Origin of the sequence: Streptomyces sp. HUAS TT11, from assembly GCF_051553595.1 — a bacterium.
In the GTDB taxonomy this organism is placed as follows: Bacteria; Actinomycetota; Actinomycetes; order Streptomycetales; family Streptomycetaceae; genus Streptomyces.
In genome coordinates, this window is the sequence record NZ_CP196184.1 from 6,665,152 (window position 1) to 7,123,029 (window position 457,878).

Below are 457,878 nucleotides of genomic sequence, written 5' to 3' on the forward strand. Positions count from 1 at the left end.
CAGCGAGCCGACGGCGAAGGGCGAGATCATCACCGAGTTGCCGACCAGCCGCCAGGTGGTGTCGGAGGACTTCAGGCCCGCCTTCAGCCAGTCGAGCTGGGCGCGTCCCGTGATGGTGCGGTTCGGGTCGTCGACCGAACCGCTCGCCGTGGACGCCTGCTGCGAGCGGAAGGAGCGCAGGTCGAGCAGCGAGAGGTCGGCGAGCTTGCCGAAGCGCAGCCGGCGGTAGGTGGTGCCCTCGACCGCCGGGCGGACCGGCATCCACTCGAAGTACGCCTGCTTGGCGGCCGTCTTGCGGGCGGTCCAGGTGCCCTCGGCGCCCTCGGTGTGGTTGACCGCGCCGCCCGACCAGGCGTTGTCGGCGAACTCGTGGTCGTCCCAGATCGCGATGACCGGCGCCCTGTGGTGCAGGGCCTGGAGGTCGGGGTCGGTCTTGTAACGGGCGTGCCGGACACGGTAGTCGGCGAGCGTGATGATCTCGTCGGCCGGGGAGTGCGGGCGCACGACCGTGCCGCGGGTGCCGTACTCACCGCTCTTGTACTCGTAGATGTAGTCGCCCAGGTGCAGCCATGCGTCCAGGTCGGCGCGGGCGGCCAGGTGGCGGTACGCCGAGAAGTAGCCGGCCTCCCAGTTGGCGCAGGAGACCACGCCGAAACGCAGTCCGGACACCGCGGCGCCCGCGGCCGGGGCCGTGCGGGTGCGGGCGACGGGGGAGTCGGTGCCGGCGGCGGAGAAGCGGAACCAGTAGTCCGTGGCGGCCGCGAGACCGCGGACGTCGGCCTTGACCGTGTGGTCGGAGGCGGCGGTGGCGGTGACGGACCCCTTGGCGACGATGTCGGTCAGCGCCTTGTCCCTGGCGACGACCCAGCCGACCTCGGTGTCCGGGCCGGTCCCGGAGCCGGGCAGCGCCTCGGCGGTGGGCGTCACCCGGGTCCACAGCAGAACGCCGTCCGGCAGCGGGTCGCCGGAGGCCACGCCGTGCAGGAAGGCGGGCGTGTCGGTGGCGGCACGGGCCGGGAGGGCGGCGGCGATCGGAACACCCAGGACGGCGGTGGCAGCAGCGGCCTTGACGACCGTACGGCGGCGCGGGGAGAGGGAATTGCCACTCTCGGATGATCTGTGTCGACTGGTCACGGCCGATCAGATTACTGACCGGTACGCATAAAGAGCGGGCGAACTTGGAAAGTTCGCCCGCTCTTTGTCTGCCGGACCCCGGGGTCGGACCGCCGGGGCCGGGGTCAGCCCTGGGTCGCCTTGTCGATCGCCGTGGTGAACTCCGGCACCGTCATGGGCGCGTTCTGGCCGTCGGAGCCGGTGATCGTCTTGCCGTCCATCTTCAGGGTCGGAGTGCCCTGCACACCGCTCTTGTTGAAGACGTCGGACATGTCCAGCGCCCACTTGTCGTAGGTGCCGTCCTTCACGGCCTTCTGGAAGGCGGCGTTGCCCTTGAGGGCGGGCACGGTGTCCGCGACCTTGATCAGGTAGCTGTCGTCCTTGAACTTGTCCTCGGTCTCGTCGGGGTGCCACTGCTTGGAGTAGAGCGCCGTCTTGTACTCCAGGAAGGCCTCGGGGCTCACGTTCAGCGCCGCGCCCATGGCGCTCAGCGCGTTCTTGGAACCCTCGCCCTGGGAGTTGTTGTCGATGAACGAGGCGCCGAAGTACTGGATCTTGAACTTGCCGTCGTCGACGTCCTTCTTCACGGTCGCGCCGACGGTCTGCTCGAACTGGGCGCAGATCGGGCAGCGCGGGTCCTCGTACATCTCGAGGGTCTTCGGGGCGGTGCTCTTGCCGATGACGACGGTCGTGCCGTTGGTGCCGCTGGTGTTGGCCGGCTTGACGAGCTTGTCGTCCTTGGCCGCCTCCCAGTAGCCGGGCTTGTTGTTCTGGACGACGGCGTACCCTATGCCGCCCGCGGCGGCCAGGACCGCGACGACCGAGGCGGCGACGATGACCTGCCGCTTCGCCTTGTCGCGTTTGGCCTGGCGCTCGCGCTCCTGACGCAGCCGCTCACGGGCCGCCGTCTTCGCCTCCTGGGTGTTGCGCTTGCTCATCGGTGCTCTCCATGGGGATGTGCGCACCTGCGGTGCGCGGGATACGTGGGGGTCTTCCGGTGCTCGGGTGGTTCAGGCGAAGGCGACCGAGCGCGGGGGACCCCGCCGTCCCAGAGAGTGCACGAACAGCCGGGTACGCGTGGTGACGGCGGCGCGGTGGGCGGGGCGCGGAGCCCGGCGTGCGGGGGAGAGCCCCACCGAGACCGCGGCGACGGCGACCAGCAGGGGCCGGAAGGTGGTGGCGGCCGCGGCGCGCAGCAGGTCGGCCAGCGCCCGCTCGCCCCTGCGCAGCCAGGCGGCCGCGAGGAGCCCCACGCCGACATGCGCGGCGAGCAGCAGCCAGGCGGTGGCCGGGTCCGCGTGCGCGAGCAGTGCCGCGACCCGGTCGGTTCCGGTGCCGGTGACCCGGGTCAGCGGCGTGCCCACGGCGCCGCCGCTGCACAGCACGTCCAGGCCGACCGAGCGCAGCGGACCGGTGACCGGGCCGCCGACCCTGCCGTAGCAGGCGTGCTGACCCGCGGTGAAGACCGTGTCCGCCGTAAGCTCCAGGGGCACCAGCAGGGCCGCGATCTTCCCGAAGTCGCGCTCGCGGCCCGCCAGCGCGTAGGCCACGACGAAGACGACGCCGGCGATCGCGGCGACCGTCCCCATCGGCAGCGGGACCTCGGACAGCAGCACGTGCGACGCGGTGCTGAGCGTCACGACCACGGCCGTGAACAGCGCCGCGCGCACGGCTCTGAGCTGGGTCCCGGATATGTCCATAGCGGTGAGAGTGTCGCATGCGCTCCCGTAAGGGGCCCTTAAAGGGGGGCCAGGTGTTACGGGAGCGTTGTGCGTCCGAGCGGCTAGGAGGCCCGCAGGCCGGGGATCCGGCCGTTGCGGAACAGGTCCACGAAGATCTGGTGGTCGGCACGCGCGCGTGCCCCGTACTCGTGGGCGAAGTCCGCCAGCAGCCCCGGGAAGCCCGCCTCGTCGGCGGCGATCGCGGCGTCGATGGCCCGCTCCGTGGAGAAGGGCACCAGGGACTCGCCGGACTGGTCGTCCGCCGCCGCGTGCATGGCGGCCGTGGCGCGGCCCAGGTCGGCGACGACCGCCGCGATCTCCTCCGGGTCGTCGATGTCGCCCCAGTCCAGGTCGACGGCGTACGGCGACACCTCGGCGACCAGCTGGCCCGAACCGTCCAGCTCGGTCCAGCCGAGCCACGGGTCGGCGTGCGCCTGCAGGGCCCGCTGGGAGATCACCGTGCGGTGGCCCTCGTGCTGGAAGTAGTCGCGGATCGCCGGGTCGCTGATGTGACGGGAGACGGCCGGGGTCTGGGCCTGCTTGATGTAGATCACCACGTCGTTCTCCAGGGCGTCGCTGTTGCCCTCGAGAAGGATGTTGTACGACGGCAGGCCCGCGGAGCCGATGCCGATGCCGCGACGGCCGACCACGTCCTTGACGCGGTAGGAGTCCGGGCGCGCCAGGGACGACTCCGGCAGCGTCTCCAGGTAGCCGTCGAAGGCGGCGAGCACCTTGTAGCGGGTGGCGGCGTCCAGCTCGATGGAGCCGCCGCCGGGCGCGAACCGCCGCTCGAACTCGCGGATCTCGGTCATCGAGTCCAGCAGCCCGAAGCGGGTCAGCGAGCGGGCGTCGCGCAGCGCGTCCAGGAGCGGGCCCTGCGCGGTGTCCAGCGTGAAGGGGGGCACCTCGTCCCGCTTGGCGCCGGTCGCGAGGGCGTGGACGCGCTCGCGGTAGGCCGCAGCGTAGATCGTCACCAGCTCGGTGATCTGCTCGTCGCTGAGGGCCTTCGCGTACCCGATCAGCGCCATGGAGGCGGCGAAGCGCTTCAGGTCCCAGGTGAAGGGGCCGACGTAGGCCTCGTCGAAGTCGTTCACGTTGAAGATCAGGCGGCCCGTGGAGTCCATGTACGTGCCGAAGTTCTCGCCGTGCAGGTCGCCGTGGATCCACACCCGGGAGGTGCGGTCGTCCAGGTACGGGCCGCCCCGCTTCTCGGAGTCGAGGTCGTGGTAGAAGAGGCAGGCCGTGCCCCGGTAGAACGCGAATGCGGAGGCCGCCATCTTGCGGAACTTCACGCGGAACGCGGCCGGGTCGGCGGCGAGCAGCTCGCCGAAGGCGGTGTCGAAGACGGCGAGGATCTCCTCGCCGCGTTGCTCGGCGCTGAGCTGCGGGACCGACATCGCTGGGTGCCTCCAGGTGCAGGTGGTGCGTGACGTGTGGGACGGGGTCGTCCGTCCCCTTCCAACGGACGACGGTACGCGGGAGTGCCCGTGGCCCTCGCACGAAGACACGGGCGGTGAGGCCCGTGTCCGTCGCATGAAGACACGGGCGGTGAGGCCCGTGTCCGTCGCATGAAGATACGGGCGCACGGCCGGTGTCCGCCGTGAGAAGGCGCGGGTGCGCGGTCCGTGTCCCCCGGATGAAGGTACGCGGTGAAGGCCGCCGGGTGTCAGTGCCGAGGCATAGACTTCGACGCTGTCCCCCAGACTGTCCGCAGCCTGTCGGACCCCCGTTGACGTCCGTTCTCCTTGGAGGCCGAAGCCGTGTCGAAGCCGCCGTTCACGCACCTGCACGTCCACACCCAGTACTCGCTGCTGGACGGTGCCGCGCGGCTGAAGGACATGTTCAACGCGTGCAACGAGATGGGCATGACGCACATCGCCATGTCCGATCACGGCAACCTCCACGGGGCGTACGACTTCTTCCACTCCGCGAAGAACGCCGGAATCACCCCGATCATCGGCATCGAGGCGTACGTCGCGCCCGAGTCCCGGCGCAACAAGCGCAAGATCCAGTGGGGCCAGCCGCACCAGAAGAGGGACGACGTCTCCGGTTCCGGCGGTTACACCCACAAGACGATGTGGGCGGTGAACAGGACCGGCCTGCACAACATCTTCCGCCTGTCCTCGGACGCGTACGCCGAGGGCTGGCTGCAGAAGTGGCCGCGCATGGACAAGGAGACGATCTCTCAGTGGTCGGAGGGGATCGTCGCCTCCACCGGCTGCCCCTCGGGCGAGGTGCAGACCCGGCTGCGCCTCGGCCACTTCGACGAGGCGCTGAAGGCGGCCGCCGAGTACCAGGACATCTTCGGCAAGGACAAGTACTTCCTGGAGCTCATGGACCACGGCATCGAGATCGAGCGCCGGGTCCGCGACGGCCTGCTGGAGATCGGCAGGAAGCTCGGCATCCCGCCGCTGGTCACCAACGACTCGCACTACACGTACGCCCACGAGGCGGGAGCGCACGACGCCCTGCTGTGCATCCAGACGGGCAAGAACCTCTCCGACCCGGACCGCTTCAAGTTCGACGGCACCGGCTACTACCTGAAGTCCACGGACGAGATGTACGCCGTCGACTCCTCGGACGCCTGGCAGGAGGGCTGCGCCAACACGCTCCTCATCGCCGAGATGGTCGACACGAGCGGCATGTTCGAGAAGCGCGACCTCATGCCCAAGTTCGACATCCCCGAGGGCTACACCGAGGTCACCTGGTTCAAGGAGGAGGTCCGCCGCGGCATGGAGCGCCGCTTCCCCGGCGGCATTCCCGAGGACCGCCAGAAGCAGGCCGACTACGAGATGGACGTCATCATCTCGATGGGCTTCCCGGGCTACTTCCTCGTCGTCGCCGACTTCATCATGTGGGCCAAGAACAACGGCATCGCAGTGGGTCCCGGCCGTGGTTCCGCGGCCGGTTCGATCGTCGCCTACGCCATGGGCATCACCGACCTGGACCCGATCCCGCACGGCCTGATCTTCGAGCGGTTCCTCAACCCCGAGCGCATCTCGATGCCCGACGTCGACATCGACTTCGACGAGCGCAGGCGCGTCGAGGTGATCAGGTACGTGACGGAGAAGTACGGCGCCGACAAGGTCGCCATGATCGGCACGTACGGCACCATCAAGGCCAAGAACGCGATCAAGGACTCCGCGCGCGTGCTGGGCTACCCGTACGCGATGGGCGACCGCATCACCAAGGCCATGCCGGCCGACGTCCTCGGCAAGGGCATCCCGCTGTCCGGTATCACCGACTCCAGCCACCCCCGGTACTCGGAGGCGGGCGAGGTCCGCGGGATGTACGAGAACGAGCCGGACGTGAAGAAGGTCATCGACACCGCCAAGGGCGTCGAGGGCCTGGTGCGGCAGATGGGTGTGCACGCGGCCGGTGTGATCATGTCCAGCGAGACCATCACCGAGCACGTGCCCGTCTGGGTGCGGCACACCGACGGGGTGACCATCACCCAGTGGGACTACCCGAGTTGCGAGTCGCTCGGCCTGCTGAAGATGGACTTCCTCGGTCTGCGCAACCTGACGATCATGGACGACGCCGTCAAGATGGTGAAGTCCAACAAGGGCGCGGACATCGACCTGCTGAGCCTTCCGCTGGACGATCCCAAGACCTTCGATCTGCTCCAGCGCGGCGACACCCTCGGCGTCTTCCAGTTCGACGGCGGGCCCATGCGCTCCCTGCTGCGTCTGATGAAGCCGGACAACTTCGAGGACATCTCCGCCGTCTCGGCCCTGTACCGCCCGGGCCCGATGGGCATGAACTCGCACACCAACTACGCCCTGCGCAAGAACGGCCAGCAGGAGATCACGCCGATCCACCCGGAGCTCGAGGAGCCGCTCAAGGAGGTTCTGGACGTCACCTACGGCCTGATCGTCTACCAGGAGCAGGTGCAGAAGGCCGCCCAGATCATCGCGGGCTACTCGCTCGGCGAGGCCGACATCCTCCGGCGTGTGATGGGCAAGAAGAAGCCCGAGGAACTGGCGAAGAACTTCACCATCTTCCAGACCGGCGCCCGCAGGAACGGCTACAGCGACGAGGCGATCCAGGCCCTGTGGGACGTGCTGGTCCCCTTCGCCGGCTACGCGTTCAACAAGGCCCACTCGGCCGCGTACGGCCTCGTGTCGTACTGGACCGCCTACCTGAAGGCGAACTACCCCGCCGAGTACATGGCCGGGCTCCTCACCTCGGTCAAGGACGACAAGGACAAGTCGGCCGTCTATCTGAACGAGTGCCGTCGCATGGGCATCAAGGTGCTCCCGCCCAACGTGAACGAGTCGGAGTCGAACTTCGCCGCCCAGGGCGACGACGTGATCCTCTTCGGCCTCTCCGCCGTGCGCAACGTCGGTACCAACGTCGTCGAGTCGATCATCAAGTGCCGCAAGGCCAAGGGGAAGTACGCGACCTTCCCGGACTACCTGGACAAGGTCGAGGCGGTGGTGTGCAACAAGCGCACCACGGAATCGCTGATCAAGGCGGGCGCCTTCGACACGATGGGGCACACCCGCAAGGGGCTCACCGCGCAGTACGAGCCGATGATCGACAATGTGGTCGCGGTCAAGCGCAAGGAGGCCGAGGGGCAGTTCGACCTCTTCGGCGGTCTCGGCGAGGAGCAGAGCGACGAGCCCGGCTTCGGCCTGGACGTCGCGTTCACGGACGAGGAGTGGGACAAGACCTATCTCCTCGCCCAGGAGCGGGAGATGCTCGGTCTGTACGTCTCCGACCACCCGCTCTTCGGCCTGGAGCACGTGCTGTCCGACAAGGCCGACGCGGGCATCGCCCAGCTCACCGGAGGCGAGCACGCGGACGGCGCGGTCGTGACCATCGGCGGCATCATCTCCGGCCTGCAGCGCAAGATGACCAAGCAGGGCAACGCCTGGGCGATCGCGACGGTCGAGGACCTCGCGGGCTCCATCGAGTGCATGTTCTTCCCGGCGACCTACCAACTCGTGTCGACCCAACTCGTCGAGGACGCCGTCGTGTTCGTCAAGGGCCGCCTCGACAAGCGCGAGGACGTGCCGCGGCTGGTCGCGATGGAGCTGATGGTCCCCGACCTGTCGAACGCGGGCACCAACGCGCCCGTGGTGCTCACCATCCCGGCCACCCGGGTGACGCCTCCCATGGTGAGCCGGCTCGGTGAGATCCTCAGCCAGCACAAGGGCGACAGCGAGGTCCGCATCAAGCTCCAGGGCCCGCGCAAGACGACCGTCCTGCGCCTGGACCGGCACCGGGTCAAGCCGGATCCGGCACTCTACGGGGATCTGAAGGTTCTGCTCGGCCCGTCCTGTCTGGCCGGCTGACCGCCGGCCGCGAGGTGGCCGCGGCCCGGTGAGCCGAGCCGCTGCGTACAAGGGGCGCACCCGTGGACGGGTGCGCCCCTCTTTATGTTCCGGGGCTTCAACGGCCCTGGCGCAGACTTCAGTTGTGGCCGAAGCTCTTCTGCTTCTTACGGGCGACATCCGCGGGGCTGCCCTGGGTCTGCGGCATCGGGGAATCGTGCGACTCCGAAGCGGGCCTGTGCGACTGGTCCTGTGCCTGCTCGGGCTGCGAGGAGCGGCTCTGTGTGCCGGCCTGCTTGCGGTTCTTGTTCTTGGCCATGGTGATGCCTCCTGTGGGGGATCTAGGGGCCAGGGCCGGGACCAGATTCACATAGGCTGATAAAGAACGCATTTCGTGCAATTACCGTCCGTGACAGAGGCAGTGGAGGGGCCATGACCGCATTCCGCCACGCCGAAGATCGAGTTCGGGCCGTTAACCTCTCGGCGGTCGGGCAGACTCGAAGGAAGCCCGAAGCAAACCTCCCGGAAAGAGGGTGGAACGCGTGGACCGCTGCATCGTCCTGGTGGACGCCGGGTATCTGCTCGGGGCTGCCGCCAGTCTGCTCGCCGGGGAGCCATCGAGGTCCCGGATCACCGTCGACCACGCGGCTCTCATCCTGGGGTTGCGCGAACGCGCCGAGTCGGACACCGAACGGCCGCTGCTGCGCATCTACTGGTTCGACGGTGCCCCCGACCGGGTGCCGCAGCCGGAGCACCGCAGGCTGCGTGTGATGCCCCGGGTGACCGTGCGCCTGGGCGCGCTGACCCGCAGCGACGGACGATGGGCGCAGAAGGGCGTCGACGCCGCGATGCACGCGGAGCTGACCGAGCTGGCCCGCAACCGCGCCTGCTCGGACATCGTGCTCGTCACCGGCGACGGGGATCTGCTGCCGGGCATGATGGCCGCGAAGGAGCACGGGGTCGCCGTGCACCTGTGGGCCGTCCAGGCCGCCGACGGCGACTACAACCAGTCCGAGGACCTGGTCGCCGAGGCCGACGAACGGCGCGTGCTCGACCGGACCTGGATCACCAAGGCGGTGCGGGCCAAGGAACTGGGCGGGGTGTGTGCGCCGCCGCCGGCGCCGCGGCCGGAGATCGCCGCGATCCTTTCGGCTCCGCTGCCCGAGTCGGCGCTCACCGCCACCGCGGAGCGGCCCGCCGCCCAGCCCGAACACGTCACTGCGTCCGCCTCGCCGAACGGCACCCAGGAGCGGGTGTCGGCCCCCAAGGGCGTTCCCACCCCGAAGGACCTGGCGACCCTGAGGGCGCACGGCGCCCCGTCCGTGCAGCAGCCCGCCGGGGCCACCCTGCGGTGGTCCTCCGACAAGGGCTGGGTGGACCGGCCCGTCGCCGCCGAGCCGCCGGACGCCGCCTCGCTGCCGACACTGGCGCAGCTGACGACGGCGGAGCAGCGCTGGGCCGACCGGGAGGAGGACATCACCACGGTGGGCGGAGACCCCTACGAGGTGGGGCAGGTGTTCGCGCGGCGGTGGATCGGGCGACTCGCCGACCAGGCGCAGCTGCAGAAGCTGTCGGGCATGTATCCGCGCGTGCCGCACCGCATCGACGGGGAACTGCTGCGCTATGCGGCGCGATTCGGGCTGCTCGCGCACAAGGACGACCAGATCGACGAGCGTGACCGGTACGCGATCCGGGCCGGGTTCTGGAGGGAGATCGACCAGCGCACCGCGACGGAGCACTCACCTGCCGGGCCCTGAAGCGCGCGGGGCCGACGGGCCCCGGGAGCCGGGCGACCGGCGGTACCCCGTACCCTCGTCCCTTGTGAGTACGCGCACCGCACAGGCACGACGGCAGGGTGGCGCCGTCGTGTGCGCCGTGCGGGGGTTGACCAAGACCTATCCGGCGGTACGCGGCCGGCGTGGCGTGCCCGGGTCCCCCGAGGTGCGCGCCACCGACGACGTGCGGCTGGACATCCGCCGCGGGGAGATCTTCGGGCTGCTCGGGCCGAACGGCGCCGGAAAGTCCACCCTCGTACGCCAGCTGACCGGTCTGATGCGTCCCGACCGCGGCAGTGTCGAGATCCTCGGACACGACATCGTGCGCCACCCCGAACGGGCGGCGCGGATCCTCGCCTACCTCGGGCAGGAGTCCACCGCGCTCGACGAGCTGACCGTCTCGCTCGCCGCCGAGACCACGGGGCGGCTGCGCGGTCTCGAGGTGCGTCGGGCGCGCGAGGAGCGGGACGAGGTCCTCGCGGAGCTCGGCCTCACGCCGATCGCCTCGCGGCCGCTCAACAAGCTCTCCGGCGGTCAGCGCCGGCTCGCATGCTTCGCCGCCGCACTCATGGGCGACCGCCCGCTGCTCGTGCTCGACGAGCCGACCACCGCGATGGACCCCGTCGCCCGGCGGGCCGTGTGGGCCGCCGTGAACCGGCGGCGCGCCGAGCGGGGGAGCACCGTCGTTCTCGTGACCCACAACGTCATCGAGGCGGAGACCGTTCTCGACCGGGTCGCCGTTCTCGACCGGGGACGTGTCATCGCCTGCGACACCCCGGCAGGCCTCAAGGAGCGCGTGGCGGGCGAGGTGCGGGTCGAACTCGTGTGGCGCGAGCAGGCGCCACTCGAGGTGCCCGAGGTCGCGGCACTGCGCGCCCGCGCCGTGGAGTCCGGCCGGCGCTGGTCGCTGCGGATGGCCCCCGAGGAGGCGCGCGCGGCCGTCGCCACCGTGACGGGCGGTGCCGCCTTCGCCGCCCTCGACGACTTCACACTGGCCACCCCCAGCCTGGAGGACGTCTACCTGGCGCTCGGCGGCAGCACCCAGGGGTTGGTGAAGGCATGAGCCCGCGGGTCGCCGGGTCCGTACGGAGCGGAAGGGGTGCCGCGTCCGTGCCGGGCGGGGCGGCAGCAACGAAAAGGAGCAGCGCGACGTGAGTGTCGTACCCGCCGAGGTTCTGCCCGGCGTCAGGGTGGCCGACGACGACGCGGAGGAAGCCGCGGTCCTCGGGCCCCGGCCACGGCTGTGGCCGTCCCTGGCCGCCGTGTACCGCGCGCAGCTCTCCCGTGCTCGGGTCGCGCGGATCCCGCTGCTTTTCGTGGCGACGTTCCAGTCGATCGGCATCATGATCATGTTGCGCGGGGTCGTGTCCGGCGGCGACGACGCGCGGTCGGTGGTCGCCGGCTCGTCCGTGCTCGTGGTCGCCTACGTCGGACTGAACCTGCTGGCGCAGTACTTCGGCCAGCTGCGCGCGAGCGGTGGGCTCGACCACTACGCCACACTGCCGGTGCCCGCCTCCGCGGTGGTCCTCGGGGCGGCCGGGGCGTACGCGTCCTTCACCGTGCCCGGAACGGTGGTGACCGCCGTCTTCGGGTGTGTGCTCTTCGGGCTGCCGTTCGCCCATCTCTGGGTGCTGCTCGCGGTGATCCCGCTGGCCGGGGCCGCGCTGTCCGGGCTCGGCGCCGCGCTCGGGCTGCTCGCGCCGCGCCCCGAACTGGCCACGCTGCTCGGCCAGCTGGGCATGTCGGCGGCGCTGCTGCTGGGTGTGCTGCCGGCCCACCGGATGCCGGAGGTCGTGCAGCTCGTGCGGGACGCCCTGCCGTCGACCTATGGTGTCGAGGCGTTCGCGCGGACCTTCGGCGGAGATCCGGACTGGGCGCTCGTCCTCGGTGACCTGGGGGTGTGCGCCGCCGTCGGGGTGGCTTCGCTCGCCCTGGCGACCTGGGCGTACCGCCGAGCGGCCGTCCGGTGACGCCTTTGACCGACACGACTGGCAGGATGTGAAGGTGACCGCTCCGTTGACTCCTCCTCCGCCGCCGCATGAACAGTCACCGCACTCCGCGCACCACGGGTGGCAAGCCGTGTTTGCCCCTCCGGGAGCCGGACCCGCGCCGCACGGAGCCACGCCCGCGTTCAAGACGGACGGGCCCGGAACGAAGACCGAGGTGCTCGAGGCAGCCGTCATCACGGTGTGCGTCGCCCTCGCTGGGGTGGTGCTCGGGTTGTTGTGGGCGTGGCTCGCGCCGCGTGTGCCGCTCGTGGGGGACCTGGTCGACAAGAACTGGGTCGTCTATCTGAAGGACACGGAGGGCGAGCAGGCCATCGGTGTGGACGGGACGTTCACCCTGCTGGCGCTCGCCTTCGGCGCCGTCAGCGCCCTGGTCGTCTTCCTGGCGCGCCGGCGCGGCGGGGTCCCGCTGGTCGTGGCGCTCGCTCTGGGCGGACTGCTCGGCTCGGTGCTCGCATGGCGTGTCGGGGTCTGGCTGGGACCCACGCAGAACGTGATCGCCCACGCCAAGGCCGTGGGCAAGGGGGTGACGTTCTCCGCGCCCCTGAAGCTGGGCGCGAAGGGGGCGCTGCTCGCGTGGCCGCTGGCCGCCCTGGTGGTGCACCTCGGTCTGACGGGTCTGTTCGGCCCGCGTGATCCGGACCCGTACGCGACGTCCTACGGGGGCCCGCCCGCGGCGTGACCCCCTGGGGGCACGCCGGGGCGGCTCAGCCGAGCCGCCCGGCGCTGTTCTCGTTGCGGGACGTGGTCACGACGGCCGGTGGCCGTGATTGGCGTGACCCTTCTTCATGCGCCATTTGCGTTTGCGTGTCCTCTTCGACATGTTTCCGTACTAGCCGAGGAACGGCCGTCCGTCGAGTGCTCACGCACGCGCGATCGGCGCCAGGATCGCCTCTGTGACCCTCGCGAGGTCGCCGGGGGCCAATTCCACCTCCAGGCCGCGGCGGCCCGCCGAGACGCAGATCGTGGCGTGCGAGGACGCCGAGTCGTCGACCACCGTGCGCAGCTTCTTGCGCTGGCCCACCGGGGAGATGCCGCCCCGCACGTACCCGGTCGTACGCTCGGCCAGGGTCGGGTCGGCCATCGCGGCCCGCTTGCCGCCCACCGCGGTCGCCAGCGCCTTCAGGTCCAGCGATCCCGCCACCGGAACCACCCCGACCACCAGTGCGCCGTCCACGTCCGCCACCAGCGTCTTGAAGACCCGGTCGGGGGACACGCCCATCGCCTCCGCGGCCTCCTCGCCGTACGAGGGGTGGGACGGGTCGTGTTCGTAGGAGTGGACCGTGAACCCAACTCCGGCCGCGGTCAGCGCCACCGTCGCCGGGGTTCCCCCGGGCTGCTGCTTCTTGCTCTTCTTCGCCATCCCGGCCGTTCCCCACATGTCGTGCTTCAGTTCAGACTGGTCGGAGTCCGGGTCAGGTCCGACGCCGGCAACGACGGCAGACTCCGGATGATCGACGTCTCCGAGCGAAGCAGTTTCAGCTCGTCGCGGAGGCGGGAGGCGGTGTCCGGTGCCTGGAGCAGCCGCTGCCTCGTCGGCGTGTCCAGCATCACCGCCGCCGCCACCAGGTAGGACACCACCGACGGCTCGTCCGGCAGGTCCGCACCCGTCGACAGCGACCTCTCCCGCGCGCCTGCGAGCCGCTTCTGGTACTGCCGGAACGCCCGCAGCACACCCTCGGCGAGTGCGCCCGCCTCGTCGCCCGGTTCCTCCGGAAGCTCTTCCAACTCGGCCGTCAGATACGGGCCCGAGGCGTCCACCGAGAGCAGACGGACACGCGTCGTGCCCGTCGCCAGCACCTCGAACGTGCCGTCGGCCCGCTCCCGGACCGTCGCCGCGTCCGCGATACAGCCCACCTTGTGGAAGGCCTTGGCCGGATCGGCCCCGAACCCCGCGGCGGGTCCCCGGTCGGGCACCGTCGTCGGGTCGGGCATGCCCGGGGTGCTGGGGGCCACCTCGTGGCCGTCGCGGATCGTGACGACGGCGAAGCGGCGCGGTTCGTCCTCGGGGGTCTTCAGGAGCTCGCGCATCATGGCGCGATAGCGCTCCTCGAAGACGTTCAGCGGGAGCACGAGTCCCGGGAACAGCACCGAGTTCAGGGGGAAGAGCGGGAGTCGGACGGTGGTCACGACGGGAAAGCCTAATGGTCGCGCGACGAAGTGGGCCCGGCATGCCCACTTCGTGGAAGCAGGGGCCCCGCCGGACGCCTGGGGCGGCCGGCCGACACCTCGCGGCAGACGCCCTCCCGCAGCCGGAGGAACAGGCCCAGGGGATCGTCGTCGACCCGGGCCCAGGGGAACGAGGTGGCGTACGGGCCGATCATGCGCAGCTGAGCCGTCGCGTCCTCCCAGCGCTCCAGACCGACCAGGACGAACGTCAGGAGGTTGCGCACCTCCGCGGGCCACGGATCGGCGGCCGCGTACCGCGCCGACAGCGCGATCGCGCGGTCCGCCGCCGCGTCCAGCCGGTCGCGGCCCACCGCCGTCCCGCCGCCGTAGGCGAGGTAGGTGAAGGCCGCACGCACGGGCAGTGCCTGCACGAGGGAGCCGGGCAGCGCGTCCTGCGCCGCGGTCTCGGCGAAGTCGAGGCACTCGCTGTGCGATCCGTGCCAGGAGGAGGCGAGGTAGCGCAGTGCCGCCACATGACAGCCGTAGTGGTGCGCGCAGCGGTGAACCGCCTCGCCCCACAGGCGCTCGAACTCCCGGTGGCCCGCTTCGGTGCCCCGTGCGTGGTCGAGCGCGATCCGCCACGGCACGGGGTCGCGCGGATCGCCCTCGCAGGCGGCCGCGATCAACGGGCCCGTCAGCCGCAGCAGTTCGGCACGGTCGGGTGACTCCCACGCGCGCGTCAGGGTCAGTTCCGCCTTCACCAGCAGCGCGTCCGGGTCGTCCGGGGAGACGGCGCACCATTCCTCGAACCACTCGCCGCGAAAGCGGGCGAAATCGGCGAGCCGCGTCACATACCGGTCGCGGTCCTCCCACTCGGCGGTCTCCCGTGTGGTCGCGAGCAGCTTGGCCGCCGGGCCGTGGTCGCCCTGGGCCGCCGCGACCAGCGCCGGTCCGAGGTGCTCGTCGGGGGCGTCGAGCAGGACCTCGCCGTCCGCGGGCAGCCCGGGAGCGAGACGGGAGGAGGAACGGGTCATCCGTGTCGTACGGATGAACGCGCGCAGCAGTGCCATGGTGTCGACCATTGAAAAGCCGCAGGTCGGGAACGCGCCAGGGTGAAAACCTAATCCGTAGTTAGTTGTACTCTCAATAGTCAAGAGTAGGTAAAAGAAGGTTGTTTCGGTGCTGTTGGGCCCGTATGTGCAGACCGCGCGGCCGCCGCCCGCTCAGCCCCGCCGCAGCAGCCGCGTCGCCCCCGCCGCGATGGTCGTCGCCAGGATCCAGCCCAGCAGGATGACCACCGCGGACAGCCACTGCCAGCCGCCGCTCAGCTGCCACTGACCGGCCTGGCCGAGGTCGATGACGGGCAGCAGCAGGTCCAGGGCGAGGAGGGAGGGGTTCCATGCCGGATGGCCGTCCTTGTTCACCGGGGGATGGCTCGCGTGCGAGAACGCGAGGGACGTCGCCGCCCACAGCACCGCCATCCACACCGCCGCGCGGCCGGGCCGGTAGCCGTAGGCGACGGTCCAGTCCTGCGCGTACCCCCACAACTTGGCCGCGAGCGGCAGCGTCTCGCGTCGGCGCCGCTGCTTGGCGAGCAGCACCTCGCGGGCGTCCTCGTCCTCCCCGGAATTGCGCAGCACGGTCGCGAGTCGCTCATAGGGTTCGGGGTTGTACTCGGCGGTCGCCGCCGACACCCACTCCAGACGCCGGGCGAGCGGGAAGGCGTCCTGCGGGACGAGGTTCTCGTAGGTGAAACCGCCCATGTGCAGGTTGCCGGGCACCGGCCAGCTCGTCCACCGGTCGACGAGGGTGACGATCCGGCCGCCCGACAGGACCACCTTGCCGCGCTCGGGTCCCTCGCCCAGGAAGCGCAGCTCCGGGGTCTGGATCCGGCGCAGAGACAGCTCCTGGTCGTCCTCCAGGGAGAAGAGGGCCTGCTCGAGGTCGACGGCGTCCCCGAACCGCCCGTCGTCCAGCCGGATCCCGCCCCGGCACTCGAAACGCTGCACCCGCGTCCCGCGCGCGGGCGTCGTGCCGCTGGTCAGCAGCGGATTGCCGACGCCCGCCGGGGTCAGGTAGAGCGAGCGCTCCACCGTCAGCTGCGGGGCGTTCAGCGCCAGCCGGCCGTACGGGTTGGTCAGCCTGGCGCCGCGCAGGCTCAGTGAGACGCCGACGGTCGCGCTGCGCAGGCTCAGTTCACCGTGCGACTCCAGCATCTCGGCCTGGAGGTCCTGTCCGACGGTCAGCCCGTCGGCGGTGATCGAGCGGCCGCGCCGGTCCCGGTACACGACGGCCTGGTTGAGCAGCAGATCGGTGCCGATGTGCGCGTCGGTGAGCCGCGCGCCGTTGTGGAAGCGGCAGCGGGGCAGATGCAGATCGCCCTCGGTCTGCACCCGTGCCGCCTCCAGGCGGGGCACCGAGCAGTCCACCAGCCGTACGGTCGTGAAGCGGGCCTCCGGCAGGAGGACCTCCCTCTCGAACCGGCAGCCCATCAACTCCACGTAGGGCACGATCGTGCCGCCCGCGAGATCCAGCGTGCCGGTGATCCGCACACCGGTCAGCTTGAGCGAGGAGACCCGCCCCGCCAGTGCGTGCGGCCCGTCCAGGAGCAGCCAGGCCACGATGCGGGCCCGCACCGAGCGGTCGGGTCCCCAGGGGACGCCGCCGTGCGGATCGTCCACGGCGGCGTCCCCGCTGCGCAGGTCGTACTCGCTGCCGTTGCGGAAGGCCTGCCACATCCCGGCCTCCGTCGCGGTCAGGTCCTCCGGCAGGTCCCCGTCGCGGACGCCGGCACCCTCGGTCACGGCACCTTCCCTTCTCCCCGGCTACTCACGGGTTTCGTACGACCGTTCATGCCCGCTGTGTGACCGGCCGAACGCTATCGGTGAAGACGATCTTCCGGGTGCGGTGCCGGTCACCCGATCCGGCCATCCCGGAGGCCGGCCCCGCCGCCGTGGCAGGCCGCGGAACCGCTTCGCCGGAGCTCGAGTGAGCCCGGGCCCGGCCGGCGCACCGGCCCGGCGCCGCCGCCCATGAGGGCCGGGAATCGGGGATGGCGGACCCGGCGTCGACCGGATCCCAGGTAGCGGAACGCCGATTCCGGATCGCGGACGGCGTGGCGTGGCAGGCTCCGTGCTGCGACGGCGGGCGCGCCCCGGCCGGCGCGAGAGTCCCCGGGCAGTTCGGCCGGAATGCGGCGCCGGTGCGGACGGGGCGGCCGTGCAGGGCGCAACCGGACCGAAGGCCGGCATGCGGCGGGTCCGCCGGCGAGCGGCCACCTCGAGCCCCGGTTCGGGGAGGGCGGGAGCCGGCCCGGCACACCCCGGTGCCGACCCGCGGGCGGGCCGCGCACGGTCCGACACGCGCGGGCGCGGGCCAGGGCGCCGTACGGGCGGGCGCCCTGCGGGCCGCGCTCCGGTGACCACGCGATCCGCCCGGCCGGCCACGCTCCGTATCAGCCGTTGATACGGCTGTCCAGCGGGCCATCGCCGTCTGAGAGAATTAGCCCTGTGATCTCCCGAATCGATCTGCGCGGCGACGCCCTCCCCGAAGGGCCTGCCCTGCGTGACCTGCTGCCCCGAGCCGACTTCGACGTAGCGGCCGCCCTGGAGAAGGTGCGTCCGATCTGCGAAGCCGTGCATCATCGCGGCGACGCGGCGCTGATCGACTTCGCCGAGAAGTTCGACGGTGTGCGCCTGGAGTCCGTCCGGGTCCCCGTCGAGGCCCTCGGCGAGGCCCTCGACGGGCTCGACCCGGCCGTGCGTGCGGCCCTGGAGGAGTCCATCCGCCGCGCGCGTCTGGTCCATCGCGAGCAGCGCCGCACCGCGCACACCACCCGGGTCGTACCCGGCGGCACCGTCACCGAGAAGTGGGTTCCGGTGGACCGTGTCGGGCTGTACGCGCCGGGCGGCCGCTCCGTCTACCCCTCCTCCGTGATCATGAACGTCGTGCCCGCGCAGGAGGCGGGAGTCGAGTCCGTCGCCCTCGCCTCCCCGGCCCAGGCCGAGTTCGGCGGCCTGCCGCACCCGACGATCCTGGCCGCCTGCGCCCTGCTGGGTGTCGACGAGGTGTACGCGGCCGGCGGTGCGACCGCGGTCGCCATGTTCGCGTACGGCACCGAGTCCTGCCCGCCGGCCACCATGGTCACCGGCCCGGGCAACATCTGGGTCGCCGCGGCCAAGCGCTACTTCACCGGCAGGATCGGCATCGACGCGGAGGCCGGTCCCACCGAGATCGCGGTCCTCGCGGACGAGACCGCCGATCCGGTGCACGTCGCCGCGGACCTGATCAGCCAGGCCGAGCACGACCCGCTGGCGGCCGCCGTCCTGGTCACCGACTCGGTGGACCTCGCCGACGCGGTGGAGAAGGAACTGGAGCCGCAGGTCGAGGCCACCAAGCACATCGAGGACCGGATCCGCCCGGCGCTCGCGGGCAGGCAGTCCGCGATCGTGCTCGTCGACGGCATCGAGGAGGGCCTCCGGGTGGTCGACGCCTACGGTGCCGAACACCTGGAGATCCAGACGGCGGACGCCGCCGCGGTGGCCGACCGGGTGCGGAACGCGGGCGCTGTCTTCGTCGGCCCCTGGGCGCCGGTCTCCCTCGGCGACTACGCGGCCGGTTCCAACCATGTGCTGCCGACCGGCGGGTGCGCCTGCCACTCCTCGGGTCTGTCCGTCCAGTCCTTCCTGCGCGGCATCCACGTCGTCGACTACTCCAAGGACGCGCTGGCCGAGGTCGCCCACCATGTGGTGACGCTCGCGGAGGCGGAGGACCTGCCGGCGCACGGCGCCGCGATCAAGGCCCGGTTCGGCTGGAAGGTGCCTGAGAGCAAGTGAGCTTCGGAATCGACGATCTTCCCGTACGGGACGAACTGCGGGGGAAGTCGCCTTACGGCGCACCCCAGTTGGACGTCCCCGTGCGGCTGAACACCAACGAGAACCCGTACCCGCTGCCCGAGCCGCTGGTCGAGCGGATCGCCGAGCGTGTGCGCCACGCCGCCCGTGACCTCAACCGCTATCCGGACCGGGACGCCGTCGAGCTGCGTACAAGGCTCGCCGAGTACCTGACGAAGACCGGCGGGTACGAGGTCGCCCTCGAGAACGTCTGGGCGGCCAACGGCTCCAACGAGGTCATCCAGCAGCTGCTGCAGACCTTCGGCGGGCCGGGCCGCACGGCGATGGGTTTCGAGCCGTCGTACTCGATGCACGCGCTCATCGCGCGCGGCACCGGAACCGGCTGGATCCCGGGCCCGCGGGGCGAGGACTTCACGATCGACCTCGCCGCCGCCGAGAAGGCGATCGCCGAGAACCGGCCGGACGTCGTCTTCGTCACCACCCCCAACAACCCCACCGGCAACGCGGTCCCCGCCGAGACGGTCCTCGCCCTGTACGAGGCCGCGCAGGCGGCGAAGCCCTCCATGGTCGTCGTGGACGAGGCGTACATCGAGTTCAGCCACGGCAGCTCGCTGCTGCCGCTCATCGCGGGCCGGCCGCACCTCGTCCTGTCGCGGACGATGTCGAAGGCCTTCGGGGCGGCGGGCCTGCGCCTCGGCTATCTCGCCGCCCACCCGGCGGTCGTGGACGCGGTCCAGCTCGTACGGCTGCCGTACCACCTGTCGGCGATCACCCAGGCGACCGCCCTGGCCGCCCTGGAGCACACCGACACGCTGCTGAAGTACGTCGAGCAGCTGAAGTCCGAGCGGGACCGGCTCGTCGCGGAACTGCGCGCGACCGGGTACGACGTGACGGATTCCGACGCGAACTTCGTCCAGTTCGGACGGTTCGCCGACACCCACGAGGCCTGGCGGAGGATCCTCGACCGGGGCGTCCTGGTCCGGGACAACGGCGTGCCCGGATGGCTGCGGGTGTCCACCGGAACCCCACAGGAGAACGACGCGTTCCTCGACGCGGTACGTGAACTGAAGAAGGAGTACAGCGCATGACTCGCGAGGGACGCGTCGGAAGAATCGAGCGCACCACCAAGGAGACCTCGGTCCTCGTCGAGATCGACCTCGACGGCACCGGGAGGACCGACATCGCCACCGGTGTCGGCTTCTACGACCACATGCTCGACCAGCTCGGCAGGCACGGTCTGTTCGATCTGACGGTGAAGACCGACGGCGATCTGCACATCGACTCGCACCACACCATCGAGGACAGCGCCCTCGCGCTCGGTGCCGCCTTCAAGCAGGCGCTCGGCGACAAGGTGGGGATCTACCGCTTCGGCAACTGCACGGTCCCGCTGGACGAGTCGCTCGCCCAGGTCACCGTCGACCTGTCCGGCCGCCCGTACCTCGTGCACACCGAGCCCGAGAACATGGCGCCGATGATCGGCGAGTACGACACCACGATGACCCGGCACATCCTGGAGTCCTTCGTCGCCCAGGCCCAGATCGCGCTGCACGTGCACGTGCCGTACGGGCGCAACGCGCACCACATCGTGGAGTGCCAGTTCAAGGCGCTGGCGCGGGCCCTGCGGTACGCGAGCGAGCGCGACCCCCGCGCGGCCGGCATCCTCCCCTCCACGAAGGGCGCACTGTAAAGCCATGAACGGACTGTCGACCGTCCTCATCGTCGTCGGCCTCTTCCTCGTCGGCGGAATCATCTCCTTCGCCAAGCAGCAGATGCCGAGGAGCCTGATCGTGCTGCTCTCGATCAGCGCGGGCCTGTGCCTCGTCGCCGGCGTCCTCCGGCTGGAGGTGTGGAATTGAGCGCTGCGAAGAGCGTCGTGGTCTTCGACTACGGCTTCGGCAACGTCCGCTCCGCCGAGCGCGCGCTGGCCCGTGCGGGAGCCGATGTCGAGATCACCCGCGACTACGACGCCGCCATGAACGCCGACGGCCTGCTGGTGCCGGGCGTCGGCGCCTTCGCCGCCTGTATGGAGGGACTGAAACAGGCGCGCGGCGACTGGATCATCGACCGCCGGCTGTCCGGGGGCCGTCCGGTCATGGGCATCTGCGTCGGCATGCAGATCCTGTTCGCGCGCGGCATCGAGCACGGTGTGGAGACCGAGGGCCTCGACGAGTGGCCCGGCTCCGTCGAGCCCCTCCGGGCCGAGATCGTGCCCCACATGGGCTGGAACACCGTCGAGGCGCCGTCCGACTCCGAGCTGTTCGCCGGCCTGGACGCGGACGCGCGCTTCTACTTCGTGCACTCCTATGCCGTCCACGACTGGCGGTTCGAGACGAGCAGCCGGCTGCTGCTCGCCCCCAAGGTGACCTGGACGACGCACGGCGAGCCGTTCGTGGCCGCCGTGGAGAACGGCGCCCTGCGGGGCACGCAGTTCCACCCCGAGAAGTCCGGCGACGCCGGAGCACAACTGCTCACCAACTGGATCGGAACCCTGTAGACCATGGCCAAGCTCGAACTCCTCCCCGCCGTCGACGTCCGCGACGGCCAGGCCGTCCGCCTCGTGCACGGCGAGTCCGGGACCGAGACGTCCTACGGCTCCCCGCTGGAGGCCGCCCTCGCCTGGCAGGCGGCGGGCGCCGAGTGGCTGCATCTGGTCGACCTGGACGCCGCGTTCGGCACCGGGGACAACCGCGCGCTCGTCGCCGAGGTCACCGCGGCGATGGACATCAAGGTCGAGCTGTCCGGCGGCATCAGGGACGACGAGACCCTGGCCGCCGCCCTGGCCACCGGATGCACCCGGGTGAACCTGGGCACCGCCGCCCTGGAGACCCCGCAGTGGGTCGCCAAGGTCATCGCCGAGCACGGTGACCGGATCGCGGTCGGCCTCGACGTTCGGGGCACCACCCTGCGGGGCCGGGGCTGGACCCGTGACGGCGGCGACCTCTACGAGACGCTGGAGCGCCTCGACAAGGAGGGCTGCGCGCGGTACGTCGTCACCGACATCGCCAAGGACGGCACGCTCCAGGGGCCGAACCTGCGACTGCTGAAGGACGTCTGCGCCGCCACCGGCCGCCCGGTCGTGGCCTCCGGCGGTGTCTCCTCCCTGGACGACCTGCGGGCGCTCGCCGATCTCGTCCCGCTCGGTGTCGAGGGTGCCATCGTCGGGAAGGCCCTGTACGCGAAGGCATTCACCCTGGAAGAGGCCTTGGAGGCAGTGTCGTCATGACGTCCGATGCCGTACGGCGCACGCAGAGCGGAAGTCCTTGGGAAGAGTCCTTCGGGTTCGCACGTGCCGTCGCGGCGGGCGACCGTGTGCTGGTGGCCGGTACGACGGCCTTCAAGGGTTCCGTGCTGTACGGGGAGGGCGACCCGTACGAGCAGGCCAAGGTGGCATTCACCGGCGCACTCGAGGCGATCGCCGAATTCGGGCTCGGTCCCGCATCGGTGATCCGGACCCGGATGTATCTGACCCATCTGCGGGACGTCGACGACGTCGGCCGGGCCCACAAGGAGATCTTCGACTCCGTGCGCCCGGCCGCGACCCTGCTGGTCGTGGAGGGCTTCGTCGACCCCCGCATCCTGGTCGAAGTGGAACTGGAAGCCTTCAGAGGCTAGAAGCAGCAAGAGGAGCCGTGGATTCATGACCCTGGCGGTCCGAGTCATTCCCTGCCTGGACGTGGACAACGGCCGGGTCGTCAAGGGCGTCAACTTCCAGAACCTGCGCGACGCGGGCGACCCCGTCGAGATGGCCAAGGTGTACGACGCCGAGGGCGCCGACGAACTGACGTTCCTGGACATCACCGCGTCCTCGGGCAACCGTGAGACGACGTACGACGTGGTGCGCCGCACCGCCGAGCAGGTGTTCATCCCGCTGACGGTCGGCGGTGGTGTCCGCACGGCCGAGGACGTCGACCGGCTGCTGCGGGCGGGCGCCGACAAGGTGGGCGTCAACACGGCCGCGATCGCGCGTCCCGACCTGATCCGCGAGATCGCCGAGCGGTTCGGGCGGCAGGTCCTGGTGCTGTCGGTCGACGCGCGCCGCACGGCGTCCGGCTCGTTCGAGGTGACCACCCACGGCGGACGGCGCGGCACCGGCATCGACGCGGTCGAGTGGGCGCACCGGGCGGCCGAGCTGGGCGCGGGCGAGATCCTGCTCAACTCGATGGACGCGGACGGCACGAAGGACGGCTACGACCTGGAAATGATCGCGGCCGTGCGCAAGCACGTGACGGTCCCCGTCATCGCGTCCGGCGGCGCCGGCACGGCGGCCGACTTCCCGCCGGCCATCGCCGCGGGTGCCGACGCCGTCCTGGCGGCGTCCGTGTTCCACTTCGGCGACCTGCGGATCGGTGAGGTGAAGGAGACCCTGCGGGCGGCAGGTCACCCGGTGCGGTGACGCCACGCCCGATGTGAGCCCCGGTCGCTCCCTGGAGCGGCCGGGGCTTCTTGCACGGCAGATGCGAAAGGAAGGTTGCGCAAAATCTGTTGTGCAATTTTCCTTTCGTATCTACCGTGAGGGCATGCCAAGCAAGGAGAACCGCCGGATCACGGACGTGGGCACGCTGAAGGCGCTCGCACACCCGCTGCGGGCGAACCTGTACCGACTGGTCTGCGCACAGCGCGTCGTCACCGCCTCCCAACTCGCCGACAACGTCGGCGAGGCCGTCTCGCTGGTCAGCTACCACCTGCGCAAACTCGCCGAGCACGGACTGCTCGAGGAGGCCGAGCCGCAGAGCGGGGACGGCCGGGAACGCTGGTGGCGGGCGGCCTCGGACGGGGTGAGCATCCACGACGCGGACTTCCGCGGCGAACCGGGCAAGGCCGCGGCCCACCTGGCGGCCTCACGGCTCTTCCACGACCAGCGGGCCGACCTCTACCGGCGCTACCTCGACGAACGCCCCACCTGGACCCCCGAGTGGAACACCGCGGCCGTGGACAACGAGTCGTGGCTGCACCTCACCGCCTCCGAACTCACCGAGCTGCGGCAGGAACTGGAGGCGCTCGCCAGGAAGTACGACGCGAAGGGCCGGGCCGCCGAGGCGGCCGGCGAGACCGAAGGGCGCGAGCACGTCGCGCTGCACGTGTACGGATTCCCGTTCCGCGTCTGAGAGGGGCCACCGCCTTGACCACCGTGATCGCGCCCTCCGCCGAGCCGCACGCCCCGGAGCTCCCCGCCCACCGCGACGGCAACGTCCTGCGGTGGATCGGCGCCTACACCGCCTCGATGGTGGGCGACAGCGTCTATTTCCTCGCCCTGTCCTGGGCGGCCGTCCAGTCCGGCACACCCGCCCAGGCCGGAGTGGTCACGGCGGTCAGCGCCGTGCCGCGGACACTGCTCATGCTGGGCGGCGGCGTGGTCGCGGACAGGTTCGGCCCGCGCAGGGTCGTCATCGGCAGCGACACCGTGCGCTGCGCGGCCGTGCTCGCGGTGGCGGCGCTGCTGTGGCTCACCCGCCCCGAACTGTGGCTGCTGGCGGCGCTCGCCGTCGTCTTCGGCACCGTCGACGCCGTGTTCATGCCCGCCGTGGGCGCGCTCCCGGCGCGTATCACCGGACCGGGTCAGCTCGCCCGCGTCCAGGGCATGCGCGGGCTCGCCATCAGGTTCGCCAACGTCGTCGGCGCGCCGCTCGGCGGCCTCGGTGTGGCGCTCGGCGGGGCGGCGGGGGCGTTCGCTCTGGCGGGGCTGCTGATCGCCGTTTCCGTACCGCTGCTGATCTCCGTACGCGTCCGGGAACCGGCCCCGGTGGAGCCCGCCGGGCCCGGCGCAACAACGCCCTGGCGCGACCTCCGCGACGGCCTGCGCTACATACGGGGGCACCGGGTCCTCGCGCCCCTGATCGTCGCCATCGCGCTCGGCGACCTCGGCTTCGTCGGCCCGCTCAACATCGGGCTCACCCTGCTCGCCGACGAGCGCGGCTGGGGCGCCTCAGGGATGGGATGGGTGCTCGCCGGGTTCGGCCTGGGCGCCGGGGCCGCCGCGCTCACGCTGACCGTGCGGGGCCGACTGCCGCACGCCGGACGGATCGCCGCCGTCGCCATCCTGCTGGGGGCGGTCGCGATCGGCGCCCTGGCCTTTGTGCCGAGCCTGCTCGCCGCCGTCGGTACCGCCCTGCTCATCGGCCTGCTCGCCGGGCTCAGCGGAGCCCTGTGCGGGGCCCTGCTGCAGACGAAGGCGGATCCCGCCTACCTGGGCCGGGTGAGCGCGGTCGGCGGCATCGTCAGCCTCGGCATCGCACCCCTCGGCATGCCGTTGTCCGCCGCCGCCGTCGGGGCGTGGGGCACCGGCCCGGTCTTCGTCGTCAGCGCCGCCGTCTGCGGGCTCGGCGGGGTCGTCGCCCTGTGCGTCCGCGACCTGCGGCGCGCCGAACTTCCCCGCTGAACCCGCCGCCGGGGCCCGGGGACTCACGTCCCCAGTTCGTCGGCGTTCCGCATCTTCGCGATCGCGTCCTCGTCGCCCTCCAGCTGCACGTCCGCCACCCGCCGCCGGCCCATGGCGAACATCAGCAGTTCCGAGGGCTCGCCGGTGACCGTCACGACCGGAGCACCCCGGTGGGCGACCGCGGTCTGCCCGTCGGGGCGGCGCAGCACCAGCCCCGTCGGCGCGCCACGACCGGCCAGCCGGGCGGTCCGCTCCAGCCGCGACCACAGCGCGTCCTGGAAGACGGCGTCCAGCTCACGGGCGGTCCAGTCGGGCTGCGCCCGGCGGACGTCCTCGGTGTGGACGTAGAACTCGACGGTGTTCGACATCTCGTCGATCTGCTTCAGCGAGAAGGGCGAGAAGCGCGGCGGGCCCGTACGGATGAGCTGGATCAGTTCCTCGTACGGCTTGGCGGCGAACTCCTCCATCACCTTCTCCAGGCGTGGTGCGAGCTGCTTGATCACGATGCCCCCGGCGGCATCCGGACGGCGCTCGCGCACCACCACGTGCGCGGCCAGGTCCCGGGTGTTCCAGCCCTCGCACAGTGTGGGGGCGTCCGGGCCCTCGGCCTCCAACAGATCGGCGAGGAGGAGTCGTTCACGCTTGGCATGGGTCGACATGGGGTCAGCGTACGACCGGGGGGACGGTCCGCCCACCGGACGGCGGCCGGGACGCCCGGCGTGGCGCGGCACAATGGTCCGCATGACCAGCACGCCCGACCCCAGCAGGCCCAGCAGCCTCGACCCGATGATCGCGGCGCGGCTCAAGCGCAGCGCCGACGGGCTGATCCCCGCCATCGCCCAGCAGTACGACACCGGTGAGGTGCTGATGCTCGGCTGGATGGACGACGAGGCACTGCACCGCACCCTGACCACCGGCCGCTGCACCTACTGGTCGCGCAGCCGTCAGGAGTACTGGGTCAAGGGCGACACCTCCGGTCATGTGCAGCACGTGAAGGCGGTAGCCCTGGACTGCGACGCCGACACCCTGCTGGTCACGGTGGACCAGGTGGGCGCCGCCTGCCACACCGGCGACCGCACCTGCTTCGACGCCGACGTGCTCCTGAAGGACGCCGGTCCCGGCACGCCGTCCGCGGGTCAGTAGGGTCTGCCGCCATGGACCTCGAGACGTTCCGCAAACTGGCCACCGACCGCCGCGTCATCCCGGTCACGCGCAAGCTCCTCGCCGACGGCGACACGCCGGTCGCGCTCTACCGCAAACTGGCCGCGGAGCGCTCGGGCACCTTCCTGCTGGAGTCGGCGGAGAACGGCCGGTCGTGGTCCCGCTACTCCTTCGTGGGCGTCCGCAGCGCCGCCACCCTGACGGAACGGGACGGTCGGACCCACTGGCTGGGCGCCCCGCCCGTGGGCGTACCCGTCGACGGCGATCCACTGGCCGCCCTGCGGGCCACCGTCGAAGCCCTGCACACGCCCCGTCAGGAGGGCCTGCCGCCCTTCACCGGAGGCATGGTCGGCTATCTGGGCTACGACATCGTGCGCCGCCTGGAGAAGATCGGCCCCGGCGAGCGCGACGAGCTGCGGCTCCCCGAGCTGACCATGCTCCTCACCAGCGACCTCGCGGTCATGGACCACTGGGAGGGCTCGGTCCTGCTGATCGCCAACGCGATCAACCACAACGACCTGGACACCGGCGTCGACGAGGCCTACGCGGACGCCGTGGCCCGGCTGGACGCGATGGAGGCGGACCTGTCCCGCCCGGTCGCCCAGCCGCCCGCCGTCCTTCCGCCGTCCGAGCTGCCCGAGTATTCGGCGCGGTGGGGCGGAAAGGACTTCCGGGAGGCCGTGGAGGACATCAAGGAGCGCATCCGGGCGGGCGAGGCCTTCCAGGTCGTCCCCTCGCAGCGCTTCGAGACCCCGTGCACGGCGAGCGCGCTGGACGTGTACCGGGTGCTGCGGACGACCAACCCGTCGCCGTACATGTACCTGTTCCGGTTCGACGGCTTCGACGTCGTCGGGTCCAGTCCGGAAGCGCTGGTGAAGGTCGAGGAGGGCCGGGCGACGGTGCACCCCATCGCGGGCACCCGGCGCCGCGGTGCGACGCCTCAGGAGGACCAGGCGCTCGCCGAGGAACTGCTCGCCGACCCCAAGGAGCGCGCCGAGCACCTCATGCTCGTCGACCTGGGCCGCAACGATCTCGGACGGGTCTGCGAGCCCGGCTCCGTCGAGGTCGTCGACTTCATGTCCGTCGAGCGGTACTCGCATGTGATGCACATCGTCTCGACCGTGACGGGCCGGGTCGCCGAGGGCCGCACCGCCTTCGACGTCCTGACGGCCTGCTTCCCGGCCGGCACGCTCTCCGGTGCGCCCAAGCCGCGCGCCATGCAGATCATCGACGAGCTCGAGCCGTCCCGGCGGGGGCTGTACGGCGGCTGTGTCGGCTACCTGGACTTCGCGGGCGACTCCGACACCGCCATCGCCATCCGGACGGCACTGCTGCGGGACGGCACGGCGTACGTGCAGGCCGGAGCCGGTGTCGTCGCCGACTCCGACCCGGTCTCGGAGGACGACGAGTGCCGCAACAAGGCGGCGGCCGTCCTCCGTGCGGTGCACACGGCGAACCGGCTCACCTCACCCTGACGTCCGGCCGGGTGCGGGCCGCCGTGCCCCCGCCGGCCCGGGCCACGACCGCTGCGGCGTTCCCGGGACTTCCATGCGCTGTTCCCGGGAGCGCCACGGAGGAACGGTTGCGCGATCACGGGTTTGACCGGACCCGGGTGACGCGCCGCGGGGGGTTCGGGTGATAGTGGGTACGTGACTGCCGTACCTCATCCCCGCTCCGAGGCCGCCGCACCCGCCGGGTCCGGCCGCCGCAGCCTCGCCCTCGCCCTGCTGTGCGGCGCGCTCGGCGCGGCCGTCGCGCTGCTCTCCTCCCGCCAGTCCTGGTCGGCGGGGACCGTGGAGGTGGTCGGCACCCACTTTCCGCTGACCGCCAAGGGCGGCGACGTCACGGGCGTGCCCGCGGCCCTCGCCATAGTGGGCCTCGCCGCGCTCGTCGCCGTCTTCGCGGTCCGCAGGGCCGGACGCCTGCTCGTCGCCGGGCTGCTGGCGCTGTCCGGTGCGGGCACCGTCGCCGCCGCGCTGCTCGGCGCCGGCGACGGCTCGGCACTCGACGTGCAGGCGGCGCAGGCGGCCGGCGACAGCTCCGCCACCGCCACCGCGCTCACGCACACCGCCTGGCCGTACGTCGCCGCGTTCGGCGGTGCGCTCATCCTCGTCGCCGGCCTGCTCGCCCTCTGGTACGGCAGGCTGTGGCCCGCGATGTCGGGCCGTTACGAGCGCGACGGCGCACCCCGGCCGCGCGCACCCCGGCCCGCCGACCCGGACCGCCCCGAGGATCTGTGGAAGGCGCTCGACCGGGGCGAGGACCCGACGGGGGCGTGACCGCCCGGCGCCGCCGTGCCCGCCGCCCGGGGGCTGCCCCTCGCATCCGAGGAGTGACCCCGAGACCACCCGGTGGTCATGGGTACGGGACAATGGCGCCGAGCGTCCGGCTCACACATGCACATTCAGCTAACGAGGAGCAAGTCATGGCGGGCAGCAGCCACGGTCACACCCCGGCCGCCTGGACCGGTGTCATCATCGCCTTCATCGGTTTCTGCGTCTCGGGCGCCTTCACCGTGATGGCCCAGCCCATCGGCTTCTGGGCGGGCATGGTCATCATCGCCCTCGGAGGTGTCGTCGGCGGCATCATGCGCGTGATGGGCCTCGGCCAGCCGAAGACCGCGTCCCACTCGGCGCACCAGCCCGCGGGCGCGACGGAGAGCTGAGCCCTCCACCTGCCGTCGACGCGAGGCGGCCCCGGCGCAGGAGCGCCGGGGCCGCCTCGCGTCTTCCTGCGCACGGTGGACCCGGGGCGGGCAGAATGTCCGGCGTGAACCCCGCATCGCCGATCCCGACCCCGACCCGCCCGGACACCGGAGCCGCAGCCGTGTTCCGGCGAACAGCCGTCCCGGCCGGAGTGCTCGCGGGTGTCGTGGCGGCCTTCGCGTACGTCGGCACCGTGGACCCCAACGCCCCGGGGCACTATCCGGTCTGCCCGCTGCTGCACTACACCGGTCTGTACTGCCCGGGCTGCGGGGGGCTGCGCAGCGCCCATGCCTTCGTCCACGGTGACTTTCTGACGGCGTTTCACGACAACGCCCTGGCCGCGGTCGGCTATCCGCTCTTCGCCGTGGTGTGGGTCGTCTGGATGCTCCGCGCCGCACGGGGACGGCCGGTGCGGATCGAACTCCAGCCGGTGCATCTGTGGATCCTGGTCCCGCTGCTGCTGATCTTCACGGTTGTCCGGAACCTGCCCTTCGGTGGCTGGCTACACCCTTGATCAATCTGCGAATGTCCAGGTAGTGGGACCGGCGTCAACCGGATGCGAGGCCTACGCCCTCCTGCGGATACCATCGCAGTGACGATCGGTTTCGCCCGCCGAGGCGGTCCGGTGGCCGAAGCCCGACCCCCATCGGGCTTCTTGAATCATCAACCGTCAGGAAGGGGGCCGCTCGCGTGAGTGTGCTCGACGAGATCATCGACGGAGTCCGTGCCGACCTCGCGGAACGGCAGGCGCGCGTCAGCCTCGACGAGCTCAAGGAGCGTGCGGCGAAGGCCCCCGCGGCCAGGGACGGCGTCGCCGCCCTGCGCGGCGAGGGAGTCAAGGTGATCTGCGAGGTCAAGCGCTCCAGCCCGTCCAAGGGCGCGCTCGCGGCGATCGCCGACCCGGCAGGGCTCGCGGCGGACTACGAAGCGGGCGGCGCGGCCGTCATCTCCGTACTGACCGAGCAGCGCCGCTTCGGTGGCTCGCTGGCCGACCTGGAGGCCGTGCGGGCCCGGGTCGACATCCCGGTGCTGCGCAAGGACTTCATCGTCACGTCGTACCAGCTGTGGGAGGCGCGCGCCTACGGCGCCGACCTCGCCCTGCTGATCGTCGCCGCCCTCGACCAGCCCGCCCTCGAGTCCCTCATCGAGCGCGCGGAGTCCATCGGGCTCACGCCGCTGGTCGAGGTGCACGACGAGGACGAGGTGGACCGGGCGGTGGACGCCGGCGCCAAGGTCATCGGTGTCAACGCGCGCAACCTGAAGACTCTGGAGGTCGACCGCTCCACGTTCGAGCGGGTCGTACCCGAGATCCCCGAGGGGATCGTCAAGATCGCCGAGTCCGGAGTGCGCGGACCGCACGATCTGATCGCGTACGCCAACGAAGGTGCCGACGCGGTGCTCGTGGGCGAGTCGCTGGTGACCGGACGCGACCCGAAGACGGCCGTCGCCGACCTGGTGGCGGCGGGTGCCCACCCGGCGCTGCGGCACGGCCGGAGCTGACGATGGCTCCGGGGACGGTCCAGGTCCAGTGGGCACCGCCGGGCGGTGGACTCACGGACGGCCGTACCCCGGTAGTGTCGGCGCCGATGATGCTTCCGATCACCGTGGCGACCAGGGATCCCTATGCCCGTCTCGCGCGTGGGTGCCGGCCGCGCGGCTGCCGGGCCCCCGCGCGGCGGGTGCACGGGCGACGGGTGCGGTACGTCATCGGTGACGAGCCCGGCCAGGTCAACGGCATGCGATGGCGCCTCGGCGTGCGCGCCGGTCTCCCGCGCCGAACCGGATCCGGGTCCGTCCGTCCTTCCTGAGGGCACGGAGCGGAGCGGTTCGCCCGCGCCGGTCGCCGTGTGGTTCCCGTGACGTCCCGCCCGTCCATGCCGTAGCGGCATCGCCGGCTCGGCGGAGGGGCGGCTCGTGGTGCCGGCACTGCGCCGGGACGGCGGCCCGGGGGGACAGCGCGCACGCCTTCGACGTGACCACCGACTCCACCCGACCGGGGCTTCGGCCCCAGCGAGGTATCCGCATGCCCAGCGAGTTCTTCATTCCCGACCCCGAGGGCCGGGTCCCCAGCGCCGAGGGCTATTTCGGCGCGTTCGGCGGCAAGTTCATCCCGGAGGCGCTCGTCGCCGCCGTGGACGAGGTGGCCGTCGAGTACGACAAGGCCAAGTCCGATCCCGAGTTCGCCCGCGAGCTCGACGACCTGCTCGTCCACTACACCGGCCGGCCCAGCGCCCTCACCGAGGTGCCGCGGTTCGCCGAACACGCCGGTGGCGCCCGGGTGTTCCTCAAGCGCGAGGACCTCAACCACACCGGATCCCACAAGATCAACAATGTGCTCGGCCAGGCGCTGCTCACCAAGCGGATGGGCAAGACGCGGGTCATCGCGGAGACCGGAGCCGGTCAGCACGGCGTGGCCACCGCCACCGCCTGCGCCCTCTTCGGGCTCGACTGCACCGTCTACATGGGCGAGATCGACACCCGGCGGCAGGCCCTCAACGTGGCCCGTATGCGCATGCTCGGCGCCGAGGTGGTCGCCGTGCAGTCCGGCTCCCGCACCCTCAAGGACGCCATCAACGAGGCGTTCCGCGACTGGGTCGCCAACGTCGACCACACCCACTACCTCTTCGGCACCGTGGCCGGGCCCCACCCCTTCCCCGCCATGGTGCGGGACTTCCACCGGGTGATCGGGGTGGAGGCACGGCGGCAGCTGCTCGAGCGGGCCGGCCGCCTGCCCGACGCGGCCATCGCCTGTGTGGGCGGCGGCTCGAACGCCATCGGGCTCTTCCACGCGTTCATCCCCGACGCATCCGTACGGCTCATCGGCTGCGAGCCCGCCGGGCACGGCATCGAGACCGGCGAGCACGCGGCCACCCTCAGCGCCGGCGAGCCCGGCATCCTGCACGGCTCCCGGTCGTACGTGCTCCAGGACGAGGAAGGCCAGATCACCGAGCCGTACTCGATCTCCGCGGGCCTCGACTACCCGGGCATCGGGCCCGAGCACTCATATCTGAAGGACAGCGGGCGCGGCGAGTACCGGGCCGTCACCGACGACGCGGCCATGCAGGCCCTGCGCCTGCTGTCGCGCACCGAGGGGATCATCCCGGCCATCGAGAGCGCCCACGCGCTCGCCGGAGCCCTGGAGGTCGGCAAGGAGCTGGGCAGGGACGGGCTGATCGTCGTGAACCTGTCCGGGCGCGGTGACAAGGACATGGACACGGCGGCCCGGTACTTCGGCCTGTACGACACCGACGCGTCCGTCGCCGCGGACGCCGCCGGCGAGGCCGCGGAGATCGAGGAGGACGCCAAGTGAGCGGGAACATCCGGCTGCTGTCCGACACCCTCGCCGCCGCCAGGGCGACGGGGCGGTCCGCGCTCATCGCCTATCTGCCGGCCGGCTTCCCGACCGTCGACGGCGGCATCGCCGCGGTCAAGGCGGTCCTCGACGGCGGCGCCGACGTCGTCGAGGTGGGACTGCCGCACAGCGACCCGGTCCTCGACGGGCCCGTCATCCAGACGGCCGACGACATCGCCCTGCGCGGCGGAGTCAAGATCGCCGATGTTCTGCGCACGGTCCGCGAGGCGTACGCGGCCACCGGCAAGCCGGTGCTCGTGATGACGTACTGGAACCCGATCGACCGCTACGGCGTGGAACGCTTCACCGCCGAACTGGCCGAGGCCGGCGGTGCGGGCTGCATCCTGCCGGACCTGCCGGTCCAGGAGGCGGGCCTGTGGCGTGAGCACGCGGAGAAGCACGGGCTCGCCACGGTCTTCGTGGTCGCGCCCAGCAGCAGGGACGAGCGGCTCGCCGAGATCACCGCGGCGGGTTCCGGCTTCGTCTACGCGGCCTCGCTCATGGGCGTCACCGGCACCCGGGAGACGGTCGGCACCCAGGCCCAGGACCTGGTCCGCCGCACCCGGGCGACCACCGACCTGCCCGTCTGCGTCGGCCTCGGCGTCTCCGACGCCAGGCAGGCCGCCGAGGTGGCCGCCTTCGCCGACGGGGTGATCGTCGGCTCCGCGTTCGTCAAGCGGATGCTGGACGCGCCGGACGAGGCGGCCGCGCTGGACGCGGTGCGGGCGCTCGCGGGTGAGCTGGCCGAGGGCGTGCGCGGCAACGTGTGACTCGGGCCGCCGTCGCTCGTGCGAGTGAGGCTCACTCGTAACGGAAATATCACTCATCCGAACGGGTGGACCTTGGACCGGGGAGGCGCGCTGCGCCTCCCCGGTTCGTTCTGCCGGATGTGAGCGAGAAGAACCGTGAAGGAAAGCGCAGCGCCCGTGAGCGACTGGCGGTGGAGCGAGAGAAGCGGAGGGCCGCGGACAAGCGCCGCCGGGCGCTGATCGTGGGTGCCTCGATCGTCTGTGTCCTGGGCCTTGCGACGGTGGTGGGCGTCCTGGCGGCGAACGCCGGGAAGAGCGGCAAGAGCAGTGCCTCCGGCCCCGCGACCGCGCCCTCCGGCGCGACGGGCAAGGACGGTCTCGCCATCCCGGTCGGCCAGGACAGCGCCAGATCGACCCTCACGGTCTGGGAGGACTTCCGGTGCCCGGCCTGCGAGGCCTTCGAGACCGCCTACCGTCCGACCGTCCGGCAGCTGGCCGACGCCGGACAGCTGAAGGTCGAATACCACCTGGTCACGCTCATCGACGGAAACCTCCGCGGCAGCGGCTCGCTCCGCGCGGCCAACGCGGCGGCCTGTGCGCAGGACGCCGGCAAGTTCTGGGACTACCACGACGTGCTGTACCGGAACCAGCCCAAGGAGACGCAGGACACCTTCGCGGACAACAACAAGCTCATCGAGCTCGCGGGCAAGGTCGACGGCCTGACCACCCCGACGTTCGAGAAGTGCGTCAAGGACGGTACGCACGACAGCTGGGTGCAGAAGTCGAACGCCGCGTTCCAGAGCGGCGGCTTCTCCGGCACGCCGACCGTGCTCCTCGACGGCAAGAACATCTACGCGGACCAGACGATGACCCCGGCCAAGCTGAAGCAGATGGTCGAGGCGGCCAACAAGTCCTGAGGCGCCTGTCACCCAGTGATGCCCCCGGTGCGCACGGTGCCGGGGGCGTCCTACGTTATGGACCCGTAGCCCGGTCGATTGCCGCGCTGCCTGTCCGGCACGGTAGCGTCGTTCCTGCCATGGAAACTGCCTACATTCCCAGCCCGTCGCACGGAGTGCTGCACCTCGGCCCCCTTCCGCTGCGCGGCTACGCCTTCTGCATCATCATCGGCGTCTTCGTAGCCGTGTGGCTCGGCAACAAGCGCTGGGTCGCCCGGGGCGGCCGATCCGGCACGGTGGCCGACATCGCGGTGTGGGCCGTGCCGTTCGGCCTCGTCGGCGGACGGCTGTATCACGTGATCACGGACTACGAGCTGTACTTCAGCGAGGGCCGTGACTGGGTCGACGCGTTCAAGGTCTGGCAGGGCGGACTCGGCATCTGGGGCGCGATCGCGCTCGGAGCGGTCGGCGCCTGGATCGGCTGCCGCCGCCGGGGCATCACGCTCCCCTCGTACGCCGACGCCGTCGCCCCCGGTATCGCCTTCGCGCAGGCCATCGGCCGCTGGGGCAACTGGTTCAACCAGGAGCTCTACGGACGGCCGACGGATCTGCCGTGGGCGCTGCACATCACCTCGGCGACGGACGGGCGGGTGCCGGGGTACTACCACCCGACCTTCCTGTACGAGTCGCTGTGGTGCATCGGGGTCGGCTTCCTGGTCATCTGGGCGGACCGGCGCTTCAAGCTCGGGCACGGACGCGCCTTCGCGCTGTACGTCGCGGCGTACTGCGTGGGCCGCGGGTGGATCGAGTACATGCGGGTCGACGACGCGCACCACTTCCTGGGCCTGCGGCTGAACGACTGGACCGCGATGGTCGTCTTCCTGCTGGCCGTGGCGTACATCGTGGTGTCGTCCCGGCTGCGGCCGGGGCGCGAGGACGTCGTGGAACCGGGTGCCGACGCGCCGGGCACGGGTGACGGCGACGGCCCCGTGGAGCTGGACAAGAAGCCGGAGGCTCAGGAGGACGAGCCGGAGGCCGCCGCGAAGGACGACACCGGACCGGGGGACGAGGGCGGGCCCGCGGACACCTCCGGGCCCACGGCCGAGGCGAAGCAGGCGGACGAAGCGGAGTCCGCGAAGAAGGCCTGAGCCGCACACGAACAGGGCAGGGGGCGCCGTATCACCGGATACGGCGCCCCCTGCCGCGTTGTGCAGGCTTTGCGGTGCCTTCGGAGGCCTCAGCGCCTTCGGCGGGCCAGGGACAGGGTTCGGTAGGCCTCCCGCACCACCGCCGTGTCGATGAAGCGCCCGTCGGGCAGGGCCTGCGCGCCCGGTTCCCTGGCCGCGGCCTTCAGGATCTCCTCGGCCCGGGAGATCTCCTCCGTGCTGGGCGCGTAGGCTCGCTCGATGACCGGCAGCTGACGCGGGTGGATCGCCGCCCGGCCCAGGAAGCCCAGTGTGCGGCCGTGGGCACAGGAGCGCGCCAGGCCCTCCAGATCCCTCGTGTCCGGGTAGACCGACTGCGCCGGGGGAGGCAGCGCCGCGGCACGCGCGGCCACCACCACGCGCGACCGCGACCAGTCGAGGCCCGCGTCCTCCCGTACGCCCAGGTCGGCCCGCAGATCCGACTCGCCGAGCGCGATGCCCCGCACGGCCGGGTGCGCCGTGGCGATGGCGAACGCCTGCTCCACGCCGAGGGCCGTCTCCAGGAGGGCGTACAGGGGGATCGTCCCTCCGTCCACCGGTGCCGCCCGCTCCGCCACGCGGACCACGTCCGACGGTGACGTCACCTTGGGCAGGCGCAGCCCCGAGAGGCCGGGCAATGCCGCCAGCGCGGTGAGGTCCGCCTGCGCCCAGGGGCTGTCCAGGGCGTTCATCCGGACGTGGACCGGCACCGGAGGACTCCCGGTCAACCGCTCCGCCGTCGCCGCCCGCGCGTACTCCTTGCGGTCGGGCGCGACCGCGTCCTCGAGGTCGATCAGCACCACGTCCGCCCCGGACATCAGCGCCTTGCCGACCACCTCCGGGCGGTCGCCGGGGGCGTACAGCCAGGTGAGAGGGGGGAAGCCCGGACGTGCGGTCACAACGCGCCCTCCGCCGCGAGCGCGGCGATCTCCGGGCCCGTGAGACCCAGCTCGGTCAGGATCGCCTCGGTGTCCGCGCCGTGCGGGCGGCCCGCCCAGCGGATCTCCCCGGGCGTGGCGGACAGCCGGAACAGCACGTTCTGCATGCGCAGCGCCCCCAGGTCGGGGTCGTCGGGAACCGTCGTGATCGTGCCCAGCGCCGTGTACTGGGGGTCGGTCATCACCTCCCGTACGTCCTGCACCGGCGCCACGGCGGCCTCCGCCCCCTCGAACGCCTTGAGCACCTCGGCGCGTGTCCGGCCGGCGATCCACTCGCCGACCGCGGCGTCCAGGACGTCGGCGTGCCGGGCCCGGTCCGCCCCGCTCGCGAACCAGGGCTCGTCGATCAGCTCGGGGCGGCCGACCAGGCGCATCACCCGCTCGGCGACGGACTGCGCGGAGGTCGAGACGGCGACCCAGTCGCCGTCCGCGGTGCGGTAGGTGTTGCGCGGGGCGTTGTTCTGGGAGCGGTTGCCGGTGCGCTGCTGGACATGCCCCAGCTGGTCGTACCAGATCGGCTGCGGCCCGAGGACCGTGAGGATCGGTTCGATGATCGCCATGTCCACGACCTGGCCGGTGCCGGTGCGGTCCCGGGCCGCGAGGGCCGTCATCACCGCGTACGCCGTCGCCAGGCCCGCGATGGAGTCGGCGAGCCCGAACGGCGGGAGCGTCGGCGGGGCGTCCGGCTCCCCGGTGATGGCCGCGAACCCGCTCATCGCCTCCGCGAGCGTGCCGAACCCGGGACGGCGGGCGTACGGGCCGAACTGGCCGAAGGCGGTCACCCGGGCGAGGACCAGCCGGGGGTTGGCCGCCGAGAGCTCGTCCCAGCCCAGGGACCACTTCTCCAGGGTTCCCGGGCGGAAGTTCTCGACGATCACGTCGGCTCCGGCGGCCAGCCGCAGCAGCGTGGCGCGGCCGCCGGGCTTCGACAGGTCCAGCGTCATCGTCCGCTTGTTGCGGCCCAGCAGCTTCCACCACAGGCCCACCCCGTTCTTCGCCGGGCCGTGCCCGCGGGAGGGGTCCGGCCGGGTGGGGTGCTCGATCTTGACGACGTCGGCACCGAAGTCACCGAGCAGGGTGGCGGCGAGGGGACCGGCGAAGAGGGTCGCGAGATCCAGGACCTTCAGGCCGGTGAGGGGTGCGGTCATGAGCGGTGGGCCTCCCGGTGGGCGATCTGGGCCAGGGTGTCGAATCCGATGCCGTTGAAGTCGCCGACGGATGTGGTCAGCCGGTTCTTCAGCGGGGTCGTCCAGCGGTCGGGGAGCGCGCCGGGACGTCCGGCGAGCAGGCCGGCGACGCTGCCCGCCGTCGCGCCGTTGGAGTCGGTGTCCCAGCCTCCGGACACGGCACGGCAGACGGAGGCGGTGAAGTCGCCGTCCGCGTGGGTGAGGGCGGCGGTGATCAGAGCAGTGTTGGGGACGGCGTGCACCCAGTGGCAGGTGCGGTGGGCGGCATGGAGCCGGTCGACGACCGTGTCGAAGTCCTCCGTGTCGCGGGCGAGCCGCACGGCGTGCCGGACGGCGCGGGCGAGACGTGAACCGGGCGGGACGACGGTGAGTCCGGTGCGCAGACAGTGGTGGACGTCGTGGGCGCCGGTGGCCGCCGCGGCGATGGTGGCCGCGATGAACATCGCCGCGTAGACCCCGTTCGCGGTGTGGGTGAGGGTGGCGTCGCGGTGGGCCTGTTCGGCCGCCGCGGCCGGGTCGCCCGGGTTGGTCCAGCCGTGCACATCGGCGCGGATCAGTGCGCCGATCCACTCGCGGAAGGGGTTGCGATGGCGGGCCGTGCGCGGCGGCTCGATGCCGCAGAGCAGATTGCGGTAGGCGATGCGCTCGGCGGTGAAGGTGCGTCCCGCGGGGAGCTCCTCGAGCCAGAGCCGGGCCACATCGGCGGTGGTGAAGGACCTGCCGTGGCGGCCGAGCAGCAGCAGGTTCAGCAGGGGGTAGTTGAGGTCGTCGTCCTCGGGCATCCCGTCGATGTTCTCGGCGAGCGACGTGCCGGCGGAGCGGCGGTTCCACGGGTACGCCTCGAGGAGCTCCGGGGGGACTCCCCGTGCCGTGAACCAGGTGTCCAGGGGCCAGTTGCCGGTGGCCGCGGCGAGCCGGCGAATCCCGTCGAGGGGGAGCTTCTCCACGGGTTTGCCGAGCAGGCAGCCGACGGCCCTGCCGAGCCAGGCGGCCTCCAGGCGCGCCTCGTCCGGCGGCCGGTACCCGCCCGCCCCCGTCATGGCGGGCCAGTCCGGGCACAGCGCCCTGATCCTCGCCAGGTCCGTCGGTTCGGCGTCGGCCGCCGTGCCCGGCAGATCGGCGAGTTCGTCCAGCAGGTCCTCCGCCAGCAGCCGCAGATACGGTGACACCGGCAGAGCCGACGCACCCGCGTGCAGGGGGGCCTCGGGGCCGCCGGCACGCCGCCATCTGGCCGCGACGGCCGATGTCGCCCGGCCCTCCTGTTCCGCCTGGCGCAATTCGTGCCCGAGCAGGTCCTCCGGCTGGACCCAGGTCAGTCGGAGCACCTCAACCTCCGATCCCGGTGAACGCGGCCTCGTGGGCCCGGCGCCGGGACACGTCGCGGGCGAAGACCTCCCGGGCCACCTCGGTGAGTGTCCGGGCCGGCGCGTGCAGGTCGAGACGGCTCGCCTCCGCGACCGCCTTCGCCCAGTACTCGGGGACCTCCGAGCCCAGGGCGCCGGTGATCGCCCCCGCCATCGTCGCGATCGAGTCGCAGTCCCGGCCGTAGTTCACCGCGCCGAGCACCGCATGGCGGAAGTCGCCGTGTGCCACGACCATCATGCCGAGCGCCACCGGGAGTTCCTCGATCGTGTGCAGCCGGGAGGGACGGCGGGCGCCCAGGGACGGATCCCGGTAGTCGGGGCCGACCGTGTCGTAGGGCGCCACCGCTTCCCGCAGCGGCCGCAGCGCGGACTCGAAGTCCGAGTAGCGGGAGGCGGCGTCGCAGACCGTCTCGATGGCGGCGCGCGTTCCGTCCTTCGCCAGCGACAGACATGCGGCCACGACCGAGTCGGGGGTCGCGCCCGGCTCGCACGCCGCCGCCACCGCGGCCGCGAAGACCCCGGCCGCCTCCCTGCCGTACGACGACTGGTGCGCCCCCGAGACGTCCAGCGCCTCGGCGTAGGCACCCGCCGGATGGGCCGCGTTGACCAGTCCGACCGGCGCCATGTACATCGCGGCACCGCAGTTGACGATGTTGCCGACGCCTGCCTCGCGCGGGTCGACATGGCCGTAGTGCAACCGCGCCACCAGCCACTTCTCCGCCAGGAAGATCCGCTGGAGAGGGATCGCCTCCGCCTCCAGCTCCGGGATCCAGCGGGGGCCGGTCATCAGGTCGGGGACGAGGTGCCGGGCGATCGCGTAGGCGTCGAGGTGGTCGCGGACGGTTCCGTAGACGCGCACCAGCGCGTGGGTCATCAGGGTGTCGTCGGTGACGTGGCCGTCGCCCTTGTGGTACGGGGCGATGGCGCGGGCCGTGCGCCAGGCGTCGCCGTGCCAGGGTCCGACGATCCCGTGCACGCGACCGCCGTGCCGTTCGACGATCTGCTCGGGGGAGTAGCCCTCGACGGGTCCGCCGAGGGCGTCGCCGACGGCGGCGCCGACGAGGGCGCCGGTGATGCGTTCGTCGAGAGGTGTCGTCTCGTCAGAAGTGGGCGTCATGTCCGAATCATCCACCGGCGGCGGCCAGTTCCATCGTCTCCAGGAGTTCGGCGAGGCGTACGAGGTCGGTTCCGGCCAGGCGCGGAAGGGCGCAGCCCGAGAGGGTGCGGCAGGCCTCGCGCCAGGGGGCGGGGATCGCGTCGGCGCCGCCGAGCGCACCGGTGAGCGCGCCGGCCAGGGCCGGCGCGGAGTCGGCGACCCGCGACAGACAGGCGGCGGCGGGCACGGCCTCCGCGATCCGGCCGGCCGCCGCCGTCGCGAGGGCGAGGGCGACCGGCACCGTCTCCGCGGCGGCGATGCCGTAGCTGTAGACGTGGTCGACGATCCGGTGCTCCAGCAGCGGGACGACGCAGAAGGCGCCGCCGCCGCGGTGGGCCAGTTCCAGCGCGTGCCGGGCATTGCGGCCGATCTCCGTCGTCTCGGGGAGTTCGGCGAGTGCCGCCGCCACGCAGGTGTGCACCGCCTCCCCGGACAGGGCGAGCGAGAGCGCCGCGGCCATGGAGCGGGCACCGTGCACCCCGTCGCCGTCCTGGGTGTAGCGGGCGTCGAACTCGGCCAGCTCGGCGGCGAGCCCGGGATCTCCCGGATGCGCCACGGCGAGGACACAGGCCCGTACACAGGCGGCGTCGTCGAAGTAGTGCGGGTTGTCGTGGCCGGTGGCGGGCGGGCGCAGCCCGGTGGCGAGGTTGCCGAGCCCCGCGCGCACGGAGATCCGGGCGCGCAGCGTCACCCGGGCGGACTCGACCTCGGGGGCGCGCTCGGCCGCCGCGGCGACCTCTCCGGCGATCGTGTTCCAGGACAGGTCGATGGCCGCGCGCATGCTGCGCCGGCGGTCGAGGTCGCCGAGCGCGCCGGCGTCCGCGGCCCGCAGCACGGAGTGGGCGGCGAACGCCGCCCACTCGGCGTCGTCGGACGGCCCGAGCCTGAGCGGCTCAGGCGGCTGGTTGAGGGCGATCGGCACGGGCAGCGTCGTGGTCGCGTTCTGCTCGGCGAAGGCGTCCAGCTCGCGGGTCAGCCGCCGGGTCCACTCGGGCATACGGGCGGCCCGGTGCCGGGCGGCGGGCCATCCGGCGGCGTCGCCCGCGGCGAGCCCGAGCAGAAGGCCCTCGACACGGCGGGGAGTGCCGGAGCCGCTCACGGCTCGACCCCGTCCTCGTCCGGGGTCTCCACGAACGCCGCCTCCGCGTACGCCGCCGGGTCGGGACGATCCCGTGCGTCCTGCCGCCCGGTACCCCCCTGCCGTACGGAGTCGCCGCGCCGGGCGGGCCCGCCGCGATCGCCGCGCCGCGCGGGCCTGGCGCGCCGTCCCGGACCGTCGGGCCGTGCGCGGCCGGCCTGCCGGTCGGTGCCTGCACCCGTCCCCCTGCCCCACAGCCCGGCGAGCTCCGCCCCCCATCTGCCGTCGTCGCCGGGCGTCAGCAGCTCCGCCACATCCAGCACGTGGTGGCCCTCCATGGCCGGCAGGCAGCGGCCGCGGGCCGGGCCGATCGCCGCCCCCCAGTCGGCGGGGATCGCCGAGATCCCGCAGGTCGCGCCCGCGAGGGCGCCCGCGACGGCCGCCGTGGTGTCGGCGTCGCGGCCCATGTTGACCGCGGTGAGCACCGACTCCGTGAAGTCGCCGTCCGCCGCCGCGTAGGCACCGAAGGCCAGGGCCACCGCCTCGGGGGCGAGGTCCGTCCAGGGATAGCCGCCGATCACCACCGCGGAGCGGATCGCGCGGGCCCCGCGGTGGGCGTGGGCGACGGCGCGGCGCAGGGAGCGGGCGGTCCAGGAGTCCTCGGGGACGACGGCGAGGGCCGAGGCGACCACGGCGGACGTGGACGCGCCCGCCATCGCCGCCGCGACCCCGGCCGCGACCGCCCGGCCGCCGTGGATGCCCTCCCCTTCGTGGCTCACCGAGCCGTCGATCTCCACCAGCCGGGCCGCCTCCGCGGGGCGGCCCGCGGCGAAGACGCCGAAGGGTGCCGCGCGCATGGCGAGTCCGTCGCTCCAGGCGTGCCGGTGCTGGGCGGTGATGGGCGCCGCGAGCCCGCGGCGGAGGTTCTCCAGCGTGCCCCGCTCGCTGAAACCCGCGCCGCGGAACGGGCCCTCGTCCCGGTCCGCGATCCACTCGTGCCAGGCCGCCTCCACGTGCGCCACGGTGAGTGCCGAGCCGTGCCGGGCCAGCAGCAGTCCGGAGAAGATCGCGTACTCGGTGTCGTCCGTGCCCGAGGGCTCCTCGACGACGTAGCCGGTGATGCGGCCCCAGCGGGCGCGGATCTCGGAGGGCTTCATGTTCTCGGCGGGCGCGCCCAGCGCGTCCCCCACGGCGAGACCGAGCAGTGCGCCGCGCGCCCGTTCACGGAGACCGGCGGCCTCCCCGGGGGCCGGCGCCGGGGGAATGCAGGCGATGGCCATACGGTGCCTCTCCTTTCAGGCACCCCCCTGAACCGGGTGTGGAAACCCCTTTGCGCATCTGTGCCACGCGAGCGGTTCTCCCGAGCCTGACCGGCCGCAGCATCACCCGACCGACATCTGTGCAGTGCCCTTCACGTATGAGCAAGAAAAGGTAAAGCCGCAGGTTAGCCCAGCCTTTCCTTGCTGGCGGCGCGGCAATATCCGACGTACTTTTGCTGTTGTCGAAAAGTGGAAGCAGTCCAATCAAGCAATCTGGGGGCTCGGGCATGGCCATCATCGAGACCGAGGCGACGCTGCACGAGGCGCACCGGGACAACCACACGCACCGCGATGTGAACGGTGGATGGCTGCGCCCCGCCGTCTTCGGCGCGATGGACGGCCTGGTGTCCAACCTGGCGCTGATGACGGGTGTCGCCGGCGGTGCCGTGGGCCAGCAGACCATCGTGATCACCGGACTCGCGGGCCTGGCCGCAGGTGCCTTCTCCATGGCGGCCGGCGAGTACACCTCCGTGGCCTCCCAGCGGGAACTGGTCGAGGCGGAGCTCGACGTGGAACGGCGCGAGCTCAGAAAGCACCCGGAGGGTGAGGAGGAGGAGCTCGCGGCGCTGTACGAGGCGCGCGGCGTGGAGCCGGCGCTGGCCCGCGAGGTCGCCCGGCAGCTGTCCCGCGACCCCGAGCAGGCGCTGGAGATACACGCGCGCGAGGAACTCGGGATCGACCCGGGCGATCTGCCGTCCCCGGGGGTGGCCGCGATCTCCAGCTTCGGTTCGTTCGCGCTCGGCGCCCTGCTGCCCCTTCTGCCGTATCTGCTCGGCGCCCATGCGCTGTGGCCTGCCGTGCTGCTCGCCCTCGCCGGGCTCTTCGGATGCGGCGCGGTGGTGGCCAGGGTGACGGCGCGCAGCTGGTGGTACAGCGGTCTTCGGCAGCTCGCCCTGGGTGGCGCGGCGGCCGGTGTGACCTACGCCCTGGGCACCTTGTTCGGTACCGCCGTAGGATGATGGCGAGGCACTTATGCGAGGGACCGTATAAGTAGCCGTTACTCGGCGGTTTCGACTGGTTAACCAGCGGGCATGAGCCGTAAGCGCCGCGGGCAATGACGCCTGCGCCGCACAACATCACCTCGGGCGACGACGCCCCGCGTACCCTGGGTCAAGGGACACCGATCTGTCCGCTTGTGCCCCCCTTGATTCCATTGCCGCACGTGCAACCCGTGCCACGCGCCGGCAATGTCCGCATGCTGGAATGATCTGTCCCGCTTCCCGAGAACCACTCCATCATGTAACCTGCACGAAATTTTGCACCCGACGCAGAGGGCCAACGTCGTCCCTCGGCACCTGCATATGCCACATGACGACGACGGGAGAGCCGATGCGTACGCCGCGCCAGCCGTCCCAGCATTCCGCGAATGGCCAGAACTGGTCGTTCATGGATGCTCGCCCTGCTGCGCAGGGTATGTATGACCCCCGCAACGAGCACGACGCATGCGGCGTCGGCTTCGTGGCCACCCTCACCGGTGAGGCGAGCCATGCGCTGGTCGAGCAGGCGCTCACCGTTCTGCGCAACCTGGAGCACCGTGGAGCCACCGGCTCCGAGCCCGACTCGGGCGACGGCGCGGGCATCCTCTCCCAGGTGCCCGACGCGTTCTTCCGTGAGGTGGCCGGATTCGAGCTGCCCGAGGCGGGCGCGTACGCGGTCGGTATCGCCTTTCTTCCCCAGGCGGACTCCTCCGAAGCCGTCTCACGGATCGAGACGATCGCCGCGGACGAGGGCCTGACCGTCCTCGGCTGGCGCGAGGTCCCGGTCGCCCCCGAGCTGCTGGGCGCCACCGCCCGCTCCACGATGCCCGCCTTCCGCCAGGTGTTCGTCGCGGACGGCACGAGCAAGGGCATCGAGCTCGACCGCAAGGCGTTCCTGCTGCGCAAGCGTGCCGAGCGCGAGGCCGGCGTGTACTTCCCGTCGCTGTCCGCGCGCACGATCGTCTACAAGGGCATGCTGACCACCGGCCAGCTCGAGCCCTTCTTCCCCGACCTGTCCGACCGCCGCTTCGCCACGGCCATCGCGCTGGTCCACTCGCGCTTCTCCACCAACACCTTCCCGAGCTGGCCGCTCGCCCACCCGTACCGCTTCGTCGCGCACAACGGCGAGATCAACACGGTCAAGGGCAACCGCAACTGGATGCGCTCGCGCGAGTCGCAGCTCGCCTCCGACCTGTTCGGCTCCCAGGAGAAGCTGGAGCGGATCTTCCCGGTCTGCACGCCGGACGCCTCGGACTCCGCGTCCTTCGACGAGGTGCTCGAGCTGCTGCACCTCGGCGGCCGCTCCCTGCCGCACTCCGTGCTGATGATGATCCCGGAGGCGTGGGAGAACCACGACTCCATGGACCCGTCCCGGCGCGCCTTCTACCAGTTCCACTCCACGATGATGGAGCCCTGGGACGGCCCCGCCTGCGTCACCTTCACCGACGGCACCCAGGTCGGCGCCGTGCTCGACCGCAACGGTCTGCGCCCCGGCCGCTACTGGGTCACCGACGACGGCCTCGTCGTCCTCGGCTCCGAGGTCGGCGTCCTCGACATCGACCCGGCCAGAGTCGTCCGCAAGGGCCGCCTGCAGCCCGGCCGGATGTTCCTCGTCGACACCGACGAGCACCGCATCATCGAGGACGACGAGATCAAGGCGACCCTCGCCGCGAAGCAGCCGTACGAGGAGTGGCTGGAGGCCGGTGAGATCGAACTGGGCGACCTGCCCGAGCGCGAGCACATCGTGCACACCCACGCCTCGGTCACCCGCCGCCAGCAGACCTTCGGCTACACCGAGGAGGAGCTGCGTGTGCTCCTCGCGCCGATGGCCAAGGCCGGCGCCGAGCCGATCGGCTCGATGGGCACCGACTCGCCGATCGCCGCGCTGAGCGAGCGCCCGCGCCTGCTCTTCGATTACTTCACCCAGCTGTTCGCGCAGGTCACCAACCCGCCGCTGGACGCCATCCGCGAGGAGCTGGTGACCTCCCTGCGCTCGTCGCTGGGTCCGCAGGGCAACCTGCTGGAGCCGACCGCGGCGTCCTGCCGCAGTGTTGTGCTGCCCTTCCCGGTGATCGACAACGACGAGCTGGCGAAGCTCATCCACATCAACGCCGACGGCGACATGCCCGGTATGAAGGCCGCGACGCTCTCCGGTCTCTTCCGGGTCTCCGGTGGCGGCGACGCCCTCGCCGCGCGCCTGGGGGAGATCTGCGCCGAGACCGACGCCGCCATCGAGAACGGCGCCCGTCTGATCGTCCTGTCGGACCGCCACTCGGACGCCGAGCACGCGCCGATCCCGTCGCTGCTGCTCACCGCGGCCGTCCACCACCACCTCATCCGCACCAAGCAGCGCAGTCACGTGGGCCTGCTGGTGGAGGCCGGCGACGTCCGCGAGGTCCACCACGTCGCCCTGCTCATCGGCTTCGGCGCCGCGGCCGTCAACCCCTACCTGGCGATGGAGTCCGTCGAGGACCTGGTCAGGGCGGGCACCTTCCTGCCCGGCATCGACGCCGAGAAGGCCATCCGCAACCTGATCCACGCGCTCGGCAAGGGCGTTCTGAAGGTCATGTCCAAGATGGGCATCTCGACCGTCGCCTCCTACCGCGGCGCCCAGGTCTTCGAGGCCGTCGGCCTGGACGAGGCCTTCGTCGACCAGTACTTCAACGGCACCGCCACGAAGATAGGCGGCGTCGGCATCGACGTCGTCGCCGAGGAGGTCGCCGCCCGCCACGCCAAGGCCTACCCGGCCTCCGGCATCGCTCCCGCGCACCGGGCGCTGGAGATCGGCGGCGAGTACCAGTGGCGCCGCGAGGGCGAGCCGCACCTGTTCGACCCGGACACCGTCTTCCGCCTCCAGCACTCCACGCGCACCGGCCGGTACGACATCTTCAAGAAGTACACGGCCCGGGTGAACGAGCAGTCCGAGCGCCTGATGACGCTGCGCGGCCTGTTCGGCTTCGCGTCCGGCCGGCAGCCGATCTCCGTCGACGAGGTCGAGCCGGTGTCCGAGATCGTCAAGCGGTTCTCCACGGGCGCCATGTCGTACGGCTCCATCTCCAAGGAGGCGCACGAGACGCTCGCCGTCGCCATGAACCAGCTGGGCGCCAAGTCCAACACCGGCGAGGGCGGCGAGGACCCGGACCGCCTGTACGACCCGGCGCGCCGTTCGGCGATCAAGCAGGTGGCGTCCGGCCGTTTCGGCGTGACCTCCGAGTACCTGGTCAACGCGGACGACATCCAGATCAAGATGGCCCAGGGCGCCAAGCCCGGCGAGGGCGGCCAGCTGCCCGGCCACAAGGTCTACCCGTGGGTGGCCAGGACGCGGCACTCGACGCCGGGTGTCGGCCTGATCTCCCCGCCGCCGCACCACGACATCTACTCCATCGAGGACCTGGCCCAGCTGATCCACGACCTGAAGAACGCGAATCCCAAGGCGCGGATCCACGTGAAGCTGGTCTCGGAGGTCGGCGTCGGCACGGTCGCCGCGGGCGTCTCCAAGGCGCACGCGGACGTCGTCCTGATCTCCGGTCACGACGGCGGCACCGGCGCCTCCCCGCTCACGTCGCTCAAGCACGCCGGCGGCCCCTGGGAGCTCGGACTCGCCGAGACCCAGCAGACCCTGCTGCTCAACGGCCTGCGGGACCGGATCGTCGTGCAGACCGACGGCCAGCTCAAGACCGGCCGTGACGTGGTCATCGCCGCTCTGCTGGGCGCCGAGGAGTTCGGCTTCGCGACCGCGCCGCTCGTCGTCTCCGGATGCGTCATGATGCGCGTCTGCCACCTGGACACCTGTCCGGTCGGCATCGCCACCCAGAACCCGGTGCTGCGCGAGCGCTTCGCCGGCAAGGCCGAGTTCGTCGTGAACTTCTTCCGGTTCATCGCCGAGGAGGTCCGCGAACTGCTCGCGGAGCTGGGCTTCCGCTCCATCGAGGAGGCCGTCGGCCACGCCGAGGCGCTCGACGTCACCCGGGCCGTCGACCACTGGAAGGCGCAGGGCCTGGACCTGGAGCCGCTGTTCCACGTGCCCGAACTGCCCGAGGCGGCGGTGCGCCACCAGATCGTCGCCCAGGACCACGGCCTGGAGAAGGCGCTCGACAACGAGCTGATCAAGCTCGCCGCCGACGCGCTGGCCGCGAACTCCCAGGCCGACGCCCAGCCGGTGCGCGCCCAGGTCGCGATCCGCAACATCAACCGCACGGTCGGCACCATGCTCGGCCACGAGGTGACGAAGAAGTTCGGCGGTGCGGGTCTGCCCGACGACACCATCGACATCACCTTCACAGGGTCGGCGGGTCAGTCCTTCGGCGCCTTCCTGCCGCGCGGCATCACGCTGCGTCTGGAGGGCGACGCCAACGACTACGTCGCCAAGGGCCTGTCGGGAGGCCGCGTCATCGTGCGCCCGGACCGGGCCGCGGACCACCTCGCCGAGTACTCGACCATCGCGGGCAACACCCTCGCCTACGGTGCGACGGGCGGGGAGCTGTTCCTGCGCGGCCGCACCGGTGAGCGCTTCTGCGTCCGCAACTCCGGTGCGCTCGTGGTGTCGGAGGGCGTGGGCGACCACGGCTGCGAGTACATGACCGGTGGCCACGCGGTCGTGCTCGGCGAGACGGGACGCAACTTCGCGGCCGGTATGTCGGGTGGCATCGCGTACGTCGTCGACCTGAACCGCGACAACGTCAACGCCGGCAACCAGGCCTCCGTCGAGCCGCTGGACGAGGCCGACGAGCAGTGGCTGCACGACGTGGTGCGCCGGCATGCCGAGGAGACCGGTTCCACGGTCGCCGAGAAGCTCCTCGCCGAGTGGTCCGTCTCCGTGGACCGCTTCAGCAAGATCATCCCCAGCACCTACAAGGCAGTGCTCGCCGCCAAGGACGCCGCCGAGCGAGCGGGTCTCTCCGAGACCGAGATCACCGAGAAGATGATGGAGGCGGCGACCCATGGCTGATCCGAAGGGCTTCCTGACGCACGGCCGCGAGGTCGCCACGTCCCGCCCGGTGGACGAGCGTGTCAAGGACTGGAACGAGGTCTACGTTCCGGGCTCGCTGCTGCCGATCATCAGCAAGCAGGCCAGCCGGTGCATGGACTGCGGTATCCCGTTCTGCCACAACGGCTGTCCGCTGGGGAACCTGATCCCCGAGTGGAACGACTACGCCTACCGCGAGGACTGGACCGAGGCGTCCGAGCGGCTGCACGCCACGAACAACTTCCCGGAGTTCACGGGGCGCCTGTGCCCCGCGCCCTGCGAGTCGGCGTGCGTGCTCGGCATCAACCAGCAGCCGGTCACCATCAAGAACGTCGAGGTCTCGATCATCGACAAGGCGTGGGACAGCGGTGACGTCAAGCCGCAGGCCCCCGAGCGCCTGTCGGGCAAGACGATCGCGGTCATCGGCTCGGGTCCGGCGGGCCTGGCCGCCGCCCAGCAGCTCACGCGGGCGGGCCACACGGTCGCTGTGTACGAGCGCGCGGACCGCGTCGGCGGTCTGCTCCGTTACGGCATCCCCGAGTTCAAGATGGAGAAGCGGCACATCAACCGCCGTATCGAGCAGATGCGCGCGGAGGGCACCCGCTTCCGTACCGGTGTCGAGGTCGGCCGCGATCTGAAGGCGACGGACCTGCGCAAGCGGTACGACGCGGTGGTGATCGCGGCGGGAGCCACGACCGCACGCGACCTGCCGGTCCCGGGCCGCGAGCTCAAGGGCATCCACCAGGCCATGGAGTACCTGCCCCTGTCGAACAAGGTGCAGGAGGGCGACTACGTGACCTCGCCGATCTCGGCCGAGGGCAAGCACGTCGTCGTGATCGGCGGCGGTGACACGGGCGCGGACTGCGTCGGCACCGCCCACCGCCAGGGTGCGGCCTCCGTCACCCAGCTGGAGATCATGCCCCGCCCGAACGACGAGCGGCACCCGGAGCAGCAGCCGTGGCCGACGTTCCCGATCCTCTACAAGGTCACCTCGGCACACGAGGAGGGCGGCGAGCGCATCTACGCGGCCTCCACGAGCCACTTCGAGGGCGACGAGGACGGCCAGGTGCAGTGGCTGCACCTCGCCGAGGTCGAGTTCGTGGACGGCAGGCCGACCGCCAGGCCGGGCTCGGAACGCAGGATCCCGGCGCAGCTGGTGACCCTCGCCATGGGCTTCACGGGCACCGACCGGGAGAACGGCCTGGTCGAGCAGTTCGGCCTGGAGCTGGACGAGCGGGGTAACATCGCGCGTGACGCCGACTTCCGGACGAACGTGCCGGGCGTGTTCGTGGCGGGCGACGCCGGCCGCGGCCAGTCCCTGATCGTGTGGGCGATCGCCGAGGGCCGCTCGGCGGCCCGTGGCGTCGACCGCTTCCTGAAGGGCGCCAGCGACCTCCCGGCCCCGATCCGCCCGACGGATCGCTCGCTGATGGTCTGAGGCACCCCGGGTCCGGCCTGACGGTCACCCATAAAGCGTCCCGTACAAAGGCGTACGGAACTGAGCACGGCGCCTGCCCTGTCCCCGACCGGACTCAGGGCAGGCGCCGCGGCGCGTCCGGGGCCGGACTCCCCGCCGCTCAGCCGCCGGAGCGTCGGGGGGCCGGACCCACCCGTCGTTCCGCCGCCGGAGCGTCCGGGCCGGACTCCCCGCTCAGCCTCCGGTCAGCGCGGTGACCTTCCCGACCGTCAGGAGCACCAGCAGGATCAGCAGCCCGGCGCACGCGGCCGCCTGGACCGGGCCGCGGCGCGGGCCCCGGGGCACGTACGCGTACACCAGCGTCACCACCGCGCCCGCCAGCAGACCGCCGAGGTGCCCCTGCCAGGAGGTGAGGCCCGCGGAGATCAGGAGCCACACCAGCAGGCCCGCCATGAAACGGTTGACGGTGCCCATGTCGGCGCCGAGGCGCCGGGCCATGACGTAGTACGCGGCGCCCAGACCGAAGATCGCGCCGGATGCGCCGACCGTCGGGGAGCCGGGCGCGAGCAGCAGGACGAGCACCGAACCGCCGAGGGCGGACAGCAGGTAGAGCGCGAGATAGCGGACGCGGCCCAGCTGGGCCTCCACCACCCGGCCGATGTTCCACAGCGACACCATGTTCATCACGATGTGGAGGATCCCGAAGGTCCCCTGGGTGGGCGGCAGATGCAGGAACGCGCCGGTCAGCAGCCGCTCCCACTGCCCGCCGACGACGCCCTCGGCGTGCAGCTCCGGGGGATACGGGTACTGCCACAGGTAGTGCCCGCCGTCCGGTCCCCGTAGAACGGCCCCCAGCATCGCGAACCGGTCCACGATCGCCGGGCGCACCAACTCGCCCAGATAGACGAGGACGTTGAGAGCGATGAGGCTGTACGTCAGTACGGGAGCCGTCGTGATCCGCCCGCCGAACACCGTGCGCGCCTGCCGTATCGACCGCGCCCCCTCCCGTACGCACTCCACGCACTGGTGGCCGACGGCCGCCTCACGCATGCAGTCCGGGCAGATGTACCGGTCGCAGCGGGTGCAACGGACATGGGACTCCACCTTGGGATGGCGGTAGCAGGTGGTCACAGTCGATTCGGACGCCACGGCCGGCTCCTCGAACAGAAAATGGATGGTGGTGAGCCGGTGGGGACGGCGGCGAACAAAATAGCGAACGTGCGTGGACCGTGATCGGCGAGGGGACCGGTGCCGTACCGTCGGGCTCCCGTCCCCGCAGCGCCGGCAAGCCCGTACGGCCGCCATCAGCCTGGGCACGATCGAGGAGACGGCGCCCGCGCTGGTCAGCCTGTACTGGACCGCCGGGATCCCCCTCGCCGCACACGGTCTCGGCGGGCAGCGGGCCGCCGTCCACCTCGCGTCCACTGCTCGGGGTCCATGAAGCCGTACTACCAGGACGGCAGCGTGCAGGCGCTCGCCGACCGGGCCCTCGGCCTCTGCGCGCACCTCGACGACGCCGGGGTGGTGCCGGTCGTGTTCTTCTCGACGCACGTCGACGCGGTCACCCGTGTCTCCCTCGACGACCACCAGGTCCGGATCGACCGGATCGTGGCCGGGCCCGGGCACATGGGCAGGACCGCCTACCACCCGGCGATGGACACCGTCATCGGCCACCGCCTCGACAGCGGCACCACGGTCCCGCCCTCGTCGTCTTCCGGACCGGCGGCGGCCCCGTCGGCAGGCCCGCCGCGGAACGGTATCTGGGCAAGGCGGCCGGGCTGCCGATGTTCTGGCAGTTCATCGAGTTCGGCGACGCGGCCGGCAGGCAGTGCGACTTCCTGCGCAGGCTCGACGAACTGCCGGTGCCGGACAAGCACATCGTCGACAACGCGGGCTTCTTCCACGCCGGTCAGGATCCGCGGAAGGTGTCCGACGCGGAGCTGTACGACCGTCCGGTGGGCGAGTTCCCCAAGTGGCCGGCCAAGGCGCGGGCCAAGGGCATCGCGAGGTGACCGCACGGACCGGGCCGGCTCTCAGCGGCGGGGGTCGGCGCCGCTGAGGACGGCGGCGCGGCACTCGGCCGGGGTGCCCCACGCCGTGCGCAGCGCCCGCGCCTTGGTCAGCCAGAGGGAGAGGTCGTACTCGGCGGTGTAGCCGATCGCACCGTGCAGTTGCAGTGCGGTCCGGGCGGCCGCATACGCGGCCTCGCCCGCCGCGACCTTCGCGGCGGCGACGTCCGCCGGGGCCATCGTCAGCGCCGCCCCGAAGACCAGCGGCCGTGCGAAATCCAGGGCGATCCTCGTGTCCGCCAGCCGATGCCTGACCGCCTGGAACGCGCCTATGGGCACGCCGAACTGCATCCGTCGGCCGACATACGCGACCGTTCGGGCCAGGAGGGCGAGGCCCACCCCGAGGGACTGCGCGGCCGTGGCGAGCCGCGCCCAGGCAAGAGCCTGCGCGGGAGCCGCGCCGGTCAGTGGCTCGCCCCCGGGCAGCGGGACGGCGAGCCGGCGGGCCGGGTCCAGCGACGTCCGTGTCCCCGGCCGGCAGCCGGGGGCGAGCCACACCTGCGCGTCCCGGAGCGCGAGGACGACGTCCGCGGCGTCCCCGTCCAGCGCGTACGGCGCACCCACCGTGGCCATGGTCCTGCCCGAGCACAGTCCCGGCAGCAGCCGCCGGGCCTGCTCGGGCACATCCGCGAGCAGCGCCGCCGCGAGCACCGTCTCCACCACGGGTCCCGGCACCGCATGGCGCCCCAGCTCCACGAAGGCCATGGCCAGTTCGACGGGCAGCGGGCCCACGCCTTCGTACGCCTCCGGGACGGCCAGCGCGAAGACCCCCGTCTGCGCGATCCGGGACCACAGGGCCCGCCCCGGTGCGTGGTCCCCGGCGCTCCAGGACCGTACGACCGACGGTGTGCCTGCGGCGGTCAGCAGCGCGTCCAGCGACAGGGAGAAGGCACGCTGTTCGGCGGTGGGCAAAAAGCGCATCAGCGACGGCCCTTCGGCAGGCCCAGCAGGCGCTCGGCGATGATGTCGCGCTGGATCTCGTTCGTGCCGGCGTAGATGGGGCCCGCGAGGGAGAAGACATAGCCCTCGGCCCAGTCGCCGTGCGCCGACTCGCCCTCCGCGCCCAGCAGATCGAGCGCCGTCTCGTGCAGGGCGATGTCGTACTCGGACCAGAAGACCTTGTTCAGGCTGGACTCCGGGCCCACCGGCTCGCCCGCCAGCACCCGGGAGGCCCCCGCATAGGTGAACAACTGGTAGGCGCGCGCCCCGATCAGGGCGTCGGCGACCCGGTCGCGGGCCCATGCCGGGCTGCCCTGGGCCCGCCACAGGTCCAGCAACCGGTCGGCGGCGGCGAGGAAGCGGCCGGGCGAGCGCAGGGTGAGCCCGCGCTCGTTTCCCGCCGTGGCCATGGCGATCCGCCAGCCTTCGCCCGGCTTACCGATCACGTCCCGGTCGGGCACGAAGACGTCGTCCAGGAAGAGTTCGGCGAAGGCGGGCCGGGCGTCGAGACGGCCGATCGGCCGCACCGTCACCCCGGGTGCGCGCAGGTCGAACATGAGCTGGGTGAGGCCCCGATGGGGCTTCGCGGTCCGCGGATCGCTGCGGAACAATCCGAACGCACGGTCGGCGAAGGCCGCCCGCGACGACCACGTCTTCCGGCCGTGCAGCAGCCAGCCCCCCTCCGTGCGCACGGCCCTGGAGGTCAGGGAGGCCAGGTCCGATCCCGCCTCCGGCTCCGACCACGCCTGCGCCCAGATCACCTCGCCCGTCGCCATAGCAGGGAGCACACGGGCGCGCTGCTCCTCGGTGCCGTGGTCGAAGAGGGTCGGCGCGAGCAGGTTGATGCCGTTCTGGCCGACCCGGCCCGGCGCGCCCGCCGCGTAGTACTCCTCCTCGAAGATCAGCCACCGCAGGAGCCCCGCGTCCCGTCCGCCGTACGCGGTCGGCCATGAGACCACCGACCAGCGGTCGGCGGCCAGTTCGGCCTCCCAGGCGCGGTGGGCGGCGAACCCCTCCTCGGTCTCCAGGGAGGGGAGCGGGGCCCGCGGCACGTGCGCGACGAGCCAGGACCGGGCCTCGGCGCGGAAGGTCTCGTCGGCGGGGGAGTGGGCGAGGTCCACGGCGGCACCCTTCGAAGACGGACTTCCCTAACAAGTGTTTGGTAGGTTAGCGTGGCCCCATGACAGGCGTCGAGAGTCCGTCCTACGTGGCCGGGCACGGACTGCTGGAGGGACGCACCGCCGTGATCACCGCGGCGGCCGGGGAGGGCATCGGGGGAGCGACCGCGCGCCGGTTCCTGGAGGAGGGCGCTCGGGTGCTGATCAGCGACGCGCACGTGCGCCGGCTCGAGGAGCACGAGGCGGAGCTGAGCCGGGAGTTCGGGGACGCCGTGGCCGCGGCCGTCTGCGACGTCACGGACGAGACCCAGGTGCACGCCCTCTTCGAGAGGGCCGCCCGGCTGCACGGCCGGCTCGACATCGTGGTCAACAACGCCGGCCTCGGCAACACCGCGTCCCTCGTCGACATGACCGACGAGCAGTGGTCGAAGGTGCTCGACGTGACCCTGAGCGGCACGTTCCGCTGTGTCCGGGCCGCCCTGCGCGCCATGAAGGAGACGGGCGCCGGCGTCATCGTCAACAACGCCTCCGTGGTCGGCTGGCGCGCCCAGTCCGGGCAGGCGCACTATGCCGCCGCGAAGGCGGGCGTGATGGCCCTGACCCGGTGCGCCGCGATCGAGGCCGCCGCCTACGGGGTGCGGGTCAACGCGGTCGCGCCGAGCCTCGCCATGCATCCGCACCTGGTGAAGGTGACCACGCCGGCACTGCTGGAGGAACTGACCGCGCGGGAGGCCTTCGGGCGGTACGCGGAGCCGTGGGAGATCGCCAATGTGATCGTGTTCCTGGCGTCCGGCTACTCCTCCTACATGACCGGCGAGGTCGTCGCCGTCAGCAGCCAGCATGCCTAGCGCGGTGCGGAGCCCGCCTGCCGCCGGGATCACAATGGGTGCGTGCCGACCAAGAAGAAGCCTCAGGTGACCGCCGCGCCCGCCCGCCGCCGCGAACTCCTCGACACCGCCGCCGAGGTCTTCGCCGAGCAGGGCTACAACGCCACCACCGTACGCAAGATCGCGGACCATGCCGGGATGCTCGCGGGGAGCCTCTACTACCACTTCGACTCCAAGGAGTCGATGCTGGAGGAGATCCTGCGCACGTTCCTGGACGAGCTCTGGGACGGCTACGACAGCGTCCTCGCCGCCGGACTCGGTCCGCGCGCAACCCTGGAAGCGCTGGTGACCGAGTCCTTCCGGGAGATCGACCGGCACCGCGCGGCCGTCGCGATCTACCAGAAGGAGTCCGGGCAACTCGTGGCGCAGGAACGGTTCACGTTCCTCGCGGAGTCGCAGCGCAAGTTCGAGAAGGCATGGCTGTCGACGCTGGAGCGGGGGGTCGCCGCCCGGACCTTCCGCAGCGACCTCGACGTCCGGCTGACCTACCGGTTCGTGCGCGACACGGTGTGGGTCGCCGCGTCCTGGTACCGCCCCGGCGGCCACCACAGCCCCGAGGAGATCGCCCGGCAGTACCTGTCGATGGTGCTCGAAGGGATCGCCGTTCGTCAGTAGCCGTATGTGCACCACCGTCCATCGCGAGGGAGTCGACATGGCCGAGGCCTACATCGTCGAAGCGGTCCGCACGCCCGTCGGGCGGCGCCGGGGCGGGTTGAGCGGGGCCCATCCGGCCGACCTGGGCGCGCATGTGCTGAAGGCGCTGGTGGCGCGCGCGGGGGTGGATCCGGCCGCCGTGGAGGACGTCGTCTTCGGCTGTCTGGACGCGATCGGGCCACAGGCCGGCGACATCGCCCGCACCTCCTGGCTGGCGGCGGGGCTGCCCGAGGAGGTGCCGGGCGTGACGGTCGACCGGCAGTGCGGTTCCTCGCAGCAGGCCGTGCACTTCGCGGCCCAGGCCGTGCTGTCCGGCACACAGGACCTGGTCGTCGCGGGCGGCGTCCAGAACATGTCGCAGATACCCATCGCCTTCGCCTCCCGCCAGGCCGCGGAGCCGCTGGGGCTCACGCAGGGGCCGTTCGCCGGTAGCGAGGGATGGCGGTCCCGCTACGGCGACCTGCCCGTCAACCAGTTCCACGGCGCCGAGACGATCGCATCGCAGTGGGCCGTCAGCCGCCGCGACCAGGAGGAGTTCGCCCTGCGCTCGCACCAGCGGGCCCTGCGCGCGATCGACCAGGGCCGTTTCGACCGGGAGATCGTGGCCTACGGGAGCGTCGCCGTCGACGAGGGCCCGCGCAGGGACACCTCGCTGGAGAAGATGGCCGCACTGAAACCCGTCGTCGAGGGCGGCACCATCACCGCCGCCTGCTCCTCCCAGGTGTCCGACGGTGCCGCGGCCCTGCTGCTGGCCTCGGAGCGTGCGGCCCGTCTGCACGGGCTGACCCCGCGCGCCCGGATCCACCACCTCTCGGTACGCGGCGAGGACCCGATCCGCATGCTGTCGGCCCCGATCCCGGCGACCGCGCACGCCCTGAAGAAGACCGGGCTCACCATCGACGACATCGACCTGGTCGAGATCAACGAGGCGTTCGCGCCGGTGGTCCTCGCCTGGATCGAGGAGACCGGCGCCGACCCGGCACGGGTCAACGTCAACGACGGTGCCATCGCCCTCGGCCATCCGCTGGGCGCGACGGGCGCCAGGCTGATGACAACACTGCTGCACGAACTGGAGCGCACCGGAGGAAGGTTCGGCCTGCAGACGATGTGCGAGGGCGGCGGCCAGGCGAACGTGACGATCATCGAGCGGCTCTGAGTCCGTCCAGGGCCGTCAGCACCTCCTCCGCCTCCGCCATGATCCGGTCCACCAGCCGCTCGCACGAGGGCAGGTCGTCGATCACCCCGGCGACCTGCCCCGCGGCCATCACCCCGAGGTCCGTACGGCCCTCCACCATCGCGGCCCTGAGCAGCATCGGGGTGTTGGCGGCGAGCAGTACCTGACTCCACGACAGATCCCTGGTGTGCTTCAGGGCGAGACCGTCTCGCACCAGCTGACGCCGGCCGAGGCCGGACAGCCTGCGGAACGCCGCCGCCCGCCGGAGCGCCCGCAGCAGCGCCCCGGCCCGTCCGGCGCGTTCCAGACTGTCCACCAGTTCCGTCCGCAGCATGCGGTGCGGCAGACCGTCCACCGCCGATGTGACCGTGACGTCCTGCACCGTCGCCGCCAGATACCGCGCCTTCACCGCGTCCGGCACCGTCGAGTCCGAGGTCAGCAGGAACCGCGTGCCCATCGCGATGCCCGCCGCCCCGTACGCCAGCGCCGCGACCAGGCCCCTGCCGTCGTGGAAGCCGCCCGCCGCCACCACCGGGATGTCCACCGCGTCCACCACCTGCGGCAGCAACACGGACGTCGCGACCTCGCCCGTGTGCCCGCCGCCCTCGCCGCCCTGCACGATCACGGCGTCCGCACCCCAGGCGGCCACCTTCTCCGCATGTCTGCGGGCGCCCACGGACGGGATCACCATCACACCGGCCGCCTTCAGCTCGGCGATCAGCCCGGGTGCGGGGGCGAGCGCGAAGGAGGCGACCCGTACGCCCTCCTCGACGATCATCCGCACCCGGGCGCCCGCGTCCACGGCGTCCGCCCGCAGATTCACCCCGAACGGGGCGTCCGTGCGCGAGGCGACCTCCCGTATGGCACCCCGCAGCTGATCGAGCGTCATCGTCGCGGAGGCCAGGATCCCCAGCGCGCCCGCGTTCGCCGCGGCGGAGACAAGTCGCGGGCCGGCCACCCAGCCCATACCGGTCTGGACGACGGGGTGCCGGACCCCGACGAGCCGGGTGAGCGCCGTGTCCATCAGTGGTCCCCGTCCCCGCCCGCCGGATCCGGAGCCCTGCTCGCCCGATCGGTGACGCCGGCTGCCCGGCCGGGATTCTCCCCGGTTCGACCATGAACCGTGCTCGCCCGGCCGGGAGCCTCTCCGGTCCGGGCGGGAATCTCACGCTCCCGCAGTGCCCGCGGGTCGATCACCTCACGGATCAACCGCAGTTCCTCGGCGGTCGGTTCGCGGGTCGGGGGCACCTCGCCGGGGACGGTCAGCTCGAAGCCCGTCGACTCCCGCACCTGCCCGACCGTCGCTCCCGGGTGCAGCGAGACCAGCCGCATCGAGTGGTCAGGGGTCGCGAAGTCGAAGACGCCCAGGTCGGAGACCACACGCGGGATGCGGTGGAAGCGGGCGGTGGCCGAGTGCCGGGCGGCGCGGTCGTACCCGACCCCGCACACCATGTCGACCCGCTCGACGAACACCCGCCGCGAGTGGCGCGGTATCCAGTAACTGGTCGGATGGTTGAGCGTGTTGACCGGCGCCCCCCGCACCCCGAGCAACTGCCGGCGGGGCCGCGCCCAGTCGCCGATGCAGGCGATGTTCTGGTTCCCGAAGCGGTCGATCTGGCTCGCACCCATCATCACGTGCCTCCGGCCGCCTGTGACGAGTGCGAGATGCTGCCGATGGGGCAGCCAGCCCTCCACCGTGCCGTCGAGAGCCACGAGCAGTGCCTCGCCGTCGGTGAGCAGCAGGTCCGGTGCGAACGTGTGCCGGGCGAGCCGCGCCCCCAGCGACGGAATCGTGCCCATCGGGCTCGCGAGGATCTCCCCGGCGTCGCGCCAGGCCTCGGCGCACGCGATCACGCAGTACTCGGCGCGTGTCGTCGCCTTCATGACCCCTCCTTGTGCCAGGTACGGACGGCCGCCTGATAGGCGTGCTCGTCACCGCAGAGGAAGCGCTCGGCGAACAGGGGCCACTCCGTGGTCGCGTAGTGCCTCTGCAGGGCCTCGTCCCGATCGTGGTCGGGCGCGCAGGAGGTGAAGTGCGCGCCGTTCGGGGCCTCCACCACGCCGGTGACGGTGTGACGTGCGATCAACAGGGTCTGCGGAACAGCGTCCTTGGTCAGTTCCGCGGTGTCGACGATCCGCTCGCACGAGACGTACGCGGTGTCGGCCGCCTGGCAGAACAGGTCGTCGAAGTAGGGGTCGGGGCCCAGGTACTGGCCGTTGCCCTGCCGGTCCGCGCGGTTGACGTGGACCAGGGCGGCGTCCATCCGCAGCGCGGGCATGGCGACGAACTCCTCCCGCGGGGCCGGGCCGGCGCCCGCGCCCCGGCCGGTCGACGGCCATCCGTCCGCGTACGGGGAAGTGACCGTCCGCAGCCTCGGGGCGGCCCTCATCACGTCCGAACCGACGCCCGCCCGCACCGGCACGAACGGCAGCCTGTTCGCCGCGGCGTGCAGACCCCACATGAACATCGCCTCGTCGACCTCCAGCAGCTCCAGCGCGCCGTTCTCCCGGGCGGCGCGGTAGTGCGGTTCCAGCGGGATCGTGTCGAGGGTGACGAACGCGGCGACCAGAGTGCGGATGCGGCCCGCCGCGGCCAGCATGCCCACATCCGGGCCGCCGTACGAGACGACCGTGAGGTCGGTGACGGGGGAGCGCAGCAGCGCCCGCACGAGGGCCATCGGTTTGCGGCGCGAGCCCCAGCCGCCGATGCCGAGGGTCATGCCGCTCTCCAGCCGGCAGACCACCTCGTCGGCGGTCATCGTCTTGTCCCTCATGCGTCCTCCTTCCCGAAGGTGTCCCGGACACGGGCGGCCGTGCCGCCGAGCTGCGCCTCGAAGGTGAAGCCCTGCTCGAAGCGGTAGCTGCGGCGCACGTCGACCGGGTCGATGCCGTTGATGGCCGCCTTGGCGAGGCGGAGCAGCCCGCCGTCCTTGGCGGCGATCTCCCGGGCCAGCTCCAGGGCGGCCGCGCGCAGCGCCTCCCTGGGCACCACCCGCCACACCGAGCCGTGCGCGTGCAGCTCGGCCGCGGTCGCCGTCCGCGAGGTGAAGTACAGCGCGCGCATCAGATGCGGGGGGACCAGGCGCGCCAGATGCGTCGCCGCGCCGAGCGCACCGCGGTCCAGCTCCGGCAGCCCGAAGACGGCGTCCTCGCTCGCCACGACGGTGTCCGCACTGCCCACGAGCCCTATGCCGCCGCCCAGGCAGAAGCCCTGGACCGCCGCCACGACCGGGACCTCGCAGTCGTAGACCGCGGCGAACGCCTCGAAGCACCCGCGGTTGGCACCGATCAGCGCACGGCCGCCCTCGGCCTGTATCTCCTTGATGTCCACACCCGCGTTGAACCCGCGGCCCTCCGCGGCCAGGACGACGCAGTGGATCTCCGGGTCCCGGCCCGCCGACCGCACGGCGTGGGCCAGGTCGAACCAGCCGGTCACCGGCAGCGCGTTCACCGGTGGGAAGTCGGCCGTGACGACCGCTACTTCTTTTTCCGGGCGAGAGGTGGAGACACCCATGGGCTCATCAGCTACCTTTCCACCAAACGTTTGTTAGGTGTTTCGAAGCTAGCAGTCCGCGCAATCCGACGGGAGGCCCTGTGGACAACTCGCCCGAGCGGACCGCCGGGAGCCTGCACGGCAGGACCGCCGTCGTCACGGGCGGCACCCGGGGCGTCGGGGCCGGTATCGCCCGGGCGTTCCTCGACGCCGGTGCCGCCGTCGTGGTGTGCGCCCGCAGGCCGTCCGAAACCCCGCTCGAAGGGGCCGAGTTCGCGCCGCTCGACGTATGCGACCCGGCGGCCGTCCGGGACTTCTTCGACGGGCTGCCCCGCGTCGACGTCCTGGTCAACAACGCGGGCGGCGCCCCGTACCGGCTTCTGGCCGACGCGGGTCCCGAGCGGCACGCCCGTGTCCTCGAGCTCAATCTCGTCGCTCCGCTGACCGTCTCGCTCGCCGCGTACGAGCACCTCAGGCGCACCCGGGGAGCCGTGGTGATGATCGGCAGCGTCAGCGGCGGCCGGCCCTCGCCGGGCACCGCCGCATACGGGGCGGCCAAGGCGGGGCTGGAGAGTCTGGCCCGGTCCATGGCGGTGGAGTGGGCGCCGGAGGTCCGTGTCAACACGCTCGTCGCCGGGCTGGTCCGCACCGAGTCCGCGTCCCTCCACTACGGCGGGGACGACGGTGTCGCAGCCGTCGCGCGTACCGTCCCGCTGGGGCGGCTCGCCGAGCCGTCCGACGTGGGCCGGGCCGCCGTCTTCCTGGCCTCGGACGCCGCCGCGTACATCACCGGCGCGAGCCTTCTCGTCCACGGGGGAGGGGAGCGGCCGGCGTTCCTGGACGCGGCGACCGTGAACAGGCCCGGCGCATCGGGAACATCGGCACAGGGGCCACCGGCCCGGCGCTCACCGGACAGCGATGACTTGCCGACAAGTCGATCCCTCGACAGGAACGGCGCAAACGGAACACGCGGGCGAGGGGAGACGACGTGCGGGGTATCGCCGACGGCCGAGCAGTGATCGTCACCGGTGCGGGCCGGGGTCTCGGCCGTGCCCATGCCCTCGCGTTCGCCGCCGAGGGCGCGAAGGTCGTCGTCAACGACCTGGGGGTCGGACTCGACGGCGCGCCCGGTGCCGGCAGTCCGGCCGGGCGGGTGGTCGACGAGATCCGTGCGGCGGGCGGCGAGGCCGTCGCGCACCACGGCGACATCGCGACGGAGGAGGGCGCCGCGTCGCTGGTGACGACGGCGCTGGAGACCTACGGGCGGCTGGACGCCCTCGTCAACAACGCCGGGTTCCTGCGCGACCGGATGCTGGTCAACCTCGGCGAGGACGACTGGGACACGGTCGTGCGGGTCCATCTCAAGGGCCACTTCCTGCCGTTGAGACATGCGGCGGCGCACTGGCGGGCCGAGGCCAGGGCCGGGCGCACCCCGTGCGCCCGTGTCGTCAACACCAGCAGCGGTGCCGGGCTGCTGGGTGCGGTCGGACAGGGGAACTACAGCGCGGCCAAGGCGGGTGTCCTCGCTCTGACGCTGGTCGCGGCGGAGGAACTCGGGCCGTACGGCGTGCAGGTCAACGCCATCGCACCCGCCGCGCGCACCCGGATGACCGAGCGCACGTTCGCCCGCACGATGGCCGCGCCCGGCACGGGCTTCGACGCGATGGCCCCCGAGAGCGTGTCGCCCCTGGTCGTCTGGCTCGGCTGCGCCGCGAGTGCCGGGGTCACCGGCCGGGTCTTCGAGGTCGACGGCGGGCGGATCACCGTCATGGAGGGATGGCGGAGGGGTCCGAGCGCCGACGGAGGTGTGCGCCGGACCCCGGCGGAGGCGGGGGAGACGGCACGGGAACTGCTGAAGGACGCCGAGGTGCCGACGGCCGTGTACGGGGCGGGACGGCGCTCGCGCGCGCCCCGTTCCTGACGGCACCCCTCGTGGACGCACCGGTGTGCCGCAGGGTTGCGCGGCCGGTCCCGCGGCGAGGTGCTGCCCGTCATCCCTCGGGCGTGCCGGCCCCGCCCGCCAGGAGGCCCACTATGACGGCGTGTCCGGTCTGCTGGTCGTTCCCCGCGACGGGCCGCCCGTCGCGCAGGAGCGTGACCTCGACCGTCACCGTGCCGGGCTCCTGTTCGAAGCGGCGCGTGTCGTATGCGTGGCCCGGTCCGTATGTCGTCTCGAGGCCCGCACGGAGCTCCGCCGCGACGTCGAGCCGCAACCAGCGCCGCGCCTCGGCGAGTGCCTCCCGCCGGGCCCGCGCCCCGTGGGCCAGCAGGGCCTGCACGCAGCCGGGGGAGCCGCGCCGGGCGGCCGCCACCAGCGGCGGCCGGCCCCCGGGACCGGGCAGGTCGGGATCCGCGCCCGCGGCGAGCAGCGCCCGGACGATCTCGGCGTGCCCCAGTTGCACCGCCCACGTCAGCGCCCGGAACCCGTACTCCTCCTCCAGATCCGCCGTCGCCCCGGCTGCCAGCAGCGCCTGCACCACCTCGGCGTGTCCCCCGCAGGCGGCGCCGCACAGCGGTGCGTCGGCGTCCGCGCTGAGGCGGTCGGGGTCGGCGCCGGCCGCCAGCAGCAGCCGTACGATGCCCGGTGCGTCGCCCACCGACGCCAGGTACAGGGCCGTCTGGCCCTCCGCGTCCGCCGACTCCGGGCTCGCGCCCGAACGCAGCAGCCGTACGACCGTGTCCTCGTCTCCTTCGTGCACCGCCGTGATCAGCTCCGGCGGCTCGTGCGTGTCCATGTGTCGAACCTCGCTTGTCCACAGCGCCCCGGGCAAAGACATTTGAGGTGTTCTGCGCCACCTCGAAGCCGTCTTCCGGATGCCGACGGGCGGTCGCCGCGTCTCAGGTGTCGCACTCCAGCACCGTCCGGCACAGCCCGCACCGTGCCCGCACCCGCCCCTGCACGGGCACCCTGATCCGCTGGTGGCAGGTCGGGCAGGGGAAGGAGACGCTCAGCGCGCCCCGGCCGGCCGGACTGAAGGAGTACGGCGCGCCCGGATGCGCCTCGGGGTCGTTGTGGTCCTGGGCGTAGCGGCGGTCCTTGGCGTAGCGGCGGCGGCCCGTCCAGCCTGCCGCCGTGAGCGGCGGTTGCTGCTCGTCGCGGCGGGCCTGGGCCAGGCCCTTGGTGTACGCCGTGTACGCCTGCGGGCTGGTGAACCAGATCGCCGGGTCCTCCCCGAACAGCAGCGCCCGCTTGGCGAGGACGTAGCCGAACTCCTCCGGGGTCAGATAGCCGAGCTTCTGCGACGAGGCCGCGTCCTCCCGGTAGGCGTCGAGGAGCAGCCAGCCCGCACCCAGATAGGTCGCCGCGGTGTCGGTGAGGATCTCGTTGTCGCGTGTGCCGTGGAGGGCCAGATCGAGGCGGTGCAGAAAGACGTGCATCACCTCGTGCGCGAGGGCCGCGCCGATGTCCCGGCGGTGGGTGCGGAACCGGTCGTTCAGTTCGATGAAGTACTCCGGTCCCGCGGCGAGTTCCACGTTCGCGGCATGGGTCATCTCGCGGAAGCTGATGATCATGCGTGCGTCCGGCAGTCCGTAGTGCCGCACCAGTTCGTGTGCCACGCGCTGAGCGCCCAGATGCAGGTCGTCCTGGTCGGAGAACGCCACGTCGGCGGGGGGCACGCTGGCCGCGAAGGTGCGGACGGTGTCGTACGAGAGCCGCTTGTACAGCGCGGTGATCGCCGTCCGCACCGTGTCCAGATGCGGAAATCCGTGCTCGACCGGGCCGCCGTTCGCCACGTCCGTACCCCCTGAAGGCGCCAGCACTGACTCCACTGTAGGCGTGCCCCCTCCCGGTGGTGGGCGTGTGCGCGCCGGCGGTGTCCGTGCCGCGCCGCACGGTGGCCGGAAACCGGTTCTTGTCCCGCCTGCCGGGCTCTCCGACCATGGCGTGAGGTTCTTGACGGGAGCATGCCACGAACAGGTGTGCTGCCGTCCTGCGGCCAACCCCCCACGGAAGGAAACACGTTGAAGTCCCTGAAGAAGACAGGCGGCCTCAAGAGAGCCGTCGCGGCCCTCACCGTCGCGCTCGCCGCCCTCTCGCTCCAGCCGTCGGCCGCGCAGGCGGCTCCCCGGCCCGTCGTGGGCGGCACCCGTGCCGCCCAGGGAGAGTTCCCGTTCATGGTGCGGCTCTCCATGGGCTGCGGCGGCGCCCTGTACGCCAAGAACGTGGTCCTGACCGCCGCGCACTGCGTGAACGGCTCGGGAAACACCACCTCCATCACCGCCACCGCAGGCGTCGTCGACCTGCAGAGCGGCAGCGCGGTCAAGGTGAGGTCGACCAAGGTGCTGCAGGCCCCCGGCTACAACGGCAAGGGCAGGGACTGGGCGCTGATCAAGCTTGCCCAGCCCATCGACCTGCCCACCCTCAAGATCGCTACGACCACCGCGTACAACCGCGGTGACTTCACCGTCGCCGGCTGGGGCGCGGCCAGGGAAGGCGGCGGCCAGCAGCGCTATCTGCTCAAGGCCACGGTCCCCTTCGTCGACGACACCACCTGCGGGCGGGCGTACGGCAGCGACCTCGTGCCCGGAGAGGAGATCTGCGCCGGATTCCCGCAGGGCGGCGTCGACACCTGCCAGGGCGACTCCGGCGGACCCATGTTCCGCAAGGACGACACCGGCGCGTACCTCCAGGTCGGGATCGTCAGCTGGGGCGAAGGCTGCGCACGGGCCGGCTACCCCGGTGTCTACACCGAGGTCTCGACGTTCGCGGCGGACGTGGCCAGGGCCGCGTCCGGCCTCTGAACCTGCCCTCGCGACCCGCCCCCGACGGATACGAAGGCGCCCGCGGCCGGTTCCCGCCGCGGGCGCCCACCTGCGCACACGTCCGGACGCGGAGCCCGCACCGCCGCGGCGATCCGCACTCCGGACGGGAACGATCCGGCGCGCACCCGCCCCGTAGTGTGGTCGGTCATGAACACCCGCCACACCGCCGCCGACGTCGCCCCGGCCGTCCGCGCCGAACTCGTCCGGCTGCGCGACAGCATCGACAACATCGACGCCGCCGTCGTGTACATGCTCGCCGAACGCTTCAAGTGCACCCAGCAGGTCGGCCATCTCAAGGCCGCCCACCAGTTGCCGCCCGCCGACCCGGCCCGCGAGGCCGCCCAGATCGCCCGGCTGCGCAGGCTCGCGGAGAACGCCAAGCTCGACCCCGCGTTCGCGGAGAAGCTTCTCAACTTCGTCATCGCCGAGGTCATCCGCCACCATGAGCGCATCGCGGACGACGCCACCGACGCCACTGACGCCACCGACTCCCCGGGCGAGTGACGTCAGGTGCCCCACCGGGCACTTGGTACTGAATGGCCCCCCTTGTGGGCCGACCGGGCGTATCGTGGCCGGTCGGTCGGGTGACTCTTTGTCAGGTCAAAGGTACGCGGGGTAAGACGGTTCGGGCATATGCTGGTTGTCCAAGCGAGGGGACGTCGGGCCATGCCGTCTGATGCCAGGATTCTCATCGTCGACGACCATGAGGACACGCTCTACGCGCTGGAGAGCACCCTCGCCCCGCTGGGCTACCGGCTGGCCCGCGCCACCAGCGGCGACGAGGCCCTCAAGGAGGTCCTGCGCGGCAGGGTCGGACTGCTCCTTCTCGATGTGCGCATGCCCAAGGTCAGCGGCCTCGACGTCGTGCGCTACATGCGGCGCGTGGCACAGACCCAGCACATCCCGATCATCCTGCTCACCGGCTTCGGCCCCGACACCGAACTCGCCTCCGCAGCCTTCCGGCTCGGCGTCGCCGACCTCATGATGAAACCCGTCGACCCCTGGACCCTGCGGACCAAGGTCCGCTACCTCTACGACAGCCACCAGCGCTTCCAGAGTCTGGAGCAGGAGGTGCACATCCTGCGGGCCCGGCTCGAGGAGCGTGTCGTGCCCCGGGCGACCGCCCTGTCCCACCCGGGCTCACGCCTCCCGGGCCAGCGGGAGGACCCCGCGGGCGAACCGGACGCCGGCAGCACGGAGGAGCGGTACGAGCGGCGGACATGACGCGGGTACCGGACCGCCTCTGTGCCCCGTCGGCGGCATCGGGCAGCATGTCCCCCATGTCCGTACTGACGCGCGACGAAGCGCAGACCCGTGCCCGGCTCCTCGACGTCCACCGCTACGAGATCGCACTCGACCTGACCCGCGGCGACGAGACCTTCGACTCCCGTACCGTCATCCGCTTCTCGGTGGGCGGCGACCAGAAGGCCGCGGACACCTTCGTCGAGCTCAAGCCCGCCGAACTGCGTTCCGCGACGCTGGACGGACACCCCCTCGACCCCGACACGCTCGCCGAGAACCGGCTGCCGCTGACGGGCCTCACCACGGGCGAGCACGAACTGCGCATCGACGCCGCCATGCGCTACTCGCGCACCGGCGAGGGCATGCACCGCTTCACCGACCCCACCGACGGCGAGACCTACGTCTACACCCAGCTGTTCATGGACGACGTCCAGCGGGTGTTCGCCGCCTTCGACCAGCCCGACCTCAAGGCCGTCTTCGACCTCACCGTCAGGGCTCCCGAGGGCTGGAGCGTCCTCGCCAACGGGGTCACCACCCAGCAGGACGACGGCACCTGGCGCGCCGCCGGGACGCCGCTGATCTCCACCTACCTGGTCGCCGTCGCCGCCGGGCCCTGGCACTCCGTGCACACCGAACACCGTGGACTGCCCTTCGGCATCCACTGCCGCCGCTCCCTCGCCCCCCACCTCGACACCGACGCGGACGAACTCTTCGAGATCACCCGCCAGTGTTTCGACCGCTACCACGAGAAGTTCGACGAGCCGTACCCCTTCGACTCCTACGACCAAGCGTTCGTTCCCGAGTTCAACGCCGGTGCCATGGAGAACCCCGGACTCGTCACCTTCCGCGACGAGTTCGTCTACCGCTCCGCCGTCACCGAGACCCAGCGCCAGACCCGCGCCATGGTCGTCGCCCACGAGATGGCCCACATGTGGTTCGGCGACCTCGTCACCCTGCGCTGGTGGGACGACATCTGGCTGAACGAGTCCTTCGCCGAGTACATGGGCTACCAGACCCTCACCGAAGCCACCCGCTTCACCGACACCTGGACCGACTTCGGCGTCACCCGCAAGGCCTGGGGCTACGACGCCGACCAGCGGCCCTCCACCCACCCGGTGGCCCCCGAAGCGGTCGACGACACCGCCTCCGCGCTCCTCAACTTCGACGGCATCTCCTACGCCAAGGGCGCCTCCGCGCTGCGCCAGCTGGTGGCATGGCTCGGCGAGAAGGACTTCCTCGCGGGCATCAACAACCACTTCGCCCGCCACCGCTTCGGCAACGCCACCCTCGCCGACTTCATCGACTCCCTCGCCGACGCGACCGATCGCGACGTGCACGCCTGGGCCGACGCCTGGCTGCGCACCACCGGCGTCGACACCCTCACCCCGCGCCTCGCCCGCAGCGACGACGGCACCTGCTCCCTCACCGTCGACCACGACGGCAGCCGGCCGCATCACATCGCCGTCGGCCTGTACGACCGGACCGCCGGCGACGGCGACGGCCTCACCCTGCGCGAGCAGCTCGCCCTGGACATCCCGCAGACGGCGCCGCAGCCCCTCGGCAAGCGCCCCGCCCTGATCCTGGTCAACGACGGCGACCTCACCTACGCCAAGGTCCGCTTCGACCCCGATTCCTTCGAGACCGTCCGGGACGCCCTGTCCAGGCTGCCCGAGCCGCTCACCCGCGCGGTCGTGTGGAACGCCCTGCGCGACGCCGTACGCGACGGGGACCTGCCCGCCGGCGCCTACCTGGAGACCGCCCGCACCCACCTGCCCCACGAAACCGACCTGGCCCTCGTCGAAGGCGTCCTCGCCTTCGCCGCCGGCCACGTCACCGACCGCTACCTGCCCGCCTCCACGCCGGCCCCGCACGAGCAGGCGGGCACCGTCCCGGACCGGCCCGCCGCCCTCGCCAGCCTCAGCGCGCTGTGCCGCGACCTCATCCGCCGCACCGAGGACGGCTCCCACTCCGGGCTGCGCCTGATCGCCGTACGGCACTTCATCGACGCCGCCGCCCACCCCGACACCATCGCCGCCTGGCTGGCCGAGGGCACCGTGCCCGGCGGACCCGAACTCGACCCCGAACTGCGCTGGCGCATCCTCGCCCGCCTCGCCGTCCTCGGCGCCGTGGACGAGACGGCGATCGCCGCGGAACTCGCCCACGACCCCAGCGCCACCGGCCGGGAGGGCGCGGCCCGCTGCCGCGCCGCCCTGCCCGACGCCGACGCCAAGCGGCGAGCCTGGGAGGCGATGTTCGCCACCGACGAGCTGTCCAACTACCTGTTCACCGCCACCGCACAGGGCTTCTGGCAGCCCGAACAGGCCGATCTCGTCGCGGAGTACGTCGACCGCTACTGGACCGACGCACCCGCCGTCGCTGCCCGCCGCGGACCGGCCATCGCCACCGCAGCGGGCCGCTGGGCCTTCCCCCGCTACGCGGTCGACGCGGACACCCTCCGCCGGGGCGAGCAGTGCCTGCGCGAGGCGGACCTCGTCCCGGCCCTGAACCGCAAGATCGCCGACGAACTGGACGACCTGGCCAGGGCGTTGCGCATCCGCGAGGCGTAGCCGGGCCGTGCCGCGGGCCGGCGCCCGTCCCACGGACGGACGCCGGCCCGCGGCGCATATGCCATCCCCCGGCACTTCCCGGCCGGGGCAGTACCCCCTTTCGGGTCGGATCGTTGTGCTCTTCGGGCCGGACCAGCCTCCGCGTGTGCAGGCTTGGTCAACCCCCGCGCCTGGAGGACGTCCCATGAGCCTGCCGCCCCTCGCCTCAGGACCAGACGGTCCACACGCCCTGCGGCCACTGCTCGGTACCGTCCTCGACGCCCTCGAGGACGGCGCCCGGGCCCGGGGCGGGCCCCTGCCCGCGGGCGGACCCGAAGCGGTCGCCGCCCGACTGCGCGACGCCGTCGGCGACGTCCTGCCGGCCAAGGGCGACCCGGACGCCGTCCGAACGGTCGTACGCGCCCTCGCCGAAGGCGCCGCCGACCCGGCCGACCCCCTGTGCGCCGCCCACCTGCACTGCCCGCCCCTCGCGGTCGCCGCCGCCGCCGATCTGGCCGCCAGCGCGCTCAACCCCTCGCTCGACTCCTGGGACCAGGCACCCGCCGCCTCCGCCCTGGAAGCGCTGGTGACGCGGGCCCTCGCCCAGGAGGCGGGCGCCGCCGACTCCCTGGTCACCACCGGCGGCACCGAGTCCAACCAACTGGCCCTGCTCCTCGCCCGGGAGATCCACGGCAGGGTCCGGCTCGTCTGCGGCGCCGGCGCCCACCACTCCCTGAGGCGCGCCACCTGGCTCCTCGGCCTGCCCGACCCCGTCGTCGTCCCCGCCCCGGACGGCATCCTCCACCCCGAGGCACTCGACGCCCACCTCACCGGCCGGTCCGAGCCCCTGCTCGTCGCCGCCACCGCGGGCACCACCGACGCCGGGCTCATCGACCCGCTGCCGGAGATCGCCGACGTCTGCGCCGCGCACGGTGCCCGCCTGCACATCGACGCCGCCTACGGAGGCGGACTGCTCTTCAGCGACCTCCACCGCACCCGGCTCGCCGGCCTCGAGCGGGCCGACACCCTCACCCTCGACCTGCACAAACTCGGCTGGCAGCCCGTCGCCGCCGGACTCCTCGCCGTCCGCGACCCCGGCGACCTGCACACCCTGCGGCACCGCGCCGACTACCTCAACGCCGACGACGACACCGACGCCGGACTACCCGACCTGCTCGGACGCTCCCTGCGCACCACCCGGCGCCCGGACATCCTCAAGATCGCCGTCACCCTCAAGAGCCTCGGCCGCAGCGGACTGGGCACCCTCGTCGACGAGGTCTGCGCCCACGCACACGAGTTCGCCGACCTCGTCCGGGCACACCCCGCCTTCGAGCTCTACGCCCCGCCCACCATCAGCACCGTCCTGTTCAGGCCCGCGGCCGCCTCCGACGACACCGTCGCCGCCGTGCGCCGCACCCTCCTGCACGACGGCCGTGCCGTCCTCGGCCGCGCCCGGCTGGGCGGCCGACTCTGGCTCAAGGCCACCCTCCTCAACCCCCACACCCGGCCCGGCGATCTCGCCGCACTCCTGAACCTGGTGGAAGGAAGCACGCCCCGATGACCACCCCCCCACCCCACGAGCCCCCAGCGCCCCGCGACCTGGTCGGCATCGGCATCGGCCCGTTCAACCTCTCCCTCGCCGCCCTCGCCCACCCGCTCGCCGAACTCGACACCGCCTTCTACGAGCAGCGCCCCGGCTTCGACTGGCACCCCGGTCTCCTCATCGACGGTGCCACCCTCCAGGTCCCCTTCCTCGCCGACCTGGTGACCCTCGCCGACCCCGCCAGCCCCTGGTCCTTCCTCAACTACCTCAAGAGCTGCGACCGGCTCTTCCCCTTCTACTTCGCCGAACGCTTCCACATCCAGCGCGCCGAGTACGACGCCTACTGCCGCTGGGTCTCCGGCAACCTCCCCGGACTGCACTTCGGCCACCAGGTCGACGCCGTCCGCTGGAACGCCGCCGACGAGGTCTTCGAGGTCGACTACACCCGGCTCGGCACGGACGGCGCGGGCGAAGCCCTCGGCCGCACCCGCACGCGCAACATCGTCCTCGGCGTCGGCACCGAACCGTACGTGCCCGAACCCCTGCGGCCCCTCGTCGAAGCCCCCGGGACACCCGTCATCCACGCCGCGGAGTACCTGCGGCACCGCACGGCCTTCCTCGCCGCCGACCACATCACCGTCGTCGGAGCGGGCCAGTCCGGCGCCGAGGTCTTCCTCGACCTCCTGCGCCACCGCCCCGTCGGCCGGGAGCGGATCCACTGGCTCGCCCGGACCGAGGCCTTCGCCCCCATGGAGTACTCCAAACTCGGCCTGGAGCACTTCACCCCCGACTACACGCGCTACTTCCACGCGCTCGCCGAACCCGTGCGCGACGGTCTCGTCTCGGCCCAGTGGCAACTCCACAAGGGCATCGACGCCGACACCATCGCCGCCATCCACGACGAGCTCTACCGCCGCACCCTCCAGGGCGGCTGGCCCGACGCCGTCCTCACACCCGGCGTCCACGTCCGCACCGCCGGGCGCGTCGCCACCGGCCGGATCGAACTCCATCTCGAGCACGTCCAGCAGAACACCCGCTCGCGGCTCGCCACCGACGCCGTGGTCCTCGCCACCGGCTACCGCGAACGGCCCCTCGGCCGCATCCTCGCCGGACTGGAACACCGCCTCAGCCGCGACGGCAGCGGACGCCCCCGCATCGACGACCGGTTCCGCCTGGTCCTCGACCGCGCCGTCACCGGCTCCGTGTACGTCCAGAACGCCGAACTCCACACCCACGGAGTCGGCACCCCCGACCTCGGCCTCGCCGCGTGGCGCAGCGCCACCATCCTCAACTCCCTGACCGGCAAGGAGCCCTACCCCCTGCCCCGGCGCACCGCCTTCACCACCTTCGGACTCCGGCAGCCGGGCCTGATCCCGCCCACCCGGCGCCCCATGGACCTCACCCCGCTGGGCGACGGACGCTAGCGACCGCCGGGAGCCGAACCGGAGCACGCACACCGACGGCGCCGGGGCACAGACCGCCACCGGCGCCGTCGCGCTGCCACCGCCGAAGCGTCAGAAGACCGGCACCCCGTCACGGGTGAGCCGCCAGTCCGCCGAAGCGAAGTCCTTCGGGTCCAGAACACCCTTCGTGGTCGCCCACTCCGCGATCCGGGTCCGGATCTCCGTCGACTCCGACCACAGCTCCTTCGCCGAGGCCACGTACGGGAAGGCACCCCCGCCATTGGCACGGTAGTTGTTCACCGCGAACACGAACTGCTGCGCGTCGTCCAGTGCGGCACCGCCGAAGGTCAGGTTCTTGATGCGCGAACCCGCGGCCTGGGCGATGTCGATGTCGTACTGCAGCCCCGACACATAGTCGTAGTTGTAATCCGGACGGCCGTTCGCGTTGCTCAGCTTCTCCACGTCCACCGGCACGCCGGCGGCCGTCTGCACGAAGTACTCCGCCGAGTACTCCAGGTACGCCCGGACCTGAGCACCCGTCATCAACTTCGCGACCAGCGTGTTGTCGTACACGTACAGGCCCGAAAGATCCCGGATCGTCACATTGCCGGCCGGGATCTCCGAGGTGCGCGAGAACGGCGACGCCTGCGAGATCACCGGCAGGGCGGCGTACTCCGTACCCGCGAGCGCCGCCTTGACCACGTCCTCCTGGACCTTGGTGATCAAGTCGATGATCGGCGCGTCCTTGTAACGGGCCTCCACCGTCGTCAACGTCTCGGTCGCCTTGCCGACGACCTGGTTGACGTACGCGACGACCTTCGCGTGCTCGTCGGAGAGCAGCCCGGTGATCTTCGGGTCGTCGGCGACCGTGCTGGAGTTCCGCAACGACGCCGAGACCGACTCGACCTGCCACTTCCCCTTCTCGAAGACCAGCGCGACGTCGAACAGCGTCAGCCGCTCGGCGAAGCACAGCGGCTCCGACAGCACGACCGTCCGGCCCGTCCGCTCGTTGGTGACCTTCAGCTCCGGGATCTCCTGGTGCGCGTGCCCCACGAGGATCGCGTCGATACCCGGCACCTGCCGGGCCACATTGGCGGCCGCGTCCTCCACATAGGGCAACTGGTCACCGTACGACGACGTGCCCGAGGTGCCGGAGTGCGCCGACACGACGACCACGTCCGCGCCCATCGACCTCAGCTTCGGCACCCACTTGGCCGCCTGCTCCTCCAGGCCCGGGAACGTCAGCTTGCCCTGCACATACGCCTTGTCCCAGATCGCGATCCCGGGGTTGGTCAGACCGAGGACCGCGACCTTCACCGGCGGCGCGCCCGGCACATGGAACTGCTTCATGAAGTACGGAGGGAAGGCCGGCTGCTGCGTCCTGGCGTCCAGCGCGTTCGCGCCGAGCAGCGGGAAGCGGCACTGCGACTCGAACTTCCGCAGCGTCTCGATGCCGTAGTTGAACTCGTGGTTCCCGAGCGCCACCGCGTCGTACCCGATCGCGTTCATGGCCTGCGCCATCGGGTGCACCGGACCGTGCTTGGCCGTGATCGGGTCGACCTTCGCGTAGTAGTACGTCAGCGGGGTGCCCTGGATCGTGTCACCGGCGTCCAGCAGCAGCGTGTTGCAGCGGCCCTTCTCCGCGCGGACCTGCTCGACCAGGGTCGAGATCCGGGCCAGGCCCTGGGAGTTGCCCGCCTTGTCGGTGTACTCCGCGTCCTTGAAGTAGTCCCAGTTGAAGACGTGCCCGTGCAGATCGGTGGTCCCCATCACCGTCAGCGAGTACCGCTTGGGGCCCTTCGCCGCCGGTGCGGCCTGAGCCGCCGGAGCCGCCGCGGCCCCCGACAGCGCCACGCCCGCCCCCGTCGCGGCGGATCTCTTCAGGAACTTCCGGCGGTTCAACGGCATGTCTCGCTCTCCTTCGGAAATGGTCAACGACGCGCGTAGATTCTGACTTGCGCATGACGCGTCGCAACAGCCCCCGCAGGTTGCGATCTGATGACCGGTACACGCCCCCTGCGCAAACCCCGCGGAGACGGAGTGGAACCCATGACCACCGGCCCCGCGCACCCGGCCGCCCGCCGTCCCCTACGGCACCCCCGACGCCCCGCGCATCGCCGTCCGCGGAGAAGCCCGCATCGAGGTCGACCCGGAGATCGCCCGCATCGACGTCACCGTCACGGCCCACGCCCCGACCGGCGCACCGCCCCCGACGACCTCACCCGCCGCAACACCGCCGCACTCGACCTCATCGACGGCTACGGAGCAGCCGTCGAACGACTCGGGACAGGCGCCTTCACCGTCACCCCCGAACTCACCCCGCACGGCCACCGCGAGCGCATCCGCGCCTACCACGGCCACGTCCACGTCAGCGCCGAACTCAACGACTTCACCGCACTCGGCGAACTCACCACCCGACTGGCCGACCTCGAACTCACCAGGGTCGACGGCCCCTGGCGGGCCCTGCGCCCCGACTCACCCGCCCCCGCGCAGCCCGGCAACAGGCCGTACGCGAAGCCGTTGCAGCGAGCCCGCGAATACGCCGAAACACTCGGCGCCACCCTCACGGCCCTGGTCGAGCTCGACGACACCGGCGCCGACGACACCGATCGGCGCAGCCGCGCCGCCCGGTCCGTCAGCCGGGCGGCTCCTGACGGCACGGAAGCCGCGGGCGGCCCCGACCCCCTCGCGCCCGAACCCGGGCGCCGGCACATCCACGCCCGGATCGACGCCCGGTTCACGATGGCGCCACCGCGACTCCAGACAATTCCCGTCACCCGCAGTGACGAGAATTCACGGCCTGCCCGAAATCGGCCCCCGCATTTCTCTCCGGGATGCTCATCGGAGCGCAGCACCGCACAATTCAACACTTGTCAATATCGCTTCACTTAAAGGTTGTTGAGTAGTCACGCCGGACCAATTCTCTACCGGCGGGTAAGGCCTAGGCTCGAAGCATGCGCCGAGCAAAGATCGTCTGTACATTGGGCCCCGCCACCGACTCGTACGAGCAGATCAAGGCCCTGGTCGACGCCGGAATGGACGTCGCCCGCTTCAACCTCAGCCACGGCAGCTACGCCGAACACGAGGAGCGTTACCAGCGCGTGCGAAAGGCCGCCGACGAGACCGGCCGCAGCGTCGGAATCCTCGCCGACCTTCAGGGCCCGAAGATCAGACTCGGACGATTCGTCGAAGGCCCCGTACTCCTTGAACGCGGAGACGTCTTCACGATCACCGTCGAGGACGGCGTCGAGGGTGACCGCCAGACCTGCGGAACCACCTACGCCGGGCTGGCCGCCGACGTCACCACCGGTGAGCGCATCCTCGTCGACGACGGCAAAGTGTGCCTGGAGGTCACGGCCGTCGACGGCCCCCGGGTCCACACCGTCGTCGTCGAAGGCGGCATGGTCTCCGACCACAAGGGCCTCAACCTCCCCGGCGTCGCCGTCTCCGTCCCCGCACTCTCCAAGAAGGACGAGGACGACCTGCGCTGGGCGCTGCGCACCGGCTGCGACGTCATCGCCCTCTCCTTCGTCCGCAGCGGCAGGGACATAAGGGACGTCCACCGCATCATGGACGAGGAAGGCCGCCGCCTTCCCGTGATCGCCAAGGTCGAGAAGCCGCAGGCCGTCGAGAACATCGACGAGATCGTCGCCGCCTTCGACGGCATCATGGTCGCCCGCGGCGACCTCGGCGTGGAAATGCCCCTCGAACAGGTCCCGATCGTCCAGAAGCGCGCGATCAAGCTCGCCAGGCGCAACGCCAAGCCGGTCATCGTCGCCACCCAGATGCTCGACTCGATGATCGAGAACTCCCGCCCCACCAGGGCGGAGGCCTCCGACGTCGCGAACGCGGTCATCGACGGCACCGACGCCGTCATGCTCTCCGGCGAGACCAGTGTCGGCAACTACCCCGTCGAGACGGTCAGGACGATGGCCCGCATCGTCGAGGCCGCCGAAGAGGACATCCTCGCCAAGGGACTCCCGCCGCTCACCGAGAGCAACAAGCCCCGGACCCAGGGCGGAGCCGTCGCCCGCGCGGCGGCGGAGATCGGCGACTTCCTCGGCGCCAAGTTCCTGGTCGCCTTCACCCAGTCCGGCGACACCGTCCGCCGGCTCTCCCGCTACCGCTCCCCGATCCCCCTGCTCGCCTTCACCCCCGAGCCGGCCACGCGCTCCCAGCTCAACCTGACCTGGGGCGTGGAGACCTTCCTCGGGCCGCACGTCGACTCCACCGACGCGATGGTCGACCAGGTCGACGAACTGCTGCTCAAGTACGGCCGCTGCCGCCGCGGCGACATCGTGGTCATCACGGCGGGCTCCCCGCCCGGGGTCTCGGGCTCGACGAACATGGTGCGGGTGCACCACATCGGCGAGGACGACAGCCCGAAGTAGCCGGCCCGAACACCGAGGGCCCCTCCTGCCGGGGGGCCCTTTCGCGCGCGGTCAGTACTTGGGGCCGACGTGAACGTCCAGCAGCGCGACGGAGGCCTTGCGGGCGACGGAGATGTTGCGCTGGTTCGCCCGCCGCCACTCGACGCCCACTCGGTCCAGGGTGTCCGTGAAGAGCTGGACGATGTCACGGGACAGATTGGTGAAGAAGTACCGCGGATACTCGTAAGCCTTGCGTTCACCGTCGACCAGGCGAGCGGTCCGGTTGATGGTGCGGCAGCCGTCGGAGTGGATGAGGCCCCGGATCAAATCCCAGGGGTGAGCGTCGACGATGTCCTGCTGCCAGCGCTCGAGGACGATCCGGCGTTCGTGCTTCTTGCCGGGACCGTGCTGCGGGAAGAGGCAGGGCCAGTGTTTGCTGGAAGTGCTCACCGCTACGCACCCCTGTTTCCGGACGCGGACGACGCTGTTCGACGGCCGCACCGCGCGCATCGCCTCCTCACACGCGTCGATGATGCCCGGCCAGGCGCTGTCCAAGGCGACGCGCAGGAAGTAGACGCCTCTGCGGTGGGGGCTGATGCATCCGTCGCCGAGATAGAGGCCGAGCAGGTAGGCGTACGCCGCAGGGTTTTCCGGGGCGCCGGGATCTTCCTCACACCTCGGGCAGGGGCTGCTCGCGCGTGAGCCGGGTTCGATGCGTGTCTGCCAGGAGCGGATCGCATACCGGGAAATCCCGGTTTCCTTGCTGACGGAGTTCAGGCTGTGCCCCTGGGCGACCAGAGCCAGAGCTCGCTTACGTGTGCCCATGTCGTACATGAAGCCACCCTGAGCGACTTCTCATGGCCATACAGAGAAATAGCGTATGTTCACGAGAACGTGGACATACGCTGGTGGATTCCGACCTTGGAACCGAAGGAAAAGTGCCCCGGGTCGGACTCGAACCGACACTGTATGGGTTTTGAATCCATTGCCTGCTGCCAATTGGGCTACCGGGGCCCAACGAATCGAAGGTCACTCTCGACCCGCTGCCTGACCACCTTACCGCAGCTAGGTAGGCTCTTGGGAGCAGTACCTGCCTGCCCTGGACAAGGAGCCCGAGTGACCTCCCCCGAGTCGCCCCAGCCCGTTGCCGACGACGACAAGTCGCACGTGCCTCCGCTGACGACCCGTGTCGTCATCGCCGAGGACGAGGCGCTCATCCGGCTCGACCTCAAAGAGATGCTCGAGGAGGAGGGCTACCACGTCGTCGGTGAGGCCGGAGACGGTGAGCAGGCCGTCGAGCTGGCCCGTGAGCACAAGCCCGACCTGGTGATCCTCGATGTGAAGATGCCGAAGCTCGACGGCATCTCGGCGGCCGAGAAGATCGCCGAGGAGCGCATCGCCCCGGTTCTCATGCTGACCGCGTTCTCGCAGCGCGACCTCGTCGAGCGTGCCCGGGACGCGGGTGCGATGGCGTATCTGGTGAAGCCGTTCAGCAAGAGCGACGTGGTCCCGGCGATCGAGATGGCGGTCTCCCGGTTCAACGAGCTCAAGACGCTGGAGAAGGAGGTCGCCGACCTCACGCTGCGGCTGGAGACCCGGAAGCTGGTCGACCGGGCGAAGTCGATCCTGCAGACGGAGTACGGGCTGAGCGAGCCCGCCGCCTTCCGCTGGATCCAGAAGACGTCCATGGATCGCCGTATGTCGATGCAGCAGGTCGCGGAGGCCGTCATCCAGGACGCCGAGGAGAAGAAGGCCGCGAAGGGCTGAGGCCCGGTACGCGTGTGTGAGGCCCGCGCCCCTCCTCGGGGCGCGGGCCTCACACATGTGCCGGGGAGGGTTCAGTCCTCGCCGAGGTAGGCCTTCCGCACGGATTCGTCGTGCAGCAGGTCCTGGCCGGTGCCGGAGAGGACGATGTTGCCGACCTCCATCACATGGCCGTGGTCGGCGAGCGACAACGCCGCCTGGGCGTTCTGCTCGACGAGGAGGATCGTCGTGCCCTGGGCCTTCAGTTCGACGATGGTCGCCATGATCTTCTGCATCATGATCGGGGAGAGGCCCATGGAGGGTTCGTCGAGCATGAGCAGTTTCGGCTGGGACATCAGGGCCCGGCCCATCGCGAGCATCTGCTGTTCACCGCCGGACAGGGTGCCGGCGGCCTGCTTCCTGCGTTCCCCGAGGATGGGGAAGAGGTCGTAGGCCCGCTGCATGTCCTTGTCGACGGCCTGCTTGTCGGAGCGCAGGAACGCGCCGAGGCGCAGGTTGTCCTCGATGGTCATGCGGGGGAAGATGTGCCGCCCCTCGGGGGAGTGGGCGAGTCCCAGTGAGACGACCTGGTGGGCCGGGATCTTCTTGAGCGATCTGCCCTGGAACCTGATCTGGCCGCCCACCGGCCTGAGCAGGCCGGAGAGGGTGCGCAGGGTGGTGGTCTTGCCGGCACCGTTGGTGCCGATGAGGGTGACGACCTCGCCGGCCTCGACCTTGAAGGAGATGCCCTTGACGGCTTCGATCTTGCCGTAGGCGACCCGGAGGTCCTCGACTTCGAGCAGTGCGGTCATCGGTCGTTCTCCTTGCCGGGCGCGGCGTCCGTCTGTGCTTCGGCCTGCGCCTCGGCGGCCTCCACCTCGGCGACCTCCGCGTCGCCGGGGGCGTCCTGGAAGGGTTCGCCGAGGTAGGCGGCGATGACGCGTTCGTCGCCCTGGACGGTCGCGCTGTCGCCTTCGACGAGTTTCTCGCCCTGGACGAGGACGGCGACGCGGTCGCAGAGGTTGAAGATGAAGCGCATGTCGTGCTCGATGACGAGGACGGCGATGCCCTTGTCGCGGATGGCGAAGACCAGTTCCTCGGTGGTCCGGGTCTCCTGCGGGTTCATGCCGGCGGTGGGCTCGTCGAGGAGCAGCAGGCCGGGTTCGCTGGCCAGGGCGCGGGCGATCTCGAGCTTGCGCTGTTCGCCGTAGGGCAGGTTGCGGGCGAGGTGTTCGGCCTTGGCGGCGAGGCCGACGAACTCGAGGAGTTCCATGGCCCGTTCGCGGGATGCCGCTTCGGCGCGGTGGAAGCTGGGGAGGCGCAGGACGGCCGACCAGAAGCCTTCCTTGGTGCGGGTGTGGCGTCCGACCAGCACGTTCTCCAGGACGGTCATGTTGGAGAAGAGGCGGATGTTCTGGAAGGTGCGGGCGATGCCGGCGGCGGTGACCTTGAAGGACTTGGGCGGCAGGACGTTGCCCTTGTAGCGGACTTCGCCCTCGGTGGGGACGTAGAGGCCGGTGAGGCAGTTGAAGAAGGTCGTCTTGCCGGCGCCGTTGGGGCCGATGAGTCCGACGATCTCGCCGCTGTTGACGGTGAGGTCGACGTTGCGTACGGCGGTGAGGCCGCCGAAGCGCATGGTGACGCCGCGTGCGTCCAGTACGACCTGGCCGGGTGCGGTGGCGTCCGGCGTGGCGTCCTTGGTGGTGGTGTCGGTGGTCATGGTGGTCAGGCCCCTGTCTTGCCGAGGACTGTGGGCGCTTCCGCCTCTTCGTGGAATTCCAGTTGGCGGCGGCGGTTCGGGATGAGGCCCTCCGGCCGGAAGCGCATCAGCAGGATGAGGGCGACGCCGAAGGCCAGGAGCTGGTAGTCGCCGAGGAACTGGAGTTTGTTCGGGATGAGGAAGAGCAGTGCGGCGCCGATGAGGGGGCCGCTGATGGTGCCCATGCCGCCGAGGACGACCGCGGCGAGCAGGAAGGCCGAGTTGGGCGGGATGGGGCCGGCGAAGAGGTACTGCTCGGGTGTCACGGTGTAGGTCACGTGTGCCTGGACGGTGCCGGCGAGGCCGGCGAGTGATGCGCCGACGGCGAAGGCGATGAGTTTGACCCGGAAGCCGTTGATGCCCATGGCGAGTGCGGCGGTCTCGTCCTCGCGGATGGCGACCCAGGCGCGTCCGATGCGGGAGTTTCCGCTGCGCCGGAAGACGAGTACGACGACGGCGGTGATGATCAGCATCAGGAAGAAGTAGTTGGCGAAGCGTCCGATGGTGAAGCCGCTGATGTCGTGCTGGGCGCCGAAGTCGAAGCCGAGGACGTCGAGGTTCGGGATCGACGCGATGCCGTTGGAGCCGTTGGTGACGTCGGGTCCGGAGGTGCCGTCGAGGTTGTTCGCCGTGATGCGGAAGATCTCACCGAAGCCGAGGGTGACGATGGCGAGGTAGTCGCCGCGCAGGCGGAGGGTGGGGGCGCCGATGAGGACGCCGAAGACGAGCGAGGCGGCGGCGCCGATGAGGACGGCTGCCCAGAAGGGGAAGTGCACGCCGAAGGGCGAGTTGGGGGATCCGGAGACCAGGGCCGCGGCGTATGCGCCGACGCCGAGGAAGGCGACGTAGCCGAGGTCGAGGAGGCCGGCGAGGCCGACGACGATGTTCAGGCCGAGGGCGACGGTGGCGAAGATGAGGATGTAGACGCCGAGGGTCGCGTACTGGTCGCTGGTCTGGGTGAAGGGGAACAGCGCCGCCGCGACGAATGCGCCGCAGATGGTGATGTTCTGGTGCCGGGCGGTGAGTTCGGATGCCTGGCTGATCAGGCCGGCCTTGGCGAGGGCGGCGAAGCCGAAGCCCGCGGTGATGAGGAAGCCGACGAAGAGTTCGTCGTACTCGGTGCCGATGCCGTAGGTGAAGACGGCCAGGCCCAGGGCCAGGATCGCGACGATGATCAGGATCTCGACGTAGGCGGGCAGTTTGGCCACGGGGCGGGGGGAGCCGGAGGCGAAGGCGGCTCGGACCGTCGTCCACCGGTGGGACGCCTGGTGCTTGAAGTGCTCCCAGGAGGTGTCGTCGGGGTCGATGGGGTCGGGCTCGGGCCGTTCGAAGGGCAGTGCGAGGGCGCCGAGGAACGCGGCGAGGGTGGTGACCGCCGCGATGTAGCCGCCGGGCTCGAGGTTGACGAGTCCGCCGAGTTCGATGCTGATGGACAGGATCGTGTACCAGGCGGTGGCGAAGGTGGTGAGGGCGGCGAACTTGAGGGCGCCGTCGGCGCCGGCCGGGACGAGCCAGCGCAGGCCCTTGACTCCGTAGGAGGCGAGGCCGAACAGGGTGGTGAGGACGCCGCCGATGAGGACGAGGACCTGCAGGCCGCCCGGGTAGCCGTAGACGGTGAGGTCGCCGGGGAAGTCGGTGGTCCACGTCCAGGCGAGGAACGTCGAGACGATGGTGAGCGCGCCGGCCGCGGTGGCGAGGGCGCGACCGATGTGGGGCGGGATGGCGACGAGGCCGGAGGGGGCGCCGGGGGCAGGGGTGCTCGGGGTGTCGGGAGCGGTGGTCTGTGTGGTCATCGGTGTCACGCCCTGTCCGCGACGCGCTCACCGAGCAGACCTTGTGGCCTGAGCAGGAGCACGAGAATGAGGAGTACGAACGCCCAGACGTCTGCCCAGGACTGGCTGCCGAACTTCTCCATGCCCGGGAGGTCGGCGATGTACGCGGTCGCCAGGGTTTCGGCGATGCCGAGGACGATGCCGCCGATCATGGCCCCGTAGATGTTGCCGATGCCGCCGAGGACGGCCGCGGTGAACGCCTTGAGGCCGAGGATGAAGCCCATGCGGAAGTCGACCTGGCCGTATTTGAGGCCGTAGGCGACGCCGCCGACGGCGGCGAAGACGGCGCCGAGGGCGAAGGCGATCACGATGATGCGGTCGGTGTTGACGCCCATGAGCTTGGCGGTGTCCGGGTCCTGGGCGGTGGCCTGCATGCCGCGTCCGGTGCGCGTCTTCATGACGAAGTAGGCGAGGACGGCCATGCTGATGGGGGCCGCGGCAAGGAGGAAGATGTCACCGGTCTGGATGGTGACGTTGCCGAGGTGGAAGGGGCCTCCGTCGATCTGCGGGAAGGTCCGGGCGGACTTGGCCTCGGGGTACCAGGCCCAGACCGCCTGCTGCAGGGCGAGGGAGAGACCGATGGCCGTGATGAGGGGGGCAAGTCGTGGCGCGTTGCGCAGGGGGCGGTAGGCGAATCGTTCCGCTCCCACCGCGACGATGACGGCGACCAGGACGGCCCCGATGAGCATCAGTGGCAGGGCGATCCACATGGAAGTGCCATCGGGCAGTACGTACGCGTAGACCGTGAGGGCGCCGAAGGCGCCGGTCATGAAGATCTCGCCATGCGCGAAGTTGATGAGCTGGACAATGCCATAGACCATTGTGTAGCCGATGGCGACCAGCCCGTACATGGCTCCTAGTAGCAGGCCGTTGACCAGCTGCTGCGGCAGTTCGTTCACCGCATGTCCTCCGAGACTTTCGGATGTTCGACGGATGTGGCCGGATGCGAGTCCGCGCGGGGCGCCTGTGGAACAGCGCCCCGCGCGGCTCGTGAGCGGTGCGGGTGTGGATCAGCCGGTGTAGGTACCCGACTTCACCGGCTTCCAGGCACCGTTCTCGACGGCGTACACGGTGAGCTGCTTGTTGGTCGCGTCACCGAACTCGTCGAAGGAGACCTTGCCGGTCACACCGTCGAAGGAGACGTTCTGCATGGCGGCGGTGACCTTCGCGCGGGCGTCGGAGGGGAGCTTGCCGCCGTTGTCCTCGACGACCTTCTTGACGGCCTCGATGATCGACCAGGCGGAGTCGTAGGAGTAACCGCCGTACGCGGCGTACTCCTCCTTGTAGCCGGCCTCCTTGTAGTTGGCCACGAACTCCTTGGCGGAGGGGAGCTGTTCGACCGGGGCGCCGACCGAGGTGGCGAGGTCGCCGGTGCTGTTGGCGCCGGCCAGCTTGATGAACGTCGGGTCGAAGATGCCGTCGCCGCCCACGACCGGGACCTTGGCGCCGGTGGCCTTGATCTGCTTGCTGAGCGGGCCGGCCTGCGGGTACTCGCCGCCGTAGTAGACCACTTCGGCGCCCGAGTTCTTGACCTTGGTGGCGACCGCGGAGAAGTCCTTGGTGTCGGGGTTGATGTGCTCGGTGCCGACGACGGTGCCGCCGAGCTTCTTGAACTCCTCGGTGAAGGTGGCGGCGAGGCCCGCGCCGTAGGTCTTCTTGTCGTCGATGACGAAGACCTTCTTCTTCTTGGAGTCGTTGTAGACGTACTGCGCGGCGAACGGGCCCTGGATGGCGTCCGTGGTCGCGGTGCGGAAGTAGGACTTGTACGTCCGGGCCTTCGTCTTCTGCCAGTCCGGGCCCTGGGTGAGGGCCGGGTTGGTGTTGGCCGGGGAGACCTCGACCAGCTTGGCGTCGTCGAAGACCTTCTGCATCGACTCGGCGACGGAGGAGTTCAGCGGGCCGACGACGCCGAGGACGCCGTTGTCGGCGACGAGCTTGCTGGCGTTCTGCTGGCCCGAGGAGGGCTGAGCCTGGTCGTCGAGGGCCTCGATCTTGAAGGTGACACCCTTGACGTAGTTCTGCTTGTTGGCGGTCTTGGCCGCCAGGTCCACGGAGTTCTTGATGCCCAGGCCCAGCGCGGACAGGTCGCCGGTCAGTGGCGCGTCGACGCCGATGGTGACGGTGGTGCCACCACCGCTGCCGGAGTCCGAGCTCTTGCCGTTGTCGCGCGAGCCGCAGGCGGTGAGGGTCAGTGCTCCCGCCGCCAGCGCGGCGGTGATGGCGATGAGCGAACGTTGACGCACGATCAGTCCTTTCCCTGGCACGGCCCTCCCCCCTGGAAGTGGCCGAGTCGAGCGCTGGGCCGAAGTGACATTCAGACCGCGCGGTGACTGGCCGTGACTCTAAGCGTGGGCGGGGAACGTCGAGGAGGGTCTGACCAAGGCTGTGACGCTCTTGTTATGACACGAGGTAATGCAGAGCGGTACTGGACGGGTGGAACAGCTGAATTCCGACTGATTCGCCCGGTCCGCATAGTGAGAACCCGCAGGACGTGCGCCGCTGAGTTCAGGGGTGTCGGCGGTTTTGGTGATTACCCGGAATCGTCGTCGCAGGCGACGCGCACGGCACTCGAGAGCGCATGCGCATAGCGCGGCCCCAGGATGAAACTCTGCACCTGCATTGCACGCGTATTACGCAGAGTTACGTCCAGGAAAGGCAGCCCGGCGTCTTCGGGGACTTTTCCGCATTCGGTCACATGCATGGTGATGACAACCTTGCGGGGCGAACCCGCCCTTGTCCGGAAAGGCGGGCGCGGCAGCGAGGTGACGGAAAGACCGGCATAGGGCTGGGCTATCCGGCTCACGGTCACCGGCGGTCCGGACTCCACGCGCAGCACCACGCCGAAACTGAAGCTCCTGGGCGGGGCGCCGGGCGGTGCGGCCACGGAGTTGAGGTAGGTGACCTCGACCACCTGGGAGGGGTACGGCGGTGGTGGGGGCGGGGGTTGCCGCGGTCGTGCGGCGTAGAGGTAGCCGCCGCCCGCGAGGAGGGCGGCGATCGCGGCGGTCGTGAGGGCGACACGGCGGTGCCGGTCGTACAGCCGCCCGAGCCGTCCGCGTGGTGCACCGTGCAGCAGCGAGGCGCCCGGGTCGGGGGCGTCCCAGGCACTCGTGCCCTCACCCGGCTCGACGGGCCCGATGCCGCTCATTGCCACGGACCGTTGCTCGGACCGCCGGTGCGGTACCAGTCGGCGCAGCCCTCGTGCGCCCGGCGGTCGATCAACCGCTCGGCGGCCTGGGCGCCCTGACGCCGTTTCACGGCTCGCGCGTCGTCCACGACGGCCCGCAGGATCTCGTACTGCCCGTTTGAGAGCCCCATCGTCTGGTAGTCGCCGTACGTTTCGCTGTCCAGCACCTTGCGCGACCAGTACCCGACGACCCGTGCGCACAGCTCCTGGGCGGGCGTGGTCCGCGCCGACGGCGAGACGCCGGCCTGCCCGGAGCTGCTCCCGCCGACGGAGCCCGAGTTGTCGCAGGCGGTCGCCAACCCGCCCGCGAGGAGCGCGAGTCCGAGCGCCGACCCCAGCGCGGTCACCCCCGGCCGGGGGCCTCCTCCCGTTGCCATGCCATGACGCTAGGACGCCGGTGGCCCAGGATCAACGGCGCTGCGGACACCGGTTCGGCGGGTCAGCCCGCCGAGCGCACACGGGCCTCGTCGCCCGGGTTCACATCGCGCAGCAGGCAGGTCAGCCGGGCGGTGCACACGCGCTTGCCCTCCTCGTCGCTGATCACGATCTCGTAGGTCGCGGTCGAGCGCCCCCGGTGGACGGGGGAGGCGACACCGGTGACCAGGCCGGAGCGCACTCCGCGGTGGTGCGTGCAGTTCAGGTCGACGCCGACGGCGATCTTGGAGCTGCCGCCGTGCAGCATGGAGCCCACCGAGCCGAGGGTCTCGGCGAGCACGGCGGAGGCGCCGCCGTGCAGCAGTCCGTAGGGCTGGGTGTTGCCCTCCACCGGCATGGTGCCGACCACCCGCTCCGGCGAGGCCTCGATGATCTGGACGCCCATGCGGGTGCCGAGGTGGCCTGCGGAGAAGAGGGCGGGCAGGTCGACGCCGAGGGCGGCGTACTCGTCGATGATCTCTTGCGGGAACTTCACGGTGTGCTGCTCGCCCATGGGGCACGGCTCCGTTCGTCGGGTCGGTCGCTCGGCTGTGGCTGAGCAAACGCTCAGTCGGTCGCCGATTGTTCCAGGCGGACGACGACGGACTTGCTCGCGGGGGTGTTGCTCGTGTCCGCGGTGGCGTCCAGCGGGACCAGCACATTGGTCTCCGGGTAGTAGGCGGCCGCGCAGCCCCGGGCGGTGGGGTAGTGCACCACACGGAAGCCGGGGGCGCGCCGCTCGACGCCGTCCTTCCACTCGCCGACCAGATCGACGTACGAGCCGTCCGCCAGGCCCAGCGCGCGGGCGTCCTCGGGATGGACGAGGACCACACGGCGGCCGTTCCTGATACCGCGGTAGCGGTCGTCGAGACCGTAGACGGTGGTGTTGTACTGGTCGTGCGAGCGCAGGGTCTGCAGCAGGAGCCGGCCCTCGGGCAGCTCGGGGAACTCCACGGGGGCGGCGGTGAAGTTGGCCTTCCCGGTGGCGGTGGGGAAGCGGCGCTCGTCGCGGGGTGCGTGCGGGAGCGCGAAACCTCCCGGGTGCGCCACGCGCGCGTTGAAGTCCTCGAAGCCGGGGATCACGCGTGCGATGCGGTCGCGGACGGTCGCGTAGTCCTTCTCGAACTCCTCCCACGGGACCGTGCTGTCGGCACCCAGCACCCGGCGGGCCAGGCGGCACACGATGGCCGGCTCGGACAGCAGATGGCCGCTCGCGGGCTCCAGACGCCCCCGGGAGGCGTGCACCATGCCCATGGAGTCCTCGACGGTAACGAACTGCTCGCCGCTGCCCTGCAGATCGCGCTCGGTGCGGCCGAGGGTGGGCAGGATCAGGGCGCGCGCGCCGGTGACGGTGTGCGAGCGGTTCAGCTTGGTCGACACGTGCACGGTGAGCCGGGCACGGCGCATGGCCGCCTCGGTCACCTCGGTGTCGGGGGAGGCGGACACGAAGTTGCCGCCCATCGCGAAGAAGACCTTCGCATCGCCGTCGCGCAGGGCACGGATGGCCCGGACGACGTCGTAGCCGTGCTCACGCGGCGGCGCGAAGCCGAACTCCTTCTCCAGCGCGTCCAGGAAGGCGGGCGCCGGGCGCTCGAAGATGCCCATGGTCCGGTCCCCCTGCACGTTCGAGTGACCGCGCACCGGGCACACGCCCGCGCCGGGACGTCCGATGTTGCCGCGCAGCAGCAGGAAGTTGACGATCTCCCGGATCGTGGGGACCGAGTGCTTGTGCTGGGTGAGGCCCATGGCCCAGCAGACGATGGTGCGCTCGGAGGCGAGGACCAGCCCGAGGGCCTTCTCGATCTCCTCGCGGGTGAGACCGGTAGCCGTGAGCGTGTCGTCCCAGTCGGCCTCGCGGGCGGCCTCGGTGAACTCCTCGAAGCCGTGGGTGTGTTCGCGGACGAACTCCTCGTCGACCGCTCCGTGCGTCTCGAGGATCAGCTTGTTGAGCAGCCGGAACAGCGCCTGGTCGCCACCGATGCGGATCTGCAGGAACAGGTCGGTCAGCGCGGCGCCCTTGAGCATGCCCTGGGGGGTCTGCGGGTTCTTGAAGCGCTCCAGGCCCGCCTCGGGCAGCGGGTTGACGCTGATGATCCGCGCGCCGCCCGCCTTCGCCTTCTCCAGCGCCGAGAGCATGCGCGGGTGGTTGGTGCCGGGGTTCTGCCCGGCGACGATGATCAGATCCGCCTTGTAGAGATCCTCGAGCAGCACGCTGCCCTTGCCGATGCCGATGGTCTCGGAGAGCGCGGAACCCGAGGACTCGTGGCACATGTTCGAGCAGTCGGGCAGATTGTTCGTGCCCAGCTCCCGGGCGAAGAGCTGGTAGAGGAACGCCGCTTCGTTGCTGGTACGGCCCGAGGTGTAGAAGACGGCCTCGTCGGGCGACGCGAGCGCCTTGATCTCCTCGGCGACGATGTCGAAGGCACGCTCCCAGGAGACCGGTTCGTACTGGTCCGCGCCTTCGGGCAGGTACATGGGATGCGTCAGGCGCCCCTGCTGGCCCAGCCAGTAGCCGCTGCGCGAGGCGAGGTCGGCGACCGGGTGCGCGGCGAAGAACTCCGGGGTGACCCGGCGCAGGGTGGCCTCCTCGGCGACCGCCTTCGCGCCGTTCTCGCAGAACTCGGCGGTGTGCCGGTGGTCGGGCTCGGGCCAGGCGCAGCCGGGGCAGTCGAAGCCGTCCTTCTGGTTGACGCGCAGCAGGGTGAGTGCCGTGCGGCGCACGCCCATCTGCTGCTGCGCCACGCGCAGGGTGTGTCCGATCGCGGGCAGCCCCGCCGCGGCGTGCTTCGGCCCGGCGACCTGCGGCGCGTCCTGGATCGGGTCACCCTTGGGCGGCTTGCTGGCCATCTCGGCCCTCCCCTTCGCATGCACGTGTGAGGTACGCCTCCGATCCTCGCACGCTGTGATGACGGGGAGCGCCGCCCCATCGCGCGGAGCGCGGGCCCGCGCGCGGCGGCCGCGGGGCGCGGTTCCGCGGTGCTCCGTCACGGTGAGCGGCCGGGTGACCGCGTGCCGCTGCCCCGACTCCGCGGGCACCGTTCGATCCGTCGCGGCGTGCGACCGGTGCGGCCGTCCGATGCGACCGGGCCCCGGCCCGGCTGGGGTGCCCGTCCGGCCACGCCCGACCAGGTCGGGCCGGGGCGGTCCCCGCACCGCGACAGGGCGGCCGGCACCCGGGATGCGGCGACCGCCGGACCGGAGGCGCCCACGGGCGGGTCCGAGTGTCAGCGGGGCGTGGCAGGATCGGGTGCGTGGCAGAAACAGCATCGAAGAAGACCGAGAAGACCTCCGGCGGCGACCGTCCGCGGCTGATGCTCATGGACGGGCACTCACTGGCCTACCGCGCGTTCTTCGCGCTGCCCGCGGAGAACTTCACGACCGCGACCGGCCAGCCGACGAACGCGATCTACGGTTTCGCGTCGATGCTGGCGAACACGCTGCGCGACGAGGCGCCCACGCACTTCGCGGTGGCGTTCGACGTGTCCCGCAAGACCTGGCGCTCCGAGGAGTTCACGGAGTACAAGGCGAACCGCTCGAAGACCCCGGACGAGTTCAAGGGTCAGGTCGAGCTGATCGGCGAGCTGCTGGACACGATGCACGCCCCGCGCTTCGCCGTCGAGGGGTACGAGGCGGACGACGTGATCGCCACGCTCGCCACCCGGGCCGAGGCCGAGGGCTTCGAGGTGCTGATCGTCACCGGCGACCGCGACTCCTTCCAGCTGGTCACCGACAACATCACGGTGCTGTACCCGACGAAGGGCGTCTCGGAGCTGACCCGGTTCACTCCTGAGAAGGTCTTCGAGAAGTACGGGCTGACGCCCGCGCAGTACCCGGACTTCGCGGCGCTGAGGGGCGACCCGTCGGACAACCTCCCGGGCATCCCGGGCGTCGGCGAGAAGACGGCCGCCAAGTGGATCAACCAGTTCGGCTCGTTCGCGGAGCTGGTGGAGCGCGTGGAGGAGGTCAAGGGCAAGGCCGGGCAGAACCTGCGCGACCACCTGGAGTCGGTGAAGCTCAACCGCCGGCTCACCGAGCTGGAGCGGGGCGTGGCGCTGGAGAAGGCGGTCACCGACCTGGAGCGCGCCCCGTACGACCGCAAGGCCGTCGCGATGGTCCTGGACACCCTGGAGATCAGGAACCCCTCGCTGCGCGAGCGGCTCTTCGCCGTCGACCCCGGCGCCGAGGAGGCCGAGGCGACCCCCGTCGCGGCCGGCGGTGTCGAACTGGACGGTTCGGTCCTGGGCGCGGGCGAACTGAAGCCCTGGCTCGACCGGCACGCCGGACAGCCGCTCGGCGTGGCCACGGTCGACTCGTGGGCCCTCGGCACCGGTGCGGTCGCGGAGATCGCGCTGGCCGCTGCCGACGGCGCGGCGGCCTGGTTCGACCCGTCGCAGCTGGACGAGGAGGACGAGAACGCGTTCGCGGCCTGGCTCGCCGACCCGGCCGGGCCGAAGGTGCTGCACAGCGCCAAGGGCGCGATGCGGGTCTTCCCCGAGCACGGCTGGACCCTGCGGGGCGTGGCCATGGACACGGCGCTCGCCGCGTACCTCGTCAAGCCGGGCCGTCGTTCCTTCGCGCTGGACGCGCTGTCGCTGGAGTACCTGGGCCGCGAGCTGGAGCCGGCCGCGACGGCCGACGGGCAGCTCGCCTTCGGTACGGACGACGGCGCCGAGGCCGAGGCGCTGATGATCCAGGCCCGCACGGTCCTCGACCTCGGCCGGGCCTTCGAGGAGAAGCTGAGCGAGGTCGGCGCCGCGGACCTGCTGCGCGACATGGAGCTGCCCGTCTCCGCGCTGCTGGCGCGTATGGAGCGGCACGGCATCCCCGCGGACCGCACGCATCTGGAGGCCATGGAGCAGATGTTCGCGGGCGCCGTCCAGCAGGCGGTGAAGGAGGCGCACGCGGCGGCCGGGCACGAGTTCAACCTGGGCTCGCCCAAGCAGCTCCAGGAGGTCCTCTTCGGCGAACTGGCCCTGCTCAGGACCAAGAAGACCAAGACGGGCTACACGACGGACGCGGACGCCCTGGCCTGGCTCGCCACCCAGACGGACAACGAACTGCCGGTGATCATGCTGCGTCACCGTGAGCAGGCCAAGCTGCGGGTCACGGTCGAGGGCCTGATCAAGACGATCGCGGCGGACGGCCGGATCCACACCACGTTCAACCAGACGGTCGCGGCGACCGGCCGGCTGTCGTCGACGGACCCCAACCTGCAGAACATCCCCGTGCGCACGGACGAGGGCCGGGCGATCCGCCGCGGGTTTGTGGTCGGCGAGGGCTTCGAGTCGCTGATGACGGCGGACTACAGCCAGATCGAGCTGCGGGTGATGGCGCACCTGTCCGAGGACGAGGGCCTGATCCAGGCGTTCACCTCCGGGGAGGACCTGCACACCACGGTCGCCTCCCAGGTGTTCGGGGTGGGCCGCGACGCGGTGGACGCGGAGATGCGGCGCAAGATCAAGGCGATGTCCTACGGCCTGGCGTACGGCCTCTCGGCGTTCGGTCTGTCCCAGCAGCTGAACATCGAGGCGGCGGAGGCCCGTGCCCTGATGGACACGTACTTCGAGCGGTTCGGCGGGGTGCGGGACTATCTGCGCCGTGTCGTCGATGAGGCGAGGGCCACCGGGTACACGGAGACGCTCTTCGGGCGCCGCCGCTACCTTCCCGATCTGAACAGCGACAACCGCCAGCGCCGGGAGACGGCGGAGCGGATGGCTCTGAACGCCCCGATCCAGGGCACGGCCGCGGACATCGTCAAGATCGCCATGCTGAAGGTGGACAGCGCGCTGCGGGAGGCCGGCCTCGCGTCCCGCATGCTCCTTCAGGTGCACGACGAAATCGTGCTGGAGATCGCTCCGGGCGAGCGTGACCGGACGGAGGAGGTCGTCCGCCGCGAGATGGCGGGCGCGGTCCACCTCAGGGCGCCCCTCGATGTGTCCGTGGGATCGGGTGAGGACTGGGAGTCGGCCGCCCACTAGCCACCGCCCGGGCCCCGGCGAGCGGCCGGGACCGGGATCCGTTCCGGGGCCCGGCGGCCCCGGGACGGCACGGAACATCCGGCGGGGGCCGCGTTTCGTCCACCCGCCCGGGCCCGCCGCCCGCCGCGGCGGTGGACGACCTCGGCGGTGATCCGGCGGCGCGCCGGTCAGGGTGGGCGGCGCGCCGGTCCAGGGCCGGCGGACGAAGCCGCGGAACCCCCGCCCGGCCCCTCACTCCCGTGGCCTTCGCCAAGGGGCGCCCGCGCCTGCGCGGGCGTAAGGATGCCCCATGGGTATACGTCCGCTTCCCCGCCGGGCGGCGATCCGAGGGGCCTTCGTATGCGCCGCTCTCCTGCATCCGACCGCCGCCCGCGCGCCCGGCGCGAGTACCGCACGTCTGCCCCGGCCCGGCCTCGCCGAGCGCGCCGCCGCGTTCACCGCCAGGGTGTCGGAGGGCATCCGGACCATCCGGACGGCGATCGCCTCCTGTCTCGGAGCCCCCGAGGGACCGCCGGGCGATGCCGGCCCGGACTGTTCCCACGCGGGCCGCCGCCCCGGGCCGTCCGAGCAGGACGCGGCCGGCTCGCGCCTGCGTGCCGTGCTCACCGCGGCCAGGGACCTGCTGCGGGCACTCGCCGCCTCGCGCCGTTCCCGTGTCGCCTCCGGCCCCGGCGAGCCCCTCAGCGGGACACCGGGCGGGCCGGCTCCCTACGAGCCGCTGCCCGGTCGGCAGGGCCCGGACGACGACGCGCCCTGACCATCACCGTGTAGAGCGCCAGCCCGACGACGAGACCCGCGCCCGCGCCGAAGCAGACCGCCGGGATCAACTCCCACGGCTTCGCCGTCGCACCCCAGTAGGCCCACCACCGTGAGGCCCGCTGCGCGGCCCCCGCCGCCGCACACCCACCGATGACCGCTCCCGCGAGCCACCGATCGGCCCAGGACAGCGCCGGCACCCGCGACAGCACGGAGGGGCCGGCCGTCACCCGACGCAGCGCGACCACCACGAAGACCGCGATCACCACCGCCGCGACCGCCGAACTCCCGTACTGCACGTACCAGTACAGCGGGGCATCCCCGATCTGCCGCCCCAGCACGGGGAACAACCGCACCCCCCACCGGTCGTGATGGGTGAACGCGTCCCACACGACATGCGTCAGCGCGCCCAGCGCGGCGGAGACATACCACCACAGGGCCACGGGAAACGAGAGCCCTCGCCGCGGTGCACCGCAGCGCACCAGCGCCGCCAACCGCCCCTGCCGAGCCGGCGGCAGCAACGCCACCAGCGGTTCGCGCACTGCCAGCCACGCCCCCACCAGAACCCACGCGATGAGCACATCGACCGTGAACACCCCGGCGAAGGAGTGGGTGACGTCACCGAACTCCATCCCCCCGGACACCGCACTCGCCGCGTAATAGGTCAAGTCGGGCGCGAACGAGCCCGCCACGAGGACCGCGGGCACCAGCCGTCCGCGGCCCGACCCGTCGCCCCGCACGGCGGGCAGCACCGCCGCCGCATGACTGAGAGTGAACGGCACGTGAGGCCCCCCGCGGCAGTCGTCGGCCGGGTACAACCACCCGGTGATCACGGACGTCCAGTATGAGGTACGCATGAAACGGGTGGGGCGATCCGTCCTGCTCGTACGCCCCGCCGAACCGGACGTGACCAACGGGTGAAAACCGGGCGCCAACGGGTGTCCGGGCCACTCAAGTTGTCGTAGGGTCACATGGTCACCGCGCCGGGCGCGTGGTCGAATGCACACAACGCGATCGAACGTCCGTGGGGTCGTCGACGGGAGGGGTTCACTCAATGGCGGCGCATTTCGGCCGACGGCTGCGCAAGGGGGCGGCAACCACCGCTGTGGCGGCGGCCGCGGTCGCGGCTCTGGCGGCGTCCCAGGCTCCCGGTGTGGCCACCGAGGACCAGGGCAAGCAGCCGACCGGTGCCCAGTCCACGTCCGAGGCCGTCGACGGCGCGGGCACCGACGGCTCGGCGACCGGCAACGGCGGCTACTTCACCGACCTGCCGCCGCTCAACAGCCCCACCGCGTCGCCCAGCCCGAGCGCCGGAGCGACCACCGGCGTCACCGGGGTCACCGGCGTCTCGGAGGCGGGCATACCCGCCACCGTCCTCGACGCCTACAAGCAGGCCGCGGCCGAAGTCCGCGAGTCGAAGCCGGGATGCAACCTGCCCTGGCAACTCCTCGCCGCCATCGGCAAGGTGGAGTCCGGCCAGGCCCGCGGCGGCCGGGTCGACGCCGACGGGACGACGTACTCGAAGATCCTCGGCCCCGTCCTCAACGGCAACGGCTTCGCACACATCAAGGACACCGACAACGGTGTCTACGACGGCGACAGCGTCTACGACCGCGCGGTCGGTCCCATGCAGTTCATCCCCTCGACATGGGCGTGGGCGGGCCGCGACGGCAACGGCGACGGAGTCGATGACCCGAACAACGTCTACGACGCCGCCCTCGCCGCCGCGCACTACCTCTGCCGCTTCGACCGCGACCTCGAGGTCCAGTCCGACATGAACGCGGCAATACTCGGCTACAACAACTCGCAGGACTACCTCCACACCGTTCTGTCCTGGTACGAGTACTACCTCAAGGGCACCCACTCGATCCCGGACGGCACCGGCAAACTGCCCGCGCACCGCAGCGACGGCAAGCCCGGTACCCACCCGAAGCCGGCGAAGACCGACAACGCCCCCGGCAAGCCGGGCAAGGGAGGCAAGGGGGGCTCCACCGGCCCGAGTCCGTCCCTTCCGGGCAAGCCGAAGCCGCCGTCGACGTCGCCGACCCCGACCGACACCGTCGACCACCTGGCGGACGGCGGGACCGGAACGCTCTCCGCCATGACGGGCGACACGTTCGGCCAGAAGATCGTGGTGAAGGCCGTGACCAAGGCGGGCAAGGCCGTGCCGAAGGTCCGGGTGCGCTTCACGATCAGTGGTGACACGGACTCCACCTTCGCGGGCGGCGAGCGTGTGGCGGCCGTCGTCACGGACAGCACGGGCAAGGCCACCGCGCCCGCGCTCGTGGCGGGCGCGAGGACGGGAGACTTCAAGGTCAGCGCCGTCGTCGCGGGCCGCACCGCCACCGGTGTCGACTTCCCGGTGACCGTCACCGAACGCCAGGCGGACGCCGTCGCCCGTACCGGTGACACCCCCCTCACCTGCACCCCCGGTGGCGAGTTCACGGACCAGGTCGAGGTGAAGGCCACGTACAAGGGGGCCGTCGCGGACGGTGTCGCGGCCACCGCGACGCTCGTCAAGTCGGCCGACGACCCGACCGAGAACGACAAGGGCCCCTACTTCAAGGACGCGGACGGCAAGACCGTGCGCACCCTCACGGGCCTGACGACCGACGCGGACGGTCTGCTGAAGCTCCCGAAGCTCTACGCCGACGACACGGCCGGCACCTTCCTGCTCCGCATCACCACCGCGGGCGGGGCCACCGTGACGGTCGAACTGGACGTCGCGGCGGCCACCTCCACCCCGTCGGCAGACCCCGGCGCATAGGCTCCGATCGCACATACGAGGGCGGCGCCCCACCGGCAGGGTGGGGCGCCGCCCTCGTATGTGCGAGCTGTTCTCATCTCGTGCGCCCGTTGCTACGGTGCCGGACCTGACGCTGTATCAGCTACGGTCGCGGGGAGGCCCGTATGCGCGCCCTCATCGCGGCGGGGATCGGTCTCGCCGCCGCGCTCGCCCTGGTGTTCACCCTGACGGCCCTGGGCGCGCCCACCGGGAAGACGTCCCCGAAACCGCTGCTGACGACGGTCCCCAGCCATCCATGACGCGCGGGACCGGGAGCCGGGTCGCACGGGACCGGACAGCTGCACCCGCCCGCACAGGGAGGACGACGAGATGCGCCGCAAGGCCGGCTTGATCCTGCTCGCCCTCGCCGTGTTCTTCACGGCGCTGTCCCCACTGCTGCGCTGGTACGCCTTTCCGCGTCTGGCCGAGGTCCCGGCGAACCAGTACCAGGACATGGTCCTGGAAGCGAGGAACGCCACGCTTCTCGACTACGGCACCATGACGTCCCGCACGGTCCCCGAGGTCACGATCGTGCAGACCCTGAAGGGCGATGTGGAGGCCGGGAAGAGGATCGAGAAGTCGGCCGGGCGGGACGTGGTGGTCTGGGACGGCCTGTCCTATGTGCAGGGTCCCGACGGCAAGATGGTCTCCCGGATCCCCGAGCGCTACATCTTCGACGCGCACACCCAGGAACCCGTCCACGCGACCGGCGAGTCGGTCGACGGCGATCCCGTCCGTCGCGACGGCATCGAGTTCAAGTGGCCCTTCCTGACACAGAAGAGGGACTACGAGTACTTCGACGCGCAGGCGCGCGTCACGGCGCCCATCCACTACAAGGGCACACAGACCTTCCGGGGCGTGAAGGTCTACTGCTTCGAGCAGACCGTCCCCTGGACGAAGGTCCCCTTCCCCAAGACCATGCCCGTCCGGGGCATCACCCCCGAATCGGTCGCGAAGACCGGCACGACGCGCTGGTACACCACGGTCCGCAGGTTCTGGGTGGAGCCCGTGACCGGCGCGCCCGTCTACGGCGAGGAGATCCACAAGGAGGAGCTGCGCGGCGGCACGCTCCTCGGAGGCCGCGCCAAGGTCACGGCGTTCGCGGGGCATGTGAAGATGCGCGAGGACTACATCAGGTCGACGGTCGCTCTGGTCAAGCACAACCGCACGCTCGTGCTGATGCTCACGGCCCGTCTGCCGTGGGGCTTTCTCGCCCTCGGCGGCTGCCTGCTGTCGCTGTCCCTCCTCCTCGAGGCCCGCGGCCGGCGCCCGGGCGGGGCCGCTCCAGTCAGCGCGCGGGAGCCCGACCCGGTCACCGCCTGAGCCGCGCGTTGGTGTGCCGGGTCGGTTCCGCGCCGGCCGGGTCCTCCGGCCAGGGGTGCTTGGGATAGCGGCCCCGCAGTTCCGCCCGCACGGCGCGGTAGCCGTCCCGCCAGAAGGAGGCGAGGTCTGCGGTGACGGCGGCGGGGCGTCCGGCGGGGGAGAGCAGATGCACCAGAACGGGGACCCCGGCGATCTCGGGTGAGTCCTGCAGCCCGAACATCTCCTGCAGCTTCACGGCGAGGACGGGCCGCTCGGGGTCCGCGTAGTCGACGCGTATCGCGGACCCGCTCGGGACGGTGATCCGCTCCGGGGCGAGTTCGTCGAGGCGGGCGGCCGCACCGGTGGCCCAGGGCAGCAGCCGGGCGAGGGCCCCCGCGGCGTCGATCCGCGCGAGATCGGCGCGTCGCCGTGCGCGGCTCAGCTCGGGCTCGAGCCATTCGTCCACGCGCGCGTGGAGCGCGTCGTCGGTGACCTCCGGCCAGGGCGCACCCAGGTGCAGCCGCAGAAAGGCGAGACGCTGCCGCAGCAGCCGGGCGCCCGGCGACCAGTGCAGCAGCCCGAACCCCTCCTGCCGCAGCCCTTCGAGAAGGGCCTCCCGCACCAGAACCGGGGCGGTGTCCCGCAGGGGCCGCACCGTCAGCTCGACGGCTCCGAGCCGCTCGACACGCCGGGCGACGACATCCCCGCCGGCCCAGCGCACCTCGTCGTCCGTGGCGTGCAGAGCGGCGGCGGCACGGCGGGCCACGTGCTCGTCCACCACGGCGGCGTGCCGCACGCGCGCGTGCCCCGCCCCGAGGGGCCGGTCCGCGACGGCCACGGCGAGCCACGGCGCGCCGCGCAGACGCGATCCGGCCGCCGGCTCGGCACGTGTGCCGTTCACCATCAGGAACGAACCGCCGTCGGCCCGGGCGAGCCGCTCGGGGAAGGCGAGGGCGGCGACAAGACCGGCCACATGGTCGTCCTGCGCCCTCGCCACGCCGCCCACGTCCGGCAGCCGCGGTGCGTCCGCCGCGGCCCGCAGCCGGCGCGCCTCCTCCCGCCAGCGCGCCGCGTACGCGTCACCTCCGCGGCGTGCCGTCCGCCACGCCGCCGCCAGATCGTCCCCGTACTCCCGCGGCGGTTCCTCGCTCAGCAGGGCGACCACCTCGGCGGCCCGCTCCGGACCGACCTCCGCGGCGGCGTCCAGCAGCGCCCGGGCGAGCCGCGGATGCAGACCGAGCCGGGACATCCGCACGCCCCGCTCCGTGGCCCGTCCCTCGGGATCCACGGCGCCGACGGCCGCCAGGACCGATCTCGCCGCCGCCATCGCCCCGCCCGGCGGCGGGTCCAGGAGCGCGAGCCCGGACGCGTCCGGATCGCCCCAGCAGGCCGCCTGCAACGCGAAGGCGGTCAGATCGGCCAGCCGGATCTCCGGGGCGGGGAAGCGGGGGAGCCGAGTGTCCTCCGCCTCGGACCAGCACCGGTACACCCGGCCCGGGGCCTCACGCCCCGCCCGGCCCGCGCGCTGTCCGCCCGCCGCCTGCGAGGCCCGTACCGTCGTCAGCGCGCTCAGCCCGCGTGCGTGGTCCACCCGCGGTTCCCGGGCGAGTCCGCAGTCGACGACCACCCGCACCCCGGGCACGGTCAGCGACGACTCCGCGACGGCGGTCGCCAGCACCACCCGCCGCCCTGTTCCGGGGGACAGCACGGCGTCCTGCACGGCCGCCGGCGCCCGCCCGTGCACCTGGAGCACCTCGACGCCGCCCAGGTCGCCCAGTTGCCCCGCCACCCGCGCGATCTCGCCCACGCCCGGCAGGAAGCACAGCACGTCGCCCTCGCACTCCGCGAGTGCCCGCCGCACCAGCGACGCGACATGCGCGAGCAGCGCCGGGTCCACACGCAGGCCGTGCGGCGGCCGCACGGGGCGCGCGGGAGGCGCCCACACCACCTCGACGGGGTGCGACACGCCTTCCGCCTCGACCACCGGAGCCCCGCCCAGCAGCCCGGCCCAGCCCTGCGCGTCCGTCGTCGCGGAGGCGGCCACCAGCCGCAGCTCCGGGCGCAGCGTCGCCCGTACGTCCAGCAGGAATGCGGCGACCGTGTCGGCGTCCAGGTGCCGCTCGTGGCACTCGTCCAGCACGACGACGTCGACGCCCGCCAGCTCCTGGTCGCGCTGCAGCCGCTGGAGCAGCACTCCGGTCGTGACGACCTCCACGCGCGTGTGCCGCCCCACCACGCGTTCGCCGCGCACGGTGTAGCCGACGCTGTCCCCGGCCTTCTCGCCGAGCAGCCACGCCATCCGCCGTGCCGCGGCGCGCGCGGCGATCCGCCGGGGCTCCGCGACCACGACGCGGCGTGCCGGGCCCTCACCGACCAGTCCGGCGAGGACCAGCGGCACGAGCGTCGTCTTCCCGGTGCCGGGCGGCGCGCACAGCACCGCCGTGCCGTGGTCGTCCAGCGCGTCCCGGAGCGCGGGGACGGCGGAGTGCACGGGCAGGCGGTCGAGGGCGTCGCGGCGGATCACCGCACCAGTGTTCCAGGCGGGCACATCAGGGGAGGAAGACGTGCTCGCAGCGGCGGCAGAACAGCTTTCTGCGCCACTCGGCGCGCCGCCTCGCGGTCTGGGCCGCCTTGTCGCGCAGCGACACCAGCCAGACCCCTCCGCCGGCCACCCCGACGAACCCCAGCCACGCCTCGGAGACCAGCAGGGCGCAGCCCACGGTCAGCAGCCCGACGGGTCCCGCCCACCGCTCGTCGTCCAGCGGGGGACGGGCGAGGTGCGGCGCCACGGCCCGGGCTTGAGGCGGCAGGGCCCGCCAGTGGGCGCGGAGCCTCGTGGTCCTGTCGCTCCGCTCGCAGACCGGGCAGATGTGCATGCGCATACCCCCAGCACGCATGGCGCCGCACGCCACATCCCGAGGGCGACGTGTCGACATGTCGTTTGTGCCCTGTGCGCACCACCGGCATACGCGAACGGGTGCCCTCGTCGCGGATTGGCCGGAACCGCCCGCTCAGCCCCGCTCGCACACGAATATCGCCGTCCCCGGGATCAGGCCGCCGCGCAGCGGCGACCAGCCGCCCCACTCCGAGCTGTTCCAGGCGGGCCATTGCGGCTCCACCAGATCGACGAGCCGGAAACCGGACGCCGTGATGTCCCGCACCCGGTCGCCGAGCGTGCGGTGGTGTTCCACGTACACCGCACGGCCCTCGTCGTCCTGCTCCACGTACGGCGTGCGGTCGAAGTACGAGGCCGACACCGACAGGCCCTCGGGCCCCGGCTCGTCCGGGAACGCCCAGCGGATCGGGTGGGTCACGGAGAACACGAAGCGGCCGCCGGGACGCAGCACCCGGTGCACCTCCCGCAGGACCAGGACCGGGTCCGCGACGAACGGCAGCGCCCCGTAGGCGGAACACGCCAGGTCGAAGGAGGCGTCCCGGAAGGGCAGGACGGCGGCGTCGGCCTGGACCAGGGGGACGGAGCCGCCGATGCGCAGGGCGTGCTGGAGCTGCCGGTGCGAGAGGTCGAGCGCCACCGGGCGCGCGCCCTGGCCGGCCAGCCAGCGCGAGCACTGCGCCGCGCCGGCGCCGATCTCCAGGACGTCCTTGCCCTTGAGGTCGTCCGGTCGGCCGAGCAGTTCGGCCTCGACCTCGTCGAGGCCCTCGGGGCACCACACGAAGCGGTCGTCGCCGAGGAACGTGCCGTGTTCGATCTGGTATTCGTCCGCGTTCCGGTCCCACCAGCCCCGGTTGGCCCGGGCACTCTCGGTGACACCCGCCGTGCGTCGGGTGGCTTCCGGCTCGAACTGTTCGGGCTCTTGGATGATGGGCTCCCTCGTCGTACTCTTCCGTCCAACCCGTCGCCGCGGTGTCACCGGCGATGCGTCTCCGGCCCGTGTGACCTGGTGGCGCAGTCCGGTACACGCCGGTGGCGCACGGGGATTGTGCCGGGAATGCGGCTATCTGCCCCGGGTGTGCGCCTTCGCGCATTGACCCTGTCCGGCTGCCCCCGTATGCTACAAGTTGCGCTGCGGGCCTGCGCGCCTCAGACGGAGCAGGCTGCGCTCGCATCTGTTGTATGTCCCCTCGGTTCTCGAGGCGCCACCGGGCACCCGGTGTCCTGAAAAGGTGGCGCTTCCTTGGCTGTCCGGCTTCTGCAGAGCGAAACGGGCTCCCGGCGTAAGCAGTGCCTACGACTTCAATGTCCGTACCGGAGCCCTTTCCCACATGACGAGCAGCACCGAGACCACCGCCACCACCCCGCAGGTAGCGGTCAACGACATCGGTAACGAGGAAGCCTTCCTCGCCGCGATCGACGAGACGATCAAGTACTTCAACGACGGCGACATCGTCGACGGCGTCATCGTGAAGGTCGACCGGGACGAGGTCCTGCTCGACATCGGTTACAAGACCGAAGGTGTCATCCCGAGCCGCGAGCTCTCGATCAAGCACGACGTCGACCCGAACGAGGTCGTTGCCGTCGGCGACGAGATCGAGGCCCTGGTCCTCCAGAAGGAGGACAAGGAAGGCCGCCTGATCCTCTCGAAGAAGCGCGCCCAGTACGAGCGTGCCTGGGGCACCATCGAGAAGATCAAGGAAGAGGACGGCATCGTCACCGGTACCGTCATCGAGGTCGTCAAGGGTGGTCTCATCCTCGACATCGGCCTCCGCGGCTTCCTCCCGGCCTCGCTGGTCGAGATGCGCCGTGTCCGCGACCTCCAGCCGTACGTCGGCAAGGAGCTCGAGGCGAAGATCATCGAGCTGGACAAGAACCGCAACAACGTGGTCCTGTCCCGCCGTGCCTGGCTGGAGCAGACCCAGTCCGAGGTCCGCCAGACGTTTCTCACGACCCTCCAGAAGGGTCAGGTCCGCTCCGGTGTGGTCTCCTCGATCGTCAACTTCGGTGCCTTCGTGGACCTGGGTGGCGTCGACGGTCTGGTCCACGTCTCCGAGCTGTCCTGGAAGCACATCGACCACCCGTCCGAGGTTGTCGAGGTCGGCCAGGAGGTCACCGTCGAGGTCCTCGACGTCGACATGGACCGCGAGCGTGTCTCCCTGTCGCTGAAGGCGACCCAGGAAGACCCGTGGCAGCAGTTCGCCCGCACCCACCAGATCGGCCAGGTCGTGCCCGGCAAGGTCACGAAGCTGGTTCCGTTCGGTGCGTTCGTCCGCGTGGACGAGGGCATCGAGGGTCTGGTCCACATCTCCGAGCTGGCCGAGCGCCACGTGGAGATCCCGGAGCAGGTCGTCCAGGTCAACGACGAGATCTTCGTCAAGGTCATCGACATCGACCTCGAGCGCCGTCGCATCAGCCTCTCGCTGAAGCAGGCCAACGAGTCCTTCGGTGCCGACCCGGCCTCGGTCGAGTTCGACCCGACCCTGTACGGCATGGCCGCGTCCTACGACGACCAGGGCAACTACATCTACCCCGAGGGCTTCGACCCCGAGACCAACGACTGGCTCGAGGGCTACGAGAAGCAGCGCGAGGAGTGGGAGCGCCAGTACGCCGAGGCGCAGCAGCGCTTCGAGCAGCACCAGCAGCAGGTCATCAAGTCCCGCGAGGCGGACGCCGCCGCTGCCGCCGAGGGCGGCGAGGCCGCCGCTCCGGCCGCGACCGGCGGTTCGTACTCCTCCGAGGGCAGCGACACCTCCGGTGCTCTCGCCTCGGACGAGGCGCTCGCCGCTCTGCGTGAGAAGCTGGCCGGCGGCCAGAGCTGACGCTCACCGCTGAGGCTGCTTAGCCGATAGCCGAGGGCCCGCACCCGATCAGGGTGCGGGCCCTCGGTGTCGGTGTCCGCCCGCTCCCCGGACAGGCCGTACTGGACACTGCAGAAACGTGTGGGTTACACCGGCAACCGATGGGCCGTAACCGGCCACTGCCAGGCTTCCCCGGTCTTCGTTCAAGATCGGAAGGGGAGCCCATTCCATGGCACAGCCTCAGCACGGGTCGGGAACGAGTCGGCGGGCGTTTCTGAGAAACGTCGGTCTCACCGGCGGCGCCGGCGCCATGTTCGCCACCATGGGGGCGCTCGGCCTCGCCCCCACCGCCGCCTACGCGGCCGAGAAGGAGGCGCCGTTCCAGGCGCCCCGCCGCAGCGACTTCACCCTCCAGGGGCGATCCGGCAGACCCGCCGACGTCGTCGTCATCGGAGCCGGCATCGCCGGTCTCACCTGCGCCTACGAGCTGGGCAAGGCCGGATACGACTGTACGGTCCTCGAAGCCCGCGACCGGGTCGGCGGCCGCAACCTCACCGTCCGCGGCGGCGACCGGCTCACGGACATCAACGGTGTCGAGCAGACGGCCCGCTTCAGCAAGGGCCAGTACATGAACGCGGGCCCCGCCCGGCTCGCCCAGTGGATGGTCACCCTCGACTACTGCCGTGAACTGGGCGTGCCCATCGAGGTGTTCACCAACTCCAACGCCAGCGCCCTCGTCTACAACCCGGGCAGAGGCATGACCGCACCGGTCCGGTACCGGACCGCGAAGGCCGACGTCTACGGCTACGTCTCCGAACTGCTCTCCAAGGCCACCAACGCCGGTGCCCTCGACGGCGAGTTGACGGCCGACGACAAGGAGCGGCTGCTCACCTTCCTCAAGAGCTACGGCTCCCTCGGCGCCGACTACACGTACGCGGGAACCGAGCACCGCGGCTTCACCGTGGACCCGGGCGCCTCCGGCACACCCGGCGACGAACTCGGCGGCGTGCCCTCCCTGTCCGAGGTCTTCGCGTCCAACGTGGGCCGCTATTTCTCCTTCGAGTTCGGCTACGACCAGGCGATGCTGATGTTCCAGCCGGTCGGCGGCATGGACCGGATACCCGAGGCCTTCGCCCGTGCCATCGGCCAGGAACGGATCCGGACGGGCGCGGTGGTCACCGACATCAAGAACACCGGTGACGGCGTCTGCGTCACCTACACCCAGCACGGCCGCACCCGGGTGGTCAAGGCCGACTACTGCGTCGCCACCCTGGCCCCGCACCTGCTCGCGAGGACCCCGCACAACCTCGGTTCCGAGGTGCAGACCGCGCTCCTGGCGGTGAAGCCCTCCTACGCCTCGAAGATCGGCCTCGAGTACAGGAGCCGCTGGTGGGAGAAGGACCTGAGGATCTTCGGTGGCATCACCGAGACCGACATGGACCTGGACCACATCTGGTACCCGTCCTACGGCCATCTCGGTGACCGCGGTCTGATCATCGGCTACTACAACACGGGTGCCCACTCCGAGGTGTACTCGGCGCTCACCCCGGCCGAACGCCTGGAACGCGCCGTGGCCCAGGGCGTCATGATCCACGGAGACAAGTACCGCACCGAACTGGCCGCCTCCCTCTCCCACCAGTGGAAGCTCGTCCCCCATCTCGAGGGCGCCTGGCACTCCATGCCCGGCGGCCCCGACGCCCCGGCGTACGCACCGCTCAACAAGCCGCGGGGCAACGTGTACTTCGCCGGTGACTACCTGAGCTACCTGGACGCCTGGCAGCACGGGGCGATCTCCTCGGCACGCAAGGTCGTCACGGAACTGCACCAGCGCGTCCTCGCCTCCTGAGACGACCCGTCACCGCGGCGATCCGGCCGGGCCGAAGCGCCACGGCGACGATCCCGGGGGATACGGGAATGCCCGTGTCCCCCGGGGCGTTGACCACGGCGAACACGAGGAGGAGCGGTCTACGTGCTTGATCCGCAGGGTTTGTACGCATGGGAGCCGAAGGGCCTGGCCGTCGTCGACATGGCGCTCGCCCAGGAGTCGGCCGGATTGGTCATGCTCTACCACTTCGACGGCTACATCGACGCGGGTGAGACCGGCGACCAGATCGTCGACCGGCTCCTCGACTCGCTGCCCCACCAGGTCGTGGCCCGCTTCGACCACGACCGGCTCGTCGACTACCGCGCCCGCCGTCCGCTGCTCACCTTCAAGCGCGACCGCTGGGCCGGGTACGAGGAGCCCTCGATCGAGGTGCGCCTCGTCCAGGACGCCACCGGGGCGCCCTTCCTGCTGCTGTCCGGTCCCGAGCCCGACGTCGAGTGGGAGCGCTTCGCCGCCGCCGTCCGTCAGATCGTGGAACGGCTCGGCGTCCGTCTGTCCGTGAGCTTCCACGGGATCCCGATGGGCGTGCCGCACACCCGCCCGGTGGGCCTCACCCCGCACGGCAACCGCACCGACCTCGTTCCGGGCCACGGCAGCCCCTTCGACGAGGCGCAGGTACCCGGCAGCGCCGAGTCCCTGCTCGAGTACCGGCTGATGCAGGCGGGACACGACGTCCTGGGCGTCGCGGCCCATGTGCCCCACTACATCGCCCGCTCTGCCTACCCGGACGCCGCGCTGACCGTCCTGGAGGCCATCACGGCCGCGACCGGACTCGTTCTGCCGACCGTCGCGCACACCCTGCGCACGGACGCCTACCGCACGCAGACGGAGATCGACCGGCAGATCCAGGAGGGCGACGAGGAACTGGTCGCCCTCGTGCAGGGCCTCGAGCACCAGTACGACGCCGCAGCGGGGGCCGAGACCCGCGGCAACATGCTCGCCGAGCCCGTCGAGATCCCGTCCGCGGACGAGATCGGGCAGGAATTCGAGCGCTTCCTGGCGGAACGCGAGGGCGACGGCTGAACGCGGGGGCTGTCCTGCCCGCCGTCGGTGGCAGGCCGTAGGCTTTCGGTCATGCTGAAGGTGGGCCTGACCGGGGGTATCGGAGCCGGCAAGAGCGAGGTGTCGCGCCTGCTCGTGGAGTGCGGGGCCGTGCTGATCGACGCGGACCGCATCGCGCGCGAGGTCGTCGCTCGCGGAACCCCGGGGCTGGCCGCGATCGCCGACACCTTCGGGGCGGGCGTCCTCGCGCCGGACGGCAGCCTGGACCGGCCCAAGCTCGGCTCCGTAGTGTTCGCCGACCCGGAGAAGCTCGCCACCCTGAACGCGATCGTGCACCCTCTGGTGGGCGCCCGCTCCCGGGAGCTGGAGGCCGCCGCGCCCGAGGACGCCGTCGTTGTGCACGACGTCCCCCTCCTCGCCGAGAACGCGCTCGCCCCGCTGTACGACGTCGTGGTCGTCGTCGACGCGAGCCCCGCCACCCAGCTCGACCGGCTCGTCCGGCTGCGCGGCATGACCGAGGAGGACGCACGCGCGCGCATGGCCGCGCAGGCGACACGGGACAAGCGCCTGGAGATCGCGGACATCGTGATCGACAACGATGTGGATCTGCCCCGGCTGGAGCGGAGCGTAAGGGACGTATGGGTGGATCTCGTACGCAGGGCGCGTCGCTCACAGGAATAGCGGTCACCATCGGGGGCGTTGAACCGGTGCAGTAAGGGAAGGACTTTGCCGTGCCCGAGAACAGCGATCCGACCGGACGTACTCCGGAGACACACGTGATCGACTTCCGCGCCGCCGAGCAGCTGCTGGCCGCGCGGGACCCGCGGGGCGCGGTGAAACTGCTCGACGGCGTGATCGCCGCTCATCCGGAGAACACCGCCGCGCGGCTGCTGCGCGCACGTGCCTTCTTCGCCGCCGCGCAACTGCGTCCCGCCGAGCTGGAGTTCAGCATCGTGCTGGAGCGTGAGCCGGACAACGCCTTCGCGCACTTCGCGCTGGCCCGCACCTACGAGCGCCAGGCGCGGCCGGAGGAGGCGAAGCGGCACTTCCGGCTGGCGGCGGCCCTGGACCCGAACCCGCAGTACCTGAAGGCGGCACGCTTCGACTCATAGCGGGCTCGCCGTCCTCGGCGAGCCGTCGCTCCGTGCGCCGCCGGGCCTCCCGGGGCCCGCTATCTTCGGCGGTCCGGCGGGGTGTACGGCGGGACGTCGCGGCCCGGCTGCCAGTGCGGGCCCTGGTGCATATGGTGCAGGATCACGGCCAGGTCCACCGCGACGACCAGCCACAGGACACCGCACGCGGCCGCCCAGCCGGGCCGGCCCACCAGGGCGAAGGCGACCGTTCCGAACGTCGCCCAGACCAGACCCCACACGCTCAGCCAGAAGCGTGCCCGCAGCGCACTGCGCGCTGTCGCCGGCTCACTGCCCGTACGCATTCACATCACTACTCCCACCAGGACAAGTACCCTTCGTCGTGCACGTTCACCAGGGAACGGTGACCGGATCCCATCGATCGCGCCGGAGCGCGGGACCGGTCCCCGGGGGAGGGGCGATGGTGCTGCTGAAGGCGCTGCGGGCGGACGCGAGGCTCGCCGAGTGGCTGAGGGATCTCGAGAGCGAGGAGGACGCTCCCCGGGAGGCCGTCCTGCCCCACGCGGACGAGCTGCCCGACGTCCTGCTCGATCTGTCGGTACCCCACGAGGACATCAACGACCTCGTCGCGCTCCGGAGCCGGCTGGTGCAGGACGACGAGACGATGGCCCTGCTGGCGCGGTGCGTCGCCCGCTTCGTGCGGGACATGGGGGAGATCGGGAAGGGCTGGGAGCCCCCGTCGTTCCCGGAGTCGGCGGGACAGCTCGGGCGGCTCTTCCATGTGTACGTCTTCGTCGCGGCTCTGCCGTATGTGCGCGCCTACCACCGTGGGCGCGGCGTCCCGGAGGACGTCTCCCGCCGTACGCTCGCCGACCTCGGCCGGCAGATGGCCGTGCACCGGCGGCGGCGCGGCACGGGCGGGCTGCTGTTCCCCTGGTGGACGGCGCTGCACTTCCACGGGGAGCTGTTCCAGCTGGGACGGCTGCAGTACCAGCGCGCACGGCTCGGGCAGCGCACCGGCGAGGCCGTCACGGCGGCGGGCGGGAGGCCGGGGCCCGGGGACCCGTGCCTGAGCCTGCACATACCCGACTTCCGCGGCCCGCTCACACCCTCCGCCTGCGAGCGGTCGCTGGCACTCGCCCGTGCCTTCTTCGCCGAGCACTTCCCCGAGGAGCAGTACGAGATCGCCGTCTGCCACTCCTGGCTGCTGGACCCGCAGCTCAAGCACTATCTCCCGGGTGACTCGAACATCATCCGCTTCCAGGACCGCTTCGAGCTCACGCACCAGGAGACGACACCGGACGACGGCGTGCCCGTCGGTTTCGTCTTCGGAGATCCCGAACTGCCGGTGGCGGACCTGCCGCGACGGAGCAGCGTCGAGCGGGCCGTGGTGGACCATCTGCGGGCGGGCGGGCACTGGTACGGGGGGCACGGCTGGTTCGTGCTCTGATCGGCTCGGTCATACGTTCCATCCCCGAACGTTCACTCCATCGAGTGAGGGGGTTGAGGGAACGGGGAGCGCAGCGCGGCCCGTTGGACGGGTATGAAGGTGACGATGCGGGACGGTTACGAGGGTACGGGCCCCGGCGCGATCACACCCGACGGCTGCGCGGTCGAGTTGTACTCACGGCTGCCGATCGGGGACGAGCCGGACATCATCGCCGCGGCGGTGCCCGCGGGCGCGCACATCCTGGAGCTGGGCAGCGGGGTCGGACGGATGACCCATCCGCTGCTGGAGCGCGGCTTCACGGTCACGGCGGTGGACGAGTCGCCGGAGATGCTGGAGCGGGTGCGTGGCGCGCGCACGCTCTGCGGCGCGATCGAGGCCCTCGAGCTGGACGAGACGTTCGACGTGGTGATGCTCGCCTCGTTCCTGGTGCACGCCGGGGACGTGGAGGTGCGGCGGGGACTGCTGCGGGCGTGCCTCCGCCATGTGGCGCCCGGCGGGTGTGTGCTGATCCAGCGCGAGGGGGAGGACTACCACACCGACATGCCGCGTGAGCGTGTCGATCCGAGCGGCTTCACCGTGCGGATCGTGTCCTCGCAGCCGGTCGGTGACGGAGTCAACTCGGTGCGCGCGGAGTACGAGTTCCCCGACGCGGCCTGGACGCAGACCTTCCTGGCCCGGCCACTGAGCAGAGAGGCCTTCGAGGAGGCGCTCGAAGAGGCCGGGCTGCGGGTGGACCGGTATCTGACCGAGGACCGGATATGGGTGCGAGCGGTGCCGGCGGACGCGGCAGGCGGGTGAGCTCTCGGGGAAGCATGACGGGCGGACGGCGATGAGTTGAGGGAAGCACACGGGTCTACCTCTGTGACAGCACCACACACCGATCACCGAGGAGCACCCCATGTCCGAGACCACCGCACCCCGTGCCGCCTCCGCCGTCCCCGTCACGGACCACGGGCGCAGCCGCGGCCGTCGTGCCGAGCTCTCGCTGTACGCGCTGGAGATCGCGCTCGCGCTCTTCTACGGAGTCGCGAGCGCGCTGCCGAAACTGATCGCGCATCCGTCGGCCGCCGAGTCCTTCGACAGGATCGGCTGGGGAAGCACGGGGATGTACATCATCGGCGCACTGGAGCTGGCCGGGGCGGTCGCGCTGCTGATCCCGGTGCTGTCGTCGGTCGCGGCGGTGGCGCTGTCCGCGCTGATGGCAGGTGCCTTCATCGTGCAGCTCACGGTCTTCGACGGCCAGAACGCGGCCACCCCGCTGATCCTGCTGGTCCCGTTGATCCTGATCGCCTGGGCCCGCCGCCACCGCTCGGCCGAGCTGCTCCGTTCCGTACGACACGGGGCATGACCGCCCCGAGCGGGCGGCCGCTCATGTGCCGGTGCGAGGGGGACATCCGGGCCGGACCGGCCCCGGCACGGCCCGCCGCCCCGTTTTCCGCTGCGGTTCGCAGGTCCACGGCCCGCGCTCACAGCGCTTCGGCGCCGCCCTGGTCGTCCGTCCGGCCGCGGCCTTCGGACGGGCGCCGGCCGGCCGATCGGTTCTGCGACCGGCCCTGGCCCTGTGCCCGAAGAGCCTCGGCGAAGCCGCCGGGTGCCGCTCCGAGGCCGCGGAGGCGTTCCATCTCGCGGCGATCGCGCTTGGTGGGGCGACCGGTGCCGCGGTCGCGGATGCCGGCCGGGGCCACCGCCTCGCGGGGCGGCGGGGGCGGGCTGTTGTCGATGTAGCACTGGACGGCCACCGGGGCTCCGACCCGTTTGCGGATCAGCTGCTTGACGACGACGATCCGCTCCCGGCCCTCGTGCCGCAGCCGTACCTCGTCGCCGACGCGGACGGCGTACGCGGGCTTCACCCGCTCCCCGTTCACCCGCACATGGCCGCCCTTGCAGGCGTCGGCGCCGATCGAGCGGGTCTTCACGAGCCGCACGGACCAGATCCAGCTGTCGATGCGCACGCTCTCGCCGTTGGACGGCCCCGCCGCCTTCGCGGCCGCCACCGCGGCGGCCGTCTTCGCGTCCACGGTCTGCCCGCCCGCGGCGCCGGCGCCCGTGCCCGTGCCCTCGGGGTCCGCCGGGCCCGATGCGTCGGACGTACGGCTCGTCCCGCCCGTGCCGGTGTCCCGCCGGTCCCCGGCCTCGCGGTCCGGGCCCATCCCGGACTCCCGGTCCATGACCGTCCGGCCCGTCCTGTCGTCGTCCGCACGTACAGCAGCCATGGTCCCGACCTTAGTCCCCTGAGCTGCGTCGACCGCACGGCATTTCCGAGCGGGGCGCCTCGGGACCCCGGCCCTTACCCGCACGTCCTACCGTGGAGCCATGGACAGCAGCAGCCTCACCCGGCTGGACGATCGGATCACGGGATGCCGTGCCTGCCCCCGCCTGGTCGCATGGCGGGAGGAGGTGGCCCGCACCAAGCGCGCCGCGTTCGCGGACTGGACGTACTGGGGCCGGCCGGTGCCGGGTTTCGGACCGCAGGACGCCCGGATGCTCGTGGTCGGCCTCGCACCCGCCGCCCACGGCGGGAACCGGACCGGGCGCATGTTCACCGGGGACCGGTCCGGAGACGTGCTGTACGCGGCACTGCACGACGTGGGGCTGGCGTCCCAGCCCACCTCCGTGTCCGCCGACGACGGCCTGGAGCTGTACGGAGTGCGGGTGACCGCGCCGGTGCACTGCGCACCGCCCGGGAACAAGCCGACCCCCGCGGAACGGGACACCTGCAGGCCGTGGCTCGTACAGGAGCTGCGGCTGCTGCGCCCGTCCCTGCGGTCCGTGGTCGCGCTCGGCGCCTTCGGCTGGCAGTCCACCCTGACCGCACTCGCGGAGGCGGGCCTTGCGGTGCCCCGTCCACGGCCCGCATTCCGGCACGGGGCCAGGGTCCCGCTGGACGGACTGGACCTCTTCGGCTGTTTCCACGTCAGCCAGCGCAACACCTTCACGGGACTGCTCACCCCCGAGATGCTGCGGGACGTGCTGCGCACGGCGGCCGAGGCGGCGGGTCTGCCGGTCGAACCGTAGAGCCGGCAGAGGGGCACGGCACGGGAGACGGCCGCGCTAGGCGTCGGTCCCCTCGGCCTCCCCGGGGACGACGGCCGTCGCCGTGATCTCCACAAGCTGCCCCGTGTAGCCGAGGCAGGCCACGCCGATCAGGGTCGACGAATGCGGGCCGGTGCTGAGCGCGGAGGCCTCGACGACGTCCCAGACCGCGGAGAGCACGGCGGGCTCGCTGCTCACCACATAGACGTCCGTCGACACGACGTGTTCCAGGTCGCTGCCGGCTGCGCGCAGTTGCTCGTCGAGGTTGGCGAGCACCTGCCGGGCCTGCCGTACGGGATCGCCCTCGCCGATGAGCTTTCCGTCGGCGTCGAGGGGTACCGCTCCGGCGAGGAACGCGAGCCGGGTTCCCGCCTCCACCACGGAGGCGTGCGCATAGCGGGGCGGAGGAAACAGGGAGGGCACGGTGACGCGCTTCGGCATGAGGGCTCCCGGGGTCGGCGACAGGCCCGGACCGGCGGTGCGCCGGTCCGACGGCAACCCGCCGATGATGCGCGCTCGGCACGGTCACCGCATCCGAATTCCCGCACCCGCACCCGCACCCACGTCCCGGCCCCGCCGAAAACCGGCGGACGCGCGGTCGCCTCCGGGCTACGGTGTGCCTCCGTGCCCGTGACGAGGGGAGACCGGTGGACGACCAGGCGTTCCTCGACGAGGTGGCCGACCGCCTGGCAGCGCTTCCCGGAGCCGGGGCCGTCGCCCTCGGCGGATCCCGCGCGCAGGGCACCCACCGCCCGGACAGCGACTGGGACCTGGCCGTGTACTACCGGGGCCGGACGTTCGACCCGGCCGATCTGCGGGCCGTCGGCTGGCAGGGCGAGGTCTGCGGGATCGGCGACTGGGGCGGGGGAGTGTTCAACGGCGGCGCCTGGCTGACCATCGACGGCCGCCGTGTCGACGTCCACTACCGCGATCTCGACGTGGTGGAGCACGAGTGGGCCGAGGCCGAGGCCGGCCGCTTCCGTGTGGAGCCGCTGCTCTTCCACCTGGCCGGCATCCCGAGCTATCTGGTCGTCGCCGAGCTGGCGATCAACCGTGTACTGCGGGGCACGCTCGCACGCCCGGACACCTATCCGCCGAAGCTGCGGGCATCCGCGGCGGAACGCTGGTACGGCGCGGCCGGTGCCACGCTCTCGTACGCGAAGGCCGCTCACGCCCCGAAGGGCCGCCTCACCGAGGTGGCCGGCGCTCTGGCCCTGGCCGCGACACAGTCCGCCCACGCCGTGCTCGCGGCACGGGGGGAGTGGGTGACCAACGAGAAACTGCTGTTGGAGAGGGCAGGACTGCGGGGTGTCGACGGGATCGTGGCGGGTCTGGAGGCACACCCCGGCAGACTTGCCGAGGGCCTTGTGACGGCCGGGGAGCTCTTCGCGGACGCCCTGTCCTCCGCACGGGACTCCGCCGTCGGAAAATCCTTCGAATAGCCGCGGTTGACGCTGCTACCGTCGCGGACGTGGCGAAACTCAATCAGATCATCGCAGTCGAGAAGGGCATCAAGTCCAAGTCGCACCAGGACCTGACGGCCGCCCACCACGGGTTGCAGAAGCCCGCGTTGCTGGCCGGCATCTCGCGTACGTACCAGCCGAAGGACGAGGAGGGCGAGCAGCTGCCGCCCGAGTCGACGCGGGTCCAGGTGCAGGCGGAGGACGTGCTGCGGCGGACGGCTGAGACGCTCACACGACTGTTCGACGTCACCGCCACGAAGGACTGGGCCAACTGCAGTGCCAGGGCGGACGTGAAGGTGGACGGGCGGGTGCTCGTCGCGGACGTTCCCGTGGCCTATCTGCTCTTCCTGGAGAAGCAGCTCGTCGACCTCAACACCTTCGTCCGCAAGCTGCCGCTCCTCGACGCCTCCGAGTCCTGGGTGCAGGACCCGTCCACCGACGCGTGGAAGACCGAGCCGGTGCGGACGCTGCGCACGAAGAAGGTGCCCCGCAACCATGTGAAGGCGGAGGCCACCGAGAAGCACCCGGCGCAGGTCGAGGTGTACTACGAGGACGTGCCCGTCGGGTACTGGACGACGGTGAAGTTCTCCGGCGCCTTGCCGGCCCGGCGTGTGAACGAGTTGCTCGACCGGGTCGAGAAGCTCCAGCAGGCCGTCAAGTTCGCGCGCGAGGAGGCGAACGGAGTGGACGTCGCCGACCAGCGTGTGGGGGACGCCGTGTTCGGCTACCTGTTCGGGTAGCCTCAGAAACTCCCCGGCCACCACGAACGACGGCCGGGGTGCGCGAGGAGCGCAAGCTGAAGCTGAAGCTTGTCGTGACGACGCGGTCCCAGTGGAGGTTCGAATCCTCCCCGCGGCACAACTCCCTGCCGCGGTAGCCCAATCGGCAGAGGCAGACCGCGATCAATCTCAGACTCTTGCTCCAGACTCAGCATTCGCCGCCGATCGCCGGATCGACCGGGCCCGGGCCCCGGGACGTCGAAGTGCTGGTTCAAGTCCAGCTCGCGCAGCTCGATGCGCGATGGTCCAAAGGCAGGACGCGGCGACATGACGACTGACCCGGGTCCTCAAGCGTGCCGGCGTGCCCATATGGGCGGCATTTCAGGGCCCGGGGGCCGGCTACGCCCTCGGGCCCGCTCCCGTTTCCGCACGCGCGGGCAGCCGTACACGCCGCGGGTGCCCCATCGGGGGCAGGGGGCCGACCGGGCTGCTCCTGGCGGTCCGGCCGCCTTCACGACTCCAGGCGTACCCACACCGGTGCGTGGTCCGAACCCGGTGCCCCGCGCCGCTCGCCCGGGTCGGCGCCGACCGACGGCAGGCTCGGGGCGTCGTCGCCCGGCAGGCCGGTGCCCGCCGCCGTCAGCCGGCGCACCAGCCGGTGATTCACCAGTATGTGGTCGATGAGTTCACGTCGCCCCGAGGTGACGCGTGAGTAGCGTCGTTCCGCGGGGATGAGCGGTGCCACGTCCCACAGGCGCCGCGCGTCGCCGCGGTCCGGGTGCTCGTACCCGGGGGTGCCGATTTCGGATCCGGGCGGGCCCAGCAGGATCTGGGTGGTGGCCGCCTGCACCTCGTCGTTCATGTCGCCCAGTACGGCGACGTCGTGTGTGTCGCCCCCGCCCGCGAGCAACTCGTCGGCGAGCGCACGGAGGGCCGTCGCCTCGGCGGCACGCCGGTAGAGGGCGTATGCGGCGCAGCGGGCCCGCTCTCCCTCGTCGCGCGGCTGGAACCGGCCGCCCGGATAGGACAGAAGCTTGGACTTCAGATGGGCCACCGCGGCCCGCAGGGTCCCTTCTCCGACGGCGACCTCCATCGCCAGCAGGCCCCGGCCGGCGTGTGCCGCGGTCGACCCCTCGTCGTCGGCCTGCACGGGGAGCAGCCGACCGGGGAACTCGTTCGTGTCGGCGAGCACCAGCGGCAGCGAGCGGCTGAGGAAGCCGACCCGGATACCGCGGTCGTCCGGATGGCGGGAGACCGTGACGTGCCACCGGCCGCCCAGCATCCCGGCCAGATCCTCGAGCGCCTCCGGATCCCCGATCTCCTGGACCCCGAGCAGCGTCGGGTCCAGTTCCGTGATCACCGCGGCCAGGGCGGCCAGCTTGGTCTCGTACGCGGCCTTGTCCTTGGGGCCGTAGGGGCCTCCGGGCCGGTACAGGTTCTCCAGGTTCCAGGTGCCGAGAAGCATGCCGGGTTCCTTCCGGAGGCCGGGTGGCGGGCTGTGCCGCTGCCAGAGTGCGCGCGGATCCGGCGCGGGAACAGGGCGGTGGCGGGATGCGCGGTCCATGTCGCCCAGGGGCACGACCGCGTCGTACGGTGACGGGATGACGTCGACTCCGGCCGATCGGCCGTCGGCCCCGGCCGACCTCATCATCACCGGATGCACCGTCCTCGTGCACGACGACCGGGAGCGGATCGGTTTTGCGGAGGACGCCGCGATCGTCGTACGGGACGGGGCCGTTGTGTCGGTGACGCCCGCCTCGGACATCCGGGACCTGCCCGCCCTCGAGCGCATCGACGCACGTGGGCAGGTGGCGCTGCCCGGTCTGATCAACTGCCACACCCACTCCCCGATGGTGGCCCTGCGCGGCATCGCCGAGGATCTGCCGGTCGGGGAGTGGTTCAACGACTACGTCTGGCCCATCGAGTCCAACCTGACCGCCAGGGATGTCGAGTTGGGGGCGCGCCTCGCCTGCGCGGAGATGATCCGCGCCGGTGTCACGTGCTTCGCCGACCACTACTTCTCGATGGAGGCCGTCGCGTCCGTCGTCGCCGACTGCGGACTCCGCGCCCATCTCGGTGAGGCGTTCTTCTCCTCACAGGGCGCACAAGGCCGCCGGACGTCACTGGAGTTCGCGCTGAGGCACCGGGGGACCGCGGGCGGACGCATCACCACAGCGCTCGCCCCGCATGCCCCCTACACCGTCGGCGACGCGGACCTCGAGGCCACCGCCGAGCTCGCCCGCGAGCACGGTCTGCCCGTGCACATCCACGCTGCCGAGAACCTCGAACAGACCGAGGCCAGCCTCGCGCGGCACGGCCGTACCCCCGTCGAGATCCTGGAGGCCGCCGGACTCCTCGACACGGACCTGCTGATCGCACACGGCACCGGCATCCTCGACCGGGACCTGCCCGTGCTGGAGCGGGCGGACGGACGGCCGGCCGTGGCGACGGCACCACGCGGTTATCTCAAGTTCGCCTGGCCCACGACCACACCGGTTCGGGCCCTGCGTGCCATCGGTGTCCCGGTGGGCCTTGCCACGGACGGCGCCGCCTCGAACAACTCGCTCGACGTGTGGGAGTCCATGGCGCTCACCTCCCTCGCGCAGAAGTCGGCCGAGGGCGATCCGCGCTGGCTGACCTCCCGTCAGGCCCTGCACCACGCCACGCTGCAGAGTGCGCGGGCCGTGGGGCTCGGTGACCGCATCGGCAGAATCGCTCCGGGCCACCGCGCCGACATCGTGCTGGCGGACCTGAGCGGACCGCACACCCAGCCCGTCCACGACCTCGCGGCCACTCTTGTGCACAGCGTTCGTGCGTCGGACGTCAGCACCACGATCGTCGACGGGCGTGTGCTGATGCGCGACCGGGAGCTGCTGACCGTCGACGTGCCGGCGACGGTACGTGAGTTGACGGGGCGGCTGCCCGCGCTCGTCGACCGCGGTCACGGCGGACGGATCCAGGAGTACGACACCTGACCGTCCCCGACCGCGCCGGTGGCCCCGTGCCCTGGTGTTCCGGTGTCTCCGGGGTCCGCGTCGCCGTTGGAGGGCGCGTGTCCGGCGTTCCGCGCCCGCACGGCAAAGCGGCTCATTTCAGGTGATTCACTGCGACTCCGTGGTGACCGAGTGTCAAATGTGTCTCAGTACTGTCACTTCACGAGCTGTTCATGAGGGCGTTCACGTTTAACTCCATAAGCCGACCGTGATCGGCACGCCGAGGGACGGCGTTGCAAGGAGGTGCAAGGTGAACGGGCGAACGGTGCTCGAGCGGTTTCCGGCCGGTGGGCCGCGTGGATCGTGGCCCGCGGAGGAGTTCGCGCAGGCGCGCCGCCTGGAGGGCCAGCCCGCAGAGGTCGTCATGGACCTCGCGACGGACGCGTTCCTGGTGATCGTGCCGGGGATGGACAGGGTCGAGTAGCCGGCCGCCGCGGCCCGGGCCCGCCCGTGCGGGCATCCTCTCCTTCATGGCCGTCCCGGGTGCCGAGCGCGGCCACCGGCCCCCTGCCGACGGGTGTTCGCGCGGCACCACGTCCTCACGGCGCGCGGCCGGACCGAGGTCCTGCGCGGAGGGCGGCAGTCCGTTCGCTTCGGTGGAGGACCGTCGCCATGAGCGGAGATCGGGCGGAACTGCGGTCCTGCGTCAGGCGCTGAGCGGGCGCGACCACGCCGGAGTCGTGCCCGTGACCCGGCACAGCGCCAGGTAGAGCGGGATCGGCGGGGTGTACGGCACATCGTCCTTCGGACGGTGGATGAGCCCGGGGGTGTCCGGAGCGTTCGGGACGAGCGCACCCGGAACGTAGCGTGCGGGCACCGGCCACTCCAGTGCGACATCGGACTCGCACGGCACGATCCACCACCAGTCGTCCCGGTCGGCGTACACACAGCCCACCCGGGGGAGCCGGGGAAGCAGCAGAGGTCCGTAGCGGGAGGGAGCGACCACCGCGTCGCAGCCGAGCGGAACCGTCATGCCGTCGGGCAGCGGAATCCGCCCGGACACCGTTTCGGGCAACCGCTGCGCGCGCTTGAGGCGGACCAGGGAGTCCAAGGTCAGGACACGCGTGGTCAAGGCCCCGGCGGCGCGCACACCCCTCACACCCATTCGGTCCCCGCTCCCCGGGACGCCTCGGCTCCGGTACCCCGGCCGTCGGCCGGGGGCCGCCTCGCGCTCCAGCCGAGGTCGGATCGCGGTTCGCCGCCCGCGGGCGGCTTCCTGGGACTCCAGCCCAGGTCGTAGTGCACCGCCCGGTCCTCGGGCGCCCGGGACCTGCCGCCGGAACACGACAGGTCCCGGGCCGGCTGTGCCGGATGGGAGTGCTCTTCGGGCACCGGTTGTCCGGCCTCCCGTGCGAGCTCGGCCCAGACCAGGAGCCCTGACCCCGCTTCCTGGGCTCCCCACGCCCGGCACAGGGCCGCGACGAGAAGCAGTCCCCTCCCGTGCTCCTCCTCGGGGCGCTCAGGAGAGGGGTGCGGCTCGCCGGGAGCGCATCCCTCGTCCTGTACGGCTATCCGCACCACTTGGTCCTCGTCGCGCAGTTCGCAGACGACGCGCTCGCCCGCCGTGTGCACGATCGCGTTGGTCACCAGTTCGGAGACCACCAGCGCTGCCGTGTCGCACGTGTCCTCGCACACCGCCCAGCCGGTCAGACGGGCGCGCGTCAGCCGCCGGGCCCGTGCGACGGAGCCGGGGTGGGCGGCCAGTTCGAAGCGGAACCGGCGCTCGGCTGCCGCGCCGGGGCGCACCCCAGCGGCGCCGACCGGTCCGAACCGGTCTGCGGTGGCGTCTGTTTCTAACGGCGCGGGCGGAATCACGCTTGCCACTATCGCCCCGCCGTGAACACTTGGCAAGAGTCACTCTGAAAATTGCAGAGTGCAGTGTGACTGCGCGAAGCTGCATGGCACACTGCTCGCAACAGCGCTTCGAGCGACGCCTGTTGGGATCTGTCACCCGGACTCGTGAGCCCGGTGCCCGCGTCGTGGGTTCGCGCAGCATCGGTGTCGGTGTGGATACGGGTGCGCAACGGTGCCGAAAGGTTTCGAGCAGCACCGTCGGTGCTGTCAGAACACAGAAGGACGGGAAGAGGTGCGAGGTGAGTGAACCGCGGTCGGCGCCGACGGTCGGTCAGGTCGTCCTCGGCCGGCGCCTGCTGGACCTGCGGGAACGGGCGGGTCTCAAGCGGGAGGAGGCCGCGCGCATCCTCCGGGTCGCGCCCGCGACCGTCCGCCGCATGGAGATGGCCGAGGTCGCCCTGAAGATCCCGTACCTCCAGCTGCTGCTGAAGTCGTACGGCGTGAGCGACGAGGAGGCCGACGCCTTCGTCCAGCTGGCCGAGGACTCCAACAAGCCGGGCTGGTGGCAGCGGTTCCACGACATCCTGCCGGGCTGGTTCTCGATGTACGTCAGCCTCGAGGGCGCCGCCGCGCTCATCCGGCAGTACGAACCGCACTTCGTGCCCGGCATCATGCAGACCGAGGACTACGCCCGGGGAGTCCTGAAGTCGGGTGCCATCGGGCAGACCAGCCCCGAGGACATCGAGGGCCATGTGGCACTGCGCATGCAGCGCCAGGAGCTGTTGACACGTGAGAACGGGCCTCGTGTCTGGGCCGTCATGGACGAGACGGCGCTGCGCCGACCGGTCGTCGGTGCCGAGGTCATGCGCGCCCAGGTCGAACGGCTGCTGGAGGTCATGGCCCTGCCGCATGTGACCCTGCAGGTGCTCGAGTTCGCCTCGGGCCCGCATCCGGGCACGTACGGGCCTTTCGTCCTGTTCCGATTTGCCATGTCAGAACTGCCGGACATGGTCTACAGCGAGTACCTGACCGGCGCCGTCTACCTGGACGCGCGTACCGAGGTGGCGACCCACCTCGAGGTCATGGACCGCATGGCGGCTCACGCCGCTACTGCACAACGCACGAAGGAGATCCTCGAGGATCTCCGCAAGGAGCTGTAATGAATCGCAACACGCCGCGCAAACGCGTCTACAACGGCATGCCCGCCCGCGAACTGGGCAGTGAAGGCTGGCACAAGCCGTGGAGTGGAGGCAACGGCGGCAACTGCCTGGAGGCGATGAAACTCGCTGACGGCCGGATCGCCGTCCGTCAGTCGACCGACCCGGACGGACCCGCACTGATCTACACATCCGACGAGATGACCGCCTTCATCGAGGGGGCCAAGGCGGGGGTGGCCGACTTCCTGCTCTCATGACCCATGTGTTGCTCTGCGCAGTTGTTCATCCCACCCACTGACTTGGCATTGACTTGATCACCGACCTTCCCACGGACTTACGGAGTTCCTCATGACCGGGCAGGATCCCGCCCAGGACGCCGACGTCATCGACACGAGCAGGCCGCACCCCGCGCGCATGTACGACTGGTACCTCGGCGGGAAGGACAACTACCCCGTCGACGAGGAGATGGGGCGGCAGATGCTCGCCCTGGACCCGCGGGTGCCGGTGATGGCACGGGTCAACCGCGCGTTCATGCACCGCGCCACCCGCTGGCTGGCGCAGAACGGCGTGCGGCAGTTCCTGGACATCGGCACGGGCATACCGACCGAGCCGAACCTGCACCAGATCGCCCAGCAGGTCGCACCGGACGTGCGCGTCGTCTACTGCGACAACGACCCGATCGTGCTGGCTCACGCGGCGGCCCTGCTGCGCAGCACGCCCGCGGGCGTGACCGAGTACCTGCAGGCGGATGTACGCGACCCCGCCACCATCCTCGAAGGGGCCAGGAAGGTCCTGGACTTCCGGCAGCCGGTGGCACTCTCCCTCGTCGCGCTGCTGCACTTCATCTCGGACGAGGACGGGGCGCACGACCTGGTCGACCGGCTGCTGGCCGAACTGCCCTCCGGCAGCTTCCTGATGATGACCCATGCCACCGCCGACTTCACCCCGGAGGAGTCGGCGGCGGCGATCGCGAAGCTCAAGGCGGTCGGTGTCACCCTGGCGCTCCGTTCCCGGGAGGAGTTCTCGCACTTCTTCGACGGACTCGACCTCGTCGAACCGGGCGTCGAGGTGGTCCACCAGTGGCACCCGGAGCTGGGCGAGCCGGTGCCCGGACAGGACGACGGCGTCATCCCCGGCTACGGAGCGGTGGGCCGCAAGCCGTAGCCGGCGACGGCACGGCTACGGCATGGCAGGGACCGCGGGCGACCGCGTCGACTGCGTCGCTGTGGGGTGCCCACCGGCCACCTCACAGCCGACGCCTGCCGGGCCTTCCGTGGCCTGCGGCAGGTGGCGCGGGGCTGGTGCCGCCTGCCGGGTGTACGGCGTGTGCGGCGGGGCTGGTGCCTTCGGGGCTTGCGGCGAGTGGAGCTGGTCGGCGACGCCGGGCTTGCGGCACGTGGTGCGGCGTGGCGTCTCCGGGCTTGCGGCGTGTGGAGCTGGTCGGCGACGCCGGGCTTGCGGCACGTGGTGCGGCGTGGCGTCTCCGGGCTTGCGGCGTGTGGAGCTGGTCGGCGACGCCGGGCTTGCGGCACGTGGTGCGGCGTGGCGTCTCCGGGCTTGCGGCGTGTGGAGCTGGTCGGCGACCCCGGGCTTGCGGTACGTGGTGCGGGGCTGCTGCCGCCTGCCGGGGGTACGGCGTGTGTGGCCGGGCTGGTGCCTTCGGGGTTTGCGGCGCGGAGTGGTTGGCGACCCCGGGCTTGCGGCAGGTGGTGCGGGGCGCTGGTGCCTGCCGGGCTTGCGGCACGCGCGGCCAGTTGGCGCCTCCGGCTTGCGGCGCGTGGTGCGGGGCTGGTGCCGGCCGGGCCTGCGGCACGTGGTGCCGGGCCGGTCCTTTTCGGACCCGCGGCACGTGGGGCCCGCTGGTGTCTCCCGGGTCCGCGGTACGTAGTGCCAAGCCGGTCCCTCGCGGGCGCGCGGCGCGTGGTGCCCGGTCGCCGCGACGGGAACGGCAGTGACGGCGTGGTTCGCCGTCACCGTCGTCCACCACCTCGGCACGGTACGTCTCGACGTCCTGTTCACCACCCACCCGGGCCGACGCCGCCGATGCGTGGCCGGCCCGTTCGTACGGCGCATTCACGCCCTCATCGGCTTGTCGTACGGTCCGATCGGTGCCGGCAGGTGCGACACGCCCTCGCTCAGCCGACGGTCCACCGCCGCCGCGGCCGCCCGTCCCTCCGCGATCGCCCATACGATCAGTGACTGTCCGCGCGCGGCGTCCCCGGCGGCGAACACCCCGGGAACGTTGGTGGCGAACTCGTCGTCCCGAACGATCGTGCCGCGCGGGTCGACCGCGATGCCGAGCTGGTCGATCAGCCCGTCCCCGCGGTCGGGTCCCGAGAACCCCAGCGCGAGCAGCACCAGGTCGGCGGGAAGTGTCCGCTCCGTTCCCTGCAGCGGGCGGCGGCGCTCGTCCACCTCGACCAGTTGCAGCGCCTGCACATGACCGTCGGGGTCTCCCGTGAAGCGCAGCGTCGACGCCGCGAAGAGCCGCGCGTCCGCGATCGCCGCGGGCGCCGTCCGCAACTCCCGTGCCTCTTCGTGGGCCGCCGACAGCCGATAGATCTTCGGATAGGTCGGCCAGGGCTCGATGTCCTCGTCCCGCTCCGCCTCCGGCAGCGGGTAGATGTCCAGCTGGGTCACCGAGGCGGCCGCCTCGCGCACCGCGGTCCCGAGACAGTCCGCCCCGGTGTCACCGCCACCCACGATCACGACGTGCTTCCCGGCCGCCGACAACGGGGAGACCTCCAGATCCCCCTCGCACACGCGGTCGGCCAGCGGCAGATACTCCATCGCCTGATGGATGCCGGCCAACTCCCGGCCCGGCACATCGAGTTCGCGCCAGGCCGTGGCGCCGGTCGCGAGCACCACGGCGTCGTAGCGTGCCCGTAGCTCGGCGGCCCCGATGTCCCTGCCCACGACCGTCGACGTGCGGAACTTCGTCCCCTCGGCACGCATCTGCTCCAGACGGCGGTCCAGGTGCCGCTTCTCCATCTTGAACGCGGGTATCCCGTACCGCAGCAGCCCTCCGACCCGGTCGGCACGCTCGTACACCGCCACGGTGTGTCCGGCCCGCGTGAGCTGCTGGGCCGCCGCGAGCCCCGCGGGCCCCGACCCGACGACCGCGACGGTACGCCCGGACAGCCGGTCGGGTGGACTCGGCGGGGCGAACCCCTCCTGCCAGGCCCGGTCCGCTATCGCCACCTCCACGTTCTTGATGGTGACCGCGGGCTGGTTGATGGCGAGCACGCACCCCGCCTCACAGGGGGCCGGACACAACCGTCCCGTGAACTCGGGGAAATTGTTCGTGGCGTGCAGTCGGTCGCTCGCGGCCCGCCAGTCCTCCCGCGAGACGAGATCGTTCCACTCGGGGATCAGATTCCCGAGCGGGCACGCCTCGTGGCAGAACGGGATCCCGCAGTCCATGCACCTGTTCGCCTGCCGGCTGATGATCGGCAGCAGCGCACCCGGCACGTACACCTCGTTCCAGTCCCGCACCCGTTCCTCGACGGGGCGCCGGGGCCATTCCTCGCGGGGTGTGGTCATAAAACCCTTGGGATCGGCCATGGCCGTCTCCCTTGCACACGCGTACGGGGTGGTTTCGTGCCACGATACGACGCCACCGTCCCGGCTGCCCCCCGGCAGTCGCCGGTGGGCGGGGCCGGTACCGCGGCTCAGGTGAGGGCGAGGAGATAGGACAAGGCGGCACCGGCCGAAGCGACGGTGCGGACGTGGTTCCACAGCGTCCACTCCCGCACATAGCTCCGCCAGTACACGGCTGTTTCCGGAGCGTCCGGGTCCATCCGCAGCAGCGCGCCGTTGCGAGGGACGTTCGCCGCGGCGGTCACCGCGAACACACCGATCAGATAGAGGGCGCTGCCCACCAGCAGTTCCACGGTGCCCTCGGGCCACAGCACGAACGTCACCACGGCGAGCACCGCGCACAGCAGCGTCGCGCCCATGAACAGGATCATGAACGCCGGTGTTGTCGCGGCCTTGTTGATCGCGTTCATCGCGGCGGCTCCACGTGCCGGGGGCAGCGAGCCCAGGCCTCGCATCACGAACGTCGAGAACGCGAAGAACACCCCCGCCGCCAGACCGGTCCCGAGCACCCCGAGCACGGTCAGCGCGAAATACGGCCCATCGATCATGTCAACTCCCCCATCGGTCCCCCGGACGCTGAGATCCTTCCCCATGCACCCCGTCACCAGAAGTGAAAACGAGCACGAGATCGGTGACCCTGCACGTGCGCACGCACACCCTCCCCACCCGCAGACCCTCCGTCCGGCGCCAGGAGACGCCGGACGCTCCCTCCCGACCGCTCGCTGACCTGCCCGGATCGATCCGGCGGGCAAGCCCTGGCTGCCCCGCCGCCCGGGCCCGCGTCACGCCACCTGCCGCAGTCGCCATCCACGCAGCACGGACTCCACGCCGTTCGTGATGCGCCGCCGCGCCTCGGCCCGCGGCACCCCGTCCATCAGGAGCGTGTCGTAGGGCGTCTCCGTGTGCCGCACGGACGCCCTCACCGCTGCCGTGACCGCCTCCGGCGACAGCGTCCGCCCCGCCGCGCTGCGCCCCACCCGCCCGCTTCCGCGCACCGACGCATGTGCCGCGATCGCCCGGGCCCGATCGGCCGGGCACCCGGGAAACAGCCGCCGGATCTCCTCGGCGAACGCCGTGGCCAACCGTACGTCCTGCGCGGCCCGCCGCCCGGCGTCCCGCACCCTGCGTCTGCGCCGGGCCTCCGCGTCCGCCAGACACCGCTCCTCGGCCCGTGCGAGCGCCTCCTCCTCGACGAGTACCCCCTGCCGCTCGTAGCGGCCGTGGCGCCGGTCGAAGCGCACCACCACCGCCGAGAGCGTGCTGGCCTCCCGGGACCTCCGGGTCAGCGCGGTGTCGCCCCGCGGCACGAACACCAGATGCCCGAGATCCGCGCAGTCCAGGCAGCGGGGCGCGCCCTCCTCCAGTACCAGCAGGGGCAGCGGCCCTCTCCGGCATCCGGCGCAGTGCCGTCGCTTCAGCGGCTGGATCACGAGAAGTCCGGTCCAGGGCGGAGGAGTTGGAAGCGGCCTCATATCCACTTCATTCCCCGCCCGCCCGCGACCCGACCGCGCCGGACCGGGTCGCTCCCGGCAGGCCCGGCAGGCCCGGCAGGCCCGGCAGGCCAGGCAGGCCAGGCAGGCCAGGCAGGCCAGGCAGGCCCGGCAGGCCCGGCAGGCCCGGCAGGCCAGGCAGGCCCGGCAGGCCAGGCAGGCCCGGCAGGCCAGGCAGGCCCGGCAGGCCAGGCAGGCCCGGCAGGCCCGGGCGGGCGGCCTCGGACCCGCCCGCTCCGGTGGTGCGGGCGTGCGGGGCGCGACGGGCGATCCCGGCGGGACCGGAGTCGTGCCGAGCCCGCGGGGAGGCCGCTGCCCCGCCCACCCTCTCCGGCCGAGCAGCGGGTTCGTGGTCGCGACGCGGCATCATGGGCCCTGTGCGACTCGAAGCGATCACCTGGGAACGGCTCGGCGAGCTTCTCGCCGACCGGCTGCTCGACCTGAAGTCCGCAGACGGCGGCCCCTGGCCGCGCATCGCGTTCGACGGCGCCCCGGCGGCACGTCCCGGAGACCTGGCCCAGCGGGTCTCCGACGCGCTGGGCATACGGGGCCGGCCTTCGCTCGTCGTCGGCACGGAGGGCTTCCTGCGCCCGGCGTCCGTCCGCCTCGAGCACGGCCATCAGGACCCGGACTCCTATTACGACGGCTGGCTCGACACCGGCGCTGTGTGGCGCGAGGTGTTCGGCCCGCTGGAGCCGGGCGGCGACGGACGCGTGCTGCCCGACCTGTGGGACCCGGTCGCCGACCGTGCCACCCGCAGTCCCTATGTCCCGCTCCCGCCAGGCGGGTTGCTGCTGCTCCATGGCCCACTCCTCCTGCGTCACTGGTTCCCCTTCGACCTGAGCGTCCACGTCCTCCTCTCGTCCGGCGCGCTCCGGCGACGGACCCCGGAGCCGGAGCAGTGGACGCTTCCCGCCTTCGAGCGCTACGAGGCGGAAACCGATCCGGGTGCCGCCGCCGATGTACTGGTCCGCGCCGACGACCCGCGGCACCCCGCGTGGAACGGCTGACCCGCTCGTTTCCGCCGTCCGCTTCACCTGCCCTGGTCATACGGCTACGCAGGCTGCCCGACGTCTCCCTCCGATTCCCCGGCCGCCTTCGACGGCCCCGTCCGTGCCCTGCTCGACGCGAGGACGTGCACCTCCGCCGACACCCTCGGCCCCGACAGCGCTTCCCATCACTCGGTCGTCCGGATCAAGCGCGAGGACGACACCGTGCTCCTCTCCTCGGCCGCCGGTGGCCGCTTCTCCTCGGCCGACGGCCGCCGGGAGGCGTTCAACCTGCGCCGCGGTCCCGCACCAGCCCCCGCGTCCTCGACCTTGCCGACCCCTGAACCCGGGCCGGGATCCCCGATACCGCCGCGATCCCCCCCCGGCGACGACAAGCGCCTTCCGCACGCGCTGTCGCACCAGTGCCCCGGCGCCGCCCCTCCGCAGGAGAAGGACGATGAGGTCCGTTGATCATCCGCGTCGGCCCGCGGAAGACCGTGCGCTCCACGGCCGGATGTCCCGGTCGTCGGCGTGATTTCGCATCCGACGGCGGAGGCGCCCTGGTGCCCCGGTGCTCCGGGTGCGTCGGCCCGGGAAGACGGCGAGAATGAAGGCGCCGGGACCTGCGGTGCGTCCCGTGCCGCGCCGGCCGTCCGGCATCGGAGGTGTCCCATGACCACTGCCGGAGACATCATGCACCGTGGTGCCCAGTGGATCCCCGCACACGAGACCCTGGACCGAGCCGCCCAGTTGATGCGCGAACTCAACGTCGGTGCGCTGCCCATCAGTGACGAGAACGAGCGGCTCTGCGGCATCCTCACCGACCGCGACATCGTCGTCGGCTGCGTGGCCATGGGCCGCGACCCCTCACGCGTGACCGCGGCCGACATGGCCCAGGGCACACCGCGCTGGATCGAGGCGAGCGCCGACGTCGGGGATGTGCTCAGCGCCATGGAGGAGCACCAGATCCGCCGGCTCCCCGTCATCGAGAACAAGCGTCTTGTCGGCATGATCAGCGAGTCGGACCTCGCCCAGCACCTGACCGACGATCAGCTCGCCACCTGGGTGGAGAGCGTCTACTCGCGGGCCACGGTGCGCTGACCCGGGCTCCTACAGCCAGCCGTTGCGCTTGAACCCGCGGTACAGGGCGAAACAGCCGACGGCTATCACGGCCATCACCAGCGGATAGCCGATTCTCCAGTGCAGTTCGGGCATGTACGCGAAGTTCATGCCGTAGACGCCGGTGAGCATGGTGGGCACGGCGATGAGAGCTGCCCAGGCCGTGATCTTGCGCATGTCCGCGTTCTGGGCGACGCTCACCTGCGCGAGGTGGGCCTGGAGGATCGAGTTGAGCAGTTCGTCGAACGCGGCTATCTGCTCGGTGGCGCGCAGTTGATGGTCCGAGACGTCCCGGAAGTACGTCTGTATCTCCGGGTCGATCACCCGGATCGGGCGGGTGGAGAGTTCCTGGAGGGGGCGGTCCAAGGGGACCACCGCCCGCTTCAGCTCGAGCAGTTCACGCTTGAGCTGGTAGATCCGCCCCGGATCGAGCCGAGCGCCGTTGTCGGCGAAGACGTCCATCTCGACCTGGTCGATGTCCTCCTGCACCGCGTCCGTGACGCTCAGATAGTCGTCCACGACATGGTCGGCGATCGCGTGCAGTACCGCCGCGGGTCCCTTGGCGAGTTGACGGGGGTGCGCCTCCAGCTCCTCGCGCAAGGGACCCAGCGAGCCGTGCCGGCCGTGCCGCACCGTGATGACGAAGGCGGGGCCGATGAACACCATGATCTCGCCGGTGTTCACGATCTCGCTGGTCGCGGTCAGCTCCTTGTGCTCCACATAGCAGACCGTCTTGAAGACGGCGAACAGCGTGTCCCCGTAACGCTCCAGCTTCGGCCGCTGGTGTGCCTCCACCGCGTCCTCGACGGCCAGCGGGTGCAGATCGAAGAGCTCGGCGATGCCCGCGAACTCGTTGTCCGTCGGCTCGTGCAGCCCGAGCCAGACGAAACCGTCCTCGCTCTTGCGCAGCCGCTCCACGTCCTCGACCAGATCGCCGTCACCGGGGACCCGTACGCCGTCCTCGTACGTCACGCACTTGACCACCGCGGAGCCCAGTGGTGACCGGGCGGGATGGCTCAGGTCGACGCGGCCGCGGCCCCGCCTCGACCGCGCCGCCTTGCGGAGGCCGCCGACCCTGTCGAGGCCTGTGACCTTCCGCAGATTCCCTGCCATGGACATTCTGGATCTCCTTGCGTGGATCTCCTCGCGTCGCGCTCTGCGCCTTCGCGGGCCAGTCTGCCAGTCCGCATCGAGCAGCGGGGAAGCCTGTGGGAATGGAACGTTCCGTTTCGGTGCGCGGGTTGCGGTACCGCTCCGCCGCGGCAGGACGGCAGCACGCTCGTACGAGTGCCGTGGGCGGGCGTGCCGGAGCGTCTCCCCGCACGAACAGGGGGGCCGCCTGGGACGATGTCACCATGACGCCAACCGACGGGTATCTCCTCGACAACCAGCAGTCCGAGGCGGGCCGGCGCTTCGACGCGCTCTCCACCCTGTTCGACCCCACGACGTTCCGCCACATCGAGGACCTCGGTATCGGACCCGGCTGGCGGTGCTGGGAGGTGGGAGCGGGCGGCACCTCGGTGATCTCCTGGCTCGCCAAGAAGGTCGGACCCACCGGCAAGGTCGTCGCGACCGACATCGACACCTCGTGGGCGGTGTCGGCCGCCCGCCCCCCGATCGAGGTCCGCACCCACGACGTGGGCGCGGAGGACCCGCCGGGGGCCGGTTTCGACCTCGTGCACGCCCGGCTCGTCCTTGTCCATGTCCCGGACCGGGAGCGGGCGTTGCGGTCGATGATCGACGCACTGCGCCCGGGCGGACGGATCCTGATCGAGGACGCCGACCCGGCGCTGCAGCCCCTGCTCTGCCCGGACGAGTACGGTCCCGAACAGGAGCTCGCCAACCGTCTGCGCACGGGCTTCCGCGCCCTCCTCGCCGAGCGCGGCGCCGACCTGTCGTACGGCCGCAGACTGCCGCGTCTGCTCCGTGAGGCGGGCCTGCGGCGCGTGGAGGCCGACGCGTACTTCCCCGTCGCCTCGCCCGCCTGCACGGCCCTCGAAGCCGCGACCGTCCGTCAGATCCGCGAACGGCTCGTCGCCGCCGGCCTTGCCGCGGACGAGGAGATCGACCGCCATCTGTCCCATGTCGCCTCCGGCACGATGGATCTGGCGACGTCCCCGATGATCTCGGCCTGGGGACGCAAGGGGGAGTAGCGAAGGGAGGGCCTGCGCGATCGAGCGGCCCCTACGACGTCCGCCCGGCCGGGCGCCCTCCCACCGTCGTCACCGCCAGGGCTCCGGCTCTGCACCCCTGAGCGGCCGCCTCCTCCGGTTCCGCTCCCGCGAGCAGCGCCGCCAGGAAGACACCGGTGAACGCGTCACCTGCCCCCGTCGTGTCCCGCGGGGAGACGGGAACGGCCGGGACCCGGGCCCGCACCGCGCCCTGCGTGGCGACCAGCGCACCCTGTGCACCCTGCTTGGCGACCACCAGGGGGACCTGACGGCTCAACTTGGCCGCCGCGTCCTCCGGGTCGGGCAGCCCGGTCAGCAGGCGCGCCTCGTCCCGGCTCGGCAGCAGCACATCGAGGCCTTCGGCGAACGCCAGGAAGGTGTCCACGCCCGACTCGGTGAGAAACCCCGCCGACGCCGGATCCAGGCTCACCGGCACGCCCCTCGACCGTGCCGCCTCGAGGGCCACAGCCGCCAGCGCCCTGCTCGGCCCGGAGAAGAACAGATAACCCGAAAGGTGCAGTCGGGCGACCCCGTCGAGCAGCGCGTCCGACCAGTCGTCGGGGGTCAGCCGCAGCGACGCACCACTGTCCGTGAGGAATGTGCGCTCCGCCGAGGCGCCCGCGTCCACCAGGCAGATCACCGTCCCCGTGGGAGCCTCGGCGTCGACGACGAGGTGGGGGCGTACGCCTGACGCCGTCAGTTCGCGTTCGTGCCAGGCGGCCGCGTCGGCGCCGACCCTGCCGAGCAGCCGCACATCGGGACTGCCCCAATGGGCCGCCCAGCACGCCACGTTCGCGCCCGCTCCACCCGGCAGCGTCCGGATGGAGGCGGACGTGTCCGTACCCGTCGCGAGCGGACCGCGATGGCGGGCGACGATGTCCGTGACCACGTCCCCGATGACGAGAAGCGCCCCGCTCACGCCTCCGCCCAGGCCGCCGCGATCCGAGCGGCGAGCCGTACGTTCCCTCGCACCGCCGCCAGATTGGCGCTCAGCGAGGCGCTGTCGGTGTGCCGTACCAGATAGTCGAGCAGGAACGGCGTGACGGCCTGCCCGGTGACGCCTTCCTCCTCGCACGCCTGCAGTGCGTCGGCGAGCACCCGGGCATGGAGAGAGGGGTCGAGCTGCTCCTCCCGCGGAACCGGATTGGCGACGACGAGCGCCGACTGCGGGCCGCGGAGCGCGTCCTGGGCGCGCATGACCTCCGCCACCTGGGCCGGCGACTCCAGGCTCCAGTCGACCGAGTGACCCGAGTCCGACAGGTAGAAGCCCGGGAAGCGGTCGGTGCGGTAGCCGGCCACCGCCACCCCCAGGGTCTCCAGCCGCTGCAGCGTCGCCGGCACATCCAGGATCGACTTCACACCCGCGCAGACCACGGTGATCCTGGTCCGTGCCAGCAGCCCCAGATCGGCGGACTCGTCCTGGGTCACCGTCCACTCGCGGTGTACCCCGCCGAGCCCACCCGTGGCGAACACCCGGACCCCGGCCAGGGCGGCCAGCGACGCCGTCGCGGACACGGTCGTCGCCCCGCTCGCTCCCGTCGCCGCCGCAAGGGCCAGATCACGATGCCCCAGTTTGCGGATCCCGTCCTCGTTCGCGACCCGTTCGACCTGTTGTTTGTCCAGGCCGACAAGGGCGCGGCCGTCCAGGACCGCGATCGTGGCGGGTACCGCGCCCTCCTGCCGGACGGCATCCTCCAGTTCCAGGGCGAGCTGGAGATTGCGCGGGCGCGGCAGCCCGTGCGCGATGATCGTCGACTCCAGGGCCACCACGGGCCGGCGCGCGGCGAGCGCCTCCCGTACCTCTTCGGACACCATCAGCACGGGCCTGCCTCCTGTCTCGCGGTCCTGCCTCATCTCTGGCGGGCGGCACACGCGCCCAAACCCTTGAAAGCCGAGACAGAGGACACCAGCCTGGGGGCATGACGGACAACTCGCCACGTCTCGACCATGTCGTCCTGTGGGTCCGGGACCCGGTCGCCGCCGCCTCGTTCTACGAGCAGGCGGTCGGTCTGGAACCCCTCAGACTCGCCGAATTCACTGCCGGGAAAGTGCCGTTCCCCTCGATGCGGCTCAATGAGGAGACCATCGTCGACCTCGCTCCTCTGTCGCTCGCGACGTCGATGAAGATGCTGCCCGGAGCCGACGGGAGCGCAGGGCATCCGGTGAACCACGTGTGCCTGTCCTTGCCGGGGGAGGCGGCCTTCGACGCCCTGCGGGCGCGCCTGGAAGCGCTGCCCGTCCCCGTCTCGGACTTCTCGTACGACGCCTTCGGCGCCCGCGGCGCGGCCCGGCGCAGCTTCTACTTCCGCGACCCGGACGGCAACGTCTTCGAGGCACGGCACTACGCGTAGTCGGTGGACGGTGCTCCCGGGGCCGTGCGGACGCCCCGCTCAGAACAGCGGCTCGGGCAGCACCCCTTCGAGCGCCAGAAGCTGCCGCTTGGTCTCCAGGCCACCACCGAAACCGCCGATGCCGCCGTCGCTCTCGACCACGCGATGGCACGGAACGACCACCGGCAGTGGATTGGAGCCCATCGCCACTCCCACGGCCTGGGCCGCGCCCGGCTGTCCGACCCGGCGGGCCAGATCGCCGTACCCCACCACCGTGCCGTACGGGACGCCGGAGGCGAGCTCGCGCAGGACCTGGCGGTTGAATCCGGTGATCAGGGACCAGTCCAGCGGCAGCTCGAAGCCGCGCCGCTCACCCTTGAAGTAGGCCGCCACCTGGCGTATGGCCTCGGCCAGGAGCGGTGAACCGGGGTCCTCGACCGGCTCCGCGCCGAGCCGTGATCCGAGGCGTTCCAGTGCTCTGTCGCGCACGGGGCCGGTGGCGTGGAACACCACGTTCACCAGCCCGTCGCGCGTGGCGGCCAGCAGCAGCGGACCGATGTCGGTGGCGACGACGGCCCACGCCGGCTGCTGCTCGTACTGCCCATGGCTGTCCATGCGCCCACCGTACGGCGCGGCACCGACAACGCCGCGGGTGCGGACATCGGAACCCGTCCGCACCCGGGCGGCCGGATCAGGATGCCGTGACCGCTCTGCGCACCACGTCCGGCACGTTCGTGATCAGGCCGTCCACGCCGTAGCCGGTCAGCCGCGCGGCGTCGCCGCCACTGTTCACGATCCACGCGAAGGCCTTCATCGGTGTGCCGTGCGGGCCCTTCAGCGCGTGGACCGCCGAGACGTAGCGGGGAGAGAGTCCCGAGTACTCCGAGTTGATCTGGTCGGCGAACCGCGCGTAGGCCGGCAGCTCCGCCGTCCGGGGGGTGCCCAGGTACGCCGTCCTGATTCCCGGCCGCAGTCGGTGGACCTTGCGCACACTGTCGGCGCTGAAGCTCTGGACGACGAGCCGCCGCCTGAGGTGGTCGCCGTCAAGCCAGTCCTCATTGCTCAGCAGGTCGAGTGTCTGGCGCTCGATCCCCGGATACAACTGCGGATTCTTGATCTCCAGCACGAGCTTCTGGTGGTTGTGTGACACGCGCTGCAGGTACTGCCGCAGCGTCGGCACCCGCGCCCCCGCGTAGCGGCGGCCGAACCAGCTGCCTGCGTCCAGGCGCGCGATCTCCGTGGCGGTGAAGTCCTTCACCTGCCAGGGGGCCCGGCGCGGGTACAGCCGCTTGACGTCGGTCGTGCGGCTCAGCGTCGCGTCGTGGATGACGACGAGCCGGCCGTCCTTGGTGCGCTGGACGTCGTTCTCGACCCAGTCGATGCCCATCGCGGCCGCCCGGTCCACGGCCGCCAGAGTGTTCTCGGGCGCGTAGGCGGAGGCTCCGCGGTGCGCGACGACGACCGGTCCGTCGCCGCCGGTCGCGCCGGCATGCGGAGTCGGCAGTATGGCCACGCCGAGTCCGAAGAAGGCGGTGGTCGTGGCGGCGGCAACGCGCGCGTGCATGCGTGCTCCTCGTGTCGTGTGATCACAGACAGCACCAGAGTGACAGCAGAGAGTCAAGGACGGTGGGCGCAGGATGGGCACAGATTGCCTGGAGTTGCCCAAGGGTGCGCACAAGGGCCGCACAAGTGCGTTAGCACCGTGATTCTTTGCCGGAATATCGTTCGACCGTTCCGGTGGGGGTCTTACGCTCTGCCTCAGCAGCCCTGACCGTTCGTAGCGGTCCTGGGGATGGGGGGCATTTCCGGATTCAAGGACGCATCAGGGCGGGAGGGGCGGTCGCGCATGCAGAGCACCGTCGACGGCTTCAGCTACGGACTCGTCACACCTGTGGTGGCGTACCTCATGGCCTGCCTCGGCGGCGCGCTCGGTCTGCGCTGCACCGCCAGATCGATGCTGGTCGTCCGGTCCCGGCGGGTCGGGTGGCTCGCCCTGGGGGCGGCCGCCATCGGCTCCGGCGTATGGACCATGCACTTCGTCGCGATGATGGGCTTCAGCGTCGAAGAGACCCCGATCCACTACGACCGGGGGATCACCTTCGCGAGCCTGGCCGTCGCCATCGTCATGGTCGGCGTCGGGGTCTTCATCGTGGGCTACCGCGGTCCCACCGGCGTGGCCCTCTTCACGGGCGGCACGATCACCGGTCTCGGTATCGCCTCCATGCACTACCTGGGCATGGCGGGGATGCGGCTCAACGGAGTGCTCGGATACAACACGCTCACCGTCACCGCCTCGGTCGTCATAGCGGTCGTCGCGGCGACCGCGGCACTCTGGGCGGCAGGCCAGGGCCGCGGTTTTCTGTGGAGCATCGGTGCGAGTCTCGTCATGGGGCTCGCGGCCAGCGGTATGCACTACACGGGGATGGCCGCGCTCCGTGTCCACGCGCACACCTCTCCCCACGCTCCGGCCGGTGAATCACCCGCCGCGCTGCTCGCCCCGCTGATGATCGGACCGCTCGTCTTCCTGTGCCTGGCCGGCGTCGTCGTACTGTTCGACCCGCTGATCGTCATGGGCAAGCCCGTCTGGAAGCCGGTCGAGCGCAAGCCCGGGATCCCGGCCCATCCCGAGTGGGAGGACACCGGGCGACGTACGCTGCTGCGCAGCCCCGAGCGCGCCGGTCAGCGCAGCTACCGCACCGCCCAGAGGCGCTGACCGGCCCCCGTTGTCAGTGGGGGGTCGTACGGTGGATGGCATGCGGCCCGTTTCACAGATCGAACGCACGGTGGCGCCCATCGAGGTCGTCAGCCCCTACCGCCCGAGCGGTGACCAGCCGACGGCCATCGCCGAGCTGGAAAAGCGCATCCAGGCAGGTGAGAAGGACGTCGTCCTGCTCGGCGCGACCGGCACAGGCAAGTCCGCCACCACGGCGTGGATGATCGAGAAACTCCAGCGCCCCACCCTGGTGATGGCGCCGAACAAGACACTGGCCGCCCAGCTGGCCAACGAGTTCCGCGAGCTCCTGCCGAACAACGCGGTCGAGTACTTCGTCTCGTACTACGACTACTACCAGCCCGAGGCGTACGTTCCGCAGTCGGACACGTACATCGAGAAGGACTCCTCGATCAACGAGGAGGTGGAGCGCCTGCGGCACTCCGCGACCAACTCGCTGCTGACCCGCCGGGACGTGGTCGTGGTCGCCTCCGTCTCCTGCATCTACGGCCTCGGTACTCCCCAGGAGTACGTGGACCGCATGGTCAGCCTCAAGGTCGGCGACGAGATCGACCGCGACCAGCTGCTGCGCCGGTTCGTCGACATCCAGTACACGCGCAACGACGTGGCGTTCAGCCGCGGCACCTTCCGGGTGCGCGGCGACACCATCGAGATCTTCCCGGTCTACGAGGAGCTGGCCGTCCGGATCGAGATGTTCGGCGACGAGATCGAGGCCCTCTCCACCCTCCATCCGCTCACCGGTGAGATCGTCAGCGACGAGGAGCAGCTGTACGTCTTCCCCGCCTCCCACTACATCGCCGGCCCCGAGCGCATGGAGCGGGCGATCAACGGCATCGAGAAGGAGCTGGAGGAGCGCCTCGCGGAGCTGGAGAAGCAGGGCAAGCTGCTGGAGGCCCAGCGGCTGCGCATGCGGACGACGTACGACATCGAGATGCTCCGCCAGATCGGGACCTGCTCCGGTGTGGAGAACTACTCGATGCACTTCGACGACCGCCTGCCCGGCACCCCGCCGAACACGCTGCTCGACTACTTCCCGGAGGACTTCCTGCTCGTCATCGACGAGTCGCACGTCACCGTGCCCCAGATCGGTGCGATGTACGAGGGCGACGCCTCCCGCAAGCGCACGCTCGTCGAGCACGGCTTCCGCCTGCCGTCCGCCCTGGACAACCGGCCGCTGAAGTGGGAGGAGTTCCAGGGGCGCATCGGCCAGACGGTGTACCTGTCGGCGACTCCCGGGCAGTACGAGCTCTCACGCTCGGACGGCCAGGTCGAGCAGATCATCCGGCCCACCGGCCTCGTCGACCCGGAGGTCGTGGTCAAGCCCACCGAGGGCCAGATCGACGACCTGGTCCACGAGATCCGCAAGCGCACCGAGAAGGACGAGCGCGTCCTGGTGACCACGCTCACCAAGAAGATGGCGGAGGACCTCACCGACTACTTCCTGGAGATGGGCATCCAGGTCCGCTATCTGCACAGCGACGTGGACACGCTGCGCCGTGTCGAGCTGCTGCGCGAGCTCAGGTCCGGCGAGTTCGACGTCCTGGTCGGCATCAACCTCCTCAGGGAGGGTCTCGACCTGCCCGAGGTCTCCCTGGTCGCCATCCTCGACGCCGACAAGGAGGGCTTCCTGCGCTCGGGCACCTCCCTCATCCAGACCATCGGCCGTGCCGCGCGCAATGTCTCCGGACAGGTCCATATGTACGCCGACAAGATCACCCCGGCGATGGAGAAGGCCATCGACGAGACGAACCGCCGCCGGGAGAAGCAGGTCGCGTACAACACGGCGAACGGCATCGACCCGCAGCCGCTGCGCAAGAAGATCAACGACATCGTGGCGCAGATCGCCCGCGAGGACGTCGACACGGAGCAGCTGCTCGGCACCGGCTACCGCAAGACGAAGGACGGCAAGGGCGCCAAGGCCCCCGTCCCCTCGCTCGGCGGCCAGGCGGCGAAGGGCGCGAAGGCGGCCAAGGGCAAGGGCAAGGCGAAGGAGACGGTCCCGACCGACCGCCCCGCGGCCGAACTGTCCGCGCAGATCGAGGAGCTGACGGAGCGCATGCGGTCCGCTGCCGCGGATCTGCAGTTCGAGATCGCGGCCCGGCTGCGCGACGAGGTCTCCGAGATGAAGAAGGAACTGCGTCAGATGAAGGAGGCGGGACTCGCCTGACGGCCCCGCAGACCTGCCGGACCCCCGGATCCGCGCTGTGTTGCAACACCGACACAAAGCGCGGTCGGGGGTTCGGCAGTGTCAGTGCCGCTGCGTAGGGTTCTGGCATCCGCGGAGTCCGCGGCCAACAGGGGACCGCTCGAGAGGGGAACAGCGCGTGACCGTCAACTTGACCAAGGGTCAGGCCATCAGTCTGCAGAAGAACGACGGAGGCACGCTGACCGCGGTGCGCATGGGGCTCGGCTGGCAGGCGGCCCCCCGGCGCGGGCTGTTCGGTTCGCGCACCCGGGAGATCGACCTCGACGCGTCCGCCGTGCTGTTCGCGGACAAGCGGCCCGTGGACGTGGTCTTCTTCCAGCACCTCGTGAGCGACGACGGCTCCGTGCGGCACACCGGTGACAACCTCGTCGGCGGTGTGGGCCAGGGCGGTGACGACGAGGCGATCCTCGTCGACCTGGCGCGCGTCCCGGTCCACATCGACCAGATCGTCTTCACCGTGAACTCCTTCACGGGCCAGACCTTCCAGGAGGTGCAGAACGCGTTCTGCCGCCTGGTCGACGAGTCCAGCGGCCAGGAACTCGCGCGCTACACCCTCGCGGGCGGCGGCGCGTACACGGCACAGATCATGGCGAAGGTGCACCGGTCGGGCGCGGGCTGGACGATGACGGCCCTCGGCACCCCGGCCAACGGCCGCACCTTCCAGGACCTGATGCCGTCGATCGTTCCGCACCTGTAGCCGTCCGGGTACCCAGGACACCGAGCGACGTAGGGGGACAAGGCGATGACGGCCGAGCTCGTCCGGGGGCAGAACCACCCGCTTCCGCAGGCCCGACTCGAGATCCGGGTGTCGGCCGGCAAGCCGGTGGTGGCGGGGGCGACGCTCAGTGACGCGCAGGGCAGGGTGCGCGGCGCCGAGTGGGTGGCCCACCCGGGCGCGCCCACGCTGCCCGGCCTTGAGGTCTCCAAGCAGGCGGCGGCCGATCATCGCCTCGCGTTCGATCTGGACGCCCTCCCGGAGAGCGTGCACCGGGTGGACGTGCTGCTCGCCCTGCCGACCGGGACCGGCGGTCCGGTGCGGTTCGGCGCCGTCGCCGCCCCCTTCGTCGCGGTCACGGGACTCGACGGTTCCGAGGTCGCCAGCTACACGATCACGGGGCTGGACTCCGAGTCGGCCGTCATCGCGCTGGAGCTCTACCGCAGGCAGGACTCCTGGAAGGTGCGCGCCGTCGGCCAGGGGTACGCCGGCGGACTCGCCGCGCTGCTCGCGGACCAGGGGCTGGCCGAGGCCACGCAACTCGCGAGCGGCATCAACGACGCGGTGGTCCAGGGGCTGGCCCGTTCGGTGGCGCCGCCCCCGCCGCGCCAGCCCGAGGGCGAGCGCGCGTTGCAGACGCCGGCCCCCGCGGGATCCCAGGGCGCCTCGGGCACCGTGCCACCGCAGCAGGGCGCACCCGGCGCACCGCAGCACGGATCCCCGTACGACGTCACCGGCGCGGCGAGCCCGGTCGCGCCGCCCGCCGCCCAGGGCGCCCCGATCAACTACACGCACCCCGGCCGGGCGGCCGGGGCGCCGCCCCCGCCCGCGCCCACCGCGCCGCCCGCGGATCCCGGACAGCCCGCACCGCCGGTCGCCGGCGCCGCGACCGGCTGGTCCATGGAGGAGCGCCTGTACAACCAGGTGTGGGGCATGTTCGAGGACCTGGCGCGTACGGTGGCCGCCTACCGCAGTGCCGTCGACTTCGCCGACTCGCGCATGGAGCAGGAACTGGACAAGGTCCTGTCCGATCCGCGCAGCCGTATCGGCGGGCAGGGCCACGTCGCACGCGAGGCGGCCCAGGCGAAGCACACCGAGCTCGTCAGCCAGGCCAGGGCCGTGCTCGACCGTGACCTGACCCAGCTCATCGCCGAGTCCGACGTCGTCGAGCCCGCCCTGCCCGCGACGTTCGCGCGCTGGGACAACCCGGTCTGGCACGGGTACCGGGTGCCGATGGAGATCCCCATGGCCCTGCGCCTCGGCGATCTGCACCTGCCCGAGAGCGAGAGCCTGCGCATCCCCATGCTGATCAGGCTTCCGCTGGAGCGCGGGCTGTGGATCGACAGCGGCCGCTCGGGCCATCACGACGAGCTCGTGGACCCGGACGAGCTGCGCCGTCTGGCCATGGACGTGGCGGTGGCGCACGCGGCACGGCTGCTCGCGGTGTACCCGGCGGGCGAGTTCGCGGTGCACGTCATCGACCCCGCGGGTTCGGCCGCGCGGTCACTCACGCCCCTCGTGCAGTCGGGTGTGCTCCCCGCCCCGCCGGCCGTCGGTCCGGCGAGCGTGGCCGACGTGCTGACCAGACTCACGGAGCGCGTCGACCTGGTGCAGATGGCGGTCCGCGGCGGTGCGGCGGACGCACTCCCGCCCGGTCTGGACACGGCCGAACAACTGCTGATCGTCAACGACTTCCCGCACGGCTTCGACGACCGGGCCGTGACCCGGCTGCGCTATCTCGCGGACGAGGGCCCGGCCGTGGGTGTCCATCTGATGATGGTCGCCGACCGGGAGGACGCGGCCGCCTACGGGCCTCTGCTGGACCCCCTGTGGCGTTCGCTGCTGAGGCTGTCCCCGGTGCCCGACGACCACCTGGCCGACCCCTGGGTCGGCCACGCCTGGACGTACGAGCCGCCGCGTGTCCCGCGGGACAGTCAGGTGCTCGACCAGGTGCTCAACAAGGTCGCCGAGGCGCGCCGCACCTGGGACCGCTGATCCGGCACAGACCCCTCACCAAGAGTAAGTAAAGCCACTCTGAGCTGGGAGTTCGGCCTTACTTTTGCTCATCGCTTTACCATTCCTTGGTGATTCGGGTACTCTCTTTCACACGGAGGGGAGTACTCCCTACCTGCTGCGGCGTACCCGTCAGTCCGGATCCGACCAGATCCCGGGGCGTCGGCCCGCAGGCACCGAGCGCGTCGAGCGCCGGCGCCCCGCGGGTGGAAGAGACCTCCGGTGGCGACGACGCTGACCTATGCCGTGACGTACTGCCGGAGGCGCAGTGAATGTATCCCTGACCCTGTGGGTTCTGACGATCGTGGGCCTCGCCGCCCTGATCGCGGTCGACTTCTTCATCGGCCGCAAACCGCACGATGTGTCGATCAAGGAAGCCGGTATCTGGACGATCGTCTGGATCACTCTCGCCGGTCTCTTCGGCGTGGGTCTGCTGGTCTTCGGCGGCGGTCAGCCGGCCGGAGAGTTCTTCGCCGGCTTCATCACCGAGAAGTCGCTGAGCGTCGACAATCTCTTCGTCTTCGTCCTGATCATGGCGAAGTTCGCGGTGCCCTCGCAGTACCAGCAGCGCGTGCTGCTCATCGGTGTCCTCATAGCCCTGGTGCTGCGGGCCGCCTTCATCGCCGCGGGAGCCGCCATCCTCGCGTCCTTCTCGTGGGTCTTCTTCCTCTTCGGCGCCTTCCTGATCTGGACCGCCTGGAAGCTGATCCAGGAGGCGAGGGCCGAGGAGGAGGACGAGGAGTACGAGGAGAACAGGCTCTTGAAGGCCGCCGAGCGTCGCTTCGGCGTGGCCGACCGCTATCACGGCACCAAGCTCTGGATCACGCAGAACGGCAAGCGGGTCATGACGCCGATGCTTGTCGTGATGCTCGCGATCGGTACCACCGACGTGCTCTTCGCCCTGGACTCCATCCCCGCGATCTTCGGCCTGACGCAGGACCCCTACATCGTCTTCACGGCCAACGCGTTCGCGCTGATGGGTCTGAGGCAGCTGTACTTCCTCATCGGTGGGCTGCTCAAGAAGCTGGTGCACCTCTCGTACGGTCTGTCGGTCATCCTGGGCTTCATCGGCGTCAAGCTGGTGCTGCACGCTCTTCACGAGGCCGGGGTCCATGTTCCGGAGATCTCGATCCCGGTCTCGCTGGGTGTGATCTGTGCCGTTCTGATCGTCACGACGATCACCAGCCTGCTGGCCACCAGGAGGCAGCAAGCGGTCGAGGCCGCGGGTGAGGACGACGAGAAGGCCCGGAAACACAGCATCGAGGCCTGACCTGTGCCGGTCGGGCACACCGTGAGGGAGGCGCGGCGCATTGCCGGACTTCTCTCACGTGTGCTCGCCGGCACCCGTCGGTCTCGTCCCCGGATCGCGGACGGTCCCCGCCCCGTGTGCCGACTTGCCGTAGGTCAGCCGGGAGCGGGTTCCGCGACCGCGACCGGTGCGGGACGGGTCTCCGGAAGCAGAGCGAAGCAACCCAGGCTGACGAGGCCCACGGCCGTCAGATAGGCAGCGACGCCCCAGGGCACCCGGCCGGCGTGTCCGGTGAGCGCGGTGGCCACGATCGGGGTGAGGGCACCGCCGAGCACCCCACCGAGGTTGTAGCCCACCGCCGCACCCGTGCAGCGCACCCGGGGCTCGTACAACTCCGGGAGATACGCGGCGACCACCGCGAACATCGTGATGAAGGAGAGCATCGCGCCGAGGAACCCCAGGAACATCAGCACCGGCTCGCCGGTCGACAGCAGACCGACCATCGGGAACATCCACACGACGACACCCGCGCATCCCGCGAGGCACAGTGGCCGCCGTCCGTAGCGGTCCCCCAGAAGTGCCAAGAGCGGAGTGAGGGCACCCTGCACCACCACGGTGGCCAGGACGCAGCCCAGCACGACCGTACGGCTCACGCCGAGCCGCTCCGTCGCGAAGACCAGGGACCAGGTCGTCACGGCGTAGAAGACGGCGTACCCCACCGCGAGCGCGCCGGCCGTCAACAGGACGAGTCGCCAGTGGCCGCGCACCACCTCGGCGAACGGCGCACGCGCACGGTCGTGGAGTGCCAGGAAGAGCGGGCTCTCCGCGAGCGAGCCGCGCAGCCACAGACCCGCCACCGCGAGCACCCCGGCCGCCCAGAACGGAATCCGCCAGCCCCAGGCCTCGAACTGCGTCTGCGACAACGTTGCGGACAGCCCCAGCATCACGCCGTTGGCCAGCACGAACCCGAGCGAGGGGCCGATCTGCGGAAAGCTCGACCACAGCACCCGGCGCCGGGCCGGAGCGTGCTCCACGGTCAGCAGGACCGCACCGCCCCACTCACCGCCGAGCCCCAGGCCCTGGAGAAAACGAAGAACCAGAAGGAGCAGGGGGGCGGCCGTGCCGATGGTTCCGTACGTCGGCAGGCAACCGACCGCCACCGTGGCGGCTCCGGTCAGCAGCAGTGACGCCATGAGGACCGGCCGCCGCCCGCGCCGGTCACCGAGGTGCCCGAACAGAACCGAACCGAGCGGTCGCGCCACGAAACCGGCAGCGAAGGTCCCGAACGCCGCCAGCGTGCCCAACACCGGGGAGAGGGTCGGGAAGAACAGGGGACCCAGGACCAGGGCGGCCGCGGTCCCGTAGACGAAGAAGTCGTAGAACTCGACGGCCGTCCCGGCCAGCGAGGCCGCCGCGAGCCGGAGCATCGAAGGGGTTCTCACGCTGTGTGCTACATGCATGCCGCGACAACTACCCACCGTGATCGAGGGTTACGGGGGCGTGCGGGGGGTCAGCGCCTGTGACGTCCGGGACGGGCGTGCGCCCGGGGCATCGTCGGGTCAGTAGGTGACGGTGATGCGCCGGGCGGGACCGTCCACACGGATCATGCCGCCATAGGGGAGGATCACCTGCGGATCGGTGTGCCCGAGATCCACGTCGAACACCGCCATGGTGCCGGGGGCGTACACCTTCAGCGCTCGCAGCACCGCTTCGCGCTGTTCCGCCGCGTAACGGGCGCCTTCCTCGGGACTGTCGGGACGCTCGAACGACCAGGCCTTCGCCCGGCCCATGAGCAGCGCGGAGAAGCGCCGGAGCAGCCCGCGCTCACCCAAGGTGCGCAGGGTGTGGAAGACCTCGTCGCTGCTCGGCATGTCCTCGGACGTCTCCAGGAAGAGCACTCCGCCGTCATGGACCGTCGGATCGTGCGCGACTTCGCGGTCGGCCATGAGCAGCCGGCCGATGATCTCCAGGCAGCCTCCCCAACTGCGTCCCTCGACCACCCGGTCGGCGTTCACCCAGGTCCAGCCCGATCCGCGCCGGGTCTCCGGTTCCGCCTCGAAGGTGGCCGGGTCCGCCCAGTCCCGGGCCTTGTCCGTCCAGAAATCGGCCGGCTTCACCTCGTACGGTCCGGAGGTGAAGAGGGCCGCCCTCAGCGAGTCCGCGGTGAGCGGCGCCATCGCCCCGGGGCGGCCCAGTTCGACCATGACGGAACCGCCGTGATAGCTCACCACGCCGGTGTTCCACAGGAAGGCGTGCAGGTTGGTGTTGTCGCTGTACCCGAAGAACGGCTTGGGGTGAGCGCGTATCAACTCCCGGTCGAGCAGGGGCAGTACCGTGATCTGGTCGTCGCCGCCGATCGACGCGAACACCGCCTTCACGGTCGGATCGGCGAACGCCGCGTGCAGGTCGTCGGCGCGCTCCCCGGGGGTCGCGCCCATCTTCCGGGTGGCCGGATACTCGACGGGTTCCAGGCCGAAAACGGTACGCAGCCGTTCGAGTCCCAGCTCGTACGGGCGTGGGAAGAGGGCGGGGAGCCCGGCGGAGGGCGAGACGACGGCGACTCGGTCGCCGGGTACGAGCTTGGGCGGGTGGACGGTTCGCGTCATGGCCGGAGGGTACGGTCCCCGCCCGTCCGGCGCACCGTGATAAACCGGGGGCCGAGACACGGTCCCCCACAAGGGCCGGCAGACCCGAACGGACCGGAGGAACCGTGCCCCGCACTCTCGCCGACGCCCCGATCATGGTGCTCAACGGCCCCAACCTGAACCTGCTCGGGCAGCGCCAGCCGGAGATCTACGGGTCGGACACCCTCGCGGACATCGAGGCGCTGTGCGTGAAGACGGCGGCGGCGTACGGGGCCACAGTGGACTTCCGGCAGTCAAACCACGAGGGTGAACTGGTCGACTGGATCCAGGAGGCGCGGCTGAACCACGCCGGTGTCGTGATCAACCCGGCGGCCTACTCGCACACCTCCGTCGCGATTCTCGACGCGCTCAACACCTGCGACGGACTACCTGTGGTGGAGGTGCACATCTCCAACATCCACCAGCGCGAGCAGTTCCGTCACCACTCGTACGTCTCTCTTCGCGCCGACGGTGTCATCGCGGGGTGCGGGGTGCAGGGATACGCGTTCGCTGTGGAGCGGGTGGCGACACTCGCGGGCGCGGCGCGGACCCAGGCCTGAGCTGCCGGGACGACGGCCGGGGCCGCCGGTCGAGGGCGGGATCGAAGGACCGGCGGCCCGTACCGCGCAGTAGCCGTCATTCCGCGCGGGGCTGCCTCCAGTTGACCGCGAGGCCGCACGGCCGGGGAGCGCACGCGAGGCATCGGTGCGGGCGAACGGTTCACACGGGGCGCGTGAGCCTGCTCTTCACGCGGCGTGTCGAAGCAGGCTCGGCGCGCGGGGTCCCGCGTTCACCACCCGGCGTTCACCAGCCCCGCTCGCGCCACTCCGGCAGATGCGGACGCTCGTCGCCCAGCGTGGTGTCGTTACCGTGCCCGGGGTAGACCCAGGTCTCGTCCGGAAGCGCGTCGAAGATCTTCGTCTCGACGTCGTGGATGAGGCTGGCGAAGGCTTTCGGGTTCTTGTGCGTGTTGCCCACGCCGCCCGGGAAGAGGCAGTCGCCGGTGAACACGTGCGGGTGCCCGTGCGGATCGTCGTAGACGAGGGCGATCGAACCCGGGGTGTGCCCCACCAGGTGGCGGGCGGTGAGTTCCACCTGCCCCACCCGGATCGTGTCGCCGTCGTCGACCGGTACGTCGGTCGGGACGGGGATGCCCTCGGCATCGTCCCGGCCCGCGTACGTCCGCGCGCCCGTGGCCGCCACCACCTCGGCGAGCGCCTGCCAGTGGTCGCCGTGGCGGTGCGTGGTGACCACGGACGCGATGCCGTCGTCGCCGATCGTGCCGAGCAGGGAGTGCGCGTCGTTGGCCGCGTCGATCAGCAACTGCTCGTCGGTGGCCCGGCAGCGCAGCAGATAGGCGTTGTTGTCCATCGGGCCGACCGCGATCTTGGTGATCATCAGGTCCTTCAGCTCGTGCACGTCCGCCGGGCCGCCGACCGTCACCGTTCCGCTGTACGTCATGGCTGTCAGCCTACCGACGAGATCACAGCGCGGGCAGTACGGGCAGCGCCGCACCTTCGTCCACGACGGTCAGCCCTTCGCCCCGGGTGCGTCCCGCGAGCCAGCCGAGCAGCGCGGGTGACCGACCCGTCACGGTGACGGCCCCGGTGTCCTTGCGACCGGTGGACCAGACGAGCCGGCCGGGGTCCTCCAGGGCGGTCAGGGTGATGCCGGGGACCGCGGGATGGTCCGCGAACCGCTCGGTGAGGAAGTCGATCTCCCGCTCCACGAACTCCGCCGGCAGATGCTCCAGCTCGTATCCGATTCCCAGGTCGACATGATGCAGCTCGATCTCCACCCACCGCCGGAACGGCACCCGGGCCGCCGAGTCCGTGACCCCGTTGCGCAGCTCGACCGTGCGCGACCAGTCCGCGGGCGCGGCCCCCGCCTCCTGGAAGCGGGCGCAGCTCTCCCGCAGGTCGTCGAGCTGGATGTCCAGGGCACGTGGGGCGTCCCGCTCGATGTCGGTGTCCCTGGTTTCGGCGGAGGCGTACATGGGGCGGCCCTGCAGAACGTTCACGAGTGCGTCCGCGTTGCGCGACAGATGGGCGAGGACGTGGCCGCGCTTCCAGCCGGGCAGCCGTGACGGAGCCTCCATGGCCGCGTTGTCCAGTGTGGCGGCTGCGTGCAGCAGCCGGTCGGTCGCGTCACGTACAGACGCCAGGTCACGCGCGTGATCAATCATGGGCCGACCCTAACTGTGCCACTCCTTCGGGTGAAGGAAGTGGACCGGACCCGCAAATCGAATGTGCGTGCTATAGGGTCGAGTGCGGCGTCGGGCATGCTGGAGGGCCCGGGATTGTTATGAACCGTGGAATCCGACCGGCGTTGTCAGTGGCTCCCCCTAGTCTGAAAAGGACGGGGGCCCCGCCCCTGTCGCTTCTCTCAAGAAAGGTGCGGACCGGCGTGGCCGACCGTCTCATCGTCCGTGGCGCGCGCGAGCACAACCTGAAGAATGTCTCGCTCGACCTGCCACGCGACTCGCTCATCGTCTTCACGGGCCTGTCGGGGTCGGGCAAGTCCTCGCTGGCCTTCGACACGATCTTCGCCGAGGGCCAGCGCCGTTACGTGGAGTCGCTGTCCTCGTACGCACGGCAGTTCCTCGGGCAGATGGACAAGCCGGACGTCGACTTCATCGAAGGACTTTCGCCGGCGGTCTCCATCGACCAGAAGTCGACCTCGCGCAACCCGCGCTCGACGGTCGGCACGATCACCGAGGTCTACGACTACCTGCGTCTGCTCTTCGCGCGCATCGGCAAGCCCCACTGCCCCGAGTGCGGCCGCCCGATCTCGCGCCAGTCGCCCCAGGCCGTCGTCGACAAGGTCCTGGCCCTGCCCGAGGGAAGCCGCTTCCAGGTGCTGTCGCCGCTCGTGCGGGAGCGCAAGGGGGAGTTCGTCGACCTCTTCGCCGACCTCCAGACCAAGGGCTACAGCCGCGCCCGTGTGGACGGCGAGACGATCCAGCTGTCCAGCCCGCCCACGCTGAAGAAGCAGGAGAAGCACACCATCGAGGTGGTCGTCGACCGCCTCACGGTGAAGGACTCCGCCAAGCGCCGGCTCACCGACTCGGTGGAGACCGCGCTCGGCCTCTCGGGCGGCATGGTCGTGCTCGACTTCGTCGACCTCCCCGAGGACGACCCCGAGCGCGAGCGCATGTACTCGGAGCACCTCTACTGCCCGTACGACGACCTCTCCTTCGAGGAGCTGGAACCCCGTTCCTTCTCCTTCAACTCGCCCTTCGGCGCCTGCCCCGAGTGCACCGGCATCGGCACCCGCATGGAGGTCGACCCCGAGCTGATCGTCCCGGACGAGGAGAAGACCCTCGACGAGGGCGCCATCCACCCCTGGTCGCACGGGCACACCAAGGACTACTTCGGCCGCCTCATCGGCGCGCTCGCGGACGCCCTGGGATTCCGGACGGACATCCCCTTCGCCGGCCTGCCGCAGCGCGCCAGGAAGGCCCTGCTCCACGGCCACAAGACGCAGATCGAGGTCCGCTACCGCAACCGGTACGGGCGCGAGCGGGTGTACACGACGCCGTTCGAAGGCGCCGTCCCGTTCGTGAAGCGCCGCCACAGCGAGGCCGAGAGCGACGCCAGCCGGGAGCGCTTCGAGGGCTATATGCGCGAGGTGCCGTGCCCGACCTGCCAGGGCACCCGCCTCAAGCCGGTCGTCCTCGCGGTCACGATCATGGACAGGTCGATCGCCGAGATCTCCGCGATGTCGATCAGCGACTGCGCGGACTTCCTGCGGGAGCTCAAGCTCGACGCCCGCGACAAGAAGATCGCCGAGCGGGTCCTGAAGGAGGTCAACGAGCGGCTGCGGTTCCTGGTCGACGTCGGCCTGGACTACCTCTCGCTGAACCGCGCGGCCGGCACGCTCTCCGGTGGCGAGGCCCAGCGCATCCGCCTGGCCACCCAGATCGGTTCCGGACTCGTCGGCGTCCTGTACGTGCTCGACGAGCCCTCCATCGGCCTGCACCAGCGCGACAACCACCGGCTGATCGAGACCCTGGTCCGGCTGCGCGACATGGGCAACACGCTCATCGTGGTCGAGCACGACGAGGACACCATCAAGGTCGCCGACTGGGTCGTCGACATCGGCCCGGGCGCGGGCGAGCACGGCGGCAAGGTCGTGCACAGCGGCTCCCTGAAGGAACTGCTCGTCAACGACGAGTCGCAGACCGGCCAGTACCTGTCGGGCAAGAAGTCCATCCCGTTGCCCGGCATCCGGCGCCCGCGCGACCCGTCCCGGCGGCTCACGGTGCACGGCGCCCGTGAGAACAACCTCCAGGACATCGACGTCTCCTTCCCGCTCGGCGTGTTCACGGCCGTCACGGGCGTGTCCGGCTCCGGAAAGTCGACGCTGGTCAACGACATCCTCTACACGCACCTGGCGCGCGAACTGAACGGCGCGCGCAACGTCCCCGGGCGTCACACGCGTGTGGACGGCGACGACCTCGTCGACAAGGTCGTGCACGTCGACCAGTCGCCCATCGGCCGCACCCCGCGGTCGAACCCGGCGACGTACACGGGCGTCTTCGACCACATCCGCAAGCTGTTCGCGGAGACGACCGAGGCGAAGGTGCGGGGCTACCTGCCCGGCCGCTTCTCCTTCAACGTCAAGGGCGGTCGCTGCGAGAACTGCGCCGGCGACGGCACGATCAAGATCGAGATGAACTTCCTCCCGGACGTCTACGTCCCGTGCGAGGTCTGCCACGGCGCCCGCTACAACCGGGAGACCCTGGAGGTCCACTACAAGGGCAAGTCCATCGCCGAGGTCCTGAACATGCCGATCGAGGAGGCCATGCACTTCTTCGAGGCGGTCCCGGCGATCTCCCGCCACCTCAGGACGCTGAACGACGTCGGCCTCGGTTACGTCCGCCTCGGCCAGTCGGCGACCACCCTGTCCGGTGGTGAGGCCCAGCGCGTCAAGCTCGCCAGCGAGTTGCAGAAGCGGTCCACCGGACGCACGGTCTATGTGCTGGACGAGCCGACCACCGGTCTGCACTTCGAGGACATCAGCAAGCTGCTCACGGTTCTCGGCGGCTTGGTCGACAAGGGCAACACGGTCATCGTCATCGAGCACAACCTCGACGTCATCAAGACCGCCGACTGGGTCGTCGACATGGGACCCGAAGGCGGCGCGGGCGGCGGCCTCGTGGTCGCCGAGGGCACGCCCGAGGAAGTCGCGGGGGTCTCGACCAGCCACACCGGCAAGTTCCTGCGCGAGGTCCTCGGTGCCGACCGCATCAGCGACGCGCCCACCGTGAAGGCACCGCGCAGAGCGGCCGCGAAGACGGTCGCCGCCGGCTCGACGGCGAAGAAGACGGCGACGGCCAAGGCCGTGAAGACCGTCAACAACACAGCGGCCAAGAAGGCGGCCGGTGCCACGAAGAAGGCGGCACCCGCGAAGAAGTCCACCCGGGCGCGCAAGGCCTGACACAGAGGCGCGCCCCGAACCACACGGTGCCCCGCGGGAACTCCCCACGGGGCACCGCTCGTCGGAGGAACGACCGCTCGGGCTCCCCGCGCGGACGGCTCAACGCGGGCTACGGGCCCACCAGTTCGGACGCGTACGGCGGTTCCGCACCGGCGCGGGAGCAGGTGACGGCCGCCGCGCGGGCGGCGAAGCCCAGCAGGTCCTGCCAGCCCTCGGCATCCAGGGCGGCCAGTGCCGTCGGGGAAAGGGCATCCCGGGCGGCGAGACCGTGCAGCAGCGCCGCGTTGACCGTGTCGCCGGCGCCGATCGTGTCCACGACGTCGACCCGCACACCCGGCACGGAGTGCTCCGCACCGTCACGGGTGAAGACCGTCAGCCCGTCGCCGCCGCGGGTGACCACAACGGCGGCGGGGCCGGAGGCCAGCCATTCGCGGGGGGTGCCGCCCAGCCACCCCGCGTCCTCGACGGACAGCTTCAGCAGCGACACCGACGGCAGCCAGCTCTTGAAGCGGGCCCGGTAGGCGTCGGGGTCGGCGATCAGTCCCGCCCGGATGTTCGGGTCCAGTGCCGTGAACACACCCTGTGCGGCGGCGCTGCGCATCAACTCCTCGTATGCGCCGGCCCCCGGTTCGAGGACCAGGGAGCAGGTGCCGAACGACACGGCCCGGGTGCCCCGGGGGAGGCGTGCCGGTGCCGTGAACAGCCGGTCGGCGGTGCCCTCGACGTAGAAGGAGTACGCGGCCGAGCCGTTCTCGTCGACCGTGGCGACCGCCAGGGTTGTCGGCTCGGTGCCGCGCTGCACGGCGGAGACGTCCACGCCGGCCCGGCGCAGTCCGTCGAGGAGCGCCTCACCGAAGGCGTCGTACGAGGTGCGCGAGCAGAACGCGGCGGGGGAGCCGAGCCGGCCGAGGGCGACCGCGGTGTTGTAGGGGCCGCCGCCCAGTGCAGGCTTCAGCGGCGCGAGCGCGCCCGTCCCCTGGGGGACCAGATCGATCAGGGCCTCACCGGCGACGACGATCACGAGTCGGTTTCCTTCCGGTAGGGGGCGTCGGGGCAGCCGCACGAGGTGCGGTGGACGAACACACCGGGCAGCCGCACGGTGCGCGAGGGACGGTCCGGGTCCGCCAGGCGTTCCAGCAGCAGCCGTACGGCCTCGGCACCGATCTCCCTGCTCGGCTGGGAGACCGCCGTGAGCCGGGGTGAGAACAGGTCCGCCCAGGCGATGTCGTCGAAGCAGCACAGCGCAAGGTCGTCCGGGACGGACACTCCACGCCCGCGCAGGGTGCGCAGTGCCCCGATGGTCATCGCGTTGTTGGCGGTGACGAGGGCCGTCGGGGGCGCCGCGAGCGAGAGCAGGTCGGTGGTGGCCCGCTCGGCGCCCTCGGCCGCGGAATCGCCAGAGGCGAGCAACCGCTCGTCGTAGGGCAGCCCAGCGGCCGCGAGACCCTGCCGGTAGCCGCTGATCCGCTCGGCCGTCGTGCTGAGCCCGGGACGTCCCGCGACAAGGCCGATGCGGCGGTGACCCAGCTCGGCGAGATGGGTGACCAGACGGGCCATGGGATCCACGTTCTCGCCGCAGACCTGGTCGAACGCCTGTGGCGCAGGTGTGCCGGCGGGGGCAGCGTCGACCAGCCGGTCGACGAACACGGTCGGCACCCCGTGCCGGGAGAGGAGGGCGAGCAGTCCGCCCGGGTCCGCCGAGGGGGCGACGATCACGCCGTCGACGCGCCGTTCGTGCAGCAACCGGACGGCGTTGCGCTCATGTACGGGATCGTCGTGCGGGTCGGCGACGAGCAGGCCGTAGCCGTGTTCGAGGGCACTGGCCTCGACGCCCTGGAGGATCTCCGTGAAGTACGGATTGCTGATCGCCGACACCGCGAGCCCGATGGACCGGGTGCGCGCCGTCACCAGGGAACGGGCAAGCGTGTTCGGCGTGTAACCCAACTCGTCGATGGCGTCGAGCACCGCCTGGCGGGTGTGGGGCCGTACCGGCCGGGTGTCGTTCAGCACGTGCGAGACGGTCGCGACGGACACACCCGCGCTCCGTGCCACATCGGCCATCGTTGCCATCGCGTCCCCCTCCTGGAGCCGTCCGGCCCGGAACGTATCTCATTCGACGGCTCGCGTAAACGCTTGCGCAAGCGTTTACGTCCTCACCTGGCACGGCCTGCTCCCGCCCCGCCCCGAGGCGGAACGACCGCCACCGGTATCGTCGAAACGGCCCGCGATCCGGCGGGCATCGGCCTGACCAGTGGAGACGCCATGTCCGCCCGTCCCGCAGCGACCCGTCGTACCGTCCTTCGCGGGGCTGCGCTCACCCCGGTCGCCGGGCTCGGGCTCGCGGCCTGCTCGTCGGGTGGTGGCGGCGGTGCCGCGCCGGCCACCCCGACCGCGCCGGTCCCGCTCGGATCCGAGAACGAGGTCCCGAAGGGCGGCGCGAAGCTTTACCGGGACGCGAACGTCGTCGTGAGCCGCGCCGCGGACGGCTCTTTGAAGGCCTACAGCACGATCTGCACACACGCCGGGTGCGCCATCAACAAACTGTCCGGGACGACGCTCGTCTGCCCGTGCCACGGCAGCCAGTTCGACGCCGTCTCCGGCAAGGTGGTGCAGGCCCCGGCCACCGAGCCGCTGAACGAGCTGCCGGTCGAGGTCAAGAACGGCAAGATCGTGGCGGGCCCGGCGGCCTGACGGCTCGGGAGGGACCCTTCACTCCCAGTCCCACTCGATCCCCACGATTCCCGACCGGACCCGCGGCTCCACCAGATGTACCGAGCGGTGGCGTCCGCTCAGCGGCAGCTCCTGACGTCCGCTGCGCGGCGCGGCGGGGGAGTGCTGGGCGAAGCGGTGGCAGCGCACCGGCAGCGCCTCGTGGTCGAAGCTGACCTGGAGCGCGTACTGCCCGCCCGCCAGCCTGAAGCCGCGAAGGTACTCGGCGCAGGGCCCGGCGGTGCCGTCCTCGAAGCCGTAGCGGAAGAGAAACGTGTCGCCGGTCCGCAGCCGGGTGTCGAAGAGCAGCTCGGCTGCCAGAAGGCCCGTGTCGTGGTGCCACCGCACGCGTCCTGTGCGGCAGTTCTCCTGCGCGTGCACCACGATCCGCTCCGGGGCGCAGCCCGGATCGCCGTGGTGAATGGCGACGTAGCGGTCCACTCCGTCCCTGTGGGCGCGCACGATGTGGTGAGACTCGCGGGCCAGCAGTTCCCGGCGGGACCCGATACGGACCCGCTCGTGGTGGCCGAGGGTGTGCAGTCCGCCGTCCAGGGGCGACTCCAGCTCGGCGAGGAGGCGTTCCAGGACGCCCGAGGCCTCCACCAGGGAGCGGTACGAACGGCCCGGCGGACGGTCGGGGCCGGGCCGCTCGTCGGTCGAGGTCAGCAGTCGGATCAGCGACTCGTCGGGCAGCTGGAGTATCTCCTCCAGGGCGCGCACGGCGCGCAGGGACTCGGGCCGCTGCGGCCGGCGCGCGCCTTGCTGCCAGTAGCTCAGACTCGTCACCCCGACTCTGACCCCGTACCGGGACAGATGGTGCTGTACGCGTTGCAGCGGCAGCCCGCGGGCGGTGATCGCGGCGCGCAGCGCGACATGGAAGGGTCCGCCACGCAGGACCGCCTCCAACTCCGCCGGGTCTGTGTCCGCATGCTGGGTGCCGTACCGCATACAGGGGGGCCTTTCTGTGAATGTTCACGACGGCTGGTCAGACCGTTCGCAGGGGGCGTTCCGGGCCGGTCGGGGCGTGCGGCGTCCGTTCACAAGCGGACCCCGCCGATCACGGCCCGGAGGTTCCACGCATTGAAGCGTGTTGACCAAGCCCCGACAACACCTGATGCCCACCGGACGGAAGAGTCTTCGCCTCCGTGGCCGGTTCGGCTGTGTTGCGCCGGCCCCTCCCGCGACCGCCCCCGCCCGCGCCGGTCTCCCCGTGGTCCGGCAGGCGCCCCGCACTCGCCGGATCCGGCCGAAACATCCGCCTCGTACCCGTTGGGCGCCCGCCTGCGGAAGGCGCTGTCCCGGACGGCCGGACCAGGCATCCCCGCGCCCTCGGCGCCCCTGCGGACCCCTGTCCACAGGCGCGCCGTCGTGTCGGCCCCCGCCAGTAGGGTGTGAGACATGGCCGACCCCTCCAGCTACCGCCCCCAGCCGGGAGAGATCCCGGACACACCCGGGGTCTACAGGTTCCGCGACGAGCACCGCCGGGTGATCTACGTCGGAAAGGCGAAGAGCCTGCGTCAGCGCCTGGCGAACTACTTCCAGGACCTGACGAACCTCCACCCGCGCACGCGCACCATGGTCACCACGGCCGCGTCCGTGGAGTGGACGGTGGTGTCCACGGAGGTCGAGGCGCTGCAGCTGGAGTACACCTGGATCAAGGAGTTCGACCCCAGGTTCAACGTCAAGTACCGCGACGACAAGAGCTACCCGTATCTCGCGGTGACGACGAACGAGGAGTTTCCGCGCGTTCAGGTGATGCGTGGCCAGAAGCGCAAGGGCGTGCGCTACTTCGGGCCGTACTCGCACGCGTGGGCGATCCGCGACACCGTGGATCTGCTGTTGCGCGTCTTCCCCGTGCGCACCTGCTCGGCCGGCGTCTTCAAGAACGCCGCCCGCACCGGGCGCCCCTGTCTGCTCGGCTACATCGGCAAGTGCTCCGCCCCCTGCGTCGGCCGGATCTCCCCCGAGGACCACCGCGAACTGGCCGAGGAGTTCTCCGACTTCATGGCCGGCCGCACCGGCACCTACCTGCGTCGTCTGGAGAAGCAGATGATGCAGGCGGCCGAGGACATGGAGTACGAGCGTGCCGCCCGGCTGCGCGACGACATCGAGGCCCTGAAGAAGGCGATGGAGAAGAACGCGGTCGTGCTCACCGACGCGACCGACGCCGATCTGATCGCGGTCGCCGAGGACGAGTTGGAGGCGGCCGTGCAGATCTTCCATGTGCGCGGCGGACGGGTGCGAGGCCAGCGCGGCTGGGTCACCGACAAGGTCGAGGACGTCACGACCGGTGCCCTCGTCGAGCACGCCCTCCAGCAGCTCTACGGCGAGGAGACGGGCGACTCCGTGCCCAAGGAGGTGCTGGTCCCGGCTCTGCCGGACCCCATAGAGCCGGTCCAGGACTGGCTCACCGGCCGCCGCGGGGCCAATGTGTCCCTGCGCATCCCGCAGCGCGGTGACAAGAAGGCACTGATGGAGACCGTGCAGCGCAACGCCCTGCAGGCGCTCGCCCTGCACAAGACCAAGCGCGCCTCCGACCTGACCACCCGCTCGCGTGCCCTGGAGGAGATCGCCGACGCCCTCGAGCTGGACAGCGCGCCGCTCAGGATCGAGTGCTACGACATCTCGCACCTTCAGGGCGAGGATGTGGTGGCCTCCATGGTGGTCTTCGAGGACGGACTGCAGCGCAAGGGCGAGTACCGCCGCTTCCAGATCAAGGGCTTCGAGGGCCAGGACGACGTCCGCTCCATGCACGAGGTGATCACCCGCCGCTTCAGGCGCTACCTCGCCGAGAAGGAGAAGACGGGGGAGTGGGCGGACGGGGACGTCCTGACCGAGGAGGACGGGCGGCCCAAAAGGTTCGCCTACCCGCCGCAGCTCGTCGTGGTCGACGGAGGTCAGCCGCAGGTCGCGGCGGCCAAGAGGGCGCTGGACGGGCTCGGTATCGACGACATCGCCGTGTGCGGCCTCGCCAAGCGTCTGGAGGAGGTCTGGGTGCCGGGCGAGGACGACCCGGTGGTCCTGCCGCGCAGCAGTGAGGGCCTCTACCTTCTCCAGCGCGTCCGCGACGAGGCCCACCGTTTCGCGATCACCTACCAGCGCACCAAGCGGGCCAAGCGGCTCAGGACGAGTCCCCTGGACGAGGTACCCGGGCTCGGTGAGACACGCAAACAGGCGTTGATCAAGCACTTCGGCTCGGTGAAGAGGCTTCGATCCGCGACAATCGACCAGATTCAGGAGGTCCCCGGCATCGGCCGCAAGACGGCCGAGACGATCGCCGTGGCCCTCGCCGAGGCGGCCCCGGCCGCACCCGCCGTGAACACGGCGACCGGAGAGATCATGGAAGAGGAGGAACCCGAGACGACGGCGGGTTCCTTCGGGGAGCCCGTGTCCGCGGGACCTCCCGATGAGCGACGGGGGCAGGAGACATGACCGAGCATGACCGGAGCGCAGAAGAACGCTCGACGCAGAACCGGGCCGCCCACGAGGACGCGGGTGAGGATCAGCCCCGCCCGGAGGCGGAACAGGAAAACGGAGCACAGGTGAGTGCGGGAATCGAAGCGGCCGGGGTGCCGGACACGGCCATCCCGGAGCTGGTGATCATTTCCGGTATGTCCGGTGCGGGCCGGTCGACGGCCGCGAAGTGTCTGGAGGACCTCGGCTGGTTCGTCGTCGACAACCTGCCGCCCGCACTGATCCCGACCATGGTGGAGCTGGGCGCCCGCTCCCAGGGCAACGTCGCCCGCATCGCGGTCGTCGTGGACGTCCGCGGCCGCCGTTTCTTCGACAACCTCCGCGAATCGCTGGCCGACCTGGAGTCGAAGAACGTCACACGGCGGATCGTGTTTCTGGAGTCCTCCGACGACGCCCTGGTGCGCCGATTCGAGTCCGTCCGCCGGCCGCACCCGCTCCAGGGCGACGGCCGCATCGTCGACGGCATCGCCGCCGAGCGCGAGCTGCTGCGCGAGCTGCGCGGAGACGCCGATCTGGTGATAGACACCTCGAGCCTCAACGTGCACGAACTGCGGGCCAAGATGGACGCCCAGTTCGCCGGTGAGGAGGAGCCCGAGCTGCGGGCCACCGTGATGTCCTTCGGCTTCAAGTACGGCCTCCCGGTGGATGCCGACCTGGTCGCGGACATGCGCTTCCTGCCCAACCCGCACTGGGTCCCGGAGCTGCGCCCGTACACCGGCCTGAACGAGGAGGTGGCCGCGTACGTGTTCAACCAGCCCGGCGCCAAGGAGTTCCTCGACCGCTACGCCGAGCTGCTCAGGCTGATCGCGGCCGGGTACCGCCGGGAGGGCAAGCGGTACGTGACCATCGCCATCGGCTGTACCGGCGGCAAGCACCGCTCCGTCGCCATGTCGGAGAAGCTCGCGGCCCGGCTGGCCGCAGAGGGAGTGGAGACCGTGGTCGTGCACCGGGACATGGGGCGCGAGTGAGCGGACGTACTCTGCGGCTGAGCAGGCTGCGCCGGGTGGTGTCCGAGGGACGGGGCGGCAGCCCCGCCGAGGCCCGCGGCGGCCGGGCGCGCCGCCGCGGCACCCAGCCCAAGGTCGTCGCCCTGGGCGGCGGCATGGGCCTGTCCGCCTCGCTCGCCGCGCTGCGCCGGATCACCGGCGACCTCACCGCAGTCGTCACCGTCGCGGACGACGGCGGCTCCAGCGGCCGACTGCGCGACGAGCTCGGCGTGCTCCCGCCCGGAGATCTGCGCAAGGCGCTCGCGGCGCTCTGCGGCGACGACGACTGGGGCCAGACCTGGGCACGGGTCATCCAGCACCGTTTCCAGTCCAAGGGCGATCTGCACGAGCACGCGGTCGGCAACCTGCTGATCGTGGCCCTGTGGGAGCAGCTCGGGGACCATGTCCAGGCTCTCGACCTGGTCGGCAGGCTGCTCGGTGCCCACGGCCGTGTCCTGCCCATGTCCGCCGTACCCCTGGAGCTCCAGGCGCTCGTCAAGGGACACGACCCGGTACACCCGGACGAGATCGGAACCGTACGCGGGCAGGCGAACGTCGCGCTGACCCCCGGAGAGGTGCAGTCCGTGCACCTCGTGCCGAACGACCCGCCCGCCGTGCCCGAGGCGGTCGCCGCGGTGCTGGACGCCGACTGGGTCGTGCTGGGCCCGGGTTCCTGGTTCTCCTCGGTGATCCCGCATCTGCTCGTCCCCGAGCTCCTGGACGCCCTCTCGGAGACCAAGGCGCGCCGGATACTCTCCTTGAACCTCGCTCCGCAGCCAGGAGAGACCGCGGGCTTCTCCCCGCAGCGTCATTTGGAGGTTTTGGGACGACACGCCCCTAAACTCGCCCTGGACGTGGTGCTGGCCGACCAGGCCGCCGTGCCCGACCGTGCCCTGCTGAACGAGGCCGCCAAGCGGTTCGGCGCCACGGTCGAGCTGGCACCGGTGGCCCGGACCGACGGAACCCCGCGGCACGACCCGGAGCTGTTGGCCGCCGCGTACGACCGTATTTTTCGGATGCATGGAAGGATCGGCCCATGGCGATGACGGCAGCGGTGAAGGATGAGATCTCCCGGCTTCCCGTCACCCGGACCTGCTGCAGAAAGGCGGAGGTCTCGGCGATCCTGCGGTTCGCGGGTGGACTGCACCTGGTCAGCGGCCGCATCGTGATCGAGGCGGAGCTGGACACGGCGATGGCCGCACGGCGTGTCAAACGGGACATCCTCGAGATCTTCGGTCATGCCTCCGAGCTGATCGTGATGGCGCCCGGTGGACTGCGCCGCGGCTCGCGCTATGTGGTCCGCGTGGTCGCGGGCGGTGACCAGCTGGCCCGCCAGACGGGGCTCGTCGACGGCAGGGGCCGCCCGATCCGCGGGCTGCCGCCGCAGGTGGTCTCGGGGGCCACCTGCGACGCCGAGGCGGCCTGGCGCGGCGCGTTCCTGGCGCACGGATCGCTGACGGAGCCCGGTCGTTCGTCCTCGCTCGAGGTGACCTGCCCCGGTCCCGAGGCCGCGCTCGCCCTGGTCGGCGCCGCCCGTCGCCTGTCGATCGCCGCCAAGGCGCGCGAGGTGCGGGGGGTGGACCGGTTGGTCGTACGGGACGGCGACGCCATCGGGGCGCTGCTCACCCGGCTCGGCGCGCACGAGTCCGTGCTGGCCTGGGAGGAACGGCGGATGCGCCGTGAGGTCCGCGCCACGGCCAACCGCCTGGCCAACTTCGACGACGCCAACCTGCGCCGTTCCGCCCGTGCGGCCGTCGCGGCCGGTGCGCGGGTCGCCCGTGCCCTGGAGATCCTCGCCGACGAGGTGCCCGAGCACCTCGCGGCGGCCGGCCGGCTGCGCATGGAGCACAAGCAGGCCTCCCTGGAGGAGCTGGGCGCCCTCGCCGACCCACCGCTCACCAAGGACGCGGTCGCGGGCCGTATCCGCCGGCTGCTGGCGATGGCCGACAAGCGGGCGTCGGACCTCGGGATCCCGGGCACGGAGTCCAACCTCTCGGACGAGATGGCGGACAATATGGCCGTGTGACCGGCGAGTTCGACACGCCGGTTCCCGACGCCCGCTGAGGGAGCGTCGGGAACCGGCGTTTGTCTGTCTTTGAAGCACTCTTGACTCGATCATGAACTGTCATGAGCCTGGCAACGTTCGCCGTTGTGGCGGACCACTGCTAGGGGGGTTCATGAGACACAGAGCGAGATCGATCCTCGCTGTCGGCGCGCTCCTGCTCGGCGGAGCGAGCCTCGCACCCATCGCCCAGGCGCAGACCGGAGGTTCCGCGCACACGTCCGACGCGGACGAGGTCAAGGTCTTCCGCGCCGACGTCACCCAGAAGCAGATACCCCTGCTGCTCGAGGCGGGACAGGACAGCCATGAACTCGGCGAGCAGGTGGCCGGGAACGGCAGGAGCACCGTCGAGGTCTACCTCACCGACCGGCAGGCCGACCGACTGGAGAAGCAGGGCGTCTCCCTCACCGAGCACACGTTTTCCGCCACGTCGGAGGCGCGCGTCGAGGGCGCGGCCCAGGGCGTCTTCCGGCCCTACAGCGGAAAGGGCGGCATCGCGGAGGAGATCGTCAGGACCGGTCAGGCCCATCCCGGTCTGACCAAGGTCGAATCCATCGGCAAGACGATCAACGGCCAGGACATCCTCGCCCTGAAGCTGACCAAGGACGCGAAGAAGTCGAAGGACGGCTCCAAGCCGTCGGTGCTGTACGTGTCCAACCAGCACGCGCGTGAGTGGATCACGCCGGAGGCGACCCGGCGGCTGATGCACTACTACCTGGACCACTACACCAAGGACAAGCGCATCAGGAAGATCGTCGACTCCACCGAGCTGTGGTTCGTCGTCTCGGCCAACCCGGACGGCTACGACTACACGTTCAAGGACTCCGACACCCGTCTGTGGCGCAAGAACCTGCGGGACGTCAACGGCGACGGTGTCATCTCCACGGGTGACGGCGTCGACCTCAACCGCAACTTCGCCTACAAGTGGGGCTACGACGACGAGGGTTCGTCCCCCAACCCCACCAGCGAGACCTATCGCGGAGCCACCCCCGGGTCGGAGCCGGAGACCAGCGCGCTCGACCGGTTCGAGAAGCGCATCGGGTTCACCTACGGGATCAACTACCACTCCGCCGCCGAACTGCTCCTGTACGGCGTCGGCTGGCAGGTCGCCACGCCGACCCCCGACGACGTGCTCTACAAGTCGCTCGCGGGCACCCCGGACAACCCGGCGATCCCCGGCTACCGCTCGCAGGTCTCCTCGGAGCTGTACACCACGAACGGCGAGGCGGACGGTCATGCGGCGAACGTGAACGGCATGGCGATGTTCACGCCCGAGATGTCGACCTGCCAGAGCGCCTCGAACAGCGATCCGAACGACGGTTGGAACGCTGCCGACTGCCAGTCGGTCTTCAACTTCCCCGACGACGAGAAGCTGATCCAGCAGGAGTTCGAGAAGAACATCCCCTTCGCGCTCTCCGTCGCCGAGACCGCCTCCCACCCCGACCAGCCGTCGTCCTCGGTCGGCATCGACGCTCCCGACTTCACCCCGGCCGCCTTCTCGACGTCGTACTCGCGCGGCGCGGACCAGGAGGTCTCGGTCGTGGCGCGCAAGTCCGTGCGCGACAAGGAGCTCAAGTACCGCGTCAACGGCGGCCGCACCAAGGACGCTTCGCTCAAGCCCTGGAAGGGCGGCCGGACGTACGGCGGCGAGGACAACCTCTACTTCGACGAGTACCGGGCCGAGGTGCGGGACGGCGACCCGGGCGACAAGGTCGAGGTGTGGTTCACCGGTAGGACGAGGGGCGGCAGGAACGCGTCCAGCCCGCACTTCACCTACACCGTGGCCCAGCGGCCCGTCGCGGACACCCTGGTGGTCGCCGAGGAAGGCGCCACCGCCACCCAGGCACAGACCTACGTCGACGCCCTGAGGGCGAACGGCCGCAGGGCGATCGTCTGGGACGTGGCCACCCAGGGCGCACCCGACGCGCTCGCCGTGCTGGACCACTTCAGGACCGTCGTCCACTACACGGGCGCGAGTGTCCCGGGCAACGCCACCCAGCTCCAGCTGCGCGCCTTCCTCAACGAGGGCGGCAAACTGATCGAGGCGGGCGAACAGGCCGGCGGGGCCGTCGACCTCGGCGGCGGCACCCTCTCGAACGACTTCAGCCAGTACTACCTGGGCGCCTACTCGCGTACGTCGACTCCGGGGGCCAACGGCTTCACCGGCTCGGGCAGGCTCGACGGCTTCTCCGGGCCGCTGGGCGCGGCGGCGGGCAACCCGCTGGACCGGGCGGGCACCTACGGTGTCACCTCGGACGAGCTTGCCGTCGGCACCTATCCCCAGTTCGCGAGCGCAGGTGCGGGCCGGTTCGCCGGCACGGTCAACCCGTACGGTCCGTACACGGGTTCGTACATGGCGGCCGCCGTCCACACCGACGACGGGTACAAGCGGCTCACCCGCACCCTCGACCTCACCAGGGCGAGCGCGGCCGACCGGCCGACGTTGCGCACCCGGCTGCTGTGGGACACCGAACCGGGCTACGACCACGCCGTCGTGGAGATCCACACCGTCGGGGCGGACGACTGGACGACCCTGCCGGAGGCCGGAGGCGCCACCCGCGACACGGTGCCGACGGAATGCGAGGCCGGGTTCCTCATGGCCGAGCACCCCTGGCTCAAGCACTACCTGACCCAGGCGGCCGCCGGCTGCACCGCGACCGGAACCACCGGTACGTGGCACAGCTTCACCGGCTCGTCGAGCGGTTGGCAGCAGGTGGACTTCGACCTGAGTGCGTACGCCGGGAAGTCGGTGGAGGTCTCGCTGAGCTACATCACCGACCCGGGCAGCGGCGGTCACGGCGTTCTCGCCGACGACGCCTCGCTCGTCGTCGGCGGCACGGCCACGGAGACCGAGGGCTTCGAAACGTCCCTGGGCGCCTGGAGCGTGGCCGGACCGCCCCCGGGCAGCCCGGCCGTCCTCAAGGACTGGGCCCGTACCGGGACGCTGTTCTCGACCTACGGAGCGGTCACCACGGACCGGACCGTGCTGCTGGGCTTCGGCCTCGAGCACGTCACCTCGGCGGCGGACCGGGCAGTGCTGATCAAGAAGTCACTGGCGGCACTCGCCGACTGACGGTCCGTAGTCAACGGCAGTTGGTCCCGTATCGCCGAAAAGCGTGACCGGGCCCTTGTCGCGGGGCGGTCCGTACCCCTACTGGCGGGTACGGACCGCCCTGCCGTGTATGGGGCATCTCGATGTCACTCCGGGAGCCACTGGGAGGTAGGGTCATGGGTGGTCGGGGACATCCCATACAGCTCGCCGGCGTCGAAAGCCGGCGTACCAACGAGGAGATCGGTTCGTGACGATCCGCGTAGGCATCAACGGCTTCGGCCGCATCGGACGTAACTACTTCCGCGCGCTGCTGGAGCAGGGTGCAGACATCGAGATCGTGGCTGTCAATGACCTGGGTGACACCGCGACCACCGCTCACCTGCTGAAGTACGACACCATCCTCGGCCGCCTGAAGCAGGAGGTGTCCCACACCGAGGACACCATCACCGTCGGCGGTAAGACGATCAAGGTCCTCTCCGAGCGCAACCCCGCCGACATCCCGTGGGGCGAGTTGGGCGTCGACATCGTCATCGAGTCGACCGGCATCTTCACCAAGAAGGAAGACGCCGAGAAGCACATCGCCGGCGGCGCCAAGAAGGTCATCATCTCGGCCCCGGCCAAGAACGAGGACGTCACCATCGTCATGGGTGTCAACCAGGACACCTACGACCCGGCGAACCACCACGTCATCTCCAACGCCTCCTGCACCACCAACTGCGTGGCCCCGATGGCGAAGGTCCTCGACGAGAACTTCGGCATCGTCAAGGGTCTGATGACCACGGTGCACGCGTACACGAACGACCAGCGCATCCTGGACTTCCCGCACAAGGACCTGCGCCGCGCCCGTGCCGCCGCCGAGAACATCATCCCGACCACCACCGGTGCCGCCAAGGCCACCGCTCTGGTCCTGCCGCAGCTGAAGGGCAAGCTGGACGGCATCGCGATGCGCGTCCCGGTCCCGACCGGTTCGGTCACCGACCTGGTCGTCGAGCTGAGCCGCGAGGTCACCAAGGAAGAGGTCAACGCCGCCTTCCAGAAGGCCGCCGAGGGCGAGCTCAAGGGCCTCCTCGACTACACCGAGGACGAGATCGTCTCCTCCGACATCGTCAACGCCCCGGCGTCCTGCACGTTCGACTCCTCCCTGACCATGGTTCAGGACGGCAAGAGCGTGAAGGTCATCGGCTGGTACGACAACGAGTGGGGCTACTCCAACCGTCTGGTCGACCTGACGGTCTTCGTCGGCAACCAGCTCTGATCGCCGAAGCAGGCATCTCGATGCGATAGCAGGGCTCGGACGGCGCACTCCCGCGCCGCCCGAGCCCTGCCGCACGTACGGCGAGCCGGTCCGCACGCGGGCGCGGCTCGCGTGCAGATCCATCAGCCCTCGTACGATCAAGAGCTTTCCTCAGGAGTCCCCCTATGAAGACGATCGACGAACTCCTCTCCGAAGGCGTGGACAACAAGCGGGTCTTCGTCCGCGCCGATCTGAACGTCCCGCTGGCCGACGGCCTCATCACCGACGACGGCCGCATCCGCGCCGTTCTGCCCACCGTCAAGGCCCTCGCCGACGCGGGCGCCAAGGTGATCGTCGCCTCGCACCTGGGCCGCCCCAAGGGTGCTCCGGACCTGACCTTCTCGCTGCTTCCGGCCGCCGAGCGGCTCGCCGAACTGCTCGGTGCCCCGGTGGCGTTCGCCCAGGACACCGTCGGCCCCGCCGCCCACGACGCGGTCGACGGCCTCCAGCCCGGCCAGGTCGCGGTCATCGAGAACCTGCGCTTCAACCCCGGCGAGACCTCCAAGGACGACACCGAGCGCGGCGAGTTCGCCGACCGGCTCGCCGCCCTCGCGGACGTGTACGTGGGCGACGGCTTCGGCGCGGTCCACCGCAAGCACGCTTCCGTGTACGACCTGCCGGCCCGGCTGCCGCACTACGCCGGCTACCTGATCGCCACCGAGGTCGGCGTCCTGAAGAAGCTCACCGAGGACGTCCGGCGTCCTTATGTCGTCGCGCTCGGCGGCGCCAAGGTCTCGGACAAGCTGGCCGTCATCGACCAGCTGCTCGGCAAGGCTGACCGCCTGCTGATCGGCGGCGGCATGGCCTACACCTTCCTCAAGGCCAAGGGCTACGAGGTCGGCATCTCCCTCCTCCAGGCGGACCAGATCCCGGCCGTCACCGAGTACATCGAGCGCGCGGAGAAGAACGGCGTCGAGCTGGTCCTCCCGGTCGACGTGCTGGTCTCGCCGGAGTTCCCGGACCTGAAGACCAAGGCGCCCGCCAACCCCACCGTCGTCGCCGCGGACGCGATCCCGGCCGACCAGGAGGGCCTGGACATCGGTCCGGAGACCTGCAAGCTGTACGCCTCGAAGCTCGCCGACGCGGCCACCGTCTTCTGGAACGGCCCCATGGGCGTCTTCGAGCACCCCGACTACGCCGAGGGCACCAAGGCGGTCGCCCAGGCCCTCGTCGAATCCCCGGCCTACACCGTGGTCGGTGGCGGCGACTCCGCCGCGGCCGTCCGCATCCTGGGATTCGACGAATCGGCATTCGGCCACATCTCGACCGGTGGCGGCGCCTCCCTCGAATACCTCGAGGGCAAGACGCTCCCCGGCCTCGCCGCACTGGAGGACTGACCTCGATGAGCACGCGCACGCCGCTGATGGCGGGCAACTGGAAGATGAACCTCAACCACCTCGAGGCCATCGCCCACGTCCAGAAGCTCGCCTTCGCCCTGGCCGACAAGGACTACGACGCCGTCGAGGTCGCGGTCCTGCCGCCCTTCACCGACCTGCGCTCCGTGCAGACCCTGGTCGACGGTGACAAGCTCAAGGTCAAGTATGGTGCCCAGGATGTCTCGGCGCACGACGCCGGTGCCTACACCGGTGAGATCTCCGGCACGATGCTGGCCAAGCTGAAGTGCACCTACGTGGTGATCGGCCACTCCGAGCGCCGCCAGTACCACAACGAGACCGACGAGCTGGTGAACGCCAAGGCCAAGGCCGCCTTCAAGCACGGTCTGGCCCCGATCCTGTGCGTCGGCGAGGAGCTGGAGGTCCGCGAGGCGGGCAACCACGTCGCGCACACGCTCGAGCAGGTCGAGGGCGGCCTCAAGGGCCTGCCGGCCGAGCAGGCCGAGTCGATCGTGATCGCCTACGAGCCCGTCTGGGCCATCGGAACCGGCAAGGTGTGCGGCGCCGACGACGCGCAGGAGGTCTGCGCGGCGATCCGCGGCAAGATCGCGGAGCTGTACACGCAGGAGGTGGCCGACAAGGTCCGCGTCCAGTACGGCGGCTCCGTGAAGTCGGGCAATGTGGCGGAAATCATGTCGAAGCCGGACATTGACGGCGCTCTTGTGGGCGGTGCCTCGCTGGACGCCGACGAGTTCGTCAAGATCGTCCGCTTCCGGGACCAGTGAGTCGCCCTCCGGAGGCGAACCGACAGGTCGCGAGTATGCGGTAGAGGCGATCCGTCGTACCCTTGCGGGGCCGAGACTGTTATTCGGAACGTGACGTTTCCGTAAGAGCCTCGGCCCCGTCGTTCATCCGAATCCGAGGAAGTTGGTCCAGCCGTGGTTTTGGGGTTCTCGATCGCCCTGATCGTCTTCAGCCTGCTGCTGATGCTGCTGGTGCTGATGCACAAGGGGAAGGGCGGCGGCCTCTCCGACATGTTCGGTGGCGGCATGCAGTCCTCCGTCGGCGGCTCCTCGGTCGCCGAGCGCAACCTCGACCGGATCACCATCGTGATCGGTCTGCTCTGGTTCGCGTGCATCGTGGTGCTCGGCCTCCTGATGAAGGTCAAGAGCTAGCGTCGGCCGACACCGGCAGATCGCACATAAAGTACGTAACGCCCCATGTTCGGTACGGGTCTTCGGACGCGGCCTATCATGGGGCTTGCGTCTAGGGGCGGGGGTAACTCCCATCACTGGACGCGCGTTGGGCCTTACGTAGACTGAGGCGCTCGCAGCGAAGCGAAACGCCGACTCGCTTTGCGGCACCATCACGCAGGGAGTTACGACCGTGGCAAGTGGCAACGCGATCCGAGGAAGCCGGGTCGGGGCGGGGCCGATGGGCGAGGCCGAGCGCGGTGAGTCCGCGCCGCGTCTGCGCATCTCCTTCTGGTGCTCCAACGGGCACGAGACGCAGCCCAGCTTCGCCAGCGACGCGCAGGTTCCCGACACCTGGGACTGCCCGCGCTGCGGCTTTCCGGCCGGTCAGGACCGGGACAACCCGCCGGACCCGCCGCGAACCGAGCCCTACAAGACGCACCTCGCCTATGTGCGGGAGCGGCGCAGCGACGCGGACGGCGAGGCGATCCTCGCCGAGGCGCTCGCCAAGCTGCGGGGCGAGATCTAGAAGCCGAGTCCGGCCGGGCACCGACGCGTGTCCGGCCGGAGTCGTTGTCACCACCCGCGGCGGGCACGCGCGGCGGACCGCGACACGGCCGATTGTCAGTGGGGTCCCCTACGGTGTGTGCATCGGCGCATCGTGAGGGGGAATCGTGGCGGCGGTCGAGGCGGCGGGCGTGCGTGCGCCCGCGTGGCGCGGGGGGTTCGGGCGGCTGTGGTCCGCTGCCGTGGTCTCCCGGTTCGGGGACGCCCTGCGCACGGCTGCGCTGCCCCTGCTGGCCGTGCGGCTCACGGACGAGCCCTTCGCCGTTGCCTCGGTCACAGCCTGCGGCTATGCACCCTGGCTGCTCTTCGGCCTGCTCGGCGGGGCCGTGGCCGACCGGGTGGACCAGCGGCGGGCGATGTGGGCCGTCGACACCCTGCGCGGCGTGCTCGTCGCCTTCTTCGCGTTCGCCGTGGGGCTCGGGCACGCCTCGATCCCGTTGCTGCTCGCGCTCGCCTTCTCGCTCACCACGCTCCAGACCCTCTTCGACAACGCATCCACGGCCCTGCTGCCGTCTCTGGTGGAGCGCGAGTCCCTCGGCGGCGCCAACGCCCGGCTGATGACCGGGCAGCAGTTGGCGGGCGGCCTGCTGGCGGGCCCGTTCGTGCCGCTGCTGCTGGCGGCGGGCGCCTTCATGCCGTTCGCGGCGGACGCGACCACCTACCTCCTGGCCGCCGCCCTCGTGGCCTCCCTGCGGATCCGGCCGCCCGAGCGCGAGCCGCGCCCGGCCGGCAGCACGCTGAGGACGGAGATCGGCGAAGGCCTGCGCACACTGTGGCGGGACCGGGCGCTGCGCGGGGTCTGCCTGGCCACGCTGCTGTGCAACATCGGCATGGGCGCCCTGATCGCGACGCTGGTGCTGCACGTGACGCGCTGGCTGCACGGGGGCACCGCGGAATACGCGGCCGTGATGACGGCGTACTCGGCCGGCAGCCTCGCCGGCGGCTTCGTCGCCCAGCGGATCGCGCGCCGCACCGGACGCGTCCGCGCGCTGCTCCTGGCCGGATGCGTCCAGACGGCGTCGCTGTGCGTCATGGGCACCGTCCGCCACCTGGCGGCCCTGGTCGCCGGCATGCTGCTGCTCGGCGCCATGAACATGGTGTGGAACGTCAACCAGGTCACCCTCATGCAGCAACGCAGCCCCTCGGCCATGGTGGGCCGCATCGCCTCCGCCTTCCGCACGGCCTCGACGTCCGGTGCACCGATCGGCGCGCTGCTCGGCGGAGTCGTGGCGCGGACCTACGGACTGAACGGGCCCGCGCTGCTCGCGGCCGTCCTCTTCGGACTCGCCGTCACCTCGTTGATAACCGTGGGCAAGGCGGACGTATCTGTTGTTGCGCCGGAGGACGGCGCGACGGCAGGTCACCCGACGCCCTGATCAATTAGGTTGTGACCCGCAGCGGCGCGAGGTAGCACACGCAAGGAAGAAGGCGGAAGTCCGAGATGAACGCAGACGGCCGTACCAGGCTCAACCAGTCGCCCGAGTGGACGGCTCTGGCCAAGCACCGTGAGGAGCTTGACGGGCTGGGGTTGCGGGAGTTGTTCGCGGCGGATCCGGGGCGGGGCGCGGGATACACACTGCAGGTCGGGGATCTGCACGTCGACTACTCCAAGCACCTGGTCACCGACGAGACGCTGCGGTTGCTGCGCGAGTTGGCCGCCGCCAGGGACGTGTCAGGACTGCGGGACGCCATGTTCCGCGGGGAGAAGATCAACGTCACGGAGAAGCGGGCGGTGCTGCACACGGCGCTGCGTGCGCCGCGCGATGCGGTGGTCGAGGTCGACGGCGAGAACGTGGTGCCCCAGGTCCACGCGGTGCTGGACAAGATGGCCGCCTTCGCCGACCGGGTCCGCTCGGGTGAGTGGACGGGGCACACCGGCAAGCGCATCAAGAACGTGGTCAACGTCGGCATCGGCGGCTCGGATCTGGGTCCGGCGATGGCGTACGAGGCGCTGCGGGCCTACACCGACCGCTCGCTGACCCTCCGGTTCGTCTCGAACGTGGACGGCGCCGACCTGCACGAGGCGACGCGCGACCTGGACCCGGCCGAGACGCTGTTCATCATCGCCTCCAAGACGTTCACCACCATCGAGACCATCACCAACGCCACCTCCGCCCGCAACTGGCTGCTGACCGGGCTGAAGGCCGGTCAGGAAGCGGTCGCCAGGCATTTTGTGGCCCTGTCGACGAATGCCGGCAAGGTCACGGAGTTCGGTATCGACCCTGACAACATGTTCGAGTTCTGGGACTGGGTCGGCGGCCGCTACTCGTACGACTCGGCCATCGGGCTCTCCTTGATGATCGCCATCGGGCCCGACCGGTTCCGGGAGATGCTGGACGGTTTCCACACCGTCGACGAGCACTTCCGCACCGCGCCCGCCGAGTCCAATGTGCCGCTGCTCCTGGGCCTGCTGGGCGTCTGGTACGGCAACTTCCACGACGCCCAGTCGCACGCGGTGCTGCCGTACTCGCACTACCTGTCCAAATTCACCGCCTACCTGCAGCAGCTGGACATGGAGTCCAACGGCAAGTCGGTGGACCGCGAGGGCAGGCCCGTGGAGTGGCAGACGGGCCCGGTGGTGTGGGGCACCCCCGGGACCAACGGGCAGCACGCCTACTATCAGCTCATCCACCAGGGCACCGAGCTGATCCCGGCCGACTTCGTCGGCTTCGCCGAGCCCGTCGGGGAACTGAGCCAGGAGCTGAAGGCGCAGCACGACCTGCTCATGGCCAACTTCTTCGCGCAGACCCAGGCACTGGCGTTCGGCAAGACCGCGGACGAGGTGCGCGCCGAGGGCGTGCCCGAGGAACTGGTGGCGCACAAGACGTTCAAGGGCAACCACCCGACGACCACGATCCTCGCCCGGGAACTGACGCCGTCGGTCATCGGCCAGCTCGTCGCCCTCTACGAGCACAAGGTGTTCGTGCAGGGCGCGATCTGGAACATCGACTCCTTCGACCAGTGGGGCGTCGAACTGGGCAAGGTGCTCGCCAAGCGCGTCGAACCCGCTCTCACCGAGGGCGCCGATGTGCCGGGCCTCGATGCGTCCACAAAGGCCCTCGTCGCCAAGTACCGTGAGCTGCGGGGCCGTTAGCCGTCACGGGTAGGGAAGCCGGCCCTCGAACCGCTCGCGAGGGCCGGCCGCCGCGGAAACCGCCGGCCTCAGGCCACCGCGCTCAGGGTGTCCGCGAGCCGGCGGCGGGCGGCGCGCGCCGCCGGCAGGGCCGCGAGGGCGGCGGCGCCCAGGACGGCGGCGGCTCCGAACAGCAGCAGAAGTGCGGGGGAGGGGCCTTGAGCCAGTCCGGCGCCGATGCCGCTGGAGCGGCCCTGGGCGTCGATCAGCCAGTGGGCCAGCGGAATCCCCAGCGCCGTGCCGATGCCGACCGCGGCCAGTGTGGTGCAGGCCGTGGCCGTGACGGTGATCGCGGTGATCTGCCGCGGTGACAGACCGATCGCCTTGAGCGCCAGCAGGTCCCGTTCGCCCTCGCGGACGGTGCCGCCGATCGCGCTCAGCAGTTCGACGATCCCGATCAGGGCGAGGACCGCGATCAGGCCGACGACGACTCCGCGCAGCGGGGACAGCCCGTCCGCCGGATTCGTCACCGGATGCACGTCGATATGCCCGCGGGCGGCCTCGGCCAGCTCGTCGGCGACCTCGTGCGGGTCGGCTCCGGGGCGCAGCCGGAGCTGATACAGGGTCGGGCGCAGATGCGGATCGTTCTCGCGAAGGGTGTCGAGCGAGGTGGAGATGACCCGCCCGGCGTTCTCCGGCTCAATGCTGCGGCCCACGATGTGCAGGATCTGCGGCTGGTCGCCCACCGTCATCCGCACCCAGTCGCCGACGCGCACATCCAGCAGGTCGAGCAGCCCCTGCCCGGCCACCGCCTCGTCCGGGCCCCGTGCCGGGCGGCCCTCGGCGACGGCGAAGGGGTAGGGCGCCGTGCGGGTGCCCAGGCCGCGCAGGGCGATCGTGGCCGTCTGGCCCGGCACCAGGGCCGCCACCTCGACGCCCGGGTAGGCGTCCGCGACCTGCGGATCTCCCTCCAGAAGCGAGCGGGCCGCCGTATCGCCGAGATCCCCGTCGGGGCGGACGGTCAGGGCGCCCGCGAGGCCGACCTCCTGGGGTCTGCTGTGGAAGCGCTCGATGGTGGTCCACGCGCTCACCGCCACCACGATCAGCAGCAGCGGCAGCGCCAGCCGGGCGACGGTGGCGAGGGCGCGGGGACGGCGGGTGAACGCGTTGTGCCAGCCCAGGACGAGCGCGGGGGGCAGCCGCAGGCCGAGGGCTCCGCGTGCCACGCCCGTCAGACGGCCCCCGGCCGGCGACGCCGGCCGGGGCACCGGCACGGGAGGCACCCGTCCCGCACGCCAGGCCGCGAGCCAGGTGGTGGCGGCGATGAACAGAACGGCGCCGACCGGGACCGTGAACAGGACCACGGTGTGTCCGGGCAGCCCCTGCCACACACCGACCGCGTCGCCGAGACGCCCGGGGATCCGGCTGCCGAGCCCCTGGGTGAGCGCGGCCGCGGCCAGGGCGCCGAGCAGCGCGTAGGCGACATGCTGGAGCAGGAAGATCCGCACGACCTGGCCGGGCGTGAAGCCGATCGCCTTCAGCACCGAGATGTCCCGCAGATGCCCGCGGATGCGGGTGCCGATCGCCCCGTGGACGGCGAACCCGGCGGCGACGAGTGCCCCGAGTCCGAACAGCCCGAGCACCTGGCCCAGCAGCCGGTTGTCGCCCTGCGCCTCGGCCCGGGCCTGCTTCCACGTCGAGACCTCGCTGACGGCGCCGGCCCCGAGCACGGTGACGGAGCGCTGGACGGCGTAGTCGGTGTCCTCCGGGTCGGTCAGGCGCAGCCCGGTCACCTGGCCGCCGGGATCGCGCACGGCGGACGGCAGCGCCCAGACGAGCCCCGGCTGTTCGCCCGGGCTGTAACGGGGTTCGGCGCTGTCGGCGATGCCCACGACGGTCAGGGTCCGCGCCGTGCCGGCCACCGTCAGCAGGTCGCCGGGCTCGGCCAGCAGCGCCCGGGCCAGCCGGCTCTCCAGCACCACGCCGTCGGGTTGCGCCGGGCTCAGCCAGTGGCCCGACGTGATCAGCGGGCGGCCGACGGACGGTGCCCGCGGTGTGCCGCGCAGTTCCACCGAGGCGCGGGTGCCCCGGGACGTCAGGGTCGCGGCCTCCGTGGTGTAGGGACCGGCCACCGACTCGACGCCGCCGAGTCCGGCCAGTTTCGCCGCGTCGGCGTCCCGGGCGGTGTGGATCCAGACATGGGCGCCGTGCGCCTGCGTGAAGATCCGTTGCCAGGGGTTGGTCGCGTATCCGAACAGGGCCGTGGCGAGCAGCAGGGAGACGACGATGCCTGCGGTGGCGAGGACCATGAACAGTGCCTCGCCGCGATGCGTCCGCAGATCGGAGTGGGCCCAGCGCAGGGTGGCTCGCACGGTGTCAGCCCCTCGGCTCGTGCGGGCCGGAAGGGTCCGCTCTCGGATCGTCGTGCACCGCGGATCAGTCCTTCAGCTCCAGCACACCGGATATCCCGGTCCTGCGCGGGGGTGTGCCGTCGAGCTCGGCGTCGTCGACGATGCGGCCGTCGAAGAAGCTGATCACCCGGTCCGCGGCGCTCGCCAGCCGGGCGTCATGGGTGACCAGCACGATGGTCTGGCCGCGCTGGTGGAACCGGGAGAGCAGTCGCATCACCTCGCGGGTGCCCTTGCTGTCGAGACTGCCCGCGGGTTCGTCGGCGAGCAGCAGCGGCGGATGGTTGACCAGGGCCCTGGCCAGTGCGACCCGCTGCTGTTCGCCGCCGGACAGCTCTCCCGGCATGCCGCGTTCCTTGCCGGCGAGCCCCAGTTCGGACAGCAGCTCCTCGCGCTCGGCCCGGGCCTGCCTGGGCGGGACGCCGGCGAGCAGCGCGGGCAGTTCGACGTTGTCGGCGACGGACAGGTTGGACACCAGATTGAAGAACTGGAAGACGATTCCGATGCGCTTCCTGCGCTCCACCGCCCAGCGGGCCTCGGTGTAGGCGTCGGTGCGCTCGCCGTCCAGCCAGAGGCTGCCGCTGTCCGGTCGTTGCAGCCCGCCCAGCAGATGCAGCAGCGTCGACTTCCCGGCGCCGGACGGGCCGGTGACGGCCACGAACTCGCCGCGGACCACGCTCAGGTCGACCCCGCGCACGGCACGGGCGGGTGCTCCCTCGCCGTGGTGGGTCTTGACGAGTCCCTCGGCGCGCAGCAGAGGAGTGGGGCCCTTGCTCACTCCAGCTCCTCCAGTTCCTCCTGGCACCGCTCCAGCCAGTCGAGGTCGGCCTGCAGGTGCAGCATGGCGCCCTCGATCAGCAGGTGGGCGATGCGGTTGTCCCGGTCCTCCGCGGCGGCCAGTTTCGACAGATTGCGCATGGTGTTGAGGTACTGGCGCCGCTGCTTGTTGATCAGGGCGATCTGATCGGCGAGACCGGTCTGCGGAGCGAGCGCCAGCTTCATGAAGAACTCGTCCCGCACCCGTGGTTCGTCCTCGGGCTCCTCGAACCAGGCGCCCAGCGCCTCACGCCCGGCGTCGGTGAGGTGGTAGATCTTCTTGTTCGGCCGACTGGACTGCTCGACCTCCTCGCCCTCGATCAGCCCCGACTTCTCCAGGCGTCCGAGGGTGACGTAGATCTGGCCGACGTTCGGCTGAGGGTACGCGGAGCCCAGCAGTTGCTCAAGGTCCTGCTTGAGCTCGTAGCCGTGGGCGGGGCCGCGTGCGAGGAGAGCAAGGAGGGGCAGGCGCACTCGTGCAGTCCTCCTCGCGTCCTTGTTTTGTGCTCCAGGCCCTAGTATCGCCCATACCTAACAGGTATACATGGCCTCTGACCCGCGCGACGACGCCCGGTGCCGGTGTACAGGGAGGAACCTATGCGGTGGATGCGCGCCGCCGGTAGGGGCCTTCTCGTCCTCGCCGTCGTCCTCACCGGCTATGTCGCCTCCGGCGCCCGCGCCGACGACGGGGCCGTGGGCGGTCGCGGCCCGCTCACCCTGGCCACCGCCGGAGATCTCACCGGCTATCTCGGACCGCTGCTCGAGGGCTGGAACCGTACGCATCCGGGCGAGAAGGTCACCCTTGTCGAGCTCCCGGACTCCGCCGACGAGACCCACGCGCAGATGACCACCGATCTGCGCGGCGGCGACCGCAGCCGGTTCGACGTCCTCAACATCGACGTCGCCTGGACCTCCGAGTTCGCAGCGGCCGGCTGGATCCGCCCGCTGCCGCGCGACCGGTTCCCGCTGAAGAGCTTCCTGCCGCCGGTCGTCGACACGGCGACGTACGACGGACGGCTGTACGCGGTCCCGTACGTCACCAACGCCGGTCTGCTCCTGTACCGCAAGGACATCCTCGCCAAGGAAGGCGTGGCGCCCCCGCGCACCTGGGCCGAACTGGAACGGGACGCGAAGACGATCGCCCCGAAGTACGGGCTCGACGGCTACGCGGGCCAGTTCCTGCCCTACGAGGGCCTGACCGTCAACGCGGCGGAGGCCGTCTACTCGGCGGGCGGCACGATCCTCGGCGACGAGGGTGAGCGCGTCACCGTCGATTCGGCCGCGGCGCGGGAGGGCATCGGGTTCCTCGCCCGTGGCGTGCGCGAGGGCTGGATCCCCGCGAAGGCGCTGACGTACAAGGAAGAGGAGTCCAAACAGGCCTTCCAGGACGGCCGTCTGCTCTTCCTGCGCAACTGGCCCTATGCGTACGTGGTCGCCTCCGCCAGGGGGTCCAAGGTGGCCGGGCGGATAGGCGCCGTACCGCTTCCGGGCCCCGACGGGCCGGGGGCCAGCGTCCTGGGCGGCTCGAACCTGGCGGTCAACACACATGCGCGGCACCCCGAGTCGGCCGCACGGCTGATCGCGTATCTGACCAGCGGTCCTGTGCAGCGCATGGTCCTGACGCGCGGTGCCCTGCCGCCCGTGCGCGCCGCGCTCTACGACGACCCCGAGCTGGTACGGCGGTTCCCGTACCTGCCGACCCTGCGGGCGAGTGTGCTCGCCGCCGCGCCGCGTCCCAAGAGCCCGCGCTACGACCAGGTGAGCCTGGTGGTGCAGGCGGTCGTGCACGACGCGCTCACCGGGCAGGAGACCCCCGAGAGCGCGGTTCGGCGGCTGGCGCGGGAGCTGGCCGCCGTCTCCACTCGCTAGCCCGAGCTGTCAGTAGTTACTTGTTAGGTAACGCGGACATCTCATCTGGCGTGGAGTGGCACCTATATATCCGCATTTGACGGACCAACTTCTCAGTAGCTTACGCTCATTCGTTGACACCCTGAGGACACCCCTACTTAACATGCATGCATAACCGTCGGCCTTGCTTCGGGCCGGCTCAGCACGCACAGACGGGTCAACGGGGTGAGTCCCAAGCACACAGACACCCATCGTTGGTGGCGCGACGCGGTGATCTACCAGGTGTACGTCCGGAGCTTCCTGGACAGCACAGGCGACGGCATCGGCGATCTGGCCGGGGTGAGGGCCGGGCTGCCGTATCTGAAGAAGCTCGGCGTCGACGGGATCTGGCTGAGCCCCTTCTACCCTTCGCCGCAGCACGACCACGGGTACGACGTGGCCGACTACTGCGACGTCGACCCGCTCTTCGGCGACCTCGCCGAGTTCGACCTGCTGATGACGGCGGCCCGGCGGCTGGGCGTGAAGGTGCTGCTGGACATCGTCCCCAACCACTGCTCCGGCGAGCACCCGTGGTTCCGCGAGGCGCTCGCCTCGGCTCCCGGCAGCGCGGCCCGCGCCCGGTTCCACTTCGCCGACGGCGGCGGCCCCGAGGGCGGCGAACCCCCCAACAACTGGCATTCCATGTTCGGCGGCCCGGCCTGGACCCGCGTCGTGGAGGCGGACGGCCGGCCCGGCCAGTGGTACCTGCACATGTTCACCCCCGAGCAGCCCGACTGGAACTGGCGCAACGGCGCGGTCGCCGCCGAGTTCGAGCGGGTCCTGCGCTTCTGGCTCGACCGGGGCGTCGACGGCTTCCGTATCGACGTCGCCGCGGGCCTCTTCAAGCACCCCGGGCTGCCCGACTCCCCGGACCCCGAGGCCGACGCCCGCACCCGCGACTCCGTCAACCCGCTTGCCTGGAACCAGCCCGAGGTGCACGACGTGTGGCGGCACTGGCGTGCGGTGTGCGAGGAGTACACGGCGCGGGACGGCCACGAACGCCTGCTGGTGGGCGAGGTGTCCGTGCCGACCGCCCGCGAGCACGCGCGCTACGTCCGCCCGGACGAGCTGCACCAGGCCTTCTTCTTCGATCTGCTGAGCGCCCCCTGGGACGCCGACGCCTTTCGCAAGGTCATCTCCGAGGCCGTGCAGGACATAGCCGGCACGGGCTCGACGGTCACCTGGGTCCTCAACAACCACGACCAGGTCCGCAGCGTCACCCGCTACGGCGAACCGGCCACCGAGGGCAGCGGCCTGGGCGCCGCCCGCGCCCGCGCCGCAGCCCTGCTGATGCTGGCGCTGCCCGGCGCCGCCTACATCTACCAGGGCGAGGAGCTGGGCCTGCCCGAGGTGGTCGACCTGCCCGACGACGTGCTCACCGACCCGATCTTCCGGCGCACCGGCAGCCGGGCCCGGATCCGCGACGGCTGCCGGGTCCCGTTGCCGTGGTCGGGGCAGGCGTCCCCGTTCGGGTTCACCTCCGGCACCGAAGGGGCCCAGCCGTGGCTGCCGCAGCCGGAGTGGTTCGCCGAGCACGCCACCGACCGCGCCCTCGCCGACACCCGCTCCTTCTGGCACCTCTACCGCGACGGCCTGCAACTGCGCTCCGCACTGCCCCAGTTGGGCGAAGGCACCCTGCGCTGGCTGGACACCCCGCCCGACGTCCTCGGCTTCGTGCGCGGTGACGGCCTCGTCTGCGCCGTCAACTTCGGTAGCGCGCCCACACCCGCCCCCGTCCCGGGCACCCCGCTGCTCGCCAGCGGCGCCTGCGCTCCCGGGGTGCTCGCCGGTGCCACGGCCGCCTGGTGGATCACCGACGGCACCGACCTCTGAGCACACGACCCGGCGACCCAGCTCCTGCACGTCCGATCCCCATTTCACGAAGGGACATCAACGATGATGCGACGTACCACCCTGCTCACCGGCTGCACGGCACTCGCCCTGGCGCTCGGCGCCACGGCCTGCGGCGGCGGCCCCGTCACCCCGGCAGGCGGCGGCGACAAGGCCCTCGCCGGCCGGACGGTCACCGTGGCCGGCGTCTGGACCGGCAGCGAGCAGAAGAACTTCCAGAAGGTCCTGGACGCGTTCTCCGCGAAGACCGGCGCCAAGACCCAGTTCGTGTCCACCGGCGACAACGTGTCCACCGTCGTCGGCAGCAAGATCGAGGGCGGCAACGCGCCCGACGTCGTGATGGTCCCGCAGGTCGGTGTGCTCCAGCAGTTCGCACAGAAGGGCTGGCTCCAGCCGCTGTCCACGACCGCCCAGCAGACGATCGGCGCCGACTTCGCGAGCGTGTGGAAGAACTACGGCAGCGTCGACGGCACCCTGTACGGCCTGTACTTCAAGGCCGCTCACAAGTCGACGGTCTGGTACAGCCCCGACGCCCTCGCCCAGGCCGGCGTCGAGCCGCCGAAGACCTACGACGAGATGCTCAAGGCCGGGCACACGGTGTCCGACTCGGGTCTCGCCGCCTTCGCGGTCGCCGGACAGGACGGCTGGACGCTGACGGACTGGTTCGAGAACATCTACCTCTCCCAGGCCGGGCCGGAGAAGTACGACGCCCTGGCCGCCCACAAGCTGAAGTGGACCGACGCGAGCGTGGTCGAGGCGCTCACCACACTCGGCAAGCTCTTCAAGGACAAGCAGCTGATAGCGGGCGGCCAGAAGGAGGCCCTCAACACCGACTTCCCGGGCTCCGTCGAGAAGGTCTTCGGACCCGAGCCGAAGGCGGGCATGGTCTACGAGGGGGACTTCGTCGCAGGCGTCGCCCACGACCAGTTCGGGAAGACCATCGGCCAGGACGCGGACTTCTTCGCCTTCCCCGCGGTCGACGGCGGCAGCGCGCCCGTGGTCAGCGGCGGTGACGCGGCGGTCGTCCTCAAGGACGGCAAGAACGCCAAGGCCGGCATGAAGCTCCTCGAATACCTGGCCACCCCCGAGGCCGCGGCCGTGTGGGCCGAGGCGGGCGGCTTCCTGTCCCCGAACAAGAAGCTCGATCTCGCCTCCTACGGAGACGACGTCACCCGGGCCACGGCGAAGTCGCTCGTCGCTGCGGGCGACTCGGTCCGCTTCGACATGTCCGACCAGGCGCCGGCGGCCTTCGGCGGCACCAAGGGCGCCGGCGAGTGGAAGCTGCTCCAGGACTTCCTCGGCGACCCGTCCGACCCGAAGGCGACCGCGGAGCGGCTGGAGGCCGCGGCGGCCAAGGCGTACCAGGGCTGAGTGGACATGACCGCCACCACGCTCGCGCAGGAGGCGGGTTCCCCGCCCGTCGCGTCCGCCGGCCGCGCACGGCGTACGCGACGGCGCGGCCGGATCATCGCCGTGCTCTTCGTCCTCCCGGCGCTGCTGCTGCTCGGCGCCCTGGTCGTCTACCCCGTGCTCTTCTCGGTCGGGCGCAGCTTCTTCGACGCCTCCGGGACCCGGTTCGTGGGCGGCGACAACTACACCGAGATGTTCCGCGATCCGGCGACGCTGAAGGCCATCCGGAACACCACCATCTGGGTGGTCGTCGCCCCGGCACTGCTGACCGGGCTCGGCCTGATCCTGGCCGTGCTGGTGGAGAAGGTGCGCTGGGCGACGGCGTTCAAGCTCCTGCTGTTCATGCCCATGGCGGTGTCCTTCCTCGCCGCCGGAATCATCTTCCGGCTCGCCTACGACGAGGACCCGGACAAGGGAGTGCTGAACGCCGCCGTGGTCTCGGTCCACGACGCCTTCGCGGGGACGTCGTCCTACCCGACGGCCCGGGCCCGTGAGGGCCAGGGGCTGATCCACGGCGCGGACGGCTCGTACCGCACGAGCACGGGTGTGTCGCCGGGCGACTCGGTGACGCTCGGGCTGGTCGGGGTACTGCCCAAGGACCTGCCCGCGAGTGCCGGGCCCGCGTACGCGGCGGCCGGCCGGAGCGCCGCGCCGGACGAGCTGCGCGGGGTCGTCTACCTGGACTTCACGCCCGGCGGGGGAGGGCGGCAGGGCGAGGTCGACCGGCGGGAGAGCGGGCTGCCGGAGATGAAGGTGGAGGCGGTGCGCGACGGGCGGACCGTGGCGAGCACGACGACCGCGTCCGACGGCTCCTTCCGCTTCCCGGGACTGGCGTCCGGCGCCTACACGGTGGAACTGCCCGCGTCCAACTTCGCACCGCCGTACCAGGGCGTTTCCTGGCTCGGCAGGACGCTGGTCACGCCGGCGATCATCGGGGCGTATCTGTGGATCTGGACCGGCTTCGCCATGGTGCTGATCGGCGCGGGCCTCTCGACGCTGCCACGGGACGCGCTGGAGGCGGCCCGGATGGACGGGGCGAACGAGTGGCAGATCTTCCGGCGGATCACGGTCCCGCTGCTCGCCCCGGTGCTGACCGTCGTCTTCGTCACCCTGGTGATCAACGTGATGAAGGTCTTCGACCTCGTCTACATCATCGCGCCAGGACCGGTCCAGGAGGACGCGACCGTGCTCGCGACGCAGATGTGGCTGGTGTCCTTCGGCGGAGGCAACAACCAAGGGCTGGGCAGCGCACTCGGGGTGCTGCTCCTGCTGCTGGTGATCCCCGCGATGGTCTTCAACGTCCGCCGTTTCCGAAGGAGTCAGCGATGAACGCGGTCAGGCGGGGCCTCGGCAACGGGCTGGTGCAGGCCTTCCTCGTGGTGATCGGGCTGATCTGGCTCACGCCGCTGGCGGGACTGTTCCTGTCTTCGCTGCGATCGGCCGAGGACACGGCGAAGGGCGGCTGGTGGACGGCGCTCACGGCCCCCGGGCAGCTGTCCTTCGACAACTACTCGGCCCTGCTGAAGAACGCCGGGATCATCCAGTCCTTCTGGAACACGGTGCTGATCTCGGTGCCGACGACCGTGCTGGTCGTCGGTATCGCGGCGCTCGCCGGATACGCCTTCGCCTGGCTGGACTTCCCCGCGCGGGAGCCGCTCTTCCTGCTGGTGGTGGCGTTGCTGGTGGTGCCGGTGCAGATCGGTCTGCTGCCGGTGGCCAAGCTCTTCGGGCAGCTGGGGCTGTTCGGCACGATTCCCGGTGTCGTGCTGTTCCACGTGGCGTACGGGCTGCCCTTCGCGGTGTTCCTGCTGCGGAACTACTTCGCCGAGATGCCGAAGGAGATGCTGGAGGCGGCGCGGATGGACGGCGGCAGCGAGTGGCGCATCTTCGTCCGGTTGGTCCTGCCGGTGGGCCGGCCCGCCCTCGCCAGCCTGGCCATCTTCCAGTTCCTGTGGGTGTGGAACGACATGCTGGTGGCGCTGCTGTTCGCCGACAGCTCGGCGCAGCCGCTCACCGTGGAACTGCAGTCGCAGATACGCCAGTTCGGCAGCAACATCGATGTCCTGGCGCCCGGCGCCTTCCTGTCGCTGATCGTGCCGGTGGTGGTGTTCTTCGCGTTCCAGCGGCACTTCGTGCAGGGGGTCATGGCGGGGTCGGTGAAATAGCCCCGCTCGTAGTGCGCGAAGGCCGGACGGGAGGAGACCCGTCCGGCCTTCGCCTGTGAAGCCGTTCCTCAGGCCGACGCCGGCGGATACAGCGAACGCGGGAGCTGTGCCGCCGCCGCCGCGTCCAGCAGCCACAGCGTGCGTGACCTGCCGTACGCGCCGGCCGCGGGCGCCTGGATCTCCCCGGCGCCGGACAGCGCGATCGCCACCGCCTGCGCCTTGTCCTCGCCCGCCGCCAGCAGCCACACCTCACGGGCCGACCGGATCGCCGGGAGGGTCAGTGTGACCCGGGTGGGCGGCGGCTTCGGCGCGCCGTGGACGCCGACCACCGTCCGCTCCGTCTCCCGCACCGCGGGCAGCTCCGGGAAGAGCGACGCCACGTGCGTGTCGGGCCCGACTCCCAGCATCAGGACGTCGAAGGTGGGCACCGCGCCGTGGTTCTCGGGGCCCGCGGACCGGGCCAGCTCCGCGGCGTAGGCCTCCGCCGCGGCCTCCACCCCGGCACCGTGCGGTCCGTCCGACGCGGGCATGGGGTGCACGCGCTTGGGGTCCAGGGGTACGGCGTCGAGCAGCGCCTCGCACGCCTGGGTGTAGTTGCGCTCCGGGTCGCCCTCGGGCAGATACCGCTCGTCGCCCCACCACAGGTCGATCCGGCTCCAGTCGACGGCGTCCCGGGCGGGCGCGGCGGCGAGTGCGGCCAGCAGGCCGTTGCCGTTGCGCCCGCCGGTGAGCACGACCGAGGCGGAGCCGCGGGAGGCCTGGGCGTCCACGACCTTGGTGATCAGCCTGGCCGCCGCGGCCTGGGCCATCAGTTCCTTGTCGCGGTGCACGACGAGCTGCGGAGTGCTCACTTCGCCGCCGCCTTCCTCGACCGGTCCTTCTCGGCCGCCCCCGGCTCCGGGGCCTGTACGGCGTCCGACGCCGCGTCCGCTCCGGCCACCGGCTCCTCGGTGCCGGACGGCTCGGCCGTGTTCTCCCCGGCGGCCGTGTCCGTGCGCTCCGCCCCGTTGCCCAGCCGGTCCACGCCGAAGCGCAGTGCAGACGCGTAGGTGTCGTCCGGGTCGAGCCTGCGCAGCTCCTCCGCGATCAGCTCGGACGTCTCGCGGCGCTTGAGCGCCACCGCGCGGTCGGGCTGCCCGTGGATGGACAGCGTGGCCAGCGAGCCGTCCGCCCGGTCCAGGACGATCGGACCGCAGCTCGTGCGCATCCGGACCGCGGTGAGGCCGGGCCCGGAGGAGAGGGAGCGCTTGACGGGAACGCTCAGCCGGTCCGCGAGCCACATGGCCAGCAACTCGCAGCTGGGGTTGAACTCCTCGCCCTCCACCTCGACGCCCTGGACCTCGCAGACGACCTGGTCGAGGGCGGCGGCCAGCATGGAGCGCCACGGCGTGATGCGGGTCCACGACAGGTCGGTGTCACCGGGCGTGTAGGCGTCGGCGCGGGCGTTCAGCTCCCGCACCGGCGCCTCGGCGGTGTAGGAGTCGGTGACGCGGCGCTGGGCGAGAGCACCCAGCGGATCGTTGGCCGGGTCGAGCGGTGCGTTCACCGGCCACCAGGCGACGACCGGCGCGTCGGGCAGCAGCAGCGGCAGTACGACGGACTGGGCGTGGTTCACGACCTCGCCGTACAGCCGCAGTATCACCGTCTCGCCGGTGCCGGCGTCGGCCCCGACCCGGACCTCGGCGTCCAGGCGCGACGTGGTGCGGTCGCGCGGGGAGCGCGAGACGCGCTTGACCACCACGAGGGTGCGCGAGGGGTGCTCGCGCGAGGCCTCGTTGGCCGCCTTGAGGGCGTCGTAGGCGTTCTCCTCGTCGGTGACGATGACGAGGGTGAGCACCATGCCCACGGCGGGCGTGCCGATGGCGCGGCGGCCCTGCACCAGCGCCTTGTTGATCTTGCTGGCCGTGGTGTCCGTGAGGTCGATCTTCATGGCCGGCGCCAGCTCCGTCCGTCTCGTGCGAGCATCTCGTCGGCCTCGCGCGGCCCCCAGGTACCGGCGGGGTACTGCGCGAGCTTGCCGTGCGCATCCCAGTACTCCTCGATCGGGTCGAGGATCTTCCAGGACAGCTCGACCTCCTCGGTGCGCGGGAAGAGGTTCGAGTCGCCGAGCAGGACGTCCAGGATCAGGCGCTCGTACGCCTCGGGGCTGGACTCCGTGAAGGACTCCCCGTAGGCGAAGTCCATGGACACGTCCCGGATCTCCATCGAGGTGCCCGGCACCTTCGATCCGAAGCGGACGGTGACGCCCTCGTCGGGCTGGACGCGGATGACGACCGCGTTCTGGCCCAGTTCCTCGGTCGCGGTGGTGTCGAAGGGGGAGTGCGGGGCGCGCTGGAAGACGACCGCGATCTCGGTGACCCGCCGGCCCAGGCGCTTGCCGGTCCGCAGGTAGAAGGGGACGCCCGCCCAGCGGCGGTTGTCGATGCCCAGCTTCACCGCGGCATAGGTGTCCGTCCGCGACGCGGGGTCGATGCCGTCCTCCTGGAGGTAGCCGACGGCCTTCTCGCCGCCCTGCCAGCCGCCCGCGTACTGCGCGAACACGGTGTCCCGACCGAGTTCCGAGGGCAGCCGCACGGCACCGAGCACCTTGGTCTTCTCGGCGGCGAGCGCGTCCGCGTCGAAGGACGCGGGCTCCTCCATCGCCGTGAGGGCCAGCAGCTGGAGCAGGTGGTTCTGGACGACGTCGCGGGCGGCGCCGATGCCGTCGTAGTAGCCGGCCCGGCCGCCGATGCCGATGTCCTCGGCCATGGTGATCTGCACATGGTCCACGAAGGACCGGTTCCAGATCGGCTCGAACATGGTGTTGGCGAAGCGCAGCGCCAGGATGTTCTGGACGGTCTCCTTGCCCAGATAGTGGTCGATGCGGAAGACCTGGTCCGGAGCGAAGACCTCGTGGACGACCTTGTTGAGGTCCTCGGCCGACTTCAGGTCGTGTCCGAACGGCTTCTCGATGACCGCGCGCCGCCAGGAGCCGCCGGTCTGATCGGCCAGGCCGTGCTTCTTCAGCTGCTGGATGACCACGGGGAAGGACTTCGGCGGCACCGACAGGTAGAAGGCGAAGTTGCCGCCCGTGCCCTGCGCCTTGTCCAGCTCCTCGATGGTGGAGCGCAGGCGCTCGAACGCGTCGTCGTCGTCGAAGGTGCCCTGGACGAAGCGCATCCCCTGGATGAGCTGCTGCCAGACCTCCTCGCGGAACGGCGTACGGGCGTGCTCCTTGACCGCGTCGTGGACCTCCGCGGCGAAGTCCTCGTTCTGCCACTCCCGCCGGGCGAAGCCGACGAGCGAGAAGCCCGGCGGCAGCAGGCCGCGGTTGGCAAGGTCGTAAACGGCAGGCATTAGCTTTTTACGTGACAAATCGCCCGTGACGCCGAAGATGACCAGGCCCGACGGCCCCGCGATTCGCGGGAGCCGTCGGTCCGCGGCGTCACGAAGCGGATTCGCTCCGTGTACGGATGTCAAGATGTCAGCCCTCCGAGGGGGCGAGGCGCTGGAGCTCCGCCTCGGTCGACTTGAGCAGGTCGTTCCAGGAGGCCTCGAACTTGTCGACGCCCTCGTCCTCCAGCACCTGGACCACGTCGTCGTACGAGATCCCCAGTCCCTCGATCGCGTCGAGCTCGGCGCGAGCCTGCTCGTAGGTGCCGGCGACGGCGTTGCCGCGGATCTCGCCGTGGTCCTCGGTGGCCACCAGGGTGGCCTCGGGCATGGTGTTCACCGTGTTGGGCGCCACCAGGTCCACCACGTACATGGTGTCCTTGTAGGCGGGGTCCTTGACACCGGTGGAGGCCCACAGCGGGCGCTGCTTGTTGGCCCCCGCCTTCTCCAGGGCGAGCCAGCGGTCGCTGCCGAACACCTCCTCGTACGCCTGGTAGGCGAGCCGTGCGTTGGCGATGGCCGCCTTGCCGCGAAGCGCCTTGGCGTCCGGCGTCCCCAGGGCGTCGATCCGCTTGTCGATCTCGGTGTCCACACGGGACACGAAGAAGGACGCCACCGAGTGGATCAGGGACAGGTCCAGGCCGCGCTCCCTGGCCTTCTCCAGGCCGGTGAGGTACGCGTCCATGACCTCGCGGTAGCGCTCCAGCGAGAAGATCAGCGTGACGTTGACGCTGATGCCGTGGCCGATGGTCTCGGCGATCGCCGGCAGACCCGCCTTGGTGGCAGGGATCTTGATGAGGGTGTTCGGACGGTCGACCAGCCAGGCGAGCTGCTTGGCCTCGGCGACGGTGGCCCGGGTGTTGTGGGCGAGACGGGGGTCGACCTCGATCGACACCCGGCCGTCCTGGCCCTGCGTGGCGTCGTACACCGGACGCAGGATGTCGGCGGCGTCCCGGACGTCCGCCGTGGTGATCATGCGGACCGCCTCTTCGACGGTGACCTTGCGGGCGGCGAGGTCGGCGAGCTGCTGCTCGTAGCCGTCGCCCGACGAGATGGCCTTCTGGAAGATCGTCGGGTTGGTGGTGACGCCCACGACGTGCTGCTGGTCGATCAGTTCGGCGAGGTTGCCGGACGTGATCCGCTTGCGCGACAGGTCGTCCAGCCAGATCGCGACGCCTTCTTCGGAGAGGCGCTTCAGTGCGTCTGTCATGGAAAATGCATCTCCTACGTGTCGTATATCAGCGTCAGCGCTGGGCTGCGGCGATCGATTCCCGGGCGGCGGATGCGACGTTCTCGGCAGTGAAGCCGAACTCGCGGAAAAGGACCTTGCCGTCGGCCGAAGCACCGAAGTGCTCCAGGGAAACGATGCGGCCCGCGTCTCCGACGAACCGGTGCCAGGTGAGGCCGATCCCGGCCTCGACCGAGACCCGCGCCCTCACCGAAGGCGGCAGGACGCTGTCCCGGTACCCCTGGTCCTGCTCCTCGAACCACTCCACGCACGGCATCGACACGACGCGCGTCGGGACGCCCTCGGCCTGGAGCTGCTCGCGGGCCTCGACGGCGATGTGCACCTCGGAGCCGGTGGCCATCAGGATCACCTGCGGCTCTCCGCCCTCCGCCTCGAACATGACGTAACCACCGCGGACGGTGTCCTCGTTGGGCTCGTACGTCGGCACTCCCTGGCGGGTCAGCGCAAGACCGTGCGGGGCGCCCTTGCCGAACTCCTTGGTCCAGCGACCCAGGATCTCGCGCCAGGCGATGGCGGTCTCGTTGGCGTCGGCCGGGCGGACCACGTTCAGGCCCGGGATGGCGCGCAGCGAGGCCAGGTGCTCGACCGGCTGGTGGGTGGGGCCGTCCTCGCCCAGACCGATGGAGTCATGGGTCCACACATAGGTGACCGGCAGGTGCATCAGCGCCGACAGCCGGACCGCGTTGCGCATGTAGTCGGAGAACACCAGGAAGGTGCCGCCGTAGACGCGGGTGTTGCCGTGCAGCGTGATGCCGTTCATCTCCGCGGCCATGGAGTGCTCGCGGATGCCGAAGTGGATCGTGCGGCCGTACGGGTCGGCGCCCGGGAGCGGATTGTCCGCCGGCAGGAAGGAGCTGTTCTTGTCGATGGTGGTGTTGTTCGAGCCGGCCAGGTCGGCGGAGCCGCCCCACAGCTCGGGGACGACCGCACCCAGGGCCTGCAGCACCTTGCCGGAGGCGGCACGCGTCGCGACGCCCTTGCCCGCCTCGAAGACCGGGAGCTTCTCCTCCCAGCCGGTGGGCAGCTCACCCTTGCTGATGCGGTCGAACTCGGCGACGCGCTCGGCGCTGTTGCCCCGCCACTCCTGGAAGGACTTCTCCCACTCGGCCCTCGCCTCATGACCCCGGTCCAGGGCCTTGCGGGTGTGGGCCAGGACCTCGTCGGCGACCTCGAAGCTCTTGTCCGGGTCGAAGCCGAGGATGCGCTTGGTGGCCGCGACCTCGTCCTCGCCCAGGGCCGAGCCGTGCGCGGCCTCGGTGTTCTGCGCGTGCGGGGCGGGCCAGGCGATGATCGAGCGCATCGCGATGAACGACGGCCGGTCGGTGACCTTCTTGGCCTCCTGGATCGCGTCGTAGATGGCGTGCGGGTCCAGGTCCCCGTCCGGCTTCGGCGCCACCCGCTGCACATGCCAGCCGTAGGCCTCGTACCGCTTGACGGTGTCCTCGGACACCGCCGTCTCGGTGTCGCCCTCGATCGAGATGTGGTTGTCGTCCCACAGCAGGATCAGGTTCCCGAGCTTCTGGTGACCGGCCATCGAGGACGCCTCGGCCGAGATGCCTTCCTGGAGGCAGCCGTCACCGGCGATGCAGTAGATGAAGTGGTCGAAGGGCGAGGTGCCCTGCGCGGCCTCCGGATCGAACAGACCGCGCTCGTAGCGCGAGGCCATCGCCATGCCCACCGCGTTGGCGACACCCTGGCCCAGCGGGCCGGTCGTCGTCTCCACGCCGCGTGTGTGCCCGTACTCGGGGTGACCGGGAGTCTTGGACCCCCAGGTGCGGAACGCCTCCAGATCGGCCAGCTCCAGGCCAAAACCGGCCAGGTAGAGCTGCGTGTAGAGGGTCAGGGACGTGTGGCCGGCCGACAGGACGAAGCGGTCACGGCCCACCCACGTCGGATCGGCCGGGTCGTGCCGCATCACCTTCTGGAAGAGGGTGTACGCGGCCGGAGCCAGGCTCATCGCCGTGCCCGGATGGCCGTTACCGACCTTCTGTACGGCATCGGCCGCCAGAACCCGGGCGGTATCCACGGCCCGCTGGTCCAACTCGGTCCACTCGAGGTCTTTTGTGGTCGGCTTGGTGCTCACCCTGGGTCAGGGCTCCTCTCCACATGTCGAATGCCGGTGCACTTGGGCGCCCACCGGCCGCTGCTGAGCCTACCCCCGTAGGTACATGCGTCTTTTCGAGTCATTCCAGACTGCCGGGAGTCGCCGCGATCCGCCTCCCGACCGGGCCGATTCCCGGTCGGGAACTGAATACGGCCCCGGTCGTGCGAACGCTCAACCGAGCGTGGTTCCGCTCCCGCACCGATGCGGGCGGGGCGCGCCCCGCCCTTTCCGCGACGGCTCCAACACGACCGACCCCCGCGAAGAGCGGGCTGTGGGCAACGTCTAAAGTTGCGTGGGTACGCGCGAGCCTTTACCGGGAGTTCACAGCCGGTGGGTTTGCTGGGATGTCTCTGTCAGGGGTGTACGTGACGGCCGTCGATTCCCGTCCGGCGGGTGGGGGCACCCCCCATGCCGTCACGGCTGTGGGGGAGCTCGGTACGAGCAGCAGCCGGGGCCAGCGGCCGTTTGGGGCCCGGGTCAAGGCGTTCGTGGCGCTGACCAAGCCGCGGATCATCGAGCTGCTGCTGATCACCACCGTTCCGGTGATGTTCCTCGCCCAGCAGGGGGTGCCGAGTCTCGGACTGGTGCTGCTCACCTGTGTCGGCGGCTACCTCTCCGCGGGCGGCGCCAACGCCCTGAACATGTACATCGACCGTGACATCGACGCGCTCATGGACCGCACCTCGCAGCGTCCGCTGGTCACCGGCATCGTCAGCCCCCGCGAGTGCCTGGCCTTCGGTATCACGCTCGCGGTGGTCTCCACACTGCTGTTCGGATTCACCGTCAACTGGCTGTCCGCCTGGCTGTCGCTCGGAGCGCTCCTTTTCTACGTCGTCGTCTACACGATGATCCTCAAACGGCGTACCTCGCAGAACATCGTGTGGGGCGGGATCGCCGGCTGCCTCCCCGTCCTCATCGGCTGGTCGTCCGTCACGAACTCCCTCTCGTGGGCGCCGGTCGTCCTCTTCCTCGTCATGTTCTTCTGGACGCCGCCGCACTACTGGCCGCTGTCCATGAAGGTCAAGGAGGACTACGCGCGCGTGGGCGTGCCGATGCTGCCCGTCATCGCCTCCAACAAGGTGGTCGCCCGGCAGATCGTGATCTACAGCTGGGTGATGGTCGTGGTCTCGCTGCTGCTGACCCCGCTCGGCTACACCGGCTGGTTCTACACGATCGTGGCCCTGGCGGCCGGCGGCTGGTGGCTGTGGGAGGCGCACGCGCTGCAGCACCGGGCGAAGGCCGAGAAGTCCGGCGTCAAGCTCAAGGAGATGCGGCTGTTCCACTGGAGCATCACCTATGTCTCGCTGCTCTTCGTGGCGGTGGCGGTGGACCCCTTCCTTCGATAGGTCCCGCGTACGGGCGACGGGAGGGGTGCGTGGTCAAGGCCACGCACCCCTCCCGTCGCCGTTCGATCTACTCGTCGGTAGCATCTTGGCCATGGCAGACACGCAGCAGGTTGACGAGGGCGCAGGTGCCAAGGCCGAGCGCAAGGCCGAGCGCAAGGCCGCCCGGCTGGCCAAGGAGATCGACGCCTTCGCCGGGGCCCACGGCGGTGCCGAGGGACAGGTGGCCTACATCGGGCAGCGCGGTGCCCGGATCGTGCTCGTCGGCGAGGACGGCGTGTGGGGCGACCTGGTCGCACCGACGTACGACATCGCCGAGAAGGCCGTGCAGCAGGCGGGCATCACCGTTCACGAGGCGTTCGACGGCGAGTTCGCAGGAAAAGTGAAGACCGGCCCGTACGAGTGGACGCGCATGGCGGGAATCCAGGTCGGCGGCAAGCGCACCGCCTGAGAGCATCACCTCACGCCGGTTCACCCGTTAGGCCCTGTGCAGGCACGGTCCAGTCGCGGGGAGTCCGGATGATCGAAACGCCGTCCCTGGTGGATCAGTACTGCCACGGCGTGCTCCGCACCGAGCTGGGTCTCGGCACCTTCGAGGCCCACTTGGCGCGAACCGAGGGCCCACCGGCGGCGGGCACCACCCTCTTCGACACCCAGACGGGTTTCGCCGTGCGCCGCTGGTGTCCGCCGCTGCTCGGTCTGGAGGCGCACTGCCCGCCCGCCCGCTACCTCGCCCGCCGCCGCGAACTCGGCGTCCTGGAGGCGGGGCGCCGGCTGCTGCGCGGCAGCGGCATCACCACCTATCTCGTCGACACCGGCCTGCCCGGCGATCTCACCGGGCCCGCCGAGATGGCCTCCGCCGGAGCCGCGGAGGCACACGAGATCGTCCGTCTGGAACTGCTCGCCGAGCAGGTCGCCGACACCTCGGGCACGGTGGAGTCGTTCCTCGCCAATCTCGCCGAGTCGATCCACGGGGCAGCCGCGCACGCGGTGGCGTTCACCTCGGTGGCGGGCGTGCGCCACGGTCTGGCCCTCGCGCCCGAACCGCCCGGGCCGGGCGAGGTGCGCGGCGCCGCGGGCCGCTGGCTGGCCGGCCGCCGGGTGGGCGGCGCGCTGTCGGACCCGGTGCTGCTGCGCCATCTGCTGTGGAGTGCGGTGGCCTCCGGCCGCCCCCTCCAGCTCCATGCGGGCCTCGGCGAACCGGGGCTGCGCATCGACCGCACCGACCCGGTCCTGCTGGCCGACTTCGTACGGGCCACGGCCGGGCTCGGCACGGACCTCGTCCTGCTGCACGGCTATCCGTACCACCGGCACGCCGCACATCTGGCAGGGGTGTTCCCGCACGTGTACGCGGACCTGGGCGCCGCCCTCGTGCGCACGGGGGCGCGCGCCGCCGACGTGCTCGCCGAGATCCTGGAGCTTGCGCCCTTCGGTAAGCTCCTCTTCTCCAGCGGTGCGCAGGGCCTGCCGGAGCTCCATGTGGTGGGCGCCCGGCTGTTCCGCGAGGCACTGTCCAGGCTGCTGGGGGACTGGGTCGCCGACGGCGCCTGGTCGCTGGAGGACGCGCAGCGGGTGGGCGTGATGATCGCCGCGGGAAACGCGCTGCGGGTGTACGGGCTGCGGTGAGATCACCGCCCCCGCGCCGGCGTCAGGCGGCGCTGAGGGCCGACTCCGCCGACGGACCCGGGAGCCCCGCCCTGGACTCCGGACGTTCGCGCAGCGACAGCAGCACCCGCAGCACCCCGATCCACACCAGGCAGGAGCCGAACATGTGGAGCCCGACCAGGAGCTCGGGCAGGTGCGTGAAGTACTGGACGTAGCCGATGACGCCCTGGCCCAGAAGGATCAGGAACAGTTCCCGGGTGCGGTGCCGCGGGCCCGCGGGCGCGTCCACCGCCTTGAGGACGAACCACAGGGCGAAGGTCAGCGTCACCACGATCCAGGCCAGCACGGCGTGCAGCTTGGCGACGCTCTGCCAGTCGATCCCGATGCGCTCGACCTCGCTGGAGTCACCCGCGTGCGGGCCCGCACCGGTGACCACGGTGCCCACCGCGATCAGCAGCACGGAGGCGACGACCAGGAACCACACCAGCTGCTGCACGGCCCGGCCGACCAGCGGACGCGGCTCCGTGTCGCTCTCCCGCGTGCGCTGCCACATCAGCGTGGCCACCGTGATGAGCGCGGTGGAGAGCAGGAAGTGGGCGGCGACGGTGTACGGGTTGAGGCCGACGAGGACGACGATGCCGCCGAGGACCGCGTTGCTCATCACGATCCAGAACTGCGCCCAGCCGAGCCGGGTGAGGCTGCGCCTGCGCGGCTTCTGCGACCGCGCGGCGATGATCGCCCAGCCGACCGCCGCGCACAGCACGTACGTCAGCATGCGGTTGCCGAACTCGATCGCACCGTGCACTCCCATGGCACGGGTCGTGGTCAGCGAGTCGTCCGTGCACTGCGGCCAGGTCGGGCAGCCGAGCCCCGAGCCGGTCAGACGCACGGCACCGCCGGTGACGACGATGACGACCGACATGACGAGCGCGGCGAGCGCCGCACGCTGCACCGTCCGGGGCTCCGGGGTCCAGCGTGCGGCGATGAAGGCGAGCGGGTTGCGCACGGCCGCTACGGCATCGGCGAGGGTCACGTTTGGCACGCCTCTCATCGTAGGGGGCCGCTTGTGCACGGTTTCACGAGGGGTCGGCCCGTGGCGGACGTCCGCGGTGCCGTCCGTCGCGGAGGGCTCACTCCCAGCGGAAGAACCGTCCGGCCGCGGCCAGCCCCACGACCGCCCACACGGCCAGGACGGCGAGGTCCCCCACCGGCATGCCCGCACCGTGCTGGAGGACGTCGCGCAGGCCGTCGGACAGGGCGGTGATGGGCAGCAGGGCGAGGACGTCCTGGGCACCCGCGGGGAACTTGTCGAGGGGCACGATCACGCCGCCGCCCACCAGCAGCAGCAGGAAGACCAGGTTGGCGGCGGCCAGGGTGGCCTCGGCCTTCAAGGTGCCCGCCATGAGCAGACCGAGCCCGGAGAAGGCCGCCGTGCCCAGGACGAGCAGAAGCAGCACCGACAGCGGATCGCCGTGCGGGGACCAGCCGAGGGCGTAGGCGATCACCGTCAGCAGGATCACCTGGAGGACCTCGGTGACCAGGACGGAGGCCGTCTTGGCGGTCATCAGCCCCCAGCGGGGCAGCGGCGAGGAGGCGAGCCGCTTCAGCACCCCGTAGCGGCGCTCGAAGCCGGTCGCGATGGCCTGCCCGGTGAAGGCGGTCGACATCACGGCGAGTGCCAGGATGCCCGGCGCGAGGAAGTCGACGGCCTTGCCCGCACCGGTGTCCACGATGTCGACGGAGCCGAAGAGGAGCAGCAGCAGCGTCGGGATGACGACGGTCAGCAGAAGCTGCTCACCGTTGCGCAGCAGCATCCTGATCTCGAGTGCGGCCTGTGCCGCGATCATGCGGGGGAGCGGGGCGGCGCCGGGTTTCGGCGCGAAGGTACCGACGGTGGTCACGAACGCAGCTCCTTGCCCGTCAGCTCGAGGAAGACGTCTTCGAGGGTGTGCCGTTCCACGGAGATCCGGTCCGGCATCACCCCGTGCTGGGCGCACCAGGAGGTGACCGTCGCGAGCAGTTGCGGGTTGACCTTGCCGACGATGCGGTAGGCGCCCGGCGTCAGTTCGCCCGCGGTGGAGTCCGCCGGGAGGGCCTTCAGCAGGGATCCCACGTCCAGGCCCGGGCGGCCCGTGAAGCGCAGCGTGTTCTCGGCACCGCCCCGGCACAGCGCCTCCGGGGAGCCCTGTGCGACGACCCGGCCCGAGTCGATGATCGCCACGTCGTCGGCGAGCTGCTCGGCCTCGTCCATGTAGTGCGTCGTGAGGATCACGGACACGCCGTCGGCGCGCAGATCGCGGACGAGGTCCCAGGTGGCACGGCGGGCCTGCGGGTCGAGGCCCGCGGTCGGTTCGTCCAGGAAGACCAGCTCGGGGCGGCCGACGACGGCCATGGCGAGTGCCAGCCGCTGCTTCTGCCCGCCCGACAGACGCCGGTAGCTGGTGCGTCCGCAGCCGGTGAGCCCGAGCCGTTCGATGAGCGCGTCCACGTCCAGTGGGTGCGCGTGCAGTCTGGCGACATGGCGGAGCATCTCGTCGGCGCGGGCGCCCGAGTAGACGCCGCCCGACTGGAGCATCACACCTATACGGGGGCGCAGCGCGGAGGCTTCACGGACCGGGTCGAGGCCCAGGACGCGTACCGTGCCGGAGTCCGGCCTCCGGTACCCCTCGCAGGTCTCGACCGTGGTCGTCTTGCCCGCCCCGTTCGGGCCGAGCACGGCGGTGACACCCGCCCCGGCCACCAGATCGAGGCCGTCCACCGCTGTCTTCGCGCCGTACCGCTTCACCAGGGACCGCGCCTGGACGACCGGCTCACTTCGCATGGGTCCAGAGTCTAGGTAGCCGCGTGGGGTGCTTGACGAGGGGGTCGGCAAACTACTCCGCCCCCGGCCGGTGCAGAGCGAGCCACCGCTCCGCGTACGCCACGGCGTCGGCCACGGGGAACAGCCGTACGTGGGCCGCGCCCACCCTGCCCCGCACCACCGGCCGGTCCCGCTCGAAGTCGTGGCCCAGTTCGTCGAACCGCTCCGAGGTGATCGAGACCTCCGTCACCACTTCCCAGCCGGCCGGTCCCGGCCGCCCCACCCGGACGCGCGGTGCGGGGATCCGGTACTCGGCGAGGTGGAAGCTTGTGCACGTGTCGTAGCCCGCTCCGAGCAGGAGCACCCGGGCGGCCATCGCCTCCAGCCGGGCGAGCGGGCTCCGCTCGCCGAGGCGGCAATCGGGCGCGTGGCCCTGGACGACCTCCGCCGCCCGCGCTCCGACCGCGGCGAACGATGTCTGCGGGTGGGCGCTGCGCAGGGCGCCCGGCCATGTGCGCAGCGTCTCCGGTATCACGCCGACACCCCGTGACGGGGTGACGAGCGGATCGTAGGCGGGCAGGGTCGCCCGGATGGTCCCCCACCACTCCTCGGGTACGGGGGGATTGCTCCACACCGCGGGGTCCGAGAGGTCGCCGGTCTGGGTGGGGACCACCACGGTGCCGTCCGGACCGAGCGCGTCGAGGATTCCCAGGACGACCGAGACCGCCCCTCCGCTCACCCAGCCGAGCGCGCTGAGGGAGGAGTGCACGAGGAGCGTCTCGCCGGGCTCCACGCCGAGGGCGCGCAGCTGCGCGGCGACGGTGTCCCGAGTGACAAGAGGGCCGGTGGGAGGGGGTACGGGCATGGTCCGGGAGTCTTCCCGACCGCCTGGGCGGGCGCCACCGGTTTGATCGATCAAAGATCGTTTCCGCAGGTCATCTTAGGTAAACCTAAGTGATGCACCGCACCGCGGGCCGCGGGGACGGCGCTTGTCAGTCTCCGAGGAATTACGCAACAATGGCGTTGTGAAAAACGTCGGCGAGGCTCGGGAGACCCCCACGGGGGCCCCTCAGGAGGAGCTCGCGACCGGGGAGCGCTCCACGCGCAACCGGGTCGCGCGATCCATCCTGGACCACGGCCCGTCGACCGTCGCGGAGCTCGCCGGCAGGCTGAGGCTCACCCAGGCGGCCGTACGGCGTCATCTGGATGCGCTGGCCGCCGACGACGTCGTGGCCGCCCGCGAGCAGAAGGTGTACGGAGCGCGCACGCGCGGTCGCCCCGCCAAGGTCTTCGCGCTGACCGACTGCGGTCGCGACGCCTTCGACCAGTCCTACGACAAGCTCGCCGCGGACGCCCTGCGCTGGATCCAGCAGCGGTACGGCGGGGACGAGGCCGTCGTGGCCTTCGCCCGCGCCCGGCTCGCCGAACAGGCCGCCGCCTACCGCAAGGCGATCGAGGCCGTCGACCCCGAGCAGCGCACCGAAGCCCTGGCCAAGGCCTTGAGCGTGGACGGGTACGCTGCTACGGCGCGCAGCGCACCGGTCGGCGAACAGCTCTGCCAGCACCACTGCCCGGTCGCCCATGTCGCGGAGCAGTTCCCGCAGCTGTGCGAGGTCGAGACGGAAGTCTTCTCCCAGCTGCTCGGCACGCACGTCCAGCGACTGGCGACGATCGCGCACGGCGACGGCGTCTGCACGACGTTCATCCCCAAGGCGCCGCAAGCCTCACAGATTTCCGAGACCACCCACAACGCATCTGCCAGCACGGCCGGGAGGAACCCCGCATGACTCTCCCCACGGAGACTGCTCACCCCGAACTCGAGGGCCTGGGCACGTACGAATACGGCTGGGCCGACTCCGACGAAGCCGGTGCCGCGGCGAAGCGTGGTCTGAACGAGGACGTCGTCCGCGACATCTCCGGCAAGAAGTCGGAGCCGGAGTGGATGACCAAGCTGCGCCTGAAGGGCCTGCGCCTTTTCGAGAAGAAGCCCATGCCGAACTGGGGCTCGGACCTGTCGGGCATCGACTTCGACAACATCAAGTACTTCGTGCGCTCCACGGAGAAGCAGGCGGAGTCCTGGGAGGACCTGCCCGAGGACATCAAGAACACGTACGACAAGCTCGGCATCCCGGAGGCGGAGAAGCAGCGCCTCGTGGCCGGTGTCGCGGCCCAGTACGAGTCGGAGGTCGTCTACCACCAGATCCGCGAGGACCTGGAGGAGCAGGGCGTCATCTTCCTGGACACCGACACCGCCCTCAAGGAGCACCCGGAGCTCTTCAAGGAGTACTTCGGGACCGTCATCCCCGCCGGTGACAACAAGTTCGCCTCGCTGAACACCGCCGTGTGGTCGGGCGGCTCCTTCATCTACGTCCCGCCGGGCGTGCACGTGGAGATCCCGCTCCAGGCCTACTTCCGCATCAACACGGAGAACATGGGCCAGTTCGAGCGGACCCTGATCATCGTCGACGAGGGTGCCTACGTGCACTACGTCGAGGGGTGCACGGCGCCGATCTACAAGTCGGACTCGCTGCACTCCGCGGTCGTGGAGATCATCGTCAAGAAGAACGCCCGCTGCCGCTACACGACCATCCAGAACTGGTCGAACAACGTCTACAACCTGGTCACCAAGCGCGCCGTCGCCTACGAGGGCGCGACCATGGAGTGGATCGACGGCAACATCGGCTCCAAGGTGACGATGAAGTACCCGGCCGTCTACCTGATGGGCGAGCACGCCAAGGGCGAGACGCTCTCCATCGCGTTCGCGGGCGAGGGCCAGCACCAGGACGCCGGTTCCAAGATGGTCCACATGGCGCCGAACACCTCCTCGAACATCGTCTCCAAGTCGGTGGCGCGCGGCGGCGGCCGCACCTCGTACCGCGGCCTGGTCGAGATCGGCGAGGGCGCCGCGGGCTCCAAGTCCAACGTGCTCTGCGACGCGCTGCTGGTCGACACGATCTCGCGCTCCGACACGTACCCCTACGTGGACGTCCGCGAGGACGACGTGTCCATGGGCCACGAGGCGACCGTGTCCAAGGTCTCCGAGGACCAGCTCTTCTACCTGATGAGCCGTGGTCTCTCCGAGTTCGAGGCGATGGCGATGATCGTGCGCGGCTTCGTCGAGCCGATCGCCAAGGAGCTGCCCATGGAGTACGCGCTGGAGCTCAACCGGCTGATCGAGCTGCAGATGGAAGGCGCGGTCGGCTGACCCGCCCCTCTTGAGCAGCGCCGGCCCGCCCGTACGGGGCGGGCCGAGGATCACAACCGACGCAGGAAGAGAGCACAACGACAGCCATGGCTGAGGCCCAGAACATCCCCGTGGGAGCGACCACCGCGGGCTCGATCGCGGTGGCCGCCGAGTCGACCGTCGCCACGCGCATGAGCGCGCCGCCGTCCTTCGACGTGGCCGACTTCCCGGTCCCGCACGGCCGCGAGGAGGAGTGGCGGTTCACGCCGCTCGAGCGGCTGCGCGGGCTGCACGACGGCACCGCCGTCGCGAACGGCGGCGGCGTGAAGGTCACCGTCGAGGCCCCCGAGGGCGTCGTCGTCGAGACCGTCGGCCGTGACGACGGGCGGCCGGGCAGGGCCGGTGCCCCGGTGGACCGGGTCGCCGCGCAGGCGTACTCGGCGTTCGAGCAGGCCGGCGTGGTGACCGTCCCCAAGGAGACGGTGCTCACCGAGCCGATCCGCATCGGCGTGCACGGGGAGGGCGGTGTCGCCTTCGGCCACCAGGTGATCGAGCTCGGTGCCTTCGCCGAGGCCGTCGTCGTCATCGACCACACCGGTGACGCGGTGCTCGCCGCCAACGTCGACTACCTCCTCGGCGACGGCGCCAAGCTGACCGTGGTCTCCGTCCAGGACTGGGACGAGAAGGCGGTGCACGTCGCCCAGCACAACGCGCTCGTCGGCCGCGACGCCTCCTTCAAGTCCGTCGTCGTGACCTTCGGCGGCGACGTCGTACGCCTGCACCCGCGCGTGACCTACGCGGGCACCGGCGGCGAGGCCGAGCTGTTCGGGCTCTACTTCACCGACAAGGGCCAGCACCAGGAGCACCGGCTCTTCGTCGACCACAACGCTCCGCACTGCAAGTCGCACGTCGTCTACAAGGGCGCGCTCCAGGGCGACGACGCGCACGCCGTGTGGATCGGTGACGTGCTCATCGAGGCCAAGGCCGAGGGCACCGACACCTACGAGATGAACCGCAACCTGGTCCTCACGGACGGCTCCCGCGTCGACTCGGTCCCCAACCTGGAGATCGAGACCGGCGAGATCGTCGGCGCCGGCCATGCCTCCGCCACCGGCCGCTTCGACGACGAGCAGCTCTTCTACCTGATGGCCCGCGGCATCCCCGAGCACGAGGCCCGCCGCCTCGTCGTCCGCGGCTTCTTCGCCGAGCTGGTCCAGCAGATCGGCGTCGGCGACATCGAGGAGCGCCTGATCGCCAAGATCGAGGAGGAGCTGGAGGCATCGGTCGCATGACCTTGTTCGTACGCGTCTGTGGGCTGGGCGAGCTGGAGGAGGACACCCCGAAGCGGGTGGAACTCGACGGCACGCCGATCTCGCTCGTCAGGACCGAGGGAGAGGTGTTCGCGATCAACGACATCTGCTCCCACGCCAACGTGTCGCTCTCCGAGGGCGAGGTCGACGACTGCCACATCGAGTGCTGGCTGCACGGCTCGCGCTTCGACCTCCGTTCCGGAAAGCCCGACGCCCTTCCCGCGACGCGCCCCGTCCCCGTATACCCCGTAAAGATCGAAGGGGACGACGTGCTCGTCTCCCTCACCCAGGAGTCCTGAGGCACCCATGGCAACGCTTGAAATCCGAGACCTGCACGTCACCGTCGAGGCCGACAACGCCACGAAGGAGATCCTCAAGGGCGTCGACCTCACCGTGAGCCAGGGCGAGACGCACGCCATCATGGGCCCCAACGGCTCGGGCAAGTCGACTCTCGCCTACTCGCTCGCCGGCCACCCGAAGTACACGATCACGGGCGGCACCGTGCTGCTCGACGGCGAGGACGTCCTGGAGATGTCCGTCGACGAGCGCGCCCGCGCGGGCCTGTTCCTGGCGATGCAGTACCCGGTCGAGGTTCCCGGCGTCTCCGTCTCCAACTTCCTGCGCACCTCCGCCACCGCGATCCGTGGCGAGGCCCCCAAGCTGCGCACCTGGGTGAAGGAGGTCAAGGAGACCATGGAGAGCCTCCACATGGACCCGTCCTTCGCCGAGCGCAACGTGAACGAGGGCTTCTCCGGCGGCGAGAAGAAGCGCCACGAGATCCTCCAGCTCGAGCTGCTCAAGCCGAAGATCGCGATCCTCGACGAGACGGACTCCGGCCTCGACGTCGACGCGCTGCGCATCGTCTCCGAGGGCGTCAACCGCGTCCGTGAGTCCGGCGAGGTCGGCACCCTGCTGATCACGCACTACACGCGCATCCTGCGCTACATCAAGCCCGACCACGTGCATGTGTTCGCCGGCGGCCGCATCGTCGAATCCGGCGGTCCCGAGCTCGCGGACAAGCTGGAGGCAGAGGGCTACGAGGCATACGTGAAGGGTGGCGTATCCGCGTGACACAGCTGCCGGGCCTCCTCGACACCGAGGCGATCCGCAAGGACTTCCCCGTCCTGGACCGGCTGGTCCACGACGGCAAGAAGCTCGTGTACCTGGACAACGCCGCGACCTCGCAGAAGCCGCGCCAGGTGCTCGACGTCCTCGCCGAGTACTACGAGCGCTACAACGCCAACGTCCACCGCGGTGTGCATGTGCTCGCCGAGGAGGCCACGGCGCTGTACGAGGGCGCGCGTGACAAGGTCGCCGCGTTCATCAACGCACCGAGCCGCGACGAGGTGATCTTCACCAAGAACGCCTCCGAATCGCTCAACCTCGTGGCGAACATGCTGGGCTGGGCCGACGAGCCCTACCGGGTGGACCACGAGACCGAGATCGTCATCACGGAGATGGAGCACCACTCCAACATCGTGCCGTGGCAGCTGCTGGCGCAGCGCACGGGCGCGAAGCTGAAGTGGTTCGGCCTCACCGACGACGGCCGGCTCGACCTGTCGAACATCGACGAGATCATCACCGAGAAGACGAAGATCGTCTCCTTTGTGCTGGTGTCCAACATCCTGGGCACGGTCAACCCGGTCGAGGCGATAGTCCGGCGCGCCCAGGAGGTCGGCGCCCTGGTCTGCATCGACGCCTCCCAGGCCGCGCCGCACATGCCACTGGACGTGCAGGCGCTGCAGGCCGACTTCGTGGCCTTCACCGGCCACAAGATGTGCGGTCCGACGGGTATCGGCGTGCTGTGGGGACGCCAGGAGCTCCTGGAGGACCTGCCTCCGTTCCTGGGCGGCGGCGAGATGATCGAGACCGTGTCGATGCACTCGTCGACGTACGCTCCGGCCCCGCACAAGTTCGAGGCGGGTACGCCGCCGATCGCGCAGGCGGTCGGCCTCGGTGCGGCGATCGACTATCTCAACTCGATCGGCATGGACAGGATCCTCGCGCACGAGCACGCGCTCACCGAATACGCGGTGCAGCGGCTGCGCGAGGTCCCCGACCTGAAGATCATCGGCCCGACCACGGCCGAGGACCGGGGCGCGGCGATCTCCTTCACGCTCGGTGACATCCACCCGCACGACGTGGGGCAGGTCCTCGACGAGCAGGGCATCGCGGTCCGGGTCGGCCACCACTGCGCCCGCCCCGTCTGCCTGCGGTACGGAATTCCTGCGACCACGCGAGCGTCGTTCTATCTGTACTCCACGCCGGCCGAGATCGACGCACTGGTCGAGGGGCTGGAGCACGTACGGAACTTCTTCGGCTGAAGGGCGTGCTGAAACCGTGAAGCTGGATTCGATGTACCAGGAAGTCATCCTGGACCACTACAAGAACCCGCACGGGCGTGGTCTGAGGGATGGCGACGCCGAGGTGCACCACGTCAATCCGACCTGCGGCGACGAGATCACGCTGCGTGTGAAGTACGACGGTACGACGATCAAGGACGTCTCGTACGAGGGCCAGGGCTGCTCCATCAGCCAGGCCTCGGCCTCCGTACTGAACGAACTCCTCGTCGGCAGGGAGCTGGCCGACGCGCAGAAGATCCAGGAGACCTTCCTGGAGCTGATGCAGTCCAAGGGCAGGCTCGAACCCGATGACGCGATGGAGGAGGTGCTGGAGGACGCTGTGGCGTTCGCCGGCGTCTCCAAGTACCCGGCGCGGGTGAAGTGCGCCCTCCTGAGCTGGATGGCGTGGAAGGACGCGACGGCCCAGGCGCTGGGCGGAGCCGACGCCGAAAGGAAGACGGCATGAGTGACACCGTGGAGATGAAGCCGGTCTCGGAGGAGGAGCTCCGCGAGGCCCTGATGGACGTCGTCGACCCCGAACTGGGCATCGACGTCGTCAATCTCGGCCTGATCTACGGCATCCACATCGACGATTCGGCGAACATCGCCACCGTGGACATGACGCTCACCTCGGCGGCCTGTCCACTGACGGACGTCATCGAGGACCAGGCAAAGTCCGCCACGGACGGTCTCGTCAGCGAGCTGCGGATCAACTGGGTGTGGATGCCGCCGTGGGGCCCCGACAAGATCACGGACGACGGCCGCGAGCAGCTTCGGGCGCTCGGTTTCAACGTCTGAGATCCACCGGACCTTTCCGGCTGAGGAGAACGGCGACGCCCGACGGGCGTCGCCGTTCTGCGTGCGGCTGCCGTGTCCTGCGTCCGGGAGCCGGCCGGGGCGTTCTCGCACCGCTTCGGGAAGCGTCTCCTCCGGCGGGGCGCGGAGCGGGTGCACAAGCCCTGGCGTTCGGTCGAAGGATGGTTGCGGGCCAGCCGCGTGTGTACGGGTGTACGCATCGATACGTACACTCGTACACATGGGATACGCCTTCCTTTCCGGGGCCATAGCCGCCGAAGTCGTCGCCACCACGGCCATGAAGTACAGCGAAGGCTTCAGCAGGCCATGGCCCTCGCTGGTGACCCTCCTCGGCTACGTCATCTCCTTCGCACTGCTCGCGCAGACCCTGAAGACCGTCTCCATCGGCACGGCCTATGCGATCTGGTCCGGGGTCGGCACCGCGACGGTGGTGGGGATCGGCCTGGTGCTGTTCGGGGAAGGACTGGATCTCGCGAAGATCGCCGGCCTCACGCTGATCGTCGGCGGGGTGGTCGTACTGAACATGGGAGGCGCGCACTGATGTCACGTCGGTACGACCCCGAGCGGCGGCAGCGGATCATCGACGCGGCGATCCGCGTCGTGGGGGAGAAGGGCATCGCGGGACTGAGCCACCGCTCCGTCGCCGCCGCGGCCGATGTGCCCCTCGGCTCCACCACGTACCACTTCTCGACGCTGGACGAGCTGATGGTCGCCGCGCTGCGGCAGACGAACGAGGGCTTCGCCAAGGCGCTCGCCGCGAGCGGTCTGGAGGACGCGGAGGGCGACCTGGCCGCGGACCTCGCCCGGGCCCTCGGGACCTGGCTCGGCGGCGATCGCACGGGCGTCGAGCTGGAGTACGAGCTGTATCTCGCGGCCCTGCGACGGCCCGCGCTGCGCCCCGTCGCCGCCGAGTGGACCGAGGAGACCGCCGAGCGACTGGCCCGGCGCACCGACCCGGTGACCGCGCGGGCCCTGCTCGCCCTGATGGACGGGATCTGTCTCCAGGTGCTGCTGACGGGGGCGCCGTACGACGAGGAGTACGCCAGGGACGTGCTGGCGCGGGTCATTCCGCGGCCGTGACCCGCAGAGCCGGCCGGTCGACGACGCCGCCCCCGGCCCCGCAGGCCCCGGGACCCGCCCGGCACATGAGACGCCCGGTCACCGGTTCGCCCGCGCGCCCCCGGCCACGTTAGGTTTCCCTCATGACCGACACGACTGCTCCTCGTACCACCGGTGCCGTGGCCGCCGGACTTGCCACGATCGCCGCCGACGGCACCGTTCTCGACACCTGGTTCCCCGCGCCCGCGCCGGTCGCCGAGCCCGGTCCGTCCGGCACCGAGCGGCTGTCCGCCGAGCGCGCCGTGGAGCTGCTCGGCGAAGGCGCCGCCAAGGCGATCGGCCCGGACGCGCGTCGTGGCGTCGAGGTGGTCGCGGTCCGTACGGTCATCGGCTCGCTCGACGAGAAGCCGATCGACGCCCACGACGTCTACCTGCGCCTGCACCTGCTCTCGCACCGCCTGGTCAAGCCGCACGGCCAGAGCCTGGAGGGCATGTTCGGCTTCCTCGCGAACGTCGCCTGGACCTCGCTCGGCCCCGTCGCCGTCGACGACGTCGAGAAGGTGCGTCTCAACGCCCGGGCCGAGGGCCTGCACCTGCAGGTGACCTCGGTCGACAAGTTCCCGCGCATGACCGACTACGTCGTGCCGAAGGGCGTCCGCATCGCCGACGCCGACCGGGTCCGGCTGGGTGCGCACCTCGCCGAGGGCACGACCGTCATGCACGAGGGCTTCGTCAACTTCAACGCCGGTACCCTCGGCACCTCCATGGTCGAGGGGCGGATCTCGGCGGGTGTCGTGGTGGGCGACGGCTCGGACATCGGCGGCGGCGCCTCCACCATGGGCACCCTGTCCGGCGGCGGCAACGTCATCATCTCCATCGGCGAGCGCTGCCTGATCGGCGCCGAGGCGGGCGTCGGCATCGCGCTCGGCGACGAGTGCGTCGTCGAGGCCGGCCTGTACGTCACCGCGGGCACCCGGGTCACCATGCCCGACGGCGAGATCGTCAAGGCCCGCGAACTCAACGGAGCCTCCAACATCCTCTTCCGCCGCAACTCCGTCACGGGTGCGGTAGAGGCCCGGCCGAACAACGCGGTGTGGGGCGGTCTGAACGAGATCCTGCACAGCCACAACTGATCCTGGGCGGCCGTGACGTGCGGCCGCCCGCGCGGTCGGTGTCCTGATCTGTCGCGGAGCGGTTGACGTTGCCGGCGCCGGTCTTCGTCGAGCGCCTTCCCACAGGCCCGGGGCGGCTTGTGGGAAGGCGCCTGCGCGTGGGCGTCTGTCCGGCCGCCCACCTCGTCCGTCGCTCGGTGGTCGAAGCGCAGCGGCTCCGGACGGTCCGTCGCCGCTGCTGACGCCCCCTCGTGCCGTCGGAGACACCGCGCTTGGTCGACGAACTCGTCGCACACAAGAAGTCCGGCTCCGCTCCCGGTCACCGAACCGCGATGGAGCGGCTTGCGGACACCGCTCGGGCGGGAGGCCCACCCCGCGGATGAGGTTTTCACGCTCTTCCGCGGCAGCATCGTCCAGGTCGTCGGCGAAGTCTGCGGCGGTGTCGTTGTCGAACGGACCACGGGGGAGTGACGACTTCTTGTGGCGGACCTGGGCGTTGAACCGAAGTCCGGCCCCGCCCCCGTCGCCCCCGCCGTCCGCGCCGCACAGTCGGCGCACGCGGCGGGGGCCCTCGGCCATGAGTGCTAGCGTCGCCCGCATGCCTGAACTGATCGCTCCCACGGACCAGTTGCACTCCTCATGGCTCGCGGCGCGCGACGAGTGGCCGCCGGGTGCACACCAGGACGGGATGGGCCTGCGTCTCGCGCCCGACGCCGACCTCGAGAACCCGGAGAACTTCGCGGAGTGGGTCCGGCGACTGAAACAGCAGTCGGACAGGTCGGTCGCGGTGGGAGAGGGGCGCGTGCATGCCACCCACTGGTGGATCGTCGAGGACGACCGCTATCTGGGAGCCATCGATCTGCGGCACTACCTGAACGCCTTCCTGCTCGACGTCGGCGGGCACATCGGCTACAGCGTCCGGCCCTCCTCCCGCAGACGCGGCCTGGCTACGTGGGCCCTCGGGACGGTGCTGCTCGAGGCCCGCGCGCTCGGCCTGGATCGAGTCCTCGTCACCTGCGACGACGACAACATCGGGTCGGTCCGCACCATCGAACACAACGGTGGCGTCCTGGAGGACGTCCGCTCCACCGAAGGGGGCAACAAGCGCCGCTACTGGATCACGCTGTAGGCGGTGGCGCGACCGCGGTACGGACCGTCGCCGGTGCGGCGGAGCGACATCGTCCCGGGGCGAAGCCGTGGCCGAGCGCGACCGGGACTGTTCCTACGACTGCTCGGGGCCGGGCCCGGGGCACGAGCCGGTCGGCTGGGTCGTCGTCCATCCGTCACCGAAGACTCGGACGCTCGTAGGTGCGGGGAAGTGTTTCGTGGGAGGCGAGGGAGCCATGTCGGCATTGCCTTGACCGGCGCCCCCGATCGTCGCGGTGAACGGCGAGCTCACCTGGGCGACGGTGCACGCCAACTGCAGCATGGCCAGGTGGCCGAAGGGCGGGAGGGCTTCGGTGAGGCGTATGGAGACGATGTTGTCGCTGCCCACCGTCACGGCCGGTTTCGCCGTCAGACGGGGCAGGTCCGTGGTGGTCGTCACGGCCTCGTCCTTGCTGGGCCCGTCGAAGAGCAGGCCGACGACCGCCGCGTAGTTCCCCGGCTCGCCCACCTTGCGGAAATGGGCCTTCAGTTCGCCGTTGTGCAGGAAATACACGGGGATGACGGTCGGTATCGAGTGCTCCGGACGGGCGGAGGACATGCCGCCCGCCGGTTCGCCGGCCTCGATGACGTCGGACGGGGGGACTCCGCACGCGGCCAGGGTGAGCGCGGCCGTGACCCCGACCAGCAGCGCTCCCGCGCGTGAGCCCTTCACCGGGCGGCACCCAGGGCGGTGTCGCCGACGTCGGCGGAGTCACGGTGCAGGGGGAGTTCGACCGTGAACACCGCGCCGCCCCCGGGCACGTTCGCCGCGCTGATGCGTCCGCCGTGCAGGCGCACGTTCTCCGCCGTGATGGCCAGGCCCAGACCGCTGCTCTCGCTTCTGGTCCGTGATGTGCTCGCCTTGTAGAAGCGCTCGAAGATGTGCGGCATCGCTTCCTCGGAAATGCCCGGTCCGTTGTCGGTCACCTCGATGACGGCCCACGCCACGTCGGCTCGTTCCTCCCTCACACTCATGGACAGCCGGACCGGCGGCGCTCCGTGCCGCAACGCGTTGCCGACCAGATTGGCCATCACCACGTCGAGCCGGCGCGGATCCACCCGCGTCCTGAGCACACCTGGCCGGGGCACGTGGGTCTCCACCTGGCCCTGCCAACCCCGGGAGGCGAGAGTGCGCTGCACGGACTCGGCCAGATCGATCTCGTCCAAGTTGAGTTGGACCGCGCCCGCGTCGAAGCGGGAGATCTCCATCAGGTCGTTCACCAGTCCGTTCAGCCGGCCGGTTCCCTCGCTGATGAGTCGCAGCGCGTCACCGGTCTCCCGGTCGAGGCGCAGCGCGTTCTCGTCCAGTACGTCGGTGACCGCCGTCATCGCCGCCAGCGGCGTCCGCAGTTCATGGGAGACGTCCGCGACGAAGCGGCGAGCCTGGGCCTCCAGGCGGCGCAGCTCCGCGACCGAGCGTTCCAGGGCGGCCGCCGTGTCGTTGAAGGACTGCGAGAGGTCGGCCAGTTCGTCGGAGCCGTTGACGGCCAGCCGGACGTCGAGGTGCCCCTCGGCCATCCGGCGCGTCGCCCGGCGCAGTGCCCGTACGGGACGCAGCACGCCCCTCGCGGCCACCAGCGCCAGGGCGACGGCGAGGCACAGTGCCACCAGGGTGGCCCGCTCGATGCCGCTGATCATCGCCTTGACGTAGGCCTCTTCGGTGTTCTGCGGCACCACCAGGAACATCACCATCCCCGAGAGCCTTGACTCCGTGCCCTCACCGGTGGTGTACGTGACCGGCATGCCGACCACGAGATAGGGCCGCCCGTCGACGTTCACCCGCTGGAACACCGCGGCGCGCTTGGTGTGCACGGACCGGAGCAGTTCGGGGCTCAGCCTGGCGAAGTCGGCACTCGGCGTGTAGGCGCGGAGGCTGCCGTACGTGGCCATGACCCGCCACCCTTGTGACGGGTTGTCGTGGAGGACGTGGTTCACCGCCGCGTCCAGTTCCGACTGGTCCGGCCCCGGTGGTGTGTAGACGGCCACGGCGTCGACACTCGCCCGGAACTGCCGGATGACGGCGTCCTGGCTCTGCTGCAGCACCCCCGTACGCGCCTCGCGGAAGGCGAGGGCTCCGGTGCTCAGGGCACTGACCATGGCCACCAGGACGAAGGACGCCACCAGGCGGGGGCGCAGGCCCCGCAGCGGAAGGGGGAGGCGTGCCAGGACCGCCCGAAGGAACCGTACCGGCCGGGGGCTCCGCCCGGCGGCGGGATCGTGTTCGTGTTCGGCTTTACGTGCCCGCACGGATCTCCGGCCGTTCACGAGGTACCGAAGCGGTAGCCGAAGCCGCGCACGGTCTGCACATAGCGAGGATCCCTGCCCTCACCGAGCTTGCTGCGCAAGCGCTTCACGCACGCGTCCACGAGTCGTATGTCGCCGTGGTAGCTGTGCTCCCAGACCGCCTCGAGCAGTTGCTGGCGGCTGAACACCTGGCCGGGTGAGGCCGACAGGGTCAGCAGCAGCCGGAGTTCGGAGGGGGCGAGTGCGACGTGTTCGCCGCGATGGGTCACCACGAGGCCGGCCCGGTCGATGGCCAGCTCGCCGTGTGCCTCCGCCCTCGGCCGGACGCCGTTCGGGACCGACGCGTCCAGTCTGCGCAGTACGGCCCGTATTCGCGCGTCGAGCACCCGGGCCTGCACGGGCTTGACCACGTAGTCGTCCGCGCCGGCCTCCAGCCCCACGACGATGTCGATGTCGTCCCCCTTGGCCGTCACCATGATGATCGGCACCTGGTCGCGGACCCGGATCCGCCGGCATACGTCGAGGCCGGACATGCCCGGCAGCATGAGGTCGAGCACGACGACGTCCGGGCGGAAGGGGCGGAGCTGCTCCAACCCCTCTTCACCCGTTGCGGTGGCGCAGACGTCATGCCCCTGATGTCGTAGCGCCAGCCGGACGGCCTTACGGACATCTGGGTCGTCTTCGACAATCAGGACTCGTGGCACTGCGACAGTGTAAGCAGAACGTGTTCGGTGGCCGTCCCGGGAAAGAGCCTCCGGCGGGGGCTGTTACAGAACGATCACAACGGGCCGAGCTGCCGGCCCGGCGGCGGTCCGGTGCGAGGTGAACGAGTCACAGAGAGGCCACTCGTTACCGTTTCGTGATGATGCGAGCTCATGGCGATCATTTGAGATGACCAGTTTGAGCTGCCATGTATTCGGCACGAGAGAGGGAATCCGCATCGCCCACCGGCAGCGCCGTGGCCTTCGATCGTGGTGGCCGCCAGGACCGGTCCTCCCCTCGCGGTGGCCGTCGGCACCGGTCCTCCCACCGCCGGCGCCGTCCGCGCCGCCGAGGCCGGAGATTTCTGGTCGGCATGCTGGTGGCTGCCGGCCTGCTCGGGTCACTGACGTACTTCCTGGACGGCGGACGAAGCGATGCGTCGAGCGGTGCGCCGCGCCCGCGCAGCACGGGGCAGACCGCTCCCGCGCACCGACCGACCCCCACGCCCACCCCGACTCCCACGCCCACCCCGAAGCCGACCCCGACCAAGATCGACGTCCCCGCGACCGGCAGCGGCAGGTTCGTGACCGCGCAGGCCGGCGGGGCGAAGGTCGGTCACGGCCCGAAGCCGCTCCGCTATGTGGTGGAGGTCGAGACAGGGCTCGACATCTCGCCGGCCCGGGCGGCGAACGAGATCGCCGAGATTCTCGCCGCTCCCCGGGGCTGGACCCACAACCAGGCCTACGCCTTCCAGTTGGTGGGCGAGGGAGCCCCCCACGACCTCACGGTGAGGATCGCCACACCGGGAACGGCGGACGCCCTGTGCTGGACGGGTATCCACCAGGACACCCAGGGTGAGTACAACTGCGAGGTCTCGGGCGGGGTGGTGGTCAACCTCAAGCGCTGGGTCGAGGGCTCGCCCACGTTCGACGGCCCGATCCACGACTACCGGGCGCTGATCATCAACCACGAGATGGGGCACTTCCTGGGCTACACGCACATGACCTGTGCGGGCCCCGGGCAACTGGCCCCCGTGATGATGCAGCAGATCAAGGGCCTGCACGGATGCATCGCCAACGCCTGGCCCTACGACAAGAACGGCCGCTTCGTCTCCGGCCCGCATGTGATCTGAACCGGCGGCCGCTCCCGGCGGCGCTCCGCTCAGGGACGCGCCGTTACAGCTTGGTCATGCGTTGAGCCGACGGCCATGAACTGCGGCCGCCACTGTGAGGCCAGTGACAACCCCAGGGCCGGCCGGGCCGTCAGGCGCCCACCGTGCCGTGTTCCCGGTGCGCCGGTGCCGTCGCGTGGGCGAAGCCCCGCGATCCCGCGCTTCCCGCGGCCCGTAGGCAACACCCCTCTCGATCGGATGGAAGAGAATGTCTGGATCCCGCACGGTTCGGAATCTGGCGGTAGCGGTGAGTCTGCTGCCGCTGCTGGCGGCTTGCGGAACGGGCACCGAGTCGGCGTCCCACCCGGCGGGCGGAGGGAAGTCCTCGGCCGGGTCGTCGGGGCAGCTCGACGTTCCCGCGGACGCCGGCGCGGAGCTCAAGAAGCAGTACCTCCTGGAGAACGCGATCGCGGCCTGCATGAAGAAGCAGGGCTTCACCTACACCGCCGTGGCTCCCGAGGACCCCATGGCCTCCTGGGCGAACGACGGGGCCGACTACACCCTGACGAAGAAGTACCGCCAGAAGTACGGGTTCGGCCTCTACGCGGGCGCCGTCTACCCCGACGACCCCCGGGCACCGGGCAGCACGGCCTTCCGGGAGGGCTCGAAGAACACGCCCAACGCGGACTACGTCGCCACGCTCACCGCACAGCAGAAGGCCGCCTACGACAAGGCGCTGGGCGGTCCCCCCGATCCCAAGGCCGGAGAGAAGGACTGGTCGGGGTGTGAGGGGACGGCCGACAGAGAGGTCTACGGCTCCTCGTCGGCCCAGGAGCGAAGTATCGCGACCGCGGAACGGAACCAGGCGAACGCGCAGGCACTCAACGGCGATTCGAAGCTGGTCGCGCTGGCGCAGTCCTACGCCTCGTGCCTGAAGGACCACGGCATACCCGTCACGACCACGCAACCGACCGGTATCGGGGAGATGGTGAAGCTCCAGTCGGCCGCGGCCGCTCCCCCCAGTGTGCAGGGCGCCGTGAACAGCGACGGGACGCCCATGAAGCCGTTGAGCAAGGACGAGGCCATGTCCCGGCTCACCAAGGACATCGACCTGGCCCTGCAGGACCTGGAGTGCGGCAAGGACTTCCGGGCCGCCTACTTCCCGAAGTTCATGAAGGCCCCGACCAGCGGTGGCGGTGCCGGATGAGGCAGCGCCGGAACGACGTGATCAACAGCCGCCCCCGGCAGTTGGCGATCGTCGTCGCCGCGGTGGGGCTGGTGGGAGCGGGCGGGTGGCTCGCCGGATCGCAGATGCAGTCGCCGGCGGATGCCGCTGCCGCGCACCGGCCGCCGAAGGCCGGACCCGTCACCGTCGCGGTCGTGCGGCGGTCGCTGACAGCGAGCGTGGTGGCCCAGGGCTCCGTGGAGTTCGCCTCGCCGCAGAGTGTGGCCCTGGCCGGCCCCGTCGGCTCCCCGGACTCCGGCTCCGGTGACTCCGGGGCCAAAGACGCCGTCGTCCAGCGGGTCACCAAGGCACCGGTCGTCGGATCGGAGGTGAAGGAGGGCGACGTGCTGATGCAGGTGAGCGGCAGGCCGGTGCTGGTGCTGCGGGGAACGGTCCCGATGTACCGCACGCTGGGTCCCGGCGCGGCCGGGGACGATGTCGAACAGCTCGAACGGGCCCTGGCCCGGCTCGGTTTCGACCCCGGCGGAACCGGGACGTACGGACAGTCGGACGCCGCGGCGGTGAGTCGCTGGTACAAGAGCAAGGGCTATGGCGCGGAGGAGCCCGGCATCGCCGACAAGCAGCAGCTGGGAACGCTCGAAGCGGCGGTGACCACCGCGCAGCAGGGCCTGCTCGAGGCCCAGGGCGGTGACCCCGAGGGCCGGGGCGGCGACACCGGCACGGGCGGCGACACGGATGCGTTGCAGCTCAAGGCGGCACGGCAGCAACTGGATGCGGCCGACGCCGCGCTCGCCGCCTTCCAGGCCGGCTACGGGACCAAGATCCCCGCGGGCGAGGTGGTCTTCCTGCCGGATCTGCCGGCCCGGCTGGACAAGGTCTCCGTGAAGACCGGCGACACCCCGTCCGGACCGGTCGGCACCGTGACCAGCTCCAGGGTCGTGGTGCAGGCCGTGGTGCCGGGCAGTGATGCCAAGCTGCTCCACGAGGGCATGACGGCGCAGGTGGAGACGCCGGACGGCACGAAGGTGCAGGGGCGGCTCGTGGCACTCGGCGGCGATGTGCCGAAGACCGATGCCACGGGGGACGGCAAGGACGCGCCGGCGACGCCGGAGGGCGGCAGCGGCGACGGGGCGGCCCCGGTACCGGTGCAGATCTCCGTGCCGGCGGGGAAGCTGACCGAGAACGCCGACGAATCAGCCAAGGTGACCATCGAGGTGGGCTCGTCGAGGGGCGAGGTGCTGACGGTGCCCGTCGCCGCGCTCCACACGTCGGCCGACGGGCATGCCAGGGTGCAGATCGTGCGCGGAGGCGCGGCCGTGGACGTCCCCGTCAAGGCGGGGCTCTCCGCGGACGGGCAGGTGGAGGTCACGCCGTCCGGTGACGACCTGAAGGCGGGCGACCACGTGGTGGTCGGGCGATGACCGGTCTGCCGGCGGCCGTCGTTCCGGACGCGGACACCGTCATCCGACTGGCCGGCGTCGGCCGGACCTTCGACTCCCAACCGCCGGTGCACGCCCTGCGCGACGTGAACCTGGCCGTACGGCGCGGCGAGCATCTGTCGATCGTCGGCCCGTCCGGCTCCGGAAAGTCGACGCTGCTCAACACCCTGGGACTGCTCGACCGGCCCAGCTCGGGCTCCTACTGGCTCGACGGGGTGGAGACCAACACCCTCGGCGATCCGGAGCGCACCTCGCTGCGCGGCAGCCGGATCGGATTCGTCTTCCAGTCCTTCCATCTGCTGCCGTACCGGACAGTGGACGAGAACGTCATGCTGGCCGAGGCCTACCGCAGGCCGCGGCCCGGGCGCGGCCGTGCCGGCCGCCGCGCCAGGGCCGGGGAGGCGCTGGAACGGGTGGGCCTGGCGCACCGGGTCGGCTTCCGGCCGGACCGGCTCTCCGGCGGCGAGAGGCAGCGTGCGGCGATCGCCCGGGCACTGATGAGCGAGCCCGCCCTGCTGCTGTGCGACGAGCCCACCGGCAACCTCGACAGCGAGAACACCGCATCGGTGCTGGACCTCTTCGACCGGCTCGGCGAGCAGGGCATGACCCTGGTCGTGATCACCCATGAGGAGGCGGTCAGCCGGCGGGCCGACCGGCGGGTCAGGATCAGCGACGGACGACTGACCGAGGAGAGCCGATGAGGGCCCGAGCACGTGTCCTGGAGCCGGCGGCCCCGGCGGATCCGGCACACCCGGTGGACCCGCCGATCACCGACCGGACCACCGGCGGACGGCGCGCCCCCCGCCGGGGACGCACACGGCACCGCGGCGGGGCACGCGGCATCGAGCGTCCGTGGATGGACTTCAGGGACCTGTGGACCGAGGCGCTTGCGGGGGTGCTCGCCCGTCCGATGCGCTCCGCCCTGACCACCCTGGGCACCGTTCTGGGCATCACCACCCTGGTCATCACGATCGGGGTCTCGTCCACGGCGGGCAATCAGATCGTCGGCCGGTTCGACGCCCTCACCGCCACCTCGGTCACGGTGGTGGTACCCGCACCACCACCGTCGGCCGACCCCGTCCCGCTCGTCGACTGGTCGGACGTCGCGGCGGTCCGGCGGCTGCCCGGGGTCGAGTCGGTGGCGGCGATCGCCGAGTCCCAGCAGACCGCGAGCGTCCAGGTGCGGGCGAACGACGTGGTGGCCCCCGGGGAGGTCACCGGCCAGACCATGGCGGTCGTCGCCGCGTCCGCCACGCTGCCCGCCGCGGTGCGGGGCGCGATGACCGCGGGGCGCTTCTTGGACGACGGGGACATCGCCCGGCGCGACCGGGTGGCGGTGCTCGGCGACCAGGCGGCCCGGCTCCTCGGCATCAGCTCGGTGCAGGACGCTCCCGCGGTCTTTCTGAAGGGCCAGGCCTACACCGTGATCGGGATCCTCGGCGGAGCCCGGCGGGAACAGCAGCTCGCGACCTCGGTGATCCTTCCGCCCACGACGGCCGAGGACCGACTGGGCCTGGGAACGGTGACCCGGGTACTGGTCAACACCGCGCTCGGCGCCGCGAACCAGGTGGCGCGGCAGGCACCGATCGCGCTGGCCCCCGGCGCCCAGGACGCCCTCACCGTCATGGCGCCGCCGGACCCGGCCAAGGCGCGCAAGGGAGTCCAGGGCGACGTCAACGGCCTGTTCCTGATCCTCGGACTGGTGTCACTGGTGGTCGGGGCCATCGGCATCGCCAATGTGACGCTGGTGACGGTCATCGAGCGGATCGGGGAGATCGGACTGCGCCGCGCCCTCGGTGCCTCACGACGCCAGGTCGCCGGCCAGTTCCTGCTGGAGTCCACGACCATCGGGCTCCTCGGTGGCGTCGTCGGCGCCGCCCTGGGCATGGTCGTCGTGGTGGTCGTCTCGGCCGTCAGGGAGTGGACCCCGGTCCTGGACGTCCGGCTCGCCTTCGGAGCGCCGGTCGCCGGGGCCCTCGTCGGCCTTCTGGCCGGGCTCTACCCGTCGTTGCGGGCCTCCCGCATGGAGCCGGTCGACGCCCTCCGGTCCTGAGTGTCCCTACCGGGAGAGACATCCACGGCGCCGGACGGCCGTCGCGGGCAGCACCACCGTGACCGCCGACGGCGGCCCCCGGTGCCCCGACCCGGGGAGACGGGGGCACGGCCGAGGCCGGTCCGGGGCGAAGGGGCGCGGCCCGGGCGCCCGGACGCGTGCCGTGCGGGTCCGGGCCGTCGCCGTGCGGCGGGGACGGGGGGCGCGCTGCGCCGTCAGAGGTCCTCGCGTTCCCCGTCCGACACGATCCGCGCGACCGTGTCCTGCAGCCGCACGGGGTGGCCCTTCGTGCACTGCACCACGGCGTTGAGCGGGCATCCGCAGTCGGCGTGGACCAGTTCGACGCCGGCTCGGTCGCCGAGCTGCGCGCCCCACTCCATCAGCGCCACGAACACCGGGAACAACGACCGGCCCAGATCGGTGAGTACGTACTCGTACCTGGTCCGCTGGCCCGGTTCCCGGTAGGGGTGCCGTTGCAGCAGCCCGGCGTCGACGAGGCGCTTGAGGCGCTGGGAGGTGACGGTCTCGGTCAGGCCGGTGTGCCGTGCGAGTTCGTCGAAGCGCCGTCCGCCGTAATAGACCTCGCGCATCAGGACCATCGCGGAACGGGTGCCGACCAGTTCCAGGGCTCGCTCCATGTTGCACCAGCCCTCGGCACTCCAGGCGCCGCGGTCGGTGAATCGGCCGGACCGTGTGATCACGGCCTCGACACCGGACTCCGGCACTCCTGTGGACTCCGACATGTTGATCACGCTCCCTCTGGCTGCGTATTTGTATAGTCAGCGTGCTACCTTCTGGCTATGGTTTCCACTAGCCAGGGTAATGTCCTTGCAGAACAGCACTCTGCACCCACCGCCCCGAACCGACGGAGGTGGTGGGCACTCCTGGTCCTCTGCCTCGGCGTGATGATGACCTTCGTCAACGTGTCGTCGACGATCTCCGCACTGTCCCCGCTCCAGGACGACCTCCACATCTCGGCCAGCACCGTGGTCTGGGTGAGCAGCGCCTTCAGCCTCGCCGTGGTCAGCCTGGTGCTGTCGGCCGGCACCCTGAGCGACCTTCTCGGGCGGCGGCGGACGTTCTGGGCGGGCGTGGCGCTCTTCACACTGGGGAGCTTCATCGCCTTTCTGGCGGGGAGCGCCGGACTCCTCATCGCGGCCCAGGCCCTGATGGGCGTCGGCGCCGCCGCCGTCCTGCCCGCGAGCCTGGCGATCGTGAGCCACACCTTCGCCGATCCCCATGAGCGGACCGGGGCCATCAGCATCTGGGCCAGCTGCGCCGGCCTCGGGCTGGCGATCGGGCCGCTGGCGGCGGGTGTGCTGCTGGACCGGGTGTCGTGGCACGCGGTCTTCCTCACCGACGTCGTCATCGGTCTGATCACCCTCGGCCTCACCCCGGTGCTGGTGAGCGAGAGCAGGCATCCGACGCGCCGGTTCGACCCGGCGGGCATGGTGCTCGGCACCCTGGCGGTCGCGTCGGCGACGTACGCGATCATCGAGGGCGGCGCCACCGGCTATGCGGAGCCCACGATCATCGCCGCGTACGCGGTCTTCGCCGTCTCGCTGGTGGCCTTCGTCCGGGTCGAGCTCCGGCACGGCGATCCCATGCTGGAGCTGCGGCTGTTCAGGAACGCGTCGTTCACGACGGTGATGAGCATCGGTGCCGTCACCATGCTGGCCTTCGTCGGCATCTCCCTGCTCACCGTTCTGTATCTGGAGCGGGTCGCCCACGACAGCGCCCTGACGACCGGGGTGAAGCTGCTCCCGATGTTCGCCGCCTACATCGTCATCAGCGCGTTCGCCGCGCGCCTGGTGCGCAGGCTCGGCATCGCGGTCACGCTCACCACGGGTCTCGTCCTGATGGGCGGTGGAGCCTTCGCGCTCCTGGCGACCGGGCCGTTCAGCGGGTACGGCGCGATGTGGCCGGGCCTGTTCGTCGCCGGGGTGGGTTCGGCCCTGCTGGTGGCGCCCTCGACGGCGGCGGCCGTCAACAGCGTGCCGCCGTTGCAGGCCGGCATGGCGGCCGCGTCGGTCAACATGTTCCGCCAGCTCGGCAGCGTCCTCGGCCCCAGCATCCTCGGCACCCTGGTCACCACCCGTTTCCCGCGGCTCCTGCACGACCGGCTGGCCTCGGCGGGAGTTCCGGCCGGGCGCGCCGACGACGTCGTGGCGGGCATCGCCCACGGCGGCACGGGCGGTCTCCCGGCCTCGCTGGCGCACACGGTCTCCCTCGCCTCGCCGCAGGCCTTCACCGCCGCCCTCCATCAGGGCTGGCTGGTCGCCGGAATCGTGCCGCTCGCCATGACCGTCCCGACGGCGCTGTTCCTCCGGCGCCGCAACTCCGCCGCATAGCCGGTCCCGGAGTGGTTCCCGGCGGCGTTCCGGGCGCCGTCACAGGGACGCCGAACAAGGCCCGTGGAGCCGGGGCGGGCGGCCGACCGGCCGTCGAGACGAGGACGGCTGCCGATCGCGGGCAGTGCCCACTGCGGCCTGCCCCGCCGGTCGTTGCCCCTCTCTCTCCCGCGGGGGTCAGCTCCCTCCCGCCGCCCGGGAGGGTGCCGCCACCTCCCGGCCCGGCAGGACGAGCCGTGACGCGGGCCCGACCGAGTCCCTCCCGGCCCGGCGTTCTATTCCGAGACCGTCGCCGCGAACTGCGCCAGCATCGCGAAGTCGCTCTCGCGCAGCCCGACCCGGGGATCGACGTGGTACAGCAGGGCGTGGCCCGGGTGATGGTCGGTGACGTACGACTCGTCCGCCGGGCTCTGCTCGTCGTCCACCCAGGCGAACGGGCGGCCGGCCGCGTGGGCGACGATCGCCTCGGTCTTCCAGTGCACCTCGTCGGGACGCAGTGCGAGCAGGCCGGCGCCGAAGTCGACATAAGGGAGCTCGGGGAGGCCGATGACCGGTCCGATCCAGCGGTTCGCGGCATCCATCCAGGTGCTGGCCCAGCACAGTTCGTAGCCGAGTCCGAGCAACGCCTCGCCGTGCCCCGGGTGGAGCCACACCCGAAGAGCACGTCCGGGGTGGAGGGCGACCCGGATCGTCGTGTACCCGTCGGGGCGGCGCTCGGGTTCGGCCGCCCACGGATTGAGGGGGCCGTCGACGTCGAGATACAGCAACGGTCGGCTCACTCCGTCAACGTACGGCAGTGCCGGCGGCGGGGCGGCGGAATTCGTGTTCTGCCGGGACCTGCGTGTGATCACTCCTGGCCGGTCAGGTTCAGGTAGTCCGACAGCAGTCCGTCCACCGTCTCTCGGTCCGCGGGCCGCAGCGGCGGGCGGACCGGGCCGGACGGCAGCCCGAGCCGGCCGAGGAGCCCCTTCGCCGTGACCGTGCCGGGAAGGCCAGCGGCCATCATCGACTCGACCAGCGGAATGGCCCGTTGCTGGAGCCGGGCGGCCTCGGCCGTCGCGCCGGTGTCGAAGGCGTCGAGGATCGCACGGAACTGACGCGGCACCACATTGGCGACCGTGCTCACACAACCGGCGCCGCCGACCGCGTACAGCGCGAGCACCTGTTCGTCGCAGCCCGCGTAGTAGGCGAGTTCCGTACGGGCCAGCACCTTCTGGACGCCGAGCAGGTCGTACGAGCAGTCCTTGACCCCCACGATGCGCGGGTGCTCCGCGAGCCGGAGCAGCGTTGCGGGCTCGATGCGGGTGCCGGTGCGGCCGGGGATGTCGTAGAGCACGAGTGGCAGCGCGGAGGCGTCGGCGATCTCCAGGAAGTGGGCCTCCACCGCCTCCTGCGGGGGCCGGCTGTAGTACGGGGTGACCACCAGCAGCCCGTCGGCGCCCGCCTTCTCGGCCGCCAGGGCCAGTTCGACGGTGTGCCGTGTGTCGGATGTGCCGACGCCCGCCACGATCGACGCCCGCGCGCCGACCGCCGCTCGCACCGCCCGCACCAGCGCGGCCTTCTCGTCGTCGGTGGTGGTCGGCGACTCGCCCGTGGTCCCGGACAGCACCAGGCCGTCGCAGCCCTCGGCCACGAGTCGCTCGGCCAGCGCCTGCGCCCCGTCGAGATCGAGGCTGCCCGCCTCGGTGAAGGGCGTGACCATGGCGCACAGGGCGCGGCCGAAGGGAGCGGGGACGGGTGAGGGTGTCGTCATGGGACCAGTGTCGGCAGGACAACCGTGAAGCTCCACTTAATTCTTCTACAGGCTATTTCTTAGCATCGCTGTGCGACAGGGGGCTCGAACGGGGCACGGCGAGGGGCGCGAGGGTCGGGCACCGGTGCCAAGTCGGCTCCTGTGGGCCACCATGGTCCGGACGGTCACCGACAGCGGGAGGCGTCATGAAGCTGGGCAAGGCACTCGCCACCGGGTTCGCGGAGGAACGCCCGGAGGGCCACGAGGAACAGTCCGACGTCGAGGTCCTCGAATCGCTCGAGGAGTCGGACGCGCCCACTCCCGAAGAGGTCCCGGTCACCCGATGAGGCTACGGCTCCCCGAGGAACGCCCCACGGAGCCGCCGACCGGATACAAGATCGCCCACCCGGTGCTGTCCCATGACGGCGGCCGGGCGGGGTTCGTCGGCGTGTCGCTCGGCGGTGCGCTGCCCTACGGAGTGGTCGACGAGGCCCGGTGCGTCTACGGACTGCGGCACCGTGTGCCGCACCGGCGCTGTGACTGCGGCTTCCACTGTGTGCACGACCGCGCGCAGGCCGAGGGGCTGCTGTGCACCGCGGAGCACCGGGCGGCCGTTCTGCTCGAGGTCTGCGTCCTCGGCGCCTACATCCGCTTCGAGCGCGGATTCAGGTACGCGCGCCAGCGGGTGAGGACCATGACGGTCGGCGCGTGCGCACGGTCGTGCGGGGCGACGGCCGCGGCGTTGATCGAAGCGGACTGGGGGAGACCGGGCTGGCGCGCGCTCCAGGCGACCTGTGCGGCCTGCGCGCGCGGCCGTGTGTCGGTGTCGCTCGCGGCCTTCGCGCGGCTGGCGGGGGAGGGCCTGCGGGTGCGGGCCGGACACGGTGCCGCGCCTGCGCCCAGTGGTGGCGGCGTCGACGAACTCGCCGCCGAGGCGGCCTTTCTGCAGGCCCGACTCGACTGGTTCCAGACCCGGTTGGCGCGCCTGGAGGAACGCGGGCCGACAGGGCGGGACCTCGGGTCGTAAACACACGCCCGCGGTCGCCGCGCGCCCTGAACACGCGGTGAACCGCGACCGGGGCCGGGGCGGGGCCGTACGGCGGGCCGGTTCCGGCCTCGCCCGCCGCCGTGCCCTGCGGCCATGTCCCGCGCCGTTGCGCACGGCGTTCCACCCCTCTCGCGGACCCCGCCCGGTCGACCGGGGCATGCGCGCGCCCGGCTCCACCGGGACCTTCGACGGACCGTACGACGGTCCGACCTCCGACGCGCGCGGTGTCCCCACGACACCCTCGACCGAAAACTCGCACGGTCTGGACAAAAAAAGTTTTCGGTGCGAAGGTGGAGCCATGTTGGACGTCACCGTGATCGAGGACCCGGAAGCGGCGGCCGTCTCGCTGGATCCGATCAGGTCTCGGCTGCTGGCCGAGCTGGCGGCGGGCCCCGCGTCGGCCGCCATGCTGGCCGGCAAGGTCGGGCTGCCCCGGCAGAAGGTGAACTACCACCTGAAGGCACTGGAGCGGCACGGCCTGGTCGTGCTGGCCGGCGAGCGCCGCAAGGGCAACGTCACCGAGCGGCTGATGCGGGCCACCGCGGCGTCGTACGTGATCAGCCCGCTCGCGCTCGCCTCCGTGCAGCCCGACCCGGACCGCTTCCGCGACCAGCTCTCCGCCCGCTGGCTGCTCGCCCTCGGCGCCCGTCTGGTGCGGGACGTGGGCACGCTGATCACCGGCGCGGCCAGAGCCCACAAGCGCCTTGCGACCTACGCGCTCGACGGCGAGGTGCGCTTCGCCTCCCCCGCCGACCGGGCCGCGTTCATCCAGGAGCTGACGGCCGGAGTCGGCGCACTCATCCGCAAGTACGACGCCCCGGACGCCGCGGGCGGCCGTGACCACCGGATCGTCGTGGCCGTTCACCCCACGGTCGCACCGCAGGCCCCCGATCCTCGGGCGGACGAGGACCGGGCCGTCGAACCCGAGGACGGCGAGTCCCGGCCGCCCCAGCCTCCCCCGGCCGAACTCACCGACTGACACGCCCCATTCACGCGCAGGAGCCCACCATGTCCAAAGAATTCGAGATCGCCCGCGAGTTCGAGGTCGACGCCACACCCGAGCAGGTGTGGGACGCCTTCACCACCGGCACCGGAGGCTGGCTGTGGCCGATGGAAGCGCCCGAGCCGCGGGAGGGCGGCAAGGGGCCCTTCGGATCCACTGTCGTCACCTGGGATCCGCCGCACCGGTACACCAACCGTGTCGCGAACGTGGAGGGCATCGCCGAGCAGACGCTCAATCAGCTCGACTACACGATCGAGCCGCGCGAGGGCGGGCGGCACGCCTGGGTGCGGTACGTGCACAGCGGCATCTTCGTCGAGGACTGGGACAACCAGTACGACGGCGCCGCCAAGCACACCGACTTCTACCTGCACACCATGCGCGAGTACCTGACCCACTTCGCGCCCCGTCCGGTCGTCTTCACGACCCTGGACGGTCCCGAGGCGTCCAAGGCGCCCGACGCGCTCACCACCGCGGTGCGCGGGCTCGGCCTCGCGGAGGACGTCACCGCGGGGACCACGGTCGAGGTGCGGGGCCCGGACAAGGGGCTCTTCCATGCGGTGGTCGACTACCACAACCCGTACTTCCTCGGGCTGCGCTCCGACGACGCGCTCATCCGCGTCTTCGGCCGCAACCACTGGGGCGCCCCGGTCGGCATCAGCATCCACGACTTCGCGCCGGGCGCCGACGCGAAGGCCGACGCGGCCGCCTGGCAGCGCTGGCTGGACGAGGTGTTCGCCTGACCCGGCGGATCGGACGAGCCCGGCCCTCGACGGGGCCGGGCTCGTCGTCATGCCCGGTCGCGGGCCGGAACTACGGCCGGAACCGCAGCACCTGCGGGTCGTGGTCGCTGATCTGGTCGTGGAACTCCGAGTTGATGTGCACGCTGTCGTACTCGAAGTCGCAGCCACGGCGGATCGAGGGGCTGACCAGGATCTGGTCGAGGACCTGGCTGTTGCCCTGGTAGTCGTACGTGTAGCGCTCGCTCCCGGGCAGCGACTTGATCGCCGACCACAGCTCGCCGCGACCCTCGAGGATCTTCGTGGTGTCGGAGAACTCGAAGTCGTTCATGTCGCCGAGCGTGACGACGTCGGCGTTGCCCTGCTTGGCGAGGATGTCCTTGACGAAGGCGTTCACCTCGGTCGCCTGCAGGTGGCGCTGGGTCTCGGAGCTGCGTGCGGGCGGCTGGTACTGCGCGGTCAGCGGCTGGTCGCCACCCTTGGAGGTGAGGTGGTTGGCGATCACGAAGACGGTCCGCCCGCGGAAGACGAACTCGCCGGCAAGCGGTTTGCGGCTGTTCGTCCAGGCCGCGCTGCCCGGATCGATCCGGCCCGGGGAGGCGGTGAGCTGCGCCTTGCCGTGCACCTCGGTGACGCCGACGGCGGTGGTGGAGTCGCCGCCCGCGCGGTCGGTGAAGGAGACCCTGTCCGGGTTGAAGAGGAAGACCTGGCGGATGTTGCCGCCGGGTTCGCCGCCGTCCTGGTCGTTGACCGGGTCGATCGAGCGCCACTCGTACCTCGGGCCGCCCGCCGCGACGATCGCGTCGATCAGCGTGTTCACCGTCCGGCTCGCGCCGACCGTGCCGTCGTCCGTGGCCCCGTTGTCGTCCTGGATCTCCTCCAGGGAGACGATGTCGGGCGACCGGAGGTTGTTCACGATCGCGGAGGCGTGGGCCGCGAAGGTGGTGTCGGCCGGGTCCAGGTTCTCCACGTTGTACGTCGCCAGCGCCAGCTCGTCGCGCGACTGCTTGCGCGTGGTCTCCCGCTGCAGGCCACCGCTCTTCAGGGTGCCGATCCGGTTCGCCACCAGGGTGTAGCCGCCGAACTGGTTGAAGTCCATCGGCCCCGCGGTCGTGCCGGTGAGCGTGTCGCCGACATCGGCGGTCGGGAAGTCGGCGACCGGGCCGAGCGACTGGATCTGCAGCCGGCCCGTGTTCTGGGAGTCGTAGGAGCCGTAGACCGTGCCGCCGCGGCGGTCGGCGTTCTCGTGCGGCTTCACCGTGACCCACAGCTCGGTGTACGGATCGGTGGCGGTCACGACGCGGGTGTCGGCGACCTGGACGTTCATGCCCTCCAGGGACTCGTAGTAGTCCAGGGCGTACTTCTTCGGCTGCAGGGCGAGGCCGTTGATCGAGCCGTTCGCGGCCTTGTCGCCCGCCGGGGTGTACCGGTCCGGCACCGACCTCGCGTCGACGACGACCGGGGCCGGGACCGCGTTGCCGCCGGAGAGCACCGTCACCGTCGGCTTGGTGATCTCGGTCAGCGACTGGTTGCCGGTGGAGGCGCCGCCGGGGACGTACTCCGAGACGGTGCCCGTCACGGTCACCGAGTCGCCGACGGCCACCTTCGGGGCGGAGCTCGTGAAGACGAAGACGCCCTCGCTCGTGGCCGGGTCGTTGTCGGGGGCGGGGTCCTGGATCCAGAACCCCCTGGACGAGCCGTAGGTGCGCACACCGGTGACGATTCCGGCCACGTCCGTGACGTTCAGACCCGCGAGCGGCGACGTCCGGGTGGTGCCTTGGATGTCGTGGATGCGCACGGTGTCCGCGTGTGCGGGCGTGGTGAGCACCACGCCGGAGACGGTGGTGCAGACGGCGGCGACGGTGAGCGCGGCGAGGCGCGAGGAAGACTTGCTCGGCAACGGAATCCCTCCGGGGACATACGTGGGTGCCGGGACGAGGGTGAAGTACGGGGCCGCGACCGGCGGGGCGGTGCGACGCGCGTAGAAGTGCCGGCCCTCCGGTCCCCCGACGGCGCCGGGTGACCCTCGGTGAACAACTGTCCGCCGACTTCTACGCGCGTCAATCTCCTGTGTACGTGGGGCAGTTGTCAAGGTTTCGGCCATGTATGACTGCCGACCGGGAGATGAACCGGGCGGCATGGGTGGAAATCCGTCTAGGCTGAGCTTGTGTCCGAGGCGCCGCCTCGGTCACCACGTAGGCCCAAGGAGACCCAGCCGATGTCAGACAGCTCCCTCTTGCCGCCGGTTCGGCTGCACTCCGAAGCGGAGCTCGCGCGGGACGCGCTCGCCACACCGCTGCTCTCCCGGGCCGCACGGCTCGCCCGCTGGGCCGGTCCCGGCACGCGCGTCGGTGCCGGGGGCGAACTCGCCGAGGACCAGCTGCCCGGTGCGGCCGAGGTGCTCGGGCTGACCGGCGAGGACGCCGCCGCACTCGCGAGCGAGGCCTGGCGGGTCGCCGTGGACAGCGGACTCGTCGAGATCGTCGACGAGGACGAGGGGACGGTCACCACGGGGGAAGGTCTCGCACTGCTCACCTCGGGCAGTCCCGGCGACGTGCTCGGTGTCTGGCTCGACGCTCTCGAGGCCGTGCTGGCCGACGCGAGCGTCCCCGATCTCGACGACCTCGTCGACGCCATGGAGGAGGGCGGCGAGATCGACTTCTCGTCCCTCGACTGGGACCCGGAGGCGGAGGCCGAGTTCCTCGACGGCGTGCTGGCCAACCTCTATCTGCTGACCGTCGGTGAGGAGATGCCCGGTGGCGGCCGGGTGCCGCTGCCCGCGCTCGCCGCGTCGATGATCGTCCCCGACGACATGACGGAACCCACCAACGACGTGCTGGAACATGTGTCCGACGCCATGATGCGGCTCGACGAGCAGTTCCGGATCCTCGAACCGATCGGGCTCGTCGAGTTCCAGCCGGTCGACGAGGCGCTCATGGCGGACCTCGACGAGGAGCCCGCGGCGCCCGTGGACGAGACGGACGTGAGCCGCTACGGGATGGTGCGGCTGACCCCGCTCGGACTGTACGGAATGCGCACGCGCCTGCAGGAGGCCGGGATGTCCGCCCCCGCGGTGGGTGAGCTGGCGGACAAGGGCGCGGACACGCTGCTCGACGGCACGTCCGCGTTTCCGCCGGCGGCGGCCCAGGCCGAGACCGAGCAGTGGCTGGCCCGCCGCGAACCGCTCGCCGCGGCCAGGGAGTTGCTGGCCGCCGCCCGCGGCGTCGACGCCGGGGCCCCGCTGCGCCGGCTGCGCTGCCAGCAGGCGCTGTCCCTGGTCGGGGCGGAGGCGGAGACCGCGCTGCGCGAGGTGCTGGACGACGCGGAGCTGGGCGGACTGGCACGGGTCTGGCTGACCGAGCACGGAGCGGCCGATGTGCCGGCACCGCCGCAGCCCATGGTCTTCTGGCTCACCATCGACACCCTTGCCGCACAGCTGGCGGCCGAGGGCAACTCGGCGGAGCTTCGGGCGCTGGTGGAGGGGCTGGCGGCGCAGCACAGCGGATTCTTCGCGACCGCGTGGCGGGTGGACCATCCCGCCACCGCGGAGGTGCTGGAGGCGATGGGGCGCCTGCACCCGGACAAGAAGGTGGCCAAGGAGGCCCGGAAGGCGGCGTTCAAGGCGCGCTCGCAGCAGGGCGGCTGAGCGGTACGGGACCTCGTCCCTTTCCGCCTCCTGGGCGCGGCCGGGTGCGGCCGCGCCCAGGGCCGTTTTGCACCGCAGCCGGCCGTCCCGTGCCTGGATGCCGGGGGGTCGGGCCGCCGGCGTGCGCCGTGCGGTGCGGGTGCGCGGTGGGTCGGGGCCGATGCGTCCTTGCCGGTCCTTGGTGCGTATGAGGTGGCTTCCAGGGGCCCGTTTGGTGGATTCATAGAAGTTCGTCCGCCGACGTCGATCGGTGTTCAGCCGGTGTTCAGCCGGGAGCGGGAGCGTGTGCGCGCAACGAGGTCCGCGAGCCCCACCCCCCGACCGACTCACTCCGCTTCCACAGGAGACAGCATGTCGCTCACCCGCAGGGACTTCGCCCGACGATCCGCGCTCACCGGCGCCGGTGTCGCTCTGGCCGGCAGCGTCGGAGCCCTCGCCACCGCCCCGGGCGCCCTGGCGTCCACCGACACCGAGACCGCCGACGGTCAGGAGGGGGACCGGCACGGCGGCGTCGGCTACGGACCGCTGATCCCCGACCCCGAGGGCGTGCTGGCCCTGCCCGCCGGATTCCGGTACCGCGTCATCACCCACAGCGGGAAGACCAAGCTGGAGTCGGGCGAGTTCACCCCTTCCAACCACGACGGCACCGCCACCTTCGACGGTCCGCGCGGCACCACCCTCCTCGTCAACAACCACGAGCTCAAGGGTCCCCGCGCCGACTGGAAGTATCCGGTGCCGCTCACCGAGGGCCTCGTCTACGACCCGGCCGCGTCCGGCGGCTGCACCGTCGTCGAGGTCCGCCACGACCACGTTGCGGAATGGGTGGGCATAGCGGGCACGTCCACCAACTGCGCGGGCGGCAGCACCCCGTGGGGCACCTGGCTCACCTGTGAGGAGACCGAGGACAAGGCCGGCCAGGGCGGCATGACCAAGGACCACGGGTACGTCTTCGAGGTGGACCCCGAGGACCGTCGTGCCAACCGCCACCCCCAGCCCGTCAAGGCGCTGGGCCGCTACGCCCACGAGGCCGTCGTCGTCGACCCCAAGCGCGGCCACCTCTACCTGACCGAGGACGCCTCCGGGCCCAACGGGCTGCTGTACCGCTGGACCCCGCCGGAGGGCTTCCGCCACGGACGCGGCAGGCTGCGCACCCTCGGGGACGAGGCGGGCCGGCTCCAGGCCTTCAAGTGCTTCGACTCGGGCGGCCGGTACGTCGACGACCTCTCCCGCGCCACGAGGATCGGCACGGTGTACGGCGTCGACTGGGTCGACGTCCCCGACCGCGACGCCAAGAAGGTATCGGTCCGCAGCCAGTTCGGCGCCGGCGCGGTCACCCGGGCCCGCAAGCTGGAGGGCATGTGGTGGAGCGACGGCGGTGCGTACATCGTCGCCTCGTACGCCCGTGAGGAAAGCCCCGTCCAGCATGACGGCCAGGTCTGGTTCTACGACCCCCGGCGCCGGACCCTCACGCTGAAGGTCCTGCTCGGAGTGAACCCCGACCCGGCCAAGGACGGCGCCTTCGACGGCCCCGACAACATCACCGTCTCCCCCTACGGCGGTCTCGTCATCGCCGAGGACGGCGAGGGCGTCCAGCATCTGTTCGGTGCCACCGACAGCGGCCGCACCTACCCGATCGCCCGCAACGACCTGAACATCGGCACCGAGGAGGAGCCGGAGTACAGCGAGTTCACCGGCGTCACGTTCTCGCCCGACGGAAAGACCCTGTTCGCCAATATCCAGGACCCCGGCATCATGGTGGCCGTCACCGGGCCCTGGAAGCGCCAGAAGCGCGGCTGAACTCCCGGCAACTCGACCGGCTCCTGCGGACATTAATTCGTTCGCCCGGCCCGCGGCCCGCCTCCTAGAGTGATGCACGTCCAGGTGCGAAGGCAGGACCTACTTCCACTCATAATGGGGCGGCCGCGGGTTCGAGTCCCGCCACCGGCACCACGCGCCGGTGTAGCTCAGGGGTCAGAGCACCTTGTCGGTTCCGCCGGCCTCGATCTCTGGACACCACAGTTCATGCACCTCCCGGTGCGCAGGCCGCGGCTACTTCTTCTGCAAAAAGAATCCACGCCGCCGCCGACTCGATCTCGGGAGGCGCAGCACAGGATGGGTGCCCGGTGCGCAGGCAACGGTTACTTCATGGGGTCAGAAGGTTGCGGGTTCGAATCCCGTCATCGGCTGCGGGCCGGTGCAGCTCAATGGACAGAGCATGTGACTGAAGCCCGTCGCCGACTTCTGGACTCGGGCGCCCTTCCTTTGCCGTGCCTCCTTCCGGAACGAAATGAATTCGGGGGAATTCAGCATGGCACGATTCAACACCAGGGCCGCCAGGCCGCAGCCGACGTCGCGGGTCACGTCCACGGGGCGCGTACTGCGTACCTACGAGGGCGGCCGCGGCCACGAGCGGGACCCGCGCTCGGAGCTCTTCCTGCTCGCCGTCTCGAACTTCGTCGCGCAGCGGACCTTCTACGAGACCGGCGCCGACCGCGACGACCGGTTCGCCGCCCTCGTGCGCCGGCTCGCCGTCACCGACCCTTCCTGGACGGCCGGCCTGCTCGGCTGGCTGCGCGGCGAGGGGAACCTGCGGACCGCCTCGGTCGTGGGTGCCGCCGAGTATGTGAAGGCGCGGCTCGACGCGGGTGCGACCGAGGGCCCCGCCAACCGTCAGGTCGTCTCCCGCGTACTGCAGCGGCCGGACGAGCCCGGTGAGTTGCTCGCGTACTGGACCTCGACGTACGGCCGGAACGTACCCAAGCCGGTCAAGCGCGGCCTCGCCGACGCCGTACAGCGCCTGTACCACGGCAAGGCGCTGCTGAAGTACGACACGGCCTCCAGGGGCTACCGCTTCGGCGACGTCCTCAACCTGGTGCACGCGGCGCCCCATCCGGACAAGCCGTGGCAGGGCGAGCTGTTCCGGTACGCGCTCGATCGCCGGCACAACCCGGACACCGCGCTGCCGCCCGCCTCGAACGCCGTGCTCACGGCGCACCGCGAGCTGACGGCGATCCCGGTGGAGCAGCGGCGCGCCGTCGTGACGGCTCCCGGCGGCGCCGAGCGGCTCGCCGCGGCGGGGATGACCTGGGAGGCGCTGGCGGGCTGGCTGCAGGGACCGATGGACAGGGCGGCCTGGGAGGCCGTGATTCCGTCCATGGGCACCATGGCGCTCGTGCGGAACCTGCGGAACTTCGACGAGGCCGGGGTGTCCGACGAGGTGGCCGCACAGGTCGCCGCGCGGATCAGCGACCCGGTCGAGGTGGCGCGATCGCGGCAGTTCCCGTTCCGGTACCTCGCCGCCCACCGGCACGCGCCGTCGCTGCGCTGGTCGTACCCGCTGGAGCAGGCACTCGGCCACTCGCTGGCCAACGTGCCCGCGCTGCCCGGCCGCACACTGGTGCTCGTGGACCGCTCGGGCTCGATGTTCTACTCGCGCCTGTCGGACCGCTCGGAGCTCACCCGGGCCGACGCGGCGGCGGTCTTCGGAACGGCGCTCGCGCTGCGGGCGGCGGACGCGGACCTCGTCGAGTTCGGAACCGGCAGCAACAAGGTGGGATTCCGCAAGGGCGAGTCCGTGCTGAAGGTCCTCGGTCGCTTCGGCGACCTGGGCGGCACCGACACCACCGGGGCGGTCCGCCGCCACTGCAGCGGCCACGACAGGGTGCTGATCGTCACCGACGAGCAGTACGCCCCCGGCCGTCACGGCGACCCGACCGAGCAGGTGCCGTCGCACGTGCCGGTCTACACCTGGAACCTCGCCGGGTACCGGGCGGGCCACGGCCCGTCGGGCCGTGGCAACAGGCACACCTTCGGGGGCCTGACGGACGGCGCGTTCCGGATGGTGTCGCTGATCGAGCGGGGCAGCGACGGCCGGTGGCCGTGGCTCGAGTGAGCGGCCCCGGCTCGCCCCGCTCCGCGCGGTGACCCGCGGGGAGCGGGGCGGACCGCGTCGACGCGGTCCGGCGCCGATGTGCCGACGGAGCCGGACCGCATCCGCGGCGCCGCATCCGCCGTACGCGTGCGGCGCCGCGTTCTAGGGGATCGGGCGCGCCTTCGGCGGCCGGGTGCCGGTGATGACGAACGCCGAGACCAGCAGCGCGGCGAGTGCGATCAGGGAGCCGACCCCGAACGCGCGGGCCGCGCCGTGGGTGAGGATCTGCGCGGGGGAGCCGGTCGCGTGCCGGGTGGCCGTGCCGTAGACCGTCACCAGCGCGGAGAGGCCGAGGGTGCCCCCGAGCCACTGCAGGGTCTGGAGCAGACCGGAGGCGGCGCCCGCCTCACGGGGCCCGATCCCGGCGAGGACGGTCGCGTTCAAAGGCATGAAACTCAGGCCGACACCCAGCCCCATCAGCAGCAGCGGACCGAGCAGCCCGGTGGCGTAGCCGTCGCCGGGCCGCAGCCGCCACAACCATCCGGTCGCCACGGCGAGCAGGGCCATGCCGGTGAGCAGCACCGGCTTCACGCCGAGGCGGGTGAGCAGCCGGGGCACGACGCGCACGGTGGTGAACATCGCGAGGGTGAGCGGCAGGAAGGCGAACCCCGCGCGCAACGGGCTGTAGTGCAGGACCTGTTGGCTGATCAGGGTGAGGAAGTAGAACGCGCCGAACATGCCCGCCGGCAGCAGCAGCACTCCCGCGTAGCCGCCGGCCCGGTCGCGGCTCGCGAACAGACGCAGCGGCAGGATCGGCTGCCCGGCACGGGACTCGATGAGGGTGAACCCCGTGAGCAGCGCCGCCGCGGCGCCGAAGCCGAACAGCGCCCGGGCGTCGGTCCAGCCCTGTTCCGAGACGCGGATCAGCGCATGCACGAGGCAGGCCGTCCCGGCCGTTCCCGTGAGTGCGCCCGCGGTGTCGAACCGCCCCGTACGACGCGGGGTTTCGGCCACGAAACGGGGCAGGGCGACGGCGACCGCGATACCGATGGGCACGTTGATCAACAGGGCCCAGCGCCAGGACGCCCAGGAGGTGAGCATGCCGCCGAGGACCAGGCCGAGCGAGGCGCCGATACCGGCCATCGAGGAGTAGACGCTGAGCGCGTGGTGGCGGCGTGGGCCCTCCGGGAAGGTGGTGGTGATCAGGGCGAGGGTGCTGGGGGCGATCAGGGCGGCGCCGATGCCCTGGAGCGCGCGGGCCGCCAGCAGCCAGGAGCTGTCGGTGGCGAGACCGCCGAGGAGGGAGGAGAGGGCGAAGAGCAGGGCGCCGACGGTGAGGGTGCGCCGTCGCCCCGCGATGTCGCCGATGCGGCCGGCGAGCAGCAGCAGTCCGCCGAAGGCGAGCGTGTAGGTGTTGAGCACCCAGGACAGGCCGGTGCGGCTGAAGCGGAGGTCCTGCTGGATGTCGGGCAGCGCGACATTGACGACGGTGGAGTCGACGCCGACCATCAGGTAGGCGGTGACGACGATGAAGAGGACGGTGCCGAGCCTGGCGGCTGATGGTGGTGCGGAGAGCGCGTCGACGGTCGTGGACGGTGCGGACGGGGTGGACATGGAGTTCTCCCGGTTCGGCGTCCCCGGGCGGGTGCGGGCAGCACGGAGGAACGGTGCGCGGGCAGGGCGAACCGCCCGCGGAGATAACCGGGGACTGTCTCCGTTTAGTGCTCGATAAGATACGGAGAGGGTCCCCGGTTCGCAAGGAGTAACTGGATGTCGCAGGTCAGACCCATGCGCGCGGACGCCCGTCGCAACTATGAGCGGCTGCTGAAGGCGGCGGCCGTCGCCTTCGCCGAGCACGGGGAGAACGCGTCGCTCGATGACATCGCCAAGCGGGCGGGGGTCGGATCGGGCACGCTCTACCGGCACTTCCCGACGCGTCAGGCGCTGCTGGAGGCGGCCTACGTCGACCGGATCGAGGCCATCGCCGCGCGCGCCGACGAGCTCGCGAAGGAACTGCCGCCGGGCGAGGCGCTGGTGGAGTGGCTCAACGAGCTCTGCGCCGGAACCATCCAGGTGCGCGGGATGAAGGCCCTGCTGGGATCCGCCGTCACGGACGGCAGTTCGGTGGCCGTCACGGCGTGCGCCACGTCCATGAAGGAGGCGGCGGGGCGCCTGGTCGAGGCGGCGCAGCGGGAGGGCACCCTGCGGGAGGACCTCGAGCCGATCGAGGTGCTGCGCCTCGCGCACGGGGTGGCGACGGCCTCGGAACTGGCCGACGGCCGGGGCGAGCACATCCGCCGCTATCTGTCGCTGCTCACGCACGGGTTGCGGCCGTAGGAGGCCGGCCGCCCCGCGGGCTCCCGACGAAGGGGAGCCCGCAGGTTTCGTACCGCGGCGGCTAGAGGGCCTGGGCCGCCGGCTTCACCATGTTCCGCACCGTGCGGGCCTTGACGAAGTCGCCCATGGCCGTCATCTCCCACTCACCGGAGAACTGCCGGATGAGCTTGGCCATCAGGACGCCCGTCTGCGGTTCGGCGCCGGTGAGGTCGAAGCGGACCAGCTCCTGGTCGGTGGCGGCGTCCACCAGGCGGCAGTAGGCCTTGGCGACCTCCGTGAACTTCTGCCCGGAGAAGGAGTTCACGGTGAACACGAGGCCGGTGACCTCCTGGGGCAGCCGTCCGAGGTCGACCACGATGACCTCGTCGTCGCCCCCGCCCTCACCCGTGAGGTTGTCGCCGGAGTGTTTGACGGCGCCGTTCAGGATCGTCAGCTTGCCGAAGTAGCAGCTGTCGATGTGATTGCGCTGCGGGCCGTACGCGATGACGGACGCGTCCAGGTCGATGTCCTTGCCCCGGAAGGCGGGCTCCCAGCCCAGGCCCATCTTGACCTGTGAGAGCAGCGGCCGGCCGCCCTTGACGAGGGAGACGGTCTGGTTCTTCTGGAGGCTGACGCGGCCCTTGTCGAGGTTGATCTTCCCGGCGCCGGGAACCGGGGCGGGCGGAGCCGGGGGAGCGGGCGGAGCCGGCGGGGCGGCCAGGGTGGGAGCCGGCGGGGCGGCGGGCGGCTGCATCGCCGGCGCGGGCGGGGCGACGGGCTGGGCGGGCGCCGCCGGCTCCTCCACGCTGACTCCGAAGTCGGTGGCGATGCCCGCCAGGCCGTTCGCGTAGCCCTGGCCGACGGCACGGGCCTTCCAGGCGCCGTTGCGGGCGTAGACCTCGACGACGACCAGGGCCGTCTCAGCGCCGAGCTGGGGCGGGGTGAAGGTGGCGAGGACGGAGTTGTCGTCCGCGTTGCGGACGGTGGCCGTGGGCTCGATGCCCTGGAAGGTCTGACCCGCGGCGTCGGGGCTCGCCGTGACGACGATCTTCTCGATGCCGGGAGGCACGGAGGCGGTGTCGACCATGATGGCGTCGGGGCTCGTGCCGCCGCCCGAGCGGTAGGTGACGCCCGGGCCCGAAGGCTGGTTGTAGAAGATGAAGTCGTCGTCGGAGCGCACCTTGCCATCGGCGGTGAGCAGCAGGGCCGACACGTCGAGCCGCACCGGGGCGGCGACGTCGACCGTCACACGAGTGGCTCCGAGCGGGATGTTCGAGCCGGGGGTCATAGCTGTCATGACCTGTGAACGAGCGGGACCGCTTTACCGTTCCCTTACCAAGGGGGCCGAACGGCTGACGCGTCCGGCCCCCGCCCCGGACGCTACGGCACCACCACGATCTTGCGTCCCACCCCCGCCGCGAACTGCTCCAGCGCCTGCGGATAGCGCTCCAGCGGGATCCGGTCGCTGATGAAGATCTCGGGGTCGAGCACACCGCCCGCGAACAGCTCCGCCGCCCGCTCGTAGCTGTGCAGCACCGCCATCGAGCCGGTGATCGTGATCTCCTGGTTGTAGATCCGGTACGGGTCGATGGTGACTCGCGTCGCATAGTCCGCCACGCCGAACTGCAGGAAGGTGCCCGCCTTCGCCACCCGCCCGAGGCCGTCCTGGATCGCGGCGGCGTTGCCCGTGGCGTCCACCACCACGTCCCAGCCCTGCGGCCGGTCCAGTTCGTCCGCGCTCGCAGCGGTCGCCGAGACGCCCAGCCGCTGTGCGGTCTCCAGGCGCGCCGGATTGAGGTCGACCACGTCCACGCTCGCCGCACCCGTCCGCTTGGCCAGCTCCAGCATCATCAGGCCCATGGTCCCGGAGCCGTAGACGAGGACGTGCGCGCCGAGTCGGGACTGCAGGACGTCGTAGCCGCGCACCGCGCAGGACAGCGGTTCGATCAGCGCCGCGTCCTCGGTGCGGATGTGCTCGGGGAGCTTCACGCAGTTGGCGACCGGGGCCACCGCGTACTGCGCCGCACCGCCGGCCGTCGTCACGCCGATGGCCGCCCACCGCTCGCAGAGGTTGTTGTGGCCCGTACGGCAGTACCGGCACTCGTAGCAGTACAGCGACGGGTCCACGGCCACCCGGTCGCCGACGGACACCTCGGTGACCTGGCCCCCCACCGCGACCACTTCGCCCGCGAACTCGTGTCCCGGCACGATCGGCAGCTTGGGCGCGAACTCGCCCTGGAGGATGTGCAGATCCGTGCCGCACAGACCGCAGGCCGCGACCTCGACGACGACCTCGCGGGGCCCGGGCGTCGGGTCGGGGACCTCGGAGACGACGGCGCGGCCCACGGACTCGATGACGGCGGCCTTCATTTCACGGCTCCCAACGACAGGCCCTGGACCAGCTTGTCCTGGGCGGCGAACCCCGCGGCCAGCACCGGCAGGGAGATGACGAGCGACGCGGCGCACACCTTCGCCAGGAACAGGCCCTGGCTGGTGATGAAGCCGGTCAGGAAGACGGGGGCGGTCTCGGCGACCACGCCCGTGAGCACCCGGGCGAAGAGCAGTTCGTTCCAGCTGAAGATGAAGCAGATCAGGGCGGTGGCGGCGATGCCGGGCAGGGCTATCGGAGCCACCACGCGGGCCAGCACCGTCGGCAGCCGGGCACCGTCGATCTGCGCCGCCTCGATCACGGCCACCGGGACCTCGGCGAGGAACGACTGCATCATCCACACCGCGATGGGGAGGTTCATCGAGGTGTAGAGGATGACCAGGAGCCAGATGTTGTCCAGCATCCCGGCGTTCTTCGCGAACAGGTAGATCGGCAGCAGCCCCGCCACCACCGGGAGCATCTTGGTGGAGAGGAAGAAGAACAGGACGTCCGTCCACTTCCTCACCCGGCGGACGGAGAGCGCGTAGGCCGCGGGGAGGGCCAGCAGCAGGACGCACAACGTCGACACCAGCGACGCCACGGTCGAGTTGATCAGTGCGGGCCAGGGGCTCGCCCCGCCGCCCACGCCGAAGAAGTCCCGGTAACCGTCCAGAGTCAGTGCGGCGCCGAAGGACGGCGGGTTCGTCGCGGCGTCGGCCTCCGAGTGGAACGACGTCAGGGCCATCCAGGCGATGGGCAGGAAGAACAGCAGACCGACCAGCCAGGCCAGCAGGCCGAGGCCCGCTCCGCGGCGGCGGCGAATGCGTACGGCGACGGCGCTCATGCGCGGGACACCTCCTCGCGGAACAGGGACGACACCACGCGCAGGGCGAAGGTCGCGATGACGATGGAGCCGATGACGACCAGGACACCGGCGGCCGAGGCGAGGCCGTTCTCGTGGGCCTGGTAGAAGCTCTGGTAGACGGTGTAGGGGAGGTTCGCGGTGCCCAGGCCGCCGGAGGTGAGCGTGAACACCGCGTCGAAGTTCTGCACGATGTAGATCGAGCCGAGCAGGGCGCCGAGTTCGAGATAGCGGCGCAGGTGCGGCAGCGTCAGATGGCGGAAGATCTGCCAGTCGCTCGCGCCGTCCACCCGTGCCGCCTCGATCTGCTGATGGTCGCGGCTCTGCAGACCGGCCAGCAGGATCAGCATCATGAACGGCGTCCACTGCCAGACCAGCGAGGCCTCGACCGCGAGGAGCGGGGTGTTCGAGATCCAGTCCGGCTGGGGGCCGCCCACGTAGTGCAGCAGACCGTTCAGCAGGCCGTACTCGGGGTTGTAGAGCACGTGCTTCCACAGCAGGGCGGCGGCGACCGGGACCACCAGGAAGGGGGCGATCAGCAGGGTGCGGACGATGCCCCGGCCGTGGAACCTGCGGTCCAGCAGGAGCGCGAGACCGAGGCCGAGGATCAGGCTGACCAGGACCACCGCGACGGTCAGCAGGACCGTCGTCCACACCGAGTGCCGCAGGTCGGCGTCGGTCAGGACCCGGTGGTAGTTGTCGAGCCCGGTGAAGTGGCGCGCCTTGGGGTACAGGGCGTTCCAGTCGAAGAACGAGATCACCAGCGTGGCCACGAAGGGCAGCTGGGTCACGACGATCATGAAGATCAGGGCCGGCAGCAGCGGTGCCCGGGTGGCCCAGGAGCGCAGCCGGGCGGAGGGCGGACGGGCCGTGCGTGCGGGTGTCGCGGCCATGGAGGCCGTGGTGGTGGCGGTCATCGTCCCTCGTACTCCTCGGAGATCTGCTCGGCGAGCTTCTGGGACTTGTTCAGGGCCGACTCGACGGACTGGCGCCCGGCGATGGCCGCGCTGATCTCCTGGGAGACCTTGGTACCGAGGTCGGTGAACTCGGGGATGCCGACGAACTGGATGCCCGGTGCGGGGCGCGGCTGGACCCCGGGGTCGGTGGGCCGGGCGCCTTCGATGGCCTCGCGGGTCATGTCCTGGAAGGAGGCCGCCTCCTTGCGGTAGGCCGCGTTCTCGTACGTGGAGGCACGTTTGCCTGCGGGCACGTTGGCCCATCCGCTGGTGTCACCGACGAGCTGCTCGTACTCCTTGCCGGACGCCCAGGAGACGAACTTCCAGGCCTTGTCCGGGTTGCGGGACGCCTTCTGCAGACCCCAGGCCCAGGTGTAGAGCCAGCCGGAGTTCTGCGTCTTCTCTACCGGCGCGGGGGCGTAGCCGAGCGTGCCCTTGACGGGCGAGTCGGGCGCTTCCAGGAGGCCGGCCGCGGAGGTGGCGTCGTACCACATGGCGACCTTGCCCTGGGTCATGTTGTTCAGGCACTCGGCGAAGCCGGACTGGGCGGCACCCGACTCGCCGTGCTCGCGGACCAGGTCGACATAGAACTTCGTCGCCTTCTCGAACTCGGGCGCGTTCAGGTGCGCTTTCCAGCCCTTGTCGAACCAGGTGCCGCCGAAGGTGTTCACCACCGTGGTGAGCGGGGCCATGAGTTCGCCCCAGCCGGGCAGTCCGCGCAGGCAGATGCCCCGCATCCCGGGCTTCGCGCCGTCCGCCTTCGCGGCGAGATCGGCCACCTGCTGCCAGGTGGGGTGGGCGGGCATCGTCAGCCCCTTCTCGGCGAACACGTCCTTGCGGTACATCAGGAACGACGACTCGCCGTAGAAGGGCTGTCCGTAGAGCTTGCCGTCGTCCCCCGTCAGGGACTGCCGCATCGGCTTGAGGACGTCCTGCTCGTCGTAGGCGCGGTCCGCGGAGACGTACGAGTCCATGTCGTGCAGCCAGCCGTTGCGGGCGTAGATCGGTATCTCGTAGTTGCTCAGGGTGGCGACGTCGTACTGTCCCGCCTGGTTGGCGAAGTCCTGGCTGATCTTGTCGCGGACGTCGTTCTCCGGCAGGACGGTGAAGTTCACCCTGATGCCGGTCTCCTTGGTGAAGTGCGCGGCGGTGAGTTTCTGCAGCTCCACCATCTGCGGGTTGTTGACCATCAGCACATTGATGGAATTGCCGCCGGAACCGGACCCGCCCGCCCCGACCCAGCAGCCGGAGAGAAGCGGGGCGAGCAGCGTCCCTGCGGCGGCCGTGGCGAGCATCGCTCGCGGCCTCCGTCGGCTCTGGGTGCGCATGGATCGCTCCTGGACGTATGGGGAGATAAGGGGCGCTATCGGCGTGAGGGCGTCCCTCGGGGAGTGGGTGGCGCTTTTCAGATGTCCTCGGGCCCTCTCAGACCCGGATGACCTGAGGGCCGAGCAACGAGTAGCGGTGCGCCTCGGACGCCGGCAGCAGGGTGCTCGTGACGATCGCCTCCAGGGCGCCGACCTCCGCGAACCGGCAGAAGCTCACCGCCCCGAATTTGGTGTGCACGCCCGCGAAGACCGTGCGCCGGGAGGCGCGGATGGCCTGGGCCTTGACCTCGCTGACGGCGGGGTCGGGTGTGGTCAGCCCGTGCTCGCGGGAGATGCCGTTGGCGCCGATGAACGCCAGGTCGACGACGAAACCGGCCAGCATCTTCGTCGTCCAGTGGTCCACGGTGGCGAGGGTGCCGGAGCGCACCCGGCCGCCCAGCAGCAGGACGGTCGTGTTCTCGGCCTCCGCGAGCGCACCGGCGGTGGCCAGGGATGCGGTCACCACCGTCAGCGGCCGGTCCCGCGGCAGCGCCTCGGCGATGAGCTGCGGGGTGAAGCCCTCGTCCACGAAGACGGTCTCGGCATCCCCCAGCAGTTCGGCCGCGGCGGCCGCGATACGGCGCTTCTCGGGCACATGGCTCGTGGCGCGGAAGGCGAGGGTCGTCTCGAAGCCGGCGCTCTCCACGGGGTAGGCGCCGCCATGGGTGCGGCGGATCAGCCCGTGGTCCTCCAGGGCGCGCAGATCGCGGCGCACGGTCTCCTTGGCGACGCCCAGTTCCGTGGCGAGCGAGGTGACGTCGACCGAACCCGTGCGGCGGGCGGCCTTGACGATCTCGCGTTGACGTTCCTCTGCCGTCTTCGCCGTCATCGCCCACACCTGCCTTCCACCGTGCTGTGCCCGTTCGGGCCCCGCGGGGCCCTTGGGGGAATGTTCTACAGCCGGTGTGCGACGGTGACCAGGCCTGTTGCGCGCCCGACTGTGCCCGATCCCGCCCGAACGGCTCACCGTGTGCCCGTCTCGGACCTGCGCGGGAGCGGGGCGACGGGTGGGATCGGGCAGCGCCGGTGCCCGAAAAGCGGAGCGGGCGGGCCCGTTTCGTGCCCGCCCGCTCCCGCCGTGCCCGGTCAGTACGGCCAGATCGGCGGGTCCGTGACGAAGTGGCCGCCCAGATGTGCGTGGGCCGGGTTGCCCTCTTCGAGCTCACCCTGCTCGGCGACGAGCTTGCCGGCGAAGGGCTCGGAGTCGTCCCTCGGCTCGTAGCCGAGCGCCCGGGCGGTGGTCAGGTCCCACCACAGGCGGGTGTTCGCGGACGATCCGTAGACCACCGTGTGCCCCACGTGCTCGGCGGTCAGGGCCGCGTGGAAGAGCCGGGCGCCGTCCTCGGGGCTCATCCAGACCGAGAGCATGCGGACGCTGGTCGGCTCCGGGAAGCAGGAGCCGATGCGCACGGAGACCGTCTCCAGCCCGTGCTTGTCCCAGTAGAGCTGGGCGAGGTCCTCGCCGAAGGACTTGGACAGTCCGTAGAAGGTGTCGGGCCGGCGCGGGGTGTCGATCGGGATCAGCGGGTCGTCGCCCTGGGGGCGCGGGGCGAAGCCGACGGCGTGGTTGGAGGAGGCGAACACGATCCGGCCCACGCCCTCCTCGCGCGCCGCCTCGTACAGGTGGTAGGTGCCCTCGATGTTGGCCTTGAGGATCTTCTCGAACGTGGACTCCAGGGAGATGCCCGCGAGGTGGACGATCGCGTCGACACCGCGCACCGCCTCGCGCAGGGCCTCCCGGTCGGCGAGGTCGGCGGTGATGGCGTCCGGCTCGCCCTCGATCGGCCGGAGGTCCAGGAGCCGCAGTTCGTAGCCGTACCGGGGCAGCAGGCCCCGCATCAGGGTGCCGAGTCCGCCGGCGGCGCCGGTGAGCAGAACGGTGCGGGGAGCGGGCATCCTCGGGTCTCCTTGTCCTCGGCTCGTGCGCCTCCGGGGCACGCCGGGGGTTCACTTCTGAAGGCAGTGGCCGCATTCATGTACAGCATTCACATTCATGGACACGCTACGAAGCGTTCGCATGACCCGTCAAGTGTCGCGCGAGGAGGCGGAATCCGCTGCTGAGTTGCCCGTTTGTGCGCTTGACCTGCCGCGAGAGGCCCCGTAGCGTGGGCGCGTTCAGAGACATGGACATGGATCAGAAACGTGCACCGAGTACGAGGTCCGGTCCATATATGAGCCCCTGTTTCAAGGGAGAGCCCGTGTCGCCAGCCCCTCTTGCCGCTCGCCTCAGCATCCCCAGTGGGCCGCTGTTCTTTCCCGTGACGGCGTACGGACCGGACGGCTCCGTCGCCCTCGACGTCTACCGCGCGCATGTGCGCGCGGGCGTCGAGGCGGGCGCCGCAGCCGTCTTCGCGTGCTGCGGCACCGGCGAGTTCCACGCGCTCACGCCGGAGGAGTTCCAGGCGTGCGTCCGTGCGGCCGTCGAGGCGGCGGAGGGGCGGGTGCCGGTCGTGGCCGGCGCGGGGTACGGGACCGCGCTCGCCCGGCGCTACGCCGTCCTGGCCGAGGAGGCCGGCGCGGACGGGCTGCTCGCCATGCCCCCCTATCTCGTGCTCGCCGGGCAGGAGGGACTGCTGCGGCACTACCGCGAGCTGGCCGCGGCGACTTCGCTGCCGACCATCGTCTACCAGCGCGACAACGCCGTGTTCACGCCTCGGACGGTGGTCGAGCTGGCCCGCACCGACGGCGTCATCGGCTTCAAGGACGGGCTCGGCGACCTGGACCTGATGCAGCGCATCGTGAGCACCGTACGGACCGAGGTCCCGGGCGACTTCCTCTACTTCAACGGACTGCCGACCGCCGAACAGACCCAGCTCGCCTACCGCGGCATCGGCATCTCGCTCTACTCCTCCGCCGTGTTCTGCTTCGTCCCGGAGATCGCCCTCGCCTTCCACAGGGCGCTGGGCACCGGCGACGACGCCACCGTCCACCGGCTCCTCGACGGCTTCTACCGCCCGTTCGTCGAACTGCGCGCCCAGGGCCGCGGATACGCCGTCTCGCTCGTCAAGGCGGGAGTGCGCCTGCGCGGCCTCGACGTCGGCGAGGTGCGGCCGCCGCTGCACGAACCCGCCGAGGACCACGTCAAACAGCTCGCCGGGCTGATCGACCACGGCTACGAACTGCTGCGGGAGGGCGCGTGAAGGCCTCGGCGTTCCTCTACCCCTGGGACGTCGTCGGGGACCCACGGGCCGCGGACCGCGTGGCCGCCCTGGGGGTCCGGCAGGCGACGCTGGCGTCCGCGTACCACTCCACCCGTGCGCTCACCCCCCGGCATCCGCGCCACCGCATCGTGACGGCCCGCCACGCGGCCGTGCTCTTCCCGCCGGACGCGCGCTGGGAAGGCCGCGTCCCGCGTCCGTACCCGGCCGGGGAGTGGTCCCCGGGGGATGCGTTCGGGGCGGCCGCCGAGGCGCTCGCCGGCGCGGATCTCGAGGTGCACACCTGGGTCGTGCTGGCGCACAACTCCCGGCTCGGGGAGGAACATCCGGGGACTTCCGTGGTCAACGCCTACGGCGACCGGTATCCGTGGGCGCCGTGCATCGCCCAGCCGGGCACGCGCGCGTACCTCGTCGACCTCGCCGCCGAGGCGGCCGTGCGGCCGGGCGCGCGCGGCACCGAGCTGGAGTCGCTCGGCTGGTACGGCCTGGCCCATCTGCACGCGCACGACAAGATCGGCGGGGTGGCGCTCGGGGACGCCGGCCACTACCTCATGTCGCTGTGCTTCTGCGAGAGCTGCCGTGCGGGGTACGAGGCGCAGGGTGCGGACCCCGGAGCACTGGCCGCGGCGGTACGCGCCGCGCTGGAACCGGTGTGGCGCGGCGCGCCCTCGGACGGCGGCTGGGCGGGCGTCGAGAAGCTCCTCGGCGAGTCCGATGCGGCCGCCACGCGCGCGTGGCGTGAGGGCGTGGCCCGCTCCCTCCAGGAGGCGGCGGTGGCGGCGGTCCGCGCGGCCGCGCCCGACGGCTTCCGGGTGCTGCTGCACGCGGACCCGGTGTGGCACCACTGCGGGGCGAACGCGGGGGTCGACCCCGCGCACATCCTGTCCGTCGCGGACGGGGTGGTGGTGCCCTGCACCGGCGGCGCGGGTCTGCTCGTGCCGTTCGCGGAGCAGGGCGGGGAAGGATCCGCTCGCGCGGCCAACTTCACCGTGGTCTCCGGCATGGGCGGCGCACCGCGGACGCTGGAGCGGGACGCGCGGGAGGCGATGGAGCTGGGCGCGACGGAACTGCGGCTCTATCACGCGGGGTTGGCGTCCGACGGCGACCTGGAGGCCGTGCGGGACGCCCTCGCGCGGCTCTGAAGCAGCAGCCCGGCCGTGACCAGCAGCGCCAGGCCCAGCGCGACCAGCAGCGGCCGGTAGTCCACCAGCTCGACCAGCGCCGCTCCCGCGGCCAGCCCGATCACGTTCGGCGCGAAGACCAGGGTGTTGGCCGTGGCCGTCGCTCGGCCCAGCAGCGCACCCGGCGTCTCGCGCTGCACCGCGGTGAGCGCGGCGATCAGCACACAGGGCAGCCCCGCACCGCTCGCCAGGCTGCACGCCAGGGCCACCGCGTCGGAGGGGACCGCCCGTGCGGCCACGGCGACGGCCGTGAGGGCGATGCCGCAGGCCCCGAAGCGCTGGGCGCCCAGCAGCCGCATCGCGGGTCCGGACACCAGCCCGATCGCCACCGAACCGACGCCCTGGACGGCGTAGAGCACCCCCGCGTAGGCCGGGGAGTGCCCGAGGCCCGCGACGACGGCGTAGACGAGCGCTCCGCAGACACCCGTGAACAGCATGGTGCCGCCGCCGGCCAGCACCAGGGGCCGCAGTCGCGGATGTGCCCACAAGTGGCGGGCGCCCTCGGCGGTCTGTGCGCGCCAGTCGCCCGAAGCCTTCCGCGGCCGGTCCTCGTGGACGCGGAGCAGCGCGCACAGACCTGCGGCGAGCACGAAGGTGACCGCGTCCAGGAGCACGACGCCCGGTCCGCCGTACACCGCGTAGAGGCCCGCTCCGGCCAGTGGGGCGACGAGCTTCATGCCCTCGTTGGCCGTCATCCGCAGTCCGTTGAAGTCGCCCAGCAGCGAGGGGTCGACGGCGGCGGTGACGAGCGCCGACTCCGCCGCGTCCTGGACGACGCCCGCGGCGCCGTAGACCAGCAGGACCGCGAACAGCAGCCACAGGCGATCCGGGGAGTCGACGGTGACGAGGGCGAGCACCAGGGCGGCCAGGAGCAGGTTCGCACCGATCAGCAGCGGCCTGCGCCGGATGCGGTCGGCCACCGTGCCGAGCAGCGGGCCGGCCAGGGTCGGAGCCCAGAGGGCGAAGACGCAGAGCGCCGCCAGTCCGTTCGAGCCCGTGAGGTCCTTGACCCACACCCCGGACGCCAGCCACAGCGCAGACGTGCCGAAGCCGGACACCACCACTTGGGTCAGATACAGCCGTGCGTTGCGGTCGCGCAGCAGGCGCGCCCCGGACCATGTCGTCGTCATGCCTGGTCATCGTGGTTCTAAGGAGGTGAGGACGGGATGGGGCAGGTGCCCTAAAGACGGGGCGGAGGGCGGCCCGTGGACGGAAATCCGTCGGTAGCTGTCACTAATTCCCCTGGGGAGCCCCGATGCGCGGACCTAGCGTGGTGAACCGTCCCCGCGCCGGCCGGCCGCGTCACCCGTACGAACCCGGAAAGGCAGTCCCGTGCAGTACCTCGCGCCCGTAGCCATCGGTGTCCTCTACGTGATCCTCATGTCCCTCCTGCGCGAACCGCACCGGCGGCGCGTCAACGCGGTCGTGCTCGCCGGAGCGGGCGCCGCCTATCTCAGCGGCGGCGGTCTCGGCGGCTGGGAGTTCGTGTTCACCGCCCTCGTCACCTGTGTCGCCTACCGAGGGCTGGAGTCATGGACGTTCATCGGCATCGGCTGGCTGCTGCACACCGGGTGGGACGTCGTGCACCATCTCAAGGGCAACCCCATCGTCCCCTTCGACCACGGCTCCTCGCTGGGCTGCGCGATCTGCGACCCGGTGATCGCACTGTGGTGCCTGCGCGGCGGGCCCGCGGTACGTGATCTGCTGCGCGGCAGGCGTCGCGTGGCCGTACGGGAACACACGGCTCCCTGAAACGTTGGGCGCGGGACCGATGAGTTCGGCGGTCCGCGTCGGTCCACCTCTCGAGTGATGAGAACTCGGAGGAGACAATGACCGACACGATCGTCGATCTCGGACCGCAGACGCGCATCGTCGCCCGGCTCGCGGCCGGGGTGCGCGACGAGCAGCTCCTGGACGCGACGCCCTGCCCCGGCTTCACGGTGCGCACCCTGCTGGGCCATCTGCAGGGGCTCGCCGTCGCGTTCCGGGACGCCGGGCGCAAGGATCTCGGCCCCACCACGGACACCGTTCCGGACGCCACCGAACCGGACATCGGGCCGGGCTGGCGCGAGGAACTGCCGCTGGTGCTCGACCAGATGGCCGGGGCCTGGCGTGACCCCGCGGCCTGGGCGGGTGAGACCCGCGCCGGTGGAGTGGCCCTGCCGGGCCGGGTCGCGGGCGCCGTCGCAGCCGACGAACTGGTGATCCACGGCTGGGACCTGGCCAGGGCCACCGGCCAGGAGTACGAACCGGACCGGGGTGCGCTCATGGCCTCGTACGGCTTCCTGGTCGCCGCGGCCGACGACCCGGACCGCGGGGGCGGCCTGTTCGGTCCGGTCGTGCCCGTTCCGGCCGAGTCCCCGCTGCTCGACCGGGCGATCGGCCTCAGCGGACGGCACCCCGACTGGAAACCGTGAGCGGTTGCGACTTTTCGCCGCACGCCGGCCAACCGCGGTGCGTGGCCCGAGGGTTCCCGGGTCTCCACCTCCCTGGTCCTGAGCGTTGACGGACGTCCTGCACGCGCCTAGGTTCATCGCGTCGTACTTCATACGTCATATATGAGACGCGATATACGAGATCCGAGAGGCGTGCATGACCTCCGTGCCCACACCGATCCCCTCCCGCACGCAGTTCGTGCTGGAGGGGATCAAGCACCGCATCCTCACCGGGCAGCTGTCGCCCGGTCAGGCCCTGGTCGAGACGGAACTCGCCGCGCAGTACGGGGTGTCGAAGACCCCCGTGCGTGAGGCGCTCAAGACCCTCGCGGGCACCGGGCTCGTCGTGATGAGCCAGTACAAGGGCGTCACCGTGCGCATGGTGGATGCGGACCTGGCACGGGAGGTCTGCGACGTCCGGCTGCTCCTCGAGCCGGAGGCACTGCGCCGCTCGGTGCGGCGCCGGGCCGTGCTCGACGCCGCGCGTGACGCGCTGGACCGGGCCGACGCGGCGACGGACGCCGCCGAACGCTCCCTCGCCAACCGGGAGTTCCACCGCGCCCTGTATCTGCCGTGCGGCAACCCGCTGCTCGGCCGGATGCTCGACGAGGTCCGCGACCAGGCCGCCCTCGTCTCCGCCGTCGCCTGGTCCGCCGATCCCTCCTGGGCGGCGGAGGCCGCCGAGCACCGGGAGATCCTGCGGCTCGCCCGGCTGGGCGACGCGGACGGCGCCGCGAGCGCTCTGCACGACCACATCGCGTCGTTCGTCCACCGGGCGTTCCCCGGTACCCGGGAAGAGGAGGGCCGGCGATGAGCAGCGTCGCGTTCGACACCCAGCGGGCGGCCCTGGCCGATGTGGTGGCGATCCCGGTGACCCCGTTCGCCGAGGACGGCACCGTCGACCGGGACGTCCACCGGGCACTGTTGCGGCGGCTGCTGGACGGCGGGGTCAGGACCCTGACCCCGGGCGGCAACACCGGTGAGTTCTACGCCCTCACACCCGAGGAACGGCGTCTGGTGACCGAGCTGACCCTCGAGGAGGCGGGGGAGTCGGCCACGGTGCTCGTCGGCGTCGGTCACGACGTGCCCACCGCCGTCGCCACCGCCCGCCACGCCGCCGAGCGGGGCGCCGACATGGTGATGGTCCATCAGCCCGCGCATCCCTACGTCTCTCCCGCCGGCTGGGTCGACTACCACCGGGCCGTCGCCGAGGCGGTGCCCGGCCTCGGGGTGGTCCCCTACGTCCGCGACGCCCGGCTGCACGGCTCCCGGCTCGCCGAACTGGCCGACCACTGCCCGAACGTCATCGGCGTGAAGTACGCGGTCCCGGACGCCGCCGGGTTCGCCGCCTTCGCGCGGGACGCCGGCCTCGACCGCTTCGTGTGGGTGGCCGGTCTGGCCGAGCCGTACGCCCCCTCCTACTTCTCGGCGGGCGCGACCGGCTTCACCTCCGGGCTGGTGAACGTCGCCCCGGCGATGTCGCTGAGCATGATCGCGGCGCTGCGGTCCGGCGACTACCGGGCCGCCATGAAGGTCTGGGAACGGATCCGCCGCTTCGAGGCACTGCGCGCGGCCGACGGCTCCGCCGACAACGTCGCCGTCGTCAAGGAAGCCCTCGCCTCGCTCGGCCTGTGCCGACGCAGCGTGCGCCCGCCGAGCAGGACGCTTCCCGAGCAGACACGCGCCGAGGTCGCCCGCATCGTCGCCGGGTGGTGCCGGTGAAGAGGCCCGAGGAACTCCGCAGCCATCAGTGGTACGGCACCGAGGGGCTGCGCTCCTTCAGCCACCGGGCCCGCACCCGCCAGCTCGGTTACCTCCCCGAGGAGCACCTGGGCAAGCCCGTCATCGCGATCCTGAACACCTGGTCGGACATCAACCCCTGCCACGTCCATCTCCGGGACCGGGCCCAGGCGGTCAAGCGCGGCGTCTGGCAGGCCGGCGGCTTCCCGTTGGAGTTCCCGGTCTCCACGCTCAGCGAGACCTTCCAGAAGCCGACCCCCATGCTCTACCGCAACCTCCTCTCGCTGGAGACCGAGGAACTGCTGCGCTCCTACCCGGTGGACGGGGCCGTGCTGATGGGCGGCTGCGACAAGTCCACGCCCGCGCTCCTCATGGGTGCCGCCTCCGCCGACCTGCCGGCCGTGTTCGTGCCCGCCGGACCCATGCTGCCGGGCCACTGGCGCAGTGAGGTCCTCGGCTCGGGCACCGACATGTGGAAGTACTGGGACGACAGGCGTGCCGGACTCATCGGCGACTGCGAGATGTCGGAACTGGAGAGCGGGCTCGCCCGTTCGCCGGGGCACTGCATGACGATGGGCACGGCGTCCACGCTCACCGCCGCCGCCGAGGCCCTCGGGGTGACCGTGCCCGGTGCGTCGAGCATCCCGGCCGTCGACTCCGGGCACGAGCGCATGGCAGCGGCGTCCGGACGCCGGATCGTGGAACTCGTGTTCAAGGACCGCAGGCCCAGCCACATCCTCACGCGCGAGGCCTTCGAGGACGCGGTGACCACGGTCCTGGGGCTCGGCGGTTCCACCAACGCCGTCATCCATCTGATCGCCATGGCCGGCCGGGCCGGAGTCCCGCTCACGCTCGACGACTTCGACCGCATCGCGCGGACGACGCCCGTGCTCGCCAACATCCGGCCCGGCGGCGAGCGGTATCTCATGGAGGACTTCCACTTCGCGGGCGGCCTGCCCGGCTTCCTGTCCCGGATCCCGGACCTGCTGCATCTGGACCGGCCGACGGTCTGCCACGACACCCTGCGCGAGCAGATCGCGGGAGCCCGGGTGCACGACGACGACGTCATCCGGCCCCGCGACAACCCGGTCGCGGAGGAGGGCGGGGTCGCCGTGCTGCGCGGCAACCTGTGCCCGGACGGTGCCGTCATCAAGCACATCGCCGCGGAGCCGCACCTGCTCGTGCACACCGGGCCCGCGGTCGTCTTCGACGACTACAGGACGATGCAGCGGACCATCGACGACCCGGCCCTCGGCATCACCGCGGACAGCGTGCTGGTGCTGCGCAACGCCGGGCCCAAGGGCGGACCCGGCATGCCCGAGTACGGGATGCTGCCCATCCCCGGTCATCTGCTGAAGCAGGGCGTACGGGACATGGTCCGGATCTCCGACTCCCGGATGAGCGGCACGAGTTACGGCGCATGTGTGCTGCACGTGGCGCCGGAGTCGTATGTCGGCGGCCCACTGGCACTCGTACGCACCGGCGACAGCATCACGCTCGACGTCGAGGCGCGCACCCTCCGGCTCCATGTCGACGACGAGGAGCTGGAGCGCCGCCGTACACGATGGACCCCGCCCCCGGCGCGGTACGAGCGTGGCTACGGCGTGCTCTACAACGGCCAGATCACCCAGGCCGACACCGGCTGCGACTTCGAGTTCCTGGCCCGGCGCGGCGAGGTGCCCGACCCGTACGCGGGCTGAGGCGCACCGTGCTCCCGCGCACCGGGACTCCCGTGCGGGGCGGAATCCGATTCCGTAACACGGAGAAAACCTGAAACCGGTTCACCGGGGGAACAATCCAGCCAGCATCCGGCACCGGTCCACCAGGCAGCAAGGAGCACCGCCATGTCCGAAACGCAGAAGGCGGCCGACCGGTCGAGTGCCGCACCCCCCGCGGCGAACGGCGTCGACCGGTTCTTCAGAATCTCCGAACGCGGCTCCACCTTCGGCCGTGAGATACGCGGCGGCTTCGCCACGTTCTTCACCATGGCCTACATCCTCGTCCTGAACCCGATCATCCTGGGCAGCGCCAAGGACAAGTTCGGCCATCAGCTGGACACCGGCCAACTGGTCACCGCCACCGCCCTGGTGGCGTGCGTCATGACGGTCATCATGGGCGTCGGCGGCAATCTGCCGCTCGCCATCGCCGCCGGGCTCGGCCTCAACGCGGTCGTCGCCTTCCAGCTCGCCCCGCTGATGAGCTGGGCCGACGCCATGGGCCTCGTCGTCCTGGAAGGCATCCTCATCTGTGTTCTGGTCCTCACCGGGCTACGGGAGGCGATCATGAACGCCATCCCGCAGCAGCTGAAGCAGGCCATCGGCGTCGGCATCGGGCTCTTCATCGCCTTCATCGGTTTCGTCGACGCCGGCTTCGTCAGCCGCATCCCCGACGCCGCGAACACCACCGTGCCGGTGCAACTGGGCGCCGTGGGCCGGCTGACGGGCTGGCCCGTGCTGGTGTTCTGTCTCGGGGTGCTGCTGACCATCGCGTTGCTCGCGCGCAAGGTGAAGGGCGCGATCCTGATCAGCATCGTGGCCATGACGGTCGTCGCGATCGTCATCGACGCCGTGGCGGACATCAAGAGCTGGGGCCTGACCACCCCCAAGGTCCCCGACACGGTCGTCGCGAGCCCGGACTTCGGCCTCGTCGGCCATTTCAGCCTGTTCGGCGGTTTCGGGAAGGCCGGCGTGCTCACCGCCGTCCTGCTGGTCTTCACCCTGATCCTGTCGGACTTCTTCGACGCCATGGGCACCATCGTCGGCATCAGCGCGGAGGCCGGGCTGCTCGACGAGAACGGCAAGGTACCGGGCATCGGCCGCGTCCTGTTCATCGACGGTGCCGCCGCGGTGGCCGGCGGCGTCGCCTCGGGCTCGTCCAACACCGCCTACATCGAATCCGCGGCCGGTGTCGGCGAGGGCGCGCGCACCGGATTCGCCAACCTCGTCACCGGCGCCCTCTTCGGTCTCGCGCTCTTCCTCACCCCGCTGCTGACCATCGTTCCGCTCCAGGCCGCGGCACCCGCCCTGATCGCGGTCGGCTTCCTGATGATGACCCATGTCAAGCACATCGACTGGGACAGGTACGAGATCGCCATCCCGGCGTTCCTGACCATCGCCGCCATGCCGTTCACCTACTCCATCACCGACGGCATCGGGGCGGGCTTCCTGTCGTACGTCCTCATCAAGGCCGTCCTCGGCAAGGCCAAGGAGGTCCACTGGCTGCTGTGGGGTGTGTCGGCGCTGTTCCTGGTGTACTTCGCGATCGACCCGGTGGAGCAGATCCTGGGCGTGAGGTGAGGTACGGGGACGACCCCTGGCGGGGTCGTCCCGGCCCTAACTCCCCAGCGCCGCCTGCATCATCGCCTTGGCGACCGGTGCCGCCAGCCCGTTGCCGCTGACCTCCGAGCGCGCCGCGTCCGACTGCTCGACCATCACCGCGACGGCGACCTCCTTGCCGTTCGTGTCCGACTTCGCATAGGAGGTGAACCAGGCGTACGGCGTCTGGCTGTTGTTCTCGCCGTGCTGGGCCGTTCCGGTCTTGCCGCCGACCGTCGCCCCGGCGATCCGCGCGTTCGTGCCCGTGCCCTGCTCCACGACCGTCTGCATGGCGGACTGCAACTGCCGTGCGGTCGACGCGCTGACGATCCGCTCGGTCGACGTGCTGTCGTCGTCGTTCTGCAGCACGTCCCCGCCGCCGTCGGTGATCTGCGACACCATGTGTGCGGAGACCAGCTCGCCGTCATGGGCGATGGCCGCCGAGACCATGGCCATCTGCAGCGGGGTCGCCGTGACGTCGAACTGCCCGATGCCCGACAGCGCCGTCTGCGCCTTGTCCATGTCCGACGGGTACACGCTCGGGTACGCGCGCACCGGTACGTCCTGCCGGTCGTCGTTGAAGCCGAACTTCTCGGCCATCGCCCTGACCTTGTCCTGGCCGAGGTCGACGGCCATCTTGCCGAAGACGTTGTTGCAGGAGTAGCGCAGCGCCTGGCGGATCGAGGCGTTCTCGCACGGGGCGTTCGGGTTCTCGTTCGACAGTGCCTTGGTCGAGCCGGGCAGCATGTACGGATCGGGGCTGTCCGTCCTCCGGTCCACCGACGCGTACAGGCCGTCCTCCAGCGCGGCGGCGGCCACCACCAGCTTGAACGTCGAGCCGGGCGGCAGCGGCTGGCGCAGCGCGCGGTTGGTCAGCGGCTTCTCCGGGTCGGCGTTGAGCCGCTTCCAGGCCGCCCCGGCGGTGTCGGCGTCGGTCAGCGCCGACGGGTCGTACGACGGGGTGGACACGACCGCGAGGATCCTGCCGGTCTTCGGGTCGATCGCGACGGCCGCGCCCTTCTTGGTGCCCAGTGCGCGGTAGGCGGCCTTCTGCACCGCAGGATCGATCGTCGTGACCACGTTGCCCGGATGGGCCCGCTGGTCGGTGACGGTGTCCATGATGTTCTTCAGACGGCTGTCCGTGCCGTTGAGCACGTCCTGGTAGATGCCCTCCAGCTGGGTCGGCGCGTAGCTCTGAGAGGCATAGCCCGTCACCGCCGCGTACAGCCTGCCGTCCGCGTAGGTGCGCCGGTAGGCGAGGTCGCTTCCCTTCGTCCGCGCCGAGCCCGTGATCGAGTCGCCGGCCACGATGATGTTCCCGAGCGGTGCCGCGTACGTGGTGATCGCGTTCCGCCGGTTGTCCTTGTCGTCCGCGAGCGCCTTGCCGTCGTAGAACTGCACCCAGGTCGCCCTGACCAACAGGGCGAGCACCAGGAGCAGCGCGAAGACGGAGGCCCGCCTGATCGTCTTGTTCATCCCGCCCTGGATGACGCTCAGGGACGCCCGGATCGTTCCCTTCCGTCCGGCTTCTCATCGGGACTTCATGAACGGCCGGGCGTCCCGGGCCGGCACCTCACCACGGGCCGGCCGGCCCTTCGGGCCCTCGGGCTGTGCGGGCTTCTCAGGGCTTCAGGACCAGGACGACCTCGTCGATCTCCTCACCCCGGGCGTGTGCGAAGCCCCTCGCCCGGGCCGACTGGGCGAAGCCGCACTTCTCGAGCACACGGCGCGAGCCCGCGTTGTCCGCGGCGGCCCGGGCGTACAGCGGGCGCTCCGGGATCTGCTCCAGCAGGATCCGCAGGGCGGCCGTCGCGATGCCCCGGCCCCAGTAGGCGCGGTCGATCCAGTACGTGACCTCGCGCTCACCCGGCTCGCCGTACACCGCGGCGCTGCCCACCACGTCACCGTCCGCCAGCACCGTGCGGACGTCGACGCCGGGCGAGGTGCGCGTCCGTGCCCAGTGGGCGTCGAAGCCGGCCCGGTCGGCCGGGTCCTCGGGGGTGAACGCGGCCATCCGCAGGGCCACGGGATCGTTCATGAGGCGGAAGAAGACGGGCAGGTCGCTGTCGTGCACCGCGCGCAGGACGATCTCCACGTCACAGCCTCCGGGTCGCGAGGGTCAGCCGGTCCCGTGCGTCGAACAGCGCGTCCTTGATCATCTGCTCGTGCGCCGGGGTGAGCCGGGCGACCGGGACCGAGCAGCTGATCGCGTCACGGGCCGGGGTGCGGTAGGGGATGGCGACCCCGAAGCAGCGCAGCCCGAGCGTGTTCTCCTCGCGGTCGACGGCGATGCCCTGCTCGCGGACCTGGTGCAGCTCCTGTATGAGCTTCTCCCGGTCGGTGATGGTGTGCTCCGTCAGCGCCGGCAGCGTCTCGGGCAGCATCTTGCGGACCTGTTCGTCGGTGTACGTGCTCAGCAGCACCTTGCCGAGCGACGTCGAGTGCGCGGGCAGCCGGCGGCCGACACGGGTGAACGGCCGCAGGTAGTGCTGCGACTGGCGGGTCGCGAGGTAGACGACGTTCGTGCCGTCCAGGCGCGCCAGGTGGATCGTCTCCGTGGTGTCGTCCGACAGCCGGTCGAGGGTGGGGCGGGCCGCCGCCACCACCTCGTCGCCGTCGATGTACGACGTCCCCACGAGCAGGGCCCGCACCCCGATGCCGTAGCGTGTGCCCGTCGCGTCGGTCTCGACCCAGCCCAGTTCCACGAGCGTGCGCAGCAACATGTACAGGCTGGACTTGGGATAGCCCACTTCCTCCTGCACGGCGGCCAGGGAGTGCATGCCGGGGCGGCCTGCGAAGTACTCGAGCAATTCGACCGTCCGCACCGCCGACTTGACCTGCGCCCCACCGCCCGTCTCGCCTGCCGACATCGCCCTTGACCCCTTCGTTCGACGGGAAATAGTCTCCGAGCAGCATATTCATCATCAGAGACAGTGTTCAGCATATCGAACATACCTGGTCGATGAGGTACGAACTGCGGCAAGACATCTGGAGGGATCCGCGGTGGCAGCAGCACCAGTCTGGAGTGTCGACCCCCGAACCGGGAAGCAGCGCGAGCAGGTTGCGGTGGAGGCCACGGCCCAGGAGGTGGACGCCGCCGTCCGCGCGGCCCACTCCGTGCGCGGAGCCCTCGCCGACCGCACCGTCCGCTCGGCCTTCCTGCGTGCCGCCGCCGACCAGCTGGAGGCCGCGAAGGAGCAGCTCGTCGAGGCGGCCGACGCGGAGACCGCCCTCGGCCCGGTCCGGCTCACGGGTGAACTCGCCCGGACCTGCTATCAGTTGCGTGCCTTCGCGGACATCGTCGACGAGGGCGCCTTCCTCGACGTCGTGATCAACCACCCGGACGACACCGCGACCCCGCCCATTCCGGACCTGCGTCGCTACAAGATCCCGCTCGGCGTCGTCGCGGTGTACTCCGCCTCCAACTTCCCCTTCGCCTTCTCGGTGGCGGGCGGCGACACCGCGAGCGCACTCGCCGCGGGCTGCCCCGTCGTCGTCAAGGCCCACCCCGACCACCCCGCGCTCTCCGAGCTGGTCGCGGCGACGCTGCGCCGGGCCGCCGGGCTGCACGGCATTCCCAAGGGTGTCGTCGGTCTGGTGCACGGCTTCGAGGCGGGCATCGAGCTGATCAAGCACCCGCTGGTCGCCGCAGCCGGGTTCACCGGGTCCGTGCGCGGTGGCCGTGCGCTCTTCGACGCGGCGGCGGGCCGCCCCGTGCCGATCCCCTTCCACGGCGAACTCGGCTCGCTCAACCCGGTGGTCGTCACCGAGGCGGCCGCCGCCGAGCGCGCCGAGGCGATCGGGGCCGGGCTCGCGGGCTCCATGACGCTGGGTGTGGGCCAGTTCTGCGTCAAGCCGGGATTCGTCCTGGCCCCCGCGGGCGCGGCCGGCGACCGACTGGTGAAGTCCCTGACCGACGCCGTCAGCGACACCGAGGCGGGGGTCCTGCTCGACCACCGCATGCGCGACAACTTCCTCGCCGGAGTGGCCGAGCGCGCCGAGCTCCCCGACGTGGAGTCCCCGGTCACGGCCGGCGCGTGCGGCGAGCACACCGTCAGCGCGGGCTTCCTCACCGTGCCGGCCGAGAAGCTCACCGCCGAGGGCGAGCACGACCTCCTGCTGGAGGAGTGCTTCGGCCCGCTCACGGTCGTGGCGCGCTACGAGGACGAGGACCAGGCCAAGCGGGTGCTGGACCGGCTCCCCGGCAACCTCACCGCAACGGTGCACCTGTCGACGGAGGAGGCTGCGGGCGAGGGCCGCGGGGCGGAGATCCTCGCGGAACTGACCCCGCTCGCCGGACGTGTCCTCGTCAACGGCTGGCCGACGGGCGTGGCGGTGGCGCCCGCGCAGCACCACGGCGGCCCCTACCCGGCGACGACGTCCACCTCCACGTCGGTCGGCGGGACGGCCATCGAGCGGTGGCTGCGGCCCGTCGTCTTCCAGGGCGCCCCCGAGGCGCTCCTGCCTCCGGAGCTGCGGGACGGCAACCCGCTCGGGCTGCCGAGGCGCTTCGACGGGCGCCTGGAGAGGTGAGTGTCCCGCGGGCCGCGCCGCGTCGCCTTCGGCGCGTTGCGGCCCGCGGGTGCTTTCGTGGTGGATGGCGGGGTTCCCCGCGCCGCTCCGGATCATGCCTGAGAGACTTCGTCAATGGACGTTGAACTTCCCGAACTCCCGTTCTCCCTGCGTACGTACGGGTCCGACGGTCACTGGTCGTACGAGGACGGGGTGCTCACCGGCTGGGCGGGCGCCCGGCAGGATCGATTCGTTCCGCCCACCGGCGAGGCTCTGGAGCCGGCCTCGGACGCTCCCCGGCTCCTGGGTGCGCCCGAGGGAGACTTCCAGCTGATCGCCCGGGTCACCGTCGGCTTCAACGCGTCCTTCGACGCCGGAGTGCTCTACGTCCACGTCGGCGAACGGGCCTGGGCCAAGCTCTGCCTGGAGTACTCGCCGGACGTGCCCACGGTCTGCACGGTGGTCACCCGCGGCCACTCCGACGACGCGAACTCCTTCACCGTGGAGGGAAGTTCGGTGTGGCTCCGGGTCAGCCGCACGGGCCGGGCCTTCGCCTTCCACGCTTCTCGTGACGGCGAGCGCTGGACGTTCGTGCGCCTGTTCACCCTGGGCGACGAGAAGGAGACGGGGGCGGCGCTGGTGGGCTTCATGACCCAGTCGCCCATGGGGGAGGGGTGCGTGGTGACGTACGAGGGCATCGAATTCCGTCCGAACTGGCCCGAGGACCTGAGAGACGGCAGTTGAACCGCGCCGCCGTCCTCGGCGGTCGTGGAACCGGCCCGGCCGCGTCCACGTCCCTGGATGCATGATCAGAGACCGTGTGGCCGGGAACCGGGTGATCCGGACCGCTCTGCCCGCCGAGGTACGAGCCGTCGCCGATCTGCACGCCCGCGCCCGGGCGACCTACTACCCCGACGGGCCGCCGCAGGACGGCACCGACTGGCTCGCCGCCTGGCGCGGTGCCCTCGAGCGGCCCGACGGGCAGGTGATGTGTGTCGTCGAACACGGCGCCATCGTCGCCGTCGCGTCGTTCCGTACGCCGCCCGGCGCACCGGCCGACACGGTGAAGCTCTTCCAGTTCCACGTCGACCCCGGGCACTGGCGCCGGGGGGTCGGCTCCGTGCTGCATGCGGCCTGTGTCGAGGAGTGGCAGGCCGACGGCATGCGGCGGGCCGTCCTCGACGTGCACGTGGACAACCGGCGCGCCCAGGCCTTCTACGCCCGCCGCGGGTGGGCCCCGGACCCGGAGAACCCGCCCGCCGAAGGGGATCACCACCTCTTCCTCCGGTACGCGGTTCCCGGGGAATGAAGGGAATCGCTTGAACGTTCACACAGGTCACGGAGGGGGTCTCCGTACCGTGCGAACTGGAGAGAAGCCGAAGACATGCGCGTGGAGATCTGGAGCGACATCGCCTGCCCGTGGTGCTACGTGGGCAAGGCCCGCTTCGAGAAGGCGCTCGGCGCCTTCCCGCACCGCGACCAGGTCGAGGTGGTGCACCGCTCCTTCGAGCTGGATCCGCACCGCGCCAAGGACGACGTGCAGCCGGTTCTCACGATGCTCGCCAAGAAGTACGGGATGAGCGAGGCGCAGGCGCAGGCCGGCGAGAAGAACCTCGGCGCGCAGGCCGCCGCGGAGGGCCTGGACTACCGCACCTCGGGCCGCGACCACGGCAACACCTTCGACATGCACCGGCTGCTCCACTTCGCCAAGGAGCAGGGCAGGCAGGACCGGCTGATCCAGATCCTGTACCGGGCGAACTTCGCCGAGGAGCGGTCCCTCTTCACCGAGGGCGACGAGCGGCTGGTGGAGCTGGCCGTGGAGGCCGGGCTCGACGCCGAGGGGGTCCGCACGGTCCTCGCCGACCCGGCCGCGTACGCCGACTCCGTGCGCGCGGACGAGCGGGAGGCGGCCGAGCTGGGCGCGAACGGTGTGCCGTTCTTCGTGCTCGACCGGAAGTACGGCGTCTCCGGCGCGCAGCCCGCCGAGGTCTTCACCCAGGCGCTGACCCAGGCCTGGGACGAGCGCCCGCCGCTGAAGCTGATCGAGGACGGCGGCGCGGAGGCCTGCGGCCCGGACGGGTGCGCGGTCCCGCAGAACTGAGAAGCGGCAGCTCGGCGCGGATGTATAAGCGTTGCTTGAGGACACCACGTACACATCGGCAATGGACGGTGACCTCAGGGGGCCGCACAGTGGTCCCATGGAGACCTTCGAGAGCCTCGTCCGTGCCGAGTTCGCCCCGAAGAACACATATCTGAACACCGCGGCGGTCGGGCTGCTGCCCGCCCGCACCGTGCACGCCCTGCGGACGGCGGTGGATTCGGTCGCCGCGGGGCAGCCCACCGACATGTTCGCCGACGTGGAGGCGGCCCGTGCCTCGTTCGCCCGGCTGACCCATGTTCCGGCGAGCCGGGTGGCGACCGGGTCCTCGGTGGCCACCTACACCGGGCTGATCGCCGCCTCGCTGCCCGAGGGTGCCGAAGTCCTGACCGCCGAGGCCGACTTCAGCTCCGTCGTGAACCCCTTCCACATGCGCGGGGACCTGAAGGTGCGCGCCGTGCCGCTGGAGCGTCTCGCCGATTCGGTGCGTCCGGGCACCGCGCTCGTGGCGGTGAGCGCCGCCCAGTCCGCCGACGGACGCGTGGCCGACCTGCCCGCGATCCGCGCCGCGGCGCAGGAGCACGGTGCGCGCACGTACATCGACGCGTCGCAGGCCCTCGGCTGGCTGGACCTCGACGCGGACGCCCACGACTACGTGGCTGCCGTCGCCTTCAAGTGGCTGTTCTGCCCGCGGGGCGTGGCGTTCCTGGTCGTCCCGGAGGATCTCGGCGGCATCCCCCCGCTGTTCGCCGGCTGGGTCGCGGGCGAGCGGCCCTGGGACAGCTGCTACGGCCCCGTCGAGGAACTCGCCCATTCGGCACGCCGCTTCGACGAGAGTCCCGCGCTGCTCTCCTACGCGGGCGCCCGCCGCTCTCTCGAACTGCTCGAGGAACTCGGCGTGGAGGCCGTCCGGGCGCACGACCTCGCCCTCGCCGACCGCTTCCGCGCGGGGCTCGGTGACCTCGGCCACGAGCCGGTCCCCGCGCCGGGTTCGCCGATCGTCTCCGTTCCCGGACTCGGCCACCGGCAGGGCGGGTTGAGCGGCGCCGGGCTCGAGGTCTCCGACCGGGCAGGCCATCTGCGGGCCGCCTTCCACCTGTACAACACGCCCGCGGACGTCGATCGCCTGCTGGATGCGCTGTCCCGCTGAACAGGACCGGGCCGGGGCCTCATGTCCCACACGAGGAGGCCCCGGCCCGGCGGTCAGGTTGCGGTCACCGCACGGGGGTGAAGTCCCGCGCCCCGATGAACTCCGGACGCCGGACCGGCGCCGCGAACGGTTCCACCGCCTTGTTCTCCACGCTGTTGAACACGATGAAGACGTTGCTGCGCGGGAACGGTGTGATGTTGTCGCCCGACCCGTGCATGCAGTTGCAGTCGAACCAGGTCGCCGAGCCGGCCTTCCCGGTGAACAGTCGGATGCCGTACTCGCCCGCCATCGTGGTCAGCGCCTCGTCGGACGGCGTGCCCGCGTCCTGCATCTGCAGCGACTTCTTGTAGTTGTCCTCGGGCGTGGCCCCGGCGCAGCCGAGGAACGTCCGGTGCGACCGCGGCATGATCATGAGGCCGCCGTTGGTGTCGTGGTTCTCGGTCAGGGCGATGGAGACGGACACCGTCCGCATGTTCGGCAGACCGTCCTCGGCGTGCCAGGTCTCGAAGTCGGAGTGCCAGTAGAAGCCACTGGCCCCGAACCCCGGCTTGACGTTGATCCGCGACTGGTGGACGTACACGTCCGAGCCGAGGATCTGCCGCGCCCGCCCGACGACGCGCTCGTCGCGGACGAGCTTCGCGAAGACCTCGCTGATCCTGTGGACCTCGAAGACGGACCGGATCTCCTTGGACTTCGGCTCCACGATCGAACGTTCGTCGGCGCGGATCCGCGGGTCGCTGACGAGCCGCTCCAACTCCTGCTGGTACACGGCGACTTCGTCCTGACCGATGAGCTGGTCGATGGAGAGGAAGCCGTCGCGTTCGTACGCCTGGAGGTCACCCACGGAGATCGGCCCCGGCGTTCCGGGAGCGCCCCAGACGACCGGGTCCTGACGGGGGACGGACACCTCGGTGGCGCCCCGGCTCGGGTAGAGATCGGTGACGGTGGTGGTCATGTGCTTCACACCTCCTCGGTGAGCAGCGGGTAGACGCCGTTCTCGTCGTGGTCCTCCCGGCCGGTCACGGGCGGGTTGAAGACGCAGATGCAGCGGAAGTCCTTCTTCACCCGCAGCGTGTGCCGCTCGTGCCCGTCCAGGAGGTACATGGTCCCGGGAGTGATGGTGTACACCTTCCCGGTCTCCTGGTCGGTCAGTTCGGCCTCGCCCTCGACACAGACGACGCCCTCGATGTGGTTCGCGTACCACATCGACGTCTCCGTGCCCGCGTACAGGATCGTCTCGTGGAGGGAGAAGCCGACCTTCTCCCTGGCCAGGACGATGCGCTTGCTCTCCCAGGTGCCGGACGCCGACTTGATGTGCCGGTCGGTGCCTTCGATCTCCTTGAACGAACGGACGATCACGGTGGTGCGTGCCTCCTTCTGGGGGTTGTTCAGACGGTCTCGCGGACGGCCCGGGCGAGGGTGCTGAGACCCTCGTCCAGCTCGGCGGGGGTGATGGTGAGGGCGGGGAGCAGTTTGACGACCTCGCTCTCGGGACCGGAGGTCTCCACCAGCAGCCCGAGCTCGAAGGCGCGGTGGGCGACACGTCCGGCGCGTTCCTTGTCGTGGAACTCCAGGCCCCAGACCAGCCCGCGTCCGCGGTACTCCCTGATGTCGGCGAGGTTCTCCTCGGTGATGGAGATCAGCTCCTGCTCGATCTGCTCGCCGCGCGTACGGGTCTGCTTCTCCATGGCGGACCCGTCGGTCCAGTAGGTCTCCAGGGCGGCAGTGGCCGTCACGAACGCGGGATTGTTGCCGCGGAAGGTGCCGTTGTGCTCGCCCGGCTCCCAGATGTCGAGCTCGGGCTTGAACAGGCACAGCGACATGGGCAGCCCGTAGCCGCTGATGGACTTGGACACGGTGACGATGTCGGGCACGATCCCGGCCTCCTCGAACGAGAAGAAGGCGCCGGTACGGCCGCAGCCCATCTGGATGTCGTCGACGATCAGCAGCATGTCGCGGCGTGCGCACAGGTCGGCGAGGCCGCGCAGCCACTCGGCGCGGGCGACGTTGATGCCGCCCTCGCCCTGCACGGTCTCCACGATGACGGCGGCGGGCCGGTTGAGTCCTGAACCCTGGTCCTCCAGGAGCCGTTCGAACCACAGGAAGTCCGGGACCCGGCCGTCCAGGTAGTGGTCGAAGGGCATGGGCGTCCCGTGGACGAGCGGAATTCCGGCGCCGGCGCGCTTGAAGGCGTTGCCGGTGACGGCGAGGGAGCCCAGGGACATGCCGTGGAAGGCGTTGGTGAAGGACACGATGGCCTCGCGGCCCTTCACCTTGCGGGCCAGCTTGAGAGCGGACTCGACGGCGTTGGTGCCGGTGGGGCCCGGGAACATCACCTTGTACGGCAGATCCCGCGGCCGCAGCACGAGGTCCTGGAACGTCCGGAGGAAGGAACGCTTGGCGGTGGTCGACATGTCGAGCCCGTGGGTGATGCCGTCCCGCTCCAGGTAGTCGATCAACGCCCGTTTCAGGACGGGGTTGTTGTGCCCGTAGTTGAGGGAACCGGCGCCGGCGAAGAAGTCGAGGTACTCGTGGCCGTCCTCGTCGTACAGGCGGCTGCCCTGCGCGCGGTCGAACACGGTGGGCCAGCCGCGGCAGTAGCTGCGCACCTCCGACTCCAGGGTCTCGAAGACGCTGAGGTCGGGCTGGGTGATGGTCACGGCGAAAACGCTCCTCGATGCGTGGGGGAGGGGAGAAGTGCGTGGAGGTCAGAAGGCGAGGGGGCCGATGCGGTAGAGGACCTCGGGGTCGTGCGGTCCGTCGGGGAACTGACGGGCGTCGAAGAGGACCTCGCGTTCCACGGCCGCGCCATGGCGTCGCGCGTACGTCGTGAACAGGCGCTCGGAGGCGGTGTTGCCGGGGGTGATCGTCGTCTCGACCGTGGTCACGGCGTGCTCCTTCACGGCCCGTGCCGTGACCGAGTCGAGCAGCCGTGCCGCGAGGCCCTGCCCGCGGTGGGCGGAGTCCACGGCCACCTGCCACACCAGGAGGGTGTGCGGGCGGTCGGGCCTGAGGTACGCGGTGAGGAACCCGACGGGACGACCGTCGGAGCCGGCGCGCACCACCGCCGAGGTGCCGGCGAAGTCACGGCACCACAGGAGGTAGCTGTAGGAGGAGTTCAGGTCGAGGGTTCCGGAGTCCTTGGCGATACGCCAGAGAGCGGCACCGTCCGCCACCTCCGGACGGTCGATCCGCAGCCCCTCCGGCATTTCCAGGAATTCCGCTTGCAGGTCTGCTTGTGCGGCGGTCATGTCGATGGAATTTACCCACGGAAATTCAAAATTGCATCGCCGAAAGGGGTTACGGAAGCATGTCCTGTGTGTTATCACGCGGGCGTGAGTGGCCGCCGAAAGGCCGAGGGATTGTCCTGCTACGCCTGATAAATACCGCCCAAAAGGGGTGCGATGTGGAGTCGGTCACATCAGTGCAACCCTCGCGAGATCTGCCCGGATTAAGCCGGTTGGTGTTCGCGGAATCTTGTTGTTTAGGTCCGAAGAAAGCGGGCAGACGAATATGGGCAGCTGCCCTGAAGGGAATTCGATAATTACGCGGAAGGGGCCTGGAAAGCAATGCCGATTTCAGGCGCCGGTCATACCGTCGAGGCCCCCGCGTCGAGGTGTCGTTCAGCCCCACGCCCGGGCGGCCGCCCCGCGGGCGCTCTCGGTGTCCACGACGGCCCCGAAGTCGCCGAGTGCGGCGCCGAGGGCGCTCAGGCTCGCCCGGACGATGTCGAGGGTCGCATCGGCCCCGTAGTGGTTGACCCTGATCATCTCCTTCGCCAGCGCACCCCCACCCGCGGACAGCGGCAGAGCGGGGTCCGACTCCAGGGCCTTGGCGACCAGTTCGGCCGCGACCACACCGGAGGGGGTCCGCAGGGTCGTGGCGACGGGCGCCGCCTCGGCGGCCTCGAGCACATACGGCTCCAGGCCCCCGCCGAGGGCGAGCACACCCGCCCGCGTCGCCGCGGCGGCGGACCGGTGCCGGGCGATCACGGCGTCCGGGCCCGCGCTCTCGATCCGCTCCAGGCATGCCTCCAGTGCCAGCATCTCCAACTGCGCCGGGGCGTGGAGCAGCGCCTTGCGGCCGGCGTCGATCCAGCGCTCCTTCCAGTCGAGGAGCGACAGGTACGAGCGGCGCGGAGCCCGCGGGTTGGCCGCCATCCGGGTCCAGGCGCGCCCGCTCACGGACACCGCCGAGACGCCGGCCGGTCCGCCCATCGCCTTCTGGGCCCCGATCACGCACAGGTCCACGCCCCATGTGTCCGGCAGCACCGGCTCGGCGCCGATCGAGGCGACGGCGTCCAGATAGAACAGTGCGCCGTGCTCCCGTACCACCGCGCCGATCTCCGCCACCGGGTTCGTGTTGCCGGTGGCGGCCTCGGCGTGCACCAGGGAGACGAAGTCGATCTCCGGGTGCTCCGCGAGCGCCTCGCGGACCTGCGCCGCCGTGGCCGCGGTGTGGAACGGGACGGCAAGGTCGTACACGGTGGCGCCGCAGTCCCGCAGCCAGTCCCCGAACGTCTGCCCGTACGGTCCGGTGATCACGTTCAGTGCCGTGGTGCCGGGCCCGGCACTGCCGCGGATCGCGCCCTCCAGCGGCAGCAGTGCCTCACCCTGCATGATCACGACGTCCTGTTCGGTGGACAGCAGTCGCGCCACCCGGTCCTCGATCGAGGCGAAGCGGTCGGTGCTCAGCGGGGCGAGGTCCAGGAAGGGGTGGGTCACGGCGGCGCTCTCTTCACTCATGGGTTCGACGATTCGAGGGTATCCGGGCGTGTGATGCGCCACTTATCGGCACATTCTCAGGTGAATCGACCCATTGACCATCGGTTTGGTTTGAGAGCCTCCAACCTTTCCTTATAATCGGAAGTCATAGGTCCCCCACAGAGAGGTCCCCCGTGAACTCGCTCCTCGGGCGCCGGGTCCGCATTCTGGCCGCCACCACCGCGACGGCCGGGCTGGTGCTCGTGGCCGGCTGCACCTCGAGCGGTGACGGCGGCGGCAAGACGGCCGCCGGCGGGGTGGAACTCGCCAAGGCCGGCCGGCTGACCACCTGCACGCATCTGCCGTACCCCCCCTTCCAGTCGGAGATCGACGGCAAGGTGCAGGGCTTCGACGTCTCGCTGATCGACCTGGTCGCCAAGGACCTCGGGGTGAAGCAGGACATCCTCGACACGCCCTTCGAGAACTTCAAGACCGGCGCGTTCCTCAACTCCGAGCAGTGCGACGTCGCGGCCGCCGGTATGACGATCACCGCCGAGCGCAAGGAGCACGTCGACTTCTCCGACCCGTACTTCGACGCCACCCAGGCCGTCCTGGTCGACAGGAAGAGCGGCATCACCTCGCTCGCCGACGTGAAGGCCAAGGGCAGGAAGCTCGGTGCCCAGGCGCAGACCACCGGCGAGGACTACGCCAAGAAGCAGGGCTTCGACCCGGTCTCCTTCGAGTCCTCCGACGCCGTGATCAACGGCCTGCGCACCGGCCAGGTCCAGGCGGTCGTCATCGACTACCCGGTCGTCCAGGGCTGGCTCAAGGACAAGGCCAACGCCGCTGCCTTCCAGGTCGTCGACAACCTCAACACCGGTGAGCAGTACGGCTTCACGGTGAAGAAGGGCAACCGCAAGCTCCTCGACGCCGTGAACAAGGCACTCAAGGACGCGAAGGCCGACGGCACGTACAAGAAGCTGTACGAGAAGTGGATAGGCCCCTACGACGCGTCGGTCGCCTCGCCCTCCGCCTCATGAGCGGGACCACCGAGCCGGCCGCTACCGGGACGCGGCCCCGCAGGAAGGGCCTGACACGCACCCAGCGGCGAAAGGTGTCGCGCGGCGTCCAGTACGTCGTCTTCGTGGCCGCCGTGATCGCCTTCGCGTTCGCGGCGGACTGGGGACGGCTGCAGGACCAGTTCGCGCAGGTGGACATCGCCCGGCAGATGTTCCCCGACGTCATCACGCTGGCGCTCAGGAACACCGTGCTCTACACCCTGTCCGGCTTTGTGGTCGGCCTGGTCCTCGGCATGGTCCTCGCGCTCATGCGGCTGTCCTCGGTGGGTCCCTACCGCTGGGTCGCCGGCATCTACATCGAGATCTTCCGCGGCCTGCCCGCCCTGCTGATCTTCGTCTTCATCGGTGTGGCCGTGCCCCTGGCCTTCCCCGGTACGGAGATCATCGGCGGCACCTACGGCAAGGTGGCCATCGCACTCGGTCTGGTGGGCGCCGCGTACATGGCGGAGACCTTCCGCGCCGGTATCCAGGCGGTGCCCAAGGGGCAGATGGAGGCGGCTCGCTCGCTGGGCTTCTCGCCCGCCCGGGCCATGGTCTCGATCGTCGTACCGCAGGCGTTCCGGATCATCCTCCCGCCGCTCACCAACGAGCTGGTGCTGCTGTTCAAGGACTCCTCGCTGGTGCTGCTGCTGGGCGTCACCCTGGAGGAGCGCGAGCTGTCGAAGTTCGGGCGGGACCTGGCCAGCCAGACCGCCAACTCCACGCCGATCCTGGTCGCCGGCCTGTGCTATCTGCTGGTCACGATCCCGCTCGGATTCGTGGTGCGCCGCCTGGAGTCGAAGGCCAGGGAGGCCGTCAAGTGAGCAGTTCCGCACAGATCCGGATCCGGGACCTCCACAAGTCCTTCGGCGACAACGAGGTGCTGCGCGGGATCGACCTGGAGATCGGCGAGGGCGAGGTGGTCTGTGTCATCGGCCCGTCCGGCTCCGGCAAGTCGACGCTGCTGCGCTGTGTGAACCTGCTGGAGGAACCCGGCAGGGGGCAGGTGTTCGTCGGCGGCACCGAGGTGACCGACCCCGACGTGGACATCGACGCCGTCCGCCGCGGTATCGGCATGGTGTTCCAGCAGTTCAACCTGTTCCCGCACCTCACGGTGACCGAGAACCTCACCCTGCCGCAGCGCCGGGTCCTCGGGCGGGACAAGGCGGCGGCGGCCGGGACGGCAGCCGAGAACCTGGCGCGCGTGGGCCTTTCCGAGAAGGCGGACGCGTACCCCTCCGCCCTGTCCGGCGGGCAGCAGCAGCGCGTCGCCATCGCCCGGGCGCTCGCCATGGGTCCCCAGGTGATGCTCTTCGACGAGCCGACCTCCGCGCTCGACCCCGAGCTGGTGGGCGACGTCCTCGCCGTGATGCGCATGCTCGCCGACGAGGGCATGACCATGATGGTGGTCACCCACGAGATGACGTTCGCGCGCGAGGTCGCCGACCGGGTCGTCTTCATGGACGGCGGAGTCGTCGTCGAGCAGGGCACGCCCGAGCAGGTCATCGGCGCCCCGCGGCACGAGCGGACCCGCCACTTCCTCTCCCGGCTCCTCGACCCCGCGATGGCCGAGGTGGAGGAGGGGACCGCCGACCAGGTGGGCAAGACCGGGTAGCGGGCGAACTAAGGTGCAGTGCATGAGCGATCACGCGGTGCTGCACGTGAAGGGGCGGGTGCTCGTCGGGGCCGAGGAGATCCGCGACGAGGTGTGGGTGGTCGGCGGCCGGATCTCCTACGACCGGCCCGAGGGCGCCCGTGACGTCCGTACCGTCGAGGGCTGGGCGCTGCCCGGCCTCGTCGACGCGCACTGCCACGTGGGCCTCGACTCCCACGGCCCGGTGTCCGACGACGTCTCCGAGAAGCAGGCGCTGACCGACCGGGAGACCGGCACCCTGCTGATCCGTGACGCGGGCTCGCCGTCGGACACCCGCTGGATCGACGACCGCGACGACCTTCCGAAGATCATCCGGGCCGGCCGGCACATCGCCCGCACACGCCGCTACATCCGCAACTACGCCTGGGAGATCGAACCCGGGGACCTGGTCGCGTACGTGGCCCAGGAGGCCCGGCGCGGCGACGGCTGGGTCAAGCTGGTCGGCGACTGGATCGACCGGGAGACCGGGGACCTGACCGCCTGCTGGCCGCGTGAGGCGGTGCAGGCGGCGATAGCGGAGGCGCACCGCCTGGGTGCGCGCGTCACCGCGCACTGCTTCGCCGAGGACTCGCTGCGGGACCTGGTCGAGGCGGGCATCGACTGCGTCGAGCACGCGACGGGTCTGACCGAGGAGACGATCCCGCTGTTCGCCCAGCGGGGTGTCGCGATCGTGCCCACCCTCGTGAACATCGCGACCTTCCCGAAGCTCGCGGACGGCGGCGAGTCCCGCTTCCCGCGCTGGTCGGCGCATATGCGACGGCTGCACGAGCGGCGCTACGACACCGTGCGGTCCGCCTACGACGCCGGCATCCCGGTGTACGTCGGCACCGACGCGGGCGGCGGCCTGCCGCACGGGCTGGTCGCGGCCGAGGTGGCGGAACTGGCGACCGCCGGAATCCCGCCGGTGCAGGCCCTGTCGGCGGCCACGTGGGGTGCCCGGCGGTGGCTCGGCCGGCCCGGTCTGGAGGAGGGGGCCGCCGCGGACCTCGTGGTGTACGAGACGGATCCGCGGGCGGACGTAAGGGTGCTCGCGGTGCCGCGGCGGGTGGTGCTGAACGGCCGCGTGGTCGGATAGGCACCGTCCCCGCGCTCCGGTCACGCCCCCGGTGCGGGGGATGCGGGGGTGATGCGGGGGAACAGGCGTGCCGCCGGTTTCGAAGATCCTTGCGAACAATCCACGATGGAGTGAAGTCACGCGGTGTCGCTGACGGCTCACTCCCGGTACGAAATTCTTTCCGGGTCCCGAGCTTGTCTCTTCTGGGGGGTCCCACCACCATGAACGGCACCACCTTCCGTATGCCCGCACGCCGACTGGCCACCGTCGCGGTGGCCACCGCACTGGCCGCCGGTCCCGCCGCGCTGGCGGGCGCCGGGTCCGCCGGTGCGACCGAGGACCAAGGACGCGCGAGCGCCGTCGTGCTGCGGACCGGACTGGACGTGTCCCTGCTCAAGAAGACCGTGGACGTCCCGCTCGCGGTCTCCCTCAACGAGGTGCAGGCGCCGCGGAGCGCCGAGCAGACCGCGCTGTCGGCCCGCCTGAAGGGAGTCGCCGGCGGGCGCCCCTTCGACGTGGTGCGGGCGGACGCCGCCACGGCGCGGGCGACCGTGTCCGAGTCGGGCGCGAAGGCGTCGACCAGCCTCACCCATGCCCGGGTCCACGTGCCCGGACTGCCGATGCTCTCCCTGATCGAGGTCGACGGCGTCACGTCCGAGGCGGTGTGCGAGGTGGGGAAGAAGCCCGTCGCCACGGCCAACGTGCTGGGCGCGGTGACCGTGCTCGGACGGAAGGTCACGGTGTCGGCGGCCGGACCGACGAGAGTGAAGGCGCCGGGAGTCGGCGAGGTACGGCTGGAGGTGTCGCCGACCCGGACGACGTCGCGGACGGCGGCGGCGTCGGCGCTGGTGCTCACGGTGTCCGTGAACCCGCTCAACCTGAACGTGGCGGAGGTGAAGGGGACCGTGACCCTCGGAGGAGCGACGTGCGAGACCCCCGCCGCCCCCGCGTCGCAGGCCCTCGCGTCCGCCGCACCGGTGGAGCCGGCCACGCCCGCGACGCAGCCGGCCGGGGACGTGAAACCGCAGGGGGCGCCCGCGAAGGCCGACCTGGCGGAGACCGGGGGCAGTTCGGCCACGCCCTATGTCGTGGGCGGAGCCCTTGTCCTGCTGGTGGCGGGCGCGGGTGTGCTGGGAGTGGCACGCCGCCGCCGCGGCTGATGCCTGCCGCCTGAGCAGGGCCGGGCGGTGAAGCCGGCGGGACGGGTGATCACTCACCCCGCCGCCAGCGTCACCGCCCGGTCCAGAGCCTGCAGAAAGCGGTTGACGGTCACCCTGTCCCGGACCGCGAGCCGAAGCCACTCCCTGCCCAGTCCCGGGAACGTGTCCCCGCGCCGCACCGCGAAGCCGAGGTCGCGCAGATGGCGGCGCACGGCCGGGGCCCGCTCCAGGCGGACCAGGACGAACGGCCCGTCCGCGGGTTCGGCGACGTACAGCCCGTCCGGCCCGAACTCCCGCAGTCCCGCCACCAGATGGGCCCGGTCGGACGCGATCCGGTGGGCCGCGTGCGCGGCCTCCGCGAGCGCCCGGGGCGCCATGCAGGCCTCGGCGGCCACCAGCGCGGGTGAGGACACCGGCCACAGGGGCTGCGCCCGCTCCAGCTCGGCGATCGTCCCCGGGTCGGCCAGGACGTAGCCAATGCGCAGGCCCGCCAGGCCCCAGGTCTTGGTCAGGCTGCGCAGGACCACCAGCCCGGGCACGTCCGTCCGGCCCGCCAGTGCCTCCCGCTCCCCCGGAACCGCGTCCATGAAGGCCTCGTCCACCACCAGAATCCGCCCGGGGCGGGCGAGTTCGGTGATCAGGGCCGCCGGGTGCAGCACCGAGGTCGGGTTCGTGGGGTTCCCGATCACCACCAGGTCCGCGTCCTCGGGAACCAGCGCGGGGTCGAGGCGGAAGCCGTCCCGCTGCCGCAGCAGCACCCGGTCCACCACGTGCCCGGCATCGCCGAGCGCCGCCTCGGGCTCGGTGAACTGCGGGTGCACGACCACCGGGTGACGTGCCCGCAGAGCCCGTGCGAGCAGGACGAAGGCCTCGGCAGCACCCGCCGTGAGCAGCACGCGTCCGATCGGCAGACCGTGCCGTTCCGCCACGGCCGCACGGGCGGCCCGCCCGTCGGGATAGGCGGCGAGCCCCTCCAGCGACCCGGCGATGACGTCGCGCAGCCATGCCGGAGGCGTGTCCGCGCGCACGTTCACCGCCAGGTCCGTCAGTGCGGCACCGCCGTCACGGACCTCGGCGTCCCCGTGGTGCCGCAGGTCGTGCCGCCCCCCGTCGTGTTCAGTGCGCATGGGAGTGCGCGTGTCCACCGTGATGGCCGTGACCGTGGTGGCCGTCGTCGTCCGGGTGGAAGTGCGGCTGCTGCGGCAGGCCCACCTTGTCCTCGAAGCCGGGCAGCGCGATCCGGTACACACAGGAGTCGCAGTTCATCCGCAGATCACCCTGCACGGCCTCCTCGTACCGCTCCATCACCAGGTCGAGCAGCTCGGGCTCGGGCCCGATGACGTCCGCCGTGCGCACCTCCGTCTCCGGATGCGCCTCCGCCCAGCCCTCGGCCTGCCGGCGCACCCGGTCGGGCAGCACGCCCGTGAAGAGGAAGTAGGGCAGGACGACGATCCGCCTCGCCCCCAGCTTCGCGCACCGGTCCAGACCGCTCGGCACGTCCGGCGCCGCCAGCGACACGAACGCCGTCTCGACCCCGGCGTAACCGCGCCCCTCCCACAGCAGACGCGCGGCCTTGTGCACCTCGGCGTTGGCGTCCGGGTCCGTCGAGCCGCGCCCGACCAGCAGCACGGTCACATCGGACCGGTCCGCGGGCCTGCGGGTGGTGCCCCCGAGCGCTTCGTCGAGGCGCCGCTCCAGGACGTCCAGCAGCGCCGGATGAGGGCCCAGCGGACGGCCGTAGGCGTAGGAGATCCCCGGGTGCCGCTCCTTCTCCCGGGCCAGGGCCGCGGGGATGTCCCCCTTCGCGTGCCCGGCGGACACCAGCATCAGCGGTACCGCGGCGAACCGGCGGACCCCGCGCTCCACCAGCCCGCTCACCGCCTCGCCCAGCGGCGGCGCCGACAGTTCGATGAAGCCGCCCGCGACGGGGAGGTCGGGGCGACGGCGCTCCAGCTCCCGTACGAAGGCGCGGAACGCCTCGGCTCCGGCCTCGTCCCGGGTGCCATGGCCGGCGATGAGCAGGGCGGGCGGCGGGGTGGTCACAGGGTCTCCTTCGAAGTGGGGTGGTACAGCAGGGCGTTCAGCGCCGCGGCGGCGACCGCGGAACCGCCCTTCTCGGACACGTTGCTCACGGCCGGCAGTCCGCTCTCGCGCAGCGCGGCCTTGGATTCGGCGGCGCCGACGAAGCCGACGGGCAGACCGATCACGAGCGCGGGTGAGGCGTCCAGCTTCAGCAGCTCCTCCAGGGCGGTCGGGGCGCAGCCGATCACCCAGAGCGCCCCGGGGCCGACGTCCTCGTACGCGAGCCGGATCGCATGCGCCGAACGCGTCAGCCCGGGGCCGGACCTCGCGTCCCTGAGCCGGCAGACCGTCGTCCTGCGGGTGATCCCGGCGGCGACCATCTCGACGTCCACGACCACCGGCGCGCCGTCGTGCAGCGCGGTGTGCGCCGCCGCCAGGTCGCCCTCGTCCGTCACCAGGTCGTCCGCGTAGCCGAGGTCGGCCGCGGAGTGGATGACGCGCTCCACCACGGCCCGGGTCAGCGGCGGGAAGTGCGAGGTGTCGAGCCGGGCGCGCAGCCGCCGGAAGGACTCCTGCTCGATCGGGTGGACCACTCGGTTCACCGGGCGTCCTCCTGCCGGTCGTCCTGCCAGCGGTAGCCGCGCGGCGTCACCATGCGCCCCGCGATCTCACGGGTCGCCGTGTTGCCCACCGTCACGACCGTCATCATGTCGACCGTCGCCGGGTCGAGGCAGGCCAGTGTCGTCAGACGGCTGGACTCGTCCGGTCGTGACGCGTTCCGTACGACACCGACCGGCGTCGACGGTGCCCGGTGGGCGCCGAGGATCGCGAGGGCCTTCGGCAACTGCCAGTCGCGGCCCCGGCTGCGCGGATTGTAGAAGGTCACGACGAGGTCCGACTCGGCGGCGGCCCGCACCCGGCGCTCGATGACCTCCCAGGGGGTGTGCAGGTCGGAGAGGCTGATCGACACATGGTCGTGGCCCAGTGGGGCCCCGAGGATCGCGCCCGCCGCCAGGGCGGCCGTCACACCGGGGACCCCGGCCACGTCGATGTCGTCGGACGCCTCGGCCAGCGCGGGCGACGCCATCGCGTACACACCGGCGTCGCCGCTGCCGATCAGCGCGACGGCACGCCCCTTGCGGGCCTCGGCGACCGCCGTGCGCGCACGTTCCTCCTCGGCGCCGAGACCCGACTCCAGGATGCGGGTGCCGGGACGCAGCAGATCGCGGATCTGGTCGACGTACTGGTCGAGGCCGACGACGACCGACGCGCGCCGCAACTCCTCCTTCGCGCGCGGCGTCAGCAGGTCCCGGGCGCCCGGTCCGAGCCCTACGACGGCCAGTCGGCCGCGGCCGGGACGGCGGACGACGGCACAGGTCGCCGTCGCGGGACGGGCGGCCGACTTCCGTTTGGGCACGAGCAGTTCACCACCCCGCACGAGGGCCGCCGCCTCCGCCACCGAGGGTGTGCCGACGGCGGCCAGCGGTGCGTCCGAGGGGTTGGGCACGTCCACCTCGGCCAGCACTGCGGCAGGGTAGGTCACCAAGGGCACCCCGAGCCGCCGTGCCGCCTCGACGATGCCCGGTTCGTCCGCCTTGGCGTCGACGGTGGCCAGTTCGGCGAGCGACCCTGCGCAGAGCCCGGCCTCCCGCAGCGCACCCTCGATCAGTTCGAGGATCTCCTCGACGGGGGAGCCCTTGGAGGCGCCGACGCCGACCACGAGGGTCGGCGGCCGCAGCACGACCTCCCGCTCCGCCGGCTCGCGGGCCGCATCGGTGACGCGGATCGTGTACGCGCCCTCGGCGGCGACCCGCAGTGCGGGCAGCGGCCAGCTCACCTCCGACTCCAGGGCGACCGGTTCGCCGTCCAGCAGCGCCCGCGAGACCCCGGCGACATCGCCCTCCACCGGGAACCCGAGCGTGTCGAGGCCCGGCAGCCCCACGGAGTCCGTCGCCGTCGTCACCACCGGGACCGCCGCCAGCGACTCGCCCACCTCACGGGCGAGTTCATTGGCGCCGCCCGCGTGCCCGCCGACGAGGGACACCGCGAACCGCCCGCCCTCGTCGACGCACACCACTCCCGGGTCGGACGCCTTGTCCCCGAGCAGGGGCGCGAGCAGCCGCACGACGGCCCCCGTCGCCAGGAAGCAGACGAGCTGCTCGCACTCCGCGAAGGCGGCCCATACGGCCTCCCCGACAGGCCCCTCGTACACCCTCGTGCGATCCGGCCACGCCGAGGCGAGCCGGTCCCGTGCCACCGCCCCCGCCGCGGTGGCGGAAATGAGGCCGATCACTGAGCAACTCCTTCGCTGTGCGCCGCGGGACGCGTGCCCCACAGCAGAAAGACAGGATTGGTGGCCGCGAGCCGGGTCACGTCCCCCGGCAGCGGGGCGAGCCGCGCCGACTGCAGCAGCACCCCGTCGCAGGAGAACCCGGCTGCGACGAGCGCCTCGCGCGCCGCCGGTACGCGGTCCAGGGCGGCCATGGCGATCACCACGGTCCGCCGGGCCCGTGCGGCGCACGCGGTCACGATCGCGGGCAGCTCGCGTCCGCCGCCGCCGACGAACACCGCGTCGGGGTCCGCGAGACCGTCGAGCACGGCCGGCGCCGCCCCGTGCACCACCTGGACGTCCACACGGTGCGCCGCCGCGTTGGCCCGGATCCGCTCCACCCCGTCGGGGGTCCGCTCCACTGCGGTGACGGCGGCACCCAGCCGAGCGCACTCGACGGCGACCGACCCGGACCCGGCACCGACGTCCCAGACCAGGTCGCCCAGGCGCGGCGCCAGCCGGGCCAGCGCCAGGGCACGCACCTCGAACTTGGTGATCATCGAGTCCCGGTGCTCGAACGCGCCCTCGTCCAGGGCCCACCCGAGCGGTCCGGACCGCGGCCCGGCGACCGTGCGCGCGGGACCCGGCACCCGCGAGGGGCCGATGGACAGCACCACGCTCACCGCCGTGCCCCAGTCGCGTGCCGCCGCCTCCTGCGGCGTCACCCGCTCCACCCGCTCGCGCGCCGGGTCGCCGAGCGCGCTCGCCACCACCAGCGCACGCTCGCCGCAGCCCTCGGCGAGCGCCGCCCCCAACTCGGCGGGACCGGCACCGGGGCCGGTGAGGACGGCGACCTTGGGGTGCGCCCGGCACACGTTCACCGCCGTGCGCAGCTCACGCCCGTGCGCGCTCACCACGACCGCGTCGTCCCACGGCAGTCCGAGCCGGGCGAAAGCGGTCGCCACGGAGGACACACCCGGCCGTACGTCCAGCAGCCCGGGACCGAACCGCTCGGCCAGCGCCCGGACGATCCCGAAGAAGCCGGGGTCGCCGGAAGCGAGGACCACGACCCGTCGCCCCTTGCCGACGTGCCGTTCGATCGTGTCGAGCGCGGGGGACAGCGCCCCCAGCACGATGCGCTCCGCCTCGCGCGGCAGCCGCGCGGTCTCTAGATGCCGTCGTGCGCCCACCACGAGGTCGGCACCGGCCGCCACGTCGTCGTCGAGCGGTGCTCCCGTGCCCGTGCCGACCACCGTGATCATGTGCTCGCACCCCGTGCGCGCAGGGCCTTGCGGGCCTCGGGGTCGGCCTTGCGGTAGCCGTGGAAGTGTCCGGGGTGGTACAGGTGCGAGCGCGTGCCGTGTGCGGCGAGCGCCGGCCCGACCAGGAACAGCGTGTGCTTCCAGAGCTTGTGCTCCTTGACCGTCTCCTCCAGCGTCCCGACGGTGCACTGCACGACGAGTTCCTCGGGCCAGGTCGCCTGATGGGCCACGATGACGGGCGTGGTGGTCGGATAGCCGCCCTCCAGCAACTCGCGGACGAGCTGCCCGCTGCGGGCCGCCGACAGGAAGATCGCCATGGTGGTGCCGTGCCGGGCGAACTCGCGCACCTCCTCACCGGGCGGCATCGGCGTCTTGCCGCCGCCGAGCCGGGTGAGGACGACGGACTGCGCCACCTCGGGGATCGTCAGCTCCCGCCGGGTGAGCGCGGCGACCGCGGAGAAGGAGGAGACCCCCGGAACGACCTCCGTGTCGATGCCGAGTTCGGCACACCGGTCCAGCTGCTCCTGTGTCCCGCCCCACAGGGCCGGATCGCCGGAGTGGATGCGGGCGACGCGCAGGCCCTCCTCGAGGGCGCGCCGGTAGACGGCGACCACGTCCTCCAGGGACATGGTCGCCGAGTCCAGGATCTCGGCGCCCTCACGCGCGTGTTCCAGGACCTCCGCCTGTACCAGGCTGGCGGCCCAGATCACCACGTCGGCCTCGGCGATGGCGCGCGCGGCACGGAACGTGAGCAGGTCGGCGGCGCCCGGGCCGGCACCGACGAAGGTCACCTTGCCGGTGGTGGCATCGGCCATGGGAATGTTTCCTCTCCTACGAAAGTTCGAGCAGTGCGAAACACCGGTGCGCGCAGGGCCGCCGGTCCTGTGCACACCGGGATCGATTGGATAGCAAGGTCATATGGCGGTCTTCGTCGCGCTCGGCGCGTTTCTGATGACGCTGGCGGGCGGCTGGACGGCACTGCGCGTGACCGACCGCCGTCATCTCGTCCTCGGCCTCGCCGGTGGACTGATGCTGGGCGTGGTGGGTCTGGACCTGTTGCCGGAGGCGCTGCACGCGGCGGGCGGCGAGGTGTTCGGCGTACCGGCCGCACTGCTGCTGTTCGTGGCCGGCTTCCTGCTGGCCCACCTGGTGGAGCGGCTGCTGGCCGCGCGCCGTGCCGCGCACGGGGCGGACGAGCACAACCACCGTGCGCCCGAGGTGGGTCTGACGGCGGCCGCCGCGATGGTCGGGCACAGCGCCATGGACGGCGTCGCGATCGGAGCCGCGTTCCAGGTGGGCGGCGGCATGGGTGCCGCGGTCGCGCTGGCGGTCGTCGCGCACGACTTCGCGGACGGCTTCAACACGTACACGATCACGAGCCTGTACGGGAACGCCCGCCGCAGGGCGGTCACGATGCTGCTGGCGGACGCGGTCGCGCCGGTCGTCGGAGCGGCCTCGACGCTGGCCTTCACGATCCCGGAGCCGCTGCTCGGCGGTTATCTCGGCCTCTTCGGCGGAGCGCTGCTCTACCTGGCCGCGGCCGAGATCCTCCCCGAGGCGCACCACGTCCACCCCGCCCGCTCGACCCTGCTGTGCACGGTCGCGGGCGCGGCTTTCATCTGGCTGGTGGTGGGCCTCGCGGGCTGATCCGCCGCTGGTCACAGCTTGCCGCCGCGGGTGCCGTCGCGCCGGGCGGGGGCGATGAGGGTGGACAGGTAGGGGAGCGGACCGTCCTCGAGGTCGGCGGCCGGCCGGATGGACTCCTCGGGCAGGCCGAGTGCGGACCCCCACACCGCGTCGTCCAGGCGCCCGGTCTCCCGCAGCGCCCGGGCGACCTCCTGTGCCTGCCGGCCGAACTTGTAGGCGACGACCGTCCCGGGCCCGGCGAGCGCGTCCTTGAGCACGGCGGCGCCGGCGGTCACGGGAACCAGCGTGAGCGGTTCGGTGCCCTCGGTCAGGACGGCGCCCGACCGGGCGGCGAGGTCCTGCATGGCGGTGATGCCGGGCACCGTCTCGACGACGGTGCCGGGCAGGAGCTCCTGGACGGTCTGTGCCAGGTAGGTGAACGTCGAGTACACGTTGGGATCGCCGATGGTGGCGAAGGCGACGGCGGAGTGCCGCTCCAGCAGTTCGGCGACCCGCTCCCCGGCGGCGTCCCAGGCCGCCTCGCGCCGTGTGCGGTCGCTGCGCTCGTTCAGCGCGAACACCACCCGCACGACCTTCTCCTCGGGCACGTAGTGCAGCACGGTCGCCTCCGCGCGCCCGCGCTCCAGGGTGTCCATCACGGGTACGACGACGGCGTCGGCGGCACGCAGCGCGTTGACGCCCTTGACGGTCACCAGTTCGGGGTCGCCTGGGCCCACCCCGACTCCGATCAGCCTGCTGCTCATGACGTCCGGCACCTCTCCACGAACCGACGGGCCGCACCGGGCTCGGCGGCCCAGTGCGTGTGCAGATAACTCGCGTGCACACCCTGTTGAACGAAACCTTCGACGCGCCGCCGGGGAGCGCGTACCCCCCAGGCGGGAGCCGTTCCCGCGCCGGGCTCCACGACGGTGCGGTGGAACTCGTGCCCGCGCATCCGGGTCCCGGCCACCGCGAGGACGCTGTCGCCGAGGGCCACCGCGTCCCGGTAGCCGAGGGTGAGCCGCTCGCTCATCCGGGCGTCCGCCTCGAGCACCCCGCACATCGGCCGTCCGTCCAGCTCGCGACACAGGTACAGCAGTCCGGCGCACTCGGCGGCGACCGGCGCGCCGTCCCGCGCGAGAGCGGCGACGGCTTCACGGAGGGGTTCGTTCGCGGACAGCTCCGGCGCGTACACCTCCGGGAACCCGCCCCCGATCACCAACCCTCCCGTTCCGTCGGGGAGCCGCTCCTCGCGCAGGGGGTCGAAGGTGACGACCTCGGCCCCGGCGGCGGTGAGCAGTTCGGCGTGCTCGGCGTAGGAGAAGGTGAAGGCCGGCCCGCCGGCGACGGCGACCACCGGGTGTTCGCGGGCGCCGGTGACGGGCGGCTCCCAGGCCGGGCCGGACAGCGCCGGCGCGTTCCACGCCAGCCCCAGCAACGCCTCGAGATCGCACCCCTCGCGCACCTGCGCGGCCATGGCTGCGACGGCCTCCACGGCCTCCGTGCGCCGCTCGGCGACCGGTACCAGCCCGAGGTGCCGCGACGGCGTGTCCACCTGTGCCACCCGGCGCAGCACGCCCAGCACCGGCGTCCCGGCCGAGTCCAGCGCCTCGCGCAGCAGCTCCTCGTGCCGGTCCGAGGCGACCTTGTTCAGGATGACGCCTCCGAGACGCACCTGCGGATCCCAGGAGGCGAACCCGTGCACCAGCGCGGCCACCGACCTCGACTGCGACGAGGCGTCGACCACGAGCACCACGGGTGCCCGCAGCAGCTTCGCCACGTGCGCGGTGGACGCCAGTTCGCCCTCGCCCGCGGCCCCGTCGAACATCCCCATCACGCCCTCGACGACGGCGAGGTCGCAGCCGCGTGCCCCGTGCAGGAACAGCGGCGCGATCAGCTCCGGCCCGCACAGGTAGGCGTCGAGGTTCCGTCCCGGGCGCCCGGTGGCGAGCGCGTGGTACCCCGGGTCGATGTAGTCCGGCCCCACCTTGTGCGGGGACACGGTGAGCCCCCGCCCGGCGAAGGCCGCCATCAACCCCGTGGCCACGGTGGTCTTGCCGCTGCCCGAGGAGGGCGCGGCGATGACCAGCCGGGGGACGGACGACGGGGAGGACATCACCATTCGATGCCCTTCTGGCCCTTCTGCCCGGCGTCCATCGGGTGCTTGACCTTGGACATGTCGGTCACGAGGTCGGCGAGGTCGACGAGCTTCCCGGGCGCGTTCCGCCCGGTGATCACGACGTGCTGGGTCCCCGGCCGGTCGCGCAGGACGTCCACGACCTCGTCGGTGTCGATCCAGCCCCAGTGCAGGGGGTAGGCGAACTCGTCGAGCACGTACAGCCGGTACGTCTCGGCGGCCAGGTCCCGCTTGACCTGCTCCCAGCCCTCCCGGGCCTTCTCCTCGTTCGTCGTGTTGTCGCCCTGGAGGTCGCGCTGGACCCACGACCAGCCCTCGCCCATCTTGTGCCAGTCGACGGTCCCGCCCTGGCCCGAGGCTCCGAGCACCCGCAGCGCGTTCTCCTCGCCGACCTTCCACTTGGCCGACTTGACGAACTGGAACACCCCGATCGGCCAGCCCTGGTTCCAGGCGCGCAGCGCGAGCCCGAAGGCGGCGGTCGACTTGCCCTTGCCCACGCCCGTGTGCACGACGACGAGGGGCCGGTTGCGGCGCTGACGGGTCGTGAGCCCGTCGTCCGGTACGACACTCGGCTGTCCCTGCGGCATCAGGCGGCCCTCCTCGCGGTCCTCTGCGTCCCCTGTACGTTCCTGACGAGGCCGGTGATGCTGTCGGCGCGCAGCTCGTCCAGCGTCACCGCCGTGGCGCCCAGCTCTTCGGCGAGCCGCCCGGCGAGTCCCAGCCGCACGGGCCCCGACTCGCAGTCCACGACCACGGACGCGACGCCCTCGGCGGCCAGCAGACCGGCCGCCCGGCCCGCGAGCACCACGGGTTCGGCACCTCCCGTGGCCCGCCCGTCGGTCACCACCACGACCAGGGCGCGTCGCGCGGGGTCCCGCAGCCGTTCGACCCGCAGCACGTCATGGGCCTTGAGCAGCCCGGCGGCCAGCGGCGTCCTGCCGCCCGTCGGCAGCGACTCCAGCCGGGCAGCCGCGGCGTCCACCGACGACGTCGGCGGCAGCGCTACGTCGGCCGCGGAACCCCGGAAGGTCACGAGCCCCACCTTGTCCCGGCGCTGGTAGGCGTCGAGCAGCAGCGACAGCACGGCGCCCTTGACGGCCGCCATTCGCCGGCGGGCCGCCATCGACCCGGAGGCGTCGACCACGAACAGGACGAGATTGCCCTCGCGGCCCTCCCGCGTCGCCTGCCGCAGATCGTCCCGCCGCACGACCAGTCCGCGGCCCGACCGGCCGCGCGCCCGCTGGTGCGGCGCCGCCGCCTGCACGGTCGCCGCCAGATGCAGCTTGGTGAGCGCGCCCCGAGGCCGGCGGGCCCCGGTGGTCCGCCCGTGCTCGGTGCGCGCCCGGGACCGCCGCCCCGCCGCGCCGTCGCCGAGTCCGGGTACTGTCAGCACCTTCGTGCGGAACGGCTGGGAGGCCCGGACGGCCTGCTGCTCCCCGGCGCCGGAGGCCGGCTGCCCGCTCTCCCCGGCCTCGGGCCGCGCGGCCGTGTCACCGCCCTGCGGGGCGTCGTCCGGAGACGGCTGCCCGTCACCGCCGCCCGGACCGCCGGGATCCGGATCCGGGTCGTCGTCCGGGCCGCCGAACTCCTCCAGCGTCTCGTCGAGCTTGTCCTCGTCGAGTCCAGGAGCGTCGAAGGGGTTGCGCCGCCGGCGGTGCGGCAGGGCGAGCAGCGCCGCCTGGCGCACGTCCTCGGCGAGCACGTCGGTGCGCCCGGCCCAGGCCGCCAGCGCGGTCGCGGTGCGGGCCATCACGATGTCGGCCCGCATGCCGTCCACCTCGAACGCGGCACAGGTCGCCGCGATCTGCCGGAGCGCCCCGTCCCCGAGCCGTACGGAGGGCAGCAGCTCGCGCGCGGCCACGATCCGGGTCCGCACGGCCGCCTCCTCCTCGGCCCAGCGCGCCGCGAACGCCTCGGGGTCGTCGTCGTGGGCGAGCCGCCGCCGGACGACCTCCACCCGCTGATCGGGCTCCCGCGAGGCGGACACCTCGACGGTCAGCCCGAACCGGTCGAGCAGCTGCGGCCGCAGCTCGCCCTCCTCGGGGTTCATGGTGCCGACGAGCAGGAAGCGGGCCGCGTGGCGTACGGAGACACCCTCGCGCTCGACGTACGAGGCGCCCATCGCGGCCGCGTCCAGCAGCAGATCGACGAGGTGGTCGTGGAGGAGGTTGACCTCGTCGACGTACAGGATCCCGCGGTGCGCCTCGGCGAGCAGGCCCGGCTCGAAGGCCTTCACGCCCTCGGCGAGCGCCCGTTCGATGTCGAGGGCGCCGACGAGCCGGTCCTCGGAGGCGCCGACCGGCAGCTCCACCATGCGGGCGGGTCGCCGAGTTCCGGCCCCCGGCTCGTGGGGACCGTCCGGGCAGTCCGGGTCCGGTGCTGCGGGGGCGCAGGAGAAACGGCAGCCGGGGACCACGTCCACCGCCGGCAGCAGCGCCGAGAGCGCGCGTACGGCAGTGGACTTGGCGGTGCCCTTCTCGCCGCGCACCAGCACGCCGCCGACCGCAGGGGACACGGCGTTCAGCAGCAGTGCCAGCCGCAGGTCGTCCTGGCCGACGACCGCCGTGAACGGAAAGGGGGTACTCACTTCTCGTCGCCCTCCAAGTCGCCTTCGAGCTCCAGATAGGTGGCGCGCAGCCGCTCCAGCGTGTCCGCGTCCGGCTCCGCCCACAGGCCGCGCTCGGCGGCCTCCAGCAGCCGCTCGGTGATGCCGCGCAGCGCCCAGGGGTTGGACTTCTTCATGAAGTCCCGGTTCTCGGCGTCGAAGACGTACTCGGCGCTGAGCTTCTCGTACATCCAGTCGTCGACCACGCCGGCCGTGGCGTCGTACCCGAAGAGGTAGTCCACGGTCGCCGCCATCTCGAAGGCGCCCTTATAGCCGTGCCGCCGCATGGCCGCCATCCAGCGCGGGTTGACGACACGGGCGCGGAAGACGCGGTGGGTCTCCTCGCCCAGCGTGCGGGTCTTCACCTGGTCGGGCACGGCCGAGTCGCCGACGTACGCCTCGGGGGAGGCGCCGGTCAGGTGCCGGACCATCGCGACCATTCCGCCGTGGTACTGGAAGTAGTCGTCGGCGTCGACGAGATCGTGCTCGCGGGTGTCGACGTTCTTGGCGGCGACGGCGATCCGCCGGAAGGCGGTCTCCATGTCCCCGCGCGCCGCCCGCCCGTCGAGCCCGCGCCCGTACGCGTAGCCGCCCCACACCGCGTACACCTCCGCGAGGTCCGCGTCGCTGCGCCAGTTGCGGGCGTCGATCAGCGGCAGCAGCCCGGCGCCGTACGCACCCGGCTTGGAACCGAAGATGCGGGCCGTCGCGCGCCGCCGGTCGCCGTGTGCGGCGGTGTCCTCGTCCGCGTGGGCGCGGACGAAGTTCTGCTCGGCCGGCTCGTCCAGCTCGGCGACGGCGCGCACGGCGTCGTCGATGAGCCCGACGACATGCGGGAACGCGTCGCGGAAGAAGCCCGAGATGCGGACCGTGACGTCGATGCGCGGGCGGCCGAGTTCGGCCAGGGGCACGATCGCGAAACCGGTGACGCGCCGGGAGGCGTCGTCCCAGACCGGGCGGCAGCCCAGCAGCGCGAGGATCTCGGCGATGTCGTCGCCCTGGGTGCGCATGGCCGAGGTGCCCCAGACGGTCAGGCCGACGGACTGCGGGTACGCGCCGGTGTCGCTCAGATACCGCGCGACGAGCGAGTCCGCGAGCGACTGGCCGACCTCCCAACTCAGCCGCGACGGAATGGCCTTGGGGTCGACGGAGTAGAAGTTGCGACCCGTCGGCAGGACGTTGACGAGACCGCGGGTCGGGGAACCGGAGGGACCGGCCGGGACGTAACCGCCGTCGAGCGCCTTGAGGATGTGGCCGATCTCGTCGGTGGTCCGGGCCAGCCGGGGCACGACCTGCGTGCAGGCGAACTCCAGGACGGCCGCGGCGGCGGGCAGTTCGGTACCCAGGACGTCCCGTACCAGGGCGGGGACGGCGGCCGCGTCCCAGGCACGCTCCTCCATGCCCTCCGCCGTCCGCCGGCACAGCTGCTCCAGCAGGTCGACGGCGTCGGCGGCGCTCCGCGCGGGCCCCTCCACCAGGTCCGTCAGTTCCGCGGGCACCTTCACCGGCGCGCCCGGTTCGGCGAGCAGCTCCTTCTCCACCAGGCCGAAGTGCTCGGCCAGCGATGCCCTCAGTCCCGGAATCGCGTTCGCCTGCCCGCCCCACACCTGAGCGGAGCGCAGCACGGCGAGTACGAGGTTCACGCGCGGCTCGCCGACCGGACCACCGCCCAGGATGTGCAGACCGTCCCTGATCTGGACGTCCTTGATCTCGCACAGATAGCCGTCGATGTGCATGACGAACGCGTCGAAGGCGTCGTCGTCCGGCTGGTCGTCCACGTGCAGGTCGTGGTGCAGCTCGGCGGCCTTGACGAGGGTCCAGATCTGTGCGCGCACCGCGGGCGCCTTGGTCGGGTCCAGGTCGGAGACCAGCGCGTACTCGTCGAGGAGCTGCTCCAGCTTCGCCAGGTCGCCATAGGTGTCGGCGCGTGCCATCGGCGGTACGAGGTGATCGACGACCGTGGCGTGCCCGCGCCGTTTGGCCTGGGTGCCCTCGCCGGGGTCGTTGACGATGAAGGGGTAGATCAGCGGGAGGTCGCCGAGGACGGCGTCCGGTGCGCAGCCCCGGCTCAGTCCGAGGCCCTTGCCCGGCAGCCACTCCATCGTGCCGTGCTTGCCCATGTGCACGATGGCGTCGGCCCGGAAGGTGTTCTCCAGCCACCGGTAGGCCGCCATGTAGTGGTGCGAGGGCGGCATGTCGGGGTCGTGGTAGATCGCGATGGGGTTCTCGCCGAAGCCGCGGGGCGGCTGGATCAGCACGACGACGTTGCCGAAGCGGAGCGAGGCGAGCACGATGTCGTCCCCGTCGACGTACAGACCGCCCGGCGGCTCCCCCCAGGCCTCCACCATCGCGTTCCTGAGCTCCGGGTCCAGCGTGTCGAACCACGCCCGGTAGTCGGCGAGCGGCACCCGCGCGGGCGCGGACGCCAACTGCTCCTCGGTCAGCCACTCGACGTCGTGGCCGCCGGCTTCGATGAGCCGGTGGATGAGCTCGTCGCCGCCCGCGGGGTACTCGGTCAGCCCGTATCCCGCGTCCCGGAGCGCGTCCAGGACCCGTACCGCCGAAGCAGGGGTGTCGAGACCGACCGCGTTGCCGACCCTCGAGTGCTTGGTCGGGTAGGCGGTGAAGACGAGCGCGAGCCTCTTCTCCGCGTTCGGCTTGTGCTTCAGCAGGGCGTGGCGCACGGCGATCCCGGCGACGCGCGCGGACCGCTCCGGGTCGGCCACGTACACCGGGACGTCGTCCGGGCCCTGCTCCTTGAAGGAGAACGGGACCGTGACGAGACGGCCGTCGAACTCCGGGATGGCCACCAGCATCGCCGCGTCCATGGGGGTGAGTGCCGCGTCGGACGCGTCCCAGGCGGACCGCGACGAGGTGAGGCAGAGACCCTGCAGCACCGGGACGTCCAGGTCGGCGAGCGCGCCGACGTCCCACGACTCCTCCTCCCCACCCGCCGACGCGTGCGAGGCGTGCGTGCCGCCCGCGGCGAGGACGGTGGCGACGAGCGTGTCGGCCTTCGAGAGCATCGCGTACAGCGCGGGGTCGGCGCCGCGCAGGGAACCGCAGTACACGGGGAGGGCGTTGGCGCCCCGTTCCTCGATCGCGTCGCACAGGGTGTCCACGAAGGCGGTGTTGCCGCTGAGTTCATGGGCCCGGTAGAAGAGCACGCCCACGGTGGGGCGCCCCTCGACGAACGCCCGTTCCCCGTGGATGCCGTACTCGGGCATCTTCTGCGGCTCCGCGAAACCCTCGCCGGTCAGCAGCACGGTGTCGGACAGGAAGCGCGCCAGCTCGGTGAGGTTGGCGGGTCCGCCCTCGACGAGGTAGCGCAGGGCCTCCGCCACGACACCCGCGGGCACCGACGATTCGGCCATCAACTCGGCGTCCGGCACCGCCTCCCCGCCGAGCAGCACGGTCGGGACACCGGCGGACCTGAGGGCGGCGAGCCCGTCCTCCCAGGCGCGCTTTCCGCCCAGCAGCCGGACGACGGCGATGTCCGCGCCCGCGATCAGCGCACCGAGCTCCTCGGCGACGTCCACGCGGGTCGGGTTGCCGATCCGGTACGGCGCACCGGAGGCACGCGCCGCCAGGAGATCGGTGTCGGCGGTCGACAACAACAACACTGTGCTCATGCGGGCGCTCCCGGTGGAATGAAAGGCAGTCCTTGCGGCGCGCCCGACTCGATGAGCCGCCGGAGCGCGTCCGTGTCCGCGTGCTGTTCGATCAGATCGCCGAGCCGGTCGAGCTGCTCCTCGCGCAGCGCGGCGAACGACGTGCCGGGGGCCGGCACGAAACGGCGGCCCGCGGCGGCCGCCACCTCGCGCAGGAACGCCCGTCGGAAGCCGTCCGACTCGAGGGAGCCGTGCCAGTGGGTGCCCCACACCGCCCCGACCCGGCAGCCGTCCAGGAAGGGTTCTCCGCCGGTCACCTCGGCGACCCCGTGGTGGATCTCGTAGCCCTGCACCGGCTCGCCGAGGGCCCTTCCGGCGGGCCTCGTCAGGGTCTTCTCGCGGGCGAACCGCACCCTGACGGGCAGGATCCCGAGTCCGTCGACCCGGCCCCGGCGGCTCTCCACCTCGTCCTCGATGTGTTCGCCGAGGATCTGGAAGCCGCCGCAGATGCCGAGCGTCGGGCGTCCCTCGGCCGCCCTGTGGACGAGCGCGTCGGCGAGACCGCGTGCGCGCAGCCAGTCGAGGGCCCGGACGGTGCCGCGTGTGCCCGGGACCACCACCAGGTCCGCGTCGGCCAGTTCCTCCGGCCGGTCCACGAACCGGACGACGACCCCGGGTTCGGCGGCGAGGGCGTCCACGTCGGTGAAGTTGGACATGAGGGGGACGGCGCAGACGGCGACGCGCAGTATGTCCTCACCGACGGGGGCCGAGACCTCCGACTCGCGCACGGTGCCCCGCAGGGACACCCGCAGCCCGTCCTCCTCGTCGATCCCGAGTCCGTGCCGGAAGGGCAGGACTCCGTACGTCCGGCGCCCGGTGAGGCCGTGCAGCATGTCCAGCCCCGGCTCCAGCAGAGAGACATCGCCGCGGAACTTGTTCACGAGGAAACCGGCGACGAGTTCCTGGTCCTCGCGCGAGAGCAGGGCGACCGTACCGAAGAACGAGGCGAACACTCCGCCGCGGTCGATGTCGCCCACGACGAGCACGGGCAGGCGCGCGCCCCGCGCGATCCCCATGTTGACGATGTCGGTCCGCCGCAGATTGATCTCGGCGGGACTGCCGGCCCCCTCACAGATCACCGCGTCATATGTGCCCCGCAACTCGGCGAGACAGTCGAGGACGGTGCCGAGGAGGCGCTGCTGCCGCCCTCCGTGGTACCCGCGCGCGCTCAGTTCGCCGACCGGTTTGCCCAGCAGCACGACCTGACTGCTCTGCTCGCCCCCGGGCTTGAGCAGGACGGGGTTCATCAGCGCGGTCGGTTCGATGCGGCACGCCTGGGCCTGCATGGCCTGTGCCCGGCCGATCTCGGCGCCTTCCCGGGTCACGAAGGAGTTGAGCGACATGTTCTGCGCCTTGAAGGGCGCGACCTTGACGCCCTGGCGTACGAGCCAGCGGCAGATTCCGGCGGTCACCACGCTCTTGCCGGCGTCGGAGGTGGTTCCGGCGACGAGCAGTCCGCCGTTCATGACGTAGGTCCCTTCGCGAGAAGTCTTCGGCCGAGCAGCCGCCCGGCGACGGTGACGCCGAGCGCGAGCGCGGAGACACGACGGGAGAGCCGTACGGCCCGCTCGACGTCGTCGACGCGGACCGTGCGTCCCGTACCGTTCAGCACCGGCCGGTGCTCGACCCGTCCCCCGTAGGACAGCGTCCCGCCCAGCCGCACCCCGAGGGCGCCGGCGAACGATGCCTCCACGGGACCGGCGTTGGGGCTCGGGTGCCGGGCGGCGTCCGCGCGCCAGGCGCGCACGGCTCCCCGCGGATCCGGACCCGAGGCCGCCGCGAGGGCGGCGGTGAGGCGTGCGCCCGGCCATCCCGCGAGATCGTCGAGGCGGGCCGAGGCCCATCCGTAGTGCAGATGGCGGGGGGACCTGTGACCGACCATGGCGTCGAGGGTGTTGACGGCCCGGAAGCCGACGAGCCCGGGCACGCTGCCCACCGCGCCCCACACCAGCGCGCCCACCACGGCGTCCGAGGTGTTCTCGGCGACGGACTCGACCACGGCCCGGGCGATCCCGTCGGCGTCCAGCGCCTGCGGATCGCGCCCGCACAGACGGGGCAGCCGGGCCCGGGCGGCCTCGACGTCACCCGCTTCCAGGGCACGCCCGACGGCGCGGGCCTCCCGGGCGAGCGAGGTCCCCCCGACGACCGTCCAGGTGGTGGCGGCGGTCAGGGCGACGGAGGCGGCGGGGGACCGGCGTACGGCCGCGGCGGCGAGAGCCGCGAGCGAGACGGCGCCCCCCACGCACAGGGCGGTGTGCAGCGCGCCCCACCCGCGGTGGTCGCGCCACAGCACCCGTTCCACGGCGCCGGCGGCCCGCCCGAACACGGCGACCGGATGTCCGCGGCGTGGATCGCCGAAGAGGTGGTCACCGAGGAGGCCGGCGGCGGCGCCGTACGCGAAGTGGCGATCGGCACCCACCGGCTCAGCCGACCGCGGGGCAGGGCAGGATCCGGTTGCTGAACCTCGAACGGCAGCCGCGCATGGCGATATGTCCTCACTCAGGGTGTCCACGCCCTGGTTCGACGAGATCGGCGGCGAGAGTTCCTGGCTCCCGGGGTTTCCTCCCCGGTGACAGTGGCGGGACCGCGCCGGATTCGCACCGGCTTCCTCTCCTGCCGCCGTATTGGCCCCGGCAGTCCACCACGCCCCCGGAACACCCGTCAACCTGCTCTTGACCTGCGAAGCTGCGGTGTGCGGAGGCCCACACCGCTGAAATATCGTCAGCCACCCGAATCGGCGCCTTCTGTGCTCTTTCCGGGCGGGGAACCTGGGAAGACTAGGGAACGGCAGAACAAGCGGATACGGCACGAAGAACGCGGAGAGCGCCGACGAGCGGCAGCGGGTGATGCGTCGCGGGGAGACGAACCCGTTGCGGCCGGGCCTCGGTTGTCTGCGGCAGCGGCGGTGGCTCGGCGCTGCGGGGGCGTTGCGCCGGGGAAGCCGGGCCGGTGCGCTGACGGGTGGGACGGAGGGGGCCGGTGTGATCGGCAGGGCGGCGCGGTTCTGGCGCAAGAGCAGTTACTCGGGCGACGACAACAACGACTGTGTCGAGGTCGCCGTGGAGGGGGCGCGCATTCTGGTGCGTGACTCGAAACGGCGCACCGGCCCGGTGCTCGTCTTTCGCCGTACCGCCTGGTGTGGTTTGCTGGCTGGACTCGAGGACCCGGCGGTGGACGGTTTCTGACAGTCCGTCCGAAGGACGGGAGGGACCCACATGGGGGACAGGGCCAGGGAAGCATCGGCGCGTGCGGGAGGTCCCCACACTCCACGGAACGTGCTGTCGGCGGCGGCCCCGCTGGCACTCTTCTCCCTCACCACGGGGGTGTTCGCGGTGGGCGTCGGTGCGCTCGCCGCACTGCTCGTGCCGGGGTCCCTGGCACGGGCCCTGGTCTGGCTGGTGGTGACGATCGCCGTGGCGTCCTGTGCGGGTCTGTGGTGGGGCCTCACCCCGGTCCCGGAGCGTCTCCGCGCTCTCGACCGGGCCGTGGCGACGGTTCGTCCACGGGGTTCGGAATCCCGCTGATCCCGGGGAGGCGCGCCGCTGCCGAGCGGCGGCGCAGGGCCCGGCCGACGCCCGCCGCGAGAGCGGTGACGACCGCAGCCCCCAGCACCCCCAGCACGGATGTGGTCAGGGGGGACGGGACCCCCTGACCGAGGCCGGCGGCCACCCGGGCCGACAGGGCGACGGTGAACAGCAGCACGCTGCCGCACGCCGTGCCCAGCAGCAGACGGGTCACCCCTCCCGCGCCCCCGTCGCGGTCGCGGGAGCCGGCCGCCGCGGTCACGGTGCCCGTCTCCCCCGCGGGGGCGGGCTCAGGTGGGGTCTGCGGCGGATCGCCCGCCGCCGCGAAGCGCAGCGCGCGCAACTGCCTGCACCACTCAAGGAACCCGAGGACCGCCATCGGTCTTCCTCCCCGTTGTCCGCCCGGGCCGTCCGCCGCGGGTTTCAGCCGTTGTCGAGACTCTCCTTGACCGCGTCGATCAGTTCGACGAGCCGGTCGCCGTCGTACGCCTTGTTGCTGATGTCCTCGAAGCACTCCTGGTAGCGGGCCGTGAGAGCGAGGTCGTCACGGTTGGCCACGCTGCCGGTGGCGCCCTCCAGATAGAGCAGGTCGTCGCCGTCCGTGAAGCCGAGCAGGGTGAACGAGCCGCCCATGCTGTAGTGCGCGCCCGCCCTGAACGGCAGTACCCGCAGAGTGACTCTGGGGTGGCGGGACATCGTCTTGAAGTGCTCCAGCTGCCGGCGCATCACCCCCGGGCCGCCGACCACCCGCCGCAGGACCGCCTCGTCCAGGACGATGCTCACGTCCGGCCCGTGCTCGACGTCGAAGATCCGTTCCTGCCGGGTGGCGCGCAGCTCCGCCGAGCGCCGGGTGCGTTCGCCCGCCTCGCGCGGTGCGAGCTGGGCCATGGTGTAGTCCTCGATCTGCAGCAGCGAGTAGACGACCGACGGGTGGTAGAAGCGGATCGAGGTCGCGGCGCTCTCGTACCCCAGGTACTGGGCGAACTGCGGGCGCACCATGTCGCTGTACGCCGCCCACCAGGATGGGCCCTTGGAGCCGCGCGCGGCCTCCTCGAGTTCGGCCACCAGCGCGCGATCGGTGACGACGTAGAGCTGGAGGAGGGCCCGCAGATCGGTGACGCTCAGGCTCACCGTCCCGGCCTCCAGCCGGATCAGTTTCGACAGGGACCACTCCAGGGCGTCGGCGGCCTCCCGCTGGGTGAGGCCGGCTTCCTCGCGCGCCTTGCGCAACTCGATGCGGAGCCTGCGCCGGTTCAGGCTCGGATCGATGTCCCTGGCCATGTCGCTCCCTGCCACACGTCGTCTTCGTCAGGTCGGGCGGCCGACGTCGAGCAGCAACTCATCCAATAGAATAGGTGAGTTGGAGGAGGGCGGCCAGACCGCTCGCTGTCTGCCACCTGTCTTTTCGACGTGGTCGCGATGCGGTGTAGAACGTAGCAAACCGCTATATGTCCAACAAAAAATCGGACCCCCGCGGTGAAGTTCACTGCGAGGGTCCTACGTGTGTGGGCCCGAGCGGGCGGATGAGGTGCGAGGGGTCAGGAGACGATCAGGAAGATCCCGTATCCGACCGCCGCCGCGCACGCCGCGAAACAGGCGTACGCGCCGGTGACCGCCAGGGCGGCCGTACCGCCCCGGGCCGATTCCTTCTTCGTCAGGCTCACGACGCCCAGGGTGAACAGGCCCACCAGGGCCACGGTGACCACGAGGCTGACGCCGAAGACGGAGCCGAGGGCTGCCCAGTCGATGTTCATGAACGCGCTTCCTTAAACCGTGGCGTGGCTGGTCGGTTCGGCGGAGGGGCCGGAGTTCCGGTCGGGGGCGGCCGTCACGACCGGGCCCGCCGGCGGGGGGATCACCGCGGCGATCGCCGTCGTGACGACGCCCGCGGACTCGCTCTCGACGTCGTTGACGTTGTCGACCGTGACCGGCCGGCGCCGGGAGAGCGTCCAGATGACGCCGGCGCCCGCGACAAGCAGCACCCCGGTGGTGACCGTGCCCCAGGTGCCCTGCTTGGTGAGGAACTCGGCGCCCGCACCGACGAGGCCGGCGGCCGGGAGCGTGAGGCCCCACGCGACGAACATCCGGGTCGCGGTGGACCAGCGGACCACGCCGCCCTTCCGGCCGAGGCCGGCACCCATGACGGCGCCCGAGCAGACCTGGGTGGTGGAGAGCGAGAACCCGATGTGCGAGGACGCCAGGATCGCGGCCGCCGCGCTGGTCTGGGCGGCGAAGCCCTGCTGCGGTGCGAGGTCGGTCAGCCCCTTGCCCAGGGTGCGGATGATGCGCCAGCCACCGAGATAGGTGCCGAGGGCGATGGCCAGGCCGGCCGAGACGACGACCCAGGTGGGGGGGTTGGAGCCGGGGGCGATGACGCCGCCGGTGACCAGCGCCAGGGTGATGATGCCCATCGTCTTCTGGGCGTCGTTGGTGCCGTGGGCGAGGGACACCAGTCCGGCCGAGGCGATCGATCCGACGCGGTAGCCCTTCGCGGTGGCCCTGTCGTCGGTGCGGCTGCCGATGACGTACGACAGGCGCGTCGCGAGCATGGCCGCCAGGCCCGCCACGATCGGCGCGGCGACCGCGGGGAGCAGGACCTTGGTGACGACCGTCGAGCCGTTCACCGCGGACCATCCGGCGGAGGAGACGGCGGCGCCGATCAGACCGCCGAACAGGGCGTGGGAGGAACTGGAGGGCAGACCGAGGAGCCAGGTGAGCAGGTTCCACAGGATGGCGCCCACGAGCGCCGCGAAGATCACTTCGACGCGTATGCCCTGCTCGTTGATGATGCCGCCGGAGATCGTCTTGGCGACCTCGACGGAGAGGAATGCGCCGACGAGGTTCAGCGTGGCGGACATCGCCACCGCCGCCTTGGGCCTCAGGGCGCCGGTCGAGATGGTGGTCGCCATCGCGTTGGCAGTGTCGTGGAAACCGTTCGTGAAATCGAACACGAGAGCGGTGACGATCACGATTCCGAGGAGGAGCGTGATGTGTTCCATTTACCCAGGCTTCTGTGGGAGGTCAGTGGCGCGTTGAACGTAGGAAACCTGGATGAACGGAAGGTGAACTGAGGAGGTCTTGAGGGTGTATCAAGCGGCAGGATATGACTCCGCGCAGGGCGGGCCGGCGGCGGTCATGCCGTCGAACGAAGGCGGAATTCCGGGCTCCGTATGCCCTCCCGGGAGCCTCGCCGGTCCTTCGCGGACCCCTTCGGCGGGCCGGTGGCCCGCCGAAGAGACTTTGGTCACCCGGTGGGCGCCCCCCTCGGAGGTGACCGTCGTCATGCTCAACACGCCGCCTGTGGTGCGGGTATGACGCCGGCACGGCTTTCGGCCGCGCATCCCTTTCCTCTCGATTGTGAATGAATAGGGCATATCGCCCAAGGGTCGTAGGGGGGAGGGCGGAGGTCGGTCCCATGTGAACCGGCCCTTCAAGGTGAAGCTGATATGCCCCTATATCAAACCTTTTGGCGTGTGTTCTCCGTCCTGTGTGCGCCGGTCACCGGTCGGCCGGTCACCCGCCTGGCAGGATCGCGGCATGGCTGAGCAGCGAGGTGGCGCACCGAACACGGGAGAGGCCGGACAGGGGGGCCGGGGGCGCGGCGCACCCGATGCGGCGGGCGAGGTCGCGTGCGCGTGGGACGAACTCGTCGCCACCGCGCGCCGGACCGTGGCCGACGGCCTGGTCGTCGGCACGTCCGGCAACGTCTCCGTACGGGTCGGCGACATCGTGCTGGTGACGCCCACGGGGGTGCCGTACGAGCGGCTGGAGCCGGACGACGCGGTCGGGGTCGATCTCGACGGGCGGCAGCTGCTCGGCACGCTGCGGCCGACCAGCGAGCTGCCGATGCACCTGGCGGTCTACCGCACGACCACGGCGCGGGCCGTCGTCCACACACACGCCGTGCACGCCACGGCCGTCTCCACACTGGTACCGGAACTGCCCCTCGTCCACTACATGGCCGCGGCGCTCGGCGGCGCGGTTCGGGTCGCCCCGTACGCGACGTACGGCACCGCGGAGTTGGCCGAGAACATGCTCCGCGCCCTGACCGACCGCACCGCGTGCCTGCTGCAGAACCACGGCACGATCGCCCACGGGGCGTCGCTGACCCAGGCCTACGACCGCACGGCCCAGCTGGAGTGGATGTGCCGCCTGTGGCTGACGGCGTCGTCGGTGCCGGGCCTGTCGCCCACGCTGCTCACCCCCGAGCAGGTGTCGGAGGTGGCGGAGCGGTTGCGGGGGTACGGACAGGGCCGCGCATAGCCGGCCGGCCCGATGTGCGGGTGCGGACCGCCGTGCGCCCCCTCGCCCACACGGGCGGAGCCGGTCCACTGGCCGGGCGTGGGCTCCACCGGGAGACTGGACGGGTGCGCACTGTCAAAGCGGCGGCCGCAGCCGTCACCGTAGCCGTAGCAGCGGGCGCGGCAGGCGTCGTCGCGGGCCGCTTCGCCAGCGATGCCGCGCTCAAGGCGCCCCCGGGCCGCCCGCTGCCCACCGAGCCCCGCCTCACCGTGCACTCCCTGGCGGCCGGCCGGATCGTGCTCACCCGCGATCTGGCGTCCCGGCGCCCGGGGACCTACGGCCTCTCCGGACACGGCTCCCACGCGGTCGTCGGCCCCGTGCTCGAGACGGCGCCCCACTCCGCCGACAGCGTCGTCCGCCGCCTGGAACGGGTCACCCACGGCACGCTCGAACCCGGCGACAAGGCCTGGCTCACCCCGAATCTGCACATCGGCGATCCGAGGACCGCCCTCGGTCTCGATCACGCCGACGTCGACGTCCCCGGGGAACTCGGAGCCATGCCGGCCTGGTTCCTCTCCGGCATCCGGGACACCTGGGTGATCACCGTGCACGGACTCGGTGCCACCCGGGAACACCCCATGAACGTCCTGGGATTCCTCCGGCGGCTCCGGTTCCCGGTCCTCGACATCACCTACCGCGGCGACCGCGGGGCGCCCCGGCCTCCGGACGGGCTGAACCACCTCGGCGAGACCGAGTGGCGGGACGTGGACGCCGCCATCCGCTACGCCGTGCGCCACGGCGCGGAGCGCGTCGTCCTGCACGGCTGGTCCACCGGCGCCACCATGGCGCTGCGCGCGGCCACGCACTCGCCGCTGCGCGAGCGGATCTCCGGGCTCGTCCTCGACTCGCCGGTGCTCTGCTGGGAGGCCACGCTGCGCGCCCTCGCCGCGGCCCGCCGCACCCCCGGCGCCCTGCTGCCGCTGGCCGTGCGCGCCGCCCAGGGCCGCACCGGTCTGTACGGCGACGGGGTCCGGGACGCCGCGGAAGCGGGCCTGCTGCGGGTACCGACCCTGATCTTCCACGGCCCCGACGACACGGTCGCCCCCTGGGGTCCCTCACGGCGCCTCGCCGAGCGCCGCCGTGACCTGGTCACCCTGCACACCGTGCGGAACGCCCCGCACGGCGCGATGTGGAACGTGGACCCGGGGACCTACGAAGAGGCGATGCGGCGCTTCCTCACCCCGCTCATGTAGCGGGACGGCACCCCGGACGGCCCGCTCGGCACCGTGCGCCGGCCCCCGCGCCATGCCCGGCGCAGACCCTTCCGGTTAGCCCCTTTGACAAGCCCTTTCCCTGTGCGCACGCCCTTTCCGGGACATGTGCGTTGGCCGGCCCTGTTGCCCGCCGTGACATTCCGTTTGGGTTTTCGGACCGTCAACCGGAAGACTGCACCCGTGACGTCCCGTACCCCGCGCGACTCCAGGCTCCGACTCGTCCGCCCGCGGCCGCTCGCCGCCGCTCCCCGGGCGGTGACCCAGCACCACTCGCGCCGCCCCGCGCCCCGGCCGCCCGAGGGCACACCTCCGCCCGCGGAGCTGGCGAGGATGGCCCGCGCCCGACTGGCCGGTGCGGCCCGCGTGGCCCACTGGGCCGACACCGCGCTCCGTCCGGGCCGCGACGGCGCGACCGCCCAGGGCAGGGGCACGCTCGCCGACGCAACCGCCGAACAGGCGGCCGCGGACCTCGGCCTGACCGTCGCTCAGGCCCGCGCCGACTGGGACACCGCGCGACTGGCGGGTCTCGTCGAGGTGCACGGCGACAGCGCCCGCCCCGGCTGGCGGCTGCGTGCCTGGAACCGCGACGACTCCGCCGTGCTGCGCGGCTGGGTCGCCCTCTTCGACGCCTGGTCGCTCGCCTGTCCCGAGCCCGCGGACCGGGAGCACGCGGCCGTCGCCGAGGTCGTCTCGGCCATGCCGCAGGTGCTCTCCTTCCTGCAGCTGTCCGCTGGACCCGTCCCCGTCGAGCAGCTTCTCGACCTCCTCGGACAGCGGGTCACCGAACTGCGCACCGAGCGCTGCGAGGTCCCCTACGGGCCGCAGCCGGCCCCGGTCGAGGCCCCGGTCCACGCCGTCGCGGAGGACACCGACCTCGCCCCCCTGCTCGACTGGGCGCTCGACGCGCTCGCCTATGTCGGCGCCCTCACCTGCGCCGACGGGCAGGCCACGCTCACCCCGATCGGCAGCTGGGCGGTCTGGGTCAAGCTCGAGCAGATCTGTGTCGCCGCGCAGAGCCCCGCCGGGAACATCGAGCAGAACGCCGAGGACATGCTCCGCGGCTGCGCCCAGCTCCGCCCGAACGCGGCGCGCGCCGAGTACCGCGCCTGGCTCGCCGCCCGCACCGTGGGCAGCGCCGTCACCGAGCTCCTCGCCGCCGCCGGCGGTGAGGACGCCCTCCTGCGCGGCCTGGCCTTCGAGGCGCTGCGCGTGGTCGGCGCCGCCGCCGAGGCCGATGTGCGGGCCGCAGCGGACGAGACCCCGCTGCGTCCCTATGCGCTGCTCTGGCTCGCCGAGCACGACGGCACCGATCCGGACGACGCCCACGAGGTGCTGACCCGCGAAGAGGCCACCTGGCTGTGGGTCGACACCGCCGCGGCCGTCGCCGACCATGGCGAAGCCCCGCTGCTCGTGCGCCACTTGGAGTCCGCCGTGCAGCCCACCGTCCCCGCGCTCCTCGACGAGGTGCGCGCGGTCGGGCATCCCCGCACGGTGCAGGTGCTGGTCGCGCTCGCCGCCGCCCATCCGGACCCGGCGCTGGCCAAGGCCGTGCGCCGCGCCGCGTTCCAGGTCCACACGGGAGGCAGCTGACCGCCGGTCAGCCGGCCGTCTCGGGGGCGTACGTGCCGAAGCTCCAGATGTTGCCCTCGGCGTCCCTGGCCATGTAGTCCCGAGAGCCGTAGTCCTGATCCGTCGGCGGCATCAGGATGTCGGCACCGTGCTCCACGGCCCGCTGGTGGTGTGCGTCGACGTCGTCCACGACGATGTACACCCCGCAGGGGCCCGCGCCCTTCATCGCCTCGTCGAAGAGTCCACCCCGGCCCTTCGAGCCGAGCATCACCGCGCCGTTGCCCTGCACCAGCTCGGCGTGCAGCACCGAGCCGTCCTCCCCCTCGTACACCGACAGCTCCGTGAAGCCGAACGCCTCCGTCAGCTGCCTGATCGCCGCCTTGGCGTCCGCGTACAGCAGCGTCGGGTAGATGCTCGGACGCCTGCCGTCCATGCCCGCCATTCCGATCACTCCCTCCGGTGTCCCGGCCGGAACCCCGGCCCGCCGTGCAGTCTCGCACCCGCCACCGACAACGGTCCCGGCACCGAGCGGACGGAACGAGGCGCCACGGGGTCATGGAGCGCGGCCCCGCACGGCGTGCGCCGTCCGCGGGAGACATCCTCGTACGCACCCGGGCCGCTGCGCCCGGCGGTTCCACGAACGAGGGACAGCGCGGCGGCGACCTGCCCCCCGCGCCCCCGGTCTCCGCCCCTGATCCGCCGGGGACGGCACGGACGGGGCGACGGAGAGGGCAACGAGCATCACAGTCCCGAACGTCCGCACATCGAAAAAGCGCTTGCACGACCCCGTTAGACTGGCTCCATGGCCATTCTCCTCGCGCATTAGACGGCGGGAACGTCCTCAGCCGTCCATCCCGCCCTTCCTCCGCCCAGGAGTCTGTCCGTGATCTCCGCCTCCGGTATCGAGCTGCGCGCCGGTGCCCGCATCCTCATCGAGAACGCCAGTTTCCGCGTCGCCAAGGGCGACCGCATCGGTCTGGTCGGCCGCAACGGCGCCGGCAAGACGACCCTCACGAAGGTCCTCGCCGGCGAGGGCATCCCCGCCGCGGGCACCGTCACCCGCTCCGGCGAGGTCGGCTACCTCCCGCAGGACCCGCGCACCGGCGATCTGGACGTGCTCGCCCGCGACCGCGTCCTGTCCGCGCGCGGCCTGGACGTCCTGATCCGCAAGATGCGGGAGAACGAACAGCGCATCGCCACCGGCAAGGGCTCCACCCGCGACAAGGCGATGAAGCAGTACGAGCGCCACGAGACGGAGTTCCTCACCAAGGGCGGGTACGCCGCCGAGGCCGAGGCCGCCACCATCGCCGCCGCGCTCAACCTGCCCGACCGGGTGCTGAGCCAGCCCCTGCACACGCTCTCCGGCGGTCAGCGCCGCCGCATCGAGCTGGCCCGCATCCTCTTCTCCGACGCGGACACCCTGCTGCTCGACGAGCCGACCAACCACCTCGACGCCGACTCGATCGTCTGGCTGCGCGACTACCTCAAGTCCTACCGCGGCGGCTTCATCGTCATCTCGCACGACGTCGACCTGGTCGACACGGTCGTCAACAAGGTGTTCTACCTGGACGCCAACCGTTCCGCGATCGACATCTACAACATGAGCTGGCGGCTCTACCAGCAGCAGCGCGAGGCCGACGAGAAGCGCCGCAAGCGGGAGCGCGCCAACGCCGAGAAGAAGGCCGCGGCGCTCAACGCCCAGGCGGACAAGATGCGCGCCAAGGCCACCAAGACGGTCGCGGCGCAGAACATGGCCCGCCGTGCCGAGAAGCTGCTCTCCGGCCTGGACGCGGTGCGCCAGTCCGACAAGGTCGCCAAGCTTCGCTTCCCGCAGCCCGCGCCCTGCGGCAAGACCCCGCTGATGGCCGAGGGCCTGTCGAAGTCGTACGGCTCCCTGGAGATCTTCACCGACGTCGACCTGGCCATCGACAAGGGCTCGAGGGTCGTCATCCTCGGTCTCAACGGCGCGGGCAAGACCACCCTGCTGCGGCTGCTGGCGGGCGCCGAACAGCCCGACACCGGCTCCGTCGTCCCCGGTCACGGCCTCAAGCTCGGCTACTACGCGCAGGAGCACGAGACCCTCGACCCGGACCGCACGGTCCTGGAGAACATGCGCTCCGCGGCACCCGACATGGACCTGGTCGAGGTCCGCAAGGTGCTCGGCTCGTTCCTGTTCTCCGGGGACGACGCGGACAAGCCTGCCGGTGTGCTGTCCGGCGGTGAGAAGACCCGTCTCGCCCTCGCCACCCTCGTGGTGTCGTCCGCGAACGTGCTGCTGCTGGACGAGCCGACCAACAACCTCGACCCGGCCAGCCGTGAGGAGATCCTCGGCGCGCTGCGCACCTACGCCGGTGCGGTCGTCCTGGTCACGCACGACGAGGGCGCGGTCGAGGCGCTCCAGCCGGAGCGGATCATCCTGCTGCCCGACGGCGTCGAGGACCTGTGGGGCGCGGACTACGCGGACCTCGTCACCCTGGCCTGAGCGCTCCCGTGCGCCGAGTCGTCAGCGCCGGTTGATCGAATGAATGATCCACTGCGTATGGATCATTCGGCCGATCCGTGATCCATCATCTGTGTGAGATCTCCTCGTACCGGGGTGTGTCCTACACCGATTTCCCGGCCGAGCCCTTTCGCCTCAAGGGCTCGGCCGTCGCGCGTCGCTGACCTGGCCCTTCCCGGAAGAACCCGTTCGGCCGTACGGACAGCGCGGGGCGGAATCCGGAATTCCACTCGTGGGGATGTGCTCCTGTCGTCAGAACCGTGTCGCACGGACCTTGCCGAATGGGTGGCCATCGCGCCTCCGAGGGGTGATCATGAGGAGACCAGAGCGCACTTCCCATGAGGAGGCACGGGTGGCCGAGACTCTGAAGAAGGGCAGCCGGGTGACCGGCGCCGCGCGCGACAAGCTCGCGGCAGACCTGAAGAAGAAGTACGACTCCGGTGCGAGCATCCGGGCGCTGGCCGAGGAGACCGGCCGCTCGTATGGCTTCGTCCACCGGATGCTCAGCGAGTCGGGCGTCACGCTTCGAGGGCGTGGCGGGGCGACGCGGGGCAAGAAGGCCACGTCGGCCTGACGCCGGGCGGCCCCTCGGATTCGATGGTGGCCACCCGGTCGGTCGGTTGACCGGCTGGGTGGTTACTGTGCAGTCACTTACGGATGCCGTCGCACGGTGTCCTCTTCTGACCGCACCCATCGGAGGCGCCCCATGGCTTCGTTCGACCCGGTACTCGACAAGGACGGCGTACGGCTCACCGTGGACGAGACGATCGCCACGGTGACACTGACCAACCCGGCCAAGCTCAACGCCCAGAGCCCCGCGCTGTGGCGGGCGTTGGCAGCGGCCGGGAGCGCGCTGCCCGGTTCGGTCCGTGTGGTCGTGCTGCGTGCCGAGGGCAAGTCGTTCTCGGCGGGGCTCGACCGACAGATGTTCACGCCCGAGGGCATCGAAGGCGAATCGTCCTTCACCGATCTCGCGCGCGGCAGCGACACGAAGCTGGACGCCGCCATCGCCGGATTCCAGGAGGCGTTCACCTGGTGGCGGCGCAACGACATCGTGTCCATCGCCGCCGTCCAAGGACATGCGATCGGAGCCGGGTTCCAGCTCGCCCTCGCCTGTGACCTGCGCGTCGTCGCGGACGACGTGCGATTCGCCATGCGCGAGACGAGCCTCGGTCTGGTACCGGACCTGGCCGGCACACATCCGCTGGTGGGCCTCGTCGGCTACGCCCGCGCACTGGAGATCTGTGCGACGGGCCGGTTCGTGACGGCCGAGGAGGCCGTGAGCACCGGTCTCGCGAACATCTCCGTGCCGCGTGCGCAACTCGACGACACGGTGCGGGACCTGGCGTCCGCGTTGCTGGCCGCCCCCCGGGACGCCGTGATCGAGACCAAGGCACTGCTGGCCGGGGCGTCGGGGCGGACGTACGAGGAGCAGCGTGCCGCGGAGCGGGCCGCCCAGGCCCGCCGGATCCGGGACCTGGCCGGAGTGGGCGAGTAGCGGACGTCCGGGCAGCGGCAGCGCAGGCGCTGCCCGACCGCCGGTCGGTCGCCGTCCTCGTGACGGCCGCCGAGCGCCGACCCGGGTCCCGCCGGCCCCGGTCCGGGCCGTGCCGGGCGGCGTGGGTCCGGCGCGAGCGTGGGCCGCACCCGGACTTCGCGGCGGGGCAGGCACGTGCCGCCCCGCCGACGCTGGACGCGCACCGTACGCCCCCGGGCGCCGGTCCCTCACGCGGGCCGGATCACGACCGGATCGTCGTCGGCTTCCAGGAGCGGGTCCGGTTCCCGTCGTGGCTCCGGACCGGGCACCCGCACCCGGTGCGGCTTATGGTCCAGCAGCTCCGTCATCCGAAGGCCGACGTCCGTGACCGGCGGCCGAGGCGGTCCACCGCCGTCCCTGTCAGTGAGCGGTGGCGGGCGAGGTGCCACAACCGCAACGGGCCGGGCGGCAGCGCGCACTCGTACGCCGCCGGAGCCATGAACGTGATCCGCACCCCGGCCGGCCGGGGCCCGCAGCGCCGAGCCGGACCCCGCCAGGTGATCCGGGCGCCGTCGCACGGGCCGCCCAGCGGCAGCAGCCGCGCAGGTGCTCCCCGCCGTCACCGTCCGTGCCTCCCGGCCCGCCGTCATTGCCCCGGCCTGCCGAGTCCACGGGCGCAGCCGTGTCCGCGCCCTTACGGTGGGTGAGGGAGGGCGACCGAAAGGGCACATGCGGCGATGACCGAGATGACCGAGCGGAACCGGCCGGCGGCGGCCTCCGAGGGCGCGGAGCCGATACAGACCCGCAAGCCCACCCGGCGAGGCGGCGGTGATCCCGCCACCCGGGGAAGGACGACCATCGCCGACGGCGTGGTCGAGAAGATCGCCGCACTCGCGGCGCGTGACATGCCCGGTGTGCACGACCTTGGCGGCGGCCTGAGCCGCACCTTCGGAGCCGTCCGCGACCGGGTCCCGGGCGGCTCGAAGGCGACCCGCGGAGTGAAGGCCGAGGTCGGCGAGGTGCAGACCGCGCTCGACCTGGAGATCGTCGTCGAGTACGGGGTATCCATCGCCGATGTGGCGCGCGCCGTGCGCGAGAACGTCATCGCGGCGGTCGAGCGGATGACCGGGCTGGAGGTCGTCGAGGTCAACATCGCGGTGGGCGACGTGAAACTGCCCGACGAACGGGACGACGAGCCGGAGGCGCGGCTCCAGTAGCCGGGTCGCCGTGAGCTGAGGAGCGCAGCATGGGGTTGGCCGTGATCGGCATGATCGCCGGGATGGCGCTGGGCTTCGCCGGGTACTTCGGAGGCTTCGGCGCGTTCCTGCTCGTGGCGGCCCTCGGCGCCGTCGGCTTTGTCGTCGGCCGTTTCCTCGAAGGGGATCTGGACGTCGACGACTTCTTCCGCACCCGCGACGACCGGGAGCGGTGACACGTGAGCGACCGGACCGTGGAGCGCGAGCGGGGCGGCGGGAGCCGGAGGGCCGGGGGAGCGGTGGCTCCGGCCGAGCGCGGCGCCACCCGGATCGCCGACCTGGTCGTCGCGAAGATCGCCGCACAGGCGGCACAGGAGGCGCTCGGCCCGCTGCCGCCGGAGGCCGCACCGCCGCATGCGACGGTCGTCGTCCTGCACCACCCCGCCGACCCCGCTCGGGGAGCGACGAACCCGACCGGTACGGCGCGCGTCGGCATCAGCCTCGAACTGGGCTACCCCTGCGACATCGGCGGGCGGTGCGGTGCGGTGCGTCGCCGGGTCGTCGAGCGGGTAGGCGCCTTGGCGGGGATGGAGGTGCACGAGGTCGCCGTCCAGGTGGAGCGGCTGCATCCCGGCCCGGCACAGGGGAGGACGCAATGAGCGAGGCCCAGGGCCGTGAGAGTACGCAGAGACTCCCGGTCATCGAGAAGACCGGGGACGGCGGGCTGGGTCAGTCCGCGTCCGCGGCGGCGTACGAGCCGGTGGACGCCGCGCACGGAAGCGGCGGCCGCTTCTGGTCCTCGCGCCGCGTCCCGGCGGGCGTCGTGGCGCTGGTCGTGCTGACCGGCGCGGTCCTGCTGCTGTACGACATCACGGCCGTCCGGGCGGACAGGTCCGCCCTGCACGCGCGCAAGGTCCTCGTCCGGGAGCTCGCCCGACGGCCCCTCGACGACACCTGGGTGCTGGCCGGCGCCGCGGTGGCCGTGGTCCTCGGCCTGTGGCTGCTGGTGCTCGCCGTGACGCCCGGTCTGCGCGGCGTGCTGAGGATGCGTCCGCCCCATGCCGACGTGGAGGCCGGGCTGCACCGGGCCGCCGCCGCGACCGTACTGCGCGACCGTGCCATGGAGGTGTCCGGTGTGCAGTCCGTGCGTGTGCGTATGGGACGCGGGAGGGCGGACGTACGGGCGGTCTCGCACTTCCGGGAACTCGACGAGGTGCGGGCCGACCTGGACGCCACGCTCGCCGACGCCGTACGGGGCCTCGGGCTCGACCGCAGGCCCGGCCTGTCGGTGCATGTGCGGCGGACCGGACGGAAGGGGTGAGGCGCGGTGCTGCGGATCGTCAACCGTGTACTGATCGGACTGGCCGGACTCGGCCTCGTCGTTCTCGGCGGTTCCGTCCTCGCCGTCGGCCTGGGGGTTGCTCCGCCGTCGTGGTGGATCCACCAAGGGCCGCACGACGTCCTGCTCAGCGACGCCGAACGGACCCGGTGGCGGGAGGAGGGCTGGTGGTGGCCGGCCGTCATCGGCGCCCTCACCGTCCTCGTGCTGCTCGCCGTGTGGTGGCTGTCGGCGGTGCTGAGGCGGCGCCGGCTCGCCGAGGTCCTCGTCGACACCGGCGACGGCGCGGGCGCCCTGCTGCGCGGGCGGGCCCTGGAGGGTGTCCTCGCCGAGGACGCGGGGCGGCTGGACGGCGTCCAGGAGGCTCGGGTGCTGCTGACCGGACGCCGCAGCGCGCCCCAGGCACGGGTAGGGCTCCTGCTCGAACCGTCCGTGGATCCCGCAGACGCGCTGCACCGGCTCACCACCGGGTCCCTGGCCCATGCCCGCGAGTCGGCCGGACTCGCCGCGCTGCCCACCGAGGTACGGCTGCGGGGAGCAAAGTACCGTGCGGCACGCGTGAGTTGATGCCGTGAGCGGACGGGTCCGGGGACCCTGCCCATGGGTCAGAACCCGTGCAGGGCCCCGCCGTCCACCGGAACCATGATCCCGGTCAGATACGACGCCGCCGGTGAGAGCAGGAACGCGGCCGTGCGGCCGAACTCCTCCGGGGTGCCGTAGCGGCGCAGCGGGATGGAGGACTCGTTGGCCGCCCGGGCCGCGTCCGGATCGGCGGCGAGGGAGTCCAGCTCGCGCACCCGGTCCGTGTCGATACGGGCCGGGAGGAGCCCGACGGTGCGAATGCCGCGCGGGCCCAGATCGTTCGCGAGTGACTTGGCGAAGCCCGCGAGTCCGGGCCGCAGACCGTTGGAGATGGTCAGGCCCTGGATGGGCTCGTACACGGAGCCGGACAGGACGAAGCCGATGACGCCGCCCTCGGGCAGTTCCGCGGCGGCGGCGCGGGCCAGTCGTACCGCACCGAGGAAGACCGACTGGAAGGCGGCCGTCCACTGCTCGTCCGTGTTGTCGGCGAACCGGCCCGGCGGCGGGCCGCCGACGCTGATCAGGACGCCGTCGAAACCGCCGAAGTGCTCACGGGCCGTGGCGATCAGCCGGGCAGGCGCCCCGGAGTCGGAGTTGTCGACGGCCACGCCCACGGCGTTGGCACCCAGTTCGGCGGCGGCATCGGCGGTCCGCTTCTCGTCGCGGCCGGTGACGACCACCTTCGCCCCGTCGGCGACGAGTTCCCGCGCGGCCGCGTTGCCCAGCCCGCGAGTGGCGCCGGTGACGACGTACACACGGTCCTTCAGTCCAAGATCCATGGCCCCTATCCTGCCGTCTCGTCACCCGGGAGGGCGAGTGCGGTACCCGTGGGCCGTACCGGCCGGAGGACCGGAGGCGGTCCCAACGCCCGGCACCGGCGCCGCGGGACGAGCGCGTCGCCCAGCCCCGACGTCCGCGCCCGCCCCGCAGGTTGTCCGTCTTCCCTGTTTTGTGCGTCGCGCACATCCTTCCGTCGCCCGGACCGTGTTCCTCCGGCGGACGGTGGGCGCTCGGTCGGGCCGGTGGCGCCGGGTCGAGGTCAGCCCACCGCGGCGGGTGCCGGTTCCTCGTGCCGCTCCTCGGTTCGCCTCGCCCGCTCCCGGGCCTCACGGCGGACCAGGATCACCCAGCCGACGGGGACCGCCGCCGCGAACAGCCACCACTGGACCGCGTACGGCAGGTTGATGTCGCCGAGGCCGATCCAGCTGCTGTCCTCCTTGGGCGACGGGATCAGCTCGGGGCTGCCGCCCTTGGGGGCGGGGGAGGTCAGTTCGATGTAGCCGCCGAGCACGTCCTTGACGGAGCCGTCGCCACCGTCGCGCAGGAGCGTGCCGATCTGCCCGCTGTTGATCAGCATGATCTGGCGGTCCGGCAGCCCCTTGACGTTCTTGATGCCGCTCGCGGCCGTCGTCTCGTCCTGCATCAGCCGGCCGGTGACGGTGATCTCGCCCCCGGCGGGCGCGGGGATCTTCGGGAAGGCGGTCTGCGATCCGGGGGAGGGGATCCAGCCCCGGTTGACGAGCAGGGTCCTGCCGTTGTCCAGCAGGAACGGCGTCAGGACGTGGTAGCCGACCTGGTCGTCCGTGCTCGTACGGCGGCGCACCACCAGTTCGTGCGCCGTGTCGAAGCGGCCCTTCGCGGTCACCCGGCGGTAGAGGTCCTCGTGTCGGACCGTCCCGCCGACCGAGGTGAGGGACTCCGCGGACACGGGCTGCGCCGCCAGCGAGTCGTCGATCACCTTGTTCAGCGCCTGCCTGTGGTCATGGCGGTGAAGCTGCCAGACACCCAGCCTGATCATCGTCGGGATGAGCAGGAGGGCCACGAGGGTGAGGATCACCCACTGGCGGGTCAACAGGAAGCGGTACACCCCACGACCGTACAACTCGGTCGTGGGGTGCATTCAGGCGGGTACCGGCTCACACGTTGTCGACGATCCCCACCCTCCCCTCGGCGCGGGAGCAGTGGGCTCCGCAGTACCAGTGACCGTCGACCTCGACCCCCTGGCCGATGATCTGGACACGGCAGTGTTCGCAGATGGGCGCCATACGGTGGATGGCGCAGGAGAAGCAGTCGAAGACGTGCACCGCGCCCTGCGCGTGCACCTCGAAGGTCATTCCGTAGTCGTTGCCGCAAACTTCACATCTCGCCATGCGCCACAGCGTGTGCCGTCGCCGCCGCGCGGGCGAGCGGGCGCGAGGCGATTCGCCCGGCAATCACCCGTACGTCCGTCAGCGCCGCTCCGGCGCCGGGGACCCCGCTCTCCCCGCCGGTTGCGGGTCCGCGGGTTCCACGTCCCGCAGCAGCTGTCCGAAGGCGGCCTCGTCCACCACCGGCGTCCCGTACTGACGGGCCTTGACCGTCTTGGAGGTGCCCGAGTCGGGGTCGTTGGTGACGAGCAGACTGGTGAGCCGGGACAGGCTCGAGGCCACATGCAGTCCCGCCTCGACGGCCCGGTCCTCCAGCAGGTCCCGCTCGACCGAGGTGTCGCCGGAGAACGCCACCCGCATCCCCTGCTTGAGGCGTTTGCCGTCCTCGTAACGTCCCGGATTGGGATAGGGGCAGGCGGGGCGTTTGCGGGAGGGCCGCCATGTGCCGGGCCGGTAGCCCACGGAGGACTGCCTGCCGATCGTCGGGGAGGCGGACCACTCGGTGAGCGGGCGGCACTCCAGCAGCGGCAGCCGCACGCCGCCCCGCGCGGCGGCGTGCAGACTGGGCCGGAACGCCTCGGCCAGCACGCGCGCGTCGTCCAGCGCGTGGTGGGCCCGCTGCTGGACGACACCGAAGTGCGCTGCCAGCGTCTCCAGCTTGTGGTTGGCCAGCGGCAGGCCCAGCTCCTTGGAGAGCGCGATGGTGCACAGCCGCTGACGGACCGGCGCCTCGCGCTCGGCACGCGCGTACTCGCGGGCGATCATCGACCAGTCGAAGACCGCGTTGTGCGCGACGAGGACCCGGCCGGCGAGCCGGTCGGCGAACTCGTCCGCGATGTCCCCGAAGAGCGGCGCGCCGTCGAGCGCTTCGCTCGTCAGGCCGTGGATCCACACGGGGCCCGGGTCGCGCTCCGGGTTGACCAGGGTGTACCAGTGGTCCTCGACCCCGCCGCGTGCGTCCACCCGGTAGACGGCGGCCGAGATGATCCGGTCGTGCCGGGCCAGGCCGGTGGTCTCCACGTCCACGACCGCGTACCCCTCGGGATACGCGGCCGGCCAAGGGGCCGGGAACGCTGTGGTCGTACGGTCTTCGAGCATGGTCACTGAGGATACGGGGCGTGACCGACAGTCCCGAGCGCGCCCGCGTCCGGCAGCCGGTGCGCGCCGCGCCCGCCCGGGGGCGCGCACAACGCCGTGTGCCCCCGGGTGAGTTCGCCGGGCGTGCGTCGTCGTCCGTGCCCCGCCGTGTGCGTGGCGGGCACCTGCGCTCTCCGGGTGCGCACGAACACGGGCTCCGGCACGCCGTGTTCGCGGACCCTGCCGAGGGCGGCCCGGTGTCCGCGCGGGCCCTGGGACCCTGCCGCGGTCTCAGGCGGACGCGCCGAGCGGGGAGTTCCCGCGGGGAGGGTCGGTGCGGCACGGGCCGTGCCGGAGGTGCCATCCTCCCGGTGTGATGGAACCCACGCACGACGAGGCCCACGCGGGCGCCCTCGGCTCCCGCCTGAACTGGCTGCGGGCCGCGGTCCTCGGCGCGAACGACGGCATCGTCTCCACGGCGGGGCTCGTGGTCGGTGTGGCCGGCGCGACGACGGCCCGCTCGACCCTTCTGACGGCCGGTCTGGCCGGTTTGCTGGCCGGGTCGATGTCGATGGCGGCCGGCGAGTACGTATCGGTGTCGACCCAACGGGACTCGGAGAAGGCGGCGCTGGCCATGGAGAGGCGGGAGCTGCGCGAACAGCCGGAGGCCGAGCTGGAGGAGCTGACGGAACTGCTGGAGGACCGGGGTCTGTCCCGGGAGGTGGCCCGCGAGGCGGCGGTCCAGCTGACGGCGCGGGACGCGCTGCGCGCCCACGCCCGGGTGGAGCTCGGCATCGACCCCGACGCGCTCACCAACCCCTGGCACGCGGCGTCGGCGAGCTTCCTGGCGTTCACGGTGGGCGCGCTGCTGCCGCTGCTGGCGATCGTGCTTCCTCCCGCCGCCCTGCGGCTCTGGGTGACGGTGCTGTCCGTCCTCGCGGCCCTGGTCGTCACCGGCTGGGCCAGTGCCCGTCTGGGCGCGGCCGCGCCGGGGCGGGCCGTGCTGCGGAACGTGGTGGGCGGGGCGCTGGCGATGGGGGTCACCTATGCCGCCGGGACGCTGCTGGGGGCGGCGGGGGTGTGAGGGGGGCGAGCACATGACGCTCCGGACGCGAGGAAGCCGGCTTGCGCGATCCGCCCGTGCCGGGCCCGTGGCCGGCGGCACCGGCGGACGGTTTGCGCAGCCTCGGCGATACTTGTCGGTAACAACCCCTGGCCGTCGGCGGTGCGCGGTTCTACGGTGCACCCATGCCGAACCTGCCCGATGTCGTGCTGTGGTCGATACCCGCCTTCGTGCTGCTCACCGTGATCGAGATGGTGAGCGTACGCATCCATCCCGACGAGGACGCGGAAGGCTATGCCGCCAAGGACGCGGCGACCAGCGTCGGCATGGGACTCGGCAGTCTCTTCTTCGACTTCCTGTGGAAGACGCCGATCGTCGCGATCTACGCTGCGGTCTACGCGCTCACTCCGCTGCGTGTCCCCCTGCTGTGGTGGACCGTCCTCCTCATGCTCCTCGCGCAGGACTTCTTCTACTACTGGTCCCATCGCGGGCACCACGTCATCCGGATCCTGTGGGCCTGTCACGTCGTCCACCACTCGAGCCGGAAGTTCAACCTCAGCACCGCACTGCGCCAGCCCTGGACGTCCGTCACCTCCTGGCCCTTCTACCTGCCACTGATCGCGGCCGGTGTGCATCCGGCCGCGCTGGCGTTCTGCTCCTCGGTGAACCTGGTCTACCAGTTCTGGATCCACACCGAGCGGATCGACAGAATGCCCCGGTGGTTCGAGTTCGTGTTCAACACGCCGTCGCACCACCGGGTGCACCATGCCTCCCAGGGCGGTTACCTGGACCGCAACTTCGGCGGCATCCTGATCCTGTGGGACCGGATGTTCGGCTCGTTCGTCGCCGAGACCGAGCGGCCCGTGTACGGGCTGACGAAGAACATCGGCACCTACAACCCGCTGAAGGTCGCCACCCACGAGTACGCGGCCATCGCCAGGGACGTCAGAGCGGCGGGCAACTGGGCCGAGCGGGCCGGGCGGATGTTCCGCGGGCCGGGCTGGCAGCCGGCGGCCGCGGCGCCGCTCGCGGCGGCGCCGGCCGCCGAGGAGCCTGCCGCCCGAGAGCCCGCGGCGGGCTCCTGAACTGCGCAGACGGCTTCGGCCCTGGGCCCCTAGGCGAGAGGCGCGCCGACGGCGACGTACGGTGAGGTGTGCTCGACCACCCCCTGAGCACCCGTACGGACCGTTCGCAGGAGAAGGACCCTCACATGCGCGCCACCACCATCCACGCCCCCTTCGACATGCGGGTGGAGGACGTGCCCGACCCCGTCGTCCAGGTGCCCACCGACGCGGTCGTGCGGGTGGTGCAGGCCTGTATATGCGGCAGCGACCTGTGGGCGTACCGCGGTGAGTCGTCCCGGAAGCCCGGGCAGCGCATCGGGCACGAGTTCCTCGGCACGGTCGAGGAGACCGGCTCCGAGGTGACCGGCGTCCGGCGCGGCGACCTGGTCGTCGCGCCCTTCGTGTGGTCCGACGGCGTCTGCGACTACTGCCGCGAGGGGCTCACCACCTCCTGCGAGCACGGCGGCTTCTGGGGCTCGGTCGGCTCCGACGGCGGGCAGGGCGAGGCCGTGCGCGTGCCCTTCGCCGACGCCACCCTGGTCCGGCTGCCGAAGGAGGCGCTCTCCGACGGCCGTCTGCTGTCCGCGCTGCTGACGCTCTCCGACGTGCTGGGCACCGGTCACCACGCCGCCCTCGGTGCGGGAGTCCGCCCCGGCGCCACCGTCGCCGTGGTCGGTGACGGGGCCGTCGGACTGTGCGCCGTCCTGGCCGCCAAGCGGCTCGGCGCCGAGCGGATCATCGCCCTCGGACGCCATGAGGTCCGTACGGACATCGCGCGGCGCTTCGGGGCCACGGACGTCGTCGCGGAGCGTGGGGACGCGGCCGTCGAGGCCGTCCGCGAACTCACCCACGGCCAGGGCGCGCACGCCGTCGTCGAGGCCGTCGGCACCGAGCAGTCGATGCGCACCGCCGTGAACGTCACCCGGGACGGCGGCGCCATCGGTTTTGTCGGCGTCCCGCACGGCAGCAGCAGCGGACTCGACCTCGGCGTCATGTTCGACCGGAACATCGCCCTGCGCGGCGGCGTGGCCCCGGTGCGCACGTACATCCCGGAGCTGCTGCCCGACATCCTCGACGGCGCCATCGACCCCTCGCCGGTCTTCGACCGGAGGGTCGGCCTCGAGGGCGTGCCCGACGGTTACCGGGCGATGGACGAGCGCACGGCCCTCAAGGTGCTTGTCACCCACGGCTGATCAGGACCAGCGGATCGGCGACGGCAGCGCCGTCAGCAGCCCCGACACGGCGACGACCAGACCCAGCACCGCCACCTCGGCGCGGGCGGGGGCACAGGCGGCGAGCGGATCGGCGGCGCGCCGCAGCCGTATCCGCGCGGTCAGCGCGAGCAGGGCGACGACGGCCACGAGCAGCACCTTGGCGAGCAGGGTGCGGCCGTAGGCCGTCGTGGTCAGCTGGTCGAGGACCGTGTGCGCGGGCATGCGGCGCAGCGAGCTCCACAGCCCCGTGGCGGTGATCAGGGCCAGCAGCACGGCCGCCCCGCGCGCATACAGGCCCAGCAGCGCGCCACCCGCCCGGGGGGCCGTGCGCCAGTGCCGCACTGTGCGCAGGACGTGCAGCAGCCCGCCGGCCCACAGGGAGGCGCAGACAAGGTGCACGAGCGTCAGGGCCGAGCCGAGCGCGGGGGAGTGCTCCGTCGCGGGGTGGGCGCGCAGCGCCTCCGCGACGGCCACCGCGGCCGGCGGCAACAGCCGGCAGGCGGGACGGCGGGAGAGAGCGCAGAGTCCCGCCGCGAGGAACGCGTTGACCTCGAGAAGGGCCAGCGCGCCGTCCCGGGTGCGGTACAGCCCGCCCGGGTCGATCTCGGAGAGCCGGTGAGGGATCAGATTGCCGGTGGCCACGACGGAGGCGAGCACCAGCGCGGCGACGAAGCCCGCGCCCGCCGCACGGGGCGCCAGGCTGCGTGGAAGGTCCGTGACCGGTGCGCCCGGCACCCTGCGGACGAGCCGGGCCACGTAGAACTCGCCGGCGGGTATGCACAGCGCCGCGAACAGCACGGCACGTATCAGGCCGATGCCTCCGGCCCCCGGCGCGGCCGCCTCACCCGTGCCGTGCAGCGCGGCCGGGGCACCGAGGGAAGGGATCAGGGCGCCGGCCGTCACAAGGGCGAGCAGGGCGACGGCCCGGCGGGCGGAGGGGCCGCGGGACGGGGCGACCGCGGAGGGTGTGCGGGCTGCGTCCGCCGCATCGCCGTCCGTCCCGGCCGTGGATCCGCTCGAACTCACCTCACGATCTTCGCCAGTCACCACAGAACGGGCAACCACCCGAAAGCAACTGGGAGAGCGCCGTTCCGCCCCGGATGCGCATCACGCCACGGGTGGAGCGGACCCGGTGCGCGGATCAGCCCCCGTCGGCGACCGGAGCCCATCGCGCCGGATCACCGCCCCACCGTCCCGGTGGTCGTGCCCAGTCCACAGGTCCGCCCGCGAACCGGATCGGCGGCAGGGCGTACCGCAGCCGGCCCGGTGCGCCGGTGGTCTCGGCCAGCCAGGGGTCCGGGCCCTCGTACGGACCGTGTGCGGACCCGGCCCTCCGTGCGGTCCCGTCCGTCAGCCAGGCCGCCGTCCGGGCCAGCGCCAGCCGTACGACGCGGCTCCCGCCCTCCTCCGTCTGCTCGGTGAGGGACCTCAGCACCGCCGCGGCCAGCAGATACCCCGTGCCGTGGTCCAGGGCCTGGGCGGGCAACGCCCCGGGCCGTTCGCCCGCGCCCTCGGTCGCCGCGATCCCGGTGGCGACCTGGACCAGACTGTCGAAGCCCCGCCGCTCACCCCACGGCCCGTACGCGCCCCACGCGGACAACTGCGCCACCACGAGATCGGGCCGCCGCCCGGCCAGTTCCTCGGCGGCGAGCCCCCAGCGGTCCAGCGCCCCGGGCCGATAGCCCGTGACGACCACGTCCGCCGTCGCCAGCAACTCCTCGAGGGTCCGCCGGTCCACGGCCGTCGTCAGGTCGAGCGTGGCGGACCGCTTTCCGAAGTCCATGTCGGCGTGCTGGTCGGGAAGTTCGGGCAGCCGCGGGCTGTCGATCCGCAGTACGTCCGCGCCCAGCAGGGCCAGGGTGCGGGTGGCGACCGGGCCCGCGATGACCCGGGTGAGGTCCAGGACGCGGAGGCCCGCCGCCGGGCGCAGGGGTTCACCGGGCAGCGGCAGGAGCGGCCGGACGGGCGCCGTGCCGAGCCGTTCGCGCTCCACCAGAGGGTGCGCCGCGAGGGCGCGTCCCTGTCGGTGGACCGCCCATTCCTCGGGCGTGCGCAGCGCGACGGCGAGCCCTCCGGCCGCGTACACGCTCTCCTCCACCTCGACGGCCGAGCGCTCGCCGAGCGCGGCGGCCACGCTGTCCGCGGACGCCGCCGCCGTCAGGCCGAGGGCGACGAGCAGTCTCTCCCGGTGGTGGGGATAGTTCGCGTGTGTGCGCACCCAGCCGTCCGCGGTGCGCCAGAAACGGGAGAGCGGTGCGAAGGAGACCGGTTCCCGCCCGTCGATCCGCAGGTGCCGTTCGCTGTGGAAGGCGGTGGCGACCGCTCCGTCGTCGACCCGCACCTCGGGCACGGAGGGCAGTCCGGCCCGCCGTGCCCCCCACTCGGCGGCGGCCAGCGCACACACCCCGACACAGGCCCGTGCCACCTCCCGCACGGGCAGGCGCGAGGGCAGCCCCCCGTCCCGCACGACGGCCGAGACCTTCGGCACCAGCGCGGGGTCACCGCCCAGTGCCGCCCATGCCACGTCCATATCCGTCATGAGGGCACTATGCGCCGTGTACCGGATCAACATGAGGGGGAGGGGCCCGGCTCCGCCGGACCCCTCCCTGTGCGGCCTCACACCGGAACGGCTACCGGGTCACGGCCTTCAGCGCGTTGACGGTGCCCCACCCGTAGAACCCGTTGTGGTTCTTCGGGCCCTTGCACACCGCGTCGATCTTGCCGTCCGAGTCGATGTCGTACGGGTCCGTGCACGGCGTGGCGTCGGCCTCGGCGTACAGCAGCGCCTTGACGAGGGCGGCGGGTGCGTGCGGGTGTGTCGACTTGATGAGGGCGGCCACCCCCACGACGTGCGGGGTCGCCATCGACGTACCCGCCATGTAGCCCCACTTGCCACCGGGCAGCGGGCCGAGGATCAGACCGCTGGTGGCCGGCGGGGCGGGGGTCTGGTAGGCGGTGGAGTCGCCGCCGGGAGCTGCGACGTCGATGACGCCGAGGCCGTAGTTGGAGAACGACGACTTGATGCCCTTCGCGCCGGTCGCGGACACGGTGACCACGCCCGGCAGCTGGGTCGGGATGTCGAAGCACTTGCGCGGGTCGATCACCCGGTCGCCGGGCGTGCCGTCGTTCGGGGAGACCGGGTCGGTGATCGAGCGCGCGTCCAGGTCGTAGCTCTCGTTGCCGGCGGCAGCGACATTGACGGTGCCCTTGCGCTCCGCGTACTGCGAGGCGCGGGTGATGGCGTCGACGAGCGCCCTCTGGTCCGGGTCGCCGGTGCAGTTGAAGTACCAGGGGTCGGTGTAGTAGCTGTTGTTGGTGACGTCCACGTGGTGCTCGGCCGCCCAGACGAAACCGCAGACCACGGCCTCGGTGTAGAAGTAGCCGGCCGTCGTGGCGACCTTGATGCCGGCGACCTTCACGCCGGGCGCGACACCGGTGATGCCGACGCCGTTCTTGGCGCCGGCGATCTCACCGGCGACATGCGTGCCGTGCGGGCTCTCCGCCGCGCTCGGCCGCCAGGCTCCGTCGGCCGTGTCGGGCTTGCCGGACACGCAGTTGACCGAGGCGCCGCGGTCGAAGTTGGGTGCTATGTCCGGGTGGGTGTCGTCCACCCCCGTGTCGATGACGGCCACGGTGACGTCGCGGCTGCCGAGCGTCTTCTCGTGCGCCTTGTCCGCCTTGATGGCGGGCAGGTCCCACTGCAACGGCTCCAGCGGGTCCTGTCCGCCGGCCGCCCGGGCATCCGCCACCTCCTCGGCGGTGAGCACCTTGGGCGTTCCGACATCGGTGGTCGACTGCGCGGGAAGGGGCGCGTTGCGGGTGGCGCCAGCCGACTGCACTCCGGGCACCCTGCGCAGGGTCCTGGCGAAGTCGGGGTTCGAGGAGTGGACGACGATCACGCCGATCTTGTCGTACGCGACCACGATCGTGCCGCCCGCCTCGGCGACGGCCCGCTTCACATGCGACGAGACGCCGTGCCCGGGGCGGACGTTGACGACATAGCTGAGCGGGACGGCGTCGGCCGCCGTGGCTCTGGGGGCCGTCTCCGCGGCGGACGCGGTGACGTTGGGCAGGAAGGCGAGGGCGGTCGCCGTCGCCATCCCGAGGGGAAGGGCGACCAGACGGCGGGAGCGCTTCAGAGGTGCGGACATGATGTCTCCAATTCCGTTCGCGTTACGAGCGGTTCGATCCGGGCCGTGCGTCAACGGGCGGTTCCGACCGGCTACTTGACCGCACGCAGCGCGTTGACGATGCCGAAGCCGTAGAAGCCGTTCACACGCTTGCCGCCCACACAGGAAGCGTCCACGACCCCGTCGCCGTCACCGTCGTAGGGAGCCGTGGGGCAGCCGGGGTTGTCCGCCTGGGCCTTCAGCAGCGCCCGGAGCCGGGCGGGGCCGGCCCACGGGTGCGCGGACTTCAGCAGCGCCGCCACGCCGGCGACGTGCGGGGACGCCATGGAGGTGCCCTGCAGGAAGCCGTATTGGCCGTTCGGCATCGTGGACAGGATGCGGCCGTTCTTCGACGGCGTGTCCGGGATCCGGAACTTGTCGCCGCCCGGCGCCACGACATCGATCACGCCGTCGCCGTAGCTCGAGTAGTACGACTTGGCCTTGGTGACGCCGGTCGCGCCGACCGTCACGACGCCCGGCAACTGCGTCGGTACGTCGAAGCACGCGTGCGGGTCGACGGTGCGGGTGACCGCGGTCGAGTCGTCGGGACTGGAGGCGTCGACGAGGGCGTGGGAGTCGAGGTCGTCGTTGGAGTTGCCCGCCGAGGCGACGTTGAGGGTCCCCTTGCGCTGGGCGTACCGCTGGGCCCGGTCGACCGCGTCGACGATGGCCCGCTGGTCGGGGTCGTCCATGCAGTTGTACAGCCACGGGTCCACGTAGTAGCTGTTGTTCGTGACCTCCACGCCGTGGTCGGCGGCGAACACGAACGCGCAGACGACGCTCTCGGGGTAGAAGAGCTCGCTGACCGGGTCGGCGACCTTGATGGCGGAGACCCTGACGCCCGGGGCGACGCCGGCGACGCCGATCCCGTTGCGGGCCGCGGCGATCTCTCCGGCGACGTGGGTGCCGTGGTAGTGGTCCGGGTTCGCGGGGCGCCAGGCGCCGTAGGAGGTGTCCGCCTTGCCGCCGACGCAGTTCGCGGACTGCGACGCGGAGAAGTTCGGGGCGAGGTCGGGGTGGGTGTCGTCGACGCCCGTGTCGATGACGGCGACCGTGACGCTCCGGCTGCCCGGGTCGATCTTCGCGGCCCGGTCGGCGCCGATCGCGCGCAGGTCCCACTGGTCGGCCTCGAGGGGCTCACTCTCCCCCGCGGCGGCCGAGGCGCCCTCGGCCTTCGCCGCCTGGGCCTTCGTCAGATACTGCGCGGCGCCCTCGTCCGTCGTTCCCGAGGCCGTCAGCGGCGCGGTCCGGGTCGCGCCCGCGGACTGCACCCCGCGGACCGTGCGCAGGGCCTGTGCGAACGCCGGGTTCGAGGAGTGGACGACGATGACGCCGATCCTGTCGTACGTCACCACGACCCTGCCGCCGGCCGCAGCGATGGCCCGCTGAACCGCGGAGATCGTGTGACGGTCCGTCCTGGTGTTGACGACGTAGGCGAGTTCGGGGCCTGTGGCGGCCCGCACGGTGGTGGTGCGCGGGGCGGCCGACGCGGCACCCGGCAGGAAGCCCAGTGAGGCGGTGAGCGACAGCACGACCGGTACGGCGAGGGCGAGCCGGCGTCTGGAACGCAGATGAGCCATGGGGTCTCCACATCATCCGGAACGTGAACGTGCCGGGACACGGGTGGTGTCCGGCAGGTACATGACGGGTGGTGCAGTGGCGAAGCTATCCGCCGTCGCGGCTCGTCAGCAATGACTTCCGGCAACGAGGTACGAAAGAAGTAAAGAGAAGTTGAACCGGCCCACCCTGGGCGCCGTGAGCCTGTGCAGGGAGCTCCGGGACGATCGGCGCCCCCTGCCGGATCACGAGACGGAGCGCTACGGTCGCACTCGGTTATGTGATCCACATCACTGTGATCGCACCCGTAACGCGAGGAGACTCCGTGGCCACAGACGCACCTCCCCCCTCGAGGGCCGGACACGAACTGCCGTCCACCGAGGAGTTCAGGGCGGTCCAGGAAGGCGCCGAGTTCGGTGAACTGCGCCGCTCCCACCGCTCGTTCGCCTTCCCGCTGACCGTGGCGTTCATCGCCTGGTACCTGGTCTACGTCCTGCTGTCCAACTACGCGGGCGGATTCATGGGCACCAAGCTCTTCGGCAACATCAACGTCGCCCTGGTGCTCGGCCTCGCCCAGTTCCTCACCACGTTCCTGATCGCGTGGTGGTACTCGCGGCACGCCGCCGCCGAGCTCGACCCCAAGGCCGAGGCCATCAAGTCCCGGATGGAGCACGACGCATGAGCCCCACACTCGTCATGGCCGCCGGTGAGGCGAGCGAGCACCGGCCGCTGATCATCACCCTGTTCGCGGTGTTCGTCGCCGCGACCCTCGTCATCACCGTGTGGGCGGGCCGCCAGACCAAGAACGCCGTCGACTTCTACGCGGGCGGCCGCCAGTTCACCGCCTTCCAGAACGGCCTGGCCGTCTCCGGCGACTACATGTCCGCCGCGTCCTTCCTCGGCATCGCGGGCGCGATCGCCCTCGCCGGCTACGACGGCTTCCTGTACTCCATCGGGTTCCTGGTCGCCTGGCTGGTGGCCCTGCTCCTGGTCGCCGAGCCGCTGCGCAACTCCGGCCGCTACACCATGGGCGACGTACTGGCCTACCGCATGCGGCAGCGTCCGGTCCGCACCGCGGCCGGCACCTCCACGATCGTCGTGTCGATCTTCTATCTGCTGGCCCAGATGGCGGGCGCGGGCGTCCTGGTCTCGCTGCTGCTCGGCATCACCAGCGACGGCGGCAAGATCGGCATCGTCGCGCTCGTCGGCGTCCTGATGATCGTGTACGTCACCATCGGCGGCATGAAGGGCACCACCTGGGTGCAGATGGTCAAGGCGGTCCTGCTGATCGCGGGCGCCCTGCTGCTGACCTTCCTGGTGCTGCTGAAGTTCAACTTCAACCTCTCGGACCTGCTCGGCAAGGCCGCCAGCAACAGCGGCAAGGGCGCGGCCTTCCTGGAGCCCGGTCTCAAGTACGGTGCCACCGGCACGACCAAGCTCGACTTCATCTCCCTGGGCATCGCCCTGGTCCTCGGCACCGCCGGCCTGCCGCACATCCTGATCCGCTTCTACACCGTGCCCACCGCCAAGGCCGCCCGGAAGTCGGTGAACTGGGCGATCGGCCTCATCGGCGCCTTCTACCTGATGACGCTCGCCCTCGGCTTCGGAGCCGCGGCACTCATCAAGCCGGACGAGATCATCGCCTCCAACAAGGCGGGCAACACGGCCGCGCCCCTGCTCGCCCTGCATCTGGGCGGCGTCGACTCCAGCTGGGGCGCGATCCTGCTGGCCAGCATCTCCGCGGTCGCCTTCGCCACGATCCTCGCGGTCGTCGCGGGGCTGACTCTGGCCTCGTCCTCGTCGTTCGCGCACGACATCTACGCGAACGTCATCAAGAAGGGGCAGGCCGACGAGAAGCAGGAGTTGAACGCGGCGCGCTGGGCGACGGTCGGCATCGGCGCGGTGTCCATCGTCCTGGGCGCCCTCGCCCGCGATCTGAACGTGGCGGGACTGGTCGCCCTGGCCTTCGCCGTCGCCGCCTCCGCCAACCTTCCGACCATCCTCTACAGCCTGTTCTGGAAGCGCTTCACCACCAGCGGCGCGCTGTGGTCGATCTACGGCGGTCTGGTCACCGCCGTCGGGCTGGTGCTGTTCTCGCCGGTGGTGTCCGGCAAGGAGACGTCGATGTTCCCGGACGTGGACTTCCACTGGTTCCCGCTGGAGAACCCGGGCATCATCTCGATCCCGGTCGGCTTCCTGCTGGGCATTCTCGGCACGTACCTGTCGAAGGAGGAGCCGGACGCGGGCAAGTACGCGGAGTTGGAGGTCCGCTCCCTGACCGGCACCGGAGCGCACTGACCGCACCGTGATGACGGCCGCGTCGTAGGGATCCACGACGCGGCCGCGTCATGTCCGGTGAATCCGGTCGCTGCTGATGTCGGTGGGGTCACGTAGGCTCGCAGGAGACGAGAAGTGTGTGATCCGCGACGAGGGAGGGGGCTCACGTGCTCATCGACACCTACGGCCGGGTTGCCACCGATCTGCGGGTCTCGCTGACCGATCGGTGCAATCTGAGGTGCACGTACTGCATGCCCGAGGAGGGCCTTCAGTGGCTGGCCAAGCCCGATCTGCTCAGTGATGACGAGATCGTGCGCCTGATCGACATCGCGGTCACCTCCCTCGGCATCGAGGAGGTCCGCTTCACGGGTGGCGAGCCGCTGCTGCGCCCCGGGCTGGTCGGCATCGTGGAGAGGATCGCCGGGCTGGCCTCGCGCCCCCGGATGTCCCTCACCACGAACGGCATCGGCCTGAAGCGCACGGCCGCGGCGCTGAAGGCGGCGGGCCTCGACCGGGTGAACGTCTCACTGGACACCCTGCGCCCCGATGTCTTCAAGGCCCTCACGCGCCGGGACCGGCACAAGGACGTCATCGAGGGACTCCGGGCCGCCCATGAGGCGGGCCTGACCCCGGTCAAGGTCAACACCGTCCTGATGCCCGGGCTGAACCACGACGAGGCCCCGGACCTGCTGGCCTGGGCCGTCGAACACCGCTACGAACTGCGCTTCATCGAGCAGATGCCGTTGGACGCCCAGCACGGCTGGAAGCGCGAGGGCATGGTCACCGCGGCCGACATCCTGGATTCGCTCCGCACCCGCTTCGAACTGACCCCCGAGGGCGCCCGGGAGCGCGGTTCCGCCCCGGCCGAGCGCTGGATCGTGGACGGCGGCCCGCACCGTGTCGGTGTGATCGCCTCGGTCACGCGGCCGTTCTGCGCGGCCTGCGACCGCACCCGGCTGACGGCCGACGGCCAGATACGGACGTGCCTGTTCGCCACCGAGGAGACCGACCTGCGGGCGGCCCTGCGCTCCGGGGCCCCCGACGAGGAGATCGCCCGTATCTGGCGGCTGGCGATGTGGGGCAAGAAGGCCGGTTCCGGGCTGGACGACCCGTCGTTCCTGCAGCCCGAGCGGCCGATGTCCGCGATCGGCGGCTGACTCAGCCCGCGTGCGAGCCGGTGTCGTGGGACTCCCAGTCCTCCAGTCGCACCACGTCCTTCAGGAAACCGCGTACGCCGAGGAATTGCGACAGGTGCTCGCGGTGCTCGTCGCACGCGAGCCATGTCTTGCGGCGCTCGGGCGTGTGCAGCTTCGGGTTGTTCCAGGCGAGCACCCATACGGCGTCCGCACGGCAGCCCTTGGCGGAACACATGGGCGAATCGGGGTCAGGTCCCATCACACCCATGACCCTAGCGCGCCGGGAAAAGGCGACGCCGAGCAGCCACGGGGGGAGCTGCCCGGCGTCGGTCCGTCGCTCCGACGGGGGATGCGGAGCGCATAGGGAGTATGTCACGGGTCACCCGCCGCCCGGCACTGGAACTACATGATTGATCTGAGCTTTTCCTGAGCTTGGCAGGGGGTGCGATTCCGCCCGGGAAAGGCCCCGCAGCGGCTCAGGCCCGCTCGTGCGGCTCGCTTCGGACACCCGCCGTGAAGTCGGCCTTGACGTCCTCCTGGAGCGGGTCTGCGGCGCCGTGCTCTCGACCGGAATCCTCCGGTTGCGAGGTCTCCGCGTTCTGCGAGGGGGCGATCATCGGACGCATGGGCGCGCTGACGAACGTCGACGGGAGCGACGGTGCGTTCTCCCGGCCGGCGTTGGCGACGACGACGGCGATGTAGGGGAGGACGGCCCCCAGGATCAACGCGACGACGGCGACCGGCCTGGAGATGTTCCACAGCGTCGCGGCGAGGATCACCGACACCGTGCGCACGCTCATCGAGATGATGTAGCGACGCTGCCGGGCGCGTACGTCGTCCGCAAGACCCTGCCGGGCACCGGTGATCCGGAATACCTGGGCGTGACCGCCGTTGTTCAGCTTCCGCATGTTCCACCACCCGCCTGCCCCGGGCTCTCCCCGGCCCGTACCTGATCCGCCCCGGGCCAGCGGCCGAGTCCGGACACCGACAACGTTACGCCGCGGCTGCGTCGCCTTCGAGACCGGGGCGCCTGCTGTCCCGGTGACGGCGCTGCGCAGTACCGCGTACGGGGGTATCCGACATGCGCCGTACGGCGCACGGTCCGACACTGGGCGTAATGCTCACGTCGAGCCGTACGAGGAGGCAGCCATGGGCTGGTTGTGGGCGATCATCGTCGGATTTGTGCTGGGCCTGCTGGCCAAGCTCATCCTGCCGGGCAAACAGCACAGCCCGCTGTGGCTGACCACCCTCATGGGCCTGATCGGCGGCATCATCGGCAACGCGATCGCCCGGTCCATCGGTATCGCGGAGACCCGCGGTATCGACTGGGGCCGCCACGGTCTCCAGCTCGCCGCGGCGATCGTCCTCGTGTTCCTGGGCGAGATGGCGTACACCACGATGAAGGGCAGTCGGCACAGGGAGCGGGCATGACGGCCACGGGGGAGGGGGCGGTCCCGCCGGGACCGCCCCCTCCCCCGTGGCGTACGGGCGCGGATCAGGCGCCCGTGACCTCCACCGCGGCCAGGTTCTTCTTCCCGCGCCGCAGCACCAGCCAGCGGCCGTGCAGCAGGTCCTCCTCGGCGGGGACGGCGTCCTCGGCGGCGACCTTGACGTTGTTCACGTAGGCGCCGCCCTCCTTCACCGTGCGCCGCGCGGCCGACTTGCTGGCCACCAGCCCCACCTCGGCGAACAGGTCCACGACCGGCCCGAGCGCGGCGACCCGGACGTGCGGCAGCTCGGACAGCGCCGCGGCCAGCGTGCTGTCGTCGAGCTCGGCCAGCTCGCCCTGGCCGAACAGGGCCTTGGACGCGGCGATGACGGCATCCGTCTGATCGGCACCGTGCACCAGCGTGGTCAGCTCCTCGGCCAGCGCCCGCTGCGCGGCACGGGCCTGGGGACGCTCCAGGGTCTGCTGCTCCAGTTCCTCGATCTCGTCGTGGGACCTGAAGCTGAAGATGCGCAGGAACTTCGAGATGTCCCGGTCGTCGGCGTTCAGCCAGAACTGGTAGAAGGCGTACGGCGTGGTCAGCTCCGGGTCGAGCCAGACCGTGCCGGACTCCGTCTTGCCGAACTTGGTGCCGTCCGCCTTGGTGATGAGCGGCGTGGCCAGGGCGTGCACCGCGACATGCGGCTCCACCTTGTGGATCAGGTCCGCACCCGCGGTGAGGTTGCCCCACTGGTCGCTGCCGCCCGTCTGCAGCGTGCAGCCGTGGCGGCGGTACAGCTCCAGGAAGTCCATGCCCTGCAGGATCTGGTAGCTGAACTCCGTGTAGCTGATGCCCGCGTCCGAGTGCAGCCGCCGGGCGACGGCCTCCTTCGTGATCATCTTGTTGACCCGGAAGTGCTTGCCGATGTCCCGCAGGAAGTCGATGGCCGACAGGTTCTGCGTCCAGTCGAGGTTGTTCACCATGGTCGCGGCGTTCGGCCCGTCGAAGTCCAGGAACTTCTCGATCTGGCCGCGCAGCCGCGCCACCCAGCCGGCCACCACCGCGGGGTCGTTCAGCGTGCGCTCCGCGGTCGGCTTGGGGTCGCCGATCAGGCCCGTCGCACCCCCGACCAGGCCCAGCGGACGATTGCCCGCCTGCTGGATGCGGCGCATCGTCAGGATCTGCACGAGGTTGCCGAGGTGCAGGCTGGGCGCGGTCGGGTCGAAGCCGCAATAGAACGTGACGGGACCGTCCGCGAACGCCTTGCGCAATGCGTCCTCGTCCGTGGAGAGGGCGATCAGCCCGCGCCACTTCAGTTCGTCGACGATGTCCGTCACGGTTCTCGCGTCTCCTTGGATGATCCTCGGCGGTCGGGTGACAGCCGAATACGAGGTTATACGCCCTGACTGACTGAGCTCATGTTGAAATCGGGCACCCGCACCGGGGGCATCGCGGCGCGGGTGAACCAGTCGCTCCATTCCCGCGGCAGGGTCTTCTCCGTGCGCCCCGCCTCCGTCGCCCGGCCCAGCAGGTCGACCGGGGACTCGTTGAAACGGAAGTTGTTGACCTCGCCCACGACCTCGCCGTTCTCCACCAGGTACACGCCGTCCCGGGTCAGGCCGGTGAGCAGCAGCGTCGCCGGGTCCACCTCGCGGATGTACCACAGGCAGGTCAGCAGCAGCCCGCGCCCGGTGCCGGCGACCATCTCCTCCAGGGACCGGTCGGAGCCGCCGTCGAGGATCAGGTTCCCGATCGACGGTGTGACCGGAAGGCCGGTCAGGCCCGCGCTGTGCCGCGTGGCCGTCAGGTGCTTCAGCTCGCCGCCGCCGATCCACTCGGTGGCCTCGAGCGGCAGTCCGTTGTCGAACACCGATGCGTCGTCGCCTGAGGCGTGCGCGACGACGAAGGGCGCCGTCTCCAGGCCGGGCTCGTGCGGATCGCTGCGCAGTGTCAGCGGCAGCCGGGAGAGCCTCTCGCCGACGCGTGTGCCGCCACCGGTCCTGCTGAACACCGTGCGGCCCTCGGCCGCGTCCCGGGCCGCCGCCGACCACATCTGGTAGATCAGCAGGTCGGCGACCGCGGTCGGCGGCAGCAGTGTCTCGTACCGGCCCGCGGGCAGCTCGATCCTGCGCTCCGCCCACCCCAGTCGTCGGGCCAGCTCCGCGTCCATCGCCTCCGGGTCGACGTCCTTGAAGTCGCGGGTCGAGCGGCCGGCCCAGGCCGAGCGCGTACGGTCCGGGGACTTGGCGTTGAGCTCCAGGGTGCCGTTGGGCTGGTCGTGGCGCAGGCGCAGTCCGGCCGATGTGGCGAGGTAGGTGGAGACGAGCTCGTGGTTGGCGAAGCCGTACAGCTCACGGCCGCCGGCACGCGCGCGTGCGAACGACTCGCCCAGCGCCGGCGCGAAGTCGGTGAAGACGGCGGACGAGGTCTCGGCGGGCGCGTCCGTGAAGTCCGGGGACTCGGGCACCCCCGTCACCAGCGCAGTCGCGTCCTCCGCCGGTCCGGCGCCGCGGGCGGCGGCCTCCGCGGCCCGTACCAGGGACTCCAGCTCGCCCGCGGTGACGGCGGAACGGGAGACGACACCGGACGCGGTGCCCTCCTTGCCGTCGACGGTCGCGATGACGGTGAGGGTGCGTCCGCGGGTCACCCCGTTCGTGGTGAGCGCGTTGCCCGCCCAGCGCAGATTGGCGGTGGAGTGCTCGTCGGCGATGACGACGCACCCGTCCGCGCGGGACAGCTCGAGGGCGCGCTCGACGATCTCGTGCGGCTTGTCGGTACGGGCGGTCATCGTCCGGCCTCCTGCGTGGTGTTCAGAATGTTGACGCCCTTGAAGAGCGCCGACGGGCAGCCGTGCGAGACGGCCGCGACCTGGCCGGGCTGGGCCTTGCCGCAGTTGAAGGCGCCGCCGAGGACATAGGTCTGCGGACCGCCGACGGCCGTCATGGAACCCCAGAAGTCGGTGGTCGTCGCCTGGTAGGCGACATCGCGCAGCTGACCCGTGATGCGCCCGTTCTCGATCTTGAAGAATCGCTGACCGGTGAACTGGAAGTTGTAGCGCTGCATGTCGATGGACCAGGAACGGTCCCCGACGACGTAGATGCCGCGGTCCACGCCGCCGATCAGATCCTCGGTGGACAGCCCGCCCGGATCCGGCTGGAGCGAGACGTTGGCCATGCGCTGCACCGGCACGTGGCCGGGCGAGTCGGCGTACGCGCAGCCGTTGGACCGCTCGAACCCGGTCAGCCTGGCGATGCGGCGGTCCAGCTGGTAACCCACCAGCGTCCCGTCCTTGACCAGGTCCCAGGACTGCCCCTCGACACCCTCGTCGTCGTATCCGATCGTCGCGAGGCCGTGCTCCGCGGTGCGGTCACCGGTGACGTTCATCAGCTCGGAGCCGTACCTGAGCTTGCCCAGCTTGTCGAACGTGGCGAAGGAGGTGCCCGCGTAGGCGGCCTCGTACCCGAGCGCCCGGTCCAGCTCGGTGGCGTGCCCGACGGACTCGTGAATGGTCAGCCACAGGTTGGACGGGTCGACCACCAGGTCGTACACACCCGCCTCGACGCTCGGCGCACGCATCTTCTCGGCCAGCAGCTCGGGGATCCGCTCCAGTTCCGAGCCCCAGTCCCAGCCGGTGCCCGTCAGGTACTCCCAGCCGCGGCCGACCGGCGGCGCGAGGGTGCGCATGGAGTCGAACTCGCCGGTCGACTCGTCGACCGCGACCGCGGTGAGCTGCGGATGAAGTCGCACGCGCTGCTGTGTGGTCACGGTCCCGGCGGTATCGGCGTAGAACTTGTTCTCATGGACGGTCAGCAGCGAGGCGTCCACGTGGCTGACCCCGTCGGCCGCCAGCAGGCGTGCGCTGAAGTCCGTCAGCAGCCCGGTCTTCTCCTCGTCGGGCACGGTGAAGGGGTCGATCTCGTACGACGAGACCCATGTCTTCTCGGCGTGCACGGGTTCGGCGGCCAGCTCCACCTTCCCCCACTGCCCGAAAGGCGTGGCCGGTGCCCCCGTGCCGGACCCCGCCGCCCTGATCACCTGAGCCGACAGCTTCGCCATCGCCACCGCCTGGGAGGCGACCTTGGCGGCGGCGTCCTGCGTCAGATCGACACCCGAGGCGAAGCCCCAGGTCCCGCCGTGCACGACCCGTACCGCGTAGCCCAGGTCCGTGGTGTCCGACGACCCGGAGGGCTTGCCGTCCCGCAACCGCCACGCGGCGCTGCGCACCCGCTCGAACCGGAAGTCCGCGTGCTCGGCCCCGAGCGAGCGCGCACGCGCCAGCGCGGCGTCGGCCAGGGCCCGCAGCGGCAGTGCCGTGAAGGCTTCGTCGATGGAATGAGGCACCGAGGTCTCCCTGCTGTCGTGGCCTGTCGGTCCGATCATGTCGCGCGAGCGGGCGCCCGGACCACACTTTTCCGCCGCGCGGCCGGACCTTTGCGGCCGGCGAACGGTCCCGGGCGGATCCGCCGCCCCGCTTCTGTAGGGATCCGACAGCGACTCCCGTACGTCACTGTCGGTGCCCACTTCTCCGCACGGCGGCCCGGCCAGATAGGTTTTCGACGAAGGCGCATGTCTTTCAGGGGTTACAGACCGCTATCGAAAGGGTGATCCGTTGAGCCGCTCGGTTCTCGTCACTGGAGGCAACCGGGGCATCGGCCTCGCCATCGCCCGCGCGTTCGCCGACGCCGGCGACAAGGTCGCGATCACATACCGCTCGGGTGAGCCGCCGGCCGGCTTCCTGGCGGTCAGGTGCGACATCACCGACACCGAGCAGGTGGAGCAGGCCTACAAGGAGATCGAGGCCGAGCACGGCCCGGTCGAGGTCCTCGTCGCCAACGCCGGTGTCACCAGGGACCAGCTTCTGATGCGCATGTCGGAGGAGGACTTCACCTCCGTTCTCGACACCAACCTCACCGGCACCTTCCGTGTCGTCAAGCGCGCCAACCGCGCCATGCTGCGGGCCAAGAAGGGCCGCGTGGTGCTCATCTCGTCGGTCGTGGGGCTGCTCGGCTCCGCAGGGCAGGCGAACTACGCCGCCTCCAAGGCCGGCCTGGTCGGATTCGCCCGTTCCCTCGCCCGTGAACTGGGCTCGCGCAACATCACCTTCAACGTCGTCGCTCCCGGCTTCGTCGACACGGACATGACCAAGGTGCTCACCGACGAGCAGCGCCAGAACATCGTGTCGCAGGTGCCGCTCGGCCGGTACGCGAAGCCGGAGGAGATCGCCGCGACGGTGCGGTTCCTCGCCTCCGACGACGCCTCGTACATCACTGGAGCCGTCATCCCCGTTGACGGCGGACTGGGAATGGGTCACTGATCACCATGAGCGGAATTCTCGAGGGCAAGCGCGTCCTGATCTCCGGTGTGCTGATGGAGTCCTCCATCGCCTTCCACGCCGCCAAGCTGGCCCAGGAGCAGGGTGCCGAGATCATCCTGACCGCCTTCCCGCGGCCCACGCTGACCGAGCGCATCGCCAAGAAGCTTCCGAAGCCCACCAAGGTCATCGAGCTCGACGTCACCAACGACGAGCACCTCGGGCGCCTGGCCGACATCGTCGGCGAGGAGCTGGGCGGTCTCGACGGCGTCGTGCACTCCATCGGCTTCGCCCCGCAGGACGCCCTCGGCGGCAACTTCCTGAACACGCCGTTCGAGTCCGTGGCCACCGCCATGCACGTCTCGGCGTACTCCCTGAAGTCGCTGACCATGGCCTGCCTGCCGCTGATGCAGAACGGCGGCTCGGTCGTCGGCCTCACCTTCGACGCGCAGTTCGCCTGGCCGCAGTACGACTGGATGGGCCCGGCCAAGGCCGCCCTGGAAGCCACCAGCCGCTACATCGCGCGTGACCTGGGCAAGCAGAACATCCGCTGCAACCTGATCTCCGCGGGCCCGCTCGGCTCCATGGCCGCCAAGTCCATCCCGGGCTTCGGCGAACTGGCCTCCGTGTGGGACAACCGCTCTCCGCTGGAGTGGGACCTGAAGGACCCGGAGCCGGCCGGCCGGGGCATCGTCGCCCTGCTGAGCGACTGGTTCCCGAAGACCACCGGCGAGATCATCCACGTGGACGGCGGTCTGCACGCCATCGGCGCCTGAGCCTTCGAGAGGCCGCAGGGGCGGGCGCGCAGGCGCTCGCCCACCGCGACAGGTCTCCCGGCGTACCGGGCCGACGCCCCGCCCCCCGCAACCGCGGGGGCGGGGCGTCGCCCGTTCGGAGCAACTGACAGGGACCCGCGGGCCGTGCAGCACGCACGCTGGGAGTACGCACCGCCCCGCAGCCGAACGGCCCAGGAGGTCCCCTTGTGCGTCTGTCCCGCCGCTCCGCTCCGGCCTTCCTCGCCCTCGCGCTGCTGACGGTTCTGCCGTACGACTCCCTGCCGCGGGCCGGTGTGGTGCAGGCGCACGGGGATGCGACCACCGGGAAGAGCACCGACCCGCAGCCGTTCGGTGCCGAGTGCCGTGTCGGCGTCGCCGGCTCCGACGTCGTGGCCTACTGCCACAACCCCTTTCCCGACACCGATCGCGTCAGTCTGCACATCGAGTGCGCCCAATGGTGGGACATCGACACCGACACCGCCCCGGTGGAGGCCGGGCCCGCGCTGACGGTACGGCTGAGCGGACGCTGCTGGGAGAACGTGCGCTCGGCGTGGGTCGGGCACGCCCGGTGAGCGGCGGTCAGCGGGCGGCAGGCCTCGGGCGCCCCGGACGGCACACGAACGGATAGCTCGCGGCCTGTGACGCGGCCGTGGTGGCGTCACCCGCCCGGACGGCGTCCACCAGGAGTGTGTGGTCCATGTAGGTCTCCGGCGTCAGCTCCTCGCCGACGTCGTCGCGCAGCCAGTCCCGCAGCACCTCGACGAGATCCGCGTACATCGCCGTCATCACGTCGTTGTGGGACGCGGCCACCACCGCCATGTGGAAGGTGGCGTCGGCGGTCACGAACGCCTCCGTGTCCCCCGACTCCCAGGCCTCCCGGCGGCGTACGAGGAGGGCGTCGAGTTGCTTGAGGTCGCGTTCGGTGCGCCGCTCCGCGGCCAGTTTCGCGGCTCCCGACTCCAGGGTGGAGCGCAGTTCGGCGATATGGCCCGGGTCGGCGTCGGCGAACCGCCGGTGCATCACGCCTGCCAGTTCGCTGGTCGCCACCACATAGGTGCCCGACCCCTGGCGGATGTCCAGCAGTCCGTTGTGCGCCAGTGCGCGGACCGCCTCGCGCACCGTGTTGCGGGCGACCCCGAGCTGCTCGACCAGTTCGGGCTCGGTGGGGATGCGGGAGCCCACCGGCCATTCCCCCGAGGTGATCTGGTTCCGCAGCGCGGCGATGACCTGCTCGGCCAGCGCGGATCGGCGGGGGTGGCTCAGCGGCATGACGGTCCTTCGTGCGGGCCTGGTGGCGAGGCCGGAGGATCCGGAGCGTAACGCAGCGCAAGTGGACAGCCAATCATCCCATCATTCTATGATGTCCCCCATGGCTAGTGAGCAGACCGGAACGACGACGCCCGCACCGACGCGCGGCCCGGCCCGAACGGCGACGGGAACCACGAAGGCGGCGGGCGGGAGCGGGCCTTCCGCCCCGCGGGCGTGGAGGACGCGCATCCTGGTCGTCGGCATCGTGCTCACCGCGCTCAACCTGCGGCCGGCCATCACCAGCCTCGGCGCCCTCCTGGAGGAGGTGCGCGACGGTCTCGGCATGAGCGGCGGCGTGGCGGGACTGCTCACCTCCGTGCCCCCGCTCTGCTTCGGCGTCTTCGGCATCATGGCGCCGCGGCTCGCCCGCCGCTTCGGACCGGGTGCCGTGGTCTGCGCCGGAATGGCCGCGATCACCGCGGGGCTGCTCCTGCGTCCCTACGTCGGCGGCACGGCCGGCTTCCTGGTCGGCAGCGCGCTCGCCCTGATGGGCATCGCGGTCAGCAACGTTCTGATGCCTGTGATCGTCAAGCGCTGGTTCCCCGACCGGGTGGGCTCCATGACCGGCCTGTACTCCATGGCGCTCGCCCTTGGCACCGCCGCGGCGGCGGCGGTCACCGTGCCCCTGACGGACGCGCTGGGCGGCAGGTGGCGAACGGGGCTCGCGGTGTGGGCGGTGCTCTCGGCCGTCGCGGTCCTGCCGTGGATCGCCTTCGTGCGGGCAGCGGGCACCGCTCCGGCGGACGGTGCCGCTCCCGACACCGGGTCCGGCCGGGGCGAGCCCGACGACGGACTGCGGATCATCCGCAGCCGGACCGCGTGGGCGCTGGCCGTCTTCTTCGGGCTCCAGGCGACGGCCGCCTACATCACGATGGGCTGGATGGCCCAGATCTTCCGCGACGCCGGAGTGGCCGCGGGTACGGCCGGTGTGCTCCTCGCCGTCACGATGGTGATGGGTGTGCCGCTCGCCTTCGTCATTCCGCGGCTGGCGTCGCGGCTGCCGCACCAGGGCCCGATCGTGATCGCCCTGGGCGTGTGCGGTCTCGCCGGATACGCCGGCCTGTACTGGGCCCCGGCGGGCGGCGCGTGGGTGTGGGCCGTGCTGCTGGGCGTCTCCAACTGCGCCTTCCCGCTGGCGCTGACCATGGTGGGCATGCGCGCCCGCACGAGTGCCGGGGTGGCCGAGCTGTCGGCCTTCGCGCAGAGCACCGGGTATCTGCTGTCGATCCCCGGACCGCTGCTGGTCGGAGTGCTCTACCAGAGCAGCGGCGGCTGGGGCCTGCCGCTCGCGCTCATGGCCGGGCTGATGGTGCCGCAGATCGTGGTGGGGGTCCTGGCGGGCCGCAACGGCACGGTGGAGGACGAGATGGCGGGCCGCCGGGCCGGTGGAACCGCGGGGCGGCGCCGACCCCGCGGGAACCCCGGTGGCGGGGAAGTGCGAGACTGACCGCATGCCCGTGCTCGACCCGAACCCCAAGAACGGCCAGAAGAAGATGCTGCTCGTCTTCGGCACGTTCTTCGCCATCTTCGTGATCATCGCCGTCATCGCGACGATCGCATCGCCCTGACCGACGGCGCCTGAGGTGTCCGGGCGCCGGTCCGACGGCGCCGAGGGCCCCGAGTCGCACCGCGCAAGGTGCCGGCCGTGCGGCCGACCGCGACGGACGGGTGCCCGGTCCCCGTGCGCCCCGCCGCGCGGCCGTGTTTCACACCGCTCAGCCGGGTCCGGGGCAACGGCCCGGTCCCGGCGCCGGGGGTGGGGGTGGGGCTGGCCCCACCATCCCCTAGGGGGCCAGTGTCAGGGGCAAGTGGGTGGATCACCGGATGGGTTGAGGGCCGATGAGTCCCTACCTTCGAAGTGTGGCCGCGAGGGGCGGACCACGGGACCCGAAGACCCACGGAGGCAGGCATGTCGGCCCCTACGCACTCCCGGCCCGGCCCGGCGACCACGGGCGGCGTCGACATCAGGCTGCCCTGGTGGGCCCTCGCACTGCCCACGCTGGCCTTCATCGTCCTGCTGGCGCTGATCCTCAATCCGTCGGACACGAGCGGCGGCGGCGACCCCGCCCTCGGGCACCTCGTGGAGCGCGTCCAGCACAGCGTGGCGCACCACGCGTCGTGACGGCGCCCCACCGGGGAACACCGGCACCGCCCGCCCGCCGGTGCCGGTGTCGTCCTGCCAGGTGGGCGCGGCCGGGCGACCGAATCGGCCACCCGGACGCGGGCGCGCGGTGGGCGCCGTCAACTCCCTGCGCTCCCTGGCCTGTTTCATGCGAAGCTGGGACCCATGAGCTCCGCAGAACCCCGCAGGATTGTCCTCCTCCGGCATGCGAAGGCCGACTGGCCGCAGGTGCCCGACCACGAGCGCCCGCTCGCTGACCGGGGCCGCAAGGACGCGCCCGTCGCCGGACGCAAGCTGGCCGACACCGGCATCCCCTTCGATCTGGCCCTCTGCTCCACCGCGATCCGTACGCGCGAGACCTGGAAGCTCGCGGTCCAGGAGCTTCCGCACCGGCCGAAAACCGTCTATGAGGACCGGGTCTACGAGGCCTCGCCCGGCGAGCTGATCGCCTTGCTCGACGAGACGCCCGACGACGTCCGGAACGTGATCCTGATCGGCCACAACCCGGGTATCCAGGGTCTCGCCGAGGTCCTCGCCGGGTCGGCCCACCAGGAGGCCCGCGAGCACATGGACCGACGCGGGTTTCCGGCCGCCGCCTTCGCGGTGCTCGGTTTCGACGCCGAGTGGAAGTCGCTCGAGCCGGGCACGGCCACGCTGATCGACTTCTGGTCGCCGAGCGACTGACCTCCACGGAAGTTCACGGTGGCCCCGGCAGCCGCCCGGGTTCCGGGGCCACCGCCGACACAGGGGCACATGCCGGTGCGGCGCGCAGTCAGTGGGGATCGTCCTGGGTGTCCGCCGCCTCCACCTCTTCCCGGGTGACGCCCAGCAGATACAGGACGGTGTCCAGGAAGGGGAAGTTCACCGCGGTGTGCGCGGCCTCCCGCACGACGGGCTTGGCGTTGAAGGCCACGCCCAGACCGGCCGCGTTCAGCATGTCGAGGTCGTTGGCCCCGTCACCGATCGCCACGGTCTGCGCCAGCGGTACACCCGCTTCGGCGGCGAACCGGCGCAGCAGACGTGCCTTGCCCGCCCGGTCCACGATGTCGCCGACGACCTTGCCGGTCAGTCTCCCGTCGACGATCTCCAGCGTGTTGGCCTGCGCGAAGTCGAGCCCCAGCCGCTCCTTGAGATCGTCCGTGACCTGGGTGAACCCGCCCGAGACGACCCCCACCTGGAAGCCGAGCCGCTTCAGCGTGCGGATCAGGGTGCGCGCGCCCGGAGTGAGCCGGATCTCGGCACGGACCTTGTCGACCACCGACGCGTCCAGCCCCTTGAGCAGTGCCACGCGCGCGTGCAGCGACTGCTCGAAGTCCAGTTCGCCACGCATGGCGGCCGCGGTCACCTCGGCGACCTCCGCCTCACAGCCGGCGTGCGCCGCGAACAGCTCGATGACCTCGTCCTGGATGAGCGTCGAGTCCACGTCCATGACGACCAGACGCTGCGCGCGGCGGTGCAGACCCGCCGCGACGACCGCGATGTCGACGCCGAGCGCCGCTGCGTCGGTCACGAGCGCGGTGCGCAGCGGCTCGGTCTCCACGCCGGACACGGCGAACTCGACGGCCGTCACCGGGTACTTGGCGAGCCGGAAGATACGGTCGATGTTGCCGCCGGTCGCGGCGATCCGGGCGGCGATGGCCGCCGTCGACTCCGCGGTGAGCGGGTGACCGAGCACGGTGACCAGGGAGCGTCCGAGGCCCCGCGGACGGTTGTCGCCGATACCGGAGATGATCTCCGCCTGCATCTTCACGGACTCCGCCCAGCTGTGGACGGTCGCCCGCAGATCACCCTCGAGCCCGGACGGGGGCACGGTCACGAGTGCGCACAGCACCATCCGGCCCCGGGTGACCACCTGCTCGATGTCGACGACGTCGACGCCGTAGGCGGCCAGAGTGTCGAACAAGCCCGCGGTCAGGCCCGGCCGGTCCTTGCCGAAGATCTTGACGAGGAGCGTGGGGGCATCGGAGGTCTGCGAAGCGCTCATGGTGCTTCCCACCGTATCCGTCACCCGGTGTCCTCCGCGTTTCCGGTCCGACCAGCGGACGGGGAACAGTGCATGACGGGCGGATGACGTCGGCCTTGAGCGGCGGAGACGGGCGCGGGGAGGTCCGCGGGGCGACTCGGCAGCGGCGCGCGGGCGTGCCGCCGGTCGGGTCAGCCGCGTCCCTTCGGCCCTCTGGGCGGGTGCGGTGGGGGCGGCGGAGGCGGCGGAGGCGGACCGTCGTCCGAGGACCGCGGAGTCCGCCCGGCCCTGGGCGGGGGTTCGATCGGCCGGGCCACCGTGGGGGCGCCGTACACGTCCCCGGTCGCGGACGACGGCGCGCCCGCGGGCGGCCGCGCGTCCTGCGGTTCACGCAGTTCCTCGGGCAGCCGCAGATAGGGATTGGTGCCCGGGTTGGGCGGACGGTGCGGCCTGCCCGGTACATAGGGGCCCGCGCCGTGCGACACGGTCGGGTGGGGCGAGGGTGCGGTGGCCGCTCGCCCGGCGGCGGCCCGCGCCAGGGGCGCCGCCCGCCGTCCCGCGGCCCCCGCCGCGTACGCGAGCAGCGCTCCCGCCGCTCCGGCACCGGCACCCCACACCGCACCCAGCAGCAGGGCCATGGCGATGTGCCCGTGCAACTCGATGCCGGCGCCGAACGCGTCGAAACCGAACACGGACAGCGAGGCGTCCACGGACACATCCGTCAGCCACGCCAGCAGTGGTAGTGCCAGGGCCGTCACGATGCCGAGCCGGAGCGCGCAGTGCCCTGCGAAGAGAAGGGGACCGTGGCCGCCTGCGACGGAGGGAGTCCGGCCCGGTACGGCCGCGGCACCACCGGCTCGTACGAGCGGCGTACGCACCGCGGTCAGTACGCCCGCGAAGAGCATCATGAGCGCCGCGGCGCCGGCGAGCAGCCAGACCTTGCCGTCCAGTTCGGCCAGCCGGCCCAGGGTGACCGGCTGGTCCGTGCGCACGGTCAGCAGCCGGTCCAGCGGGTCGGGCAGCAGCTTCGCCAGCTCGCCCGTGGCCCTGCCGTCCCACGGTACGAACAGGCCGAGAGGGACGCCCAGCCACACCCCGTTGGGCGCGCCCAGCAGTGCGGCTCCCGCGATCCGCCCCGGATGGTCGTCGCCGATCGCCGCGTACGCCGCCGCCGCGAGGCCGGCGACCACCGCGACGAGCACCACGGTCACCAGCGCGGACACGGCCGGCCGCACCACACGGTGCACCGCCTCCCAGCCGCGGGGCAGCGGGGTGCGCCGGGAGGCGAGCAGGGCGATCACGAGGACGCCTGCGGCCCAAGCCGCACCCCCGAGCAGCGTGGGCACCGTGTCGACGGTGAAGCCGACCGCGGCCTTCGCCTCGACGAGGTCGCCGATCCGGCTCGGCAGCAGGCCCCCGATGTCACCGAGCCCGGGGATGTCGACGCCTGTGCCACCGCCCGTGCCGGGCAGTCGGTCCAGCCCGAGCGCGTCCCCGTCGATGGTGATGACGTCGTGGCCGGCCCAGGCGAGACCGCCCAGCATCGCCACGAAGAGCACGACCACCGTGCCCGCCCGGGCGAGGAGTTCGGCCGGCGAGACCACAACTGCGGCGGTGCGCAGGGAGCGTAGGAAGAACCAGCACAGCAGCAGTGCGCCCACCAGCCCCACACCCAGGGGCGTGATGTCCACGGCGGTGGTCGCCTCGGCCCCCTTCAGACCGAACGCGGACACGTCCCCGGACGGCTTGACCGACCCGTTCGCGCCCAGTGCCACCACGGCCGCGGTCATCGGTCCGAGCGAGCCCGCCGCATCGGCCTGCAGCAGATGCAGACCGAGTGCCGCGGTTCCCGCCATCCCGATCAGCGCCCAGCTCACCGAGGCGATCGCGGACAGCAGTACGTCCGTCCACGGCACCCGCCGGCCGTTCTCCGCGGTGTCGATGCTCATGCAGGCCCCCCGGTCCGCGCCGCGGCGTTCCCGCGGATGCCCCCCTCGCGGGGGGATTACCACTCTCCGGGCCGCTCTCACCGCCGTCAACGGGACACGTCCCCAAGGGTGTACACAGCTCGTCGCAAGGTCCGACTTTCGGTCAGAGGGCTGAGCCTGAAATAGTTCCCCACGATGTTCGACATCCCTAGACTCCCTGTGATGGGGGTAACTCGGGGGACAACTCAGTGGGGCATGGAGTGCCTGAACTCGTACTCGAATTGAACGGACGCACCTGGACGCTTGACGCGTCCAGGCGATACACCCTCGGACGCGATCCGCAGGGGGACATCGTGCTCGAGGACGCCAGGGTTTCCTGGCGCCACGCCACGATCGGCTGGGACGGGCGCAGTTGGGTCATCGAGGACCACGGCAGCACCAACGGCACGTTCGTGCAGGGCCGGCGGGTGCACCAGCAGGAGATCGGTCCGGGCTCCGCCCTGTACCTGGGCAACGCGACCGACGGACCGCGGCTGAACCTGTCCGGTGCGGCGGCCGCCGTCACCACCCCGCAGGCCCAGCCCCAGCAGCAGCCGCACGTGGCCCAGGACGGGAACGCCGGCTGGGCACAGCAGACGCCGCAGCAGGCCGCCGCGCAGATTCCGCAGCAGCAGGGCCCCGGTGGTGGCGCGGGGGCGCCACCGGTCTACGGCGACCGCAGCCCGACCACGTTCCACCAGCTCGCACTGGGTCGTGTGATGCGCATCGGCCGTGCGCTGGAGAACGAACTGGTCGTCTCCGACCTCCAGGTCTCGCGTCATCACGCCGAGTTCCACGCCATGCCCGACGGGCGATTCGAGATCCGCGACCTGGGCTCGCACAACGGCACGTTCGTCAACGGCATGCCGATCGGCAAGGGCAGTTCGGCGCTGCTCGGCCCGAACGACATCGTCGGCGTCGGCCACTCGACGTTCCGTCTGGTCGGCGACCGGCTCGAGGAGTTCGTCGACACCGGTGAGGTCTCCTTCTCCGCCCGCCATCTGACCGTCACCGTCGACGGCGGCAAGCAGATCCTGAAGGACGTCTCCTTCGGTGTGCCGGAGAAGTCGCTGATCGCGGTCATCGGCCCCTCCGGCTCCGGCAAGTCGACGTTGTTGAAGGCGCTCACCGGTTACCGGCCCGCCAACCAGGGCGACGTCCTCTACGACAACCGGAACCTGTACAAGCAGTTCGCCGAGCTGCGCCAGCGCATCGGGCTGGTTCCGCAGGACGACATCCTGCACAAGGAGCTGTCGGTCAAGAAGGCGCTCAAGTACGCGGCCAAGCTGCGCTTCCCCGCCGACACCACGGGCGCCGAACGTGAGGCGCGCATCGACGAGGTGCTGCGCGAGCTGAAGCTCGACGTCCACAAGGAGAAGAAGGTCACCTCCCTCTCCGGTGGGCAGCGCAAGCGCGTCTCGGTGGCCCTCGAACTGCTCACCAAGCCGTCGCTGATCTTCCTGGACGAGCCGACCTCGGGCCTCGACCCGGGCATGGACCGTGACGTGATGCAGCTGCTGCGCGGGCTGGCCGACGACGGCCGCACCGTGCTCGTCGTCACGCACTCGGTGGCCGAGCTGGCGCTGTGCGACAAGCTCCTGGTGATGGCACCGGGTGGCGCGGTCGCCTACTTCGGGCCGCCGGAGGAGGCGCTGAACTTCTTCGGCTACGAGACGTGGGCCGATGTGTTCTCCGCCTTCGAGAACTACCGCGACTACGACTGGGCGGGCCGCTGGAAGGGCTCGCAGCACTACCAGATGTACGCTGCGGACATCGACGCCGTCGCCCCGCAGTCGGTGCACATGCCGCCGCCGCAGGCGATCAAGCCGCCCAAGCCGCAGGGCTGGTTCTCCCAGCTCGGCACCCTTGTGCGGCGGTACGTCTCGGTCATCGCCTCGGACAAGGGCTTCCTGGCGCTCACGGTGATCCTGCCGGCGGTGCTCGGCGCGGTCAGCCTGCTCATCGACAGCGACAAGGGCCTGCTGGTCAACCCGGTCAACCCGAAGACCGGCGTGCCCGTCCCGAACGGCACGGCCACCACCGTCCTGCTGATCCTCGCGGTCGGCGCGTGCTTCGCGGGCGCCGCCAACTCCGTGCGCGAGCTGATCAAGGAACGGGTCATCTACGAGCGGGAACGCGCCACCGGCCTGTCCCGCTCCGCGTATCTGATGTCGAAGGTGTTCGTCCTCGGCGCGGTCACCGTGCTGCAGGGCCTCATGGTCGGCCTGATCGGCTTCTCCAGCCGCGAGATCCCCGAGGAAGGCGTCGTCCTCGGCGGTTCCACGCTGTTCGAGCTGTGCCTGCCGGTCATGGCACTGGGCTTCACGTCGATGATGTTCGGCCTGGTCATCTCCGCGCTGGTGAAGACCGCCGAGAAGACGATGCCGCTGCTGGTGATGTTCGCCATCATCCAGGTGGTCTTCACGGGCTGTCTGTTCACCCTGAACGGCGCGGTCGGTGTGAACCAGTTCTCGTATCTGATGCCGTCCCGCTGGGCGGTTGGCGCCGCGGGGGCGACCCTGGACTTCAACAACATCGCCCCGAACACGGACGACCCGACGAACACGGACCCGCTGTGGAACCACACGGCAGGAGCCTGGGGCATCGACATGGCCGCCCTGATCGCCATCGGTGTGATCTGCGGCGTCCTCGTGGCCCGCTTCCTGCGCCGGCACGAGCCCGAGGTCATGCGGAAGTAGTCGCTCCCGGAGCACACGCAAGGGCGGCACCCGTCAGGGGGTGCCGCCCTTTCTTCTGCTCAGCGAGAAGAGGTCCGCGCAGGCCTCAGTACGCGCTGTTGACGTTGTCCATCGAGCCGTAGCGGTGCGCCGCGTAGTTGCAGGCGGCGGTGATGTTCGCGACCGGGTCGTAGATGTTCCACGACGTGCCGGTCACGTGGTACGTGCGGAAGGTCGGGTCGATCACCTGGAGCAGACCCTTGGACGGGATGCCGTTGCGGGCGTTGATGTCCCAGTTGTTGATGGCCATCGGGTTGCCCGAGGACTCCCGCATGATGTTGCGGTACAGGCCGTTGTACGAGCCGGGGATGCCCTTCTGGGCCATGATGTCGAGCGACTGGTGGATCCAGCCGTCGAGGTTGTTGGTGTACGACCTCGGGGCCGACTGCCGGACCGGCGCGCGCTCCGCGGAGCGGCTCGCGGCCTGCTCGGCGGCGCGCTGCTGCGTCGCCTTCTCGGCGCTCAGCTTCTTGGCGGCCTGGTCGGCGGCCTGCTTCTTCGCCGCTATGGCCTCCGCCTTCAGCATGGAGGCGGCCTTCTGGTCGGTGACGTTGACCTTGATGTTCTTGACCGGCTGGTTACCGATGTTCACCGGAGCCGAGGCGACGGCCGCGGCCTCGTGAGTCGTGGTCTGCGCCTCGCTGGGCGTGGCGGTGATCGCGAGGGTGGCGACACCCAGGCCGGCGCAGCAGGCGGCGGACAGCTTCTGCGTCTTGGTGAGCGATCGGGCACGACTACGAATGTTGGTGATCTGGGGCATGTGTGAGTGACCTCTTCGAGTTGCGCGGAGGTCGCTCTGGTGCCGGTGGAATCGGATGTTTCCAGCACAAGCGCCGCGGGTAAGTGCCCGCAGCGCCGAGCGACGGAAGCAATTCTTAGCGGCCGCAAAATGCCTAGGCAAAGGTGTGACGTACTATCCCTGATAGTGCGCACAGGAAGGGCAAAACGGGACAGATCGCCCCGTCTTCCCCGTTCAAAAGGACCTGTTGGTGTCCTATGCCCCTTCGTATGTGACGTGGGCCCTATGCGCGTCCTCACATGGAGCGCGGTCCGTCTTCACTCGTGGTTGCTTGAGCAATGCACAGCGTGAGGCGGATTCGGGGGCAGGACGAGGTGGGCGTCACCGAACTCGTGCCACAGGTACCGCCCGGCGAGCGCCGCCGCGTAGGCACGGTCGACGGCCGCCCGTCCGGCCACGGCCTCGAGCATCAGCAGATGGGACGCCTCCGGCTCGTGGAGCCCGGTCAGCAGCCCGTCGACCACCCGTACCCCGCGCTCGGGCGTCACCACCAGATCGGTCCAGCCCTCCCGCGCCCGTACGGCACCGTCGCTGCCGACGGCCGACTCCACGGCCCGTACCGCCGTGGTGCCGATCGCGATCACCCGCCCGCCCCCGCCTTTCCTGGCAGGCGTCCCACGCCGTCCCCGATCCGCGCGCACGGCGTTGATCAGCCGCGCCGACGCCTCGGGCACCGCGAAGCGCTCCGGGTAGGGAGGCTCGTGCGCCTCCGCCGACGCCACTCCCGTGTGCAGCGTGATCGGCGCGAACTGCACGCCCCGGCTCACCAGCTCCGCCACCGTCCGCGCGGTGAAGGGCCGCGCCGCACTCGGCATCTCCGCGCTCCCCGTGCCCTCGGCCGACGGGAGGGCGAACACCGTCTGGTACACGGACAGCGGCTGGTCCCGCTCGGTGTAGGAGTACCGGATGGGGCGCCCGTGGCGGCCCAGCACGTCCACCGGGTCGCCCCCGGACGGGGCGGCCCACCACAGCCTGTCGCTCCGGCCGGACAACGGCTCCCGAAGAACGAGCCGCACATCGCCCGGCAGCCGTACCTCGGTTCCCGCCGGCCCACCGGCCCGAGCGCGTGTGGTACCCCGCTCGTCCGGGTCCCGCAGTTCCACGGCCCACCGCCCGTCGTCCCCGCGCGTGGAGAAGTGCACCACCACCGGCGCATCCCCGACCCGCCCGTCCACCGCGGCCGCCAGCGTGGGCGAGGTGTTGACGACGAGCAGGTCCCCGGCCCGCAGCAGCCGCGGCAGCTCGGGGAACCCGTGATGCGCGACCTCGGTGCCGTGCGAGACCAGCAGCCGCACGCAGTCCCGGTCCAGCCCCGGCCCGCGCTGCTCGGCCGGTACCCGCGCGGACAGCTCCGCGGGAACCTTCCCGAAGGCGCGGACATGTCCGGTCGCGGGCACTCCCGTCACCGCCCTCACCGCCCCTCCAGCAGCGAGGGGGCGCCGTAGCGGCCGCTCGCCGGCCGCTCGTCCAGCAGCCGCAGGAAGGCGGGCACCACGGACCCGGGCGCCGGACGCGGATCGTCGTCGCCCGGTACGGCCGCCGTATAGAGGTCCGTGGCCATGTCCCCCGGATCCACCGCCCACACCCACAGGTCCGGTTCCTCCACGGCGAGCACCGCAGCCAGATGGTCCAGCGCCGCCTTCGACGCCCCGTAACCGCCCCAGGTCTCGTAGGCCTCGGCGGCCGCGTCGGAACTGACGGCGATCACCGTGCCGGTGCTCGACGCCCGCAGCAGCGGCAGCGCCTCCTGGACGAGGCCCAGCGCTGCGACCACGTTCACCTCCAGCGCCCGCCGCAGCCCGTCCGGGGCCAGATCCTCCAGCCGCACCAGCGGCTCCGCGCCCAGCGCGCTCGCGTTGCTCACCAGCAGATCGACGCCGCCCAGTGCGCGGGCCGCTGCCACCAGAGCGGCCCGGTGCGCGGCGTCCGTGACATCCCCCGTAAGGGCCTCCACCCGCGTCCCGTACGACGCCAGGTCCTCGGCCGTCTCCGCGAGGACCGACGCGGTCCTCGCGTTCAGCACCAGGTCCCAGCCGCGCTCCGCCAATGCCGTACCGAGCTCCCTCCCGAGCCCTTTGGAAGCCCCCGTGATGATCGCAACCGGCATGACTACGTCCCCTCTGTGCCCGACCGCCGGTGATCGGCGGTGGACTCAACGTAGGAACGGCACCTCCCCGGGCGCCTCGGACGCGGGCCGCAACGACCGGGGGCCCTTCGCCCTAGGCCCATCGGACCAGCCGCGGCCGGCACAGGTCGGATACGCACGGTCACACCCCCCGGGTACGGTGAGGTCATGAGCCATCGACCCCGGTCGGGCCTGTACGCGGTGAGCTCCGCGCTGCTGGCCATGAGCAGGCACCTCGAGGTGCGCGACGTCCTGAAGACGATCGTCGCCTCGGCCCGTGAGCTGCTCGACGCGGAGTACGCGGCGCTGGGCGTCCCGGACGATCACGGGGGCTTCGCCCAGTTCGTGGTGGACGGCGTGACCGACGAGCAGTGGAAGGCCATCGGCCCGCTCCCGCGCCAGCACGGCATCCTCGCGGCGATGCTGCGCGAGGCGAAGCCCGAGCGGCTCGCCGACGTCCGCCGTGACCCCCGCTTCGAGGGGTGGCCCAGCGCCCACCCCGAGATGTCCGACTTCCTGGGTCTGCCCATCCGCGACGGAGACGAGGTCATCGGCGCGCTCTTCCTCGCCAACAAGAGGTGCCCGAAGCCGGAGGGCGGGTGCGGATTCACCGAGGACGACGAGGAACTGCTCTCGATACTCGCCCAGCACGCCGCGATCGCCCTGACCAACGCACGTCTGTATGAGCGCAGCAGGGAACTGACCATCGCCGAGGAGCGCTCCCGGCTGGCCCACGAGCTGCACGACGCGGTCAGCCAGAAGCTCTTCTCGCTGCGGCTCACCGCCCAGGCGGCGGCCGCCCTGGTCGACCGCGACCCCGGCCGGGCCAAGGGCGAGCTCCAGCAGGTGGCCGTGCTCGCCGCGGAGGCCGCCGACGAACTGCGCGCCGCGGTCGTCGAACTGCGCCCCGCCGCCCTGGACGAGGACGGCCTGGTCGCCACCCTGCGCACCCAGATACAGGTACTCGACCGCGCCCACACCGCGCGCGTGACCTTCACAGGCCGAGGTGTCCGCGCCCTGCCGGCCGCCCAGGAGGAGGCGCTGCTGCGCGTCGCCCAGGAGGCCCTGCACAACGCCCTGCGGCACTCCGGTGCCCGGCGGGTCGAGGTGACGCTGGAGAAGTGCGGTCCCGGTGCCGTGCTGCGGGTCACGGACGACGGCGACGGCTTCGAGCCCACCGCGGTCCGCCGCGCGGGACGCCACCTCGGACTGGTCTCCATGCGGGACCGGGCGGGCGGCGTGGGGGGCAGGCTGACCGTGGAATCGGCGCCCGGGAAGGGCACCACGATCGAGATGGAGGTCCCTGGTGGCTGACGCAATCAAGGTGCTGCTCGTCGACGACCACCAGGTGGTCCGCCGGGGGCTGCGCACCTTCCTCGAAGTGCAGGACGACATCGAGGTCGTCGGAGAGGCGTCCGACGGCGCCGAGGGCGTGGCCCGCGCCCAGGAGCTGAAGCCCGACGTCGTCCTGATGGACGTCAAGATGCCGGGCGTCGACGGCATCGACGCGCTGCGCAAACTCCGCGAACTCGACAACCCCGCGCGCGTGCTCATCGTCACCAGCTTCACCGAGCAGCGCACGGTCGTGCCCGCCCTGCGCGCGGGCGCCGCGGGGTACGTCTACAAGGACGTGGACCCCGACGCGCTCGCCGGAGCCATCCGCTCGGTGCACGCGGGCCACATCCTGCTGCAAGCGGAGGTCGCGGGGGCTCTGCTGTCCCAGGAGGAGAGCCATTCGGGCCAGGGCAGGACCGGTTCGCTGACCGAACGCGAGCGGGAGGTGCTGGGGCTGATCGCGGACGGCCGGTCGAACCGGGAGATCGCCCGTGCGCTGGTGCTCTCGGAGAAGACCGTGAAGACCCACGTCTCGAACATCCTGATGAAGCTGGACCTCGCGGACCGCACCCAGGCAGCGCTCTGGGCGGTGCGCCATGGTGTAAACGGCTGACCAGATCTTCATACCGTCGGGTGTACGTCCCTCGGACGGCGCAACCTCGGTGGATCTCCGCCGTTCTCCAAGGCGTGCTGCGGCGCCTGCCGCAGCGACCGTAAGGAGAGGGCTCAGACAGTGAAGAACCTGAAGAAGACCGTTGCCGTCACGATGGTGGCCGGTGGCCTGGTCGCCGCCAGTGCCGGTCTGGCCTCCGCCACCGATGGGGCGCACGCCCAGGGCAAGGCGAAGAGCTCCCCGGGTGTCGTCTCGGGCAACGTCATCCAGGCTCCGGTCCACATCCCCGTGAACGCGGTCGGCAACAGCGTGAACGTGATCGGCCTGCTGAACCCGGCCTTCGGCAACCTCGGGATCAACCACTGACATCTCCGAGGGGATCCCTCGGCGCCGGCCTCTCGGGACTGCCCGGGAGGCCGGTCGTCTGTGGGCCGCGGTGCTGTGGGCGCCTCGGACGGTGGGCAGCCCGGGAGCGCCGGGACACCCCGGGTCACCGCATCTCGCGCTGCTCCACGACGGCGTTGTACGCGGCCACCTGTGCCCGCCGGGCCGTCCGCTCCACCGGACGGAGAGCCTGGGTCCTGGCCGCCATCTCGGAGGCGGTCACCGCGCCCCCGTGCCCGTTCTCGTACGCCACCGAGATCAGCAGCCCCACCCGCCGGGCGAGCTCCAGCACCCGCACCGCCCGCGGCGGATACCCCGGTGCGAGGATCCCGCCGCCGCGCTCGGCCCGCGCCCGGTACGCGTCGATCGCCGCCTCCGCGACCGGCCCCGATCCGGCCACGTCCAGCCGCGACAGCACCTCCGTCGCCTCCCGCAGCGCCTCCGCGAGCTCCCGCTCGGCCTCGCCGAGCGAAGGCACATCGGCGGGCGGCGCCTCCCGCACGGGCAGGCAGTGCCAGAGCACCTCGACATGCACGTCGCCTTCCGGCCCGGCCTCGTGGATCTCCGGCACCAGGCCGAACGCGGCGCCGTAGCAGAGCACCGCCTCCTCGGCCTCCATCGCGCGGGCGTTGAACTCCGGGGGGCCGCTCAGGCCCAGCGGGTGCCCCGGCGCGGGCAGCGCGACGCGCAGTCCGGACGTCCCGAGCCCCCGCAGACGCCCCAGTGCGAACGTGAGGCCGACGGGGCCCGGCTCGCCCGGCAGCCCCTCGACCCGGTGCGAGGCATCGTCCTCGACGATGGCCGAGGCGGCGTCGTCCGGTGACACAAGTCCGGCCAAAAGGGCATTTCCCCAAGCGGCCAGTCGTCCTGAGCGTGGTTCCGAGAGCATGCCCCCACCCTAAGGACCCGACCTATGGAATGGTCCGGGCGGCAGGTGGCGTAGATTTCTTGGGGGGCTGCGCCCACTGGCGTGGCGGACCACGCCCACAGGCGTACGCGAGAGCCGACACTGGCCGAAATGCAAGGGGAGACAACGCGCTCATGAGCGATGTTCTGGAGCTGGAGGACGTATCCGTGGTCCGCGAGGGCCGCGCTCTGGTGGACGAGGTCTCCTGGTCGGTCAAGGAGGGCGAGCGCTGGGTCATTCTCGGCCCGAACGGCGCCGGCAAGACGACCCTCCTGAACGTCGCCTCCAGCTACCTCTACCCCAGCAAGGGCACCGCCACCATCCTCGGCGAGACTCTGGGCAGGCCCGGCACCGACGTCTTCGAGCTCCGTCCGCGCATCGGTGTCGCCGGCGTCGCCATGACGGAGAAGCTCCCCAAGCGCCAGACCGTTCTGCAGACCGTGCTCACCGCCGCCTACGGCATGACGGCCGGCTGGCAGGAGGAGTACGACGAGGTCGACGAGCAGCGTGCCCGCGCCTTCCTCGACCGCCTCGGCATGAGCGAGTACCACGACCGGAAGTTCGGCACCCTGTCCGAGGGCGAGCGCAAGCGCACCCTCATCGCCCGGGCCCTGATGACCGACCCCGAGCTGCTGCTCCTCGACGAGCCCGCCGCCGGGCTCGACCTCGGCGGCCGCGAGGACCTCGTACGCCGTCTCGGCCGCCTGGCCCGTGATCCGATCGCCCCCTCCATGATCATGGTCACCCACCATGTGGAGGAGATCGCCCCCGGCTTCACCCACGTTCTGATGATCCGCCAGGGCAAGGTGCTCGCCGCCGGCCCGCTGGAGCTCGAGCTGACCTCCCGCAACCTCTCCCTGTGCTTCGGCCTCCCGCTCGTCGTCGAGCAGGTCGGCGAACGCTGGACGGCCCAGGGACTGCCCCTTTCCTGACGCTCCGAAACCCCGCGAGGAGCCTGGTCCCACCCCTTCTGCGCCCTGTGCGCGACCGGGCCCTCGGCCTACCATGACCATGTGAACATCGACGCGTGGGTGTGGTGGCTGATCGGCGCGGCGGGACTCGGTATCGGGCTCGTGATCACCGCGATGCCGGAGCTCGGCATGCTCGCGGTGGGAGCCGTCGCGGCCGCCGTGGTCGGTGGTCTCGGCGGCGACGCCGTGATGCAGGTCGTGGTCTTCGCCGTCGTCTCGGTCGCACTCATCGCCGTGGTCCGGCCCATCGCCGCGAGGCACCGCTCGCAGCGCCCCCAACTCGCCACCGGCGTCGAGGCGTTGAAGGGCAAGCAGGCCGTCGTGCTGGAACGGGTCGACGGTTCCGGCGGCAGGATCAAGCTCGCCGGCGAGGTCTGGTCCGCACGCGCCCTCAACTCCGAACTCGCCTATGAAGTAGGCCAGGAAGTGGACGTCGTGGACATCGAGGGCGCCACGGCCATCGTGTTGTGACCTCGGAGGACTCAACTGAACGGAACGGCACACGAGCCGGGCGAGGGTCTGTCAGACTCGACCAGCAAGATCTTCAACAACCATAAGATCTTCCACAGGGCGCCGAGGCGGAGAAGACGGGGCGCCGAGGCGAAGAAGGGGTACGGGGAATCACGATGGAACCGATCATCATCGTCCTGATCATTCTGGTGGTGCTGGTCTTCATCGCCCTGATCAAGACGATCCAGGTCATCCCACAGGCGAGCGCGGCCATCGTCGAACGCTTCGGTCGCTACACGCGGACGCTGAACGCCGGCCTCAACATCGTGGTCCCGTTCATCGATTCCATCCGCAACCGCATCGACCTGCGCGAGCAGGTCGTGCCGTTCCCCCCGCAGCCGGTGATCACCCAGGACAACCTGGTCGTGAACATCGACACCGTCATCTACTACCAGGTGACCGACGCCCGCGCCGCCACCTACGAGGTCGCCAGCTACATCCAGGCCATCGAGCAGCTCACCGTCACCACGCTCCGCAACATCATCGGTGGCATGGACCTGGAGCGCACCCTGACCTCCCGCGAGGAGATCAACGCGGCCCTGCGCGGCGTCCTGGACGAGGCCACGGGCAAGTGGGGCATCCGCGTCAACCGTGTCGAGCTGAAGGCCATCGAGCCCCCGACCTCCATCCAGGACTCGATGGAGAAGCAGATGCGCGCCGACCGTGACAAGCGCGCGGCGATCCTCACCGCAGAAGGTACGCGCCAGGCCGCCATCCTCACCGCCGAGGGCGAGAAGCAGTCCCAGATCCTGCGCGCCGAAGGTGAGGCCAAGGCCGCGGCTCTGCGGGCCGAGGGCGAAGCCCAGGCGATCCGTACGGTCTTCGAGTCCATCCACGCCGGCGACCCCGACCAGAAGCTGCTCTCGTACCAGTACCTCCAGATGCTCCCGAAGATCGCGGAAGGTGACGCCAACAAGCTCTGGATCGTCCCGAGCGAGATCGGCGACGCGCTGAAGGGCCTGTCCGGCGCCTTCGGCAACTTCGGCCCGATGGTCGGGGGTTCGGGCGGAACCGGTGGCTCGGGCTCCACCGGCAACAACGGCTCGGACCGCCGCGAGAGGCCGTCGATCGACTGACGCGGTGCCCACAGGGCACGCAGAAGGGCCCGCCTCCATGGAGGCGGGCCCTTCTCATCTCCGCACACACGCGCCGGACGGCCGTCGAAGGCCGCCGGACACCGCCTAGGCTGCCGGAGCCGGCTGCGCCAGCCACTCCGGCAGCGCCTTGAAGTCGTCCTGTCCCAGCGCCAGCAGCATGGCGTCCGCCGGTGTCGGCTCGAACGGCTGCCGCAGCAGGGGCATTCCGGCCTCCTCCGGCGTACGGTTCGCCTTGCGATGGTTGTCCTCGGCGCACGAGGCCACGGTGTTGAGCCAGCTGTCCGCACCACCCTGCGACCGCGGCAGCACATGGTCCACGGTCGTCGCCCTCCGGCCGCAGTACGCGCACCGGTGCCGGTCCCGCACCAGGACACCCCGCCTCGACCACGGAGCTTGTCTTCGGAACGGCACCCTTACGTATCTGCAGAGCCTGATGACCCGGGGCGCAGGTATGTCCACGTCGGCCCCGCGCATGCGGAGTTCGGGGTGGGCCTGTTCGACGACGGCCTTGTCCTGCAGCACCAGAACGACGGCTCGATTCAGCGTCACCGTCGACAGCGGCTCGAAGCTCGCGTTCAGAACCAGCGTGTCACGCATCCAGCCCACCTCCCGTGTGCATCCGCCCACCCCCTGGCGGGCTTGGATCAACTCTGTACGGGCGCGCCGAGATGGACAACGCAATAAAAAATGCCCGCCTCCGATCACTTCCATGACCAGAGGCGGGCAAACGTTCAATGAACGTCAGGGTTTGATTCGTGCGTCAGCCGGCAGCCGGATTCTCGTACTCACCGATGAGGTGAGCGCGCGCCAGCGTGTGGAATCGCAGATTGAAGCCGACCACGGCGGGAGAGGCGTCCGAATCCGGACCGAGCTTCTCCTGATCGACGGCGTACACCGTGAACACATACCGGTGCGGGCCGTCCCCGGGCGGCGGCGCGGCACCGCCGAAGTCCTTCGTCCCGTAGTCGTTGCGTGCGTGGACGGCCCCCTCGGGCAGTCCCTCGAACTTCCCGCCGCCGGCCGCCGTGGGCAGCTCGGTCACCGAGGCGGGGATGTCGAACAGCACCCAGTGCCAGAACCCGCTCCCCGTCGGGGCGTCCGGGTCGTAGCAGGTCACGGCGAAGCTCTTGGTCTCCGGCGGGAAACCCTCCCAGCGCAGTTGCGGCGAGGTGTTCCCGGCCGCCTGGACCTGAGCGTCGTTGAGTCTCGCACCGGGCTCGACGTCCTCGCTCGTCACCGTGAACGACGGCACGGGCGGATGGAAGTCATGCGGCAGCGGCCGCCTCTTGGGCTCGGTCACCTCGGCACCTCCAAGTCAGTGGATCAACCGATTCCAATGCAGAGCCTAGAACCAGCTGCGCTTGCTTCCGACCTCGGACAGCCACTGGTGGAGGTAGGCGGTCCAGTCCGTCGCGTGGAAGTCGTGCAGACCGACCTGGAAGGAGCGGAAGGAGTCGCTGCCCTCACTGAAGAGGCCCGGCTTCTTGTCCATCTCCATGATGACGTCCATCGCGTGCTCGTCCGCGACGAAGCTCAGCTCCACCTGGTTGAGACCGCGGTACTGCGACGGCGGGAAGAACTCGATCTCCTGGTAGAACGGCAGGCGCTGACGCGTACCGCGGATGTGACCGCGCTCCATGTCGGCGTTCTTGAAGCGGAAGCCCAGCTGGATGAAGGCGTCCAGGATGGCCTTCTGCGCCGGCAGGGGGTGCACGTTGATCGGGTCCAGGTCTCCGGAGTCCAGGGCCCGGGCGATCTCCAGCTCGGTCGTCACACCGATGTGCATGCCCCGCAGCGCCTGACCGTCGATCATGGTGATCGGCGTCTCCCACGGGATCTCGAGCCCGAACGGTACGGCGTGCACGGCCCCCGCCTGGAGCTCGAAGGCGCCGCCGAGCCGCACCTTGGTGAACTCGATGTCCTGCTTGTACTCCGTGTCGTCGTGTCCCTCGACCTCGACCCGGGCCTGCAGACCGACGTTCAGGCCCTCGATCGCCTGATTCACGGTCCCGCCCTGGATCCGCACCTCGCCCTGGACGACGCCGCCCGGTACGACGTTGGTCTCCGTGAGCACCGTCTCGACCGAAGCCCCGCCGGCTCCCATGCTTGCGAGCAGCCGCTTGAACCCCATGAATCTTCCCTCCCAGGCAACGCCTGTCTCCGTCGCCCCGTCCCGGTCGCGTGGTCCCCGAGGGGCCGCACGTCCTCCCGTCCGGGGATCCTTGATCTCTAGATACGCGATCCGGCCCGGAGCCGGTTCCGTGTCCTCACCCTTCCAAGGGGGAGGACTCTTGACCAGCCCGTGACACACACACGTCTGGACTACCCTCGTACGGCGTGATCGCGACCCCAGACCGTACGCCCCTGACCAGAGAGTTCTTCGACCGGCCCGTGCTGGAGGTCGCCCCAGACCTTCTGGGGCGCCTCATCGTCCGCAGCACCCCGGACGGACCGATCGAACTGCGCCTGACGGAGGTGGAGGCCTACGACGGCCCGAACGACCCCGGCTCCCACGCATATCGGGGGCGTACCGCCCGCAACGAAGTGATGTTCGGTCCGCCCGGACACGTGTATGTCTACTTCACCTACGGCATGTGGTTCTGCATGAACCTGGTGTGCGGTCCGCCGGGCCGGGCGAGCGGTGTTCTGCTGCGGGCCGGTGAGATCACCGACGGAGCGGAGCTCGCCCGCACCCGTCGACTCTCGGCCCGCAACGACAAGGAACTGGCCAAAGGCCCGGCACGTCTGGCAACGGCTCTCGGTGTGGACCGGAGCCTGGACGGCACGGACGCGTGCACCGGGGGAGAGACACCGTTGCGTGCCCTCACCGGCACTCCGGTGCCCTCCGACCAGGTACGCAGCGGTCCGCGCACCGGTGTCGCCGGCGACGGTGGCGTCCACCCCTGGCGCTTCTGGATCGCCAACGACCCGACGGTGAGCCCCTATCGGGCGCACACACCGCGGCGCCGGCGAAGTTGACGCGTTCCTGGGGGATGCGTAGTGTAGCCCGAGCCGCTTGAACCGGGTACGGCGTCAGCCAGCAGCCGGAAGCGGCCACCCCACTACTCATGTGATTCCCTGCAAAGGGCGATTTCGGCATGCCTGCATGCCCGAATTCGAACGCGCGAAGCTCGATTATGAGTCGCAGCGGGAATCGGCTAACGTAGTGAATGTCGAAAGGCGCAAGGCGGAAAGCCGGAGCCCAAGGCGAATCCCGCCGGCCGGGAATCGGATCGCGAAATGGTCTGATAGAGTCGGAAACACGAAGGGAAGCGCCCGGAGGAAAGCCCGAGAGGGTGAGTACGAAGGAAGCGTCCGTTCCTTGAGAACTCAACAGCGTGCCAAAAGTCAACGCCAGATATGTTGATACCCCGTCTCCAGCATGCGCTGGGGCGAGGTTCCTTTGAAATAACACAGCGAGGATGCTGTGGACCGGGGGGATTATTCCTCTTCCCGGTTCCGCTCTCGTGGTGTTCGACCGGATGTCCGGTAAACATTCACGGAGAGTTTGATCCTGGCTCAGGACGAACGCTGGCGGCGTGCTTAACACATGCAAGTCGAACGATGAAGCCCTTCGGGGTGGATTAGTGGCGAACGGGTGAGTAACACGTGGGCAATCTGCCCTGCACTCTGGGACAAGCCCTGGAAACGGGGTCTAATACCGGATACGAGCCTCCTGGGCATCTGGGAGGTTGGAAAGCTCCGGCGGTGCAGGATGAGCCCGCGGCCTATCAGCTTGTTGGTGAGGTAACGGCTCACCAAGGCGACGACGGGTAGCCGGCCTGAGAGGGCGACCGGCCACACTGGGACTGAGACACGGCCCAGACTCCTACGGGAGGCAGCAGTGGGGAATATTGCACAATGGGCGCAAGCCTGATGCAGCGACGCCGCGTGAGGGATGACGGCCTTCGGGTTGTAAACCTCTTTCAGCAGGGAAGAAGCGAGAGTGACGGTACCTGCAGAAGAAGCGCCGGCTAACTACGTGCCAGCAGCCGCGGTAATACGTAGGGCGCAAGCGTTGTCCGGAATTATTGGGCGTAAAGAGCTCGTAGGCGGCTTGTCGCGTCGATTGTGAAAGCCCGGGGCTTAACTCCGGGTCTGCAGTCGATACGGGCAGGCTAGAGTGTGGTAGGGGAGATCGGAATTCCTGGTGTAGCGGTGAAATGCGCAGATATCAGGAGGAACACCGGTGGCGAAGGCGGATCTCTGGGCCATTACTGACGCTGAGGAGCGAAAGCGTGGGGAGCGAACAGGATTAGATACCCTGGTAGTCCACGCCGTAAACGGTGGGCACTAGGTGTTGGCGACATTCCACGTCGTCGGTGCCGCAGCTAACGCATTAAGTGCCCCGCCTGGGGAGTACGGCCGCAAGGCTAAAACTCAAAGGAATTGACGGGGGCCCGCACAAGCGGCGGAGCATGTGGCTTAATTCGACGCAACGCGAAGAACCTTACCAAGGCTTGACATACACCGGAAACATCCAGAGATGGGTGCCCCCTTGTGGTCGGTGTACAGGTGGTGCATGGCTGTCGTCAGCTCGTGTCGTGAGATGTTGGGTTAAGTCCCGCAACGAGCGCAACCCTTGTCCCGTGTTGCCAGCAGGCCCTTGTGGTGCTGGGGACTCACGGGAGACCGCCGGGGTCAACTCGGAGGAAGGTGGGGACGACGTCAAGTCATCATGCCCCTTATGTCTTGGGCTGCACACGTGCTACAATGGCCGGTACAATGAGCTGCGATACCGTGAGGTGGAGCGAATCTCAAAAAGCCGGTCTCAGTTCGGATTGGGGTCTGCAACTCGACCCCATGAAGTCGGAGTCGCTAGTAATCGCAGATCAGCATTGCTGCGGTGAATACGTTCCCGGGCCTTGTACACACCGCCCGTCACGTCACGAAAGTCGGTAACACCCGAAGCCGGTGGCCCAACCCCTCGGGGAGGGAGCTGTCGAAGGTGGGACTGGCGATTGGGACGAAGTCGTAACAAGGTAGCCGTACCGGAAGGTGCGGCTGGATCACCTCCTTTCTAAGGAGCACTTCTCACCGACTTCGGTTGGTCAGAGGCCAGTACATCGGCGAACGTTCGATGCTGGTTGCTCATGGGTGGAACGTTGACTATTCGGTCTGGGTCTCGGGTCGGAGGCTGCTAGTACTGCTCTGTGGAGCGTGGAACGCATGATCTTCGGACGGGTTCGGGTCGGGCACGCTGTTGGGTGTCTGAGGGTGCGAGCGTTGCTCGTCCTTCGGCGCCGACCCCAGTGAACTCGGATTTTGGTCCGGGGTGATGGGTGGTTGGTCGTTGTTTGAGAACTGCACAGTGGACGCGAGCATCTGTGGCCAAGTTTTTAAGGGCGCACGGTGGATGCCTTGGCACCAGGAACCGATGAAGGACGTGGGAGGCCGCGATAGTCCCCGGGGAGTCGTCAACCAGGCTTTGATCCGGGGGTTTCCGAATGGGGAAACCCGGCAGTCGTCATGGGCTGTCACCCGCTGCTGAACTCATAGGCAGTGTGGAGGGAACGAGGGGAAGTGAAACATCTCAGTACCCTCAGGAAGAGAAAACAACCGTGATTCCGGGAGTAGTGGCGAGCGAAACCGGATGAGGCCAAACCGTATACGTGTGAGACCCGGCAGGGGTTGCGTGTGCGGGGTTGTGGGTTCTTTCTTCTGCGGTCTGCCGGCCGTGGGGCGAGTCAGAAACCGTTGATGTAGACGAAGGACATGCGAAAGGTCCGGCGTAGAGGGTAAGACCCCCGTAGTCGAAACGTCAGCGGCTCGTTTGGAAGATACCCAAGTAGCACGGGGCCCGAGAAATCCCGTGTGAATCTGGCGGGACCACCCGCTAAGCCTAAATATTCCCTGGTGACCGATAGCGGATAGTACCGTGAGGGAATGGTGAAAAGTACCCCGGGAGGGGAGTGAAATAGTACCTGAAACCGTGTGCCTACAAGCCGTGGGAGCACTTTGGTGTGACTGCGTGCCTTTTGAAGAATGAGCCTGCGAGTTTGCGGTGTGTTGCGAGGTTAACCCGTGTGGGGTAGCCGTAGCGAAAGCGAGTCCGAATAGGGCGTATGAGTAGCACGCTCAAGACCCGAAGCGGAGTGATCTAGCCATGGGCAGGTTGAAGCGGAGGTAAGACTTCGTGGAGGACCGAACCCACCAGGGTTGAAAACCTGGGGGATGACCTGTGGTTAGGGGTGAAAGGCCAATCAAACTCCGTGATAGCTGGTTCTCCCCGAAATGCATTTAGGTGCAGCGTCGTGTGTTTCTTGCCGGAGGTAGAGCACTGGATAGGCGATGGGCCCTACCGGGTTACTGACCTTAGCCAAACTCCGAATGCCGGTAAGTGAGAGCGCGGCAGTGAGACTGTGGGGGATAAGCTCCATGGTCGAGAGGGAAACAGCCCAGAGCATCGACTAAGGCCCCTAAGCGTACGCTAAGTGGGAAAGGATGTGGAGTCGCACAGACAACCAGGAGGTTGGCTTAGAAGCAGCCACCCTTGAAAGAGTGCGTAATAGCTCACTGGTCTAGTGATTCCGCGCCGACAATGTAGCGGGGCTCAAGCGTACCGCCGAAGTCGTGTCATTGCAGCATATAGCCCTAACGGGTGTTGTGATGGGTAGGGGAGCGTCGTCTGCCGGGTGAAGCAGCACCGGAAGGTAGTTGTGGACGGTTGACGAGTGAGAATGCAGGCATGAGTAGCGATTCACACGTGGGAAACGTGTGCGCCGATTGACTAAGGGTTCCTGGGTCAAGCTGATCTGCCCAGGGTAAGTCGGGACCTAAGGCGAGGCCGACAGGCGTAGTCGATGGATAACCGGTTGATATTCCGGTACCCGCTGTGAAGCGTCAAACATCGAGCCCATTAATGCTAAGGCCGTGAAGCCGCCCCGGAGCCTTCGGGCAAAGGGGAGTGGTGGAGCCGCCGGCCCAAGGTGGTAGTAGGTGAGTGATGGGGTGACGCAGGAAGGTAGTCCATCCCGGGCGGTGGTTGTCCCGGGGTAAGGGTGTAGGCCGTGCGATAGGTAAATCCGTCGTATGTGTGGCTGAGACCTGATGCCGAGCCGATTGTGGTGAAGTGGATGATCCTATGCTGTCGAGAAAAGCCTCTAGCGAGTTTCATGGCGGCCCGTACCCTAAACCGACTCAGGTGGTCTGGTAGAGAATACCGAGGCGTTCGGGTGAACTATGGTTAAGGAACTCGGCAAAATGCCCCCGTAACTTCGGGAGAAGGGGGGCCACGCTTGGTGAGAGCACTTGCTGCTCGAGCTGGGGGTGGCCGCAGAGACCAGCGAGAAGCGACTGTTTACTAAAAACACAGGTCCGTGCGAAGCCGTAAGGCGATGTATACGGACTGACGCCTGCCCGGTGCTGGAACGTTAAGGGGACCGGTTAGCTCACTTTCGGGTGGGCGAAGCTGAGAACTTAAGCGCCAGTAAACGGCGGTGGTAACTATAACCATCCTAAGGTAGCGAAATTCCTTGTCGGGTAAGTTCCGACCTGCACGAATGGCGTAACGACTTCTCGACTGTCTCAACCATAGGCCCGGTGAAATTGCACTACGAGTAAAGATGCTCGTTTCGCGCAGCAGGACGGAAAGACCCCGGGACCTTTACTACAGTTTGATATTGGTGTTCGGTTCGGCTTGTGTAGGATAGCTGGGAGACTTTGAAGCTTGGACGCCAGTTCAGGTGGAGTCGTCGTTGAAATACCAGTCTGGTCGTGCTGGATGTCTAACCCGGGTCCGTGATCCGGATCGGGGACAGTGTCTGATGGGTAGTTTAACTGGGGCGGTTGCCTCCTAAAGGGTAACGGAGGCGCCCAAAGGTTCCCTCAGCCTGGTTGGCAATCAGGTGTTGAGTGTAAGTGCACAAGGGAGCTTGACTGTGAGACCGACGGGTCGAGCAGGGACGAAAGTCGGGACTAGTGATCCGGCGGTGGCTTGTGGAAGCGCCGTCGCTCAACGGATAAAAGGTACCCCGGGGATAACAGGCTGATCTTCCCCAAGAGTCCATATCGACGGGATGGTTTGGCACCTCGATGTCGGCTCGTCGCATCCTGGGGCTGGAGTCGGTCCCAAGGGTTGGGCTGTTCGCCCATTAAAGCGGTACGCGAGCTGGGTTTAGAACGTCGTGAGACAGTTCGGTCCCTATCCGCTGTGCGCGTAGGAGTCTTGAGAAGGGCTGTCCCTAGTACGAGAGGACCGGGACGGACGAACCTCTGGTGTGCCAGTTGTTCTGCCAAGGGCATGGCTGGTTGGCTACGTTCGGGAGGGATAACCGCTGAAAGCATCTAAGCGGGAAGCCTGCTTCGAGATGAGGACTCCCACCCACTTGATGGGGTAAGGCTCCCAGTAGACGACTGGGTTGATAGGCCGGATCTGGAAGCACGGTAACGTGTGGAGGTGACCGGTACTAATAGGCCGAGGGCTTGTCCATAGAGGCTCGCGTCCACTGTGTTGGTTCTGAGACAACGATCCGTTGTCGGTTCAGAGCAGAACATCAACTAAAAAGTGTGCTTGTTCGCTCGAAACCATTAGGGTTTCGGTGGCCACAGCGTGAGGGAAACGCCCGGTTACATTTCGAACCCGGAAGCTAAGCCTTTCAGCGCCGATGGTACTGCAGGGGGGACCCTGTGGGAGAGTAGGACGCCGCCGAACAATCTTTGGAGGACCTCTGGTCCCAGCGACTTGCTGGGACCAGAGGTCCTTTTCGTTTTTCCGGAGCGCGCCGGGTACCCGGCTGCGCGAGAATGACTTGCGGTACCGAAGACAGGAGTCACCATGTCCACCAACTCTCCCGACGAGCGTCCTGAGCGCGACCAGCGCCGCCGGGACAGTGGTGAGCGCGGCGGCTATCGCGGAGGGGTGCGCCGCGACGATCGCGGTGGCTACGGCCGTCGTGACGATCGCCGTGGCGACGACCGCGGTGGATATGGACGGCGCGACGACGACCGTGCCGGCCAAGGCCGGCGGGACGACCGACGTGACGATCGCCGCGAAGGCGGTCGTGATGACCGCCGCGACGACCGTCGGGACGCCGAGCGCGGCGATCGCGGCGGGTTCCGCCGTGATGACCGCGGTGGTCACGGTGACCGTGGTGACCGTGGTGGACGTCCGCCCTTCCGGCGTGACGACCGGCCCGGTGCGCCGCGCCGCGACGATCGGGACCGGGGCTTCCGCCGCGACGGTGACCGTCCCGCCCCTCGCCGCGACGACCGCCCCGCCCCTCGCCGTGACGACGATCGTGGTGGGTACGGGCGGCGTGACGACCGTCGCGGAGACGATCGCGGTGGCTTCCGCGGACGCGACGAGCGGCGTGGCGACGACCGGGGTGGTTTTGGCCGCCGTGACGACGACCGCGGTGGCTACGGTCGCCGTGACGACAGTCGCGGTGATGACCGTGGTGGCTTCCGCGGACGTGACGACCGTCGTGACGACCGCGGTGGCTACGGCCGCCGTGACGACAGCCGCGGAGACCGGCGTGACGACCGTGACCGCGGCTTCCGCCGTGACGATCAGCGGGGCGGTTACGGTCGGCGCGACGACGACCGCGGTGGCTACGGTCGCCGCGATGAGCGTCGTGATGACCGCCGAGGCGACGACCGGGGTGGCTACGGTCGCCGTGACGACAGTCGCGGTGATGACCGTGGTGGCTTCCGCGGACGTGACGACCGTCGTGACGACCGCGGTGGCTACGGCCGCCGTGACGACAGCCGCGGAGACCGGCGTGACGACCGCGGTGGCTACGGCGACCGTCCTGCCTACCGGCGTGACGACGACCGCGGCGGCCAGGGACGCCGCGACGACCAGCGCGGTGACCGCGGTGGCTTCCGCGGACGCGACGAGCGCGGTACGCGCGGTCCCCGTCGCGACGAGCGCGGCGGTCGCCCCGGCGGCTTCCGCGGGCGTGACGACCGGAGCGGCGGTGGCCGGTTCCGTGACGAGCGGGACCGTGACCGCGAGCCCATCAAGCGGCTGCCGATTCCCGAGGATGTCTCCGGCGAGGAGCTCGACAGGGACGTGCGGCAGGAGCTGCAGAGCCTTCCCAAGACGCTCGCGGAGGACGTCGCCAAGAACCTGGTGATGATCGCCCGGCTCATCGACGAGGACCCCGAAGGCGCGTACGGGTACTCCAAGGTGGCGTTGCGCCTTGCGTCCCGTGTCGCCGCCGTGCGCGAGGCGGCCGGCTTCGCCGCGTACGCCAACCAGAAGTACGGCGAGGCCCTGGCCGAGTTCCGGGCCGCTCGCCGCATGACGGGCGACATCGAGCTGTGGCCCGTGATGGCCGACTGCGAGCGCGGTCTCGGCCGGCCCGAGAAGGCGCTCGACATGGCGGGTGCGCCCGAGGTGCACAAGCTCGACAAGGCGGGTCAGGTCGAGATGCGGCTGGTCGCGGCCGGTGCACGCCGCGACATGGGGCAGCTGGACGCCGCCATCGTCACGTTGCAGAGCCCGGAGCTGGCCTCCAACTCCGTGCAGCCGTGGACCGCACGGCTGCGGTACGCGTACGCCGACGCGCTCCTGGCCGCAGGACGGGAGCGTGAGGCGCGCGAGTGGTTCGCCAAGGCCGTCGAGGCCGACAGGGACGGCAGCACGGACGCCTCCGACCGACTCGCCGAGCTGGACGGAGTGGAGTTCGTCGACGCCCTCGACGACGACGCGGTCGACGACGAGGGCGTGCGGTCCTCCTCGGACGAGCCCGTTCCGGGTGAGCGGGACGGCGACCACGAGGACGACGAGAGCTGACCTGACTCCAGGTCGTGGCGTGTGACGGGGCGGGATCCGGGCAAGGATCCCGCCCCGTCGGCGGTCAGAGCGCGTCGGGCGGCGTCAGCGCCCGGAGCACCAGCCCCGACGCGGGCTTGGGACCGAACGACGTCGACTTGCGCGGCATCGTCACACCCTGGCGGGCCAGCTCGCGTACGACCTCCTCGCGGACGGGGTGCAGCAGCACGGCCGTACCGCCGTCGCGCTCGGCCTTCTCGACCGTGGCGGCGGTGTCGTGGATGTAGGCGATGTGCTCCGGCGAGTCGTCGGGAATGCGCCAGACATGCTCGAGCAGCGCGTTGTGCAGGACGGTCGCGTCGAGGGTGCGCCACGCCTCCGGCCGGTCCACCGGGACCGTGCGGGCCAGGAGGTCGGGAGACGGCTTGTCGACCAGGTGGAAGGCGCCGTCGCCCGCCAGCAGGAACGCGTTGCCGGCACCGGACGCCTCGGCCAGCGTCTCCAGTGCCTCGTTCAGCGAGGTGTGCAGTTCGCGCACCCGGAACAGCCCGGTGAGGGCCGACAGCGCCTCGGCGACCGGAAGACGGTGCAGCAGGCGGTGGATCGCCCGGACCCGCAGCGGATAGCGGGCCGTGTCGACCAGGAGGACGAGGCCGTAGTCCCAGGGACTGGGCGAGGCGTGCTCCGCGCGTAGACGCAGATACGTCGCCCAGCGGTGGTGGCCGTCGGCGATCAGGGCCTGGTGCCGTGCCAGGTCCGTCCGGATCCGGTCGAGCTCGACGGGATCCGTGACCGCCCAGAGGCGATGGCTGAAACCGTCCTCGGTGGTGGTGCACAGCAGCGGTGGACGTTCGGCGGTGCGTTCGATTGTGGCCGCCGCGCCCGCCTCGTCCCCGTCGCCGCGGTAAGTGAGCAACAGAGGCTCCAGGTTGGCCGAGGTCGCGCGCATCAGGTCCGCGCGGTCGGCGACGACATGCGGCATCACGTCCTCGTGCGGGAGGACCACACCGTCCGACGGCTGCGACACGCGCAGCGCGCCGATGACGCCGCGCTGCAGCAGGCCGGCACCACGCTGTTCGTAGACGTAGAGCCCGGGCTGGTCGTCCGTCGTCAGGATGCCCTCCGTGACCCAGCGGCGCAGGGTGTTCGCGGCCTGCTTGTTGCGTGCCGTGGGGGTCGACGCCTGGGGCAGGATCAGCCGGACGATGTTGTGCGGATCTGCCGATTCGAGGTGGAGCACTCCGTCCGGGCGCACGACGACGTCGTACGGCGGAGAGGTGACCGCGGCGAGGCTGCCGACGCGGTCGGGGTCATAGCGCAGGCCACGGAACGGGGTCAGTTCAAGGCCCATGTGCGCCGGTACGTGCCCGGGACCTGCAGTGTTCATTGATGCATCGTAGTTGTGTCGGCGCGATGCGCGATGATTCGGGTGAAGCAAACGAACGAGGAGCGATGCCTAATGAGCCAGACCGTCAGGACGCGGCCCGAGGGCAGTGCGCGCCCCCTGAACGCGGCGTACGACACGGCGTTGCTCGACCTGGACGGGGTGGTGTACGCGGGCGGGAACGCGATCGCGCACGCCGTGGCGTCGCTCGACATCGCCCGTGCGGGCGGAATGCATTTGGCGTACGTCACGAACAACGCGCTGCGCACACCGGACGCGGTGGCCGGCCACCTCACGGAGCTGGGGATACCGACCGAGGCCCCGGACGTCATCACGTCCGCGCAGGCGGTGGCCCGGCTGATCGGTGAGCAACTGCCGGCGGGTTCGCGGGTCCTGGTCGTCGGCGGTGAGGGCCTGCGCGTCGCCCTGCGGGAGCGGGGGCTGGAGCCCGTCGAGTCGGCCGACGACGACCCCGCGGCCGTGGTGCAGGGGTACGGCGGGCCGGACCTGCCCTGGGGGCGGTTCGCGGAGGCCTGCTACGCCATCGCGCGCGGGCTGCCGTGGTTCGCGTCCAACACCGATCTGACCATCCCGAGCGCGCGCGGGATCGCGCCGGGCAACGGAGCGGCCGTGGAGGTCGTACGGATCGCCACCGGTGCCGAGCCGCAGGTGGCGGGCAAGCCGCTGCCGCCGATGCACCGGGAGACGATCCTGCGGACCGGTGCGGAGCGAGCGCTGGTGGTCGGGGACCGGCTGGACACGGACATCGAGGGCGCGTTCAACGGAGGGGTCGATTCGCTGCTCGTGCTGACGGGTGTGACGGACGGCGCGCAGTTGCTCGCCGCGCCGCCGCAGCACCGGCCGACGTATGTGGACGCGGACCTGCGCGGGCTGCTGACCGGGCAGCCGGAGGTTCTCGCGGTGGACGGCGGGTTCCGCTGCGGGGGCTGGACGGCGACGGGCGAGTCCTCCGCCGCGGGGGAGGCGCCGGGGAGTCTTCGGCTGGAGGGCGAGGGGGAGGCCCTGGACGGGCTGCGGGCGCTGTGCGCGGCGGCGTGGACGGCGGCGGGCGAGGGTGTGTGCCGGCTGGACGGCGGGAAGGCGCTGGCCCGGCTGGGGTTGTGAGGGGGCGGGCGGCCGCCCGTCGAGGAGATGGCGAGGGTAGGCTAACCTAACCACGTGTTGGTCGACAGTCCCCCCGAACCGCGCGCGGAGACCGCCCCCGCGCCCCCGAACCGCCGGACGATACGGGCCCTCGGGCTTCTCGTCTCCGTCGTGGTCCTGGCGCTCGTCGCGCTGGCGAGCATCGCGATCGGTGCGAAAGGGCTGTCACCGGCCCAGGTCTGGCACGGTCTGTTCCACGCTTCGGGCACGTATGCGGACGCAGTGGTGGGCGACCGGCTCTCGCGCACGGTCCTCGGACTGCTCGCGGGGGCGGCGCTCGGTCTGTCCGGTGCCCTGCTCCAGGCGCTCACCCGCAATCCGCTCGCCGACCCCGGTCTTCTCGGTATCAACGCGGGCGCCTCCGCCGCCGTCGTCACCGCCATCACCTACTTCGGTGTCACCAGCCTCAGCGGGTACGTGTGGTTCGCCTTCCTCGGTGCGGCCGCCGTCGGTGCCCTGGTGTGGTTCCTCGGCGGCAGCCGCGGTGCCACACCGGTACGGCTGGCGCTCGCCGGCACCGCGATCAGCGCCGCGCTCTACGGCTATCTCCAGGCCGTGATGATCATGGACGACGCGGCGCTCGGCAAGATGCGTTTCTGGACCGTCGGTTCCCTGGCCTCGGCGACGGACGCGACCATCGTCCAGGTCCTGCCGTTCCTCGCGGCCGGGACGGTCCTCGCGCTGGCCCTTGCGCGCCCGCTGAACGCCCTGGCGATGGGCGACGACACCGCCCGCGCACTCGGCGCCCACCTCAACCGCACCCGCGCCCTGTCCATGGCCGCCGCCACCGTGCTGTGCGGTGCCGCGACGGCCGCCTGCGGGCCCATCGTGTTCGTCGGCCTGATGGTCCCGCACGTCGTACGGTCCTTCACCGGCCCCGACCTGCGCTGGATCCTGCCGTACGCGACCGTCCTGTCGCCCGTGCTGCTGCTCGGCGCCGACGTGGTCGGCCGCATCGTCGCCCGGCCCGCGGAGCTCCAGGTCGGAATCGTGACCGCGGTCCTCGGCGGCCCGGTCTTCATCTTCCTCGTACGACGGCGGAGGACGGCGCAGCTGTGAAGAACATCCGTAGCCTGCGCACACCGGGCGGGCTCTCGCTGCGCCTGGACGTGCGCGCGTGCACCGTCGTCGTCCTGCTCCTGGCTGCCGCGCTCGTCGCGAGTGTCGTACTGATCGGCACCGGCGACTTCCCGATCCCGGCCGGGGACGTCCTGAGGACGCTGGCCGGCGACGGCAAACCGGGCCAGGAGTTCATCGTCACCGAACTGCGCCTGCCGCGTGTGCTCGTGGGCCTGCTGGTCGGGGCCTCGCTCGGCCTCGGCGGGGCGCTGTTCCAGTCCGTCTCCCGCAACCCCCTGGGCAGTCCGGACGTGCTCGGCCTCGGGCAGGGTTCGACGGCCGGGGCGCTCGTGATGATCGTGCTGTTCTCCGGAAGCGCCGCTCAGGTCGCCGCCGGGGCCCTGGTGGGCGGCCTGGTGACCGGACTCGCCATCTATCTGCTGGCCTGGAAGCGGGGTGTGCACGGCTACCGGCTCGTCCTGGTCGGCATCGGCGTGTCCGCGATCGTCACGGCGGTCGACGGCTATCTGCTCACCAAGGCCGACATCGTCGACGCGGCCCGCGCGGTCGTCTGGATGACCGGCTCCCTCAACGGCCGCGACTGGGACCAGGTGTGGCCGCTGCTCGTACTGGTCTGCGTCCTCGTACCGCTCGTGCTCGGCAACGCGCGGGGGCTGCGGATGATGGAGATGGGCGACGACGTCTCGTACGCCCTCGGGCTGCGTGTCGAGCGGGTACGGCTGCTGCTCATGGTGTCCGCCGTGCTGCTCACCGCAGGCGCGACCGCCGCCGCGGGTCCGGTCGGCTTCGTGGCCCTGACCGCGCCCCAGCTCGCCCGCCGGCTGACCCGTTCACCCGGCCCGAACCTGGTGCCCTCCATGGTCATGGGGGCCGCGCTGCTGATCATCGCCGATTGGGCCTCCCAGCGGGTCTTCGGTGCGGACCAACTGCCCGTCGGCGTCGTCACGGGTGTCCTCGGAGGCGTCTATCTGCTGGGCCTGCTGGTCACCGAACGCCGGGCGGGCCGCATATGAGCGCCGCGCGCGGACCGGGAACGAACGACAAGAGGAGCACTGTGAACCGCCTGGCCGCCCACGACGTCACCCTCGCCTACGACCAGCGTGTGATCGCCGAACAGTTGTCCGTGGAGATCCCCGACAACTCCTTCACCGTGATCGTCGGCCCGAACGCCTGCGGCAAGTCCACGCTGCTGCGCGCCCTGTCCCGGATGCTCAAGCCGTCCCGGGGCCGGGTGCTGCTCGACGGCCAGGTGATCCAGTCGATGCCGGCGAAGCAGGTGGCACGGACCCTCGGCCTGCTGCCGCAGTCCTCGATCGCACCCGACGGGATCACCGTCGGGGATCTCGTGGGCCGTGGCCGCTATCCGCACCAGGGGGTCCTGCGCCAGTGGTCGGACGACGACGAGCGGGTGGTGCGGGAGTCGATGGCGCGCACGGGCGTCGCCGAACTCGCCGACCGCTACGTCGACGAGCTCTCCGGTGGGCAGCGGCAGCGCGTGTGGATCGCCATGGCGCTCGCCCAGCAGACCCCGCTGCTGCTGCTCGACGAGCCGACCACCTACCTGGACATCCAGCACCAGATCGATGTGCTCGACCTGTGCGCGGAACTGCACGAGGAACAGGGACGGACGCTGGTCGCGGTGCTGCACGACCTGAACCACGCCGCCCGCTACGCCACCCACCTCATCGCCCTGCGCGAGGGGAAGGTGATCGCCGAGGGCGCCCCGAAGGACATCGTCACGGCCGGACTGGTCGAGGAGGTGTTCGGGCTGCGCTGCCAGGTCATCGACGACCCGGAGACGGGGACGCCACTGGTGGTGCCGGCGGCACGTGGGACACGCACCCGTGCGGTCGCGGCGGAGACCTCCTGACGCCGGGAGGGCGCCGCCTGCTGCCCCGTGGGGCCTACAGAAGCTTTCTGAGCCGGAACACATCGAGCAGGGACGCCTCCAGCCTTACCCGGCCCGAGCCCCAGGCCTTCGCGAAGTTCAGCTGGCCGTCGACCATCGCCACCAGGTCGTCCCCGGTCATCGCCAGCCGGATCTGGGCCCTGTCCGGGGGTGGTCCCGGCACCGTGTCGAGCACCTCGATCCGGCCGTCCCTGAGGCGGCCGACGAAGGTGAGGTCCAGATCGGTGACATGGCAGCTGAGCGAGCGGTCCAGAGCCGCCGCCGCGTGCACGTCGCCTTCGGCGCCCGCCAGATTGTCCGAGAGCTTGTCGAGTGCGCTGCGGCACTCCTCAATCGTCGCCATCGTCAGCGACGGTACCCCAGGGGTTCGGGGTAGCGTCGGGGCATGAGCGACACTGTGCCCGTGGTCGGGGTCCCGGCGGAATCCGCGGTGACGGAACTGGATCTTCCGGGCGAATCCGTCAATGGGCCCGAGGGTGACCCGGCCGCGCCCGCCCCGCTGAACGTGCCCAGGACCCCCACGGGCAACGCCGACGTCGACGACCGGCTGGAGCGGCTGTCCGACGCCGACCACCTCGCCACGGACGGCCACGTGGAGGTGTACGAGGATGTACACCGGGGGTTGCGGGACGCGCTCACCGCGCTCGACACCCGGCCGGGGCCTCCGGCCCCCGTCCATCGACCGGCTCCCACCGGTCGATGAGACCCTACGGGGCACACCTTCCGATCCGATGCAGGGGAACAGGAGCTGACCGAACGTGGCAGGAGTCGCACGCCGTCGTCTGGACGCGGAGCTGGTCCGCCGGAAACTCGCGCGCTCGCGCGAGCACGCCGGCCAGCTGATCGCCGCGGGCCGGGTCACCGTCGGCAAGACCGTCGCCACCAAGGCCGCCACCCAGGTGGAGACCGCCGCGGCCATCGTCGTCGCGCAGGACGGCAGCGACCCCGACTACGTGTCGAGGGGCGGCCACAAGCTGGCGGGCGCCCTGACGGCGTTCGTGCCGCAGGGCCTCGCGGTCGAGGGCCGGCGTGCGCTGGACGCCGGCGCGTCCACCGGCGGCTTCACCGACGTCCTGCTGCGGGCGGGTGCCGCCCACGTCGTCGCCGTCGACGTCGGATACGGACAGCTCGCCTGGACTCTCCGAAGTGATGAACGCGTCACCGTCAAGGACCGTACGAACGTACGCGAGTTGACGCTCGAAGCGATCGATGGGGAGCCTGTGGATCTTGTTGTGGGGGATCTTTCCTTCATCCCGCTCGGACTGGTGCTGCCCGCCCTGGTGCGGTGCGCGAAGCCGGACGCCGACCTGGTGATGATGGTCAAGCCCCAGTTCGAAGTGGGGAAGGAAAGGCTGGGCAGCGGCGGGGTCGTCCGCAGCCCGCAACTGCGCGCCGAGGCCGTGTGCGGGGTGGCCGGACGAGCCGCGGAACTGGGGCTCGGCGTGCAGGGCGTGACGGCCAGCCCGTTGCCCGGACCGTCGGGCAACGTCGAGTACTTTCTGTGGCTGCGTGCCGGAGCACCCGCACTGGACCCGGCCGACGTTGACCGTGCAGTGGCGGAGGGGCCGCGGTGACCGACAACCGAGCTCGTACTGTTTTCCTGCTCGCCCACACCGGGCGGCCCGCGGCGATCCGCAGCGCGGAACTCGTCGTCAAGGGGCTGCTGCGCTGCGGGATCGGGGTGCGTGTTCTGCAGACGGAGGCCGAGGACCTGCCCCTTCCGGACGAGGTGGAACTCGTCAAGGAGGCCACCCCGCAGTGTCTGGACGGGTGTGAGCTGCTCATCGTGCTCGGCGGCGACGGCACACTGCTGCGCGGCGCCGAGTTCGCCCGTGCATCCGGCGTGCCGATGCTCGGCGTCAACCTCGGCCGTGTCGGCTTCCTCGCCGAGGCCGAACGCGACGACCTCGACCGCGTCGTGGACCGGGTCGTGATGAAGGCCTACGAGGTCGAGGAACGCATGACCGTCGACGTCGTCGTGCACAAGAACGGCGACATCGTCCACACCGACTGGGCGCTGAACGAGGCCGCCGTGCAGAAGGTCTCGGCCGAGAAGCTCCTCGAGGTCGTCCTGGAGATCGACGGCCGGCCGGTGACCGGGTTCGGCTGCGACGGCATCGTGTGCGCCACCCCCACCGGTTCGACCGCGTACGCGTTCTCCGCCGGCGGTCCTGTGGTGTGGCCGGAGGTGGAGGCGCTGCTCATGGTGCCCATCAGCGCGCACGCGCTGTTCGCCAAACCGCTGGTGACCTCGCCGAACTCCGTGCTCGCCGTGGAGGTGCAGCCGGACACCCCGCACGGTGTGCTGTGGTGCGACGGGCGGCGGATGGTGGAGCTGCCCCAGGGGGCGCGGGTGGAGGTGCGGCGAGGGGCCGTGCCGGTGCGTCTGGCCCGACTGCACCATGCGTCGTTCACCGACCGGCTGGTGGCCAAGTTCGCGCTCCCGGTCTCGGGGTGGCGGGGCCGGCCGCACTGATCGTCCGCCCGGCCGGTTCCCGGGCGCGGGCCGTCCGCCGTCGCCTCCGTCCGCGCGGCGGAGGCACCCGACGTTTCGACACCGCGGGCCCTCCCGGGCGCGGTGTACCTCGCGGGAGTGACATGGGCCGCTCGCACATCCCCCGCCCGACCTCGTAAGGTCTTCTCCGTGTTGGAGGAGATGCGGATACGGTCGCTCGGAGTCATCGACGACGCGGTCGTGGAGCTGTCGCCCGGCTTCACCGCCGTGACCGGTGAGACGGGCGCGGGCAAGACCATGGTCGTCACCAGCCTCGGCCTGCTTCTCGGCGGGCGCGCCGACCCGGCCCTCGTCCGGATCGGGGCGAAGAGCGCGGTCGTGGAGGGGCGGATCACCATGCCCGAAGGGGCCTCCGTCGCCGTACGCGCCGAGGAGGCCGGGGCCGAGCTCGACGACGGAGCGCTGCTGATCAGCCGCACCGTGTCCGCCGAAGGACGCTCGCGGGCCCATCTGGGCGGGCGTTCCGTGCCCGTCGGGGTGCTCGCGGAGCTGGCCGACGAACTGGTGGCCGTGCACGGGCAGACGGACCAGCAGGGGCTGCTGAAGCTGTCCCGCCAGCGGCAGGCACTGGACCGGTACGCAGGTGACGCGGTGGCGGTTCCGCTGGCCAAGTACGGGGAGGCGTACCGCAGGCTGCGGGCGGTCTCCGTGGAGCTGGAGGAGATCACCACACGCGCCCGTGAGCGGGCCCAGGAAGCCGACATGCTGCGCTTCGGGCTCGAGGAGATCGCGGGCGTGGAGCCCCGCGCGGGCGAGGACGTCGAACTGGCCGAGGAGGCGGAGCGGCTCGGGCACGCGGAGGCGCTCGCCTCGGCCGCGACGTCCGCGCACGCGGCGCTGGCGGGCAATCCGGAGGATCCCGAGGGCGTCGACGCGGCCACCCTGGTGGCGGGCGCGCACCGGGCCCTGGAGGCGGTGCGGTCGCACGATCCGGCGCTGTCGGGGCTCGCCGACCGGATCGGCGAGATCGGCATTCTGCTCGGCGACGTGGCCGGCGAGCTGGCCGGTTACGCCGACGACCTGGACGCGGATCCGCTGCGGCTGGCGGCCGTCGAGGAGCGGCGGGCCGCACTGAACGCGCTGACCCGCAAGTACGGCGAGGACATCGCCTCGGTCCTCGCCTGGGCCGAGCAGGGCGCCGCACGGCTGACCGAACTCGACGGCGACGACGAGCGGATCGGGGAGCTGACCGCCGAGCGGGACGCGCTGCGCACCGAACTGGGTGGTCTGGCCCAGGCGTTGACGGACGCGCGCACGGAGGCGGCCGAGCGGTTCGCCGCCGCCGTCACCGCCGAGCTGGCCTCGCTCGCCATGCCGCACGCGCGGGTGTCGTTCGAACTCCGGCAGACGGACGACTCCGAGGGTGTCGAGGTCGGCGGACGCACGGTCGCCTACGGCCCGGCGGGTGTCGACGAGGTCGAGCTGCTGCTCGCACCCCACCCAGGTGCCCCGCCGCGGCCCATCGCCAAGGGCGCCTCGGGTGGTGAGCTGTCGCGTGTGATGCTCGCCGTCGAGGTCGTCTTCGCGGGGACGGACCCCGTGCCGACGTACCTCTTCGACGAGGTCGACGCGGGCGTCGGCGGCAAGGCGGCGGTGGAGATCGGGCGGCGCCTCGCGCGGCTCGCGAAGACCGCGCAGGTCGTGGTCGTCACCCATCTGCCGCAGGTGGCGGCGTTCGCCGACCGGCAGCTGCTGGTGGAGAAGCGCAACGACGGGTCGGTGACGAGGTCGGGCGTTAAGGTCCTCGAGGGCGAGGACCGCATCAGGGAGCTGTCCCGGATGCTGGCCGGTCAGGAGGACTCGGAGACGGCCCGGGCGCATGCGGAGGAGTTGCTGGCGACGGCACGCGCGGACGCCTGACGGACCGGCCCCTTAGGGTGTCGGGATGATCAGCCGTACGCGCAGGACCGTCTCGTTCGCACTCGCCGCGGCCGTCACCCGGACCGCCACGGCCGCACTGCGCGCCACGGCCCCGGGCGGGCGCGCCCGCTGGGAGCGGAGGAACCACGCCGGACGCACCGTCGGGCTGTACGCGGGGCCCGCGGTGGCCGCGGCCACCGCGCTCGCGGCCGGGCGGGCACGTCCCGCCGTGGGGGCGGCCGTGCTCGCCGCCGGTCTCTGCGGTGCCTACGACGACATCGCGGGCGCCGGGGACCCCCGGCGAGGCTTCCGGGCGCATCTGTCGGCCCTGCGGGACGGCGACGTCAGCAGCGGTGCCGTGAAGCTGTTCGGGATCTCCGCGGCCGCGCTCGCCGCGGGGACGGTGCTGCGGAAGCGGCCGCCGGAGAAGGTGCTCGCCGGAGTCGTGATCGCCGGGACCGCCCACCTCGTCAACCTCGTCGACGTACGGCCGGGCCGTGCCGCGGGGGCGGTGGCCGTGCTGGGCGCCCTCGGGCTGCTGCACGACGGCGCGGCCGGGGAGCTCTCCGCCGCCGCGGCGGGCGCGGCGGCGGCCGTCCTCGCCGACGACCTCGGCGAACGCGTGATGATCGGCGACACGGGGGCACACGCCCTCGGCGCCGCCCTCGGTGCCGCCGCCGTCGCCGGATGGGCGGCGCCGCGCGCGCAGGGGTCTTCTCGGTGGGCACGGCGAGCCGGACCGCTCGCCCATGCGGCGGTCCTGGTGGCCGCGGCCGCGTACGGGGACAAGGTGAGCGCGGCGGCGAGGTCGTGGGGTGCGGGGTGACACCTCGGCCGACGGATTGTCCGGGTCTGCGCCACAGGGGCGGTCCGACTCGCTACCCTCTTCATCCATGTGAGTGACCGTGGCCGTCCCCGACGGTTCGATCCGCCCTTGTCGCGCGCGTCCGCCGGTGCCGCAACGCGCCCGCGCCCTGGCATCCTTGAGTCGTCCGCGGAGCACCTCGCGCGGTCCACCCCCAGCGCGCGATCCTTCTGTACGTTTCCTCGTGACCGCCCGAAGCCGAACCAGGAGCCCAGGCCCCGTGAGCCTTGCGAGCAGCCCTTCACCGCACGGACGGTCGCCGCTGCGCACCGTGCAGGTGCTCGGCGGAGGCAGCGCGGGCAGCAGTGCGCATGTGCGCACGCTGACCTCGGGGCTGGTCGCCCGGGGGGTGGGCGTGATCGTGTGCGCCCCCGTCGAGGCCGAACGCCTCTACGACTTCTCCGGAGTCGGGGGCCGGCACGTCCCCGTGCCCCGCAGTACGGAGCCCGCCGCCCTCGCCGCCCTCCGCATCGCCTGCGGCGAGGCGGACCTGGTGCACGCGCACGGGCTGCACGCGGGCCTGCGCGCCGCGCTCGCGCTCAGCGGCCGCCCCGTCCCGCTCGTCGTCACCTGGCACACGCGTGCGCAGGCCGAGGGCGCCCGCGCCACTGTGGTGCGCCTCCTCGAACGACGCGTGGCCAGGGCCGCGTCCGTCGTCCTCGGCACGTCCTCCTACCTGGTCGACCGGGCACGCCGCCGCGGTGCCCGTGACGCCCGGCTCGCCGCCGTCGCCCTGCCCGCGCCCCGCACCCCGGTCGAGCACGACGACGACCCCGAACGGCTGCGCTCCAAGACCCGGGCCGAACTCGGCGCCACGGACCGGCCGTTGCTCATGGCCGTCGGCAGCCTCGACCGGCACCGGGGATACGACGTACTGCTCGACGCCGCGCGCGCCTGGCGCCGCCTCGAACCGGCCCCCCTGGTCGTCATCGCGGGGGAGGGCCCGCTGCGGGCCGTGCTCCAGCGGCGCATCGAGGACGAGTCGCTGCCGGTACGGCTGATCGGGCGGCGCGAGGACGTCGCGGAACTGCTCGCGGCCGCCGATCTCGCCCTGTTGCCGACCAGTTGGGAGTCCCGGTCGGTCCTCGCCCAGGAGGCGCTGCACGCCCGCGTGCCGCTCGTCGCCACGGACGTCGGCGGTATCCGCGAACTCGTCGGAGACGCGGCCGAACTGGTCCCCTACGGCGACGCGGACGCGCTCGCCACCGCCGTCGTACGGCTCCTCGACGACCCCGGACGCCGCGCGCTGCTGCGGGACAGGGGCACGGCCCAGGCCGGCACCTGGCCCACCGAGGACGAGACGGTGGCCCAAGTACTCAGTGTGTACGACGAGTTGACGCAGGTCCTGCCCTACGTCTGAGGCAGACCCCAGGGCACGTGCCTGCGCGCCCGCAGCGCCAGGCTGAGCGTCAGGACGGTCTGCGGGTCGTCGAGGTCCGCGCCCAGCAACTCGCCGATCCTCGCCAGCCGGTTGTAGAGCGTCTGCCGGTTCAGGTGCAGCTCGCGGGCCGTCTCCGCCTTGCGGCCCGCGTGTGCCAGATACGTCTCCAGCGTGGGCAGCAGCGGCGGCTTGGAGCGGCGGTCGTGGTCGCGCAGCGGACCGATCGCACGGTCCACGAAGGCAGCGAGGTCGGGATGGTCCCGCAGGCGCCACAACAGGAGGTCGATGTCGAGACGGCGGGCGTCGTACCAGGAGTGCTCCGGCAGCCCCTGCGCCGCCGTCGCCGTCTCCGCCGCGTGCCGCAGCCCCGCCGACGCCGCCGCCCAGCCGCCCGCGACACCGACCACCACCCCCGGCGGCCGCACTCCCGGCCGCTGTATGCCCGCCCGCTCGACACCCGCCCGCAGCGCGGCGGCCACCCGGTCGGCGATCGCCGAACGCTCCGCCTCCGAGCGCAGCTTCAACAGCAGCAGCACCCGGCCCTCCACCGGCCGTACGCCCACCAGGACGGGCACACCCACCGCGGCCAGTTCCTCCCCGACCGCCCTTGCCAGGACCGCCCACCCACCTCCCCCCGGGTCGAGGCCGTCCGCCAGCCGCATCACGACCGGCAGCAGAGGCCCTGCGCCCGGCTTGAAGCCCAGCACCCGGGCCTGCGCGGGTGCGTCCTCCGCGGCGACACGGCCCTCGGCGAGGTCGGTGAGGAAGTCGCCCCTCCCACGCGCGGCCAGCTCCTCCTCCTGACGGGCCTGCATCAGTACGACGGCGAGGACGCCCGCGGCCCGCTCCGCGGCCATCCGGTGCACCGGCGCCATCGGCGCACTCACCGGCAGCAGCACCAGCCGGGCCCGGACGGAACCCGTGCCGGGGCCGCCGCCCGGCACGTCCACGAGGACCGTGCCCGCCGGGGGCGCGTCCTTGTGCTGACCGCGCAGGCCCTCCCACACCTGGAGCGGATCGGTGTCCGCAGGTCCCCTCCCGGCCGCGTACAGCAGTTGCCCGTCGGCGGTCTCGAGGAACACGGGGTTGCCGCTGAAGTCGGCCAGGATCCGCAGGACCTGGGGCACCCCGCCGCCCCCGAGCAGCGCCTCGGTGCAGCGCCGGTGCACCTCCTCGGCCCGCTGGAGCAGGGCGTAGTGGCCGTTGACGATCTCGGTGTGGATCTCCTCGGTGACGGTCACGAACGGCACCTCACGGTGCAGCTGCACGAGCGGCAGGCCCGTGGAGCGGGCCGTCTCGACGAGGGCCGCGGGCAGCCGGGTGAAACGCGTGCCCAGCTCCACGACCAGGGCCGCGATGCCGCGTTCGGCGAGCGTGCGGACGAACGCGCGCTGGTCGGCGGGTCGGGTGCCCAGACCGTAGCCCGTGGTCAGGAGCAGCTCGCCGCCCTTGAGCAGCGAGGCGATGTTCGGGACCTCGCCCGCGTGCACCCAGCGCACCGTGCGGTTCAGCCGCTCGGCTCCGGCCAGCACCTCCGGCAGCCCGCTGCGCAGCCCGGGCAGCTCCAGCGCCTGCTGCACCGTGATCCCGGCGCCCTCGGTGCCCCGTGGCTCGTAGCGGCTGTCCATGCGGTGACGCTACCCGCGGGCGCACGCCGGGCGCACCGCGGGCCCGGTCAGGCGGGCGGGATGTTGTGGTTGTACCGGAACACGTTGTCCGGGTCGTACTGCCGCTTGATCCGGGCCAGCCGGTTGAAGTTCCCGGTGCCGAGGCCGGCCACCACCCGGTCCCTGCCCTCGTCCCCGATGAAGTTGAGGTACACCGCGCCCGTGCGCCAGGGCCGGGCGTCGGCACACAGGTCCCTGACCCACCGCAGCGCCCGCTCGTCGTCCGCCGGGTCCTCCCAGATACCGAAGGGGTGCACGGTCCACGGCGCGTCCCGGTAGGGGACGGGGTACTCGGCGGGCCCGGCGGCGATCGCGCCGCCCAGCGGGAAGAGCACCTGCTGACTGGCCGAGGGCACGGGCATCGAGCGGGCGCGCGAGCAGAAGACGTCGACCAGCTCGTCGGGCAGGGCGCTCACGTACTCGACCGACCAGTGGTTCCGCAGCCCCGGCGGGCCGTCGAGCATGCACTGGACGTCGGCGTACGGCATCGTCGTGACGACCTCGCCCTCGTGCGGCAGGGCCAGCAGCGGTCGGGCGAGCTTGCGCAGTTCCTCCTCGCCGCCGGTGTACGTGACGAGGGCGGTGCACAGCAGCGAACCGACCAGGTGTTGGGGGACGAACGGCTCGGGCGGTGCCGTGACGTACAGCACGGCACCGCCCACCTTCGGCGGGCCCGTGGTGATGACGTCGCGGAAGGTCCGCACCGCGTCGGGGCCGGTCTCGGGCAGGAACATCAGCAGGGCGATGGAGAACTCGGGCAGTTCGTGCAGCCTGAGCGTGAGCGCGGTGGCGATGCCGAAGTTGCCGCCCCCGCCGTGCAGGGCCCAGAAGAGCTCGGGGTTCTCCTCGCCGGTGGCGAGCACGGTGGCGCCCTCCGCGGTCACGAGCTCCACGCCGAGCAGGTTGTCGACGGCGAGGCCGAAGGGCCGGTCGAGCCAGCCGGTGCCGCCGCCGAGCACAAAGCCGCCGACCCCGGTGGTGGAGACCCGGCCGCCGGTGGTCGCGAGCCCGTGCGGCTGGGTGGCACGGTCCAGGTCGCGCATCACGGCACCGCCGCCGACCCGCACCGACGCGGAACCGGGGTGGACCGTGACGTCGTGCATCCGGCGCAGGTCGACGACGAGACCGTTGTCGCACAGCGCCATCCCGGCGACGCTGTGCCCGCCACCGCGGACGGCGATCTTCAGATCCAGCTCCCGGGCGAAGCGCACCGCCCGGACGACGTCGGCCTGCCCCGCGCACTGCGCGATCACCGCCGGGCGGCGGTCGACCGTCGCGTTGAAGACCGTCCTGGCCTCGTCGTAGCCCGGGTCGCCCGGGGCGTGGACGGCACCGGCCAGATCCGAGCGGAGCGCGGCGAGCGCCGCGCCCGCCTTCGAAAGGGCAGCCACGGCAGCCGCCCCCTTCCAGCGAGGGACACATCTCCCCTCAGCGTAGGCGGGCGGCGCGCACCGGTCCTGTCCGCCGATGTGCGGGGCCCTGCCGGCCCCGCACACGTGAGGTCAGCCGCCGTACGCGCCGGAGGCGGTCAGCCGCAGCGCGGTGTCGATCAGCGGCACGTGGCTGAACGCCTGCGGGAAGTTCCCCACCTGGCGCTGCAGACGCGGATCCCACTCCTCGGCGAGCAGGCCCAGGTCGTTGCGCAGCGCGAGCAGCTTCTCGAAGAGCTTGCGGGCCTCGTCCACGCGGCCGATCATCGCCAGGTCGTCGGCCATCCAGAACGAGCAGGCGAGGAACGCGCCCTCGTCGCCCGGCAGCCCGTCCACGCCCTCCTCCGCGCCCGAGGTCGGGTACCGCAGGATGAAGCCGTCCGGGGTGGACAGCTCGCGCTGGATCGCCTCGATCGTGCCGATCACCCGCTTGTCGTCCGGCGGCAGAAAGCCCATCTGCGGAATCAGCAGCAGCGAGGCGTCCAGCTCCTTGGAGCCGTAGGACTGTGTGAAGGTGTTGCGCTCTTTGTCGTAACCCTTCTCACACACGTCCCGGTGGATGTCGTCGCGCAGCTCGCGCCACTTCTCCAGCGGGCCGTCCGCGTCGCCGGACTCGATCAGCTTGATCGTGCGGTCGACCGCCACCCAGGCCATGACCTTGGAGTGGACGAAGTGGCGGCGGGGGCCGCGCACCTCCCAGATGCCCTCGTCCGGCTCGTCCCAGTGCTGCTCCAGGTAGCGGATCAGCTTCAGCTGGAGCAGGGACGCGTAGTCGTTGCGCGCCAGGCCCGTCATATGGGCCAGATGCAGGGCCTCGGTGACCTCGCCGTACACGTCCAGCTGCAGCTGGTGGGCGGCGCCGTTGCCCACGCGCACGGGCGCCGAGTTCTCGTAGCCGGGCAGCCAGTCCAGCTCGGCCTCGCCCAGTTCCCGCTCACCCGCGATGCCGTACATGATCTGGAGGTTCTCGGGATCGCCGGCCACGGCCCGCAGCAGCCACTCGCGCCAGGCGCGGGCCTCCTCGCGGTAGCCGGTGCGCAGCAGGGACGACAGGGTGATCGCCGCGTCCCGCAGCCAGGTGTAGCGGTAGTCCCAATTGCGTACGCCGCCGATCTCCTCGGGCAGCGAGGTCGTCGGCGCGGCCACGATGCCGCCCGTCGGCGCGTAGGTGAGGGCCTTCAGGGTGATCAGGGAACGGACCACGGCCTCGCGGTAGGGACCGTGGTACGTGCAGTGCTCCACCCACTCGCGCCAGAAGTCCTCGGCCGCCTCCAGCGACTGTTCGGGCTCGGGAAGCGACGGCGGCTTCTGGTGAGAGGGCTGCCAGGAGATGGTGAAGGCGATCCGGTCACCGGGCGCGACGGTGAAGTCCGCGTACGTCGTCAGGCCCTTGCCGTAGGTCTCGGCCTCGGTGTCGAACCACACGGAGTCCGGGCCGGCCACGGCCACGGTGCGTCCCTCGTGCTTGTGCACCCAGGGCACCACACGCCCGTAGGAGAACCGCATGCGCAGCGCGGAGCGCATCGGCACCCGGCCCGTGACGCCCTCCACGATCCGGATCAGCTGTGGGGCACCGTCACGCGGCGGCATGAGGTCGATGACCCGGACCGTGCCGCGCGGGGTGTCCCACTCGGACTCCAGGATCAGGGAGTCGCCGCGGTAGGAGCGCCGGGTCGCCGTCGGCGGCTGCGCACCCGAGGCGTGGGCAGGTCCCAGACGCCAAAAGCCGTGCTCCTCTGTACCGAGCAGTCCCGCGAAGACGGCATGGGAGTCGAATCGGGGCAGGCACAACCAGTCCACGGTGCCGTCCCGGCAGACCAGCGCCGCGGTCTGCATGTCTCCAATGAGTGCATAGTCTTCGATGCGCCCGGCCAATTGAACTCCAGTCGAACGGCCACGTCGCCCACGAGGGGCGGTCGCTCTTTGCGGTCATGGGGTCGGTGAGACAGACGTTGTTCACCGACCCATTCGGAAAGCAAGCGGTCGATGTTCAACAAACTGACAAGCTCTTGTTGTTCCGGTGACGGGCGGGGGTGTTGCCGTTTTCCGGGGAGTGCTCGGCAGCGAGTGTCCGAGCAGGATACGACGCACCTCCATGATCCGCGTCCCGGTCGAGGCAACGCGAGTGCGCCGAACGAGTGGGGCGCGGGTGAGTGTCGCGCGTCCATGGTGACACGGGTCCGGCGGGTGGCCGGAAGCGGTCATGCTCGGGCGCTGTTACGCTGGTAGCCCGTGGACCGGTGGGCACGAAACCCCCGAACCGCAGCGACGGCACCTCCGGAAACCCTGGTGGACCGCACCGCAACCCAGACCGCGACCACGGGAGCCCCCTCTTGGCCATGCCGCCCAAATCCACGACGACCAAGCACATCTTCGTCACCGGGGGTGTCGCCTCCTCGCTCGGCAAGGGCCTGACGGCGTCCAGCCTCGGCATGCTGCTCAAGGCGCGGGGTCTTCGTGTCGTCATGCAGAAGCTCGACCCGTACCTGAACGTGGACCCGGGCACCATGAACCCCTTCCAGCACGGTGAGGTGTTCGTCACGAACGACGGCGCCGAGACCGATCTGGACATCGGCCACTACGAGCGCTTCCTCGACCGCGATCTGGACGGCTCCGCCAACGTCACCACCGGGCAGGTCTACTCGACGGTCATCGCCAAGGAGCGGCGCGGCGAGTACCTGGGCGACACGGTGCAGGTCATCCCGCACATCACCAACGAGATCAAGCACCGCATCCGGCGTATGGCCACCGACGAGGTGGACGTCGTGATCACCGAGGTCGGCGGCACGGTGGGTGACATCGAGTCGCTGCCGTTCCTGGAGACCGTGCGCCAGGTCCGCCACGAGGTGGGCCGCGACAACGTCTTCGTGGTGCACATCTCACTGTTGCCGTACATCGGCCCCTCCGGCGAGCTGAAGACCAAGCCGACCCAGCACTCGGTCGCCGCCCTGCGCAACATCGGCATCCAGCCGGACGCGATCGTCCTGCGCTGCGACCGCGAGGTCCCGACGGCGATCAAGCGCAAGATCTCGCTGATGTGCGACGTCGACGAGGCCGCGGTCGTGGCGTGCCCCGACGCCCGCTCCATCTACGACATCCCGAAGGTCGTGCACACCGAGGGCCTGGACGCCTACGTCGTCCGCAAGCTGGACCTGCCGTTCCGCGACGTGGACTGGACGACCTGGGACGACCTGCTCGACCGGGTCCACAACCCGGACCACGAGATCACCCTCGCCCTGGTCGGCAAGTACATCGACCTGCCCGACGCCTATCTGTCGGTGACCGAGGCGCTGCGCGCGGGCGGCTTCGCCAACAAGGCCCGGGTGAAGATCAAGTGGGTCACTTCCGATGACTGCAAGACCCCGGCGGGCGCCGGGAAGCAGCTGTCCGACGTGGACGCGATCTGCATCCCCGGCGGATTCGGCGACCGCGGCGTCTCCGGCAAGGTGGGCGCCATCCAGTACGCCCGCGAGAACAAGATCCCGTTGCTCGGACTCTGCCTCGGCCTGCAGTGCATCGTGATCGAGGCGGCGCGCAACCTGGCCGACATCCCCGACGCGAACTCCACCGAGTTCGACTCGGCGACCGCCCACCCGGTCATCTCCACCATGGCCGAACAGCTCGACATCGTGGCGGGCGAGGGCGACATGGGCGGCACGATGCGGTTGGGCATGTACCCGGCCAAGCTGGCCGAGGGATCGATCGTGCGTGAGGTGTACGACGGCAAGGAGTACGTCGAGGAGCGCCACCGTCACCGCTACGAGGTGAACAACGCCTACCGCGCCGAGCTGGAGAAGAAGGCCGGCGTCGTGTTCTCCGGCACGTCGCCGGACGGCAAGCTCGTGGAGTACGTCGAATACCCGCGTGAAGTGCACCCTTACCTGGTGGCGACGCAGGCGCACCCCGAGCTGCGCTCCCGCCCGACCCGGCCCCACCCGCTGTTCGCGGGCCTGGTGAAGGCGGCTGTGGAGCGGAAGAACGGCAAGTAGCGCGAGAGCTGTACGGTGGCCGGGGTGCGCGTCCTTCGGGAGGCGTGCCCCGGTCGTGTGCAAGGGCGTGGGAGGAACAGGGCGACATGACGATCAAGGACACCCCCGAGGAGTGGGAGGTCAGGGCGAGCGACACCCCGTTCGTCGGCAAGAAGACCTCCGTCCGCACCGACGACGTGGTGATGCCCGACGGTTCGGTCGCCCGCCGCGACTACCAGGTGCACCCCGGTTCGGTGGCCGTGCTCGCCCTGGACGACGAGGACCGCGTGCTGGTCATCCGCCAGTACCGCCACCCCGTGCGCCACAAGCTCTGGGAGATCCCGGCCGGGCTTCTCGACATTCCCGGCGAGAACCCGCTGCACGCCGCCCAGCGCGAGCTGTACGAGGAGGCGCACGTCAAGGCCGAGGACTGGCGGGTGCTGACCGACGTCTACACCACCCCCGGCGGCTGCGACGAGGCCGTGCGGGTCTTCCTCGCCCGTGGTCTGTCCGAGGCCGAGGGCCGGCGCTTCGAGGTGGAGGACGAGGAGGCCGACATGGAGCTGGCCCGGATCCCGCTCCAGGACCTCGTGCGGGGCGTGCTGGCAGGCGACCTGCACAACAACTGCCTCGTGGTGGGCGTCCTCTCGCTGGTCGCCGCGCGGAACGGCGACGGTCTGGACGCCCTGCGCCCGGCCGAGGCGCCGTGGCCCGCTCGGCCGTTCGAGTCCTGAGAACGCGAGGAACCGGCCCATTCACGGGCAGGCACCCCTCCGACAGCGCCGGTCGTACGATCGCCTGATCCGATCGGGGGACGTGCCTGCCCTGCTCGGCCCGGATCGTCGCAGAGCGTGAACTAGGCTCTGGGAACGACCCGCCCCAAGGCCCGGCGGGCCCGTGTGCGCAGTGGGACGGGAGCGTGGCCCGTGGCGGATCAGGCGGTGGACGCAAGGGGCGTCGAGCTGTCGGAGGGCGAGCGGCGTCCCCCCACCACGGACGGTCAGTTCCTCGGTCGCACACGGGAGTTGAAGGAACTCCTGCTCGATATCGAGCGGGCGGGCCTGGACACTCTCTCCGGCCGCAAGGCACCCCGTGCCCGTGTGCTGCTCATCGCAGGACGCTCCGGTTACGGCCGCACGGCGCTCGCCGAGGAACTGGTGCGCCGGGTCGCACACCGTTACCGGGACGGCGTGCTGCGGGCCCGGCTCAGTGAGCCCGACGGCACCCCCGTACCGTCCGAGCGCACCGCCCGCGCCTTGCTGACGGTCCTCGACCTGCCGGCCCCGCCCGGGGCCGGCGAGGACGATCTGACCGAGGCGCTGCGCGAGGGCCTGGCCGGACGCCGGGTGCTGCTCCTGCTCGACGACGCGGTGACCGCGGAGCAGGTCGACGCCCTGCTGCCGGATGCGCCCGACTGCCTGGTCGTGGCCGTCTCCAAGGGGCCGCTGACCGGGATCGCGGACGTGCGCCCCTGCACACTCGGCGGACTCGACACCAAGTCCGCGCTGGATCTCCTCACCCGGTTCACCGGATCGGTGCGCATCACCGTCGACCCGCGTGCCGCCGAGGGTCTTGTGGAGGAGTGCGCCGGCCAGCCCGCCGCGCTCGTCCTGGCCGGCGGCTGGCTGGGTGCCCGCCCCAAGGCCGGCGTCGCCGACCTGGCCAAGCAGCTGCGCGCCGAGGGAGACGACGGGCCGGCACCGGACCGGGTCTTCCGGCTCGCGTACGCGGGACTGCCGGGCACCGCCCAGCGGATGCTGCGGCTGCTCCACCTCGCCCCCCTCGGCCTCGTCGATCCGCACACCGCCTCCGCACTGGCCGGCTGCTCGGTGGAGGACGCCCGGGCCGTCCTCGACGACTTCGCGGCGCTCGGGTTCCTGCGGCCCGTCGACGCCGCCCTGCCGCTGTTCGAGATCCCCGGCTGTCTGCACCCCCTGCTCCGCGCCCGCAGCGAGAGCCAGGACCGCCCGGCCGAGTTGCAGCTGGCCCGGGCGCGGATGCTGGAGCGGACCGTACGGCTGCTCCAGTCCTGCCGCGCGATCACCGAGACCGACAGTCCGCAGGCCCGCGAGAAGCTCGCCGGGCTGCCCAAGGCCCTGCGCTTCGCGACCCCCCGCGCGGCCGAGGAATGGCTGCGCGTCCGGCAGCCCGCGCTGCTGGCCGCGGCCCGTCTCGCGGTCGCCGACGGTGAGCTGGACACGCTGGCCCGCCGGCTCATGGCCGCGCTGGTGAGGGCCATGGTCGCGCACTTCGGCACCCGGGCCGCCGCCCCCGAGCTGTACGGCATCCACCGGCTCGTCCTGGACGTCGCCGAGCGCCGGGACCTGCCCCGCGAGCAGTCGGCGGCCCTGCTGAACCTGGCGGACCTGGACGTGCAGACCGGCCGGACGGCGGAGGCGCTGCCCCGCTACCGGGCCGCGCTGGATGCCGCACGGCGGGGAAACGACCCGTATGCGACGGCCCGCGCAATGGAATCCGTAGCCGGCGCGCACCAGGAGCTGGGGGACTACGACCGGGCGGCCGACTGGTACGGCCGGGCGCTCGCCCACCGGCTCGCCCGGGACGAGCGCGCGCACGCGGCCCGGCTCTACGGCCGCCTCGGCGCCGTGCACACGTACGCGGGCCGCTACGGCGAGGCGCAGCGCCAGTGGCGTGCCGCGGTCGCGGGGCACCGCAGAAGCGGCGATGTGGCCGCCCACGCCCGGGCGTTGAGCGAGCTGGCGAGGGTTCAGGAGTACGCCGGCCGGCCCGAGGAGTCGCTGGTCACCTGCCAGGAGGCCGTCGAGTGGGCGCGCCGCGCCGAGGACGTACGGCTTCAGGCGGCGCTGCAGCTCAGACTGGCCGACACATTGGAGCGCCTCGGCGACCCGGCGGCCGCCCGTCTCCACCGCGGGACGGCCGAACGCATGCTGGACGAGGAGGCCCACGAGGACGCGGCAGAGCCGGAACAGGAGGCTAACGCCTACGAAATCCGCGGTCCATCAGCTGAAGATTGATGCAATGAAAGGCTAGACACGGGCAAGGCCTTCATTAGACTGGCTCTGCCGCGCGTCTCCTGCGGTGTCTCCTGATGTGCCGCTGCACGTCCGGGTATGTCTTGCAATGCCCCCATTCTCTGAGCCAAGGACCGTGATCGACGTGAAGGTCGGCATCCCCCGCGAGGTCAAGAACAACGAGTTCCGGGTGGCCATCACCCCCGCCGGCGTGCACGAGCTGGTGCGCAACGGTCACCAGGTCGTCGTCGAGCGGAACGCCGGCGTCGGCTCCTCGATCCCGGACGAGGAGTACATCAGCGCGGGTGCGCAGATCCTGGACACCGCCGACGAGGTCTGGGCCACCGCCGACCTGCTGCTCAAGGTGAAGGAGCCGGTCGCCGAGGAGTACCACCGCCTGCGCAAGGACCAGATCCTCTTCACCTACCTGCACCTGGCCGCCTCCAAGGAGTGCACGGACGCCCTGCTGGAGTCCGGGACCACGGCCATCGCGTACGAGACGGTCGAGCTGCGGAACCGCGCGCTCCCGCTGCTCGCCCCCATGTCCGAGGTCGCCGGCCGGCTGGCCCCGCAGGTCGGCGCCTATCACCTCATGGCGGCGAACGGCGGCCGTGGTGTGCTGCCCGGCGGTGTCCCGGGTGTGCCGGCCGGCAAGGCCGTCGTCATCGGCGGTGGCGTGTCCGGCTGGAACGCCGCGCAGATCGCCATCGGCCTGGGCTTCCACGTCACCCTGCTCGACAAGGACATCAACAAGCTCAAGGAGGCGGACAAGATCTTCGGCACGAAGATCCAGACGGTCGTCTCCAACGCCTTCGAACTGGAGAAGGCCTGCCTCGAGGCCGACCTCGTCGTCGGCGCCGTCCTCATCCCGGGCGCCAAGGCCCCGAAGCTGGTCACCAACGAGCTCGTCTCCCGAATGAAGGCGGGAAGTGTCCTTGTCGACATCGCGATCGACCAGGGCGGCTGCTTCGAGGACTCCCGGCCCACCACCCACGCGGAGCCGACCTTCAAGGTCCACGAGTCGGTCTTCTACTGCGTCGCCAACATGCCCGGCGCCGTCCCGAACACCTCCACCTACGCGCTGACCAACGCCACGCTGCCCTACATCGTGGAGCTCGCCAACCGCGGCTGGGTCGAGGCGCTGCGCCGCGACGCCGCGCTGGCCAGGGGCCTCAACACCCATGACGGCCAGGTCGTTTACAAGGAGGTCGCCGAGGCGCACGGGCTGGACCACGTGGACCTCGAGACCCTCCTCGGCTAGTCCCGCCACGGCCCCTGGCGTGTCGGCCAGCAGCTGCAGGGCGGCAGGTCAACCCGCCTCGTCAACGCCGAGCATCCGGCCGGACCTTGCCCGACAAGGTCCGGCCGGATGTGTGTATGGTCACTTTGCGACACTCGTTCAACTCGCCTCGAACGCAACTCTTTAACCGTTTCGCACACCGGTGAAACCTGGCGAACGGTGCCCGGACACCCTTGACAGCAGGATGTTTCATTGCCGACACATCGGGCCGGGTCCGGCGGATTGTGTTGCTGCGGACCGCCGACACGCCATAGAGTCGCCAACCGTCGGCATGGTGCCACGCTGACCTATCTAGAAGTCCCCTGGTCACCAAGGAGGTAAGACGACTTGTGAATGAGTCGACATTTTCTCCCGGGGGTGGTCAACCAGGAACGCCTGCGCGGGGCACGGTCCCCACGGGGCTCGAGGCTGTCGGCTCCGTCGCTGTCCGTACCTTCGCTGCCCACCGGAGCCAGAGCCCTCGCCTGACTCAGACAGCACATCAGAGCTTGGATGGCCAACACGTGAACGCCATGGCCGGCAACGGAAGTGGCGGGGTCCACAACCACTTCGCCGACTACGACGAACTGCCCGACGGGCACTTCTACGACCCCGACGCGGAATACGAGCCCGATCCCGAGTACGCGGCCACGCTCGCGCCCGACGCGGCCCGCCAGCGCCGCGAGCGCATCGGCCCGACGGGGCGCCCGCTGCCGTACTTCCCCATCCCGGGCCCGCTGACCGATCACGGCCCCGCGAAGATCATCGCGATGTGCAACCAGAAGGGCGGCGTCGGCAAGACGACGTCGACCATCAATCTGGGTGCCGCGCTGGCGGAGTACGGCCGCCGGGTGCTGCTCGTCGACTTCGACCCGCAGGGCGCGCTGTCCGTGGGTCTCGGCGTCAACCCCATGGAGCTCGACCTCACCGTCTACAACCTGCTCATGGAGCGGGGCATGTCCGCGGACGAGGTCCTGCTGAAGACCGCGGTCCCGAACATGGATCTGCTGCCGAGCAACATCGACCTGTCGGCGGCCGAGGTCCAGTTGGTGTCGGAGGTCGCGCGCGAGTCGACGCTGCAGCGTGCGCTGAAGCCGCTGATGCCCGACTACGACTACATCGTGATCGACTGTCAGCCCTCGCTCGGTCTGCTCACCGTGAACGCGCTCACCGCCGCACACAAGGTGATCGTGCCGCTGGAGTGCGAGTTCTTCGCCCTGCGTGGTGTCGCGCTGCTCACCGAGACCATCGAGAAGGTCCAGGAGCGGCTCAACCCGGAGCTGGAGCTCGACGGCATCCTGGCCACGATGTACGACTCCCGGACCGTGCACAGCCGTGAGGTCCTCGCGCGTGTCGTCGAGGCGTTCGACGACCACGTGTACCACACGGTCATCGGCCGGACCGTGCGCTTCCCGGAGACCACGGTGGCCGGTGAGCCGATCACCACGTACGCCTCCAACTCCGTCGGTGCCGCCGCCTATCGCCAGCTCGCCAGGGAGGTGCTCGCCCGGTGTCACGCCGAGTGAGTCTGCCCGGGGCCGACGAACTGTTTCGTACCACCGGGGGAATGGCGCTCCAGGCGTCCACCCCCAGGCGCCCGGCCAACGGCGAGGCCCGGGTGCCGGCTCCCGCGGGCGAGAGCGATCCCGCGGCTGCGGCGGAGGACGCGCCGCCGTCGGTGCCCGTGCAGGGCGGCGACGGCGAGGGCGATGAGCACGTCGCGGCGGACGCGGTCGAGACGGAGACGGGTGAGTCCCGTACGCGGTCCGCCGCCGCTGAGCGGCCCGCGCGGCGTCAGGGGGCGTCGCAGGAGGGTCCGGCGGCCGCTCAGCCGCGCAAGCGGGGGCGTGCGGCCGGGGGCCGGCGGCCCAGCGGGCGTGAACGGCACGACGAGAAGATCACCGTGTACGTGTCCGCGGAGGAGCTGATGGACCTCGAGCACGCGCGTCTTGTGCTCCGGGGCGAGCACGGGCTCGCGGTCGACCGCGGGCGGATCGTGCGTGAGGCGGTTGCGGTGGTGCTCGCGGATCTGGAGTCCCGCGGGGACGCCAGTATCCTCGTGCGTCGGCTGCGGGGACGGTAAGCAGGTAGCCTGCGACGGCTATGACCTCGTACGACGGCTCCACTCCCAGCACCGGCCCGGTCGGCCGTCGGCGTGCGCTGGGACGCGGGCCGGGGACCGCCCCGGTCGCGCCCGTGGTCGAGGAGGAGCCCGTAGCGCTGCCGGGAGCGGACGCTCCCGAAGGAACACCACCCACAGCGGTTTCCGAGCCGGACACCGTGTTCGAGGAGCCCGTGGCGGCTCCGCAGCCCGCAACCGGGGAGCCGTCGGCCGAGGGTCGTCCGGCCCGCGACGGGGCCGGGCCTGCGGAGGGGCCCGAGGACAGCGGCCCGTACGAACCGGCCGGCGAGACGGACGGGTCCGAAGAGGCCTCCCCGGATGCGACCGCCGAGCAAGGGGCCGAGGCCGGACCGGGGCCCGAGTCGCCCGAGGCGTCGGCGGTCACCGCGACCCCGGAGGACGAGGCCGGATCGGACCGGGTGACGTCGGCCGCACCTGCGCGGTCGGCCCGCACCGCCGTGCCGGAGCCCGGTTCCCCGGCCGATGCGCCGGACGTCGTTGCCGAGCCGGCGGACGCCCCCGTCGAACCCTCGGACGGTCCGCAGCCCGATGACGGTGTCTTCAAGGTACGGCTGTCGAACTTCGAGGGCCCCTTCGACCTGCTCCTCCAGCTGATCTCGAAGCACAAGCTCGACGTCACCGAGGTCGCGCTGTCCAGGGTGACCGACGAGTTCATGGGGCACATCCGGGCGATGGGGCCGGACTGGAACCTCGACGAGACCACCGAGTTCCTCGTGGTCGCCGCGACCCTGCTCGATCTCAAGGCGGCGCGGTTGCTGCCCGCCGCAGAGGTCGAGGACGAGGCCGACCTCGCGTTGCTGGAAGCCCGCGACCTGCTGTTCGCTCGGCTCCTCCAGTACCGCGCCTACAAGCAGATCGCCGAGATCTTCCATCGGCGGACCGAGGACGAGGCACGGCGCTACCCCCGCACCGTCGGCCTCGAACCCCAGCACGCCGAGCTGCTGCCCGAGGTCGTCATCAGCATCGGACCCGAGGGTTTCGCCCGACTCGCCGTCAAGGCGATGCAGCCCAAGCCCAAACCCCAGGTCTACGTGGACCACATCCACGCCCCGCTGGTCTCCGTGCAGGAGCAGGCCGGGATCGTGGTCGCCCGGCTGCGGGAACTCGGCGAGGCCAGCTTCCGCGTGCTCGTGGCGGACAGCGAGGACACCCTCACGGTCGTCGCGCGCTTCCTGGCCCTGCTGGAGCTGTACCGGGAGAAGGCCGTGGCGCTGGAGCAGGAGGACGCGCTCGGCGAGCTGATGGTGCGCTGGACCGGTGGGGACGGGGACCAGGCGCCGGTGGTGACGGACGAGTTCGACCGGCCGCCCGAGGACCCCGAAGCCAAGGCCGGCGGCACGAAGACGGATCCCGGCAGGAACGGCGCGAAGACGGAGGAGAAGGTGTGAGCGAGGACACCGTGGAGGTTCCGGCCGGCCTGGCCGCGGTGGCCGGCCTCGACCTCAAGCCCGCCCTGGAGGCCGTCCTGATGGTCGTGGACGAGCCCGCCACCGAGGAGCATCTGGCGAAGATCCTCGAACGGCCCCGGCGGCACATCGCCGACGCGTTGCGCGAGCTCGCCGACGAGTACACCGTGCAGGGACGTGGCTTCGAGCTGCGGTTCGTCGCGGGCGGCTGGCGCTTCTACAGCCGGGCCGAGTACGCCCCGGCCGTGGAACGCTTCGTGCTGGACGGCCAGCAGGCCCGGCTCACCCAGGCCGCCCTGGAGACCCTGGCGGTGGTCGCGTACCGCCAGCCGGTCAGCCGCAGCCGCGTCTCGGCGGTCCGCGGAGTCAACTGCGACGGGGTCATGCGCACCCTGCTCCAACGGGGTCTGGTCGAAGAGGCGGGCGCGGAACCCGAAACAGGTGCGATCCTGTACAGGACGACGAACTACTTCCTGGAGCGGATGGGCCTGCGCGGCCTGGACGAGCTTCCGGAACTCGCGCCCTTCCTCCCGGAGGCGGAGGCGATCGAGGCCGAGACCCAGGAGGGCGTTCCGTCGTTCGACCCGGATGCTCTTGATGCTCCGGACCCGGACGGCGATCACCCGACGAACACGACGACGGAATTTTGATGCGAAGCAGCGGCAGCGGCAGGAACGACGGGCGCGGCAACTACCGCGGTGCCGGCAACAGCAGGGACGAGAGGCAGGGTGGGGGCCGCCCCCGTAAGCCCCGGCCGGAGGAGCGCCGCTACGACGTGGGCCCCGGCGCCTCCAAGGACGGCCCCAAGTCCGGGCGCGGCACCACTGCGCGCGGCGGCTCCAAGGGCGGTCCCAAGCAGTCGCAGCAGCGTGACGGGGGCCGCACGGCGCCCGCGCGCTCGCGCGAGTACGAGACCCGGGCCGAGGAGCGCAACCGCGAGCGGTACGCAGGCAAGAAGGACATCAAGCTGCCCAAGACCTTCCCGGGCGCCGAGGCGGAGGGCGAGCGTCTGCAGAAGGTGCTCGCGCGTGCCGGGTACGGCTCCCGACGCGCCTGCGAGGAGCTGATCGAGCAGGCCCGGGTCGAGGTCAACGGCGAGATCGTCACCGAGCAGGGGCTGCGGGTCGACCCGGAGAAGGACGAGATCCGGGTGGACGGGCTGACCGTGGCCACGCAGTCGTACCAGTTCTTCTCGCTGAACAAGCCGGCCGGTGTCGTCTCCACCATGGAGGACCCGGAGGGGCGCCAGTGCCTCGGGGACTACGTCACCAACCGCGAGACCCGGCTCTTCCACGTCGGCCGGCTCGACACCGAGACCGAGGGCGTCATCCTGCTCACCAACCACGGCGAGCTGGCACACCGGCTGACCCACCCCAGGTACGGCGTGAAGAAGACCTATCTCGCGCACATCGTGGGCCCCATCCCGCGCGACCTGGGCAAGAAGCTCAAGGACGGCATCCAGCTCGAGGACGGGTACGCGCGCGCGGACCACTTCCGGGTGGTCGAGCAGACCGGCAAGAACTACCTCGTCGAGGTGACCCTGCACGAGGGCCGCAAGCACATCGTGCGCCGCATGCTCGCGGAGGCCGGGTTCCCGGTCGACAAGCTGGTGCGGACGGCCTTCGGCCCGATCACCCTCGGCGACCAGAAGTCGGGCTGGCTGCGCCGGCTGTCGAACACCGAGGTCGGGATGCTGATGAAGGAAGTCGACCTCTAGGCCCCGGGCTCGTCGAAGCGGCCGGTTCCCGTGTGACGGGAACCGGCCTTCTTCTTGTGCGCGAACCCCATCCGCCATTAGAGTCATGTCGACCATAAAGGGGGTGGGGGTCATGGGGACCGTGCCGGGCTACGACAAGTACGCCCATGAGCCCTTCGGTGTCACCGCGGACCTGGCCGTCCTGACCGTCCGGGCGGGCCGGCTCCACGTCCTGCTCGTGGAACGCGGACAGCAGCCCTATGCGGGCCGCTGGGCGCTGCCCGGCGGCTTCGTGCGGCCGCAGGAGTCCGCGGAGGAGGCCGCCCGGCGGGAGCTCGCCGAGGAGACCGGCCTCGCGGACGTCTCCGGGCTCCACCTCGAGCAGGTGCGCACCTACAGCGACCCCGACCGCGATCCCCGGATGCGGGTCGTCTCCGTCGCCTTCGCCGCCCTGCTGCCCGACCCTCCCGAGCCGCACGGTGGCGGCGACGCGGCGCAGGCCCGCTGGCTGCCGTACGAAGCGGCCGGTCCGCTCGCCTTCGACCACGACCGGATCCTCGTCGACGCCCATGAACGGGTCGGCGCCAAGCTGGAGTACTCCTGCCTCGCCACGGCCTTCTGCCCGCCCGAGTTCACGCTCGGAGAGCTGCAGCAGGTCTACGAGACCGTCTGGGGCACGGCGCTCGACCGTCCCAACTTCCGGCGCAAGGTCCTCGCCACCCCAGGCTTCGTCGAACCGGTCCCGGGCGCCGCCCGGCTCACCGGCGGCCGCGGCAAGCCCGCCGCGCTCTACCGCGCGGGCACCGCCACCGCCCTGCACCCGCCCCTGCTCCGCCCCGCCACGGAAGGACGGCCCTCATGACCGCCACCGCCCTCGCCAAGCACGCCGCCACCGGATCCCTGATCGGACTCGCCCTCGGTGACGCGCTCGGTTTCCCGACCGAGTTCAACGACGTGCCCTCGATCCTCGCCAAGTGCGGGCCGTGGCGGGGGATGGAGCTGCCGAAGCCGGCGATCGTCACCGACGACACCCAGATGACGCTGGCGCTCGGGCGCGGGCTTCGGACGGCCATGGACCGCGGGGTCCTGGCGCCGAAGCGGATGGAGGGGCCGGTGCGCGAGGAGTTCGTCGACTGGTACCACTCCCCGGAGAACAACCGGGCACCCGGCCGGACCTGCCTCGTCGCCTGCAACCTGCTGAACGACGAGAGCAGGCCCTGGCAGGAGGCGAGCCAGATCGACTCCAAGGGCTGCGGGGCCAACATGCGCGTGGCGCCCGTCGGACTCGCCCCGGGGCTCAGCGACGAACAGCGCGCCGGAGCCGCCCAGATGCAGGCAGCGCTCACCCACGGCCACCCCACGGCGCTCGCCGCCTCCGACCTCACCGCCCACGCGATACGGCTGCTCGTCCAGGGCGCCGAGCCGGCCGGACTGGTCGGGCTGCTGCGGTCGTACGCGTACGAGAACCGCAGCCGCTACCACGAGCCGTGGCTCGGCGATCTGTGGACCCGTGCCCAGGACCCCAGCGCGGAGCACTTCATCGCCCGCGGCTGGGACGAGTGCCTGGAGATCCTCGACCGCCTCCAGGCCGCCGTGGCGACCGTGTCGCCCGAGACCGACCCCTGCCTGGCGACCGGCGAGGGGTGGATCGCGGAGGAGGCCCTCGCCACCGGTCTGCTGTGCTTCCTGCTGTTCCCCGACCAGCCGGTCACCGCACTGCGCCGGGCCGCCTGCACCTCCGGCGACTCCGACTCGATCGCCTGCCTGACGGGGGCCTTCGCGGGTGCCCACCTCGGCTCCGAGGCCTGGCCGCGGGAGTGGGCGGACCGCATCGAGTACGGGGGCGAACTGCAGACGCTCGGGGCCCTCTGGGACGTGTGAGCGGGCGGCCGGATCCACAGCCGCGGGCGCTCGTACGGCGGCGCGGCGCGTCTCGCCGGACGGGCGCCGCGCCGGAGCGCGTCCCGGGCTGACTACGCTGGTGTGACCAGAGGTTTCCGTCCATCAGCGAGGAGCATCACCGTGGCGGTACGAGCGGTCCGGGGCGCCGTCCAACTCGAAAGGGACGAGGCCGGGCACATGAGTGAGCAGGTCGGCGCCCTGCTCACCGCCGTCCTGGAGCGGAACGGCCTCACCGCCGACGCGCTGATCAGCATCTGGTTCACCGCCACCCCCGATCTGCACAGCGACTTCCCGGCGGCCGCGGCCCGCAAGCTCGGCATCGTCGACGTCCCGCTGATCTGCGCCCAGGAGCTGGACGTCGAGGGCGCGATGCCCCGGGTCGTCCGTATCCTCGCCCACATCGAGTCCGACAAGCCCCGCGCCGACATCGTGCACGTCTACCTCGGTGCCGCCGCCGCCCTGCGCAAGGACATCGCCCAGTGAGATCCGCACTCGTCATCGGCACGGGGCTCATCGGCACCTCGGCGGCCCTGGCACTCGCCGCCCGCGGCGTCACCGTGCACCTGCGCGACCACGACCCCGAGCAGGCCCGTACGGCGGCCGTCCTCGGCGCCGGCACCGACGAGGAGCCCGAGGGCCCCGTCGACCTGGTGATCGTGGCGGTCCCGCCCGCGCACGTCGCCGCCGGGCTCGCCGACGCCATGCGGCGCGGCCTCGGGCGCGGCTACCTCGACGTGGCCAGCGTCAAGGGCGGCCCGCGCCGCGAACTGGAGGCGCTCGGTCTCGACCCGGCCCACCTGTCGAGGTACATCGGCTCGCATCCCATGTCCGGCCGTGAGAAGTCCGGACCGCTGGCCGCCACCGGGGACCTCTTCGAGGGCCGCCCCTGGGTGCTCACCCCGACCCGGGACACCGACACCGAGGTGCTGAACCTCGCCCTGGAACTGGTCTCGCATTGTCGTGCCGTGCCCGTCGTGATGGATGCCGACGGTCACGACCGGGCGGTCGCCCTGGTCTCGCACATGCCGCACCTGGTCTCGAACCTGGTCGCCGCCCGCCTGGAGCACGCCGAGGAGGCGGCCGTACGGCTGTGCGGGCAGGGCATCCGGGACGTGACCCGGATCGCCGCGTCCGACCCCGGGATGTGGATCGACATCCTGTCCGCGAACCCCGGTCCGGTCGCCGACCTGCTCTCCGAGGTCGCCGCCGACCTCGACGAGACCGTACGGGCCCTGCGTGCCCTGCAGTCGTCCGACGAGGCCAAGCGGCGGGCGGGCGTCGACGGGATCCAGGACGTGCTGCGCCGGGGCAACGCGGGCCAGATCCGGGTGCCCGGCAAGCACGGCAGCGCGCCGCGGGCCTACGAGACCGTCGCCGTCCTGATCAGCGACCAGCCGGGCCAGCTGGCCCGTATCTTCGCGGACGCGGGCATGGCGGGCGTCAACATCGAGGACGTCCGTATCGAGCACGCGACGGGACAGCAGGCGGGCCTGGTCCAGCTGATGGTGGAGCAGAAGGCGGCCCCGGTGCTGAGCGCGGCGCTGCGGGAGCGGGGCTGGACGATCCGCCAGTAGGGCGACGGGCCGGCCAGTCATACCGGGTCCGGGGAGCCAGTAACCTTGTGCGGGGCGCCTGTGCGTCCCGCCCGTACCCACCACCCCGCACCAGGAAGGTGTCCTCACCGTGGAAAACGGCGCCGCCCGGACCGCCCCGGCAGTGATTGTCGCCATCGACGGCCCCTCGGGCACGGGCAAGTCGAGCACCTCGAAGGCCGTGGCCACGCACCTCGGGCTGAGCTACCTGGACACCGGCGCCCAGTACCGGGCGATCACGTGGTGGATGGTCAACAACAACATCGACATAACGGACGCGTCGGCGATCGCGGCGGTGGCGGGCAAGCCGGAGATCGTCTCCGGCACGGACCCGTCGGCGCCCACGATCACGGTGGACGGCGTGGACGTGTCCGGGCCGATCCGCGGCCAGGAGGTCACCTCCCGGGTCAGCGCGGTCAGCGCGGTACCCGAGGTGCGGGCCCGGATCACCGAGCTGCAGCGTTCCCTCGCCGCGTCGGCGCAGAGCGGCATCGTCGTGGAGGGTCGCGACATCGGGACCACCGTGCTGCCCGACGCCGACCTGAAGGTCTTCCTCACCGCCTCCGCGGAGGCGCGCGCCGCCCGCCGCAGCGGTGAGCTCAAGGGCGCCGACGTCCACGCCACCCGCGCGGCGCTGATCCAGCGGGACGCGGCCGACTCCAGCCGCAAGACGTCCCCCCTCGCCAAGGCGGACGACGCGGTCGAGGTGGACACCACCGACCTCACGCTCCAGCAGGTCATCGAGTGCGTCGTCACCCTCGTCGAGGAGAAGCGGGCGGCGAAGTGAGCGAGGCTCCCTCCGAGCGGGGCGCCGAAGCCGGACGGCGGCTGGGCGTCGGCGTGATCCACGGGCTGTTCAGGCCGCGCATCCTGGGCGCCTGGAAGGTCCCGGCGACGGGTCCGGCGATCCTCGCGGTCAACCACTCCCACAACGTCGACGGGCCGGTGGTCATGGGTGTGTCGCCCCGCGCGACGCACTTCCTGATCAAGAAGGAGGCGTTCATCGGCCCGCTGGGCGCCTTCCTCACGGGGATCGGCCAGCTCAAGGTGGACCGCACGACCACCGACCGCACGGCGATCACCGACGCGCTGGGCGTGCTCGAGAACGGGGGAGTCCTGGGCATCTTCCCCGAGGGCACCCGGGGCGAGGGCGATTTCGCCTCGCTGCGCGCCGGACTCGCCTACTTCGCCGTCCGCAGCGGGGCGCCGATCGTGCCGGTCGCGGTGCTGGGAAGCGCCGAGCGGCGCGGACGGTTGATAAAGGCGCTGCCTCCGCTGCGCAGCCGCATCGACGTCGTCTTCGGCGACCCGTTCGAGGCGGGCGACGGCAGCGGGCGGCGCACGCGCAGGGCGCTGGACGAGGCGACCACGCATATCCAGAAGCAGCTCACCGAGCACCTGGAATCCGCCAGGCGCCTCACCGGGCGCTAGGCGACACTTGAGTAGTGGATCACCGCGGGTGCGGTGGTCCACCGATCACCACGATGAACGAGGTACGGACTTCATGAACGACCAGATCCAGCCCGACGGCTCGGCCGAGCACGAGTACGAGCACGGGGCGCTCGGCGACGCCGAGTACGCGGAGTTCATGGAGCTTGCCGCGGAAGAGGGCTTCGACATCGAGGACGTCGAGGGCGCGATCGAGGAGGCGGGCCACGGTCCGCTGCCCGTGCTCGCGGTCGTCGGCCGACCCAATGTCGGCAAGTCGACTCTGGTGAACCGGATCATCGGCCGCCGTGAGGCGGTCGTCGAGGACAAGCCCGGCGTCACCCGCGACCGCGTCACCTACGAGGCCGAGTGGTCGGGCCGCCGCTTCAAGGTCGTCGACACCGGCGGCTGGGAGCAGGACGTCCTCGGTATCGACGCCTCGGTGGCCGCGCAGGCCGAGTACGCGATCGAGGCGGCCGACGCGGTCGTGTTCGTCGTGGACGCCAAGGTCGGCGCCACCGACACGGACGAGGCGGTCGTCCGGCTGCTGCGCAAGGCCGGCAAGCCCGTGGTGCTCGCCGCCAACAAGGTCGACGGCCAGAGCGGCGAGGCCGACGCCGCCTATCTGTGGAACCTCGGCCTCGGCGAGCCCCACCCGGTCTCGGCCCTGCACGGCCGCGGCACCGGCGACATGCTGGACGCCGTCCTGGAGGCGCTGCCCGAGGCACCCGCCCAGACCTTCGGCACCGCCATCGGCGGACCGCGCCGCATCGCCCTCATCGGCCGCCCGAACGTCGGCAAGTCCTCGCTGCTGAACAAGGTCGCGGGCGAGGAGCGCGTCGTCGTCAACGAACTCGCCGGCACCACCCGCGACCCGGTGGACGAACTGATCCAGCTGGGCGGCAGGACCTGGAAGTTCGTCGACACGGCCGGCATCCGCAAGCGGGTCCACCTCCAGCAGGGCGCGGACTACTACGCCTCGCTGCGCACCGCGGCCGCCGTCGAGAAGGCCGAGGTCGCCGTCGTGCTGATCGACGCCACCGAGAGCATCTCGATCCAGGACCAGCGCATCGTCACCATGGCGGTGGAGGCGGGCCGTGCGCTCGTCCTCGCGTACAACAAGTGGGACACGCTCGACGAGGAGCGCCGCTTCTACCTCGAGCGTGAGATCGAGACCGAGCTCGGACAGGTCGCCTGGGCGCCGCGGGTGAACGTCTCCGCGCGCACCGGACGGCACATGGAGAAGCTGGTCCCGGCGATCGAGACTGCGATCGAGGGCTGGGAGACCCGGGTGCCGACGGGCCGTCTGAACGCCTTCCTCGGCGAACTGGTCTCCGCGCACCCGCACCCCGTCCGCGGCGGCAAGCAGCCGCGCATCCTCTTCGGCACCCAGGCGGGCACCAAGCCGCCCCGGTTCGTGCTCTTCGCCTCCGGCTTCATCGAGGCGGGCTACCGCAGGTTCATCGAGCGGCGGCTGCGTGAGGAGTTCGGCTTCGAGGGCGCGCCGATCCATCTGTCCGTGCGCGTGCGGGAGAAGCGCGGCAGGAAGAAGTGAGCCGGGAGACGCCGGAACACGGGTGAGGGGCGGCCCCGGCGGGGCCGCCCCTCACCCGTTGTATCCGGTTCACAGCCCCCTGCGCGGTGCGGGAGGCAGCGCCGGGACGTGGTGCATCCCCCTGGCGTGCCGGGCCACCTGCTGCCAGACGTCGTTGGCCATGGGCGAGTGGCCGTGGTGGGCGGCCAGATGGCCGGTGGCGTGCTGAGGAGCGCCGTGGTGTGAGGCATACGTGCCGGTGTCGTACGAGCCTGCGCTCACCGGGGAGTTGGCGAAGGCGGTGAAGCCCATGTCCTCCTCGCCGGTGCGGTCGCCCGGGAAGGCCCGGAAGGACCTGACGTACTCGTCGTAGAGCGCGTCGTAGATCGGCGTGGCCGATGAGCCGGAGGGGTCCTGGTCGGCTCGCCCGGCGGGGGCCGGCTGATAGGACCGGCGGCGGGGGACGTCATATGCGTGCACGTAGGTGCCAACGACCCTGTCGCCCAAGGGATGCGGTCGATTAGTCCGCTTCAGGGCTCTTGTGCCCGGCTCGGGACGCGGTGCGTCCGGACATGGAGAACCGCGCGGTCGGCCGGAGGCCGCCCGCGTCCGGAGTGCGGCCCGCCGGGCCACGACGGGGTTGCGGGCAGCCGCGGCCGCAGGCGGCCCGCCCGCACCCCGGTCGGAGGCTCAGGTCCCCGCCAGCGGCAGCGCCGCGGCGACGAGCTTGCCGTTGGCCGCGGCCTTGTCCAGCGCGTCGCGGAGCAGATCCTCCCGGGGCTGCCGGCCGATCGAGCCGACCGGTGCCGCGAACATCAGCACCTGCTGGTGCTTGTTGGCGGCGGCCCGCCAGCCCTCCGTGACCTGGAGCGGCTGGTGCGCCTGCCACCAGGCGACCTGCCCGGCGCCGTTCGCACCGGGCTGGAGCACGGCGTGCAGCTGGCCCATGGCGAGCAGCACGGACCAGCCGTGCAGTACGGGCGGCACCGACTCGATGACGGTCAGCGGCATGAAGCCCTGCTCGATGAGCAGCGGCAGGAAGTCGTCCCCGACGCCCATCGATCCCGGGCGCACGATGGGCGCGGTCGGCTCCACGACGAGCGCCGGGTGGAGTTCCCCGGCGATCAGGACGAGCCCGCTGGTGACGCCCAGCACGGCCTGCTGGGGAGCGGCCGTGCCGAACCCCTCCTCGGCGGTGATGGAGCGCACGGCGCCCTGCAGCTGCTCCTCGGTGACCTGGACCACCTGGGAGGGCAGGCAGGTGGCGTGGGCGAAGGCGAGGACGGCGGTCTCGTCGCCGATGAACAGGACGGTGCTGGTGCGCTCCTGTTCGGAGTCGCCCGGAGTGCGGCAGGAGGTGCAGTCGTAACTGCCCGGGGCGTTGTCTCCGACGAGCAGCCGGTCGGCTTCTTCGTCGCCGATCTCGGCGCGTACGGCGTCGCTGACGTCGAGCATGCGCGGCACGGGTGGCTCCCTCGGGATGTGGTACGTGGCGTGCCGGGTGGCTCCCGGCCCATGAGTCCGGGGGTCCCCGGCTCATGAAGATGACAACGGGCGATCTGTGGCCGGAGTCACGCCCGGGAGCGAACGGAATCGAACCATCCGATGCGCTGGGTGAACATGACCGCGGAATCCGTCACTCCATGTCAACTGTCCCGATGAGTAAGGAAGTTGGTTCCGTGAAGTGACTCACAGATCGCCAGGGCGCGTGGTCGACAAATCCGGAAATCAGCGAATGAAGTGGGTGGCCGAAAATTGCCGATACCCGGGGTAACGTCGAACTGGCCTGGAATGACTAGGAGTTGGTTGAAATCGGGCGACGGATCTCCATACATTCCTCCGCCGTGTGCATCGAGCACCGCCCGGGACGTCCACCGGCCGCGCCGCACAGTCGGCGCGCAGCATCACTTCCGGTGGGCGGGGCGGCACGTGACGACCGCGTTCCATGCGCGGACGGCACGTCCCGCCCTGGGGGACCCCGGGTCCGTGGAGAGGGAATTACATGTCCGAATGTGCCGACAACACCCGTAAGACCCGCACCACCCGTACGACGGTGGTCCTCGCCGGAGCGGCACTGCTCGCCCCGCTGGGACTGCTGGCCACGACCGGTGAGGCCGCCGCGGCCGACGGCGGGGTGTGGGACCGCATCGCCCAGTGCGAGAGCGGCGGGAACTGGCACATCAACACCGGCAACGGCTACTACGGGGGACTGCAGTTCTCCGCCGGTACCTGGCGCGCGTACGGCGGCTCCGCCTACGCGTCGACCGCCGACCGGGCCTCGAGGGAGGCTCAGATAGCCGTGGCCACCAAGGTGCAGCACGCGCAGGGATGGGGCGCATGGCCCGTCTGCTCGGCGCGTGCCGGAGCCTCCGGAAGTGCGCCCGGCACCGCGGGCCACCAGGCGGCGGCCAAGCCGTCGAAGGGTTCCGCCACCACCAGGTCCGCTCCGTCGAAGCAGCCGGCGAAGACGCCGGAGCGTTCGACGGGACACACGGGGCGCGGGTCCTCCCGTGGTGACTACACGGTCCGCAGCGGCGACACCCTGAGCGGTATCGCCGAGCGGCACGGCACCACCTGGCAGCGGCTCTACGCGCGCAACAAGGCGGTCATCGGCGGTGACCCCGATGTGATCGTGCCCGGGCAGCGGCTCGAGCTCTGATCGTGCCGGCCCGGCGGGCCCCGGCGTCCAGTGGTGACGCCGGGGCCCGCCGCGGTCCTCGTCCCGCCGCCCCTCCGGAGCGGCCTGTGCGCGCTCCTCGATACTTCCTACAGCCGCCGAGCACCACCGCCCCCGGCCCGCCGCACGTGCGGGCGGGGCTCGGGACCCCGGGAGCATGCGCCGGCCGGCGGCCGCACCCCGACGACGCGCAGGAGCCGCCCCGCCGTGGCAGGCTGGGAGGACGCGAAGGGCCGGGTCGGCCAGGGGCGCCCCGCCTCGGTGCACCGCAGCCGGCGTACGTACCCCTGATGCGTTCCACGACCGAAAGGTTCCCGCCATCGGCTACCGATGGGGCAACCGTTGGGGCACAACACGGCCGGGCCGCCCAACCGTTCCCCGCACCCCCGGGTCTCACAGGGCGACAGGGGGACGGACGAGGAATCCAGGGACGCATGCACATCTCCTTCCTGATACACAACGCGTACGGGATCGGGGGCACGAACCGGACGACGTACAACCTTGCGACCGCACTGGCCGACCAGCATGACGTGGAGATCGTCTCCGTCTTCCGCCACCGCGACGCGCCCGTCTTCGCACCCGACCCGCGCATCCGGCTGCGGTCCCTGGTCGATCTGCGCGCCGACGGCCCCGACCGCGGTCACGGGGAGCTGGCGAGGCCCGCGCGGATCTTTCCGCGTACGGAGGGCCGCTACCGGCAGTACAGCCTTCTCACCGATCGCCGCATCGGTGAGCACCTCGCGTCCACCGAGGCCGACGTGGTCGTCGCCACCCGCCCCGGCCTGAACGTGCACCTGGCCCGCCAGATCCGGCGCGGCCCGCTCCGCGTCGGCCAGGAGCACCTCACCCTCGACAGCCACTCCAAGGCGCTGCGCCTGGTTCTGCGTGGCGCCTACCGGGGTCTCGACGCCTTCACCACGACCACCGAGGCAGACGCCGGCGCGTACCGTGCCCGGATGCGGCTGCCGGGCGTCCGGGTCGAGGCCCTGCCCAACCCCGTGCCCGCGCCGGCCCTCGCGCCCGCCGACGGCTCGGCCAGATGGGTGGTGGCGGCCGGGCGGCTCGCCCCCGTCAAGCGGTACGACCTGCTGGTCACCGCCTTCGACCGGGTACGCACCGAACGGCCCGACTGGCGGCTGCGCATCTACGGCGGCGGGGAGCAGAGGGAGGAACTGCGCGCCCTCGTCGACCGCCTCGGCCTGTACAACCACGTCTGGCTCATGGGTCCCGCCCACCCCATCGAGCCCGAGTGGGTCAAGGGTTCCATCGCCGCCGTCACCTCGCGCACGGAGTCGTTCGGCATGACCATCGTCGAGGCCATGCGCTGCGGACTGCCCGTGGTCTCCACCGACTGCCCGCACGGGCCGCGCGAGATCATCCACGACGGCGTCGACGGACGCCTCGTCGAGCCGGGCAGCGCCGACGCCGTCGCGAGGGGGCTGCTCGAGCTGATCGACGACGGCGCGCTGCGCCGGCGGATGGCGGCCGCGGCCCTGCGGAACGCCGCGCGCTTCGACCCGTCCCGGATCGCCGCGCGCTACGAGTCGCTCTTCCTGTCCACCGCGCCGCGCGGCAGCCGCAGACGTGGCACGCTGCACCGCGCACGGGCGACGCTGCTCGGCGGCGCCCAGGCCGCCCTGGACGCCGGGCGCAGCGCTCTGGGGAAGGGGCGCCCCGCATGATGACCGAGGCCCCCGGGACCGGCCGTGAGCGCATCGCGGCGCCCCTGTGCGCGGACTGCGTCGCCGACAGTGCGGGTGGGCTGACCTTCGACATCGGGGGCATCGACCACCCGGGCCCGGCCCATCTGCTGCTGTGCCGCGGCGACGGCGAAGAGATCGCGCTGCCGCTGACCCCCGCCGAGGGCGGCCGGTTGCGCGCGGCCCTGCCCAGCAGCGTCGACCTGCCCGAGGGCCGCTGGGACGCCTACGCGCAGTTCGCCGAGGGCACGCTCCGGCACCTGACGCCCGGCTGCAACGACCTGCGCTCCCTCGTGGACCGCGCGCCCGGCGAGACGGCTCCGAGAATCGCCGTCCGCATCCCGTATCCGACCCGGCAGGGCACCCTCGCCGTCCGCAGCTGGCTGCGTGCCCCGCACGCCGAGGCGGGCGAGCTCCGCATCGGCGAGGGCGAGTTGAGGGTCCGGGGCCGGATGTACGGCACGGGGCTCGCCGAGGACGCCTACGCCGAGGTCCGTGAGCGGGGCGGGCCCCGGTCCGTGCTGCGCGCCGACGTGAGCGGGAGCGCGGCGGACTTCGGCTTCACCGTTCCCTACGCGCCGCTCGCGCCCGGCATCTGGGACCTGTGGCTGCGCCCGGCCGGCGAGCAGGGGCCGCAGGTGCGGATCGCGCGGCTGCTCGACGACGTCGCGGACAAGAAGCCCGTCTTCCGCTACCCACGGGCCGCGGTGCGGGCGGAACACGGCGCGGTGGAGGCCTGGCCCTACTACACGGTCGACAACGATCTCTCGGTGACCGTGAGCGCCACCGACCGACCGGGCTGAATGCTCTTGCGGACAAAAGCCGTCCGCAACGGCTGACAGACTCGGGGACATGCTGGAGACCTCCGCACGACTGCTGCGCCTGCTGTCCCTGCTCCAGGCCCACCGCGAATGGTCCGGGGCCGACCTCGCCGAACGCCTCGGAGTCAGCTCGCGCACGGTACGCCGGGACGTCGACCGGCTGCGGGAACTCGGCTACCCGGTCAACGCCAGCCCGGGCACCGGCGGCGGATACCAGCTCGGTGCGGGCGCCGAGCTGCCGCCGCTGCTGCTCGACGACGACGAGGCGGTCGCCGTGGCGGTCGGCCTGCGCACCGCCGCCGGGCAGGGCATCGAAGGGATCGGCGAGACCTCCGTCCGGGCCCTCGCCAAGCTCGAACAGGTCCTGCCGGGCCGGCTGAGGCGACGGGTGGGCGCCCTGAACGCCTTCACCGTGCCGATGCTGCATCCCCGGTCCTCACCCGTCGACCCGGCCGTCCTGACCGAACTCGCCCACCTGTGCCGGGACACGGAGCGGCTGCGCTTCGAGTACCGCGACCACGAGGGAGCCTCGACCCGCCGGACGGTCGAGCCGCATCGCCTGGTGTGCACCGAGCGCCGCTGGTACCTGGTCGCCTGGGACGTGGACCGCGACGACTGGCGGACGTTCCGTGCCGACCGCATCACCCCGAAGCCGCCGCACGGACCGCGTTTCGCCCCGCGGACGCCTCCGGCCGAGGACCTGGCCGCCTATGTGTCGAAGGGCGTCTCCATCCGCGCCTACGCCGCGCAGGCCGTCGTACGGCTGCTGGTGCCCCTTCACGAGGCGGCCGAGCGGATCTCGCCGTCCGCGGGGATCCTGGAGGCGGAGACCGACGGCAGTTGCCTGCTGCTCACCGGGGCTCCCGACCTCGACGTGATGGTGGTTCACGTGCTGATGACCGGCTTCGAGTTCGAGGTGCTGGAGCCCGCCGAACTGACCGGGAAGATCACGGCGGCGCGGGACCGGTTGGCCCGGGCGCTCGAACGCGGTCCGCACCGGGACGCCGGTCCGGAGCCGGCCCGGCGCGCGTAGGGGGATTCTGTGCTGGATCCGTGTATTTCTTATGCGCGACCGGATCGCGCGGCCGTCGTGAAATCCGAATGAAAGGAGCCCGGAGACCGGAGCGCGCGTCGCACTATCGGTGGATTATTCGAAACCGTTCGGGCGACGGACGAACGGACTCCGAATTGCGTTCGAAGGGGTGTCCGGCGCATGCGGAACCCCCCGTACGTGTGACGGTGTTGGGGCCGAAACGCTTGTCGTGATTCTGTGACAGAAGCGTGACCGGAGAGGGATGCGCGACATGAGTGGCGGCTGTGGACTTCCACGCCGCGGGACCGCGGCCTAACGTGGCGGCATGGCACCCATTCCCACGCATGGAGCGGAACCCGACGACTCCACCGAGTCGTATGTCGGCCTGGCGGCCGACCGGGCGGAGCGGCTGGCCCGTGAGCGCGGCTGGAGCACGGTCCGCTCCCTTCCGCCGGGCGCGATCATCACCATGGAGTACCGGTTCGGGCGGCTGAACTTCGAGGTCGAGGACGGCAGGGTCAGGCGCTGCTGGAAGGGCTGACCGCCCGGGACGTCCATGGCGAAGGCCCCGGCTCGTGCGAGCCGGGGCCTTCGTCGTGCGGGGAGGTCGTGCGTACCGGCCCCGCTGTGTCGCCGGTGCTCAGCCCCCTGCCAGGGGCCGGGCGGGGGTGGTGCCCCGGGAGACCCGGTCCGGATGCTGCGGGCGGCGGCTGCCCACCGGGGTGACCGGGGTGCGCTCCCCCCTGCTCGTGTACGGACCGGGGGCCAGGTAGACCGGCGCCCGGGTCGACCGGGTGGCGCCCACCGGCTCCCGGACCTCGGCCTCCGCGTCCGTGGAGGTGTGCCGGGTGAGGACGAGACGGCCCGCACCGACCGGGGTCGGCAGGGGCATCGGGAGCGCACGGCTGCTGCGCCGACGGTCGCGCAGGTCGAGGATGGCCGACTCGGCACGGGCGATGAGCGGCTCGAACCACGGCAGCGCCAGCAGGATCAGCAGGCCGGCTGCCCAACCGAGGAGCACGTCGCTCAGCCAGTGCGTACCGAGGTAGACCGTGGTCAGGCCCACGCCGAGGGAGGTCACCGCGGAGAGCGCGGAAAGCCAGCGTCTCGCTCGGGGGGTCGAGGCCAGATAGGCCAGGATTCCCCAGGTCACCACGGCGTTCGCGGTGTGTCCTGAAGGAAATATATCGCCGCCGCGCCACATCTCGTTCGATCCGATGACGGTCGCGTAGTGCGGTCCGAGGCGGCCCATCCCGTATTTGGCGGCGCCGACCGTGATGTTGAGCAGAAGCAGCGCGGCGCCCAGCGTGAGCAGGGGGCGAAGGGTGTGCTGGCGCCAGGAGCGCCACCCCAGCCAGGCCGCGACCATCACGGCGGTGGGGCCGCGCTGGCCCAGCACCACGTAGTAGTCGAGGAAGGCGTGGATCTGCGGCCACTGCTGGTACGGCCGGAAGAACATGACCTGCCAGTCGAGGCGGACCAGCCACGAGGAAACGACCACGGCCCAGACGATCGCCGTGTAGAAGGCGAGAGTTGCCGAGAAGAGAACCACCCGGTGGCGGCTCATCCTGGGCACGTCAATGTGGGTCGGTCGTTCCGGCTCACGGTCCAACCGGGCGAAGACCCGGTCCAGACGGCTCAGCTTTCGTTCGGTACGCACTCAATCGACGTTACAGCGAGTGAGGTGCGTACCCGCGCGAATCACCGGGTTTGTGATGACGATGTGATGTGGGATTCCTCTCAACAGCGGGTTTATTTCTGTGGATTCCGTAATCGGGATCCGGCTCGGCCTTCAATTGCATTGATCGACAAGGGTCCCCGTTTTATGGCCCTTATCTATTCGTTCACCGAATGCTGGTGCGGAATTGGCCGGACGCTCACCGCCCGTCGCCGCGTGATCATGGCGGACCGGAGCCGTTCAGCCAGAACGCTCCGTAGACGGCCGACGCCGCTGCGACGCCGCCGAGCACCGCGGCCGACCTGGCCGGACGCACCCGGGCGAGGGCGCGGGCCAGGGGCAGCAACAGAGGGAAGGCGGGGAGCAGGAGACGGGGTTTCGAGCCGAAGTAGCTCGACGCGCACAGGGCGAGTGCGGTGACGAACCCGGCGTACACGAGCAGCGGCAGCGGCTGGCGCTGCCGCACGCACACCACGAACAGCCAGACGATCAGTGCCACCCCGATGACCAGCCCCGCTCCGGCCAGTGCCGAGGGGAAGGCGCTGAACTTGCCCGCGACGAAACGGGCGAAGGCGTAGCCGCCGTCGAAGCCGTTGCGCCAGCCCGCCTGCACGTCGAGGTAGCCGAGCGGCCCCTTGCCGGTGCGACGGCCGACCCACAGGACGTAGCCGGCGGCGCCGAGGGGGGCGAGGACCATGCCCAGGGCCCGGCGCAGGACCGGTACTTCGCCGGCCGGCAGCGTACGCCGGTCGTGTACGTACGAGGTGATCGCGGCCGCCCAGACCGCGGCGACCACGGCCGCCCCCACCGGACGGGTCAGCCCCGCCAGCGACGCGAGCACCCCCGCCGTCACCCAGCGGCCCCTGAGAACCGCGTACAGCGACCAGGCCGCGAGCGCCGTGAAGAGGGACTCGCTGTAGGCCATCGACTGCACGATCCCGACCGGCAGTACCGCCCACAGCAGGACCGCGCAGAAGCCGGCCCGGCTGCCGTACACATGGTCGGCGACCGCGAAGATCCCCCAGGCAGCGGCGATCGAGGCGAGCGTGGCGACGAGCAGACCGGCGTCGGCGGAAGACAGCGGGGTCAGCGCCTCGCCGAGCCGCTCCAGCCAGGGCAGCAGCGGGAAGAACGCGAGATTGGAGTGCACGTCGCCATCGGGCAGCCGGACCTCGTAGCCGTAGCCCAGGTCGGCGACCCGGGTGTACCAGAGCGCGTCCCAGCGGGCGGTCAGCAGAGTGTGCGCACTGGTGCCGCGTGCAGCGCTCCACAGCGCGAGCGCGACGAGGCCCAGGGCACGGACGGCCATGTATCCCGCCAGAGCGGGGGCGGCCCGGCGGGCGGCGCCGGTGGGGGATGGCGCCGGGCGCATTCCAAGGTCGGTCACGCGCTCGATTATCGACGCCCTACGGAACCGAAGGACCGCCCGGCTTCGTGGTGGACCGGGGGGAGGTGGCGTACGCCACACCCTCCGCCCGTGAACGTGAGAGGTCCGCCACGCGACGCTCGCGGGGACTCGCGTACTCTGACGACTCACTCGCTTCGTTGCGTGGGCCCGGGAGCACCCACCGCCCGGTCGCCGCCACGGGGATGTCCCCACCCCGTGGATTCCGCCGGCGCGAGGGACCATCTGGGAGGTACGTACATGTACGGGACGACCACGGCCTCCGCCGGGCTGCGCCGTCGGGCCCCCGGGGCCGGCGCGAGCCGCTGGGTCGTCCTCGTCGTCCTCTGCCTGAGCCTGCTGCTGGTCGCCGTCGACGCCACCGTGCTTCATGTCGCGATGCCGGCCGTCACCGAGGACCTCAAGCCCAGCGCCGTTGAACTGCTCTGGATCGTCGACACCTATCCGCTGGTCTGCGCCTCGCTGCTGATCCTCTTCGGCACGCTCGGCGACCGGATCGGCCGCAGGCGGGTCCTGCTGCTCGGATACGGCCTGTTCGGCATCGCCTCGGGGGCCGCGGCCCTCGCCCAGGACGCGCAGGTGCTGATCGGCGCGCGGGCCCTGCTGGGCGTCGGCGGGGCGATGATCATGCCTGCGACGCTGTCCATCCTGCGCCATGTCTTCCCCGACCGACGCGAGCGTGCCCTGGCCATCGGCATCTGGAGCGCGGTGGCCGCGGTGGGCGCCGCGGTCGGGCCGCTGCTCGGCGGCTTCCTTCTGGAGCACTTCTGGTGGGGCTCGGTCTTCCTCATCAACATCCCGCTGATGCTGGTCAGTCTGCCGATCGGGCGGCTGCTGCTGCCGGAGTCGACGGGCGATCCCGACGGCCCCTGGGACGTCGTCGGCGCCCTGATGGCGGCGGCCGGTCTCTTCGGAGCCGTCCTGGGCGTCAAGCGGCTGGGCGGCGGGGAGCCGCCGCTGGACCCCTTCACGCTGCTGCCGCTCCTGCTGGGCGCCGCCCTGCTGGTGGCCTTCGTACGGCGCCAGCGCGGCCGTGCGCACCCGCTGGTGGATCTCCGGATGTTCGCGCGTCCGGCGTTCAGCACCTCGGTCGGCTGCATCGTGCTGGCGATGCTGGCGCTGGTGGGCCTCGAACTGATCGCCGCCCAGTACCTGCAACTGGTGCTGCACCTCTCGCCGCTGCAGACCGGACTGCGGCTGCTGCCGCTGACGTTCGCGGCGATGGCGGCGGGTCTGCTCGGCTCGAAGATGCTCGCCCGCTTCGGCCCCCGGCTCATGGTCGCCTTCGGCTTCTGCCTCACGGCCGGGTCGGTCGTCATGCTGACGGCCATGGGCGGGCGCGACAACGCGACACTCCTGCTGTCCGGCTTCGTCCTGCTGGGCTTCGGCATCGAGACGACGCTCTTCGGGGCCTACGAGTCGATGCTCAGTGAGGCGCCGCACGCGCAGGCGGGCGGTGCCGCGGCGATAGGTGAGACGTCGTACCAACTGGGCGCGGGCATCGGGATAGCGCTGCTGGGCAGTGTGATGAACGCCGCGTATGCGCCCGGTCCGTCCTCGGTGCCGGGGGTGCCGGCCTCCGAGTCCGCGGCCGCCGGTCACTCGCTGGGGGAGGCGTACGAGGTCGCCGACCGGCTGGGCGGCGCGCGGGGCGCGGCCCTGCGGCAGGCGGCGCGCGACTCCTTCGTGCACGGCCTGCATGTGACGCTCCTGGTCAGTGCCGGGCTGTTGCTGCTGGGCGCGGTCATGGCACTGCGGTTGCCGCGGGTCATGAACTGCGAACCGCCGCCCGCGCCCGGCCCCGCCGCGGTTCCCGCGCCGCGGGAGGCCGCGGACTCCCGCGTATCGGCCTGACGGGGCCGGGCGGCCGGGCGGTGACCGCCGTCACTCGGCGCCCGATACTGGACGTGCGGCTCGATGCGTCGTACCGTCGGGCCGTCCGGTTCGGCTAGCGCTGCTAGTTTTCAGTGTCACGGAGGCTGCCCCCATGTCCGCGTCCTCGACGTTGCCGCCCTTCGACCCCGCCGATCCGCTGGGGCTCGACGACCTGCTGGACGACGAGGACCTCGCCATCCGCAACGCCGTGCGGACCTGGGCGGCCGACCGCGTGCTGCCGTACGTCGCCGACTGGTACGAGAAGGGGGAGCTGCCGCAGATCCGGGAGCTCGCCAAGGAGCTGGGATCCCTCGGCGCCCTCGGCATGTCGCTCGACGGATACGGGTGTGCCGGGGCCGGCGCCGTGCAGTACGGACTCGCCTGCCTGGAACTGGAGGCCGCCGACTCCGGCATCCGGTCCCTGGTCTCCGTCCAGGGGTCCCTCGCGATGTACGCCCTGCACCGGTTCGGGAGCGAGGAGCAGAAGCAGGAGTGGCTGCCCGGGATGGCGGCCGGCGAGATCATCGGGTGCTTCGGGCTCACCGAACCCGACCACGGCTCCGACCCCGCCTCGATGCGCACCCACGCCAAGCGCGACGGCAAGGACTGGGTGCTCAACGGCCGCAAGATGTGGATCACCAACGGCTCGGTCGCCGGGGTCGCGGTGGTCTGGGCCCGGACCGACGAAGGGGTGCGCGGCTTCGTCGTCCCCGCTGGAAGCCCCGGCTTCTCGGCGCCCGAGATCCGGCACAAGTGGTCCCTGCGGGCCTCCGTCACCAGCGAGTTGGTCCTCGACGACGTGCGGCTGCCCGCCGACGCCGTGCTGCCCGCGGTGGTCGGCCTCAAGGGACCGCTCAGCTGTCTGTCCCACGCCCGGTACGGGATCGTGTGGGGTGCCATGGGGGCGGCCCGGTCGTGCTTCGAGACCGCGGTCGAGTACGCGAAGAGCCGGGAACAGTTCGGCAGGCCCATCGGCGGGTTCCAGCTGACCCAGGCGAAGCTCGCCGACATGGCGGTCGAACTGCACAAGGGGATTCTGCTCGCCCACCATCTGGGGCGGCGCATGGACGCCGGGCGGCTCCGTCCGGAGCAGGTCAGCTTCGGCAAGCTCAACAACGTGCGTGAGGCCATCGAGATCTGCCGCACCGCGCGCACGATCCTCGGCGCCAACGGGATCTCCCTGGAGTACCCCGTGATGCGGCACGCCACCAACCTGGAGTCCGTGCTCACCTACGAGGGCACGGTCGAGATGCACCAGCTCGTGCTGGGCAAGGCGCTCACCGGGCTCGACGCCTTCCGGTGACCGTGCCCGAAGCGGGCGGGGCCGGTGAGCGGCCCTGCCTCAGCTCTGGTTGAAGAAGCCGTCGGGCCGCCGGCTCGCGGCGTCGCCGCTGACGATCTCCGTGTTCGCGGGGGTCAGCAGGAAGACCCGGTTGGAGACGCGGTCGATCGAACCCCGCAGGCCGAAGATCAGGCCGGCCGCGAAGTCCACCACGCGCTTGGCGTCGGAGCCCTCCATGTTCGTGAGGTTCATGATGACCGGGACGCCGTCCCGGAAGAGCTCGCCGATGGCGCGGGCGTCCCGGAAGCTGTCCGGGGTGACCGTGCCGATCCGGCGGCCCGTCTCCTCCGCCGTGTCGGTGGCGACCTTCACGCGCGGGTCGGTCACCCAGGCGTCGCCGTGCTCCTGGCCCTCGGCGTAGTCGTCGTCGTAGTAACGCTCGTCATCGTTGTCGTCGACGAGGCCGAGCCAGGCACTCGCCTTGCGTACAGATCCCATGGACGCCTCCTCTCACAGCGGTCTTTCTAGCTTTCCGCAACCCCATGGTCGTCCATGATGCGGATGTAGCGCCAAGTGGATAGACGCCGCGCGGGGGTTTCGTGACGGTACTGGTGCACAGTCAATACGTCGAGAGCCCGTGTACCCCAAGGCTTTGGACTCATATGGCTGCTGACGGAGAGTGAAATAATATCGTCGTCGGCGTTCGGGTGGCGGTCGGTGCGTACGGGTGAACGAAGTGGCAGATAGGCTGCCGCAGCTCAACGTCGAACGAGCCACGGGGGAGTGTCGTGTTCGGAATGGTCCGGCCCTGCCGTCACCGATTGAGTGAAGCTCTGAGAACACAGTGGATGGCACATCTGTGCGGGCTGTGCCTCGCGCTTCGCGGAGACCACGGGCAGCTGGCCCGGGTCGTCACCAACTACGACGGGCTGCTGGTCTCGGTCCTGACGGAGGCTCAGTCGGAGCGGACCGCGGGAGGGCGGCGCACGGCAGGGCCCTGTCCGTTGCGGGGCATGCGCACCGCCTCGGTGGCGCACGGTGAGGGGGCGCGGCTCGCGGCCGCCGTGTCGCTGGTGCTCGCCTCCGCAAAGGTGCGCGACCACATGGCCGACGGGGACGGGATGCTGGCCCGCCGGCCGGTGGCGTTCGCCGCGCGCCGGGTCGCCCTGAGCTGGGGCAGGGCCGGTGCCCGCACCGGCTCCGACGTCGGGTTCGACACCGCCGTGCTCGTCGACGCGGTGGAGCGGCAGTTCGGGATCGAGACGCTTGCCGGGCCGGGCACATCGATACTGACCGTCACCGAGCCGACCGAGACGGCCACGGCCGCGGCCTTCGCGCACACCGCGGTCCTGGCCGGGCGGCCCGGCAACGCGGAGCCGCTCGCCGAGGCGGGCCGGCTGTTCGGGCGGCTCGCCCATCTGCTGGACGCCGTGGAGGACAGGGAGGCCGACGCCGCGTCGGGCTCCTGGAACCCGTTGACGGCGACCGGGACGTCCCTGGCCGAGGCCCGCCGCCTCGCCGACGACGCGCTGCACGGCATCCGGCTCGCACTGCGCGAAGTGGCCTTCACCGACGGCCGGCTCGCCCATGTCCTGCTCGCCCACGAACTACGGAACTCCGTCGACCGGGCCTTCGGCACGACCTCCTGCTCGCACGCGCCCGAGCTGTACGGCCCGCCTCCCTCCGGGCCGTACGCGCCCGGCGGCCCGGCCGGGCCGCCGCCCCCGGAGCCGCCCCGCCGCGACCGGCGCGGGCTGGTCGCGGGCTGCGCCGTGTGGCTCGGGCTCGCCTGTACCTGCCAACTCTGCTGCGGAACCTACGAGGATCCCTGGACCCGGGAACGCAAGGACGCGGCCTGCCAGGACTGCGGGGACTGCTGCGACTGCTGCGACGGCTGCGGCAACTGCTGCAGCGGGTGCGATGGTTGCGACTGCTGCGACTGCGGCTGCGACTGCTGACTTTGAAGCGGCGCCCCCGCGCGCCGGCCCGATGACGGCGGGGCCTGCCCGGCGAGGAGGAGCGGCCGCCCGACGGGCCGTCACCGGGGTCGCGGCCGCGCCCCTTTCGCCGACGCGGGTTGCTCCGGACGGACGCAGCCGATGGGTTCATCCTCCTGTGCCGTCCCACGCCGGGTGAACACGTCGAGTTCGTGGGCCGGGGCGCGCCGTTGATCCGGAGCGGGGCGCCCCGCACGCGGAATACACGGGCACCACGATGCGCTCGCATCTCGGGCCTGCGGATTCCGTGTGGAAGGGTTGATCGCATGACGACGGACGCATCCGACGAGTGGAAGCAGTGGCACGAGCACCGCACCGCGCGGGTGTCGGGGCCCTACGGACCGCTCGCGCTGACCGGCACCTACTGGCTGGAGGACCATCCGGAAGGACGGATCCCGGAAGTCCCCGGGCAGTGGACGCAGGACGGTGACGCGGTGGTGCTGACGGCCGTCGAGAAGGACGGGCTGACCGTCGACGGGGTGCCGTTCACGGGCAAGGTCCGCCTCGAGGCCGACCGGGGGCCCGTGGCCGCCGCCCGTGTCGCGGCCGGTGAGCGCCGCCTGGTCGTCCTCGTCCGCGAGGGAGTGTGGGGTGTGCGCGACTACGACCCCGGCTCCCCGGGCCGCCGGGCCTTCAGGGGGATCGACGCCACGCCGTACGATTCCCGCTGGTCGCTCGAGGGACATTTCACTCCGTACGGCGAGCACCGCACCGTACGCGTCGAGAACGCCGACGGGCGCCACCGCGGGCTCGGCCTCGGCGGTGTGCTCGCCTTCACGCTCGACGGGCAGGACCTCACCCTCCAGGTCTCGGTCGAGGACGACGGCTCGCTGTGGGCCGTCTTCGCCGACACCACCAGCGGGGACGGCAGTTACCCCTTCCGGTTCCTGCGGCCGCCGGCGCCCGACGCCGAGGGGCGTACGACGGTGGACTTCAACCGGGCACTGCTGCCTCCGTGCGCGTTCGCCGACCACTTCGTCTGCCCGTTCCCGCCGCCCGGCAACACGCTGCCCGCCGCGATCGAGGCGGGCGAGCGGACCCTGCTCCAGACGGCCCGTCAATCTCCCTGGTCATCTGTAAGTTGAAGGCCGTACGGCCGAAAGCCGCCCTTGCGCCGGTCGGTCGTACGGTCGAATACTCCCCCTCAGCGCTTGTCAGGGCCACGACTTGTCCGGAATCCGGGCAGGCCGTCCTTGGCTGCGCCTCACGGGCCCCAACCCCACGTGGGCCCCCGACTTCCCTTGGAGGGAACGAAAAGTGAGGATCAAGCGCACCACCCCCACCAGCGGCATCGCGAGACGGACCCGGCTGATCGCCGTGGCCACCGGATTCGTGGCCGCTGCCGCGATCGCGGTCCCCAACGCGAACGCGAGCGACGCCCGGACCTTCAGCACCAACCAGCTCACCCAGGTGAGGGACTCGGTGCTCAAGTCCGATGTCGCAGGCACCGCCTGGGCCGTCGACGCCACGACGAACCGCGTGGTCGTCACCGTCGACAGCACGGTCTCCAAGGCCGAGATCGCGAAGATCAGGGAGGAGGCCGGAGGCAACGCCGACGCCCTCACGATCAAGCACACCTCGGGCAAGTTCAACAAGCTGATCTCCGGTGGCGACGCGATCTATGCGAGTAGCTGGCGCTGCTCCCTGGGCTTCAACGTCCAGGACTCCAGCGGGAACTACTACTTCCTGACCGCGGGCCACTGCACCGACGGCGCGGGCACCTGGTGGTCGAACTCCTCGCACACCACCACGCTCGGCACCACGGCCGGCTCCTCCTTCCCCGGCAACGACTACGGCATCGTGCGCTACACCAACAGCTCGGTGACCAAGTCGGGTGCCGTGGGCAGCCAGGACATCACCAGTGCGGCCACGCCCTCGGTCGGCACCACCGTCTACCGCCGCGGCTCCACGACCGGGACGCACAGCGGCCGGGTCACCGCGCTCAACGCGACGGTCAACTACGGTGGCGGCGACATCGTCAGCGGTCTCATCCAGACCACGGTCTGCGCCGAGCCGGGTGACTCCGGTGGCCCGCTGTACGGCGGCTCCACCGCCTACGGTCTGACCTCGGGCGGCAGCGGCAACTGCACCTCCGGCGGTACGACCTTCTTCCAGCCGGTCACCGAGGCCCTCAGCGCCTACGGGGTCCACGTCTTCTGACGCGATCCCGAACCGCACACCCCGACCTGCAGCCGGCAGGAGGGAGCCCCCGCACGCAACTCCGCGTGCGGGGGCTCCCCTTTGCCCGCTCGGCGGAGTTACCGTCGAAGGGCACGTGGCAGGTTCGCGTGCAGTCCCCTGAGCACGCCCACTTCGGACCCTGGGGGGCCGACATGGTCGAGGAGCTGGTGACGGCGGGGGTGGCCCTCGCGTCCGTCGGGGTCGTCTACGTGACGGCGGCGGCCCGGGTCGTCAAACAGTACGAACGAGGAGTGGTGTTCCGCCTCGGGCGGCTCAGGCCCGAGGTCCGGGGGCCCGGCCTCACGATGGTCGTGCCCTTCGTGGACCGGCTCCGCAGGGTGAATCTGCAGATCGTGACGATGCCGGTGCCCGCGCAGGAGGGCATCACCAGGGACAACGTCACGGTGCGCGTGGACGCCGTCGTCTATTTCAAGGTGACCTCACCCGCCGAGGCGATCGTCCGGGTCGAGGACTACCGGTTCGCCGTACTGCAGATGGCGCAGACCTCGCTGAGGTCGATCATCGGCAAGAGCGAACTCGACGATCTGCTCTCCAGCCGTGAGAAGCTCAACCAGGGTCTGGAGCTGATGATCGACAGCCCTGCGGTGGAGTGGGGCGTCACCATCGACCGCGTCGAGATCAAGGACGTCTCGCTGCCGGAGACGATGAAGCGGTCCATGGCCCGGCAGGCCGAGGCCGACCGCGAGCGGCGCGCCCGTGTCATCAACGCCGACGGGGAACTGCAGGCGTCCAGGAAGCTGGCGGAGGCGGCCCAGCAGATGGCCGCGACACCCGCCGCGCTGCAACTGCGGCTGCTGCAGACCGTGGTGGCGGTCGCCGCGGAGAAGAACTCCACCCTCGTCCTGCCCTTCCCGGTGGAACTGCTGCGGTTCCTGGAGCGGGCCCAGCAACCGGTGGCGGCGCCCCCCGAACAGCAGGCTCCGGCGACCCCGCCGCCGTCGGCCGTGACCGGTGAGCAATCGGTGCAGGAGCAACTCCCCACCGCCGCAGCCGACCTGGATTCGGAACCTGATGGGTCGAATTCAAGACAGGACTAGACCTCGCGGTCGGCCGAGGGATAACCCTCGCGTGGCATTTGCAGCGGGAATCGAACCGGAGGGAACAGGCGTGGTCAAGCGGCAGGGGCCGCGTATTTGTTGACCTGCGCGCGTCCTGAAGTCGGCCTTGTGTGCGCCCTGCGGGCGTCGGAATAGTGGGCTCCGCACGGTGGGTACGGACGCGGCTCGTTCGGTGTGCCGCCCTCGTGCCCCTACGCCTTCCGGTCGCGGCGGTCCCCACAACTTCCGCGACCGACCCCCCACAGGAGGACGTGAGTTGAAGCACCGACGCATATCCGGGCGGCGAGCCGCCATGGCAGGCGGGGCTGTCGCCGCACTGATCGCAGCGGGCGTCACCTTCCAGAATGCGAACGCGAGCGAGGCGCCGAAGACCGGGACGCCTCGCACTCTCTCGGCCGAAGCGGCCGGAAAGCTCGCCTCGACGCTCGGTCAGGACCTGGGTTCCGGCGCGGCCGGAACGTATTACGACGCGAAGACGAAGCAGCTGGTCGTCAACGTGCTCGACGAGTCCGCCGCGCAGTCCGCCCGGACGGCCGGCGCCACGGCCAGAATCGTCCAGAACTCCCTGGCCGAGCTGGCGGGTGCCCGCACCACGCTCAAGAAGGACGCGACCGTCCCGGGCACCTCATGGGCGACCGACCCGAGGACCAACAAGGTCGTCGTCACGGCCGACCGCACCGTCTCGAAGGCGGAGTGGGCCAAGCTCTCCAAGGTGGTCGACGGGCTCGGCGGGAAGGCCGAGATCAGGCGCTCGCCGGGTGAGTTCAAGCCCTTCGTCGCGGGCGGCGACGCCATCACCGGCTCCGGCGGGCGCTGCTCGCTCGGCTTCAACGTGGTCAAGGGCGGCCAGCCGTACTTCATCACCGCCGGACACTGCACCGAGGCCATCTCCAGCTGGTCCGACGCCAGCGGCAACGTGATCGGCCGGAACGAGCAGTCCAGCTTCCCGGGCAACGACTTCGGCCTGGTCGAATACACGGCGGAGGTCGACCACCCGAGCGCGGTCGACCTCTACAACGGCTCCACGCAAGCGATCACCAAGGCGGGTGACGCGACCGTCGGCGAGGAGGTGACCCGCAGCGGCTCGACCACCCAGGTGCACTCCGGCACGGTCACCGGTCTGGACGCCACCGTGAACTACGCGGAGGGCACGGTCAGCGGCCTCATCCAGACCGACGTCTGCGCCGAGCCCGGTGACAGCGGCGGTTCGCTCTTCGACGGTGACACCGCGATCGGCCTCACCTCGGGCGGCAGCGGTGACTGCACCTCGGGCGGCGAGACCTTCTTCCAGCCGGTCACCGAGGCGCTCTCGGCCTTCGGCGCCCAGATCGGCTGATCTCCCGCGGCCCGACGGAGTCCCGCTCCCGGATGTGTCCGGGGGCGGGACTTTTCCATGGGCCGGTCCGGCCGGCCCCGGGGCGGCCGGACCGGTCGGCGTTCGCCCAGGTGGGGGAGGTTCGAACGGATGTCGCACGACAGTTCGAAAGTTGGTTTATGGTGGGAGCGGGGGATGGGAACGAACGTTCGAGAGCCGTATGCGGGGCTCACGGGTACGGGAGGTGCGTGTGCCGGGTTTCACGCATCTGCACACCGTCTCCGGGTTCTCCATGCGATACGGCGCCTCGCATCCGGAGCGGCTGGCCGAGCGCGCCGGTGACCTGGGCATGGACGCCCTGGCGCTCACCGACCGGGACACCGTCGCGGGCACGGTCCGGTTCGCCAAGGCCTGCGCGGCGGCGGGCGTCCGGCCGCTGTTCGGGGTGGAACTCGCGGTGACGGAGGCCGAGCCGGCCCGGCGCACGAAGGTACCGCCTGTCCATGGGGGGCCCGCCGATCGAACGGGGGAGGAGCCGGAAGCCCCCGGGAGGCGCCGTGCCCCCGTGCGCGGGGGTGCCTTCATCGACGAGTCGACACCACGTGTGACCTTCCTCGCCCGGGACGGCGCCCGCGGCTGGGCCGATCTGTGCCGGCTCGTCACCGCCGCCCATTCTCCCGAGTCCCTGTCCCCGGGCACCCCGCTGCTGCCCTGGGCCGACAACCACGCCGAGGGTCTGACCGTCCTGCTCGGCCCCGCCTCCGACGTGGGCCGCGCCCTGGCCGCGGGACGACCGGACCGTGCGGCGAGACTCCTCGCACCCTGGCGCGAGGTCTACGGCGACGCCCTGCGCCTGGAGACCGTCTGGCACGGTCGCACGGGTACCGGACCGGGCTCGTTGCGCCTGGCCGCCCGCACCCTCGGATTCGCCGCCGAACAGGGAGTGCGCCCGGTGCTCAGCAATGCCGTGCGGTACGCGGACCCCGGCCTCGGCCCGGTCGCCGACGTCCTGGACGCCGCACGCCGCCTCGTCCCCGTCGACCCCGCCGGGGAGCTGGACTCCGGGGAGGCCTGGCTCAAGGACGCACCGGCCATGCTCCGGGTCGCCGAACGGATCGTCGAGGCCGCTGGCTACCGGCGCGACACCGCCCACCGCCTGCTGGAGCAGACCCGGGACACCGCCGCCGAGTGCGTGGTCGACCCCGAGGACGACCTCGGCATCGGCACCGTCCACTTCCCCGAGGCCCACCTCGTGGGCGCCGGCCACCGCACCGCCCAGCGTGCGCTCGCCTCCCGGGCGGCGGCGGGCATGGTGCTGCGCGGCTACGGCGCCCGGCGTGCCTACTGGGAGCGGATGCACGAGGAACTGGACGTCATCGCCCACCACGGTTTCGCCTCCTACTTCCTCACGGTCGCCCAGGTGGTCGACGACGTACGGAGCATGGGCATCCGGGTCGCCGCACGCGGCTCGGGCGCGGGTTCCCTCGTCAACCACCTCCTCGGCATCGCGCACGCCGACCCGGTCGAGCACGGGCTCCTGATGGAGCGTTTCCTGTCCAAGCGCCGCCTGGCCCTGCCCGACATCGACATCGACGTCGAGTCCGCCCGCCGCCTCGAGGTCTACCGCGCGATCATCGACCGCTTCGGGACCGCGCGGGTCGCGACGGTCGCGATGCCGGAGACCTACCGTGTCCGCCACGCGATCCGCGACGTGGGCGCGGCCCTGTCCATGGACCCGGCCGACATCGACCGCATCGCCAAGTCCTTCCCGCACATCCGGGCCCGCGACGCCCGCGCGGCCCTCGACGAGCTGCCCGAACTCAAGCCCCTGGCCGCGGAACGGGAGAAGTACGGAAACTTCTGGGAACTGGTGGAGGCCCTCGACGCCCTTCCGCGCGGAATCGCCATGCACCCGTGCGGGGTGCTGCTCTCCGACGCCTCCCTCCTCGCCCGTACGCCGGTCGTGCCGACCAGCGGCGAGGGCTTTCCGATGTCGCAGTTCGACAAGGACGACGTCGAGGAGCTCGGACTGCTCAAACTCGACGTGCTCGGGGTGCGGATGCAGTCCGCGATGGCGCACGCGGTCGCGGAGGTGCGGCGGACGACGGGGGAGCGGCTCGACCTCGACGCCGTCGGACCGGGCGACCCGGAGACGTACCGCCTCATCCGCACCGCCGAGACGCTCGGCTGCTTCCAGATCGAGTCACCGGGCCAGCGGGACCTGGTCGGGCGACTCCAGCCGGCCGACTTCCACGACCTCGTCGTCGACATCTCGCTGTTCCGGCCGGGTCCGGTCGCGGCCGACATGGTGCGGCCGTTCATCGACGCGCGGCACGGGCGGGCGCCCGTCCGTTACCCGCACCCCGACCTGGAGGGGCCGCTGAAGGAGACGTACGGCGTCGTCGTCTTCCACGAGCAGATCATCCACATCCTGGACATCATGACCGGCTGCGGACGGGACGAGGCGGACCGGGTGCGGCGCGGGCTGTCCGAGCCGGAGTCGCAGGGGCGGATCCGGCTCTGGTTCGCCCAGCAGGCGGCGGCGAACGGATACAGCGCAGAAACGATTCAGCGCACTTGGGAGATCGTCGAGGCGTTCGGCTCGTACGGCTTCTGCAAGGCGCACGCGGTCGCCTTCGCCGTGCCGACGTACCAGTCGGCGTGGCTGAAGGCCCATCACCCGGCCGCCTTCTATGCGGGACTGCTCACGCACGACCCCGGGATGTACCCGAAGCGGCTGCTGCTGGCGGACGCGCGGCGCCGGGGGGTGCCGATCCTGTCGTTGGACGTGAACAGGTCGGGTGTCGCTCATCGTATCGAACTGGTGTCTGAACCAACCGGTTCCGCCGCCCGCTGGGGGCTACGGCTCGCGCTCTGCGACGTCCACGGCATCAGCGAGGCCGAAGGGCAGCGGATCGAGGCCGGGCAGCCGTACGCCTCCCTGCTCGACTTCTGGGAACGGGCCCGGCCGAGCCGTCCCCTTGCACAGCGGCTCGCGCAGGTCGGTGCGCTGGACGCGTTCGGCGCCAACCGCCGCGACCTGCAACTGCACCTGACCGAACTCCACCGGGGTGCCCGGGGCGCGGGCGGGGGGCAGCTCCCCCTGGCCGGGGGGCGGAGGACCGCCTCGGCGGGGCTGCCCGACCTCTCCGCGGCGGAGCGGCTCAGTGCCGAACTGGGCGTGCTCTCCATGGACGCCTCGCACCATCTGATGGACGACCACCGAGCGTTCCTCGACGAACTGGGCGTGGTGCCGGCGCACCGGCTGCGCTCGGCACGGCACGGGGAGACGGTACTGGTCGCGGGTGCCAAGGCGGCCACCCAGACCCCGCCGGTCCGCTCCGGCAAGCGGGTCATCTTCACCACCCTCGACGACGGTACGGGCCTGGTCGACCTCGCCTTCTTCGACGACTCCCACGACGCCTGCGCCCACACCGTCTTCCACTCCTGGCTGCTGCTGGTGCGCGGGGTGGTGCAGCGAAGGGGGCCGCGCAGTCTCAGCGTGGTGGGCGCCGCCGCCTGGAACCTCGCGGAACTCGTCGAACTGCGTGCCGAGGGCGGCCTCGACCTGGTGGCGGAGCGGCTGGCGGTACCCGCCCCGCATCAGCAGGACGGCGACGGCGACGCGGCGAAGGGCCGCCGGATCCGCATGACCACGGGGTACGAGATGAACCCCTGGTCCGATCTGCGTCCCGCGGGCGAAGGCCCCGCGGGTGGAAAGAAGTTGTGGCACCAGAGTCCGGGGAGTGCGGGATGACCATCCTCTGCGTACGTTTCCAGCTGGCTCCGACGGACGAGGCGGCCCTGTCGGGGCTGCTCGGACTCCTGGAGGAGTTCACGCCCGTCGTCGAGGCGCTCCCGCCGGACGGGGCGCTGGCCGATCTGCGGGGCGCCGGGCGGTACTTCGGGCGGGACACCGCCGAACTGGCCACGATGATCCGCGTACGGGCCCTCGCACACCACGGGGTCGACTGCGCGATCGGGGCAGGACCCGGGCCGATGCTGGCCCGCACGGCGCTGCGGGAGGCGGCACCCGGGACGATCCGGCTGGTGCCCGAAGGGCGCACGGCGGCCGCGGAGTTCCTGGCCGGCCTGCCCGTCAGGGCGCTGCCGGGGGTCGGTGCCGTGACCGCCCGCACCCTGTGCGAGTACGGGCTCGACACCGCCGGCGAGGTCGCCGCCGCACCGCTGTCCACGGTGCAGCGGCTCGTCGGTGCCCGGGCCGGCCGTGAACTGCACGAGAAGGCCAACGGAATCGACCGGGGCCGGGTCGTGCCGAACGGCGTCTCCCGCTCCCTCGTGGCCGATCGCCCCTTCACCCGCGACGAGCTGGACCCCGACCGGCACCGGCGCGCACTGCTGTCGGCCGCCGAGGAACTGGGCTCCCGGCTGCGCAGTGTGGGCCGGGTGTGCGGTGTGCTCACCCTCACCACGCGCTACGCCGACCGGTCCTCGACAACCCGCAGCCGCACCCTCGCCGAGCCGACCGCGCACTCCGCCGCGCTCACCACCGAGGCGTACCGCATGTACGAGGCGCTCGGTCTGCAGCGCGCCCGGGTGCGTGCGCTCGTCCTGCGCGCCGAGGGACTGACCCCCGCCGAGCAGGCGACCCATCAGCTCACCTTCGACCCCGTGGACGACAAGGTCCGCCGGCTCGAGGAGGTCGCGGACCGCGCGCGGGCGAGGTTCGGGCCGCACGCGGTGATGCCGGGGACGCTGGCCGCGTAGGCGTCAGCGCGCCCACGGCGGAACGATCCGCGTGCCGTCGGCCAGTTGCGCCTCCAGTCCGATGGAGGTGGTGACCCAGGAAACGGCGACCTCGCCCGTCGGGTTCTCGATGCCGAGGACCGCACCGGGATTGACGATCACCGTGTCGCCCGCGGTGATCCGTTCGGTGCGGCCGTCGAGCGTGATGAGCAGTTCACCGGCGAGCAGGTGGAAGATCTCCTCCCGGTCGACGGTGTGCACGGGTGCGCGGGTCCCCGCGGGGATCTCCCCGCGCCAGGCGCACAGCTCTCTGCTGCCGGTCAGGGGGGTGGCGTACGAGATGAACCGGGCGCCGTGCATCTCGTGCGTGACGGCCTCGGACGAGCGGACCACGGGCATGGATGTCTCCTCCAGAAATGGTCAAGTTGCTTGACTACTTCTATGGTCAAGCAGCTTGACCACCGGGTCAAGGGTGTTTCAATGCCCGGGTGCAGAACTCCGAAGCCATGGCCCTGTCCGCCGCCCTGCTCGCCGTCGCCGGCGAACTGACACAACGCATCCACGACGGTGTCGTCGCGCGCGGCTTCGAGGGGCTGCGGCCCGCGCACGGTTTCGCGTTCGCCCGGCTCGCCCCGGACGGTGCCACCGTGACGGAGCTGGCCGCCCATCTCGGGGTGACCAAACAGGCGGCGAGTCAGCTCGTCGACGAGATCGTGCGCAAGGGCTACGCGGAGCGGCGTCCGCATCCCGGGGACGCGCGGGCCCGGCTGGTCGTGCTGACCGAACGCGGCTGGGCCTGCACCCGGGCCGCCGAGGAGGCCGCGGCGGAGGCCGTGCGGCCGTGGGCGGAGCTGCTGGGGGCCACCGAAATCCGCTCGTTGCAGCGCCAGTTGCTGCGTATCGCACCCTATGGGCCGATCAAGCCCGCATGGTGACGAGTCATCGCATACGCCTGGGCCATTACCAGGAACCCCGGCTGTACGAGGATGCATCGAAAATTTTTTACTGACGCGTAACTTCACAGTTGTCCTACTCGTTCGTAACTTGACGAGTGAACAGCATCCCGTGATCCGGATCGCAGGGGCGCAAGGCCGTCGTACCTCCCTCGAGCCGCAAGGAGATCACCCGATGCTGCCCTGGAAACGCCTGTTCAGACCACTCGCAGCACTCCTGCTGACGACCGCCGTCGCCGTCGTCCCCGCCGCCGGAGCGCAGGCCGCCGCGCCGAGTGGGGGAGCCCCCTCGCTCCAGCAGAGCCCAGCCTCCGCGAGCGGCTGGAACGACTACTCCTGCAAGCCGTCCGCCGCCCACCCCCGCCCCGTCGTCCTCGTCCACGGCACCTTCGCCAACTCCGTCGACAACTGGCTCGCCCTCGCCCCCTACCTGGAGGACCGCGGCTATTGCGTCTTCTCCCTGGACTACGGTCAGTTGCCGGGCGTCCCCTTGTTCTACGGACTCGGCCCCATCGCCGACTCCGCCGGACAGCTCCGTACCTTCGTCGACAAGGTGCTCGCCGCGACCGGTTCCGCCGAGGTCGACATCGTCGGGCACTCGCAGGGCGGCATGATGCCCCGCTACTACCTCAAGTTCCTGGGCGGCGCGGCCAAGGTGAACGCCCTCGTCGGCATCGCGCCCGACAACCACGGCACCACCCTGAACGGGCTCACCAACCTGCTGCCCTACTTCCCCGGAGCCGAGGACCTGCTCTCCGGCGCCACCCCCGGTCTCGCCGACCAGGTGGCCGGCTCGGCGTTCCTGACCAAGCTCAACGCGGGCGGCGACACCGTCCCCGGAGTCCACTACACGGTCATCGCCACCAAGTACGACGAGGTGGTCACGCCCTACAGCTCGCAGTTCCTCAGCGGATCCGACGTCCACAACGTCCTGCTGCAGAACCTGTGCGTGCTCGACCTCTCCGAGCATGTGCTGATCGGACTGACCGACCGGATCGCCTTCCACGAGGTGGCCAACGCCCTCGACCCGGCGCACGCCACCCCGACCACCTGCGCGTCCGCCTTCAGCTGACGCACGAGTGCCACCACCGGACGTCCGTAGCCGTCCCCAGCCGCTGCGGCCGTCGCCGGGGCCTGTCCGACCTGAGCCGCCGGACAGGCCCCGGAGCCTCACCACCCACGCCGGCCGCCGGCTTTGCGGCGGAGCGGCACGGAGGGGGACTCCTGGAATCCATCCCGTGGGGGCTGTGCTCAGCAAGCTAGCCCCGGGAAACCGCGAATTCGCCTGCTGGGGGCGGGCGGACGAGATCCTTATGGCGCCGTTAAGGCGGGGCTAACGGAGCGATCAGGAAACGATGTCAGGACGGGCTTCCTCATCCGCGGCCCCGCCCCACGCCCCACGGTGGAGCGGGCAGGCGGGCGGGCTTCGGTCACTTCAGCACCTCCCCCACCAAGTCCAGCCCCAGGTCGTGGGTGTGGTGGACCGAGAGGCCCTCGTCGAGGAACCAGTCGTCGGTGGCTTCCGGGTGGGGGCCCACGACGCCGACGCGGCCGTCGCCGAAGGGGGCGACCAGAGCGGCGACGGTGCCGTTCGGATAGGTGGCGAGGACGGTGACGTCGGCGTCGCGATCGAGGACGAAGTGCGGGCCGTCCTGGAAGTAGAGGGTGCGCGGGAGGCCGCGCCATGCGGTTTCCACCAGGGTGTCGCGGTCGTGGTGGACGGTGGCCCCGGGTGTCGCGATGTACTGGTCGGTGTCGCCGGGAAGGAGCGCGAAGCCGGGGGTGGCGCCGGCCAGATAGCCGCCCAGGCAGAAACCCAGATAGCGCCCGCCGCCATGGACGTAGTCACGGATTTCGCCGGCGTGTCTCTTCAGACGGCGGTACGCGGCGGAAAGGGTGCCGCCGCCGGGCTGAGCGTAGACCCGGGCGTGGGCCAGGGCCGCGGCGGAGAGCGGGATCTCCTCGTGCGGTCCGGTGTAGCGGACGTCGAGGTCCCAGGGGCCGGAGGCGAGGAGTGCGGCGACCGCCTCGGAGCAACCGGCGGGGCGGGCGGCCGGACCGCGGTAGACGAGGGCCAGGGGGCGTCCGCCCGGGAGGGGGAGCGGGGGCAGTTTCGGGGACTGCCGCGCACCGAGGGCCCGGCGGAGGGAGTCGAGGAAGTCGGAAGCAGGAGGCATGGATTCCCTCAGGGTGAGCCGGGGTGAGGGTGGTCGGCGGAACGGAGGACCCGGCCCTGGGCGGGGACGCCGCGCCATGCCGTGCCGGGGGTGAGGTGCTCGCCCTTCATGACCAAGGAGAGGGCGTCGAGCCAGACGCCTTCGCCGACCACCCCGTCGTACAGCACGACCGTGCGGCTGCCGACGGTGGCGCCCGCCCGGACGGTGACCTTCGACATCTTCATGACCCGGTCCTCGAACAGATGCGTCTGCAGGCTTACGCCGGGGCCGATCGCCGCCTCGTCGCCGACCTCGACCAGGTCGAACTCGGTGAGGAAGGTGGTGTTGATCCACGTGCGCCGGCCGATCCGTGCGCCGAACAGACGCAGCGCCGGCGGCAGGAACGGGGTGCCGGTGAGGGTGGCGAGACCGGCGGGGACGGCGGCCGCCTCGTACAGACCGGTGACGAACTCGGTGCGGCGGACGAACCAGCTCCACAGGGGCGCCACATGTGGCTCGTAGGTTCCGATGACGAGGCGTTTGAGCAGGGCGCAGTAGACGATGACGGTCAGGCCCGCGGCCATGAGGAGGAGGGGGGCGAGGAGGACGGAGAGGGCCGCGCCGCTGTGGCGGGCGATGCCGGTGAGGGCGAGCAGGAAGAGGAGGGTGGTCACGCCCAGAAGGGACGCGGGCATGGTGACGCGGAAGAACTCGATGGCCAGGCGGCGGCGGACCGCCTTCGGCGTGGGCCGGAACGTCAGCTCCTCCGGGAAGTTGCCGCTGCTCTGGCGCTGCGGGAGGTGGATCGCGGGCGAGCCCAGCCAGGAGGTGCCGGCGGGCACCCCGTCCTGCGGCGGGACGGTGCCGACGCCGATCAGGGAGTCCGACCCCGTCCGCGTCCCGGCAGGCAGGTATGCGGCGTTGCCGACGAACGCATGGCGGCCGATCTCGGTGGGCCGGCAGTCGACCCGGCCGCCGGCGAAGGCGGCGCCGCCGACCCCCGCCATGTCCGCGACGAAGCTGCCCTCGCCGAGCGCGAGCAGGTCCGGATCGAGATGGGAGGCGGTGGAGACCTCGGCGCCGGGGCCGATGCGTGCGCCCAGCAGCCGTAGCCAGGGGACGGTGTAGAGGGTGGCGTAAAGGGAGTTGGTGACGGCCAGGCTGGCTTCCAGCAGCTTGTCGGAGAACCACTTGCGGACGCCCAGGACCGAACGGACCGGATGAGTGCCGACCGGGGAGCGGTGCAGCACCAGCCGCTTGGCGAGGGCGATCGCGGCGCAGGCGGTGACGACGTAGAGCGGGCCCGCCAGGACGAGGGCGGCCAGGACCGCGGGCGGGGTGCCCCAGTCGAGCCAGATGAACCAGACCAGCGCCGCGCTCGGCAGCACGACGGCCAGCCTGAGGGTTTCGAGGAGGGCGACACCGAGTTGCGCCGCGGCGACATACCGGGGCCGTCGGCGTTCGGCCGTCCCGCCGGCCCGCAGCATGTCCTCGATGCGCGGGTCCAGTGCCTCCAGCGCGACCGGCGGCGATCCGGCCCAACGGGCCCCGGCCGGCACCACCTCGCCCTCGCCGAGCACCGACTGCTCGCCGAGCCCGGATTCGGCTTCCATCCGGGCGCCCGGCTCCAGCACCGTGTGCGCGCCCACATAGGCGCGAGAGCCGATGGTGATCGGGGCGACCGTCACCCAGCCGTCCGCCACCCGCCAGGCGTGCAGCATCGCGCCGTAGCCGACCGACGCGTCCGCGCCGACCCGGAGCAGGGACGGCAACGGGATCGCGCCGGTGGCGATGGTCGTCCGCGGTCCGATCCGGGCGCCCAGCAGCCGCAGATAGCCCCCCACCAGAGGGGAGCCGCTCAGCGCGGGCAACGGGCTGACCCTCAGCAGCAGAGCGAGCGCCCAGAGCCGGAGATAGGTCGCGCCCCACAGGGGGTAGCGGCCCGGCCGGATGCCGGCGGAGAGGGGGCGGGCGAGGACGAGGGGCAGCAGCCAGCGGATGCCGAAGTAGCTGACAAGTGCGGCGAGCAGGGGCTGCACGGGGACCGGCGACTGGCCGGTTGCCTGGCCCGTCTGCCGGCTCAGGACATCGGCGAGGGGGAGGGCGATGAGGCAGAGCAGGAGGTAGATCACCCCAGCCTGGACCAGACCGGCGGCGGCGATCCGGCCGCTGCCGTGCCGAAGCGGGCGGGGGCGGGCCAGGGGGGTCGAGGGCGAGCCGTCGGCAGCAGGGGCCGGGCCCGCACCGTGTGTTCCGGAGGTGGCGGTGGCGTCGGGATTGTCCAGGCGTGCGGCGAGTCGGCCCACGGTCGGGTTGGCGTAGAGGTCGCGCAGGGTGGGGCCGACATCGGCTCCGATGCCCCGGCCGCGGAGCAGCGACACGGTCTGGGCGGCGAGCAGTGAGTGCCCGCCGAGATCGGCGAAGAAGTCCGCCTCGGTCGACAGCGTGTCGGGGGTGATGCCGAAGACCTCCGCCCAGACGTCCCGCACCCGGGTCTCCAACTCGCCCCGCGGGGCCTCCACATGCCCATGGCCGACCAGTCTTCGGCCGGTCGGGGCGGGCAGCCGCTTCCGGTCCACCTTGCCGCTCGGCAAGGCGGGCAGCCGAGGCAGGACGTCGAGGAAGTGCGGGACCATATAGGCGGGGAGCCGATGTCGCAGGTGCTGGTGCAGGCGGGCGATCAGGGCATCCTCGTTCCCCGTCCGGGCCCGCGCCGTGCCGGTCTGCCGCGCCGTGCCGTGCGGGGCCGGCACCACGTACGCGGACAACTCCCGGCGGTTCCCCGCTCCGTTGTGGTCCGGTATCGCGACGAGTGCGGTGGCAGCCTCGGCCACGCTGGGATCTTCGAGCAGCACGTTGTCGATCTCGCCGAGATCGACCCGGTATCCCCGGACCTTGACCTCGTCGTCTGCGCGCCCCAAGTACTCGATCTCGCCGTCCGAGGTGATCCTGCCGAGGTCGCCGGTGCGGTAGAGCCGACTGCCCCGGGGCGCGAGCGGGTGTTCGATGAAGCGTTCCGCGGTCAGTTCCGGGCGCCCCACATAGCCCCGGGCGACACCGGGACCGCCGACACAGATTTCGCCGACCGCCCCCGCCGGCGCCGACCGGCGACGGTCGTCCAGCAGCACCACCGTGTAGGTGGGCAAAGGCTTTCCGATCGTGACCGGTCGCCCCGGCCGGAGTTCCGTGACGGTCGCGGTGACGGTCGTCTCCGTCGGCCCGTACGTGTTGAGTATCCGGCGCCCGGGCCGGCTCCACCGTTCGACGAGCTGAGCCGGGCAGGCTTCGCCGCCGACCAGGATGGTACGGATCCCCGGCACATCCCTGGGGATCGTCGCCAGCAGCGTCGGCACGCAGTACAGCACCGTGATCCCGGACTCCGCCAGTGCGTCGCCCAGTTCGGCGCCGAACAGCCCGGATCCGGAGCCGACCGGCCCCGCGACGAGGGTCGCGCCGACCGTCCAGGTCGGCCAGATCTCCTCGATGGAGAAGTCGAACGCGATGATCATGCCCTGGTGGACCCGGTCCTCCGGCCGTATGTCGTAGATGTCCGGGACGACGTCGAGGAAGTTGCAGATGCTGGAGTGCGCGACGGCCACGCCCTTGGGGCGGCCGGTGGAGCCCGAGGTGTACATGATGTAGGCGAGGGGGTCGTCGTCGGCCGTGCAGGCGGTGGGGTCGTCGGCCCACGGGCCCGCCGTCTCCCGCCGGGCACCTGACGCCGCGGCCCGGATGTCCGGGGCGTCCGGCCGGGTGGCCGGTACGGAGGCCAACGCGGCCCCGCACCGGTCGAGTTCCACCAGCCGCGCCCGCTCCCCGGGGCACGGCGTCCCGAGGTCCGGCTGCACGCGGTCCGACACCTCTGCCGTCAGCTCGGACACCGTCAGCACCGCGTCCACCTGCGCGTCCGCCGTGATGAAGGCGATCCGGTCGGGGGGCGCCGCCGGGTCGACCGGTACAAAAGCGGCGCCCGCCTTGCCCACCGCCAGCAGCGCGGCGTACATGTCCACCGATCGCGGCAGCAGGATCGCGACCCGGGATCCTCGGCCGATGCCCAGCCCGCGGAGGAGGTGCGCGAGCCGATTGGCGCGGGCGTCCAGTTCGGCGTAGGTCAGGACGTGCTCCCCGCACTCCAGTGCCGTTGCCGAGGGCACCCGATCACAGCTGGCTTCGAAGAGTCGGTGCAGGCGCGCCGCGCCCCTGTTGGTCGTGGCCATGACTCCATCGCATCGCCGAACCCCGGTGATCGCATTTCCGGTTCGGAGCACCCCGTTGACCTGCCCCTTTTCGCGGGGGGTGAGGGCTGCGCCGGGCGCGGGTCCGGAGCGGGTACGGCGCCCTGCTCCTGCGCCGCTGCCGCCGTACCGGTGAGACCCCTTTCCACCGCCCCCGCACTGTGGCCGTGACGCTCGCCCGTCACCGGACCACCGACCCGTCGTCCGACACCGAGCAGATCCCGCTCGCCGGGCCCGAACTGCGTGTCCCGCTGCGGGCCACGGTCCTGCCCGCACCTCCCGCAACCTGCCGAACGCCCTGCACCGGTCGTAGTGGTGACACCGTGACCAGCACCGTGCGGCCGCCTGTCACCGCGGCTGGAACAAGATCGCCGCCACCACCGGGGACCCGTCCCGTCCGGCCGGGCACCGCCCGGCCCTACAGCCGCACGGACGCCGCCACCGGCAGATGGTCGCTGCCGGTGGCCGGGAGCGTCCAGGCGGAGCGCGGTTCCATGCCGCGCACCAGGATGTGGTCGATCCGCGCCACGGGAAACGACGCCGGCCAGCTGAGACCGAAGCCGGCCCCCGACTCCTCCTGCGCCGAGCGCAGGCGGGAGGTGACCGCGGCCAGGGCCCGGTCGTCCGTGGTGCCGTTGAAGTCGCCCATGAGCACGATGCGGGGCAGCGGTTCGGCGCGCAGGGCGGCCGCGAGACGGCGCGCGGCGGCGTCACGCGCGTCCGTGCCGAAGCCCGATGCGGCCGAGAACCGGACGGACAGCAGATGGGCGACGTAGACGGCGACCGGCCCCTCGGGCGTGCGGACCGTGGCACGCAGAGCGCGCGGCCAGGGCGCGATGTCGACGGTCCGGGTATCGGCGAGCGGGTAGCGGCTCCACAGGCCGACGGTGCCGTGTATCGAGTGGTACGGGTAGTCGGCGGCCAGCGCCGTGCGATACGTGGCCGTGGCCTCGCCCAGCTCCTCCAGGGCCAGCACGTCGGCGCCGGAGGCGGCCAGGACACGGGCGGTGTGCCCCGGGTGCGGGTTGTGCTCGTTGACGTTGTGCGTCACGACCGTCAGGTCCGCTCCGGCCGCCCGCTTGTCGAGGAGGGTGCCGCCGAACAGCGAGGACCAGACGACGGCGGGCAGCAGTACGGCCACCGCGGCGGTCGCGGAGCGCCGGACGGCCGCGCACAGCAGCAGGAGCGGCACGGCAAGACCGGTCCAGGGCAGGAACGTCTCGATGAGGCTGCCGAGGTGGCCGACCCGGTCGGGGACACGGGAATGGCCGAGCATCACCAGCACGGACAACGGTGCCGGCGCGGCGGCGATCCGGCCTCGCCGCCAGATGCCGGGGTACGGGCCCGGCCGTCGCGGGCGATCGGGCGCGGGCGGTGCCGGCGGAGTTCCGAGGAGGGTGGCCATGGAGATGTCACCGCCTTCCGGGCCGGGGACCGGCGGTGGGCCCGGACTCGTTCCCGGCCACCCACCGCCGTACGCCCTCGATCAGTGAACCGCTCGCGTCGAGTGCGGCGTTCAGGCCCTCCTGCGGGCTGGTGCCGGCCCGTTGGTGCAGGACGACACCGAGGGCGAGACGGTCCCGGCCGCCGCGGTCGGGTGCGATGGCCGCCCACATCAGGGCGCCCCCCGCGGGGGTGCTGGAGCCGGTCTTGAGCCCGATCACGCCGGACGTGCCGAGCAGCGTGTTGGTGTTGAGGATCGTGCCGGGCACACCGGGGACGGTGGTGCCGGGCAGCGCGACGACGGACCTGAAGACCTTGTCGCGCATGACCTGCCGGACCAGCTTCAGCTGGTCGGCGGAGGTGCTTGTGGTCGTGGGCTCGATACCGCTCGCCCCGGTGTAGGTGGTCCGGTCCATGCCGAGGTCGCGGGCGGCCCGGTTCATCTTCACCACGAACGCCTGCTGTGAGCCCGCGTCCCAACGGGCCAGCAGCCGGGCGATGTTGTTGCCGGAGGGGATCAGCATCAGTTCCAGCAGCTGCCGTTCGCTCAGCCGCCGCCCCTGTACGACCGGCACGCTGGACTCCACGCCGGAGACGGACTCGTTCGCCGCCGACTCGTCGACGGTGACCCGGGGTCCGCTTTCGCCGTCGTGCAGCGGATGGTCGCGCAGGATCACGTACGCGGTCATCACCTTCGCGATACTGGCGATCGGCACCGGTGTCTGCGTGCCGTGGGTACCGAGGTCGCCACGGTCACCCAGCCCTTCGACCAGCACGCTCGCCTGCCCCTCGTGCGGCCAGGGCAGCGGTACCGCGGCGGGCCGCCCCGTCGGCCCGCCGGGGGCCGGCGAACCGCCCCCGTCGCCTCCCGGGGTGACGACGGTGGCGGTGAGCGCGGCCAGGGCGACCAGGGCGGTGGCGCCCGTCGTCAGCAGCGCCGCCCGGCGGGGCAGATGACGTGACCGGCCGGACCCGGGCCATGGACCGGGGGACCCCGGCGCCGATGTCCGGTCCCTGTCGCGCTCGCACGACTCGGGGGCTGTGCGCATGCGGGGGCACCTCCAAGGGGAATGTGCGCGGCGTTCACGCACGTCGACCACCTTGTGCGGGGCGGATGTCCGCACGGCCGTGACCGTGCGTCGGCCCCCGCTCGGCCGTTCATCCGTCGTGTATCAGCGCCTGTCCGGGCCGTTCCGTGTGCCGGGTCCCGGGGCGTGGCGGCCCGCGGTGCCGTGCGGCACCGCGTGAGGCGTCAGCCGGCCTTCGGCAGCCGAAGGGTGACGACGGCACCGCCGCCGGGCGCGTTGGCGAAGGACAGCGACGCCCCGATGACCTGGGCCTGGCCGAGCGCGATGGTCAGCCCGAGGCCGTGGCCCCGGCCGCGTTCCGACGCCCCCGTGCGGAACCGCTGGGGGCCGTCGGTGAGCAGTTCGCGGGGAAAACCCGGTCCGTGGTCGCGCACGGTCACACGGGTCCCCGCCACCTCGACCTCGACGGGTCCACGACCGTGCCGGTGGGCGTTGACGACCAGGTTGGCGACGATCCGGTCGAGCCGGCGCGGGTCGGTCTCGGCGGACAGGGCGCCGGTCGTGGTGAGCCGTGTCCGCAGCCCGGTGCGGTTCAGCGACTCGCCGACCGCCTCGGCCAGCGGGACCGGCCTGAGTTCGGCGCGCTCGGCGCCCGCGTCGAGTCGCGAGATCTCCAGCAGGTCCTCCACCAGGGTCCGCAGTACCCGCACCCGGTCGCGCACCAGATCGGTGGCCTCCCCCTCGGGCAGCAGCCCGCTGGCGGTGACCAGACCCATCAGCGGGGTGCGCAGTTCGTGGGCGACGTCGGCGGTGAATCGCTGCTCGGTGCGCAGCCGTCCGAGCAGGCTGTCGGCCATCGAATCGACGGTGGCCGAGATCTCGGTGATCTCGTCGCCGCCCCGGCCGGCCGCGGTCCTGGCGGCCAGGTCACCGGCCGCGATCCGGCGTGCGGTCCGAGCCACCCGCCGCAGCCTGCGGTTGGGCAGTTCCGCGGCGAGCGCCGACAGCGGAACGACGACGGCCAGCGCGACCAGGGAGTACTTCCACATGTGCCGGTCCAGTGCGCGCCGGGTGAGCAGGTCCGACGTCATGTCGACCTGCACCGCCACGGGGCTGCCGCGGTAGGTCCGCGCCGCCCACATCGCGGGGTGGTCCCCGGGACTGTCGCCGTCGTACCAGGTGGCGTATCCGTCGGTCGGCCCCTGCCGGGCCCGGAGCCGGCGCAGCAGTTCGTCGGGCATGGCGCCGGGCGACGTCCGCAGCCAGTCGGGCGCGGTCCCGCCCCGCTCGTCGTCCTGCAGGGCCCGGGACAACTGCGTCACGGCCTTGGACTCGCCGTCGTTCATCGACCGGTCGAGGGTGCTTCGGTGGACCAGCACCCCGACCGTCAGCGCGATCGCGCAGCAGGCCACGGCGACGAGCAGGGCGATCCGCCAGCGCAGCGAACGCCAGTTGAGGAGGTCGTGCAGGGTGTCCACGTCAGCGCCGCAACTTGTAGCCGAACCCGCGCACGGTCTGGATGCGCTCGGCTCCGATCTTCTTCCGCAGCCGCTGGACGCACAGGTCGACCACGCGGCTGTCGCCGTCCCAGCCGTAGTCCCACACGTTGCGCAGCAGCAGCTGCCGGTCCAGCACGATGCCGGGATTCGCGGCGAACTCGAGCAGCAGCCGCAGTTCGGTGGGGGCCAGCGCGACCGGCCGGTCCGCGACGAAGACCTCGAGTCCCGCGGTGTTGATGGTCAGATCGCCGAAGACGAGCGGGGCGTGTCCGCCGGGGTGACCGCTTTCCCCCGGCCGGCCGGCCGCGTCCGACGCGTCGGACGGCCCCCGGGACGCGGCGGGCGCGAAGGTCGTCCGCCGCAGCAGCGAGCGGATCCGGGCCACCAGTACCGCGGTGTCGACCGGTTTGACGACGTAGTCGTCGGCACCCGCCTCCAGACCGGAGACCACGTCCAGAGCGTCGCCGCGTGCGGACATCATCAGTACCGGGTCCGTGCTGGTCTCCCTGATCCTGCGGCACAGCCCGATCCCGTCGAGCCCGGGCAGCATGACGTCGAGCAGCAGCAGGTCGTGGCGGCCCTCCCGGAACAGTTCCAGTCCGGTCAGGCCGTCCCCTGCGGACGTGACACGGTAGCCGTAGCGCTCCAGCGCCATCGTGACCGATCTGCGGATCACCTCGTCGTCCTCGACGAGGAGGATCGTCACGGGTGCCGAGGTGCTGCCCCCAGCCACTGGAACCGACATCTCTCCCCATCATCGGACGTAGGTGCTGGATCTCCATCATGCGACGGGGATCGCGTCCTGTTCGAATTCTGCAGTCACGGCGTCCCCGCCGGGCATCCGCCGCAGCTCAGCCGTGCATCAACTGTGTATCGGCCTGCCTCGTACGGGCCGCGCGGTCGTCCGGGCGGTGCCGGGTGCACTGCCCGGAGGGGTAGCGTCGCGTCCCATGGCAGACGGCATCACGGACGACGGGTCGGTCGAGGGGGTCAGGCGGGCGGTCGCCGCCGACGTGCCGGCGGTGCGTGCCCTCACGGATGCGGCGTACCACCACTACATCGCGCGCATCGGGGTGACACCACGGCCCATGGAGGCGGACCACGCGGCGAACGTGGCCGCGGGACGGGTGTTCGTGACGGGGGAGCCCGTGGTGGGCCTCGTGGTCGTGGAGGCGTTCGGCGACCATCTGTTCCTGGACAGCCTCGCCGTGCACCCCGACGCCCAGGGGCAGGGAGTGGGACGGCGGCTGCTCGCCTTCGTCGACGCGCACGCGCGTGCGCTCGGACGGAACGAGGTCAGGCTGTACACGAACGCGATGATGTGGGAGAACCGGAGGATCTACCCGAAGTACGGATACGAGGTCGTGGAGCGCCGCGCCGACGGGCCGTACGACCGGGTGCACTATCGCAAGCGGCTGGACTCGGACCGTCCTGCCTGACATGCCGGGAGCGAGGGGCGGGCTCAGCCGTCCGGCCACCAGATGCGCGCGATGTCCTTGCGCACCTCGGGGCGCTCGACGGGGCGTTCTTCGGTTTCCTCGCGCAGTCGGCGGGAGTCGGTCCGCTTCAGCGGCTTGTGCAGGGTCACTCGGCGCATGACTGCCTCCTTGTGCCTATCGGGTTCCTCGTTTGTCCTGAGGTAGACCCTTTGGGCGAGGGTTCCTCATCGATCGCGGTCTGTCTGTGGCGGCTGTCACCATGGCGGTGTCAGTGGTGGCCGTCACCCTGGCCTCATGACCAGGTACATGACCAGGAACATGGCCAAGAACGGGAACTCCGAAACCTCGGCGGGCGGGGGCGTGGACTGGGACGCCGCGGCCGCCACCTTCGACGAGGAGCCGGACCACGGTCTGCGCGATCCCGCGGTGCGCGAGGCCTGGGCCGCCCGGCTGGGGGAGTGGCTGCCGTCGCAGCCCGCGGACGTGCTGGATCCGGGCTGCGGCACGGGCAGCCTGTCACTCCTCGCCGCCGAGCGCGGGCACCGCGTCACCGGCGTGGACCAGTCACCGGCGATGGTGGCGCAGGCCCGCGCCAAGCTCGCCGGCCGTGACGCAGTGTTCCTCGTCGGTGACGCCGCGGCACCCCCGGTCGGTGAACAACTTTTCGACGTGATCCTCGTACGGCATGTGCTGTGGGCCCTCCCCGACCCGGGCCGGGTCCTGCGGCACTGGCGGGGACTGCTGCGGCCGGGGCGGGCCCTGGGCGCGGAAGGGGGACGGCTGGTGCTGGTCGAGGGCGTGTGGGGCACGACGAGCCCGGTCGGCATCCCCGCCGACCGCCTCACCGAACTCCTCGCGCCCCTCGGCCTCGACGTACGGGTCGAGCGGTTGTCGGACGACACCCGGCTGTGGGGCAAGGAGGTCGACGACGAGCGGTATGCGGTGGTGGCGGTCTCCTGACCGGCCGGGTTCAGGCCAGCAAACCCTCGAAACCGCCCCCACGGGCGAGGAGTTCGAGGTCGTCCAGGGCCCGTACGGCGGCCGCGGCCGCCTGCGGGTCCGTCACCGCGAGCCCGCTCGCCGCGAACTCGTCCTCGTCCAGGCGGAGCACGGTCCGTCCGTCCGCGGAGCGCCACAGGTCCAGATCGAGGTCCTCGACGGTCACTTCGCCGCCCGAGACGGTGGCCGGCCGGGTGATGTCGCAGTACCAGCCCTTCAGCGTGCCCAGCTCGTCGCGCACCTCCTTCACCGCATACCAGCGGTCGCGCCAGTAGTACTCCGTGAGGACGTCTTTGGGCTCGAGCCGTACGAACCCGAAGTCGCGGACGCCGGCGGCCGCCCAGGGCGCGCGCACGGCGATCCTGGTCCCGTCGTCGTGGAGCAGCTCGGCGGGGTAACGGATCTTCGTGCGGCCCGCCTTGACCAGGACGACCTCCACCGCGCCCCGTGTGTCAGCCGAGTTCGCGGACATACTGCACCTCCGTCGCGCAGACCTCGTAGCCGAACCACTTGTTGATCGCGAGCATCGGTCCGTTGCCCGCGTCGTTGCCCGTGAACGCCTCCCTGAGCCCGGCCTCGCGGGCACGGTGCAGTGAGTCGTTCTTGGCGAGCTTGGCGAGGCCGCGGCCCCGGAAGGCGCGAAGGGTGCCCGTCATGGCGGTGCCGTAGCGGGTGCCGTCGGTGCGGGCCGCGGTGAAGGCGACCGGACGGCCGTCCACGACCGTCACCGACGTCAGTTCCCGGGACAGGAGGGGGTGGTTCCAGGTCTCCTCGAGCCAGGCCTCGTAGTCGGTGAACTCGCGTTCCACATCACTCGGTTCGTCCGCGACCGTCTCCGCGTCCAGCGCGAACAGAGGGCGAGGGTCGCCGGCGAAGTCCGTGCCCGTGAGCAGTTCCACGCCCGGCGGAGGGTTCCGCGGCGGGGGCAGTGCGCCGTGCGCCAGGTCGAGACGGAGGAAGTGGGCGGAGCGGCCCGCGCGACAACCGCGCTTCTCGGCGAAGCCCCGAGGCGCGGGCGCGTCCGACACCCAGGTGTACAGCCGGGTCGCGCCCAGGGCCCGCAGCCGCTCCTCGGCGGTGGCCGCCAGCAGTGAGCCCGCGCCGCGGCCCCGCCGGTCCGGGTCGACGTAGACGTTGACGTAGGCGTGTCCGGGTTCCGGGCTGTCGTACACCAGGCCGACCTGGGCCGTCCCGACGGGCACACCGTCCTCCTCCGCGAGGAGGGGCCGGTAGTGGGCGTCCGGATGCGTGTGCCGCAGGTCGTAGGCGAGGGACGCGCCGGTGGAGATGATGTACGGCAGCGTGCGGCGGCGGATGCGGGCGAAGGCGTCGGTGTCCTCGGGTGTCTCGGGACGGACCTCGCGCACGGTCACGGTCATGGCCCGCACGGTACGCGGCGGTTGCGGTCGGGTGCCTCCGAATATCCCGCCGTTGGGGGAGAATCGGCCTGTGACCTTGAAGATCCACATCATGGAGGGGGGCGCCCCGTACGAGCAGGTGCGCGCCCAGATCGCCGAGCAGGCCCGGTCGGGTGCGCTGCCGGTGGGATACCGGCTGCCGACCGTGCGCGGGCTGGCCGAGTCCCTCGGCCTCGCGCCGAACACGGTGGCCAAGGCCTACCGGGCGCTGGAGACGGACGGAGTGATCGAGACCCGCGGCCGCAACGGGACGTTCGTGGCCGCCGCGGGCTCGGCCGCGGAGCGTGAGGCGGCGGGCGCCGCCGCCGGGTACGCAGAGCGTGTGCACCGCCTCGGCCTCACCGAGGCCGAGGCGCTGGCCGCGGTGCGGGAGGCCCTGCGGGCGGCGTTCGCGCAGTAGGCGAAGCGGCCTCGCCTAGCGCTGTGCCGTGTCCCTGGACGCCGCCGGGAGGTGCTGGGGTGTGCGTGTCACCTTCAGGCCGGCCGCCGTCGCCGCGCGGGCGAAGGTCATCGCGTCCAGGACCGCCGCCGCGTGCGGATCGTTGTTGAAGTAGGCGTAGACGTCCCGTCCGTCCGGCCAGACGGCGTCGATGCGCTGGACCCAGGAGGTGAGGGACCGGCGGCCGTAGTGCGGCCACGGCCGGGCGCGACCGGCGTGGAAGCGGACGTAGCCCCAGTCGGTGGTGCGCCACAGCGGGGTGACCGGGCGGGAGAGGACGTCGGCCCAGCACAGCGCCGCCCCCCGGGCCTCGAGCACCGCGCGGACCTCCGGCGTCCACCACGAGTCGTGGCGCGGCTCGACCGCGACACGGGTGCCGGAGGGGAAACAGGCCAGGCAGTGGTCGAGCAGGGCCGGATCGGCCCGCAGGGTGGGCGGGAGCTGGAGCAGCACGGGCCCGAGCCGGTCGCCGAGGCCCGCCGCGTGGCTCATCAGGCGGTGCACCGGCTCCTCCGGGTCCCGCAGCCGTTTGATGTGCGTCAGATAGCGGCTCGCCTTCACCGCGACCACGAAGTCCTGCGGAACCCGTTCGCGCCAGTCCTCGAAGGTCTCCTCGGACGGCAGCCGGTAGAACGCGTTGTTGATCTCGACCGTGGCGAATCGGGTCGCGTACTCCTCCAGCCACAACCGCACGGGCACGCCGGACGGGTACAGGACGTCGCGCCAGTCCTTGTACTGCCACCCCGACGTGCCGACGAACACGGTCATACGACCATCAAAGCACCGTCTGCGGCCTTTTCACCGATCCGCTACAGGTACAGTCCCGAATCCGCCTCCGCCCGCTGATCGGGAACCGAGGTCGGGGACGTGCCCCGGCGCAGCGCGTACAGCTCCGCCAGGGTCGCCCCCTCGCGGCCCACACCGTCCTCCCGGCCGAGCCAGCTCACCGCCTCGGGGCGGGTCAGACGGCCCACCTCGATCCGGGCGAGGCAGCGGCCGGGGCGGACGACGGCCGGGTGGAGCCGCTCCAGGTCCTCGTTCGTGGTGACGCCCACCAGAACGTTCCTGCCCTGCCCCAGCAGTCCGTCGGTGAGGTTCAGCAGACGCGACAGCGCCTGGCCCGCGGTGTGCTTCGCCTCCCCGCGGATCAGTTCGTCGCAGTCCTCCAGCAGGAGCAGACGCCAGCGCCCCTTGCCCGCCCCGTCCTCCTCGCCGATGGCGATGTCCATGAGGTACCCGATGTCGGAGAACAGGCGTTCGGGGTCGAGGACGCAGTCCACCTGGCACCAGTCCCGCCACGAGCGGGCCAGTGTGCGCAGGGCGGACGTCTTGCCCGTGCCCGGCGGGCCGTGAAGCAGCAGCAGGCGGCCCGCGATGTCCTCCGGTGTCGTCTTCATCAGGCGGTCCATCGCATCCGCCACCGGCGCCGTGTAGTTGGGGCGGACGTCCTCCCAGGTACCGGCCGCGATCTGGCGGGTCGTGCGATGCGGCCCGCGCCTCGGCGACACGTACCAAAAGCCCATGGTGACGTTCTCCGGCTGGGGTTCCGGCTCGTCCGTCGCGCCGTCCGTGGCCTGGGTGAGCACCTTCTCGGCGAGTTCGGCGCTGGTGGCGGTCACGGTGACGTCCGCGCCGCGGTTCCACCGGGAGACCAGCAGGGTCCAGCCGTCGCCCTCCGCGAGGGTCGCGCTGCGGTCGTCGTCACGGGCGATGCGCAGCACCCGGGCGCCCGGAGGCAGAAGCGTGGCCCCGGAGCGTACGCGGTCGATGTTCGACGCGTGCGAGTACGGCTGCTCGCCCGTCGCGAAGCGGCCGAGGAACAGCGCGTCGACGACGTCGGACGGCGAGTCGCTGTCGTCGACGTTGAGCCGGATCGGCAGAGCTTCGTGCGGGTTCGCGGACATGTCCGCCATGATCTGTCACACAGGCGTCCCGTGCACCCGCTTTCCGAGGTCCGCCGGGTGTGTCGGCTGTGCCCGGTGCTTCCGGTCCGCCCCTCTACGTCCTGTTACAGGGCTGTCGCACGACTAAATCTGTTCCTGGGCCGAACCCCGCCGTTAGTGTGGCCCATGATGGGACGTCATGAGTGGGATACGGGGGCATGGCGGTGGCGGCTCACCGCGCTGCTCGGCGTGGGGGTGGCCGCTCTGGCCCTGGTGGTGACGCTGATCAACACACTGCCGGGGAACGGTGGGAGCACCAGCGGCACGTCGCCGGACGGCGACAAGGTGCACGGCACGCCGGCCGTGCCGAAGGAGGCGAAGCCGGACGTCGGCTGGGGCTTCACGCACACGCAGTACAGCGCGGACGAGGGCAGCGGCAGCGCCACCGCGCGTGTCGAGGACCTGCTCTCCGGCAGCGGGCTGCCGGAGAACCAGCACATCATGGGCTGGGGCGCGGACAATCCCGAGCCGGTCGAGGGGCATTACGACTTCGGGGCGATGGACCGCCGTATCGACTTCGCCCGCAAGGCGGGCGGCACCCCGGTCGTCACCCTGTGCTGCGCCCCGGACTGGATGAAGGGCGGCAAGGCGGGCGCGGACAACACCGACTGGAGCCAGACCGCCCTGGAGACCGCGCCGGCGCCGGACCACTACAAGGACTTCGCCGCGCTCGCGGCGACCGTCGCCAGGCGCTATCCGGACGTGCGGCACTTCGTCGTCTGGAACGAGTTCAAGGGCTTCTGGAACAACTCCGAGGCCCGCTGGGACTACGAGGGCTACACCCGGCTCTACAACCTGGTCTACAAGGCGCTCAAACAGGTCGACCCGAAGATCATGGTGGGCGGACCGTACCTGGTCATGGACAGCGTCGACCCGCGGCAGAAGGAGGACGCCTCCCCGGCCCTGCGCGGTCCCTGGGGTGCGATGGACCAGCGTGTCCTCGACGCCTTCGACTACTGGAACAGGAACAAGGCGGGCGCCGACTTCGTCGTGGTGGACGGCTCCAGCTACACCAAGGACGACGACCTGCTGCCCGACGAGTTCGCCGCCACCGACAAGCTCACCGCCGTCGGCGCCTGGGTACGGCAGCAGACCCACGACCTGCCGCTGTGGTGGGCGGAGTACTACGTCGAACCCGCCGACGGCAACGACGACCGCAAGGGCTGGACGGAGGGCCACCGTGTCGCCGTGCAGGCCGCGGGGATGATCGCCATGGTCAAGGGCGGGGCCTCCTCGGGCTTCTACTGGAACCCGGAGAAGGAGAAGGGCACCGACTGCGCGGGCTGCCTGTGGACGCCGACCGACACCGCGAACGGCGGCCGGGCGCTGCCCATGTACGGCCTGGTCTCCCGCTTCGGCAAGGAGTTCCCGCCGGGCACGCGGTACCGGACGGTGCCGGTCGCCAAGGACGACGTCCCGAACGTGCGCGTCCTCGCCACCGACAAGGTCGTCCTCGTGGTCAACACCCTCGACCGGACGATCAGCGCCGAGGTGGACGGCAAGCGCTTCGACATGAAGGCGTACGAGGTGAAGTGGCTCGAGCGATGAGCCGCTTCACCTCGTACGCCGGATGACGCTCAGCCCTTCCCCATGGTCAGGAACCGCTGCACCAGCGAGGCCAGCAGCACGGCCAGCAGCGGGAGCGAGAACCAGAAGCCCGACTGCAGCCAGCGCAGTTTCCGTACGCTCGGCCGGACCGCGACGCGTACGATCTCGCGGGCCGTGAGCATCAGGATCAGGGCGACGGCCGCGAGCCCTCCGACGACCGACCACGGCGTCCAGGTCACCCGCGGTCCGATCGGGCCCGGAGCCGGCTTCGCGACGCTGCCCGCCGGCTGCTTGCGCAGCGCGTACATGGTCACGTCGTCGTTGACGAGGACCTTCGTCAGTTCCTGGCGGTCGTCCAGGCTCTTGACGAGCCGGGACTCCCACGTCGCCGAGTAGCCCACGTCCATCCGCAGGTAGGTCACCTGGCTCACGTTGATCATGAGATAGGAGTTCGGGCCCGCGTCCTTGAGCGACTTGACCAGGCCCGACACCAGGACCGGATCCGTGGGAGCGAGCGTCGGCACGTACTGCACCTTCTCCATGTCCCTGGCGCCCCACGGCATCGCCGGCGTGACGTTGTCGACGGTGTCGTTGCTCAGCCACAGCAGCCGCACCGTCGGGTCGTCGTGTGCGTACACGTAGTCCATGGCCGCGACCTCGCCGGGGCGGATCCGCTCGAAGGGCTCGTTGCCCCATCGGGCCACCAGGAAGCCGCCCATCAGCAGCAGCCCGGCCACGAGCGCCGCGAGCGGTGCGAGCGGTGCGAGGCTCATCCGGTCCTTGTCCCGTTCCTCGGCCGTCACGCCGGTGCGCGGGAAGAGCGCGAGCCCGGCGAGCAGGGCCGCACCCGGCAGGGCGAACATGAAGACGCGCAGCGCCATTTCACCGCCGTACGACTGCATGCCGAAGCCCAGGAACGGCACGAAGGTCAGTACGAGCAGCGACCGCTCGCGGTACCTGTTCTCGCGCCGCCGCCACCAGCCCCAGCAGGCGAACGCCATCACGGCGCCCGCGAGCGCCACCCTCGTGTAGAGGACCAGCTTGTGCGTCGAGTCGCCGCCCTGGATACGCCCGGAGACGGATGTCGACACATTGCTGCCGACGCCGCCGACCCCGCCGAAGAGCTCGTCGAAGTGCCCGGACCAGTAGGGCTCGGCCATGAAACCGACCCAGAAGGCCACCAGCACCGCGAACAGGATGGGCAGGCCGCGCAGTTCGGAGCGGCCGACCAGGACGAGCGCCGCGAGCACGCCCAGCATCACGAACGGGGTGAGCTGATGGGCCGGGACGCTCGCCGCGTACAGGCCGATCAGCACCATCAGCAGCACGGCCCGCTGCCCGCGCCCGGCCGGTTCGACCTCGGCCTCGCCGGGGCGTGCCTTGGTCCAGATCACGCGCGGCGCGCGGAACCACACCAGCAGGACGGCCACGAAGGCCAGGTAGAGCAGATAGGTGAAGCCCTGCGGTGAGAAGTAGTCCTGACCGACCCAGCCGCTGAGCACGAAGATCCACAGGCCGGTCCACTTGGCGCGCCAGCTCGCCCGCAGGGAGCGCAGCAGCAGGAACATGGGCGCCAGATAGAGCAGCTGGACGGTCAGGGGCCACCAGCGGATGACCTCCGTCAGGTCGGTGACCCCACACGCCTTCGCGACGAACGCCGCCAGCGCGAAGAAGCCCGGCCAGCTCCAGCGGGCGTCCAGATCGGGCACGGCCGACCCGGTCCGGTCGATGTAGTCGAGGAACCCCAGGTGCTGCCAGGCCGTCGCGAACCGTGGTTCGGTCTCGATCACGGCGGGCAGGGCGTGCAGCGACACGACCGTGGCGAGGAGTGTGACCAGGAGCAGGACCTTGGACTCGCGGCCGCGCCACAGCAGCGCGGCGAACACCACGATCAGCAGCGCGGCCCCGGCCAGGGTCGGCAGCGGCAGGACCGAGATGAGTCCCAGGCCGCCCATCCGCTCCAGGGAGCCGTCGTCGAGGCCCAACACCGGCACCCAGTAGAGCAGCAGCGCCGAGACCAGCAGACAGCCGAGGAGCACACCACCGAGCGGACCGAAGGCCTTCGGGCGCTCCTCGGGCGGCGGCTGCGCGGTGACGGGGTGCGACCGCTCGGCGGAACCGCCCGATGCCGTGTCCCGGGTCCCGGCCAGGGCGCCCTCCTCGGCAGCAGGGCCCCGTTCCTCCACCGGCAGACCCACCGGGCCGTCCGCTCCCGGCAGTCCGAGCGGCCGCGTCGGGCGGTCGCCCTCGACGGACACCACGGACGTCCCGGTGGGCGGGGTGCCGGGACCCGGGCGTACGTCGGGCCGGCGCTCCACATGGTCGAAGTCGACGTGTATGCCGAGCGCGAGCGTGTCGGCGTCCAGCTTCTTCGCCCAGGACGGACCGCTCTTCGGCGCGGGGACCTCGCGCGCCCCCAGGTCGGCGAGGTCCCCGTCCGGTGCCGCGTCCTCCGGCACGGCGTCCGCCGGGGCGGTACGCACGATCTTGAACAGCTTGGGTGCGGCGATCGCCACGATCACCGCGAGGCTGGAGATCTCCGCGACACCCGCGCCGGTCAGCCCCATCCGGGGGAGCAGCAGCACGGTGAGCCCGAGCACCAGGACGCACAACAGGCCCTGGAGGTAGGCGAGTCCGGAGGTGCGGCTCTGGGCGCGCAGTACCGCGAAGTACGTCTCCATGACGACCCGCAGCGCCGCTCCGACCGCGAACCAGCGCAGCAGCGGGGTCGCCGCGTGGGCGTAGCCCTCACCGAAGACGTGCAGGATGAAGGGAGCACCGAGGAACAGCAGCGCGCACACCGGCAGCATGATCCGGGCCATGCGCTTGAGCGCGGCCCGGGTGTTGGCGGCGAGGCGTGCCGGGTCGTGCGAGCCCTCGACGGTGAGCGAGGCCCCCATGTTGATGGCGAGCAGATTGGTCGTGCCGCCGATCGTGGTGGTGATGTAGAAGTACGCGTTGTCCGCGGCGCTGACCTGCGAGGCCACGATCACCGGTACGAGGTAGACCACGGCGAGGGAGAACAGCGAACCGGTGTAGTCGCCCGCCAGGAAGCGCCCGATCTCCCGCATCGACGGCGGGGCGGCCTGGTCCTCCGTCGCCTTGATGTGCCGGGGCACCAGGCGCCGGAACACCAGCCAGCCGAGCGGCAGCACGGACGTGGCGATGGCGGCGACCCAGGAGACGAAGACGCCCATCATGGGGATCGCGGCGGCCAGCCCGATCAGCAGCACCAGCTTCACCGCGGAGAACACGGTGTTGCCCACCGGGACCCACAGCGCGCTGCGCAACCCGGTCAGCACACCGTCCTGGAGGGTGAGCAGGTTCCAGGCGATGACGGCCACCACGAAGACGAGCGCCGGAGCGGGCCCGTGCAGGAAGCGGTACGACGGGCCCCACACGTGCAGCGTCAGCAGGAAGACGCCGGCGGCGAGTGCCACGATGATGCAACTGCCCGCGTAGGTGCGGAAGATCAGGCGGCCGGTGGTCCGTCCCGAGATCGGGATGAAGCGGGCCAGCGCGCCCGTGAGGGTCACCGCGGTGAGGCCGGCGAGGAGCTTCATCGCGGCGATCGCGGCGGAACCCTGACCGACCGCGGCGTCCGAGTAGTAGCGGGCCGCGACCAGCCAGTAGCCAAGCCCCAGCACCGCGGAGATACCGGTGTTGAGCATCAGCGCATAGGCGTTGCGGAACAGCTGGCTGCCGCCGCCCTCGCCGCTTCCGGGCAGGCGCAGGCGGCGCCCGGACTGCTCGGGCGCCGCGGTCGAGGTCTGTTGGGCCTGGGCTGTGGTGGTCGTGTCAGACACGGGAACCGATGGCCTTCCGGCGAACCTGTCGTGCTCTTCGGACCACGGCGTATCCCTTGGTGAGGGCGCGGTCCCTGGCGAAATTGCGAGCGATCGCACGGCCCTGGACGAGCCGCTCGAACTCCTCCGAGCCGGTGCTGCGGCGCACGGTGACACGGTGCAGCGCGTACGGACCCTGACCCGGGCGGGCGAGACCGTTGCCGACGGCGAGCGACTGGCGGTATCCCGTCTCGCGCACGGTCCGGCGCACCCGGCGACTGGAGTAGCCGTACGGGTAGGCGAACGAGACCGGGGCAGCGCCCAGTTCGTCGGCGACGATCTCCTTGCAGCGCAGGAGTTCGAACCGCAGGGCGACGTCGTCCAGTTGGTCCAGCTGCGGATGGGTGTGGCTGTGCCCGCCGATCTCGACCCCGCCGCCGGCGAGGTCGCGCACCTGGTCCCAGTCGAGCATGGTGTCGAGGCCGCCCCCGGTGTCGTGGGCGCCCCGGAGCCAGCCGGTCGAGACGAACAGGGTGGAGACGAAGCCGTGCTTGGCGAGCACGGGCAGGGCGTGGCGGTGCACACCCTCGTATCCGTCGTCGAAGGTGATGAGGACGGGCCGCGCGGGCAGCGGGTCCCCCTGCCGCCAGCAGCGGGCCAGCTCGGCGGTGGTGACGGGTGTGCGTCCCAGGTCCGCCAGCTGCGCCATCTGCTCGGAGAAGGCCTCGGGCGCCACCGACAGGGCGCGGGTCGCCTCGTTGGGCGCCGTCGCCACCGAGTGGTACATGAGGATCGGCACGGCCTGTCCGCTCATGCGAAGTCCCCCTCGCCGTCCGGTATCCGCACCACGGAGAAGGTGGCGCCGCCCCTGCGCGCCCGGACGCTTCCGAGGACGTACCCACCGGCGGCCGTGAGTACCCCGGCGACGATGGCGCCGGCCCGGCCGGCGCCGCCGGGGCGGGCCAGCAGAGCGTCACGCAGTCCGCGGGCGACACCGGCGGGCAGTACCCGGGTGGTGTAGCGGCGCTCCGACTCCAGTCCCTTGTCGGAGCCGACGCTGCGCGCCACCAGGGCCTTGGAGAGGCCTTCGGCGTAGGTACGGGTGCGGAAGTACGCGAAGTGCTCGCGCGGCGCGGGCACCCGGTGGTGGATCACCGCGCGGTCGTCGATCAGCAGGATCGCATCCGGTCTGGCCCGGCTGAGACGGATGCACAGCTCCGTCTCCTCGCAGCCCAGCGGGCGCTTGTCGCCGTCGCGTCCGATGCCCGTGGCGAAGCCGCCCGCCGCCGCGAACGCCGCGCGGCGGAAGGAGGCGTTGCCCCCGAGGACGTTGCGCACCCGCGCCCGGCCGGGCGGCAGCCCCTTGTAGGTGCAGCCCACCACCCAGTCGAACTCCTCCGGGAACCACGCAGGGCGGCGGCCCGAGGCCCAGATCGGCATCGTACGGCCGCCGACGGCCATGACCCGCGGGTCCGCATAGCCCTCGGCGAAGTGCTTCAGCCAGTCCCGCTCGGCCACGGCGTCGTCGTCGAGGAACGCGATGACCTCCCCGTGGGAGGCGGCGATCCCGGTGTTGCGTCCCGCGGACAGGCCGCGGGGGCCCGCGTTGGCGAGCACACGGACCTCCTCGGCCTCCTTGTACTCCCCGCTCAGCCGTTCCAGCAGGGCCTGGTTGTGGTCGACGACCAGCAGCGTCTCGCGCGCCGGCCGGGACTGCGCCCGCACCGAGGAGACCGCCGCGAGGATGTCCTCCCAGCGGTCCTCGGTGTAGACGCAGATCACCACCGAGATGTCCGGAGTGCTCAAGACAGCTCTCCCCGGCCCGAGTTGAGCGCCACCGCACGAGGGCGGCTGCGCAGCGCACGCCGGTTGGAGCGTTCCTGGAGGATGACCTTCAGCACCCGCAGACCGTCGCGCACCGCACGCAGGTTGCTCGCACCGTGGATGCGGAGGTACTCGTGGCTGGGGATCTCCTGCACCTTGAGCCCGGCCTTGACGACCCGGATGTTCATCAGGGTCTCCACCTCGAAGCCCGTGCAGTCGAGCTCGATCTTGTCGAGGCAGTGCCGCCAGAACGCGTTGTATCCGTAGCAGAGGTCGGTGTAGCGGGCGCCGAACTTGGCGTTGACGATCGCGCACAGCACCCGGTTGCCCAGTTTGCGGATCGGCGTCATGTCGGAGGTGCCGCCGCCGTTCGCGAACCGCGAGCCCTTCGCGAAGTCGGCGCCGGACACCAGTGCGGAGACATAGCTGACGATCTCCTGACCGTCCGCGGAACCGTCGGCGTCGACCATCACGATGATGTCGCCCGTGCAGGCCTCGAAGCCGGTGATCAGGGCATCCCCCTTGCCCTTGCCCTGCTGGCCGACGACCTTCACACCCGGCCACAGATCGCGCGCGACCTGGACGGTGTCGTCGGTGGAATTGCCGTCCACAAGGACCACTTCGTGAATCCACTCGGGAAGTGTCTTGAAGACGTACGGGAGATTCTCCGCCTCGTTCATGGCGGGAATCACCACGCTCACCGGTGGCGCGATGGCCAGGTGAGAGGAGATGGGTCGGTACCTGCCCTGATGTAACGGACCTTGATCCGAAACTGCAGGGCGCAGAACAGAACTCATGGGTCTGGTCCCTCTCGTCCGGTGGACCGTCCGCCCCTGGACGGTCCGGCATTGTGTCCGGTTCGAAAGGGGGGTACTCACTTACGGCATGCCGATGTGGATCTCCGTACACGCCGGGTGAGCTGGCAAAGCAGGCCGTCTGCCGGGAAAACGGCAGCCGACCGCGCGGCACGACTCGAACGACTGTGGTCGCCGAGCACGGCACCCCCCTACCGCGCCCCGCGCCGGAACCATCGCGGTACCTGAGCCCTCCCCTGGAGCCGCGTGATGATGGACCGATGCGGGTTGATGTATGACGGTATTGACGATTGCGACTTTATGGCAAGACCTGGGACGTGTCCCTGGTTTTGACCGGTATATGGGCGAAATTCAACCCCTCGAACGGATTTTCCCCATCCGTTTGAGGACGCGGTCGGCCGGCTCGAAGAACTCCGGCCGAGACAGCACCGCATTGCGCAGTGCCCGGACCGGGGCGCGGCGCGCCCTGTGCCCGAACGCAACGGGGTGACGTCGTGTCACCCACCCCTCGGACACGTACAGATCGCGTGTCTTCAGGGAATCCTTGTATTCCTTCCGGCCCCGGCCGAGATCCAGATGGGCGATGCCGTCCGCGGCGGCCGCCTCGGCCATCCGCAGATGGAGCACCAGGCCGGGCGAGTACTTGGCGAACTCCTGGTCGTAGGCCGGGAACCAGCAGGCCAGCACTCGATCGGTGCGCAGTCCGAAGTGGGCGGCGATCGGCCGTTCGCCCGCGTAGAGAACCGACAGAATGCCCGCGAACGGTTCCGCACGGGTGTGGAAGAGCTGCTGCACCAGCTGGGTGATCCAGTCGTGCGCGAAACGGTCGCTGCGCCCGGTCCTGCGGTACTGCGCCGACTTCCAGCCCATCAGCGTCCGAAGGACGGCCGGATCGCGCTCGTCGTGGACATAGCGCAGCTCGCCGGCGTCCCGTCCGAGCTTGCGCTCCTTGGCCAGTGTGGTGCGGGTGAACTTCGGTGACCGGTCGCGCAGTCGGCGCAGATACTCCTCGTATCCCTGGTCGACGTCCATGACCGGAGAGGGGAAGGTGCCGGAGGCTCCCGCCTCGAACGGCGTCTGGCCCTGCACCAGATGGTCGAACTCCCAGACGGCGAGCCCGCAGGTCCGCAGGAGTTCCTGGGCGTCCCAGACGAATCCCGGCCGGTGCACCATGCCCTGGCAGTCCGAGACCCCGAGGCCGACGGCACGGCCGACGCCGGCGGCCGTTCTCTGGAACGGGAGGAACGCGGCCGGTTCGGCGTCCTCGCGGACGACCGCGATACGCACGCCGCGTCTCGTCCGGCCCACGGCGAGCGCGAACTCGGGCGACAGGAAGGGGTTCGCCAGTCCGGGCGAGCCGTTGAGATGGGCTTTGGACTGCAGGGCCGTCCAGGCCGCCCGGTCGGCCGCCCTGAGCTCGCCCGGGCGGTACACGCTGATGTCCACGTCGTCAGGCCCGTCTTCTCGCCGTACGACGGCGCTGCCGCCGTACCTGAACCAGCAGGAGAACGAGGGCGCTGACCACGGCCACCGCGATGATGCCGCCGGTCACCGACCAGCGGTGCACCGCCAGCATGCCCTGGGCGATCAGCAGATCGATCGCGACCGCTCCTGCCACGGACACCACCGTGCGGGGGAAGGGTTCAAGTCCCCGCAGGGCGGCGCCGACGGCCGATGCGGGCGCGGCGATCAGGAAGAACAGCGTGAACGGGCCGCGCAGCGGTGAGTCCGCACCGCTGAGCGCGAGGATCGCCCCGAAGCCGGCGACGACGACAGCCGCGCCGGCGAGCAGGGGGGACAGGCCCCTCCCCGGATCCTGTCCCGACCTCCCGTCCCTGTCTGATGACGGTGGCTTGATGCGTAAGGTCTGCATTGGCGACTTTGCCCCCCGAAGCGCCGGATGCCGGGCTTCAATGTCGCGCAGCCGTGAGGGGGCCGTCAAGATGCGAAGGCGCCACCCACAGGTTATTGGCGCGGTTCAAACATGTGTTGCCCGGAAATGCAGGGCCTCTGTCAAACCGGAGTTCGAGCCTCGTGCGGGGTTGCGTGGTGATCCGTGAACCGCCGCTGCTGCGACCCGGGCTGACGCCCCGTCGCACGGCCGCCGGGCACACGTGGCCGGACGGGGCGGTGAACGGAAGCGAACCGTGGCGCCCTGCGCCGAAAGTCTTGGCATGGACACTTCCTGTCAACTTGCGTAGCTGCTACCACAGTTGTGGCAGAGATCCTGCTGAAGGGAGGTTCCATGAGACGTTCCCGATGTGCGGCGTACGTGACGTCACTCCTCCTGGCCGTCGGCTCCGCCCTCACCGGGGCGACCGCGGCGCAGGCGTCAACTCAGGCGGTGGCCACCGGTTATGTGGCCCTCGGCGACTCCTACTCCTCGGGTGTCGGCGCCGGAAGCCACATCGGCTCCAGCGGCGACTGCGACCGCAGCACCAAGGCCTTCCCGTATCTGTGGCAGGCGGCCCATGCCCCCGCGTCGTTCAGCTTCATGGCGTGTTCGGGCGCCCGGACCACGGACGTGCTCACCAACCAGCTGGGCCCGCTGAGCACGTCGACCGGCCTCGTCTCCCTCACCGTCGGCGGCAACGACGCCGGCTTCGCCGACGTCATGACGACCTGCGTGCTCCAGTCGGACAGCTCGTGTCTGTCACGGATCGCGACGGCCAAGGCGTACGTGGACTCGACGCTGCCCGGCCGGCTGGACAGCGTCTACTCGGCGATCAGTGCCAAGGCCCCGGCGGCCCACGTGGTCGTGCTGGGCTACCCCCGCTTCTACAAGCTCGGCACGACCTGCCTCGGACTGTCCGGGACCAAGCGGTCCGCGATAAACGGCGCGGCGGACTACATCAACGCGGCGATCGCCAAGCGCGCCGCCGACCACGGCTTCACCTTCGGTGATGTGCGCACCACCTTCACCGGCCACGAGATCTGCTCCGGCTCCGCCTGGCTGCACAGCGTCAACTGGCTGAACATAGGGGAGTCCTACCACCCGACCGCGGCCGGTCAGTCCGGCGGCTATCTGCCGGTACTGAACGGCGCGGCCTGACGGTCACGAACTCGAGGGGGAGGCCCCGCCCGTCGGGGTCTCCGTCTCACAGGTCACCGAGAACGGCACGGAGTCGGACGTGACGCGCACCGGATCGCGCACCTCCACACCGATCCCGTTCCGGACCGAACCCCCCTCTTCGTACGTGGTCACGACGACCTGGCGCTGCTGGGTGCGCCCGCCGCCCGCAGGGAACGACAGGGTCTTCCAGCCGGGGTCGGAGACGTGTCCCGTCCTGGTCACCCAGCGATAGCTCACGTCGACCGGCACCCGGCCCACGGTGAACGTGGCCGTGAACGTGGGGGCCTGCGCGTCCGGTGGCGGACAGGCACCGGAGTAGTCGGTGTGCACGCCGGTCACCGTCACCCGGACCGACTGCGCGGGCGGGGCGGTCGTACGACCGCCGCCGTTGCCGTCCGAGGTGGATCCGCCACTCGGGGCGGGGCTCGAGCCCGTGCCGGTACCGGGCCCGCCGGCATCGGCACTGCCCGTGTCGCCGCTGTGCGTGGACCCGCTGCTCGCGGCATCGCCGCCCCCGCCGTCCGCACGGTGGACCAGTGCGTACGTCAGTCCCGCCACGGCCAGCACCAGGGCGGTCAGACCCGCGATCAGGACGACCGCGGCACGGCGGTCGCGCCGCGGCGGCTCGGCGGGACTCCCGTACCCGGACCGCGCGACGGTGGTGGGGACGGGGGCCGGCTGCGGGGGCGTGGGCGGCTCACCCGGGAACGCGGCGACCGTCGGTGTGTACGCCGGGACTGCACCGGTGCGCGGGGTGCCGCCCGCGCCGATGATCCGCAGATCCCGCTCGGCCTGCGCCGCCGGAATGCGCTCCGCGGGATCCTTGCGCAGCAACCCCTCGATCACCGGTGCCAGCGGACCCGCCCGCAGGGGCGGAGGCAACTCCTCGTCGACGACCGCCCGGAGGGTGTTCAGGGGAGTGTTCTGCCGGAACGGCGAGTTGCCCTCGACCGCCGCGTACAGCAGCACACCGAGCGACCACAGGTCGGACTCGGGGCCCGGAGTGCGTCCGAGCGCACGCTCGGGGGCGAGGAACTCGGGCGAGCCGATGACCTCCCCGGTCATGGTCAGTGCCGAGCTGCCCTCGACCATGGCGATGCCGAAGTCGGTGAGGACCACCCGGCCGTCGTTCGCCAGCAGCACGTTGCCGGGTTTGACGTCGCGGTGCAGAACTCCGGCCGTGTGCGCGGCACGCAGGGCGGCCAGGACCTCCGCGCCGATGCGCGCGGCACGCTGCGCGGAGATCGGCCCCTCCGTGTCCAGCAGGTCCGACAGGGCGATGCCGCGGATCAACTCCATGACGATCCAGGGGCGCCCGTCCTCGTGGGCCACGTCGTAGACCGTCACGACATTGCGGTCGGCCACCCGGGCCGCCGCCCAGGCCTCGCGTTCCAGCCGGGTGTACATGCGCTGCACCTCGGTCGCCGGAAGGCCGGCCGGGGCGCGCACCTCCTTGACGGCCACCTCGCGGTGCAGCACCTCGTCACGGGCGCGCCACACCGTCCCCATGCCGCCCTGGCCGAGGGGGGACAACAGACGGTAGCGGCCCGCGATCACACGTTCATGGCCCGGATCTTCGGACACGGGCTTCCCCCATTCGCATCCGCGTGATGTATCCACTCCGCGCTTTTTCTCCCCAAAAGTAGCTCAACCGAGTGCGGATGCCGCCCCCTTGAACACCAGTCCGGCCCCGAGGGCCACGACGACGAAGGCCGATCCCAGCGGTGCGGTCCTGCGCACCAGCGCGGCCGCCGGACCGGCGGTCCAGCGCGGACGGCGTTCCAGCAGGCGGTTCATCCCGCTGCCCAGCCTGACCACGGCGACCCCGGCAGCGGTCAGTGTCAGGGCCAGGCCGATGCCGTACGCGACGACGAGCAGCAGCCCGAACCAGGCCTGGCCGAGCGCGGCCGCGCCGACCAGGACCACCACCGCGGAGGGGCTGGGCACCATCCCGCCGGCGAAACCGAGGAGGATCGTGCCGCGGAGGGTGGGCGCGGTGGGGTGGGTGTGCGTGACCCCGCCATGGGTGTGGGGGACGCCGGGGCCCTGGTGGTGACCGTGGCCGTCGTGCCGGTGCCCTTCACCGTGGCCGTGCGCAGGGTGGTCGTGGGTGTGGCCGGAGAGCCCCGGCGCAGGTCCGGGCCCGTTCGTGCCGCCGCGGCCGTGCCGACGGCCGAGCCACGCCCGGCGGACCAGCGACGCGCCCGCCAGGGTGACCAGGACGCCGCTGGCCAGGCCCAGCCAGGCGATCACCGACGGCGTCGCCGCGGAACCCGCCGTGACCAGCAGCCCCAGGGCGACGACGCCCAGGGTGTGGGTGACCGTCACCGAGGCGGCCAGGGGCAGTACGTCCGTGAGTCTTGCCCGGCTGCCGCGGGCCGCCGCCGTCGCGGCCATCAGGGTCTTGCCGTGGCCGGGCGCGAGCGCGTGCAGGGCGCCGAGGCCGACCGCGACGACCAGGGCGAGCGCGGCGAAGCCGAGGGTGAGGTCGTGCCGGGCGACCAGGCCGTCCAGGGCCCGGGTCCAGCGGTCGGCACCGCGGGGAAGCACGGAGGCGGCCGGGGCGTCGCCCTGCTCGCCGGCCAGGGCGGGGCCACCGGGACGCACCCGCAGGGAGGCGGTGACGGTGTCGGCCGGTGAGGACAGCAACTCCGCCGGATACGCGGTCAGTTCGTGGGAGACGGAGGACTTCGGCACGCTCGACGCGGTGAGCGTCGTACGGTCCCCGCGCGCGGTGATCTCCCGCCAGCCGGGACCGGTGGCGGCGCCCGCGCTCCGGAAGCCGATGCCGGCGGTGCCCGTCCTCGGCAGCGGTGCCGTCAGCCGGCACTCCACGCGCAGGGTGTTCAGACCGGCCTGACCCGGCCGTGACCGGGCGCTGCCGGTGCCGACGGTCAACGGTACCGGGCGCCCGCCGACGGTGAGCCTGCTGCCCTCGGCGGCCGCTGCGCACCGCTTTCGGGCCCAGCCGCTCAGCCCCTGCTCGGCGATGTCGGACTCGGCCTGCGTGGCCGGTATCTCCGCCAGGTCCTCGACATGGTCGACGCGCAGCTGACCCGGGGCGGCGACCAGACCGTCGTAGCGGTTGACGGTGAAGTTGCCGAGCGGGTGGGCGCTCGCCGGGCCGGAAGGGATCAGGGCGAGGGCGCAGGCGGCCGTCAGGGCCGCCGCGCCGGAGGCGACGAGACGACGGAGGCTCACTTCACCGCCTCCAGTGCCTTACGGGCCTCGCGTGCGCCCAGAGGTGAGAAACCGGCGTTGAGCTTCAGGGCCGCGGTGAGCGTGGCGCGGGCCCGGTCCGGACGGCCGGTGGCGCGCTCGATCATGCCGCGGTGGTAGAGGAAGGCCGCGTTGCGGTAGCCGGTGGCCGTGGCACGCCTCGCGTAGGGGAGGGCCTCCGCGTCACGCCCGTTGACGTGCAGCGCCCAGGCGAGGGCGTCCGCCGTGTGCACGGTGTGGCGGCGCGCCCACTCGGCGCGGGCCGCCGTCAGCGCGGCCCCGCGGTCGCCGTGGTCGGCGGCGGCGAGAGCGGTGTCGAGGTCGGCGTCGACGCCGTTGGCGCGCGCCAACGACACCCAGGCGTCGACCAGGGCGTACTGGTCGCGGGCCTTGTCCCGGTCGCCCGGCTTGCCGCGTGCCTCGTACAACTCGCCCAGCTCCACCAGCGGTTGGGGAAGCGGATAGCGGTCGACGACCAGTTCCATACCGCGGATCGCGCCCTCGGTGTCGCCCTGGGCGGACTGGGCACGGGCCCGGCCCTCGAGTGCCGGGAGGTAGGTGTCGTCGGCGGCGAGAGCGCGGGCGTAGTGAGCGAGGGCACTTCTGTAGTCGCCCTGGTTCCAGGCCAGTTGTCCCAGCGCGGTGGCCACGTAGGCGATGTCGCCGCGGGAGGTGGCCGTGTTGAGGGCCTGCTCCAGGGCGCGGCGGGCTGCCCCGACATCGCCCCGCAGTTCGTGGACGTAGGCGTAGCGGGTGAAGACGGGGATGCCGGGGCGCCGCGAGTCGGCGAGGTCCGCGGCCCGTGACGCGTCGGTGTAGCGGCCGAGTTCGACCAGTGCGTCGACCCGGGAGGACAGGGCGCGCTCGCTGTACGGGTTCTGGGCGAGGGCCAGGTCCGCGTACCTGAGGGCGCCGGTGAAGTCGTGGCGGGCCGCGGCCAGGGCGGCACGGCCGGCGAGCGCGGCGTCGTTGCCGGGACGCAGCCTCAGCGACCGGTCCAGGGCGCGCTGCGCCTGCGGATAGCGGGAGGGGTCGCCGTGGGTGCGGGCCTGCTCGACATACGCCAGGCCCAGGGTCGCCCAGCTGCCGTGATCCCGCGGCTGGACGCGCAGATGGGCCTGCAGGGCGCGGATTCCGGCGTCGAGATCACCGCCGGGGAGCAGTTCGGGGGAGACACCGGCGGGGGAGGAGGCGACCGGGACCGAGCCGCCGCCGTCGCGGACCGCGCCGACGGCCACCGCGCCCGCGGTGAGGGCGACGGCCAGGGATGCGGCGCAGAGCCCCAGTTGTGCCGTCCGCCATCGCCTTCCCAGTGCCGAGAACCGCCGCAGCGCGACGATCCGCTCGTCGGTGCCCGCGGCCGGTTCGGGGACCTCGCCCCCGCCGTCCACGGTGCCGCCCGCCGGTACGGGAGCCGATGCCGCCGACCCGGCGTCCTCCCCGGCCGCCGGGATCCCCGTTGTCGTCTTCCCGTCCGACGTGTCCGCGTTCATGCCGTCCTTCACGCTCCTTGCGGCAACGCTCCCACCGCGCCTCCCGGCGCCCGGGGAGCCCGGCTCGGACGTGGTCTGCGCCGCGCCGGTCGCCGGGCCCGCGGGCCCGGCCTCCCACCGGCCGCCGGGCCCGTTCTCCGGCGCGCTCTCTTTCGTACGCGGGGACATGCCCTTCTCCTCAATCTGCCGAGTGGAAACGGTCGCTGTCGGGGGGCGACGCGGCCCGCGCCGTGGGGGATGGACGGTGTACGGGCCGCGCCGGTCGAGGGGGCGGAGCCGTCGGGACGGCCCCGCCGGGTGGGTGGGGCTTCAGTACGCCCGGTAGCGGGAGGCGCGCCGGCGCCACCAGAAGACCGCGGTGCCGATCAGCAGCACCCCGGCGACGGCCGCCGCAGCCGAACTCGCGATCAGCGTGGTGTCGGTGCCGCTCGCACCGGCCGGCTGGAGTCCGCCGCCCAGTTGGTTGCGCACGTCGGTGCCGCTCCCCTTGGCCAGCGGGCCGCGTGAACCCGAGGTGGGTTCGGCCAGATACGGGAAGGAGTGGCCGAACTCCTTGTCGTTGGCGTCGACCGCGTCACCCAGGTCGTTCTTGGAACCGACCAGTTCACCCTCGACGACCTGGAGCGCCTCGTCGATCACGTCGTCGGTGAGCCGGCGCCCGTTCGGGAATCCCGCGTTGTCGCCGTCGAGCACACCGAGCCGCTTCGGGGCGGCGGCCGGCTTGATCGAGGTGTTGAGCCTCAGCTCCTCCGCCGGACGCACGTGCGGCGGCTGGTTGAGGCCCTTCACACCCTTGAGGAAGACGTCCACCAGGTCGCTGCGCGGCTCGGCCGGGGCCTTGATCTTGTAGATCCCCTCGATGAGCTCGGGGAGTTCCGGGTCGGTCACGTTCTTCAGGAACTGCCCGTCGTTCCACGGGGCGGACGCGTTGAACGTGTCCTTGTCCTTCTGCGGGTTGACCACCTCGTTGACAAGGGGGTTGCCGAGTCGTGAGACCTGCGTCCAGTCCCCGTGCGCGTCCTTGCGCTGGACCGTCGACCAGATGCCGACGACCGGCTGCTGCGCCGAGGCACGGAGGTAGTCGTTCGGCACCTGCAGCGCGAGGGAGTTGACGTTGTACCCCTTGAGGGTGTCGTTGCCGACCTCCGAGAGGTTGCCGCCGTACAGCAGGTCGAAGACGCGCAGATCGGCGAAGAACGGGTCGTCGGCCTGACCGGCGAACGTGGTCGCACCGCTCGCGAGCCTGTGGACGGCCTGGCCGCGCAGCGTGCCGTAGTCGGGCATCGACGCCTTGCCGACGTTCGACGGGGCCACCGGGACATCGTCCGCGATCTTCGTACGGGAGACCAGTTTCTGGTTGTGCAGCTTGAGCAGGTCGATGTCGTAGGTCTGGGTGATGTTCAGGTCCGGGTCGTCGAGAGCGGTGACGGGCCCCGTGTTGTACAGGAAGGTGTTCTTGTTCTTCGTGTGCGTCCTGAAGGTGTAGCGGAAGAGCAGTTCGCCCTGTGCGTCACCGTTGTTGTCGACGTGGATGTCGTACTGGGCGTCGTCCGCGAACGTGTAGAAGTTGGGCCCGCCCGCCGGCTCCTCGAACGGGACGAAGTTCGCGATGACCGTCGTCGTGTCCGGCTTGTCGGGGCTCACGAACGCGTACAGGTCCGTGTTGTCGTACTGCGGCTGCCCCGAGATCAGCGGGGCCTCCCGGTGGGAGGAGGCGGAGGCCGCTCCCGGTTGCAGCGCGGTCGCGCCGGCGGCTGCGAGCCCCCCGGCGGCCAGCGCACCACAGATGAGGGTCGCGATACTCCTGCGCCCCGAGCCGCTCCTCGCGTTAGCTGTCATGCCGTCCGTCCTCAGTGCCAACTTGCCTGACGCACCGGGATTCGGAACTGCCGCCGAGGCGGATTGGTCGAAGGCGGAAAATGTTTTCGCGCCTGCTCGACCCGCGTTTCGGGCCCTCTGATCCGTATCCCATCCGAGGGCGTGAGCGCAGCGAATGCCACAGTGGAGCGAGCCGGCCGTGGACGGCGGCGGGGAGGGGGGTTACGGGTGGAGGCGGACGAACTTCTGGTGCTCGTGGCCAGGGGTGACCAGAAGGCCTTCGAGGATCTGTACGCAGTGGTGTCGGGACCGGTGTTCGGCCTGGTGCGCCGGGTGGTGCGGGACCCGGCGCAGTCGGAGGAGGTGGCCCAGGAGGTGCTGCTCGAACTGTGGCGTTCCGCGCCGCGGTTCGACCCCGGACGCGGCAGCGCCCTGTCGTGGATCCTCACCCTCGCGCACCGGCGTGCCGTTGACCGGGTGCGCAGTGCCCGCGCGGCCGGCGAGCGCGAGCAGCGCGAGGCGCGGCGCGCCCACCACCCTGCCTTCGACCAGGTCGCCGAGGAGGTGGAGGCGGGTCTCGAGCGCGAATGGGTGCGCCGCTGTCTGGACCGGCTCACCGCCCTGCAACGCCAGTCCGTCACGCTCGCCTACTACGACGGTTACACGTACCGTGAGGTGGCCGAGCGGCTGGCACTACCGCTCGGCACGGTCAAGACGCGGATGCGCGACGGACTCACGCGGCTGCGCGAATGCCTGGGAGGAGTCGCATGAGCGTCCTGTATGGCCTGCCCGGGGCTCGGCCCTTCCGTGCGGTGCCGCCGTCGGACCGCGTGCTCCGCACGGTCGGGGGAGGCGCCGCATGAGCCTTTTCTCCCGGCTGCGCCCGGGCGATCTGCACTCGCTCGCCGCCCCCTACGCGCTCGACGCCCTCGACTCCGAGGAACGGCGGCGGTTCGAGCGGCACCTCGCCGGCTGCGGGCAGTGCGCCGCGGAAGTACGGGCACTGTCCCAGGACGCCGTCCGCCTCGCCTGGACCACGACGTCCGTGGCCCCGCCCGCACTGCGCGACCGTGTTCTCACCGCCGTGCGGAACACCCCTCAGGACCCGGCGCCCGGCCGGGACGAGGCGCGGTCGCGGGCTCCGCGTCTGCCGCCGCACGTGTGGGGCACCGAACCGCCGCCCGCGCGCCTGCGCGCGCCCCGGCTGCACCCCTTGTTCGCCCCCCTGGCCACCGCCACGGCCGCGGCGGCCCTCGTCGTCGCGGCGCTCTTCGGTGTGCAGGCCGCGCAGACGCAGGACAAGCTCGACGCCCAGCGGGCCCAGGCACGTGAGATCGCCCACGTTCTCGCCGCCCCGGACGCCCGTGCGGGCAGTGATGCGGGCACCGGGGGGCGGGGCATCGGAGTGATCGCCTCCGCATCCGAGGGGCGCGCGGTCGTGACTCTGAGCGGGCTCGACGCGTTGCCCGGTGGGCGTGTGCATCAACTCTGGCTTATGCGCCCCCATGCGCGACCGCGCTCCCTCGGGCTCTTCGACGGCGACACGCCCTTGGTCGCGAGCGGTCTCGACAGGACGGCGACCTCACTCGCCGTGACCGTCGAACCGGACGGGGGCTCACCGCAGCCCACCAGCCAGCCAGTTGTCCAACTCGCCCTGCATTCAGTCGGTTTCGGACAGTAGTCGTCAACCTCCTTGTAGGGAAGGTGAATCCTTTGCCCGCGATACACGAGTGCCGCCTGGGAGCGATAGGGTTAGTCTGCCCGGGCCGGGTGGACTCGTACGGGTGGGGAGTGACATGGAACAGATAACAGTGCGCAGGGCCAGGGTCCCTGCGATCACCTGCGGGAGCAGTGCGACCAGTTCGCGTCTCGACCGCCATCTCTCGGTGCTGGCGGGACCTGCCGTTCCGCAGCGTGAGACGGCCGAGGCCACCTCACTGATGCGCGAGCTGACCGCACGCGACTCCACGCACGAGCGTAGTGCCAGGGGGAAGCGGGTGAGCAAGGTCTCCCTGTTCGCGCCGCTGCGCCGACTGCGTCGTTCGCTGTTCGGCGGGCGCTGAACTCCGGCGTTCTTCAGGGCGCCCGCGATGCGGGCGCCCGGCAAGGGCCCGCGCTCAGGCCGTCGCACCGTTCCGGTGCCGCACCGCGATATCGTCGTCCGTCATCCCCACGGCACGCGGCAGCGCCCCGGTGTGCTCCCCGAGCGCGGGCACATTCCCCATCCGTGCCTCGTTCCCGCCCGGCAGCGTGATCGACGGCAGCGTGTCCTGAGCGTTCGACGGGCCTCCCCACCGTCCAGCGCTCACCGGCCGCCAGCTGTGGACGGTCCGCCACCGCCCCGGCAGTCCCCGGACGGGCCCACGCGGTCCCGTGCTCCCTGGAGCCCGCCTGCACGGCCTCACACCCGGCGGGCGCGTCCGGCCCCGCGCCGAGCACTCGCGACCGTGCGCCCGCGTCGAAGGCGATGAGGGCGTGCGCCGTCAGGGTGCGCGCCGGGCAGTGCCGCCGTGCACCACGGGCGCGCGGCGATCACGCCGAGGAGCGCAGTCCTCGTCGGCGGCCGCCTTCGCGGAGGACGCCGGGCCGATCGCCCTTGAGGCGGTCTTCGAAAGAGTGTCGGAGCGGGTGGCCGACGGCGTCGAGGCTCAGGGCTAGAGCAGCACGAACTGGCCCTCGGGCCCCTCCTCGTGGTGGTCGAGCACCGACGCGGGCCGCCGCGTCGCAGCCGGCGCCGGCAGCACCCCCGCCGTGCGCAGTCCGGTGGCCGTGAGAGGCGCGGCCACCTCCGGTACGGTCTGTCGCGGTCGCAGCTCCGCGAGGAGCGTGAGGACCGTGACGAGTTCCAGCAGTTCGGACGTCCAGACCTGCGGCCAGGTGGCCGGGCGGATCGCCTCCAGCGTGCCCGGCCGGGCCCCCGCGGTCCGGGCCGTGAACCACTGCTCGAGGACACGGACCCCGCCCACCTCGAAGTCCCACGCCTCGGGCGGTACCGGAGCGATGCGTCCCTCGTCGAGGTGCAGGCTCTCCTCGTCGCGGTCGTAGTGCAGTGCCAGGGGGCGAGCGGGCAGCGGGGCGCGGACATAGGGCCGGCGGCCGCCGGGGAGCTTCGGGCGCTCGCCGTCGCGGCGCATCAGCCAGAGGGCGCGGTGGCCCAGCTCGACGCCGCGGGACCAGAGTTCGGGGTCCTCGGTGAGGGGGACGGCCGGCCCGTCGGGCCCGGGACGTACCGTCGCCATGATCCAGGCGAGCATGTCCACCGGGGTCGGGGACAGGCCCAGACGGGCGCCGAGATGTGCCAGCAGGCCGGGAGCCAGGTTGGGTTCGGCACCGCCGGGGCGTCGGTACAGCGGCCGGACGCGGCCGGCCCGGAGTACGGGCGGCAGGGAGGTCGCGAGCAGGAGCCAGCCGGGGGAGTCGGACGCGGCCGCCGTCTCCACGGCGAAGATCTGATGCCCGTCCGCGACCCGCCACATCTCCGGGCGGGCCGCGTCGATCAGCCGGTGGTCGGGGATGAGCCATTGCTCGTCGAACGGCGCATGCAGTACCCGGACGGGCTCCGGGCAGGGGCCCGGGGCGCGCACCAGCTTCCCGGTGCCGCCGGCCCGGCCCGGCAGTTGTCCGACCGCGGAGTGCAGCGTGCGCGAGCGCGTCGGCTCGAACAGCGCCTCCCGGTCGGGCCCTTCGGCCTTCACCAAGGCCTCCCACCGCGCCTTCAGCGAGGCCGCGTCGGGTGCCGACGGCCAGGCACGGCCCGGCCGCAGGGGTGCGACGGACCACGGCATGAGGTCCGCGAGCAGCGGAGCGTCGTCGTGCGTCACGCTGGGCATCGTACGACGTGGTCAGGTGGCCTCGAGGGTGACCGTGAAGGAGAACCGGTCCCCCCGGTAGTGGATCACCGCCACGTCGAGCGGCCGCCCGGCGCCGTCGAAGGTGATGCCCGTGTAGTGCAGGATGGGGCTGAGCAGGGGGACTTCGAGCAGCCGGGACGTCTCCGGATCGGCGAGCCGGGCCTCCACGGTGTCCGTGATGCGGCTGATGTCCACACCCACCACGTCCCGCAGCACTTTGGTCATCGGCCACCGCACCAGGTCCTCGCGGTCGATGCGCTCGGCCAGTTCGGGACGGACGTAGTTGCGGGCGTGGTTGGTCGGCTCGCCGGTCTTCTCGTCGCTGCGCAGCCGGTGGTACGTCGCCACCTCGGTGAGATCCGGGAAGTGGTCGGCGATCTCCGCCGGGACGGGGGTCCTGCCGTGGTCCAGCAGTTCGGTCCTCATCCCGGACTGCTGGGCCACGATGGCGTCCACCGAACCCAGCAGCCGCACCGGCGCACCCCTTCTCGCGCTGGGTTCGATGAACGTGCCGCGCCGGCGGTGGCGTGTGATCAGACCTTCGTCCTCCAGCTCCTTCAGCGCCTGCCGCATGGTGAGCACGCTCACCCCGTAGTGCCCCGCCAACTGCTCCTCGGTGGGCAGGCGCAGCGGGTCCCGCGGTGAACGGCCGAGTATCGAGGCGCGCAGCGACTGCGACACCTGATACCACAGCGGGAGCTTGCGGTTCAGGACGATCGAATCCGGAGCGAAGGAGGTCACGGGCTATCCGTACCGGTCGTCGGCGCTCAGTGCAACGGGCGGAAGTGACGTTCGAGGGCCTGCCAGACGTCGTCGTAGCCGCGTTGCAGGTGGTCGGCGCGGGCCGCGTGCGGCGTGAGGGTCACCGGCCAGCGGGTCTCGAACATGAACGCCAGCCCGTCGTCGACCTTCCGGGGCGCGAGTTCGGCGGTGCTCGCCTTGTCGAACGTGTCCCGGTCGGGACCGTGCGCCGACATCATGTTGTGCAGCGAGCCCCCGCCGGGCACAAAACCCTCCGCCTTCGCGTCGTAGGCGCCCTCGACGAGACCCATGTACTCGCTCATCACGTTCCGGTGGAAGTAGGGGGGCCGGAAGGTGTCCTCACCCACCAGCCAGCGCGGCGCGAAGACCACGAAGTCGACGCCGGCCAGGCCGGGGGTGTCGCTCGGCGAGGTCAGCACGGTGAAGATCGACGGGTCCGGGTGGTCGTAGCTGATGGTGCCGATCACATTGAAGCGGCGCAGGTCGTAGACGTACGGCACATGGTTTCCGTGCCAGGCGACGACGTCCAGCGGCGAATGGTCGTACATCGCCGACCACAGGTTGCCGCAGAACTTGTTGACGACCTCGACCGGGCCCTCGACGTCCTCGTACGCGGCGACCGGCGCCCGGAAGTCCCGGGCGTTGGCGAGGCCGTTGGCGCCGATCGGCCCGAGGTCGGGAAGGCGGAAGGGCGCCCCGTAGTTCTCGCAGACATAACCGCGGGCGGAGTCGTCGAGCAGCTCCACGCGGAAGCGGACGCCACGCGGAATCAGCGCCACCTCGCCTGGTTCCACATGCAGCAGCCCGAACTCCGTGCGCAGCAGCAGCCCGCCGCGCTCCGGCACGATCAGCAGCTCGCCGTCGGCGTCGCCGAAGACCCGGTGCATGGAGGCGTTGGCGTGGTACACGTGCACGGCCATGCCGGTGCGCTGAGTGGCGTCGCCGTTGCCGCCGAGCGTCCACAGGCCCGCGAGGAAGTCCGTCCCGGGAGCGGGCTCGGGCAGCGGGTTCCAGCGCAGCCGATTGGGGTCGGGCACCGTCTCCGTGAACGGCGCCGAACGGACCAGGCCGTTGTCCGCGCGGCCGAACGCCGGGTGGGCGGCCGACGGGCGGATGCGGTACAGCCACGAGCGCCGGTTGTGCGCCCTCGGCTCGGTGAACGCCGTACCGCTGAGCTGCTCCGCGTACAGCCCGAGCGGTGCACGCTGCGGGGAGTTGCGGCCTTCGGGCAACGCGCCCGGGACCGCCTCCGAGCTGTGCTCGTTGCCGAAACCGGAGAGATACGACAACCCCTCCGCGGTCTTCCTCGCGTCCCCGCTCATCACCGCTCCCTCGTCACTGATTCCTATGTATCACCGTAGGATTCAGGGGTCGGTCGCGCAAGGGGAACGCACAGGGCTGCGGACCCCTGCGGTGGCGGACCGCGGGCGGGCCGGTCGCCAGGGTGGAAGAACCAGCCTTGAGGGGGATTCCATCGCCGGACGCGTGCCATACGCTCGCGGCCATGTCGTGGACGCGCGGACTCCTCGCAGCGCTCGCGGTGGGTGCCCTGCTCGGCGGCTCGGCCGGCTGCGGATCGGGCGACGCGCGCGAGCAGGGGAACGGGGTGACCGTCTCGCCGGTGGGCAAGGTGCTGGACGACACGGACGAGGAGGGGCGGCACTACCGTGAGGTCGACGGGAAGAGCGCGCCCCGGGTGGGGATCCAGGTCCGGCCCGATCCCGGCGACGACTGGGACGTACGGCTGACCGTCCACAACTTCCGCTTCTCGCCCGGCGGCACGCGTCCGGTGGCCGTGGCCGGCCGCGGTGTCGTCCGGCTCTACCTCGACGGGCACCCGCTCACCCGGCTGAGGGCCGCCGACTACCACCTCTCCGCGCGGCTCGTCCCGCGCGGCACCCACCAGGTGACGGCACGGCTGTACGCGGACGACCAGACCGTGTGGGCCGTGCACGGCAAGCCCGTGGAGAGCACCGCGGACATCACCGCCTCCCGGTCGGGGACGGCGGGCCCTCGGGAGGAGTGACGGCGGGGTCGATGAGTGCGGGACCCACCGATTTCCGTAAGGACGGGCGAGGTTCACCGGCCCCTGGCGGAGAGGCATTATGAAGCCCGTGCCCCGAGCGACATCGCTGCGCCGCGCGCCCGTCCAACGCCGCAGCGCCGAACGACTGACCAGAATCCTCGACGCCTGCGCCGAACTCCTGGACGAGGTGGGCTACGACGATCTGAGCACCCGGGCGGTGGCGCTGCGCGCGGGTGTGCCCATCGGTTCCGTGTACCGCTTCTTCGGCAACAAGCGGGCGATGGCCGACGCCCTCGCGGAACGCAATCTCGAGCGTTACACCGAGCGCGTCACCGGCCGCCTCGCCGGCGCGGAGGGCGAAGGGGACTGGCGCTCGGCGATGGACGCGGTGCTCGACGAGTACCTGGACATGAAGCGGACGGCCCCCGGCTTCTCACTCGTCGACTTCGGCAACCAGATCCCGGTCGGTTCGCGGTACGCGGAGCCCAACCACCGTGTCGCCGACCGGCTGGCGGACCTGCTCTCGGCGTACCTCGGCCGTGCACCGGACGAGGACCTGCGGCGCAGTGTCCTGATAGCCGTGGAAACCGCCGACACCCTGGTCCATCTCGCCTTCCGGGTGGCCCCGGAGGGCGACGAGAAGATCATCGAGGAGACACGGCAGTTGCTGCGGGCCTATCTCGGCAGAGTGCTCGACTAGGCGGTCCGCGGGAGCGGGCCGGCCGCCGGGGCGTCACGGAGGCGGCGACCCGTGCCCGGTCCGCCTCTCCCCTCCGTCCATACCGGTCGGTATGCTCGGCCCCGTTCGTGCGCCACCGCCGCCACCCCTCCGGGAGGAACCGTGTCCCGCACCGCCCTGCGTATCTGTCCCCTCTGCGAGGCCACCTGCGGACTGACGCTCACCGTCGAGGGCACCCGTGTCACCGGTGCAAGGGGTGACCGCGACGACGTGTTCAGCCGGGGGTTCATCTGCCCGAAGGGCGCCTCCTTCGGGGCCGCGGACTCCGATCCTGACCGGCTCCGCACGCCCTTGGTGCGGCGTGGCGGGGAGCTGCGCGAGGCGACCTGGGACGAGGCCTTCGACGCCGTGGCCGCGGGGCTGCGGCCGGTCGTCGAGCGGTACGGGCCGCACGCCGTCGGTGTCGTCCTCGGCAACCCGAACGTGCACACGATGGCCGGTGCCCTCTACCCGACCGTCCTGCTCGCCGGTCTGCGCACCCGCAGCCTCTTCACCGCCTCCACGCTGGACCAGATGCCCAAACACGTGTCCAGCGGGCTGCTCTACGGGGACGCGAACGCCGTCCCCGTGCCCGATCTCGACCGCACGGACCACCTGCTGCTGATCGGCGCCAACCCCCTGGAGTCCAACGGGAGTCTGTGCACCGCCCCCGACTTCCCCGGCAAGCTGAAGGCGCTCAGGGCGCGGGGCGGCACGCTCACCGTGATCGACCCCCGCCGCACCCGGACCTCCCGGCTCGCCGACCGGCACGTCGCCGTCCGGCCCGGCACCGACGCGCTGCTCCTCGCCGCGATGGCCCACGTCCTCTTCGAGGAGGACCTCGTCGACCTGGGGGACCTCGCCCCGTACGTGCAGGGTGTCGACGACGTCGCCGCGGCCGTACGGGACGTCACGCCCGAGGCCGCCGCCGGGGCGTGCGACGTCGGGGCGGACACCATCCGTACGCTCGCCCGCGAACTGGCCGCCGCACCCACCGCCGCCGTCTACGGACGCATCGGCAGCTGCACCGTTCCGCACGGCACCCTGGCCAGCTGGCTGGTCGACGTGCTCAACGTCCTCACCGGCAATCTCGACCGTCCCGGCGGTGCGCTCTTCCCGCTGTCGGCCACCGACAGGACGTCCCGGCCCGCCGGGCCCGGCCGCGGGTTCGCGCTCGGACGCTGGCACTCGAGGGTGAGCCGGCACCCGGAGGCCAAGGGGGAGCTGCCGATCTCCGCACTCGCGGAGGAGATCGACACCGCCACCGACGACGGCAGTCCCGTCCGCGCCGTCATCGCCGTCGCCGCCAACCCGGTGCTCTCCGCGCCGGACGGCGACCGCCTCGACAAGGCGCTCGGTGCGCTCGACTTCATGGTCGCAGTCGACCCGTACCTCAACGAGACCTCGCGCCACGCGCATGTGCTCCTGCCGCCGCCTCCGCCCTCCCGGGCGCCGCACTTCGACTTCGCGTTCAACACCCTCGCCGTGCGCAACCAGGTCCGCTACACGCGTGCCGCCGTTCCCCTGGAGCCGGACCGCATGGCGGAGACCGAGATCCTCGCGCGGCTGGTGCTCGCCGCCACCGGAATGCACGGCGCCGGCCCGGAAGCCGTCGACGCCATGGTCGTCGACCAGACCCTCGGCAAGGCGGTCACCGAGGCCCACTCGCCGGTCCACGGCCGCGACCCGCGCGAGCTCGCGGCTCTGCTCACCGGTGACAACGGCCCCGAGCGCCGGCTCGACATGATGCTGCGCCTCGGTCCCTACGGCGACGGATTCGGCGCCCGGACCGACGGGCTCAGCCTGGAGAGGCTGCTCGCCCACCCGCACGGCATCGATCTCGGACCGCTCCGATCGCGCCTGCCGCAGCCGCTGAAGACGGTGAGCGGCAAGGTAGAACTGCTGCCGCGGCCGATCGCGGACGATCTTCCACGCCTGAAGCGGGCCCTGGGGGAGCGCGCTGACGGGCTGGTGCTCGTGGGGCGGCGGCATCTGCGGTCCAACAACAGCTGGCTGCACAACGTGCCCGCGCTCACCGGCGGGTCCAACCGGTGCACCCTGCACATCCACCCCGCGGACGCCGAGCGGCTCGGGCTCGTCGACGGCGCCCGGGTGCGGGTGAAGGGGGCGGGCGGGGCGGTCACCGCGCCCGTCGAGTTCACCGAGGGCATCCGGCCCGGGGTGGTCAGCCTGCCGCACGGCTGGGGCCACGACCGGCCCGGCACCCGGATGAGCCACGCCTCCCTCGACCCGGGCGTCAACGTCAACCAGCTTCTCGACGGCAGCCTGCTCGACCCCCTGTCGGGCAACGCGGTGCTCAACGGTGTGCCCGTCGAGCTCGCGCCGCTCGACACACCGAGCTGACCCGGGTGTTCGCACGGCCGCCCGCACCACGTCCGGCATCTCCCGGCCCGGCCGTGAGACCGTCGCCCCGGGCTCCGCGGCCATGTGCCGGGAGGCCTCTGGCGCACCAAAACTAACGGCGCTAGTTTGGGGCCGGACGAGGCTGCCCGGCCCGGGAGGAAACACGATGAAGGCACATGACGGCATGTACATCGACGGCGCCTGGCGTCCCGCCGCCGGACCGGACGTCATCGAGGTGGTGAACCCGGTCGACGAGGAGGTCCTCGCCCAGGTGCCGGCCGGGACCGCCGATGACGTCGACGCCGCCGTGCGTGCCGCCCGTGCCGCCTTCCCGGCCTGGTCGGCAACCCCGCCCGCCGAGCGCGCCGCCCGGCTCCTCGCCCTCCGTGACGTCCTCGTGGCCCGCAAGGACGAGATCGCCGAGACCGTCACCGCCGAGCTCGGCGCACCACTGCCGTTCGCGCGGAGCGTCCATGTGGGCATGCCGATCCTGGTCGCCGGCTCGTACGCCGAACTCGCCGCGACGCACGCCTTCGAGGAGCAGGTCGGCAACTCCACCGTCCACCAGGAGCCGATCGGGGTCGTGGGCGCCATCACACCCTGGAACTACCCCCTGCACCAGATCGTCGCCAAGGTGGCCCCCGCCCTGGCCGCGGGCTGCACGGTCGTCCTCAAGCCCGCCGAGGACACCCCGCTGACCGCCCAGATCTTCGCCGAGGCCGTCCACGAGGCGGGCCTGCCGGCCGGGGTGTTCAACCTCGTCACCGGTCGGGGTCCGGTCGCGGGCCAGGCGCTCGCCGCGCACGAGGGCGTCGACCTGGTCTCCTTCACCGGCTCCACCGCGGTCGGCCGGCAGATCGGCGCGACGGCGGGGGCGGCGGTCAAGAAGGTCGCGCTGGAACTGGGCGGCAAGTCCGCGAACGTCATCCTGCCGAGCGCGGACCTCGCCAGGGCCGTGAACGTCGGCGTGGCCAACGTCATGGCCAACTCCGGCCAGACGTGCAGCGCCTGGACGAGGATGCTGGTGCACCGGGAGCAGTACGAGGAGGCGCTGGAGCTCGCCGCCGCGGCCGCGGCGAAGTACGGGGACCGCATCGGCCCGGTGGTGAACGCCAAGCAGCAGGCGCGGGTGCGGAGTTACATCCACCAGGGCATCGAGGAGGGCGCGCGACTGATCGCGGGCGGCCCCGAATCCCCGCGCGAGCGCGGCTATTTCGTCCGGCCGACGGTCTTCGCCGACGTCGGTCCGGAGATGGCGATCGCCCAGGAGGAGATCTTCGGTCCGGTGCTCTGCGTCCTGCGCTACGAGGACGAGGAGGACGCCGTGCGTATCGCCAACGGCACCGTGTACGGACTCGCCGGTGCCGTCTGGGCGGGCGACGACGCCGAGGCCGCCGCGTTCGCGCGGCGGCTGGAGACCGGTCAGGTCGACATCAACGGCGGACGCTTCAACCCCCTTGCGCCCTTCGGCGGTTACAAGCAGTCCGGGGTGGGCCGCGAACTGGGCGCGCACGGGCTCGCCGAATACCTTCAGACCAAGTCCCTCCAGTTCCAGGAGCGCTGAGCCAGATGGTCCGTGCCGCTGTCCTGCCCGCCGTCGGTGCCCCGCTGGAGGTCACCGGCATCGAGCTGCCCGAGCCGGGGCCCGGCCGGGTCCGGGTCCGGCTGGCCGCCGCCGGGGTCTGCCACTCCGATCTGTCCCTGTCCGACGGCACCATGCGGGTGCCGGTGCCCGCGGTGCTCGGACACGAGGGCGCGGGCACCGTGGTGTCGGTGGGGGACGGGGTCACCCATGTCGCTCCGGGCGACGGCGTGGTCCTCAACTGGGCCCCCTCCTGCGGGACCTGCCATGCCTGTGTGCTCGGGGAGGTGTGGCTCTGCGCCAACGCCCTGAACGGCTCCGGCGACGTCCACGCCCGCCGTGGCGACGACGGCACGGACCTGTACCCGGGCCTCAACGTGGCCGCGTTCGCGGAGGAGACGGTGGTGGCGGCGCCCTGTGTGCTGCCGGTGCCCGACGGTGTGCCGCTCGCCGACGCCGCCCTGCTGGGCTGCGCCGTGCTCACGGGGTACGGCGCCGTGCACCACGCGGCGAAGGTGCGGCCGGGGGAGACGGTGGCGGTCTTCGGTGTGGGAGGCGTGGGCCTCGCGGCGCTGCAGTCGGCGCGGATCGCGGGGGCGGAGCGGATCGTCGCGGTGGACGTGTCCCCCGCGAAGGAGGAACTGGCCCGGCACGCGGGCGCCACCGACTTCGTGCTCGCCTCCGACACCACTCACCGCGAGATCCGCGGACTCACGGACAAACAGGGTGTGGACGTGGCGGTGGAGTGCGTGGGCCGCGCGGCCACCATCCGTGCGGCCTGGGACTCCACGCGCCGCGGTGGCCGCACCACGGTCGTCGGCATCGGGGGCAAGGACCAGCAGGTCACCTTCAACGCCCTGGAGATCTTCCACTGGGGCCGCACCCTGGCGGGCTGTGTCTACGGCAACTGCGACCCGGCCGCCGACCTGCCGGTCCTGGCGGAGCACGCGCGGACCGGGCGCCTGGACCTGGGCGCGCTGGTGACCGAGCGGATCACGCTCGAGGGGATCCCGGCGGCGTTCGAGAACATGCTGGCGGGCAGGGGAGGCCGCGCGCTGGTGGTGTTCTAGGACTCGGCCGCCGTGACCTGCTCGGGCGTGCCGGCCGCGGCCGGTGCCGTCCGCCGAGGGCGCGACCGGGAGACCGCCACGCCGGCCAGGCACAACGCCCCGCCCGCGAGCGTCAGCAGCCCCGGCACCTCGCCGAGGAAGAGCCAGGACATCAGGACGACCAGCGCGGGCACGGCGTACGTCGTCGCACCCATACGGCTCGCCGTCGTACGGGCCAGGGCGTAGGCCCAGGTCGTGAAGGCGAGTGCGGTCGGGAAGACGCCCAGGTAGACCATGTTGAGCGTCGCGGAGACCGGGGCGTCGGCCGCGTCGTGCACCAGTTGCCCGGCGAACGGCAGACACATCAGCGCACCCACCAGGCACCCCCACGTGGTCACCTGCAGCGGGCTCGCCGAGCCCAGCGCGGGCTTCTGCGCGACGACACCGGCTGCGTAGGCCATGGCGGCGAGCAGGCACAGCACCACCCCGAGCACCGACGAGCCGCCGTCCCCCGACATCGACAGCCCCACGGTCACCGCACCCGCGAACGACACCAACATGCCCGCGAGCAGCCGTGGCGGCATGGCGTCGCCCAGCAGCCGTGACCCGAGCAGCGCGATCAGGATGGGCCCGACGTTGACGACCAGTGCGGCCGTACCGGCGTCCACCTGCCGTTCGCCCCAGTTGAGGACGACCATGTACACCCCGAACCACAGCACGCCGGATATCGCCGTGCCGCGCCAGGCGGAGCGCGGCGGAAGTCCCTCACGCCGTACGAGACAGATGGCCCCCAGCGCCAGAGCTCCGGCCAGCAGTCGCCCGAGCGCCAGCGCACCGGGGGTGTACGCGGCTCCGGCACTGCGGATCGAGACGAAGGCGGAGGCCCACAGCACCACGGTGACCGTGGCCGCGCCTGCGGCGAGACGGGAGGGGGAGGCGTTCATCATGCTCCAGAGGCTAAGCGGGGGCGGACGGCGGGTGCTCGCGGATTTCGGACGGGGCACTGCGGCTCAGCGCAGCGACTCGGCGTCGATGTCCAGCAGTTCGGACAGCGCCCGCTCGCCCGCGGTCGTGACCCGCACCGCCCGCTCGGAGCCGATGCGCACGCACCAGCCGGCGTCCAGGGCGTGCCGGCACAGGGCCGCGCCCGCCACGCCCGCGAGGTGGGGGCGGCGCTCGGTCCAGTCGAGGCAGGCGCGGACCAGCGGCCGCCGGCCCCGGCGGTCGAGACCGATACCGGCGGTGTCGAACCACACCAAGCCGGCGTCCGTGAGCGCGAACCCGGTGTCCTGGCGCAGCAGCCCACGGGCCGTCAGCGCATCGGTCACGGCGGTCCCCAGCCGGCCGGCGAGATGGTCGTAGCAGGTGCGGCCCCGTGCCATCGCGGAACCGGCGCTCGCCTCCCGCAGGGTACGCGGGCGCCCGGCCACGGTGTCCGGCGCGACCTGCGCGGCCAGGTCCTCCACCAGGTGGGCGAGCCGTGCGTCGGCCAGTCGCACATAGCGGTGCCGGCCCTGCCGTTCCTCCGCCAGCAGGCCGCCCGCGACGAGCTTGCCCAAGTGCTCGCTCAGCGTCGACGGGGCCACCCCCGCATGCCGCGCCAGCTCGCCGGCGGTCCAGGCCCGACCGTCGAGCAGGGCCAGCAGGCATGCGGCCCGTGTCTCGTCGGCGATCAGGGCGGCGAACCCGGCGAGGCCGCCCGCCTTCGTGTCCTTGCCACGCTCCATGTCCTCCAGCATGGGACATGGACACTTCGGCGCCCGCCGAAGGACGGCAGACCCGGTCACGCCGGACGAGTGGACCGCTCGTACTGCCGCTCCAGCCCGTCCAGCAGCGCCGTCAGACCGGTCTCGAAGGCCCGTTCGTCGATCCGCCCCTGCTGTTCGGCGAGGAGGTGGGCCTGGCCGAGGTGGGGGTAGTCGGCCGGGTCGTACGCCGCCCGGTCGTCGACGAATCCGCCGGCGAACGAGCCGAGTGCGGAGCCCATCACGAAATAGCGCATCAGGGCCCCGATGGAGGTGGCCTGCGCGGGCGGCCAGCCGGCGTCCACCATCGCGCCGTAGACGGCGTCCGCAAGGCGCAGCGCGGCCGGCCGGCGGCCCGGGCCGTGCGCGAGGACCGGCACGATGTTGGGGTGGTCGCGCAGCGCCGCCCGGTAGGAGACCGCCCAGTCGTGCAGCGCCGTCCGCCAGTCCCGGCCGTCCTCGAACATCGACAGGTCGACCTGGGCGCTGACCGAGTCCGCCACCGCCTCCAGGATCTGGTCCTTCGTGCGGAAGTGGTTGTACAGCGAGGGCCCGCTGACCCCGAGTTCCGCGGCGAGCCGTCGGGTGGAGACGGCCGCGAGGCCCTCCGAGTCCACCAGCGCCCGCGCCGTGGCGACGATGCGTTCGGAGCTGAGGAGGGGCTTGTGGGGTCGGGCCATGGCGCACATAGTAGGGCTGCGACTCGAAACTAGCAGTGCTAATTTAAATGGCTGGCATTCGATGATCTTCCGGACCTTCCCTTGGAGTGACGCGCCGTGAACCTGGAGCTCAGCGAGGAGCAGGTCGCCGTCCGGCGGCTGGCAGAGGACTTCGTGAAGCGTGAGATCGCTCCCCATGCGGTCGCCTGGGACCGGGCCGAGGAGGTCGACCGGTCGATCGTGAAGAAGCTGGGCGAGGTGGGCTTCCTCGGCCTCACCGTCGACGAGGAGTACGGCGGGTCCGGCGGCGACCATCTCGCGTACTGCCTGGTGACCGAGGAGCTGGGCCGTGGCGACTCCTCCGTGCGCGGGATCGTGTCCGTCTCGCTGGGGCTCGTCGCCAAGACGATCGCCGCGTGGGGGAGCGAGGAGCAGAAGCGGCGGTGGCTGCCGGGACTCACCTCCGGCGCGTACGTCGGCTGCTTCGGGCTCACCGAGCCGGGCACCGGTTCGGACGCGGGCAACCTCGCCACGAGAGCGGTGCGCGACGGCGGCGACTACGTGATCAACGGCAGCAAGATGTTCATCACGAACGGCACCTGGGCCGACGTCGTGCTGCTGTTCGCCCGCTCCACGGACGCCCCCGGCCACAAGGGTGTCTCCGCCTTCCTCGTGCCGACCGCGACGCCGGGGCTGACCCGCCGCACCATCCACGGCAAGCTCGGGCTGCGCGGCCAGGCCACGGCCGAGCTGGTCCTCGAGGACGTCCGGGTGCCCGCCTCCGCGATGCTGGCACCCGAGGGCAAGGGCTTCTCCGTCGCCATGTCGGCGCTCGCCAAGGGGCGCATGTCGGTCGCGGCGGGCTGCGTCGGCATAGCCAGGGCCGCCCTGGACGCCGCCGTGCGCCACTCCACCGAGCGGGAGCAGTTCGGCAGGACCATCGCCCACCATCAGCTCGTCCAGGAGCTCATCAGCGACATCGCCGTCGACGTGGACGCGGCGCGGCTGCTCACCTGGCGGGTCGCCGATCTGATCGACCGGGGTCTGCCCTTCGCCGTGGAGTCCTCCAAGGCCAAGCTCTTCGCCTCCGAGGCGGCCGTACGGGCCGCCAACAACGCCCTCCAGGTCTTCGGCGGCTACGGCTACATCGACGAGTACCCGGCGGGCAAGCTCCTGCGTGACGCCCGGGTGATGACCCTCTACGAGGGCACCAGCCAGATTCAGAAGCTGGTCATCGGGCGGGCGCTGACGGGTGTTTCGGCCTTCTGAGTACCGGTCTGAGTACGTCGGCGGATGTGACGCGTGCCACGTCCGCCGATCCTGGTCCGCATGAGTGAGACTCCGGTCAAGCAGCAGAACACGGCCGCCTTCTACGGTCAGGCCGTCGCGTCCTTCGCCGTCGCCATGGCGGCGACGGCCATCGGCATCGCCAGGCTGAACGCCGATGCCTGGGTGCGGGCCTTCCTGGGCATCGCCGTCCTGTATCTGGTCACCTCCGCCTTCACCCTGGCCAAGGTGATCCGGGACCGGCAGGAGGCCGGTCAGCTCGTCAGCCGTGTCGACCAGGCGCGGCTGGAGAAGCTGCTCGCCGAGCACGACCCCTTCGAGAAGCTCTGAGCCGCGGAGCACGGCCGCTGAGCGGGGAGACTAAGCGACCGCTCAGCTTCGGGGGTATGGTGTTCGTCCTGCCATCGGAAGGGGCGAGCGATGAGTGCGGCGGAGGAGACGGCCGGCGGCGAGGCCGAGCCGTGGGTCGAGGTGACGCCGGACGCGGCCCGGCGACTGCTGGTCGCCGCGGTCGAGGCCTTCGCCGAGCGCGGCTACCACGCCACCACGACACGTGACATCGCGGGACGCGCCGGCATGAGCCCCGCCGCGCTCTACATCCACTACAAGACCAAGGAAGAACTGCTTCACCGCATCAGCCGGATCGGGCACGAGAAGGCCCTCGAGATCCTGCGCACGGCGGCCCGGCGTGAGGGCAGCGCGGCGGAGCGGCTCGCCGACGCCGTGAGCTCCTTCGTCCGCTGGCACGCCGGGCGGCGCACCACCGCCCGGGTGGTGCAGTACGAACTCGACGCGCTCGGCCCGGAGGCCCGCGCGGAGATCGTCGCGCTGCGCCGCCAGTGCGACGCCGAGGTGCGCGGCATCATCGAAGAGGGTGTGGCCTCCGGCGAGTTCGACGTGCTCGACGTCTGGGCCACCACGCTCGCCGTGCTCTCGCTCTGCATCGACGTCGCCCGCTGGTTCAACGTCGAGGGGCCGCGCACCCCCGACGAGGTCGGCGCGCGCTACGCCGACCTCGTCCTGCGGATGGTGGGGGCCGGGGCCCGGTCCCCCCGGGCTCAGAGGTAGTAGCGCGACACCGACTCCGCCACGCACACCGGCTTGTCGCCGCCCTCGCGCTCCACGGTGAAGGCGATCGCCACCTGGATCCCGCCGGGCA

At 71.3% G+C, this 457,878-nt stretch carries 411 protein-coding genes, 1 tRNA gene, 3 rRNA genes, 3 pseudogenes and 1 riboswitch (2 of these 419 cut by a window edge); of the genes and pseudogenes, 239 read left to right on the forward strand and 179 right to left on the reverse strand.

Annotated features, from left to right (window positions below):
• From ACSHXN_RS29735 to ACSHXN_RS29750, 4 genes are all read right to left on the reverse strand, one after another.
• On the reverse strand, window positions 1-1,134 hold the 5' portion of the coding sequence (locus ACSHXN_RS29735; RefSeq protein ID WP_355133162.1) for an alkaline phosphatase D family protein. 528 nt of this gene lie to the left of the window's left edge; the window shows 1,134 of its 1,662 coding nt (coding positions 1-1,134); it begins with the start codon at window positions 1,132-1,134; the stop codon falls past the left edge of the window.
• A gap of 104 nt (window positions 1,135-1,238) precedes the next feature.
• Window positions 1,239-2,051 carry a DsbA family protein gene (locus ACSHXN_RS29740; protein WP_355133160.1) on the reverse strand — a complete coding sequence of 271 codons (813 nt, stop codon included), beginning with the start codon at window positions 2,049-2,051 and terminating at the stop codon, window positions 1,239-1,241.
• 72 nt (window positions 2,052-2,123) lie between these two features.
• Window positions 2,124-2,813, reverse strand: coding sequence for a hypothetical protein (locus ACSHXN_RS29745; RefSeq protein ID WP_438304299.1), 690 nt, complete (start codon window positions 2,811-2,813; stop codon window positions 2,124-2,126).
• An 83-nt stretch (window positions 2,814-2,896) separates the two neighbouring features.
• On the reverse strand, window positions 2,897-4,231 hold the full coding sequence (locus tag ACSHXN_RS29750) for a DUF2252 domain-containing protein (protein ID WP_355795684.1): 1,335 nt from the start codon (window positions 4,229-4,231) through the stop codon (window positions 2,897-2,899).
• A gap of 363 nt (window positions 4,232-4,594) precedes the next feature.
• On the opposite strand from ACSHXN_RS29750, the gene dnaE reads away from it, so the two are divergent.
• Complete coding sequence (dnaE, locus tag ACSHXN_RS29755) at window positions 4,595-8,134, forward strand: DNA polymerase III subunit alpha (protein WP_355133155.1); 3,540 nt, start codon at window positions 4,595-4,597, stop codon at window positions 8,132-8,134.
• Between the two features lie 118 nt (window positions 8,135-8,252).
• Here dnaE and ACSHXN_RS29760 read toward each other — a convergent pair whose 3' ends face one another.
• Window positions 8,253-8,432, reverse strand: a complete 180-nt coding sequence (locus ACSHXN_RS29760; protein WP_355133153.1) for a hypothetical protein — start codon at window positions 8,430-8,432, stop codon at window positions 8,253-8,255.
• Between the two features lie 223 nt (window positions 8,433-8,655).
• On the opposite strand from ACSHXN_RS29760, the gene ACSHXN_RS29765 reads away from it, so the two are divergent.
• From ACSHXN_RS29765 to ACSHXN_RS29780, 4 genes are all read left to right on the forward strand, one after another.
• Entirely contained in the window at window positions 8,656-9,870 is a 1,215-nt protein-coding gene (locus tag ACSHXN_RS29765; protein WP_355133151.1) for an NYN domain-containing protein, read from the forward strand.
• Between the two features lie 109 nt (window positions 9,871-9,979).
• Window positions 9,980-10,951 carry an ABC transporter ATP-binding protein gene (locus ACSHXN_RS29770; protein ID WP_355133297.1) on the forward strand — a complete coding sequence of 324 codons (972 nt, stop codon included), beginning with the start codon at window positions 9,980-9,982 and terminating at the stop codon, window positions 10,949-10,951.
• Between the two features lie 88 nt (window positions 10,952-11,039).
• Window positions 11,040-11,858 (forward strand): ABC transporter permease, encoded by an 819-nt coding sequence (locus ACSHXN_RS29775; protein WP_355133149.1) that lies wholly within the window; start codon window positions 11,040-11,042, stop codon window positions 11,856-11,858.
• 34 nt (window positions 11,859-11,892) lie between these two features.
• Window positions 11,893-12,576, forward strand: coding sequence for an AAA family ATPase (locus ACSHXN_RS29780; RefSeq protein ID WP_355133147.1), 684 nt, complete (start codon window positions 11,893-11,895; stop codon window positions 12,574-12,576).
• A 180-nt stretch (window positions 12,577-12,756) separates the two neighbouring features.
• On the opposite strand, the gene ybaK is transcribed toward ACSHXN_RS29780, so the two are convergent.
• From ybaK to ACSHXN_RS29800, 4 genes are all read right to left on the reverse strand, one after another.
• Window positions 12,757-13,257, reverse strand: a complete 501-nt coding sequence (ybaK, locus tag ACSHXN_RS29785; RefSeq protein WP_356108219.1) for a Cys-tRNA(Pro) deacylase — start codon at window positions 13,255-13,257, stop codon at window positions 12,757-12,759.
• Between the two features lie 26 nt (window positions 13,258-13,283).
• Window positions 13,284-14,024, reverse strand: a complete 741-nt coding sequence (locus tag ACSHXN_RS29790) for an LON peptidase substrate-binding domain-containing protein (RefSeq protein WP_355133143.1) — start codon at window positions 14,022-14,024, stop codon at window positions 13,284-13,286.
• 11 nt (window positions 14,025-14,035) lie between these two features.
• Entirely contained in the window at window positions 14,036-15,073 is a 1,038-nt protein-coding gene (locus ACSHXN_RS29795) for a hypothetical protein (RefSeq protein ID WP_355133141.1), read from the reverse strand.
• A 153-nt stretch (window positions 15,074-15,226) separates the two neighbouring features.
• A complete protein-coding gene (locus tag ACSHXN_RS29800; protein WP_383356022.1) occupies window positions 15,227-16,807 on the reverse strand; it encodes an oxidoreductase in 1,581 nt (526 codons plus the stop codon).
• A 705-nt stretch (window positions 16,808-17,512) separates the two neighbouring features.
• On the opposite strand from ACSHXN_RS29800, the gene hisD reads away from it, so the two are divergent.
• The 10 genes from hisD (at window position 17,513) to ACSHXN_RS29850 (ending at window position 25,232) form a co-directional block, all read left to right on the forward strand.
• Window positions 17,513-18,838 carry a histidinol dehydrogenase gene (hisD, locus tag ACSHXN_RS29805; RefSeq protein WP_355133137.1) on the forward strand — a complete coding sequence of 442 codons (1,326 nt, stop codon included), beginning with the start codon at window positions 17,513-17,515 and terminating at the stop codon, window positions 18,836-18,838.
• A complete protein-coding gene (locus ACSHXN_RS29810) occupies window positions 18,835-19,944 on the forward strand; it encodes a histidinol-phosphate transaminase (RefSeq protein WP_355133135.1) in 1,110 nt (369 codons plus the stop codon). Before hisD ends, ACSHXN_RS29810 begins: the two co-directional genes overlap by 4 nt.
• Window positions 19,941-20,543, forward strand: coding sequence for an imidazoleglycerol-phosphate dehydratase HisB (gene hisB, locus ACSHXN_RS29815; RefSeq protein ID WP_355133133.1), 603 nt, complete (start codon window positions 19,941-19,943; stop codon window positions 20,541-20,543). The genes ACSHXN_RS29810 and hisB overlap by 4 nt, the downstream gene beginning before the upstream one ends.
• A gap of 4 nt (window positions 20,544-20,547) precedes the next feature.
• The gene (locus ACSHXN_RS29820) at window positions 20,548-20,712 is read left to right on the forward strand and encodes a hypothetical protein (protein ID WP_059133199.1); all 165 of its coding nucleotides are present in this window, start codon (window positions 20,548-20,550) and stop codon (window positions 20,710-20,712) included.
• Complete coding sequence (hisH, locus tag ACSHXN_RS29825; RefSeq protein WP_355133131.1) at window positions 20,709-21,350, forward strand: imidazole glycerol phosphate synthase subunit HisH; 642 nt, start codon at window positions 20,709-20,711, stop codon at window positions 21,348-21,350. The genes ACSHXN_RS29820 and hisH overlap by 4 nt, the downstream gene beginning before the upstream one ends.
• Before the next feature lie 3 nt (window positions 21,351-21,353).
• Complete coding sequence (priA, locus tag ACSHXN_RS29830; protein ID WP_355795712.1) at window positions 21,354-22,079, forward strand: bifunctional 1-(5-phosphoribosyl)-5-((5-phosphoribosylamino)methylideneamino)imidazole-4-carboxamide isomerase/phosphoribosylanthranilate isomerase PriA; 726 nt, start codon at window positions 21,354-21,356, stop codon at window positions 22,077-22,079.
• A complete protein-coding gene (locus ACSHXN_RS29835) occupies window positions 22,076-22,468 on the forward strand; it encodes a RidA family protein (RefSeq protein WP_355133127.1) in 393 nt (130 codons plus the stop codon). The genes priA and ACSHXN_RS29835 overlap by 4 nt, the downstream gene beginning before the upstream one ends.
• Before the next feature lie 25 nt (window positions 22,469-22,493).
• Window positions 22,494-23,249: an imidazole glycerol phosphate synthase subunit HisF gene (gene hisF, locus ACSHXN_RS29840; protein WP_355795716.1), complete on the forward strand. Its 756-nt coding sequence runs from the start codon at window positions 22,494-22,496 to the stop codon at window positions 23,247-23,249.
• Between the two features lie 124 nt (window positions 23,250-23,373).
• Window positions 23,374-23,961 carry an ArsR/SmtB family transcription factor gene (locus ACSHXN_RS29845; protein ID WP_356108210.1) on the forward strand — a complete coding sequence of 196 codons (588 nt, stop codon included), beginning with the start codon at window positions 23,374-23,376 and terminating at the stop codon, window positions 23,959-23,961.
• A gap of 14 nt (window positions 23,962-23,975) precedes the next feature.
• Window positions 23,976-25,232 (forward strand): MFS transporter, encoded by a 1,257-nt coding sequence (locus ACSHXN_RS29850; RefSeq protein ID WP_383356013.1) that lies wholly within the window; start codon window positions 23,976-23,978, stop codon window positions 25,230-25,232.
• Window positions 25,233-25,255: 23 nt separating this feature from the next.
• Here ACSHXN_RS29850 and ACSHXN_RS29855 read toward each other — a convergent pair whose 3' ends face one another.
• Window positions 25,256-25,891 (reverse strand): TIGR03085 family metal-binding protein, encoded by a 636-nt coding sequence (locus tag ACSHXN_RS29855; RefSeq protein WP_355133119.1) that lies wholly within the window; start codon window positions 25,889-25,891, stop codon window positions 25,256-25,258.
• An 82-nt stretch (window positions 25,892-25,973) separates the two neighbouring features.
• Here ACSHXN_RS29855 and hisI point away from each other — a divergent pair, with 82 nt between their 5' ends.
• The 11 genes from hisI to lgt all read left to right on the forward strand — a co-directional run bounded on the left by hisI (window position 25,974) and on the right by lgt (window position 35,243).
• Window positions 25,974-26,375 carry a phosphoribosyl-AMP cyclohydrolase gene (gene hisI, locus ACSHXN_RS29860; RefSeq protein ID WP_355133117.1) on the forward strand — a complete coding sequence of 134 codons (402 nt, stop codon included), beginning with the start codon at window positions 25,974-25,976 and terminating at the stop codon, window positions 26,373-26,375.
• Between the two features lie 11 nt (window positions 26,376-26,386).
• Window positions 26,387-27,868, forward strand: a complete 1,482-nt coding sequence (locus ACSHXN_RS29865; protein ID WP_356291863.1) for an anthranilate synthase component I — start codon at window positions 26,387-26,389, stop codon at window positions 27,866-27,868.
• Window positions 27,869-28,042: 174 nt separating this feature from the next.
• On the forward strand, window positions 28,043-28,672 hold the full coding sequence (locus ACSHXN_RS29870; protein ID WP_355133113.1) for a TIGR02234 family membrane protein: 630 nt from the start codon (window positions 28,043-28,045) through the stop codon (window positions 28,670-28,672).
• Window positions 28,673-28,818: 146 nt separating this feature from the next.
• Window positions 28,819-29,058: an HGxxPAAW family protein gene (locus ACSHXN_RS29875; RefSeq protein ID WP_331267552.1), complete on the forward strand. Its 240-nt coding sequence runs from the start codon at window positions 28,819-28,821 to the stop codon at window positions 29,056-29,058.
• Between the two features lie 95 nt (window positions 29,059-29,153).
• A complete protein-coding gene (locus tag ACSHXN_RS29880) occupies window positions 29,154-29,612 on the forward strand; it encodes a DUF2752 domain-containing protein (protein ID WP_355133111.1) in 459 nt (152 codons plus the stop codon).
• A 176-nt stretch (window positions 29,613-29,788) separates the two neighbouring features.
• Entirely contained in the window at window positions 29,789-30,598 is an 810-nt protein-coding gene (gene trpC, locus ACSHXN_RS29885; protein WP_059133188.1) for an indole-3-glycerol phosphate synthase TrpC, read from the forward strand.
• An 86-nt stretch (window positions 30,599-30,684) separates the two neighbouring features.
• Window positions 30,685-30,906, forward strand: a complete 222-nt coding sequence (gene trpM / locus ACSHXN_RS29890) for a tryptophan biosynthesis modulator TrpM (protein WP_079050970.1) — start codon at window positions 30,685-30,687, stop codon at window positions 30,904-30,906.
• A gap of 215 nt (window positions 30,907-31,121) precedes the next feature.
• Window positions 31,122-32,408, forward strand: a complete 1,287-nt coding sequence (gene trpB, locus ACSHXN_RS29895) for a tryptophan synthase subunit beta (RefSeq protein ID WP_355133109.1) — start codon at window positions 31,122-31,124, stop codon at window positions 32,406-32,408.
• Entirely contained in the window at window positions 32,405-33,220 is an 816-nt protein-coding gene (gene trpA / locus ACSHXN_RS29900) for a tryptophan synthase subunit alpha (protein WP_355133107.1), read from the forward strand. The genes trpB and trpA overlap by 4 nt, the downstream gene beginning before the upstream one ends.
• A gap of 119 nt (window positions 33,221-33,339) precedes the next feature.
• Window positions 33,340-34,116 (forward strand): DsbA family protein, encoded by a 777-nt coding sequence (locus tag ACSHXN_RS29905; RefSeq protein WP_356108204.1) that lies wholly within the window; start codon window positions 33,340-33,342, stop codon window positions 34,114-34,116.
• A gap of 119 nt (window positions 34,117-34,235) precedes the next feature.
• Window positions 34,236-35,243, forward strand: coding sequence for a prolipoprotein diacylglyceryl transferase (lgt, locus tag ACSHXN_RS29910; RefSeq protein ID WP_356108202.1), 1,008 nt, complete (start codon window positions 34,236-34,238; stop codon window positions 35,241-35,243).
• 89 nt (window positions 35,244-35,332) lie between these two features.
• On the opposite strand, the gene ACSHXN_RS29915 is transcribed toward lgt, so the two are convergent.
• The 6 genes from ACSHXN_RS29915 to ACSHXN_RS29940 are packed head-to-tail and all read right to left on the reverse strand — an operon-like array spanning window position 35,333 to window position 42,282.
• Complete coding sequence (locus ACSHXN_RS29915; RefSeq protein ID WP_355133101.1) at window positions 35,333-36,178, reverse strand: HpcH/HpaI aldolase/citrate lyase family protein; 846 nt, start codon at window positions 36,176-36,178, stop codon at window positions 35,333-35,335.
• Window positions 36,175-37,365 carry a CaiB/BaiF CoA transferase family protein gene (locus ACSHXN_RS29920; protein ID WP_355133099.1) on the reverse strand — a complete coding sequence of 397 codons (1,191 nt, stop codon included), beginning with the start codon at window positions 37,363-37,365 and terminating at the stop codon, window positions 36,175-36,177. The genes ACSHXN_RS29915 and ACSHXN_RS29920 overlap by 4 nt, the downstream gene beginning before the upstream one ends.
• Complete coding sequence (locus tag ACSHXN_RS29925) at window positions 37,362-38,729, reverse strand: ADP-ribosylglycohydrolase family protein (protein ID WP_355133097.1); 1,368 nt, start codon at window positions 38,727-38,729, stop codon at window positions 37,362-37,364. Before ACSHXN_RS29925 ends, ACSHXN_RS29920 begins: the two co-directional genes overlap by 4 nt.
• 1 nt (window position 38,730) lies before the next feature.
• On the reverse strand, window positions 38,731-39,885 hold the full coding sequence (locus ACSHXN_RS29930) for an ADP-ribosylglycohydrolase family protein (protein ID WP_355133095.1): 1,155 nt from the start codon (window positions 39,883-39,885) through the stop codon (window positions 38,731-38,733).
• Window positions 39,886-39,892: 7 nt separating this feature from the next.
• Window positions 39,893-41,023 carry an ADP-ribosylglycohydrolase family protein gene (locus ACSHXN_RS29935; RefSeq protein WP_355133093.1) on the reverse strand — a complete coding sequence of 377 codons (1,131 nt, stop codon included), beginning with the start codon at window positions 41,021-41,023 and terminating at the stop codon, window positions 39,893-39,895.
• On the reverse strand, window positions 41,020-42,282 hold the full coding sequence (locus tag ACSHXN_RS29940; protein WP_438304312.1) for an ADP-ribosylglycohydrolase family protein: 1,263 nt from the start codon (window positions 42,280-42,282) through the stop codon (window positions 41,020-41,022). The genes ACSHXN_RS29935 and ACSHXN_RS29940 overlap by 4 nt, the downstream gene beginning before the upstream one ends.
• Window positions 42,283-42,548: 266 nt before the next feature.
• Between ACSHXN_RS29940 and ACSHXN_RS29945 the strand changes: the two genes are divergently transcribed.
• From ACSHXN_RS29945 to ACSHXN_RS29955, 3 genes are all read left to right on the forward strand, one after another.
• Window positions 42,549-43,280: a VIT1/CCC1 transporter family protein gene (locus ACSHXN_RS29945; RefSeq protein WP_438304314.1), complete on the forward strand. Its 732-nt coding sequence runs from the start codon at window positions 42,549-42,551 to the stop codon at window positions 43,278-43,280.
• Window positions 43,281-43,650: 370 nt separating this feature from the next.
• On the forward strand, window positions 43,651-48,246 hold the full coding sequence (gene gltB, locus ACSHXN_RS29950; protein ID WP_356291922.1) for a glutamate synthase large subunit: 4,596 nt from the start codon (window positions 43,651-43,653) through the stop codon (window positions 48,244-48,246).
• Window positions 48,239-49,702, forward strand: coding sequence for a glutamate synthase subunit beta (locus ACSHXN_RS29955; protein ID WP_356291867.1), 1,464 nt, complete (start codon window positions 48,239-48,241; stop codon window positions 49,700-49,702). The genes gltB and ACSHXN_RS29955 overlap by 8 nt, the downstream gene beginning before the upstream one ends.
• A gap of 213 nt (window positions 49,703-49,915) precedes the next feature.
• Here ACSHXN_RS29955 and ACSHXN_RS29960 read toward each other — a convergent pair whose 3' ends face one another.
• On the reverse strand, window positions 49,916-50,830 hold the full coding sequence (locus ACSHXN_RS29960; RefSeq protein ID WP_356291869.1) for a rhomboid family intramembrane serine protease: 915 nt from the start codon (window positions 50,828-50,830) through the stop codon (window positions 49,916-49,918).
• A gap of 154 nt (window positions 50,831-50,984) precedes the next feature.
• Between ACSHXN_RS29960 and ACSHXN_RS29965 the strand changes: the two are divergent.
• A pseudogene (locus tag ACSHXN_RS29965) lies at window positions 50,985-51,693 on the forward strand (VWA domain-containing protein).
• A 21-nt stretch (window positions 51,694-51,714) separates the two neighbouring features.
• On the opposite strand, the gene ACSHXN_RS29970 reads toward ACSHXN_RS29965, so the two are convergent.
• Both ACSHXN_RS29970 and ACSHXN_RS29975 read right to left on the reverse strand, forming a co-directional pair.
• Window positions 51,715-52,671, reverse strand: a complete 957-nt coding sequence (locus tag ACSHXN_RS29970; RefSeq protein WP_356291871.1) for an acyl-CoA dehydrogenase family protein — start codon at window positions 52,669-52,671, stop codon at window positions 51,715-51,717.
• Window positions 52,671-53,810, reverse strand: coding sequence for an acyl-CoA dehydrogenase family protein (locus ACSHXN_RS29975; protein WP_438304316.1), 1,140 nt, complete (start codon window positions 53,808-53,810; stop codon window positions 52,671-52,673). The genes ACSHXN_RS29970 and ACSHXN_RS29975 overlap by 1 nt, the downstream gene beginning before the upstream one ends.
• Window positions 53,811-53,869: 59 nt before the next feature.
• On the opposite strand from ACSHXN_RS29975, the gene ACSHXN_RS29980 reads away from it, so the two are divergent.
• From ACSHXN_RS29980 to ACSHXN_RS29990, 3 genes are read left to right on the forward strand one after another with little or no spacing between them, the layout of a single operon-like run.
• Window positions 53,870-54,655 (forward strand): SDR family oxidoreductase, encoded by a 786-nt coding sequence (locus ACSHXN_RS29980; RefSeq protein ID WP_355133079.1) that lies wholly within the window; start codon window positions 53,870-53,872, stop codon window positions 54,653-54,655.
• 42 nt (window positions 54,656-54,697) lie between these two features.
• Entirely contained in the window at window positions 54,698-55,309 is a 612-nt protein-coding gene (locus tag ACSHXN_RS29985; RefSeq protein ID WP_438304318.1) for a TetR/AcrR family transcriptional regulator, read from the forward strand.
• 37 nt (window positions 55,310-55,346) lie between these two features.
• The gene (locus ACSHXN_RS29990; RefSeq protein WP_438304320.1) at window positions 55,347-56,504 is read left to right on the forward strand and encodes an acetyl-CoA C-acetyltransferase; all 1,158 of its coding nucleotides are present in this window, start codon (window positions 55,347-55,349) and stop codon (window positions 56,502-56,504) included.
• Here the strand turns inward: ACSHXN_RS29990 and ACSHXN_RS29995 are convergent.
• The 4 genes and pseudogenes from ACSHXN_RS29995 to ACSHXN_RS30010 form a co-directional block, all read right to left on the reverse strand.
• A complete protein-coding gene (locus ACSHXN_RS29995; protein WP_438304322.1) occupies window positions 56,488-57,546 on the reverse strand; it encodes an NAD(P)H-dependent flavin oxidoreductase in 1,059 nt (352 codons plus the stop codon). The two genes, ACSHXN_RS29990 and ACSHXN_RS29995, sit on opposite strands and share 17 nt — an antisense overlap.
• Window positions 57,547-57,683: 137 nt before the next feature.
• Window positions 57,684-58,406, reverse strand: a pseudogene (locus tag ACSHXN_RS30000) (CoA-transferase subunit beta); the annotation flags it as partial.
• Entirely contained in the window at window positions 58,403-59,296 is an 894-nt protein-coding gene (locus tag ACSHXN_RS30005; RefSeq protein WP_355133071.1) for a CoA transferase subunit A, read from the reverse strand. The pseudogene ACSHXN_RS30000 and the gene ACSHXN_RS30005, both read right to left, overlap by 4 nt.
• Window positions 59,293-60,036 (reverse strand): enoyl-CoA hydratase family protein, encoded by a 744-nt coding sequence (locus ACSHXN_RS30010; protein WP_438304325.1) that lies wholly within the window; start codon window positions 60,034-60,036, stop codon window positions 59,293-59,295. The genes ACSHXN_RS30005 and ACSHXN_RS30010 overlap by 4 nt, the downstream gene beginning before the upstream one ends.
• A 113-nt stretch (window positions 60,037-60,149) precedes the next feature.
• Here ACSHXN_RS30010 and ACSHXN_RS30015 point away from each other — a divergent pair, with 113 nt between their 5' ends.
• On the forward strand, window positions 60,150-61,034 hold the full coding sequence (locus ACSHXN_RS30015; protein ID WP_438306511.1) for an SDR family oxidoreductase: 885 nt from the start codon (window positions 60,150-60,152) through the stop codon (window positions 61,032-61,034).
• Window positions 61,004-61,936: an SDR family oxidoreductase gene (locus tag ACSHXN_RS30020; protein WP_438304327.1), complete on the forward strand. Its 933-nt coding sequence runs from the start codon at window positions 61,004-61,006 to the stop codon at window positions 61,934-61,936. The genes ACSHXN_RS30015 and ACSHXN_RS30020 overlap by 31 nt, the downstream gene beginning before the upstream one ends.
• A 70-nt stretch (window positions 61,937-62,006) precedes the next feature.
• Here ACSHXN_RS30020 and ACSHXN_RS30025 read toward each other — a convergent pair whose 3' ends face one another.
• Complete coding sequence (locus tag ACSHXN_RS30025) at window positions 62,007-62,750, reverse strand: ankyrin repeat domain-containing protein (protein ID WP_438304329.1); 744 nt, start codon at window positions 62,748-62,750, stop codon at window positions 62,007-62,009.
• A 103-nt stretch (window positions 62,751-62,853) separates the two neighbouring features.
• Window positions 62,854-63,750: a hypothetical protein gene (locus ACSHXN_RS30030; RefSeq protein ID WP_438306512.1), complete on the reverse strand. Its 897-nt coding sequence runs from the start codon at window positions 63,748-63,750 to the stop codon at window positions 62,854-62,856.
• Between the two features lie 228 nt (window positions 63,751-63,978).
• On the opposite strand from ACSHXN_RS30030, the gene ACSHXN_RS30035 reads away from it, so the two are divergent.
• From ACSHXN_RS30035 to ACSHXN_RS30060, 6 genes are all read left to right on the forward strand, one after another.
• Window positions 63,979-64,758 carry a S1 family peptidase gene (locus tag ACSHXN_RS30035; RefSeq protein WP_355133063.1) on the forward strand — a complete coding sequence of 260 codons (780 nt, stop codon included), beginning with the start codon at window positions 63,979-63,981 and terminating at the stop codon, window positions 64,756-64,758.
• A gap of 168 nt (window positions 64,759-64,926) precedes the next feature.
• The gene (locus ACSHXN_RS30040) at window positions 64,927-65,283 is read left to right on the forward strand and encodes a chorismate mutase (RefSeq protein WP_355133061.1); all 357 of its coding nucleotides are present in this window, start codon (window positions 64,927-64,929) and stop codon (window positions 65,281-65,283) included.
• A 162-nt stretch (window positions 65,284-65,445) separates the two neighbouring features.
• A complete protein-coding gene (locus tag ACSHXN_RS30045) occupies window positions 65,446-66,003 on the forward strand; it encodes a response regulator (RefSeq protein ID WP_356291884.1) in 558 nt (185 codons plus the stop codon).
• A 47-nt stretch (window positions 66,004-66,050) separates the two neighbouring features.
• Window positions 66,051-68,588, forward strand: coding sequence for an aminopeptidase N (gene pepN / locus ACSHXN_RS30050; RefSeq protein ID WP_356291886.1), 2,538 nt, complete (start codon window positions 66,051-66,053; stop codon window positions 68,586-68,588).
• A gap of 184 nt (window positions 68,589-68,772) precedes the next feature.
• Window positions 68,773-70,128 carry a pyridoxal phosphate-dependent decarboxylase family protein gene (locus ACSHXN_RS30055; protein ID WP_355133055.1) on the forward strand — a complete coding sequence of 452 codons (1,356 nt, stop codon included), beginning with the start codon at window positions 68,773-68,775 and terminating at the stop codon, window positions 70,126-70,128.
• Window positions 70,125-71,534 (forward strand): lysine N(6)-hydroxylase/L-ornithine N(5)-oxygenase family protein, encoded by a 1,410-nt coding sequence (locus tag ACSHXN_RS30060; protein WP_355133053.1) that lies wholly within the window; start codon window positions 70,125-70,127, stop codon window positions 71,532-71,534. Before ACSHXN_RS30055 ends, ACSHXN_RS30060 begins: the two co-directional genes overlap by 4 nt.
• 90 nt (window positions 71,535-71,624) lie before the next feature.
• On the opposite strand, the gene ACSHXN_RS30065 is transcribed toward ACSHXN_RS30060, so the two are convergent.
• Entirely contained in the window at window positions 71,625-73,421 is a 1,797-nt protein-coding gene (locus ACSHXN_RS30065) for a bifunctional metallophosphatase/5'-nucleotidase (protein ID WP_356108168.1), read from the reverse strand.
• Between the two features lie 141 nt (window positions 73,422-73,562).
• On the opposite strand from ACSHXN_RS30065, the gene ACSHXN_RS30070 reads away from it, so the two are divergent.
• Both ACSHXN_RS30070 and pyk read left to right on the forward strand, forming a co-directional pair.
• Entirely contained in the window at window positions 73,563-74,405 is an 843-nt protein-coding gene (locus tag ACSHXN_RS30070; RefSeq protein WP_438304333.1) for an SIMPL domain-containing protein, read from the forward strand.
• A 62-nt stretch (window positions 74,406-74,467) separates the two neighbouring features.
• Window positions 74,468-75,904 carry a pyruvate kinase gene (gene pyk / locus ACSHXN_RS30075; RefSeq protein ID WP_355133049.1) on the forward strand — a complete coding sequence of 479 codons (1,437 nt, stop codon included), beginning with the start codon at window positions 74,468-74,470 and terminating at the stop codon, window positions 75,902-75,904.
• Window positions 75,905-75,955: 51 nt separating this feature from the next.
• Here the strand turns inward: pyk and ACSHXN_RS30080 are convergent, their stop codons facing one another.
• Together ACSHXN_RS30080 and ACSHXN_RS30085 are read right to left on the reverse strand one after the other, a co-directional pair.
• Window positions 75,956-76,717, reverse strand: a complete 762-nt coding sequence (locus tag ACSHXN_RS30080; RefSeq protein WP_355133047.1) for a transcriptional regulator — start codon at window positions 76,715-76,717, stop codon at window positions 75,956-75,958.
• Window positions 76,718-76,822: 105 nt separating this feature from the next.
• Window positions 76,823-76,897 (reverse strand) — tRNA-Leu (locus ACSHXN_RS30085).
• Window positions 76,898-76,999: 102 nt separating this feature from the next.
• On the opposite strand from ACSHXN_RS30085, the gene ACSHXN_RS30090 reads away from it, so the two are divergent.
• On the forward strand, window positions 77,000-77,650 hold the full coding sequence (locus ACSHXN_RS30090) for an ANTAR domain-containing response regulator (RefSeq protein WP_355133045.1): 651 nt from the start codon (window positions 77,000-77,002) through the stop codon (window positions 77,648-77,650).
• A 71-nt stretch (window positions 77,651-77,721) separates the two neighbouring features.
• On the opposite strand, the gene ACSHXN_RS30095 is transcribed toward ACSHXN_RS30090, so the two are convergent.
• The 9 genes from ACSHXN_RS30095 to ACSHXN_RS30135 all read right to left on the reverse strand — a co-directional run bounded on the left by ACSHXN_RS30095 (window position 77,722) and on the right by ACSHXN_RS30135 (window position 87,665).
• On the reverse strand, window positions 77,722-78,438 hold the full coding sequence (locus ACSHXN_RS30095) for an ABC transporter ATP-binding protein (protein ID WP_355133043.1): 717 nt from the start codon (window positions 78,436-78,438) through the stop codon (window positions 77,722-77,724).
• Window positions 78,435-79,346, reverse strand: coding sequence for an ABC transporter ATP-binding protein (locus ACSHXN_RS30100; RefSeq protein WP_356291892.1), 912 nt, complete (start codon window positions 79,344-79,346; stop codon window positions 78,435-78,437). Before ACSHXN_RS30100 ends, ACSHXN_RS30095 begins: the two co-directional genes overlap by 4 nt.
• A gap of 5 nt (window positions 79,347-79,351) precedes the next feature.
• Complete coding sequence (locus tag ACSHXN_RS30105; RefSeq protein WP_355133039.1) at window positions 79,352-81,178, reverse strand: branched-chain amino acid ABC transporter permease; 1,827 nt, start codon at window positions 81,176-81,178, stop codon at window positions 79,352-79,354.
• A 5-nt stretch (window positions 81,179-81,183) separates the two neighbouring features.
• Window positions 81,184-82,116 (reverse strand): branched-chain amino acid ABC transporter permease, encoded by a 933-nt coding sequence (locus ACSHXN_RS30110; protein ID WP_355133037.1) that lies wholly within the window; start codon window positions 82,114-82,116, stop codon window positions 81,184-81,186.
• Between the two features lie 111 nt (window positions 82,117-82,227).
• Entirely contained in the window at window positions 82,228-83,460 is a 1,233-nt protein-coding gene (locus tag ACSHXN_RS30115; protein WP_355133035.1) for a branched-chain amino acid ABC transporter substrate-binding protein, read from the reverse strand.
• Window positions 83,461-83,747: 287 nt separating this feature from the next.
• The gene (locus tag ACSHXN_RS30120) at window positions 83,748-84,365 is read right to left on the reverse strand and encodes a Tat pathway signal sequence domain protein (protein WP_355133033.1); all 618 of its coding nucleotides are present in this window, start codon (window positions 84,363-84,365) and stop codon (window positions 83,748-83,750) included.
• Complete coding sequence (locus tag ACSHXN_RS30125) at window positions 84,362-84,781, reverse strand: hypothetical protein (protein ID WP_438304337.1); 420 nt, start codon at window positions 84,779-84,781, stop codon at window positions 84,362-84,364. The genes ACSHXN_RS30120 and ACSHXN_RS30125 overlap by 4 nt, the downstream gene beginning before the upstream one ends.
• A gap of 62 nt (window positions 84,782-84,843) precedes the next feature.
• Window positions 84,844-85,332, reverse strand: a complete 489-nt coding sequence (locus ACSHXN_RS30130; protein ID WP_355133029.1) for a hotdog fold thioesterase — start codon at window positions 85,330-85,332, stop codon at window positions 84,844-84,846.
• Between the two features lie 53 nt (window positions 85,333-85,385).
• Window positions 85,386-87,665: an FdhF/YdeP family oxidoreductase gene (locus ACSHXN_RS30135; RefSeq protein ID WP_438304340.1), complete on the reverse strand. Its 2,280-nt coding sequence runs from the start codon at window positions 87,663-87,665 to the stop codon at window positions 85,386-85,388.
• Window positions 87,666-88,069: 404 nt separating this feature from the next.
• Here ACSHXN_RS30135 and polA point away from each other — a divergent pair, with 404 nt between their 5' ends.
• Both polA and ACSHXN_RS30145 read left to right on the forward strand, forming a co-directional pair.
• Window positions 88,070-90,796, forward strand: a complete 2,727-nt coding sequence (polA, locus tag ACSHXN_RS30140) for a DNA polymerase I (protein WP_438304342.1) — start codon at window positions 88,070-88,072, stop codon at window positions 90,794-90,796.
• A 289-nt stretch (window positions 90,797-91,085) separates the two neighbouring features.
• Complete coding sequence (locus tag ACSHXN_RS30145) at window positions 91,086-91,553, forward strand: hypothetical protein (protein WP_356291898.1); 468 nt, start codon at window positions 91,086-91,088, stop codon at window positions 91,551-91,553.
• Here the strand turns inward: ACSHXN_RS30145 and ACSHXN_RS30150 are convergent.
• Window positions 91,477-92,334, reverse strand: coding sequence for a DUF4184 family protein (locus ACSHXN_RS30150; RefSeq protein WP_356108154.1), 858 nt, complete (start codon window positions 92,332-92,334; stop codon window positions 91,477-91,479). The two genes, ACSHXN_RS30145 and ACSHXN_RS30150, sit on opposite strands and share 77 nt — an antisense overlap.
• Before the next feature lie 272 nt (window positions 92,335-92,606).
• On the opposite strand from ACSHXN_RS30150, the gene ACSHXN_RS30155 reads away from it, so the two are divergent.
• The 3 genes from ACSHXN_RS30155 (at window position 92,607) to ACSHXN_RS30165 (ending at window position 95,660) form a co-directional block, all read left to right on the forward strand.
• On the forward strand, window positions 92,607-94,319 hold the full coding sequence (locus ACSHXN_RS30155; protein ID WP_355133019.1) for a lytic transglycosylase domain-containing protein: 1,713 nt from the start codon (window positions 92,607-92,609) through the stop codon (window positions 94,317-94,319).
• Between the two features lie 143 nt (window positions 94,320-94,462).
• Complete coding sequence (locus ACSHXN_RS30160; RefSeq protein WP_107116844.1) at window positions 94,463-94,597, forward strand: SPW_0924 family protein; 135 nt, start codon at window positions 94,463-94,465, stop codon at window positions 94,595-94,597.
• 70 nt (window positions 94,598-94,667) lie between these two features.
• Complete coding sequence (locus ACSHXN_RS30165; protein ID WP_438304345.1) at window positions 94,668-95,660, forward strand: DUF3068 domain-containing protein; 993 nt, start codon at window positions 94,668-94,670, stop codon at window positions 95,658-95,660.
• On the opposite strand, the gene hrpB is transcribed toward ACSHXN_RS30165, so the two are convergent.
• The 3 genes from hrpB to ACSHXN_RS30180 all read right to left on the reverse strand — a co-directional run bounded on the left by hrpB (window position 95,650) and on the right by ACSHXN_RS30180 (window position 99,511).
• Window positions 95,650-98,163: an ATP-dependent helicase HrpB gene (gene hrpB, locus ACSHXN_RS30170; protein ID WP_438304347.1), complete on the reverse strand. Its 2,514-nt coding sequence runs from the start codon at window positions 98,161-98,163 to the stop codon at window positions 95,650-95,652. The two genes, ACSHXN_RS30165 and hrpB, sit on opposite strands and share 11 nt — an antisense overlap.
• Before the next feature lie 25 nt (window positions 98,164-98,188).
• Entirely contained in the window at window positions 98,189-98,521 is a 333-nt protein-coding gene (locus tag ACSHXN_RS30175) for a hypothetical protein (protein ID WP_355798327.1), read from the reverse strand.
• Between the two features lie 129 nt (window positions 98,522-98,650).
• On the reverse strand, window positions 98,651-99,511 hold the full coding sequence (locus ACSHXN_RS30180) for a class I SAM-dependent methyltransferase (protein WP_355130976.1): 861 nt from the start codon (window positions 99,509-99,511) through the stop codon (window positions 98,651-98,653).
• A 352-nt stretch (window positions 99,512-99,863) separates the two neighbouring features.
• Between ACSHXN_RS30180 and rpsA the strand changes: the two genes are divergently transcribed.
• From rpsA to ACSHXN_RS30205, 5 genes are all read left to right on the forward strand, one after another.
• On the forward strand, window positions 99,864-101,354 hold the full coding sequence (gene rpsA, locus ACSHXN_RS30185; RefSeq protein ID WP_059133144.1) for a 30S ribosomal protein S1: 1,491 nt from the start codon (window positions 99,864-99,866) through the stop codon (window positions 101,352-101,354).
• A 208-nt stretch (window positions 101,355-101,562) separates the two neighbouring features.
• A complete protein-coding gene (locus ACSHXN_RS30190; protein ID WP_355130974.1) occupies window positions 101,563-103,179 on the forward strand; it encodes a flavin monoamine oxidase family protein in 1,617 nt (538 codons plus the stop codon).
• Window positions 103,180-103,302: 123 nt separating this feature from the next.
• A complete protein-coding gene (locus ACSHXN_RS30195) occupies window positions 103,303-104,241 on the forward strand; it encodes a PAC2 family protein (protein WP_355130972.1) in 939 nt (312 codons plus the stop codon).
• A gap of 51 nt (window positions 104,242-104,292) precedes the next feature.
• Complete coding sequence (coaE, locus tag ACSHXN_RS30200) at window positions 104,293-104,901, forward strand: dephospho-CoA kinase (protein ID WP_438304351.1); 609 nt, start codon at window positions 104,293-104,295, stop codon at window positions 104,899-104,901.
• 50 nt (window positions 104,902-104,951) lie between these two features.
• Entirely contained in the window at window positions 104,952-105,332 is a 381-nt protein-coding gene (locus ACSHXN_RS30205) for a tetratricopeptide repeat protein (RefSeq protein ID WP_059133140.1), read from the forward strand.
• 59 nt (window positions 105,333-105,391) lie between these two features.
• On the opposite strand, the gene ACSHXN_RS30210 is transcribed toward ACSHXN_RS30205, so the two are convergent.
• Window positions 105,392-105,655 carry a DUF6343 family protein gene (locus ACSHXN_RS30210; RefSeq protein ID WP_355130968.1) on the reverse strand — a complete coding sequence of 88 codons (264 nt, stop codon included), beginning with the start codon at window positions 105,653-105,655 and terminating at the stop codon, window positions 105,392-105,394.
• Window positions 105,656-105,774: 119 nt separating this feature from the next.
• Here ACSHXN_RS30210 and ACSHXN_RS30215 point away from each other — a divergent pair, with 119 nt between their 5' ends.
• From ACSHXN_RS30215 to ACSHXN_RS30225, 3 genes are all read left to right on the forward strand, one after another.
• On the forward strand, window positions 105,775-106,761 hold the full coding sequence (locus tag ACSHXN_RS30215) for an acyltransferase domain-containing protein (protein WP_383355299.1): 987 nt from the start codon (window positions 105,775-105,777) through the stop codon (window positions 106,759-106,761).
• Between the two features lie 105 nt (window positions 106,762-106,866).
• Window positions 106,867-107,559 carry a class I SAM-dependent methyltransferase gene (locus ACSHXN_RS30220; protein ID WP_438304352.1) on the forward strand — a complete coding sequence of 231 codons (693 nt, stop codon included), beginning with the start codon at window positions 106,867-106,869 and terminating at the stop codon, window positions 107,557-107,559.
• Between the two features lie 100 nt (window positions 107,560-107,659).
• Window positions 107,660-108,109, forward strand: coding sequence for a DoxX family protein (locus tag ACSHXN_RS30225; RefSeq protein WP_438304354.1), 450 nt, complete (start codon window positions 107,660-107,662; stop codon window positions 108,107-108,109).
• Between the two features lie 118 nt (window positions 108,110-108,227).
• Here ACSHXN_RS30225 and ACSHXN_RS30230 read toward each other — a convergent pair whose 3' ends face one another.
• On the reverse strand, window positions 108,228-108,911 hold the full coding sequence (locus ACSHXN_RS30230; RefSeq protein WP_383355297.1) for an RNA-binding S4 domain-containing protein: 684 nt from the start codon (window positions 108,909-108,911) through the stop codon (window positions 108,228-108,230).
• A gap of 163 nt (window positions 108,912-109,074) precedes the next feature.
• On the opposite strand from ACSHXN_RS30230, the gene ACSHXN_RS30235 reads away from it, so the two are divergent.
• Complete coding sequence (locus ACSHXN_RS30235; RefSeq protein WP_356108141.1) at window positions 109,075-109,776, forward strand: uracil-DNA glycosylase; 702 nt, start codon at window positions 109,075-109,077, stop codon at window positions 109,774-109,776.
• A 36-nt stretch (window positions 109,777-109,812) separates the two neighbouring features.
• On the opposite strand, the gene ACSHXN_RS30240 is transcribed toward ACSHXN_RS30235, so the two are convergent.
• Window positions 109,813-110,235 (reverse strand): RidA family protein, encoded by a 423-nt coding sequence (locus ACSHXN_RS30240; protein ID WP_355130958.1) that lies wholly within the window; start codon window positions 110,233-110,235, stop codon window positions 109,813-109,815.
• Window positions 110,236-110,441: 206 nt separating this feature from the next.
• On the opposite strand from ACSHXN_RS30240, the gene ACSHXN_RS30245 reads away from it, so the two are divergent.
• Both ACSHXN_RS30245 and ACSHXN_RS30250 read left to right on the forward strand, forming a co-directional pair.
• Window positions 110,442-111,236: a nucleotidyltransferase domain-containing protein gene (locus ACSHXN_RS30245; protein ID WP_438304357.1), complete on the forward strand. Its 795-nt coding sequence runs from the start codon at window positions 110,442-110,444 to the stop codon at window positions 111,234-111,236.
• A 29-nt stretch (window positions 111,237-111,265) separates the two neighbouring features.
• The gene (locus tag ACSHXN_RS30250) at window positions 111,266-111,997 is read left to right on the forward strand and encodes a DUF7873 family protein (protein WP_355130954.1); all 732 of its coding nucleotides are present in this window, start codon (window positions 111,266-111,268) and stop codon (window positions 111,995-111,997) included.
• 490 nt (window positions 111,998-112,487) lie between these two features.
• On the opposite strand, the gene ACSHXN_RS30255 is transcribed toward ACSHXN_RS30250, so the two are convergent.
• Complete coding sequence (locus ACSHXN_RS30255; protein ID WP_355130952.1) at window positions 112,488-113,441, reverse strand: endonuclease/exonuclease/phosphatase family protein; 954 nt, start codon at window positions 113,439-113,441, stop codon at window positions 112,488-112,490.
• Between the two features lie 136 nt (window positions 113,442-113,577).
• Between ACSHXN_RS30255 and ACSHXN_RS30260 the strand changes: the two genes are divergently transcribed.
• On the forward strand, window positions 113,578-114,951 hold the full coding sequence (locus tag ACSHXN_RS30260; protein WP_356291907.1) for an amidohydrolase: 1,374 nt from the start codon (window positions 113,578-113,580) through the stop codon (window positions 114,949-114,951).
• A 268-nt stretch (window positions 114,952-115,219) separates the two neighbouring features.
• Window positions 115,220-115,393 carry a hypothetical protein gene (locus ACSHXN_RS30265; protein ID WP_115975117.1) on the forward strand — a complete coding sequence of 58 codons (174 nt, stop codon included), beginning with the start codon at window positions 115,220-115,222 and terminating at the stop codon, window positions 115,391-115,393.
• Window positions 115,394-115,615: 222 nt separating this feature from the next.
• On the opposite strand, the gene ACSHXN_RS30270 is transcribed toward ACSHXN_RS30265, so the two are convergent.
• Both ACSHXN_RS30270 and ACSHXN_RS30275 read right to left on the reverse strand, forming a co-directional pair.
• A complete protein-coding gene (locus ACSHXN_RS30270) occupies window positions 115,616-116,074 on the reverse strand; it encodes a hypothetical protein (RefSeq protein ID WP_355130948.1) in 459 nt (152 codons plus the stop codon).
• Complete coding sequence (locus tag ACSHXN_RS30275; protein WP_356108134.1) at window positions 116,065-116,793, reverse strand: ATP-binding protein; 729 nt, start codon at window positions 116,791-116,793, stop codon at window positions 116,065-116,067. The genes ACSHXN_RS30270 and ACSHXN_RS30275 overlap by 10 nt, the downstream gene beginning before the upstream one ends.
• 269 nt (window positions 116,794-117,062) lie before the next feature.
• Between ACSHXN_RS30275 and ACSHXN_RS30280 the strand changes: the two genes are divergently transcribed.
• From ACSHXN_RS30280 to ACSHXN_RS30290, 3 genes are all read left to right on the forward strand, one after another.
• Window positions 117,063-117,923: a helix-turn-helix domain-containing protein gene (locus ACSHXN_RS30280; protein ID WP_355130944.1), complete on the forward strand. Its 861-nt coding sequence runs from the start codon at window positions 117,063-117,065 to the stop codon at window positions 117,921-117,923.
• Entirely contained in the window at window positions 117,923-118,177 is a 255-nt protein-coding gene (locus ACSHXN_RS30285) for a DUF397 domain-containing protein (protein WP_355130942.1), read from the forward strand. The genes ACSHXN_RS30280 and ACSHXN_RS30285 overlap by 1 nt, the downstream gene beginning before the upstream one ends.
• Before the next feature lie 91 nt (window positions 118,178-118,268).
• Complete coding sequence (locus ACSHXN_RS30290; RefSeq protein WP_438304362.1) at window positions 118,269-119,084, forward strand: SAM-dependent methyltransferase; 816 nt, start codon at window positions 118,269-118,271, stop codon at window positions 119,082-119,084.
• A gap of 909 nt (window positions 119,085-119,993) precedes the next feature.
• On the opposite strand, the gene ACSHXN_RS30295 is transcribed toward ACSHXN_RS30290, so the two are convergent.
• The 3 genes from ACSHXN_RS30295 to ACSHXN_RS30305 all read right to left on the reverse strand — a co-directional run bounded on the left by ACSHXN_RS30295 (window position 119,994) and on the right by ACSHXN_RS30305 (window position 122,992).
• Complete coding sequence (locus ACSHXN_RS30295) at window positions 119,994-121,484, reverse strand: glutamate synthase subunit beta (protein ID WP_438304365.1); 1,491 nt, start codon at window positions 121,482-121,484, stop codon at window positions 119,994-119,996.
• A gap of 107 nt (window positions 121,485-121,591) precedes the next feature.
• Complete coding sequence (locus tag ACSHXN_RS30300) at window positions 121,592-122,068, reverse strand: anthrone oxygenase family protein (RefSeq protein ID WP_355130936.1); 477 nt, start codon at window positions 122,066-122,068, stop codon at window positions 121,592-121,594.
• Window positions 122,069-122,302: 234 nt separating this feature from the next.
• Window positions 122,303-122,992 (reverse strand): DUF2293 domain-containing protein, encoded by a 690-nt coding sequence (locus ACSHXN_RS30305; protein ID WP_356108131.1) that lies wholly within the window; start codon window positions 122,990-122,992, stop codon window positions 122,303-122,305.
• 386 nt (window positions 122,993-123,378) lie between these two features.
• On the opposite strand from ACSHXN_RS30305, the gene ACSHXN_RS30310 reads away from it, so the two are divergent.
• Window positions 123,379-124,020 (forward strand): uridine kinase, encoded by a 642-nt coding sequence (locus ACSHXN_RS30310; RefSeq protein WP_355130932.1) that lies wholly within the window; start codon window positions 123,379-123,381, stop codon window positions 124,018-124,020.
• Between the two features lie 651 nt (window positions 124,021-124,671).
• Window positions 124,672-125,100, forward strand: a complete 429-nt coding sequence (locus ACSHXN_RS30315) for a CBS domain-containing protein (protein ID WP_355130930.1) — start codon at window positions 124,672-124,674, stop codon at window positions 125,098-125,100.
• Window positions 125,101-125,109: 9 nt separating this feature from the next.
• Here the strand turns inward: ACSHXN_RS30315 and ACSHXN_RS30320 are convergent, their stop codons facing one another.
• Window positions 125,110-126,237 carry a magnesium and cobalt transport protein CorA gene (locus tag ACSHXN_RS30320; protein WP_356108128.1) on the reverse strand — a complete coding sequence of 376 codons (1,128 nt, stop codon included), beginning with the start codon at window positions 126,235-126,237 and terminating at the stop codon, window positions 125,110-125,112.
• A gap of 236 nt (window positions 126,238-126,473) precedes the next feature.
• On the opposite strand from ACSHXN_RS30320, the gene ACSHXN_RS30325 reads away from it, so the two are divergent.
• On the forward strand, window positions 126,474-127,271 hold the full coding sequence (locus ACSHXN_RS30325; protein ID WP_355130926.1) for a methyltransferase domain-containing protein: 798 nt from the start codon (window positions 126,474-126,476) through the stop codon (window positions 127,269-127,271).
• A 31-nt stretch (window positions 127,272-127,302) separates the two neighbouring features.
• Here the strand turns inward: ACSHXN_RS30325 and ACSHXN_RS30330 are convergent, their stop codons facing one another.
• Both ACSHXN_RS30330 and ACSHXN_RS30335 read right to left on the reverse strand, forming a co-directional pair.
• A complete protein-coding gene (locus ACSHXN_RS30330) occupies window positions 127,303-128,208 on the reverse strand; it encodes a carbohydrate kinase family protein (RefSeq protein ID WP_356108125.1) in 906 nt (301 codons plus the stop codon).
• Window positions 128,205-129,110 carry a pseudouridine-5'-phosphate glycosidase gene (locus ACSHXN_RS30335; protein ID WP_438304369.1) on the reverse strand — a complete coding sequence of 302 codons (906 nt, stop codon included), beginning with the start codon at window positions 129,108-129,110 and terminating at the stop codon, window positions 128,205-128,207. The genes ACSHXN_RS30330 and ACSHXN_RS30335 overlap by 4 nt, the downstream gene beginning before the upstream one ends.
• 98 nt (window positions 129,111-129,208) lie before the next feature.
• Between ACSHXN_RS30335 and ACSHXN_RS30340 the strand changes: the two genes are divergently transcribed.
• Entirely contained in the window at window positions 129,209-129,640 is a 432-nt protein-coding gene (locus ACSHXN_RS30340) for a VOC family protein (protein ID WP_438304371.1), read from the forward strand.
• A gap of 39 nt (window positions 129,641-129,679) precedes the next feature.
• Here ACSHXN_RS30340 and ACSHXN_RS30345 read toward each other — a convergent pair whose 3' ends face one another.
• Together ACSHXN_RS30345 and ACSHXN_RS30350 are read right to left on the reverse strand one after the other, a co-directional pair.
• On the reverse strand, window positions 129,680-130,234 hold the full coding sequence (locus ACSHXN_RS30345) for a methylated-DNA--[protein]-cysteine S-methyltransferase (RefSeq protein ID WP_355130918.1): 555 nt from the start codon (window positions 130,232-130,234) through the stop codon (window positions 129,680-129,682).
• A 76-nt stretch (window positions 130,235-130,310) separates the two neighbouring features.
• Window positions 130,311-131,183, reverse strand: a complete 873-nt coding sequence (locus ACSHXN_RS30350; RefSeq protein WP_438304373.1) for a glycerophosphodiester phosphodiesterase — start codon at window positions 131,181-131,183, stop codon at window positions 130,311-130,313.
• A 282-nt stretch (window positions 131,184-131,465) separates the two neighbouring features.
• Here ACSHXN_RS30350 and ACSHXN_RS30355 point away from each other — a divergent pair, with 282 nt between their 5' ends.
• The 5 genes from ACSHXN_RS30355 (at window position 131,466) to ACSHXN_RS30375 (ending at window position 138,554) form a co-directional block, all read left to right on the forward strand.
• Window positions 131,466-132,332, forward strand: a complete 867-nt coding sequence (locus tag ACSHXN_RS30355; protein WP_355130914.1) for an MHYT domain-containing protein — start codon at window positions 131,466-131,468, stop codon at window positions 132,330-132,332.
• Window positions 132,333-132,372: 40 nt separating this feature from the next.
• A complete protein-coding gene (gene uvrB, locus ACSHXN_RS30360) occupies window positions 132,373-134,517 on the forward strand; it encodes an excinuclease ABC subunit UvrB (RefSeq protein ID WP_355130912.1) in 2,145 nt (714 codons plus the stop codon).
• Window positions 134,518-134,674: 157 nt separating this feature from the next.
• On the forward strand, window positions 134,675-135,253 hold the full coding sequence (locus ACSHXN_RS30365) for a TerD family protein (RefSeq protein WP_355130910.1): 579 nt from the start codon (window positions 134,675-134,677) through the stop codon (window positions 135,251-135,253).
• A gap of 45 nt (window positions 135,254-135,298) precedes the next feature.
• Complete coding sequence (locus ACSHXN_RS30370; protein WP_438304376.1) at window positions 135,299-137,266, forward strand: TerD family protein; 1,968 nt, start codon at window positions 135,299-135,301, stop codon at window positions 137,264-137,266.
• A 286-nt stretch (window positions 137,267-137,552) separates the two neighbouring features.
• A complete protein-coding gene (locus tag ACSHXN_RS30375; RefSeq protein WP_355130906.1) occupies window positions 137,553-138,554 on the forward strand; it encodes a TerC/Alx family metal homeostasis membrane protein in 1,002 nt (333 codons plus the stop codon).
• A gap of 134 nt (window positions 138,555-138,688) precedes the next feature.
• Here ACSHXN_RS30375 and ACSHXN_RS30380 read toward each other — a convergent pair whose 3' ends face one another.
• Both ACSHXN_RS30380 and ACSHXN_RS30385 read right to left on the reverse strand, forming a co-directional pair.
• Window positions 138,689-139,960 (reverse strand): MFS transporter, encoded by a 1,272-nt coding sequence (locus tag ACSHXN_RS30380; RefSeq protein WP_438306513.1) that lies wholly within the window; start codon window positions 139,958-139,960, stop codon window positions 138,689-138,691.
• A gap of 132 nt (window positions 139,961-140,092) precedes the next feature.
• Window positions 140,093-141,139 (reverse strand): S66 family peptidase, encoded by a 1,047-nt coding sequence (locus ACSHXN_RS30385; protein ID WP_355130904.1) that lies wholly within the window; start codon window positions 141,137-141,139, stop codon window positions 140,093-140,095.
• 104 nt (window positions 141,140-141,243) lie between these two features.
• Between ACSHXN_RS30385 and aroQ the strand changes: the two genes are divergently transcribed.
• A complete protein-coding gene (gene aroQ, locus ACSHXN_RS30390) occupies window positions 141,244-141,717 on the forward strand; it encodes a type II 3-dehydroquinate dehydratase (protein ID WP_355130902.1) in 474 nt (157 codons plus the stop codon).
• 244 nt (window positions 141,718-141,961) lie between these two features.
• On the opposite strand, the gene ACSHXN_RS30395 is transcribed toward aroQ, so the two are convergent.
• The gene (locus tag ACSHXN_RS30395) at window positions 141,962-142,618 is read right to left on the reverse strand and encodes an MBL fold metallo-hydrolase (RefSeq protein ID WP_355130900.1); all 657 of its coding nucleotides are present in this window, start codon (window positions 142,616-142,618) and stop codon (window positions 141,962-141,964) included.
• A gap of 22 nt (window positions 142,619-142,640) precedes the next feature.
• Window positions 142,641-143,342, reverse strand: a complete 702-nt coding sequence (locus ACSHXN_RS30400; protein WP_355130898.1) for a maleylpyruvate isomerase family mycothiol-dependent enzyme — start codon at window positions 143,340-143,342, stop codon at window positions 142,641-142,643.
• Between the two features lie 221 nt (window positions 143,343-143,563).
• On the opposite strand from ACSHXN_RS30400, the gene uvrA reads away from it, so the two are divergent.
• A complete protein-coding gene (gene uvrA, locus ACSHXN_RS30405; protein ID WP_355130896.1) occupies window positions 143,564-146,599 on the forward strand; it encodes an excinuclease ABC subunit UvrA in 3,036 nt (1,011 codons plus the stop codon).
• Window positions 146,600-146,708: 109 nt separating this feature from the next.
• Here uvrA and ACSHXN_RS30410 read toward each other — a convergent pair whose 3' ends face one another.
• Together ACSHXN_RS30410 and ACSHXN_RS30415 are read right to left on the reverse strand one after the other, a co-directional pair.
• On the reverse strand, window positions 146,709-147,620 hold the full coding sequence (locus tag ACSHXN_RS30410; RefSeq protein WP_438304379.1) for a carbohydrate kinase family protein: 912 nt from the start codon (window positions 147,618-147,620) through the stop codon (window positions 146,709-146,711).
• The gene (locus ACSHXN_RS30415) at window positions 147,617-148,669 is read right to left on the reverse strand and encodes a LacI family DNA-binding transcriptional regulator (RefSeq protein WP_355130892.1); all 1,053 of its coding nucleotides are present in this window, start codon (window positions 148,667-148,669) and stop codon (window positions 147,617-147,619) included. The genes ACSHXN_RS30410 and ACSHXN_RS30415 overlap by 4 nt, the downstream gene beginning before the upstream one ends.
• 192 nt (window positions 148,670-148,861) lie before the next feature.
• Between ACSHXN_RS30415 and ACSHXN_RS30420 the strand changes: the two genes are divergently transcribed.
• Window positions 148,862-149,290 carry a Rieske (2Fe-2S) protein gene (locus ACSHXN_RS30420; protein WP_356108099.1) on the forward strand — a complete coding sequence of 143 codons (429 nt, stop codon included), beginning with the start codon at window positions 148,862-148,864 and terminating at the stop codon, window positions 149,288-149,290.
• An 18-nt stretch (window positions 149,291-149,308) separates the two neighbouring features.
• On the opposite strand, the gene ACSHXN_RS30425 is transcribed toward ACSHXN_RS30420, so the two are convergent.
• Window positions 149,309-150,256: a hypothetical protein gene (locus tag ACSHXN_RS30425; RefSeq protein ID WP_355130889.1), complete on the reverse strand. Its 948-nt coding sequence runs from the start codon at window positions 150,254-150,256 to the stop codon at window positions 149,309-149,311.
• A gap of 450 nt (window positions 150,257-150,706) precedes the next feature.
• On the opposite strand from ACSHXN_RS30425, the gene uvrC reads away from it, so the two are divergent.
• The 12 genes from uvrC (at window position 150,707) to pgi (ending at window position 166,364) form a co-directional block, all read left to right on the forward strand.
• Window positions 150,707-152,740, forward strand: coding sequence for an excinuclease ABC subunit UvrC (gene uvrC / locus ACSHXN_RS30430; protein ID WP_355130887.1), 2,034 nt, complete (start codon window positions 150,707-150,709; stop codon window positions 152,738-152,740).
• Window positions 152,737-153,750, forward strand: a complete 1,014-nt coding sequence (rapZ, locus tag ACSHXN_RS30435; RefSeq protein WP_355130885.1) for an RNase adapter RapZ — start codon at window positions 152,737-152,739, stop codon at window positions 153,748-153,750. Before uvrC ends, rapZ begins: the two co-directional genes overlap by 4 nt.
• Window positions 153,747-154,814, forward strand: coding sequence for a gluconeogenesis factor YvcK family protein (locus ACSHXN_RS30440; protein WP_355130883.1), 1,068 nt, complete (start codon window positions 153,747-153,749; stop codon window positions 154,812-154,814). Before rapZ ends, ACSHXN_RS30440 begins: the two co-directional genes overlap by 4 nt.
• Window positions 154,805-155,794: a DNA-binding protein WhiA gene (whiA, locus tag ACSHXN_RS30445; RefSeq protein ID WP_438304383.1), complete on the forward strand. Its 990-nt coding sequence runs from the start codon at window positions 154,805-154,807 to the stop codon at window positions 155,792-155,794. Before ACSHXN_RS30440 ends, whiA begins: the two co-directional genes overlap by 10 nt.
• Window positions 155,795-155,945: 151 nt before the next feature.
• The gene (locus ACSHXN_RS30450; protein WP_356108093.1) at window positions 155,946-158,903 is read left to right on the forward strand and encodes a M14 family metallopeptidase; all 2,958 of its coding nucleotides are present in this window, start codon (window positions 155,946-155,948) and stop codon (window positions 158,901-158,903) included.
• A 226-nt stretch (window positions 158,904-159,129) separates the two neighbouring features.
• Window positions 159,130-160,137, forward strand: a complete 1,008-nt coding sequence (gap, locus tag ACSHXN_RS30455; RefSeq protein WP_331267637.1) for a type I glyceraldehyde-3-phosphate dehydrogenase — start codon at window positions 159,130-159,132, stop codon at window positions 160,135-160,137.
• A gap of 164 nt (window positions 160,138-160,301) precedes the next feature.
• The gene (locus ACSHXN_RS30460; RefSeq protein ID WP_355130877.1) at window positions 160,302-161,513 is read left to right on the forward strand and encodes a phosphoglycerate kinase; all 1,212 of its coding nucleotides are present in this window, start codon (window positions 160,302-160,304) and stop codon (window positions 161,511-161,513) included.
• A gap of 5 nt (window positions 161,514-161,518) precedes the next feature.
• Window positions 161,519-162,295 (forward strand): triose-phosphate isomerase, encoded by a 777-nt coding sequence (gene tpiA, locus ACSHXN_RS30465; RefSeq protein ID WP_438304385.1) that lies wholly within the window; start codon window positions 161,519-161,521, stop codon window positions 162,293-162,295.
• Window positions 162,296-162,448: 153 nt separating this feature from the next.
• Window positions 162,449-162,685, forward strand: coding sequence for a preprotein translocase subunit SecG (gene secG / locus ACSHXN_RS30470; protein ID WP_355130873.1), 237 nt, complete (start codon window positions 162,449-162,451; stop codon window positions 162,683-162,685).
• A gap of 211 nt (window positions 162,686-162,896) precedes the next feature.
• On the forward strand, window positions 162,897-163,232 hold the full coding sequence (locus ACSHXN_RS30475) for an RNA polymerase-binding protein RbpA (RefSeq protein ID WP_003957010.1): 336 nt from the start codon (window positions 162,897-162,899) through the stop codon (window positions 163,230-163,232).
• A gap of 145 nt (window positions 163,233-163,377) precedes the next feature.
• On the forward strand, window positions 163,378-164,646 hold the full coding sequence (locus tag ACSHXN_RS30480; RefSeq protein WP_438304388.1) for an MFS transporter: 1,269 nt from the start codon (window positions 163,378-163,380) through the stop codon (window positions 164,644-164,646).
• Between the two features lie 65 nt (window positions 164,647-164,711).
• Complete coding sequence (gene pgi, locus ACSHXN_RS30485) at window positions 164,712-166,364, forward strand: glucose-6-phosphate isomerase (protein WP_355130869.1); 1,653 nt, start codon at window positions 164,712-164,714, stop codon at window positions 166,362-166,364.
• 68 nt (window positions 166,365-166,432) lie between these two features.
• On the opposite strand, the gene ACSHXN_RS30490 is transcribed toward pgi, so the two are convergent.
• The 3 genes from ACSHXN_RS30490 to ACSHXN_RS30500 form a co-directional block, all read right to left on the reverse strand.
• A complete protein-coding gene (locus tag ACSHXN_RS30490; RefSeq protein WP_438304390.1) occupies window positions 166,433-168,715 on the reverse strand; it encodes an FtsX-like permease family protein in 2,283 nt (760 codons plus the stop codon).
• A 64-nt stretch (window positions 168,716-168,779) separates the two neighbouring features.
• Window positions 168,780-169,529 (reverse strand): ABC transporter ATP-binding protein, encoded by a 750-nt coding sequence (locus tag ACSHXN_RS30495; protein WP_356110883.1) that lies wholly within the window; start codon window positions 169,527-169,529, stop codon window positions 168,780-168,782.
• Window positions 169,526-170,041, reverse strand: coding sequence for a PadR family transcriptional regulator (locus ACSHXN_RS30500; protein WP_355798397.1), 516 nt, complete (start codon window positions 170,039-170,041; stop codon window positions 169,526-169,528). Before ACSHXN_RS30500 ends, ACSHXN_RS30495 begins: the two co-directional genes overlap by 4 nt.
• Window positions 170,042-170,164: 123 nt before the next feature.
• On the opposite strand from ACSHXN_RS30500, the gene ACSHXN_RS30505 reads away from it, so the two are divergent.
• From ACSHXN_RS30505 to ACSHXN_RS30525, 5 genes are all read left to right on the forward strand, one after another.
• The gene (locus tag ACSHXN_RS30505; protein WP_355798399.1) at window positions 170,165-171,436 is read left to right on the forward strand and encodes an ABC transporter substrate-binding protein; all 1,272 of its coding nucleotides are present in this window, start codon (window positions 170,165-170,167) and stop codon (window positions 171,434-171,436) included.
• Between the two features lie 204 nt (window positions 171,437-171,640).
• Window positions 171,641-173,287, forward strand: coding sequence for a glycoside hydrolase family 13 protein (locus ACSHXN_RS30510; RefSeq protein WP_438304393.1), 1,647 nt, complete (start codon window positions 171,641-171,643; stop codon window positions 173,285-173,287).
• Window positions 173,288-173,350: 63 nt separating this feature from the next.
• Window positions 173,351-174,676, forward strand: coding sequence for an ABC transporter substrate-binding protein (locus tag ACSHXN_RS30515; protein ID WP_356110891.1), 1,326 nt, complete (start codon window positions 173,351-173,353; stop codon window positions 174,674-174,676).
• Between the two features lie 6 nt (window positions 174,677-174,682).
• Window positions 174,683-176,044: an ABC transporter permease subunit gene (locus ACSHXN_RS30520; RefSeq protein ID WP_438304396.1), complete on the forward strand. Its 1,362-nt coding sequence runs from the start codon at window positions 174,683-174,685 to the stop codon at window positions 176,042-176,044.
• On the forward strand, window positions 176,041-176,880 hold the full coding sequence (locus ACSHXN_RS30525) for a carbohydrate ABC transporter permease (RefSeq protein WP_355130853.1): 840 nt from the start codon (window positions 176,041-176,043) through the stop codon (window positions 176,878-176,880). Before ACSHXN_RS30520 ends, ACSHXN_RS30525 begins: the two co-directional genes overlap by 4 nt.
• A gap of 68 nt (window positions 176,881-176,948) precedes the next feature.
• On the opposite strand, the gene pgl is transcribed toward ACSHXN_RS30525, so the two are convergent.
• Genes pgl through tkt form a run of 5 tightly spaced genes read right to left on the reverse strand, consistent with a single transcriptional unit; the run spans window position 176,949 to window position 183,584 of the window.
• Entirely contained in the window at window positions 176,949-177,731 is a 783-nt protein-coding gene (gene pgl / locus ACSHXN_RS30530) for a 6-phosphogluconolactonase (RefSeq protein WP_331267649.1), read from the reverse strand.
• On the reverse strand, window positions 177,728-178,810 hold the full coding sequence (gene opcA / locus ACSHXN_RS30535) for a glucose-6-phosphate dehydrogenase assembly protein OpcA (RefSeq protein WP_355130851.1): 1,083 nt from the start codon (window positions 178,808-178,810) through the stop codon (window positions 177,728-177,730). Before opcA ends, pgl begins: the two co-directional genes overlap by 4 nt.
• Window positions 178,807-180,339, reverse strand: a complete 1,533-nt coding sequence (zwf, locus tag ACSHXN_RS30540) for a glucose-6-phosphate dehydrogenase (protein WP_355130849.1) — start codon at window positions 180,337-180,339, stop codon at window positions 178,807-178,809. The genes opcA and zwf overlap by 4 nt, the downstream gene beginning before the upstream one ends.
• Before the next feature lie 4 nt (window positions 180,340-180,343).
• Entirely contained in the window at window positions 180,344-181,462 is a 1,119-nt protein-coding gene (gene tal / locus ACSHXN_RS30545) for a transaldolase (protein ID WP_355130847.1), read from the reverse strand.
• Between the two features lie 34 nt (window positions 181,463-181,496).
• A complete protein-coding gene (tkt, locus tag ACSHXN_RS30550) occupies window positions 181,497-183,584 on the reverse strand; it encodes a transketolase (protein WP_355130845.1) in 2,088 nt (695 codons plus the stop codon).
• Between the two features lie 380 nt (window positions 183,585-183,964).
• On the opposite strand from tkt, the gene ACSHXN_RS30555 reads away from it, so the two are divergent.
• The 3 genes from ACSHXN_RS30555 (at window position 183,965) to ACSHXN_RS30565 (ending at window position 186,574) form a co-directional block, all read left to right on the forward strand.
• Complete coding sequence (locus ACSHXN_RS30555) at window positions 183,965-184,951, forward strand: heme o synthase (protein WP_383355291.1); 987 nt, start codon at window positions 183,965-183,967, stop codon at window positions 184,949-184,951.
• A 91-nt stretch (window positions 184,952-185,042) separates the two neighbouring features.
• A complete protein-coding gene (locus ACSHXN_RS30560) occupies window positions 185,043-185,399 on the forward strand; it encodes a hypothetical protein (RefSeq protein ID WP_438304400.1) in 357 nt (118 codons plus the stop codon).
• Window positions 185,400-185,467: 68 nt separating this feature from the next.
• Complete coding sequence (locus ACSHXN_RS30565) at window positions 185,468-186,574, forward strand: amidohydrolase family protein (RefSeq protein ID WP_438304402.1); 1,107 nt, start codon at window positions 185,468-185,470, stop codon at window positions 186,572-186,574.
• Window positions 186,575-186,596: 22 nt separating this feature from the next.
• Here ACSHXN_RS30565 and ACSHXN_RS30570 read toward each other — a convergent pair whose 3' ends face one another.
• From ACSHXN_RS30570 to ACSHXN_RS30585, 4 genes are all read right to left on the reverse strand, one after another.
• Window positions 186,597-187,604 (reverse strand): COX15/CtaA family protein, encoded by a 1,008-nt coding sequence (locus ACSHXN_RS30570; RefSeq protein ID WP_356110901.1) that lies wholly within the window; start codon window positions 187,602-187,604, stop codon window positions 186,597-186,599.
• A 79-nt stretch (window positions 187,605-187,683) separates the two neighbouring features.
• Window positions 187,684-188,400 (reverse strand): ABC transporter permease, encoded by a 717-nt coding sequence (locus ACSHXN_RS30575; protein WP_355798581.1) that lies wholly within the window; start codon window positions 188,398-188,400, stop codon window positions 187,684-187,686.
• Window positions 188,401-188,450: 50 nt separating this feature from the next.
• Window positions 188,451-189,374, reverse strand: coding sequence for an ABC transporter ATP-binding protein (locus ACSHXN_RS30580; protein WP_355130835.1), 924 nt, complete (start codon window positions 189,372-189,374; stop codon window positions 188,451-188,453).
• A gap of 52 nt (window positions 189,375-189,426) precedes the next feature.
• Entirely contained in the window at window positions 189,427-190,218 is a 792-nt protein-coding gene (locus ACSHXN_RS30585; RefSeq protein WP_438304404.1) for an aminoglycoside N(3)-acetyltransferase, read from the reverse strand.
• 160 nt (window positions 190,219-190,378) lie between these two features.
• Here ACSHXN_RS30585 and ACSHXN_RS30590 point away from each other — a divergent pair, with 160 nt between their 5' ends.
• The 11 genes from ACSHXN_RS30590 to dapD all read left to right on the forward strand — a co-directional run bounded on the left by ACSHXN_RS30590 (window position 190,379) and on the right by dapD (window position 199,197).
• Complete coding sequence (locus ACSHXN_RS30590) at window positions 190,379-191,140, forward strand: helix-turn-helix transcriptional regulator (protein ID WP_355798420.1); 762 nt, start codon at window positions 190,379-190,381, stop codon at window positions 191,138-191,140.
• Window positions 191,137-192,558 (forward strand): Fe-S cluster assembly protein SufB, encoded by a 1,422-nt coding sequence (sufB, locus tag ACSHXN_RS30595; RefSeq protein ID WP_355130829.1) that lies wholly within the window; start codon window positions 191,137-191,139, stop codon window positions 192,556-192,558. The genes ACSHXN_RS30590 and sufB overlap by 4 nt, the downstream gene beginning before the upstream one ends.
• 86 nt (window positions 192,559-192,644) lie before the next feature.
• Window positions 192,645-193,829 (forward strand): Fe-S cluster assembly protein SufD, encoded by a 1,185-nt coding sequence (gene sufD, locus ACSHXN_RS30600; protein ID WP_438304406.1) that lies wholly within the window; start codon window positions 192,645-192,647, stop codon window positions 193,827-193,829.
• Window positions 193,826-194,146, forward strand: coding sequence for a non-heme iron oxygenase ferredoxin subunit (locus tag ACSHXN_RS30605; RefSeq protein WP_355130825.1), 321 nt, complete (start codon window positions 193,826-193,828; stop codon window positions 194,144-194,146). Before sufD ends, ACSHXN_RS30605 begins: the two co-directional genes overlap by 4 nt.
• Before the next feature lie 7 nt (window positions 194,147-194,153).
• Entirely contained in the window at window positions 194,154-194,918 is a 765-nt protein-coding gene (gene sufC / locus ACSHXN_RS30610) for a Fe-S cluster assembly ATPase SufC (RefSeq protein WP_059133073.1), read from the forward strand.
• Window positions 194,915-196,171 (forward strand): cysteine desulfurase, encoded by a 1,257-nt coding sequence (locus ACSHXN_RS30615; RefSeq protein ID WP_355130823.1) that lies wholly within the window; start codon window positions 194,915-194,917, stop codon window positions 196,169-196,171. The genes sufC and ACSHXN_RS30615 overlap by 4 nt, the downstream gene beginning before the upstream one ends.
• A 16-nt stretch (window positions 196,172-196,187) precedes the next feature.
• A complete protein-coding gene (gene sufU, locus ACSHXN_RS30620; RefSeq protein WP_059133071.1) occupies window positions 196,188-196,655 on the forward strand; it encodes a Fe-S cluster assembly sulfur transfer protein SufU in 468 nt (155 codons plus the stop codon).
• On the forward strand, window positions 196,652-196,987 hold the full coding sequence (locus tag ACSHXN_RS30625; RefSeq protein WP_059133070.1) for a metal-sulfur cluster assembly factor: 336 nt from the start codon (window positions 196,652-196,654) through the stop codon (window positions 196,985-196,987). Before sufU ends, ACSHXN_RS30625 begins: the two co-directional genes overlap by 4 nt.
• A 238-nt stretch (window positions 196,988-197,225) precedes the next feature.
• Window positions 197,226-197,546: a DMT family transporter gene (locus ACSHXN_RS30630; protein ID WP_059133069.1), complete on the forward strand. Its 321-nt coding sequence runs from the start codon at window positions 197,226-197,228 to the stop codon at window positions 197,544-197,546.
• The gene (locus tag ACSHXN_RS30635) at window positions 197,546-198,085 is read left to right on the forward strand and encodes a TetR/AcrR family transcriptional regulator (protein WP_355130820.1); all 540 of its coding nucleotides are present in this window, start codon (window positions 197,546-197,548) and stop codon (window positions 198,083-198,085) included. Before ACSHXN_RS30630 ends, ACSHXN_RS30635 begins: the two co-directional genes overlap by 1 nt.
• 122 nt (window positions 198,086-198,207) lie before the next feature.
• Window positions 198,208-199,197: a 2,3,4,5-tetrahydropyridine-2,6-dicarboxylate N-succinyltransferase gene (gene dapD, locus ACSHXN_RS30640; protein ID WP_355130819.1), complete on the forward strand. Its 990-nt coding sequence runs from the start codon at window positions 198,208-198,210 to the stop codon at window positions 199,195-199,197.
• A 366-nt stretch (window positions 199,198-199,563) separates the two neighbouring features.
• Here the strand turns inward: dapD and ACSHXN_RS30645 are convergent.
• A pseudogene (locus tag ACSHXN_RS30645) lies at window positions 199,564-199,776 on the reverse strand (DUF4259 domain-containing protein); the annotation flags it as partial.
• On the opposite strand from ACSHXN_RS30645, the gene ACSHXN_RS30650 reads away from it, so the two are divergent.
• Window positions 199,775-200,305 (forward strand): GNAT family N-acetyltransferase, encoded by a 531-nt coding sequence (locus ACSHXN_RS30650; protein ID WP_438304413.1) that lies wholly within the window; start codon window positions 199,775-199,777, stop codon window positions 200,303-200,305. The pseudogene ACSHXN_RS30645 and the gene ACSHXN_RS30650 sit on opposite strands and share 2 nt — an antisense overlap.
• A 93-nt stretch (window positions 200,306-200,398) precedes the next feature.
• On the opposite strand, the gene ACSHXN_RS30655 is transcribed toward ACSHXN_RS30650, so the two are convergent.
• From ACSHXN_RS30655 to ACSHXN_RS30665, 3 genes are all read right to left on the reverse strand, one after another.
• The gene (locus tag ACSHXN_RS30655) at window positions 200,399-200,995 is read right to left on the reverse strand and encodes a hypothetical protein (RefSeq protein WP_438304416.1); all 597 of its coding nucleotides are present in this window, start codon (window positions 200,993-200,995) and stop codon (window positions 200,399-200,401) included.
• Window positions 200,992-202,419 carry a sensor histidine kinase gene (locus ACSHXN_RS30660; protein ID WP_355798583.1) on the reverse strand — a complete coding sequence of 476 codons (1,428 nt, stop codon included), beginning with the start codon at window positions 202,417-202,419 and terminating at the stop codon, window positions 200,992-200,994. The genes ACSHXN_RS30655 and ACSHXN_RS30660 overlap by 4 nt, the downstream gene beginning before the upstream one ends.
• A 164-nt stretch (window positions 202,420-202,583) precedes the next feature.
• Window positions 202,584-203,270, reverse strand: a complete 687-nt coding sequence (locus ACSHXN_RS30665) for a response regulator transcription factor (protein ID WP_355130813.1) — start codon at window positions 203,268-203,270, stop codon at window positions 202,584-202,586.
• A 377-nt stretch (window positions 203,271-203,647) separates the two neighbouring features.
• Between ACSHXN_RS30665 and ACSHXN_RS30670 the strand changes: the two genes are divergently transcribed.
• From ACSHXN_RS30670 to ACSHXN_RS30690, 5 genes are all read left to right on the forward strand, one after another.
• Window positions 203,648-204,400, forward strand: coding sequence for a DUF3152 domain-containing protein (locus ACSHXN_RS30670; RefSeq protein ID WP_438306514.1), 753 nt, complete (start codon window positions 203,648-203,650; stop codon window positions 204,398-204,400).
• Window positions 204,401-204,647: 247 nt separating this feature from the next.
• Window positions 204,648-205,586 (forward strand): hypothetical protein, encoded by a 939-nt coding sequence (locus ACSHXN_RS30675; RefSeq protein WP_355130809.1) that lies wholly within the window; start codon window positions 204,648-204,650, stop codon window positions 205,584-205,586.
• Window positions 205,583-206,986 (forward strand): peptidoglycan-binding protein, encoded by a 1,404-nt coding sequence (locus tag ACSHXN_RS30680; protein ID WP_438304418.1) that lies wholly within the window; start codon window positions 205,583-205,585, stop codon window positions 206,984-206,986. Before ACSHXN_RS30675 ends, ACSHXN_RS30680 begins: the two co-directional genes overlap by 4 nt.
• A complete protein-coding gene (locus ACSHXN_RS30685) occupies window positions 206,983-207,705 on the forward strand; it encodes an ABC transporter ATP-binding protein (protein ID WP_355130805.1) in 723 nt (240 codons plus the stop codon). The genes ACSHXN_RS30680 and ACSHXN_RS30685 overlap by 4 nt, the downstream gene beginning before the upstream one ends.
• Window positions 207,702-209,057 carry an ABC transporter permease gene (locus ACSHXN_RS30690; RefSeq protein WP_355130803.1) on the forward strand — a complete coding sequence of 452 codons (1,356 nt, stop codon included), beginning with the start codon at window positions 207,702-207,704 and terminating at the stop codon, window positions 209,055-209,057. The genes ACSHXN_RS30685 and ACSHXN_RS30690 overlap by 4 nt, the downstream gene beginning before the upstream one ends.
• 215 nt (window positions 209,058-209,272) lie before the next feature.
• Here ACSHXN_RS30690 and ACSHXN_RS30695 read toward each other — a convergent pair whose 3' ends face one another.
• Window positions 209,273-209,800 (reverse strand): winged helix-turn-helix transcriptional regulator, encoded by a 528-nt coding sequence (locus ACSHXN_RS30695; RefSeq protein WP_438304422.1) that lies wholly within the window; start codon window positions 209,798-209,800, stop codon window positions 209,273-209,275.
• Between the two features lie 57 nt (window positions 209,801-209,857).
• On the opposite strand from ACSHXN_RS30695, the gene ACSHXN_RS30700 reads away from it, so the two are divergent.
• Window positions 209,858-211,408: an MFS transporter gene (locus ACSHXN_RS30700; protein ID WP_355130799.1), complete on the forward strand. Its 1,551-nt coding sequence runs from the start codon at window positions 209,858-209,860 to the stop codon at window positions 211,406-211,408.
• A gap of 275 nt (window positions 211,409-211,683) precedes the next feature.
• Here the strand turns inward: ACSHXN_RS30700 and ACSHXN_RS30705 are convergent, their stop codons facing one another.
• Both ACSHXN_RS30705 and dapA read right to left on the reverse strand, forming a co-directional pair.
• Window positions 211,684-212,187, reverse strand: coding sequence for a hypothetical protein (locus ACSHXN_RS30705; RefSeq protein ID WP_355130797.1), 504 nt, complete (start codon window positions 212,185-212,187; stop codon window positions 211,684-211,686).
• A gap of 68 nt (window positions 212,188-212,255) precedes the next feature.
• Complete coding sequence (gene dapA / locus ACSHXN_RS30710) at window positions 212,256-213,161, reverse strand: 4-hydroxy-tetrahydrodipicolinate synthase (protein ID WP_438304427.1); 906 nt, start codon at window positions 213,159-213,161, stop codon at window positions 212,256-212,258.
• Window positions 213,162-213,346: 185 nt separating this feature from the next.
• Here dapA and ACSHXN_RS30715 point away from each other — a divergent pair, with 185 nt between their 5' ends.
• From ACSHXN_RS30715 to ACSHXN_RS30730, 4 genes are all read left to right on the forward strand, one after another.
• Window positions 213,347-213,487 carry a hypothetical protein gene (locus ACSHXN_RS30715; protein ID WP_355130794.1) on the forward strand — a complete coding sequence of 47 codons (141 nt, stop codon included), beginning with the start codon at window positions 213,347-213,349 and terminating at the stop codon, window positions 213,485-213,487.
• The gene (locus ACSHXN_RS30720; RefSeq protein WP_355130792.1) at window positions 213,484-214,167 is read left to right on the forward strand and encodes a hypothetical protein; all 684 of its coding nucleotides are present in this window, start codon (window positions 213,484-213,486) and stop codon (window positions 214,165-214,167) included. The genes ACSHXN_RS30715 and ACSHXN_RS30720 overlap by 4 nt, the downstream gene beginning before the upstream one ends.
• Before the next feature lie 319 nt (window positions 214,168-214,486).
• A complete protein-coding gene (locus ACSHXN_RS30725; protein WP_355130790.1) occupies window positions 214,487-215,167 on the forward strand; it encodes an ArsR/SmtB family transcription factor in 681 nt (226 codons plus the stop codon).
• A gap of 29 nt (window positions 215,168-215,196) precedes the next feature.
• Complete coding sequence (locus ACSHXN_RS30730) at window positions 215,197-215,931, forward strand: SRPBCC family protein (protein ID WP_355130788.1); 735 nt, start codon at window positions 215,197-215,199, stop codon at window positions 215,929-215,931.
• Between the two features lie 70 nt (window positions 215,932-216,001).
• Here the strand turns inward: ACSHXN_RS30730 and ACSHXN_RS30735 are convergent, their stop codons facing one another.
• The gene (locus ACSHXN_RS30735) at window positions 216,002-217,828 is read right to left on the reverse strand and encodes an endonuclease/exonuclease/phosphatase family protein (RefSeq protein WP_438304430.1); all 1,827 of its coding nucleotides are present in this window, start codon (window positions 217,826-217,828) and stop codon (window positions 216,002-216,004) included.
• A gap of 318 nt (window positions 217,829-218,146) precedes the next feature.
• Between ACSHXN_RS30735 and ACSHXN_RS30740 the strand changes: the two genes are divergently transcribed.
• The 3 genes from ACSHXN_RS30740 (at window position 218,147) to ACSHXN_RS30750 (ending at window position 223,466) form a co-directional block, all read left to right on the forward strand.
• On the forward strand, window positions 218,147-219,574 hold the full coding sequence (locus tag ACSHXN_RS30740) for a hypothetical protein (protein ID WP_438304432.1): 1,428 nt from the start codon (window positions 218,147-218,149) through the stop codon (window positions 219,572-219,574).
• A gap of 351 nt (window positions 219,575-219,925) precedes the next feature.
• Window positions 219,926-221,371 (forward strand): alkaline phosphatase PhoX, encoded by a 1,446-nt coding sequence (locus tag ACSHXN_RS30745; RefSeq protein ID WP_356110919.1) that lies wholly within the window; start codon window positions 219,926-219,928, stop codon window positions 221,369-221,371.
• A 511-nt stretch (window positions 221,372-221,882) separates the two neighbouring features.
• Window positions 221,883-223,466: a TROVE domain-containing protein gene (locus ACSHXN_RS30750; protein ID WP_356110921.1), complete on the forward strand. Its 1,584-nt coding sequence runs from the start codon at window positions 221,883-221,885 to the stop codon at window positions 223,464-223,466.
• A 141-nt stretch (window positions 223,467-223,607) separates the two neighbouring features.
• Here ACSHXN_RS30750 and ACSHXN_RS30755 read toward each other — a convergent pair whose 3' ends face one another.
• Complete coding sequence (locus ACSHXN_RS30755) at window positions 223,608-225,059, reverse strand: MFS transporter (protein ID WP_438304435.1); 1,452 nt, start codon at window positions 225,057-225,059, stop codon at window positions 223,608-223,610.
• A 156-nt stretch (window positions 225,060-225,215) separates the two neighbouring features.
• Here ACSHXN_RS30755 and ACSHXN_RS30760 point away from each other — a divergent pair, with 156 nt between their 5' ends.
• Entirely contained in the window at window positions 225,216-225,782 is a 567-nt protein-coding gene (locus ACSHXN_RS30760; protein WP_355130776.1) for a TetR/AcrR family transcriptional regulator, read from the forward strand.
• 61 nt (window positions 225,783-225,843) lie between these two features.
• Here ACSHXN_RS30760 and ACSHXN_RS30765 read toward each other — a convergent pair whose 3' ends face one another.
• The 7 genes from ACSHXN_RS30765 to ACSHXN_RS30795 all read right to left on the reverse strand — a co-directional run bounded on the left by ACSHXN_RS30765 (window position 225,844) and on the right by ACSHXN_RS30795 (window position 233,210).
• A complete protein-coding gene (locus ACSHXN_RS30765; RefSeq protein ID WP_355130988.1) occupies window positions 225,844-227,049 on the reverse strand; it encodes a TerD family protein in 1,206 nt (401 codons plus the stop codon).
• A gap of 92 nt (window positions 227,050-227,141) precedes the next feature.
• Entirely contained in the window at window positions 227,142-228,131 is a 990-nt protein-coding gene (locus ACSHXN_RS30770; protein ID WP_355130774.1) for a zinc-dependent alcohol dehydrogenase family protein, read from the reverse strand.
• Window positions 228,128-228,973, reverse strand: coding sequence for a carbohydrate ABC transporter permease (locus ACSHXN_RS30775; RefSeq protein ID WP_355130772.1), 846 nt, complete (start codon window positions 228,971-228,973; stop codon window positions 228,128-228,130). Before ACSHXN_RS30775 ends, ACSHXN_RS30770 begins: the two co-directional genes overlap by 4 nt.
• Window positions 228,970-229,908, reverse strand: a complete 939-nt coding sequence (locus ACSHXN_RS30780) for a carbohydrate ABC transporter permease (RefSeq protein ID WP_438304438.1) — start codon at window positions 229,906-229,908, stop codon at window positions 228,970-228,972. The genes ACSHXN_RS30775 and ACSHXN_RS30780 overlap by 4 nt, the downstream gene beginning before the upstream one ends.
• Entirely contained in the window at window positions 229,905-231,275 is a 1,371-nt protein-coding gene (locus tag ACSHXN_RS30785; RefSeq protein ID WP_355130769.1) for an ABC transporter substrate-binding protein, read from the reverse strand. The genes ACSHXN_RS30780 and ACSHXN_RS30785 overlap by 4 nt, the downstream gene beginning before the upstream one ends.
• 97 nt (window positions 231,276-231,372) lie before the next feature.
• Complete coding sequence (locus ACSHXN_RS30790) at window positions 231,373-232,143, reverse strand: DeoR/GlpR family DNA-binding transcription regulator (RefSeq protein WP_355130767.1); 771 nt, start codon at window positions 232,141-232,143, stop codon at window positions 231,373-231,375.
• A 257-nt stretch (window positions 232,144-232,400) separates the two neighbouring features.
• A complete protein-coding gene (locus ACSHXN_RS30795; protein ID WP_355130765.1) occupies window positions 232,401-233,210 on the reverse strand; it encodes an NAD-dependent epimerase/dehydratase family protein in 810 nt (269 codons plus the stop codon).
• Window positions 233,211-233,512: 302 nt separating this feature from the next.
• Here ACSHXN_RS30795 and ACSHXN_RS30800 point away from each other — a divergent pair, with 302 nt between their 5' ends.
• Together ACSHXN_RS30800 and ACSHXN_RS30805 are read left to right on the forward strand one after the other, a co-directional pair.
• Complete coding sequence (locus tag ACSHXN_RS30800) at window positions 233,513-234,454, forward strand: 5-dehydro-4-deoxyglucarate dehydratase (RefSeq protein ID WP_355130763.1); 942 nt, start codon at window positions 233,513-233,515, stop codon at window positions 234,452-234,454.
• Complete coding sequence (locus ACSHXN_RS30805) at window positions 234,451-235,614, forward strand: hypothetical protein (protein WP_438304441.1); 1,164 nt, start codon at window positions 234,451-234,453, stop codon at window positions 235,612-235,614. Before ACSHXN_RS30800 ends, ACSHXN_RS30805 begins: the two co-directional genes overlap by 4 nt.
• On the opposite strand, the gene ACSHXN_RS30810 is transcribed toward ACSHXN_RS30805, so the two are convergent.
• The gene (locus ACSHXN_RS30810; RefSeq protein WP_438304443.1) at window positions 235,551-236,783 is read right to left on the reverse strand and encodes an MFS transporter; all 1,233 of its coding nucleotides are present in this window, start codon (window positions 236,781-236,783) and stop codon (window positions 235,551-235,553) included. The two genes, ACSHXN_RS30805 and ACSHXN_RS30810, sit on opposite strands and share 64 nt — an antisense overlap.
• Before the next feature lie 202 nt (window positions 236,784-236,985).
• On the opposite strand from ACSHXN_RS30810, the gene ACSHXN_RS30815 reads away from it, so the two are divergent.
• The 6 genes from ACSHXN_RS30815 (at window position 236,986) to ACSHXN_RS30840 (ending at window position 243,124) form a co-directional block, all read left to right on the forward strand.
• Complete coding sequence (locus tag ACSHXN_RS30815; RefSeq protein ID WP_355130757.1) at window positions 236,986-237,405, forward strand: DUF6010 family protein; 420 nt, start codon at window positions 236,986-236,988, stop codon at window positions 237,403-237,405.
• Between the two features lie 77 nt (window positions 237,406-237,482).
• A complete protein-coding gene (locus tag ACSHXN_RS30820; RefSeq protein ID WP_355130755.1) occupies window positions 237,483-238,070 on the forward strand; it encodes a TIGR03086 family metal-binding protein in 588 nt (195 codons plus the stop codon).
• A gap of 175 nt (window positions 238,071-238,245) precedes the next feature.
• Window positions 238,246-238,902: a GntR family transcriptional regulator gene (locus ACSHXN_RS30825; protein ID WP_355130753.1), complete on the forward strand. Its 657-nt coding sequence runs from the start codon at window positions 238,246-238,248 to the stop codon at window positions 238,900-238,902.
• Window positions 238,899-239,810, forward strand: a complete 912-nt coding sequence (locus ACSHXN_RS30830) for a dihydrodipicolinate synthase family protein (protein WP_355130751.1) — start codon at window positions 238,899-238,901, stop codon at window positions 239,808-239,810. Before ACSHXN_RS30825 ends, ACSHXN_RS30830 begins: the two co-directional genes overlap by 4 nt.
• On the forward strand, window positions 239,798-241,528 hold the full coding sequence (gene araD, locus ACSHXN_RS30835; protein ID WP_355130749.1) for an L-arabinonate dehydratase: 1,731 nt from the start codon (window positions 239,798-239,800) through the stop codon (window positions 241,526-241,528). The genes ACSHXN_RS30830 and araD overlap by 13 nt, the downstream gene beginning before the upstream one ends.
• A 144-nt stretch (window positions 241,529-241,672) precedes the next feature.
• The gene (locus ACSHXN_RS30840; protein WP_356110934.1) at window positions 241,673-243,124 is read left to right on the forward strand and encodes an NCS2 family permease; all 1,452 of its coding nucleotides are present in this window, start codon (window positions 241,673-241,675) and stop codon (window positions 243,122-243,124) included.
• A 36-nt stretch (window positions 243,125-243,160) separates the two neighbouring features.
• Here ACSHXN_RS30840 and ACSHXN_RS30845 read toward each other — a convergent pair whose 3' ends face one another.
• The 3 genes from ACSHXN_RS30845 to ACSHXN_RS30855 form a co-directional block, all read right to left on the reverse strand.
• Window positions 243,161-244,618: a peptidoglycan D,D-transpeptidase FtsI family protein gene (locus tag ACSHXN_RS30845; RefSeq protein WP_355130745.1), complete on the reverse strand. Its 1,458-nt coding sequence runs from the start codon at window positions 244,616-244,618 to the stop codon at window positions 243,161-243,163.
• A gap of 145 nt (window positions 244,619-244,763) precedes the next feature.
• A complete protein-coding gene (locus ACSHXN_RS30850; RefSeq protein ID WP_355130743.1) occupies window positions 244,764-245,237 on the reverse strand; it encodes a GNAT family N-acetyltransferase in 474 nt (157 codons plus the stop codon).
• 1 nt (window position 245,238) lies between these two features.
• The gene (locus ACSHXN_RS30855; protein ID WP_355130741.1) at window positions 245,239-246,012 is read right to left on the reverse strand and encodes an IclR family transcriptional regulator; all 774 of its coding nucleotides are present in this window, start codon (window positions 246,010-246,012) and stop codon (window positions 245,239-245,241) included.
• 133 nt (window positions 246,013-246,145) lie between these two features.
• Between ACSHXN_RS30855 and ACSHXN_RS30860 the strand changes: the two genes are divergently transcribed.
• The 5 genes from ACSHXN_RS30860 to ACSHXN_RS30880 all read left to right on the forward strand — a co-directional run bounded on the left by ACSHXN_RS30860 (window position 246,146) and on the right by ACSHXN_RS30880 (window position 250,902).
• Window positions 246,146-247,675, forward strand: coding sequence for an aldehyde dehydrogenase (NADP(+)) (locus ACSHXN_RS30860; RefSeq protein WP_355130739.1), 1,530 nt, complete (start codon window positions 246,146-246,148; stop codon window positions 247,673-247,675).
• Window positions 247,676-247,789: 114 nt separating this feature from the next.
• Complete coding sequence (locus tag ACSHXN_RS30865; protein WP_355130737.1) at window positions 247,790-248,398, forward strand: DUF1349 domain-containing protein; 609 nt, start codon at window positions 247,790-247,792, stop codon at window positions 248,396-248,398.
• A 61-nt stretch (window positions 248,399-248,459) separates the two neighbouring features.
• Complete coding sequence (locus tag ACSHXN_RS30870; RefSeq protein WP_355130735.1) at window positions 248,460-248,963, forward strand: GNAT family N-acetyltransferase; 504 nt, start codon at window positions 248,460-248,462, stop codon at window positions 248,961-248,963.
• Between the two features lie 75 nt (window positions 248,964-249,038).
• Window positions 249,039-249,755 (forward strand): DsbA family oxidoreductase, encoded by a 717-nt coding sequence (locus ACSHXN_RS30875; RefSeq protein WP_438304450.1) that lies wholly within the window; start codon window positions 249,039-249,041, stop codon window positions 249,753-249,755.
• 97 nt (window positions 249,756-249,852) lie between these two features.
• Complete coding sequence (locus ACSHXN_RS30880; RefSeq protein WP_355798480.1) at window positions 249,853-250,902, forward strand: aminotransferase class V-fold PLP-dependent enzyme; 1,050 nt, start codon at window positions 249,853-249,855, stop codon at window positions 250,900-250,902.
• A gap of 64 nt (window positions 250,903-250,966) precedes the next feature.
• On the opposite strand, the gene thpD is transcribed toward ACSHXN_RS30880, so the two are convergent.
• The 5 genes from thpD to ACSHXN_RS30905 all read right to left on the reverse strand — a co-directional run bounded on the left by thpD (window position 250,967) and on the right by ACSHXN_RS30905 (window position 255,647).
• Window positions 250,967-251,857 (reverse strand): ectoine hydroxylase, encoded by an 891-nt coding sequence (gene thpD, locus ACSHXN_RS30885; protein WP_355130729.1) that lies wholly within the window; start codon window positions 251,855-251,857, stop codon window positions 250,967-250,969.
• A 5-nt stretch (window positions 251,858-251,862) separates the two neighbouring features.
• Window positions 251,863-252,261 (reverse strand): ectoine synthase, encoded by a 399-nt coding sequence (locus ACSHXN_RS30890; protein WP_355130727.1) that lies wholly within the window; start codon window positions 252,259-252,261, stop codon window positions 251,863-251,865.
• 29 nt (window positions 252,262-252,290) lie between these two features.
• Window positions 252,291-253,562, reverse strand: coding sequence for a diaminobutyrate--2-oxoglutarate transaminase (gene ectB, locus ACSHXN_RS30895; RefSeq protein ID WP_355130725.1), 1,272 nt, complete (start codon window positions 253,560-253,562; stop codon window positions 252,291-252,293).
• A gap of 48 nt (window positions 253,563-253,610) precedes the next feature.
• A complete protein-coding gene (ectA, locus tag ACSHXN_RS30900) occupies window positions 253,611-254,153 on the reverse strand; it encodes a diaminobutyrate acetyltransferase (RefSeq protein WP_355130723.1) in 543 nt (180 codons plus the stop codon).
• 372 nt (window positions 254,154-254,525) lie between these two features.
• Complete coding sequence (locus ACSHXN_RS30905) at window positions 254,526-255,647, reverse strand: pyridoxal-phosphate-dependent aminotransferase family protein (RefSeq protein WP_356110942.1); 1,122 nt, start codon at window positions 255,645-255,647, stop codon at window positions 254,526-254,528.
• A 152-nt stretch (window positions 255,648-255,799) separates the two neighbouring features.
• On the opposite strand from ACSHXN_RS30905, the gene ACSHXN_RS30910 reads away from it, so the two are divergent.
• The 5 genes from ACSHXN_RS30910 to ACSHXN_RS30930 all read left to right on the forward strand — a co-directional run bounded on the left by ACSHXN_RS30910 (window position 255,800) and on the right by ACSHXN_RS30930 (window position 260,531).
• Window positions 255,800-256,645: an ABC transporter substrate-binding protein gene (locus tag ACSHXN_RS30910; RefSeq protein WP_355130720.1), complete on the forward strand. Its 846-nt coding sequence runs from the start codon at window positions 255,800-255,802 to the stop codon at window positions 256,643-256,645.
• On the forward strand, window positions 256,642-257,487 hold the full coding sequence (locus ACSHXN_RS30915) for an amino acid ABC transporter permease (protein ID WP_355130718.1): 846 nt from the start codon (window positions 256,642-256,644) through the stop codon (window positions 257,485-257,487). Before ACSHXN_RS30910 ends, ACSHXN_RS30915 begins: the two co-directional genes overlap by 4 nt.
• Window positions 257,484-258,278, forward strand: a complete 795-nt coding sequence (locus ACSHXN_RS30920) for an amino acid ABC transporter ATP-binding protein (RefSeq protein ID WP_355130716.1) — start codon at window positions 257,484-257,486, stop codon at window positions 258,276-258,278. Before ACSHXN_RS30915 ends, ACSHXN_RS30920 begins: the two co-directional genes overlap by 4 nt.
• Window positions 258,279-258,300: 22 nt before the next feature.
• Window positions 258,301-259,392 (forward strand): amidohydrolase family protein, encoded by a 1,092-nt coding sequence (locus ACSHXN_RS30925; RefSeq protein WP_355130714.1) that lies wholly within the window; start codon window positions 258,301-258,303, stop codon window positions 259,390-259,392.
• Window positions 259,393-259,592: 200 nt separating this feature from the next.
• Entirely contained in the window at window positions 259,593-260,531 is a 939-nt protein-coding gene (locus tag ACSHXN_RS30930; protein WP_438304457.1) for an SCO1860 family LAETG-anchored protein, read from the forward strand.
• Between the two features lie 53 nt (window positions 260,532-260,584).
• On the opposite strand, the gene cobC is transcribed toward ACSHXN_RS30930, so the two are convergent.
• Genes cobC through cobM form a run of 6 tightly spaced genes read right to left on the reverse strand, consistent with a single transcriptional unit; the run spans window position 260,585 to window position 266,899 of the window.
• Window positions 260,585-261,658 carry an Rv2231c family pyridoxal phosphate-dependent protein CobC gene (gene cobC / locus ACSHXN_RS30935; protein WP_355130710.1) on the reverse strand — a complete coding sequence of 358 codons (1,074 nt, stop codon included), beginning with the start codon at window positions 261,656-261,658 and terminating at the stop codon, window positions 260,585-260,587.
• Window positions 261,648-262,574, reverse strand: coding sequence for a sirohydrochlorin chelatase (locus tag ACSHXN_RS30940; RefSeq protein ID WP_355130708.1), 927 nt, complete (start codon window positions 262,572-262,574; stop codon window positions 261,648-261,650). The genes cobC and ACSHXN_RS30940 overlap by 11 nt, the downstream gene beginning before the upstream one ends.
• Window positions 262,571-263,155, reverse strand: coding sequence for a precorrin-8X methylmutase (locus ACSHXN_RS30945; protein ID WP_355130706.1), 585 nt, complete (start codon window positions 263,153-263,155; stop codon window positions 262,571-262,573). The genes ACSHXN_RS30940 and ACSHXN_RS30945 overlap by 4 nt, the downstream gene beginning before the upstream one ends.
• Complete coding sequence (gene cobJ / locus ACSHXN_RS30950) at window positions 263,152-264,846, reverse strand: precorrin-3B C(17)-methyltransferase (RefSeq protein WP_438304460.1); 1,695 nt, start codon at window positions 264,844-264,846, stop codon at window positions 263,152-263,154. Before cobJ ends, ACSHXN_RS30945 begins: the two co-directional genes overlap by 4 nt.
• The gene (cbiE, locus tag ACSHXN_RS30955) at window positions 264,843-266,084 is read right to left on the reverse strand and encodes a precorrin-6y C5,15-methyltransferase (decarboxylating) subunit CbiE (RefSeq protein ID WP_438304462.1); all 1,242 of its coding nucleotides are present in this window, start codon (window positions 266,082-266,084) and stop codon (window positions 264,843-264,845) included. The genes cobJ and cbiE overlap by 4 nt, the downstream gene beginning before the upstream one ends.
• Window positions 266,081-266,899, reverse strand: coding sequence for a precorrin-4 C(11)-methyltransferase (gene cobM, locus ACSHXN_RS30960; protein WP_356110951.1), 819 nt, complete (start codon window positions 266,897-266,899; stop codon window positions 266,081-266,083). The genes cbiE and cobM overlap by 4 nt, the downstream gene beginning before the upstream one ends.
• A 103-nt stretch (window positions 266,900-267,002) precedes the next feature.
• Between cobM and ACSHXN_RS30965 the strand changes: the two genes are divergently transcribed.
• Complete coding sequence (locus ACSHXN_RS30965; protein ID WP_355130698.1) at window positions 267,003-267,731, forward strand: ZIP family metal transporter; 729 nt, start codon at window positions 267,003-267,005, stop codon at window positions 267,729-267,731.
• An 11-nt stretch (window positions 267,732-267,742) separates the two neighbouring features.
• On the opposite strand, the gene cobI is transcribed toward ACSHXN_RS30965, so the two are convergent.
• From cobI to ACSHXN_RS31000, 7 genes are read right to left on the reverse strand one after another with little or no spacing between them, the layout of a single operon-like run.
• Window positions 267,743-268,474: a precorrin-2 C(20)-methyltransferase gene (gene cobI / locus ACSHXN_RS30970; RefSeq protein WP_355130696.1), complete on the reverse strand. Its 732-nt coding sequence runs from the start codon at window positions 268,472-268,474 to the stop codon at window positions 267,743-267,745.
• Window positions 268,471-269,832, reverse strand: a complete 1,362-nt coding sequence (locus tag ACSHXN_RS30975; RefSeq protein WP_438304466.1) for a cobyrinate a,c-diamide synthase — start codon at window positions 269,830-269,832, stop codon at window positions 268,471-268,473. Before ACSHXN_RS30975 ends, cobI begins: the two co-directional genes overlap by 4 nt.
• Window positions 269,826-270,434: a cob(I)yrinic acid a,c-diamide adenosyltransferase gene (gene cobO, locus ACSHXN_RS30980; protein WP_355130692.1), complete on the reverse strand. Its 609-nt coding sequence runs from the start codon at window positions 270,432-270,434 to the stop codon at window positions 269,826-269,828. The genes ACSHXN_RS30975 and cobO overlap by 7 nt, the downstream gene beginning before the upstream one ends.
• On the reverse strand, window positions 270,434-272,434 hold the full coding sequence (locus ACSHXN_RS30985) for a putative cobaltochelatase (protein ID WP_438304468.1): 2,001 nt from the start codon (window positions 272,432-272,434) through the stop codon (window positions 270,434-270,436). The genes cobO and ACSHXN_RS30985 overlap by 1 nt, the downstream gene beginning before the upstream one ends.
• The gene (gene cobN, locus ACSHXN_RS30990; RefSeq protein ID WP_438304470.1) at window positions 272,431-276,084 is read right to left on the reverse strand and encodes a cobaltochelatase subunit CobN; all 3,654 of its coding nucleotides are present in this window, start codon (window positions 276,082-276,084) and stop codon (window positions 272,431-272,433) included. Before cobN ends, ACSHXN_RS30985 begins: the two co-directional genes overlap by 4 nt.
• Window positions 276,081-277,589, reverse strand: coding sequence for a cobyric acid synthase (locus ACSHXN_RS30995; protein ID WP_355130686.1), 1,509 nt, complete (start codon window positions 277,587-277,589; stop codon window positions 276,081-276,083). Before ACSHXN_RS30995 ends, cobN begins: the two co-directional genes overlap by 4 nt.
• Window positions 277,586-278,542 (reverse strand): cobalamin biosynthesis protein, encoded by a 957-nt coding sequence (locus ACSHXN_RS31000; protein WP_438304472.1) that lies wholly within the window; start codon window positions 278,540-278,542, stop codon window positions 277,586-277,588. The genes ACSHXN_RS30995 and ACSHXN_RS31000 overlap by 4 nt, the downstream gene beginning before the upstream one ends.
• Window positions 278,543-278,640: 98 nt before the next feature.
• Window positions 278,641-278,781, reverse strand: a riboswitch (cobalamin riboswitch).
• A gap of 323 nt (window positions 278,782-279,104) precedes the next feature.
• Here ACSHXN_RS31000 and ACSHXN_RS31005 point away from each other — a divergent pair.
• Window positions 279,105-279,308: a DUF397 domain-containing protein gene (locus tag ACSHXN_RS31005; protein WP_059128711.1), complete on the forward strand. Its 204-nt coding sequence runs from the start codon at window positions 279,105-279,107 to the stop codon at window positions 279,306-279,308.
• A 259-nt stretch (window positions 279,309-279,567) separates the two neighbouring features.
• Here ACSHXN_RS31005 and ACSHXN_RS31010 read toward each other — a convergent pair whose 3' ends face one another.
• The 4 genes from ACSHXN_RS31010 to ACSHXN_RS31025 all read right to left on the reverse strand — a co-directional run bounded on the left by ACSHXN_RS31010 (window position 279,568) and on the right by ACSHXN_RS31025 (window position 282,646).
• Entirely contained in the window at window positions 279,568-280,026 is a 459-nt protein-coding gene (locus ACSHXN_RS31010) for a hypothetical protein (RefSeq protein ID WP_355130682.1), read from the reverse strand.
• A gap of 44 nt (window positions 280,027-280,070) precedes the next feature.
• Complete coding sequence (locus tag ACSHXN_RS31015) at window positions 280,071-280,928, reverse strand: helix-turn-helix domain-containing protein (protein ID WP_438304475.1); 858 nt, start codon at window positions 280,926-280,928, stop codon at window positions 280,071-280,073.
• Between the two features lie 257 nt (window positions 280,929-281,185).
• Window positions 281,186-281,401, reverse strand: a complete 216-nt coding sequence (locus tag ACSHXN_RS31020) for a hypothetical protein (protein ID WP_059128708.1) — start codon at window positions 281,399-281,401, stop codon at window positions 281,186-281,188.
• 12 nt (window positions 281,402-281,413) lie between these two features.
• Window positions 281,414-282,646: an inorganic phosphate transporter gene (locus tag ACSHXN_RS31025; protein ID WP_355798517.1), complete on the reverse strand. Its 1,233-nt coding sequence runs from the start codon at window positions 282,644-282,646 to the stop codon at window positions 281,414-281,416.
• Window positions 282,647-283,184: 538 nt separating this feature from the next.
• Between ACSHXN_RS31025 and ACSHXN_RS31030 the strand changes: the two genes are divergently transcribed.
• The 3 genes from ACSHXN_RS31030 to ACSHXN_RS31040 all read left to right on the forward strand — a co-directional run bounded on the left by ACSHXN_RS31030 (window position 283,185) and on the right by ACSHXN_RS31040 (window position 286,753).
• Window positions 283,185-283,910 carry a class II aldolase/adducin family protein gene (locus ACSHXN_RS31030; protein ID WP_356110965.1) on the forward strand — a complete coding sequence of 242 codons (726 nt, stop codon included), beginning with the start codon at window positions 283,185-283,187 and terminating at the stop codon, window positions 283,908-283,910.
• Between the two features lie 104 nt (window positions 283,911-284,014).
• The gene (locus ACSHXN_RS31035) at window positions 284,015-285,142 is read left to right on the forward strand and encodes an alpha/beta hydrolase family protein (RefSeq protein ID WP_355130674.1); all 1,128 of its coding nucleotides are present in this window, start codon (window positions 284,015-284,017) and stop codon (window positions 285,140-285,142) included.
• A gap of 201 nt (window positions 285,143-285,343) precedes the next feature.
• A complete protein-coding gene (locus ACSHXN_RS31040; RefSeq protein ID WP_355130672.1) occupies window positions 285,344-286,753 on the forward strand; it encodes a hypothetical protein in 1,410 nt (469 codons plus the stop codon).
• Window positions 286,754-286,760: 7 nt separating this feature from the next.
• Here the strand turns inward: ACSHXN_RS31040 and ACSHXN_RS31045 are convergent, their stop codons facing one another.
• A complete protein-coding gene (locus ACSHXN_RS31045; protein WP_059128703.1) occupies window positions 286,761-287,174 on the reverse strand; it encodes a VOC family protein in 414 nt (137 codons plus the stop codon).
• Window positions 287,175-287,615: 441 nt separating this feature from the next.
• Here ACSHXN_RS31045 and ACSHXN_RS31050 point away from each other — a divergent pair, with 441 nt between their 5' ends.
• From ACSHXN_RS31050 to amaP, 8 genes are all read left to right on the forward strand, one after another.
• Window positions 287,616-289,214, forward strand: coding sequence for an ABC-F family ATP-binding cassette domain-containing protein (locus ACSHXN_RS31050; protein ID WP_355130670.1), 1,599 nt, complete (start codon window positions 287,616-287,618; stop codon window positions 289,212-289,214).
• A gap of 370 nt (window positions 289,215-289,584) precedes the next feature.
• Window positions 289,585-289,806, forward strand: a complete 222-nt coding sequence (locus ACSHXN_RS31055; RefSeq protein ID WP_009337982.1) for a helix-turn-helix domain-containing protein — start codon at window positions 289,585-289,587, stop codon at window positions 289,804-289,806.
• Window positions 289,807-289,938: 132 nt separating this feature from the next.
• Complete coding sequence (locus tag ACSHXN_RS31060; RefSeq protein WP_355130667.1) at window positions 289,939-290,730, forward strand: enoyl-CoA hydratase/isomerase family protein; 792 nt, start codon at window positions 289,939-289,941, stop codon at window positions 290,728-290,730.
• Between the two features lie 716 nt (window positions 290,731-291,446).
• Complete coding sequence (locus ACSHXN_RS31065) at window positions 291,447-291,926, forward strand: Asp23/Gls24 family envelope stress response protein (RefSeq protein ID WP_355130665.1); 480 nt, start codon at window positions 291,447-291,449, stop codon at window positions 291,924-291,926.
• 29 nt (window positions 291,927-291,955) lie between these two features.
• The gene (locus ACSHXN_RS31070) at window positions 291,956-292,141 is read left to right on the forward strand and encodes a hypothetical protein (protein WP_059128699.1); all 186 of its coding nucleotides are present in this window, start codon (window positions 291,956-291,958) and stop codon (window positions 292,139-292,141) included.
• Window positions 292,142-292,144: 3 nt separating this feature from the next.
• On the forward strand, window positions 292,145-292,564 hold the full coding sequence (locus tag ACSHXN_RS31075; protein WP_355130662.1) for an Asp23/Gls24 family envelope stress response protein: 420 nt from the start codon (window positions 292,145-292,147) through the stop codon (window positions 292,562-292,564).
• On the forward strand, window positions 292,561-293,226 hold the full coding sequence (locus ACSHXN_RS31080; protein ID WP_355130660.1) for a DUF6286 domain-containing protein: 666 nt from the start codon (window positions 292,561-292,563) through the stop codon (window positions 293,224-293,226). Before ACSHXN_RS31075 ends, ACSHXN_RS31080 begins: the two co-directional genes overlap by 4 nt.
• Before the next feature lie 6 nt (window positions 293,227-293,232).
• Entirely contained in the window at window positions 293,233-293,811 is a 579-nt protein-coding gene (gene amaP, locus ACSHXN_RS31085) for an alkaline shock response membrane anchor protein AmaP (protein ID WP_355130658.1), read from the forward strand.
• A 38-nt stretch (window positions 293,812-293,849) separates the two neighbouring features.
• Here the strand turns inward: amaP and ACSHXN_RS31090 are convergent, their stop codons facing one another.
• The 4 genes from ACSHXN_RS31090 to ACSHXN_RS31105 all read right to left on the reverse strand — a co-directional run bounded on the left by ACSHXN_RS31090 (window position 293,850) and on the right by ACSHXN_RS31105 (window position 297,071).
• A complete protein-coding gene (locus ACSHXN_RS31090; RefSeq protein ID WP_355130656.1) occupies window positions 293,850-294,605 on the reverse strand; it encodes an SDR family oxidoreductase in 756 nt (251 codons plus the stop codon).
• A 260-nt stretch (window positions 294,606-294,865) separates the two neighbouring features.
• A complete protein-coding gene (locus ACSHXN_RS31095; protein WP_355130654.1) occupies window positions 294,866-295,693 on the reverse strand; it encodes an SURF1 family cytochrome oxidase biogenesis protein in 828 nt (275 codons plus the stop codon).
• A gap of 49 nt (window positions 295,694-295,742) precedes the next feature.
• Window positions 295,743-295,976, reverse strand: a complete 234-nt coding sequence (locus ACSHXN_RS31100) for a hypothetical protein (RefSeq protein ID WP_079050429.1) — start codon at window positions 295,974-295,976, stop codon at window positions 295,743-295,745.
• A 78-nt stretch (window positions 295,977-296,054) separates the two neighbouring features.
• Complete coding sequence (locus ACSHXN_RS31105; RefSeq protein ID WP_355130652.1) at window positions 296,055-297,071, reverse strand: DEDDh family exonuclease; 1,017 nt, start codon at window positions 297,069-297,071, stop codon at window positions 296,055-296,057.
• 352 nt (window positions 297,072-297,423) lie between these two features.
• On the opposite strand from ACSHXN_RS31105, the gene ACSHXN_RS31110 reads away from it, so the two are divergent.
• The 3 genes from ACSHXN_RS31110 (at window position 297,424) to ACSHXN_RS31120 (ending at window position 300,370) form a co-directional block, all read left to right on the forward strand.
• Window positions 297,424-298,134 carry a VIT1/CCC1 transporter family protein gene (locus ACSHXN_RS31110; protein ID WP_356110975.1) on the forward strand — a complete coding sequence of 237 codons (711 nt, stop codon included), beginning with the start codon at window positions 297,424-297,426 and terminating at the stop codon, window positions 298,132-298,134.
• 164 nt (window positions 298,135-298,298) lie between these two features.
• Entirely contained in the window at window positions 298,299-299,198 is a 900-nt protein-coding gene (locus ACSHXN_RS31115) for a sterol desaturase family protein (protein WP_355130648.1), read from the forward strand.
• 125 nt (window positions 299,199-299,323) lie between these two features.
• A complete protein-coding gene (locus ACSHXN_RS31120) occupies window positions 299,324-300,370 on the forward strand; it encodes a zinc-dependent alcohol dehydrogenase family protein (protein WP_438304492.1) in 1,047 nt (348 codons plus the stop codon).
• Here ACSHXN_RS31120 and ACSHXN_RS31125 read toward each other — a convergent pair whose 3' ends face one another.
• The 4 genes from ACSHXN_RS31125 to ACSHXN_RS31140 form a co-directional block, all read right to left on the reverse strand.
• Window positions 300,371-301,306 (reverse strand): CopD family protein, encoded by a 936-nt coding sequence (locus ACSHXN_RS31125; protein WP_355130986.1) that lies wholly within the window; start codon window positions 301,304-301,306, stop codon window positions 300,371-300,373.
• A 226-nt stretch (window positions 301,307-301,532) separates the two neighbouring features.
• Window positions 301,533-302,930: a CoA transferase gene (locus ACSHXN_RS31130; RefSeq protein WP_356296074.1), complete on the reverse strand. Its 1,398-nt coding sequence runs from the start codon at window positions 302,928-302,930 to the stop codon at window positions 301,533-301,535.
• A 91-nt stretch (window positions 302,931-303,021) separates the two neighbouring features.
• Window positions 303,022-304,542: a S8 family peptidase gene (locus tag ACSHXN_RS31135; RefSeq protein ID WP_355130642.1), complete on the reverse strand. Its 1,521-nt coding sequence runs from the start codon at window positions 304,540-304,542 to the stop codon at window positions 303,022-303,024.
• A gap of 71 nt (window positions 304,543-304,613) precedes the next feature.
• Window positions 304,614-306,140 carry a S8 family serine peptidase gene (locus tag ACSHXN_RS31140; protein ID WP_438304496.1) on the reverse strand — a complete coding sequence of 509 codons (1,527 nt, stop codon included), beginning with the start codon at window positions 306,138-306,140 and terminating at the stop codon, window positions 304,614-304,616.
• 302 nt (window positions 306,141-306,442) lie between these two features.
• On the opposite strand from ACSHXN_RS31140, the gene ACSHXN_RS31145 reads away from it, so the two are divergent.
• The 3 genes from ACSHXN_RS31145 to moaA all read left to right on the forward strand — a co-directional run bounded on the left by ACSHXN_RS31145 (window position 306,443) and on the right by moaA (window position 309,551).
• A complete protein-coding gene (locus ACSHXN_RS31145) occupies window positions 306,443-306,799 on the forward strand; it encodes a DUF485 domain-containing protein (RefSeq protein ID WP_355130638.1) in 357 nt (118 codons plus the stop codon).
• A complete protein-coding gene (locus ACSHXN_RS31150) occupies window positions 306,796-308,415 on the forward strand; it encodes a solute symporter family protein (protein WP_355130636.1) in 1,620 nt (539 codons plus the stop codon). The genes ACSHXN_RS31145 and ACSHXN_RS31150 overlap by 4 nt, the downstream gene beginning before the upstream one ends.
• A 146-nt stretch (window positions 308,416-308,561) precedes the next feature.
• Window positions 308,562-309,551 (forward strand): GTP 3',8-cyclase MoaA, encoded by a 990-nt coding sequence (gene moaA, locus ACSHXN_RS31155; RefSeq protein WP_355130634.1) that lies wholly within the window; start codon window positions 308,562-308,564, stop codon window positions 309,549-309,551.
• 1 nt (window position 309,552) lies between these two features.
• Here moaA and ACSHXN_RS31160 read toward each other — a convergent pair whose 3' ends face one another.
• Window positions 309,553-309,789 carry a hypothetical protein gene (locus ACSHXN_RS31160; protein ID WP_355130984.1) on the reverse strand — a complete coding sequence of 79 codons (237 nt, stop codon included), beginning with the start codon at window positions 309,787-309,789 and terminating at the stop codon, window positions 309,553-309,555.
• Window positions 309,790-310,006: 217 nt separating this feature from the next.
• Complete coding sequence (locus ACSHXN_RS31165; RefSeq protein ID WP_355130632.1) at window positions 310,007-310,438, reverse strand: DUF3099 domain-containing protein; 432 nt, start codon at window positions 310,436-310,438, stop codon at window positions 310,007-310,009.
• 241 nt (window positions 310,439-310,679) lie between these two features.
• Between ACSHXN_RS31165 and ACSHXN_RS31170 the strand changes: the two genes are divergently transcribed.
• Complete coding sequence (locus ACSHXN_RS31170; protein WP_059128682.1) at window positions 310,680-310,961, forward strand: GlsB/YeaQ/YmgE family stress response membrane protein; 282 nt, start codon at window positions 310,680-310,682, stop codon at window positions 310,959-310,961.
• Window positions 310,962-311,025: 64 nt separating this feature from the next.
• Here the strand turns inward: ACSHXN_RS31170 and tyrS are convergent, their stop codons facing one another.
• Genes tyrS through ACSHXN_RS31185 form a run of 3 tightly spaced genes read right to left on the reverse strand, consistent with a single transcriptional unit; the run spans window position 311,026 to window position 315,298 of the window.
• Window positions 311,026-312,294, reverse strand: a complete 1,269-nt coding sequence (gene tyrS, locus ACSHXN_RS31175) for a tyrosine--tRNA ligase (RefSeq protein ID WP_355130630.1) — start codon at window positions 312,292-312,294, stop codon at window positions 311,026-311,028.
• Window positions 312,295-312,350: 56 nt separating this feature from the next.
• Entirely contained in the window at window positions 312,351-313,745 is a 1,395-nt protein-coding gene (locus tag ACSHXN_RS31180) for a TldD/PmbA family protein (RefSeq protein ID WP_355130628.1), read from the reverse strand.
• Window positions 313,742-315,298 carry a TldD/PmbA family protein gene (locus ACSHXN_RS31185; RefSeq protein WP_438304499.1) on the reverse strand — a complete coding sequence of 519 codons (1,557 nt, stop codon included), beginning with the start codon at window positions 315,296-315,298 and terminating at the stop codon, window positions 313,742-313,744. The genes ACSHXN_RS31180 and ACSHXN_RS31185 overlap by 4 nt, the downstream gene beginning before the upstream one ends.
• A 268-nt stretch (window positions 315,299-315,566) precedes the next feature.
• Here ACSHXN_RS31185 and fabG point away from each other — a divergent pair, with 268 nt between their 5' ends.
• The 3 genes from fabG (at window position 315,567) to ACSHXN_RS31200 (ending at window position 317,616) form a co-directional block, all read left to right on the forward strand.
• Window positions 315,567-316,271: a 3-oxoacyl-[acyl-carrier-protein] reductase gene (gene fabG / locus ACSHXN_RS31190; protein ID WP_355130624.1), complete on the forward strand. Its 705-nt coding sequence runs from the start codon at window positions 315,567-315,569 to the stop codon at window positions 316,269-316,271.
• A gap of 5 nt (window positions 316,272-316,276) precedes the next feature.
• The gene (fabI, locus tag ACSHXN_RS31195) at window positions 316,277-317,044 is read left to right on the forward strand and encodes an enoyl-ACP reductase FabI (RefSeq protein WP_311698175.1); all 768 of its coding nucleotides are present in this window, start codon (window positions 316,277-316,279) and stop codon (window positions 317,042-317,044) included.
• A 206-nt stretch (window positions 317,045-317,250) separates the two neighbouring features.
• Window positions 317,251-317,616 (forward strand): hypothetical protein, encoded by a 366-nt coding sequence (locus tag ACSHXN_RS31200; RefSeq protein WP_355130622.1) that lies wholly within the window; start codon window positions 317,251-317,253, stop codon window positions 317,614-317,616.
• Between the two features lie 7 nt (window positions 317,617-317,623).
• Here ACSHXN_RS31200 and ACSHXN_RS31205 read toward each other — a convergent pair whose 3' ends face one another.
• Entirely contained in the window at window positions 317,624-318,313 is a 690-nt protein-coding gene (locus ACSHXN_RS31205; protein WP_355130620.1) for a FadR/GntR family transcriptional regulator, read from the reverse strand.
• Window positions 318,314-318,401: 88 nt separating this feature from the next.
• Here ACSHXN_RS31205 and ACSHXN_RS31210 point away from each other — a divergent pair, with 88 nt between their 5' ends.
• The 4 genes from ACSHXN_RS31210 to ACSHXN_RS31225 all read left to right on the forward strand — a co-directional run bounded on the left by ACSHXN_RS31210 (window position 318,402) and on the right by ACSHXN_RS31225 (window position 321,158).
• The gene (locus ACSHXN_RS31210) at window positions 318,402-319,799 is read left to right on the forward strand and encodes a CynX/NimT family MFS transporter (protein ID WP_438304503.1); all 1,398 of its coding nucleotides are present in this window, start codon (window positions 318,402-318,404) and stop codon (window positions 319,797-319,799) included.
• 4 nt (window positions 319,800-319,803) lie between these two features.
• Window positions 319,804-319,920 carry an SGM_5486 family transporter-associated protein gene (locus ACSHXN_RS31215; protein WP_107116635.1) on the forward strand — a complete coding sequence of 39 codons (117 nt, stop codon included), beginning with the start codon at window positions 319,804-319,806 and terminating at the stop codon, window positions 319,918-319,920.
• A 341-nt stretch (window positions 319,921-320,261) separates the two neighbouring features.
• Window positions 320,262-320,474 carry a hypothetical protein gene (locus ACSHXN_RS31220; protein ID WP_355130616.1) on the forward strand — a complete coding sequence of 71 codons (213 nt, stop codon included), beginning with the start codon at window positions 320,262-320,264 and terminating at the stop codon, window positions 320,472-320,474.
• Between the two features lie 165 nt (window positions 320,475-320,639).
• Window positions 320,640-321,158 carry a SixA phosphatase family protein gene (locus ACSHXN_RS31225; RefSeq protein ID WP_355130614.1) on the forward strand — a complete coding sequence of 173 codons (519 nt, stop codon included), beginning with the start codon at window positions 320,640-320,642 and terminating at the stop codon, window positions 321,156-321,158.
• Between the two features lie 88 nt (window positions 321,159-321,246).
• Here the strand turns inward: ACSHXN_RS31225 and serB are convergent, their stop codons facing one another.
• The gene (gene serB / locus ACSHXN_RS31230; protein WP_355130612.1) at window positions 321,247-322,458 is read right to left on the reverse strand and encodes a phosphoserine phosphatase SerB; all 1,212 of its coding nucleotides are present in this window, start codon (window positions 322,456-322,458) and stop codon (window positions 321,247-321,249) included.
• A gap of 170 nt (window positions 322,459-322,628) precedes the next feature.
• The gene (locus ACSHXN_RS31235) at window positions 322,629-324,386 is read right to left on the reverse strand and encodes a streptophobe family protein (RefSeq protein WP_438304506.1); all 1,758 of its coding nucleotides are present in this window, start codon (window positions 324,384-324,386) and stop codon (window positions 322,629-322,631) included.
• A 239-nt stretch (window positions 324,387-324,625) separates the two neighbouring features.
• Here ACSHXN_RS31235 and ACSHXN_RS31240 point away from each other — a divergent pair, with 239 nt between their 5' ends.
• Window positions 324,626-327,103: an ABC transporter ATP-binding protein/permease gene (locus tag ACSHXN_RS31240; protein ID WP_355130608.1), complete on the forward strand. Its 2,478-nt coding sequence runs from the start codon at window positions 324,626-324,628 to the stop codon at window positions 327,101-327,103.
• 85 nt (window positions 327,104-327,188) lie between these two features.
• Here ACSHXN_RS31240 and ACSHXN_RS31245 read toward each other — a convergent pair whose 3' ends face one another.
• From ACSHXN_RS31245 to ACSHXN_RS31255, 3 genes are all read right to left on the reverse strand, one after another.
• A complete protein-coding gene (locus ACSHXN_RS31245; RefSeq protein WP_355130606.1) occupies window positions 327,189-327,902 on the reverse strand; it encodes a transglycosylase SLT domain-containing protein in 714 nt (237 codons plus the stop codon).
• Window positions 327,903-328,198: 296 nt separating this feature from the next.
• Window positions 328,199-329,356, reverse strand: a complete 1,158-nt coding sequence (locus ACSHXN_RS31250; protein ID WP_356296086.1) for an S-adenosylmethionine:tRNA ribosyltransferase-isomerase — start codon at window positions 329,354-329,356, stop codon at window positions 328,199-328,201.
• Entirely contained in the window at window positions 329,353-330,048 is a 696-nt protein-coding gene (locus ACSHXN_RS31255) for an SDR family NAD(P)-dependent oxidoreductase (RefSeq protein ID WP_383355034.1), read from the reverse strand. Before ACSHXN_RS31255 ends, ACSHXN_RS31250 begins: the two co-directional genes overlap by 4 nt.
• Before the next feature lie 186 nt (window positions 330,049-330,234).
• Here ACSHXN_RS31255 and ACSHXN_RS31260 point away from each other — a divergent pair, with 186 nt between their 5' ends.
• From ACSHXN_RS31260 to ACSHXN_RS31270, 3 genes are all read left to right on the forward strand, one after another.
• Window positions 330,235-331,380, forward strand: a complete 1,146-nt coding sequence (locus ACSHXN_RS31260) for a GAF domain-containing sensor histidine kinase (RefSeq protein WP_355130600.1) — start codon at window positions 330,235-330,237, stop codon at window positions 331,378-331,380.
• A complete protein-coding gene (locus ACSHXN_RS31265; protein WP_355130598.1) occupies window positions 331,373-332,014 on the forward strand; it encodes a response regulator transcription factor in 642 nt (213 codons plus the stop codon). Before ACSHXN_RS31260 ends, ACSHXN_RS31265 begins: the two co-directional genes overlap by 8 nt.
• Window positions 332,015-332,134: 120 nt before the next feature.
• A complete protein-coding gene (locus ACSHXN_RS31270; protein WP_355130596.1) occupies window positions 332,135-332,380 on the forward strand; it encodes a chaplin in 246 nt (81 codons plus the stop codon).
• Between the two features lie 124 nt (window positions 332,381-332,504).
• Here ACSHXN_RS31270 and ACSHXN_RS31275 read toward each other — a convergent pair whose 3' ends face one another.
• A complete protein-coding gene (locus tag ACSHXN_RS31275; RefSeq protein ID WP_356110994.1) occupies window positions 332,505-333,287 on the reverse strand; it encodes a hypothetical protein in 783 nt (260 codons plus the stop codon).
• A gap of 152 nt (window positions 333,288-333,439) precedes the next feature.
• On the opposite strand from ACSHXN_RS31275, the gene ACSHXN_RS31280 reads away from it, so the two are divergent.
• The 3 genes from ACSHXN_RS31280 (at window position 333,440) to ACSHXN_RS31290 (ending at window position 335,862) form a co-directional block, all read left to right on the forward strand.
• A complete protein-coding gene (locus tag ACSHXN_RS31280) occupies window positions 333,440-334,237 on the forward strand; it encodes an ABC transporter ATP-binding protein (protein WP_355130592.1) in 798 nt (265 codons plus the stop codon).
• Window positions 334,238-334,318: 81 nt separating this feature from the next.
• Window positions 334,319-334,747 carry an NfeD family protein gene (locus ACSHXN_RS31285; protein WP_345547495.1) on the forward strand — a complete coding sequence of 143 codons (429 nt, stop codon included), beginning with the start codon at window positions 334,319-334,321 and terminating at the stop codon, window positions 334,745-334,747.
• A 155-nt stretch (window positions 334,748-334,902) separates the two neighbouring features.
• The gene (locus ACSHXN_RS31290; protein ID WP_355130590.1) at window positions 334,903-335,862 is read left to right on the forward strand and encodes an SPFH domain-containing protein; all 960 of its coding nucleotides are present in this window, start codon (window positions 334,903-334,905) and stop codon (window positions 335,860-335,862) included.
• A 105-nt stretch (window positions 335,863-335,967) separates the two neighbouring features.
• On the opposite strand, the gene ACSHXN_RS31295 is transcribed toward ACSHXN_RS31290, so the two are convergent.
• The 3 genes from ACSHXN_RS31295 to ACSHXN_RS31305 all read right to left on the reverse strand — a co-directional run bounded on the left by ACSHXN_RS31295 (window position 335,968) and on the right by ACSHXN_RS31305 (window position 338,014).
• Window positions 335,968-336,480 carry an HNH endonuclease gene (locus ACSHXN_RS31295; protein WP_355130588.1) on the reverse strand — a complete coding sequence of 171 codons (513 nt, stop codon included), beginning with the start codon at window positions 336,478-336,480 and terminating at the stop codon, window positions 335,968-335,970.
• 163 nt (window positions 336,481-336,643) lie between these two features.
• Window positions 336,644-337,183 carry a YbhB/YbcL family Raf kinase inhibitor-like protein gene (locus ACSHXN_RS31300; RefSeq protein WP_355130586.1) on the reverse strand — a complete coding sequence of 180 codons (540 nt, stop codon included), beginning with the start codon at window positions 337,181-337,183 and terminating at the stop codon, window positions 336,644-336,646.
• Between the two features lie 45 nt (window positions 337,184-337,228).
• A complete protein-coding gene (locus ACSHXN_RS31305; protein WP_355130584.1) occupies window positions 337,229-338,014 on the reverse strand; it encodes a sporulation protein in 786 nt (261 codons plus the stop codon).
• Window positions 338,015-338,220: 206 nt separating this feature from the next.
• On the opposite strand from ACSHXN_RS31305, the gene ACSHXN_RS31310 reads away from it, so the two are divergent.
• From ACSHXN_RS31310 to ACSHXN_RS31335, 6 genes are all read left to right on the forward strand, one after another.
• Window positions 338,221-338,862 carry a DNA-3-methyladenine glycosylase gene (locus ACSHXN_RS31310; protein ID WP_355130582.1) on the forward strand — a complete coding sequence of 214 codons (642 nt, stop codon included), beginning with the start codon at window positions 338,221-338,223 and terminating at the stop codon, window positions 338,860-338,862.
• Window positions 338,863-339,379: 517 nt separating this feature from the next.
• Window positions 339,380-340,903: ribosomal RNA gene (locus tag ACSHXN_RS31315) — 16S ribosomal RNA — on the forward strand.
• A gap of 309 nt (window positions 340,904-341,212) precedes the next feature.
• Window positions 341,213-344,315 (forward strand): 23S ribosomal RNA (locus ACSHXN_RS31320).
• Window positions 344,316-344,419: 104 nt separating this feature from the next.
• Window positions 344,420-344,536 (forward strand): 5S ribosomal RNA (rrf, locus tag ACSHXN_RS31325).
• Together the 16S, 23S and 5S rRNA genes form the textbook arrangement of a ribosomal RNA operon.
• Window positions 344,537-344,717: 181 nt before the next feature.
• On the forward strand, window positions 344,718-345,962 hold the full coding sequence (locus ACSHXN_RS31330; RefSeq protein ID WP_438306554.1) for a hypothetical protein: 1,245 nt from the start codon (window positions 344,718-344,720) through the stop codon (window positions 345,960-345,962).
• A complete protein-coding gene (locus ACSHXN_RS31335; RefSeq protein WP_355132624.1) occupies window positions 345,854-346,624 on the forward strand; it encodes a hypothetical protein in 771 nt (256 codons plus the stop codon). The genes ACSHXN_RS31330 and ACSHXN_RS31335 overlap by 109 nt, the downstream gene beginning before the upstream one ends.
• A 64-nt stretch (window positions 346,625-346,688) precedes the next feature.
• On the opposite strand, the gene ACSHXN_RS31340 is transcribed toward ACSHXN_RS31335, so the two are convergent.
• A complete protein-coding gene (locus tag ACSHXN_RS31340) occupies window positions 346,689-347,990 on the reverse strand; it encodes a DUF1015 domain-containing protein (RefSeq protein ID WP_438304514.1) in 1,302 nt (433 codons plus the stop codon).
• 72 nt (window positions 347,991-348,062) lie between these two features.
• On the opposite strand from ACSHXN_RS31340, the gene ACSHXN_RS31345 reads away from it, so the two are divergent.
• Genes ACSHXN_RS31345 through ACSHXN_RS31360 form a run of 4 tightly spaced genes read left to right on the forward strand, consistent with a single transcriptional unit; the run spans window position 348,063 to window position 352,101 of the window.
• Window positions 348,063-349,112, forward strand: a complete 1,050-nt coding sequence (locus ACSHXN_RS31345) for an HAD hydrolase-like protein (RefSeq protein WP_355132462.1) — start codon at window positions 348,063-348,065, stop codon at window positions 349,110-349,112.
• A gap of 54 nt (window positions 349,113-349,166) precedes the next feature.
• On the forward strand, window positions 349,167-350,210 hold the full coding sequence (locus ACSHXN_RS31350) for a FecCD family ABC transporter permease (protein ID WP_356114931.1): 1,044 nt from the start codon (window positions 349,167-349,169) through the stop codon (window positions 350,208-350,210).
• Entirely contained in the window at window positions 350,207-351,244 is a 1,038-nt protein-coding gene (locus ACSHXN_RS31355; RefSeq protein ID WP_438304516.1) for a FecCD family ABC transporter permease, read from the forward strand. The genes ACSHXN_RS31350 and ACSHXN_RS31355 overlap by 4 nt, the downstream gene beginning before the upstream one ends.
• Entirely contained in the window at window positions 351,241-352,101 is an 861-nt protein-coding gene (locus tag ACSHXN_RS31360; protein ID WP_383356483.1) for an ABC transporter ATP-binding protein, read from the forward strand. Before ACSHXN_RS31355 ends, ACSHXN_RS31360 begins: the two co-directional genes overlap by 4 nt.
• A gap of 34 nt (window positions 352,102-352,135) precedes the next feature.
• Here the strand turns inward: ACSHXN_RS31360 and ACSHXN_RS31365 are convergent, their stop codons facing one another.
• Window positions 352,136-352,483 carry an SCP2 sterol-binding domain-containing protein gene (locus tag ACSHXN_RS31365; protein WP_355132466.1) on the reverse strand — a complete coding sequence of 116 codons (348 nt, stop codon included), beginning with the start codon at window positions 352,481-352,483 and terminating at the stop codon, window positions 352,136-352,138.
• Between the two features lie 42 nt (window positions 352,484-352,525).
• On the opposite strand from ACSHXN_RS31365, the gene ACSHXN_RS31370 reads away from it, so the two are divergent.
• The 6 genes from ACSHXN_RS31370 (at window position 352,526) to ACSHXN_RS31395 (ending at window position 358,740) form a co-directional block, all read left to right on the forward strand.
• Entirely contained in the window at window positions 352,526-352,843 is a 318-nt protein-coding gene (locus ACSHXN_RS31370) for a hypothetical protein (RefSeq protein ID WP_383356486.1), read from the forward strand.
• A gap of 55 nt (window positions 352,844-352,898) precedes the next feature.
• A complete protein-coding gene (locus ACSHXN_RS31375; protein ID WP_355132468.1) occupies window positions 352,899-353,714 on the forward strand; it encodes a TlyA family RNA methyltransferase in 816 nt (271 codons plus the stop codon).
• Window positions 353,711-354,616, forward strand: a complete 906-nt coding sequence (locus ACSHXN_RS31380) for an NAD kinase (RefSeq protein ID WP_059125829.1) — start codon at window positions 353,711-353,713, stop codon at window positions 354,614-354,616. Before ACSHXN_RS31375 ends, ACSHXN_RS31380 begins: the two co-directional genes overlap by 4 nt.
• Window positions 354,617-354,796: 180 nt before the next feature.
• Window positions 354,797-356,515: a DNA repair protein RecN gene (gene recN / locus ACSHXN_RS31385; protein ID WP_355132626.1), complete on the forward strand. Its 1,719-nt coding sequence runs from the start codon at window positions 354,797-354,799 to the stop codon at window positions 356,513-356,515.
• Between the two features lie 25 nt (window positions 356,516-356,540).
• Window positions 356,541-357,341, forward strand: coding sequence for a hypothetical protein (locus ACSHXN_RS31390; RefSeq protein WP_438304521.1), 801 nt, complete (start codon window positions 356,541-356,543; stop codon window positions 357,339-357,341).
• Window positions 357,342-357,600: 259 nt separating this feature from the next.
• Entirely contained in the window at window positions 357,601-358,740 is a 1,140-nt protein-coding gene (locus ACSHXN_RS31395) for a glycosyltransferase family 4 protein (RefSeq protein WP_438304524.1), read from the forward strand.
• Here the strand turns inward: ACSHXN_RS31395 and ACSHXN_RS31400 are convergent.
• From ACSHXN_RS31400 to ACSHXN_RS31410, 3 genes are all read right to left on the reverse strand, one after another.
• Window positions 358,731-360,389, reverse strand: coding sequence for a PucR family transcriptional regulator (locus ACSHXN_RS31400; protein WP_355132471.1), 1,659 nt, complete (start codon window positions 360,387-360,389; stop codon window positions 358,731-358,733). The genes ACSHXN_RS31395 and ACSHXN_RS31400 overlap by 10 nt on opposite strands.
• Before the next feature lie 47 nt (window positions 360,390-360,436).
• Complete coding sequence (locus tag ACSHXN_RS31405) at window positions 360,437-361,819, reverse strand: FAD-binding oxidoreductase (protein WP_355132472.1); 1,383 nt, start codon at window positions 361,817-361,819, stop codon at window positions 360,437-360,439.
• A gap of 111 nt (window positions 361,820-361,930) precedes the next feature.
• Window positions 361,931-363,733 carry a glycoside hydrolase family 15 protein gene (locus tag ACSHXN_RS31410; protein WP_355132473.1) on the reverse strand — a complete coding sequence of 601 codons (1,803 nt, stop codon included), beginning with the start codon at window positions 363,731-363,733 and terminating at the stop codon, window positions 361,931-361,933.
• 464 nt (window positions 363,734-364,197) lie between these two features.
• Here ACSHXN_RS31410 and ACSHXN_RS31415 point away from each other — a divergent pair, with 464 nt between their 5' ends.
• The 16 genes from ACSHXN_RS31415 to der all read left to right on the forward strand — a co-directional run bounded on the left by ACSHXN_RS31415 (window position 364,198) and on the right by der (window position 381,820).
• Window positions 364,198-365,847: a CTP synthase gene (locus tag ACSHXN_RS31415; protein WP_355132474.1), complete on the forward strand. Its 1,650-nt coding sequence runs from the start codon at window positions 364,198-364,200 to the stop codon at window positions 365,845-365,847.
• 86 nt (window positions 365,848-365,933) lie between these two features.
• Complete coding sequence (locus ACSHXN_RS31420; RefSeq protein WP_355132475.1) at window positions 365,934-366,560, forward strand: NUDIX hydrolase; 627 nt, start codon at window positions 365,934-365,936, stop codon at window positions 366,558-366,560.
• A 192-nt stretch (window positions 366,561-366,752) separates the two neighbouring features.
• Window positions 366,753-368,822, forward strand: a complete 2,070-nt coding sequence (locus tag ACSHXN_RS31425) for a tetratricopeptide repeat protein (RefSeq protein ID WP_438304528.1) — start codon at window positions 366,753-366,755, stop codon at window positions 368,820-368,822.
• Window positions 368,823-368,955: 133 nt separating this feature from the next.
• Window positions 368,956-370,080: an alanine dehydrogenase gene (ald, locus tag ACSHXN_RS31430; RefSeq protein ID WP_438304530.1), complete on the forward strand. Its 1,125-nt coding sequence runs from the start codon at window positions 368,956-368,958 to the stop codon at window positions 370,078-370,080.
• Window positions 370,081-370,448: 368 nt separating this feature from the next.
• Window positions 370,449-371,624, forward strand: coding sequence for a ParA family protein (locus ACSHXN_RS31435; protein WP_355132478.1), 1,176 nt, complete (start codon window positions 370,449-370,451; stop codon window positions 371,622-371,624).
• Window positions 371,609-372,181 carry a hypothetical protein gene (locus ACSHXN_RS31440; protein WP_438304532.1) on the forward strand — a complete coding sequence of 191 codons (573 nt, stop codon included), beginning with the start codon at window positions 371,609-371,611 and terminating at the stop codon, window positions 372,179-372,181. Before ACSHXN_RS31435 ends, ACSHXN_RS31440 begins: the two co-directional genes overlap by 16 nt.
• Before the next feature lie 20 nt (window positions 372,182-372,201).
• Window positions 372,202-373,629 (forward strand): segregation/condensation protein A, encoded by a 1,428-nt coding sequence (locus ACSHXN_RS31445; RefSeq protein ID WP_355132480.1) that lies wholly within the window; start codon window positions 372,202-372,204, stop codon window positions 373,627-373,629.
• A complete protein-coding gene (gene scpB / locus ACSHXN_RS31450; protein ID WP_355132481.1) occupies window positions 373,626-374,297 on the forward strand; it encodes an SMC-Scp complex subunit ScpB in 672 nt (223 codons plus the stop codon). Before ACSHXN_RS31445 ends, scpB begins: the two co-directional genes overlap by 4 nt.
• Complete coding sequence (locus ACSHXN_RS31455; protein ID WP_355132482.1) at window positions 374,297-375,364, forward strand: pseudouridine synthase; 1,068 nt, start codon at window positions 374,297-374,299, stop codon at window positions 375,362-375,364. Before scpB ends, ACSHXN_RS31455 begins: the two co-directional genes overlap by 1 nt.
• 112 nt (window positions 375,365-375,476) lie before the next feature.
• A complete protein-coding gene (locus tag ACSHXN_RS31460) occupies window positions 375,477-376,205 on the forward strand; it encodes an NUDIX hydrolase (RefSeq protein WP_355132628.1) in 729 nt (242 codons plus the stop codon).
• Complete coding sequence (locus tag ACSHXN_RS31465; RefSeq protein ID WP_355132483.1) at window positions 376,202-377,224, forward strand: ADP-ribosylglycohydrolase family protein; 1,023 nt, start codon at window positions 376,202-376,204, stop codon at window positions 377,222-377,224. Before ACSHXN_RS31460 ends, ACSHXN_RS31465 begins: the two co-directional genes overlap by 4 nt.
• A 141-nt stretch (window positions 377,225-377,365) precedes the next feature.
• Complete coding sequence (gene aroH, locus ACSHXN_RS31470) at window positions 377,366-377,728, forward strand: chorismate mutase (RefSeq protein ID WP_115975060.1); 363 nt, start codon at window positions 377,366-377,368, stop codon at window positions 377,726-377,728.
• Entirely contained in the window at window positions 377,725-378,819 is a 1,095-nt protein-coding gene (locus tag ACSHXN_RS31475) for a prephenate dehydrogenase (RefSeq protein WP_355132484.1), read from the forward strand. The genes aroH and ACSHXN_RS31475 overlap by 4 nt, the downstream gene beginning before the upstream one ends.
• Window positions 378,820-378,928: 109 nt before the next feature.
• The gene (gene cmk, locus ACSHXN_RS31480) at window positions 378,929-379,624 is read left to right on the forward strand and encodes a (d)CMP kinase (RefSeq protein ID WP_355132485.1); all 696 of its coding nucleotides are present in this window, start codon (window positions 378,929-378,931) and stop codon (window positions 379,622-379,624) included.
• Window positions 379,621-380,268: a lysophospholipid acyltransferase family protein gene (locus tag ACSHXN_RS31485; RefSeq protein ID WP_355132486.1), complete on the forward strand. Its 648-nt coding sequence runs from the start codon at window positions 379,621-379,623 to the stop codon at window positions 380,266-380,268. The genes cmk and ACSHXN_RS31485 overlap by 4 nt, the downstream gene beginning before the upstream one ends.
• Window positions 380,269-380,341: 73 nt before the next feature.
• Window positions 380,342-381,820 (forward strand): ribosome biogenesis GTPase Der, encoded by a 1,479-nt coding sequence (gene der / locus ACSHXN_RS31490; RefSeq protein WP_355132487.1) that lies wholly within the window; start codon window positions 380,342-380,344, stop codon window positions 381,818-381,820.
• A gap of 69 nt (window positions 381,821-381,889) precedes the next feature.
• Here der and ACSHXN_RS31495 read toward each other — a convergent pair whose 3' ends face one another.
• Together ACSHXN_RS31495 and ACSHXN_RS31500 are read right to left on the reverse strand one after the other, a co-directional pair.
• The gene (locus ACSHXN_RS31495; RefSeq protein WP_355132488.1) at window positions 381,890-382,279 is read right to left on the reverse strand and encodes a hypothetical protein; all 390 of its coding nucleotides are present in this window, start codon (window positions 382,277-382,279) and stop codon (window positions 381,890-381,892) included.
• Between the two features lie 210 nt (window positions 382,280-382,489).
• Entirely contained in the window at window positions 382,490-383,263 is a 774-nt protein-coding gene (locus ACSHXN_RS31500) for a hypothetical protein (RefSeq protein WP_059125806.1), read from the reverse strand.
• A gap of 538 nt (window positions 383,264-383,801) precedes the next feature.
• On the opposite strand from ACSHXN_RS31500, the gene ACSHXN_RS31505 reads away from it, so the two are divergent.
• From ACSHXN_RS31505 to ACSHXN_RS31525, 5 genes are all read left to right on the forward strand, one after another.
• The gene (locus tag ACSHXN_RS31505; RefSeq protein WP_355132489.1) at window positions 383,802-384,458 is read left to right on the forward strand and encodes a transglycosylase family protein; all 657 of its coding nucleotides are present in this window, start codon (window positions 383,802-383,804) and stop codon (window positions 384,456-384,458) included.
• Window positions 384,459-384,910: 452 nt separating this feature from the next.
• The gene (locus ACSHXN_RS31510; protein ID WP_355132490.1) at window positions 384,911-386,158 is read left to right on the forward strand and encodes a glycosyltransferase; all 1,248 of its coding nucleotides are present in this window, start codon (window positions 384,911-384,913) and stop codon (window positions 386,156-386,158) included.
• The gene (locus ACSHXN_RS31515; protein ID WP_438304539.1) at window positions 386,155-386,979 is read left to right on the forward strand and encodes a hypothetical protein; all 825 of its coding nucleotides are present in this window, start codon (window positions 386,155-386,157) and stop codon (window positions 386,977-386,979) included. The genes ACSHXN_RS31510 and ACSHXN_RS31515 overlap by 4 nt, the downstream gene beginning before the upstream one ends.
• A 49-nt stretch (window positions 386,980-387,028) precedes the next feature.
• Window positions 387,029-388,030 carry a helix-turn-helix transcriptional regulator gene (locus ACSHXN_RS31520; protein WP_355132492.1) on the forward strand — a complete coding sequence of 334 codons (1,002 nt, stop codon included), beginning with the start codon at window positions 387,029-387,031 and terminating at the stop codon, window positions 388,028-388,030.
• A 325-nt stretch (window positions 388,031-388,355) separates the two neighbouring features.
• Entirely contained in the window at window positions 388,356-388,571 is a 216-nt protein-coding gene (locus tag ACSHXN_RS31525) for an I78 family peptidase inhibitor (RefSeq protein WP_355132493.1), read from the forward strand.
• Between the two features lie 99 nt (window positions 388,572-388,670).
• Here the strand turns inward: ACSHXN_RS31525 and ACSHXN_RS31530 are convergent, their stop codons facing one another.
• Both ACSHXN_RS31530 and ACSHXN_RS31535 read right to left on the reverse strand, forming a co-directional pair.
• Window positions 388,671-389,690 (reverse strand): phosphatase PAP2 family protein, encoded by a 1,020-nt coding sequence (locus ACSHXN_RS31530; protein WP_355132494.1) that lies wholly within the window; start codon window positions 389,688-389,690, stop codon window positions 388,671-388,673.
• A gap of 238 nt (window positions 389,691-389,928) precedes the next feature.
• Window positions 389,929-391,095 (reverse strand): glycosyltransferase family 39 protein, encoded by a 1,167-nt coding sequence (locus ACSHXN_RS31535; protein WP_438304541.1) that lies wholly within the window; start codon window positions 391,093-391,095, stop codon window positions 389,929-389,931.
• Window positions 391,096-391,353: 258 nt separating this feature from the next.
• Between ACSHXN_RS31535 and ACSHXN_RS31540 the strand changes: the two genes are divergently transcribed.
• Together ACSHXN_RS31540 and ACSHXN_RS31545 are read left to right on the forward strand one after the other, a co-directional pair.
• Window positions 391,354-392,967 (forward strand): MFS transporter, encoded by a 1,614-nt coding sequence (locus tag ACSHXN_RS31540; RefSeq protein ID WP_356110698.1) that lies wholly within the window; start codon window positions 391,354-391,356, stop codon window positions 392,965-392,967.
• A 133-nt stretch (window positions 392,968-393,100) separates the two neighbouring features.
• A complete protein-coding gene (locus tag ACSHXN_RS31545) occupies window positions 393,101-394,291 on the forward strand; it encodes an acyl-CoA dehydrogenase family protein (protein ID WP_355132497.1) in 1,191 nt (396 codons plus the stop codon).
• 39 nt (window positions 394,292-394,330) lie between these two features.
• Here the strand turns inward: ACSHXN_RS31545 and ACSHXN_RS31550 are convergent, their stop codons facing one another.
• Window positions 394,331-394,768 (reverse strand): cell division protein SepF, encoded by a 438-nt coding sequence (locus ACSHXN_RS31550; protein ID WP_355132498.1) that lies wholly within the window; start codon window positions 394,766-394,768, stop codon window positions 394,331-394,333.
• 290 nt (window positions 394,769-395,058) lie between these two features.
• On the opposite strand from ACSHXN_RS31550, the gene ACSHXN_RS31555 reads away from it, so the two are divergent.
• From ACSHXN_RS31555 to ACSHXN_RS31585, 7 genes are all read left to right on the forward strand, one after another.
• Entirely contained in the window at window positions 395,059-396,228 is a 1,170-nt protein-coding gene (locus ACSHXN_RS31555) for a DUF5685 family protein (RefSeq protein WP_438304545.1), read from the forward strand.
• Between the two features lie 305 nt (window positions 396,229-396,533).
• Window positions 396,534-397,352, forward strand: a complete 819-nt coding sequence (locus tag ACSHXN_RS31560; protein WP_356110694.1) for a DUF1684 domain-containing protein — start codon at window positions 396,534-396,536, stop codon at window positions 397,350-397,352.
• A 172-nt stretch (window positions 397,353-397,524) separates the two neighbouring features.
• Window positions 397,525-398,427 carry a S1 family peptidase gene (locus ACSHXN_RS31565; RefSeq protein WP_355132501.1) on the forward strand — a complete coding sequence of 301 codons (903 nt, stop codon included), beginning with the start codon at window positions 397,525-397,527 and terminating at the stop codon, window positions 398,425-398,427.
• A 173-nt stretch (window positions 398,428-398,600) separates the two neighbouring features.
• Complete coding sequence (locus tag ACSHXN_RS31570; protein ID WP_355132630.1) at window positions 398,601-399,506, forward strand: slipin family protein; 906 nt, start codon at window positions 398,601-398,603, stop codon at window positions 399,504-399,506.
• A gap of 277 nt (window positions 399,507-399,783) precedes the next feature.
• Window positions 399,784-400,863 (forward strand): S1 family peptidase, encoded by a 1,080-nt coding sequence (locus ACSHXN_RS31575; protein ID WP_356110692.1) that lies wholly within the window; start codon window positions 399,784-399,786, stop codon window positions 400,861-400,863.
• A gap of 229 nt (window positions 400,864-401,092) precedes the next feature.
• The gene (locus ACSHXN_RS31580) at window positions 401,093-404,599 is read left to right on the forward strand and encodes a DNA polymerase III subunit alpha (protein ID WP_355132503.1); all 3,507 of its coding nucleotides are present in this window, start codon (window positions 401,093-401,095) and stop codon (window positions 404,597-404,599) included.
• On the forward strand, window positions 404,596-405,570 hold the full coding sequence (locus tag ACSHXN_RS31585; protein WP_356291194.1) for a DNA polymerase Y family protein: 975 nt from the start codon (window positions 404,596-404,598) through the stop codon (window positions 405,568-405,570). Before ACSHXN_RS31580 ends, ACSHXN_RS31585 begins: the two co-directional genes overlap by 4 nt.
• Window positions 405,571-405,573: 3 nt before the next feature.
• On the opposite strand, the gene ACSHXN_RS31590 is transcribed toward ACSHXN_RS31585, so the two are convergent.
• Complete coding sequence (locus ACSHXN_RS31590; protein ID WP_355132505.1) at window positions 405,574-405,948, reverse strand: cupin domain-containing protein; 375 nt, start codon at window positions 405,946-405,948, stop codon at window positions 405,574-405,576.
• 89 nt (window positions 405,949-406,037) lie between these two features.
• On the opposite strand from ACSHXN_RS31590, the gene ACSHXN_RS31595 reads away from it, so the two are divergent.
• Both ACSHXN_RS31595 and ACSHXN_RS31600 read left to right on the forward strand, forming a co-directional pair.
• A complete protein-coding gene (locus ACSHXN_RS31595; RefSeq protein ID WP_355132506.1) occupies window positions 406,038-406,484 on the forward strand; it encodes a MarR family winged helix-turn-helix transcriptional regulator in 447 nt (148 codons plus the stop codon).
• Window positions 406,485-406,677: 193 nt separating this feature from the next.
• Window positions 406,678-407,574, forward strand: coding sequence for an esterase/lipase family protein (locus tag ACSHXN_RS31600; RefSeq protein WP_356110685.1), 897 nt, complete (start codon window positions 406,678-406,680; stop codon window positions 407,572-407,574).
• 358 nt (window positions 407,575-407,932) lie between these two features.
• On the opposite strand, the gene ACSHXN_RS31605 is transcribed toward ACSHXN_RS31600, so the two are convergent.
• The 6 genes from ACSHXN_RS31605 to cseB form a co-directional block, all read right to left on the reverse strand.
• Entirely contained in the window at window positions 407,933-408,679 is a 747-nt protein-coding gene (locus ACSHXN_RS31605) for a BPL-N domain-containing protein (RefSeq protein ID WP_355132508.1), read from the reverse strand.
• Between the two features lie 8 nt (window positions 408,680-408,687).
• Entirely contained in the window at window positions 408,688-412,875 is a 4,188-nt protein-coding gene (locus ACSHXN_RS31610) for a Pls/PosA family non-ribosomal peptide synthetase (protein ID WP_438304549.1), read from the reverse strand.
• Between the two features lie 436 nt (window positions 412,876-413,311).
• The gene (locus ACSHXN_RS31615; RefSeq protein ID WP_438304551.1) at window positions 413,312-414,298 is read right to left on the reverse strand and encodes an endonuclease/exonuclease/phosphatase family protein; all 987 of its coding nucleotides are present in this window, start codon (window positions 414,296-414,298) and stop codon (window positions 413,312-413,314) included.
• 7 nt (window positions 414,299-414,305) lie between these two features.
• Window positions 414,306-415,385 (reverse strand): D-alanyl-D-alanine carboxypeptidase family protein, encoded by a 1,080-nt coding sequence (locus tag ACSHXN_RS31620; RefSeq protein ID WP_438304553.1) that lies wholly within the window; start codon window positions 415,383-415,385, stop codon window positions 414,306-414,308.
• Between the two features lie 203 nt (window positions 415,386-415,588).
• Entirely contained in the window at window positions 415,589-416,842 is a 1,254-nt protein-coding gene (locus tag ACSHXN_RS31625; protein WP_356291188.1) for a HAMP domain-containing sensor histidine kinase, read from the reverse strand.
• 1 nt (window position 416,843) lies between these two features.
• A complete protein-coding gene (gene cseB, locus ACSHXN_RS31630) occupies window positions 416,844-417,608 on the reverse strand; it encodes a two-component system response regulator CseB (RefSeq protein WP_438304555.1) in 765 nt (254 codons plus the stop codon).
• A 205-nt stretch (window positions 417,609-417,813) separates the two neighbouring features.
• Here cseB and ACSHXN_RS31635 point away from each other — a divergent pair, with 205 nt between their 5' ends.
• Window positions 417,814-418,302 carry a GNAT family N-acetyltransferase gene (locus ACSHXN_RS31635; protein WP_356110675.1) on the forward strand — a complete coding sequence of 163 codons (489 nt, stop codon included), beginning with the start codon at window positions 417,814-417,816 and terminating at the stop codon, window positions 418,300-418,302.
• A gap of 23 nt (window positions 418,303-418,325) precedes the next feature.
• On the opposite strand, the gene ACSHXN_RS31640 is transcribed toward ACSHXN_RS31635, so the two are convergent.
• On the reverse strand, window positions 418,326-418,460 hold the full coding sequence (locus tag ACSHXN_RS31640; RefSeq protein WP_331267834.1) for a hypothetical protein: 135 nt from the start codon (window positions 418,458-418,460) through the stop codon (window positions 418,326-418,328).
• Between the two features lie 160 nt (window positions 418,461-418,620).
• On the opposite strand from ACSHXN_RS31640, the gene ACSHXN_RS31645 reads away from it, so the two are divergent.
• Window positions 418,621-419,262, forward strand: coding sequence for a class I SAM-dependent methyltransferase (locus ACSHXN_RS31645; protein WP_355801195.1), 642 nt, complete (start codon window positions 418,621-418,623; stop codon window positions 419,260-419,262).
• A 10-nt stretch (window positions 419,263-419,272) separates the two neighbouring features.
• Here ACSHXN_RS31645 and ACSHXN_RS31650 read toward each other — a convergent pair whose 3' ends face one another.
• Together ACSHXN_RS31650 and ACSHXN_RS31655 are read right to left on the reverse strand one after the other, a co-directional pair.
• A complete protein-coding gene (locus tag ACSHXN_RS31650) occupies window positions 419,273-419,773 on the reverse strand; it encodes a DUF402 domain-containing protein (RefSeq protein WP_355132515.1) in 501 nt (166 codons plus the stop codon).
• Window positions 419,754-420,680, reverse strand: a complete 927-nt coding sequence (locus tag ACSHXN_RS31655; RefSeq protein ID WP_355132516.1) for a GNAT family N-acetyltransferase — start codon at window positions 420,678-420,680, stop codon at window positions 419,754-419,756. The genes ACSHXN_RS31650 and ACSHXN_RS31655 overlap by 20 nt, the downstream gene beginning before the upstream one ends.
• A 70-nt stretch (window positions 420,681-420,750) precedes the next feature.
• On the opposite strand from ACSHXN_RS31655, the gene ACSHXN_RS31660 reads away from it, so the two are divergent.
• The gene (locus tag ACSHXN_RS31660; RefSeq protein WP_438304559.1) at window positions 420,751-421,119 is read left to right on the forward strand and encodes a GntR family transcriptional regulator; all 369 of its coding nucleotides are present in this window, start codon (window positions 420,751-420,753) and stop codon (window positions 421,117-421,119) included.
• 15 nt (window positions 421,120-421,134) lie between these two features.
• Here ACSHXN_RS31660 and ACSHXN_RS31665 read toward each other — a convergent pair whose 3' ends face one another.
• A complete protein-coding gene (locus ACSHXN_RS31665; RefSeq protein WP_355132517.1) occupies window positions 421,135-421,926 on the reverse strand; it encodes a DUF72 domain-containing protein in 792 nt (263 codons plus the stop codon).
• Between the two features lie 41 nt (window positions 421,927-421,967).
• Window positions 421,968-423,062: a DUF5925 domain-containing protein gene (locus tag ACSHXN_RS31670; protein WP_355132518.1), complete on the reverse strand. Its 1,095-nt coding sequence runs from the start codon at window positions 423,060-423,062 to the stop codon at window positions 421,968-421,970.
• 168 nt (window positions 423,063-423,230) lie between these two features.
• Between ACSHXN_RS31670 and ACSHXN_RS31675 the strand changes: the two genes are divergently transcribed.
• On the forward strand, window positions 423,231-424,649 hold the full coding sequence (locus tag ACSHXN_RS31675; RefSeq protein ID WP_355132634.1) for a GH39 family glycosyl hydrolase: 1,419 nt from the start codon (window positions 423,231-423,233) through the stop codon (window positions 424,647-424,649).
• Window positions 424,650-424,678: 29 nt separating this feature from the next.
• On the opposite strand, the gene ACSHXN_RS31680 is transcribed toward ACSHXN_RS31675, so the two are convergent.
• The 6 genes from ACSHXN_RS31680 to ACSHXN_RS31705 all read right to left on the reverse strand — a co-directional run bounded on the left by ACSHXN_RS31680 (window position 424,679) and on the right by ACSHXN_RS31705 (window position 432,946).
• Complete coding sequence (locus ACSHXN_RS31680) at window positions 424,679-428,455, reverse strand: lipopolysaccharide biosynthesis protein (RefSeq protein ID WP_438304563.1); 3,777 nt, start codon at window positions 428,453-428,455, stop codon at window positions 424,679-424,681.
• Complete coding sequence (locus ACSHXN_RS31685) at window positions 428,448-429,248, reverse strand: polysaccharide deacetylase family protein (protein ID WP_355132520.1); 801 nt, start codon at window positions 429,246-429,248, stop codon at window positions 428,448-428,450. The genes ACSHXN_RS31680 and ACSHXN_RS31685 overlap by 8 nt, the downstream gene beginning before the upstream one ends.
• Complete coding sequence (locus ACSHXN_RS31690; RefSeq protein ID WP_355132521.1) at window positions 429,245-430,240, reverse strand: glycosyltransferase family 2 protein; 996 nt, start codon at window positions 430,238-430,240, stop codon at window positions 429,245-429,247. The genes ACSHXN_RS31685 and ACSHXN_RS31690 overlap by 4 nt, the downstream gene beginning before the upstream one ends.
• Window positions 430,237-431,055 (reverse strand): glycosyltransferase family 2 protein, encoded by an 819-nt coding sequence (locus ACSHXN_RS31695; RefSeq protein ID WP_355132522.1) that lies wholly within the window; start codon window positions 431,053-431,055, stop codon window positions 430,237-430,239. Before ACSHXN_RS31695 ends, ACSHXN_RS31690 begins: the two co-directional genes overlap by 4 nt.
• A gap of 369 nt (window positions 431,056-431,424) precedes the next feature.
• Window positions 431,425-432,519 carry a GNAT family N-acetyltransferase gene (locus ACSHXN_RS31700; RefSeq protein WP_355132523.1) on the reverse strand — a complete coding sequence of 365 codons (1,095 nt, stop codon included), beginning with the start codon at window positions 432,517-432,519 and terminating at the stop codon, window positions 431,425-431,427.
• Between the two features lie 4 nt (window positions 432,520-432,523).
• A complete protein-coding gene (locus tag ACSHXN_RS31705; RefSeq protein WP_355132524.1) occupies window positions 432,524-432,946 on the reverse strand; it encodes a hypothetical protein in 423 nt (140 codons plus the stop codon).
• A 372-nt stretch (window positions 432,947-433,318) separates the two neighbouring features.
• Here ACSHXN_RS31705 and ACSHXN_RS31710 point away from each other — a divergent pair, with 372 nt between their 5' ends.
• Window positions 433,319-434,125, forward strand: a complete 807-nt coding sequence (locus tag ACSHXN_RS31710; protein WP_355132525.1) for an SGNH/GDSL hydrolase family protein — start codon at window positions 433,319-433,321, stop codon at window positions 434,123-434,125.
• A 3-nt stretch (window positions 434,126-434,128) separates the two neighbouring features.
• Here the strand turns inward: ACSHXN_RS31710 and ACSHXN_RS31715 are convergent, their stop codons facing one another.
• The 4 genes from ACSHXN_RS31715 to ACSHXN_RS31730 all read right to left on the reverse strand — a co-directional run bounded on the left by ACSHXN_RS31715 (window position 434,129) and on the right by ACSHXN_RS31730 (window position 440,697).
• Entirely contained in the window at window positions 434,129-435,730 is a 1,602-nt protein-coding gene (locus ACSHXN_RS31715; RefSeq protein WP_356291179.1) for a serine/threonine-protein kinase, read from the reverse strand.
• A 63-nt stretch (window positions 435,731-435,793) separates the two neighbouring features.
• Window positions 435,794-437,347, reverse strand: coding sequence for a nickel transporter (locus ACSHXN_RS31720; protein WP_356110667.1), 1,554 nt, complete (start codon window positions 437,345-437,347; stop codon window positions 435,794-435,796).
• Entirely contained in the window at window positions 437,344-439,026 is a 1,683-nt protein-coding gene (locus ACSHXN_RS31725; RefSeq protein ID WP_438304568.1) for a tetratricopeptide repeat protein, read from the reverse strand. The genes ACSHXN_RS31720 and ACSHXN_RS31725 overlap by 4 nt, the downstream gene beginning before the upstream one ends.
• Window positions 439,027-439,167: 141 nt before the next feature.
• Window positions 439,168-440,697 (reverse strand): DUF4331 domain-containing protein, encoded by a 1,530-nt coding sequence (locus ACSHXN_RS31730; RefSeq protein WP_355132529.1) that lies wholly within the window; start codon window positions 440,695-440,697, stop codon window positions 439,168-439,170.
• 207 nt (window positions 440,698-440,904) lie between these two features.
• Here ACSHXN_RS31730 and ACSHXN_RS31735 point away from each other — a divergent pair, with 207 nt between their 5' ends.
• From ACSHXN_RS31735 to ACSHXN_RS31745, 3 genes are all read left to right on the forward strand, one after another.
• Window positions 440,905-441,447, forward strand: coding sequence for a sigma-70 family RNA polymerase sigma factor (locus tag ACSHXN_RS31735; RefSeq protein WP_355132530.1), 543 nt, complete (start codon window positions 440,905-440,907; stop codon window positions 441,445-441,447).
• Between the two features lie 88 nt (window positions 441,448-441,535).
• On the forward strand, window positions 441,536-442,357 hold the full coding sequence (locus tag ACSHXN_RS31740) for an anti-sigma factor (RefSeq protein ID WP_438304571.1): 822 nt from the start codon (window positions 441,536-441,538) through the stop codon (window positions 442,355-442,357).
• A 115-nt stretch (window positions 442,358-442,472) separates the two neighbouring features.
• Window positions 442,473-442,739, forward strand: coding sequence for a hypothetical protein (locus ACSHXN_RS31745; protein WP_355132532.1), 267 nt, complete (start codon window positions 442,473-442,475; stop codon window positions 442,737-442,739).
• Between the two features lie 591 nt (window positions 442,740-443,330).
• Here the strand turns inward: ACSHXN_RS31745 and ACSHXN_RS31750 are convergent.
• The 3 genes from ACSHXN_RS31750 to hmgA are packed head-to-tail and all read right to left on the reverse strand — an operon-like array spanning window position 443,331 to window position 446,611.
• The gene (locus tag ACSHXN_RS31750) at window positions 443,331-444,506 is read right to left on the reverse strand and encodes a type ISP restriction/modification enzyme (RefSeq protein ID WP_438304573.1); all 1,176 of its coding nucleotides are present in this window, start codon (window positions 444,504-444,506) and stop codon (window positions 443,331-443,333) included.
• A gap of 12 nt (window positions 444,507-444,518) precedes the next feature.
• Entirely contained in the window at window positions 444,519-445,268 is a 750-nt protein-coding gene (locus ACSHXN_RS31755; protein WP_355132534.1) for a GntR family transcriptional regulator, read from the reverse strand.
• A gap of 26 nt (window positions 445,269-445,294) precedes the next feature.
• A complete protein-coding gene (gene hmgA / locus ACSHXN_RS31760) occupies window positions 445,295-446,611 on the reverse strand; it encodes a homogentisate 1,2-dioxygenase (protein WP_355132535.1) in 1,317 nt (438 codons plus the stop codon).
• Between the two features lie 182 nt (window positions 446,612-446,793).
• Between hmgA and ACSHXN_RS31765 the strand changes: the two genes are divergently transcribed.
• The 5 genes from ACSHXN_RS31765 (at window position 446,794) to ACSHXN_RS31785 (ending at window position 453,049) form a co-directional block, all read left to right on the forward strand.
• Window positions 446,794-447,315, forward strand: a complete 522-nt coding sequence (locus ACSHXN_RS31765) for a hypothetical protein (protein WP_355132536.1) — start codon at window positions 446,794-446,796, stop codon at window positions 447,313-447,315.
• A gap of 79 nt (window positions 447,316-447,394) precedes the next feature.
• On the forward strand, window positions 447,395-448,015 hold the full coding sequence (locus ACSHXN_RS31770; protein ID WP_355132537.1) for a TetR/AcrR family transcriptional regulator: 621 nt from the start codon (window positions 447,395-447,397) through the stop codon (window positions 448,013-448,015).
• A 141-nt stretch (window positions 448,016-448,156) separates the two neighbouring features.
• Window positions 448,157-450,397, forward strand: a complete 2,241-nt coding sequence (locus ACSHXN_RS31775; RefSeq protein ID WP_438304577.1) for a molybdopterin oxidoreductase family protein — start codon at window positions 448,157-448,159, stop codon at window positions 450,395-450,397.
• A gap of 166 nt (window positions 450,398-450,563) precedes the next feature.
• Window positions 450,564-451,961 (forward strand): aldehyde dehydrogenase family protein, encoded by a 1,398-nt coding sequence (locus tag ACSHXN_RS31780; protein ID WP_356110653.1) that lies wholly within the window; start codon window positions 450,564-450,566, stop codon window positions 451,959-451,961.
• 5 nt (window positions 451,962-451,966) lie between these two features.
• Entirely contained in the window at window positions 451,967-453,049 is a 1,083-nt protein-coding gene (locus tag ACSHXN_RS31785) for a Zn-dependent alcohol dehydrogenase (protein WP_356110651.1), read from the forward strand.
• Here the strand turns inward: ACSHXN_RS31785 and ACSHXN_RS31790 are convergent.
• The 3 genes from ACSHXN_RS31790 to ACSHXN_RS31800 form a co-directional block, all read right to left on the reverse strand.
• The gene (locus ACSHXN_RS31790) at window positions 453,046-453,972 is read right to left on the reverse strand and encodes a DMT family transporter (protein ID WP_355132635.1); all 927 of its coding nucleotides are present in this window, start codon (window positions 453,970-453,972) and stop codon (window positions 453,046-453,048) included. The genes ACSHXN_RS31785 and ACSHXN_RS31790 overlap by 4 nt on opposite strands.
• Before the next feature lie 66 nt (window positions 453,973-454,038).
• The gene (locus tag ACSHXN_RS31795) at window positions 454,039-454,755 is read right to left on the reverse strand and encodes an ArsR/SmtB family transcription factor (RefSeq protein WP_438304580.1); all 717 of its coding nucleotides are present in this window, start codon (window positions 454,753-454,755) and stop codon (window positions 454,039-454,041) included.
• A 56-nt stretch (window positions 454,756-454,811) separates the two neighbouring features.
• Complete coding sequence (locus ACSHXN_RS31800) at window positions 454,812-455,462, reverse strand: TetR/AcrR family transcriptional regulator (protein WP_355132542.1); 651 nt, start codon at window positions 455,460-455,462, stop codon at window positions 454,812-454,814.
• Window positions 455,463-455,549: 87 nt separating this feature from the next.
• Here ACSHXN_RS31800 and ACSHXN_RS31805 point away from each other — a divergent pair, with 87 nt between their 5' ends.
• The 3 genes from ACSHXN_RS31805 to ACSHXN_RS31815 all read left to right on the forward strand — a co-directional run bounded on the left by ACSHXN_RS31805 (window position 455,550) and on the right by ACSHXN_RS31815 (window position 457,787).
• Window positions 455,550-456,701, forward strand: a complete 1,152-nt coding sequence (locus ACSHXN_RS31805; RefSeq protein ID WP_355132543.1) for an acyl-CoA dehydrogenase family protein — start codon at window positions 455,550-455,552, stop codon at window positions 456,699-456,701.
• 60 nt (window positions 456,702-456,761) lie between these two features.
• Entirely contained in the window at window positions 456,762-457,049 is a 288-nt protein-coding gene (locus ACSHXN_RS31810) for a YiaA/YiaB family inner membrane protein (RefSeq protein ID WP_331267868.1), read from the forward strand.
• 90 nt (window positions 457,050-457,139) lie between these two features.
• Window positions 457,140-457,787 (forward strand): TetR/AcrR family transcriptional regulator, encoded by a 648-nt coding sequence (locus tag ACSHXN_RS31815; protein ID WP_355132544.1) that lies wholly within the window; start codon window positions 457,140-457,142, stop codon window positions 457,785-457,787.
• Here ACSHXN_RS31815 and ACSHXN_RS31820 read toward each other — a convergent pair.
• On the reverse strand, window positions 457,778-457,878 hold the 3' end of the coding sequence (locus ACSHXN_RS31820; protein ID WP_355132545.1) for a MaoC family dehydratase. It continues 361 nt past the right edge of the window; only the last 101 of its 462 coding nucleotides appear in the window; its start codon lies beyond the right edge, outside the window; its stop codon occupies window positions 457,778-457,780. The genes ACSHXN_RS31815 and ACSHXN_RS31820 overlap by 10 nt on opposite strands.

Coding starts and splice junctions, on each gene's coding strand:
- ACSHXN_RS29740 (WP_355133160.1), bottom strand. CDS start 2,051: ATGAGCAAGCGCAACACCCAGGAGGCGAAGACGGCGGCCCGTGAGCGG.
- ACSHXN_RS29745 (WP_438304299.1), bottom strand. CDS start 2,813: ATGGACATATCCGGGACCCAGCTCAGAGCCGTGCGCGCGGCGCTGTTC.
- ACSHXN_RS29750 (WP_355795684.1), bottom strand. CDS start 4,231: ATGTCGGTCCCGCAGCTCAGCGCCGAGCAACGCGGCGAGGAGATCCTC.
- ACSHXN_RS29760 (WP_355133153.1), bottom strand. CDS start 8,432: ATGGCCAAGAACAAGAACCGCAAGCAGGCCGGCACACAGAGCCGCTCC.
- ybaK (WP_356108219.1), bottom strand. CDS start 13,257: ATGGCGAAGAAGAGCAAGAAGCAGCAGCCCGGGGGAACCCCGGCGACG.
- ACSHXN_RS29795 (WP_355133141.1), bottom strand. CDS start 15,073: ATGGCACTGCTGCGCGCGTTCATCCGTACGACACGGATGACCCGTTCC.
- hisB (WP_355133133.1), top strand. CDS start 19,941: ATGACTCGCGAGGGACGCGTCGGAAGAATCGAGCGCACCACCAAGGAG.
- ACSHXN_RS29820 (WP_059133199.1), top strand. CDS start 20,548: ATGAACGGACTGTCGACCGTCCTCATCGTCGTCGGCCTCTTCCTCGTC.
- priA (WP_355795712.1), top strand. CDS start 21,354: ATGGCCAAGCTCGAACTCCTCCCCGCCGTCGACGTCCGCGACGGCCAG.
- ACSHXN_RS29835 (WP_355133127.1), top strand. CDS start 22,076: ATGACGTCCGATGCCGTACGGCGCACGCAGAGCGGAAGTCCTTGGGAA.
- hisF (WP_355795716.1), top strand. CDS start 22,494: ATGACCCTGGCGGTCCGAGTCATTCCCTGCCTGGACGTGGACAACGGC.
- ACSHXN_RS29845 (WP_356108210.1), top strand. CDS start 23,374: ATGCCAAGCAAGGAGAACCGCCGGATCACGGACGTGGGCACGCTGAAG.
- ACSHXN_RS29855 (WP_355133119.1), bottom strand. CDS start 25,891: ATGTCGACCCATGCCAAGCGTGAACGACTCCTCCTCGCCGATCTGTTG.
- hisI (WP_355133117.1), top strand. CDS start 25,974: ATGACCAGCACGCCCGACCCCAGCAGGCCCAGCAGCCTCGACCCGATG.
- ACSHXN_RS29865 (WP_356291863.1), top strand. CDS start 26,387: ATGGACCTCGAGACGTTCCGCAAACTGGCCACCGACCGCCGCGTCATC.
- ACSHXN_RS29875 (WP_331267552.1), top strand. CDS start 28,819: ATGGCGGGCAGCAGCCACGGTCACACCCCGGCCGCCTGGACCGGTGTC.
- ACSHXN_RS29880 (WP_355133111.1), top strand. CDS start 29,154: ATGTCCGGCGTGAACCCCGCATCGCCGATCCCGACCCCGACCCGCCCG.
- trpM (WP_079050970.1), top strand. CDS start 30,685: ATGATGCTTCCGATCACCGTGGCGACCAGGGATCCCTATGCCCGTCTC.
- trpB (WP_355133109.1), top strand. CDS start 31,122: ATGCCCAGCGAGTTCTTCATTCCCGACCCCGAGGGCCGGGTCCCCAGC.
- lgt (WP_356108202.1), top strand. CDS start 34,236: ATGGAAACTGCCTACATTCCCAGCCCGTCGCACGGAGTGCTGCACCTC.
- ACSHXN_RS29920 (WP_355133099.1), bottom strand. CDS start 37,365: ATGACCGCACCCCTCACCGGCCTGAAGGTCCTGGATCTCGCGACCCTC.
- ACSHXN_RS29930 (WP_355133095.1), bottom strand. CDS start 39,885: ATGACGCCCACTTCTGACGAGACGACACCTCTCGACGAACGCATCACC.
- ACSHXN_RS29940 (WP_438304312.1), bottom strand. CDS start 42,282: ATGGCCATCGCCTGCATTCCCCCGGCGCCGGCCCCCGGGGAGGCCGCC.
- ACSHXN_RS29945 (WP_438304314.1), top strand. CDS start 42,549: ATGGCCATCATCGAGACCGAGGCGACGCTGCACGAGGCGCACCGGGAC.
- gltB (WP_356291922.1), top strand. CDS start 43,651: ATGCGTACGCCGCGCCAGCCGTCCCAGCATTCCGCGAATGGCCAGAAC.
- ACSHXN_RS29955 (WP_356291867.1), top strand. CDS start 48,239: ATGGCTGATCCGAAGGGCTTCCTGACGCACGGCCGCGAGGTCGCCACG.
- ACSHXN_RS29970 (WP_356291871.1), bottom strand. CDS start 52,671: ATGCGCTTTTTGCCCACCGCCGAACAGCGTGCCTTCTCCCTGTCGCTG.
- ACSHXN_RS29980 (WP_355133079.1), top strand. CDS start 53,870: ATGACAGGCGTCGAGAGTCCGTCCTACGTGGCCGGGCACGGACTGCTG.
- ACSHXN_RS29990 (WP_438304320.1), top strand. CDS start 55,347: ATGGCCGAGGCCTACATCGTCGAAGCGGTCCGCACGCCCGTCGGGCGG.
- ACSHXN_RS29995 (WP_438304322.1), bottom strand. CDS start 57,546: ATGGACACGGCGCTCACCCGGCTCGTCGGGGTCCGGCACCCCGTCGTC.
- ACSHXN_RS30005 (WP_355133071.1), bottom strand. CDS start 59,296: ATGAGGGACAAGACGATGACCGCCGACGAGGTGGTCTGCCGGCTGGAG.
- ACSHXN_RS30010 (WP_438304325.1), bottom strand. CDS start 60,036: ATGGGTGTCTCCACCTCTCGCCCGGAAAAAGAAGTAGCGGTCGTCACG.
- ACSHXN_RS30025 (WP_438304329.1), bottom strand. CDS start 62,750: ATGGACACGCACGAGCCGCCGGAGCTGATCACGGCGGTGCACGAAGGA.
- ACSHXN_RS30040 (WP_355133061.1), top strand. CDS start 64,927: ATGAACACCCGCCACACCGCCGCCGACGTCGCCCCGGCCGTCCGCGCC.
- ACSHXN_RS30045 (WP_356291884.1), top strand. CDS start 65,446: ATGCCGTCTGATGCCAGGATTCTCATCGTCGACGACCATGAGGACACG.
- pepN (WP_356291886.1), top strand. CDS start 66,051: ATGTCCCCCATGTCCGTACTGACGCGCGACGAAGCGCAGACCCGTGCC.
- ACSHXN_RS30055 (WP_355133055.1), top strand. CDS start 68,773: ATGAGCCTGCCGCCCCTCGCCTCAGGACCAGACGGTCCACACGCCCTG.
- ACSHXN_RS30060 (WP_355133053.1), top strand. CDS start 70,125: ATGACCACCCCCCCACCCCACGAGCCCCCAGCGCCCCGCGACCTGGTC.
- ACSHXN_RS30065 (WP_356108168.1), bottom strand. CDS start 73,421: ATGCCGTTGAACCGCCGGAAGTTCCTGAAGAGATCCGCCGCGACGGGG.
- ACSHXN_RS30070 (WP_438304333.1), top strand. CDS start 73,563: ATGACCACCGGCCCCGCGCACCCGGCCGCCCGCCGTCCCCTACGGCAC.
- pyk (WP_355133049.1), top strand. CDS start 74,468: ATGCGCCGAGCAAAGATCGTCTGTACATTGGGCCCCGCCACCGACTCG.
- ACSHXN_RS30080 (WP_355133047.1), bottom strand. CDS start 76,717: ATGTACGACATGGGCACACGTAAGCGAGCTCTGGCTCTGGTCGCCCAG.
- ACSHXN_RS30095 (WP_355133043.1), bottom strand. CDS start 78,438: ATGACCGCACTGCTCGAAGTCGAGGACCTCCGGGTCGCCTACGGCAAG.
- ACSHXN_RS30100 (WP_356291892.1), bottom strand. CDS start 79,346: ATGACCACCGACACCACCACCAAGGACGCCACGCCGGACGCCACCGCA.
- ACSHXN_RS30105 (WP_355133039.1), bottom strand. CDS start 81,178: ATGACCACACAGACCACCGCTCCCGACACCCCGAGCACCCCTGCCCCC.
- ACSHXN_RS30120 (WP_355133033.1), bottom strand. CDS start 84,365: ATGAGCGGCATCGGGCCCGTCGAGCCGGGTGAGGGCACGAGTGCCTGG.
- ACSHXN_RS30125 (WP_438304337.1), bottom strand. CDS start 84,781: ATGGCAACGGGAGGAGGCCCCCGGCCGGGGGTGACCGCGCTGGGGTCG.
- ACSHXN_RS30130 (WP_355133029.1), bottom strand. CDS start 85,332: ATGGGCGAGCAGCACACCGTGAAGTTCCCGCAAGAGATCATCGACGAG.
- ACSHXN_RS30135 (WP_438304340.1), bottom strand. CDS start 87,665: ATGGCCAGCAAGCCGCCCAAGGGTGACCCGATCCAGGACGCGCCGCAG.
- ACSHXN_RS30145 (WP_356291898.1), top strand. CDS start 91,086: ATGGGTATACGTCCGCTTCCCCGCCGGGCGGCGATCCGAGGGGCCTTC.
- ACSHXN_RS30155 (WP_355133019.1), top strand. CDS start 92,607: ATGGCGGCGCATTTCGGCCGACGGCTGCGCAAGGGGGCGGCAACCACC.
- ACSHXN_RS30160 (WP_107116844.1), top strand. CDS start 94,463: ATGCGCGCCCTCATCGCGGCGGGGATCGGTCTCGCCGCCGCGCTCGCC.
- ACSHXN_RS30165 (WP_438304345.1), top strand. CDS start 94,668: ATGCGCCGCAAGGCCGGCTTGATCCTGCTCGCCCTCGCCGTGTTCTTC.
- ACSHXN_RS30175 (WP_355798327.1), bottom strand. CDS start 98,521: ATGCGCATGCACATCTGCCCGGTCTGCGAGCGGAGCGACAGGACCACG.
- rpsA (WP_059133144.1), top strand. CDS start 99,864: ATGACGAGCAGCACCGAGACCACCGCCACCACCCCGCAGGTAGCGGTC.
- ACSHXN_RS30190 (WP_355130974.1), top strand. CDS start 101,563: ATGGCACAGCCTCAGCACGGGTCGGGAACGAGTCGGCGGGCGTTTCTG.
- coaE (WP_438304351.1), top strand. CDS start 104,293: ATGCTGAAGGTGGGCCTGACCGGGGGTATCGGAGCCGGCAAGAGCGAG.
- ACSHXN_RS30210 (WP_355130968.1), bottom strand. CDS start 105,655: ATGCGTACGGGCAGTGAGCCGGCGACAGCGCGCAGTGCGCTGCGGGCA.
- ACSHXN_RS30220 (WP_438304352.1), top strand. CDS start 106,867: ATGCGGGACGGTTACGAGGGTACGGGCCCCGGCGCGATCACACCCGAC.
- ACSHXN_RS30225 (WP_438304354.1), top strand. CDS start 107,660: ATGTCCGAGACCACCGCACCCCGTGCCGCCTCCGCCGTCCCCGTCACG.
- ACSHXN_RS30230 (WP_383355297.1), bottom strand. CDS start 108,911: ATGGGCCCGGACCGCGAGGCCGGGGACCGGCGGGACACCGGCACGGGC.
- ACSHXN_RS30235 (WP_356108141.1), top strand. CDS start 109,075: ATGGACAGCAGCAGCCTCACCCGGCTGGACGATCGGATCACGGGATGC.
- ACSHXN_RS30240 (WP_355130958.1), bottom strand. CDS start 110,235: ATGCCGAAGCGCGTCACCGTGCCCTCCCTGTTTCCTCCGCCCCGCTAT.
- ACSHXN_RS30255 (WP_355130952.1), bottom strand. CDS start 113,441: ATGCTTCTCGGCACCTGGAACCTGGAGAACCTGTACCGGCCCGGAGGC.
- ACSHXN_RS30260 (WP_356291907.1), top strand. CDS start 113,578: ATGACGTCGACTCCGGCCGATCGGCCGTCGGCCCCGGCCGACCTCATC.
- ACSHXN_RS30270 (WP_355130948.1), bottom strand. CDS start 116,074: ATGGGTGTGAGGGGTGTGCGCGCCGCCGGGGCCTTGACCACGCGTGTC.
- ACSHXN_RS30285 (WP_355130942.1), top strand. CDS start 117,923: ATGAATCGCAACACGCCGCGCAAACGCGTCTACAACGGCATGCCCGCC.
- ACSHXN_RS30290 (WP_438304362.1), top strand. CDS start 118,269: ATGACCGGGCAGGATCCCGCCCAGGACGCCGACGTCATCGACACGAGC.
- ACSHXN_RS30295 (WP_438304365.1), bottom strand. CDS start 121,484: ATGGCCGATCCCAAGGGTTTTATGACCACACCCCGCGAGGAATGGCCC.
- ACSHXN_RS30300 (WP_355130936.1), bottom strand. CDS start 122,068: ATGATCGATGGGCCGTATTTCGCGCTGACCGTGCTCGGGGTGCTCGGG.
- ACSHXN_RS30305 (WP_356108131.1), bottom strand. CDS start 122,992: ATGAGGCCGCTTCCAACTCCTCCGCCCTGGACCGGACTTCTCGTGATC.
- ACSHXN_RS30310 (WP_355130932.1), top strand. CDS start 123,379: ATGGGCCCTGTGCGACTCGAAGCGATCACCTGGGAACGGCTCGGCGAG.
- ACSHXN_RS30315 (WP_355130930.1), top strand. CDS start 124,672: ATGACCACTGCCGGAGACATCATGCACCGTGGTGCCCAGTGGATCCCC.
- ACSHXN_RS30320 (WP_356108128.1), bottom strand. CDS start 126,237: ATGTCCATGGCAGGGAATCTGCGGAAGGTCACAGGCCTCGACAGGGTC.
- ACSHXN_RS30325 (WP_355130926.1), top strand. CDS start 126,474: ATGACGCCAACCGACGGGTATCTCCTCGACAACCAGCAGTCCGAGGCG.
- ACSHXN_RS30340 (WP_438304371.1), top strand. CDS start 129,209: ATGACGGACAACTCGCCACGTCTCGACCATGTCGTCCTGTGGGTCCGG.
- ACSHXN_RS30345 (WP_355130918.1), bottom strand. CDS start 130,234: ATGGACAGCCATGGGCAGTACGAGCAGCAGCCGGCGTGGGCCGTCGTC.
- ACSHXN_RS30350 (WP_438304373.1), bottom strand. CDS start 131,183: ATGCACGCGCGCGTTGCCGCCGCCACGACCACCGCCTTCTTCGGACTC.
- ACSHXN_RS30355 (WP_355130914.1), top strand. CDS start 131,466: ATGCAGAGCACCGTCGACGGCTTCAGCTACGGACTCGTCACACCTGTG.
- uvrB (WP_355130912.1), top strand. CDS start 132,373: ATGCGGCCCGTTTCACAGATCGAACGCACGGTGGCGCCCATCGAGGTC.
- ACSHXN_RS30370 (WP_438304376.1), top strand. CDS start 135,299: ATGACGGCCGAGCTCGTCCGGGGGCAGAACCACCCGCTTCCGCAGGCC.
- ACSHXN_RS30380 (WP_438306513.1), bottom strand. CDS start 139,960: ATGCTCCGGCTCGCGGCGGCCTCGCTGGCCGGGACGGCCGTCGAGTTC.
- ACSHXN_RS30385 (WP_355130904.1), bottom strand. CDS start 141,139: ATGACGCGAACCGTCCACCCGCCCAAGCTCGTACCCGGCGACCGAGTC.
- ACSHXN_RS30395 (WP_355130900.1), bottom strand. CDS start 142,618: ATGACGTACAGCGGAACGGTGACGGTCGGCGGCCCGGCGGACGTGCAC.
- ACSHXN_RS30400 (WP_355130898.1), bottom strand. CDS start 143,342: ATGATTGATCACGCGCGTGACCTGGCGTCTGTACGTGACGCGACCGAC.
- ACSHXN_RS30415 (WP_355130892.1), bottom strand. CDS start 148,669: ATGGCAACGATGGCCGATGTGGCACGGAGCGCGGGTGTGTCCGTCGCG.
- ACSHXN_RS30420 (WP_356108099.1), top strand. CDS start 148,862: ATGTCCGCCCGTCCCGCAGCGACCCGTCGTACCGTCCTTCGCGGGGCT.
- ACSHXN_RS30425 (WP_355130889.1), bottom strand. CDS start 150,256: ATGCGGTACGGCACCCAGCATGCGGACACAGACCCGGCGGAGTTGGAG.
- uvrC (WP_355130887.1), top strand. CDS start 150,707: ATGGCCGACCCCTCCAGCTACCGCCCCCAGCCGGGAGAGATCCCGGAC.
- rapZ (WP_355130885.1), top strand. CDS start 152,737: ATGACCGAGCATGACCGGAGCGCAGAAGAACGCTCGACGCAGAACCGG.
- whiA (WP_438304383.1), top strand. CDS start 154,805: ATGGCGATGACGGCAGCGGTGAAGGATGAGATCTCCCGGCTTCCCGTC.
- ACSHXN_RS30450 (WP_356108093.1), top strand. CDS start 155,946: ATGAGACACAGAGCGAGATCGATCCTCGCTGTCGGCGCGCTCCTGCTC.
- ACSHXN_RS30460 (WP_355130877.1), top strand. CDS start 160,302: ATGAAGACGATCGACGAACTCCTCTCCGAAGGCGTGGACAACAAGCGG.
- tpiA (WP_438304385.1), top strand. CDS start 161,519: ATGAGCACGCGCACGCCGCTGATGGCGGGCAACTGGAAGATGAACCTC.
- pgi (WP_355130869.1), top strand. CDS start 164,712: ATGAACGCAGACGGCCGTACCAGGCTCAACCAGTCGCCCGAGTGGACG.
- ACSHXN_RS30505 (WP_355798399.1), top strand. CDS start 170,165: ATGCGGTGGATGCGCGCCGCCGGTAGGGGCCTTCTCGTCCTCGCCGTC.
- ACSHXN_RS30515 (WP_356110891.1), top strand. CDS start 173,351: ATGATGCGACGTACCACCCTGCTCACCGGCTGCACGGCACTCGCCCTG.
- ACSHXN_RS30520 (WP_438304396.1), top strand. CDS start 174,683: ATGACCGCCACCACGCTCGCGCAGGAGGCGGGTTCCCCGCCCGTCGCG.
- ACSHXN_RS30525 (WP_355130853.1), top strand. CDS start 176,041: ATGAACGCGGTCAGGCGGGGCCTCGGCAACGGGCTGGTGCAGGCCTTC.
- opcA (WP_355130851.1), bottom strand. CDS start 178,810: ATGAAGATCGACCTCACGGACACCACGGCCAGCAAGATCAACAAGGCG.
- tal (WP_355130847.1), bottom strand. CDS start 181,462: ATGACAGACGCACTGAAGCGCCTCTCCGAAGAAGGCGTCGCGATCTGG.
- ACSHXN_RS30560 (WP_438304400.1), top strand. CDS start 185,043: ATGGCAGACACGCAGCAGGTTGACGAGGGCGCAGGTGCCAAGGCCGAG.
- ACSHXN_RS30565 (WP_438304402.1), top strand. CDS start 185,468: ATGATCGAAACGCCGTCCCTGGTGGATCAGTACTGCCACGGCGTGCTC.
- ACSHXN_RS30570 (WP_356110901.1), bottom strand. CDS start 187,604: ATGAGAGGCGTGCCAAACGTGACCCTCGCCGATGCCGTAGCGGCCGTG.
- ACSHXN_RS30575 (WP_355798581.1), bottom strand. CDS start 188,400: ATGATCGCGGCACAGGCCGCACTCGAGATCAGGATGCTGCTGCGCAAC.
- ACSHXN_RS30580 (WP_355130835.1), bottom strand. CDS start 189,374: ATGCGAAGTGAGCCGGTCGTCCAGGCGCGGTCCCTGGTGAAGCGGTAC.
- ACSHXN_RS30585 (WP_438304404.1), bottom strand. CDS start 190,218: ATGCCCGTACCCCCTCCCACCGGCCCTCTTGTCACTCGGGACACCGTC.
- sufB (WP_355130829.1), top strand. CDS start 191,137: ATGACTCTCCCCACGGAGACTGCTCACCCCGAACTCGAGGGCCTGGGC.
- sufD (WP_438304406.1), top strand. CDS start 192,645: ATGGCTGAGGCCCAGAACATCCCCGTGGGAGCGACCACCGCGGGCTCG.
- ACSHXN_RS30605 (WP_355130825.1), top strand. CDS start 193,826: ATGACCTTGTTCGTACGCGTCTGTGGGCTGGGCGAGCTGGAGGAGGAC.
- sufC (WP_059133073.1), top strand. CDS start 194,154: ATGGCAACGCTTGAAATCCGAGACCTGCACGTCACCGTCGAGGCCGAC.
- ACSHXN_RS30625 (WP_059133070.1), top strand. CDS start 196,652: ATGAGTGACACCGTGGAGATGAAGCCGGTCTCGGAGGAGGAGCTCCGC.
- ACSHXN_RS30630 (WP_059133069.1), top strand. CDS start 197,226: ATGGGATACGCCTTCCTTTCCGGGGCCATAGCCGCCGAAGTCGTCGCC.
- ACSHXN_RS30635 (WP_355130820.1), top strand. CDS start 197,546: ATGTCACGTCGGTACGACCCCGAGCGGCGGCAGCGGATCATCGACGCG.
- dapD (WP_355130819.1), top strand. CDS start 198,208: ATGACCGACACGACTGCTCCTCGTACCACCGGTGCCGTGGCCGCCGGA.
- ACSHXN_RS30650 (WP_438304413.1), top strand. CDS start 199,775: ATGCCTGAACTGATCGCTCCCACGGACCAGTTGCACTCCTCATGGCTC.
- ACSHXN_RS30660 (WP_355798583.1), bottom strand. CDS start 202,419: ATGGTCAGTGCCCTGAGCACCGGAGCCCTCGCCTTCCGCGAGGCGCGT.
- ACSHXN_RS30675 (WP_355130809.1), top strand. CDS start 204,648: ATGTCTGGATCCCGCACGGTTCGGAATCTGGCGGTAGCGGTGAGTCTG.
- ACSHXN_RS30680 (WP_438304418.1), top strand. CDS start 205,583: ATGAGGCAGCGCCGGAACGACGTGATCAACAGCCGCCCCCGGCAGTTG.
- ACSHXN_RS30685 (WP_355130805.1), top strand. CDS start 206,983: ATGACCGGTCTGCCGGCGGCCGTCGTTCCGGACGCGGACACCGTCATC.
- ACSHXN_RS30690 (WP_355130803.1), top strand. CDS start 207,702: ATGAGGGCCCGAGCACGTGTCCTGGAGCCGGCGGCCCCGGCGGATCCG.
- ACSHXN_RS30695 (WP_438304422.1), bottom strand. CDS start 209,800: ATGTCGGAGTCCACAGGAGTGCCGGAGTCCGGTGTCGAGGCCGTGATC.
- ACSHXN_RS30700 (WP_355130799.1), top strand. CDS start 209,858: ATGGTTTCCACTAGCCAGGGTAATGTCCTTGCAGAACAGCACTCTGCA.
- dapA (WP_438304427.1), bottom strand. CDS start 213,161: ATGACGACACCCTCACCCGTCCCCGCTCCCTTCGGCCGCGCCCTGTGC.
- ACSHXN_RS30715 (WP_355130794.1), top strand. CDS start 213,347: ATGAAGCTGGGCAAGGCACTCGCCACCGGGTTCGCGGAGGAACGCCCG.
- ACSHXN_RS30720 (WP_355130792.1), top strand. CDS start 213,484: ATGAGGCTACGGCTCCCCGAGGAACGCCCCACGGAGCCGCCGACCGGA.
- ACSHXN_RS30725 (WP_355130790.1), top strand. CDS start 214,487: ATGTTGGACGTCACCGTGATCGAGGACCCGGAAGCGGCGGCCGTCTCG.
- ACSHXN_RS30730 (WP_355130788.1), top strand. CDS start 215,197: ATGTCCAAAGAATTCGAGATCGCCCGCGAGTTCGAGGTCGACGCCACA.
- ACSHXN_RS30740 (WP_438304432.1), top strand. CDS start 218,147: ATGTCAGACAGCTCCCTCTTGCCGCCGGTTCGGCTGCACTCCGAAGCG.
- ACSHXN_RS30745 (WP_356110919.1), top strand. CDS start 219,926: ATGTCGCTCACCCGCAGGGACTTCGCCCGACGATCCGCGCTCACCGGC.
- ACSHXN_RS30750 (WP_356110921.1), top strand. CDS start 221,883: ATGGCACGATTCAACACCAGGGCCGCCAGGCCGCAGCCGACGTCGCGG.
- ACSHXN_RS30755 (WP_438304435.1), bottom strand. CDS start 225,059: ATGTCCACCCCGTCCGCACCGTCCACGACCGTCGACGCGCTCTCCGCA.
- ACSHXN_RS30760 (WP_355130776.1), top strand. CDS start 225,216: ATGTCGCAGGTCAGACCCATGCGCGCGGACGCCCGTCGCAACTATGAG.
- ACSHXN_RS30765 (WP_355130988.1), bottom strand. CDS start 227,049: ATGACCCCCGGCTCGAACATCCCGCTCGGAGCCACTCGTGTGACGGTC.
- ACSHXN_RS30770 (WP_355130774.1), bottom strand. CDS start 228,131: ATGAAGGCCGCCGTCATCGAGTCCGTGGGCCGCGCCGTCGTCTCCGAG.
- ACSHXN_RS30775 (WP_355130772.1), bottom strand. CDS start 228,973: ATGAGCGCCGTCGCCGTACGCATTCGCCGCCGCCGCGGAGCGGGCCTC.
- ACSHXN_RS30780 (WP_438304438.1), bottom strand. CDS start 229,908: ATGACCGCCACCACCACGGCCTCCATGGCCGCGACACCCGCACGCACG.
- ACSHXN_RS30785 (WP_355130769.1), bottom strand. CDS start 231,275: ATGCGCACCCAGAGCCGACGGAGGCCGCGAGCGATGCTCGCCACGGCC.
- ACSHXN_RS30790 (WP_355130767.1), bottom strand. CDS start 232,143: ATGACGGCGAAGACGGCAGAGGAACGTCAACGCGAGATCGTCAAGGCC.
- ACSHXN_RS30795 (WP_355130765.1), bottom strand. CDS start 233,210: ATGCCCGCTCCCCGCACCGTTCTGCTCACCGGCGCCGCCGGCGGACTC.
- ACSHXN_RS30810 (WP_438304443.1), bottom strand. CDS start 236,783: ATGACGACGACATGGTCCGGGGCGCGCCTGCTGCGCGACCGCAACGCA.
- ACSHXN_RS30820 (WP_355130755.1), top strand. CDS start 237,483: ATGACCGACACGATCGTCGATCTCGGACCGCAGACGCGCATCGTCGCC.
- ACSHXN_RS30825 (WP_355130753.1), top strand. CDS start 238,246: ATGACCTCCGTGCCCACACCGATCCCCTCCCGCACGCAGTTCGTGCTG.
- ACSHXN_RS30830 (WP_355130751.1), top strand. CDS start 238,899: ATGAGCAGCGTCGCGTTCGACACCCAGCGGGCGGCCCTGGCCGATGTG.
- ACSHXN_RS30840 (WP_356110934.1), top strand. CDS start 241,673: ATGTCCGAAACGCAGAAGGCGGCCGACCGGTCGAGTGCCGCACCCCCC.
- ACSHXN_RS30845 (WP_355130745.1), bottom strand. CDS start 244,618: ATGAACAAGACGATCAGGCGGGCCTCCGTCTTCGCGCTGCTCCTGGTG.
- ACSHXN_RS30855 (WP_355130741.1), bottom strand. CDS start 246,012: ATGTCGGCAGGCGAGACGGGCGGTGGGGCGCAGGTCAAGTCGGCGGTG.
- ACSHXN_RS30865 (WP_355130737.1), top strand. CDS start 247,790: ATGGACGTTGAACTTCCCGAACTCCCGTTCTCCCTGCGTACGTACGGG.
- ACSHXN_RS30870 (WP_355130735.1), top strand. CDS start 248,460: ATGATCAGAGACCGTGTGGCCGGGAACCGGGTGATCCGGACCGCTCTG.
- ACSHXN_RS30875 (WP_438304450.1), top strand. CDS start 249,039: ATGCGCGTGGAGATCTGGAGCGACATCGCCTGCCCGTGGTGCTACGTG.
- ACSHXN_RS30880 (WP_355798480.1), top strand. CDS start 249,853: ATGGAGACCTTCGAGAGCCTCGTCCGTGCCGAGTTCGCCCCGAAGAAC.
- thpD (WP_355130729.1), bottom strand. CDS start 251,857: ATGACCACCACCGTCACCGATCTCTACCCGAGCCGGGGCGCCACCGAG.
- ectA (WP_355130723.1), bottom strand. CDS start 254,153: ATGACCGCCGCACAAGCAGACCTGCAAGCGGAATTCCTGGAAATGCCG.
- ACSHXN_RS30905 (WP_356110942.1), bottom strand. CDS start 255,647: ATGAGTGAAGAGAGCGCCGCCGTGACCCACCCCTTCCTGGACCTCGCC.
- ACSHXN_RS30915 (WP_355130718.1), top strand. CDS start 256,642: ATGAGCGGGACCACCGAGCCGGCCGCTACCGGGACGCGGCCCCGCAGG.
- ACSHXN_RS30925 (WP_355130714.1), top strand. CDS start 258,301: ATGAGCGATCACGCGGTGCTGCACGTGAAGGGGCGGGTGCTCGTCGGG.
- ACSHXN_RS30930 (WP_438304457.1), top strand. CDS start 259,593: ATGAACGGCACCACCTTCCGTATGCCCGCACGCCGACTGGCCACCGTC.
- cobC (WP_355130710.1), bottom strand. CDS start 261,658: ATGCGCACTGAACACGACGGGGGGCGGCACGACCTGCGGCACCACGGG.
- cbiE (WP_438304462.1), bottom strand. CDS start 266,084: ATGATCACGGTGGTCGGCACGGGCACGGGAGCACCGCTCGACGACGAC.
- cobM (WP_356110951.1), bottom strand. CDS start 266,899: ATGGCCGATGCCACCACCGGCAAGGTGACCTTCGTCGGTGCCGGCCCG.
- ACSHXN_RS30965 (WP_355130698.1), top strand. CDS start 267,003: ATGGCGGTCTTCGTCGCGCTCGGCGCGTTTCTGATGACGCTGGCGGGC.
- cobI (WP_355130696.1), bottom strand. CDS start 268,474: ATGAGCAGCAGGCTGATCGGAGTCGGGGTGGGCCCAGGCGACCCCGAA.
- ACSHXN_RS30975 (WP_438304466.1), bottom strand. CDS start 269,832: ATGGTGATGTCCTCCCCGTCGTCCGTCCCCCGGCTGGTCATCGCCGCG.
- cobO (WP_355130692.1), bottom strand. CDS start 270,434: ATGCCGCAGGGACAGCCGAGTGTCGTACCGGACGACGGGCTCACGACC.
- cobN (WP_438304470.1), bottom strand. CDS start 276,084: ATGAGCACAGTGTTGTTGTTGTCGACCGCCGACACCGATCTCCTGGCG.
- ACSHXN_RS30995 (WP_355130686.1), bottom strand. CDS start 277,589: ATGAACGGCGGACTGCTCGTCGCCGGAACCACCTCCGACGCCGGCAAG.
- ACSHXN_RS31010 (WP_355130682.1), bottom strand. CDS start 280,026: ATGGCGGTCCTCGGGTTCCTTGAGTGGTGCAGGCAGTTGCGCGCGCTG.
- ACSHXN_RS31015 (WP_438304475.1), bottom strand. CDS start 280,928: ATGGCCAGGGACATCGATCCGAGCCTGAACCGGCGCAGGCTCCGCATC.
- ACSHXN_RS31020 (WP_059128708.1), bottom strand. CDS start 281,401: ATGAACATCGACTGGGCAGCCCTCGGCTCCGTCTTCGGCGTCAGCCTC.
- ACSHXN_RS31025 (WP_355798517.1), bottom strand. CDS start 282,646: ATGGAACACATCACGCTCCTCCTCGGAATCGTGATCGTCACCGCTCTC.
- ACSHXN_RS31030 (WP_356110965.1), top strand. CDS start 283,185: ATGGCTGAGCAGCGAGGTGGCGCACCGAACACGGGAGAGGCCGGACAG.
- ACSHXN_RS31045 (WP_059128703.1), bottom strand. CDS start 287,174: ATGGCGGGCATGGACGGCAGGCGTCCGAGCATCTACCCGACGCTGCTG.
- ACSHXN_RS31060 (WP_355130667.1), top strand. CDS start 289,939: ATGGCTTCGTTCGACCCGGTACTCGACAAGGACGGCGTACGGCTCACC.
- ACSHXN_RS31065 (WP_355130665.1), top strand. CDS start 291,447: ATGACCGAGATGACCGAGCGGAACCGGCCGGCGGCGGCCTCCGAGGGC.
- ACSHXN_RS31070 (WP_059128699.1), top strand. CDS start 291,956: ATGGGGTTGGCCGTGATCGGCATGATCGCCGGGATGGCGCTGGGCTTC.
- ACSHXN_RS31080 (WP_355130660.1), top strand. CDS start 292,561: ATGAGCGAGGCCCAGGGCCGTGAGAGTACGCAGAGACTCCCGGTCATC.
- ACSHXN_RS31090 (WP_355130656.1), bottom strand. CDS start 294,605: ATGGATCTTGGACTGAAGGACCGTGTGTACGTCGTCACCGGCGCCACT.
- ACSHXN_RS31100 (WP_079050429.1), bottom strand. CDS start 295,976: ATGGCGAGATGTGAAGTTTGCGGCAACGACTACGGAATGACCTTCGAG.
- ACSHXN_RS31105 (WP_355130652.1), bottom strand. CDS start 297,071: ATGCTCGAAGACCGTACGACCACAGCGTTCCCGGCCCCTTGGCCGGCC.
- ACSHXN_RS31115 (WP_355130648.1), top strand. CDS start 298,299: ATGCCGAACCTGCCCGATGTCGTGCTGTGGTCGATACCCGCCTTCGTG.
- ACSHXN_RS31120 (WP_438304492.1), top strand. CDS start 299,324: ATGCGCGCCACCACCATCCACGCCCCCTTCGACATGCGGGTGGAGGAC.
- ACSHXN_RS31130 (WP_356296074.1), bottom strand. CDS start 302,930: ATGACGGATATGGACGTGGCATGGGCGGCACTGGGCGGTGACCCCGCG.
- ACSHXN_RS31135 (WP_355130642.1), bottom strand. CDS start 304,542: ATGTCCGCACCTCTGAAGCGCTCCCGCCGTCTGGTCGCCCTTCCCCTC.
- ACSHXN_RS31140 (WP_438304496.1), bottom strand. CDS start 306,140: ATGGCTCATCTGCGTTCCAGACGCCGGCTCGCCCTCGCCGTACCGGTC.
- ACSHXN_RS31150 (WP_355130636.1), top strand. CDS start 306,796: ATGAGCCCCACACTCGTCATGGCCGCCGGTGAGGCGAGCGAGCACCGG.
- ACSHXN_RS31160 (WP_355130984.1), bottom strand. CDS start 309,789: ATGGGACCTGACCCCGATTCGCCCATGTGTTCCGCCAAGGGCTGCCGT.
- ACSHXN_RS31165 (WP_355130632.1), bottom strand. CDS start 310,438: ATGCGGAAGCTGAACAACGGCGGTCACGCCCAGGTATTCCGGATCACC.
- ACSHXN_RS31170 (WP_059128682.1), top strand. CDS start 310,680: ATGGGCTGGTTGTGGGCGATCATCGTCGGATTTGTGCTGGGCCTGCTG.
- ACSHXN_RS31180 (WP_355130628.1), bottom strand. CDS start 313,745: ATGACCGCCCGTACCGACAAGCCGCACGAGATCGTCGAGCGCGCCCTC.
- fabI (WP_311698175.1), top strand. CDS start 316,277: ATGAGCGGAATTCTCGAGGGCAAGCGCGTCCTGATCTCCGGTGTGCTG.
- ACSHXN_RS31205 (WP_355130620.1), bottom strand. CDS start 318,313: ATGCCGCTGAGCCACCCCCGCCGATCCGCGCTGGCCGAGCAGGTCATC.
- ACSHXN_RS31210 (WP_438304503.1), top strand. CDS start 318,402: ATGATGTCCCCCATGGCTAGTGAGCAGACCGGAACGACGACGCCCGCA.
- ACSHXN_RS31215 (WP_107116635.1), top strand. CDS start 319,804: ATGCCCGTGCTCGACCCGAACCCCAAGAACGGCCAGAAGAAGATGCTG.
- ACSHXN_RS31220 (WP_355130616.1), top strand. CDS start 320,262: ATGTCGGCCCCTACGCACTCCCGGCCCGGCCCGGCGACCACGGGCGGC.
- ACSHXN_RS31225 (WP_355130614.1), top strand. CDS start 320,640: ATGAGCTCCGCAGAACCCCGCAGGATTGTCCTCCTCCGGCATGCGAAG.
- serB (WP_355130612.1), bottom strand. CDS start 322,458: ATGAGCGCTTCGCAGACCTCCGATGCCCCCACGCTCCTCGTCAAGATC.
- ACSHXN_RS31235 (WP_438304506.1), bottom strand. CDS start 324,386: ATGAGCATCGACACCGCGGAGAACGGCCGGCGGGTGCCGTGGACGGAC.
- ACSHXN_RS31245 (WP_355130606.1), bottom strand. CDS start 327,902: ATGCCCCAGATCACCAACATTCGTAGTCGTGCCCGATCGCTCACCAAG.
- ACSHXN_RS31255 (WP_383355034.1), bottom strand. CDS start 330,048: ATGCCGGTTGCGATCATCACGGGGGCTTCCAAAGGGCTCGGGAGGGAG.
- ACSHXN_RS31260 (WP_355130600.1), top strand. CDS start 330,235: ATGAGCCATCGACCCCGGTCGGGCCTGTACGCGGTGAGCTCCGCGCTG.
- ACSHXN_RS31275 (WP_356110994.1), bottom strand. CDS start 333,287: ATGCTCTCGGAACCACGCTCAGGACGACTGGCCGCTTGGGGAAATGCC.
- ACSHXN_RS31280 (WP_355130592.1), top strand. CDS start 333,440: ATGAGCGATGTTCTGGAGCTGGAGGACGTATCCGTGGTCCGCGAGGGC.
- ACSHXN_RS31290 (WP_355130590.1), top strand. CDS start 334,903: ATGGAACCGATCATCATCGTCCTGATCATTCTGGTGGTGCTGGTCTTC.
- ACSHXN_RS31295 (WP_355130588.1), bottom strand. CDS start 336,480: ATGCGTGACACGCTGGTTCTGAACGCGAGCTTCGAGCCGCTGTCGACG.
- ACSHXN_RS31305 (WP_355130584.1), bottom strand. CDS start 338,014: ATGGGGTTCAAGCGGCTGCTCGCAAGCATGGGAGCCGGCGGGGCTTCG.
- ACSHXN_RS31340 (WP_438304514.1), bottom strand. CDS start 347,990: ATGAACACTGCAGGTCCCGGGCACGTACCGGCGCACATGGGCCTTGAA.
- ACSHXN_RS31345 (WP_355132462.1), top strand. CDS start 348,063: ATGAGCCAGACCGTCAGGACGCGGCCCGAGGGCAGTGCGCGCCCCCTG.
- ACSHXN_RS31360 (WP_383356483.1), top strand. CDS start 351,241: ATGAGCGCCGCGCGCGGACCGGGAACGAACGACAAGAGGAGCACTGTG.
- ACSHXN_RS31365 (WP_355132466.1), bottom strand. CDS start 352,483: ATGGCGACGATTGAGGAGTGCCGCAGCGCACTCGACAAGCTCTCGGAC.
- ACSHXN_RS31370 (WP_383356486.1), top strand. CDS start 352,526: ATGAGCGACACTGTGCCCGTGGTCGGGGTCCCGGCGGAATCCGCGGTG.
- recN (WP_355132626.1), top strand. CDS start 354,797: ATGCGGATACGGTCGCTCGGAGTCATCGACGACGCGGTCGTGGAGCTG.
- ACSHXN_RS31390 (WP_438304521.1), top strand. CDS start 356,541: ATGATCAGCCGTACGCGCAGGACCGTCTCGTTCGCACTCGCCGCGGCC.
- ACSHXN_RS31400 (WP_355132471.1), bottom strand. CDS start 360,389: ATGGACAGCCGCTACGAGCCACGGGGCACCGAGGGCGCCGGGATCACG.
- ACSHXN_RS31415 (WP_355132474.1), top strand. CDS start 364,198: ATGCCGCCCAAATCCACGACGACCAAGCACATCTTCGTCACCGGGGGT.
- ACSHXN_RS31420 (WP_355132475.1), top strand. CDS start 365,934: ATGACGATCAAGGACACCCCCGAGGAGTGGGAGGTCAGGGCGAGCGAC.
- ACSHXN_RS31445 (WP_355132480.1), top strand. CDS start 372,202: ATGACCTCGTACGACGGCTCCACTCCCAGCACCGGCCCGGTCGGCCGT.
- ACSHXN_RS31455 (WP_355132482.1), top strand. CDS start 374,297: ATGCGAAGCAGCGGCAGCGGCAGGAACGACGGGCGCGGCAACTACCGC.
- ACSHXN_RS31460 (WP_355132628.1), top strand. CDS start 375,477: ATGGGGACCGTGCCGGGCTACGACAAGTACGCCCATGAGCCCTTCGGT.
- ACSHXN_RS31465 (WP_355132483.1), top strand. CDS start 376,202: ATGACCGCCACCGCCCTCGCCAAGCACGCCGCCACCGGATCCCTGATC.
- der (WP_355132487.1), top strand. CDS start 380,342: ATGAACGACCAGATCCAGCCCGACGGCTCGGCCGAGCACGAGTACGAG.
- ACSHXN_RS31505 (WP_355132489.1), top strand. CDS start 383,802: ATGTCCGAATGTGCCGACAACACCCGTAAGACCCGCACCACCCGTACG.
- ACSHXN_RS31510 (WP_355132490.1), top strand. CDS start 384,911: ATGCACATCTCCTTCCTGATACACAACGCGTACGGGATCGGGGGCACG.
- ACSHXN_RS31515 (WP_438304539.1), top strand. CDS start 386,155: ATGATGACCGAGGCCCCCGGGACCGGCCGTGAGCGCATCGCGGCGCCC.
- ACSHXN_RS31520 (WP_355132492.1), top strand. CDS start 387,029: ATGCTGGAGACCTCCGCACGACTGCTGCGCCTGCTGTCCCTGCTCCAG.
- ACSHXN_RS31525 (WP_355132493.1), top strand. CDS start 388,356: ATGGCACCCATTCCCACGCATGGAGCGGAACCCGACGACTCCACCGAG.
- ACSHXN_RS31540 (WP_356110698.1), top strand. CDS start 391,354: ATGTACGGGACGACCACGGCCTCCGCCGGGCTGCGCCGTCGGGCCCCC.
- ACSHXN_RS31545 (WP_355132497.1), top strand. CDS start 393,101: ATGTCCGCGTCCTCGACGTTGCCGCCCTTCGACCCCGCCGATCCGCTG.
- ACSHXN_RS31550 (WP_355132498.1), bottom strand. CDS start 394,768: ATGGGATCTGTACGCAAGGCGAGTGCCTGGCTCGGCCTCGTCGACGAC.
- ACSHXN_RS31560 (WP_356110694.1), top strand. CDS start 396,534: ATGACGACGGACGCATCCGACGAGTGGAAGCAGTGGCACGAGCACCGC.
- ACSHXN_RS31570 (WP_355132630.1), top strand. CDS start 398,601: ATGGTCGAGGAGCTGGTGACGGCGGGGGTGGCCCTCGCGTCCGTCGGG.
- ACSHXN_RS31585 (WP_356291194.1), top strand. CDS start 404,596: ATGACCATCCTCTGCGTACGTTTCCAGCTGGCTCCGACGGACGAGGCG.
- ACSHXN_RS31590 (WP_355132505.1), bottom strand. CDS start 405,948: ATGCCCGTGGTCCGCTCGTCCGAGGCCGTCACGCACGAGATGCACGGC.
- ACSHXN_RS31600 (WP_356110685.1), top strand. CDS start 406,678: ATGCTGCCCTGGAAACGCCTGTTCAGACCACTCGCAGCACTCCTGCTG.
- ACSHXN_RS31605 (WP_355132508.1), bottom strand. CDS start 408,679: ATGCCTCCTGCTTCCGACTTCCTCGACTCCCTCCGCCGGGCCCTCGGT.
- ACSHXN_RS31610 (WP_438304549.1), bottom strand. CDS start 412,875: ATGGCCACGACCAACAGGGGCGCGGCGCGCCTGCACCGACTCTTCGAA.
- ACSHXN_RS31615 (WP_438304551.1), bottom strand. CDS start 414,298: ATGGCCACCCTCCTCGGAACTCCGCCGGCACCGCCCGCGCCCGATCGC.
- ACSHXN_RS31620 (WP_438304553.1), bottom strand. CDS start 415,385: ATGCGCACAGCCCCCGAGTCGTGCGAGCGCGACAGGGACCGGACATCG.
- cseB (WP_438304555.1), bottom strand. CDS start 417,608: ATGTCGGTTCCAGTGGCTGGGGGCAGCACCTCGGCACCCGTGACGATC.
- ACSHXN_RS31635 (WP_356110675.1), top strand. CDS start 417,814: ATGGCAGACGGCATCACGGACGACGGGTCGGTCGAGGGGGTCAGGCGG.
- ACSHXN_RS31640 (WP_331267834.1), bottom strand. CDS start 418,460: ATGCGCCGAGTGACCCTGCACAAGCCGCTGAAGCGGACCGACTCCCGC.
- ACSHXN_RS31645 (WP_355801195.1), top strand. CDS start 418,621: ATGGCCAAGAACGGGAACTCCGAAACCTCGGCGGGCGGGGGCGTGGAC.
- ACSHXN_RS31650 (WP_355132515.1), bottom strand. CDS start 419,773: ATGTCCGCGAACTCGGCTGACACACGGGGCGCGGTGGAGGTCGTCCTG.
- ACSHXN_RS31655 (WP_355132516.1), bottom strand. CDS start 420,680: ATGACCGTGACCGTGCGCGAGGTCCGTCCCGAGACACCCGAGGACACC.
- ACSHXN_RS31665 (WP_355132517.1), bottom strand. CDS start 421,926: ATGACCGTGTTCGTCGGCACGTCGGGGTGGCAGTACAAGGACTGGCGC.
- ACSHXN_RS31670 (WP_355132518.1), bottom strand. CDS start 423,062: ATGTCCGCGAACCCGCACGAAGCTCTGCCGATCCGGCTCAACGTCGAC.
- ACSHXN_RS31675 (WP_355132634.1), top strand. CDS start 423,231: ATGGGACGTCATGAGTGGGATACGGGGGCATGGCGGTGGCGGCTCACC.
- ACSHXN_RS31685 (WP_355132520.1), bottom strand. CDS start 429,248: ATGAGCGGACAGGCCGTGCCGATCCTCATGTACCACTCGGTGGCGACG.
- ACSHXN_RS31695 (WP_355132522.1), bottom strand. CDS start 431,055: ATGAGTTCTGTTCTGCGCCCTGCAGTTTCGGATCAAGGTCCGTTACAT.
- ACSHXN_RS31705 (WP_355132524.1), bottom strand. CDS start 432,946: ATGCAGACCTTACGCATCAAGCCACCGTCATCAGACAGGGACGGGAGG.
- ACSHXN_RS31710 (WP_355132525.1), top strand. CDS start 433,319: ATGAGACGTTCCCGATGTGCGGCGTACGTGACGTCACTCCTCCTGGCC.
- ACSHXN_RS31725 (WP_438304568.1), bottom strand. CDS start 439,026: ATGTCCCCGCGTACGAAAGAGAGCGCGCCGGAGAACGGGCCCGGCGGC.
- ACSHXN_RS31730 (WP_355132529.1), bottom strand. CDS start 440,697: ATGACAGCTAACGCGAGGAGCGGCTCGGGGCGCAGGAGTATCGCGACC.
- ACSHXN_RS31740 (WP_438304571.1), top strand. CDS start 441,536: ATGAGCCTTTTCTCCCGGCTGCGCCCGGGCGATCTGCACTCGCTCGCC.
- ACSHXN_RS31745 (WP_355132532.1), top strand. CDS start 442,473: ATGGAACAGATAACAGTGCGCAGGGCCAGGGTCCCTGCGATCACCTGC.
- ACSHXN_RS31750 (WP_438304573.1), bottom strand. CDS start 444,506: ATGCCCAGCGTGACGCACGACGACGCTCCGCTGCTCGCGGACCTCATG.
- hmgA (WP_355132535.1), bottom strand. CDS start 446,611: ATGAGCGGGGACGCGAGGAAGACCGCGGAGGGGTTGTCGTATCTCTCC.
- ACSHXN_RS31765 (WP_355132536.1), top strand. CDS start 446,794: ATGTCGTGGACGCGCGGACTCCTCGCAGCGCTCGCGGTGGGTGCCCTG.
- ACSHXN_RS31770 (WP_355132537.1), top strand. CDS start 447,395: ATGAAGCCCGTGCCCCGAGCGACATCGCTGCGCCGCGCGCCCGTCCAA.
- ACSHXN_RS31780 (WP_356110653.1), top strand. CDS start 450,564: ATGAAGGCACATGACGGCATGTACATCGACGGCGCCTGGCGTCCCGCC.
- ACSHXN_RS31785 (WP_356110651.1), top strand. CDS start 451,967: ATGGTCCGTGCCGCTGTCCTGCCCGCCGTCGGTGCCCCGCTGGAGGTC.
- ACSHXN_RS31790 (WP_355132635.1), bottom strand. CDS start 453,972: ATGAACGCCTCCCCCTCCCGTCTCGCCGCAGGCGCGGCCACGGTCACC.
- ACSHXN_RS31795 (WP_438304580.1), bottom strand. CDS start 454,755: ATGGAGCGTGGCAAGGACACGAAGGCGGGCGGCCTCGCCGGGTTCGCC.
- ACSHXN_RS31800 (WP_355132542.1), bottom strand. CDS start 455,462: ATGTGCGCCATGGCCCGACCCCACAAGCCCCTCCTCAGCTCCGAACGC.
- ACSHXN_RS31810 (WP_331267868.1), top strand. CDS start 456,762: ATGAGTGAGACTCCGGTCAAGCAGCAGAACACGGCCGCCTTCTACGGT.
- ACSHXN_RS31815 (WP_355132544.1), top strand. CDS start 457,140: ATGAGTGCGGCGGAGGAGACGGCCGGCGGCGAGGCCGAGCCGTGGGTC.